Raw genomic sequence first — 461,373 nt, forward strand, 5'->3', positions numbered from 1 at the left:
TCAAATGGATCATCAAGGATGTGCTCGACACGCCGTCGGCATCATAATCCCCGTAGATCAGTATGTGCTCTTGATCCTCCAGCGCTTTTCGAATGCGCGGAACCGCCTCAGCCATCCCCTGCATCAGGTACGGATCATGACTATGTTCAAGAGAGCCATTCAGAAATTGGCGCCCCTCCTCGGAATCACGAATCCCCCGCCCAGCCATTAATGCTGCTACAAACGGAGACACCGACAACTCCTTGGCCAGCATACTCGCGGTCTGCATTTCCGGCCGCTGCACCTGCCACTTATATTTGGAAAACAACAATTTAGACTCACCTTCCTTCCTGCCTTCTCCCAGCGGTCTGAATGGATCTGATGTCACTGCGGCAATGTTGGCAGATCATTATTCATCAGATCAAAATTGGTTTTGTAGGGATAGCCAGGGTCGTAAGGAACGACGATCACTTTCGTTTCGGTTACCCGGGTAAAACGATGCATCAACAGCTTGCGGATTCGCTCCGCAATTTCGTTGGCCTCAAATACGGTAATTCGAGGATTAACGCTGATTTTTACATCAATGCTGATCTGCTTGATTTGTCCGAACTCCTGTACCTTCAGATCTTCCACGGTAATGACTCCGTGTACGCGCTGAATGGTGTCCATGAACTCGTCTTCAAATTCATGCCGGGCTTCCTTGACCAAAGTTCCGTAAACCGAACGAACAATCAGTATATAGCCTTTTCGTACAACAAGCAATGCAACGATGATTGCCGCAATGGAATCCATGTACAACAGACCAGACCACTCAAAATAGCCTCCAGCCATTGACAAGGACACCCCGATAATGACCGTTAATGAGGAATAAAGACCGTACCGATGGTCTTCGGACAGCGTGACCCACGTGCGGTCATTATGTTTTTTGAACTGATGATATTGAAAAAGGAAAAATGCCTCGTTCACCGCCAGGGAGATCACGCCCGCAATTAAAACCCACCGGTCCGGCGCGGCCGGATTGCCCGTGGAGATCTCCTGCACCGCCAGAACAACCAGCTGCAAGCCCCCCATGATCAGGAACACCGCAATTAGTATCGGAATAATAAACTCCGTTCGTTCCGCAGACTTCCTGTTTCTCCAGCGGCCTTTACGGCTCGGACGTTCAAGGTTCGTCCATCGGTCCGCAAGCAGCGACATCGCAGTAGCTGCCGAGTGCATAGCATCTGCAATCAGCGCCTTGCTGCCCATCAGAAACCCGACGGCCCCTTTGACGATGGCAAGTGCCAAATCGCTGAAAATCCCGGTCCAGACAACCTTCTCAGTCGTATTTATATGTTCTTGACTCAATTGTGGCCCCTCACTTTCGCGTCGTCACCATTCATCAACATACATGCTAACTTAAGACAACCCCACAAAAAAGAGGTTTAGCTTCGAGTTCATTCAGGTACTTTGCGGGGACCCCGGGAATGAACCTCCATATTGATCCTTATAATGTTTAGAAAGCCGCGTCGCCAGCGACGCGGCTTTCCCGGGTATAAGTTCATTTCTTCAAACTACAGCAACATCCGTCGCTTAAACCTCGATTTTGTCCTTGTTCGGCTTCGGAGCCTTTGGTTTGTTGCTTACATTACGTCCTTTCAGTGTCAGCCACAGCGGGCTGGCAATGAAGATCGAAGAGTAAGCCCCGAATGCCAGACCGATACAAATCGCCAGCGAGAACATTCGGATCGACTCGCCGCCAAGCAGAAGCATGAAGAAGGCGGCGATGAACACGGACAAAGCCGTAAAGATAGAGCGCCATAGCGTCTGGGCCAAACTTTTGTTCACCAGATCTTTCAGATCAGCGTATCGCTTGATTTTGGCAAATCTCAAATTCTCACGAATCCGGTCAAAGATAACGATCGTATCGTTGATCGAATAACCGATAATGGTAAGCACCGCAATGATGAAGGTCAACGATACCTCAAGGCCGAGAATGGAGAAGATACTGATCACGACAAATGCATCATGCAGCAGCGCAACGATGGCTGCAATCGCAAACCGCCATTCAAAACGAATGCTGACATAGATGATAATCCCGATGCTGGACAGCAGCACGGCATAGATCGCATTGCGGCCAAGCTCCTTCGCCATCTCGGGATCTACCGTGTTGATCTCAAAGGTAGCTTCCGGGTCCAATTTCTCGACACCTGCTTTAAGCTGCAGATCCTGTTCCTCGGCCAACACTTCGCTAAAGCGGACATTTACCCGGTCGTTGCCCGGGGTAATGCTTGCCCCTTCGGAGATACCGACTTCTTCAAGAACAGACTGAATCTGCTCGGTCGTCACCGGCTGCGAGAATGCCATGTCCACGTTCGAGCCGGAACGGAAATCGACGCCATAGTTAAGTCCGCGCGTCAACAGAAACAGAAGACCAACAATCGTGATGACGATGGAAATGATATAGAAAATTCTGCTTTTGCCTACGAAGTCATATTGTTTAAAGCTCACGAATGTCACGCTCCTTTACGCCGTAGTGGCTCGGTTTGCTAGCCCAACCGATATTCACAAGCAGGTTGAGCAAGAAGCGGGAGAAATATACGTTCGTGGCAATACTTACGATAATCTCCAGAATCAATACAAGCGCAAATCCTTTGACCGCACCGGTACCGAACGCGAACATAACCGACGCTACTAGAATTGTGGTCAGGTTAGAGTCCATAATCGCACGCAGTGACGACTTGCCTCCGGCCTTAACTGCAGAGGATACCCTTTTGCCGGTCTTGATCTCTTCCCGGATGCGTTCATAGGTAATGATATTAGCGTCAACCGCCATCCCGATCCCGAGTATAAGTGCCGCAATCCCCGGAAGCGTTAAGGTGAAGTCTGCCAATACAAAGATAAGAATCAGCAGCCAGGTGTGCAGAATCAGCGCGAAGCTGGCCAGCAATCCTGGTACCCGGTAGCGGAGAATCATAAATAGTAGGATAGCGATCGATGCAATGATGCCGGCCTGCAGTGTTTTGTTAAGCGACTGCATGCCGAGCGTAGCCCCGACACTCTGGGAATACTTCTCTTCAAGCTTGAGCGGCAGCGCACCAAGATTGATTGTGTCCCGAATCTCCTTCGCTTCATCAAGCGAATAGGAGCCAGTGATCTGTGCACTACCATCAGTCAGAATTGCGTTAACCGTAGGTGCGGACAGCATCGTGTCGTCCATAAAGATCGCAAGCTCCCTGCCGAGAAGCCGCCCCGTAATTTCAGCAAATTTCGCTTTGTCCTTCACTTTAATATCGATTACAGGCTGGTTCAATTGGTTATAGGAAATGGAAGCACCGTTCTCAACAAAATCATCACCACGAAGCTCGATTTTGCAGAACTCTTGTCCTTCTTCACAACCATCGTTACTTCTAAACGTGAGGTTCGCAGGTTCTTTCATCGTCTTCCGAACCTCGGCCTCATCGGTTACGCCGGCAACCTTAAGCCGAATCCGGTTCGATCCTTCCGGCGTGACTTCCGGTTCGGTCGTTCCTAACGCGTCTGCACGCTTCTGCAGGCTTTTTGCTGTTTCTTGAAGCGCTTCAGGTGTCACCTGTTGTCCTTCCATCAGCGGCTGCGCTTCATAGAGGATTTCAAATCCGCCTTTCAGATCCAATCCCAGGCGGACATCTTTCAGCAAGCCCGGAGTTGTAACGGCCATTAAAATAGTGATACCGAGTACGGTAGCGATGAAACTGATGATTCTTTTCATGCCGTTCCTATTTCCCCCTTTTTACTCAATATTCCTATTATAGCTATGTCATATAACCCAGTCAATTTATCAAAATTTGTCGCTGTATCGCAATATCCCTGTTGACCGCAAGGGAAAAGGGACCTCTTCCACTATCCGAAAGGAGATCCCTTATATGCTGATATTGTCATATAATTCATAAGAGCCGTCGCCTTCAATGATAGAATATCATTCACTAGCTTGTGTAAAGAGGGGAGTCCATCCTTCTCATACTTGCTGCTGACACAGTTCCATATATCTACTGTTGTCACATATTCGTAACCGATTAGCCGAAATTCCTCGACCTTGCTTTGACATATCATATCAATGGTACGCATCAATTCTTCGCTGTTCATGTCCACCGGTTCCATCCCTATTGCCTCCTCCCTGTTGCCTACCTAGAATACTTTCGACTGAAAACGCCACACTCCTTCTTTTCGCAGCGTGCTTTCACAAAAAAGTAAAGTCATTAGAATGGACAGGTTAGGCATATCCATAAGAGTAACCAAAGTGGACAGTCCTTGTAAAGGCAACCGTTCTGGAAGTTTTTGCGCCAGAGGCCACGCCGTATTTAAATAACCAGGGAGTGGGATGGACAGTGACGAAGCAATCTTTTATTAAAGGGACCCTTATCTTGCTGGCCGCCGGAATCTTGAACCGTCTGCTGGGCTTCATTCCCCGCATCGCCCTGCCTCGGATCATCGGTCCGGAAGGGGTCGGCATTTATCAACTGGGATACCCCTTCTTTATTGTACTGGTCACGATCATTACGGGTGGAATTCCTTTGGCTATCGCCAAGATGGTCGCAGAAGCTGAAGGGGCAGGCAAGCCGGATGCCTCCAAGCAAATTTTGCGCGTCAGCCTGACTTTGACGGTTACGACCGGCGCTTTATTCATGGGGCTCAGCCTGGCGCTGGCACCATGGGTAACGACGGTGCTGCTTCCGGACGAGCGTGTATTCCAAACCTTTGTGAGCATGACCCCCATGATGATCATCATCGCCGTGTCGGCTGTGTATCGGGGTTACTTCCAGGGCAAACAGAATATGATTCCTTCTGCCAGCTCCTCGGTCATTGAAACGATTGTGAGAATAATTTGCATGCTATGGTTTGCCCATCTGCTTATGCCCAAAGGGATTGCTTACGGTGCAGCCGGGGCGATGCTCGGAACCGCTGTCGGCGAACTGATTGGCATGATCGCGATTTTGCTTCAATACTTCGGTGATGATCGCAAGCGATCCAAGCTGTCCCCTCAACAGCACGCGGTTCAGCCTGCCGACGCCAAGCCTGAAGCAAGCGAGCCGGGTAGACACATCCTCAGGCGTATGCTGGGCATCGCTCTTCCGGTGACCGGCGGCAGAATGATCGGCTCCTTCTCCTATCTGCTGGAGACGATTCTGACGAACAGAAGCCTCGCCCTGGCCGGCATCGCTACCGGTATCGCAACCGCACAATACGGCGCACTGCAAGGAATGGCCATCCCGCTCCTGCTTCTACCCGGAGCGATGGCCATGTCCCTGGCCACCTCGCTCGTTCCTTCCTTATCGGAAGCTGCGGCACGCGACGACCGGGCGACGATTCATAAACGGATGAATCAGGCGCTCAGGCTGGCGCTCGTCACCGGCGCTCCATTCGCAACCATTATGTACGTGCTGGCAGAACCGCTATGTTTGCTGTTATATAACAATAAAGAGGTTGGCACCATGCTGAAGCTGATGGCTCCGTTCGCCCTGTTCATCTACGTACAGGCTCCCTTGCAGGCAGCCTTGCAGGCACTGGACCGGCCGGGTAGGGCCTTGATCAATACGTTGACGGGCGCAGTCATCAAGATGGGTCTGATCGTCTATCTGGCGTCGAATCCGGCCTTCGGCATTCGTGGAGCGATCATTGCCATTATCGTGAACAGTATAGCCGTTACGATTCTGCACGGCATCAGCGTATCCCGGTTGATCGGGTTCCGTTTCCGCTTTCTGGATTACATCAAAACAGCTGCCGTCATGCTGATCATGGGTTCAGGCGTACTGTATGCTTATCGTCATCTCCCCTTTGCCAATATGAACTGGCTCCAGTTTCTCCTGGCCACGGCATGTGGAATTTTGATGTATCTTTTGTTGATTTTCATCACACGCTTGGTCACCTTGCGTGATCTGGAGCGCATGCCGCTGATTGGCACCTGGCTGAATGACCGAAAATCCCGTTAATTCGTTTTCTTGCGGTCAATATAAAATTGCCCTTTATGGTCAACGGAGCACAGGAACACGTCATCAAACTTGTCGGCGCCCCCCTCCCTGATTCGATCTTTCAACCAGGAGCGCGACTTCTTAAGAATCTTCAAGTTCTCATCCTGCACTTCACCATCCAGAATTAACGGAATGGGGAGTCCCTGTGTGGACATCAAGTCATAAGGGATTTCAATGGGTTCTTCTGTATTGATCACCGACGAAGACCCTCTCGGATCGCTGTCGCCGGAATGTGAACTGTCCTTGGAGCCTGATTCAGAATCGGAACTTGAATTGGTGTTAGAGCCAGCGCGGGAACTTGTGTCTGAGCTGGCGCTCGAGCGGGAGGACTTGTCCTTATCCACGGAGTCCTTGCGGATGACGGTCAATTGTCCCGATGTTTCCAGTATGGCAAAATCCACGTCTGCCAGGCTGTCGATATCCTTTCCTCGCAACTGCAGCATCAAATCGTCCAGATTGTATCGCAGTCTGGCCATTTCCCGGCGGTGAAGCTGACCATTGGAGACGATAATGCTCGGCCTTCCGTCCACAAATGTTCTCAGCTTGCGACTTTTCAGACTGAAATAGGCCAGACCTACCTGAATCGTCACGAGCACGGCGATAGGAGCCAGACCATGCCAGATCGGTTTATTCACATCATCCAGGACAAACACCGCAATCTCGGCAATCATGATGGAGATAACCAGATCAAAAATCGACAGTTTACCGATTTCCCGTTTTCCCATAATCCGCATCGTAACAAAAATAACGGCATACATCAGAATCGTTCGCAAAATCAGATTAAGCATATAAGGCATTGGTTTTCCTCCTGGTCGATCTACTCATCCGTTGTACGGACCCGCTGTCAATTCAAGAGATCCTGGGAGTTTGTATCCTGGAGCAGATACGTATTTTTTCATGTGCAGAGCCTGTTTTGTTTGTACTATCTGTACAGGCTTGGCCATACAATGTGTAGTAATCAAGATTCGTTAAGGGGGCTGATTCATGGAACCGATCCGTCGCATTTTCACGATCAGGATCACCAATCCGATTCTGTCAGGGCTGCTTCATTCCTACTTGTGGATGCTGCTTGGCGCGCTTGTGCTATCCCTCCTGCTATGGGGCAGCGGACTTGCAGAGGATGATCTGTCTTTTTACACCTTTGTTGTACATGCCGTGGCTGCTTTTATCGGTGGCTGTGTCAGCGGCAAGCGTGCGGGCAGCAGAGGCTGGTATTATGGATGCCTTACAGGCCTCATGTATGGAATTCTGCTGCTGATCATAGGCTTCCTCGCCCTCAATAGCTCCATTTCCCTGGGCGATCTGACATTGCTGCTTTCGGTTTTTGTTGCCGGAACGATCGGCGGAATGTTTGGTGTTAATTTAAGTAAATAATTTGTTAATATTCTTTCCGAAACCTGTGATAGACTATTCTGGTGTTTTCGGGAAGAAAGGAAATGATGTATTGCTGTATCAATCTATGACTGCCATTGCGTTACTCACATCCATCAATGTTGTACTTCTGCTCTGGATGGGTACACAGCGAAATCCGGTTTACGTGTTTCTGGGCATTGCACGCGAGTTGTTCTCTTCCATGCGATATTTGCTCCTGCTTGCAGCACTGGTCTCGATTTTCCTGTTGAACTATTTGGAACAGCAGCTGGAGGCTTTGTTGGTAGCCAGCAGGCTGGACTTTACTCCTTGGGTATTTCAGCTTGAAGGGGCGTTTGTTCAGTCGGTTCAGCATCTCTTTCATGCTCCCTGGCTGACGCCAGTGCTGGTCTACTTTTACATCACCGTATTTCAGGCGCTTATTATCGGTTCTTTCGGTGTGTATCTGTTCCAGCGAAATCATCAGTTCGCTTATGCCACAGGCTATGCTGTTTTAATCAATTATGTGGTGGCGATGCCATTCTATCTGTTTTTCCCTGTTCACGAGACATGGAACTTCGAGCCTGCTGGGGTTTCCTTTTTCATGCTGGAAGCATTCCCTGATTTTGAAGCCGTATACCGGCCTTTGTCTGGACTCGACAACTGCTTTCCAAGCCTACATACCTCCTTGTCCATTACGATGGCGGTACTGGCTGCTCGGTCGGGAAATAAGATTTGGATGCTGATCACCAGCATCAGCGCAGCGATTATTGTGTTCAGTATTTTCTATTTGGGCATTCACTGGCTGACAGACATGATCGCGGGAACAATGCTTGGGGTGATGGCTGCATCGCTTGGTGTCTACTTCGGGGAACTGACCATGCGGAAAACAGCGGCTGCTCCAGCTATGAATTTCTAGTATGTTACTTGGATGCGGGCATTATGCACACGTAAACAAACAAAGACCGATTCCATATAGGAACCGGTCTTTGTTTTGTTATAAACCGCCACATAATGTGCAGCGCAGATTATGTATCAGAGCCGACACTATGGCTGATCGAGTTGCGGTCAAACGTCAGCTTTGTGACATCGTTTACTTTCAATACCACAATATCATCGGTAATTTCCACAATCGTGCCGTGAAGGCCTCCAATCGTCACGACCTTGTCCCCTTTTTTCAGGGCACTCAGCATCGCTGTACGAGCCTTCTGTTTCTTCTGCTGTGGACGAATAAGCAGAAAATAAAACACAACAAACATCAAGACGAACGGAAGGATCATCCCAAGGATGCTTCCACCCGGTGCTGCCTCTCCTGCAAGTTCAAACATATCTTTCCCTCCTTTCATAACCCCCTAGTGCATACCATGCACCATTAAAAACCTTTTTCATTATCATGCAGGCCGTACTTATCAAAAAACTCATCGCGGAAATCAAGCAGACGGTCCTCCATAATGCTTTGACGCACATTGCGCATCAAATTCAGCAAGAAATGCAGATTATGGTAGGTGGTCAGCCGAAGCCCAAACATCTCGTCGCTCTTAATCAGATGACGGAGATAAGCGCGCGAGTAGTGACGGCAGGTATAGCAGTCACACTCCGGATCCAACGGTCCAAAGTCCCTGGCATATTGAGCATTGCGAACGACAAGACGGCCTTGACTTGTCATCGTTGTCCCATTGCGTGCGATTCGGGTTGGAAGCACACAGTCGAACATATCCACACCTCGAATGGAGCCCTCAATCAACGCATCCGGTGATCCGACCCCCATCAAGTAACGAGGCTTGTTGTCCGGTAGCAGGGGTACCGTGTAATCCAGCACTTCATACATGATCTGCTTGGATTCTCCCACACTAAGTCCACCAATAGCATAACCCGGAAAATCCATGGAAGTCAAATCGCGCGCGCTTTGGCGGCGCAGGTCTTCATACATGCCGCCCTGAACGATAGCGAACAGAGCCTGATCCTCTGGACGGGCATGGCTTTTCAAGCATCGTTCCGCCCAGCGCGACGTCCGTTCTGTCGATTGCTTCACATAATCATATTCCGCCGGATATGGCGGGCACTCATCAAAAGCCATCATAATATCCGAGCCAAGCGCATTCTGAATGTCCATGGCGACCTCAGGCGAGATAAACAGCTTGTCCCCATTCAGATGGGAGCGGAAATGCACGCCTTCTTCGGAGATTTTACGCATCTCAGCCAGGCTGAATACCTGGAAGCCTCCGCTGTCGGTGAGAATCGGACGATCCCAGTTCATAAATTGATGAAGCCCGCCGGCCTCTTTTACAATGTCATGTCCCGGGCGGAGAAACAGATGATACGTGTTGCTCAATATAATCTGAGCATCCATCGATTTCAGTTCCTCAGGACTCATGGATTTTACTGTAGCAAGCGTTCCGACCGGCATAAATGTCGGCGTTTCGATAATTCCGTGCGGGGTATGCACCCGTCCGAGTCTGGCGCCGGATTGCTTGCAGGTCTTGATGTGTTCATAAGTAACAGCTGGTGCCATTGTGATATTCAACCTCCGAATTAGTAAATAAACATCGCGTCGCCGAAGCTGAAGAAGCGGTATTCCCGCTCTATGGCCTCCTTGTACGCCTTCATAATATGCTCCCGTCCGGCCAAAGCGCTGACCAGCATCACCAGTGTTGATTTCGGAAGATGAAAATTCGTAATCAGCGCGTCAACGACAGTAAAGGTATACCCCGGATAGATAAAGATATCCGTCCAGCCGCTGCTTTCTTTAAGCGGGCCGCCGGCACATTGATTCCCGACCGTCTCCAGCGTTCTGCAGGAGGTCGTACCTACAGCAACAATTCGTCCACCGCGCTTCTTCGTTTCATTCAGCAAATCCGCCGTTTCCTGGGACATCATATAGTATTCTTCATGCATGACGTGGTCTTCGACCCGATCAACGGACATTGGCCGAAACGTCCCGAGTCCAACATGCAGCGTGATGAATGCAATATCCACGCCTTTACCACGAATCTGCTCCAGCAGCTCCTCCGTGAAGTGGAGGCCGGCCGTTGGGGCAGCCGCAGAGCCTTCATGACGGGCATATACGGTCTGATAACGGTCGCGGTCTTCAAGCCGTTCCTTGATGTAAGGAGGAAGCGGCATCTGACCCAGCTCATCCAGGATCTGCTGAAAAATTCCCTCATAGGCAAAAGACAGCGTCCGTGCGCCCATATCGCCTTCTTGCTCGATCACAGCCTTCAGCTTTCCACCGCCAAAGGAGATGACACTCCCTTGGCGCAGCTTTTTCCCCGGCTTCACCAAAGCTTCCCAGCGATCTCCCTCCAGATTCTTCAGGAGGAGCACCTCCGCTTTCGCACCGGTGTCCTCCTTCTCTCCAAATAGCCGGGCTGGTATCACCTTGGTATCATTCAATACGAGGGTGTCACCCGGGTTCAAATCATTCAGAATATCAGCAAACACCTGATGTTCAATCCGGCCTGTCGCTTTGTTCAGCGTCAGCAGCCGGGACGCGCTGCGGTCAGGCAGCGGTGTCTGCGCAATTAAATGTTCAGGTAGATCAAAATCATACAAGTCCACGTTCATTCGAAGTCATTCCTTTGAAATAGTTACGTTGCGGTAATAGTGTTGCAGTATCTGCTTATAATCATACCCTTGGTCAGCCATCCCCTTGGCGCCCCATTGGGATAAACCTAGACCGTGCCCATTGCCTCTGCCAATAAACTTAAAGCGCTGGGTATTGTCAACGATGCGGGCCTTTCCTTCGCCATTCAGCACCGTCGTCCCTGCTCCTCTGACTGGACCCGTCCCGCTGGCGGAGATAACCGAAACAGTCTGACCGGCAGAAACGGTCGTGGCCGCGCCATTTGCGCCCAATACAGTATAGCTTCCTGTCGGCTCAATATCAAACATCGTGCTTGGCAAGCCGTTCAGTGCCGAGCGATATAGATCCGGATATCTAACTTCCAGCACCTGGCCGTTGGCTCTGACCTTTAACACCCGGCCGGAAGGGCCACGCTCGACAACCTCAAGAGATGTGATGCTGGCCGGAAGCGAACCGGTCACCCTTCCATTCAAGGAAGATACCAACTGCTCCGAAGTAAAGGGACCTCGAATCCATTCATAACTGTTAGACTCCGCCACAAGCTCCAGCACGACAGCGGTGTCTCCCGGATTCATTCGGGCAACAGGCTCAACACTCGATTGAATCAAGGGCAGTGGGCGAACATTCGTATTATTCGCGGTTACCGTCATGTAAGGAAGCCCGGCTAGCGTAGTGTTGCCGGTCAGCTTAACGTTATCTTCCCGCACATATCCGGTGATCCCGCTCGGAAGCACGACATGGTACCAGGAATGCAGCGCAGCCTGCGCTGAAGCATCTCCCTGACTTTCTACCGCACCGAATGTAGGATTGGCATTCCCCCATACTTCCAGCGGGTCGGCACTCATGCCGCCGCTGTTGGAGGAGAATACGGCTTCCACCAGTTTCCCATTGCTCAGCAGCACTTCGCCCGCAGTGGCGTCAACCGCCTGAATGATCGACGGATACTCATGGGAGGTTCCATAATAGGCCTGGCTTAGGGTAGTATCTACCACATTCGCAACTTGAAACTTGTTCCCTTGGAATAGCGCATAGCTCCGGGCAGCGACGGCTTGGGCCTTTAGAGCCTCTGCTCCCCATGACGAAGGCACCTCTGCGCCGACGACAGAGTATAGATACTCCTGCAGCGGAAGCTCGTTTACCAGGTACAGTTGACCGTTATGGCTGCCAATCTCGACGGCCCCCCGGTAAGTGCGTTCAGAGCGTTCCTTCACCTGCGTGCGTGACCCTGCGTTGCCTTGTATCCACAGCTGGCCGTCGCCGGCGAGGGTGTAGTGATCAACCAGTTGAAGACTGTCCAGATTAAGCGAAGCATCCTGTCTCAGGATCAGTCCATGCGTTCCGGCACGTACGGCCTGCAAAGCTGCAGAAGACGCTCTGCCGGCTTCGCTCTGAACAGCAGCCAAGTCCGCCTGGTTCGCAGCTTCACCAACCCATACCTCATAAGCCTTCCCGGCTCCCACCGGCACAATCACTGTGAAGGCTTCGAGTCCCGCATCTCGATATGCAAGACGGACAGCATCCGCCTCGGCTGCAGAACTGAACTGGCCTGCCGTCAGATGAAGTCCACCCTTCTCCATCGGATTTTGCCCGTTCAAATACGCGGCCGCCGTCTGTGCCACCCTTGAAGCGGCATCTCTTGCTGCCTGCTCGCTGGCGTACATACCAGTATAGAGCTGATACACCCGCCCTGCGCTTGTGCTGTCTACATAGAGCAGCGGCTTATCATTCGTTCCCTGCAGCTTCTTGGCTGCCTCCGAAGCCACTCGCCAATCCGCCGTCTCCAGCACCTTGACTCTAAATCCGTCAATGCTGAAGCGCGCCTGTCTTCCCGCAGGCAGAAGCGCCAGTTCTTGACCGCCTGAAGCTTTGATAGAAGCCGTCATGGCCGTCTCCGGCACTAAAGTCACAGCATTCGTTGTTGAGCGATAAGTGCTGCCAAGATCCAAAAACATCGCCACTCGAATGGAATCCGTTCCGGCCGCATCAGCGGCCGGACTCTGCCATACCCCTCCTACCAGGGTTAAGGCCAGCAATCCTTTAACGCACCATCCCAGTGCTTGTTTCCAATTTCGTTTCATTTATTTCTCCTCCTGACCCTATATCCGTGTACGTATGATGACGTTCGTGTTACGCATAACAATCGAATTCAGCAGGGACGTAAAAGATGCATTATCGCCGATCCTCCGGCATTGGCACACCTAAGTGCTGATAAGCTTGAGGAGTCACTACGCGGCCGCGCGGCGTCCGCTGAAGAAACCCGATCTGGAGCAGGTACGGCTCATATACGTCCTCAATCGTCTGGCTTTCCTCACCAATGGTTGCCGCAATCGTATCTAGACCGACCGGTCCCCCGCGAAAGCTGTGAATCATGGCGTTCAGCATTTTATGGTCAATCAGATCGAGCCCCCTCGGGTCCACCTGCAGCATCTTGAGCGATTCCTGTGCAATATCCGGCGTGATCATGCCGTCGCCTCGCACCTGGGCATAGTCGCGCACCCTCTTCAGCAATCGGTTGGCGATACGCGGAGTTCCCCGGGATCTTAAAGCAATCTCGGTTGCAGCATCGCCCAAAATCTCAATGCCCAGAATGTCCGCGCCCCGGGAAACGATATAACTGAGCTCATCCACCGAATAAAATTCAAGCCGGCTGACAACGCCAAAGCGGTCCCTCAACGGAGCAGAAAGCAGCCCCGCTCTTGTTGTCGCCCCGATCAATGTAAATGGCGGAAGGTCAAGACGCACGGAACGGGCGCTCGGGCCTTTGCCAATCATAATATCCAGCGCAAAATCCTCCATCGCGGGATACATAACCTCCTCCACCGTGCGGTGAAGGCGGTGAATCTCATCGATAAACAGCACGTCTCCCTCCTGCAGATTCGTCAGCAGGGCAGCGAGATCGCCTGGCCGCTCAATGGCCGGTCCGGACGTGGTGCGCAGACTAACGCCCAGTTCGTTGGCGATGATGTTAGCCAGCGTCGTTTTCCCAAGACCAGGCGGTCCGTAGAGCAGCACATGATCGAGTGCCTCCTTGCGCATTTTGGCCGCTTCAATATAAATTTTGAGGTTCTCCTTGACCTGGTTCTGTCCAATGTATTCAGCCAAATAACGGGGACGAAGGCTAAGCTCCACCGCTTGGTCCTCCATCATTAAATTGGCGGTAATAATTCGATCATCCATCTGTTAAGCTCCTTCCTGCCGGGCCAGTCAGCCGGCATACAACAGCTGAAGCGCCCGCTTCATCAGCACGTCCACAGAGTCGCTCATGCCTGTGGAGTCCTTGATGGATAGCCACACCTTGTCCAGCTCTCCGTCCGTATAGCCGAGCGCTTTCAGGCCTTCACGGGCCTCCATCCACGCCGAGCTGTCTTCAGGCTGCATTTCCTGTGGCGCAAACAGCCCCGTTGTAAATGCCGCATTTCCGAAACCCTCCAGCTTGTCCTTCAAATCCAAAATCATGCGCTGCGCCGTTTTCTTACCAATCCCCGGCAGCTTAACAAGAAACGATATATTTTCTTGATAAATAGCAGATACCACATGATCCGGTGAACCGCCGCCCAATATGCCGAGCGCTACGCGTGGACCGATGCCGGATACCTCGATCAGCTTTCGAAACAGCTTCTGCTCTTCCCTTGTTGGAAACCCGAACAGCAAGATGGCGTCCTCACGAACATGCTGATGGGTGTAGACCGTTACAGTCCCTTCGGTTTTGGCAAAAGCATAAGGATTCGGACAAAAAACCTGATAACCGATCCCCTGCACATCAACCACAATATATTCACTTTCCAAATAGGCCACCTGGCCTCGCAAGTAATCCATCATTTTCGCAATACCTCATTTAACTTGGAATTGAGCGTGTAGGAATGGGCATGGCAGATCGCAACAGCAAGCGCGTCCGCCACATCATCCGGCTTTGGAACACTTTGCAGCTTCAGGAACATCCGCACCATCTCCTGCACCTGCTTCTTCTCGGCTTTACCATAGCCTACAATCGCCTGCTTGACCTGCATCGGGGTATACTCGGCCACAGGCAATCCCTTCTGGACAGCAGCAAGAATGAGGACGCCCCGAGCCTGAGATACTGCCATGGCCGTCGTGACATTGCGGTTAAAAAACAGCTTCTCAAACGCCACCGCCTCAGGTTCATACTTCTCAATCAACTGGAGCATCCCTTCATAGATGAGCTGCAACCGCTCCTCTTCCGGCGTGTGCGCCTCCGTCTGAATACTTCCATACTGTACCGGCGTCACTTTGCTCCCGACTTTATCTACAAGACCGAAACCGACAATAGCCAGCCCCGGATCAATGCCTAATATACGCAAACCAACCTCTCCTCTGAAGCGAACATATGTATTCGTCCTCCCATTATAACAAAAGATTGGCTGTTCGTTGAGGAAAAACTTTTAACGATCGGCAAACAGCGCACATTCCCCGAACGCACAAAAAAAGCCCGGGAACATTCCCGGGCTTTGCGAAACCCATCCGCGCTATGGTGCAGGGCTCATCACATTTTCGGCCTGATCGCGCGCATAATCGCTGAAGGTGGACAGCACGCTGTTATACTCATCAATGTCTTGAATACGGATGCCTTCCTCAAGCTGCTTGATGACCCCTTTCGGAAGCGAGGACTCCATCGAACCGATATCCAATTGAAAAAAGGTGCGGAGCACCTTCTCCTCCTCTGGCGGCCCGTCAAACAGCGTTAGATTCCCATTGGCATCGACACTCATGTAAGCCTGCCTTTTGCATTCCGGCGAGAGGTCCGAAATGCTGCGCTCCAGCCACACTTCGCCATCATCATTGATCCGCCCCTGCCATTGCGGATTTTTATTTAACAGTTCGTAAATGCTGTCCGCATTCAAACGGCCTAGTTTTTGCTCTTCCACACCGCAAACGTATGTGGTCTTCAGATGTACCTGACGTTTCACTTTAGATTCATTAAGCTGCTGCATAAATTCCCGTTGCTTTTCGTCAAGCTCTGCCTTATGCTGTTGTTCTTCCTCATTTTGCAGAACATGTAAAGTTTCGATTGCAAGCGGACCTTCCGCACGAAATTCCGTGAGTAGATTGGTCATCTGCTCTTGAAGATTCTGCCCAGACCATGCCGCCACACCGAAGAGCAAGAGGATCAGACATGTCCAGATCGCTCTTCTCCAGCGTCTCCAACGTTTTCTAAACAGCTTTTTAATACGAAAAACACTCAAGGTTATCCCCTTCTATCCGATGTTTTTCATATTGTGGCCTGGCAGTTCTTAAAATATTCAGCAGATTCCACCTTTCAGTCCATTGCAGCAAAAAAAGAAAACCGTTTCCCAATGAACTTGGGCAAACGGCTTTCGATGAATCGGGACGACACGATTTGAACATGCGACCCCCTGGTCCCAAACCAGGTGCTCTACCAAGCTGAGCTACGTCCCGATAAAAATAGATGAGAGAATGCTAGATTCCAGAAGTCACGAAATTCATTATAAGCACATAATAGGGTGAAGTCAATCATTCGCAACTTAAAATGGCGTGCCCTGAGAGATTCGAACTCCCGACCTTTTGATTCGTAGTCAAACGCTCTATCCAGCTGAGCTAAGGGCACAAAATGGAGCGGACGACGGGAATCGAACCCGCGACCCTCGCCTTGGCAAGGCGATGCTCTACCGCTGAGCCACGTCCGCATAATTAATGATTCACATTGTATTCAATACTATTGGAATAAAACTGGTGAGCCATGAAGGACTCGAACCTTCGACACCCTGATTAAAAGTCAGGTGCTCTACCAACTGAGCTAATGGCTCCTATCTGGACGATGTTTCCTGAAGCCTTATATAGACTTAACATCTCTGAAGTTTAATAAAATGGCGGAACTGACGGGATTCGAACCCGCGATCTCCTGCGTGACAGGCAGGCATGTTAGGCCTCTACACCACAGTTCCACGAGGCACTACCGCTTATACGGTAAATTGGTTGCGGGGGCAGGATTTGAACCTACGACCTTCGGGTTATGAGCCCGACGAGCTACCGAACTGCTCCACCCCGCGTCATTAAAAAGGGTAACATATTCACATTGTTATTAAAAGTGGTGGAGGCTGAGGGGATCGAACCCCCGACCCTCTGCTTGTAAGGCAGATGCTCTCCCAGCTGAGCTAAGCCTCCGTGGTGACCCGTAGGGGATTCGAACCCCTGTTACCTCCGTGAAAGGGAGGTGTCTTAACCCCTTGACCAACGGGCCGTATATAAAGTCCGTGCTGGCGGAGAGAGAGGGATTCGAACCCTCGAGACGCTTGTGACGCCTACACGATTTCCAATCGTGCTCCTTCGGCCAACTCGGACACCTCTCCATAGATGGCTCCCCGAACAGGACTCGAACCTGTGACAACTCGATTAACAGTCGAGTGCTCTACCAACTGAGCTATCAGGGAATATTATGTAACGCTTGGCGGCGTCCTACTCTCCCGGGACCCTTCGGTCCAAGTACCATCGGCGCTGGAAGGCTTAACGGTCGTGTTCGGTATGGGTACGCGTGGAACCCTTCCGCTATCGCCACCAAACGAATAATCAGGATTCGGCATCGCCAAATGCCGTAATCAACTGGATTGTAAGCATCACTTGTATCCTTACAACCTAGGCTTGATCACCTGAAAACTAGATACGAAACGATTTGCGTTATTTAGAATCCGTAGCATTCCCCAAAGTACTCCTCCGATGCAAAGCGTATCGCTTCCGAAGTGAGTTTTCCTTTGGAAAACTTGTAGGATAAGCCCTCGACCGATTAGTATTGGTCAGCTCCATGCATTGCTGCACTTCCACCTCCAACCTATCTACCTCGTCGTCTTCAAGGGGTCTTACGAATTGGGAAATCTCATCTTGAGGGGGGCTTCACGCTTAGATGCTTTCAGCGCTTATCCCTTCCGTACGTAGCTACCCAGCCGTGCTCCTGGCGGAACAACTGGTGCACCAGCGGTACGTCCATCCCGGTCCTCTCGTACTAAGGACAGCTCCTCTCAAATTTCCTACGCCCACGACAGATAGGGACCGAACTGTCTCACGACGTTCTGAACCCAGCTCGCGTACCGCTTTAATGGGCGAACAGCCCAACCCTTGGGACCTACTTCAGCCCCAGGATGCGATGAGCCGACATCGAGGTGCCAAACCTCCCCGTCGATGTGGACTCTTGGGGGAGATAAGCCTGTTATCCCCAGGGTAGCTTTTATCCGTTGAGCGATGGCCCTTCCATGCGGTACCACCGGATCACTAAGCCCGACTTTCGTCCCTGCTCGACTTGTTGGTCTCGCAGTCAAGCTCCCTTATGCCTTTGCACTCTTCGAATGATTTCCAACCATTCTGAGGGAACCTTGGGGCGCCTCCGTTACTCTTTAGGAGGCGACCGCCCCAGTCAAACTGCCCACCTGACACGGTCCCTGTACCCGATAAGGGCACCAGGTTAGAACCTAGATACGATCAGGGTGGTATCCCAACGGCGCCTCCACCCAAGCTGGCGCTCAGGTTTCCTAGGCTCCCACCTATCCTGTACAGATCGTACCCAAATTCAATATCAAGCTGCAGTAAAGCTCCATGGGGTCTTTCCGTCTTGTCGCGGGTAACCTGCATCTTCACAGGTATTAAAATTTCACCGGATCTCTCGTTGAGACAGCGCCCAAGTCGTTACGCCATTCGTGCGGGTCAGAATTTACCTGACAAGGAATTTCGCTACCTTAGGACCGTTATAGTTACGGCCGCCGTTTACTGGGGCTTCGGTTCACAGCTTCGGGTTCCCCCTAACCGCTCCCCTTAACCTTCCAGCACCGGGCAGGCGTCAGCCCGTATACTTCGCCTTACGGCTTCGCACAGACCTGTGTTTTTGCTAAACAGTCGCTTGGGCCTTTTCACTGCGGCCCCCTCGGGCTATTCACCCTACCGAGGCACCCCTTCTCCCGAAGTTACGGGGTCATTTTGCCGAGTTCCTTAACGAGAGTTCTTCCGCGCGCCTTAGAATTCTCTTCTCGCCTACCTGTGTCGGTTTGCGGTACGGGCACCTTCACCTGACTAGAGGCTTTTCTTGGCAGTGTGAGATCATGACCTTCGCTACTGTAATTTTCACTCCCCATCACAGCCCAGCCTTAACGATGTGCGGATTTGCCTACACATCAGCCTCACTGCTTGGACGGACATCCATCAGTCCGCGTCACTACCCTCCTGCGTCCCCCCATCGTTCATAACGGTTTATGGTGGTACAGGAATTTCAACCTGTTGTCCTTCGACTACGCCTTTCGGCCTCGCCTTAGGTCCCGACTTACCCTGAGCGGACGAGCCTTCCTCAGGAAACCTTGGGCTTTCGGCGGATCAGATTCTCACTGATCTTTTCGTTACTCATACCGGCATTCTCACTTGTATACGCTCCAGCACTCCTTACGGTACACCTTCAATGCTGTATACAACGCTCCCCTACCCCTGATGCAAGCATCAAGCCATAGCTTCGGTGGTGTGTTTAGCCCCGTTACATTTTCGGCGCAGAGTCACTCGACCAGTGAGCTATTACGCACTCTTTAAATGGTGGCTGCTTCTAAGCCAACATCCTGGTTGTCTGTGCAACTCCACATCCTTTCCCACTTAACACACACTTGGGGACCTTAGCTGATGGTCTGGGCTGTTTCCCTTTTGACAATGGATCTTAGCACTCACTGTCTGACTCCCGGACATAAGTCGATGGCATTCGGAGTTTGACTGAGCTTGGTAACCCTTGCGGGCCCCGCACCCAATCAGTGCTCTACCTCCATGACTCTTTATTCCGAGGCTAGCCCTAAAGCTATTTCGGGGAGAACCAGCTATCTCCGAGTTCGATTGGAATTTCTCCGCTACCCCCACCTCATCCCCGCACTTTTCAACGTACGTGGGTTCGGGCCTCCAGTGCGTGTTACCGCACCTTCACCCTGGACAGGGGTAGATCACACGGTTTCGGGTCTACGCCCACATACTAATATCGCCCTATTCAGACTCGCTTTCGCTGCGGCTACGGCTTCTCGCCTTAACCTTGCATGGGAACGTAACTCGCCGGTTCATTCTACAAAAGGCACGCCATCACCCATTGAACGGGCTCTGACTTCTTGTAAGCACACGGTTTCAGGTTCTATTTCACTCCCCTCCCGGGGTGCTTTTCACCTTTCCCTCACGGTACTGCTTCACTATCGGTCGCTAGGGAGTATTTAGCCTTACCAGATGGTCCTGGCAGATTCATACGGGGTTTCACGTGCCCCGCACTACTCGGGATCCGTCTCGGAGGGTTCACATTTTCGACTACAGGGCTTTTACCTTCTATGGCCGGCCTTTCCAGACCTGTTCAACTAATCTAAACCTTTGTAACTCCATGTGAGACGTCCCACAACCCCGAAGAGCAAGCTCTTCGGTTTAGGCTGTTCCGCGTTCGCTCGCCGCTACTGACGGAATCACTCTTGTTTTCTCTTCCTCCAGGTACTTAGATGTTTCAGTTCCCTGGGTATGCCTCTTCACAACCTATGTATTCAGCTGTGAGTGACTGGTTATTACACCAGCCGGGTTTCCCCATTCGGACATCCCCGGATCAAAGCTTGCTTACAGCTCCCCGAGGCCATTTCGTCGTTCGCCACGTCCTTCATCGGCTCCTAGCGCCTAGGCATCCTCCGTGTGCTCTTAGTAGCTTAACCATTTGCTCCGGTTTTGCGCTCCTCGCTCTGTTGTTCGTTTGTTTCCCTGATTTGGATAAAACCGCTCAGTGGTGGAAACAAACTCCCAAAGGATCGATGATCTCAAAACCTTCGCGTGCTACTTTTTTCTTACTTGGTCATACATATGACACAAGTCAGCTAAAAGGATATTTCTAAAACGCAAATTCGTTTCGTTATCTAGTTTTCAAGGATCAACGCAGTTACAATGCAACTGCTGTTTGAGAGTTGAACTCTCAAAACTGACCAACGAGTGAGTAACAGGCCTAAACCTGATTCGGTTCCTTTGCTTTCGCAAAGGGATCGGCGACCTTTCGGTCAGCCTATTTGAATGCTCTCGTTGCAGAGAGCGATTCTCCATAGAAAGGAGGTGATCCAGCCGCACCTTCCGATACGGCTACCTTGTTACGACTTCACCCCAATCATCTACCCCACCTTCGGCGGCTGGCTCCTTGCGGTTACCCCACCGACTTCGGGTGTTGTAAACTCTCGTGGTGTGACGGGCGGTGTGTACAAGACCCGGGAACGTATTCACCGCGGCATGCTGATCCGCGATTACTAGCAATTCCGACTTCATGCAGGCGAGTTGCAGCCTGCAATCCGAACTGAGACTGGCTTTTTAGGATTGGCTCCACCTCGCGGCTTCGCTTCCCGTTGTACCAGCCATTGTAGTACGTGTGTAGCCCAGGTCATAAGGGGCATGATGATTTGACGTCATCCCCACCTTCCTCCGGTTTGTCACCGGCAGTCACCTTAGAGTGCCCACCATTACGTGCTGGCAACTAAGATCAAGGGTTGCGCTCGTTGCGGGACTTAACCCAACATCTCACGACACGAGCTGACGACAACCATGCACCACCTGTCTCCTCTGTCCCGAAGGAAACCTCTATCTCTAGAGGGGTCAAAGGGATGTCAAGACCTGGTAAGGTTCTTCGCGTTGCTTCGAATTAAACCACATACTCCACTGCTTGTGCGGGTCCCCGTCAATTCCTTTGAGTTTCAGTCTTGCGACCGTACTCCCCAGGCGGAATGCTTAATGTGTTAACTTCGGCACCAAGGGTATCGAAACCCCTAACACCTAGCATTCATCGTTTACGGCGTGGACTACCAGGGTATCTAATCCTGTTTGCTCCCCACGCTTTCGCGCCTCAGCGTCAGTTACAGCCCAGAGAGTCGCCTTCGCCACTGGTGTTCCTCCACATATCTACGCATTTCACCGCTACACGTGGAATTCCACTCTCCTCTTCTGCACTCAAGTTCCCCAGTTTCCAGTGCGTCCCGAAGTTAAGCTCCGGGTTTAAACACCAGACTTAAAGAACCGCCTGCGCGCGCTTTACGCCCAATAATTCCGGACAACGCTTGCCCCCTACGTATTACCGCGGCTGCTGGCACGTAGTTAGCCGGGGCTTTCTTCTCAGGTACCGTCACCCAAAGAGCAGTTACTCTCTCTGGCGTTCTTCCCTGGCAACAGAGCTTTACGATCCGAAAACCTTCATCACTCACGCGGCGTTGCTCCGTCAGACTTTCGTCCATTGCGGAAGATTCCCTACTGCTGCCTCCCGTAGGAGTCTGGGCCGTGTCTCAGTCCCAGTGTGGCCGTTCACCCTCTCAGGTCGGCTACGCATCGTCGCCTTGGTAGGCCATTACCCCACCAACTAGCTAATGCGCCGCAGGCCCATCCTCAAGTGACAGATTGCTCCGCCTTTCCATATTCGGCCATGCAGCCAAATATCCTATCCGGTATTAGCTACCGTTTCCGGTAGTTATCCCAGTCTTGAGGGCAGGTTGCCTACGTGTTACTCACCCGTCCGCCGCTAAATCTCAGGAGTGCAAGCACTCCATCGATTCCGCTCGACTTGCATGTATTAGGCACGCCGCCAGCGTTCGTCCTGAGCCAGGATCAAACTCTCCAATAAAGATCGAACATTTCTGGATTGCTCCAAGAAAGCATTCAACCGATGAGTTTGTAGCTCATTTCAAAACTGACGAGAATTTGTTCAATTCTCTATTCATAACTCCCCGCCGAAGCGGTTCGTTTTACCCACTCGTTGTTCAGTTTTCAAAGATCAACTTCATACCCATCAGCGAATCTCGTTCGCGTCAGCAACTCTTATATCATATCATGTTGTTTTCAATAATGCAAGAGTTTTTTTAGAAGTTTTTTTGAGGCCCGGATAAGAAGAAAGCCGACTGTTTCGCGGTCATTCACTCTCCGTGCTTTCAGCCTTGCAACCACTCGTGTTGCGGCCGGATTTATAATTTACCACAGGTTCTAGCTACATAGCAATACATAATTTTTACCAATTGGTCATTAGCGAATCCTCCACCCCCACACTGTATTCCGCAAGTCTCTCAGATCAGCAGGCAGAACACAAAAACAAGAAAGCCGTTGATTCGGCTTTCTTGCTTTAAGAATCACCTGGGATGAATATTGCAGTTACCTTGGCATTTACCCTTTGATCCAAGGATTTTGACGTTTGGATTTTGCAGGCTGTGGTTTACGTGATTTGGTTGAAGATTTAGCTTTTGTAGAGCTTTGGCGATGACGATGCACTTTGGCCTGAGCTTCGCTTCCAGCCGCTGGTGCCGCCTCCGCATCGATCTCTCTTTGCTCGGTCTCTGACCCGGAATCCACTCCACTCGCTGCCGCATTAATATCCGCTGAAGCTGGTGTCTCCTGTACGGTTGCATCCTCTTGCCCCGTTATCGCTTCTCGGTCATATTCGAATGGCATCCCAAATCCGGCATATGCCCCAGGCTGTTCGAAACTACCATAGCCACCAGGTTGACCATAAGGGCCAAAGGTGCCCAACGGTGAAGCGGCTCCCGGTATTCCAGGAACTCCTGCTGAAGGATGTCCGTAGTTCCATCCCCCATGCTGCCCGTACCCAGTATAGTCATGACCGTATGAAGGATGGGTCGTTGTAAAAGCCGGGAATGGCTGAGTATAGGCCGGAGCCACCGAGCCACCGCCACAGCCGCATGGAGATGCCGGTGCTGCCGCAGCAGGCGAATATCCCTGATGTGCAGGTTGATGATGATGATGGAATGAATGGCCGGCGTCTTTGCCTGTGTAAGACTCCGTGATGGAGATCGGCGCATACTCCACATTTCCAGCTAATCCAGGATAACCCCATTCCTGACCGTGCTGTACAGGAACTGCTTCTTGCGGGAAGGCGTAATAAGGGTGCACCGCTTTGCCTTGCTCGTGTCCATGATGATGATGGTGTTGATGTTGGTGTTGGCCATGTACTTTTCCCTCACCGCAGCCGCAAGGTCCTTCGCCGAGGCCATAGTAAATCGGCTGGTGAATGACTTCTTGCTGGAAGCAATCTGGTTGAGGCATGAAATGCATCGGCATTGCCTCTACTGGTGGACAAGGAGCCGGCTTATGAGGCATCGGCATCGGTCCAGGTACGTGATGAATAGGCGCCTCTTGATAAGGCTTCTTCTCTTGAATGGGCTGAGGGAGCGGCACCGGGTATGTCTTTTTAACCTCGATTTCCTCCATCTCGAACTTCTCCACCTTGATCGGCATAACCGGCAGTTTCGGCAATTCTGGCATTTTCGGGAGCTCCGGCATCTTTGGCATCTCCGGTTTTACAGGCACTGGGGCAGGTGCCGGCAGTGGCGCAGGCATTTCCGGAACGGCCGGCTGCTCGGAAATCGGTTGGGTCAACTCTGCTTTCGGTCCTGTATAATCCTTGGATCCCGGCATGATTTTGCTCGGAGCATTCCCCGCTCCCGCGGCAGCTGATTCACTGCCTCCACTATATACGCCTGAGGAAGGGATATTCACCACTTCGCCTACCAGCAGAGCATTCGGATTTTTCAGCTGCGGGTTCGCATCAATCATTTCCTTCAGAGTGACACCCCATGCCTTGGACAGTTTCCACAACGTGTCGCCCTGCTTGACCGTATGCTTATGGATAATGGGCTGGCTGCCGCCAGGAACCGGCACAGGCTCTGTCGGTACCTTGATCTTCGCGCCGACATCGAGTTTGTTGGGATCAACCAGCTGCGGGTTCGCATCAATCAGTTTGGCTAACGGAACGTTGTATTTTTGAGACAGCTCATAAAGAGATTCGCCTTCCTTGACGATGTGTATCTTCACGCCGCTAAAACCTCCTACACTCTTCTAGGCGTCATAATTTCGCCTGCTTTCGTTACTACATCCTATGCAGCAAGTAGGCGAATGACATCCCTCAAGGCAAAAAAAATCCTTTCATCGACATGAAAGGATTGGTGAGTGTAGCAATTTGTTGGTCTCATCGGCACGCTGCCAGATCAGGCCTCCCAAACTTTGTATCCGTCTTGATCCACAATTTTGCGGAACTCTTCCAGGAGCTTGAGTGTGATCGGGCCCGCTTGTCCTTGGCCAATCGTGCGGCCGTCGATTTCGCGTGCAGCGATGACCTCCGCAGCTGTCCCTGTGAAAAATACCTCATCCGCAATGTACACATCATGCATGCTGAACGGCTCTTCCTTGAGCGGAATGTCCAATTTCGCACACAGCTCGATAATGGCCTGGCGGGTAATCCCTTCCAGAGCACCAAGGTAGCACGGAGGCGTGGTAACAACCCCATTTTTGACAATAAAGATATTGTCTCCGGATCCCTCCGTTACATACCCCTGCGCATTCATCATGATCGCCTCATCGGCGCCTGCAAAATTGGACTGGATCTTAACCAGAATGTTGTTCAGATAGTTCAAGGACTTAATCTTCGGATTGAGCGCATCCGGGATATTGCGGCGCTGGGCGACCGAGACAGCTTTCAGCCCATTCCTGTACGCTTCCTCCGAATAAATCGCCAGCTGTTCAACAATAATGAGAACCGTAGGCTTAGGGCAGCGGCGGGGATCCAGCCCCAGATTGCCCGGGCCGCGAGACACGATCAGGCGAATATAACCATTGCGCATGTCATTGCGGCGGATCGTCTCTGCCATCGCTTCAAGCAGCTCATCATATTCCATCGGAATGACAAGATCTATCGATTTCGCGGAGTCGTACAGCCGATCCAGATGCTCTTTACATTTGAAAATGTTGCCGTTGTAAATCCGGATCCCTTCAAAAATCCCGTCTCCGTACAAAAAACCGTGATCGAATACCGACACTTTTGCATTCTCTTTAGTAACAAATTCGCCATCTAAAAAGATCCATTGCTCCGACATTAACTATACCTCCATATTATTTGCTCTCATACGCATAACCAGGGTACGAACCCAGCACGCGAACCAGGCATCCCAAGGCTTCGATCTCGCCCATCGCAGCCGTGAGCAGCACCGAATCCGCTTCGGCCATCACATCGATGTAGAAATAATAATTTCCGAGCCGCTTCTTCGTCGGACGCGATTCGATCCGCGACAAATTCAGCCTCCGCCACGCAAACGCCGACAGCACCTGATGCAGCGCACCCGGTACATCCTCCGGCAAAGTCACCAGGATGCTTGTTTTCACATGCTCCGGGGCACGGGGAATCCGGATCGGCTCACGACCGATCAGCACGAATCGGGTGAAGTTATTGTCATGATCGGTGATTCTCTCAGCCAAAACATCCAGCCCATGCGTCTTCGCACCGAGCGCCGTGCCGATCGCCGCCCAGCCTTTGCCAGGGTTCTCCTTGACAATTTTGACGCCCTCCGAGGTGCTTCCAGCCTGCTCCAGTTCCGCTTGAGGAGCCGCAGCGGCAAGAAACTGTCTGCACTGCGCGGTAGCCACTTGGTGCGACCATATCTTTGTAATTTTGCTAAAATCCATACTTCGATCAGCCGCCTGAAACTCCGAAGCATTGCCGATCAGATTCTGAATGGACGGATACACCCACTCTACCTGCATCGGCATATCCACTTCGTTAACCAGCCAATCCATATGAAGGCTGACCGAACCTTCAATCGTGTTCTCAATCGGAATAACGCTGTAATCGGTCTTTCCTTCAACGGTCGCCATAAACACATCCGAGATCAGTTTGAAATGAACGAACTCTGCAGGCTCGCCATTCAGAAGGTAGAGTACCGCTTCATGCGATACGGATCCGGAGGGCAGTAAAGCTATTTTTTTCATGCCGTAATTTCCCCTCTAATCATCTCCATAAAAGTTCGGTCTGACTTATCGCCCAATACCTGCACTCCTTCGGCAACTGGACTTAACTGTAAGCAGGAGACGGTGATACCTTCCGCTTCCATGGTCTCTACTAAGTATACACGCAATTGCTCGATTCGAGCATCGCGATTGTCAACGAATGCAATCATCGTCGGCCCTGCACCGCTCAGCGCAACGCCCAGGGCCCCCTGCTTCTGCGCCTCCTCCAAAATTTTGGACATGCCAGGCACAAGCGGCGCCCGGTAAGGCTGATGAATCCGGTCCTTCATAGCTTCCCGCAGCAAATCCAGCCTTCCTGCCGAGAGGGCAGCAGTCAATAAGGATGACCGACTAATATTATATACAGCATCCTCCAGTTTGACCTGGGCGGGAAGCGCCTCTCTCGCCTTGGTCGTCGAAAGCTGAAAATCGGGAATCACGACCAGCGTTTCCAGATGGGCAGGCGGCGCGATCCGTACATAATCGGCATGCGTCCCGTCCCAGGCTGCGGCCACAATGCCGCCGAACAGGGAAGCGCCCACGTTGTCGGGATGCTTCTCCAGCGCCGTCGCCATATGAAACAGCTTCGCATCCGGCAGCGGAGAACCGATCAGCGCATTAGCTGCAGCAAGCGCCCCGACGATTGCCGAAGCGCTGCTCCCTAGACCGCGTGTAAGCGGAATATCGGAATACATCGAGATTTCAAGATCAGGCACGGATACGCCGGCCTCTTGAAACACCATTTGGCTTACCTTGTATATCAAGTTGCTTTTGTCCTGGGGAAGCCCCTCCATCTGGTCTCCGTGCAAATGAAACACCGTACGGTCGGAAGGCCGCAGCTCTAACCACGAATAAAGCGGCAGTGCCATTCCGAGCGTATCGAATCCCGGACCCAAATTGGCCGTGCTGGCCGGCACCTTCACCCGGACAACCTGGGACAAGCTCATACCCGTGCCGCCCCTTCAATCTTGGAAATCGCGTCCATAACGGCCGATTCTGTATCCGATACGACCAGCGACTCGGCATTGACGGTGGAGATGGCGATGTTCGGATCTTTCAAGCCGTGTCCCGTGAGAACGGAGACTACGGTCTCTCCTCCCTTGAAATAGCCCTCGCGTTTCATTTTATACACACCCGCAATCGATGCCGCAGATCCCGGTTCCGCAAATATTCCTTCGCGAGAAGCGATCTTGCGGTACGCTTCAAGGATTTCTTCATCCGTCACATAGTTGATTTGCCCGCCGGATTCCTCCGCAGCGGCCACCGCTGTCTTCCAGCTCGCCGGATTTCCGATTCGGATCGCCGTTGCGACCGTCTCCGGATTCGGAATCGGCTCGCCTTTCACGATTGCCATCGCGCCTTCCGCTTCAAACCCGAGCATTCTTGGCAGAGACGAAGCCTTGCCTGCTGCATGGTATTCCTTGAAACCTTTCCAGTATGCCGAGATGTTGCCGGCGTTCCCGACCGGAATAGCCAGTACATCCGGAGCTTTGCCAAGCTGGTCCACCACTTCAAAAGCCGCCGTCTTCTGTCCTTCAATGCGATACGGGTTGACCGAATTCACAAGTGTAATCGGATGCTTCGCCGTAATCTCCCGTACAATTTCAAGCGCCCGATCGAAATTGCCTTCGATGGCAATCACTTTAGCACCATAGATTATCGCCTGGGCAAGCTTGCCAAGCGCAATATTGTTGTTCGGGATAATGACGATACAGCTCAGTCCCGCACGAGCCGCATAAGCAGCAGCAGCGGCGGAAGTGTTGCCCGTCGAAGCGCACATAATGGTGCGGCTGCCTTCCTCCACCGCTTTGGCAACGGCCATCACCATCCCGCGGTCTTTGAAAGAGCCGGTCGGATTGAGACCTTCATATTTGAAATACAGGTCAATTCCGAGCTCTTCGGAGAGATTCTCAGCGCGGATGAGCGGCGTATTCCCTTCATGCAAAGACAGAAGCGGCGTCTTTTCGGTAATGGGCAAATAAGTTTGATAGGTTTTAAGCAATCCTTGATACGACATCAGTCAAAACTCCTTTTTCCATAAATATAATATCCCGCTGCTATGCAAGCCCTGGGTTAACCTTCTACACGATAAACGCTTTTGATACGCTTGATAACATCCAGTCCTTCAAAATGATTCAGCACCGCATCCATGCTTGCCTTGCTAGCGCTATGTGTAACGATGATAATCTCTGCATCCGGATTATGCTCGTTCGGCTGCTGTACGACCGATTCCAGGCTGACACCGTATTCGGCAAATACTTGCGTAATCTGCGCAAGCACACCGGCTTTGTCATCCACATGCAGCAGAATGAAGTTTTTGTACAAAATCTGCTCGTCGCTTTTCAGCTTTTTCGGCTTGTAAGGCACGATGGCCTTCAGCCCGTTCACGCCCAGCTTCAAGTTCTTGATCACCGCTACCAGGTCAGCCACGACCGAGGTCGCCGTCGGCATCTCGCCGGCCCCGGCGCCGTAAAACATCGTTTCGCCTACCGCTTCCCCATATACATACACCGCATTAAACACCCCGTTCACCGAGGCAATCGGGTGTCCCTTGCGGACCATCGTCGGCTGTACCGTAATGCTGAACTCGTCATCCTGACGCTCGGCAATGCCGAGCAGCTTCATCTCATACCCGAGGCGCTTGGCGTAGGAGATATCCTCCTTGGATACTTGGGAGATGCCTTTTACCGTGACATCCGAAAGCTCTACGTTCGTCCGGAACCCGAGGGTGCCGAGGATGGCCATTTTCCGTGCCGCATCGAGTCCTTCCACGTCCGACGTCGGATCAGCCTCCGCATATCCGAGCTGCTGAGCCTCTGCCAGTACATCTTCATAGGAAGCCCCTTCCTGGCTCATTTTGGTCAGAATGAAGTTGGTCGTCCCGTTTACAATACCCATAATTTTCGTAATCCGATCGGAAGAAAAGCCTTCAATCAGCGTCCGGATAATCGGTATCCCGCCGGCCACGCTGGCTTCATAGAACACATCGCATTGCTTCTCCTGCGCTTTAGCCAAAATCTCCGCACCATGAAGCGCCATCAGGTCTTTGTTCGCAGTCACGATATGCTTGCCGCGGTCGAGCGCCTCCAGAATGTACGCCTTCGTGTCATCGATCCCGCCCATGACTTCGACAATGACGTCGATTTCCGGGTCACGGATCACCTCCCACGGATTTTCGGTCAGCTTACTCTGATCGACCTGAATGCTCCGGTATTTCTCCATATGCTTCACAGCAATTCGCTCTATCGATATCGGGGAGCCGACCTGACTGCTCAGATCATCCTGATGTCCCTCCACAATGCGGACAACCCCAGTTCCTACTGTTCCTAATCCCAAAAGTCCCACCTTAACAGGCTTCATAACGTTTACCCCTCCTGTATCCCATCACATCATCTTATTGTATCTGCTTTATCCCTGGCCAATCATCTGTACCTTCTTAACACCGGCCACTCGCCGCAATCCATCCAGGAGATCGTCCAGCTCTTCGTTCAGCCGGGACACTTCCACTGAAATGACGACATTGGCAATGCCTTGCAACGGAATGCTCTGATGAATGGTCAGCACATTCCCGCCTTCGCCTGCAACGAGGCCCAGCACCTCTGACAACATGCCAGAGCGATGCTCCATGTCCATGGAGATCGTGACAATCTCATCTCGCTCCAATTGATTGATCGGATGAATCCCGTCTTTATACTTGTAAAAAGCACTGCGACTTAGTCCGACCTGCTCAACGGCCTCGTGCACCGTCCTCACATCACCGGAAGCCAGCAGCTTCTTCACCTGCATCGTCTTCACTACAGCTTCAGGTAAAATATCCTCACGGACCAGATAATAGCGCTCCTTCACAAACGTCCTCTCCTCAAAGACTATTGTTTTCGTATAGTGGACATTATACTGGATATGCTCGGCCAGGGCAATACATAAATGTCGTTTTTTCGTTCATCTTGACTCACATAACTAGCGTCAGATCGAGCTCACCATTGTAACGTTAACGAACAAGCAGATAATAAGCGACCCGGCTCTGAAGCCGCTTAGCTGATGGGCCAGGCCTGTAATCAGAATTGAAATGTGCCTTACCTTTCCCGTACTGCCTTTTCTCACCTACGCAAAAAGCCGCCAAGCCTGTTGTCATCCACAGACCTGGCGGCATATCGCCCCAGCACATGCTGCTACTGCTTAATAATAACTGCTTCCTTCCACGAACTCGAACTCGAAATCGCCGATTCGGACAAGCGTACCATCTGTTGCTCCGCGCTTGCGCAGCTCCTCGTCCACTCCCATATGCCGAAGCGTACGGGCGAGCTTCAAAATCGCATCATGCGAGTTCATCTGCATCCGCTTCAGCATCCGCTCAATCCGCTCGCTGTGGACAACATATGTTTCATTATCCCGCGTAATGGTGAAGGCGTTGTCCTCCTGTTTCTTGAACTTGTACACCTTCCGGTCGGACGTTTCCGCCACCTCTTCAATCGCCGGCTCTTCCGGAATGCTCTCCAGCAGATCCATTGTACGGTACAGCAGCTCCTGAATCCCTTCACGCGTCAGGGAGGAAATCGGCACCACCTCGATATCCGGGCGAACCTCTTTCAGCTTTTCCCGGAAAACAGCCAGATTGTCGGCTGCTTCAGGCATATCGATTTTGTTAGCCGCCACAATCTGCGGACGCTCCATCAGCGCCGGATTGTACAGCCGGATCTCATCATTGATCTTCACCCAGTCCTCGAACGGGTCCCGCCCCTCGGTTCCTGCAATATCCACCACATGAATGATGACCCGTGTCCGCTCCACATGACGGAGGAACTCATGCCCGAGTCCCACGCCTTCATGCGCGCCTTCGATCAGTCCAGGCAGATCGGCCATTACGAAGTTGCGACTGTCTCCGACCTCCACCATTCCGAGGTTAGGCGTAATCGTCGTGAAATGATAGGCGCCAATCTTCGGCTGAGCCGCTGAAACCACCGACAGCAGCGTCGATTTGCCTACGCTCGGGAACCCGACAAGCCCGACATCCGCCATGACCTTCAGTTCCATGGTCACATAGCGCTCTTCGCCTTCTTCCCCGTTCTCGGCAAGCTCAGGAGCCGGGTTGTTCGGCGTTGCGAACCGGATATTTCCTCGTCCGCCGCGACCGCCGCGGGCCACAACGACCTCCTGACCGTGGCGGGTCAGGTCTCCGATCACCTCGCCGGTATCATCATCGATGAGCACCGTACCCGGCGGTATGCGTACGACCATATTATCCGCATTGGCGCCATGCTGGCTTTTATTCCGTCCCTTCTCCCCGCGCTTGGCTTTAAAATGCTTCTGGTAACGGAAATCCATCAGCGTTCTGAGCCCTTCGTCCACACGGAAAATAACGTCTCCGCCCTTGCCGCCGTCTCCGCCGGCAGGACCGCCTTCCGGCACATACTTCTCACGGCGAAACGCAATAAGGCCGTCTCCGCCGTCTCCACCTTTTACATATACCTTCGCTTTATCTACAAACATGAACATTCACCTTCCTCAAGTTGCAAACGGTAACCGCAAGCGATACGAGGCCTCTTCCGGATGCGTCTGCTCCACCCGGATACCTTGACCCTCCAAGGACTCCTCAATTTGAAGCTTCAAACGATGCGGATTGTCAAAAGGGCCATCCCCTTCAAAAATCAGCGCCAGCTCATGCTCCTGCTGCATAAATGTAATCGTGAGCAGCCGGTCTTCTCCTCTTGCAGATTTCTCTCCCTGCTGGAACGCATTCACCGTACGAATGACAGCCTCGGTTAAATTGTCCGCCATCGCCGGGGTTAAACGATCCAGCTGGATATGGTCCACAATTTCAACCTCAAGCTGCAGACTATGGTTAAGCGTTCTGTACGAGTGTAAATAAAAAACCAACGAGGGAATTCCCAGCTTGGACAGCTTGCTGTCCTGCTGCATCCGCTCCTTTATTCTTTCCACACACTGTACCGATTTATCATGCTTCCCCAGTCGAATATAGCCATATAAAATTTGCAATTCATTCATCCAGTCATGCCGATGGTGATTCAGCATCTGTATCGCCGTCTGCTCAACCTGCCATACGGCAGCCTGCTGTCTGCGTTCGCCAAGCTTGCGAGCGCTCCAGGCGGATGCGATTGAGGCAGCCGCAGCCCAAGCTATGCATACCACTCCCGCTGTTAATGACGGCTTCCAAACCATCCAAGCTACAGGGATTACAGACGTTAAACCGGCTCCGACCGCGATCCATTTCAAGGATTTCATCGCCTCTCCTCGTCTTTCAACAGCAATTGGTTACATTCACCAAGTCCAAGTATATCACAGTCCGTAAAGCGCGTTCATCCCTACGCCAGCATTTTTCCCGATTCTACAAAAAAGAAGCCCCGGCACGATGCCGAAAGGCTTCTTCTGTAAGCAATATTCAACCAATTAGGCTTCTACGGCTGCTGCTACAGGAGCAACTTCAACCGGGTAGACGCTCACTTTCTTGCGATCGCGACCCAGACGCTCGAATTTAACAACGCCATCAACTTTCGCAAACAAAGTATCATCTTTACCGATACCCACGTTTGTACCTGGATGAATTTTCGTTCCGCGTTGACGAACCAAGATGCTGCCGCCAGTCACGACTTGACCGTCCGCACGTTTCACACCAAGACGTTTCGCTTCACTGTCACGACCGTTCTTCGTGGAACCTACACCTTTTTTCGATGCGAATAACTGAAGATCCAATTTCAACATGTGGCCTACCTCCTTCTTAAAGTCATTTCATATCTTGTATTTGAATATACTCGCCGTATGAATCAGCAATTCCTTGCAACATAACAACCAGGGATTCGAGAAGCAGCTGAACTTGGCTAGCTGCGGATTCCTCCACCACAGACGGAAGCGATGCGCTTAAAAAGCCATTCTTCATCCGGGTTCTCATCACGGTTCCGGTAAGCGCCTCAATCGAATTAACCGTCCCCACCGTAATGCTGGACACGCCAGCACATACGATATCTTCGCCCGGATCGGCATAACCGGCATGGCCCTCAACCTTAAAACCGTGAATCCGGTTATCGTCCAATCGCAATATGTGTACAGTAATCAATTACTGCACCTTCTTACGCTTGGATTTTCTCGATTACGACTTTAGTGTAAGGCTGACGATGGCCTTGCTTCTTGTGGTAGTTTTTCTTCGGTTTGTATTTATATACAACGACCTTCTGGCCTTTACCGTGCTTCTCTACCTTCGCTGTTACAGATGCTCCGGAAACAACCGGCGTACCTGCTACCAAACCGTTCTCATTGGAAACGGCCAGTACACGGTCGAAAGTTACACTTTCACCGTCAGCAGCATTCAGCTTCTCGATGAACAATACATCGCCCTCTTGAACTTTGTATTGTTTACCACCAGTTTCGATAATAGCGTACATTTGCTTGCACCTCCCTATGTCTCAGACTCGCCTGATTCAGGTGTCCACTCACGCCCTCAGGGTGAATGTCCTTGTGAACCCAACCGGAGCGGTTACAGCATGTGCAGCAAGATCACTAAACACATACTCAATGATGATAGCACATACCACTCTGCCAGTCAACACATTATCCCTCTACCACACCCCTGCCGCCACAGGCCGGGCACGGCTTGTACGAGAGAAGCAAGACGCTTTCCCTTGCTTTTTTTCGCGTCATTTCAAGCAGCCCCAGCTTCGTCCAGCCTACGATGTAGCTTTTGGACCGATCCTTGGCCATCACCTTCTCGATCGCTGCCGTAACCTGCTGCCGGTGCTCTTCTCTATCCATGTCGATGAAATCAATCATGATGATGCCCCCGATGTCTCTCAAACGAAGCAGCCCGGCAATCTCTTCAGCGGCAAGCAGATTGGCGCGCAGCACCGTCTCCTCAAAGTTGTCTCCGCCGATAAATCTGGCGGTATTGACATCGACGACGGTCATCGCTTCGGTGTGGTCAATGACGACTGCAACTCCTTCTGGCAGCATGATTTTACGCGAGAAACGCATTTTCAATTGCTCGTCCACGCCATACCGCTGAAACAGAGGCATAGCATCCCTGTATAGCTGTACGTTGGGCTCCCCTTCGTTGACCCTGTCTTTCAAATAGACGGCTGCTTCCGCCCCCTTGGCTTCATCATCAATGATCAGTTCATCGGAGTCCGGGTCAAACATGTCGCGAATAAACCGCTGCAAAATGCCAAGATCCCGGTGCAGCAGCGCCGGTGCAGCAGCGCGCGACGCTTTGCTCTGAATCATCTCCCACTCCTCTCGGAGATATTCCAGATCGTTTAATATCGTCTGTTCCGGCTCATCCTCGGCAACCGTCCGCATAATGAACCCCTCTTCCCCCATTTTCAGACGCTCCCCGATCATCCTCAGACGATCGCGTTCCCCCTCGCTCTGAATTTTTTTGGAGACAGCCACATAGTCTGCGGTTGGCATATATACGGTGCATCGCCCCGGGAGCGAATAATGCGTCGTAATCCGCGGGCCCTTGCCTCCCCTCGCATCCTTCATGACCTGCACCATTACTTCCTGGCCGACATGAAGAAGCTCCGAGATGGATGGTTTGGGCTTCGGCTGCTTCTCCAGATGTGGATGCAGCACATCGTCCACATACAGGAACGCATTTTTTTTCAATCCGATATCTACAAAAGCCGCCTGCATGCCAGGCAGCACATTAACGACCTTCCCCAGGTAAAAACTGCCCACGATGCTTTGCTGGCGGCTGCGTTCGGCCGCGTATTCCACCAGCTTCCCATCTTCAATGAGAGCCATCTGAACGGTATCGTCGTGGCAGTGTACTAACATTTGCTTCATGGCTTCACCTCTTCAATGGAAGACACTCCTATCCTTCTATCCTATCACAAACAGAGCCGTTACGAACGAATAACATCCGCTTGCGAGAGGCTAGCGTCTTCCTCTGACAACTTCTTGTATTATGAATATAAGAGCGGATCTTGAGTAGAAAAAAAAGAAGAGATAACCCGCTGTTCGGGCACCACTGCCATTAAGCTTCCTCTTCGGTTCATCACGTAAATCAGATGATATTTCTCTCGCTTAAATAGACGCATAATATCGCTCAAAGGTTTCGCAGAATCGGCAACAATCGGCTGGGCAGTACCGATGCTTTCCGGACTCTGCTCATACAGCTCACTGCGCTGAACCAGAAACCTTAAGAAACGGTAATGGACATTTCGAAGATCCTCTATATTGGAATAAGCGAGAAACATACCAATCATCAGCAGGTTGAGCTGTATGCCTCCTCCGTTCAGGAGCGGCAACAGGCTGTATCCAACCATGATCAGACTGAACACTATGCCGATGCGGGATGCCCATAATAGTGTCGCGTGATAGGGAGCGACCAGACTGATCGCGGCCTGCAGCACTTTCCCCCCATCCAGCGGGAGCACCGGCAGCAGATTGAATAACGCAATCATCATGTTGCCTTGAATGATATAGTCAAGAAACGCGGCCTCGCCTAAGCCCAGCGTTTTGCACAGCAGCGCAAGACCGATCATGATCACATTTTGCAGCGGTCCTGCCAGCGCAATCGTTATTTCTTTCAGCGCTGTCATCCCTCCGTTTTCTTCAATGACAGCGACCCCGCCAAAGGGAAGCATCTGAATTGAACGGACCTTGCAGCCCAGCGCCGCTGCGGCAAAGGCATGACCAAGCTCATGGATAAAAACGATAATAAACAAGGTGATCAGCTCGAGAAATCGCCCGGTAATGACGGAAGCCAGCATCACAAGCACAAAAAGAGGATGCAGTGAAATGACCGTTCCTCTAATGTTAATCAAACGGAATCACTTCCGCCGGATCGACGCTCCGGTTCCCTTCTTTCAGCTCAAAATACAGCGCCGGCAGCCCGCCTGCTTCCGATAAGGATAAGATGCCGATAACCTCTCCGCCTTCCACCCAATCATTCACCTTCAGATGCGTTTCTCCGAGCCTGCTGTACATCGCTCTTCGCTCACCGGTATGCTGAATCACAATCGTATAGCCGTTATCCGGCGTCTCCTTCACCTCAAGCACACGGCCGGTTTCAATGCTGCGGACCTCCCGGTTAGCCAGCGATCCCCCCGTTGCCTCCAGTACAATTCCTTTCAGATCCACAGCAAATGATTGCACGAGTCGCCCCTCCAGCGGCGCTGCAAGCGTCGAGTGTGCATTCACCTTGGTGGATGATCCTTCCGTCTGGCCAAAAATCGGGATAAAGGAAGGCGCGCCTCCAAAATGGTCCTCATACCACGCCTGCGCAGCCTGGAAATCCATCTCACGACTCAAGCTTTCGATAACAAAAGCTTGCGCGCGCACGGCCCATGGATGCTGTATGTTAAACACTCCCCATACGAGCCCGAACACGAGCGTGCTGACGACAAGCCTGCGAAGCAGACTGTTCATAAACGAGGCTCTGCGAGGGGGCTCGCCGGGGTCCTCGGGATCCGCGCCGGGCGGTCCGTACCAGCTGCGGTACCGCTGCTTCCACAGCTTCTCCGGATCAGGCTCATCCCCTGCCGCAAGCGGTTCCAGTCTGCCGCCCGGTCGCGGGCTCGGCGCCTCTTGTACGGCGCGGACGCCGCTCGTTCTCTGCCCCGGCTCCTGCGAATGATCTCGCACCGTGGGCGTGAGCTCGAATCCGTCATCCTGGCCCGCACCTCCTTCCAGAAGCTCGCGAATCCGCGCCTCTCTACGGTGTCTTACCGATGATTTTATATCCATGCTCCATTCCCCCTGGGGCTTGTTTTACTCTATCCTATGAATTCATGAAAGATGTTTAGAACAAGCCCTACGCCTCGGTCAGCATGAAAATCCGCGGCCATAGTCTTCCAGGCAGCCTAACGAACAATGAACACGCACAAAAAAACCGATGCCAGGCCGGCACCGGTTTTCCCTTGTGTTGGTTACATTCCGAAAAACTTTTTGAATCGGGTGAACATCCCCTGCTTCTGATGAATCTGCATCAAAGGGACCGTATCGCCCAAAATCCGGCGTGCGATGTTCCGATAAGCAATCGCAGCCTGAGAGCTTGGATTCATCACCGTAGGCTCCCCCGAATTGGCAGCCTTAATGACCATCTCATCATCAGGCACGATCCCGATCAGATCGATGTTCAGCACCTGTAGCACATCCTCAATGTCCAGCATGTCCCCCGATTTAACCATGTTCGGGCGAATCCGGTTGAGGATCAGTTTCGGCGATTCGACTTGCGAGCTTTCCAGCAGGCCGATGATTCGGTCGGCGTCGCGAACAGCCGCATTCTCCGGTGTAGTTACCACGATCGCTTTGTCAGCGCCGGCAATCGCATTTTTAAATCCTTGCTCAATACCGGCCGGACAATCAATAATGACATATTCAAACTCTTTCTTCAGCTCCAGAATGATATCTTTGACCTGCTCCGGAGATACTGCGTTTTTGTCCTTGGTCTGTGCAGCCGGAAGCATGTACAGCTCGTCAAACCGTTTATCCTTGATAAGCGCTTGATTGAGACGACACCGTCCCTCCGCAACATCACATAGATCGTAAATGATCCGATTCTCAAGACCCATCACAACATCCAGATTACGAAGGCCGATATCCGTGTCAACCAAACATACCTTTTTTCCGAGCAGTGCCAAAGCTGTGCCGATGTTCGCAGATGTCGTTGTTTTGCCAACGCCACCTTTTCCTGAGGTTACGACGATTGCCTCTCCCATGTTCTACACCCCTTTAAACACATTAAAATCCCGGCCCAAGCGCGCTATGTTACTGATTTTGTCAATCTCCATACTTCCGTCCTTTAAATAAGCAAACTCCATAACCGTCTCCCGTGTTTCCCATTCGTCCGGCGGTCTGCTGATCATTTGGGAAATACGCAGCTGGGTGGGGGCAAAGTAGGACGCCGCGATTATCGCATCTTCATTGCCGTCGATACCGGCATGCGCTGTGCCGCGCAGCGCTCCCAATATGTAAATATCACCGGTACACGTAATGGTGCCCCCGGGATTCACGTCACCCAAAAACAACAGGTCTCCGTCATGATGAAGCACCTGTCCGGAACGCACCATGCCTGTTTTCAAGGTCAGCCCTCCGGTCTTCTCCTCCTCGGAGTCGGACGGCGGTGCTTCAATGTTGCGAATCAGCAGATTTCCCTTCTGCTTTAATATATCAATAATGGTCTGCTTCTCTTCTTCGGTCACTTGCCGTGATCCCAGCTTGACATCAACATGAATAATGGGACCTGTCAAAATGTTCTGATGACTATGCTCCAGCTTGTAACGGAGCTCGCCAAGCAGCTCTTCAAGCTCACACTCATCATCAAGCAGGAATACCAGGCCGTCTTTTACGCCCTTGATCGTCACATGATTGGATTTTACAGCCATAAGCCTGTCCCTCCCATCCTCATACACTTCGCGCTCCTACCTTCAAGTTCCTGCTAGTCTTCGTTAAATTGTCTTGGGGATGGTTCAGGATGTCTGGTTCCGCTTGGATTTCGCAATGATCTCCAGCTGCTTCCGAAGCGGAACATAGATGATGAGAGCAAAGACAAAATGAACAAGGAGATTCGGGAGCATGTGGTGAAGCAAAGCCCAGTCATAGGAAGACTGGCTCAGGCTGAACACCTTGTAGATCCCGAACAATGTGCTGTCAAACAACAGGCTTCCGAGCAATACGACGGTCATCATAATCGGCAGCGGGGCCCGCGGCATCTGGAACAGAAGTCCCATAATATATGCGGATACCCCCATGGCAAACGAGTACGTGCCGATCATTTCACCATAATAGATTACATCATGAATCATTCCGAATATCAGACCAAGCACGAGTCCGGTATGGCGATGATAATAGACAGAGACAAACAATATCGCCACAAATACGAAGTTCGGATAAATCTGAAGCTGCCAGGAGCTTGGCGTCAGCCAGAAGAATACCGTGCCTTGGAGAATGAACAGCAAGAACAGAAGCAGAAAAAGCACTTGTTTGCGTTTCATATCACTCCGGCTCCTCTGGGGTGAACACCACGATCACATGCTTCCAGTCCTGGAAGCTGGCCGCTGGCACGATGGAGGCCGTGCGCGTCTGACCGTAATCGCTCGTTCTAACTTCATCAACCGTGCCGATGATCATTCCTTGCGGAATCAAACCGCCAATGCCGGAGGAAATAATCTGATCTCCCTCTTCGATCGGATCATCTTCAGGAATACGCATCATCTCTAGCATACCGGTCTTCTCGTTATAACTTTCGATGATGCCAAAGGTTGCCTTGTGATCCGCCGTCGCCGTTTCCTTCCCGACAGCGGTAACCGCAATCGGTTGAGGGTTCGGATCTTGTTCATCCATTGCGGTCAACAGCTTGACGGTCGACGTGAAATTGCTGACACTGCTGACGACGCCCACCATGCCTTCGACCGAGGTGACGGACATATTCACACGCACCCCGTCGCGTTCACCAAGATCAATAACCAAGGTTCTGTTATTCGGATCCGAATTGACACTGATTACCTGCGCGACCCGGTATACATATTCGTATCGCTGCTTCTGATGCTCCGTGAAATTCATGATGTTCTGAAGTTCATCATAATTTGCCTTCATCATATTATAAGAAGCGCTTTCGCGTGAATATTGAGCAACCGCTTTTCTCAGCCTCTCATTTTCATCATAGATTTCCCTCATGTTGCGCACATCTTCAAAGAAGCCCGCTATATATGAAGCGGGCTTGTAGAAGATGCTCTGCACAAAACCTACCGTGTCCCTCATAAATTTCTCGGGCCAAGACAAGGAGGCTCTCGGGCCGAGCGTAAATCCCATTATGGCGATGAACGCCACCAGCCCGATAAGCGCAATAAATAATCGTTTGTTGCCTAGCAGCTTAAACAGTTGCAACACCCTCTAACCTAACTGTTTTCTCTCCCACCAAGGGTTGACACATGCCCTGTACCTTCTACCGTTTCGAACGCACGGCAGAGCTGCTCCGGGATTTGAACAGATGAATATTATCAAGCGCTTTTCCAGTGCCAATCGCTACACAGTCGAGCGGGTTCTCGGCAACGATCACCGGCATTCCGGTCTCTTCGGCCAGCAACTTGTCCAGATTGCGGAGCAAAGCGCCGCCGCCGGTAAGTACGATGCCGCGATCCATAATATCGGCCGCAAGCTCAGGCGGACATTTCTCCAGCGTGACCTTAACAGCATCCACGATGGCATTGATCGTATCTGCCAGCGCTTCGCTGATCTCATCGGACGTGATCGTAATTGTCTTCGGCAGTCCTGTTACGAGATCGCGCCCGCGAATCTCCATCGTTTCCACCGTTTCAAGCGGCATGGCAGAGCCAACTTCCATCTTGAGCAGTTCGGAAGTACGCTCACCGATCATCAGATTATATTGCCGTTTGATATACGATATGATCGACTCATCCATTTCATCACCGGCAACGCGAACCGAGCGGCTGGTTACGATTCCGCCAAGGGAAATTACAGCCACTTCCGTCGTTCCTCCGCCGATATCCACCACCATGCTTCCTGTCGGCTCCCATACCGGCAGGTCCGCTCCGATGGCGGCTGCGAACGGCTCTTCGATCGTATAGGCCTCGCGTGCGCCCGCCTGCTTGGTTGCGTCCTCTACGGCGCGCTGCTCAACCGCAGTAATACCGGATGGCACGCACACCATCACGTTCGGATGACGCGGGAAAATCGAGCGCTGCTTCTGCGCCTGACGGATGAAATACTTGATCATCGTAGCCGTCGTGTCAAAATCGGCAATAACGCCGTCCTTCATCGGACGAATGGCACGAATGTTGCCCGGCGTACGGCCGATCATTTTTTTGGCGGATTCACCTACCGCCTCGATGCTTTTTGTATCTGTACGCAGAGCGACCACAGAGGGCTCTCTAACGACGATTCCTTTGCCTCGAACATAGACGAGCGTATTCGCCGTCCCCAAATCAATTCCTAAATCCTTCGTAAAACCACCAAACATGCTGTATCTCCCTTTCCTTCTCAATCTGAACTATTATATTACATCAGGCCCCGTTCCTTCAAACTGACAAATGTCCCGTCCCCGATGATCAAATGATCAAGCACATCGATTCCGACAATCCGGCCCGCCTCAACCAGCCGAGCGGTCATCGAAATATCCTCCGGACTCGGCGTTGGGTCACCGCTTGGATGATTATGGGCGCAGACCAGTGAAGCGCTGCTGCATTTGATCGCGGCTCTGAACACCTCGCGCGGATGCACAATCGAAGCGTTCAAGCTCCCCATGGACAGCGTTTCTTGGGCAATGACGTGATTTTTCGTATTTAAAAACAAACAAACAAAATGCTCTTTCTGGAGATACCGCATCTGTTCACTCAGCAGCTCCGCCGCATCGTGCGGACTGCGAATGATGACAGGCTCCACATTTCTCGAGGCTGCCAAACGCCGCCCCAGCTCAACACCGGCCTTCAGCTGGATCGCCTTGGCCGTTCCGATTCCTTTAATTTGCGTAATTTCCTCGATGCTCAGGTCCACGAGCTGCCGAATGCCGCCCGCCTCCTTCAACAGCCGCTGGGCTATATGTACAGCAGACTCCCGGTGCGTTCCCGTCCGCAGCAGTATCGCCAGCAGTTCAGCATGGCTCAAAGCGCTCGCCCCATATCGCATCATGCGTTCTCTAGGTCGTTCATCATGGGGGATGTCGCGCAGCAGTACAGTTGGCGACTCCATAAGTTCCCCTCTTTTCCTAGTTCTACAAAAAAACAAAATGCACCGGACTGATGTATCCGGCACTTATCGCTTACGGATCAGTTAATACCTCTATGCCCATCTCTGAGAGCATATCCGACAGCATGGATAGCGGAAGTCCGACGACCGTAAAATAATCGCCATCAATGCGCTCCACAATGGTCGCTCCCAGCCCTTGAATTCCGTAGGCCCCCGCTTTATCCGCCGGCTCGCCGGACTTCACATACGCACGGATCGCTTCCGGGCTTAAAGCCTTCATCTTCACCCGGGTGACGCTGTGACGGACAAGCCTTGCGCCTGAGAGCAGGTCCAGACAGGCTACGCCGGTATACACGAGATGCTCGCGCCCTTGCAGACGGCTCAGCATGCCAGCCGCATCTTCTTCATCGACCGGTTTGCCGAGCACTTCCGAATCCAGTACAACAACGGTGTCACTTCCAAGAACGATACCGGCCTGTGAAGCGTCAGCCAGCCTGCCATATACGGCCTCTGCTTTGCGGAGCGCCAAAGACTCCACAATCCGATCCGGAGACCAGTCATCCGGCGTATTCTCGTCCGCTTCACTTGCCATAACATCAAACGGTATACGCAGCGAAGCCAGCAGTTCCCGGCGCCGGGGAGAAGTGGAGGCAAGTATGATCCGACGTGTGCTGTTATCGTTCAAGGGGTTCGTCTCCTTTGTCTTCAAAGCCTGCGGTACAGCCAAATCGCTGTAATAATGCCGATCAGACCGAGCAGGCAAATCTCAAATTCAATCGTGATATCGTAGCGAATAATGTCAAAGTTAGCCCGAGGGGACCATGTAATAGGCGTAGAAGCCGTTAAAAATGATAGAGCTTTAACGGGCTGCAGCGCTTTGGCTATCCATGTTCCGGTGAGCCAGCCGAGCAGCAAAAACAAGATTAGGATTCCTGTATTCTTCTTCATCCATCCTCTTCCCTCGCCATTATTTGACACCTTAATTATTATACGTTGAATCGATAAGCAATACAAACAGAAATCCGGCCAGGGCAACTATTTCCAGTTCCCGGCCGGATTTCGTTTAAGCTTGATATTACAAGGCATGCAGGAGCCGCTTTTGGCCCATGACATAGTCCATCATACCCGTTTGTATTTCCCACAAATGCCCCTTGGATCGATTTTTGTTGTATTCCGACAGGGCCATGATCGCACTGTTCATTGCCTGCTCCATCCGGTGCATAAGCTCCCCCGCCTCAGGACCCGCTCCTGCAGACATAGACCCGCTGGCCATGATCCATTGCTGATGCAGCTGTGTGATGCGATCCATGACGCCTGCCTCGACGACCGTCGGTTCGCTTTGTCCAAGCAGGGTGGCCGACAGCGCGCTGAGCTCAGCCACCAGTTGCCCGCCTGATTCAAAATAAGCCTCGCCATTCGGCAATTCTCCCGCAAATACGGCAGATGCCGCCCCAGGAACCGTCATCTCGCGAACGTACAGCTCGACCCCTTCGCTTTTCAGCTGGTTGCTCAGCAGCTTGGCCTGCTCCCGGTCTGGTGAAATCCCCGCATACACCCGATTTTCCTCATCAGGATCTCCGCCTGCTGCAATGCCGGCTTGCAGCAGCTCCTGTTTCGCCTGCTCGGCCCGCTCCGGCGTGCTGAATACGCCATATTGAAGCATATAGAAGGTCTGTCCGGCAGTCTGTTCGGCAGGCGGAATCCCTGGAGTCTGTCCTGACTGTTCCCCAGCCGTACCTCCCGTATCCGGACCTGCTGCAGTTTCATCTCCAATCGGATTATCCGGACCTGCGGCCGATGAAGGGGCGACCTCTCCCTGGATCGTTGTGTCACGTCCCGGGGCTTCTTCAATCCTTCCACTTTCAAAAAATGAAAGCACAGCGTAACCGAATATGACCCCTGTCATGACAGCCCCCATCACCGCGGCCGTCATCTTCCAGAACGAGGTCGGATTCCGCTTCCGATAATAGCCGTAGTCCTCAGTGGATAGTGGAGAGTCCTCCTGAAACGCCGTGCTTCTCCCATCCTGCTCCGATGAGTCCTCCGGGAGCAGGATGGGAGGTGCATGATGCCCGCTGCGATCCATAGGATGGGAAGCATCCGTTATCTCATCATAGCGGCTCTCGTCCCACTCGTCATGCCAGTATTCATCATATCTGCTCCCGGAAATATCCACCGGGCTGCGATCAGCTTCGGCCATCCGCCGCCGCTCTTCTGCCAGCCGTCCGTTTCTTCTCCCTGTATAAGCGTTTCCGCTCCATTCGTCCGCATCGTTGTCCTCCGGCGGCTTATCGGGCCAACCAACAGGCTGGAGCCAATCGATCCCCGCTTGCGGCACGGATTTCGGCACAGGCTGCAGGTACTCTTCCGTAAACTCGTCATGATCCTTATTCCGTTCCTTCGGGGTACCGTGGTCAAAACGGATCGTCATCCGCGCCTTGTTCATACACACCCACCTCACTTGTCCTTCTACCCTAGCTATATGACAAGGCCGAGGAACATATGAGTCGCGATTGTCCAAATAAAGAAACAACCCATACGCCAGCTCTTTCATGAGCTGAGGTACGGGTTGTCGTACGGATGATGTGAGGCGGCCGCCAGCGCGCTCGCCGCATCAGCATGCCGTCTACTCAACACTTACTTCTTGGATTTGATGGAATCCGCGAGGGCCGCGCCTACTTTCCAAATGTCGCCGGCACCCATCGTCAGCACAAGATCCCCTTCTTTCACACGCCCTGCAAGATCGCTCAACACATCTTCCTTCGTAGGCAGATAGCGGGCACCGCTGTTGCTGTTCTGCACGATCAGCTCCACCAGCCGGGCAGAGCTTACCCCTTCGATCTGCTTCTCCCCCGCCGGGGAGTAAATGTCGGTGATGATCACCTCATCAGCCTCGCTAAAGGCCCGGCTGAAGGCATCCAGCAGGAAGAACGTCCGGGAATACCGCTGGGGCTGGAAAACGGCTATAATCCGTTTTCCTGTAGCCTTGGCCGCGCTGATCGTGGCCTCAATCTCCGTCGGGTGATGCGCATAGTCGTCGATAACGAGAATTCCTTTCGATTCTCCCAGCACCTGAAAGCGCCGTTTAGCCCCGTTAAACTTCACGATGGACTGCACAATCGACTCAAAGGAAATTCCCGCCTTCATGCAAGCGATGACCGTGGCCATGGCATTATATACATTATGCTTGCCCGGCACAGACAGCTCGATCGTTCCCAGCTTCTGCCCCCGGTGGAGCATGGTGAAGCTCACCTGGCGGTCGCCAAGCACAAGGTCAGTGGCCGTATAGTCGGCATCAGAGTGAATGCCATACGTCGTCACACTGCAATTCAGGTCTGGCAATATGGCCTGGATATTCTCATCATCCGCGCAGACCACCGCCGTACCATCTTTCTTGATTTGTCCCAAAAATTGAACGTAAGCGGACTTCAGACGATCAAAGTCGCCGTCGTAGTTCTCCAGGTGGTCCGCTTCAATGTTAAGCACGATGCCGAGCCACGGATGATACTGCAGGAACGAGCCGTCGCTTTCGTCAGCTTCAGCCACCACATGCTCACCTTGTCCCGCTTTGGCATTCGTCCCTACATTCATAATTTCTCCGCCGATGATGAAGGTCGGATCGGCTCCGCAATCCTCCATCACCAAGGCGATCATGGAGGAGGTCGTCGTTTTGCCGTGAGCTCCCGCAACGGCTACCCCTTTGCGCTCGTTCAACAGCCGGGCCAGCATTTGCGAGCGGTGAAGGACCGGAATGTTCATATTTTCCGCAGCAACCCGCTCCACATTATCCTTAGGCAGCGCCGTGGAATAAACGACCACATCCGCACCGTGCACCTGCTCCGCAGTATGTCCTATATAAATTTTGGCGCCTTTGGCCGCCAGCTTTTCTGTCAATTCCTGAGAAGCCACATCCGATCCCGTGACTTTATATCCCATTTCCAGCATTACTCGTGCAATGGCGCTCATCCCGTAGCCGCCAATTCCGATAAAATGAACATGTTCTGATGTATTCAACAGATCTCACCAACCTTTTTCAGCATCGGAAAGTCCCAGGAGGCTGGAACGCACGTCGGCGATCAGATATAACGTGCCCGACACCACCCCAAGGTCCTCCGCTTCTGTCCGTGACTTCAATTGCTCCAGTGCGTTTTTCCAATCCGGCTCTACGATGATTTGCAGTGTCGGTTTGGCATATTGCTCCCTTAACTGCTCTGCGATGTCTCCTAACGCCTTGGCGTCCATTTTTTTCCGGAAATCCGGTTCAGTCAGGATAAGCGTATCCACTATAGGCAGTATATGCTGCAAATAGGAATCATGATGCTTATTTGCCAGCATTCCCATCATGAAGTTGAGCTTTCGATACTTGTAGATCTGGGGCAGGCTATTGGCGAGCGATTCAGCCCCTTCCGGGTTATGCGCGCCGTCAACGACAATGCGCGGTGATGACATCACCTGTTCAAGCCGTCCGGCCCAGAAGGTATCCTTGAATCCCTGCTTCAGGTCATCCTCTTCAATGATAAAAGCCAGATACTGTCGCAGCACCTCCAGCGTCATCATGGCCAGCGCCGCATTCGCGCACTGATGCGCTCCCTGCATCGCGATGTCCAGCTCCAAGCTGCGGAACGGCCCTTCAAACCGGAACGTTTGTCCCTCTTCGTCTCCATTCAGCCGCTCGTACGTAAACTGCTCACCCGCCAGATACAGGGTCGTGCGGTTGCGCTCTACCGTTTCCTTCAGTATGGCAATTGCTTCTGGCTGGGTCACAGTGCTCACGACAGGAACGCCAGGCTTGATAATCCCCGCCTTTTCCGCAGCGATCGCTTCGATTGTATCTCCCAGCACATCCGTATGATCCATCCCGATGTTTGTAATGACAGACACGATCGGATGAACGATGTTCGTCACATCCAGACGTCCGCCAAGCCCGGTTTCCCACACAACCACATCGGGGTAGGTCTCCTCGGCATAGTACAGAATGGCCAGCGCCGTGGACACCTCGAACATCGTCGGAGAGCCAAGCTCTGTCTCCGACACTTCGCTCACGAGAGGCAGCAGCCGGTTAGCCAGCTTCAGCAGCGTCTCCTCGGGAATATCCTCGCCGTTGTACTGGAAACGGTTCGTAAACTTCGTGATATACGGTGACGTGTAGGTGCCTACCGTAAATCCCCCTGCCAGCAGCGCTTTGGTCAGGAATGCACAGGTCGATCCCTTCCCGTTCGTGCCGGCAACATGAATGAATTTCAAGCGGCGCTCGGGATGCCCCAAACGCTCCATCAGCCACTGTATTCGATCCATTCCCGGACGTATGCCAAACGAAACCAGGCTATTGATCCAGGCCACAGCCTTTTCATAGCTTTCAAGAGGGGCTGTCGTAACAGCCCCGGATTGATCCACCATATTTCTCACCTTCTGGTCAAGATTCGTCATCCGTTAGCCCCTCAATTCTTCGATGCGGGCAATTACTTTGCTGCGTTTGTCAGAATAGTCTGCCAGTTTGGCACGTTCTTCTTCAATTACCTTTGCAGGCGCCTTCGATACAAAGCCCGGATTGCCCAGCTTCTTCTCGACACGCTCGACTTCGCTGTTCAAATGCTCGATTTCCTTCTCCAGACGGGCAATCTCCTGGGCGATGTCAATCAGACCCGCCAGCGGGAGGAACAGCTCTGCTCCTGTGACAACAGCGGTCATCGCTTTATCCGGCGCTTCCAGCGAAACGGAGGAACGATAGTCCGAGGTGTTGCAGAAACGACGAATATAGTCGGCATTTCGCTCGATAATGTTGTAGGTATGCTCATCCACCGGCTTCAGCTGCAGCTCGATTTTTTTGCTCATCGGAACGTTCACTTCAGCGCGGATGTTACGCACGGCACGAATCACGTCCATCAGCAGGTTCATTTCGGACACCGCCTCCGCATGCTCCAAAGCTGGGTCATACTCCGGCCAAGCCGCCAGCATGATCGTTTCGCCTTCATGCGGCAGATGCTGCCAGATTTCCTCCGAGATGAACGGCATGAACGGATGAATCAGGCGCATCGTCCGGTCCAGAACATAGACAAGCACGGACTGAGTCTTCTTCTTGGCTGCTTGATCCTCGCCGTAAAGAGACAGCTTCGCAAACTCGATATACCAGTCGCACAGATCATCCCAGATAAAGTTATAGAGCAGTCGACCGGTTTCGCCAAACTCGTAGGCATCTATTAGACGCGTAATGTCGCGTGAAGTTTCGTTCAGGCGGTGAAGAATCCAGCGGTCCGCTGTGCCGAGCTCGCCGGAAATATCGATATCTTCCACCTTGAACCCTTCCAGGTTCATCAGCGCAAACCGTGAAGCGTTCCAGATCTTGTTCGCAAAATTCCGCGCCTGCTCGACACGCTCCCAGCGGAATCTAAGATCCTGACCAGGCGTAATGCCGGTAGAGATCATATAGCGCATCGCATCCGCGCCATAGCGCTCGATCACATCCAGCGGATCAACCCCGTTGCCGAGTGACTTGGACATCTTCTTGCCTTCCGCATCGCGGACGAGACCGTGCATAAGCACGTCCTTGAACGGAATCTGCTCCGTAAATTCCAGCGCGGTGAAAATCATGCGTGCCACCCAGAAATAAATGATGTCATATCCGGTTACCAGCACATCGGTTGGGTAATAACGCTTGAAATCTTCGGTCTGTTCCGGCCAGCCCAGCGTGGAGAACGGCCACAGCGCCGAACTGAACCACGTATCCAGAACGTCCTCATCCTGCTTCAGCTGGCTGCTTCCGCATTTCGAGCAGGTCTGGAGATCCTCGCGGGACACATGCAGCTCACCGCAGTCCTCGCAATACCACGCCGGAATCCGGTGTCCCCACCACAGCTGTCTAGAAATACACCAGTCGCGGACATTTTCGATCCATTGCAGATATGTTTTCTCGAACCGTTCCGGGACAAAATGAACGCCTTTTCCGGATTTCTGTGCTGCAATGGCTTGTTCAGCCAGCGGCTTCATTTTAACGAACCATTGGGTGGACAGATACGGCTCAACAACGGCGCCAGAGCGCTCGCTATGGCCAACCTGATGAACGTGATCCTCAATTTTCACCAGCACGCCGGCTTCCTTCAGATCGTTCACGATCTGCTTCCGGCATTCGCTGCGGTCCAGCCCCTGGTACTTGCCTGCAAATTCATTCATCGTACCCGATTCATCCATCACAATGATTTGCGGAAGATTGTGGCGAAGTCCCATCTCGAAGTCGTTCGGATCATGCGCAGGCGTAATCTTTACCGCACCGCTGCCGAATTCCTTCTCGACGTATTCGTCGGCAATAACCGGAATTTCGCGGCCGACAATCGGCAGCACCAGCGTCTTGCCGATCATATCCTTGTAGCGCTCATCCTTCGGATGAACGGCCACGGCCGTATCCCCAAGCATCGTCTCAGGACGCGTAGTCGCCACCGTAATGCTGCCGCTGCCGTCCTTAAGCGGATAGGTCAGGTGATATAAATGCCCTTGCACTTCTTTATATTCAACTTCGATGTCAGACAACGCCGTGCGCGCTGCCGGGTCCCAGTTGATGATATATTTCCCGCGGTAGATCAAGCCTTTCTCATACAGCTTGACAAACACTTCGCGAACCGCCTTGGACAATCCCTCGTCCAATGTGAAGCGCTCCCTGGAATAGTCGAGAGACAACCCCATTTTCGACCACTGCTCACGGATCGTATCGGCATACTGCCCCTTCCATTCCCATACCTTCTCTAGGAATTTCTCCCGTCCCAGATCATGACGGCTGATTCCGCTCTCACGAAGCTTCTGCTCAACCTTCGTCTGGGTGGCGATGCCCGCATGGTCCGATCCCGGCAGCCACAGCGCATCATAGCCCTGCATCCGCTTCACCCGGATCAAAATGTCCTGAAGGGTAAAGTCCAGCGCATGGCCAATATGCAGCATCCCGGTTACGTTAGGCGGGGGAATAACAATCGTAAAAGGCTTGGCGTCGGGACGTTGTCCCGCTCGAAAGAAGCCGCCTTCCTTCCAGTACGGATACCATTTCTGTTCAGCTGCCTTCGGATCATACGTCGTCGGCATCTGGTTTGTTGCCTGATTTTCTTTGAGCTCCATGTTTGTACCTCCGTTATTGTTAATCATCATTGCCAAGCTGAAATGTTTTCATAAAGCCCGGCTGAACCATTTCTGCAAGCAAAAACAAAAAAAGTCTTTCGTCCTCAAAGGACGAAAGACTGTGCTCTCGCGGTACCACCTTTGTTTCGCGGTGACTTCGTTTCAAAGATTGGACTTATCCACTAAAAGACTGTCAACACGACACTTTATACAGGTAACGGCTGCAGCCGGCATGCTCTACACTCACGGACGGGACTTCCGCCATGTACTACGATTCAAGCATGCAACTCCCGGGTGACTGTTCGCAAAAGCCGTTGCCTGCGGAATCTCACAGCGTACACAATCCCGCTCTCTGAAGGTCAGCCTTCCTACTTCTCCCGTTCATCGTCATTATTCTTTGAAACTTCTGTGCTTCATTATATTCCAATATTAACGTGCTTGTTCCATATAGTCAATATTTCGAGTATTTCCGAGCCCAAAGCTCTGTATACCTATGTAAAAATAGCGATAATCATCTTCCTGGCCATATATGCCTCTATCCGACAAATCTAGACATTTTCATGCGGCACTTGCATCAGGAGCCTCGTGCGCAAATGCAGCAAGCAGCAGACCAAGGAGCCTCTCCCCTTGACCTGCTGCTGTGCGGCGCTCCCCCATATGGTGTGACTTCTATTACTGAGGGATATATAAAACCTGACCTTCTTCGATTGTTTGCTCGGACATCCGGTTATACAGCAGCAGCTCCCGCGGCGTTAACTGATAGCGCTCGGCAATCAGCTCCAGCGTCTCTTCACGCTGCACGATGCACATTCTTACTTTGCGGAACGGCGATTCTTCCTGTCTGCTGCCCAAAAACAGGCTCTTCCACTGCACATCCTCCGCTGCCGATGTCTCCGCCGTTTCCTCCACCATTTCTTCCTCTTCACGGGCCAGCGCTTCGTCCTGATCCTGGACGGTCCGGCTCGATTGCAGCAGCGAGGAGAAACCAAGGTTTTCACCGCTTGGCTTGTCGCTCGTCTTCGTGGTGAAGGCTACCTTCGGTTCAGGTCTGGCTTGAACCTCTTCCTCCTGAATCGAGGATGCTTCCAGGGCGCTGTTATCAGCCGAATAGGCCTCCAGCGACTGGTTCACTTCAGTCTGACTCGACTCCAGCACTGGCAGCTGATCCGATTCCGGCTGGCGATCGGTTAAGCCCGGAAAAACGGAGGCTTGTTCTTCCGGCGCCTGCTCAGGTTGAGCCCCGCGCTCAAACTGCCATACACTCGGGAATGACGGCTCAGCTTCAGGTTCGGCAGCCCCCTCCTTATGTAAGGCAGGCTCCGCTGCATCGCCGAAATTCTGGGCAAAAGCTTCTGTTGGCTCCGCGGCTTCCCCAAACGGTTCTGCCCGGCTTGCCTCTTCTTCCTGAGCTTGAGCTGCCTGCTCAAACGATTGATCCACCTCAGGCCAAGCCGGTATTCCACCGCTGCCAGCCTGTATTTGCTGTCCTTCCTGCTCTGCCTGCAGACGAATCTGACGCTCATACTCGGCCCAGGAAGCCAAATATTGATCGGTGCGGTTCTCTCCGGCAGGTTCAGCCTCAATAACACGGTCGTGAATCGGTTCGCCGTGTCCCGCCTCAGGCTGTGATGCAGCAGATGAAGAGCCCGGCTCTGAATCGAATTGGCTTAGCTTCAAGTAGGTCTCAGCTGCCTCCTGCTCTGCTTGGTCGGGAGCATGTACCACGGTAAATTCCTCGCCGCTCCAGGAAGCTTCGCGCGTCTGCTTCGCAGCAGCCTGAATGCCTTTCAATGACAGTACGCCGGTAATGTTAAGGCTGCGTTTGGACAGTAGATCCACATCGAAATTCTCGATCTCAACAGCAATGTCATCCAGCGAAGACACGCGGTTTAGAGGCACGGTAATTTCAACCGGAATCCAATGCTCCAGCGGCTCCGTTTCCCCTGCTTCACTATCGCCTTTATACAATCCGGCCAATAGCAAATGGCCTCGAAGCGTCGCCTGGTCCTGCTGGCTGATCACCTGAATGTGAGGGATCAATTCGGCCTCTTCTAGTTCATCGATTCCCGGCAAATCTTCCGCTAAATTGATTCTTTCGTAAATATCAAACCGCAATCCGTAGGACTGGTCAAACACGGGAATGTCCTCCTTTCGGCATATACTATCCGTGAAGCTGTCCCTCACGGCATGAGCCCATTTTTGCCACTCAACTTATCTATATGCCGAAAATAGAAGAGCATGACTTTTTTGACGATAGAACTAGGAAAGAAACAAGCTGTCCTCTTTCAGCTGTAACATATCCTCCGGCCACGGAGCTAACACCTCAATCTGCTCTCCGGTTAACGGGTGAGCGAAGATCAAGCGTTCACCATGCAGCGCCTGTCTGCCGAACGGTCTGGCATTGCCGCCATACAGCGAATCTCCAATCAGCGGATGTCCCATGTGGCTCATATGCACACGAATCTGATGCGTTCTGCCGGTTTCCAGCCGCAGCCGCAGCAGACTGGCGTAGCGGCTCCTTTCCACCGACAAGATATGCGTTACCGCTTGCTGCCCGGTGAGAGACACTCGGCGACGGCTGCGGTGATGCCGGTCTTTACCGATCGGCAGATCAATCGTCGTCAATCCATCCTGCACCTGTCCTTGAACGATGGCCGCATAGATACGGGCGATTTTTTTCTCACGCATGTCCTCATCCAGCTTGAGCTGCGCATATTCATTCTTCGCATAGAGCACCGGTCCGGTTGTATCCTTGTCAAGCCGATGGATAGGACGGACGGCCGTATGAAGGCCGGAAGCCTGATAGTACGCCGCAACCGCATGGTTCAGGGTCAGTTCCTCCCCCCCGGTACTATCTCCGTGGACATTGATCCCGGCAGGCTTGTTCGCCACCAGACAGAAATCATCCTCATACAGCACCTCCAGCTCATGCCATACAGGCTCCACGCCATACTCACGATACGGAAAAAGGATCAGCCGCAGCCGATCCCCTCTCCACTCGATCCCCCGCTCATGACGGAGCTTGCGGTACAGCTTCTCAGGCATGCCTACCGTTTCCAGCAGCCACTGACGAGCCGCCTCTTCCCGGTCTGCCTGGCCCGCGATGGACTTGCCGGGGATCAGCTCCAGCCACTCCCCCCGTTTATCCCAGCTTCCCTGATAGCTCATAAGCTTCGGAACGCCTGAGTGCATGCTTCAATCGTAGCGTCGATATCCTGCTCGGTGTGGACGCCGGAAATAAACATGCCCTCAAACTGTGACGGCGGCACGCTGATGCCCTCTTGAATCATCAATGCAAAGTAACGGCGGAACATGTCAAGATCGCTTGTCTTGGCGGTATCAAAGTTCACTACCGGGGTATCGGTGAAGAACGGACACACCATGGAGCCGACCCGATTCACCGACATCGGGATGCCAAACTCCTTCGCCCCTTGCTCGATTCCTGCTTGGAGTCTTGCACCTAATCTCTCAAGGCGGTCATATACTTCAGGCGTCAGCAGCTTCAGCGTCGTGTAGCCTGCCGCCATCGCCAGCGGATTGCCGCTCAGCGTTCCCGCCTGGTAAATTGGCCCTGCCGGAGCGATCTGCTCCATAATCTCGCGCTTGCCGCCATATGCGCCGACCGGAAGCCCGCCGCCGATCACCTTGCCAAGACAGGTCAAATCCGGCGTAACATTGTAGCGTCCTTGTGCACTATGAAGCCCTACGCGGAATCCGGTCATCACCTCATCAAAAATCAGCAGGCTGCCGTAATCCGAAGTCAGCTTGCGCAGTCCTTCCAGGAAGCCTTCCGCCGGAGGCACAACGCCCATATTGCCCGCCACCGGTTCCACGATAACAGCCGCGATCTCCTCGCCGAAACGCTCGAACGCCAGCTGAATCGACTCCAGGTCGTTGTAAGGCACGGCGATGGTGTTCGCCGCAACCGTTTCCGGCACGCCGGGGCTGTCCGGAAGTCCCAATGTAGCGATGCCCGAGCCGGCTTTAATGAGCAGACTGTCCGCATGTCCATGATAGGAGCCTTCGAATTTAATAATTTTGCTCCGGCCAGTATAACCACGGGCCAGACGAATCGCACTCATCGTTGCTTCCGTTCCCGAGTTGACCATGCGCACGACTTCAATCGATGGCACCCGTTCGCAAACCAGCTTTGCCATCTCGGTCTCCAGCAAGGTCGGGGCACCGAAGCTTGTCCCCTTCTCTGCCGTTTCCTTCAGCGCTTCAACCACTTCAGGATGGGCATGTCCCATAATAAGCGGGCCCCAAGAGCCTACATAGTCAATAAAGCTGTTTCCGTCGATATCATACACTCGGCTGCCTTCCCCGCGATCCATGTAGATCGGTGTCAAGCCGACGGATTTGAACGCCCGAACCGGACTGTTGACGCCCCCGGGAATATACTGCTTCGCTTCTTCAAAAGCAGAACGCGACAGCTGCTCTTTACGCAAACCTTCACTCATATCATGCACTCCTAACTGTACTAATAGTAATGAACTACAGCGACGACACTAGCGCATCCAGCGGGCCGCATCTTTAGAGAAGTAGGTGATGATGATGTCGGCACCCGCCCGCTTCATGCTGGTCAGCAGTTCCATCACAATCGCTTGTTCGCTGATCCAGCCTTGCTGGGCGGCCGCTTTAATCATCGAATATTCCCCGCTCACATTGTAAGCGACGATGGGCAGATCGAATTGATCGCGAAGCAGCCGGACTACATCAAGATAAGCCATAGCCGGCTTCACCATCAGCATGTCAGCCCCCTCCAGCACGTCGGATTCGGCTTCACGCAGCGCTTCCCTGACGTTGGCCGGATCCATTTGATAAGTTTTGCGGTCGCCAAACTGCGGCGCAGAATCTGCAGCATCGCGAAATGGTCCGTAGAAAGCCGAAGCATATTTGACCGAATATGACATGATCGGTACATTCTCGAAGCCGGCCTCGTCGAGTCCAGCGCGAATGGCCTGGACGAACCCATCCATCATATTGGATGGAGCGATTATGTCGGCCCCGGCCTTCGCCTGGGAAACCGCTGTGCGAGCGAGCAGCTCAAGCGATTCGTCGTTCAGCACATCCCCATGGACATGGCCGTCCCGCTCAAAGGTATGCACCATACCGCAATGGCCATGGTCGGTAAATTCGCACAAGCAGGTGTCGGCAATCACAATCAAATCCGGATACCATTGCTTGATTAACCGCGTCGCTTCCTGCACGATGCCATTTTCGTCGAATCCGGAGGTCCCTACGCTATCCTTCGTTTCCGGAATGCCAAACAGAAGGACGGCGGGAATTCCGAGCGCTACAATCTCGTCTACCTCTGCCTTCAGCGTGTCGAGTGAAAATTGGAACACGCCCGGCATCGAGGAGATTTCCGTGCGAACCCCGCTTCCATAAGATACAAAGATTGGCTGAACCAAATCTTCAACATGCAGCACCGTCTCGCGGACCATGCTTCGAATGCCGGCATTTTGGCGCAGCCGGCGGTGGCGTACGATAGGAAAAGCCATTGGTTATACCTCCAAAAGATGTTGATTTATATTTCACATGCCATAGCGCGCTGCCCGCTCCCGTTATAGGTTGAGCTTCTCCAGCGCCTGAAGGCGTCTCGGATTATCTGCATTCCATTCACACAGCGCCTGCACGAGACTGTCGATGGTAGCTTCATCGGCCGTTCTGCTCACTTGCAGTCCGGCATCCTCGGCAGTCTTCGCCGTCACAGGACCGATGCAGAAAATGCTCGATGATTGCAGCAGCTCCGCCGGACGCTCGACCCCCATGCTCTTCAGCGCTTGAAGCAGGTTGGTCACCGTCGAGGAACTGGTGAACGTTACCGCATGCACCGCCCCTTCCATGAGCAGCTTCATCAGCTCGTCATCATGTTCACCGACAAGCACCGTTTCATACATCACCGCTTCCGTTACGTGCAGTCCAAGCGCTTCCAGCTTCTCCGGCAGCCAGCGGCGGGCCTTGTCTCCTCTCGGCAGCAATACATGCTGCCCGGGAGCAAGCACTGGCCCGTACGCATCAATCAGCCCTTCGGCCTGGAAGCGTTCAGCAAGCACCTCCGCAGCGATGCCCCGCTCCCGCAGTGCCTCTCCCGTAGCAGGCCCCACGGCCACGATCCGCGCTGATGCCAGCGCGCGGATATCTTTGCCGCATGCCTTCAAATGCCGGAAGAAATAATCGACGCCGTTTGCGCTGGTGAAGAACACCCAATCATATGTACCGAGCTCTTCCATCGCATGTCTCACGCCGCTTAGCACTTCCTCCGAATCCGGCATAACGGTGTCAATGACAGGATACTCATACGGCTCACCGCCGAGCTCCTCGATTCGGGATACGAGCGCGCTGGCCTGGCTGCGCGCGCGCGTAACCAGGATGCGTTTGCCGAACAGCGGCAGATGCTCCGCCCATTGCAGCTTCTCTCGCTGGTGCACCACCTCGCCTACAACGATAACGGCAGGCGGCTGAAAATCAGCCGCCTTCACTCGCTCCTCGATATCCGCCAGCGTGCCCACCAGCGTATCCTGCTCCGCCCGTGTTCCCCACCGGATCAACGCAACCGGCGTAGCCGGCGATCTGCCGTGCTTGATCAGCTGCCGGCTGATGTAACCGATTTTCGCAACGCCCATCATAAAAATCAGCGTGCCGGTGGCGTTCGTCACTTTGTCCCACTGGATCATTCGGTCCAGCTTGTCCGGGCTCTCATGCCCTGTAATAATCGACAGGGAGGAGGCAAGATCACGATGCGTAACCGGAATACCGGCATACGCCGGAACGCTGATCGACGAGGTGATCCCCGGGACAATCTCATAAGGAATGCCCAGCTGCCGCAGCAGCTCGGCTTCCTCTCCGACCCGGCCGAAAATGGTAGGATCTCCGCCCTTCAGCCGCACCACAACCTTCCCTTCAAGGGCAAGGTCGGCCAGCAAACGATTGATTTCCTCCTGCTTCATCGTATGCCTGTCCGGCAGCTTTCCGACATACACCTTCTGTGTTCCCGGCCTTGCCCATCCGAGCAGCCGCGGACTAGCCAGCCTGTCATAAACGATGGCATCCGCCTTCTCAATGCATTCCTTGCCTTTGATCGTGATCAGCCGGGCATCCCCCGGTCCTGCACCTACCAAATACACCTTGCCAGCCATCCGATCATCCCCTAACTTGCGCCAGTATCTTCTCCGCTCCCTTGGCCTTCAGCTTCTCAGCCACTTCCATCCCGAGCGCTTCGGGATCCGTTCCCTCCGCACTTTCCTTCAGGATGATATCGCCTTCCGGTGAGCCAACCATTCCTGTTAATTGTATGATGTTTCCGTCTCCAAGGGAATCCCCGGTTTTCAGCACGGCATAAGCTCCGATCGGCACCTGGCAGCCGCCATTGAGCTCGCTCAGAAATCTTCGCTCTGCCGCCACCGTCCGTGCCGTAGCCTCATCGTTATATAACGCGAGCAGTTGCAGCAGCTCCTGGTCATCCTCGCGGCATTCAATGCCAAGCGCCCCTTGTCCGACAGCAGGCAGGCTGATCTCCACCGGCAGATAAGAAGTCACCCGGTCTTCCCAGCCCATCCGCTGCAGGCCTGCTGTAGCAAGAATAATCGCATCATACTCGCCTTCCTCCAGCTTGCGAAGACGGGAATCGATATTCCCGCGAATCCATTCAACCTGCAGGTCAGGCCGGTAAGCCTTGAGCTGGCTTGAGCGACGAAGGCTGCTTGTCCCGACTTTCGCGCCTTGCGGAAGATCATCAAGGGTTCCACCGACCTTGGAGATCAGACAGTCTCTCGGATCCTTCCGCACAGGCACCGCACCGGACGTAAGCCCTTCCGGCAGAACGGACGGCATATCCTTCATGCTGTGGACGGCCATATCAATCTCACCGTCCAGCATAGCCTGCTCAATCTCTTTGACAAACAAGCCTTTGCCTCCGACCTTGGACAATGTCACATCCAGAATGCGGTCTCCCTTCGTGACAATTTTCTTCACTTCGAATTCGTATTCCAGCCCTTGCTCCTTCGCGATCCGTTTCAAATCATCAATCACGTGCCCGGTTTGGGTAAGCGCAAGCGCGCTTTGCCTGCTGCCCACTACAATTGTTCGCGTCATATCTATTCCTCCCGATTCTGTTCAATCCATTGCTTGATCTTATCCGGGTCCCACGGGGCATTGGCATTGTCCCCCCGCCGAATCTCCTCGAGTATATCCAGGCGGTACAGCTTGTGCAGCAAACATCTTCGCTGCTCCGGCAACTCCACCTCATCTTTAATAGCGGTACGCATCCTATATAGGAAATCAAGATACGCTTCATATTCCTCCCCGAACTGATGCTCCAGCTGCTCCTTGATCGTTACGGAAGCCATCGGTCCAGCTCCTGAAGTCGCGATGGCCACAGTCAATCTTCCCCGCCGAAGCACTGCGGGATTGGTAAATGACCCGGAGCTGCCTTCGCTCGCCACATTCACAAGAATGCCCAGCCGATCCGCATCCCCCGCAATTTTGGCGTTTACGTCGGGGGCATCCGTCGCCGCATGCACAAGAAAGGCCCCGTTCAGGTCGCCTTCCCTGTAGGCCCGGGCCTTCCATTCAATAGAACCGTCATCTGCCCACTCGGCAAGACGGGCGCTCTTGAGCAAGGGGCTGATCACGCGCAGCCTTGCCCCCGCCTCCCGCAATGCAGAAGCTTTGCGCTCCGCCACCTTCCCGCCGCCAATAATCAGACAGAGCCTTCCTTCACAGTTTAGCATCACCGGAAGCTCATAAGCCATCTATCATCACACTCCCGCCCAGCTGTGAAAATTGGACCAGGCATTCAGGAAAAAGTTCAGAACGATGAATCCATAACCTACCAATGCCCATAACGCTGCTTGTTTCCCCGTATACTTCCACAGCCTTCGCTTCATAAAATAAACCATATACATCCCAAGCGCAATCAGCGTTGTCAGCACCTTGATATCCGTCAGCAGAGACCAGCGCCCTGCAGAGGCTACCGACACCACAGCCAGCGCAAGTGAGCCGACCAATATCCATGTTCCAATGATCAGCGCCCGGTAGCTGTACAAATCAAGCATCTCCAGACTGGGCAGACGGCGAATTGTATCATTCCACTGCTTCACCTTCAGCTTCCGGTGCAGGAACATATACATGGCCGCAAACACCGCACCGACCGTAAGCGCGGCAAAACTGATACTGGCCAGCCCGATATGCAGCAGCAGCAAGCGCTGCTCGGTCTCCCAGCTCGTCAATACGTTGTTTCCCTCCGAGATCCACTGCCGATTAAGCAGCATGACGGCAAAACCGACGATATTCATCAGTAGAATCGCATACTCGGATTTGTTCAGCCAGTGAAATGCCAATGATATAACAGCGATGCTGAACGCCAGCAGCAGCAAAAAGTCCGAAGGCGTTGATACCGGAAAATGTCCCTCGGTCATCGCCCGCAAGCCGATGCCCGCTGCCAGGAGCAGCGATGTAATGACAAGAAGCCCTGTGCCTATCCGCTTCGCCACCGGATTGCGCGATACGCAATCCGAGATATAAAACAGAAGGCTCAGGGCATAGATACAAATGCCGGTATTATAAATGAGGTTTAACAGCATATCGCCGCTCACCACCTTACAGCGTGGCCGGGGACAGAGACACCTTGACCGGTTTCTCCTCCGCCTGTGCATCCGCAGTGTTTGAGGATACGGCTTGTGCAGAAGAAGCTTTGGCATTCAGCTTCGAGCGGCTGGCTGCACCTTGTTCGTTCTCCTGGATCAGCTCCTCCAGGGCAAAGATATGGGTAAAGTAATCCAGCGCTTCCGTTCCATGCTTGCCGCCTGTCATTTCCTTGATCCGGTTAATCGGGTCATGCATCATCTGGTTTACGATGCTTTTGGTCAGACGACGGATGACTTTCCGCTGACGTTCATCCAGCTCAGGCAGCTTGTTGAACAGGCTCGTTAACGTTTCTTCATGAATGCTGCTCGCCTTATCCTGAAGTGCCCGGATCGCCGGTCTCACACCCATCATTCTAAGCCAGGAATGGAAGGCTTCGATCTCTTCCTGAATCATAACTTCAATCTTGGCCGCTTCGGCACGCCGCATCTCCATATTCGTCTCGACAATCCCTTCCAGATCGTCAATATCATACAGAAATACATCGGTCAGCTCGCCTACAGCGGGATCAATGTCACGCGGGACAGCAATATCGATCATAAACAGCGGCCGCGACGGGCGTTTCTTCATCGCTTCCTTCACCCGCTCCGGAACGAGCACATATTCGTTGGCCCCGGTGGAGCTGATCACAATATCAATATCATGCAAAGCACGGGTAGCTTCATCGATCGTGCAGGCTTTCCCGTCAAACTTCAGGGCCAGTTCCTGTGCCCGGGCAAGCGTACGGTTGGCCACAACCACTTCAGCCGCTCCGTTCGCATACAGATGCTTGACGGTCAGTTCACTCATTTTGCCAGCGCCGAGAATGAGCACTTTCTTATTGTGGAACGAGCCGAAGATCCTCTTGCCGAGCTCCACGGCTGCATAACTTACAGATACTGCGCTTTCCCCGATCGATGTCTCCGAGTGCGCGCGCTTGCCCAGCGTGACCGCTTGTTTAAAGAGCATGTTGAACCAGGTCCCTGTCGCCTGCTCCTTCTGGGACGTCAGAAAGGCGCTGCGGACCTGCCCTAGAATCTGGGTCTCCCCAATCACCATGGAATCGAGGCCGCAAGCAACCTTGAACAGATGAGAGATCGCCTGCTCATCTTCATATATATATAAATATTGCGTAAATGCTTCACGATTGATGCCGAACCACTGCTCCATAAAGCTGCGAATAAAATATCCGCACATATGCAGACGGTCAACCACCACATAAATCTCTGTGCGATTGCAAGTAGCGACAATGACGCCCTCCAATACGCTTTTGGTCGACTTCAGCTGCTTCAACGCCTCGGGCAGCTCTTCCTCCGAAAATGCAAAGCGTTCTCTGACTTCCACAGGCGCTGTGCGATAGTTCAAGCCGACAACGATAATGTGCATTGCATTTCACCTGCCTATATCTCAAGTTGGCTAACCATTTGTGAATCTAATAGGACAACTTAACCTCGTTCATTATATCACATTGAACATTAGAGCCTGGTCCATTTTATGAAATGTTTATGAAATCCCCATACTCTTCATCCTTGCCTGTGCGCTCGGATACAGACACTTTCTTACTATTGTTGTTCTATTCGGATGGAGATATACCGTTTAATTACCCATTGTTCCTTTATGTATTCAAAGGCTTGTCTACGCCCGGTCCGCAAAAATAAATAACCATGGAAAACTCCATGGTTATTGTATACTCATCATCAATTAAAGGCCTATCTTACACCAGTTCGGCCTGCTTCATTTCCGGCGTTTCAACCGTCATTTCGCCAAGTCCCCGAACAAGCTTCTTCGCATAGCATTTTTCAGGTTTCAAAACGGATACCAGGTAGTCAATAGCCAATTGCGGATCTACCGTCTCCCCGCAGGTGTAACAGTCAATCGCAGCAAAACCTCTCTCAGGATACGTATGAATCGAGAGATGGCTTTCCGACAGCAATACAAGCACCGTAGCGCCTTGTGGCTCAAATTGCTTGGATTGGACGGATAATACCGTTGCTCCACAGGCTTCAGCGGCTTCCACCATCTGAGCTTGTAAAAATTCTGCACTGTTCAATAATTCAAAGTCGACTCCCCAAGTATCAACAGCAACGTGTCTTCCGAAAGTTGAGTACTCCATCTTCCGGGTTCCCCCTTCCTAGGAATAAAATGTTTGAAAATTTCATCCGCTAGGACCTACGTCATTCACTTCCCGAGGGAATAATCTCTCGCAACATTACATGTCCTGAGTGAATCCTGGTTCCTATATTGTTTTCAACGAGATTAAAAATAACATCTATAGCGGCGAAATGCAACACCTTTTTCAAAAAATGTCCCATATTTATTTCACAGCTCAATATATGATGCCATCAGCGGAAAAGTGTACAATATCGAGCCCGTCTTTATCGCCTTCAGCAAGCGCCGGATAACCATGCTCTGCATGGCCATTGCCGCCATAAAAAAGACCTTAAACCCCACTGAACCGTGGTGTCCAAGGTCTGTTCGCCTGCCAATTGGAAAGAAAGTTATCCGCCGACTTCGAGACGACTTGCGAGCCAGCCGCTTGCCAATCAGGCTTCCAGCACGAACAACCGCTGATTATAGCTTCGCAGCTGCTCATCAATCTGCATTACCCGACTCCGGTCGCTGCCCGCTATAATCCGCGCGTCAAGAAGCTCATTAATATGCCGGTGAATCCGCTCGATCTCTTTCTCCGCCTCTGTACTGTTAAACAGACGCTGCAGTTCTCCAGCCGTATTCTTGTATTCATATATGACGATGCTGTCATTTCCAGCAACCTGGGTGATTCTCTGCACGATCCCGTTCAGGTATTCATAGCTCATTACGAAGCCGTGATACACCCGATTCACTGTGCCCGAGCCTTTATAGGCCGCAAACAGCTTTCGTACGGCATTGGTCAACCTAGGAGCGGCCAATCGGCACGACAGCTCACAGATATACAAGCCATTTCTGCGCTCGAAGGGCAAATGAACTTCTTCCCCGCTCTCGTCTTCGAGCACGATCTCCTGCTCTCCGGCATCCAATACTTTCACCCGGCAACTTACCCGGAAAGCACTGGTACACTTCAGAAATTGATCCATTTGAACATCCGGCATTTGCATCGTGGCATTTACATACTCTGTGGCTAACCGCTGAGCCATAAAAATCTCCCTCAATTCTTTTAACAATCCTTAGTAACATTATACTGCACACCATGGATGTCTTTCCTGCCTGCCAGACGAGAATATTCATCATATTTCATAAAAAAACGGTTTGAGCGCGTTTCCAGCTCATATTTCCACTAAGATGCTCACTTTCCTATAAAGAAAACACCGTTATCCTGCTGAACCCTTGAGAAAGGGTCCAGAAGATCCGGTGCTGCATAAAGATGGTATGAGATTCATCACGCTTGTCTTATCAAGAGGTTGGCGCTTCGGACTGATCGTCTCCAGCACCGATTCTCGACTCGATGACCTCCCACAATTCATCCTTGCCAAGCCCTGTCTCCGACGAGAACATGACCAGGGAGTGATAAGGCTTGAAGCCAAGCGTCTCTTTTACAATTTTAATATGCTTGGGCCATTTTGTTTTCGGGATCTTGTCCGCTTTTGTGGCCACAACACAGACCGGACGATCATAATGCTGCAGCCATTCATACATGCTGATATCATCCTTGGAAGGCGGATGTCTCATATCCACCACCAGCAGCACAAGCTTGAGCTCCTCGCGGTTCAGCAGATACTTCTCGATCATCACGCCGAACTGCGCCCGCTGTGCCTTGGATACCTTGGCGTACCCATAGCCCGGAAAATCAACAAAGTACAGATCATCGTTAACACGGTAATAGTTCAATTGCTGTGTCTTTCCCGGCGTAGCGCTGGCTCTCGCCAGATTCTTACGGGATATCAAACGGTTGATCAGCGACGACTTGCCCACATTGGAACGCCCTGCCAGAGCAATCTCCGGCAAGGCGTCATCTGGGTATTGAGCAGGACCTACAGCACTAACCACAAATTCGCTTTTTGTTACTTTCATATATCAGGGCTTCCTCTCTAGTGAACTCCCGCCTGCTCTACGAGTGCATGCTCGAGCACCTGATCCATATGGGACACAGGGACGAACTCAACATCATTTTTCACGCTGTCGGGAATGTCCCGCAAATCCCTCTCGTTATCTTTGGGGAGCAGTATTTTTTTGTAGCCGGCCCGGTGGGCAGCCAGTGACTTTTCCTTTAATCCGCCGATCGGAAGCACGCGCCCGCGCAGCGTGATTTCACCGGTCATCGCCACATCCCGTGCGACATGACGCTTCGTTAATGATGAGATAAGCGCCGTCGCGATGGTGATGCCCGCCGAAGGTCCGTCCTTCGGAATCGCACCTTCAGGAATATGGATATGGACATCCAGCTTCTCATGGAAATCAGGGTCAATCCCCAGCTCTGTCGCCTTGGATCTTGTGTAACTGAATGCAGCCTGAGCCGACTCCTTCATCACATCGCCCAGCTTCCCGGTCAAGGTCAGCTTGCCGGTACCCGGAACGACGGTGACCTCAATGGTGAGCGTCTCGCCGCCGACCTCTGTCCAGGCCAGCCCCGTTACAGTTCCGACCTGATCTTCGAGCTCCGCCATACCGTAGCGAAATTTCGGAATGCCTAAATAATCCTTGATGTCCTCAGCGTGGATCGCGATCGATTCCGACTCGTTCGTAACGATACTCTTCGCCGCTTTCCGGCACAGCGCCGCAATCTGCTGCTCAAGATTACGTACACCCGATTCCCGAGTGTACTCACGAATCACTTTCAGCAAAGCTTCCTCGTCCAGCTCCAGCTGTTCAGGCTGCAGCCCGTGCTCTTTCTTCTGCTTCGGCAGCAGATAGCGCGTGGCGATCTGCAGCTTCTCCAGCTCGGTATAACCCGGAATGTACAGCACTTCCATACGGTCGAGCAGCGGCCGGGGAATGTTGTGCAGCGCATTCGCTGTCGTTACAAACATCACCTGGGACAGGTCGAACGGAATTTCAATGAAATGATCGCTAAAGGTGTTGTTCTGTTCAGGGTCCAGCACCTCCAGCAGCGCTGCAGACGGATCCCCGCGGAAATCCGAAGCCATCTTGTCGATTTCATCCAGCAGAAATACAGGGTTCAGGGAGCCGGCTGTTTTCATTCCCTGGATGATGCGTCCCGGCATTGCTCCAACATACGTCCGGCGATGACCTCTGATCTCGGCCTCGTCCCGAACCCCGCCGAGCGAGATACGCACGAACTTGCGCTCAAGCGATCTTGCAATCGAACGGGCGAGGGAGGTCTTACCTACCCCTGGCGGGCCTACAAGGCAGAGAATCGGCCCCTTCATCTTCTTCACAAGCTTCTGAACAGCCAGATATTCGAGCACACGCTCCTTCGGCTTCTCCAGACCGTAGTGATCCTCATCCAGCACTTGCTCCGCCTTGTTGATATCCAGATCATCCTCTGTTGTATACGTCCAAGGCAGCGCCAGCAGCCAATCCACATAGTTCCGGATCACGCCGCCTTCGGCCGAGCTGGCTGGCATTTTCTCAAGGCGATCGATTTCCTTCTCGATCTTCTCGTGCACCACTTCCGGAAGCTCCATCTCCTGCAGCTGGCTGCGGAGCTCCTCAACTTCGCCGGCACGGCCTTCCTTATCGCCAAGCTCCTTCTGGATCGCTTTCATCTGCTCACGCAGATAATACTCCTTCTGTGTCTTCTCCATCTGTTTCTTGACGCGCTGATTGATCTTGCGTTCCAGCTCGAGCACTTCGCGCTCATTGTTCAGAATATCCAGCAGCTTCTCCAGACGTTTACGAACGTCTATTGTTTCAAGAATCTCCTGCTTATCCTTGATCTTTAATGACAGATGGCTTGTAATGACATCCGCTAGACGTCCCGGTTCATCAATATCGGAAACGGCCGCCAAAGTTTCCGGCGTAACCTTCTTGGACAAATTGATATAGTTCTCGAACTGTGACAGCACGGTCCGCATCAAAGCGGAAACTTCAGGGTCATTGTTGTCTGCTTCAGGCAGTTCCCGGGCAATGACTTCGTAGTATTCCTCTTGATCCGTATATTCAATAATCTCCGCACGTTCCATCCCTTCCACCAGGACACGAATGGTTCCGTTTGGAAGCTTCAGCATCTGCCTTACATTTGCGACTGTACCAATTCGAAAAATATCCTCTTGCGTCGGCTCTTCAATGTTCACTTCCGATTGAGAACACAGGAGAATCAAATTGTCTTCCACCATCGCTTTTTCTAATGCCTTTACCGATTTCTCCCGCCCGACATCCAGGTGAAGCACCATGCTAGGATAGACGAGCAGACCTCTTAAAGGCAGTAAAGGAAAACGACGACCTTTGGATTTACTGGGTCCCATCGCTTTCGCACCTCCAATGGCTCTCAATGTTGACACTATTTCTATTTTATCAAATCTGCGTATAAAAAACCAACCGCTTGGGCATTAACAGCTGCCTGCGTCCGTGATTTGGCCGCTGTGAGGAGGCGTGGCCTGAAGCAGGGAAGCCGATGCGGGCGGATACGCCTCATTAGCCGGAAGCTGAATGACGTCAGCTTTCAGCTCGCCGCCAAACACATGAGAGAACACTTCTTCCACCGACTCCACAGGAATAACCTGAAGCCCCTGCAAGTCTTCGAACAGTGTCTGCCAATTGTCTTTCGGGATAATCACGCGCGTCGCTCCTGCCTGAAATGCGGCCTCTACCTTGGCAATGACACCGCCAATCGGTTTCACCCTGCCGTGAATACTGATCTCGCCGGTCATCGCCACCATGTTGTCAATCTCAATGTTACGCAGCGCCGACACGATAGCCGTTGCCATGGCAATGCCGGCCGATGGACCGTCAATCGGCGTACCTCCCGGGAAGTTGATATGCAGATCATAGTCCTTCGGACGGAAGCCCATTGAACTGAGCACGGTCAGCACGTTTTCGATCGAGCCCTTGGCCATGCTTTTCCGGCGAAGCTTCCGCGCCCCGCCTCCGAATTCCTCTTCATCCACCACGCCGGTAATATTAAAGGTCCCCTTTCCTTTATCGGCAGGAACGGCGGAAACTTCAATCTCCAGCAGTGCCCCCATATTCGGGCCGTACACGGCCAGCCCATTCACAAGGCCAACCTGAGGCTTGTCAGGCACTTTGCGATCAGGGCGGGGCTGCAGCTGACTGCTGCTCGCTACCCATTCCACATCCGATGCACGAAGCGAATCTCTTTTCTCTGTAAGCGCAAGCCCTGCAGCCAATTGGATCATGTTGACGGCCTCCCGCCCATTCGTACAGAAACGCTTCACAACCTCCACCGCTTCCGGGCAAGGCTTTAAGCCGATTTTTTGAATGGCGTCCTCGGCGATCTGTCCGATCTCATCGGGAAGCAGCGGACGAAAGAAGATTTCCATACAACGCGAACGAAGCGCAGGCGCAATCTCTTCCGGTGAACGGGTAGTGGCACCGACCAGACGGAAATCCGCAGGCAAACCGTTCTGAAAAATATCGTGGATGTACGCCGGTGTATTGGCATCCTCAGAATTATAATATGCGCTCTCCAGCAATACTTTGCGATCCTCAAGCACTTTTAACAGCTTATTCATCTGGATCGGGTGCAGTTCACCGATTTCGTCGATGAACAAGATGCCGCCATGCGCCTTGGTGACCGCTCCCGGCTTCGGCTGCGGAATGCCGGCTACGCCCATCGCTCCGGCTCCCTGGTAGATCGGATCATGCACGGAGCCGATCAAAGGGTCGGCGATGCCTCTTTCGTCAAACCGGGCTGTCGTGGCATCAATTTCCGTAAATTTGGCATCGGATTTGAACGGAGACAGCGGATTTTTCTTCGCTTCCTCCATCACGACACGCGCTGCGGCCGTCTTCCCGACGCCGGGCGGCCCATACACAATGACATGCTGCGGGTTGGCGCTGCAGAGCGCGGCCTTGAGTGCACGCAGTCCATCCTTTTGTCCGATAATATCCTCCATGCTCTGAGGTCTTGTTTTTTCGGCAAGCGGCTTTGTCAGTGAAACAGACCGGAGCTTGCGAAGTTTGTCGAGCTCCTTGCGCGACTCCCGGTCCACCGCTGTTTTACTCGTTTTCTGCCCTCGGAGCAAATTCCAAAAATAAATGCCGATGACCACTGCAAAAAACAGCTGAACCAGCATAATGACTATACTCAGATTCACAAGACATTCCTCCTGTTTCTCCATATTCTTCAAGCAACTTTCGTCAATACATGGTAGTATTGCCGATTACGCTTCCGGTAAAACGCACAGAGGAATTCCGAATCAAAAAAGACGACCTTCGGTCTGAACCGAAGGTCGTCTGCAGCAGTGAACTACGCTGCAAAATATGTCGTTGGCAAAAGCCAGCGCAGATACATAAAGCGCCTATTTTACACGGTGGACTTGTGTTTGCGGCCCGGGATTTCTCCCGTTTCCTCATACACTTTCACGATATGGTCAATTTCCTTCTTCAGTTCCTCGACCATCGTCTCTTCCGGAACTTTCCGGATCATTTCCCCATAACGGAACAACAGCCCTTCTCCGCGAGCACCCGCAATCCCGATGTCGGCCTCTCTCGCTTCGCCCGGTCCGTTGACGGCACAGCCAAGCACGGATACCTTGATCGGCACCTTCAGCTTGGATATATATTCTTCAACCTCGTTGGCGATAGAGAACAGATCAATATCCAAGCGTCCGCAAGTCGGACAGGAAACAAGCGTCGGAGCATCCGAAATGAGACCAAACGACTTCAGAAGCTCGCGTCCCACCTTCACTTCCTCCACCGGATCCGCACTGAGCGAGATGCGCATCGTATTGCCGATTCCGAGCGACAGAAGCGCGCCTAGCCCGGCGGCGCTTTTCACGGTTCCGGCGAACAGTGTGCCCGCCTCCGTAATGCCGAGATGCAGCGGATATGGAATGACGTCGGCAGCTTTCGTATAGGCCGCTATTGCCATCGGAACATCCGAAGCCTTGAGCGATACGATAATATCGTGAAAATCAAGCTCCTCCAGAATGCCGATATGATACAGCGCACTCTCTACCATCGCTTCCGGAGTTGGGTAACCGTACTTCTCCAGCAGATGGTTCTCCAGCGAGCCAGCATTCACCCCGATCCGAATCGGAATGCCTTTCTCCTTGCATGCCTTAACCACTGCTTCAACCTTCTCACGACGGCCAATATTGCCCGGATTGATCCGGACCTTGTCGATGCCGTTCTCGATCGCCAGCAGTGCCAGCTTATAATTGAAGTGAATATCGGCGACAAGAGGAATGTGAATCCGTTTCTTGATCTCCTTGATTGCCGCAGCAGCTTCCTCATTGTTTACCGTAACCCGGACGATCTGACAACCTGCTTCCTCCAGCCGTAAAATTTCAGCGACCGTTGCTTCCACATCCGCGGTTTTGGTGGTGCACATGCTTTGGATGATGACTTCGTTGTTTCCCCCTATTGTGAGATTCCCCACTTTGACGGGCCGTGTGTCCTGTCTCAAAAACATGATACGATCTCTCCCGTATACGCCAAAGCTCCACTCCTTCCCATAACTTGAGCGGGCGGAGTGGAGAACTGGCGCTGATTTATAACGCGTCTATAGCAAGGATCGCTTAGGCGCTTTCTTCCTGTTTGTTGTCATTCTGATCGTCCTTGGACTGAAGCTCAGGAATGACTTTATCCTTAACAACTTGTTCCGTAATGACACATTCGGTAATGTCTTCTCTTGAAGGCACCTCATACATCACATCAAGCATAATGCCTTCAATGATGGAACGAAGTCCGCGAGCACCGGTATTGCGCTTGATCGCTTCGCGGGCAATCGCTTCGAGCGCCGCTGGCTCAAATTTGAGGTCGACGTTGTCAAGCTCAAGCAGCTTCTGATATTGCTTGGTGAGCGCGTTCTTCGGCTCGGACAGAATCCGAACGAGCGTCTGCTCATCAAGCGGCTCCAGCGTGGACACGACTGGCAAACGGCCTACGAACTCCGGAATGAGACCGAATTTCAGCAGGTCTTCAGGAAGCACCATCGTCAGGTATTCACCCGGCTTCAGATCCTTCTGACCTTCGCCTGATGCGTTGAAGCCAATGACTTTTTTGCCGATCCGGCGCTTGATATACTGCTCGAGGCCGTCAAAGGCACCGCCGCAGATGAACAGAATGTTGGTCGTGTCGATCTGAATGAACTCCTGATGCGGATGTTTGCGTCCGCCTTGAGGAGGAACAGAGGCTACCGTTCCTTCCAGAATCTTCAGGAGTGCCTGCTGTACACCTTCCCCGGACACGTCGCGCGTAATGGACGGGTTCTCGGATTTACGTGCCACCTTATCAATTTCGTCGATATAGATAATGCCGCGTTCCGCCTTCTCCACATCATAATCGGCAGCCTGAATAAGCTTGAGCAGAATGTTCTCTACATCCTCGCCGACGTATCCAGCCTCCGTAAGTGAAGTTGCATCCGCAATAGCAAACGGAACATTCAAAATTTTGGCCATCGTCTGGGCCAGGAGTGTTTTACCCGAACCAGTCGGTCCCAGCAGCAAAATGTTACTCTTCTGCAGTTCAACATCCTCGATCTTGCTCTGGGTGTTGATCCGCTTGTAGTGGTTGTATACCGCTACAGAAAGCGACTTCTTGGCCTGCTCCTGTCCGATGACGTATTGATCGAGAATATCGCGGATCTCGCGCGGTTTCGGAATGTCCTTGAGATCCACTTCCTCCTCATGCCCGAGCTCCTCTTCCACGATCTCCGAGCACAAGTCGATGCATTCGTCACATATATAAACGCCGGGCCCCGCAACAAGCTTACGGACCTGCTCCTGCGACTTGCCGCAGAAAGAGCATTTCAACTGCCCTTTGTCATCATTAAATTTAAACATGCATTTACCACCCCTTAGGATTTAATCGGTGAAGACAGAACTTCGTCAATAATTCCGTATGCCTTCGCTTCCTCCGCACTCATAAAGAAGTCGCGGTCTGTATCGCGTTCGATTTTTTCAAGGGGCTGACCGGTACGCTCCACATAGATTTGGTTCAACTTCTGTCTGGTCTTGATGATCCAATCCGCGTGAATCTGAATATCGGATGCCTGACCTTGAATGCCACCGAGCGGTTGGTGAATCATCACTTCGCTGTTCTCAAGAGCATACCGTTTTCCCGGAGCTCCAGCTGTGAGCAGCAGCGACCCCATGCTGGCGGCCATGCCGACGCAAATGGTGGACACATCAGGCTTGATTAACTGCATCGTATCGTATATACCCATCCCGGCCGTTACCGAACCGCCAGGAGAATTAATGTACAAATGGATGTCTTTTTCCGGATCTTCCGCAGCCAGAAACAACAGCTGGGCAATAACAAGATTGGCAACATCGTCATCGATCGCATTGCTGAGGAAGATGATGCGGTCCTTCAGCAATCTCGAGTAGATATCGTAAGATCTTTCGCCTCTGCTGGTTTGCTCTACAACCATAGGTACAAGACTCATGCGACCAACCTTCTTTCCTTGAAAAATAAACTTTTGCGTTACAAGGGTATTCTAACACGTTCAAAGCACGATGTCATTTTTTAACCCTGATTACATTCTATGAACTTCCCGAGGAATATATCCTGCCAACTTGTCTCATTATGTATGCCGAATAAAGATATCCAATTCATGTCGAAATTAGGATCAATTTGGATATTCTTGGTTAAAAATAAGGCACGCATAAATGTACGTGCCTTATCCTGTATAAAGCAGCTTCGGCAGCTGCCGGGTATTATTCTTCAGTAGCGGTTGCTTCTTTTGCAGGACCTTCTACGCTGTTTTCCAACAGGAAGTCGATCGTTTTGCGAAGAAGCAGCTCTTCACGAAGGCTGTCAAGGGAACCGTTAGCGGCAAGAATGCTGCGGATTTCATCGGCAGAACGCTTGTAGGTATCAGCCATGTTATCCAGTTCCTTGTTGATTTCCTCTTCGGTTACTTCCAGCTTCTCTTCCTTGGCAATTTGCTCAAGCACAAGGTTGTTGCGAACGCGCTTCTCAGCATCGTCCTTCATCTGTCCTTGCAGGTCCGCCTGGGACTGCCCGGAGAAGCTCAGGAACATTTCGAGGTTCATGCCTTGTTGACGAAGACGGTTGTCGAAATCGCGCATCATGTTCTGAACTTCGGAATCGATCATCGCTTGAGGAATTTCCACCTCAGCGTTAGCCGCAGCTTTCTCTACAGCTTCGTTCTCGCGAACGCCTTGAGCCTCTTGCTCTTTGCGAGTCAGCAGCTGCTTCTTAAGATCTTCCTTGTACTCGTCCAGCGTATCGAATTCACTAACGTCTTTAGCGAACTCGTCATCCAGTTCAGGAAGCTGCTTGCGCTTGATTTCATGAACCTTCACTTTGAATACAGCTTGCTTGCCAGCCAGATCTTCGGCATGGTAGTTCTCAGGGAATGTCACTTCAACATCCTTGAAATCTCCCGTTGCCATACCGATCACTTGATCTTCAAAGCCTGGAATGAAGCTGTTGCTTCCAAGCTCGAGGGAGTAGCGCTCAGCTTGTCCGCCTTCAAAAGGAACGCCGTCAACCGAACCGTCAAAATCAATCACGACGATGTCACCGGAAACCGCTGCGCCTTCATCGATGACAGCCAGCTCAGCATGACGCTGCTGCAGACGCTCCAGCTCTTGGGTCAACTCTTCCTCAGAAACCTCGGCCTTGACAGCGGCAACCTCGATGCCTTTGTAATCGCCAAGCTTCACTTCAGGCTTCACAATCACTTTTGCTTTGAACTTGAAGGCTTGGCCTTTCGCGAACTGCTCGATTTCCACTTCAGGGCGATCCACCGGGAAGATGTCTGTCTGTTCTACAGCTTCGCTGTATACTTCAGGAAGCAGGATGTCGATCGCGTCCTGATACAGGCTTTCCACTCCGAAACGAGCTTCGAAGATCGAACGAGGCACTTTACCCTTACGGAATCCAGGAACACTCGCTTTTTTCACTACTTTATTAAAGGCTTTGTCGAGGGCGGACGCAACGCGCTCCGCTTCAACCTCAACGTCAAGAACGCCAAGGTTCTTCTCTATTTTTTCCCAAGTTGCTTTCATTTATGCTTTCCCCTCCAAAATAATTCACGTGGTTGGCGCAATCAGGTATCACGTACCGAATAACCACTATAGTATAAACAACATTATCACCTTTTTCAAGGGTAACCCCTTGCCGGCCGATACCGTAAACGTTTACCAATATAATCTAGTCGTCCATGCCTGCCGCCACAAATTCCTTGAGAGACCGATAGGCCTGCTCATATCGGAAACGCATGGTGTCCGTTATCCCGTACAGCGGCCGAATCTCCTCTTCGCTGCGGATGCCCTTCAGGCTCTCTGATACAATGTCATGCAGCGCCGCCGCCCAGATGTCCAGCGACGAATCGTCTTCCTCGAGCATGGAGGCATAATCTGCCGTACCGTATACCGCCATGACGAACTGGGACCAGAGCTCTTGGGCGAAATAAAATAATGTCGGCTCATGCACTTCAGTCTGATCAGCCACGCGCTCGAGAATCCGAGTAATCGCCAGCGGAAATTCGCTCGGGGTTAACGGCACCGTATCGATATCGATCTCGGCCGGTTCATGTCCCCGCGTAATGACCACACTTCCCTCCGCGCCGCGCTTGCGCAGCGTCTGAAGCACGCGGAACTGCAGCAGCGGATGAAGCGGCGTCTCTTTCAGCCACGTGACAAGCGCCTCGTCGATTTCCGGCCGATCCAGGTAAGCCAGCTGCTCCAAAGCCAGGATCGTCTGCTCGGTTAACGGGCCGTTCATCACGGAAGCCAGCAGCTTATCCGTATATCCCGGGTCTTGGGCAACTTTATCGCTGACCATTCTCCGGGTGATTTCCTCTTCGTCGGAATCCTCCTCGATGTCCTGCGTGAGATCCCCCTGCAGCCCGGCTGATTCGGGAAAAGCAGCCTCCAGCCACTCCAGCAGCGCCTCCCACTCCTGGTAGTGACGTTCGTTCTGCCCGCCGCATTTCAGCAAAAACCGAAGGATTTCCATGGCCTCCCCGTATCGTTCGTTTTCCAGCATCACCGTCAGCTGAATCTGATAAAAGTCCAGCGTTTTCGGAAACAGGATGACGTTTTTATCCTCATGTGCTGGGGAGTTTGCGTCCTTGATAAGGACACCTCCTTTCCAATCCCGTTTTTCATAATTTTAGATTATAGCATATGTGCTCCAAGTAAAAAAACAAGGAGGTCACGAGCCTGCTGCGCCGAGGAAAAATCATAAATTCTCATCTTAGGTCAAGGAAAGCAGCGCGCCTTGTGCTATCCTTTCACCCCCTCTCTTCTCATTATCATCCAATTCGCTTTCTCTAAAACTTTTTTGTTGAATTTTCCACGCCCATATGTTAGTATATTTTTTGCTTGAAAAAATTGTGTCCCAGTAGCTCAGCTGGATAGAGCAACGGCCTTCTAAGCCGTCGGTCAGGGGTTCGAATCCCTTCTGGGACGTCAGTGAAACACCGCCTAATTGGCGGTGTTTTTTGCGTCCCGTGGGGATGAGAGCCCCGAGATAGGGGTTCGTCGGAGCATCCGCTTCGGTAGCGCTGCTTCGCAGTCGGCCAAGGCCGCACCCTATTTTTATAGGTTAAAACTATAAGGTCGATTGATATTATATATTTCCGATTATAAGAAAAAGATGCCACAATAACGACAACACCAAATATAAAGGAGTCTTGTCCATGGCCAGAAGCCAGATTTGGAAGCCTGAGCAGTATGACAGCCACATGTCTTTTAACACAGTGTACGGAAAGGATGTTATCTCCCTGCTTGCACCGAAAGAGGGAGAGCGAATTTTGGACCTCGGATGCGGGACCGGTACCCTGACAAGCGAAATCGCAGCTGCCGGAGCGCAGGTAACCGGGATGGACAACTCCGCGGAAATGCTTCAGCAAGCCAGAGCAAACTACCCGAACATCCCTTTTATCAAAGGCAATGCCGAGCAGTTCCAGACCAGCATCCGCTATGATGCGGTATTCTCCAACGCAGCTCTGCACTGGGTACAAGATGCATCCGGAGCTTTACATTCGATATACGGAGCGCTTGAACCAGGCGGACGGTTTGTTGCCGAGTTTGGCGGCAAGGGCAATATCGAAGAGATCTATCAGGCGATCAAAACCGTCCTCGCAGACGATTACGGAATCGATGCCGATAGCCGAAACCCATGGTACTATCCCAGCCCTGGCGAATATGCAGCACAATTGGAAATGGCAGGCTTTCGGGTGAACGCCCTATTCTATTTTGACCGTCCGACTAAACTGGTTGGCGGTGAAGAGGGAATCCTCGTGTGGCTGAAACAATTCGGAGACAGCTTCTTCACCGATTTCTCTGTGAAAGAGCGGCATCAAGCATTCCAACGGATCAGCGAGATCGCTAAAGCCCATCTGTGGCATGCGGATAGCTACTACGGTGATTACAAGCGGCTCAGAATAACTGCTGTTAAACCCCATTAGAAACGGGCTGTTGATTTTTCACGGAGATTGGTTATAATTATGAAAAACTTGAGCACGACATTTCTATGATTGGGAGAGTAGTCGCCAGCCTTAGTCCAAGCGAGCCGGAGCAGGTGGGAACCGGTACAAGACTGTCGATGAAGCGGGCCCAGGAGATGGTCTTCCGAACTATGTGGTAGGAAGTCCCGGCTTACCCCGTTACAGGTTATTGAAGCGGTCAGACACAGCTCGTGTCTGGCAACAAGAGTGGTACCGCGAGCATAGCCCTCGTCTCTTAGGAGATGGGGGCTTTTTTGCATGGATGCGGACGCTCCTCAGGATCGACATTTTATCTAGACATAGGAGGATATTACAATGCTGAGTCAATGGATCATCCGTGAACTGGAGCAAGCGCTGGACCAAGTATGCCTCGCTGCCGGCACAGCACGACCGGAGTCGGTCATCACCCGGATCGAGCAGCCCGCGAACATCGAGCATGGAGATTATTCCACCAATATCGCCATGCAGCTTGCCAAGCATCTGCGTCAGGCTCCGCTGCACATCGCCGAGGCGATCAAGAACGAATTAAACAAACATGACGCCTTCAAACATGTAATACATACGATCGACATCGCCGCCCCCGGCTTCATCAACCTGCGTATCAATTGGCGCGCCTGGGCAGACATGACTTTTGCGCTGCCAGCCACAGCGGATGAGAAGGTGGTCATCGAACACACCTCCATCAATCCCAACAAGTCCGCCCATATCGGCCATTTAAGAAACGCCTGTATCGGCGACACGCTCGTCCGCCTGATGAAAAAAGCCGGGTACCGTGTCGAGGCCCACAATTATATCGATGATCTCGGCAACCAGCTGGCCGACACCGTGGTCGGTTTGCTGCATACGCCGCTGGCGAAAGCGCATAGCCGGTTCGGGGATTACTGCTGGGACATCTACTCCCTGACTAACAAAGCATATGACACGACGCCGGAGCTTGCACAGAAAAGAACCGAGGTGCTTCACGAGCTCGAAGAAGGCAACGGCAACCTTGCCTGGATGGGCCTGCTTGTTGCGGAACGAATCGTGAAAGAACATCTTGAGGAAATGAAACAATTCGGCATCCACTATGACCTGCTGGTATGGGAAAGCAGCATTGTCCGCGAGGGCTTCTGGTCCTCTGCCTTCGAGCAGCTAAAGCGCACCCCGAACTTCTACCAGGAGCAGACAGGCAAGCTGGCCGGCTGCTGGGTACTGAAGCAGGAAGCCGAGGCAAACAGTGACTCTCCGGAGTCAGAGTTCAGCGCTGAGAAGGTGCTGGTGCGTTCCAATGGGATTTTGACATACACCGCCAAGGACATCGCTTATCATCTCTGGAAGTTCGGCCTGATCAACAAAGACTTTATGTATCAAAAATTTACGGGAGACGTGTGGAGCACGGGCCGTCACGGGAATCCACACAGCTTCGGTAAAGCCGATATCGTCATCAATGTCATCGATTATCGTCAGCAATATCCGCAGGCGATGGTCAAGCAGGCACTCGAAAGTCTGGGCTATGCGGAGCAGGCTGAGAAGCTGCATCATGTCAGCTACGGCGTCGTCTCTCTCAGCCCTTCGGCAGCAGCCGACCTCGGAATCGATGTCTCGGATGGAAAATCTTCTTACGCGATGTCCGGCAGACAAGGCGTCGGCATTAAAATCGCCCACCTGATCGATCAGATGGAGCAGGTCATCGAGACGAGCCGCTCGGACAAAAACGGCCTGTCCAGCAGAGAAATCGCCATCGCTTCGATTCGCTACTACCTGCTTCGATTCGCCCTGCAAACGGAAGTCGTATTCGATATGAAGCAAGCATCGGAAATTTCAGGCAACACCGGCGTCTACCTGCTCTATTCCTATGCCCGCTCGCTCAGCGTGCTGAACAAAGCGCATCAATCCGGAGTCACCCCAGCCTTGCCTGAGACGTTCCCTGAACTTGAACAGGCTGAGCATGCACTTCTTCGCCATATGAGCACATGGCAGGATACCCTGCATACGGCAAGCCGGGAGCTTGCGCCTAACATGATATGCAATTACGCTTATGAGCTGGCTTCCCTGTTCAATAATTTCTATGCTGCATGCCCGATTCTGAAAGCTGACGGCGATGTGCTTCAGCTCCGTCTCTGGCTGACCGCCCGCTTCAAGGACACGTTGGCCGAAGCCTTGGACGTGCTTGGAATGCCCACCCCTAGCCGGATGTAAATATAAGAAAAAAGAAAAGCCGTCCCATTCCGTTTCAGGAATCGGGCGGCTTCTGTCATCTATTTATTGAAGGCCTCTGACCGTCAGCTTCACCTTAAATCCACCAGGAGCAGCTTCTTCATCGAGCAGCCAGTTGACCGCAAGCGCCGTTTTCAGACGGGTCAGCTGATCTTCTTGAAGATGAAGCCCTTCAATCACCCCTTCACCGACCGTAAAATCCGTCTCCGAGCTGATGCCAAAGGACTCCTCCAGCCACATTTTCAAGCCGTTGCGCGTGTTGAATGTAATCTGATAGCCATCCGTAATGGCTTTCTCCAGATCCTCACCATGCTCCTTCGCGTAAGGAATCCATTCATCATAATGAAAATGCTCCGCCTCTGCGGCAGCCAATTGGGCCAGATCTTCTGAACGGACAGCCTCAAGCAGTTTATCCGACGTCAGGCCGGATTTACGCGCATGCTCCAATAGAATCGCCGTGCGCTGTGAGATTTTGACTAGCGACATACGTATGTACTCCTCTCCCTGATATAATAATTTCGAATTTCTACTATATAAATATAAAGCTATAAGGCATTCAAATATTGATTCTACCCTAATATCTTTCCGGGGCATAGGCATGCTTTGACAGTCATCCTGTAAAAATAGTGCAAAGCACGTGGAAAACACGAAAAAACCGCCACAAAGGGCGGTTGACAAGCAATGAGTCCTGTATTTATGGTCAATACTCTTTTTGAGATCTCGCTTGGCGTGCTGCTGATACCAGCATGCCGAGCAGATAGATGATGATGAACAAGCCCATGAATCCAGCGGAATAACGATACATGACAGCATAGTCCGTAGCGGAAGCGATCGCTCCCAGAAGCACCGCCCCGATGGCTACGCCAAAGTCGGTGGAATTGTAGAACATACTGTTGGCCGCGCCATACTGCTCAGGCGAACTGCGGCGGATCATCCAGGCTTGAATTGTTGGCTGAATCGCACCAAAGCCAAGGCCATAGAGCAAAGCCGACACGATCAGCATCCCGAGTGTCGTTGCAAAAGAGAGAACCAACATGCTGGCGACAACCATCGCAGCAGCGGGAATCAGAACGGCCGCATGCCCCCTGCTGTCAAAAATTCGGCCGGATATCGGACGGATCACAATAATGGTAATCGCGTTGAACAGGAAAAACAGGCCTACCTGCGGCAGATGGACAATCTCTCCATAGAGCGCAATGAAGCTTAGCAAACCGCTGTAGGTGATCGCCAAAATCACATTTAATAACGCCGGGAACAAAAGCTTGCGGTTAAAGCCGCGGGCTTCTCCATCTCCTTCCTGCTTCTGTTCCATGGCTGCGTCTGCCCTCGCCTTATCCCGCGCTGAACTTCGGGAAGAAGGCCGTAAGGCCCGCGTCAGCAAGAGAAGGGGAAGCATCATCAGGACGACAGCGGAACCTGCCAGCGTCAGGGTACCGAAACCAAACTCCCCCATGACGTTTAAACCGATCATCGGACCAACGGACATGGCCATACTGGTCGATAATCCGAAATAACCGATGCCTTCCCCCATCCGCCGCAGCGGAATCATCTGGGATACCAGCGTGGGCAGAATCGTACTGGCAATGCCGAAGCCAATGCCATACCCCACGCGAATGATCAGCAGCCCCTCGACAGAACCGGGCAGGCTGCTCAGCGCTGTTGCTGCTGCTGAAATGATCAGACCGATGAACAGCAGACGGTTCGAAGACATCCGCTTGAGCAGTACCGCAGCCATAAAGCGCGTGGCGATAGCCGAAGCGGCAAAGACGCTGGTGACCAGGCTGACCTGCAGGTCCGTGGCGGACAGCTCATTTTTGACGTAAGAGGAAAACGAGGACAACAACATGTGCAAATTTAAAAACAACAAAAAAGAAGAGACCGTTAACGAAATAAACGATCCCGTCCATAATGGCTCACGCTTAGTATTCGATTGCATTACATTTCTCCCACTCTCTACGATCTATATCATCTCTAAATAGTTGCAAAAACTACGATTCCCGCCGCTCCAGCTGCTCCCCGATATGCCGATGGATTCGATCCAGCAGGTCCAGCAGAATGCGATACTCTTCATCAGACATGCAGCGCTTCACTTCGTCCGTGATCCCTTTCTCGATGGGCAGCGTTTCCCGGATGAGCGCCTTCCCGCGTTCCGTGCTGAACACGACAAACGATCTCCTGTCCTGCTTGCCTGTCTCTTTGTAAATCAAAGCCTTGCTCTCCAGAAGGTCGAGAATTCGCGTCGTGGTTGGTTTGTCCTTGCCGCAGCGATCCGCAATCTCTTTCTGAATCAACCCCTCAGCCTGATCGATCTGATAAAGAACGGACCACTGCTCCGGCGTAACATCATAGTCCTTAATCCGATGCTGCAGCAAAGCAGCGATTCTCCGGTAAGTCATGCCCATGATGAAGCCGACCGCCAATTCCTGCTCGCGATGCTCGTTCGTCATATAAATCTCCGTTCCTTCCTGCATTATAATGATCACCATCATTATAGTTGTTGAAGCAATTATATTCAAGCTAACTATTATTGTCAAAAGGACATCACGCAACACTATCATTTACTCCTGCTGGTCATTGACGCATGCATCGACTCGACGAGGACTTGGATCTCCGCTTCCTAATGCCATAAAAAAACCACACAATTGTGCGGTTTATACTGTACTTGGCGTTTTGTTATATATGGCGAATCTTAATCACTGGAACTGTATAAAAACGTAAAGAATTGTACCAATTACAGATAAGGCCATCATCGATAGAGAAATCATATGTTTTTGAGAACTGCGAATGTATCTCCATTCGAATAGGGCTCGAACACCGAACACTAGGGCAAGTAATACACCTACCCAAACATAATGATAAGGAGGTTCTTTAACATAAATAGCTGACAAAATGATTACAATTGCTGCAATCACGAAGAACCATCTATACGGGACAATACCATCCGTGTCTGATATCTTCTCGTCTGTTTTTCGGATCGTTATATCCAGAACCAGTTGAATAACAGCGGCCAGAAATAATACAACAGTGAAATGATAATGCATTAGAACTCATCCACCTTCTTTTACCATTTATTCAACTATACTACAATGATAAATCGTTTTCCATGATCAACAGACATAAGCACCACACTCGATGTTTTGACATAGATTTGATCCTCTTCGGCCCCAAGCGCCTAGGATCAGCTACTCCCTGAACCAAAGGGATAATGATGCTAGAGGGGCGGTGCCCCTCGTCCCAGATCGGGATACGGCCGTTCGGCCGACTGCGATGCAGCGCTACCGAAGCGGATGCTCCGACGAACCCCATCTTGGGCTTCTCATCCCCATGGAACGCAAAAACACCGCCAATTAGGCGGTGCCACTCGTCCCAGATCGGGATACGGCCGTTCGGCCGACTGCGATGCAGCGCTACCGAAGCGGATGCTCCGACGAACCCCATCTTGGGCTTCTCATCCCCATGGAACGCAAAAACACCGCCAATTAGGCGGTGCCCCTCGTCCCAGATCGGGATACGGCCGTTCGGCCGACTGCGATGCGAGCGCTACCGAAGCGGATGCTCCGACGAACCCCATCTTGGGCTTCTCATCCCCATGGAACGCAAAAACACCGCCAATTAGGCGGTGTTTCACTGACGTCCCAGAAGGGATTCGAACCCCTGACCGACGGCTTAGAAGGCCGTTGCTCTATCCAGCTGAGCTACTGGGACATAGGTATGTAATTGGTTTTTTGAAACAGTGACGAAGATTATTATATCGCATTTTGGAGAAAATTCAAAGCCTTTTTTTATTCATTATGGGAGCCCGAATCAGAGCCCGTTCCATGGGGTAATATGTAAACAACATGACAGCGAACAAGGAGCGTGAATGATATGAAACAACTGCTGTCCTCCCTGTCCTATTTCAGCATCTTTTTTGCTCCCTTTATATTCCCCTTCCTCGTATGGGTTCTCTCGGACAACGCCTATATAGCCCGGCATGCGCGTCATGCGCTCCTCTCCCACCTGATTCCGGTTATTGCGGCCATCCCGCTTATCTACCTGATGTTTACCGCTGAGGTGCTCGGTTCCGTCATTATGTATCTGATCCTGTTTGGCCTGATTTATTTTCTGACTTTTGTGTACAACGTTCTGAAGGGGGTTCAGGTACTACGCGAATACGTTTAACGCGATCCCCCTAATATAATAAAAGCCTGGCGACTTCTGTCACCAAGCTTTTTCCCCGCATATTCTGCGTTCTTACATATGCATTACATCCAGTTCGTGCCTTCGCTCAAACGCTGGTTCAACTGCTCGTACAATTGGCCAAAAGAGAGCAGCTGCTGCTTGAATGCATCCCGATTCTCCTCGGCAGTGGCCGTCGTACTGTTCTCGAACGCTTCGTCCGTCGCGTCCTCATAAGCGCTGTGCATACTGTTGTCATACCAATCTACCTCCAGGCTTGCATCACTGCGAACGAGCTTGACCAGCTCATAGCCGCCCAGAGGAGCCGAAGGCGTCAAGTAAGCGAGCAGGACGCTGTCTCCTTCCGTTGCCGGGTATACCTCAACCTCCGCGCAGGGCGCTCCATTCATTTCGGTAATCCGGCGAATTTTGACATCCTGTATCGTATACATCTCTGCATTCTCCTAACTATCGCACTGCGGACAGCACGGTTTAATATTGTTGTTCCAGACCCGGAATCAGCCTGAACTGCTCCATCTGCTTGCGTGTCTCTTCGGTTCCAAACCGGTAAATCGTCCGGTAGACCCGATCCAGCGAATCCTGAAACAGGGCGTTATTGCTTTGCTCCGGGGTGTCCGGCCATGGAAACACATAACCGGGAAAAGCTTCTTCCTCCTTCTCCTGCATCATGTCCAGCTCGATTCGAACTTGATCCGCCTCTTCGGGTGTCGCTTCAATCTCCCACTCGTAGGAGGCGTCCCCTTGCTGATTCATCACGGATTTGCTTTGAACGGAAACATAATATTTCTGTTTGTTCATGGACGGTTCACTCCTTTGTTCTACATTCGTCCTCCTCCCTAGTTTTCGTAAAAGGACAGACATTTTATGCCTTGCTTCGGCATATATCTGTATCACTTTCCCAAATAACCCCTTAAAGAAGGACAACGTATGACAAAGTGAAGAGAGGATGAGCCGTCATGTGCGGAATAACCGGTTTTATACAATGGAGCGGCGACTTGACCCAGGATTCGCAGCTGCTGGTCAAGATGACAGATAGTTTGGCCCACCGCGGACCTGACGGATCAGGCACTTGGATTTCCAATCCCTGCGCTTTTGGTCACCGCCGTCTTAGCGTGATTGATCCCGAGAATGGTGCCCAGCCGATGATCATTCATAAAGAAGAGGATGTATATGCCATTGTATACAACGGGGAGTTATATAATACGGCAGAGCTGAGAGCCGAACTGGTTGCGCGGGGACATCGGTTCCAGACCCAGTGCGACACGGAGGTACTGCTCGTCTCTTATATGGAGTGGGGACCGGATTGCCTTGAGAGGCTGAATGGAATTTTTGCCTTTGCCATCTGGGACAGCGTCAGAGAGCAGGTTTTTTTCGCGAGAGACCGCGTGGGCGTAAAGCCGCTGTTCTACAGCTACAAGGACGGCACGCTGATCTTCGGCTCCGAACCGAAAGCGATCCTTCAACATCCGAAGGTGGAGCCTGTCGTCGGTGCAGAGGGCTTGGCAGAAGTGTTCATCATCGGGCCTGCAAGAACCCCGGGACATGGCGTCTACAAGGACATATCCGAGCTGCGTCCGGGCTGTGCAATGATCTTCAACCGGGAGGGTCTGCGAAAATATAGCTATTGGAAGCTCGAAAGCAAGCCGCATGAGGACGATGTCGATCAGACGGCCCGCCATCTCCGCGATCTTCTGAGCGATACGGTGGAGCGACAGCTGGTATCCGATGTACCGGTCTGTTCGCTGCTGTCCGGCGGTCTGGATTCAAGCGCCCTGTCTTCCCTTGCCGTCGACTATTACAGCCGAACAGGGCAAGGCCAGGTCCATACGTATTCTGTGGACTATGTGGACAATGATAAGTTTTTCCAGTCCCATTCTTTCCAGCCCGGCGCCGACGCCCCCTGGATCAAACGCATGAGCGAGGAGCTTGGCACGCAGCATCACTGGATTGAATTTGACACACCGGAGCTTGTTGAAGCGCTTGATGCCTCAACCCGTCAGCGCGACCTGCCAGGGATGGCGGATGTGGATGCCTCCCTCTTCCTTTTTTGCCGCGAGATCAAGAAAGGCGCCACCGTTGCCATTTCCGGCGAAGCAGCAGACGAAATTTTTGGCGGATATCCATGGTTCCACCGGGAGGAAATGCTGAACTCCGGTACCTTCCCATGGTCGGTTGCACCTGACATGCGGGCAGGACTGCTCTCCCCGGAGATTCGCGAGTGGATCAAGCCGCTTGATTATCTTGGGGACCGATACTCCGAAGCTGTGGCCGAAGTTCCCGCACTCCAGGGCGAAACCGGCGAACAGCAGAAAATGCGGGTCATGTCTTACCTGAACATTACACGCTTCATGCCTACGCTGCTGGATCGTAAAGATCGGATGAGCATGGGCGTGGGCCTTGAAGTTCGGGTGCCTTATACCGATCATCGGCTAATTGAATATGTATGGAACATTCCGTGGAGCATCAAAACGGCAGGAGACCGTGAGAAAGGCATCCTTCGCAAAGCGCTTGAGGGCGTTCTGCCCGATGACGTGCTGTATCGCAAAAAGAGCCCTTATCCCAAAACCCACAATCCGAACTATTTGACAGCCGTCAAACAGCAGGTACTGTCGATCCTGGATGACTCAACCTCGCCGCTGCTCCCGCTGATTGATAAGAAAAAAATTCGCGAACTCGCCTCATCACCGGACGCCTCCTCCAATTTGCCTTGGTTCGGCCAGCTGATGTCGGGTCCCCAATTGTTCGCCTATTTGGCCCAGGTGCACTTCTGGCTGAAGGAGTACAATGTCGCGATCCGGTAACATCCATAAAACCACAAAAAAGGCCGGGGTATTGAGCAGTTAGGCTCATTCCTCGACCTTTTCCTGTCTATATGATGCTAAAGTGGCTAGCGGACGCAAGGGGCGTGAGACCCTTCCGGTCCGGATAACTTCAGCTCTCCTGCAATTGAGCCACAAGCTGACGCAGCGCTGCGCCCCGGTGGCTGATCTCCTGCTTTTCCTCCACGCTAAGCTCCGCCATCGTTTTCTCATGGCTTGGCAGGTAGAACAACGGATCATAGCCGAAGCCACCGCAGCCCGCCGGCTCCGAGGTAATCCAGCCCTCGACGGTGCCCTCGGTCTCAATCTTGGTGCCGGATGCCGGATCATACAGCACGAGCGCGCATACGAATCGTGCCGTGCTGAGCAGCGGCTGCTCCGTATCTTCACCAAGCTTCAGCTTCTCCAGCTCCGCAAGCAGCTTGTTGTTATTCTCCTCATCGTTGCCATGTTCCCCGGCGTAACGGGCAGAGTACACCCCCGGCTCTCCGTTCAGAGCATCGACGCACAGGCCGGAATCATCGGCCAGCACCGGAAGCCCCAGCGCATCGCCAACCGCCTTTGCCTTCTTGTAAGCATTCTCGGCAAAGGTTGCGCCATCCTCCACCACGTCCGGCAATTCCGGATAATCATACATGCTTTTGACGGAAGTTCCAAATGCAGCGAAAGCATGGGAAAATTCCTTAACTTTGCCTTGATTACGTGTCGCAACAATTAGTGTGTCTCCAAGCTTCAGCTTCATTTGTTATCTTACACTCCCACTCTTGACTGAACCAATTTTATCGGCAATCGGACCAAGCGCTTCCTGCTGACGGCGGATCAGTTCCCGAATCCCCTTGTCACCCAGCTCAAGAATCTGGTCAAGCTCCTCGCGGGTGAACGGGCTTTCTTCACCGGTGCCCTGCACCTCGACAAAGTTGCCGCTTCCTGTCATCACCAGATTCATATCCACCTTGGCTTTGGAATCTTCCTCGTAATTGAGATCAAGAAGAGCCTCTCCACCGGCGATGCCTACACTCACCGAAGCCAGATAATCGGTGATCGGAAATACAGGCAGCTTATGCTGTTCCACAATTTTGTTAACCGCAATGGCAAGCGCAACGAATGCCCCGGTAATGGAGGTGGTGCGCGTACCGCCGTCAGCCTGAATCACATCGCAGTCCAGCGTAATGGTACGCTCTCCAAGTGCATGCAGATTCACAACAGACCTGAGAGCTCTGCCGATCAGCCGCTGAATTTCCATCGTCCGGCCGCTGAGCTTTCCACGATTCGCTTCCCGTTGATTCCGGGATTGCGTAGCGCGCGGCAGCATCGAATACTCTGCCGTTACCCAGCCCTTTCCTTGTCCTTTCAGAAACGGAGGAACCTTCTCGTCGACGGTTGCCGTCACCAGCACCTTCGTGTCCCCCATTTCGATGTACACGGAGCCTTCCGCATATTTATTCACATGGGTCGATAAATTCATCGGGCGAAGCTCATCGCTCTTACGTCCGTTAGATCTCATGTTTTCTGCCTCCTACTTCATATCGCAATCCTGATTAGCATTCCCTATTCTACCAAAGTGCAGGCACAAAAGCACCCTCTGGACGGATGGCTTGCTTAAATGGAAATTTCGTTGATGCGCTCAGGACGGGTGACAGGTTCGCTGTAATTCAGGCTGTCGGTGCCGACCACCTCGGCCAGATCATTCATGCGGATTTTCACTTTGGCATTCTGTGCGTTCTCCGACACCGTCAGCACAACGGCCTGCAGCAGCTCCGAAGGAATCGGGTCTCCCTCCATGAACATGTCGTCCTCCAGCGCAACCGTCACCAGGCCATCCTCGCCCTGCTCAACAGAAGCTACGGCGGCATCCCCGGATATGACACTCTCCAGGCCATCTCCTGGCTGCGGCCCCCGGATCAGCTCATTCAGCGCTGCTTGAAGAGCGCTTTGCCCGCTTGGAACGAGTCGGGTTACCGGCACATAGTACTGAATCCCCTCCGGCGTCACCGAAGAGAAGTACACGGTTACCGGTGTAGAGGAGGAGTAGATCGCATCGTCCGCTTTCTGAAGATTGATGCCCAGCGCTCTGGTCAGCGGCCGGTCAAGCGGTGTCCCGTTCACCGGCATCTCCGTCAGCTTCACACCGTCCACCCAAATCTGCAGCTGTTCAATCCCTTCCTGTCCGGTGAGCGTCCAGGTCAGCGCCTCCAGTATCCGCCGTTCCTCCTGAGCACTGTAGCTTGCAAACGCCGGGTTAAACTCGATCAGGGCCAGCTTGTTCTCCTCATCTACGGTAACATTGTTGACTTGCGTTCCTGGCGGCAATACCCCCTGGAAGCCTGGCGGTATATAAGCGGCGTATCTTCCTCCCTTGATCAGCACTTCCAGCGCGCTGCTCATGCTATCCGAGCCTTCCTCGCTCGGGATTCCCATCGTAACAGGCACCAGCATTCCACGGTTGTCCGTCAGATATACGGTCGTCTGCTCGCCAATCTCCCCTTGGGTTGCGGCCGAACCGATGCCGTTCATCATTTGTTCCTCCACTTGAGCCGGCGGCGGGTCGATCGCTTCAGACTGATTGCCTCCGAATGGACCGCAGCCGGATATCATGATCGGAACAGCAAGGAGCCCGGCGGCTGAAACTCTGCGCAGTGATCTCTTACGTGTCATGTATTGTTCCTCCCTAAATTTTGTACAGGTTGTACTCCTATGTATACGAGCCCTTTTCAAAAAAATACCCTCGTTCCCCTGTTTTCTGGACAAAGGGGTTGTGAAAAAAGTACAATCTTCAGTAAGCACCATCATTCAAACGAAGAATTCAATGAGGTGAGATCATGGCGGATACAAACATCCCTTACAGCCTGAACAGCAAAAAGGTAGCTGAAGCCACCTGGAGGTTGCTCGAAGAGCGGGGGGTTCACACCGAAGAGATCGCGGAGCTGGTTATGGTGCTTCAGAAGAAGTATTATCCAGACCTCTCGATGGAAGAATGTATCGAAAATGTCGAGGCCGTACTCAGCAAAAGAGAAGTCCAAAATGCTGTGCTGACCGGCATTCAGCTTGACATTCTGGCAGAGCAGGGCAAGCTGTTGTCCCCGCTCCAGGAATTGCTTGCCAATGACGAAAGCCTGTACGGCGTGGATGAAATTCTGGCCTTCTCCATCGTCAATGTTTATGGCAGCATCGGCTTCACGAATTACGGATATATCGACAAGCTGAAGCCGGGGGTGCTTGAACGGCTGAACGATAAATCGGAAGGCATCGTAAACACCTTCCTCGACGACATCGTCGGCGCGATTGCAGCCGCAGCCAGCAGCCGGATCGCCCATCGCAAGCAAGAGGACCATGAAATTGAAGAAGGCGAGCCAACCGCTCCGGAACAGGAGTAACAGCCAGTGCAACTGCCCCTAACGAGCAGCTGCTCTAAGCAAGCCTATGTACCGGCGTCGCCTGAAGCCTTAAAGCAAGTATAGAACGCCAAATAAACCTCTGATGATCAGAGGTTTATTTGTTTATCTATTCGAAGGCAAAGCCACCTGCTTGTCGAACGATCAGATCGGCGAAATTCCCCATATCTCCGACGCATACCGATGAATGGTGGCATCACTGGAGAAATGGCCTGCATGCGCGATGTTCTTCACCGCTCTGGCCATCCAGGCGGAAAGATCGACATAAGCGTGGTCCACAGCCGCCTGCGCCGCTAAGTAACTATGAAAATCCCCCAGCACAAAAAATTCATCGTTATGATCCAGCAAGGACTGATAAATAGCGATAAACTCCTGCTCCTGGGCACAAAACGGACCGGGCTGCACCAGCTGATCCACCACCCTTGAAATGTCCGGCATCCGCTCGTATATTTCCCGGGCTGCATAACCGCCGTCCCTGTAATAAGACAGCACCTGTTCGGCCCGAAGGCCAAACAGAAACATGTTGTCATCGCCCAGCAGCTCATGCATCTCCACATTCGCCCCATCCAGTGTGCCAATGGTCAAGGCGCCGTTCAGCATAAACTTCATATTGCCCGTGCCGGAGGCTTCCTTGCCGGCTGTCGAAATCTGCTCGCTCAGATCCGCTGCCGGGATAATCCGCTCTGCCAGGGAGACCGAGTAGTTCTCCAGAAATACGATGCGCAGCTTCTTGGAAACATCAGGATCGCTATTGACCGCTTCCACGACATTGTGAATGAGCTTGATGATGTTTTTGGCCAAATAATAACCTGGGGCCGCCTTCGCTCCGAATATGACGGTTCGCGGAACAACCTCAGCTGTCGGGTCGTCCTTGATCATGTTATACAGATGCATCACCCGCATAATGTTAAGCAATTGCCGCTTGTATCCGTGCAGCCGTTTCACTTGAACATCAAAGATCGAGTCCGGGTCCACGGCAATCCCCTGCTTGTCGAGGATATAGTCGGCCAACCGAAGCTTGTTATGCCGCTTGATCTCCTGAAGCTTTTCTTGAAAAGAAGCATCATGCTGGAGCGGCTCCAGCAAGCGAAGCTGACGCGGACTTAACATCCAGTCCGTTCCGATCGCTTCGACAATCAGACCGCTGAGCGCAGGGTTGCAATACAACAGCCAGCGGCGATGGGTGATGCCGTTCGTTTTGTTGTTGAAACGTTCCGGGTAGAGCTGGTAGAAAGGCGCCATCACCTGGCTTTTTAGCAATTCGGTATGCAAGGCGGCCACGCCGTTCACACTGTAGCTCCCGGCGATTGCCAGATGCGCCATCCGAATCTGTTCGCCTTCGATGATAGCCAGCCGTGCGATCCGCTCCGGATCGCCGGGATAACGGTCAAGCAGCATCGCGCAGAACCGCTTGTTAATCTCTTCAATTATCATGTACACACGGGGAAGCAGTTCTCTGACCATGCCGACCGGCCACTGCTCCAGTGCCTCGCTCAGCAAAGTATGATTAGTGTACGACACCGTCCGGCTTGTAATGTCCCACGCTTCCTCCCAGCCAAAGCCGAGCTCGTCAATCAACAGCCGCATCAGCTCGGGAATGACAAGTGTCGGATGGGTATCGTTAATATGCACCGCCACATAATCCGGCAGCTCGCGGTAAGGCCGACCCAGCTTGGCAAAGGTGCGGAGAATGCTCTGGATGCCCGCCGAACAGAGAAAATACTGCTGCTTCAGCCGAAGCAGCTTCCCTTCATAAGCGGAATCATCCGGGTACAGAAATTCCGAGATCGATTCCACGGAGCGGTTGTAATCCAAATATTGATGATACCCATGCTGGCCTCCCGGCCCGATCCGGCTCATGTCGGTGACGGATTCGGCGCTCCACAGGCGCAGCGTATTCACGCTTCCTTCGCTATAACCGATCACCGGCACATCGTAGGGAACCGCGCGTATCCGCTCCTGGTCAACAGTGCGGAATACGAGCCGCCCGGCTTCCTCCGCGATTTCGACCCGCCCCCAGAAATGCACCTCCACCGCCTTGTCAGCCCGGCGTTCTTCCCACACATTGCCGCGCTGAAGCCAGTTGTCCGGCAGCTCTACCTGATGACCGTCAATGATCTTCTGCTCGAACAGACCATACTTGTAGCGGATGCCGCAGCCATGTCCTGCATACCGCAGCGATGCCATGGAATCCAGGAAGCAGGCAGCAAGACGACCGAGACCGCCGTTGCCAAGCCCTGCGTCCGTCTCCTGCTCTTCGACCGCCTCCCAATCCCATCCGAGCTCGGCAAGTCCGGTCCGCACCATATCCAGCAAGTCCAAATTAAGCAGATTGTTGCCGAGCAGACGCCCGATCAGAAATTCCAGCGAAAAGTAGTACACCTGCTTCTGCCCCGTTTCCCGGTACATGCGGTTCGTCGTGGCCCATGGCCGCCCGGCATGCTCCCGAACCATACTGCCAAGCACCTTGTATACATCCCCGGGCGTCGCTTCTTCCACTGCCTTCCCCAATCGGCTGACCAGCTGTTCCTTGAAATGCTGTTTGAATGACTCCTTGTCGTTAAACAACGTCGTTCCTCCTGACCCATCCTATTGGCGGTTAGATTGAGACATCCTTGGCGATCACAAAAGGCTTGCGATAATCGCCCTGCAGCTGATGATCGCGGGAGATGATGACATCTTTGTCCAGGATGACATTCTCAAGCCGGACGTTTTCACCGATGACACATTTTTGCATGATGATGGAATTGTGAATGCTTGCGCCTCGCTTTACCTGGACTCCGCGAAACAGAATGCTGTTCTTCACTTCCCCTTCGATCCAGCAGCCGTTGGCCACCAAGGCATTGCTGACGTCCGCCGTGTCCAAATATTTAGCGGGCACCTCGTATTTGATCTTCGTATGAACGGTCCGCTTGCCAAACAGACTGTCATACGTTTGGGGATTCAGCAGGTTCATGCTGGTCCGGTAATAGCTCTCCAGCGAATTGATCACGGCATGGTAGCCCTTGTATTCATAGGCGGCGATGCGCAGCTTGTGGCGGTTCTTCATAAGGGCATCGCGAAAGAAGTGCTTTCCGCCATGGGCGATGCAGTGCTCGGCAAGCTCCAGGAACAGCGACTTCTCCATCACAAACATCTCCATATATATGCAGTCATGCCGCTGCTCGTAATGAATATCTGCAACGCTGCCGTCCTCGTCAACGTCCAGCCGGTAGCAGAACCGGTGCTCGGGTCTTGGCGAAGGGACGCGGGTGTAGACCAGCGTCACATCCGCTTTCTTCTCCAAATGGTAAGCATGGACTGCGTTCAGATCCACCGTGCTCAGATGCTGGCTGCCGGCATGGACGATATGGGAGGCGGCCCCGCGCTCGAAAAAATCGAGATTGTTGTTGATATGCCTCAGCTCTCCCGCTGACATATCCGTCTCATCGTTCCAGTCGGGCGGCAATATGAACAGCCCTCCCCGCTTGCGGTTCATATCCCATGGGCGCCCCTCGCCAAGATGATCCATCAGGGAACGATATTTCCGCCGCACGAAAATCGCAATATCCTGGATCCCGGCATGCATCATGCTCGACATAATGAAGTCGATCAACCGGTATCTGCCTGCGAACGGGACCGCAGCCCCGCAGCGATAATAGGTCAATTCATTCAGCCCATCCCGTTCCCGATCCAGATTAATAATGCCCATCAGCTCTCTCATCGTTCCTGCCTCCTGTTCCTACCCCTGATCCGTGCGGAGCGAAGAGGTCTGAAGCAGCTTCAGCCCCTCTTCGTCTTGTCCGGTAATGAGCGTGATTTCAGCTTCAGCCGCATCCGGCGTCCCGATCACCGCATGGTCTCCGATTTCCATATCCTCCGTGATAATCGCCCGGTGTATCCGCACATTGCGACCGATGCGGGCCTTCGGCATAATGACCGAGTCGGTGATGACGCTCCCTTCGCCGACCTCCACGCCGTAGAACAGCACAGAGCGCACTACCTCTCCGCTAACCGCGCATCCTTCGCTGATCATACTGTTCCGAACGATGCCCTGGGGAGAAATATACTGCGGTGGCTGATTCGGATTACGGGTATAAATGCGCCATCTCGGATCGTTCAGATTCAGCTTCGGCTGAGCAGTCAGCAGATCCATATTGGCTTCCCACAGACTCTGAATGGTGCCGACATCCTTCCAGTAGCCGTCAAACGGATAAGCATACAGGCTCCTACCCTCCCTGAGCATCAGCGGCAGAATATCCTTTCCGAAATCATGGCTTGTATCCGTGAGCTCGGCATTGCGGAGCAGGTAGGACCGAAGCAGCGGCCACCGAAACAGATAGACGCCCATCGACGCGGTCGTGCTTTTCGGACTAATGGGCTTCTCTTCAAATTCGAGAATGCGGTACCTGTCATCGGTGTTAATCATCCCGAATCGGGTGGCTTCCTCCAGCGTCACTTCAATGACCGATATCGTGCAATCTGCCTGCTTCTCCTTGTGATACGCAAGCATGCGATCATAATCCATCTTGTAAATGTGATCCCCGGACAGAATCAGCACATGGTCAGGCTCATACTGATCAATGAACTTCAGATTGCGAAAAATCGCATCCGCGGTGCCCCGGTACCACGTCGTACCGTCTTCGCGTTCATGAGGAGGGAGCACAAATACGCCTCCGCTTAACCGATCCAGATCCCAGTCGCTGCCGACACCGATATACGAATGCAGCACGAGCGGCTCGTACTGGGTCAGCACCCCGACCGTGTCTATGCCGGAGTGGGAGCAATTGCTGAGCGGAAAATCGATAATGCGGTAGGTTCCCCCGAAATAAACCGCCGGCTTCGCCAGCGTTTTCGTTAAGCCTTTCAGCCGCTTGCCCTGGCCTCCGGCAAGCAGCATGGCGACGACATCTTTTTTCTTCATGGCCGATTCTCCTTTAGAGGCGCTTGATCCAGAATCTTAGACAAGAAATCAGGCGGTTGAATGCCAAGAAACGAGCAGCACTTGCTTGCAAAAAGGACGGGGCATCATGGAGATGCATCAGACTGAAACATGGGGCTTGAGACGTTTGAGAGCGTTGCTTAAAGAGGAAAGGTATTCAAGTATATGCGAGAGAAGCGGGAACTCTGACTGCGAGATTGACAATGATTCGAAAATCGGATACGTAAAAAAACCGCCTGCGCTACGCATGAGAAGTCAAACGTGCAGCAGGCGGTCAGTTTTTAGTTCAGTCGCTCACGGTAAAATAAAGCGCGCCGCCCGTGCCTTCGGCCATCCGGGCGTTATGGCGCCGGGCCAGCTCGGCGAGATGGGCCAGCGCTTCGCACATGGCGAAGCGCAGCTGATGGATGCCGAGCGAGTCGCCGAAGAGGGCGGTGCATACCTCGTAGGCGGTCAGCTGCCCGGCCTCGCGCAGCAGGCCGGCGATGTGGGCCAGACGCTCCTCGTGGTGCTCGAGGAGCGCGTCGATCCGTTCACGGAAATGCGTGAACGGGTTACGATGTCCGGGATATGCCGTCCGGACATCCAGCTCGCGCAGGCGGCGCAGCCCGGCCAGGTAGAGCGCCAGCGGCGCCTCATCGCTCCCGGGCAGCAAGCTTACGTTAGGCGAGATTTGCGGCAGCACGGCATCGCCGCACAGCAGCACCCCGCGGTCGGCATCATAGAATGACAGATGCCCGGGAGCATGTCCGGCCGTTTCGATCGGGAGCCAGCGGCGATCGCCCATATGAAACGGTCGCCCCGCCTCCAGGAAGGAGACGTCCGGCTGCGGCGTGACCTGGGCGTTAAAGCCCTTGAGATGGGCCGGAAGCTCAGCCAGCCGGTACTCCGGCATGCCGTGAAGACGAAACAGCGACGGAAGCGCCGTCTCCATCGCGGAATTCGGCCCCCACATCAGCATCGCTTCCTGGTGCGCACGCCGCGACATCCATACACGGCCCCCGGAACGTGCCTGGAACCATCCGGCAAGCCCATAATGGTCGGGATGATGATGGGTCAGCACGATGGAGGCAATGTCGCCTGGCGTAATGCCCAGCTGCGTCAGCGCCGCCTCCCACTCCCGCTCCGAGCCTTCGGTTCGCGGCCCCGGATCGATGATGGTCACGCCCTCATCCCCGCGCAGCACGTAGCTGTTCACCCACCGCAGTGGGTTGTCCAGCGTTATTTTCACCTGTGCAAGATGATGCTCCGGCATTTCCTTCACTTCCGGGCCCGGCTCCCGCTGCTGCTTGCTCATGCCTCTAACTCCTCCGTCCACAGACTGTTGTAGGTTGTAGCTCATCTGACTCCATCATAAGCCGGAAACCACACTCATGTACATAGTTTCTGAGGATTAACGTTTCATGCATTCATCGGACCTGTCAAGCCAGCTCCTCGGCGTCTAGCGTGCCACATCTGCCGCCTGACGTACACGCTGCACCGCTTCGGCAGCCGGGATTGTTGTCTTGATCCCGTCTTCACCCATCCACTCAATCTCGCCCGAAGCCGCTCCGCGCCCGATAATGATCCGATGCGGTGCGCCTACCAGATCGGCATCCTTGAATTTGACGCCTGGCCGTTCATCGCGATCGTCGAGCAGCACATCCACCCCTGCCGCCCCGAGCTCGGCATAGAGCTGCTCGGCCAGAGCGCGCTGCTCTTCATCCTTCATCGACACCTGGATGATATGCGCTGCGAACGGCGCAACCGACATCGGCCAGACGAGCCGATCCTCCACAATGCTCTGCTCGGCTACAGCTGCCATGACCCGCGACACCCCGATGCCATAACAACCCATCACAAGCGGTTTCTCCCGGCCATCCGAATCGAGGAAGGTCGCATTCATCGCCTCGCTGTATTTGGTGCCAAGCTTGAATACATGCCCCAGTTCAATGCCGCGATGGAACTCCAGCGCTTGACCGCAGCGCGGGCAAGGTTCGCCCTCTGTCACATTCCGGAAATCCCCGGTAAATTCCAGCGCAAAGTCCTTCCCGGGACGAGCGCCTGTGAGATGGGTATCAATCCGGTTCGCGCCTGTAATCCCTTCAGCCATAGCTGCAACCTCATGATCCACCAAGATGTTTAAGGACAGGCCGACCGGACCGACAAAGCCGACCGGCGCACCGGCGGCCTGCAGAACCTCGTCCGCACCGGCAAGCTCCACTTGCTCCGCCTTCAGATAGGATTTCACCTTCGTATCATTCACTTCGCGGTCTCCACGAACCAGCACGGCGTACAGCTCGCCGTCTGCACGATACACCAGCGTCTTGATGATCTGCTCCGGCCCAATCCGCAGAAATGCGCTCAGTTCCTCGATGCTTTTAACATTCGGCGTATGCACCTCGGATGGTGCCTGTCCATCGGTACTTGCATGTGGATGATTTCCCGAGCTCCCCGCCGTCCGGCCAGACTCGGCCCGTTCCAGATTGGCAGCGTAATCGCAGGCGCTGCAGGATACGATGATGTCCTCACCGATGTCTGCCAGCGCCATGAACTCATGTGTCTCCCCCTGCCCGCCGATCGAGCCCGCATCGGCTTCAACGGGCCGGAATGTCAAGCCGCAGCGGCTGAAGATGCGCTCATAGGCGGCATACATCGTCCGGTATGCAGCATCAAGCCCTGCCCAGTCGCGATCGAATGAATACGCATCCTTCATCAGAAACTCCCGTCCCCGCATCAGGCCAAACCGCGGCCGCCGCTCGTCCCGGTATTTCGTCTGAATTTGGTACAGATTGACCGGTAGTCTTCGATAGGACGATATTTCATTGCGCACGATCGACGTAATCACTTCTTCATGCGTCGGCCCGAGTACAAATTCCCGCTCCTGGCGATCATGGAGCCGGATCAGTTCGGCTCCATAGGCGCCATACCGGCCGGATTCCTTCCACAGCTCAGCAGGCTGAATGGCAGGCATCCACATTTCTTGGGCGCCGGCGGCATCCATCTCCTGCCGAATCATGTGTTCGATCTTCCGCAGCACCCGCCAGCCCAGCGGTAAATAGGAATAAATCCCTGCCGCAATCTGCCGGATATAGCCGCCGCGAAGCAGCCATTGGTGGCTTCGTGCCTCAGCTTCAGACGGCACATCACGCAGCGTAGTCAGCAATAATTGACTTTGACGCATCTGTTCTCTCCCCTTTGTATATCATGACTGGATTCATCCCAAGGACAACACAAAAAAAGCACATCCGCCGAAAGGGACGAATGTGCTCGTGGTACCACCCTGATTCAATTCTTGCGCCTAAAAATCCGCCAAGAATCCTCTAGGCGGCGATAACGTGCCGCAACCGTCCGGGATGCCCAGTACCTGGCCAGCCCGGAAAACTACAAGGTAGGAAGCCGGCACCCGTGCGAGGAAGCCTTTCAGCCAGGGGCTTCTTCTCTGGATCGCCGAATGATGCGAGCTTATGTCCTTGATCATCGTTCTTGGTTCCATTCAGTTGTTCATAAATTACACTCCAACTGCCACAAATGTCAAGAGCAAACCGGATCATCCGTATCAGTGGGATATATGCTCGAGCACCTGCCGCAGTATGGCGATGACATGTTCATCTTCGTATGTATAGTAAAACATATTGCCGTCCCTCCGGTATTTCACGAGCTTCAGGCTTCGCAAATAGCTCAGCTGGTGCGAAACCGCAGACTGACTCATCCCAAGCGCCTCCGCGATGTGCCCCACCGGGCACTCTTCCTGAGACAGCATATGCAGTATGCGAATCCGCGTCGGATCCGATATCGCCTTCAGCAATCGGGAAGCTTCGACCGCCTGCTCCTCATCCAGAAGTTCATGGCAGTGTTCCTTCATTCTTCATCCCCTCTTTTCAAGTATCGCCTCCACGATGGAGCGGGCATCCTCAGATACCCCGGCCAGCAGAGCCGACCCGCGGTGCGTTTGCCAAGGAAGACCGACATAGTACAGGCCGGGAACCGGGCTGATTCCCCGGGAATGCCGCACGCCGCCCTCGTCATCCAAAGCCCCTTTCATCTGGAGCCAGCCATAGTCAGAAGCAAAACCGGTTGCCCATACAATATTGCGTACCTGAAGCTCCGAGTCGTCCTCGAATCGAACGCCGCTCTCGCTTCCGCCAACCGTTTTGCCATGCAACTTCACTTTACCGTACTTCATCGCCTGTTTCAATTCATATCCAAAAATGGGATCCCCCTGGCGTTTCAGCAGCTTTCCAACGAATGAAGTGGAGCTTGCCCGAAGCAGCCCCAGCTTGTCCAGCCACCAGAACATGCCCTTGCCGCCCAGAACCATTGGCAAATGACGCGGCCGCTTGCTCATGGACAGATGGGTCTCCCGTGTATGTGACAGCTCGTACGCAATTTGGGCCCCGCTGTTCCCCCCGCCAACGACGAGCACACTTCCAGACTGGAGCTGGGAAGGATTGCGATAAGAGGAGGAATGAAGCTGCACAATATCCGCAGGCAGGCTTGCGGCCAATTCCGGAATTCTCGGGGTCTGGAACGGTCCGGTCGCCACAATCACCTGTCTGGCGTGATAATCTCCCTGGGCCGTGTTCACGAGGAAGCCCTCCTCCTCTTGATGCACAGCGAATACCTCAGCCCCGTAGCGGATCGGAAACTCAAACATGTCCGCATATTTCGCCAGATAAGCAGCCATCTCCGCTTTGTCCGGAAACCCGTCCGGATCCCCTTCCAAGGGTAATCCCGGCAATGCGCTGTGCGTTCTCGGGGTAAAGAGGCGAAGCGAGTCATACCGCTCTTCCCAGACCTGCCCATGCCGCTCCCCACGATCCAGCATAATGAAGGGGACGCTCGCTTTCTTCAGCCAATAGGCCGCAGCCATTCCTGCCTGTCCTGCTCCGATAATCAGGGTATCCCATCTCATCTTCCTCACTCCTATTCATATATGTTCAATTGCTCATATATACATATACCATAGAAAAAGCATCTCGGCAACCCGAAGAATCGGATGCAAAAGATGCAGAGAAGGGGCTCCCTATTCATGAAATCGGCTGCGGAAGCGGCTTGGCGGCTCCCCGGTCCAGCGCTTGAACTGGCGGCTGAAGTGAGCGATATTGTGATATCCCAGCCGCTGAGAAATCTCCTCAATCGTCAACGCCGGGTCCATCAGCAGCAGCTTCGCCTTTTTCAGCATTAAAGTGGACATATATTGGCGCGGGGACATCCCGTACACCTCGGAGAACATCCGGTTCACGGACGACAGGCTGTACCCCACCTCTGCTGAGATCGAGGCAATCGTCTCCTGACCGTCTCCATCGCCTCCCGGCTGCCTATCGATCGCTCGCTCGATATATTCGGCTATACGAGCCGCTGTCTGGGTCATCCCATGCGCTGTCCGGTCGCCAACCTGTCTGGAAAGCGCAGCGCTCAAACTCCCGAAAAGCTCAAACATAGCGGACAATGCCATCATTCTCCCCTCTACGCGAGCAGCAGATTCCTGGGCAGTCAGCTCGATCAGTTTATCCAGTGCCGGCCGGATCGCTCTGGCCAGATCGCTGTCCGAGGCATGATAACATGTCCGATTCCGGTGCATAAGCTCGCGGAAGGCCCGCTCGTCCACATCAAAATGAAGGCAATAATACGTCATCCCTTCATCGCCGACAGCCCAGCTCTCATGTTCATCCCCCGGATTCAACAGCAGAAGATCCCCCGGGTGCTGCACGTACGTTTTTCGATTCACGACCGTCTTCTGTGTCCCGGACAGAACGAGATTCACTTCAAACAAGGCGTGCTTGTGACGCGGATAGCTCCAGCTCGGCTCCACCCTTCGCCAGTGAGCGGCAAATACGCGAAAGGTGGTATCCATATCCGGAAGCATGAACTCCCCCTCTCCCATGTTGCGGGCAGTTAAACGCTGCATGGTAATCCCCCTTTATGAATGCGCCTTCATGTATACGAAAACATTTAGTTGATTTGGGTAAATAACGGCATAGTATGGATATGGGAAGCACATCTCTATTATTGATATTATACAGATAAAGCCATATGAATAGAATGCTGTGAAGATGGATAACATCCGCACAGTCTTTCATTATTCCCGAGAAGGAGTGACCATTCATGTCAATCATTCGCAATCCGATTCTGACAGGCTTCAATCCGGACCCGAGCATCTGCCGCGCCGGTGAAGACTACTATATTGCCGTCTCCACCTTCGAGTGGTTTCCAGGAGTCGGAATCTATCATTCCAAAGATCTGAAGCATTGGCGACTCGTGTCCCGTCCGCTCAATCGGCTAAGCCAGCTGAACATGCTTGGCAACCCTGATTCAGGCGGTATCTGGGCTCCGCAGCTCTCCTATCATGACGGTGTATTCTGGCTCATCTATACCGATGTGAAAGTGACGGACGGGCGCTGGAAGGACTGCCACAATTATTTGGTCACCACAGACACAATTGATGGCGAGTGGTCTGAACCGATATTCCTGAACAGCTCCGGATTCGATCCTTCCCTGTTCCATGATGATGACGGCAAGAAATATCTCGTGAATATGATGTGGGATCACCGCAGCGGCCATCATAACTTCTATGGCATCGTGCTTCAGGAATACAGCCCGGAAGAGAAAAAGCTTGTCGGCAAGCGCGAGGTGATCTTCAAGGGAACCGATGTGAAGCTGACCGAAGCTCCGCATCTGTACAAAATTGGCGACTATTACTACTTGCTGACTGCCGAAGGCGGCACGAAATACGATCATCAAGCGACCATCGCCAGATCCAAGCAGCTTCACGGGCCTTATGAGGTTCATCCTGACAATCCGCTGATTTCGTCCTTTGCCGTACCGAGAAACCCGCTGCAAAAGGCCGGCCATGCATCCATTGTGAAAACGCATACCGATGAATGGTTTTTGGTCCACCTGACGGGCAGACCGCTGCCAAGACCGGATCAGCCGCTTCTGGATCCTCGGGGATTCTGTCCGCTCGGCCGTGAAACGGCCATTCAGCGTCTGGAGTGGAGGAATGACTGGCCTTATGTCGTCGGCGGCAACTTCCCTTCGCTTGAAATTGAAGGGCCGGAAATTGCTGAAGTTCCATGGGACCCGGATTATCCGGAAAAGGACGATTTCGACAGCAGCGAGCTGAATCTTCATTTTCAGAATTTGCGCATTCCGCTTGGCGAGCATATCGTCTCGCTGACCGATCGCCCGGGCCATCTGCGCCTGTACGGCAAGGAATCCCTGACCTCGAGGTTCACGCAGGCCTTCATTGCCAGACGATGGCAGCACTTTAATTTTACCGCGGAGACGAAGGTGGACTTCCGTCCGGATACCTTCCAGCAGGCCGCAGGACTAGTGAACTATTACAACACTCAGCACTGGACCGCTTGCCAGATTACGTGGCACGAAGAGAAAGGAAGAGTGCTGGAGCTGTCATCCTGCGACAATTCCGAATTCGCTCAGCCGCTGTACGGGCAAGAAATTCCGATCCCGGACGAAGTGGAGTACGTGTATCTCCGCGTAGATGTGCAAACCGATCTTTACCATTATTCATACTCCTTCGATGGAGACAACTGGGTACAGCTTCCGGTAAGCTTCGAGTCCTACAAGCTGTCGGACGACTACATTCGCAGCGGCGGTTTCTTCACCGGAGCCTTTGTCGGCATGCAGTGCCAGGATACGTCGGGGCGAAGCCAGCCAGCTGATTTTGACTATTTCATCTATAAAAGCCATTCCTGATCACGCGCTGTCACCTTGGTTCATCAAAGGGTTATACGCTAAAGGCCTGGAGCTCTTGACCGAGCATCCAGGCCTTCTTCATTTGTCAGCAGTTTGAATCCTCAATGATCATTTTGCTTGCATAATCAGCCTTTAACGGAGCCGGCCGCTATCCCTTCCACGATCCGATCGCTCAGGAAGAGGAACATAAGCAGAATCGGCAAAATGCTGATCATGAGCGTCGCGCCAATCGCACCCCAATCCGTTGTATACTGACCAATAAAGTTTTGAACACCCACCGTTAACGTTTTAAACGTATCCGAGCTGATGAATGTATTGACAAAAATAAACTCGTTCCAGTTATAGATCATGTTGATGATCGCCGTTGTGGCCAGTACAGAGCCGGTCATCGGCAGCACGATCCGGAAAAACACGCGGTGGACTGAGCAGCCGTCCATCACGGCAGCCTCCTCCACTTCGCGCGGAAGCGAGTAATAAAAGCCGAGCAGAATCATCATCGTAATCGGCAGGTTAAATGCCGCGTAGGAAAGGACAAGCGACAGCGGATGATCTGTTAATCCCACCCGGTTAAAGAGACTGAACAACGGGATAAGCGTCGAGTGAACCGGAATCATCATCGCAACCATGAACAATCCGAGCACAAGCGAGCTGCCCTTCCACTTCATCCGGGTGATAGCAAAGGTAACAAGGCTTCCCAGTATGATCGTCAACACCGTCGCCGCAATCGTAATCCAGACGCTGTTCAGGAAGTAGACGCTGATGTTGCCCGCGCTCCACACCTTCTCGTAGTTTTCCCAGCGCGGATTCATCGGCAGCGACAAAGGAGGAAGATCAAACACTTCCTGATTGTTCTTCAGTGAAAAAAGAAGCAGCCATACGAGTGGAAATAACTGAAAGGCCGCCACAACAATAAGCACGACATAAAGCAGCAAGTATCCCAGCTTTCCAACCGGCGATCGGGAGCCTGCGTTTTCCGTTCCGAGCCGGGCTGCAGTTGAAGGTACCATATAGACCCCCTCCTTACGAATATTGAATTCTGTCTTTCGTTGCGGTCGCCCGGCGAATGGCCCACGTCACGACAAGGCAGATGACAAGCAGGAAAAATCCGATTGCACTGCCGTAGCCGAAATCGTATGCCCGGAAAGCTTGGCGATACATGTAGGAAGCCATAACCTCACTGGCCCCGTTCGGTCCGCCGTCTGTCATGACATAGATCAGATCAAAATATTTCAAGGAGCCAACCACCGCCAGCACAATCGTTACCTTGAATACTTCCATCATCAGCGGAAGTTTGATTCTCCACGCGATTTGGAGAGAATTGGCGCCGTCGATCTTGGCGGCTTCCTCCAGGGAAGAAGGGATATTCTTCAAGGCGGCGTAGTAAATCAAAATATAAAAGCCCGCATATTGCCACAGGATCGGCACGAACAGTGCATAGAGCACCAGGGACGGTTCCGCCAGCCAGGCCGGCGGATTGGCCACCCCAAGCGATTCCAGCACCGAATTCACAATCCCGTTCGTCGGGTGATACATCCGAAGCCACAGCTGGGCAATGGCGACCGAGGATAGCAGCATCGGTATGAGATAGATTTTACGGAACAGATTCGCTCCCTTGATCTTGGAAGCCAGCACCATAGCCACAATGAGATACACAATCAAGCTCAGCGCTGAAAATACCGCCAGCAGCAGCGAGTGACCCGCACTGCTCCAGAACATACCATCCATAAGAAGCTTCTGATAGTGAGCCAGGCCGACAAAGGTCATAGCGCCGATTCCGTTCCAGTCATGCAGTCCATAATAAGCCGTAAGCACAATCGGAATATAGACGATGGCCAGAATCAGGAGCAGCGCAGGCAGCACGTACAGCGTGATGATTTTTTTATTTGACATGACTTTATCCAAGTGCTCCCACTCCTTTCTGTACAGGCTTGCAGGAAGTGAAGCCCCCTCCCCGGCACGGACGGCCGGAGAAGGGGTTCCTGCTCCCCTTGGCTGCTTTAAACCTTAGTTCCCCTTGGAGATCGCCGCGTCATGCTCCTCCGCGAATTTCTCCGGAGTGACGGCCTTCCCAAAGAGCGCCTGGATCATATTCAGATGCGTTTCCGCCGCTCCGGCTTCCATCTGAACATCGGCAAACAAGGTGATGCTGCTGGCCTGATTCATCTCATTGAACAGGTCGATATAGAGCTGAGGAAGCTCAAGCGAAGCCGTATCCACTTTCGTAGCCGGGATGACGCCTGCCCCAGTCACGGACTGCTCACCCCACTTGGTGACAAAATATTCAACGAACTTCTTGGCTTCTTCCTTCACAGCCGAGTTCTCCGCGATAAACAATCCGACACCCGGTCCGCCGACCCAGCTGTCCACATTGCCCTTGCCGCCATCAACGGTCGGGAATTTGAAGAAACCGACGCTGTCGCGGAACTCCTGCGGAATATCTTCATTCGTTGTAAAGTTCGGCAGCTCCCACGTTCCCATCATGTACATGGCCGCTTTCCCGTTCAGAAATTCCGACTTGGCTTCCTCGTTGGATAAGCCGTTGTATCCTTTCACAAATGCATTGCTGTCCACAAGCGACTGCACTTCGGCAGCAGCCTGCACCAGCGCATCATCCTTAAAGGAGCCGGCCCCCGTGATCGCTTCAGCCAGACTCTCCTGCCCGCCGATCCGGTCAGCCAGGTACATATACCAGAGCGAGCCGGTCCAGCGATCCTTATTCCCTAAAGCAACCGGTGCGATGCCGTTGTCCGACAGCGTTTTCACAATCGATTTGAATTCTTCATACGTTTGTGGAATTTCCAGCCCATACTGTTCAAAGATCGCTTTGTTGTAGTATACAGGTGCGATGTTAAACTCCAGCGGCAGCGCGTATGTCTTGCCGTCGATCGCATAGGCCTCGGTCGTGCCCGCTACAAACTTGCCGTTGAGTTCCCCACTCAGCAGGTCATCCACCGGTGCAAACAGATTGCCCTCCACATAAGGTGTCAGAAATCCTGCGGCCCATGTTACGCCGACATCCGGCAGCTCATTCGAGGCTGACAGCACCTTCAGCTTGTTTTTGTATTGCTCGTTATCCAGCACTTCCTGCTTGATCACGACATGGCTGTTCTCTTTCTGGTATTCCTCGATAATCTGGTTGACAATTCGGTTCTGTCCGGCAGAGACGCCAGCCGGCCATAGATGCATGAAGTTCAAGGTCACCTTGTCGCCTTCGCTTCCGCTGCTTCCGGATTCGCCCGAACCGCCGGCAGCTCCGGAATTTCCACCACTAGATCCGCATCCGGCGGCAATGAGTGCCAGACACAACGTCAACAGCAGTACAGTCCACTTTTTCTTGAACACGTTTTCAACCCCTTTTGGATCTTTATTATGAAACCGCTTTAATTCAATTGTAGCAGTGGTTATTTCGAGCGATAAGGTCATGGCGATTGGGACTAATACCACTTTTATTGGATTCGTTCTCCGCGATCGGTTGCTTGCTGGCGATACTGGCTTGGACTCATGTTCTCCTGATCTCGGAACACCTTGATAAAATATTTGGCCGTCTGATAGCCGACCCTCTCCGAAATTTCAGAGATAGGCAGCGGCGTGGCCAGCAGCAGCTCCTTGGCCCGCTGGACTCTGCGCCGGGTCAAATACTCACTGAAGGTGAGCCCCGTCTGTTCCTTAAACAGCACGCTGAAGTAACTGGCGTTCAGATGCAGATGATCGGCTACCTCCTTCATGGACATGCTCTCATGCAGATGCTCATCCACATATTTAAGCGCCTCCTGGATCTGTGCGCTGTATACCTTCTCCTCCTGCACCGTCTCCAGCAGCTTGGGGTCCACCAGCTGCTCCATGCGCTTGATCCGGTTCTGCTTCTCCTCACGCACCAGGGCCGTCTCTACAGCCTGCACCAGCTTCCCCTTGTCGAGCGGCTTCAGCAAATAATCAACGACGCCGAATTGCAGCGCACGTTTGGCATAATCAAATTCGGAATGTCCGGAGATGACAATGACTACCGGCGGATTCGGCGCCTCGCTCAGCTTCTCGATCAGTTCCAGGCCGCCGATTTCCGGCATGCGGATATCGGTGACGACCAGGTTCGCTCGAAGCTCCGGCAGCATTCGGAGCGCCTCCACGCCGCTTGCGGCTGTCTCGATCCGGCAGCTTCCTGCCGACCAAGCTTCCAGCGTCTTGCGAATCCCTTCCCGTGTTCTCGGCTCATCGTCCACAATCAAGATCGTTTTCATCTTATTTCCCCCTTGCCATCGTTCGGGATTTCAAAGGAAACGGTCGTCCCGCTTCCCTTCCTGCTCTCTACCTGCAACGCGTTGAGCCCGCCTTGCTCAGCGCTGTAATACAGCCCGATTCTACGGCCGACGTTGGCGAGCCCGACTCCGCTTCCTTTGGATGATTCGGAATGCCCTCTCTCCATCGCCTCATACAGCTGTGCCAACGCCTCCTCATCCATGCCGGGCCCGTCATCCGAGACCGATATCCGGGTATATCCCGGCTGCGCCGAGGGCTCGACGCGCAGCACAACCTTCCCGGGCTCCAGCTTCTGCTCAACACCGTGCAAAATCGCATTTTCCACCAGCGGCTGAATCAACAGCTTCGGAATCATGATTTTACGGCATCTGTCGTCCGCCTCGATCCGCCAGGATATGCGGTCGAGCAGCCTCATTTTCATAATGGTCAAGTACCGCTCCGCGTGCTCCAGCTCATCGGCGATGGTGACCCATTCGTCCTCGTCCTTCCGGTTGATGACATAGCGGAACAGCCCCGACATCGCCACCACCACCTGAGCCAGCTCCTCTTCACCTTTCTCCTCAAGCGCCCAGTAAAACGCTTCCAACGTATTAAAAAGGAAGTGCGGATTAATTTGCGCCTGCAGCGCTTTCAGCTCCGTGCGGCTCTGAATAATTTCCTTCTGATATACAACCTCAATCAGTTCATTAAGCGAATCCACCATCTGATTATACGTATTGTTCAGTTCATTGATCTCCATCGTGGAGGAGGTCGCTTTGTTCGGCTTCAGCGTCCCGAAGCGCGCCCCGCGCATCGCCTTGATCAGCTGCAGAATCGGCCGGGTAATCATCGTGGTCAAGATGAAGCTGAATACGAGAAACAGCAAGGCGCCGACAGCTCCGGATACCAAAATCGAGGTCCGCAGCACCGAAATCCCTTCGGTTGTATAATCCACCGGTGTCAGCATCACAATCCGCCAGCCAGTCGCTGCCGACTGTTTGTGCACGGATATATAATCCTCCTTGCCCAGCGTAAGGGTCTCTCCCTCTCGCTCCAGAATATAGGCCGGATCCACATCCTCATGGAAATTGGAGGCAATCATATGTCCCGCCTGGTCATAGAGCAGCATGGCTTCCCGAATATCCGAGGCAGCGCTGGTGTCGGTCAAATCGAAATAGCTCTTCTCCATCCGGACCAGCAAATATCCTCCGTGTGCAAAAGATTCATCAATCAGCCGTATACGCCGTAGTGCGATAACCAGATCCGGTTCCTTCGGATCCTGCCCGAACCAGTACAGCCGGCCTTGCCCGCTGTCCGCAAGCGCAATCCACTCGCCCGGCACCCGGCTCTCCAGGCTGCCTTCATCGAGCGGGAACAGGCGCCGGTAATCGGTCGTATAGATTTCCATCGAACGAATGCCTGTCGCGTAGGCCTCGTACTTTCGCACCTCCTGCTGCAAAGACTGGCGCTCGCTGAAGCTGATCGGTTGCCCCTCGGTCTCTTGTGTCAAAAAGCGCTGCACCGTCGCGTTCGTGCTCACCTGTGCCGACAGCGTATCCACCTGCTTCAGCGAAGCATCCAGCTTGCCCGCAGCCTGGACAGCGGTCTGCTGAATATGTCGTTCCGCACTGTTCTGAAGCAGTACCGACACCTGGTTGTACACAAAAAAACCGACCAGGGCCAGCACAATGACCATGACCAGCATAAAACCCAGAAAAATTTGATTCCGGAGCGTATTGAAACTCCCAAATCTGCCCAGTCTGTTCATCTCTTCCTTCTCCTTCCCCCTGCTCCGTTGCCGCCCGGCCATCTGCCATCCCATTGCGCGGCCAAGCTCTTACCTACACAGCGAATCAGCACGCGCGCTCGGGATACATCAAGGCCCTTCGCCTTTGCCTGGTTTATTAAGCCAAGCATCATCGCTATGGCGTTAGCCGAGCTGCTGGCTCACATCGGATACAGCTCCTGATGGCGCTCCAGCACCTTTTTGCATTCTGTGCACAGCCCGCTGACCACTCCGGCATCATTCGCATAATAGGTCAGCTTGCGGCGCTTCCGGCAGCGGCTGCATGGCTGAGTGTCCGCGCTTCCTGCCCCTTTGCGCTTTCCTTGCAGCGGGACCACTGTGCCGGATCGGCCTTTCCTGCGTTTTCTTCGGTCCCACAGCACCGCGCCTATCACGATAGCCCCTATGACCACGGCGATGCTGATCCAGAGTCCGGTATGTATATCCATATCACTTATCCTCCCCATGACGACCTGCCTGTGCTTGCCTGCTATACAGAGTACGCTTGTGAGCACACTCCGGATGTAATTGACAATAACTTACATAAGTCTAGCAAACTCGGGGTGACATTTCTACCTTGGGCATAGCATCCTTGAGCTGATAATGCGGTAAGAGCCCATTTAACCGCCATCTACGCACCTTCACCTGTGCCCTTACATAGAATGAGTTGACTGTATCCCTTAACCTTGTTAGACCACACATACCCGGGCAAGGAGGGGTGACACCATTGAAGGGAAACGACCATAACAGCAAGTTCTTGTTAACCCACCGTGAACGCGAAGTGTTTGAATTGCTCGTGCAGGACAAAACGACTCGCGACATCGCCGGGCAGTTATTTATTAGCGAAAAAACGGTGCGTAACCACATCTCCAATGTGATGCAGAAATTGAACGTAAAAGGACGTTCGCAAGCTGTCGTTGAGTTGATAAAACTCGGTGAATTGAAGATCTGACATCATGTCGGTGCCGGTTTATGGACCGAACACGGCGAAAGCCTTCTTTCCCAGCAAGAACGGGAAATAGGAGGCTTTTTTGTGTTTGTTTCAATGAAAAGAAAATAGCTCAAACTTATAGTATTTCCCCTTGCTTCCTGGTCCAAGTTCGACTATGATGAAGGGGTAAAAATTATTTTCTTTTCAAGTTTTCATATTAATAAAATAATTTTCATAACAAATCTCGTCACCCGCTCGGATCGGGTAATGAAGGAGGCCATTTGATGACACCGATCCTGCATATTATCTCCGTGGAGAAGGACTCCCTTCCCCGTCAGGAAAGGCGGCTGGCCGAATTCATTCTGGCAAACCCCTCCAACATTGTGAACATGGGGATTACAGATCTGGCGGCTGCATGCGAGGTCAGCGCTGCGACGGTGACCCGCTTCTGCAAGAACTTTCAGTGCAAGGGGTATCCTGATTTCAAGGTGAAGCTGTCGGCTGAGATCGCTCATGCCGAAATGGCATCCAAAATGGGTAACACCCGCTATCAGGATATCGTGGCCGGCAAGAATCTGGCCGACATCGTGGAAGCCATTGAGTCCAATCACCTCACCTCCATCCGCGACACCACGCAGCTATTGGACCTCGGACAACTGGAGCGTGCGGTGAACGCCCTATGCGGCGCCAAACGCATTGATCTCTACGGGGTTGCAACCTCGTCGATTGTGGCACAGGACTTCTATCAGAAGCTGGTACGGATCGGTAAGAACTGTACTGCCTTCGCAGATTCCCACATGCAGATTACGTCAGCTTCAACGCTCTCCGAGGGCGATGTGGCGGTTGCCATTTCCTATTCCGGGGAAACCCCGGAGACGATTGACGCACTGACCTGTGCCAAAGACGCAGGCGCTTTCACGATCAGTATCACCTCCTACAGAAGCACCCGGCTTTCCAAACTGTCGGATATCCCGCTGTACTCCTCTTCACTGGAAGAGGGGATGCGCCGCGGGGACATGGCTTCCCGAATCGCGCAGCTGCATATTATCGATATTTTGTTTATGGGTATGGCCAGCCGTGATTTTTCAACATATGTTCCGCGTCTAGAGCAGTCTTATCTGAATGTTCAAAACTACCGCAAGGGCCGAGGAGGACAATAATCATGAATATTTACACATTTAAGGACGATGAAAGCTTTGTAGAAACCGCCGCCAGCATCATTTCCAGCCTGGTGCATGTCAACCCCCACGCCAAGCTCGGTTTGGCTACCGGAAGCACCCCGGTAGGTTTGTATGCCAAGCTGATTGAGATGCACCGCAAGGGACTGGTCAGTTTTGCCGGCGTAACCACCTACAATCTGGATGAGTATGTCGGCCTGCCGGAGAATCATCCGGAGAGCTACCGTACCTTTATGAACGAGAAATTCTTCAATCATATCGACATCCCGCTGGAACAGACGCATGTGCCTAATGGCAATGCGGAGGATCTGGAGGAGGAATGCCGGCAGTATGACCAGATGCTCGATACATACGGGCCGGTCGATATTCAGCTTCTTGGGCTTGGACATAACGGCCATATCGGCTTTAACGAGCCGGGAGACAGCCTGAGCGGAGCAACCCACCTGGTTGAGCTTCAGGAAAAGACACGGACAGCGAACGCAAGATTCTTCCCATCGATTGATGATGTCCCAACCCATGCGATTACAATTGGCGTGGCCAGCATCATGAAGGCTCGTCAAATTCTGCTGCTGGTTCGCGGGGAGGACAAGGCGGAAATTGTGCATCGTGCGCTTAAAGGCCCAATCACCACCCAATGTCCGGCATCGCTTCTGCAATGCCACCCGAATGTCGTGGTGCTGCTGGATCAGGGAGCGGGGAGATTGCTGGTATGAGTACATTCAACAATTCGGTTCAATTGCTGTACGGGAACGTCCTGCTGCCCGATGGACTGGAGCAGGACGGCGTCCTTGCCATTGGCGGAGATTCCATCCTCTATGCCGGACCCGTCTCCGGACTTCCGGAATCGATTCGCAATGCGGCAGGCGAGACGCTGAAGCAGCCGGATGGCTACATCATCCCAGGCTTTATCGACATCCATGTGCATGGCGGCAACGGCGAGGATTTCATGGATGCAAGCCAGGAGGTCCTCGACAAAATCACTTCCTTCCACAGCTCCCAGGGTACCACCGCGATGCTGGCCACAACGATGACCGCGCCTAAAGCGGCGATCGACCGCGTGCTGAAGGAAGTGAACGCTTATCGCCAGCAGGCAATGCCTTACACACGCCTGGAAGGCGTTCATCTGGAAGGCCCATTCATCAGCCCGAAATGGCCGGGTGCGCAAAATCCGGTGCATATCGTTCCTGCCAACATCGATTGGCTGGAGGAGTGGGAAGCTGCTTACCCGGGGCTCATCCGCCAGGTTACGCTAGCGCCTGAACGGGAAGGCGCCTTGGAAGCCATCGCATGGCTTAGCCAGCACGGCATCGTGGCTGCGCTTGGCCACACCGATGCCACCTACGAAGAAGTGGAGACCGCTGCGGAGGCAGGATTAAGCCACGGGGTTCATACCTTCAACGCGATGACAGGACTGCATCACCGCAAGCCTGGCGTCGTAGGGGCCATGCTCAGCGATGACCGCATCAGCTGCGAAATTATCGCTGATGGCATTCATGTTCATCCGGCAGGCATCAAAATTTTGACGCGTACGAAACAAGACGGCAATCTTATTATGATTACGGACGCTATGTCAGCCGCCGGTATGCCCGATGGCGAATACACGATCGGTGATCTTCCGGTCATTGTAGAGAATGGTATCGCAACATTAAGGGATAATCGCAGCAGTCTGGCCGGCAGTACGTTAACGATGATTAAAGGCTTCCAGCTGCTGACCCAAACGATCGGATTAAGCATTGAGGAAACCTCCAAAATCGCGAGCTTGAACCCTGCACGCAAAATCGGGATTGATCGCCAAACCGGCAGCCTGGAACAGGGAAAACGGGCCGATGTGCTGCTGCTGAACTCGGAGCTGGAGCTCCGTGGCGTATGGATACAGGGACAGCGTAAGCATTAATGACTTCCCCTGCTTTGCTGAATCGTTATGTTCAGTAATATATAGACTAAAGGAGCTGCCTGCTGGTGAATTCACCCGCGCAGCTCCTTTATTTATTATCGTTACCTGCCGTTCCGGTTCCCGCCAAACCAGCCGTCATCGCGGTCGTTATGAATCAGTCCGCCTTTGGCACGATACTCATCGGCATCGTTCGCATTCATCGGGAATACGCGGTTAATCCAAGATTCAAAATCGTGAGCCAGCGTTCCTGTCGTGTTCTCAGGACGGTTGTTGTTCGCATATCCTGCCGAATGCTGATAAAAATCAGGATCAGAGGTAACATATACTTGTTTGATGTGTGGGGCTGTCTTCTGGATTTTGGTTGTAATTTCTTGACGCACATGGTCTGGAACTTGATGTTGAGCTCCCATATTATTACCTGTGCCATTAGTACGGGTACCCATAAGGCCATTGCCACGAGCACCGTTCATTCCCATTAGACCATTACCGCGGGTGTTGTTCGCTGTGTCAAAACCAGTACCGCCAAAGCCGCCGCCGTTCGCCGTTCCACGAACCCCGAAACCGCGAGTATCGTTGTTGTTAGCGGTCATTCCGCGCAGCAATCCGACAGTGCCTGTACCCGAGGTTCCAAAAGTGCCGTTGCCGGTTCCAGCTCCGGTATGGTTACGGTTGTTCATTGTACCCACACCCGTACCGGCACCTGTTGTCCCTCTGTTCATTCCATTGACGCCACCGCTAGCACCCGTGCCTAGTCCAGCGCCGTTACCAAGCCCCGCACCATTGCCAGCTCCGGTGCCCATGCCCGTGCCATTGCCCTGATTGGACAAGGCAACATAAGCGCTGCGATTCGTAACAAATACGTGAGCCGGACCTGCCCCGCTGATGTCGGACACCTTCTCAGACAGCTGTCTGCTATATTTCAGGTTCGTCAAATCATGCTGTCCTGCAGTCATACCGCGCGTGTTGTTGTTGACACCGACGCGACCTTGGTTCCCTGCATTGTGCATCTGTGTTCCGTTGCCGTCGGTGTTGCCGCAGCCTGCTACAGCGGCCATGCTCAGCAGCAGGGCTGTGGAGACGGTCAAATGAAGAGCTTTCGATTTGATCATGAATTCATCCTCCATCTCTGTAATAAGTGTATGAACATTGTTTAGGATGACCTCACCGAAAGAGCGGTATGCTGAAAGGTTTTGACATGGAAGCTAAGGGCTTCTTATTTGTACAAAATAAAAAGAAGACCCTGTATCTAGGGTCTTCCTGTATCGTCCATTCCAGTCTTGCGACGAGCGTACTCCATAATATCGGAAAGCGACTGTTCAAACGGGATCCGCGGCTGCCACCCCAGCGTATCCAGTGAACCCACTTGGTCGCCGCTTCTTCCTTTATTAAGAGCGTCTGCGGATAGTGGCGCGCTTTCAGGCCCCCAATCCATCGGGACATCGACCTTGGCTTCAGCAAGCAACTTGGCCGCGATCTCGCCTAATGTATGCTCGCTGCCTGAAGAAATCGGGTATGTTCTTCCAGGCGTGCCCTCGGCAAGCAGAACGGCATAAGCCGCTACAGCATCTCTTACGTCAAGAAAATCGCGGGACTCATGCCTTGAACTAATCCGGAACATGGGCAGCGATTTCCCCTGTTCGCATCCTACCACATAACCCGCAAGCAATGTGCAGAAGCCTGCCGATTCCCCTGGACCGATCAGGTTGGACGGTTCCGCCAGAATGACGGGAAGGCCGTACATGGCATGCCACGCGGTTGCGACCCAACTGCCGAAGGTTTTGCTGAGGCTATAGGGATGCGGCGCCGCCGCCGCCCCTTTGGCCGGATCAATGCTGAGGCGGGAGCCCGCGATCACGATGCCCGCGTCCGGACGATGTTTGCGCATCGCCTCCAGCAAATAGACCGAAGCCATCACATTGCTCTCCATGTAGCTTGCCGGCTTATGCCAAGACTCGGAGGCTGAATTTTTTCCGGCCAAATGCAAAACATAATCGGGACGAGTATGCCGGATCATCTCTTCCACTTGTGTTTGATGATCCAATTGGCAGCCCCAAGGCTTGATGCCTGGCATATCCTCTAAAACCGAGACATGACGGGCAACAGCGACAACGTCACAGCCCTGCTTCGCGAAATATTCGCAGGCGTGGCGCCCCGTGAAGCCGGCTGCACCTGTAATGAGCAGTTTTTTTCCTGTTAATTTGTTTGTTGCCATTCGTACATCTCCTTGAGCATAGCCGGATAATCTGGAACAGGATAGGCGGCATCAAGCCGGGTGCTGCGCAGCGTCCGGTCCTGAACGACATCATCCGTTGGAACGATGATCACGTCATCCTTGCTCCATATATCCTGAAACAATCGCAGCAGCTCATATTTGCTAAGAGGATTCGGCGATGCCAGATGGATCAGCCCCCCGACATCTTTGGTCATATAAAAGTCGATGGCTTTCGCAAGCTCCAGGGTCGTCACGCCGTTCCATTTGACAGCACGATAGCCGGACACCTCACCGCGTTGCTTCATAAACCACTGGAACAGCCCGATGCCGCTTTGGCGGATTTCCGGCCCGATGATGGATGTGCGGATCGTGAGATGATTCGGATCATCGATTTCCCCAAGCGCCTTGGTTACCGCGTAGGCGGACACGCCATCGGGAAGATCATCTTCCCGATAGCCTCCCTTCGTGCCGAGAAATACACAATCCGTGCTGATGTGGATGAGCCTTGCGGATATTTTATCTGCCAAGTAGCGCAGACGATGCGGGAGGAAGCCGTTGACATGATAAGCATTGATTTTGTTCTCCTCAGCCGCCTTGTTCAGAATGCCTACCGCGTTGATGATGATATCCGGTCTGACCATTCTGACCACATGCTCCACCGCATTCATGTCGAGAACATCCAGCACGAGCCCTTCGGGATCATGCATATCCCTGGTCGTGTAAAACACATGATGCTTGCCCGTTGTGCGAAAATATTCAACAAGCACATGGCCTGCCATGCCGTTTCCCCCGAGTACGAGCAGCTTCATGACAGGAAACCTCCTCGTTTCAGAAGCTCCCGAATTTCATCCTTGCTCATTAAATTATGCTCAGAGCTGAAGCTGTTAAAGGAAACTTTCGGCAGGCTGGCATACCGGTCTTTCAGATCCGGAATATCGAGCGTCGGGAGAATTACCAAATATTCTTCATCATACACGACCGTTGTCATGCTTTCAAAATCACTCATCAATATTTCGTGAATCTTCTCGCCAGGACGGGTTCCTGTCTCAACAACCTTCACACCGGACTTCCCGGAATCCTCAATCAACACTTCCGCCAGATCAATAATGCGGCAGGTTGGCATCATCATGACAAATATTTCGCCGCCCACGCTCTCAATGGAAGCTTTAAACAGCAGCTTGATCGCATCCTTCAGCGTCAGGAAGAATCGTGTCATATGCTGATCCGTAATGTTGATTTGCCCTTTCTGCTTGATCTGATTCATGAAAACATGAACGACACTGCCATTTGTACCGAGCACATTTCCGCCACGTACACAGACAAACTTGGTAGTCGGGCTGAGCAAGTTGGCGTATACAATCAGCTTCTCGCCAATCGCCTTCGTCATTCCGTAGAAGTTCGATGGATTGGCCGCTTTATCTGTCGATATATAGATGACTTTTTTAACGTTGTTCTCGATGGCTGCCTCGATTACATGCTGAGTGCCCACGACATTCGTCTTCAGAGCTTCATAAGGATGCTCTTCACACACCGGAACATGCTTCAGCGCCGCCAGATGGAAGACATAGTCCACATCCTGGCATGCAGCCGTCAACGCTTCTTTATCCCGAATATCGCCGATACGGAAGGTCAGTCTCGGATCCTCAAACTCCCGATCCATCGCGACCTGCGTAGCCTCGCTTCTGGAATAGACGATAATCTGCTTAGGGTTCAGCGGGAGCAGCTGGCTGATCAGTTCATGTCCCCAGGAACCCGTACCGCCGGTTACCAAAATCCGTTGATTAGTGAACATTCACTTTCCCTCCAAGCACAAATTTTACAACCGTTCTCGATACATTCTCCGCCATGTACCCTTCCGGACATTTCCAGTCCCGGCTCAGTGTTGTCATCAGCTTCACTGCGCCATGAATGCGCTCTGCGCTCAACCCGGATACGATATTGCTGCCGCAGTCGACCGTTTCCGGACGTTCCGTCGTACGACGAACCGTCACGGTTGGCACATGCAATATACAGCATTCTTCCTGTACCGTTCCGCTGTCGGTGATTGCGCACAGCGCATCCTTCTCCAACCGGACAAAATCAAAAAAACCGAACGGCTCATGAAATTCAATCAGCGGGTGAGGCTTGAGCGGCTGGTCACTCGACAGGCGTGAAGCGGTTCGCGGATGCAGACTTGTAATCAGCCGGCGACCGAACGTTTCGGCGACCATATTCAGGCCGTTCAAAATCTCCCTAAGATGCTCCGGACGGTCTACATTCTCAGAGCGATGGGCGGTGACCAGAAAATAGTCCTGCGGCTTCAAGGACAGCTTCTCCATTACCGTGCTGCTTTGAATGCGAGGCTCATAGTGCTTCATCACCTCATAGATCGGATTGCCTGTCACGACGATCCGGTTGTTCGGAACGCCTTCGCGGAGAAGATGCTGCTTGCTGTACTCCGTATACGGCATATTGATCGAGGACACCGCATCAATGACCTTCCGGTTTTTCTCCTCCGGCACATCCAGGTCAAAACAGCGGTTCCCCGCTTCCATATGCACAACAGGATAGCCCAGGCGCTCGGCCAGCACGGCGCACAGCGCGCTGTTCGTATCCCCCAGAAGCAGCACGGTGTCAGGCTGCTCCTGCTCCAAAATCTGCTCCATTCTGCTGAACATGACAGAGAGCTGAGTGCCAAGTGTTGCCTGTTTGTTCTGCAGCACATAATCGGGACCGCGCAGCCCCAGCTCCTTAAAAAACACGCCGCTGAGCCCAGCCGTGAAATTCTGACCGGTATGCACAAGTACGTGGCGCTCCGCATACTGGTCCAGCAGCGGAATAATAAGACTTAGCCGAATGATTTCCGGCCGGGTTCCAAGTATCGTTAACACTTTCATCTCTGCTTCTCCCTCCTGGCCTGCATCCATAAGAAGTATTGGTATTAAGCCTTTCGCCGCCGGATGGGATGATGGCGACGCTTGCGTGCTCGGGCCTGCGACCGGGCAGGTCGAGTGCGGCTTCTGCGTCTTTCCCTTCGGATATCGTGGCGACGAACGGAATTCCCTTTCCTCTTCTTACGCTTGCCTCTTCTCCCACTGGAAGCGGAAGGCCTCGCCTCAACCTTCGTTCCAGCGGCGACCGGCGGCCCGTGGAACCATCCAGGCTGCTCGGACAGCCAGCGCGCGACGATGGCATTAAGCCGGGCCCGGTAGCCCTCAGGACCGTAGGCAGCCATGACCTGGTTTCGATTGTGCGCGCCTAGGTCCTTCCCTTGATCCGGCAGGTTCAGAATCGTCCTTACCCGATCTGCGAGCATGCCGGCTGAACCAGTCTCAACAAGGAACTGCCCGGAGCCTGCGGCACGTAGCACCTCCCCCAAGCCTCCGGCGTCGTAAGCTACGACCGGCTTTCCGTACAGCAATCCTTCCAGCGCTGTCAGGCCAAAGCCTTCCGGCACCAAGCTTGGAACAACGACGATATCAAGCCCGCAATACACCCTTCCGATGTCGCCTTGCGCCTCAAGGAAAATAAAGCGGTCACTCGCCCCGTACGCCTCAATCCGCTTCTGACACTGCTTCTCATATTCCGGACGAAGCGCATCTCCAACGACGAGAAATACGGCGGCAGGAAATTCATCCTTGATCGATAAAGCCATGTCGATAAAATGGTGTACCCCCTTGCTCTCCATCCGGAAGGAGGTGATCATCCCAATCAGCGGAGCGTGGCTGCCGATTTGAAGCTGGCTGCGAAAAGAGTGCCTCAGGGCAGGCCATTCATCCGGATGATGCTCCTGCTGTTCTCGCCATGACGGAGGAAGGATCGACATTTTGCTCTGTCTGAGTTCAGGCGGAAATCGGGCTGCCACCGCTTCGGATATACAGATCATCCAGCTGCTGTAACGATGGATCAGATCGGTTGCAAGGCTGGTGCTCCCGTTCTGCTCAATCGCCTCGGTCAGCTGCCATATGACCGGAATATCCAGCCGGCGAGCAGCCGCCGCTGGCATAAAATGGACGCAGGTGTTGACAATAACAAGCCTCGGCGCCTCCTCCGCAATCCAGTTCACCAGTTGGCTGAACGCTGGTGAGCTTTGCATCTTCACAGCCTCGCCCGTCAATCCGGGATAGGGGCTGTACATGCGATGGAGCAGCGGCAGCTTGTAAATTTTGACCTCAATGCCGGACTCCCGGGCAAGCGCAGTAAGACGCCCTTCTTCCGGAGCAACCAGAACGCAGTGAAAGTAAGGGAGCAGCTCCTGGCAGAAGAATAGAAGCAGCTTCTCCGCTCCCGTAATGCTTGCAGGATTCGAAACGTGTGAGAAAATGAGCAATTTAGGTTTAAAGGTCATCGGTTAATCCGCATCAGCAATCGCTAGGCATCGGCAGTGCCGGATGCGATTCACCTCCTTATCAGCCAGTTGAACACTTCAATACCAGACACAGGGTGGCTCGAGTTTAGCGCCATCTGTGCCATCTATTTCCTAAGGTCCGTCCCAGCGTCTTCGACTTCCGTCACGGGAAAATGATCGAGAGCATCTGGTTCAGCCGGTGCGCGTAAGTGTGCTCCCGGAAGGTCCGCTCAAGCGCCCGAAGAGCGATCTGCTTTCGTGCAGCCTCATGTACGAGGTAGTACTGAACCTTTTCAAGAAGCTCCTCCTGAGAACTGTAGGTTTCGATCTCGACTCCCGGGGTGTAAAACCGTGCCAAATCATCGCGAACATCGCACAGCTGCAGTGTTGCACAGGCGTTAATTTCAAAGGTCCGCGGATTCGGCGAGGCTGCCGGGATGTTCATTCTGTTCTGATTGATCTCACTATCATCGGGAGCCCGATGCAGGTTGATGACGATTTTAATGTTGTTGTATACGTCCGCTGTTTGGGCAGGGCCCATCCATTTACCGATCTCCATCTTGTTTTTGTACTGTGTATAGCCCGGGAATTTATCCCACCAATTGCCGTTTATGACCGTATTGTGACGCATCAGACGATCCATGATCGGTCTGAAAAATTGGATCCGCTTCGGATATGCTGTACCGACAAAGCCGATTTCCCGGCGCGGAGCCGCCGGCTTCACGACCGGGCGATAATGGACCGGATATGCTCCGAAAGGCAAATAATGCACCTGTGGGCATCCCATATTGCGATAAAAGTCCACACAGTGAATCTCCAGGGTGAACACGTAATCGTAATGAAGCACCCAGCCCACCGTCATGTCCGTATAATAAGGGTCATCCGTCATCCAGACGGCGGTTCTGATGCCCATGGCCCGCACCGCATCCATCTGTTCAGGCGGCAGATACATGCCGTCCAGAACGAGCACAAGATCTGGCATTGTGGTTCTGGCAATTTCGGCTATATTCTCCCTTGCGTTGGACATGGTCAGTTGAGAGACCATCCCTTGCAATGTAGCAGCAATAGCTTCATCAATGGGGGAGTAAGGAAAGCCTTTCCCCGAACCGATAAACAAGACATGCAAATTTCGCAGTGGCGGCGCATAGGCCAGCCGATTCACGATCCCCTGCGCCTTTCCACGGAAATAGCCGTCCTCGTATCCTGCTTGCAGGCCAACACTCCGACCTCGCTGATAGGAGCTGGCTGCGCCGCTGCGTAGCGCTCTTCGCGCCAACAAACCAGGCATTCGTTTCACTCCTTCGTATGATGGTAGTGACTGCTTACTTCCTCGCAGCAGCCTCTTGAACCGAGAGGATATCAAGCAGCCGGGGCAACCGGTGAGCATAGGTATGACGGGACAGAGTGGTCTCAAGCCCCTTCATCGCAATGCTTCTGCGATGCTCCTCATGCGCCAAATAATAGGCCAGCTTGTTCTTTAATTCCTGGACCGATCCGAAGGTCTCGATATCAACGCCAGGGGTGTAATAGACCGACAGATCCTCCCGAACATCCGTAATTTGCAAAGTTCCGCAAGCGTTGATCTCAAACGTGCGCGGATTGATCGAGCGGCCTGCGATATGGAGCGAGTTGCGGTTGTCTTCCCCGTACTCACAAGGTCTGTGCAGATTAATGACCATTTTGGCCCCGTTATAAAATTTGACCGTTTCCGCAGGCGGGATAAATCCGCTATACACAAACGGGGACAGCTCTTTATAACGCGCCAGCCGCTGCCAGAACCCCCCGATGATCCGCACTTTCTTCCCTTTAAGAAAAGGAGCGAGCGCATCAAACAAGGCTGCCCGATTACGAAAGGCGTTGCCGATGAAGCAAATATCGGATTGATACGCTGGACCGGCATGCACCGGGCGGAACAGCTCGGGATGCACGGCAAGGGGCAAGTAATGGACCTGCCTGGCCCCCCGCTGACGGTACAGCTCGACACAGCTGAGTTCATGTGTGAACACATAGTCAAAGTGCAAACACAGCCGGCTCGTATCCTCCGTGAAATACGGGTCATCGACAAACCAGATGGCCGTCCGAATCCCCCTCTCCCGGAGCTGCTGCATCTGAAGCTCGAAATGATCAGGGAATACATGGAGCCCGTTCAGGATCAGAACGACATCCGGCTGCTCGCGTAATGCAAGCTCCGTGATGCTGCCTGGTGTGCCGATGATCAGCTCGCGAACCATAGCGCGAAGACCGCTGATAATTCCATCATCAATGGATTCAAAGCCTTGCGGGATATACACCACTTTCAGATCGTATGATGGGAGAGCCGGGCCTGCGATGCGTTCCAGCAAAGCCTGATACCCTCCCAATCGGTAACCCTCGCGATATCCGGACTGGTAGCCCTCCAGATGTCCTGCTCTTCGTGCCAAACTCACCATCCTCACCTGTCTTTAGCGAGATTTCTAAGGTTCATATAACTATATGCCGCGAGGACGGATGCATCATGGACGGTTGTCTTGGAGAGTGGGAATTTGGCGGATGCCCGTACTTATGCGCTTATGTTCAGCATGCTGGGGAGTTCCGCCGCACGATAAAAAGCGGTCCTTGCGAGACCCGCTCACAAAGACCGCCATATCGTTAAATTCTATGAAACACACTCATTTATTCCGGTGTTGGTTCTTCTTGCACTGACTCCTCCGGCAATGGATGAGGGATTTGTCCATCTTCATAGCCTTGAGAGAAGCCTGTCTTAAAGCCCTCGTCATAGGCTTGGTTAAACCCTTCGCCGTAAGCGGCCGTCGGCTGCGGATACCCGCTTTTCCCTTGTTTCCCAACCGCGCTGCCGTGACGTCTGCCTACCCGGCGCCGTCTGGAATGGGCTGGCTTGGCCACAAGCCGGCTTGCCTTCCGTCTTTTGTGTCTGGTCAGGGCGCCTCTTTTGCCAGCCCCTTTGACCCGTTTCCCATTTCGTACGCCTGATCTGATTTTCATGCTGTTTTCCTCCCCTATAGATCAATGATGCTCCGCGGCGGCTCTGCGCTCCGGCCCGCACGCGGAGGACAACCATGGTGCTGCCGGGCTGCCGGTCTTGATCCGGTTCAGCGAAATGCCTGTCAGCATCTCCGTCATGACAGATTGGTAAGCCGTGAGCACCCGAATATTCTCCGCCAGCTGACGGGCGGTAATGTCCGAATGCTCCGCAATGTCCGCAATGCTGCCCAAGATGCTCGCCAAAGCCTGCTGACTGCTGGCGATCGACGAAATCATGGCGATCTTTGCCGTCTGCTCCTGCTCCAGTCGCGACATCATCCGTCCGATTCTCCAAAATCAAACTCTTCAAAGCCGCCTTCCCCATCCTCCTGATCCGAGGTGCCCAGAATAATCCGCAAATTCCGGCAAAGCCCCGAGCCGATCCGGGTCAGGCCTTCAATCTGCTCCACGATCTGCTCATGCAGAGCCAGCGGTTCCTTCAGCCCCTCTGCTCCAAGAGCTTGGTTGGACAGAACCCATTGGCAAACTTTCTCCGCTTCGACAGCCTTGCCCTCCAGAATAAGAGAGGTTTCACGCTGAATGACAACCGCTGCATCCAGCATCTGCATTAATGATTCCACCTTGCTCAATTTGATTCCCGCCTTTGGTCCCCCGGCCTGTGTTCCGGTTTATTCTTCCTCGGTACCCCCGAGCTCCTTCATGATCACCTGAAGATTGTCAGCAGCTGTCTGCTGAAAATCAGCCATCGCATTCAAGTAAGCTGTAATGCTCTTATTCACTTGCTCCGCCTGTCCCTCCGGCCGCCTCGTTCCGGTTGTTCTTGGCGTCTCTTGGCTCGGCAGGGAATGTATAATTTGAGCCGCCCGAATTGCAGCATGTCGCTGGGCTTCCAGAATTCTCGCCAGCTGCTGCTGGGAACGGGATAGATGCGATAAAAAAGCGTTGACTTGACTCTCCATCCTTAAGCTCACCTTCACTTTAATTTGTTGATTTAGCATATGCGGGCACGCGAGACACGGTGCTATAGCGGTTGGTCGGGCTTCACATTCCCTTGGGCCAGCCTAAATGTGCACCATCCCCCCCCAAATTTAATGATGAAGCACAAGTCCATCCGCCCCGCAGCAGAGCCGATTGGACGACGGAACCTGCAACAGCCATGCCAGCATACTGTTCCGAATGGAGGCCTCAGATTCATTCAGATGGCCATACATACTCAGCGCTTCACGCCGAAGTAACAAGCAGCTCGGCGCTCCCTTGATCACCCCCTCCGCACCCGACGATGGCTTCGGCTCGGCGTAGCCACCCTCCAGACCCAAGGAGTCCTCCGCCCGATATACGGCATGAACGGCATCTCCTTGCTGAAGCCGTGCGGTCATCGGATGAAGCCAGCCTTCCCGGACTGCGGCGCCGGAAGCAAGCACAGCGACCATCTCGCCCCGGGCAGCGCGAAGCGCCTGATTAACGGCCGTGATGATGCTGCCTTCAGATGACTGGATGTACCGGACCGCCGGGCTTCGAGCCAGGTGACGGCTTCCTCCTGCTGCGCCTGAGATGGCAACCAGGAGTTCATAAGGCTGAGGCGTACACGCCTGGAGCTGGCGGATGATGCTGCGATCCGGGATGCTTCCGTCCGCCGGGATAACCAGGCTCACGCCTGGATAGAGGCAGGAGCGATCCTTCCGTCCGTAGCGCACACCTAGTGAATAGCCCGCCCGGAATCCGGCCTCATACAGCTCCTCAGCTGCGGGTGGCAGCCCTCGGGAGGAGCGGGCCCGGTTCATGGCAGAACATCCTTCATACGAGCAGCCGCTTCCTGTAAAGATTCGAATGTTCCGGCATCACACCACCATTTCTGCAGCAGTTCATACTTCAGCTTGCCTTCGGTGGCGTACAGATTGTTGACATCCGTAATTTCAAGCTCCCCCCGCTGGGACGGATGAATTTTGCGGATTTTCTCAAACACCGAATCGTCGTACATGTAGATGCCGGTAACGGCATACTGACTTTGAGGATGCTCCGGCTTCTCCTCGATATACAGCAAGCTCCCGCTGCCATCCTCTGCAAAGACCGGGACCCCGTACCGATTCGGATGATCCTGCGGACTCAGCAGCACCATCGCCGATCCTGCCGGCTGCTTCATATATGAGCGAATATAGGGAGTCAGCTCATCCTGGAACAGGTTATCTCCCAGAAGAACGATGAATTTGTCGCCGGGGGATACAAACCCGTTCGCCAGTTCAAGCGCCTCAGCAATGCCGCCAGCCTGGTGCTGAACCCTGTACGTCAGACTGACCCCGAAATCTTTTCCATTCTCCAAATATTCCGCGTAAAGTCCGAGGGAGCGAGAGCCTGTGATCAGCAGAATCTCGGTCACGCCTGCCTCGCGCAGCTTGCTTATGCCATAAGCGATCATCGGATGCTTCCCCACTGGAAGCAGGTGCTTGTTAATATACTTGGTGAGCGGAAGCAAACGGGTGCCATTCCCGCCAGCCAGCAATATGCCCTTCATGATGCACCACCTCTCTCATCGATGAACTGTAGTGGATCCACCTTCCATTTGTTCAGGAAACGTCTCCGATTACGTTCTACAAGCTCTCTGAATCCGCTTGGGAACCGGTGCCGGAAGCTTGCGCTGCCCTCATGATGAACCAGAACATGATTGGCAACCAGCAATCTGAAGCCTGCAAGACGAGCGCGATAGCAGTAATCGTCGTCTTCGTAATGTCCGGGCGAGTAAAGCTCATCCAGCCATCCTATCCGCTCCATGACAGATCGCTTGAACAGATAACATAATCCGACGATGCGCCTAACTTCCCGCCAGTCCTGAGCCCCCGGCGCGTTCCGGCGATCCGCTTCGGATACAAAACCCGCAAGGTCGCTGTATCCCACCTCGACCTGCTGGATACCGCTAGCATAGTTCGTTACCGGCCCCACAATCCCGACATCCTCGCTGCTGTACAAAGCGTCTATGAGTCCGGATAACCAGCGTGGAGACACGTAGACGTCATTGTTCAACAGCAGAAGATTGTCCCCCCTGGCCGCTCTCATGCCCCAGTTGCACGCAGCGGGAAAGCCCAAATTATGCGGCAGGGAAATCAAGGTCAGCTTCTCCTGGGTGCAGTACGCTCCGGTCCCGTCATGAGAACCATTGTCGACCACTATGATTTCATAAGGGACATCCGTATAGGCTCGAATATGCTCTACACAGGTCCGGAGCAAATGCAGACCGTTATATGTCGGGATAATAATGCTCGTCATTCCGTTCATATCCCATTCCTCCGCAAAGCCAGCTCCTGCCGGGACACCTGTCCCCAGTGCAGACGGCTCCCTTGTTCCTCCATCACTTCCGTTAATGCTTCAATATGATCACCGATAATTTGCCCGGGATCTTCCTGACCGGAAAAGCCGCTTCCGGTTCGTCCTGCTGCATCCACCGCATGAACCGCTTCGATGCGAAGCCCTCTCTGTATCGCTAGCGCCAGCGCCTTCGGCGGAACCGTCAGATTCGCATATCCGATCACATCCATGGCCCGCCTGCTGAGTGCATGCGGTAGCACCGTGAGCGCATTCGCCCCGAGATCATCACGCCCCAGCATCCGGTTAAGAAAGGCCTGGCAGCGAACCGTTTCAGTCTGCTCGGCAAAAGGAGGAAGCTGCGAAGTTATGTCATTCAGGGCAACCTCCACCCCCCGATCCGCCGCAGCAAGAAATCTATATAATTGCGGGGCAGGCACCGGCAAGTCCCCATTCAGGAACAAAACGTAGTCCCCTGTGCTCGCCCTTGCTCCAAGTGCTCTTGCCGTATCCAGACCTGCCTGTTCCGGAAGATGAATAATGATCACGCCCTCTACGGCTCGAGCTGCGCTAAAGCTGTTATCTTCGCTTCCATCCATCACCACAATCAATTCATGAAGCGGCAGCTGCTTCAATTGCTGAAGCATGCTTGTGATCGTTGCCGCATGATTTCTGGCCAAGACAACAGCGGAGACCCGGGCTTTCACCGATGGAAGCGGTCCGGTCCCAAGCCTGCCCTTGCTGCCTCTGGCGCATCCACGCCGGAAGGATTCCGCAAGCTCAGGCAGCCATGAGTTCAGCCGGAGCCCCTGAAGACCGGTGGTGGCAAGCCAGTGTTCAAAAGCGCGCGGAGACAGCCTCCCGCCGCGTCGAAGCGCCCTTCGTCCCGCAGTATATCCGGCATACCAAGCCCGTCGCTGCCAACGCTTCTTCGGCGCGCTCCGGCGCAGGCCGGAGCCCTTAGGGCGTGACTGGCGTGCCTGCCGCTGGCTTCTCCCCCACGTTTTTTTCGTTCTGTTCAGCCGCTTCAATATGCTCACCTCACGAGATCTCGCCGTCTTTCTCCATCGGAAAAACCGCCGCGCGGTCCGCGTTGCATGGCCAATTCGTAGAGCGCCTCCAGATGATCTCCAAGCACCAGCCTCTCCAGCGGATCAGCTCCAGCGGAACGGCCCGGATTCCTCTTGCCCACTTCGACGCTGTGGACCGTCTCTACTCGCAAGCCTCTGCACACTGCAGTTACCATCGCCTTCGGGGGAACAGACAGTGCCTCCGCCCCTATAACCTCCAGCGCCTTCCGGCTTAATGCATGAGGAATTGCCGTCATGGAGGCTCCCATCAGGTCCGATCTTCCGAGCATCGAGTTTAACGTGAATTTTGCGAGAATTACCCGGTGCACAGGCTGTCTGTGAATCGGTCCGTTATAATTGTTTAACGCAACATCCACGCCGGATTGGACAGCGTAGACAAACGGCTTCAACTCTTCAGCAGATATCACCATATCACTGTCAATGAATAGAATAATCCCGCCCTTTGCTTCCCTTGCGCCGATGCTTCGACCGACATCGTGACCGAGCGGTTCGGGAAAGGACAGCACCCTGGCTCCCATACGCGCTGCAATTGCCTCTGTCTGATCCCTGCATCCATTGGCAACGACGATCACTTCCGACTGGGGATGCACCGCCCCTGCCTGGGCAAGAACCGCCCCGATCCGTTCTGCCTCGTTCATTGCAGGGACGACAACCGATACAAGCGGATCTGGATGGTTGCGTATGGGAACAGGTTCCTCCCGCATTATCCCCGACAGTCGAGCAGACTTCCCCGCTTCATCTGCAGATGCTGCCGCACGGGGCTTTTCCCTTTTGATGGCTCGGCTGACAGCGAATGCAGGCTTGGTTGTCAAACGTGCCAATCCTTCGGTTGATCGTACTGACCGCCGTATATACCGCAAACCAGGTTCCTCCCTTCAGCTTTCAGGGTCATTTGCTTGTCGGCAATCTATGCTATATTATGATGTGCCGCTCACGGCGTAACGGCTTCTGTGTAGTTCTTCTCTATGAAAGCCAGCAGAAATGATAAAAAGGCAGGGAGTTGTCTTCTCCCTGCCTCTAACTCATGACCAGCCGACTGCAATCCAGTGCAAAAGCCCCTTCTCTTCCCCCCGAACCCTCTAGTCTGCGGACTCCGACGACCGCTTGCCCCGCCTCTCTGGACAAAACCCAAGCATGAAACCCAGGGCTGCTGCTGGAGCAGATCAGCGTATATTCGTTGTCTGCGTATCGTTTCTCAAACGGAATCGCAATCTCCAGAACTTCCTCATCTGCCGGAAAGGCGAAGTCCATACATCCAAATTGCTGCAGCAGAGGTTTGCCCGCAGCACCCTGTACCGGATTGAACGACAGATGCTCCGGTTCTACAGAAGCGAGAGCGATCTTGGATGTGGTGATCGATTCGGGGGACAGATGGATGCTGTGAACCGCATAGTTTTCAATCGCTTCGCTCCGGACGCTCCGATGCTGGAGATGCGAAGCATTGACCGTGTCCTCATACAGCCTTGCATACATGCGCCTCCTGCCAGGCTCCGCATCAGCCGGCGCCCTGAACCTCCGCTGCTTGGCAGGACCTGCGTGATGCCGGTAAGGTCTTCTGCTGCTTCTTGCCGCAATCCTTCTGGCCTTGTTCAAATGAGCTCTCTCCTTACGCTATATTCGTTGTGACCATCTTATTCCAGGGACAGGGCGCCTGCCACCGCTATTCTTTAGCTAGATTCGCTGCATCAACGAGATCCACCGCTCTGCGGTGTGATCCCATCTAAACCGCTGCCGTACCGACTCATGAGCCGCCATGCCGATGCGCTGGCGCAGATCCTCGTCATCCAGCAGCCGGTTGATGTAGTCGGCCAGTCCGGAGGGCAAATTCTCGCCTGGCACCAGGAATCCGTTCACACCATGTTCCACAATTTCAGGTATCCCGCCGGATTCGGCGGCAATGACCGGAACCCCGGTCGCCATTGCTTCTACATTAACGAGCCCAAAGGCCTCTCGGGCCGAAGACGGCACGACAACCACATCAGCCAGGGCATACCAATCGGCGATGGCAGGGTACGGGATGAATGGCCGGAAAGCAATCCAGTTCTGATAGGGCTCCGCCGAGGCCTTTAATTCCCGCACATAGGCGGTTTCCCGGTCGGAGGAGTACGCCGCGCTTCCGATAATAAGCAGAAGCACCTCGGGATGTTGCTCGATAATGCGAGGCAAAGCCTCGATTAGATGGTGAACTCCCTTATCCGGGATGAGACGGCCAGCAAACAGGACGATCCGTCTTCCCTTCCAGCCCATATCCTCCAGCCTGGCTTCCTGAAGAGCCTTGGCCGCTGGACTGAAGGGGGGCGTGAAATGCTCCAGGCTCGCGCCCAGATGGTTAATCGTTATTTTATCGGCCAATTCGGGATGGCGGGAAGTAATGTCTTCGTATAGAAACCGGCTGTTTACGACGATTGCATCCACCCAGCGGGCGATGCTCCCGAACCGCTCACGGCTCATATATGGAGGGCGAATAAACGTATTGGAATGAAGATTCAGCACCATTTTGATATCGGGAAGATGCAGCTTGAGCCGCTGGGCAATTACGGGTCTGTTATGAACCTCAACCACATCCGGTCTCCACTGGCGAAGCCTGCGCAGCAGCGATGGATAGTAGGCTGCTCCCGCTGGCAGACGGTAGCAAGGCACACCGTTAATCATGCCTTTGGGTGGAAGACCCTGTCCAAGCACGCCAAAAATCCGCACCTCGACCGCCTCCCGGGCGAGTGGAATCGTCTGTTCCACAACGCGCTCGACCGAGCTGCTCCTTCCCGAAGGAATCACAAATGATCCCGGCGTTACAACCGCCACCTTACGCATTCCCATCACTCCACATCATTCTGATCATACAACAGCATATACCGATGGACCTGTCATTGGTGACAACCGTCACAGGAATCTTGTCTATCCGCATGCTTGTTCAGAGCAAAAATCAGGTTCGCTCAAGAATAGGCAATCCCCTCGCGACACCCGTCCACCCGCGTCAGGCAACCGCTGAATAAGCTGTTTAGGAGCAATCGACTACATGAAAGTGGTGACAAGGAGGATAACCATGCATCCGGATTATGTCGGCATACTGCTCAACAACAACCTGTATCGCAGATTATCCGGCGGGAGATCGGCCAGATTGTCCCTGAAAAACTATGAAGAAGCAGCTGCCATGTACGGGCTGGTTCCTTGTTTTACAACCATCGATCGTCTGTCTCCGGAGAAAGGCACCCTCATCGGCTGCATTCCTGCCGAATCCGGCTATGTTCAAGTCCAGATTCCGATCCCGCGCGCCATTCATCTGCGTGCCATCTACACTGACAAGCGGGCACTCTCCATCATTGACCGGTTAATTGATCAAGGCATCTATGTTTACAACGGACGAACTCGCTATGGCAAAGATGTCATCCACCGCATGCTAGGGGAAGATCCCGAAATGCTTCCCGCGCTTCCCCATACCGTCCGTGCGACACCGATGTCCATCCGCGAGATGATCCACCAGCACGGCGACCTCGTGCTGAAGCCATGCAGCGGCAGCGTCGGGATTGCCATTATGCGGCTTCGGGCCAGCAGCGGCAAGTATTATCTGACGTACTCCCGCTCCGCTCCCTCTGCCAAGGGATGGCGGACCGTGCGGGTATCCGCCGCGAAACTGCACCCGCTTATACACCGCCGGATATCACGAGCTGCCTTCCTCGTTCAGGAACGCATTCAGCTGGCTGAGTACGAGGGGCGTCCCTTTGATATCCGGGTTACCGTTCAACGGGGAGGCTCCGGAGAGTGGGAAGTTACCGGCATGTTCGCCAAAACGTCCCCTCCGCGCACATTTGTTTCCAACATTGCGCAGGGGGGCTCTGCTCATCTGGTGCCGGACATTCTCGCGAAGAGCCTGCCCTATATCCCTACAGCGCTGATGCTGGAGCGGCTGGTCCAGTTTGCTCTGCATACCGCCCATACGCTGTCCAGACATATTCCGTTTGCCGCCGATTTCGGCCTGGACATCGGGGTTACGCCGGATGGAAAGCTATACTTTATAGAATGCAACGGATGCGATCAGCGCTACGGTTTTTTAGAGGCAGGGATGGAGGAGACCTGGAAGCAGTCCTACCGAACGCCAATGGCCTTTGCCCGCTATCTGTATGATCGCGGAGCCTGGCCAGCGATGTAAGCATTGACGCGGGTGAGTCATAACCATGGCTGGACAAAAAAAGAGCGATCCATCGTCGTCTCTGAACGATGGATCGCTTCTGAAGTTGGCTATTAGAGCAGCATCCGGTATGGATTGCTGTACCTCTTGCATATAACGCCAGTGCAGTAACACGAATGCTTGTAACGCGCTGATGCACGTAACACTAGTGCGGCACCTGCGAACGAAAATCCCCTCGGCTCGACTGGTCCCCGTGGTAAAACACCACATCCCCGTCCCTTAGCGTGAACGTATTTCCGTACGGGTCAGCATACGTGCTGCCATAGCCCTCCAGCCGCCACTGATTCATCAATGGCGCATGAATGTACTGCAAATGCGGCTGACTCGTGTTCCCTTCGCGAATCGTCTCGATATTGAAATTCACAATAATATAACCGTTTCGCAAAAAGATGTCCGCTTTCTCATCCAGCCGGTTCGTCCGCCCATACTCGGCCACATTCGTTCCTTTCGGCACGACATACACATCTGCCGGGATGCTGTATTCCCCGTACCAATGCTGGATCGACGCATTCGCCCGCAGCGGGTTCACCGAGGCCGGCAGGTTCGTTTTCGGCCCCAGCAGGGTGCGCACCTCCGGCGGCAACAGCAGCCAGTCATAGCGTCCGACCCATGTTTTGGACTTGCTCAGCTTCTCGATATACTGCCTCGCGTACGCCGCGCCGCTCATGCCGGAAGGCGCGCCCCCCGTCTGGTAGATGTACGCTGCCGTGTCCTGCAGTTCCTGCTGCGGCACATTTCTCAGCCGCTCGTTCAGGATCACGTAGCGCTTCTCGGTATCCTGCGGCGAGCCGATGCGGATGAAGTACTGCTTGCCGCTGTGGTAGTACAGATCGACCGGCTGCCGTCCCGTTCCGTCCTTGTTCACAAAGTAAAAGCTCGGTGTAATCGAAATCGCATCTCGCGGACCGAACATATTCCCTTTCGTTTTCAGGTCAAATTTGAAATGGTAGCCGGTCTTGACGGCAGCGTTCTTATAGCCCTGCACCGGATGTTTGCCCGGCGCAACCGGCAGCGTATACGGAAGCGCGTTGCCGCGGGTGCGGCCGTCAATATCGCGCAGTCCGGTCCAATAGGACGCCCCGGTGGGGTTCGTGCTGCCTTTAACCGTCCGGAACACCGTCTCCCAGTTGTAATCCGCAATATCCGTAATGTGAAAATCGTAGACCCGCCCGATCACGTCCACCGGCTCGATATCGGTGGCCACATGATGGCGCCAGTCCCGGTTCGCTCCCGCCTCGGGGGTGAAATCCGGCGGCGCATTCTCGGCAATCGTGCGGAAGTACACGTCATAATTCCCTTCGTCGACCCAGACCGGGAGGAAGAACTCGGTATCCAGCTGAGCCGTCGGAATGGTAATCCAGGTCTGCTTCGGGTAAAAGGTGCGCCGATCCCCGCTGTACACATCAAACGGAAAATACACCTGCTTGACCCGTACATATTTGGCATAGTCCCGGTTTCCGTAGCCCGGATAGTTCACATGCTGCCCCGCGGTCGGAATGCGTACGGTGAAGGGCCGGTCCAATATGAAGGCCGCCCGGTTCGGATTTGGGTTGGTTTTCTGGTTGTGCGGCTGATCGTCCGTCACGGACGAGTAGTTCACCACCGGCGTATGCACGGTCACCGTGTTGATCCCATGAATCGGGAATTCCTTGTTGTCCCCGCCGTTGATGTTCCCTGGGAGCAGAGTGTAGAAGATCGTTCCCGCACTGGTGGTGTTGGCCCGGTTGACTTTGTCCGGCGTGATCAGATTCCCAGGCTTGTACAGCACGTTGTCCTGGATCTGCGGCGGTTCCGGTATAGGGCTTGGTCTAGGCCCCGTTTCCGCAACCCGGTTGCCGCTCATGAGGGTCTGCCCGTTGAAAACCAAGGTGTCGTTGGTCACCTGTACTTTCTCGACGCCTTGCTCGGCCACGCTCTGTAAATTCTCGCTCGGTGGGGATGGCCGGCTGGTGAAGCTGCTGCCGCCATAGGTGCCTGGCGGAGCGGTAATCGGGTCCGCCGGAGAAGGCGGCTCGAAGCTTCCGGTTGGGCTGGCGGTAAACGGCGGCGGCTGGTAGCCTTGCGGCGAAATGGTGATCTCGCCGCCGGGGAGCGCGTAGTTTCGAAGCAGACCGCGATCGATGCGATAGACTTCCAGGTTGTCGATAACCCAATAGGCATACGGGCGCTCGACAGTGTATCGCTCGACCACCGTCTCGGTGTCGGTCTGCGGATCCGGCACGGTGGTTGGGTTGCCGTCGGCATCCTCCGGTCCCGGCTGCCCGGGATCCCAGTGCAGCGTCCAGTTCTTCTCGACATTCACTTCAAAAGTGCAGACGCCGGACATCTGGACAAAGGTATGCTGGGCCAGGTAACTCCTTGCAAAAATGTTGCCATATAGCGTCTCGGAAGTCGGTATGCCCTGCAGCACATCGAACCGTTCGCTGCCGCGCTGGTCGGCCAATATGCGGGCCGTCACCACCGGGTCCATGTAGCGGCCGTTGATAGTCGCCCCGGGCGATGGCGGGGTGCAGGAGGCCGTGGGTGGTGGCGGGGGTGATGTGTCATCAACCGTAATTAATATGGATGCAGTTAATATATAACCCTCGTCTCCAGAATTGTCCTGCTTTTTCCATACCGCTGTAATTCTTGCCTCACCTGGACTCATCGCTTTAACTTTCCCCGTACTGCCAACCAAACTGACCACAGATTGTCGGTTGGTACTCCACTCAACACCCGAGGAAACATTAACCGGAGAGCTATAGTCAGATCTGCCGGGTGTAATTGTTTCAACTGCAGCTATTAGATTTGTTTCTTCTCCGACTTTAAGAGAGGCTTTTCCTGTGACGCTGATCCTCTTTTCTTCAACTGCATCAGCACGCCAATAAATATTAACAGGCGTATAGTATCCATAGCGATATTTATTCCACCCTAAGTAACACCCACATCTGTCGCCCCAAGCTTCATTACCAGTATCCTCGACTAAGAAGGGAACAAATCGATTGCCAGTCAGGGATGTAATAATTGTAGCTGTTTTCATATCCGTTATTTCTAACTTAATAATTTCGGAGTCCTGACCTTGGCGATTATCTAATGTTTCAACTTTCGTAATAATCTCATTTCTAACTTCGTCAACTGTATATGAATCTTTAGTTAGGCTTTCGTACCTTGTCGGCTTGTAAAAGGGATTGCTCTTCATCTCAATCTTCTCAGCCACTTCTGCTACTGCAGGCACTGGTAATTTTTGAGTTCCAGCGTTATTGGTGTGAACTAGCCCGCCCGGTGCTAAGCGAGTTTCAGCGCGAAACCTGCCATCATCAATTTGATACCAATAAACTCCCGGATTTGCTTGTCTGACACCTTCTACCCTGATCACCTTTTTTTGATACGCTGTTGGTCCATTTGATGCCTTAGGATGGTACTCGGGGGGCGGAAGTGTAGCTGTATCCTCTTTATCTGTACTTTCTGCCACGACCTTTTGTGCAGCTAGGACCGGATCAGCTCTTATAAAAAAAGCGATAAGCAACCATGAAACGACTAATAGATATATACTCACTCTTTTCATCTATACCATGTGCCTCATTTATTCCCCGTTTGGAATAGACCATGAAGTTAAGGTTCCATTGCCGATCCTGCCCATTTCCCCTCCGTTAACACTTGCACTTTTGTCTCTATTCAAGTACTGATGCATCCAAAAGCGCTGAGGAGCTCCTTTTTTAAAAAAACCAGTTGACAAAAAGTTGTCATAAGCAGGAAGTACATTCAGACCATATCTTTCGGCAGCTTTACTGTTAAAGCCTCGCCCTGTTGTGAAATTATACAGGGTCGAGTTGGGGAAAGCAGCATTTGTAAGAGAGCTATCATCATTAGGAACAACGGTTGCCTCTAAAAAAACATTGTAGGAGCTATTATTCACTAAGAACGTAAAATCGCTATCCATAAACATTTTCCCATACAAATTATTAGTTTGCGTTTTACTACTTGCATCAACAACAATCATTCTGTGAACCGTCATTGTTCCCCGGTTGTATAACATGGAGTACGGCTTATTAGCAAATCTGTCAAAACTCAATACCGTATCAGAATCCCGAAGTTTCGAGTACCTATGCGGCGTCGCCGTCGTCAAATTCGTCCCAGTCAGTCCGACCTCGCGCATTTCTCTCAAGTCCTGAAAGTCTTCCGGATCCTTATCCTGCACGTTTACGTATCTTGCCAGAATTACGGCGACTTCAGCGCGGGTTGTTGTCTTCCCCGGACCAAACGATCCGTCCGGATAGCCGGACATCAGTCCAGTTCCAAGTGCCACCGCCACATACGGATAATCGGCTTTATTCAGCCCGCCCTTGTAATACTCGGCCACCGGAACGAGCGTATCCTTAGTGTCGCTAACAGCTTGTTTGAAGTCTTCATGCTTCGCCGCTAGCCCCGAAGCCATCCACTTCGCCATTTCTCTCCGGGTCAACGCCGTTCCCGGCTTGAATCCGTTCGGATAATCCTGAGCCGATATAAATCCCATCCCTATCGCCTGAGCGATTGCGGATTGAGCCCAGTGGCCTTGAATATCCGAGAAGGTTCCTTGTCCGCTCTCCATTTCATTATTAGACACTCTGGCCATTAACGCAGCAAATTCCGCCCGGGTGATGTTGGCATTCGGACGAAAGGTCCCGTCGGAATAGCCCTTGAAATAACCTTTATGAACAGCAGATTCTATCGCACTTCTCGCCCAATGATCTGCAGGAACATCCTTAAACGAGGATGCTGCCGATGCAGGCTGAACATCCACGACTCCGCATACGGACAGCAAAATTGCCAATGCAGAAATGATATGCTTGCGCAGTGAATGACGAACGTTTACTTTGCTCAAAATGTACTCGCTCCTTCTCCCTGTTCTGGAAAGCTCGTAATCGATCATTGAAATGAGCCGAATCCCATGCCCATCTCGCCCACACTATCCCTTCCTCTCTACCTCCTCACCTCTCACAAATAAGGCACTGCTTTATGTATGATGAATCTCCTTCCTACGCCCTTGCTTAGGGACATGTGCGACTTCTCTCACAATCTTTTAATGAAAATTCCATATATTCATGCAAGAGAAATTGTAGATATTTTATCATAAATTGGAGTATAATGGTACAAATTCCCTATTAAATAATAATTTCATAGTCACCTTATGTTCTCCATCTAAATCCGCTACAATAAAAAAAGACCCAAAAGCCTCGTTACATACGAGACATTTTGGGGATTCTTTACCTCCATATATGTTCTATCAACTATGAAATCATCATAGATTAGGATTATTTCGCACTTCCACTTGGCTTTCGTGTTTGTCTACCCGCTGTTTGTATACAGCAGCCAGCACTTTTTCATACGCGCTTTCAAAACTGTCTGGAAGTTTCGGTTTAATTTCCTCCATAATCGCAAGCAGCTTGTACAGGGATTGAACCTCGTCTTCTGTCAGTTCCATTGGATACATTGCAAATTGGCCGATAAACATATAGCCGCGCCCTCTCCCTCTGTGGCTTATCGGGATATGCATAGCGCTCAAAGCATCCATATCCCGATAGATCGTTCTTTCACTGGTTCCGCAGCGTTCCGCTAGCTCCCGGGCTAAAATTCCTGGTCTTGCTTGCACGAGTGTGATAATTCTCATGAGTCGAATCAGTCGATCAGTCATGTTTCATTCTCCCTATCTTCTAGTAAATTTGACATATTTGCCAATGCCAAATTAGTACATTCGACCCTGGAATAGGTATTCCCTTTTTGTTTATGATCACAATTTACCAATCGGAAGATAGGTATTTAGACTCTATTCAACTTTTCGTTTATATGTATCAATAGGACTAAAGGTGCCGAAATACAATGTGCTTAACCTGTAAAGCGTCTCTGCCTCCTTCAGATAATCCTCATCATCTGCGCGAAGCGCGCACAGCATCATCTCATCTGCCCGCCTGCGAAGCATGCTTTCCCCCGCTTCCAGGTCACCTTGCTTAAACAGCTGCTCCGCTTCGTCCAGAATCAATGGATTTTGAAGCAGCCTCAGCGCCTTCTCCACCCGTTCATCCGGCTTGCGGCTCCTCAGGTCTGTATGATTGCTGAATTGGAGCTGCAGCGTATACGATGGAAAATTGGTAACCTGCAGCGTATCCCGGTCCCGGTACGACCATCCGGCTGTGATAACCGGATAGATACCGGAACGATAAGGCCCGGCCAATAACTCAAGCACGACTTGCTTGGATCCATTATCGGACAATGGACCAATGGACACCGTGATATGCTGTCCCATCCGTGAATCGAGAATACCTCCGTATACGTTGGTAAGTTGGATTGGTTCCTCTAACTGGAGGTCCAGCTGCACATGTTCAGCAATCTGATGAGATTTCATGCCTTTATGCCTGCTCGGCCCCTGGATACCGCCTCTCCACTCCACCAAAAGAAATATCTGGGTTACGCCTCCGGCCGCTACACGATTCGTGCTCCATGTAAAATCCGAATTCAAGTCCGATCGCAACGCATCCACCTCTTTCCTCTTCTTCTAATAATGTACCAATAGAGACGGACAACTTACTGTCACGGAACAAATGTTCTCGTCTAAATTTCGACAAAAAAAAGACCCCTCCACAAGTTGGAGGAGTTTTTTTGCAACTTTTTTCGTTGTGGATGTGGATACAAGGTACTTACGATGTGCATAAATTCCTCATATCCTTCCCAGATCCTCTCCAGACCAACAAAAAAAGGCGAAGGGTAGGGACGATTCCCTCCATTCGCGCTTGTTCAGGTGTATTCGCGTCGGACGGCGGATTGTCAAATGCCGCTCTTAACGCAATCTTTGACATTAGATGGTGTCGGATGCACGGGGGCATAGGTGATTTTGTCGATGAACAATCCGTTCCCGACAGGCTTTCCGTTCACTGTAATCATAATCTTCTTAATATTATTATCTTTCATAATTGTAATCTCCTCTTCCAATAAGTTTTATATAATAACACAAATAAGATACATTATTTGGAGCAAGCTTTAGTGCGAATCGTGAATCTGGTGCAGCAAGCCGACGTTATGACTTTACCCACCATTCCCGCCATTTAAACACCGAATCTATCACACTCGCTGACAACCGGTTACGAGAAATTTTCGCGCCCTATCATTGTCGAAGTCTGTCTGTTAATTGGAAGCTATTACAATATTACAAACTACTGGGACAAGGAGTGATTGTGGCTATGAGAGATCGTTGGCGGATGAAGACGCTTCGTCTTTTTTCCACCCTGCTGATAGCCGGGATCGCATTTTCAGCAGGAGAGCGTACAGTCAGTGCAAGCTTGGGCGGCTTCTATAACGGAATCAAGCAGTTTTCCGAGCTGCCTCAAGAGGTTAATGAGTTAAAGGAAGGATACAACCATACCCTGCAGGAGCTGGAGCAGGCCCGAAATGACGTAAAGCAGTTCCAGGAGCAGAACGCCGAATTGGCTGAGCAGAATCGTAAACTGACCGAGATGGTGCTGGAGCTGCAGCAGGCCGAGATGGCCCGAAAACAAAACGCCGAGCGTATCAAGACGGTCGTATTGACTGCGATCGGACTCGCTCTTGGATATTTCGTACTTATTCGTGCCCTTCGTTTCGGCATGCGCCGAACCAATCGCTATCGGCGCTAACGCAACGAAGCACATAGGAGGTGACCTGATGATTATTCGCATGGAAGATACAACGGCTGCCGGCGCCGGACAAGCCGTGACCTTTTCACTGACAGAGGGCGATATGGCTCATGTGCTGCATCCCGACCAAATTGTGGCCTACCGTGGTCCGGCCTTCGGACGAAGCGACCGGCTGATGAACGTGAAGGGAATGTATCGGAAGAAGAAGCTGATTCGTGCGGATATGAAGGGCCCCTGCCAATTCACCGCAGCCCTTCCCCCGGGCTTTAGCATGCATGAGATCGAACTTACAGGAGAAGAAGACATGCTCTACGATTTTCGTCATGTGTTCTTCTACACACAGGGAATTCATATGCAGACGCGGATTCTGAAATTAAAAAATATGCTTGTCACCCGCGATGCCATAAAGATGAAGTTTTCCGGCAACGGAAGCCTCGGAATTCTTACGCAAGGGCCCGTCTGCAAGGTGAAACTGCATGCAACCGAGCCGCTGTATGTCGATGCCGGCAGCATTATCGCCTATCCCGAACAGGCCCAGCTGGATTTGACCGTCTACGGAAACCATCTGGCCAGCCAGCATATGAATTACCATTGGAAGCTGACAGGAGAGGGCTATGTGCTATTTCAGGCCGGAAGGCAAAATCAGAGGCTGGCGCAAGAATTCAACGATGAAGGACTGGTCAAACGCTTTCTAAGGGAAGTAATTCCTTTTGGCGGAGTGTTTATCAAATAACAGGAGCATGGTATAATGTAGGGCGTGCACAGCCGAGCTTAGACAAAAAGGCCCGTGTACATCACAACAGAAGACAAAGTCCATGCGCGAAGAGGCGTATGGGAGAGGTTCGCGAACTCCCTCTATAAAAAACTAAGTTGTCTTATTCAGGGCTGAATAAGGCTTGTTTTTTTACGGACTAGTTCAAGAACTTCTCTTCTTCTTCGGGTTCCATGACCAACCCATCATATTGAAGAATGAGAGGTTTTTTTATGCTTAAAAATGAAAAAGCAGTCGTTGTATTCAGCGGCGGTCAGGACAGCACCACCTGTCTGTTCTGGGCGAAGGAGCGCTTCGCCGAGGTCGAAACCGTCACCTTCGATTACGGTCAACGGCATAAGCTTGAGATCGAGTGCGCCGCACAAATTGCCAAAGAGCAGGGTGTTCCGAATACCGTGCTCGATATGAGCCTGCTGAACCAGCTGGCACTGAACGCATTGACGCGAAGCGATATCGCGATTGAGGAAGGGCCCCAGGGGCTGCCGACGACGTTTGTGGACGGCCGGAATCTGCTGTTTCTCAGCTTTGCAGCTGTGCTGGCCAAAGGAAAAGGCGCCAAGCACCTCGTGACCGGCGTCTGCGAAACCGACTTCAGCGGCTATCCCGATTGCCGGGACAGCTTCATTAAATCGCTGAATGTGACATTGAATCTGGCGATGGATTATCCATTTGTTATCCATACCCCGCTCATGTGGCTAAACAAAGCGGAAACATGGGCGTTGGCCGATCAGATGGGCGCGCTCGATTATATCCGCAATCATACACTGACATGTTATAACGGAATCAAGGGAGACGGCTGCGGGGAATGCCCGGCCTGCAAACTGAGAAAAGCGGGACTCGATCAATATTTAAGCAGCCGCTCTGCAGCAGAAGGAGGGCATGCAATATGAGCCGACAACCCGGCGAATTTCGCATTGTAGACCGTCTGCAGGAGCTCGGCAAAGACATCGATGCCGGAAGCCTGCGCTATCACCGCAAGCGCGTGCTCGTCTCCAAGGAATTTACCTTTGATGCGGCGCATCATCTGCATGCCTATGAAGGCAAGTGTAAAAATCTGCACGGCCACACGTATATCGTGGTGTTCGGCATCAGCGGCATGCCGGATGACGTCGGCATCACCGTTGATTTTGCGCAGATCAAGCATATATGGAAAACAGAGATCGAGCCTTTTCTCGATCACCGTTATCTTAACGAGACGCTTCCGCCAATGAATACGACCGCCGAAAACATGGTCGTCTGGCTGTTCGAGCAAATGGAAGCGGCGCTTGTGAAGAATGAAGCCTACCAGCGTCAGGGCTTGCGTACCGAGTTCGTGCGGCTGTTCGAAACGCCGACCAGCTATGCTGAGGTTAGACGGGAGTGGATGGAACATGAATAGCACGGATGCCACGCTGAGCCGAAACGCCGACGCTGAGCCCACATTGGCGCGTCCCATCCCCGTGATGGAGATCTTCGGCCCCACCGTCCAGGGCGAGGGCATGGTCGTCGGCCGCAAAACGATGTTTGTCCGCACGGCAGGCTGTGATTATCGCTGCTCTTGGTGCGATTCCGCATTTACGTGGGATGGCTCCGAGGCTGGCTCCATCACCCGGATGAGTGCGGAAGACGTTTGGCAGGAGCTGTATCGTTTAGGAGGCGAGCGCTTCGACCATGTCACCCTCTCCGGGGGCAATCCAGCCCTTCTCTCCCAGCTTGGCACACTTGTTGACGAGCTGCATCGGCACGGCATTACCGTTGCGGTGGAAACCCAAGGATCGCGCTGGCAGGATTGGCTGATGGACGTCGATGAGGTGACGATCTCGCCCAAGCCGCCCAGCTCCGGGATGAATACGGATTGGACGAAGCTGGACGATATCATCTCCCGCTTGTCAGGACGCCCTCCAGGCAGAGCGTTCAGCCTGAAGGTCGTTGTGTTTGATGAGATTGACTTGTCCTATGCCGAGAGTGTACACGAACGCTACCCGAACGTTCCGTTCTATTTGCAGACTGGGAACCCGGATGTCAGCACGGGCGACACGCAGAGCCACGCTTCCCGGCTGCTGGAACGCTACGAGATGCTGGTCGATGCCGTCATGAAATCGGATCGTCTGAACGATGTGCGGGTACTGCCTCAGCTGCACACGCTTGTATGGGGCAATAAACGGGGCGTTTAACGCTGCGAGCGCATTTTTTCTCATATTAAATGATAAAGGAGCTGCACCAACATGGCCGGAAGACAGCCGAATGAATTGGAAGATATCACCCTGCTCGGAAATCAGGGAACGAAATATACGTTTGAATATGACCCGGGCATTCTTGAATCCTTTGATAACAAGCACCCTTACCGGGATTATTTTGTGAAATTCAACTGTCCGGAATTTACCAGTCTCTGTCCGATTACAGGACAGCCCGACTTCGCCACCATTTATATCAGCTACATTCCGGATATCAAAATGGTCGAAAGCAAATCCTTGAAGCTGTATCTGTTCAGTTTCCGCAACCACGGAGATTTCCACGAGGATTGTGTGAACATCATCATGAATGACCTGATCAAGCTGATGGATCCGCGCTACATCGAGGTATGGGGGAAATTCACCCCGCGCGGAGGGATTTCCATCGACCCTTATTGCAATTATGGCCGTCCCGGAACGAAGTACGAGGAAATGGCTGCCCAGCGCCTGATGAACCATGATCTGTACCCTGAAAAAGTCGACAACCGCTAATATTTGAGCCATAACCTAAGGTTCGGTAAAAAAACCTCCGTCTGACGCGCAATAGGAACATTGCGTATCAAACGGAGGTTTCGTTTATGTTGATCAATCTTCTGAAGGCTTCATACTGCGCAGCCGATGCCGAATCCGCCGCTTTTTATAAAGCATCTTTCCGGCTTCGGCGACGTCTCGAATCGTACCTCGGTTGGAAATGGAGCCAAAGACGATGCCCGCAATCGGGATCAATTGGAACAGCTTTTTCATTCCGAAGCTGTCCGTATATGACTGAACCACCTCTCGCCAGCCCTGAAGCTGGGAGATAACCTGCTCACTTCCATCCTGATCGTCAAATTCGCCAAGCTCGTCCAGGATCGCCTTTTTCCCAACAATGTCTGCGGATGCAAACTGCAGGCATTTAACGATAAAAATGCGTTCCCGCTCCTCGTTCGGATCATATCCGTAGCATAGGGCCATCTCCTGAAGAACCTTTAGCGACTGGCCCAGCACGAGCGGAATATCTACTGCCATCGTGAACAAGCCGCCAGTGCCTGCAGCCGCTCCTTGAGCGGCAGCGAATTTCACGCGTTTCGCTGCAATGGTGTCGGCAGCGCTATCCATGATGGCCAAAGGCAGACGTGCAGCCTGTTCGAGGGTTAAACCGGAACCGGATGCTTCTTCACCTTCCCCATCGCGGTTATCCTCCTCATCCCCATAAACACTCGGACTTCCGGCAGTCTGGGCAAGCACATCCAGCACCGCCCGCTCCCTGATCAGATGTTTTCCTCCGGTCTGGATAAAACCTCCCACCTCGTTTAAAGCGCTGCCGATTTTCTCTCTTACGATCTTCGGCGTAATACGGTCCAGCAGCATAAACGGGATTCTACCGAGCTTCTCCCAAAACATAACATCCTTCTGCTCTTTCTCCCAGCGCTGAATATCCAGCAGCTGGGACTCCAGCTGCTCAAGCGATTCCATCCTGATCATCCCTATTCTCCCTTAAGTCATATCATTACACAGCTTATATACGCAGGAAAAGGAAAAAGGACTCACGCGGCAGATGCAGATTGTAAAAGGCTTCACGTTCGTCCGCCTTCACTGGGAGCATATAAAGATCAAAGCCCCTGCTTGATGCACGCAGGGGCTTTGATCCTATGAACGAATATGACCTGTTCCTGTTATTTTCCGAGAAAAGCGTTCAGCATCCACGCCTGCTTCTGAACATCGGCCACCATGCCAGTGAGCAAGTCGGCGGTTGCATCATCACCCAGTGAGCCTGCAACCTCAATGCCTTGCTTCAGCTCTTCTGCCAGTACGCCGAAATCAGCCACCAGCTGCTGCACCATTTGCTCCGAAGTATTCTCTCCAGCGGCTTCGGAAATGGTAGCCAGCTTCAAATATTCGGACATCGTTCCGGACGGCTTGCCGCCAATCGCCAGCAGGCGTTCCGCGAGTTCATCTACATAGCCTGCCGCTGCATTGTACAACGCTTCAAACTTCTCATGCAGAACAAAAAACTGCGGGCCTTTCACATACCAGTGGTAATGATGTAGCTTCACACCAAGCAGGCTCCAGTTCGCAACCTGAACGTTCAGAACTTGTTGCAGCTCCTGTACAGCATTTCCTTGGGCATCACGTGTCATATGACTCATATATCATCGACTCCTTATATTGTATTTAGACTTATTCTAAATCTTTGTATTAAGTATAGCATACAATCCTCGGTTTGGCAAAGACATCAACCGAAAAAAAGATGAAGAAACGATGAAGAAAATTCCAGTCTCGGCTTGCTCCTTTAATAATAGAACAGCTCTACCCGAATCGGCTGTGACCGCACTCATAGGATATACACATAGGATGTACAAACCGCCCCGTCCCTAAACAAATGCTGGATATCGGCAACCTCGTCGCCTTATACTGGTTACATTAAGCATTTTCATGACCTATGAAGGAGGCGTCGTAAAGTCAGTGAATATCGGCCTTTTGAACAAAGAACAGTTGCAGCAAGCCGTTGAATTGTCAGACCGCATTTTTCTTAAACAACCGGAGCAGCCCTCCATGGGCGTATCCTTCCCTTTGATCTTTCGTCCGGGAATCAATCATTCCTACGGTGTCAGCGATGGAGACAAGCTGGTGTCGTTCATGGGCTTCGTCCCTTTTACTATGAATGTCCGTGGAGCTTCGCTCCGCGTCTATTCGATTGGCTCCGTCTGCACCGACCCGGCCTACCGGGGCCAGCGCCTTGCCGGGACGCTGCTGGACTTATGTATGAAGCATGCCGAAGCAGCGGCCGCCCCATTGATATTCATTTCAGGCGCGCGCTCCCTTTATACCCGGGCCGGGGCCCGGCATTTTGGCCGGGCAATCAAGTACCGGCTGGGCGATGCGGTGGCGGACGCGCTTGAAGCCCGCAGCGCTCAAGACATTCACGTCCGTCCCATGGTTCCCGAAGATCTGCTGGCCGTGCATGATCTTCTGACTGCGCGCGAAGCGGCCTATGCGCTCACGCCTACCGAGCTCGGCAGGCTGCTGGAAGCAAGCGCCTATGCCAATGTGCTCCGCCTGGAGCAGCAGCTTCTCGTTGCCGAGAAGAACGGGCGTGTCACTGCCTTCGCTGCTATCGGTGTTCCTGGCGAGCGCATGACAGCCTCCCGTCCGGCCACCCTCGTGGAATGGGCCGGAGAGGCGGAGGCTGCCTCCCGCCTGCTGGCTGCCTGCATGCGAGGCTTCCAGCTGCCGGAACTGGTGGCCGCCTTGGCCTGGCAGGATGACAGCCTGGGCGCGCTGCTCCAGGCCGCTGGCGCCGAAGCCGAGACCGTGCCGAACGATGGCACTGTCTATCTGGCTGACGGACGTGAGCTGCTACGCCAGCTCCGTCCGCTTCTGCCGCCCGGCGCACTGATCGCCGAAGGCCAGCATGGCCCTTACCGGTACCGCGCAGGCGGCAAGACCATCGAGCTTGACGACGAAGGGCTGCTGTCACTTCTGTTCGACCCGGCCTCTCCGTATCGGTTATCCGCCGAGCATCCTCCGGCGTTCAGTCCGATCCCTCTGCCATACTTGTCAGGGCTGAATTACATCTAAGGAAGCATGCAGCCAAGCCAAGCAGCTGTAGATGCTTCACCCCCACAACAAAGAACATCCGCACATGATTCGGCGGATGTTCTTTGTCCATGATATGATCAAGTCCAGACGCATATCGGCGTCCTGACTATCCTGTGCGCCATCTTCAGGTCCTTGTCAGGAAGGACCTTGCCCATGTTCAGAAGCGGTGTCCCTCAAGATCAGCGTCTTCTCACGTTCTCTTCTTCCATATCCGGGCTGACTGCACCGCCATCACCGCGTCCGTAGCCATGATACACGTTCGGATCAGGCACAGCCTCCTCGGAAGCTGCCGCTGCCTCACGACTCGGGTCCAGTGCAGATCCAGTGCCGGTGAAGTTTCCTGTTTCGCGATAATGATGCTCATTCAGTGCCTGATTGCTGCGGAATACGCCGTACACCTGTCCCTCATGATCCGGATTGGTATCGACGATGACAAGAATGTTGCCTTCATGCACATAGTTGTCATATTCCTTGGCCCGGTCCTCCGGAATGCCAAGACCGATCAAGCCGCCTACCAGCCCGCCAGCGCCAGCACCGACAGCTGCTCCGGTCAACGTCGCCGCAATCGGGCCAGCCGCTATAATCGGGCCGATGCCCGGAATGGCGAGTGCGCCGATGCCGGCCAGCAGACCGGTTACGCCACCAAGCACACCGCCTGTGGCTGCACCGGAAGCCAATCCTTCAGGCGCTTTCGTATCCGTCTCATCCTGAATCGCGGCCGACTCCCCACGATCCTTAGCGATAACCGAGATCTCTTCGGTACTGAAGCCTTGACGCTTCAACTCCTCTATCGCACGCGTCGCTTCCTGTTCTGTCCTAAAGGCTCCAACAATTTTGTGAGTCATATGAATTACCTCCTTAAAATCGTGATGCGCCTTACACTCCTTTCTTAAACGAGATCCCTTGTCATCAAACACTTATCTCGAAGACCGACCAGCGATATCCATCCATTCTGCACGAAGGACCTCGCTTATTAGAATGGTAATATTTAACTCATCGACCATATATGTTACGATAGATTTAGACATTACGCCCTGTTATTTGCCGTCACCTATTGACGATATTATGCAAAGGCTGGTGATTTGATGGAATGGTTCAAATCGTATGAGGACGAGCTGTCATCCGTGTTCTCCATGTGCGAAGCCAGCATCACAGAGTTTCCTTCCCCCTTGAACGAACTCGGCCTCCATTACCTGAAGAAATTCGACGTATTCGAGAAAGACAGCGCCAAAAACTACATCTGCTACCTGCTCCCCTTCTGGATGAGGGAGTCAACCAGACTTGCCCCGGAAATCTACCGTGACATATCGACAGCCAATATTTTCGGCATGCTCTACTATTTCATTCAGGATGATCTCATGGACACGCCCACAGATTCGACAAACCGCCCCACCCCACAGGATTTAAAAAGCTATCTTGCCCTTGCCAACTTACTCTATTATGAATTCATCTCGATCTATCAGCAGTACTTCCCTACGGATTCTACCTTCTGGCAGTACTTCCGCCAGTACACGCATGAGTGGGCCGAAGGCGTCCTACACGAGAGCCGCCATGACTACTTCACGGCCAACCCTGCCTTGGTTGCCAAAAAAGCGTCGCCCGTCAAGCTCGGCAGCACGGCCCTGCTTCTATTGTCAGAGCTTCCAGCCCAGATTGAACCCGCCAATGAACAGATGGCCCTCGTGCTGTTGACCCTGCAGATGATGGATGACTGGACGGACTGGAAGCAAGATCTCGAGGATGGGAGCTACAACTGCCTGCTCTCGCTGATCAAATCGGAGAAACAGCTCCCGCGCGACTATTCGCTGTCCGTGTCTGAAGTGGAGCAAGCGATTTATGTAGAGCAGATTGTGACAAAATATGCCGAGATCGCATCAGCGACTCACCGCCAGCTGAAAGCAGCGGGGATCCACACGCCGGATGTGCTCGCCTTCCATCAAACGCTGGTAACGGAGCTCGTGAACGATGCAAATGATATCGAAAATGCGAAAACATCGCTGGTCTATGGCGGATTAAACTATCATTTGTCTATTTTAAGAAAAAAATAATAGATTTCGTCTGAATTCCATGCTATTCTTTAAGAGTAAAAAATAACCATTTTTTTGAAAGGGTGATTCTAATGTCAACAGAAGCCATCTTTCAAACACAATTGATCCAGAAAGCATGGGAAGATCCGAGCTTTAAGGCTAAACTGCTCAGCGATCCGAAAGCCGCAATCAAGGAGGCCCTTGGCGTGCTCATTCCCGACCACATCCAGGTAAGAACGGTTGAAGAGAAGAGTGATGAGCTGTTCCTCATCATCCCTCCGAACCCTGCGGGCGTCATCAAGTCCGAGGCGAAAGAGAGAGCCATCTGGTAATTGCATAACAGCAGCATGGGCTGTCACATAGAATGAAGAAGGAGCGGGGATGCGCCACACACTCCTTGCAGCGAATACCGGTATCAATCCGAAGCTGCAGGGAGCATGACCAGGGCGGCTGTCCCCACTCCTTTTTTGCTGGAAAAGTGTATGCTCCCGCCCATCGCCTCAATGATGCGAAACGTCACCATGAGCCCGAGCCCCGTTCCTTTCGTTTTGTTGGAGAAATACGGCTCCCCCAGCCGGGCCAGCACTTCCTCCTCCATCCCCTCCCCGTTGTCCTGAACGTGGATATACACCTTGTTCTCATCGCGGTATGAGCAAATATGCACCCGCCCTTCCTTGTCCAGCGCTTCAATGCTGTTCTTGATAATGTTGATAAAAGCTTGCTTGAATTTCGATGAATTGCCGCGTATGACGAGGTCCTCCGGAACATCTACTGAAATCCGGCCGCCGCGCAAGTTCGCCAGCGGTGCCAGAATGCCTTCAATGAGCTTGAATTCCTCCGCGATCTGCAGCAGGGAATCCTTGCCGAGCTCCGGCTTCGCGAAGGTAAGAAAATCCGTAATGATCCCGGCCGCCCGGTCCAGCTCGGTTAATGCGAGATCCAGATACTCCTGCTCGCCAGTCCGCGACCTGCCGGACAGAAGCTGAAGGAACCCGCGGGTGACCTGGAGTGGATTGCGTACTTCATGAGCTACAGACGCTGCCAGCTCGCTGATCATCTCCACCTTCTCCGAACGCTGCAGCTGATTGTTGAACATCTCCAGCTCTTTGGAATATTTCAAAATCTGCTCATGGTTCTGGGCGAACTGCCGACCCAGCATGACGATCAGCGCAATGATAAAGCTGACGACGCCCCACTTCCACAGCACAAAGCTGTAAGCGCCCCGGCTCATAAAAAACTGCAGCAGCTCCGCCAATCCCAGCAGGGCAAAAAAAGCGAACCCGATATTAAAAATGAGCGCATCCTTGTTGCCCTTAAAGGCATACATCGTCGAGCTGCCGACCAAGATCACGAATTGGATGATCATCAAGTATCCCAACACCTGCACGGAAAAGAAATAATACATATCAAAAAAGCGATTGTCCGCCACACTGTTGATGACAAGAAGCAACACGCAAAAAAGGGAGTACACGATTTGGAATTTGCGCAGCTTGGTTAGAATCTGATTCCGTCCAGGCCCGAATACCGTTTCGAAAAAATGACTAAAAGAAGGAAGCAGTACAAACAGCGAGATGTCATACAAGTGAGTGTATAGGTGTCCGTATTCATCAAAGATGGTGTATAAAAACGGGGAATAGGTAATAACGACAATGCCGACCGATAATATGATCAGCGACAGGGAGAACACGCCGGATAAATACTTTTTGTTCAGAAACAGGATGCAAATCAGCATCACGAGAGCTATAAATATAAAGGCGCTCCCAAGCACGATATCGGCCAGATTCGCTTTCACGAACTTTTGCAACAGACGGTAGAATTCACCGGTCATGATCTTGCCTTCCAGCATGACATGATCTCTGTTCGTATCCAGCCATATGTAAAGGTTATTGTCCGACATACTCTTCGGTAAGGGGAGTAAAATATGGTTAAGCTCATAATTATATGAACGGCTCGATTCGTAGATCTTCTCATGTCCCGCGTAAACAGCTACCCGCTGGCCAAACGTTTCCCGAATCAGAATCCCTTGAGATAAGGAATCGAAAGCAGGCAGCTGCAGCCGAATCCATGCCGAGTGCGAGGCGGATGGCTTCATGTGGTCCGGTGCTTCCCTTCTGTCTGTCCAACCAGGCTCACTGGCATCAGGAATACCGAGCGGCATCTGTCCGCCTTCATCAGACCACAGAATACTCCACTCTGTAATCGGTGTGAAATCCGCTGACTCCGCCCGGACAGATGCGAAACTGCCGCATAAAGTCGTCATGATGAGTATGGCAATCATGAGAATTAACGTGTTCGATCGAGACTTCATTAACACACCTCAAACATTATAATCATTCGTCCTCTAAACAACTAATTCGCTACCCTTCACAGCGACACCTTCTAAATTTCGGTATTTTAAAAAATATTTTCTAAACGTAAAAAGAGATGCCCTCCGGCATCTCTTTCCAACATCTTGTGTTATGCTCCTGTCAATTCGGTATTCGGCGGGACAGCCGGGAAGCGGATGATCGCTTCGGTCCCGCTTCCCTTGCGGCTTGAAAACTTAATCGTCCCTTTCATGCCTTCTATAATCCGGAAGGTAACCATCAGTCCGAGGCCGGTGCCCTTCAGCTTGTTTGTAAAGTAAGGCTCGCCGAGCCGTGACAGCTCGGCCGTACTCATGCCAATACCGTTGTCTTTGATATGGATGGCGACCTCGCTTCCCTCGGCATAAGCCCAGATCCGGACGACACCCTCTTCATCGAGCGCCTCGATGCTGTTCTTTACGATATTGATCATCGCTTGTTTCAGCTTAGAGGAGCTGCCGCTGATGTACAGTTCTTTCGGTTCGTCCAGATGAATGCTTCCCCCGGCCAGATTCGCCAGAGGCTGCAATATGCTGGTCACATGCTTCAACTCTTCATACACATCCAGCGTATTGACCTGCTCGGTCTCCGGCTTGGCAAACGACAGGAAATCCGAAATGATGCCGGTTGCCCGATCCAGCTCGTTGAGCGCCATTTTCAAATATTCGGCATCGCTCTGCTTCGATTTCTGGGCCAGAAGCTGCATGAAGCCCCGCGTAACCTGAAGCGGATTGCGGACCTCATGGGCGACGGAAGCCGCCAGCTCGCTGATGATCTCCATTTTCTCGGAGCGCTGCAGTTCATTGTTAAACAGCTCCAGCTTCTTGGAATACAGCAGCACCTGCTCGTGGCTGCGGATGATTTTGCGGCCAAGAATGACGATGAGGGAAGCGATCAGGCCGATGATCCCCCATTTCCACCAATAAAATTCGTAAGGCTCGTTCGAAATATAGAACCAGAGAAGGTCCCCAAGGGACAGAATTGCCAGCAAGCCGAATCCAAACGTGAATATATAGGCGTCCTTGTTTCGTTTGGATATGTTCAGCACCGTAATGCCGATCAGCACGAGAAACTGGATGATGAGCAGCACGCCCAGCACTTTGACGCTAACCCAATAATAAATATCATACAGCGCATAGCCGCTGCATAAGTTGGCCGCCAGCAGCAGCAAGCACAAGCCGGAATACACCAGCTGAAACCTTCTCAGATATCGGATCATTTTGTATGGACCAGGTCCGTAAATCTTCTCGAAATAAAAGTATACCGCCGGCATTACCGAGAATAGCGCCAGATCAAACAGCGTGGTCCAGACCGCCCCATAGCCCTCGTAAAATGTATACAGAAAAGGCGAGTACGTCAGCATCAGCGCCCCGGAGGATAAAATGACGAGACTAAGCGCCAGCCACGTAGAAATCGTATGCCGCGGCAGGAAGAAGGAGCAGAACAGCATGACAATCGCAATAAATAAAAAAGAGCTGCCGAGAATAAAATCCTGCATGTCCTTCCTTATGAAATTGCCTCGAAGTTCCTCATAGTCACCGACCAGCACGGCGCTTGTAATGCCCTGCGTTTCATCTCTGCCTGAAGTCCAGACGTACAGGTTCTTCCCAGCGCTGTCCGCTTGAATCGGAAGCAGGATGGAATGCTTGGTATAGCCATAATTCCGCCTTGATTCGTACAGCGGCTCATGCTCAAGATAAACCACGACTTCCTGCCCTTCCACTCTGTCCAGCATCAGCGCCGGCTGCTTCCATGACAAATCGGGCACAGTGAAGCGGCTCCAAGCCGAATGTACCCCCTCCGGTTTCGGAGGCTTCGCATCGCCTGGGGCTGCGTGAACCCAATCCGTCCTGTTCTGTAAGCCGTCAAGGGCAGGCTGGTCATCCGGCCAATCCCATATAAACTGCCAATCCGTTATAGCCGTGTGCGTATGAAGGGGCTCCGCTGCTGCGGGATACACCTTGAAATCAAGCACTAACATCAGTGCCATCAGAAGCAGGACTATGTATTTAGGCACATCCTTCATCTCTCCAGCACCTCTAACCGTGTATAGTCATTATGTGTATGTCAATAAGCTGATGAGCGGGCTATATTCGACAAACTTCGGGCCTTTCACATCCAATATACCATGAACGGGGCTACTGTTAGTAAAATTTTTTGAAACGCCTTTCAAAAATCAAGTCTAGGTCCTTTCTATCATCTAAGCCCTCGCTCTTGCCCTAGCCGTATCAGCCTAAACTGGCCGCCAGACCCGGACTGTACATAATTCGGAATTTGTTGAACACAATAAAGCAGTAAAGCAGAGAGTAAGCAGGAAGACTTGAGGTTGCCGCCTCAAATTCCGATTCAATCAACAGTCAGAGGGTAAAGTCCAAGTATAGATCGGCATACATGCCTGTGACAAGGAGATGAGAACGATGCGAGATGAGACGAATTTTAATAGACCGGCGGATATCAGCTCGCTGGAGCTCGAAGCCAGAGATAGAGTGGGCCAGACAAGCAGCAACACGAAAGTGGAGCCGCATTCGGCGGAGCGGCTGGGCACGGATGAAGAGACACCATCCCGGCTTGGCGACAGCGTCCTTGAAGAATATCCCCGGCAGGATGTCGACCGCGTTCACGCTGACGCAGCCTTGAGCGGAAGCGGAACCGCCTTCCTCAATCCGGCGCAGCCGTCCGCTTCTGCCGAAGCCGAGGCGGAAGGCGACGCTCCGCTTGAGGATGTGCCCGATGCAGATGAAATCCAGGCGAACAGCCCGGTTGACCCGGCAGCCCCGCCTGTCGATCATATGCATGGCACCGATCTGCTGAACGGCAGCAACGGGGACAATGTGGCGTACGAGGAACACGAGGAGTCATAACGCAATAAGACCTGCCTTTTACCCTCAGGGAAAAAGACAGGTCTTGCTGCTATATATGCGATTTATATGCATGTTTGCATGCACTTCCTAGCAAAACTTATGCGCTTTTATTTGCCGAACAAAATATCCATCCAGCCAAGAAAGGACATCCATAATACAAGGCCAATTACCGTGCCCCATATGATTCCTGTCACGATACTCCCCTGCTTTTCCATCCGGGTCTCCCCCCTTGTCTTCATGAACTCTATGAATTTCAGTATGGACAAGCCTCGGGGAAATATACCTGATAGCAGCGCTGTCTGTTCCTAGTTTATAAGAGAGTGACGAGAAGCATAATCATCAAATCATCAATCATCATCCACTTGTAGAGGAGGAAGCCATCATGAACACACACAATGACGATCCCAAGGACAGAAACAAGAACAACACCAAGTCCCATCCCAAGGAAACCAAGCCGCTTGTAACCGAGCGGGATATCGATGCCGAATTCGGCCTATTCGCAGAGGAAGCTGATCCATCGTATGTGCCCCTTCCGGAAAGCGTGAAGCAGGAGAAGCCCGACGGCAGCCCGCGGGGCCGCCACCGCCGCTCCTCCACCTGAATCATCTGCCCTGTCTCCCCATGCACAGCAAGCGGCTAGGGTGCGTATTCACCCCTGGTGCCCCTTCCGTCATATAATAGTGCATACGATCTGGAAGGATGATGCTGATATGACACGCTTGCTGTCTGGACGGATATGGAGCAGCTGCACGCTCCAGCAGCGTCTTGCAAGATTTGCGGGCCATCTAGTGGAGATCAACACGCCCAATACGGGCATGGAACCCGGCCGCCTGCAGCGAATATTCAAAAAGAATTTCATTCTCGTCCGCGGGCAGCTCTTCGTCCCGTCCAGCCTGAATTCGATTCGGGTATTCGACGTGAAAGCTCCCCGCTATACGATTCCGGTCGGGATACGAACCACCTTCCGTACCGGCAAAGCCTTCAACCGGATCCGGCTCGTTCACATTGGCGCGGACTATATTGAGCTGCTTGCCAAAGACAAGAACCGTTCCCGGATCCTGCTGCCGCTGAACAAGGTGGAGGGAATCTATCGCGTCAAATAACGCACTCTGTCAGAGCGGCGCCTCCCTATTTTTCTGTCCTGGTCACCTGTGATAATATAGAACTGCACATCATGCAGCATAAACATGGTGGAGGAATGACAGGAGGAATCAGGATGCTGAAACAACACAAGCGCTGGATGCCCGCTCTGATGATCATCTGTGCCATGTTGCTGGTTCTGGCCGGATGCGGCCAAAACCAAGGTCAGGCAGGGTCCGGTGAGCATGCCGGGGGCAACGATGCTGCTCCAACGGAAGAACAGACCCCACAGGAAGAAACGTCTCAGGAGGCGAATGTCCCTGATCCGAATGCAAGTCATCCGATCGTTACGATCGAGATGGAGAACGGGGATATCATTACAGCCGAGCTTTACCCTGAAGTAGCTCCAAATACGGTCAACAATTTTATATCCTTGATTAATCAAGGCTTTTATGACGGGACAGGCTTTCATCGGGTGATGCCGGGTTTCATGATTCAGGGCGGAGACCCTGACGGCAAAGGAACCGGCGGACCGGGTTATGGTATTAAAGGCGAGTTCCGCAACAACAACTTCCCGAATGATCTGAAGCATGAGACCGGCATATTGTCCATGGCCAGAGCGATTGACCCGGATTCGGCCGGCTCCCAGTTCTTCATTATGGTGGCTGACGCGCCGCATCTGGATGGAGATTACGCCGCATTCGGCAAAGTGATTGAAGGCATGGAGGCCGTTCAGGAAATCGTGATGCTGGAGCGTGACGAGATGGACAAGCCGTTGAACATGCCGCTCATGAAAAAGGTGACCGTCGATACGCTGGGTGAAGAGTACCCGGAACCTGAGAAAGTTGAATAGATAAAGGCTAAGCAATAGAGCAGCCATTAGGGAATTTCGGACAACGTGGGGCGGCCGACCGCCGCATGCAGCTACCGCGCGCTGGGTTCCCCGTCTTCACGAACCCGGCTTCTGTATGGTACAATTTTTGTCCCGGTTTCAACATGGTGCATGAACAGGTTCCTGACGAAGCCGGATACTTATATGCGAATAGCGGGAGCCTCAATGGGTAGGAGCCCCGCATCATTTAAAAGGAGTGAGAGATTTGAGTCTACAGAACAAAACAGCTCTGATTACAGGAGCAGGAAAAGGAATCGGACGTGCCATCGCGATTGCCCTGGCCAAGGAAGGTGTACATGTCGGGCTCGTATCCCGTACAGCCGCCGACCTTGAGGCGCTATCCGAACTGATCACCAAGGAATACGGCGTGAAAACCGCCTCGGCCGTAGCCGACGTATCCGTACAAAGCGAGGCGGAAGCCGCTTATGCCGCCATCAGCATGGAGCTGGGCAATGTGGATATTCTGATCAACAATGCCGGCATCGCCCAGTTCGGCAATCTGCTGGAGATCGAGCCGGAGGACTGGAAACGCATCGTCGACGTCAATCTCATGGGAACCTACTACATGCTTCGCGCTGCACTGCCAGGTATGATCGAGAACAACAAAGGCGATATTATCAACATTTCATCGACTGCAGGCGAGCGCGGATTTGCAACCGGATCGGCTTATAACGCATCGAAATTCGCCGTTATGGGGCTTACCGAGGCCGTGCTGCAGGAAGTGCGCAAGCACAATATCCGTGTGACCGCTTTGACGCCAAGCACCGTGAACACCGAGCTCGCTGTGAAAACCGGCCTGAAAATCGGAGATGAAGACCGGATGATGCAGCCTGAGGATCTGGCTGAGCTTGTGGTCGCTGCACTGAAGCTGCCGCAGCGGGTATTTGTGAAAACGGCCGGCATCTGGACAACGAACCCGCAGTAAGGGCTTAAACCAGCAAGCGGGTTGGGCGCTGGAGCCTCGCCAAGCATCAACATGAACCATATCGCGATATGAATCGAGGGGATCTCCTGATAACAGTCCAGCCGGACCAGGGCCCCTCTTTTTCATGAAACCAGCTCACCGCATTAGGCAGAACCTTGGGCTATGCCGCATTTCACAAGTGTGTGTACGACATTCTCATGATATAATGACAGGGCATTCTTTAATCAGAATAGGCGCGCCTTTACCAGCCATAACGAAGAAAGAAGATGACAACTGGCATGATTGCAGACATTTTACTCGAAGTAGTCCTTCCGATTTTTGTGCTGATTGGCTTTGGGGTGATTATGCAGTATGCCTTCAAGCTCGATCTGTACACGCTGGCCAAAATCAACTTTTATTACATCACGCCCGCTGCGGTTTTCATGAGCATGTACGAATCCGAAATGTCGCCGCAGCTGCTTGGAACCGTATCGCTGTTCTATTTTCTATACATACTCATTCTGTACGGCATAAGCTCGCTGATCGCTTGGCGGAAGAAATACTCCCGCGGCATGAAGGCCGCATTCACCAACAGTCTGATTCTGGACAATTCCGGGAACTACGGGCTGCCGGTCAACGCTCTCGCCTTCAAGGGAGATCCGCTCGCAGGCTCGGTTCAGGCGCTGATCATGTCCTTTCAAAGTCTGCTGACCTTCACCTATGGGGTCATATCCATTCAAGGCGCCAAGTCCAACGGATTATACAAGCAGGCCTTTATCGGATTTCTGAAAATGCCGGTCCCTTATGCGCTCGTGCTCGGGCTGCTGCTTCATGCGCTCGCATTGCCACTGCCGGTCTTTATATCCCAGCCGCTTGTATATGCCCACCAGTCCATGGTCGCCATCGCGCTGCTCACCCTCGGTGCGCAGATCATCAAATATCCGCTGCGGCTCAACCGGCTTGATGTATATTTAAGCGTGCTGCTGCGTCTGCTCGTCGCGCCGGCCGTCGGCATCACCATCGTGCTGTTGCTTGATATGAAAGGGATAGCCGCACAAGCGCTCATTATCGCTTCCGGCATGCCTGTCGGTGTCAACTCATCCATTCTGGCCGAAGAATACCAGAATGAGCCCGACTTTGCTGCACAAACCGTACTCATATCGACCATACTAAATATCATTACGATCACAGCCTTAATTTCGCTTGCCCAATATATCGCCTAACTTCATCGACATAAATGCTGACAAGGAGGATTTTCAATTATGAATTTTGATTTAGCCATTGACCGTAACCGCACCTCATGTGAAAAGTGGGATAATCGACAAGCCGTATTCGGCAACCCGGATGCGCTCCCGATGTGGGTAGCCGATATGGATTTTGCAGCGCCCCCTGCGGTAATTAAGGCACTTCACGAACGGGTCGAGCACGGCGTATTTGGGTATACCTTCCCGCCGGTGTCGTATAAGGAGTCCATCGTGGACTGGATGCAGACTCGGCACAACTGGTCCATCCAGCCGGAGTGGATTCAAAACTGTCCGGGTGTCGTTCCGGCGCTCAGCCTATTGGTTGAGGCCTTCACCTCGCCGGGGGATCAGGTGATGATTCAGACACCGGTATATCCTCCTTTTTATCAAGTCGTCAAGGAGCATGGCCGTGAGCTGATCACGAATCCGCTGATCCAGAACGAAGACGGAAGCTACGTGATGGACTTCGACCATCTGGAGCAGAGCTTGTCCGGCGGCCAAGTGAAAATGCTCATTCTGTGCAGCCCGCATAACCCGGTTGGCCGGGTATGGACCCGGGAAGAGCTAAGCCGTCTTGCGGAGCTATGCATCCGGTACGATGTGCTCGTCGTCTCTGACGAGATCCATTCCGACCTGGTGTTCGAGCCAAGTAAACATGTTCCGTATGCCGCCCTGTCCGAAGAGGCTGCTCTCAACTCGATCATCTGTACGGCGCCAAGCAAAACGTTCAACATCGCCGGTCTGAACACAGCCAATATGATCATCCCGAATGAGCAACACCGCTCCAAATTCCGCAAAGCACTTAAGCGGTATGCGCTCGGCTCGATTACACCTCTGGGCGCTGCCGCCACGGAGGCCGCATACCGTGAAGGCGGCGAATGGCTGGACACCCTGCTCGACTATATCCGGGGCAATATGGAGCTCGTGCACCGCTATGCCAGCGAGCATCTTCCGGAGGTCAAGCTGTCCCTGCCGGAATCCACTTATCTGTTGTGGCTGGATTTCCGTAAGCTGGGAATGGATAGCGATGAACTGAATCGCTTTCTCGTTCACGAGGCCAAGCTTGGTCTGAACAAAGGTTCAACCTTTGGCGATGAAGGAGAAGGCTTCATGCGAATGAATGTGGCCTGCGCCCGGGCGACCGTGCAGGAAGCTCTCTCCCGCCTGCATAACGCGCTAGAAGCATGGCGGGCACGGAAATAATATAGCCAAGCTATGAAATGAAGCAACACCCCGAGCATTCCGGTTCCGGCCGGATTGCTCGGGGTGTTGCTCGTTGGCTTCGATTACAGCGACTTCTGCACGGCTTGCGTTCACGAAATAGAGGATCATGATCGTCGATGCCCTCGGCGACATCCGCATCCCGGTGCAGGCGGCTTCCCTATATCCGCCTCCCAGCCGTAAGCCGCTTCCTATATAACGGTTTAACATTCAGCAAACTCAGGAGTACAATCCGGTATCATCCTCTGTCCCTACTGTATACGCATCGGTCTCTACCGCTTCTCCGGCACTCGGCGCCAGCTGGCTCCGGCCCATCTGATACCCCGCATCCAGCAAAGACCCATCCAATTGATGAATTTGCTGGCTAAGCTGATCCAGCTGGTAGAATGCCTGCCTGTGGCGATAGCCTTCCGGGCTGCGGCTCTGCTGGCTGGCCTCGTCCAGCTGTTCGAATGCATCCTTCTCCTCCCCCAGCGCTTCCCGGTAACGCTCAGCGGATGTGGTTCGGAGCTGCTCAATTCGGCTCATCATCTCATGCAGCACCATTCTGCAATGCACCAGCTCTGTTCGAACCTGCTCGGAGCGATCCGGACTTGCCGCGGACTGTGCGCTCTGAATATCGCTTCCCATCTGCCCCAGCTCCTGAATGATCGAAGCAAGCGAATCGGAACTGCCTCCCTGCTCTACCTGCGCCAGCTGGGCAGATACCCGATTCAGCCGATCGGTCAATGCTTGTACGGACTGATCACTGTTCATGCGAATCCCCTTTCTTCAAGTATGCAGCTAGCTATAGCATGTGGATGACGATGGAATTGTATGCGCTGAAACTGCCGCAAACCATCCCTGGGATGTAAGAAACGACAAAAACCCCCACGCCCGATAAGTTCGGACACAGGGGCTACTCCGGGATAAGTCGGGGAAGCAGCAACAGGGAACAGCCAACACTTTGAAACTGGGGGAAGAGAAGAGGCAGGGCGATAAGCCCGACAAATGGCCGCTGTTTATTGGGGTGTGCGCAGCTTCAACTCCTTTGATCCTGGATAGTCCAGCTTATGCTGCCACTCTATGAAAAGTTCGGATTTCTATCACGTCTGGAAAAATTAGGACTGCTATAATCATAGACTCTACCTGGCTGTTAGCTGGTCATGACAACAAACGAACTGGTATAATCGAATAAATGTCGAATCACGAATAGATCACGAAAGCAGGTAGATTCCGAGAAAAGATGGTTAAACGCAGAAAAACAACAATTCTTCTCATCGCCGTAGCGCTTCTGGCCTTCTATTACATGCAAATTCAAACCTCCATCCCGGGCGTCCTGCCCGAGCTGGAATGGAATAAAGAAGAGGCTCCGCCCATCACGGATCTTCATCCCTATGTGCTTGAACAGAAGAACAAGCTCGTAAGCCGTGCCAAAGAGCAGAAAATTTCGATCATTATTACCGACGGATTCCGCAGCCACGAGGAACAGACACGCCTATACAATCAAGGCCGCACGACTGACGGAAGCATTGTCACCAATGCAAGAGCAGGCGAGTCCTACCACAATTACGGATTGGCCATCGATTTTGCCCTGCAGCTGGAGGACGGCACCGTCATTTGGGATATGGAGTATGACGGCAATCGGAACGGGAAATCCGACTGGATGGAAGTTGTCGCCATCGCCAAGGACCTCGGTTTTCATTGGGGAGGCGATTGGACAGGCTTCCCCGACTATCCGCATCTGCAGATCGATTTCGGGTTGACGATTCGCGAGCTTCAGCGCGGGGAGCGACCGCCGCTGGATCCGGAAACCCGTGAGTAAGGAGTGGGAAACGGTGCAGTAAAGGGACGCACCGATGCAGCAAGTCCTTCAACTGCCCTGTCTATAACCTTGAGAAAAGTCGCATGCGATAAACCGCATGCGACTTTTTTAATGGGATTCGGCCTCCCGCGGATTGTTTCTCCTTCGACTTGACATTACACACATCCGGTTATATAGTCATATATATAAGTATATAACTATTGTTGAACTAAGGATCAGGGGGTGATTCGAATTAACGGTTCCGTGCATCCGGACAACAAGCCTCTGTTTATCCAGATCAAGGAGAAGATTGAGGATCAGATCGTGAACGACCAATTGCTTGAAGGGGAGCAGGTGCCTTCCACGACGCAGCTGTCGAATTTTTACAAAATCAATCACATTACGGTCCTGAAGGGAATCAACATGCTTGTGGATTCCGGGCTCATTTATAAGAAAAGGGGTGTAGGCATGTTTGTTGCAGAAGGAGCCAAGGAGATGCTCCTCCGTACCCGAAGAGGCGCATTCGCGGATGATTACGTGGCACCCATGGTGCGTGAGGCGGATAAGCTCGGCCTATCCACCGAAGATCTGTTTGAGATCATAACGCAAGTTAAGGAGCGTGAAACGCATGAATCTTGATATACAATTCGATCAAGTCTCCGTCAACTACGGCGACGTCGAAGCTGTCCGGGACGTATCCTTCCAGCTTGACGGCGGGAAAATTTACGGCCTTCTCGGACGAAACGGCGCGGGAAAAACATCGCTGTTGTCCGTCCTGGCTTCCTTTCGCGAGCCATCCTCGGGGAAGGTTACGGTCGGCGGAGAGCCCCCCTTCGAAAACGCAAAAATCATGCGGGAAATCTCCTTCATGTATGATGTCGATTACAAGGACGAGTCGGATAAAGTGAAAGAGGGGATCGAGGCGGTTGCCCGATACCGGCCCCGCTTCGACAAGGAGTTTGCTTACGAGCTTGCCCGCAAGTTCAATCTTCCGATCGATAAGCCGGTCAAGGAGCTTTCCAAGGGCATGCAGTCGGCGTTTAATGTAACGATCGGGCTCGCGAGCCGCTCGCCGGTCACGATTATGGACGAAGTATACTTGGGGATGGATGCGCCGGCCAGGGAAACATTCTACCGGGAGCTGCTTGAAGAACAGGAGCGGCATCCCCGCACATTCATTCTATCGACCCACCTCGTGTCGGAAATGGACTATCTGTTCGAGGAAGTCATCATCATCCATCAAGGCCGGTTCATCTTAAAAGACGACTACGAATCCTTGACGTCCCGCGGCGTTTCCGTTACGGGACCAGCGCCGAAGGTGGACGAATTCATTCAAGGCATGAAGGTGCTGAACGTCCAGCAGCTCGGCCATACCAAATCCGTCATGGTATACGGGGAATTGAGCGAATCCTCCCGGTCGGCTGCTCACCGTGCCGGTCTGGAGCTCGGGCCGATCTCACTGCAGGACCTGTTCATCCATTTAACCGGGGAGGGATACACCGCATGAAACAGTCCTCGTCCTCATCATCGAAAATTGCAGCCGAGATGTTCTATCATCAGGGCTCCTGGGCTTTGGCGTACCTGGTCATCGTCTTCCTCATCCACCTCGTGATCGGGATTACGAACAGCAGCGCTGGGCAAGAGGGTTTCTTCTCCATCACGTACAGTTCAACCAAGGGCTTCATGCTGGTCATCGGTATTATTTCCGCCTTTGGCTTCCTAAGCTATTACGTGCGGAACGGCTTCACCCGCAAAGACTTCTTTACCGGCGCTGCCCTGGCCGCCCTGTTGCTGTCCCTTGCTTTTCCTGTCGTCGTCGGTCCCATCAGCATGCTGCTCAGAGCATTGAACGGGATGGGGGAGGATTCCACCGTCCTGCAGCAGTTCGGTGGCAGCTGGCTTATAGCGTTAGCCTCATACGGGATCCAGATTTTTGTCTTTTATTTGGTGGGCTGGATGATCGGCTCTGCCTTTTACAAATATAACTGGATTTACGGTCTGGGCTTCATTGCCATCGGCATCGTCCTGATCGGCATCCTGGATGTCTTGTGGCAGTTCGAGCTGGCCTCCCTATGGGAAAACTTCCTCCCTCCGGTATCGCTTGACGTATCGCTTCCCGTTTCGTTTGCCGGATCGGCGGGCTTCATCATCCTAGGACTCACGCTGATTCGCCTGTTAACCCGCCGCGTGACCATCAAGCTGTAAACCGAAATCGATGTTTTCGTGCCCAAAAAATAAACGGCCGGCTCCGCAGATTACAAATCATCTGCAGAAACCGGTCGTTCTTGTCTATCTTGAAGGAACAGGACTACGAAACGCTGTTCTTCTTCTTGTTATAAATATCGAAGGCGACGGCTGCGAGCAGAACCAGGCCTTTAATGCCTTGCTGCCAGTCGATGCCAAGGCCGATGAGCGACATCCCGTTGTTCAGAACCCCCATCACAAGACCCCCGATAATCGCACCGAACACTGTCCCGATTCCGCCGGTAGCCGAGGCTCCGCCGATGAAGCTGGCCGCGATGGCATCCAGCTCGAAGTTCGTTCCCGCCCTAGGCGTGGCCGCATTCAAGCGAGCCGCAAAGATCAAGCCGGAAATGGCCGCCATCACGCCCATATTAACAAACACCCAGAACGTTACCTTTTTGGTTTTGACACCGGACAGCGCCGCTGCTTTCTCATTGCCGCCAAGTGCGTAAATATGACGCCCCATCACCGTGCGGTTCATGACAAAAGAGTAGATAAGGATCAGCACGAGCAGCAGTATAAGGATGTTCGGCAGCCCGGCATAGCTGGCCAGCATATACGTAAATGCGTTAATGACCGCCGCCATGACCACGAGCTTCAGCACAAACAGGCTGTTTGAAATGACCTCGAATTGATATTTTTGCTGCGCTCTGCGGTCCCGCAATTCGTTAATAATATAGATCAGCGTGAATATGATACCGGCCAGAATCGCGATCAGATTGACACCAAAATCCCCGAAATCCGGTATAAATCCGGAACTGATCTTCTGGAAGCCGGCCGGAAATGGCGAGATCGACTGTCCCTCCAGCACAATCATCGTCAGCCCCCGGAAGAGCAGCATGCCGGCCAAGGTCACGATAAAGGCCGGAATTCGCACATAGGCAACCCAGAAGCCTTGCCAGGCGCCGATCAGCCCGCCGACAATCAGGGAGGCGATCACCGCCACCACTGGGTGAAGCTGCATATCCACCATCATAATCGCGGCTACAGCGCCAACAAATGCCGCAACCGATCCGACCGACAGGTCGATATGCCCCGTAATAATGACCAGCACCATGCCGATCGCAAGCACGAGAATGTAGCTGTTTTGCAGAATCAGGTTCGTGATGTTGATTGGCTCAAGCAGCAGCCCGCCCGTAATCAGCTGGAAAAAAATCATGATGACAACAAGCGCGATAATCATGCCGTACTGCCGTATATTATTTTTGAACAATTTCATCAGTGTTTCCATGCCCGTTCCCTCCCGTCTTGGTCATATATCTCATCAGTGTCTCTTGAGTCGCATTCTCCCGGTTGACTTCCCCGGTAATCCGGCCTGCGCTCATCACATATATCCGGTCGCAAATGCCCAGAATTTCCGGCAGCTCGGACGAGATGACCAGGATGCCTTTGCCTTCATCCGCAAGCTGATTAATGATCGTATAGATTTCGTATTTAGCTCCGACGTCGATGCCCCGTGTCGGCTCATCCAGAATGAGGATGTCCGGCTCGGAATAAATCCATTTGCTCAGCACAACCTTCTGCTGGTTGCCGCCGCTCAAGTTGCCGGTTTTCTGCAGAATGCTCGGCGTTTTGATCTTGAGCTTCCGTCTCATCTCCTCGGCCACCAGAACCTCCTCCCGCTCATTGATCACCGTACGATGGGTCAGCTTGCGCAGCCCAGTGAGCGAGATGTTGCGCTTGATATCGTCGATCAGGATAAGCCCGTAATCCTTCCGGTCCTCCGTCACATAAGCGAAGCCGTTCTCTATCGCCTCGGTGACGCTGTTGTTCTGAATTTCCTTGCCGTCCTTCAAGATGGTGCCGGTAATGCCACGTCCGTAAGACTTGCCAAAAATACTCATCGCCAGCTCCGTCCGCCCCGCCCCCATCAGACCGGCGATGCCTACAATTTCACCTCGCCGTACCACCATGTTGATCCGGTCCAGCACCTTGCGCTCCGCCTGCTGCTCGTGATACACCGTCCAGTCCTTGATCTCCAGCGTCACCTCGCCGATATTCGGCGTCCGCTCCGGATAGCGGTTCGTCAGATCCCGGCCGACCATCCCGCGGATGATCCGGTCCTCGCTCACTTCCCCGCTATGCATATCCAGCGTCTCAATCGTCTTGCCGTCCCGGAGGATCGTGATGGAATCCGACACCTTGGAGACCTCGTTCAGCTTATGGGAGATCAGGATACAGGAGATTCCCTGCTTCTTGAACTCCAGCATCAGCTGCAGCAGATTTTCACTGTCATCCTCGTTGAGGGCTGCGGTTGGCTCATCCAGAATGAGCAGCTTCACTTTTTTGGAGAGCGCTTTCGCAATTTCGACCAGCTGCTGCTTGCCGACACCGATGCTGCCCACCGGCGTGTTCGGATTTTCATCCAGGCCAACCTTGGCCAGCAGCTCCTTGGCACCGGTGATCGTTTCATTCCAATCCATAATGCCGCGGCGGGATCGCTCATTGCCAAGATAAATGTTCTCCGCAATCGACAGATAAGGGATGAGCGCCAGCTCCTGATGGATGATCACGATCCCGAGCTCTTCGCTCTGTTTAATATTTTTGAATTCACATACGCTGCCTTTGAACAGAATCTCCCCATCATACGATCCGTGCGGATACACACCGCTCAGCACCTTCATCAGCGTGGATTTGCCTGCCCCATTCTCACCGCACAGCGAGTGGATCTCACCTTCGCGCACCCGCAAATTGACATTCTCAAGCGCTTTGACACCGGGGAATTCCTTCGTAATATTGCGCATTTCCAGAATGTATTCCGACATACGCCTCACCTTCCCTTCCTTTCCTTCGGGCTGTACCTTCGCTCCAGCCGCTCGATCTTGTCTCGAAGCTCACTCATTTCAGTCCGATCTCTTCGCGGGTATAATAACCGGTCTCGACCAGCTCCTTCTCCACAGCCGAAGCGTCTACCGGCACCGGAGGAAGCAGATAAGCCGGAACAACCTTGACTCCGTTATCGTAAGTTTCCGTATCGTTCACCTCGGCCTCCTGCCCGTTAATGATGCTTTCAGCCATATCGACCGCCTTCTCGGCCAGCTTCCGCGTATCCTTGAAAATCGTCATCGTCTGCTCGCCCGCAACGATCGATTTCACCGAGGCCAGCTCCGCATCCTGTCCGGTAATGATCGGCAGCGGCTTGTTCGCAGATCCGTACCCGACACCCTTTAGCGAGGAAATGATGCCGATGCTGATCCCGTCGTACGGCGAGAGCACCGCGTCCAGATTGGCATTCGAATAGTTCGCGCTGATCAGGTTGTCCATCCGGGCCTGGGCCAGCGCCCCGTCCCAGCGCAAGGTGGCGATTTGGGCCATCGTGGTTTGCTTGCTGCGGACGACCAGTTGTCCGCTGTCGATATACGGCTTCAGCACGGACATCGCGCCGTCGTAGAAGAAGTAGGCGTTGTTATCATCCGGGGAGCCGCCGAACAGCTCAATGTTGAACGGGCCTTTTCCCTCCTTCAGCCCCAGCTTCTCCTCGATATAGGAAGCCTGCTGCACCCCGACCTGGAAGTTGTCGAAGGTAGCATAGTAAGACAGATGCTCCGTATTTCGAATCAGCCGGTCATACGCAATGACCCTGATGCCCTGATCATGCGCTTTCTTGATCACATCGGTCAGCGTGTTGCCATCGATGGAGGCAATAACGATCACATCGACCCCTTTGGTAATCATGTTCTCGATTTGCGATATCTGGTTCTCCACCACATCCTCCGCAAATTGCAAGTCCGTCTTGTACCCTTTCTCCTGGAACAACCGCTCCATGTTCTTCCCATCCGCTACCCAGCGTTCCGACGACTTGGTTGGCATGGCCAAGCCCACGTAGCCTTTATCCTTGTCGCCAGCGCTGCTCTCCGCCAGATTGCAAGCCGTCAGAGCCATCAGCAATACGGCGCTCCATAGCGCTAACCATCCTCTTCTCATCGGCTTTTAGGTCTCCTTTCCGTCATGCTGATTGGAGAGCGCTTACATTCAGTGGAAATGTAAACCTCCCTTTACCTCCAAGGATACACCGACGTTGCTGCAGGGTCTTTTTAGGAATCCAACCTTTTTTATAAATTTCATACCTTTGTGGTAAAAAAATCCTCATCTACAAGCAGCACGCCCCGTTCACTCCTGCTCAGGCAGAAATGATCGGGGCGTAGAGTGCTTCGCCATATCGGTGGCTATGTACTTTGTCTTTGCGCTTTATGCTTTGTACTTTGTGCTTTGTACTATGTACGATTTGTCGTACAAATCAGAGGCGACACCCAGGGAGGGCAGCCCATTTGTATGATTCATCATACAAATATCCTCACGAACACATCCAAACCTTCGATGATGTACGATCCATCGTACATAACGGCCCATTCCATCGAATAAAAGGGGAATTTGTACGGCACATCATACAATCCCCCTCTCCTTATTCATACCGCCTCGAAGCGGAGAACAATGCCGCCCGAGAATATATACAGGCGACCATGTCATAATAAACAGCCGATCTCACGATCGGCTGTCTTCAAACGCATACATCTCATCCCATAACGCTTCGGTTATTCCTCGGCATAAGCCGCTCCCTTCCGGTAACGGTTGGGCGATACGCCCATCACCTTTTTGAAGGCAGTGCTGAAATAATGCTGGCTGTCATAGCCGACCTGCTCGGCGATTTCATGAATCGTGTGATCGGTGGAAGTGAGCAGCTCGATCGCCTTCCGGATCCGGGTCTGGGTCAGGAAGCCGACAAAGGACGTGCCCAGCTCTTTTTTCAGCATGCGGCTTAAATAGACGGGCGACACCTGCAGCCCCGCTGCAAAAGCTTCCAGCGTCAAGTCATGCTGTGCGTATACCTCGTGGATAAGCTGCCTTGCTCTGCGCACGATCGGCGACAGCTGCGATTCCCGGAACACCGCCTCCCGGCAAGCATCATACGCCTCGCTGACGCCGCCCAGCTCTGACTCGACCGGCTCCAGATGCACATTGACGGTCCGTTTGATATACTTCAACACCGCCTTCTCCATGTCCACGGCCGCTTCAACCGGAAGCTCTTCCCATAAGCAGATGCCGATCAGCCCGGTCTGCTCGCGAAACAGCATATGCGGCACATCGTGGATCAGCTCAGCGATGATGTTCTCAATCGCAAACAGGTACAGCTGCCGTTCGCCCTCCTTCATCAGCGGCTGATTCGAGGCCGTTTCCGGCCAGCGGACGATGCCAATCTGCAGCGGCAGCCTCGGGGGCAGCCCCAGAAACTCCAGCTGCTCCAGCGCCTCGTTATGACTGATCAAGCCATGAATCCATTCCAGACAGAAGCGCTCGCGCAGCAGCGGAATATTCTTCTCGATCTGCTCCGACGCTTTCTGGAAATACAGATCGCGCACATGCAGCTCGTCCAGCTCCTGCTTCACACTTCGCAGCACCTGATTCAGATGCTCGGCGTTCACCGGCTTTAAAATATACTCCTTCACGCCCAGCCGGATCGCCTCCTGGGCGTAAGCAAATTCATCATGCCCGGTGACGATCACAAACCGGCATGACGGGCGCTCCTCTTTCAGCCGTTTCATCAGGGCAATGCCGTCCATAAACGGCATATTCATATCCACCAAAGCAATGTCGATATTTTCCTGCAGCGCCAGCTCCAGCGCCTCTTCCCCGTCCTCCGCTTCACAGGCAACTTCCATGCCCAGCTCTTCCCAACGCACCGCATCCCGAATCCCTTCGCGAATGATCGGTTCATCATCGGCAATCAATACCCGGTACTGCCTTCTCATCTTCTCACTCTCCTTGCTCGTTTGAGGCTTTAGGGACGGTATGCAGCAACGGATGGCGAATGATGACGCGGGTCCCTGTACCCTCAGCGCTTTCAATATGAATGCCATATGCCTCGTGGAAGGTCAGTCTAATCCGGGCCTGCACATTCAGCAGACCATAGCTGCGGCTGGACCGCTCCTCCCCGCCGGCTGGCTCCTGCATCGCCGACAGCGGGTCTTCCAGCAGGCGGCGCAGCTCCGCCAGCCGCTCCGGCGACATGCCCGCACCGTTGTCCGTCACCGTCAGCAGCAGCATTCCCTCCTCCACTTCGGCCGAAATGACGATGCTGCCCGGGCCTCGCCGGGCTTTGATGCCATGATAGATGGCGTTCTCCACAATCGGCTGCAGCAGCAGCTTCAGCACATACAGGCCCTCCGCTTCCGGAGCCAGATGCAGCTCGTAATGCAGCCGGTCGCGGTATCGGGTCTTCTGGATTTGCAGATAGCTTGTAATATGCGTCCATTCGTCCTGAATAGGGATGATATCGCTTCCCTTGCTCAGCCCGATCCGGAACAGATGCGACAGCGACTCCACCATGCCGGACACATCATCCGCCCCTTTTTTCAGCGCCATCCAGTGAATCGTATCCAGCGTGTTATACAGAAAATGAGGCTTGATATGCGCCTGCAGGCTTCGCAGCTCCGCCTCCCGCTTCTGCCGCTCCCTCAGCTCGCTCAGCTTCATCAGCTTGCGAATTTGCAGCAACATGCGGTTGAAGCTGCGCCCGAGCATGCCTACCTCATCCTGCCCTCCGCCCCAGTAACGGATCGTCAAATCCCCGGACTCCGCTTTCTGCATGAACGACATCAGCTGGCGAATTGGCCTCGAGATCGATTGTGACAGCGTGTACGATGCCGTTAAGCCGAAGAGACAGACGACAAACAGGAAGCATACCAAATAAAATTGAATTTTCCGGACCTCATGCACCGCCTCGCTCGCCCCGAATACCCCGAGCGTGCTCCAGCCTGTGAAGGAGGACGTCACGTACATGAACTGCAGCATCTGACCGCCGACTTCACGCACGAACGTGCCGCTCTCCTCTTCCGGAAACCAGGCGGGCGGGATTCCCGCAATCGGGGAATGATCCGGAGTGTAGATCGGCTTCCCATCCCTCGCGGTGACCATCAGATAGCCGTCTTTTCCAAGCGTAACCCCGCGCACGGCACCCGCTACCGCTCGCAGCTTCAGATCAATCAGAACAGCGCCAGTCACCTCCCGCGTATCCGGATCCACGAAAGAGCGCACAACCGAGATCAGTTCATCGTTGGAATAGAACACATGCGTGGTCACATTGCGCTGCACCGGATGGCCCAGCACAGTGAAGATCCCCTCGCGCTGTGCCGCTTCCACATACCAGCTTTCCTCCGTCAAATTCCCGTCGCTTCGGGCATACATCTCGTTGCTGATGTAGTCCCCCTCATGATTCACGACCAGGATCGCCGCAATCTCCGGATACAGCGTGGTGAATCCTTGGAGCAGCTGACGGATCTCATACCGCTCACTCTTCTCTTCGCTCAGCAGCGCATGCGGAGCTTCGCCATTCCCCTCGCCGCTCTCGGTGCCGTCCCCGGACATCTCCCCGCTTAAGAAACGCTTGACCGCAGGGTCAAATCCGATCAGATACGTAATGCTCTGCAGATTCTCCATGTTGTTGTCGAGCGTTTGATTCACTTTCCCGATCAGCTGAAGCGTATTGGCTGTCATCTGTTCGTCAACGATGCGGTTGACCGTCCAATTCACCAGCACGCCAAGCGCAATGGAAGGAAGGATGCCAATCATTAAGAATAAAACAATAAGCTTGTATTGCAGCGGCCAATCGCCGAATCCTGTCCACCGTTTAAAACGTCTCCGCCAGCTGCCCGGTTTGAATTCGTAATTATTTGGCATAAAAATCATCCACATTCTCACGGGTCACAATCGTGATCCCGGTATCTACGCGCGGCGGAAGCGGAGCCACATCATTGCCCAGCGTCGGAGCCGGAACGGTCAAGCCATGATGAAGGTGAAACAGATACTGAAGCGACCAATAGCCCATATTCCATGTACCCTGGGCAATCGTGGCCGACACCGTCCCGTCCGATATTCGGTCAAGCGTCTCTTTGTTCGTATCAAATCCGATAATTCGCAGCTCCCCCTTCCTGCCTGCCGCAATGACCGCATCAGCCGCGCCTGCCCCGCCGCTTGCTTCGGTGGCAAAGACGCCTCGCAAATCCGGATGCTCCTCCATCATCTCCAGCACCGCATCCCGCCATATAATCGCGTCACCCTTGCCTTCCTTCACCGCAACCACCTTCATGGCCGGATATCGATGGGCAATCGCTTCCTTGAAGCCGCTGGTGCGATCCGCGTGATTCTGCTGTCCGGACTGCGTAATGATGCCCACCTCGCCCTCTCGGCCCAGAAGCTGGGCCATCTTGTCGGCTGCGGCAGCCCCTGCGTTGTAATTGTTGGTGGCCAGAAATGAGTATGCCTTGCTTCCTTGCGCATCCGCATCAAACAGCACCACCGGGATGCCTGCATCCACCGCCTTGTTGATCGTCGCGGTCAATGCGCTGGAATCAATCGCTGACAGGGCGATGCCGGCCGGCTTCTTCGCAATGACCTGCTCCAGCACCATGATCTGCTCCTTCACGTCATACTGCGTAGCGCCTCGGTATTCGACCGACACGCCAAGCGCGTCGCCTCCGTCCTCAAAGCCTTTTAATATATTCTTCCAATATTCCATCCCTGACTGGAACGTGACCATGACGTAATTCTCGCCAATGCTTCCCCGCAGTCCTCCATCCTCCCAGGCCGCGGAGCGTCCCTCATCCATCCGGTACATCACCACATACACCAGAAACGATACAATCAGCAAGCCGTAAACCACCATCAGCTTTTTCACCGGTGCAACCTCCGATCCATTTCTCCCATGCTCTCATGCAATCGGTTACAAAAGTAATATACTGCAAGAACCGGGAAAATTTCAAACGCATGCCACTGCCAAGACTTCAGCTTAGCGGCATTCACGGCAAGCTGCCCTATGAAAAAAGACTGCGGCGGCCTTCACTTTTGGCTGCTGCAGTCCTCGGTCATTACGAGCATCTTCACTGTTACATATCTGCTATAAACGATCCGTTCAGGGGAACATGTCCAGGTATGCTATGTATGTAAACGTCTTGCTCATCAACGGTTTCATTATCGGACGATTTCATCCCGGGTGCAAGCCCGATCACTCGAGCCCGACGCTATAAAATTGGGCGACCTCCCCAGCCAGTTCCTCTGCCGAACGCTTGCCTGGGAGCAGCTGCTGCAAGGTCAGTCTCTCCACCGCCCCTACAAGGCAATCGGCCGCGACCGCCACATCGAATCGGGACTCCCCATCAAGCCCATGATGCCTGGACAGCAGACAGCGCGCAATTACCGCAGCCAGCTCCTCCTTCATATCCGCTGCTTCCTCGCTAAGGAAAAAACCGATCCGTGTCAAATCGGGATGGTGAGCCAGCTGTGCAAACAGCCGCGCTAGGAACGAGCGAACAGCAACCGTTACCGACTCACAGCCCCGCTCAGCCTCTCGCCCGCACTCTTCCATGAGCGCTTTCAATCCCGACCGGAACATGCCTGTCAGTTCGGCGAATATGGCCTCCTTGCTTTGAAAATACAAGTAAAACGACGGCTGTGTTAACCCCGCTTTGGAGACAATGGCACTGACCTTCGTCTCGTGATACCCTAACCGGGCGAATTCGCTGGCGGCAGCTGCGAGTAATCGTGTCCTGCTCTCTTGTCCATTGGCACCCTTCTTCCTCAAAGCTATCGAACCTCCGCATCCATCATGTTGTGAGTAAAAGTTATCGTTCATTATACTCCAACGTATTTGCCGGATGCCACGAAAAGAATGCAATAGAATGCAGAATCTATCTGTTCTGCAAATGACCTCCAAATGGCTGTAACCCATTTAAAACTTTACATCCGTCCCGGAACACGATAACGTTATTTATAGTGAAACTCACAAAATCCTGAGCAGCACAAACGATACTTAAACTGCCTTGGCACATCCAGAAGGAGAAATATAGCATGTCGGATATCGCATATACAAATTCATCCCCCTATGATTCCGGGGAAGCCTCGTCTTCCCCGGAATCCGCGCTGCATCGGCCGCATGTGCTGATCGCAACCGCTGTCGATGCCGAGCGGGAAGCGGTCCTGCGCGGGCTCGGTCAAGACGGCCGGTTTGATGTTGTTGCCGTCGGCGTCGGACCGGCGGCAGCAGCGGCCTACACCGCACGCGCCCTCGCCCGGCACCGCTATGGCCTCGTCATCAGCGCAGGCATCGGCGGCGGATTTGCCGGACAAGCCGCGATCGGCTCCCTTGTCATCGCGAGCGCCATCGTGGCCGCCGATCTCGGTTCAGAGACCCCGGACGGATTCCTTAGCGTTCAGGAGCTTGGCTTCGGCACGGATCGAATCGTACCGGACGCCGATCTGTCACAGCGCTGGATGCAAGCGCTGGAACGAGGCGGATTATCGGCATACCACGGGCCGATTCTGACTGTGTCCACAACGACGGGCAGCGCGGAATCCGCCGCCTTCCTTGCCCGGCGCATTCCCGGCGCTGCTGCTGAAGGAATGGAAGGGTTCGGCGTAGCGACGGCGGCGGCAGCTTATGAACTGCCCGTTCTGGAGATCCGGGCCATCTCGAACGCCGTCGGTCCTCGCGACCGGGGGGCGTGGAAGATCAAGGAGGCGCTTGAAGCGCTGGAAGCGGCCAGCTCACATCTACTGGAGGTATTGACATGAAGATTGCATTTTCCCCTTGTCCCAACGACACCTTTGTATTCCATGCCTGGGTGCACGGGCTGATTGCCGGCGCGCCTGCGCTGGACGTGTCCTATGCGGACATCGATATAACCAACCACTGGGCTGCCGAAGACAGGCAGCATGATATATTGAAAATATCCTATGCCGCCTTGCCCTGGGTGCTGGACGAGTATGCCCTGCTTCCGTGCGGCGGCGCACTCGGCCGCGGATGCGGGCCGCTCGTGCTGACAGCGGACCACCTGACGGACGGCAGTGCGCCGGTTGGCCCTGCCAGCCTGTCCGGGCGCCGCGTGGCGGTTCCGAGCGAACGCTCCACCGCCTATCTGCTGTTCCGGCTGTGGGCTGCGCAGAACGTTCCGGGCGGACTCGGTGAAATTGTCGTGTTGCCCTTTGACCAGATTATGCCTGCCGTCCGGGACGGCAAGATCGATGCCGGACTCGTCATACACGAGGCCCGGTTCACTTACCCTTCCTACGGTCTGAAGCTGATGACAGACCTCGGAAGCTGGTGGGAGACCGACACCGGGCTTCCGATTCCGCTCGGCGCCATTGTCGCCCGCCGGTCGCTGGATCTGGCTCAAATCTCGGCCTGGGCTCGCGCTTCTGTCGAATATGCCTGGAAGCATCCTGAAGCCTCACGGCAATACGTACTGGAGCACGCCCAGGAGATGGACCCGGCCGTGGCCGATGCCCACATCAACCTGTATGTCAATTCGTTTACTGCCGATCTCGGTGCTGACGGGTACGGTGCCATCACCGCGCTGCTAACCCGCGCTGCCGATGAAGGACTAGTTCCGCGGGTAGATCCCGCCCTGCTGCGTCTGCCTTAACCGCATCATCCCACGACTAAAGAGGATTGCCGCCCCCGATGTCTTACCGGGTACTTGCGGCAATCCTCTCTGTGGTGAATCGGACATTATCCCAGTTACCTCCAGTCAACCTCTGTCCTCGCCTTCTATTGCACCCTCTCCGCGGATTGCTTCTGACAGCTGGCGATATATGCCCACAATCTCCTCCATCGGCATGCGAACCAGCCCGCTGGAGGAAGGAGCAACGAACTCCCGGATTCCCTCGGTCACCGGTTCCGCCTGAAAGCCCCAATCTACCCGCTGCCTGCCGCTATATTCGGTATAAACTCCTTTTCCGACAAAGCAGGCTATCTGCGGCTGGTACTTCTGCAGCTTCTCCCTGAGCAGCGCCCGGCCAGCCTTGTACTCCTCCCGGGTAATGTCCTCCGCTCCCCTTGTCGGACGGGAAACAATATTCGTGAAGCCATAGCCGAGCTTCAGCAAGTCCCGATCCTCGGAAGCCGCGTATCGGCGCGGGGTCAAACCGGATTGATGCAATATTCTCCAGAAGTTGTTTCTCGGGTTGGCATAATGGTGGCCAACTTCCCCTGAGCGCAAGCTCGGGTTAAATCCGATAAACAAAATGGACAACCTATAATCCAAATGATCCGGAATTTCGTTCATGTCCATCCCTCCAAGCTCCATATCTCCTTCAGTGCAGCCCGAAACAAGGCATCCACTTCACTTTCCATCCCGCCTGGGGCAGCTCGATATTCACGGATTGTATGTTCATAATGACCGATCTGCTCGGTCAGATAATGACGAAGTGACTGCATGCGCACTGCAGGCAGCGTCCGACTCCCCGCTCTTTTGGCCTCCAGCAGTTCGAGTGCCTCCGCGCGCACGATATCCTCTCCTCCCAGCAGCGTTTCCGTCAGCGCTCGGAGCGGAACCGGCGGCATATCGCTGAATCTCTCGATCCACCCGCAAGCCAGCACCGGCCGCAGCACTTGAATCAACCGTTTGACCTGAACCTGGTCCTGCTCCCAGGCTTGTCGGTCATTCCGAGCCGCCATCTTCACATAGTGATGAATACAGGCCTTCGGAGAGAACAGCATCCCGGCCAACCTACGGAGCTGCTCAAGAATAGCGCCATGCTCGATATAGCGGATCGGCGAATTCAAGCATTCCAGCAGTGTGGGATTGGATTTTTGCATAAGCCTTAACGCTTTTATCATATCCCAGCCGCTCATATCCTCCTGCCCTTCCAGCGGATATACGAGTACGTCCTTTTTCTCCATAACGGATAAATACCACTCCACCGGCCGGAGGTACAGAAAACGAACGTCATAGTCGCTGTGTGCCGACGCAGTTCCTACAGCCCGGCTGCCAAGCTCGCAGGCATACACAATCACGATATTTTCTTTCCGCTCGATTTCCTTCAGTTTCTGCACAATCCCCTTGCGATCCCATAAATGCATTCTCCGCACCTCCAATCAGACAGCAACGTCAATGAATGGTCCAGCACCCCGAACTTATGCATGATTCCCACTCTTGCCCGTCCCACTGCCCATCAATCGATGCCATTATACCACGGTATGGCGCCTATCATTCACTTGACCATGATCCATGTAACCATGTTAATACACCGCAGGAACAAAGAAAGCTGCCCGTTCTGTAGAATATATCTGCAGATACGGACAGCCTTTCCCTGACTGTGGTTATATCTTATTGCGCATCTAGCGCCTCTTGAGGCACTTCGATTTTGTTGATGGCATTATGCTGGGCATAAGTGCTCTTCATCTTCATGTCAAGCTCTACCGATTGACCCTCGGCCTCCATCGTCAGAACCATGTCAACATCCGATCTCATCGGCAGATAAGATTCCTTGTTCACACTGTACACAATTTTGATGCTTTTAATATCCATTTGCTCAATCATAGCTTCAGTCTGTGGATCGCTTCCTGCCTGATCCATAATAGACTTGGCAAGATCCTTGAGGTTATTGCCGGACACATCAGCCGTCAGGACATACTCGTCACCCTCTTCGGTGATCTCAGTATCCTGTGCAATCATTTTGAATTGCTCAACCTGTTGTTCAGCGCTCTGTTCAACGCCTTCAATGGAGCTTCTGATCTCCCCTTCGGACTCCTCCGGAATCTTCATCCATTCGTCATCCATCTGCAAGTAGATTCCATTCTCCGTAATATATTGCAGCATCTCCATATTGCCTTCTGGAGAGGACATAACCATATTCTGCTTCATCTCCAACGGCTCGATGGTCACCTCGGAGTCCAGCTTCATATTAATCGATTGTTCTTCTTGACCTTCCCCTTGGCTAACCACAAAATTCTGCTCGATGTCTGCTGCAAGCGCAAAACTTTTCATTTCTTTGCTCGCTTGTGCAGCCTTCTCGATCAGTTCATCAACCGTTGGAAGCTCCGATTCCTTTGGTTCTTCTTCATTGACCGGCGTCTCCTGCGGCTCAGTAGACTGCTCCTCCGATGATGGTGTTTGTGCCGCTGTTGGTTCGTCTTTCTTTGCATCCCCGCACGCGGTCAGACCGATTGCTAAAATTGCTCCCAGTAATAATGCTGTCCATTTCTTCAAAACAAGTTCCTCCTAAACATTATAAGTCCTGTTGCTTTGTCTTCTTTGCCCTATGTAATCTATCTCGTGTTGAAAAAAATGTGGAAAGAAGCTACATTAATTCTAGCATCAATGCGAGGTGAACTCAAATTGGAAAATCTGCTCGTCACTGGTTACCGTGCGCATGAGCTTGGCATATATGACCAGAAACATAAAGGCATACCTTACATTCTGCAAGCGATGGAGAACCGGCTCATTCCATTGCTGGACGAAGGTCTGAAGTGGATCATCACTCCCGGTCAATACGGGGTTGACCTGTGGGCGATCGAGATTGCGATCCGGCTTAAACAACATTACCCCGAACTGCGATGTTCCATTCTGACCGCCTATCAAAACCCGGAAGAACGATGGAATGATCAGAAAAAAGCATACTACGAGCAAATTCTCCGCGGTGTGGATTACTATGCTCCCGTGAGCAAACAGCCTTATGCCGGCAGCTGGCAATTTGCCGCCCGGGATGAGCTTCTGCTTCGCAAAACCGACGGCATTCTGCTCGTCTATGATGAAGAGGCCGGTGTTGCCAGTCCGAAATTCATCAAGGAGCGGGCGCTGGCCAAGCAAGAAACGGAAGGGTACCGGTACATTAGCATCGGCACTGAGGAGATCCAGGCCGTCGCCGATGAAATGAACAGCTCGATGTTTGAGGAATGACAAGGTCCATCCCCGGCTATGATCCGCTATAGAAACGTGTAAACAACAAAGAGCCATCTCTCCAATCGCTCGGTCTGAAAGGATGCTCTCCGTACATGCTTGAACGTCCTCCCCCATGTGAGGCTTCCATCGAAATTGGAGTATGGCTCTCGCTATTAGAATCTGGCGCGATTATGCCAGAAGCTCATGGATATCTGTATAGGCATAGCCGTGCGCTTCTGCGACCGCTTTATAGCTGACCTTGCCGTCCATGACATTGATCCCCTTGGCCAGTGCCGGATCCGCAAGCGCGGCTTGACGCAGCCCCTGGCTGGCAATCTTCAGCCCGTAAGGAGCCGTCACATTCGTCAATGCGAGCGTCGAGGTACGGGCTACGGCGCCAGGCATGTTCGCAACGGCATAGTGAATGACGCCGTGCTTCTCGTAGGTAGGATGATCATGGGTTGTAATCCGGTCGATCGTCTCGATCGAACCGCCCTGGTCGATAGCCACATCGACAATCACGGAGCCGGGACTCATCGCCTTGACCATCTCTTCTGTAACGAGCCTTGGCGCGCGGGCACCCGGAATCAGAACCGCCCCGATGACGAGATCGGCGGACTTGACCGTTTCAGCGATATGATAGGAATCGGAGATGATCGTTTTGACACGGCCTTGGAACAGATCGTCCAGCTGACGCAGCCGATTCGGATTAATGTCGAGAATGCTGACCTCCGCCCCCATGCCAAGAGCGATCTTCGCTGCATTGGTACCGACGATGCCGCCGCCGATCACCGCAACCTTTCCGGGCGCAACCCCGGGCACGCCGCTCAGCAGCACCCCTTTGCCGCCGTGGGCCTTCTCCAGAAAATGCGCGCCGATCTGAATCGACATTCTGCCTGCCACTTCACTCATCGGTGTCAGTAGCGGCAAGCTTCCGTCCGGAAGCTGAATTGTCTCATAGGCTACCGCACTCACCTTGCGTTCAACCAGCGCCCTGGTCAACTCTGCCTCAGGGGCCAGGTGGAGATAGGTATACAGAATTTGCCCTTCCTGAAAGTAAGCATATTCCTCCGGAAGCGGCTCCTTGACCTTCACCACCATCTCCGCTTGCCACGCTTCGGCAGCTGTGGGCACTATCCGTGCGCCGGCAGCCTCATAATCTTCATCTGTAAATCCAACACCAGCACCTGCGCCGGATTGCACCAGCACCTCATGGCCGGCATGCTTGAAGCTGAGCACCGTTCCGGGGGTCATCCCGACCCGATTCTCATTGTTCTTAATCTCTTTAGGTACCCCTACCCTCATAAACTGTGACCTCCCGCATGCATTCTTGATTCTTGCACAATGGCCCAATGAAACTGTAGTTCGATCTATAGGGTCTAGCATGATGCCGATAATTGCAGTGTACTATATCCTATGAAAATATACGAGCGTCTGCAGCAGGAAAACGCCCCTAAATCATATTAGGGGCGTCCAGGCATCACAGCTCAGAAGCGATGATCAACAGCGATCATAGCGCCTTCTCGCGATCCTTTCCTTTATCCGACTCGCCAGCGTTCTTGTTCGCGGCCTCCCGGTCCAGCTTCATTTCCTCCACCGTCTTCACCTTGAGCCTGGCCGCTCCCTCGTAATTGCGGGTTGGAACCTGCCGACCTGATGCTAACCGCTGCTTGGCCTCGGCAATCGCGGCTTTATACTGAGGCAGCCACGGCTCATGGGCGACCAGCATCTCATCCACCATCTGCCATATTTCCGGCGGATTGCAGACCGCGCCCACGAGCGGATCCATCATGAACGCCTGCCTAAGCAGCTTGTCATCCCCGTGAACGGCGGCCTCCACCGCAAGCCGCTGCACGGAAATGCTGGCACTGCACACCGCAGCCGGACCAAGCGGCAGCGGGCCGACATGCGGCATGGAGATGCCATTGCGATCCACATAGCCTGGCGCTTCGATCACCGCATCGTCCGGCAGATTGGATATGATGCCGCGATTCACGACATTGAAGTGACCGCGGTATACCCGCCCGGTCTCCAAAGCTTCAATGATATATGATCCATGCTCCTCTCCCCGATTCTCCGGCTTAAATGGCATCGCCGGGTCCTTCATCCAGTTCGGGAAGTCCGTCTCGAACCAGTTCCGCCCTTCCGTGCAGACACGCAGGTAACCTCCCGTCTCCCCGTTGATCCAGCTTCCAAGATCAATCCAGTTCGGAATCTCCTCCGGACGTTTGCGGTACCATGGCACGTATTCGCTCAGATGGCCATTGGACTCCGTGCTGTAATATCCGAAACGCCGCAGCATGTCGATCCGCACCCGCTCGGTGCGGCTGTATTCGGGATGACGCTCGAAAGCTTCGAGCAGGCCCTGGGTCAAGTCCTCTCCCTTATGGGAAATTTGGATGTACCAGGTCTGGTGATTGATGCCTGCGCAGACGATATCAACCTCCTCTTTTGCCAGCCCATAGACGCTTGCTATCTGATGATGCCCGTGCTGCACCCCGTGACAGAGTCCAACCGTTCGAACACCGCCATACTGATTGCAGGCCCAGGTCAGCATCGCCATCGGATTGGCGTAATTCAGCAGCAGAACATCCGGTGCGCATACTTCGCGTATATCCTGACAGATGGACAGCATCTCGGCAATGCCTCGCTGACCGTACATGATCCCGCCCGCACACAGCGTGTCCCCGACACATTGATCAACACCATACTTAAGCGGAATGTCGACATCCGAGGCAAAGGCTTCAAGCCCGCCTACGCGAATCGTACAGATTACATATTTTGCATCCTTCAGCGCCTCCCGCCGGTCGGTCGTAGACTGGATCGCAATCTTCAGCCCATTCTCACGAATGTCCCGTTGACACAGCTCGGTAACCATATCCAGATTATGCTGGCTGATGTCCGTAAACGCGATTTCGATCTGATGAAAGTCCGGCACCGTCAGCAAGTCCCGCAGCAGTCCCCTCGTAAATCCGATGCTGCCCGCACCGATAAAAGCAATCTTGAATGACATGTTGCTTCCCCTCCTGCACAAGTAAATTCAATCTGATTGTAGCAATCGGGGATTCGTAAGCGTTATCAAAATAATGACCACTTTAAGCACAAACTGTCAAAAATTCAAACTTCCGCACCGCTCCAGCTATTGTGCTAGTGGCCTCCAGGTTCTGCTAATCTCCGGTCCCAGCTGTATTTATCCGAATTCTGGCGATATTGGGCCGGAGTCACCTTGGTATACTTTTTGAACAAAGCATGAAAGTACTGGCGGCTTGCCACACCGACATACTCGGAAATTTCAGGGATCGGAATATCAGTCCGGGACAGCAGCTGCTTCGCTTTTTCCATCCGGATCATGGTCAAATACGCCGTCAGCGTATGGCCCGTCTCCTTGCGGAATATTCGCTGCAAATAGCCGGGATGCAGGTTCACAGCCATAGCAACGTCCTTAATCCGAATGTTCTGATCATAATGCTGATGCAAATAATCGATGCTTCGCTTGGCGTACAGCTCACTGGGCCCGAATGCGCCACGCTCCCGCTCCTCCGCCAGCCTGGAGATCGAAACGAGCAGCTGAATAAACAGCACATTCGTGATCGTCCTGGGGCCCGTTCCTCTTCGATCCAGCTCAAGCACAAGGCTTCTCAGCACCGGATACACCTCTTCCTGATCGGACAAGACCAGATACGGGCGGTCACGCCGCAAAAAGGAAGCGACTTCCTCTTCCTCGCCGGCAATCGCACTGATGTCAGGAGCCGCCTGCCCGCGATCCGTAAAGCCAAACTCCACATTCAGCATTCTGCACGAGCTGTCAGCGTCCACGATCAGACGATGGGGAACCCCGGAATCGAGCACAATAAACTCCCCTTTGCGAAGAACGACCCGATTATCCTTGCCTTCCCCTACCCGCACATCGATTCGGCATTGACCTGATATCATATACATAATCTCCGTGGAGTCATGAACATGAAACGGCATCTGGTAGTTGCTCCACTGCTTGTAATAAAAGGCGTAAAACCGCGGACCATAGCTCCCGCTCAGCAGCGCCTCCTGAAATAAACTGCCATTCACCTGACGTCACCTCATCCTTTTCCCCAAGCTCGGGTACGCCAATCCCCTGGCGTTTTTAGGCACGGCCCGCGCTCTTGCTCTCTATTAGTCTACTAAAAGTACCCGGTACTGATAAAGCCTGGTTTTTTATAATAGTATATATATACATTTTGTATAGAGAGTTACAGCTGCCGTTGCTCATATGACGAAGATACATACGATATCTAGAAGTCATTATTAATCAAAAGGTGGGATACTCATGACCGAATGCTGGAAGCATCACAGGAAGCATCGCCACGTCAACAAAATCAAAGAAGTGATTATTGTTAAAAAAGTCATTAAAAAAGTCGTTTGGCCAGTCCATCACAAGAAGCATTGCAAGCATCCCAGATGATCAATACTAAAATTTGAAGGTGAAACTGGACTGTAGGTAGTATATAGATGCCCGAGCTCATCAGCTTTCGGGCACTATTACATACACTTCTTTCTTGCATCTTGGCATTAGGATAAGTCCCAGGCTTCATGCACCTTGGGCACATCGGAGATCAGCTGCCTCGTGTACGGATGCTGGGGATGGATGATGACGTCCTCGGCAGGTCCGCTCTCCACCACCTTGCCGCGTTCCATAATATACAGCGTATCGCTCACATAGTAGGCCAACCCGACATCATGGGTAATGAAGATGATCGTCATCTCATTCTCATCCCGCAGCTTTAACAGCATGTCAAGAATGGTCGAGCGGGAGCAGGCGTCCACCATCGAGGTCGGCTCATCGGCAATGAGCAGCTGCGGGTGCAGCATGAAGATGCGCGCGATCATCAGCCGCTGCATCTGGCCCCCGGACAGCTCGAACGGATACTTGTTGTGCAGCTCCTCATATTTCAGGTTCACGAACGAGCAGGCTTCCTTCATCTTCTGCAGCTGCTCCTCCTTGCTGCGCTTCAATCCCTGCAACCTGATGCAATCAAGCAGCAGCTTCTCGACCTTGTAGAATTGATTAAAGGAAGAGAACGGGTCCTGAAAAATCGCCTGGATATGCTTCCAGTACTTCTTGCGGTCGGCATGGCGCTTAAGCTGTCTCGGCTTTCCCATATATGAAATGGAGCCGCTGCTCTCCTTCAGCAGGCCCATGATCATTTTGGCCAGCGTGGTCTTCCCGCTGCCGCTTTCCCCTACAATCGATATAATCTCGCCTTTATGAAATTCGAAGCTCACATCGTCCACCGCGGTTGTTTTATGTTTGCCATAGCCAAATACCTTCGTCAGATGCCTGCCGCTGATCAGCACCTCATTCGTCTTCATGGGCATACCACTCCCTTAATGTGTCTGCCGGAACGATGCAGCGATAAGACCGGTCCTGGAAGGTTTGCAGCTCGATCCTTCCTTGGCGGCACTCGCTCTGGGCATACGTGCACCGGTCTGCAAAACGGCAGCCTTCCGGCACCGTCTTCAGGTTTGGCGGCGTTCCGGGAATGGCCGCAAGCTTGTGGCCTCTCATCCCCTCTTCCGGCACGATGATGGAGCCCATCAGCTTTTTCGTATACGGGTGAATCGGATCAAAGATCATCTGCTCCGCCGTTCCGCGCTCCACGATCTCGCCTGCATACATAACCATAATATCGTCGGTCACATGATACAGGAGCGGCAGCTCATGCGTGATGAACACAAGCGACTGGATATAGCCTTTCTCCAGCAGATGCTTCAGCAGCTTGATCACCGCTTTCTGTGAGGTAACATCCAGCGCGGACGTTGGCTCGTCGGCAATCAGCACTTTCGGGTTCAGAATGGTGGAGATGGCAATGACGGTCCGCTGCTTCATCCCGCCCGACAGCTCGTTCGGGTAGGACTCCAACACCCGGGCCGACAGATTCAGCGTTTCGAATCGCTCCACTGCCAGCTCCCACACCTGCTTCCTGCTCAGCTCCGGCCTGTGCTCCTTCATAATGTCTTCGATAAACCGGATAATGCGGAGCGTCGGATTCAGGGCGTTCATCGCCGCCTGGGGAATGTAGGAGATTTCCCTGCCGGACACCCGGGAGCGAAGCTGTTCCTTGCCCAGCGTCATAATGTCTGTCCCGTTCACGATGATGGAGCCCGAACCGAAATGGAGCGGGGGAAAATAAAATCCCATCAGGCTGAGCGCAAGCGTGGACTTTCCGCAGCCGGACTCGCCTGCAATCCCGAGCGTGCGCCCGGCCTCCAGCGTAAAGCTGACGCCGTCAACGGCGTGGACATGCTCCTTGAGACGGGTCCGATAGTACGTCTTCAAATCTTTCACTTCCAAAATATTGGTGCTCAAGGGTCATCAGCTCCTAATTTTCGGATTGAAGATTTCATCCATCCCGGTATTCATCATATACAGCGAGAATGTAATGACCGCGATGGACAGCGCCGCCGGAATGAAGGCCCACCAAGCCCCGGCTACCGGCGCCTCGAATACGAGCGCCCAGTTCATGATGATGCCGAGGGAAATCGTGTTGTAGGGGCCGAGGCCCAGCATCGAGATTGAAGCCTCCGCCAGAATCCCGGACGCCATCTGCAGCACAAAGGCCATCACTACATACGAAGCGATGTACGGCAGAATCTCATACATGATGATCCGGGGCGTGCTGTAGCCCGAGATTTTGGCAATATTGACATGATCGCGATTGCGGAGGGAGGACGTCTGCGCCCTAACGGCCCTCGCGGTCCACGGCCAGCTCGTAATGCCGATGATCGCCGCGGTCACGAAGGAACTGCGGGAATCAATGCTGACTGAGATCAGAATCAGTATGACGAAGGAAGGGATCACAATGAAGATGTTCGTGACAGCAGTCAGCAGATTGTCAATCATCCCTCCGATATAGCCTGAGGCGAGCCCGATCACAAGACCGATCGCGGTTGCGAACACCCCGGCAATCAGCCCGACCTGAAGCGAGGTTCGGATTCCGTAGATGAGCTCCAGGAACAGATCGCGTCCGAAATTGTCCGAGCCGAGCAGCAGCTTGGAATCCGGCGGCTGATAAGCGAGCGCAATCATCTCCAGCGGATCATTGCGATTGATCAGCGGATAGATCATAACTACCCCGATCATCAACAGCAGCAGGACCGCGCCCAGCATAAACTTAGGCGACTTGAGCAAAATGCGAACGGAATGATTCATATTACTGATCCTCCATCTGTGCAGCCTTGATTCTAGGATCAATCCAGCCGTAAATCAGATCGATGGTGAAGTTGGCCAGCAGGACAGCCAGCGCGATCAGCAGCGTACAGCCCGAGATGAGCGGATAGTCCAGCTGACGAATCGCCGTAAACATCCACGTTCCGATTCCCGGGTAGCTGAACACGATTTCGCAGATAAGCGATCCGCCAACCATCGTGCCGATCGATAGCGCCAGCCCCGTAATCTGGGGAAGCATCGCATTGCGGAACACATAGCGGGCAATTCGCGAATCGCGGATGCCAAGCAGCTTGCTATACAGCACATAGTCGGAATTCAGTTCATAGATCGACATCTCCCGCATTCCAATCGCTTGCCCGCCAATGGTCACCAGCACAATCGATAGAAACGGCAGCGTATGATGCCTCAGCACCGAGCCGATGAATTCCCAGCTTAGCGAAGGAATCATCTGATAATCATAGCCCCCGTGCATCGGGAACCATTTCAGTGTCAGAGCAAACGCATACAGCATGATGATAGCCAGTGTGAAGAAAGGAATCGAGTTCACAAACAGGGCTACCGGAAAAATCACTTTATCGAAGACACCCTTCCGATAAGCGGCCACCGCGCCGAGCACGTTGCCGATGATCCAGCCGACCAATATCGCGGGCAGTTGAAGCCCGATGGTCCACGGGATGGCCGAGGCCAGGATTTCCGTAACCGGCTTCGGATACAGCCCGAAGGAAGTGCCCCAATTGCCAGTCAGCAAATTTTTGACATAGATGAAAAACTGAACATGGAGCGGCTGATCGATGCCAAACTCGGCAGCAAACGTGTCATATACCCGCTTGATCGTATCGCTTTCGGTCATGCCCTGGGTCATCTGGGCCACAATGACGCTGACGGGATTGCCTTCAATCATTCGGGGAAGCAGGAAGTTCAGTGCGATCGCAACGATCAAGGTCACGAAGTACCAGAAGAACTTTTTGACGACATACTTTCCGTAAGCGCTCATACAGCATCACCCCTCCACATGATTCAGGCTAAAGGGGGCAGGCCTTGCAGGCAGATTTCGGTATGCCATGGCCGGGCCAAGCCATCAACCTATGGCAATGTCCCTTCACTGGGTGCCACTTGGCGATGCTCCTTGGCACGGCCCTTCGATACGTCCCGATTGGCCAAACGCACTTTGGCGCCCTTTGCGACGTCCGGATTGGCCATACGCGCCTTAGAACACCCCTGCCATGCCTGCCCCTGCGATCAGTTGTGTATTTGGTACAAGGCTTTAATTCCCGCACCGTCCATCGAAATTTGCGGAGGAATATTGCTGCCGTCCCCTTCCTGCGGGAAGCCCTTCCATACCGTCTCGTTCACCGTGTCAAACACCCACGGGCGGTACATCAGCGGAATGGAAGGAATATCATTCAGCCAAATCTGGGTCAGCTCGGTATACAGCGCTTTCAATTCAGCTTCATCGGTAACCGTCGGAATCTTCTCAATGATGGCATCGGCACGGTCGTTCTGATACCGCCCCCAGTTCCAGAAAGCCATCTCACCGATTGGAGCCACCCCTTTGGAATACATGATCGTCTGAGCCCGGTTCCACGGCTGGCTCGGGCTGACACCCCCGGCCGGGGTGTTCATAATGATATCGAATTTGCCGGTCTGCAAATTGTTCGTCCATACTGGCGCTTCCGGGAATTTGGTCCGAATTTCGACGCCGATGGCCTTCGCATTCTGGGCCACGATCTCCAGCGCTGCATTCCAGTCCGACCATCCGTACGGACATTCAATCTCGTAAGGCCCAAGCCGGACGCCGTTCAGTACGCGAATCCCGTCCTTGCCACGCGCAGCCCCGATGGAGTCGAGCAGCGCATTGGCAGCCTCAACATCGGTCGTCCACTGAAGCGGCTTGATCGCGGCCTGATCCACATATTTGGACTCCGCATCCGTATTCAAAGTAAGCGACGGCTGCATCGGCGCGGAATAGCCGCTGATCGCCAGCTCCGATATTTTGCCATAGTCGATGCTCATCGCAATGGCCCGGCGAACATCCGGGTTGTCTAGCCCCTCCTTGGACATATTGAAGAAGATCGAAGGCATCGAGCCCGGAACATAGTACGGCTCTTCCTTCAGATAGGTTTTCACCGGGGCTCCGTCCTCCCACATCTTCCACACCTGCGGGATGAACTGCTGGGACACGTCCACTTGGCCGCTCTTAAATGCGAGATCGCCGGCGGCATTGTCTTTATAGATGACGTGCGTAATATATTTCGGGGCCGGAAGCTTGCCGAAGAGCACCTGCCCCCAGTAGTTGTCGTCCCGGACAATCGTAATTTTCTGATCGTTGTAGTAATACATTTTGTAAGGCCCGGTTCCGATCGGATCATCATTGATCTCCTTGCGAATCGTGGCCAGATCCCCGCCTGCCTGCTGCTCGATCTCTTCCCATACATGTTTCGGAAGCATCGGAATAAGCTCTATGCTGTCAAGCACCGTCAGCTTGTTCGGATTATCCTTGTTCAGCATGATGTCAACCGCATGTTCTCCGTCGGCAGACACCTCTTCGATGTACGTCCAGAAATTGCTCCAGTTGATATCATATCTCTGGCCCAGCTTGTAAGTGTATACGACATCATCAGATGTGAACGGCTGTCCGTCGCTCCACTTGGCCTCCGGATGCAGCTCAACACGCAGCGTGAGATCGTCGGTCCATTCGTACTTGGTTCCAAGCAGCGGCTCCAGTTCACCTGTGAGCTGGTTGACCATAAACAAGGTTTCATAGATCAGCTCTCTGGAGTTTCCATAGTTGATCGGGAAGGCCGGATTGCCGCTCAGCAAATTAAAGTTGGTCGGCGCTCCCCACTGCAGCCCGTTGACATACAGCGTTTCATTCCTCGGCGTTGCCCTCGGATCCTCCTGCGGCGATGTCTCCTCGCCGCCCCCTGGAGCCGTCACCTCCTGATTCGGCGGCGATTCTCCCGTTGGCGGCGGGGTGACCCCCTGACAACCTGCTACCATAAAAGATACGACAAGCAGCAACATCAACATCGGTCTGACAATCATGTGCACCTTCATTTCTGAACCCTCCATTCTTGGAATGAGTACGGCTCTAAAAAGGCTGATTAACACCCGTGCAGGTACTCCCCTGCTTTTTTGTAAACGCTTTCTAAAACGAATATATGTAGTCTTGTCATGTCTGATTCCATAAAAAAAGCCCGGTTGAAGGATACCTCCTTGACCGGGCCCCATCACTCGCATGATGTAAGGATTAAGAGAATTTCGGCAGCCAATCACCATGCGCTTCAATCAAGTCATCACAGAGACTTCTGATATCGTCTATGGACAGCTCTGCCGCTGTGTGCGGGTCCAGCATCGCCGCATGGTAGATATGCTCCCGCTTGCCTGTGGCCGCCGCCTCCAGCGTAAGCAGCTGCGTGTTGATGTTGGTGCGGTTCAGCGCCGCGCATTGCGGTGGCAGGTCGCCGACGAAGGTAGGTGTCACGCCGCTGGCGTCCACCAGGCACGGCACCTCCACGCAAGCTTCCTTCGGCAGGTTCGTAATGAGCCCTTGGTTCATAACGTTGCCTCCGATTTTGAACGGCACATTCGTCTCTATCGCTTCCATAATATACGAGGCGTACTCATGGGAACGATGATGCTCAAGATCCTTGTTGTTGACCAGTTCCTCACGTCTTGCCTTCCACTCTTCAATCTGGCTGACGCAGCGGCGCGGATACTCATCCAGCGGAATGTTAAAGCGCTCAATCAGCTCCGGATAATTGCGCTTGATGAAGTACGGATGATATTCCGCATTATGCTCGGAGGATTCGGTAATGTAATATCCGAAATTAAGCATCATCTCCAGGCGAACCATATCGTGATGCTTCTCCTTCTGCTTCTCGGCAGCACGGCGCTTGATCTCCGGATACAGGTCCACGCCATCCTTCGTCACTTCAAGCAGCCAGGCCATATGGTTGATGCCGGCGATTTTGGACTGAACGCCTGTCGGGTCCATGCCCAGGTTCTTGAACAGATCCGGCACGCATACCTGTACGCTGTGGCACAGTCCTACGGTCTGCACGCCGCCAAGGGTAATCATGGCGTTAGTTAGCACCGCCATCGGATTGGTGTAGTTCAGGAACAGGGCGTTCGGACATACTTCGCGAATATCAGCGGCAAAATCCATCATGACGGGGATGGTGCGCAGGTTCCGGAAGATGCCTCCGATGCCGACGGTATCAGCGATCGTCTGTCTCAGGCCATACTTCTTCGGAACTTCAAAATCCGTGATCGTACAAGGATCATAGCCGCCGACCTGAATGGCATTGACGACATATTTGGCACCGCGCAGCGCTTCCTTGCGGTCGCTGTACGATTTGACGACACAAGTGCTCCCGCTCGTTTTCTTTATATTATTCAGCATGTTCTCGGAGTCTTGGAGACGAACCGGATCGATATCATACAAAGCCAGCTCGAACCCTTGCAAAGCAGGCGTCTGCATGCAGTCGCCCAGCACGTTTTTAGCAAATACGGTACTTCCTGCTCCGATAAATGTAATTTTGGACATCGTTATGTTCCTCCCTATATTCTATGGAATAATCCGCTTTCACAAGTTAACTATAAGGGAATCGGCTTCCTTTGAATATGGAGCAAAACAATCACGTTATGGACATTTGTCGTCTCATTGGCTAAGCTAGTGTCAAGCATGCGGAAGGCGCCGGCAGGCCTCTCAGCACCCGGCCGAGGCCCTTCACCACCATTCACCATCAAGGAGGACTTACCCGTATATGTCGATTTCACCGGATCATACGCTGTATGAAATCGGAACGAACCCTGCCCCCGGCGGGCATGATCTGGCTGTGCTGTTCAGCGGTGAAGGCAGACCCATTCCTCGCCACAAGGTCGGGCCGATGATTCATGATTACTGCCTCATTCATACCGTGCTGTCAGGCGAAGGATTCTTCGAGTGCGCAGGCAAGTCTCATGCATGCCGGGCCGGGGATACCTTCGTTATTCTGCCGGGCGTGCTGTTCAGCTATGAGGCGCATGAACGAAATCCGTGGCACTACCAGTGGGTAGCCTTTCAAGTGAAAGGAGCCCCTCTGCTCATGAGCGACATGGGCGTTACGCCAGCCAGGCCGATCATCCGCTGCAGCGGTCAGGAAGCACTGGACAGCCTTTCGCTTATGTACCAGCACATCCGGCTGGGCTTCAACCAGTCCGCCTACCCGTGGCTGGAGGATCTCGAAGCCTCGGGCTGGCTGAAATTGCTGCTGCACAAGCTGGCCATGCTCAATTACGCGCAGCTGCCCGAGCCGGATACCTCCGATATTGAAAGAGGGGTCCGACAGGCGGAGCGATGGATATCTACCCAGTACCATCAGCAGCTGTCGATCGACCAGATGGCCAAGACGCTTGGCTATCATCGGGCTCATCTGTCCAAATTGTTCAAGCAGCATACAGGCCTGTCGCCAATGCAGTATTTGATGAAGGTGAGAATCGACAAAGCCAAGTCCCTGATGAATACCTCCTTCTCCATTCACGAGATTGCCGCCTCGGTCGGATTTAACGACGCCCTTTATTTCTCCAAGCAGTTCCGCAAGTGGACCGGCATGACACCAAGCGAATATCGGCGGCAGTCCGAATAAGGAAGGGCCGGGGCAGCTTCCGTCGGTGAAGCCGGTGAGAAGCCTGTCATAACCAGGAAGGATGACGGTTGCCCCTGAATCCTTAATCCTTAATCCTTGGGTAAATCCGGGAGCGCCGCCATCCCTGCTTATTCTTTGACCGACCCGAGGGTGATGCCGTGAATGAAGAACCGCTGCAAGAACGGATACACCACGAGCACGGGAATCATTGCGATGAAAATTTTGGCGCTGTTCAGCGTCTGATTCGACAGCTCGTTCATCCGCTTGTACTGATCCTCGGTCATGTTGGCCGCGTCGATAATGACAACAAGCTGCTGAATATAGGTTTGAAGCGGATAATGATCCTGTCTGGACATCAGCACCAGCCCGTGAAAGAACTCGTTCCAGTGATACACAATGGTAAAAAGCAGAACGGTGGCAAGAACCGGCACGGCCAGCGGCACAAACACGCTCCACAGCATCCGCCACGGTCCGGCGCCGTCCACGAGCGCAGCCTCCTCCATCTCCTTGGGCAGATTGCGGAAATAGTTAATGATCAGGATGACATGGAAGACCGGAAGCCCTCCGCCAAGCACCAAAGCCCAGATATTGTCCATCAGCCCGAGCGACTTCATCGTCATATACCACGGAATCAGTCCGCCGTTAAACAGCATCGCAAAGATGAGAAACCACATGAACACGTTGCGCAGCCGGAATTGGCGCGGGGACTTGGACAGCGGGTAAGCCATCAGCGTCCCTATGCCGGTGGAAATAATGCCGCCCAGAACCACCCGCTGAACGGAGGTCAGGAACGAGCGGAAGAAAGCGCCATCTCCCATAATCTGCTTGTAAGAGTTGAAATTGAAGCCGACCGGCCACAGCCATACCCTACCTGCCGCTGCCGCGGACTTCTCGCTCAGAGACACGGCCAGCGTATAGATCAGCGGAACAAGACAGAGCGCGGTAATGAGCAGAAGAATGGCAAGAAGCAGCCCATCGAATATTTTGGAGCCGATTGTAGATTCCTTGACCACCTCTTTATCCCTCCTTTGCAGGTTGTACTTGAACGCATACGATCCCTTTTAGAAGATGCGATAATTCGCGAATCTTGAAGCCAGTGCATACGAGATAATGATCAGGATGAAGCTGACCACCGACTTCAGCAGCCCGACCGCTGTCGCCAGACCGTACTGCAAATTGAGCAGCCCCTCCCGGTACACCCATGTGTCAATAATATCTCCGGTCGAGTAGACCAGCGGGTTATACAGGTTGAAGATTTGATCAAAGCCCGCATTCAGCACGTTTCCGAGGCTCAGCACCGCAAGCAGCACAATCGTGGTGGTAATCCCCGGCAGCGTCACATGCCAGAGCCGGCGGAACCTCGAGGCCCCGTCAATCGCCGCAGCCTCATACAGCACCGGGCTGATGCCCGTCAGAGCTGCCAAATAGATAATGGTGTTAAATCCGAATTCCTTCCACACATCGCTGGCCACAACCATGAACGGGAACAGCGCCGAATTGGCGAAAAACAGTACAGGCTCAAACCCCAGCGCCTTGAGCATTCCGTTGACCGGCCCGCTAAAAGAGAAAATATCCAGTAAAATGCCGGCCAGAATGACCCATGACAGAAAATGCGGCAAGTATACAATCGTCTGAATCCAGCGCTTGATAAGCGCGAGCCGCAGCTCATTGAGCATGAGAGCAAACACAAGCGGAACCACCAGGTGAGCGGCCATCTTCATGACGGCAATGAACACCGTGTTAAAAAAGATCGAGCGTATGTCCGAGAGCGCAAACATATAATCGAAATTTTCAAGCCCAATCCAGGCCGAGCGGAAGAAGCCCGCACCCGGATTGAAGTCCTGAAACGCGATGACGATGCCAAACATCGGCACAATACTGATCAGAATCAACCAAACCATGCCGGGAAGCAGCATCAAGTAGTAATGCTTGGAAAAGCTGCGGTTGTTCATAGGTCACCCCTATCCTTCACCTCGTCCAGAGGCGAACGTTCATCAGGAAGGTTTACTGCTGGATGTATTCTTTTACCTCTTCGGTAATTTTGTCGCCGCCTTGCTTCTTCCAATTGTCAACAAACGTATCGAACTCCTCAAGCGGAGCGGCACCTACGATAATTTTCAGAAAGGTTTCGTCCTCCAGCTTTTTCAGGTTGGTCCAGCGGGATTCCATCGTTTTCGTTTGGGAATAGAGCAGGCTGTACACTTTGTTATAGTCCTCAAGGAGTGTGGACGCCCCGACCAGGAGCGAATACTGGCGGCTCCATACGCCAAGGTCGGCCTGCGGGTCCCAATACTGGATATCCATGTTGTCATACGGCTCTTTTTTCACTTTTTTGACATTCTGCAGGTCGGCGGCAAGCAGCTTGTATCCCGGATCGTTGAAATCCTCGGGCGTCTTGGTGCCGGCCAGCACTTCCTGCAGTGCCTTGGCGGAATATTCGCTCTCATCCGGCGCCGATTGCGGCACGCGCAGCGGGTAGTAGCCGATGCCTACGCTGATATCAAACTTCGCCTCATCACGTATCAGCAGATTGAGCATTTTGACCACGGCCTCCGGATGTTCATAGTCTTTCCGGACGACCACGAACTGGGTGGAAGATGTGCCCATCCGGGCATTAAACTGACCTTCCGAATCCAGTGGAAGCAGATAGGCCTGCCAGTTGGCATCCGGTTCATTCTTGATCGCATCGGGCAGCGGACCGTAGCCCATCCACCACGGAGCGAAGAAGATGCCGGACTGACCGCTTTTGACCGGCTCATGGGCATCCTTACGGACGCCGATCTCCCGGTCGATCAGCCCTTTCGCATACCAGTCACGCAGCTTGCCGAGCGCTTCCTTCGTTTCCGGCAGTATTGAGCCGTATACCGGATCTCCGTCCTCACCTTCGATCCAGAAGCCCGGGTAAGCCCGGAAGGCGCCAAACACAGGATCAAGCCCGTACAGGTTGTTCGTTGAAGCCAGGAAATGAGCGTACAGCAGGCCGCCGCTTTCCGGTCCGGAAATGCCGATGGTGTCGTCCTTCCCGTTGCCATCCGGGTCTTGGGTAACGAAAGCCTCCGCTACCTTTTCAAGATCATCGATCGTCCGGGGCGGCTCCAGGCCGAGCTTATCCAGCCAATCCTTGCGAATCCAGAGCTGATGCACGCCATCCGCATGCACCTGCACGCTTGGAATGGCATACATTTTGCCATCGAATGTGACGGACTGAGCGGCGATGCCGCCGGTTTTTTCAATGAAGCTTTTCATGCTGGGCGAAGCGTAACGATCATAGATGTCAGTCAGGTCAGCCAGCTGGCCCGCCTTCACCATCTGCCTGAGCTGCATGTCATTCACGACCAGCGCATCCGGCAGATCGTTGCTGGAGATGGACAGATTCACCTTCTGATCGTAGTTGGGCCCCGAAGCCGCCTGCCAGGACACCTTGGTGTCTATGTTCAGCATGTCCTTGACGTAACGGGAATACTGATTGGTCTCGGGTGTATCGCCAACCGGCAAGCTTTTATCCGTAGCATCCACCGATTTGCCGTACGTCAGCGTAATCGTCTCCTCATACTTTCCGAACGGATCGGGCGTCTCCTCCTTCACCGCCCCGCCGCCATCCGCACCCGCGGATGCAGGACCAGTACTGCTGCCGCCTCCGCTGCAAGCCGTCAGGAACACAAGCAACAGTGTTAATCCAAGCAAACCTACCTTTTTCATCCCTTCATTCCTCCCCCTTCGAAATCAACAGATGAGTATGTTTGAATACCTGTATCCAAGTTAACATATATGAAAGCGCTTTAAGTTGGATGGATGGCGTCAATCCAGGGTGAGATATGAACGAAAAATACGAGCATTTACAGCCCCTTTCCTGATGCCGGTCAAATCTCCCCCTCTTATCGGTCAGATGTCTAACCTTCCGCCTCCCCGGAAGCCGATGAAGAGCTTCATGGGTCGGGTTCCTTAGCTTCCCGCTAGTCATAATCGTTCATCAACTGGAGCGGAACGGTGGCTTCGGCAGTGTTGGCGGTACTCGCTGGGCAGCATCGAGGTGAGTCGCCGGAACACTCTGCTGAAGTACTTCTCATCCAGATAACCCGTTCTTCCGGCAATCCACGGAATCGGCTTGGATGTTTCCCTCAGGTACACCTTCGCCTGCTCAATCCGGCACCAGCGTAAGTAATCATTGAAGGGCTGACCCACCAGATCCTTGAAGCACTGATTGAAATAGCTTCTGCTCATGTTGACCCGCCTGGATACGTCAACGGCATAGAGCGGCTGATCAAGCTCTGCGTGCATGATGGCCACCGCGGCTCGAATGCTCTCGACCACCTCGGGGGAATACTTGTGTCCCTGCCCTTCTTGCGGCAGCTGTGGCAGCTGCGGCTGGGCAGACCCGATGTTCACTGTCTCGGGCTGCTGCATCCGGGATGAGGAATGGCCAGGATCACGAGCGGCCCCGTCATAACGCTTCGCCTCTTCCTCTGCGATTCGCTTCCGAATCCGACCCAGCACCTCCTCAAAATGCTCCTTCTCCAGCTGAATTTTCGCTATATAATCGATGGCGCCGAGCCTCAGCGCCTCCTGTACATATTCAAAGTTCTGATGCAGCGTCAGCACAACGATATACATCTCAGGATACAGGCGCCGCACCTCCCGCATCAATTCGATGCCGGACATGACCGGCATCGCCAGATCCGTGAACAGAATGTCGGCCTCGTTACCTTCAAGCCATTCCAGCGCTTTCTCGCCGCTCGCTGCATCATGCACCACCTCCATGCTGAAGCTTGTCCACGGCATGGCAGAGAGCAGCCCTTTACGCACCAGCTTGTCGTCATCCACAATCAATACTTTCATCATCCCGATCCCCTCCTGTCATCGGCAGCCGCAGTACAACGGTCGTGCCTTGACCGCTCATGCTGTCCAGATTCAGCACGGCCTGCCCTTCGTAATGTGCGGCCAGCATCCGCTTCACATAGTTCAATCCAATGCCCATGCCAACCTTCTCATGATCGGCTTCCTCCTGCTCCAGCAGCCTGCGCAGCGCCGCCTCCGGAATGCCCATGCCATTGTCCCGGATGGCGATTTCGGCCATCTCCCCGTCCGGACGCACTTCCACCTCAATCCGGCCGTCATCCTTCAGGCCGTGGTAGAGGGCATTTTCTACGAGCGGCTGGAGGATGAACCGTGGAACCGGCGTATCCAGGAGCGCTTCATCCGCATGAATATGAACGTCAAACCGAAAATCGTATCGGATTTGCTGTAGTGTCAGATAAGCTCTGAGGGATTCGATCTCTTCGCCAATCGTTGAAATCTTGCCAAGCTTGCCCAGGTTATAATACAGCAGCTTGTTCAGCGACGTTACGAGCCGGTCGATTTCCTCCTGCCCATTCATAACGGCCAGCCAATGAGCCGTATCCAGCGTATTCATTAGAAAATGCGGATTAATCTGGTACAGCAGCTTCTCGATTTCAAGGTCAGCTCTCCGCTTCTCCTTCCGCTCCACGTCTGCGAACAGCTCGGCAATCTGCGCCTTCATCCGCCGAAACTGCCGAAGCACATGCTCGAATTCCGGAATGCGAGCGGCAGCCTTCTCATCAGCCGGACGATAGCTGTTATCTGTCATATGCTTGATCTCAGCCTGGAATTTGCGCAGCGGGTGGTACACCATTGCCCATAGCAGCCAGGCGAGCCCCAGACTGACCGCACCGAACAGCGCCGAAAGTCCTCCCATCTGAAGCAGCCACAGGTTCCGCTCGGCATTGTAATCCGCGGCCGGAATCAATGAGACGATGCTCCAGCCCTGATTGCTGGTACTTTTATTCCAATAATAGCCGTTATATACGCCGGAGGAGTCGGTTATCATTTCGGGGAGACGCATATTCTCCGGAAACACATCCTGCACTTCGCTGAACGAGATGCGCCCGTCATTGTCGAGGATCAAATGTCCCATATGCTTGCCAATTCTGTCGGTCTCCAGAATGTTCTGCGTAAGCTTGAAGCCGGATTCCACATAGACGTAAATATCATCGTACTCCGGGAGCTCCACCTTGCGCAGCGCTGACAGCACATATTGGTTGCTGAGGACGTCCTGGCTAATATGAGGCCCGTAATAGGAAATGGTATAATATCGTGCCAAGAGCGGAAGAGACTCCAGATTAAACGTGTCCTTGACATCAGAATTCTCGAACAGCGTCGCGCCGCTCTGGCTGAAATAATAGGTGGTAAGCCCGATATTCGGATTGGTAAAAGTGATCAGATTGAGCTGCGTCTTGATATCTTCGGTGCGCCAGATGCGCCCGTAAGGCTCTCTTTCCAGCAGAAACTGTTCCAGCTGCTTGCCGATGCTGCCTTGATATGCAAGCTGCTGGGATACATGATTCAGGTTGCTGATCGTGGTCTCCAGCGACAGCTGAACCTGCCGGAGATTGCTCTCAATGCTGGACTGCAGCTTGGTGTTCTGGATGGAGGTAATGGCGTTGTACGACACAAACGCTGTACTAATAAAGGGGATTAACGTGCTTGCGGTAAAAATCATCAGGATTCGTTTCTTCAACGTCAGTGAGATCGGGGCTCCTCGAGACAGCGCTTTCATCATTTTGAACGACATATTTCGGCATCACTCCCTTGCGATCGTGTACAGCTATCATGGCATGACTTCAGCGCACCCCGCAATCAGAACATATCATCGCGCCGATTCTGTCCGCTCCTCCGCGAAAAGGAGACTCATAGAAAAAGCCCGGGTACGCGGCACCGGAAGCTGTATGCTTCGATGCCGCTCCCGGGCTTACACCGCTGCGATATCCTTCCTTTAAGCAGGCTGCGGGGCACAGCTGCTCCGCTGCTTCCTATACGCTGCAGGCTTAGGCCTGCGCTTCATACAGCTGCACGATTTCGATTATGGTCTTCACCGCCAGCACCATATTGTCGGCGGATATGTACTCGAATCGCCCGTGAAAGTTCTCGCCGCCGGTGAAAATATTCGGTGTCGGCAATCCCATATAAGACAGCTGCGAGCCGTCGGTTCCCCCGCGAACCGGTTCGATGATCGGCTTGATGCCAAGCTTCTCCATCGCGGTCTGGGCAATGTCCACCACTTCTTTTACAGGCTCAATCTTCTCTCTCATATTGTAATACTGATCGCGCATCTGAAGTATAATCCGCTCTTCGCCATACTTGCGCTGGAGCTGCTCCACGATGGAGGCCAGTGTGCTCTTCCTTGCTTCAAAACGCTCCCGATCATGATCGCGGATAATATACCGGAGCTCGGTCAGCTCTACATCGCCTTCAATGGAAGTGAGATGATAGAAGCCCTCATAGCCCTCCGTAAACTCCGGCGCCTCGCCTGCCGGGAGCATGCCATGCAGTTCCATGGCGATTTTGGCGGCGTTCACCATTTTGTCTTTTGCCGTGCCAGGATGAACATTTTTGCCCTTGCACGTCACCAGGGCTGCCGCGGCATTGAAGCTTTCATATTGCAGCTCTCCAAGCGGGCCGCCGTCCATCGTATACGCATACTTGGCGCCAAAGCCTTCCACATCGAACTTGTGCGGCCCCCGGCCAATCTCCTCATCAGGCGTAAAGCCTACGCGAATCCGGCCGTGCTTCAGCTCCGGATGCTGAATCAAGTAGGCCATCGCCGTCATGATCTCGGCAATTCCGGCCTTGTCGTCAGCGCCCAGCAGCGTCGTGCCGTCGGTTGTAATCAGCGTATGCCCCTTGTAGCGTGCCAGCTCGGGGAAGTCTTTAGGGGAAAGAATCACCTGCTGCCCCTCGTTAAGTACGATATCCCCGCCATCATAACTGTCCACGATCTGTGGCTTTACACCCGCTCCGGTAAAGTCAGTGGCTGTATCCACGTGGGCAAGGAACCCGATCGTCGGCACATCCTTGTCCGTGTTCGCCGGAAGGGTTGCCATCACATAGCCGTTCTCGTCCATGGTCACTTCCTGCATGCCGATCTCCTTCAGTTCTTCCACCAGCATGCGAGCCAGCGTCAGCTGTCCCGGAGTGGAAGGGCAGGTGCTGCTGTTCTCGTCCGATTGTGTATCCACCTGGGCGTACCTCACGAGTCTGTCGATTACTTCGTTTTTCATACTCTCAACTCCTATTACGGTTTAGGGCTTCTATATGTGACCCCGGCTTCATCAATCAAAATGAGTATACCATAATCCATGATGGACATTAAAAAGCAGCCGCGCCCTGTTTCTTAGGGTACGGCTGCACAGACATTCCTTAAAATGCAGGAAGCGCAATATCCGAATAATTCTCTTCGAAGAAGGCTTTCACTTCCGGGCTCGTCATGGCTTCGGCCAGCTTCTGAATCGGCTCGGAATCGACGTTATCCTTGCGTGCGATCAACGTGATCGTAAACGCCGAATCATTGCCCTCCGTAATGAGCGCATCCTTGTTCGGCGTCAAGCCGAGCGGCTTCGCATAGGCCGGTGTCATCGCCACCATGTCCACATCGTCCAGCGTGCGCGCCAGCATCAGCAGATCGACTTCCTGGAACTTGAAGTTTCTGTTGTTCTCGACAATGTCTGCCTGGGTCGCCTTAATGCCGACACCCTCCTTGAGCTTGATCAGCCCTTCCTTCTCGAACATGACCAGGGAGCGGCCAATGTTGGAAGGATCGTTCGGAATGGCGATTGTCGCACCGTCCGGCAGCTCCTCAATATCGCTGTAACGCTTCGAATATGCTCCGAATACCGCGTTGTAGATCGGAACTACAGGCACGAGCTCGGAGCCGTTGTTGGCGTTGTACTCTTCCATGTACGGCACATGCTGGAAGAAGTTCGCATCCACTTCCTTGTTGGCAAGCGCATTGTTCGGCTGCACGTTATCCGACAAAATAACGACCTCCAGCTCAATGCCCTCCTCCTGAAGCTTCGGTTTCACCAGATCGAGCACTTCCGTCATCGGCGGAATGAGCGATGCAACCTTCAGCTTCACAGGTTGTGCAGGCGCGGATTCTGCGCCGTCGCTGCCGGATGTTCCCTCTTCTGCAGGCTGTTGCCCGCAGCCGGCCAGAACCAGCATCACGGACATAAATAGTGCAAGTGCTTTATATTTCATGTTGATCTAACCCCCAAGTTTATAAAAATATCGCGATTGCTCTCGCTTCGTTGTATCACGGCCCCTTATCAGGCCCTTCTCTTATCCAGCAGCCTTGCGGCCAGGCTGCCGCCAAACTGGATGGATTGTACCAGTATGATCATGACGATAATCGTAAATACCATGAGCTCATTCTCGAATCGCTGGTATCCATAGCGGATGGCAAAGTCCCCGACACCGCCGCCCCCGACGATACCCATCACGGTGGAGTAGGAAATAAAGCTGATTGTCGATGTGGTGAGGCCCAGCGTCAGTCCGGACCGCGCCTCGACATACAGAAACTTGATGATCAGCTGCAGGGTGGAAGCACCCATGGAGGATGCGGCCTCGATAACCTCCTTCGGCACTTCGAGCAGCGACTGCTCCACCAGTCTGGAATAGGTGGCAATCGCTACAACGGATAGCGGCACCGCCGCAGCTACCGTGCCCAGCGATGTGCCAACGATCATGCGGGTGATCGGAATCATGGCCACCACGAGCAGCAGAAACGGAAAGGAGCGGATGATGTTCACCAGACCGTTGACGATGGAAAACACCGCACGATTCTCGTACAGCTGACCCTTGCGGCATAGGAACAGCAGCGTTCCGACCGGAAGGCCCAGGCATAGCGCAGCGGCAATCGAAATGCCCACCATCACGAACGTCTCCCCAATCGCATGCCAGATTTCCTTCTGGTACGGCATCACATGGGCCATGAAATCATGCAAATACTGAACAACGTCCAATTGCATCCCATTCATGTCGGGTCTCCCTCTTTCACAACCGGATAAGTCGTCACCAATCGTCCGCTCTCCATCACCGATATATGATCACAAATGCGGTTTACCACATCCATTTCGTGGGACACGATCACAATCGTCACCCCAAGCTGAAGGTTGATATCCTGCAGCACCGATAGAATGTCCGCCGTCGTCCTCGGGTCAAGCGAAGAGGTAGGTTCATCGCATAGAAGCACCTTCGGGTAATTGGCCAGCGCCCGGGCAATCGCAACCCGCTGCTTCTGGCCTCCGCTGAGCTGTGAAGGGTAATGCTTCGCCTTATCTTCAAGCCCGACATACTTCAGCACCTCGGCAGCGCGCTTCATCCGCTCCGCCTTCGGCATCCTGGCCAGCTCAAGCGGCATAGCCACATTGCCAAGCACGGTGCGGTTGCTGACCAGCTGGAATTGCTGAAAGATCATGCCGATCGCTCTTCTGGCTTCCCTCAGCTGCCGCTCTCCCAGCAGTGTCAGGTCCTGCCCGTTCACCATAACTTGACCGGAATCGGGCCGCTCCAGCACATTGATCATGCGCAGCAGCGTCGATTTCCCTGCCCCGCTGGTGCCGATAATGCCGTGAACGCTGCCTTCCTCAATATGAAGTGATACCGGCTCGACCGCCTGATGGCGGGTTCCCCCGGTAACAAAGCTTTTGCTGACATTGTGCAGCGATATCAGAAGAATCCCTCCCTTTCTTGGCCGCCGTGCTAACATGAAGAAAGCCCGCCCGGCCTTGCGGCCAGCGAGCGTAATTGCTTGAGCAACATATAGAATCATACCACAAATTAAACGGCAGGTGTTCATTCGTTCATCCAAACTTCAGGATAAATATAGCTGCTGGCCATACATGCCGGTCAGCCGCTCGACTGCACGGCTCAATATGTCCTCCTCAAATCCTTCAAGCGCCTCGATCGCTTCGACCTTCTGTGCGGGCGGCATCTCCTTGTCCAGATGGAGACTCCAGTTCACAATCGCCTGAACTGCATCTTCCATCTCGAATTGATGGTAATAGATGTAGGCTTTGTACAAATAGGTCTCTGCGTGATCCGGGATAATCTCCAGCACCTGGTTGAAGGCGTTCAGCGCCTCTTCTTCCTCGTTGTCCTTGTAGAGAATCTGACCCAGACGGAAGTATGCGCCCGGATGCCCCGGCGCCAGCGACAGAAATTTCATTGTGTCCTCCCTGGCCCGGGCATAGTCGAGCATGGAGTAATAGACGCCGCTGCGCAGGCTGTACAAGCTGCCAAATTCCGGATCAAGCTCAAGCCCCTGCGAGCAATCGGCCAGCGCCCGCTCCAGCTGTCCCGTTTCGATAAAGCAGACGGCCCGGAACTCATAAAACTTGGGACTGCCAGGCACGATCTCAATCGCGCGGGAATATGCATCAATCGCCAGATCCCACAGCTTCATCTCCTTATAGATATGTCCGCTTCCGGTCAAGAAAGTCGGATGATCCGCAAAGTCTTCATCCAGCCTCGCAGCTTCCTGCAGCTCGATCAGCGCCTCTTCATTGCGCCCCTGCAAATACAGGACATAGCTCAGCTTGTTGTGAAACTCGGCGTCATCCTGAAGCTCAAGGGCCTGTCTGAGCGCCGCTTCCGCCAAAGGCAGATCATACAGCTCGATGCCAATGTTGGCGCGCTGAACATAATTCGGCGCATCGTCATCCTCAAGCTCAAGCAGCTTGTTGTTCATCGCCAGCGCTTCCTCGTTGCGTCCCAGCCGATAATAGCCATCCGCCATCCAGTAGCACACCAGCGGATGCTCAGGCAGCCGGTCATACAGCTTGCGGATTAACTCGAAGGCCCGATCCTCCTGATCTTCTGCGCGGTACATTCTGGCCAGTTCGAAATAGCCCCGATAGTCCGCCGGTGCAGCCTGGATCACATGCTCCAGATCGGCCTCGGCCTTCGCTCTCCAGCCTGCTTTGGCGCGGATTGCTGCCCGCTTCAAATACAGCTCGTGGTCTTCCGGATACATCACGATCGCTTCCGTGATATACTTCTCCGCCTGTTCCCAATTCTCCAGCTGCACATAAAGCTCCGCCATCGCCGGCCGGAAGAATTGAGCCTCCTCCATCTCCTGTTGGAACGACTCAAATGCATCAAGGCTGTAATTCGAGCTACTCGCGAACAAGGCATAACCACCGTCGTCAGCGGCTGCATACCGATCGGCAAGCCGGATTCCTTCCAGCAGCACCTCAATCGCTTCCTGAACCTGACCGGTCAAGCCCAGCGAGACAGCCAGCCGGTAATAGTATAACGGGACGGCCCGATCCGGCCGGACGACACTCTGCCGCAAACAGTTCACCGCCTCCGCCGGGTTCCCGCTATCGTAGTAGGCCATTCCCAGCTCATAATAGGTAGAGGTAACGGTGCTCGCATCTTCACGCTTGATGCTCTCCTTCAGATCCCGGATGGCCTCGTCATAGTGCCCTAAATCTCTATTGGTAATTCCCCGGGTATACCAGGTGAGGTAATGATCCTTGTTCAGCCCAAGCGCCTGGTTCAAATCCTGGAGGGCTTCTTCATTCCTGTTCAGTTCACGCAAAACATGAGCCCGGAGCTCATAAGCGCGGCTGCTGCCGCTCGTTTCGATGACTCCGTCAAGATAAGTGAGCGCTTGCTCGGAATGACCGTTATGATGAAGCAGATTGGCATACTGAATCTTATCCTCAAATCTGGTGATGGCGCTTTCGCCCCGGCGCAAATAGTGCAAGGCCTGATCCCAGTTCCGTTTCTTATGATAATGCTTGCCGATAACAACCCAGATTCGTTTCATTATCTTCATGGTGCGTCACCCTTTTAATATAGTCAGCCAGGCTCCCGTTTGTCCTGTTTGCGTCTAGTCTCTATACTGTATGACGTTTTTTACCAAAAAGTAAAGAGGAACCTGAGCGGTTCCCCATTCTCTCGCCTGTTCTATTATATAGTACAAGATTGACCAAATTGTCCATAGGATGATTCTAATACACCTTATGAATGACGTCCTCGAAATCCGGGTCCTGCATGTCAACGTCGGCCAGTTCGCCCCATTGCGCCAGTAGATTCAGAATATCCAGCGTATGAATCTCCTTCCGGTTCACCTCAATCGTTACGGTATGATCCTCCACCGCTATAATGTTCAGCCGAATCGGCAGCTCAGGTTCATATGCCTCTTTGCTTATGCGGTACCCTTCGGGAATGTGAAAATCTCCCCGATAGGTAACCGTAATGACGGTGGGCAGCCCGATCGTATCCCGCAGCGACCGGACCGTGCCGTCATAGGACAGCTGGCCGTCATTAATTACCATCACGCGCCGGCACAGCTGTTCAATATCATCCATATCATGCGTGGTCAGCAGAATTGTTTTGCCAAACTCGGTGTTGAGACGCTTCAAAAATTGCCGGATATTCCGCTTGGCGTTGACGTCCAGGCCAATCGTCGGCTCGTCCAGAAACAGCACGTCCGGATCGTGGAGCATCGCAGCGGCGAGATCGGCGCGCATGCGCTGGCCCAGGGACAGCTTCCGCACCGGGGTCGCCCAGAACGACTCCAAATCCAGCAGCTCCGCAAACTGCCGCATGCGCTTCTCCTTCTCCGGTTCCCTGACCCCGTACATCCGGGCCAGAATATCAAACGAGTCTATCACCGGAAGGTCCCACCACAGCTGGCTCCGCTGCCCGAACACCACGCCGAGATTTCTTACGACCTCGCGCCGGGCCTTATGCGGGCTCAGGCCTCCGATGGACACATGGCCCGAGGTCGGGTGCAGAATACCCGTCAGCATTTTGATCGTTGTCGATTTTCCGGCCCCGTTCGGACCGATATAGCCTACAAATTCGCCTTCTTCCACCTGAAAGCTGATGCCCCGGACCGCCTCCTTCAGCCGATATTCCCTTGTAAACAGCGTGCGCAGGCCCGAGAAGCGCCCCTGCTTCACAACCGGTGTTCTGAATTCCTTGCGTATATTGCTCACTTCGATCATCACGTTCTCCTCCTCTAGCTACCGGTGCTCTGATATTTCGTAATTCCGTACTGCCAGAACCTCACGCTTAACAGCAGGCAGAACAGCGCCGCCACAGCCAGCAGCGGCAGTATCCATCCCCCGAGTTCACCGCGCAATATATACAGGGCCGGCACATAATTGACCAGTCCGACCGGAATGGCAAACAGCAGCAGCGAGATCATCCATTTTGGATACAGCGTCAGCGGATACTGGGCTGCCGAACGGGCGGCATCTTCCGTCAAATTTTGCAACACGGTAATTCTTGTCATCCAGAACCCGCAAGTTGCTGTCGCGAGTCCAATGGAAAACAAAATGACCGCACCCGTGCCAATGATGAGCAGCGTATACGGTACCGCTACCCAGCTGATCTGCCCGTCCGCCATCATGCCGTCAAGCGACCACCAGAGCAGAAACCCGCCCTGCAGGATTTCCCCAGGCATGAGCCGGAATTTCTGCGGCAGCAATGCCAGCAGCACCGGCATCGGCCGGGTGAGCAGCTGATCCAGCTCCCCGTTCACCAGATACTTTTCCAGATGATGCACTTCGTCGGCAAACATGCGGTAGATCGTTTTGGATAAGGTCATGACAGCAAACAGATATCCGATCTCATGCATGGACCAGCCTTGGATCGCTCCGAATTTATAAAGCACGATCGCCACCATCAGAAACTCAGAAATTTGGATCAGCGCAGCAAGCAGGGTGCCGAGCAGAAAGTTGAACTTGTACTGCATGCGGCTGCGAATGCTCGTTCGAATCAGCAGCGCATACAGAGATATCCAGGATCTCATCGTCATCCTCCCTGCACCTCCACCTTCCGTCTAAGGAGCAAAGTTGCCGTCAAACAGATGAGGGTCAGCAGTACGCACCAAAACAGCGTCCCCCATAAATAAGAGGCATCGCCAAAGCCTAGATAAAGTCTTGTCGGCACATACAGCAGATACGGATAAGGAGAGAGCCAGGCGATCGTTTGCAGCCAGGACGGGAGCCATTCAATCGGAATAAAAAAGCCTGCAAGCAGGTTGATCATGGCATGATTGCCCCAATACAGCCAGCTGGACTCCGTCGTCCATAACGCCGAGGCGCCAATGAGATAGTTCATGCAGATGGACAGATACGCAGCGCCGATCAGCGCGATGGCAACGTAAAGATAAGATGTAAGCGTGCCGGGTAATTGAATGGAGAACACGAAGTAATACACGAGATAGATCGGGATCGATTTGTAGATGAATTGGTAGGCAATTTGCCCCCATTCCCTAGCCATGAGGTGGGGAAACAGATGAACAGGCCTCATGAGGTCAAGCGAGATATGTCCGGTTCGGACCGTCTGGGGAATACCCAGACCGTTCGTGATGAAGCTGGTGACCCAGAGCGCAGACTGCGTGAAGGCGATATAAGCGACCATTCCCTGCGTCCCGTATTCTCCGAGCGCATGATCAGCACCGAGGCCGATCCAGATGCAGGCATACATGAAGCCGAACATCGCGCTGGCGATGTTGTGAACCATGTGGGCCCCACGGTACTGCAAATTGCGGGCATAGGCCTTCGAGGCCAAAGTGAAGTAAAGCATGTGACACCTCCGATAAGCATATTAGACGGTGAATCCGTCCACTTCAGACAAGGCGAAAATGAGAGAAGGACACCATCATACCAGATCCTTCCTAAGGAGGCAACCATTTTTTAGGCGTGAACTTCGGCCCTCGCCGTTTTGATTCAAACCGCTTTTTGCATTATTTGCATTATTCGGAACATCCGTTGTCTGACAGAGAGAACACCCAATAAGAGCTGTATACGATCCCAGAGCTTCCTCGTCCAATGTGGAATCCTAACCCGAAAAAAATAAGACGCGAGTCGTCACATCGCGTCTTTGCGCTGCACCGGTTCCTGCAACCTGCTGAAATAATCGACCAGAAACTCCCGGAATAGGACCGCCGCTTTGGACAAATAACGTCGTTCCAGCCATGCGACGGAGAACGTTCGGTAGCACGAAGGCGTCTCGATCCGTACCAGCGAGTAAGGCGGCTTGTCGTCGCCTTTGCAGCCTGGCACAAAAGCCAATCCGAGGCCCGCAGCCACAAGGCTCGACAGCGCTTCCGGTTCGTCCACCTCGCAGACAACGTCCCTGCGAATGCCGGCGGCTTCGCAGTTTTCGTCGTTCATTTTACGGAAAGGATGGCCCGCTTTGTACTCGATGAACGGCTCGCCTTCGACTTCCCGAAGCGCGATGCAATCGCGCTCCTCCAGCCGATGCCCAGACGGTACGGCCAGAAAGACCTCGGCGCGCAGGACGGGAAGCTCGCGAAGCCGTTCTTCCTCTAGCGAGGCTCCATTAAAGCACAAATCCACCTCGCCGTTCTCCAGCATCTCGACCATATCCATCATCGAGCCGGGGGCAATCTGGACAATTCGGAAGTTTACTTCGGGATGAGCCGCGCGGAAAGCGCCTAGCGCCTTCGAGAGGCGATTTAAGACGGTCGTCGCAAGGCGAATGGTGCCCTTCTCCATTCCCGCCAGATCTGCCACTTCGCGGCGTCCCTCCTCCAGCACGGACAATGCCGTATCCACACTTTTCAAAAAAGCCCTGCCAAATTCATTCAGCTTGATCTGCCGGTTTTGCCGATCAAATAGCGGGACGCCCAAATCCTCCTCAAGTCGGGCGATCGTCTTGCTAAGGGCAGGCTGGGCAATGCGCAGCTCCTTCGCAGCCTTGGTCATATGCTCCATGCGGGCAACGGTCCGGAAATATTGAAGCTGAAGCAGCTCCATAATATAACCCTCCTTTTCATAACCTTTAGTATATGAATTTATAACTTAATATATATTTTTATTTATCAACTATCGATTGTAAAATAAATCGTATCCAAAGGAAAGGGGGAATCAACATGCAAGCCGATCCCGTTCGGCCTTACGCCGACAAATTGATTCGCATTCTTGCTTTGACGATGATTATCTCATCGATGAGCGCCACGATGTTCAACATCGTCCTGCCTGAAATGAGCAGGGATTTTCGGCTCTCCTTTGCCGAGGTAAGCTGGGTATCATCGATTTACATGCTCATTTATGCCATCGGCTCAGTCATATACGGCAAGCTGGCCGATACGTATAAATTGAAAAATCTGCTGACCTTTGGGCTGCTCCTGTTCTTCGCCGGCTCTATGGTCGGCCTCGGAGCGCAAGCTTATTGGGTGGTTCTGCTCGGGCGGATTCTCCAAGCCATGGGAGCAGCGGTCATCCCGGCGACGGCCATGATCATTCCGGTCCGCTATTTCCCTCCAGAATCGCGCGGCCGGGCACTGGGCATTACGGCAACCGGGCTTGCGATCGGCAGCGCGATCGGCCCGATCGTTTCCGCGCTGCTGGTCAGCGCGTTCCATTGGCGGTGGCTCTTCTGCATTCCGCTGCTCATTCTGTTCACTGTGCCCCTGTACCGCAAGTACTTAGGCGACGAGCAGAGGCAGGGCGGAACGATCGACTGGCTTGGCGGTGGACTGCTCGCCGGAACGGTTGCCCTGCTGCTGCTCGCGGTTACGCAAGGCGGCTGGTTATACGCCGCAGGCAGCCTGGTTTTGTTCGTTCTGTTCATGATACGCATCCGGACGGCGAAGGCTCCCTTCGTCCAGCCTCGACTGTTCTGCAATGCCGGCTATTCGGTCGGCCTGACTCTTGGCGTCCTCGCGGTGAGCGTCGGCTACGCCCTGCCGTTTCTGACCCCGCAGCTGCTGTCGGACGTCCACCAGCTCCTGCCAGGATGGATCGGATTCGCCATGGTGCCCGGGGCTGTCGTAGCCGCGTTCCTTGGCAGAACCGGAGGCCGTTTGGCCGATACGAAAGGAACGTCCTTCCTATTCTATGCCGCCTCCGCACTCCTTCTGTCCGGCTTTATCCTGCTGTCTTCCTTTGCGGGCGTATCCCCGTTCTGGATCGCGCTGTTCCTCATATTCGGGAACGTCGGGCAAATGTTCACGCAGATTTCACTGTCGAAGACGATCTCGCTGTCCCTGCCGAAGGAGCAGACCGGGGTCGGAATGGGGCTGTTCTCCCTGTTGAACTTCCTGTCCGGCGCAATCTCGACGGGCATATATGGCAAGGCGGTCGAATTGGACGCTTCCGCGGCCTGGAATCCACTGAGCCTCAATCCGGGCGCCTCCACTTACAGTAATATTTACGTCGTGTTGGCGGCTGTGCAGCTCGGCATCCTCCTGCTGTTTTTTGTCCAGTTCGGGCGGCGCGGGCGTCTGCTCCCTGAGCTTCAGGCGACAGGCAGCAAGGGATAGGCCGCTTACACTAGCGGCTGCTATTGACGCCGGCCTGGCTCTGCAGTTCGAGGAAGCCTGCCGCGATGCGACAGGGGAGGCATCGCTTGCTCCCACCTCCATGCAAGCCGGCAGCAGGCGGCCTTCGCGGCGGCGCTGAAAAAACCACCGGGCAAGGGAACTTCATTCTCCCTTGCCCGGTGGTTCTGTTGTACCGAGCAGACCCTCGGCAAACACGCATCGTTGCCCCATGGTGCCCGAAACTTTAGCTGCTCAGCCGTTGCGGCGCAGCCCGTTCGGCTTGGGGGTTCCCGCATTCATCCTCGGATCCCCTCGTTCATCGCCGCTTGCATCACCGCCCGCTTCAGCTGCCCGTTGTACAGGTCGCTGTAGAAGCCGCCCTGCCGCAGCAGCTCGTCATGCGATCCCTGCTCAATCAGCTTGCCTTCCTTCAGCACCAATATCCGGTCGGCCGAGCGGATCGTATTCAGACGGTGAGCGATCACAAAACTGGTGCGCCCCTGCATCAAGCGCTGAAGCCCTTCCTGGATCTTGATCTCCGTCACCGTATCGATGCTGCTGGTCGCTTCATCCAGCACGAGCATCGCCGGATTGGCCAGAATCGCACGGGCGATGGCAAGCAGTTGCTTCTGCCCCTGGCTGATGCCGCTGCCATCGGCGTCCAGCATTTTGTCATAGCCGTCCTTCAGCCGGACGATGAACGAGTGGGCATTGGCCAGCTTGGCCGCTTCCTCCACCTCTTCATCGGTTGCGTCGAGCCGCCCAAAACGGATATTTTCACGAATCGTGCCTTTGAACAGGAACGAATCCTGGAGCACAAACGCCATGTGGGAGCGAAGGCTTTCCCTCTGAATCGTGGACAGATCGCGCCCGTCGAGCGTAATCTGACCGCTATCGGGAATGTAGAACCGGGATATGAGCTGAATGAGCGTCGTTTTGCCCGCGCCTGTCGGCCCGACGAGCGCAATCATCTCCCCCGGCTTCGCCTCAAAGCTGATGCCTTCCAGCGTATCCCCGCCCTTGTCATAGGAGAAGGACACGTTGTTGAACTTCACGGCACCCTCCACTTTGCTCAGCGTAACGGCACCCGTCTCGTCCTTGGCCTCCACTTCCTCGTCCAGCACCTCGAATACCCGCTCCGCTCCGGCAATCGCCGAAAGCAGCGTATTCCACTGGTTGGCCAGGTCGTTCAGCGGCCTGGTAAACTGTCTGGCGTAACTCTCGAATATAATGATGACTCCGACCGAGATGTAGCCTTTAATGGCCATAATCCCGCCGATGCCAGCCACGATTGCAAAGCTGAGGTTGTTTAAGCCGTTCATCAGCTTCGGAATAAAGCCTGAAATGCTCTGCGCCCAAAATCCGGACCAGCGAATTCGCTTGTTGCGCTCCCCGAACTCGCGGATAACCCGCTCCTCCTGCGAGAACGCCTTAATGATCCGCTGTCCCGACAGCGTCTCCTCGATGTAGCCGTTCAGGTCTCCAAGGTTGCGCTGGCGCTCCTTGAACAGCGGACCGGTTCGCCGGGTAATCCAGCGCATGCCGAGAACCATCAGCGGCACAACAAGGAAGGTGAGCAGCGTAAGCAGCGGGCTGAGCCACAACATGACCGACACCGTTCCGACCAAGGTCAGCACACTGGAAAAGATCTGAATCGCCGAGCTGTTCAACGTGGAGCTGACATTCTCGATATCGTTGGTCAGGCGGCTCATGATTTCGCCCTGCTGCCGCTTCCCGTAGAACGGAATCGGCAGGCGATGCAGATGGGTGAACAAATCCATCCGCATTCGGTACACCGTCTCCTGGGCAATCCCGTTCATCCAGATGTTGTGCAGCCATGTTGTCAGTGCCAGAAGCCCATAGACGCAGGCCAGACCGACAAGGAAGTATATCCAGTCAGGTCCCCCCGGGCCTTCCAGGAAGTTGTCCACGCCTACGCCCAAGAGGTAAGGACCGAGCAGAGACAAGCCGGAGCTGGCTACAACCATCAGCAGCACAAGGGTCAGCTTGCCCTTGCGGCGGGCCAGATAAGACCAGATGCGGCCCAACGTTCCCGACCAGTTCTTGGCCTTGGCTTTAGGCTTGCTTCCACTGCCACCCTTCGCGCCGCTGAGATCCAGCTTCGGGCGCGGATGGCGGAAAGGTTCAATCAATGCCTTAAGCATGGCGCACCTCCTCCTCTCCGTATTGGGACTCATAGATGCGTCGATAGAGCGGAGAGCTGTCCATCAGCGATGCATGATCCCCCTTGCCGATCAAGCGGCCGTCATCCAGCAGCAGGATCAGATCCGCCGACGTAGTGGAGCTGATCTTCTGCGTGATCAGGAATGTCGTACAGGACAAATCCTTCAGCGCATCAAGCAGCTTCGCCTCCGTGCTCACATCGAGCGCGCTCGTGCTGTCATCCAGAATAAGAATGGCCGGACGGCGCACCAATGCCCGGGCAATGGAAAGGCGCTGCTTCTGCCCGCCGGACAGATTGACGCCACGCTGACCGATGATCGTATCATACCCGTTCGGCAGCTGGGCAATCGTGTCATGGATTTGCGCTCTGCGCGCCGCCTCCTGGATCTCCTCCAGCGAAGCATCCTCGCGGCCCCAGGCGATGTTCTCGCGTATCGTGCCCGAGAACAGCATCACCTCCTGCGGTACATAGCCGATGCTGCTCCGCAGCCGGAGCGGATCGATCTCCTTCGCCTTGATCCCGTCGATGCGGACCGTACCGCCATCCTCCTCGTAGAGCTGCGGAATGAGCTGCACCAGCGTTGACTTGCCGGAGCCGGTTGCGCCCATAATAGCGATTCGATCCCCCGGAGATGCCCTGAACGAAATGTCAGACAGTACCGTTATCTCGCTGCCAGGGTAACTGAAGCCGACCTTGTCAAATTCGACTTCGCCTTTCAAGGACGCAGGAACCGATGCGGACCGGGCCCCAGCCGTCTGCTCGGAAGCATCCTGGGATGCTGTGCTCATGACATCCTGCACCCGGCCGGCCGAAGCCTGGCCGCGGGAAAAGGCAGCCACAACCCAAGACAGGGTGGACATGGCGCCGATGCAGCGCAAAGAGTAGTTCAGTACGGCAACGACCTGCCCGAGCGATGCGCTGCCAGCCTCGATATCGTTTCTGCCAAACCATAGAATGGCCATGATGCTGGCATTCATGATGAGCAGAATGAACGGCATCGTGATTTCCGTCAGACGCAGCGTGGACACGGTGCTGCGCATCAGCTTGCCTGTCGTGTTGGCAAAGCGCTCAATCTCGTGACCCATACGTACAAAAACGCGAATGAGACGGATACCCGTCAAGTTCTCCTGGATTACACCGTTCACCGCATCCAGACGCCGCTGTACTTGACGAAAGGAATCGGCCGCTTTTTTCATCATCCATGCGATGAAGATAAATAGCGGAGGTACCGTGAGCACAAGCATCAGCCCGAGCTTGACATTCACGACCAGCGCCATCACAATGCTGCCGATCACAACAAGCGGGACCCGCGTCATAAAGCGCAGCCCCATAAACACCGTGTCCTGGATCTGGGTCACATCCCCTGTCAGCCGAGTGATCAGCGACGAGGTTGCGAAACGGTTGAACACGGAGTAGGTGAAGGATTGGACCTTCTCATATAGACTTTCCCGCAAATCATATGCAAGCCCCTGGCTCGCATGCGCGGCAAAGAAGGAGCTCGCTATTCCGGCAGCAAAGGCTATGGCAGCGCTTCCCAGAAGCACGCCTCCCCACATCCATACCACCGACATATTTTGAACCTGAATGCCATCGTCAATGATCTTGGAGATCAGCAGCGGCTGGATCAGCTCGACCGTCAATTCAATCAGCATCATGGTGAGCGCCGCAATCGCAGCTACGCGATATTTCTTCAAAAAAGAAAAAACAATTCCCATATGCATTCCTCCGAAGTTAAGGCCCGTCTATGTAATAGTGCACACGGCGTCAGGCCTACATTAAGCTCAGTTAAATGGATTCTCCCCCCTCAGGTCGTTCGGACCTTCAGACCCGGCAGAAGCTCCTGATTCCGCTGGTGCAGACGCTTCGGCTTCTTCCTTATTCTGCAGATCAAACAGCTGCATAAACTCATTGATCACCATATCGATCGCCTTTAATTCACCGAGCACTATCGGACGGATGGATTGATACTCCTGTGCGTCCAGCTGCTGCTTCAGCGTCTCGCGCTTCACATGCATTCGCTCTAAAAACTCAATCGCCCGGCCGCGGCGGTATGTCTGGGGACCGCGCTGGCATTCTTTCCGCTTTCCGCCTCCCCCTGGACGTTTGAATTCATCATGGGAAGGGCCCCCGCCTTGATGATCGTCCTTCCAATACAGTCGATTCTCGGAATGATTCACCCTAACACTCCTTATGTATACAATGATATATGAAATCATCGTATACAATTGTATGCATATTGTCAACGAATCTTCATGACGCATTTAGTGAACGTATATTGTGATTCATCGAGAAACCAGAAAATCTAGCTTGATCGACTATATATGCAAACATACATTGGGATTTCAGTCTATAAAAAAAGTACCCCTAGCTTCAGCTTCTGAAGCTAAGAGGCACCCATTACTTAACGCATTCCTGGATGCTCTGATGGGAGATTCTCGTGATTGGGTGTCCATCTTGATCCTAGGGTTAGGAGCTAAGACTATACTATTTCCCGGAAAATATTGAAAGCGGGTCCTCACCGAACTGACGAAAACTAAACTCTCATTAAGCGAAACCCTGTACCCGAAAAAGCGGACTAAGGTACACTCACCTTTCAGACCGTGAAGCTAATAAAGGATCTAGATCTTCCGGCCGTAGTCTGTTAACCAAACCGAAGGGGAAATCATATCTATAATTCATCGTCTCTACTATCCAGTTATCATCTTTTCGGAGGTAGTGCAGGATAATGGTTCCCGAGTCTGCAAGCCGATGTTCACTAATCGCACGTTGATGATCAGGATGAATTGCTATTGGAGGCGAGTACGGATCTATTTTTCCCACCTCCCGATACGCCATGTGTTCCCGGAATAATCGCGCAGAAATCTCTTCTTTCCAGAAGTCTTTTCAAACGCCATTCATCTACAATTCTCCCAGTAGTGTCATAAAGAGTGATCAAGCGACTGCCATCGGATATGTATCGAATTTCATACATACCATCCTCTCCCTCCCTGACAACATCCGGGCTTCCGAACCTGTCGTAGCTATGATCCTTCGTATAAGCAACCGACATCGCAATCCTGAATGTCTGAGGGGTATTGCGATAGGTTCTCAACTCGCGATTGCCATCCTCATTACCGCCCAGCGTTAATAGACAAAATAGAACAGCAAGGCCCATCACGGCCCGAAGAGCTCGTCTACGCACGGAGCTCACTCTCCCTTACGTTCCAGCCGCCCCGATAGGTGCATCTCGCTGAGATCGCGGCCATCCATCCATTCACGGAATGAGAACTGCAGGGTATTGCCACGGGCAAGGGCCGTCATAATGGTGCTTTCCTCATAGTTATAAGAGAACGTATGCAGTGTACCGAACCACTGCTCATAATCGGTAAAAAACAAGGGTGACTGCAGATCCTTAAACATCTCGAACGCTTGCCTATGGGACAAATCACCAGTCTTCAGTCTCTGTATATATCGACTGCGCCGAAGCGAATGCTCAATCGACTGCCTGTTCTTGCCCTTCTGCTCTTCAAAATGGTTCACACAATCCATCGCGACTCCCCCTTTACGCACCGTAACCCCGGACGGGCTGGCCTCCACTACCGCCATATTGCCCATGGCATCCCCCAATGAAAAGTTATAGCAGGCTGCATGCGGAATCTCCTTCAGCATATCGGAAGCCTCGTCTACGTCCCTGCACATCTCCAATATAAATCGAACGCTTATCCAAGGGGACAGCCCCTTGCGGTATCCGTCAAAGCTGACAAAATGAAGACCCGCGGCAAGCCCGTGCTCATTCACGCCGTCATGCCTGCCAATTCCCTGCAGATTATAGCCTGCCGAGGCATAAGCTTCTCCTGTCTCATTCAGCGTAAACAAGCCATCATAAATCGCTGGTGTGAAATCGTAATTTCTTACATAATACCGGTCCGTTATCAGGGCAGAGCAGCCCATCGCGGGAATACTCGGAATATCGTATCCGCTAAGGAGGGCGGATGCCTTCGCCACTCCACATCCCAAACCTTCAGCCGCTCCGTAAATTTCCTCAAGAAGATGCGGCGCAAAGCCGGTGTAGATGCGCTTCATCTCATCGAAATCAATCTGCGGCCTGACCATCGCTTCAAAACGCTGCTGTACTGCCCGAAAGGCTTCTCCAAGTCTTACCCCATTGTTATAAGCTTGGTCTCTTAGCTGCAGAATCCTCACACGGAATTCTGACACTTTACTCCCCTCCCGAAATTACAAAGTCTGGAAATGTGTAGTTACTACAATTATAAACTTACTGTATGTTTATAGCCAGTTTCCGACTAGAGATCTGTTGAATCTTCATTAGAAAACGGTTTACGGAGCATGTAAGCATGGATAAAAAAGGACGTCCGGCACAGGTCCATATGATCAATTACTTAACAGAATCAACCAGTTACACGATATAATAATTAAAAGCTTTAATTAGCTGAAACTTTTCTCCTGGCAAGAACGTCATAGTTAGGGAGGAAAATAATAACAGACGAACAACATACTAATCAGGAGGTTGAGCATGTGAAAAAAGTATGGACTGCCCTGTTGGCCGTGCTACTCATTGTGCCATTAATGTTTCAGTCTCAGGCGCAAGCGGCCGTCAACATTACCGTGCTGTTAGATGGTACCAAAGTATCATCCAATCAAGCACCGATCATGATCCAAGGGCGTGTGATGCTTCCCATGAGGGCGATTTTTGAGTCCCTGGGTGCGTCCGTCAAATGGAATCAAAAAACCCAAACGGTTACAGCGAACAGGGACGGCACTACGATCGTGCTGCAAATCAATAACAAAACCGCTACGATCAACGGCCAGACCGTAAGTCTGGATGTCCCGGCCAAAAATGTAAAAGGCAACACCATGATTCCGGTTCGCTTCGCAAGTGAAGCATTGGGTGAGAAAATCGGCTGGAACTCTAGAACGAAAACCGTGACGATCACAACGTCAAAGCCGGCCCCTCCCCCAACCAATTACATTTCAGCACCGACAAACGTGAGCATGCAGGACATCGGGAACGCAGGTGACGGAAGAGATATTCAGGTCAGCTTCACCAAATCGTCAACGGAATCAATGATCTCTCACTACCGCATTCTGATCGTTAAGCAATCCAAATCGCTCAATCTGGCGGCAGCGCGCCAAGTGCCGATGGGCGGCTACACGGCCGTATACCCTAATGGATCGAATGTGACCCAAGCGTTATCCTCCGGTGCGCGGGATACCGATGGCGAACTGATTCGTGAAAACCAGGCTTATCGAGCCTATGTTCTCGCATTCGGCAACAGCGGAAACGTGGCCTTATCCACGCCTTCGCAAGCACTGACGCTGACGAACAGCAATGCGGTTCAGCCGGCGACGAATGTTCGCGTAAGCGATGTTAGCGACCATAACGATGGGCGCGACCTGTCGGTCAGCTTTACTCGCGCCCAGAATGAGAGCAACATTCTCAACTATCGCATCATGGTTGTAAAAACGAAGGATATCGGCAGCTTTAACCTCGCTGCAGCCAAGAACGTATCCAGCCAGTACTACACCAGCGTCAACAAAACGAGCAGCACCAGCACGACGTTGACGGCGAACCTAAGCTCAAGCGCAAGGGATACATCCGGAGAGCTTATCCGCAACGGCATCCCTTATACGGTGTTTGTCATGTCTGTGAGCACCAATGAGAACTCCGTTTCCAGCCAGCTGTCAGCAGCTTCTTCCTCCATCACGCTGGCATCAGGCGCAACCACTGCACCGGTTATTACTCAGGTAGCCGATGTTAGCGATTATGGGGACGGACGCGATCTGCGGGTAACCTTCAACAAGGTATCCAATGAGTCGAATATTAGCGCATACCGCATCTTTGTTGTCAAGGAATCCGAGCACTCATATTTCAGTCTGAGCAGAGCCAATTCGATTACCAACAGCAGCTATTACACGCAAGTGGGCAAGACGAATTCCGGCTCGAACATCACAACCACCTTGTCTTCCAATGCAAGGGATGTGGACGGCGCTCTACTGAGAAACGGTGTGAATTATCGAGTATTCGTTATGGCAGTCAGCAACAGCGGCAGTGGAAGCAATGTGCTGTCCCCTGTCTCTAATCCGATCGTCCTTGTCTACAATACGGGCAGTGTCGGGGCTGTCTCCGGGCTGTATGTCAACGATGTAGGCAACAGTAACGACGGCCGGGACCTTCAGGTGTCCTTCACCCGTCCATCGGATGAATCGAACATCAGCCATTACCGGGTATTTGTTGTTAAAGCGTCTGATAACAGCACCTTTGATCTGTACAGAGCCAGCAACATCAACAGCAATTATACGAATATTAACAAAACTGGCGGCAACACCATCACGAGCACATTGTTGGCGAGCAGCCGCGATATCGACGGCGCACTGATTCAGAACGGGGTCAGCTATCGCGTGTATGTCATGTCGGTTGCTTATTCCGGCAATCATGCATTGTCCTATCCTTCGAGCACGATTACGCTGACCAGCAGCCAGACGATTTCACCTGTCTCTACACCTGTGGTCAGCGATACGAGCGACAATGGAAACGGCACGGATATGAGGGTGTCGTTCAATCCGACAACGAATGAAATGTACATCAGTCACTACAGAGTTTATGTTGTAAAGTCGAACAAGAGCCTCACGCTCTCCCAGGCGATTAACAACAATAACTACAAGTATGTCGACAAACGCGGCGGCCCGATTACGATCAACCTGGACGCTGCAAGCAATGACACCGACGGCGAGCGCATCCGCAACGAGGTCGGCTATCGTGTCTATGTGATGTCCGTGGCCAACAGCAACACGACCGGGGGCAATGCACTGTCCGCTTCGTCCAATGTTATTACTCTCAAGGGGAACACCCAGGTCGCTGCCGTGACGAATGTTCAGGCTAGCGATGTTGACAATCGGGGCGATGCCAGCGATCTGTCTGTCTCCTTCACGAGAGCGGCCAACGACAGCAACATCCAGGAATATCGGATCATGGTCGTGAAGCAGTCGAAGGCTGCCGGCTTCAACCTGAGTCAGGCCAACGCCGTTCAGGCCGGCCGTTACGATACCGCTTCGGCTGGAAACAATTTCAGCAATGTGCTGCGGCCTACCCATGTCGATGTAGACGGGGAAGCCATCCGGAATCTGGTCGATTATCAAGTGTTTGTACTGTCGGTCAGCAAGGACGGAAATGCCAATAATAACGCCTTGTCCCAGCCATCCGGTGTCGTCCGGCTGACGGGAACGACGGTCGGGGTGCCTAAAGACGTATATGCCGGCATCGAAGGAACAAGTGGCAACGCAAGCGATATTCGGGTTCGCTTCACCCCAGATCCGAATCCGGGCACCGTACAGGAATACCGCATCATGGTTGTCCCAGCGACGAAGGCTTTCGGATTTGCAGAAGCAACCGCTGTTGCCAGCGGAAACTATATCAAGCTTGATCCGCCTGCCGGAGAATATTCCGCTACCCTTGACGCAAACGCGAAGGATGTGGATGGCAATGTTATCACGGCTGGTCAATCGTATCGGGTGTTCGTTCTCGTAATAGCTGACGGTAAAGTGTCAACCAACCATGAAATATCAAAGTCTTCGAGCGTGTTCACTGTACCGGATCCAGTGCAAGTAACCAACGTGAAAGCCGAGCTGACCCAAGATCCGAACCCGCTGAAGATCAGCTTTACCAAAGCAATCGATGAGCGTAATGTTGAAGCTTATCACATCTTGTTGGTGGCCAAGGAGGATCTGAAGGATTTCGATCTGAAGAAAGCTACCGAGGCTGGCACCCAACTTGACAGTGAGCTGAAAATCAAGCCGGATGGCAAGGACGTCGCCGTTCAGCTGAAATTCGCTGATAAGGATGACACAGCAACGGACGCCATCAAAAAAGACGCGTTAGGCAAGGATATTAAGAAAGGCACTGAGTACGCTGTATTCGTGCTGTCCTCTGCCAAGAAAGGCAATACGAAATTGTCGTCCACGGCAGTAGCGGCCAATCCGTTATCCAAGCCTTCCAAATCGCTTGTTATCGTTCCATAAAATGAGGAACAACACCGCGCGAGCTGGACTCGTGCATGAAACAAATGAATAGGAAGCTTACCAAGCTGCCCTTCCTGCGGATGATTCCGACAGGGAGGGCGGTTTGTTTTATCCGCGAGGAACAACTGACCGAAAAACGGCCAAGTGATGTCAAGAGAACCTTCTACCAGTCAGGGGCATCTCGGGCATCTAGGTATCTCATGCATCTCATGCATCCCGGCTATCTCTGGCATCTCTGGCACCCCAGGCATCTCAGGAATCTCAGGCATCTCAGGCATCTCCCTCATCTCTAATTTTCCCATGATTTTTCTTCAAATTATTGCAGTACTCCCAGCTGGATTTTTATGTTAACTTTATATGGAAAGCGCTTTCAACAAGCTTATCGCTAATATCCGGATTTAGCCTGAAGCTAATGTGCAATCAGCTTGGAGCTAATCTCGCAGTGCGCCTAGAGCTCAAGAGTAACCAGCTTGAAGCTGGCTGCCATTCGCCTAGAGCTCATAGGCAACCGGCTTGGAGCTAGCATGCCATTCACCTAGAGCTCAAGAGTAACCAGCCTGGAGCTAGCATGCCATTCACCTAGAGCTCATAGGCAACCAGCCTGGAGCTAGCATGCCATTCAACATCGCAGCAAGTGAGGTGATGCGATTCATCCCGATTGCAACAGCTCTTGGTGACTTCCATACCGCCAGACACGAAACTTCAAGTAAAGGAGAATGACCATGACAAAACGACTGCTTCCTGTTCTGCTCACCTTAGCAATGGTGTCGAGCCTTCTCTTCTCACTCACTCCTTCCCAAGCTTCAGCAGCAGATGCAAGCCCGGAGGCTGCAAGCACCAGCACGCTTCAGTCCATCGTTGACGATATGCAGCCTGGCTGGAACCTTGGCAATACGCTGGATGCTGTAGGTGCTGATGAAACCGCATGGGGGAACCCTCGAGTCACCCGCGAGCTGATTCAGCACATTGCTGCCCAGGGATATAAGAGCATCAGAATTCCGGTGACCTGGGATTATCACATCGGGGACGCGCCGAACTATACCGTGAATCCGGCTTACATGGACCGGGTTCAGGAGGTGGTGGACTGGGCGCTTGAGGAAGGTCTCTATGTCATGCTGAACGTCCATCATGACTCTTGGCTGTGGATCAGCCATATGGAGAACAACCGTGCTCACGTGGTTGCCCGCTTCAATGCGCTCTGGACACAAATCGCCGATCGCTTTAAAGATCATCCGCATCAGCTGATGTTCGAAAGCGTGAATGAGCCGAGATTCACCGATGGCGGAACGACAGATGAGCATAAGCAATTTCAAATGCTTGATGAACTCAACGTCTCCTTCCATCGCATAGTGCGCAGCTCGGGAAGCCTGAACGCGGACCGGCCGCTGGTGTTGTCTACGCTCGAAGCGTCGCCTACGCAGGAACGTATGGACGAATTGTACAAAACGATGTCCAAACTCAATGACGACCATCTGATTGCAACTGTGCATTTCTACGGCTTCTGGCCGTTCAGCGTCAACATTGCCGGGTACACCCATTTCGAAGAGGATACGAAGAACGATATGGATGAAACGTTCCGCAATGTCCATCAGACGTTCACCGCGCGGGGGATCCCTGTCATTCTTGGAGAATACGGACTGCTCGGCTTTGACAGAAACACCGGTGTCATTCAGCAGGGTGAGAAATTGAAATTCTTCGAGTATCTGACGCATGTGGTTCAGGAGAAACAGATTGTGCACATGCTGTGGGATAACGGGCAGCATTTCAACCGTTCTTCTCTGACGTGGAACGACCCCGACTTCTTCCATATAATGAAGGCCGGCTGGAGCGGGCGGTCATCCACCGCGGAAACGGACCTGATCTTTGTCGGGCAAGGAAGCACCCTCCAGGATGTTTCCATGACGCTCAATCTGAATGGAAATCACTTTACTGCGCTCACGCTGGGTGAACAAACGCTGAATGCCGGCTCGGATTATACGATATTCCGTGATCGGCTGACGATCAAAGCCAGTCTGCTCTCAAGGCTCGTTACCCCTGGGCAGTATGGCGTCAACGCCGAGCTGACCGCCAAGTTCAACCAAGGTGCAGACTGGAAGTTCCATGTGATCGTGAATGATCAGCCGCAGCTTCAACCGGCAACCGGGACAACCGAATCCTTCCTTATCCCGGTTTCCTTCCGCGGCGATCAGTTGGCGACGATGGAGGCTGTATATCCGGATGGCAGCAATGCCGGCCCGCAGAACTGGACTTCGTTCAAAGAGTTCGGTTATACCTTCTCCCCTTCCTACGATGATGGCACCATCGAGCTCCATTCGAACTTCTTCAATGAAGTACGGGACGGGGACGTACATCTGAAATTCCATTTCTGGAGCGGTGAAATGCTGGAATACAGCATAACCAAGAACGGAAACCGCGTAACCGGAAGTCCGAGATAAGGGTTATATCTATCATATAAAAGCCCTACAAGTGATCTCTATGATCCTTGCAGGGCTTTTCGCGCTGCTGCGCGGGCAGAGCCGGCTCCCGATGGACGGATATGACGCGAGGCATCGCACATATCCATATCAATCGCATGGACTTGAGCGCACAGCAAAGCTTATACCGGCGCCTCGGCCATTTTTCGATAGTGCTGAATGACCCGGGACACCTCATCCATGCTGACGGGCTTGCTGATGTATTCATCCATCCCGAGCGCCAAATATTTCTCCCGATCATTCTTGATGGCGTGGGCCGTCACCGCGACCACAAAGGGAGGCCGGTCCCCTGCTGCCAGCTCCCGGATCTTCTTGGTAGATTCCAGACCATCCAGGTATGGCATTTGGATATCCATGAAAATGATATCGTACGGATAGCGTTTAAATGCCTCGATCGCTTCCTGCCCATTGTCCACCACCGTGGAGTTATAGCCGAGCTTCTCAACCATCTTTTTCAATACGAGCTGGTTCACTTCATTGTCTTCCGCGATTAGAATTTTCAGCGCATTCCCCGATCCAGGCACGCCCTCCAACGTTTCTGCCTCCGGGGTTTCCACAACATCTTCTTCCACCTTGAAGTTTACAGTAAACATAAATACTGATCCCGGATGATCCGGGGATGGCTCGTACCATATTTCTCCGCCCATCAGATGCACCAGCTTCTTGCAGATGGCCAGCCCGAGACCCGTGCCTTCCACATGCCGGGTCATGTAATGATCCACTTGGTAAAACGGCTCGAACAGCTGTGGAGCCTTATGCTCCGGCACGCCAATCCCTGTATCACGCACCGAAAATTGCAGCGTCACCGTATCCTTTTCCTGTGCCAGCAGCTTCACTGTTGTGGTGATTGCGCCGTTTGGCGTAAACTTGATCGCATTGCCAAGCAGATTGATCAGCACCTGCCTCAGCTTCGTAACATCCCCTTCAACGACTTCGGGCACGCAAGGCGATACCGACGTGGTCACTTCAAGATTCTTCTCAAGCGCCTTAGGCAAAATGAGATTGATTGTCTCCGATATGGTGCTGCGCACGCCGAAGATTTCCTCGACCAGCTCGGTTTTGCCAGACTCGATCTTCGAGAAATCCAAAATGTCATTGATGATGTTCAGAAGAGTGGTGCCACTTTTCTTGATGATATCAATATATTCCCGCTGCTCTGGAGACAAATCGGTCTCCAGAATCAGATCCGTCATGCCGATAACTCCGTTCATCGGTGTGCGAATCTCGTGACTCATCATGGCCAGAAATTCACTCTTGGCCTTGTTGGTCTTCTCCGCCGCTTCCTTCTCGATAATGAGCCGTTTCTGCTCTGTCATATCTTTGGCAATGATGTAGTAGCCTACCGTATTGCCGTGGATAATGATCGGAGCCAGGGTGGACAGCACCTCGACCATTTTGCCGCTTTTGTGCCTGATCTCGGTAATATCCTTCTCGATCAGGGTGTAGTCCTTCGCCGGATTCAGGACGCTCGCCAAATTCTGCTCCCCGATCAGCTTCGAGATTCTTTTTCCGATCAGCTCCGGAATTGTATAGCCGGTCATCTGCTCTGTCATCTGGTTGCCGTTGATAATCCGGCCGTCCAGTCCGAACGAGATGATGGCATCATGGTTATATTTTTTCAAGGAGGTATACCGTTCAATACTTTCCTGCAACTTCTGTTCCGCGACCCTGCTGTCGGTAGTATCCACCACTTGCGAGATGAAAAACAGCGGCTCCCCGCTCTCCTCATCCCGGACCAGGGAGACATGAACCGCCGCCCAGATGCTGTTGCCATTCTTATGGAGATATTGCCGCTCCGACTCGAATTTGTCTGTCCCTTGACTCATCATCTTAACCAGTTCATCCAAGTTGTCGACCTTGTCGGACAATACAAAATCCGTTGCCGGAAGGGCCATAAGTTCGGCCTGGGTGTAACCTAAAATTTTGCATGCAGCGGGATTGACATCAATCCAGTTGCCGTCAATCGAAACCAAAGCGATGCCAATGGGCGCATTTTTATATACATGTTCAAACAATCCCTGGTTGCCAAATACACTGATATTGCTCATGCTACTGCTTACACCTCCTGCTATCGCCTATTATACCTTAACTTATTTTATGATGAGGGATGAAAAACGGCGTACCCCCCATCCAACATTTGTGAATTCAAACCAACCGATAAATTTAGCACATCTTATGTATTTTAAACCGGTTCAGCGGTTTGGAAACAGGTTTGTCTGATTCTTTTTTCCTAAATACGCACATTTATAGCTCCAGCTTATATCCGATCAGATGCGCATTGCCGGACATTATGCCCCGGGCCCTCGCCCGTATGCGATCGTCAGCCGGTACAGCCCCGGTTCTGTGCAGCAGCACCCACCGGAGACATGCCAGCGCTTCCCAGCCTTCAAGATGCTCCGCTGGCAGGGGAAACGCCGATAAATACGCCGCCCGAAATGAAGTGGCCAGACGCTCGGAAATGTAGATTCTTGTCAGCAGGAGAGACCAGGCATAATCATACCCCGCCTCGCCCAGCCGCGCGTTTGTCCAATCGATCACGGTAAACTTGCCATCTTGCTCAAGAATGTTGCGGATATGGAAATCGCCATGAATGATATGTCCGTGACCCACCGGGGTCGTCATAAGTACAGTTCTCAGTGCCCGATCCAGGTCCGGATGCTCATGAATCGCAGGGAAGAAATAATTCACATCATCGTTTGCAGGTAACCGCAGCTTAAGGTCAGGTGCGGCTTGCATATGATGCAGGCTTGAGAGCATATGCGCGAGCCGGGTCATGGTCGCTGTATTGACTTTAGTCAGCTCAGTACCGTCATAGGTGGTCAGCAAAGCGGAAGCTCCGTTCGGATCACGCCCCCAGCCCAGCGGCCGGGATACCGGCAGCCCTTGCTCATGCAGCATAAGCAGCAACTGGTACTGAAGTCCGACATCAGGTCTTGAATGGCGATTCCACAGCTTGAGCACAGCGCTCTGCTGCCGGGAGCTTAGCTTATAGACTTCCGCCTCCATCCCATGTGTCATAGCCTCTACTGTCATGTCCTCCTGTCGAAAATCCCGCATTCGATCATCCTGTTCAATCCACGCAATCGCGTCAAACCAATTCTCCAACTGAAGTCATCCTCCTTCTATAAGATCGTTACGGGGTTATCGTGAACTTACGTCAGAGCCAAAACATGATACACTTGATTCATATAAGAATACGCCGGGGAGCGGACAGCAACATAGCAGGAGGTGCACCGGACTGATGAATAAGTAAGAAGCAGACGCCATGAACAATGAACTATCATGAGGGAGTTGAAAGAAAGATGACCGTTCAACATATCATACAGCAAGTCACCAAAGAGCTGGCAGACATCCCCGGCATCGTTGGCATCGTTCTCGGAGGTTCCAGGGCGAGAGGCACATCGCATGAACATTCCGATATCGATATCGGCATCTATTATGATGAATCGGCAGGATTTGATCTGCAGCAAGTAAACATCGCGGCTACCCGGCTTGATGACCAGCACAGAGAGAAGCTGGTTGCCGCGCCTGGCGAGTGGGGAGCCTGGGTGAATGGCGGCGCCTGGCTCATCGTCCAAGGCTATCACGTCGATCTCTTGTTCCGGGATATTCACAGAGTGAAGAAGGTTATGGAGGACTGCCGATCCGGCAACGTATCGAGCCATTATCACACCGGGCATCCCCATGCTTATCTGAACGTGATGTATATGGGCGAGGTCGCTGCCTGCCGCATATTAAGCGACCCCGACGGGGAAATCGCCAGGCTGAAGGCGCAGACCCTTCCGTATCCGAAGCCGCTGAAGGATGCGATCACCGGCTTTTTCATGTTCGAGGCTTCGTTCTCTCATCGCTTTGCCGAGAAGAATATGGATAAGGATGACCTGTCCTACGTGGCAGGCCACTGCTTCCGCAGCATCTCCTGTCTGAATCAGGTGCTGTTTGCCCTCAATGAAGAATACTGCATCAATGAAAAGAAGGCGGTGCGCATGATCGACGGATTCGCCAACCGACCTGCGGACTACAAGCGCAGGGTGGACCATCTCTTCAGCCTGCTATCGACGAACCCCGAGAACACCGGGCAGGCGATCAAGCTGCTGGAGGATCTGGTGGGTGAAACGGGAGCGCTGCTCGGCGAAGTCCAGAATTAGCGCGAGCATATAGGCGAGCATGGAGTTCGAGCGAGCATTGGAGCCTGGCATTTGCCAAATTAGCCAGATGCTCCAGATTTGCCGCTCCAGCTGTGCTGGAGCAGCATGAGGGGACCTGCGGGTCCCCTTTTTTCCACCCACGTTACTTCCCAGCCGTTAAGCTTACAATCTGGTCCAGGGAATCCGGAATCCCGCCGCTGGAGTAATACCGGACAGCCTTGCCCTGTTGCTTGGCATACTCGATCTCTCGTCTGGTGCTGTCGCCGATATATCCCCCGACATCGATCACGTAGATTTCATCAGACCGATCTATTTTTCGAAAATGGAGCTCTCCCAGCAGCTCCGCCTGCTCACGGGTAATCTCGAAGCCTTCGCTCTGCTCGAAAAACGCCAGTCCGAACACAAGATGGCCTTGCAGCGTCAGAAACGCGTTCGCCAGGTCGAATTGCGGTTTGAACTTCGTGGAGCCGCATAAGGTGGTCACCTTCATCGTAACCCTTCCTTCTATCTTAATCTCGTTACGTTCCATTTCGCTATGAGAAGCATTATAATGGAACTCCAGAAGCAATTCTATTGTTTTTTTGGGCATGGAAGCAGCCCCCAGTACACGGGTGGAAGGGAGATCGATATGCTGAATCATTATCAAGTCATTCTGTTTGACCTCGACGGCACGTTGACTGACCCCAAGGCAGGGATTACGAGATGTGTTCAATATGCGCTGGAGAACATGGGGATCATCGAGCCCGATCTGGACCAGCTTGAAGGCTTTATCGGCCCGCCGCTGCAGGAGTCCTTCTCCACGATGTATGCTTTTGACGCAGAACAGACCAGCCAGGCTGTAGCCTATTATCGCGAACGATTCCAGGCGACCGGCATGTATGAGAATGAACTTTACCCTCTGATTCCCGAGCTGCTGGCAGAGCTTAAGGAACGCGGCAAGGTGCTGGCCGTGGCGACCTCGAAGCCTACGGTATTCTCCGAAAAAATATTGCAGCATTTCCACCTCGACGCCTATTTCGACGTTGTGGTTGGCAGCAATCTGGACGGCACCCGATCGGCCAAAGCCGAAATTATCCAAACGATATTAGATCAATATCCGGAGTATGACAATCAGCATTTCGTGATGATTGGCGACCGAAAGCACGACTTGATCGGGGCGAACCGGACCGGCATCGATGCGATTGGTGTCACCTATGGCTACGGATCAATCGAGGAACTGAGGAGCGAGAATCCGGCCCACATCGTACATAGTGTCGAGCAATTAATGCACCTGCTGGCCGAGGCCGCCCCCAAGGGACTGGAGACTCAACGTGGACAGTAGGTACCGGTTCCTGGAGGAATATTCGATCAATCACTGGCCGTCCTTATCCACGCTTATGTTCGACGGGTGGGTGCTTCGTTTCGCGGACGGTTATACCAGACGGGCCAACTCTATCAGTCCTCTATATCCCGCTGGCCGGGGAGCCGGCGCGGAGACAAGCATGGACGTAATCGAGAAAATTCGCCATTGCGAGCGCATATATGCGGAGAACCGGCTGCCGACTATTTTTAAAATCACACCCGGGGTGCATCCGGCTCATCTGGATCGCGTCTTGGAGGAGCGGGGTTACTCGTTAGCGGATACATGCTGTGTCCTAACGTTGCATTGGGAGCAGCTGCCAGAGCCTGAACCTGCTGCTGTCACCATCGATGAGGGTGATGGATCGGAATGGATGGCGCATTACTGCGCTATCAGCGGCGTAACAGACCGGGATACACAGATCCTGACCCGAATGCTGGCGAATATGAAAGCGAGAAAAGGATTCATTTCACTGTCCCACGAGGGACAGGTTGTCGCCTGCGGTCTCGGCGTACTGGAAGGCGATTACATCGGTCTATACAATATTGTGACGGCACCAAGCTATCGAAACCAAGGGTTCGGCAAGCAGCTAATCCTGAATCTGTTAAGATGGGGGCAGGAGCACGGGGCCAGACACAGCTACTTGCAAGTCGTATGCAGCAATGCTCCGGCGCTCAGGCTGTATGGCAAGCTCGGTTACACCGAGACTTATCGGTATTGGTACAGAGTGAAGGAAAACTTGAATATAGGATAAAAAAGAGGATGTTCCCAAGCCGCCCATGCGGCCTGGGAACATCCTCTTCTTATGTTATCGTATGCATGCTCACGCACATAGCTGCTGCGAATCAATGAAATCCGGATTGCCGCTAACCGTATTGCTCGCGCTATTTCCGCTTCAGCTTGCTGCTCCTTGACATCAGGAACAGCAGATACGGCGCCCCGATCAGCGCGGTCACGATGCCCGAAGGCAGCTCCTTCGGAATGATGACGACGCGGCCGATCCAGTCGGCCGCAGCCAGCAGTATGCCGCCGAGCAGTGCGGCAATGAGCATCGACCGCCGGTGGTTCGGGCCGACCAGCATTCTGGCCGCATGCGGCGCCAGAAGTCCGATGAAGCCCACCGAGCCGACATTGGCGGCAGCGATCGAGGCGAGCAGCACGGCGATGATGGCGACATACAGGCGCGCATTGCGCACATGCAGGCCGAGGCCGGTAGAGCTCTCCTCGCTAAAGGCAAGCAGGTCCACCCTGCGGCCAAGCCATAGGGCAATCGGCAGCAGAATGAGAAGGGTGGGCACGATCCGCTGCACCTCGGTCCAGGTCCGATTGTAGGTGCTGCCCGCCATCCAGGATAACGCTGGCGCGACGTCCACCTTCGCATAAATAATCATCAGATTGATGATGGCGGAACCGAGCGCGGCTACAGCGATGCCGACCAGAGTCAGGATGGTCGGATGCAGCCCCCTTCTCCAGGAGACTGCGTACACCAGGGCCGAGGCGGCGATGCCTCCAAGCACCGCGCCCACCGGCACCCAGGCTGCCGACAGCTGCGGGAAGCCGACCATCAGCAGCAGCGCGCCCGCCCCAGCCCCGCTGGTCACGCCTACGACCTGCGGATCGCCGAGCGGGTTGCAGACGGCCTGCTGCAGCAAGCTTCCGCTAATGGCAATCGCCATGCCGGACAGCCCTGCCGTCAGCAATCTTGGCAATCGGAAGTCCAGCAAGATCTGGCGGTGCATCGCTTCCCCGCCACCGGTCAGAACCGCAACCACTTCCGATAGCGGAATGCGCAGGCTGCCGCTCATCAGGCTGAGGATCCAGATGATCACCAGCAGGGTGCCGAACAACGCTACCAACACCGGATAAGGCACACGCCGTAAACTTCCGCCCATCATCATGGAGCCTCCAGAGCTTCTCGGGCTTCCGATCATCGAGCGGGATACGCGCAGCGCCAGCCAGATCAGGCAGGGTGCCCCGAGCATGGCCGTAATGGCTCCAACCGGCAGCTCGCCATAAGCGTTCACGAACATGCGGGCCACCGTATCCGCTCCCACGAGCAGCGCGGAACCCCATAGCGCGGCCAGCGGGATCAGTCCGCCGTGACGGATGACACCTGACAGACGGACGAGATGGGGAGCAATCAGGCCGATGAACCCAATCGGCCCGACAACACTCACCGTCACGCATGCCAGCACGATCGCTGCGCCCATCGCCAGCAAGCGGGCGGTGCCCACCTTTTGCCCAAGCGAGCGGGCGGACTCCTCATTCAGCAGCAGAATGTCCCATTGGCGAACTGCCACATACAGCACGAGCAGGCCGCCGACAATCCATGGCCAGGAGAAAGCGACACCATCCCAGTCATTCTGGATCAAGGAGCCGGAGCCCCACAGAAAAATGCCCTGCGTTGTCTGCTGATTCAGCAGCACGAGCGCACTTGTCACGGAGGAAAGCACCAGCGTCACAATCATGCCGGACAGGGCAATCCGCAGCGGCGAACCGGAGGACCTCCCCGCCAGCGCATACACAGCGACCGCTGCGAGCGTCCCACCGGCAACCGCCAAAGGCAGCGCGTATTGATGCAGCAGTCCCGGCCAGAAGATCAGGCCGACCACTACCGCGAGATAAGCGCCCGCATTGACGCCAAGCGTTGTCTCCGATGCCAGCGGGTTGCGCGTGACGGTCTGCATCAGCACACCCGATACCGCCAGTGCCGCTCCTGCCAGCAGCCCCATGACCGTTCGCGGAAGGCGAACGCTGCGGATCATATGGTGGTCCGCGATGTCCTGCGGGGATACCAGCGCTTGAACTACCGTCTTGACGGAGATATCAGCCAGCCCTTGGGTCAGACTGACAAACGTAAGTACGATCAGGGATAGAAGGCCCAGAACCAGCACCCATAACGGCTTCCAGCCCCTCCAACCTGTAGAGGCGGGCGGGGCCGGATGGATGCTCGGCGGCTGAGCGCCTTGAGCCGGATGCTGAGCGGAACTCATTGCGCGAGCAGGTCAGCTGTCTTCTGCGCCATAAGCTGGGCGGACAGCGGGCCGCCGTATGGCCACATGTCCCCGCCAAGCGCGTAGACGCGGTCTTCTTTTACAAAATTCAGACCTTTCCACACCGGATTGTCTTTCAGCTGATTGTCGATAATGTTGTCGGTCTCCTGGATAATATGCAGGAAATTCGCATCCTGAAGTGCCGGCAATGCCTCCACATCCGTCGTTGTGAAGCCGTATATTTCGAATTGATTCGCTTTATACGCGTTGGTCAGGCCGATATGCTCCAGCGTTTTGATGGCGAGCGCATTGTCCGTGGAGATCCGGAATGTCACCGCATTCTGGTTGCTGTACCCCATCGCAAGCACGATCGGACGCTCGGTCATACCGGCCGCCTCCAGCTTGGCCTTGGCATCCGCGTACGTCTCTTCCAGGCTGCTCAGCACTTGCTCAGCCTCCTCCTGCTTGCCAATCGCATCGGCAATGGTCTTGAAGGTATTGATCATTTCGTCATACTGATCGCCTTCCCCTTCGCCCGGATAGGGATCAAATATCAGAGTTGGCGCGATGCTCTTGAGGGCATCATAGTTCGCTTCCGCCGTCGACTTCACGCCGATGATCAGATCCGGCTTCAAGGAAGCGATGATCTCCAGGTTCGGCTCCTGACGCAGACCGATGTCGGTTACCTCCGGCCCGATCTCAACCGGGATGTTCACCCATTTGTTCATGCCTTCAATATCGGCGATGCCGACAGGCTGTACCCCAAGCGCCAGCACATCCTCGGCGTACACCCACTCCAGCGCGACGATACGCTCCGGCACGCCGGTGATTTCCGTCTCTCCAAGCGCATGCTCAAACTTGCGGGTCTGCGGGCTGTTATTCGCATTGTCCCCGCCTTGACCCGTCTCTCCCGCATTCGAAGCAGACTCATTCGCTCCGGAATTGGCTGCAGGACTCGTTCCCCCGGCTCCTCCGCCGCAGCCGGCCAGAACCACTGCAAATATGAATAAAATCATTACTAAACTCTTGGCATTACGCACTGTGTTTCTCCCCCTCGATTCTTCCTATGTATTGTGATCCATGAATGATGTCATCATTGCAATCATTGACGTCAATAAAAATGATAATCATTCTCAATTATATTGTCAATAGAATTATAGCGAGCGGTGAAAATTTTGCCTGCCCTTGCTTCGGAACCGTGATATAAAAAGGCTGCCGCTAGCGCAACAGCCGTTCGTGCTCGCCTTCGTGCATGCGAACATGAAGCTGGTTGTCTTTCTTTACCTTCACCTCATATTGCAGCTTCAAATGTTCAATGGAATGACATTTTCCCCGGGTGATCAAGGATAACGCACAAAAAAGCAGCCAGCCGACATAGTTCAGCCCTGCGTCCTCATGAGGACGGATAATACGGATTCGCTTCATATTCTTGCCTCCTCTAATTTATTCGTTACGTATCTCTTGATCCGAAATCGAAAGAGCCGTTAAGAGCCGTTACGACTCTATAATTATGTTCCGCCATCCTGCTCCAGAAGCCTGTCTCTTTCCTCAACGTTGGGATAGAGGGCATGAAATACAGGCACTCCCGCTCCTTCTTCATCATCATGCTGCCAAAGAATGGTCAACCACTCTTCAAAGCTGGGCAGGGTTGTAACGATCGACTTCGAACGCTGGCTTATAAAACCGAGTCTGTACTCGTCATTCGGAATCCCCTCTTCATATATGAACACCCAGTGGTCATTGGATAACGCAGCCGCATCGAACATCGTGAAGGACACAAGCCGACTGGCCTCCACCTTCTCTGTTAATCCGGCGACAGCTACCTGCTCGGGGAGGTCTGGCAGGATAACCTTCGTCATACAGATCTCCCCGCAAGGGGACTCGCTGCTGCACCCTCCTACCGGCTCGCTGTCCAGCAGAAACATCCCGTTAGAAAGCTCGCTCAGAAACATGCGGAACGATTGCGGCAGCGGCACGCCCAATCTTCCTTCCAGCTCTGTAATCTCTCGACTGTTATTCCGTGCACACCGGTCCACGTCAGGATAACGGGCATTGAATTGGCGGATAAAATCTTTAACATTCATAGCGTCGATCCCCCTATAAGGCAGTCTTCCTGATCCGTCTCGACTCCTTAATCCCACTCCCTCGATCATACTATATATCTGAGAATATTGTTATATATTGACATTTGAATTCGCTTTCATATAAAATGAACAAGAACACATCACTATACTTACATACAAGCTAAGGGCTATGCATTCCTTACCTTACCCCGGTATGGAACAACCCCGGTATCTCTATTAGAGACGCCGGGGTTTTTTATGTAGCCGAGATGAAGGAGGTGATCCCCAAAGCGACGGACAGGCCTGTTATCCCCAAGCATTGTATACGATGAGGAGGTATAGTATGAAAAGATTTATGAAACTAACAGCCGTATGGACACTCTGGTTATCCCTCACGCTGGGCCTTTTGAGCCCGGTCCACGCAGCCCCGGATACCTCGGTATCCAACAAGCAGAATTTCAGCACGGATGTCATATATCAGATCTTCACCGACCGGTTCTCGGACGGCAATCCGGCCAACAATCCGACCGGCGCGGCATTTGACGGATCATGTACGAATCTTCGCTTATACTGCGGCGGCGACTGGCAAGGCATCATCAACAAAATCAACGACGGTTATTTGACCGGCATGGGCATTACGGCCATCTGGATTTCACAGCCTGTCGAGAATATCTACAGCGTGATCAACTACTCCGGCGTCAATAATACGGCTTATCACGGCTACTGGGCGCGGGACTTCAAGAAGACCAATCCGGCCTACGGGACGATGCAGGACTTCAAAAACCTGATCGACACCGCGCATGCGCATAACATAAAAGTCATCATCGACTTTGCACCGAACCATACATCTCCGGCTTCTTCGGATGATCCTTCCTTTGCAGAGAACGGCCGCTTGTACGATAACGGCAACCTGCTCGGCGGATACACCAACGATACCCAAAATCTGTTCCACCATTATGGCGGCACGGATTTCTCCACCATTGAGAACGGCATTTATAAAAACCTGTACGATCTGGCTGACCTGAATCATAACAACAGCAGCGTCGATGTGTATCTGAAGGATGCCATCAAAATGTGGCTCGACCTCGGGGTTGACGGCATTCGCGTGGACGCGGTCAAGCATATGCCATTCGGCTGGCAGAAGAGCTTTATGTCCACCATTAACAACTACAAGCCGGTCTTCACCTTCGGCGAATGGTTCCTTGGCGTCAATGAGATTAGTCCGGAATACCATCAATTCGCTAACGAGTCCGGGATGAGCCTGCTCGATTTCCGCTTTGCCCAGAAGGCCCGGCAAGTGTTCAGGGACAACACCGACAATATGTACGGCCTGAAAGCGATGCTGGAGGGCTCTGAAGTAGACTATGCCCAGGTGAATGACCAGGTGACCTTCATCGACAATCATGACATGGAGCGTTTCCACACCAGCAATGGCGACAGACGGAAGCTGGAGCAGGCGCTGGCCTTTACCCTGACTTCACGCGGTGTGCCTGCCATCTATTACGGCAGCGAGCAGTATATGTCTGGCGGGAATGATCCGGACAACCGTGCTCGGATTCCTTCCTTCTCCACGACGACGACCGCATATCAAGTCATCCAAAAGCTCGCTCCGCTCCGCAAATCCAACCCGGCCATCGCTTACGGTTCCACACAGGAGCGCTGGATCAACAACGATGTGATCATCTATGAACGCAAATTCGGCAATAACGTGGCCGTTGTTGCCATTAACCGCAATATGAACACACCGGCTTCGATTACCGGCCTTGTCACTTCCCTCCCGCAGGGCAGCTATAACGATGTGCTCGGCGGAATTCTAAACGGCAATACGTTAACCGTGGGTGCTGGCGGTGCAGCTTCCAACTTTACTTTGGCTCCTGGCGGCACTGCTGTATGGCAGTACACAACCGATGCCACAGCTCCGATCATCGGCAATGTCGGCCCGATGATGGCCAAGCCAGGGGTCACGATTACGATTGACGGCCGCGGATTCGGCTCCGGCAAGGGAACGGTTTACTTCGGTACAACGGCAGTCACTGGCGCGGACATCGTAGCTTGGGAAGATACACAAATCCAGGTGAAAATCCCTGCGGTCCCTGGCGGCATCTATGATATCAGAGTTGCCAACGCAGCCGGAGCAGCCAGCAACATCTACGACAATTTCGAGGTGCTGACCGGAGACCAGGTCACCGTTCGGTTCGTAATCAACAATGCCACAACGGCGCTGGGACAGAATGTGTTCCTCACGGGCAATGTCAGCGAGCTGGGCAACTGGGATCCGAACAACGCGATCGGCCCGATGTATAATCAGGTCGTCTACCAATACCCGACTTGGTATTATGATGTCAGCGTTCCGGCAGGCCAAACGATTGAATTTAAATTCCTGAAAAAGCAAGGCTCCACTGTCACATGGGAAGGCGGCGCGAATCGAACCTTCACCACCCCAACCAGCGGCACGGCAACGGTGAATGTGAACTGGCAGCCTTAATAGTCACTTGCAAGGTAAGCAAGCGGCTCCGGGTAGAGACCCGGGACCGCTTGTTTACGTTATATGGGAAGGGTGCTGTAGGGTCTTGCCTCCACACGCACGATTCTTAAGGTGCAGTCACTGACCATAGAAGTACCCCCAGGATTTATCGATAAAATAAATGGAAACTCCTGCATTTCATCCCTTATAATTGATTAGAAAGGCCCATTTTTTAAGTTTGTATATATTTTATCGTGACGACAATGGTTCTTTAGATGACTACACATTAGACATCAATGAAGAAGGAGAACTTATAGTTGATCATACGAAATATAAAATCAAAGATAATGGAAGCTATGTTTTTGAGAAATTATACTCCGCGTTAACCAAGATAAGTGAAGAATGATCTTAGAAATACCATGAGGTGAACCCTATGAAGAAGACGGTATGGCTTGTTGTTATGGCGTTATGGCTGACAGTAGGATGCAGCAGCTCTAATAGAGAGGCGGCTATGGATTACTTTCTCTCGGATTCCAGCGATACCTATGTGATTCACTTATTTTACGAAGAGCGAACCCCGCTCGATATGGAGCTGCTTGACTATATGAACTCAAGCGATGAATTGCTGACCGTGATTAAAGGCATCCAGGTGTATGATGTGACGAGAGTGGATAACGAGAAAAGAGCCAAAAAAATAAAGGTCAAGAAATTCCCGACCATGTTAGTGACGAATGATAAAGGGATTGTTGTAGACACGCAGGATATTGAGGAGGTTAAGGCGTTTTTTGATCATATCGTCCGCGCCAAGTAAAGATCACGCCCCCCCATCGGCTGCCGGGCAGCGGACAGGCGCACAAGCACATAGGGGGCGTTGCGATAATGATCCGTGATGTAGTAGACAGCGGGATTGAGCTGCATGAAGAAATCCCGAATGACCATAACAACATGCAGCATCCCTCCATGCAACGGGGATTCGTTCATATCGGATAAAATTCGAACACAGATACCATTTACTTTAACCCTTGCCCTGTTGCCCGAATTTTAATTTTTCTTTTCATAAAAATGGCCACTTCTCCATCTGATACATCATCGTTCGTGTAATAGGATAGATCAATTCCTTCTATTTCAAATCCACATTTTCTATAGAACCTTATCGCATTCACATTGGTATTCTGCGTTTCCAGGTTGATAGCTCGGATTCCGTTTCCCTCTGCAAGACGTACTAATTCTTCCATCAACTGTCGACCCACAGACATTCTTCTATAGTCTTCTGCAACTTGAAAATGCCAAATCAATACGGTATTATTCCACTTTACCTCCTCAGCTATGACTACACCAACTAATGAAGTGCCTATATAGGCTCCTAATGAATATCCCTGGGGAGCAATCCTGCTATAAAGCTCCCAATCATCTTCACTGGCTGTGTATGCTTTATGATACGGTTCTTCAAGTTCAACCAGCTGAATGTCGATTATGGTTCTTTCTTCGCTATCAATTTTAGTTACCTTGTACTGTAGATGTGTTGCGTATCTACAATCCCCAAGCTCATGCTGCTCTTCAGATGTGAACTTATGAATTGGCTTCATGCATATGGCTTCGATTGGAATCACCCTTATCTAAATATTCGACGCTGCGGATGCATCCTAACGTTTAATAAACACAATCTTCACACCAACGACCTGATCCTGGGCATTAACCGCCTTATACACGCCGTACGCCCCGTCACCTATGCCGCTGCGCGAGACGGCCCCTCCATCCAGCACGCCGGCCTCTTCCCCGCTCTCGGTCATATCACAACAAGCGTAATACCAATCAGAGTCTGTATCGGAGCTGCCCGGTGCTGCTCCTGCATCCGGAATCCGGTACTTGCGAATATCAAAAATCCCCGCCTGCCCGCTATCCACCCCAACGACAAACGGACATTTGATCCATTCCAGATATTCGCCCTGTTCGGCAACAGATGGATGATATGCCGTCAGCTTAGCGTTAGCCTCGCCCCAGTCCGGGAGTTCGATCTTCTCCACCTCTGCGGACCACATGCCGTTCAGCACAGGCTCCACCGTACCTATGATCACGTTGCTTGTCGTCTCCAAATCATAGCAAGGATCGGCCACTACCAGTTGACCGGAATTCACTTCGAAATTACCCAGTTGAATGATCAACGAGGATACCTCCATTCACAATGTTGTTGTACATCTATTCTAGCATGCATCGAAGGCAGCGGATCAGCTTATTGAATACGCAAGGAAAATAGCCATGCTACTTATGTACCAGATTTCTGTTGTAAGGCATTGACCACGGGTGTATTCGTACAGTAAATTACTTATATACGTCATTTCCTGAATATGGAACACGTCTTGGAGGGTGAGTGTGATGGTGCCTACCGACTTCACGATCAGCACAGCGCTTTTACGATATATGGAGGAGAATCATGTGAGCATCTCTGCCTTTGCCGCAAAATCCGGAGTGAACTCGGGAACCCTCAGCCGATTCCTTCATGCACAGCTGCAGCTGTCTGTAGCAAGCCTGGACGCGATTACGCGTGCGATGGGCCTTGAGGAAGGGCACTTCTATGCGGCGTATGTACAAGAATCCACGGCCAACTGGAGAAGGCTCGGTCCTTATATCATCCGCTGTGCTGAAATAGGCAAGCTCGATTGTATCGAGCAGGCGGCAGGTATGCTGACAGAGCATCTGAGTTACTCCGATCAGCTATTTGATTGTGCAGAGGAACTGTATCATCAAGGATATGCCGAAGCAGCCCTCATCCTCTACACAAAAGTTGCCGAAAGTGAAAAGTATCAGCATTCGGAACGCTTGAGTTGGTGCCAGTATCGAATATTCACGTCTTCCCTAAATGCCGATCAGGAGCATAACCTGAACTGTGCTATTCAATTTGAGCCCTATGTCCGGCGGCTTCCGGAGGCTCTGCAATTGGACGGTCTGAAGGACCTGGCGAATATTCTGCTGTCTTTACGTAAGTGGGACAAGGCACGAGGGTATGCGCAGGAAATGGGACGCATCGCTAGAATGCGGTATAACGCCAAGCATCATGCTTCCAAGACGAAGAGAAGCGTGATCGAGCCGGCGAAGCCGTTATTTGGTTATATTTTATACTCGGACCTGATTCTAGGTTCTATTGCCGCTGAGCATGCCGATTATGAGCTGGCTCTGGAGTACGTATCCCGCTACGAGGAGCACAGCTGGGTTGTAGAAAGTGATGAGACTGCCGAAGACACCAAGCAGCAGTTTAAGGTGTGGGCGACGGCCAACCGCTATCTGTATCAGTTGATGATGGGAAAAGTAGAGGTTCTCGATGCCTACATGGCGTACATCTCTTCCCATGAGAACGAAACTCTTCGTGCTCTATTCAACATTGTGCAGGCTGCCAATAGGTATCAGTTTGAGATTGAGAGATATCTTGAGCCGAATGAACATCTTATCGCAGCGTTTCTTCAGGACAAAAGCGCCACCGGAACCTATACCGGCCAGATGATCGATGACGGCTTTGCCATTTTTCTGGCGGATGTCGGGGAGTATTATTTGCGACAGCAGAACACCTCGAAAGGCATCGGGTATTTATTAGACGCATTAGAGGTCTCCTATCAAATCCGCAATCCTGTCAACGTTATGAGATGTAAGACGATCCTGGAGCATCTTCGGTCCAAGTTAAGTCATGCCGATCTGGAGCGATATGAAGCGATACGACAAAGCCGCAGAAGCAGCGGAATGCTTGTGATTTAATCCATTTCTACATTTTCAGATGACAATGGGATTGCAACTTGAAGTTGAATTGTTTATTATGGATAACATAGATCTATAATAAAGACACCGCCGAGAAGAAAGGTGAAAAATCGCAGCCGTTCTTGAAAAGTACGGATTAATGATGATGTCAGCAAGTTCAGCCTTTTCGCGCCTCAATAATGGATATTGTAGATCTATAATTATAACGAATAAACAATTGGAGGCGACAACATGAATGAATTTTTTAATGCAGCTATATGGGAAAAAGCTTGGAAAAACGACGCCAACACCGTGATAAGCAAAATGAGAAAGGCCGGCATTGATCCTTCCAGATCTTTCGATCAGAAGGCCGAGGCATTCAACGAGCAATCGTTTAACGAAGAGGGACGGAAGCGGTCCAGGAGAATCATCAATTGGCTGGAAGGACAGGGCGTGCGGTTCGAGCATGCCTCAGTGTTGGATATCGGCGCCGCCTCGGGCGTGTTCACCGTGCCGTTTGCAGAGCGTGGAGCTGCGGTAACGGCCATTGAGACCTCCCCTCCGCTGATCGAATTGCTGGACTACAACATCGCGCATCTGACCAAACATCAAGTCAAGATTGTACCCGAGAGATTCGAGGATATCGACGTCGCGGCAAGAGGCTGGAATCAGGCATTCGATCTCGTCTTTGTCTCCATGTGTCCGGTTGTCCATGATTGGGATAGCGTGAACAAGATCCTCCAATGCGCCCGACAGTTCTGTTATATCAGCATGCCGGTAAATACGCACGAGCATAGCCTGGTGAATGAGATCTGGCCGCTCGTCACCGATCAGCCCCTCCATTCGAAACCTACGGAAATGGCATACTTGCTGCATCTGCTGTACTTGAAAGGTTACGCTTACGAATCGCTGATTACACGGGAAACGAAATCAAAGGAACTCTCCGCAGAAGAGGCGCTGGAAGAAGCGTTAACTTGGCTTCGTCATCATCGACTGCCTGTGGATGAGCGGATGCGAAAGATCATTGCCGACTATCTGGAGCAAGCCTATCCGTCTGGCAAGGTTGTTATCGAGGAAGGCGGACGATTTGGCAAAGTATTGATTCGATTGCAGGATCAGAACATGTACACCCGAGAGAACTGAGTGCTTATCGCGAAATTACTGAAGGACCGTTAAGCCCGAATCCCTTATTATCCGTGTGGGTACTGCACAGGTTGTTAAACGCCTGACGGGTATCCACACGTTCTCTTCATGACTCGCCATGAGCTTTAGCCTATCGTAACTGTCCTCTATGAAAAGTCCTTTTTATATTGTATGGCCATGTAAACTCCACCAGCTAAAAAGCCCAGCGAATATTTGAACAAGAAAAAGATGTTCCACATATACTCTTTGGGAAAAATCATGTCACATAGAATAATGGCCCACAGCATACAGTAACTGCTTTTCAAAAAGATTTTATTTGTCCGTTCGTCGTCTTGCCCAATCATCTTATGAAATACATAGACAAAAATCATACTACCAATAAGCAGTAATCCACCCACACCAATGAGAATATTCCAATTTCCCGGAGATTGTTCAGCCCAGGACTTTAAAGGTAAAAAAATTGCGTCGTGGATATCTGAGAAAAACTTACTTATCATTTTGATCATTTCCTTTCACGTAACTAAAAATATCGTTTACATCAACATTAAAAAACTCCGCAATTCGAAAAGCTAACAGCAGCGTCGGAACATAATTTCCTTTTTCCATGACGAAGATGGTTTGTTTGGAAACTCCGACCTTCTCAGCTAATTCTTGCTGAGACATTCTGGCAAGTACACGATATTCATAAACCTTGTTAGATATCGAATCACCAAAATCTTTCTTCATGACCATCACCTCTTGAAACAAATTATAAACTCACTTTTTATAAAAGTAAAGTATACTTATACAAAAGCGTTAAATAACTTTACTTTTGATTGGATTGCTTTGATACAACAAGAGCCCGAATGCAGAAAGAACCTGACGAAATTCATGATTTCGTCAGGTTCGTCAAAGCATTATTGGAGGTATAAAATTCAAGCATTATTGTGCGTACAATCGAAATGGAAAAATTTCAATACAGGTATTACATGGGTTTATTTGTGTTATTGTTGGATAATGGGTTCATTCGGCACTGGGTGTCCCCCCCACCACCAGTCAAGTATTGCTTACCATTATCCATGAATTTTATTTTTTATTACATCTATGTAGCCTTGATACGTCTCCTTCTGTTCATCGAACATCCAAATATCCGCTAAATTTATTAAGTCATTCTTTTCAACATTTTCAATCATTTTATCCAATTTACTCTTATATACTGAAAGTATATCCGAACTAACAGATGATAACTTTTCCATCAATTCCATTGAATCAATATCAGCATAGAACGGTGTATTCTGTTCATCAATCCTCTCAATAATTTCAAACGTCGCTAAATCTGTAAAAACATCCTGTCTAATACAACGGATCAAATCGAAGTTCGATAACTCACACAGACATTTACCTGTAATCTCCAAATGCCACACAGGTAGCGACATATCAGAAAAATTTGTTGCATTTTGTACTACACTTTCATAATCTTCATCAGTCAAATACTCTTTTAATGTCTTTTTTCTATTAATCATATACATTACTCCAATCATTATTTAGGTGGAAACACTCCGCCATGTGGACTAAACATAGTTTCAACTTTTTCCATTGTAGCGTTTACCTCATTCAACTTAGATGTGTAAAGTTGCCGAAGTTCATCATCTAAATTAGGCTTTTTAAGCATCCCTTCCCAACTTCTTTTTAAATCAACTAAACCACGATATGCATCAGAAACTTCTTGAGCATGATCATAATAACCTCCACCTGGTTTGGGAACAGGAGCGCCATCTAAGTCTCTCTGTGCTCCTTTTAAATCCATTTCGGTTAAATGCGAGTATGTTCTCTCCTGTTGGTTCAATGTAGCTCTTTGGCTAGTAGTAATTTTAGACTTTGCAACTTCTGATAAATCATCAACACTAGAGATTATCTTACCACCCTTACCCGTCCCCTCATCCCCCGACTTCCTACCGTCACCATCACCACTACTATTACCACCACTGTTGCCTCTACTTCCACGATCGCTGCCACCATTACCGCTACCGCTTCCACCACCATTTCCGCCGCCAAGATCATCATGCTTATTATTCCGCGGGCCTCCCCCTCTAAGTCCAGCACGGTTGAGGAGTGCGCCTCCAATGATCATTGCCGACTGTGTGCCCAGATACGTCGACCAGCCTCCTGCTGCTTCGACTTCTTGCATGGTGTCTTCCACGACTTTGTCACGGTACTCATTGCTGAATAGCATTCGGCCCGCCCATATCGCCGTGTCTCGAATATCCTCAGCCGTCCCAATAGTTGCATTATAGAGCATCGATTTCCCCGTTCCAAGCGGGTCCTCGAACAAGGAAATCGCCGTATCCTTTAGCGAGCTACCGAGCTGCATGGCCCCGATCTTCAGACCTTCCCAGAACTCCCCGGCCTCATGCTGCACTGCATTCCAGGATTCCTCAACTTTTCTCCCGGCATTATCTACAGCCCCATAACCTGCCGGCCCTCTCATCATAGGAAACGCTCCCAGCGTATGCCCAGCAACCTGGATCGGTTGTACCCGCTCATCTGCGGCCTTAAAACGCTGTGCGATGGCTTTAAGCTCCAAGCTGGTCCGCTGGATATGCTCGGTCGTCTGCGTCATCTCCCGATGCGCCTTCTGGAAATCCGCATAAAAACGGGACCTCGTCGTCCCTTCCCAACCAGACGCCAGCGTATGGATGCTCTGATTCAACGTATGGATCATACTTTCGAGCTGTCCAGCCGCCTGGCCGAACTGTTCTCCTACCTTCAGCAGCACTTCAGGCGGAACTAGAATTCTCGTCATCGCTAACCCTCTCTATTAACCACGAAGCATTTGTCACGATCATACTTAGATTAATGATTTTACTCTAATTCAATTATATGGAAAAGGTTCAAGAGGCCTTCGATCAGTCCTATAAAATCCGATGATCCCTGCAGGTGTTTATGATCTCATAGTCATAATGGGGAGGGGATATATGCGAAACAGGGGGAGCGGTACTGTCCATTACAAAAGAAAAAAACTTCTTCCACCAACGATATTAGCTATGAAACCAGAACCTTCACAAAATGGATAAGTATTTCGCCCATGATTCCCGTCCTGCTTGCCAGCGCTGGCTATCTGTTTGACAACGCTGTGGCCGAGGCCACATACAAGATCATGAAAACAGAGTCTGTGAACCAGATGACCTTCCACAAGACGGTCACCTGGAATTGGATATTATATGATTACGTCAACTGGTTCAACAAGGATCGCATCCATGGAACTTTAGGCTATATGAGCCTGTTCAGTATCGACAATAAGCCCTTAATATTGTCTGATTTACTGTCGACAAATCAGATGATGGGTTGGTTGCAAGAAAAGTCAGCAGCTTAACAAAGAACCAGCACATTCACGGTGCTGGCTTTTACCTTAATTCAATTAATATTGTCTCGCACTAACATTAAAATCTAAAGAGTGACCCGTTTTACTGAACACATAGATTTTATAAGTATTTGCTACTGACGTGTAGATATAAGAAGTTTTTTGTTCCCCAACATCAAAGGGAATTTCGAAGACTTCTACTCCATTTTTGTAGATCTTCATATAGATTTTGGCGCTGCTATAGTTCTTTATCCACACATTTACATTCTCCCCATTAGAAGGGTTGACAGTAAAGGTGTTTTCATATGCAGGAAGGCCAGTATAACGGAACGGCGAAATTAGTTGAACGTCGAACGGGGTAATGATAGGCCCTTCGCCTTCTCCGGGATTCTCTGTTTCAACAACAGGTGACTGAGAAGGGATTGGTGCTTCATCAGTAAACGCTGCAATAAAACTACTCAGTGAAAGAGCAAACGCAATTGGAACTACGGCTAAATTAAATCTTTTCAGCACTTCACAATCTCCTTTACATCTCTTTCATAAATAGGTTCATATATATAACGCTTTGTGATCTGAGTTAGTTGTTGGCCAAGATGACTGAGTGACGAGCACTCGATCAAGATTATACTAATTACTCTAAGGTTACACTATCACTTCTAAATGTCATTATTTTTATATCTCCTTCACCTTCAAAGACGATTTTTATGTCTTTCGACGTTGTAGAAATATCCACATCCCTACAACGGATCTCCAAGATTGAATCGGAATCTACCGTATCATTTGTTGCATCTAAATGATAACTATGTACATTTTCAAAAGTAACCTTAATTACTTTCATTTCATCTTCCTCAGGACTGTAATTTTTTTGTCTCCAATTACAGAGATCGATATCGAGAACTAGTTTCTCGCCGTTAATACTAATATTTTCTAACAGGCTGTCATGCAGATCGTATTCTTCAATAAAAGTAGCTATTTTCATACTTACTCACCGTCCTTTATTACAATAGGAGAAGCTTTGGAACCACACTGGATTTCCATCAATATCAATATAATAATGGTGTCTTTGTTCTTATGTTGTTGATCATGTTGCTCATGGCTTTACCCGAACCCTCATCCCCCGACTTCTTACCACCACGATCGCCGCTATCATCACCGCCACCGCTACCGCTGCCATTACAGGCACCATTATGTTAGATGGCAAGCAGTACCCATTTACACGGGGTGCTACGTTAGCTGCTTTAAGTGTTATTGGTTGAGAGATGGATTCATTCGTTGTCATCCTTCTACCAACGAAAAAACCTTGAAAGGCGTGGAGCCAATCAAGGATCATGATAAAAATTACTCGTTATCATCTTCCACTACAGGAACAAAGGGAGATAAGAACATATCTTCTTTTAGTTGTATATTACCACGGGCTAAAACAAAGACTTTAAACTGATTATCGTAGCCTTCGATATCTTCATCGTCCCTTGTATAAAGCAAGCCGTAGGAACCCGGTGCTTGGTCCGCGATGAATTGATAAAGCTTAATGACTTCCTCTGCTTCAGAAGTTTTACGATTCAAGAATCCGCCTACGGAAAGATAATAGTTGCCGTTAGCAGGATACAATTTTAGAAGTCCACTACTCCAATTTAACTCTGAAATAAAGCTCTGTATGTTCTTTATAATCAATTCTAAACTACCTGCATCAGCTTCTGCTGTTGTCTCATGGATAGTAGCCCAACCGTGAAATTCATACATTGTTATCACCTATTTCAAAGGTTTTGTATCAATTATAACTTCAATTCCATATCTACTGCTATACTCATTCAACTTATCAATTACGGATTGAGCAGGTTGCCCCTCAAAATGATAGTAAACCTTTCTTCCCGTTTCCTGTGCAGCCTCAAAAGTAGCCTTCATTTGATCACGGATACTTTTGTTTACTGTTTGAAGTGCTGGTTTTGATTGAGCAACATACTGGTCACTAATAGCGTCAAACTCTCTGTGAGCGGGGTCATTGGAGAACTTCACACGGGACTGTCCGCCGATTCTACCAGCTAATGCATCTGCTGCCGCATCAGGTTTATTTACAACCTCCAGATTTCCTGAATAGCGACCTACATCACCCATCCCCACATCCCCCGACTTCTTACCGTCACCATGACTGCTACTATTACCACCACTGTTGCCGCCACCGCCACGATCGCTGCCACCATTACCGCTACCGCTTCCACTACCACCACTATTTCCGCCGCCAAGATCATCATGCTTATTATTCCGTGGGCCTCCCCCTCTAAGTCCAGCACGGTTGAGGAGTGCGCCTCCAATGATCATTGCCGACTGTGTTCCCAGATACGTCGACCAGCCACCTGCCGCTTCAACTTCTTGCATGGTGTCTTCCACGACTTTGTCACGGTACTCATTGCTGAATAGCATTCGGCCCGCCCATATCGCCGTGTCTCGAATGTCCTCGGCCGTCCCAATCGTTGCATTATAGAGCATCGATTTCCCTGTTCCAAGCGGGTCCTCGAACAAGGAGATTGCCGTATCCTTTAGCGAGCTACCGAGCTGGATGGCCCCGATCTTCAGACCTTCCCAGAACTCCCCGGCCTCATGCTGCACTGCATTCCAGGATTCCTCAACTTTTCTCCCGGCATTATCTACAGCCCCATAACCTGCCGGCCCTCTCATCATAGGGAATGCTCCCAGCGTATGTCCAGCAACCTGGATCGGTTGTACCCGCTCATCTGCGGCCTTAAAACGCTGTGCGATGGCTTTAAGCTCCAAGCTGGTCCGCTGGATATGCTCCGTCGTCTGCGTCATCTCCCGATGCGCCCTCTGGAAATCCGCATAAAAACGGGACCTCGTCGTCCCTTCCCAACCAGACGCCAGCGTATGGATGCTCTGATTCAACGTATGGATCATACTTTCGAGCTGTCCAGCCGCCTGGCCGAACTGTTCCCCTACCTTCAGCAGCACTTCAGGCGGAACTAGAATTCTCGTCATCGCTAACCCTCTCCATCAACCACAATGCATTTGTCACGATCATACTTAGATTAATGATTTTACTCTAATTCAATTATATGGAAAAGGTTCCAGAGGCCTTCGATCAGTCCTATAAATCCGATGATCCCTGCAGGTGTTTATGATCTCATAGTCACAATGGGGAAGGGATATATGCGAAACAGGGGGAGCGGCACTGTCCATCACAAAAAAGAAAAACTGAAACTTATTCTACCAGCATAACGTTTATTCTATGATGGATATTAGCTATAAAATCAGAACCTGCATAGCCCAGCAAGTGGAAGACCCTCGCGTTTGTATGGTATTGGAAAGGAGTTGGAAAGAATGGAGCCACGACTCAATTCAAGGAACCTTAAATTTCGTAACAAGATAAATAAAAAGAAATGGATTATGATTTCACTCATCATTCTCGTCCTTCTTGCTGCTACTGGCTATCTGTTTAGAAAAGAACTATCTGTACTTGTCTTTAATACGCTGCTTAAAGATGACGTTAAAACCATTTTAGACAAATCGTATAAGCCCGTAGGTTATGAAAAAAACAAACCCCAAGCATTCGAAGGCGAGCCTTTCTCCTTGCTGCTTCTCGGAGTTGATCAGCGTGATAAGGAGCCCAGCAGGTCAGATACCGTCATCTATTCTGTCATTCGCCCTAAAGATAACAAGGTATTACTCGTCTCCATCCCCCGGGATTCTTATACGGATATCATTGGGAGAGATGTTCAATCTAAAATCAACTCCGCCTATGCCCACGGTGGAGCCAAAATGGCGATCGACACCGTTGAGCACTTACTGAACCATAAAGTCGATTATTACGGGGCCATCAACTTTCATGGGGTTATTGATATCGTGGACGCCGTTGGCGGCGTAGAACTCCCTATTACTGAAGTCATTGAGAATAAAAATCCGAATCACGAACCATTAAGAATAGAGCCCAATAAACCGGTATATGATGGCCAAGATGCTTTAAGTTATGTCCGTTACCGTGAGGATTCTGATTTTAAACGTACCGAGCGTCAACGTATTTTTATTAAGGCTCTCATGGGGAAATTTTTGGAGTTGAAAAATATCACAAAGGTTCCGGAGTTAATGGAAATTGCCGGTTCTAACTTTACCACAAATATGGATCCTGATTTTATTTTGGATTTAGCTGAAGCCGTACTTCTAAACGACACGCCGCCTGATTTTGAAAATTATATGTTACAAGGTAAGGGAACTATGCGGGGAACCGTCTGGTATTATGACCTTGATGCAGCGGATCTCGAATATACACAGGATCTTATATCGAATTGGTTAAATAACGGAACTGATCCAGGAGAGCTTATTCATCCTAAGGAAATGAATTAGGTGCCGCGATAAAGTAAAAGAGTAAACTCTCTCTAGAATCTTTGAGGAGAAACCAGATTTAGGGAAAAGAAATAGGTCGCTATCTTAACCGTTAGCGGCCTGTTGCTGATGTCCATGTTACGTATCTTTTTCAAGCTATTGTCTTCGTTTAATTTCTATGTTCTCTAAAGTCATACTTATCTGTATTTACATCCAGCTTCCTGCCGTTAACAAGGATTGTGCTCTCGTCCATCCACTCCACGTAAGCTTCCTCAACTCTGTATTCCCAATAGATATTTTTCGTTTTACCATTAAGATTGTTTATTAACTCCCCTCTCACAGCAAAGGCGCCCGTTGCTCCCCCCGCATTTACTAGATATGCGTTAAAAGTAAACTTATTATTAGGTGAGTCAGAGCTCATGATTAAATCTCCTTTAGGGAGTAGGAGCAAAGTAAAGGTTGATAGGTAGAAGTATATAGCGATAATGATAACTAGTAAGATCGTTATTCGTAGGCCCCAACGTTTCTTGTTCATTACATATGTTCTCCCATTATATAAATGATATCCAGGAGTGATCTTGTAGATCAAATGTTTCGTAGTTGCAAAAGTAGCCGTCGCGGAGCTTAGTTTGCACTGTCTTTAGGACGGTCTTCTTAATAAGGTGGAATGATTATGAGCAACCATAACTTAAACATAAGTAAGCTTATAAACAATATAGTTTATCAACGGATCGTCATTCCTTTGGGGCTAACAAGGATTTTATTGATCCTATTGTTAAGGATTTTTATCTGAGAGAGAGCCTTTCAAATTCATGGGGAACCATAGAAACCATAGAATATGAAATTATAATTGATGAATTTATTAAAAAGACAGCTAAATCCAATAGCGCCGTGGAAGATGATAGGTTGTGGAACCTTTTTTGAGGAAACTCATTTAAATAATGAAGGTATGATGATTCTGGCTCCTAAAAACTAGACTTTCAGCGATAATCTATTGAATATTTCTCGATATGCAGATAGGATAATTCTAACAGTGAACATAACAAACCAACATATAAGAGCAATTGAAATTAGATAGTTATTTGGAATCGGCTACATTTAGGTCGGTCTCCATATCTAAAAGTAAGAACCTTGAAAGGCACGAAGCCAATCAAGGTTGATTATTATTATATCTTTTCAATCGAAATTGAAGTGCAAAGTATTTCTGCGTTAAGAGGGGGCATTAAAATTTTGCAATTTAGTAAACGATGCCCCTCACTCAGCACATCTGTGACTTCGATATCTTGAAGAAAATAAGGAATTTGTGGTCTAGTCAACTCTCTTAAAGGCATTATCCTATCATCGGCACTTGTAACAAATGAAAAACTAGAGCACCCCATAAAGGACAGCTTGACGTTAAACTCTGTGTCCTCAAACACAAGCGTTATTTCATCACCAAAAAAACTCGAATCAAACTTTAATACTCTAGCATCCCAGTAGTGCATTGCCTCAATTTCGGATAGAATTTTTTCAGCATTCACGCTAATCACCTCACTTTTTATATGGGATATGAGCATCAGGGCTTTTTCTGTCAACAACATTCAGGTTTACATCAATTGGATTACCACTTTCATCAAACAAATGAACATGGTCATACTTTGTAACCTTATCAGGTGGGTCGATTTTCATTCGGACGTTTCCATTAGCATCTCTAATGTGAACGAAACCATTGTTCTCAGTATACTTCCAATCCTTCGGCAAGCTATCTAAGATTTCTTGCTTTGACATGTTAGGTATGTTTTCAGTATTAATTTTACCTGCAAAGTTCCCTACAGTATCACCCTTTCCCTCATTCCCCGGCTTTCTACCGTCACCATCACCACTATTATTGCCACCTCCACGATCGCTGCCACCATTACCGCTACCGCTTCCACCACTATTTCCGCCGCCAAGATCATCATGCTTATTATTCCGCGGGCCTCCCACTCTAAGTCCAGCACGGTTGAGGAGTGCGCCTCCAATGATCATTGCCGACTGCGTTCCAAGATACGTCGACCAGCCTCCTGCCGCTTCGACTTCTTGCATGGTGTCTTCCACGACTTTGTCACGGTACTCATTGCTAAATAGCATTCGGCCCGCCCATATCGCCGTGTCTCGAATATCCTCGGCCGTCCCAATAGTTGCATTATAGAGCATCGATTTCCCCGTTCCAAGCGGGTCCTCGAACAAGGAGATTGCCGTATCCTTTAGCGAGCTACCGAACTGCATGGCCCCGATCTTCAGACCTTCCCAGAACTCCCCGGCCTCATGCTGCACTGCATTCCAGGATTCCTCAACTTTTCTCCCGGCATTATCTACAGCCCTATAACCTGCCGGCCCTCTCATCATAGGGAATGCTCCCAGCGTATGCCCAGCAACCTGGATTGGTTGTACCCGCTCATCTGCGGCCTTAAAACGCTGTGCGATGGCTTTAAGCTCCAAGCTGGTCCGTTGGATATGCTCGGTCGTCTGCGTCATCTCCCGATGCGCCCTCTGGAAATCCGCATAAAAACGGGACCTCGTCGTCCCTTCCCAACCAGACGCCAGCGTATGGATGCTCTGATTCAACGTATGGATCATACTTTCGAGCTGTTCATGTGCATTGGAACATTGCGCTGCAACCCGCAGCAGCATCTCTGGTGTGACCAAAATTCTACTCATAACAACCTCTCCATCTTGCTTCCGGGATGAATCCCGATTCCGATCATCGTTAGCTTTAATATTTTACTTCATTACAATTATATGGAAAAGGTTCTGTAGGCCTTGCTATGTCACTTTAAGACTAGGATCTTTTACTCAGTTAGTAACGGGACTTTATTACGAGGACGTTCGCCATCCTATAATCATTGTTATAGGAATTGTAAGAGAATGGACTCACGGCCTAGGTCAAGAATTTCTAAATACCGTAAAAAGTGAGGAATGCTCTGTACTTGTCCTTAACAAGTCCTATATTTTATAACGGATTGATAAGGTTCATAGGGCAATTCTAGTAGTCTGGATATTTGAAGAAGGAGTTCATCCGCTCTACTCATCAGGTTCATTAGATGTGTAGGCTCCATTTTACTAATAAGAGTGCTCTCCTGTGATAAAAAGGATAAAGAATGTATAAATATCAACGCCTCCACATTCATTCCGGAGGCTCCGGGGAACATCCGCAGTATATCTTCTAGTAAAATGTTTGAAACCGGCTGTCTTCCCTCCACTTTAATATATAATGCATTTAACATGGATTTTAATGCCCTGGTACATAACAACAAACTGACATAGAGCAGGTTCTTATCCAAGAAATGCTTGGATAATTTCATATATTCTTGAGAGCAGCTGGTATGAAGTAGAATCGTATCTTGGTAAGAACAACTCCCCCTTATATGTTGGGAGGACAGATTTACACTTAAATCGGCTTCACTGATCACCACTGACTTCATATTCCCTTCACACCCTTTCACTAAAGAACATGATTTAGTAATCTTAATTATTGTTTTCCAGTAACTGTATTCTATCATCACAACTATAATGTAGGCAATAGCCTACAGAAATTCCCTTATAGAACGACATAAGATTAGTTTAACTATCAAATAAGGGGTTATCGAATGTGGCTAATAGTGAGAAATCCGCAGAATTGCTCGCCTTCGGCAGAGCTCTACGAAACCTTCGGAAAGAGAAGAAGCTTACTCAAGACGAGCTTAGTCTCTATTCCCGTGTTGACCGGTCCTATATCAGTGAACTCGAGAACGGAGAAAAAGCACCCTCTCTGCTAACGATTACCGCATTAGCAAGGGCGCTTCATGTTAAGCCGTCGGCTCTGATTGAGGGCTATGAGAGGGAGATGAAACTGGATATTTAAGAGAGTCTTGCCCTCTCAGGGTTTTTCCAACTATAGATTAGGAAAATATCTTCTGAATCTCTTTCATCAGATATGTGTAAGACATCGCTCTTGGATAATAAGCGTTAGGGTGATGATAACGAATCAAGACTGTTTGAGTGTCCGCCAATATGATGTAATCCAGTCCACCGGAAGTCTGCTTAAGCTCATATGTACGAGGGCAAACTTTTCTCAGTAACTCATGGATACCGTTGAATATGACATCACCGCAGCACAGGACCAAGTCGGGATGGACGATCCTAATTTGCTGTAGAAGAAGCTCGCCAGTCTCCTGTATATGGCGCTCGACATCGGTATGATTGGCCTTGGCGCCACCAGCAATCTTCTTTACATTTGCAAAATAGACCTTTCGCAGAAACTCGTCCGCTTCTTTCTTCACGTCTTCATAACGCTGCTCAACTTCACTATATTCCGGGAATCCTTGGAGGATTCCGTAGGTCCAACGAAGGAGTACTGGCCAGGTGCTTCTTACTTTCAGATACCCTTTCTCTCTTACGAACTGCTGCAGGTCCCACCCGGCGTCCGAAGAATTAACCTCTTTCAGCAGCACCATCAATTTATGCTCTGCGCCGCCCCATGCTTCCTGTCCACATGCCCATCCGGAATGAAAATCCCCTCGGTGCACGCTGCGTGCATTCTCCATTGTTCAAATAATTCATCAAGTTGGTTGTTTATGTTCATGTTTACATCCTCTTAAATAGGTAAAGAAGTTACAGCGATCCACTTCCATAAGTGGTCCAGCTGCAATTTTCCATTCGCTATTTTTTCGCCTTCCCCACACTCCCCGCCTTATCCACATGCTCAGCCCGAATCTTCGCATCAGTGATATTGGCTTCTTTCAAAGTTTGATAGATCTTCTGAATATCCGATTCCGCTAGAACCGGGTGTGTCTTCTCTGCCCCAATCCGGTTCATTTTACGCTGAATATATTCGGATAGTTCAACATCGTACACGATCAGCTCATCCGACTGGATATTTCTCAATTCGGGGTCCACACTAAATCGGCAACGCATCGTGAAGGAAACGAGCGATATAAATCGACTCTCTTGATAGTTCGGAAGAAACTGCTTAATGGCTTGGATATGACCGTAATTCTGCATAAAGGGATTGTACATTTTGAATCGATTACTTACTGACCAAGACTTATTATCTCTCGTCCCCTTTATCTCTCCGTTGTAGTTCTTCGTCTCGATGATAAAGATTCCTTGTGGGGTTATGACCACGTGATCGATCTGCGAATAGCCCGTACGGGATTTCGGATTTGCAACCATTAAATCACTTATGTATTTGCACCCTTTCGGGAGCTGATCTAGCTGAATGTTAATCTTATGCTCTCCCAGCTCTCCGATACGGGTTGGCTGAACTTTGGGCTTAGGTTTGCTGCTGGCTACTTTGGTTTTGCTACGTTGAGAAGGCTTATTATCGGGAGTATCTGGCTTGAATATGGACATTAACTTTTTTAGCATGAAAGGGCTCCGTTCTATAAGTTTGATAGTTCATCCGATACGTTTCTTTTTTCTCCAAGCATTCAACTTGTTCTCAAGTGCAAGCCCATTTATCAATTGGATATTTAAACGTTCGGCATCTCTTCTGGCATCTTTGGTAAAATTACTGGTCGTTACAATCCACGCATCATAACATCCATGCACTTGTTTTCCCGCTTTTACTCGAAGGACAATATCATTTCCAACATTTCGCTTCCACCGTTTACACTGCACGGCAATCTTATATCCTTCTTTCCCTCGAAGGATTAAATCCACCTCACTATCACCAGAGCCACCAACTCGTTCAACCGTGTACCCTTGATCGATGTAGTACAATTCCATCAATCTTTCGAAATCGGCTCCCGATAGTTTATGGACATCTGCTGTAATGAGCATAGAAACCGTTAGATTTGTTAAAGTCTTTGTTTGGCTTGCCTGTGCGCTCTTATTTAATGAAGATGTATTCGCAGAAGCTCTAGTTGCAGTTCGATTTCTAGCCTTTTTTCGGGTTCTCCTATTTCTAGTCCAAGCTGCCCCAGCTATTTCTGCAAGAATTAACCCTCCGAAAAACACGCCTACAAATATCCCCCAGTGTAACTTAGGATTAATGAAATACAATGAGAGGGCCAGGATTGTAAACAGCCCTCGCAGCATATATGCAATTTGCCGCCCTTCAGCTTTGTATGTTTTAGCCATACCAATCAAAGCTCCCCTTTGTTGTTGCTTGTACCGTGGATACCCAAAACATGCTTGGCTAAATCCACCTGATCATGATCCAGCTCCACCTTGACCGCACCTGCACGTCTCTGTTCACGCCACCTGATCAGATCCTCATCCGTATCGAGCTTTAACTCCGCGATTTCCAGAGCTCGGTCGAACACGTATTTAGAAGTATATAAGACCCTGTAGATTCCTCTCCCACCGGAAACAATTGGTTTATCACGCTTAACCCACTGATCGATCGTAAATTTAACATATAATTTCTCTTCTGTACCCCGCCTTGCTGGACGTTCGGATATGTCTCTACGACGCAACACTTTCCAATCGGACACACGACCATACCAGTGAATACCTGTCTCTCCTGTGGAGGAGAACTTTCCTTTTGATTGGTACAAGGCGATATATTCGATCTGAGTGAGAATCTTATGATCTGTGATGTTCTCTAGCGGCATATGATAGAAGTTTAGATTTAACGCCTGTTCCAGTTGAGAAGGCTCTCTCAACGATCCAACCAGAACGTTTTTACCAGCCAGCTTGTTCTGATAGTAGCTCTTCGTGCCTCGCGGTCTGGTAGAACGTTCGTAAGCTTTTTCTGGGCTGTCCATAATGATCTCATCCAAGAAAGCTTCCATCAGGTCGGTGGAGTTTGGTAGAAATGGGAAGGCGCCCACATTGACAAGCTCAATGCTTTTATAAAAACGATGCTCCCGGAATTTTTCCTCATCATGATACGGAAATAGCACATAGGCACCAAACATGCTCCGTTCATACTCCTGCCCTTGTCCCTCCGCATACACGATCGCATCCCGATATCGGTGCATTGTGTTGATGTCTTCCTCCTCAGGCCCTGGCTGCTTATATCTCTCATAATAAGAGGTTCCCTCGTATGCCGGATTCAGCCGATACTTGGCATCGAAAATATACTTATACTCCACTGCAGCCTCGTTCTTCTTAAGCGTTAGCACATTATCCGGCTTCTGGCCAAGCGTAGCGCTCCGATCACCTTTCGGAAGCGCATTGTAATAGAGCGTAAACACTTCCCCGTTACTGGGGTTGCGGTACACCATTTTGGCCTTCGCCGACTTATCCAGTGTGACAAAAATCCCCGTACGCTGCACCTTAATAATATCTTGTTTAAGAAGCTCGTATTTTCGGCTGAGAAGATCATGGATCTTCAAGAAGCACCAATACTCGTACAACTGCGCCAAGTCTTTCATCGAGAGTCGGAACAAATCGCTTTGGATGGATAGTCCTTTCATAAGCATTAGATAGTTCCGATAGACTTCCCTGTACCCAGGTGCCATTTGCAATACTAGGGACACTGATAGCTGCTTCATCCCACCTACATTTAGAAAGTCGAGACTTAGCAATCGCTGTAGCTGGTTCTGCATGGAACCTATTCGCTTTATGAGGAGTGGATCTTGCAAACGAGATTTTCCTGATAGTCTGAGCTTCAATTCTTTTAATTTGCTTGATATGCGTTCTAGCACCCACCGCACAAAACGGTTCTCCATCGTATCATATTGGATTTGTCTTTTCGTCTCCAAAGCATGATTAGGGTACAGCGAATGCCCATTAACCGGTATAAAACCAATCCTGTCATCATGCCGAAGTAAATGCGGGTGTTTCGTCAGGTAAGCTATGTTTTCTTTACCACTCTTCTTGACTTTAGCTGCCTCCACCTTCCGCATCTCTTTCACCAACTTATAGTTAGGCGAAGTTTGGATTCGTTCTACGGCCTGGACAAGCTGTTCAAACACATGCTGTAAAATCGTAAAAAACTCCGTCAGACTCTGGTTCTTCGTTTCCTTTAAACCGGTGAGATGGTACGTTTTACGAAGGAAATCGAATGACAAATTATAAATCTGCCGGTTCACGTCGCTAAGGATCGCTTGATAATCCTCTTTGTAATCCATTTTCGACGGGAAAATCTCTAGTTGAAGTTGAAAAATAGCCTGACCACCCAGACGAAGCTCCAAATCCGTTAGACCAACCTCATTCTGAAAGTTCAGGATCCCCGACAGGATCGACTGGCCAAGTGGCTTAATTGCCTGCCTGACACTTGCATTCTCATGATGAAAGGAAAGAGAAAGTGCCCCTTTTTTCTCCACTACGAGCTCATAGGACTGGGTTTCAAATAATAGCGGCCAGCTCTTGTCCCCTATCTGCCATTCAGAAAGCTCACCTGTCTCCGGTAAAAACATTAAAATCCGCTGGATTTCTAATTCATTCGAGAGGGAGTGAACCTGTATACTTGTATCGATCCACTCCCCATCCTGCTGTCGATAAAGCTGCATCGACTCCACCGTTGGATGATAGGGTTTCCCTTGGATATACAAATTGAACAGATTCGTCTCCACGCGTAGCAGTTCAACACTCTGATTAGGAGAGCCAGTAAGAGGTGAATCCATCTTCTTCTAACCTCCGTAGCATAAAGGCAATTTTCCGAGCACTTAGTGGATGCTTCGCCTCGTTCTCCTCTTGGTTGTCGTTCCACTTTAGATATATCTCCGATGCATCATCCATTAGATCCGACATGGGAAGCGTTCTTCCTAATGCCCCTTGCAATAGCTTGAGGAGCACCCGCTTAACCGATAAACTACTGCCTTGGACGCGTGGTAGGATTTTCTGCAGTAGTTGCAAGTCAAAAGCCTCATCATCCGATAGCAGTTCAAAGCGCTGATTGTAAACCATGTAAAAGCAAATCGAATCCCGAATCCGGAATCCAACATGGGAATGGATCTCTTCTAGGATGTGATTGATCTTCACCAGCTTCTCCGTTGTGGCATGTACTAGTTCTGTATGTTCGGAATACACATCGATCAATTGCAAATACTCGCTTCGTAAAAATGAGTTATGGACCGGTAGATCTGTTGCTTCCTTCTCATGAAGGACTAAGCTCGGGTATTCCTGTAAATTGATATAGTTAAACTCAATGGTGTTCGCGCGATCGAGCACCTTTTTGCTGAAAGGATGTGTCGTCTCGTCCATGTTCACCGTGCCAATCAAATAGACATTATCCGGTATGGATAAGTCTCCATACAGTAATTGGTCATCCGGCAGCAAGGACTCCCGGTTAATGAGCTTGGAAGTAACAATTCGGTCTTGTCTCCATTCCTGCGTCTCAATGACACTGAGCACATCGCTGAAATAGTACTCAACCCGTGCCAAGTTCATCTCATCCAGGCAGATAAAATAAGGCTTATGCTGATTCTCTGGTTGAGACGCCTCTCCAAGCACCTCTGCCAAGCGACCAGGTCGGAACACCCCCGACAAGTCTTTGTATCCCAGCAAATCCGAAGGATCACTCCAGTCTGGGCGCACCGGTATCAACGTAAACTGACCATTATCCGTTGTCGCCCCTAGCGCTTCGGCAAATAGCTTCACGAGTTTGGTTTTGCCAGTACCCGATACCCCTGCCAGGATGACGAAAGGTTTCGTTTTTAGGGAGAGATATAGGTTCTCGATGAGGCCAGGCGGGTAGTGGAAACCACGGTGGGAGATGAATGACTTGACCTGCTCTAACTGTTCTGACACGGTTAATGAAATCAAGATTGGGCTCTCCTTAACTTCGGGCGCTGGCACTTCTTCGTCTGCGTTCTTGTTCTGCAAAACATGCTCAACATACATTTTATAGTTAGAAACCACATTCTCTAGATCGGACTGCAACTGATCATCATCTGGAATATCCTCACGATCATAGCGGATATACGCAATCGTGGAGACTTGGTAATCGCGACCGAGACCGGTTTTAGACGTTAAATTAATCCCATCGTCCTTTTGCATCCCCTCCAGCGGGATAAGCTCTCGAATTTCGGCAGCTTTGTTCTCGAGATACTGGTACCCTTCTTTCTTACCAAGCTCATCTTTAGGTACAGTAACCCCTTGGGCTAAGGTAAGATAGACAGACTCCATATCTTCCGAAAATAGATAAACGATATATTCACCATGCTGCGTTGTATCCGTAATGCGCTTATCCATCACCGCGATCCAAGGGATGTTCGCCCAATTACCTTTACCAACGGAACCATCAACTTTATAATTTGGATTCATGAAAGAAAGCGATCTTAAGAATTCCGGGATTGTTTGCCTAAAAAGAGTACCTAGTGGATGACCTGCAAAGGCTTGGTTTTTCGCCGTTATGTAACTACTCATGATTTCAGAGAGGGCACTATGAAAAGAGAATCCAGGATATTCTAATTTATTATTATAATTTTCCAAATCTTTCATGGCATACTCCTTTAACTCTCGAATAACGTTGTCATCTAGTTTGTCGGCTATATCGTGCCGAAAGCTTATTCTCTGCTGACTATGATCCACTTCTAGAATAGCAGATAGCGCTTCCAGTGGTGTCTTAAGTAAGGATATGGTCTGGGATAATGTAATGCCATCCCATTGGCTGGCTATGGCAGGGGGAGGTGAATCTACTTTCTTACCCAGTCTACTATTCTCTTGGAAGTATGCCAAAAACCGCTCAGCGATAGCGCTAAGCGGGAAAGATAAAGATTTCGATTGATCGTAATAATCGATGAGTGATAGGATCAATACCATTTTGTAGGATTTTTGTTTAATGCGAAAGATGGATGAGAGTTGTTCTGGTAGCATTGGGACCTCCAGTAAATTTCATAAAGAAATCAAAATTAAAAGCACTGTAACTAATAATCTAAGACAGTTGATTATATGAGAAAATTGAAACCAGGCAAAAAGCAATTAACAATCATACATAACAACCACGAAATTAGGTAAATATACCTATATTAATTAGTTCTTTAGTAGTCTTCATTATTGACTTTATTCATCAAATAGAATAGTGTTAAATGTGATTACGAAAAATATCGTTTTCAAGATATTACATCTAAACTAAGAATCTGTAAATCGGAGTAGGTTCATCGTGACTAGATTTCCATCAGAGACAGCAACCAAGCCCTTCCTGAGGTGGGCTGGTGGCAAAACATGGTTGGTGAAGTATTTAAATCAAATTATTGGAAGTACAAAATTCTTGAATTACCATGAACCATTTTTGGGGGGAGGATCTATTTTTTTTACAATCACCCCAAAAGGTACTTCATATTTATCAGATCTCAATAAAGAGCTTATTGAGACCTATCAATGTGTTAAGAATAATCCCCTTGCTATTATTGATACCTTACGAACTTATGAAAATACTAAAGAATTCTACTACGCGATTAGAGATCATATCCCAATTAATAGTGTAGAGCAAGCTGCGCGATTCATATTTTTGAATCAAACATCATTTAATGGCCTTTATAGGGTCAATCAGCATGGGGTTTATAATGTTCCTTTTGGATACAGAACGAAGAATTTTATAGAGGAAAGCAAGTTATTAGCAGCAAGTGAATGCCTACAAAAGGCAACTCTTATGCATGGTGATTTTACATGTAACAGTCAGAATATTAAGGAGGGTGACCTGGTTTTTTTAGATCCACCATACACCGTATCTCATAATAATAATGGTTTTATAAAATATAACCAAAAGCTATTTTCCTTAGATGATCAAAAACGACTAAGTCAATTTATAGATTACATAAAAAATCAAGGCGCTTATTACATATTAACAAACGCGGCTCATCAGACTATTCTTGAACTTTTTGAAAAGGGAGATACCCGATTAGAATTATTCCGAGCTAGCTTAATAAGTGGGGATAGTACTAAGCGCGAAAAAGTCTCTGAATATATATTTACCAATATTCCAGGAGGGCAAATAGATGGGCGTTATTGAGCATAAGTTAGTCACCGGGAATGAACTAGTTGCTTTAAAGAGAAAACGAAGTCAGTCCTTTGTTTTTGAGAAGTTTGAAACAGAACTTCGTGAGAAAAGAGAAAGTGAAGGATGGCTACTTGATAAAATCCTCAAGAATTCGGTTCGCATGAAGAAAAAGAAACCGCTAGATGAACTATTTGAAGATGAAGTTTGGACTCTATTTGCTTCTTTAGGATTTACACACATGAACAGAGATCGTCATCTTGAGATGCAATACACTGGATCCGGAATTGGGACTACAAAACAAATTGATGTATTGGCAGTAGATGAAGAAACCATTATATTTGTTGAATGTAAATGTTCTAACATAGGTAAACGAGGTGACTTCAAAAAGGAATTGGAGTCAATTAATGGAATTAAAGACGGTCTTTTTTCTGAGGCAAAAAGACTCTTTCCTAACAGAAAAACTAAGTATATTCTTGCTACAAAGAATTATGAAGTGTCAGAAAATGATAAATCCAGAATGAAAGAACTGAAGATACACCATTTTGATGAGTATGCAATTAAATATTTTTATGAATTAACAAAGCATTTAGGTGAATGTGCTCGTTTTCAACTTCTTGGTAATCTTTTTGAAGGTCAGAAAATCAATGGTATGGATAATAGAATCCCAGCTATCGAGGGGAAAATGGGAGGATATACTTATTACTCTTTTTCTATTGAACCTGAAAAACTTCTCAAAGTCGCTTACGTACTTCACCGAAACGAAGCTAATAATGATATGATGCCAACCTATCAGAGGATAATTAAGAAAAGTAGGCTTAGAGAGATTCAAAAGTTTGTCGATGGCGGTGGATTTTTCCCAAATTCCCTCATTATTAGTATTGATACAAATGGTAAAAAACTAAGATTTGATATTGCCACACCTCAAGCTGAAAAATCTATATCACGCATTGGTATATTACATCTTCCTCAATTATACAGATCTGCTTATATAATTGATGGACAACATCGTTTATATGGGTATGCTAATTCTAAGTATGCTAATACAAATTCCATACCTGTAGTCGCTTTTGTAAATCTTGATAAAACCAAACAGGTAGAGTTATTCATGGAAATAAATGAAAACCAAAAATCTGTGTCTAAAAACCTTCAAAACACTCTGAATGCTGATCTGCTTTGGTCCTCAGAAGATTGGAACAAAAGTAGGAAAGCACTCAGACTACATATCGCTCAAAAACTAGGTGAGTCGACAACATCTCCATTATTTGAACGTATCATTATAGGAGAAAATGAAGTAAGTCCGACTCGTTGTATAACAATTGATACTATAGAAAAGTCATTAAAGTCGACTGACTTTTTTAGTAGATATAGTAAAGGTAATATTATAGAAGAGAATGGAACGTTTGATAAAGGGAAGAACGAGGCTACTAGTAAAATTCTTTTTCCCTTCATTACCGAGTGCTTCAACTACTTTAGAGAAAATCTTCCTGAAGAATGGGAAAAAGGTGATAAGGATCAAGGGATATTAACAATTAACAATAGTATATATGGACTTATAAAAATATTTAATGATATTGTAAATCATCTTATTGAGCTAAATAAAATTAATCCTACAATGGATGATCCTTACAAAATATCCCAAGAGGTTCATTACTACCTTGCTCCACTAATTAACTTCTTTAGTGAAATTTCTGATGATGAGAGGAAAGAAATTCGTACAAACTATGGGAGTGGGGGCAAAACAAAGGTATGGAGAATTTTTCAGAAAGTCATTTCTGAAAGTAGAAAAGACTTCAACCCTCCAGGCCTAGAACAGTGGATCCGAGATAACACTAAACAGTATAATGTCGCCTCATTTGAAATGATTCATGATTTAGAGAACTTCATCAAGGAAGACTTCTCCAATAAGCTAAAGAAAAAGTATGGAGAAAAGTGGCTTACCTCAGGTTTACCCCCTAAAGTTTATAGACAAGCAAATAATGCTATGGGAACACAAAATTATAATAACAGTTTAAATAATATAAATAAAACAGTCTCAATATGGGATTGTGTAACAATTGCAAACTGTAAAGATATAGCAACATTCGGGGCTAATTGGACAGAACTTTTTGAATCCTCCTATACTCGTCCAGAAGAAAAAAAACTCCCTGGTGGAAAGGTTGCTAAAACAGAATGGCTTACTAAATTAAATGTTATTTCCAGTAATAATAATTCAAATTATAGTGTTTCGGAAGAGGATTACCTTTTTTTAAAGTCAATTCATGACTGGTTAATCGGCAATAAAGTATTAAATTGAAAACTCATGAGTTCCATATTATTCCAATAATGCAAAAGGGAAGGGAGTTCATGATATATTAAAGGTAATCTTAACTGAAGGATGCCCACAATGAGTATCCTTCTTCTTCTATCATTAGATAACAATCCCAATATCTCAGCTGTAGCATGTTTTCGTAGGCCCTGAAATGTGAATCATCCGCTTTTTTAAAAAAAATACAGGCATTAATTCGAATCCATCAGTACTTAATATAATACAGCAACAGTATCTCGCTAAACCTCCCAAAAATACTCTTAAATATAGTAGCTGAATATTCTTGAAGCTAGGGTTTACGACAAACTATACTTTCGCTAAGGTTTACAAAATCTGGAACCCTGATGATAACCCCCTACACAAATGGAAGTAATAAATAACCATCTCCTAGGATCGAATCGATCATACTCCTACCCAGTTATCCATTTTATATCCTCAGTTCGTATATTCAGCCTTATATACCCTTCATTCTATTTCTACAATATAAAATTTACTGCGAGCATTTAAGTCCATCCAGTCAATCGCATAGCTACCCGATAGCGAAATGTATGCTTCATCTTTGCCAACTCCCGTTGGTTTGTAGATGTTCCCGTAAACTGCATATTCTTCCCTGAAGAGCTTGTAGATGCCTCTATTATTTTTCCCTTGATAAAAGGGTTTGTCGGATACAAGAGCAACACAAGCTGTCCTAACGAATCCTAGATCCTTCAGCTGCTCCATGAATTTTATATCCTTCACAAAGGAATACATTTGTTCAGGATACTGTCCATTTAAAGGGCATTTCAGCTCAATTGCATACTTCTCCCTTTGATCCTCTGTAAATATTGAGATGTCGATTTCCTTTTTGATGGTGATAGATTGGCTTGAAAAATACGAAACATTACGCTCAAACTGAACTTTATATTGAGGGAGTCTTTCTCGCAAGTAAATGCCCAACTCGTGCTGTAAGCTGAATTCGTTGTATATTTCGATTCTATGATCTTGTACATGCTGAAAAAAGCTTGAAATCATCGTTTTCAATGCCAACATCTGGACCACCTCCTATGTAAAAATGAATCCAGTTTTTCGTATCTAGATAGACTCTTCGTATGGCCCTTCCAGATAACCCTTGATTCGCAGCCAGTCCAGCTTTTGCTGTTCGAATGGTCTGTTTCTTCGTCCTAAACTACCGCAATGAAATACCGGAAACACAACCGTATTCCCGCTCACCTTGATCGGTGATTCACGTTCGACCAATGCTCTGAATTTTATTCCTTTATGCCCATATTCACGCAGCAAGGACCTGGTTGCCTTCTCCCCCAGAGTGATGACAACTTTAGGTTGAATAATGTCTTCGATGAGTGGCTTAAGAAATGTGGACACGCAATTTCGAAACCACGATCCTCTCACCTTACCTGCTAATCCGCCTTTAGTTTTCATACACAGTATCGCATTGGTAAAGAATAAGTCCTCGTGTCTGTTTCTTGCAGTACGCTCGTCAATGTCCACACCAGCGATATTCAATAATTGGACCAATGCCGGTTCGTCGCGCTTTCTTCTACGTTGGTTTCCCCATCTTGGTCAACCAGTGTGATGAAATCCCCCCAATCCTGTCCAACCACCATTATTTTGGCATCCAGACTGCCTTGCCACTCTGTCCAGTGGCCGATCTGACTGGTCTTAAGCTTATCGTTCTGTTGCAGGCTCGGATTTTTCAATTCGCATTGTGCGGGATCACATATCGTGCATTTCTTCCGTTTACTGACTAGTGCTTTATAAGCGCTTAGTTTATCAATGTCACTCACAGAATCGCTCCTTTCCTCAGCTATCCGTCATTTCCTCAATCAAGCTACCTAAATGATAGCATTTGTAGACAGATCAGTTCAGACCTATCTCAAAGCTTCAGTAATTAAATTCCGTCGTAAAAGGAAACTCAGCGGAGGCCAGTTAGGCTTGGCTCCCCCTGCAACCCCTCCTAAATCCCCTCCCTTGACACCCACTACACCCCGTAGTAAATTATAATCACTACGTAGTGTAGTAATTCGTTTCGTTATGGACGTATAACGACTGTAGTGAGGTGTTCACCGTGAACCAAGTTCAGAAGCTCGGATACGGAAATGGAACTCATGGAGGTGATCCGGGAGTGTGAGCCTCCTGTCACTTCGACTGAATTATGCTCGGAATAAGAAAGACGCACCATAAGAACACGACGCAAATCTGAATTTCAGATTTGCGTCGCTTTTTTACTTATCTCCGCATGGGCTAGTGTTTATTATTCTATTTCTACTTTCTTAGAATCGGTTTCAATTTTAAAATTTTGACTCTTTCCGTCTTTAATAACTGTAAATTCTGCTATTGCCGAGATTTCGTATATACCAGGCTGCTTAATCTTATACTTGTAGTTTTCCGAAATAACAACCTTACCAGAAACTTCTCGATTCTTTCCTTTGTCCGTAATCGCATAGGAATTAATCTGCTTCCCATTACGATCTTTAATCACGTAGACGAACATTTGCTGCTTACTCGAAATCGTCACCTTTTGCACTAATTCTTTTTTAAGTTCAGCCTTGATCGTGAATTCCTCGTTGACCTTAACTTTTTGTGGGATCGAAAGCGTTGCGGAATAATCATCCTGAGTCATACTAGACAAAGCACCTGCTACTGTACTCGATGCTATAGTTTGAACCGGCTTTATTGACTGACATCCGAGGAAAATTAAAAAAACAATGATAACAATACACTGTTTCAAACCCAATCCCCTCCTCTTACATTTAGCGTTGGGATTTAATTTTTATTTCAGTATCATCTATATTCCTTTTTTGGGGAAGTTTCTGTCGGAAATGGACAAGTATATAGTCGCCGGCCTAGAGTTCCGTACCCTTCAACTTCAAATATGGCCATGATTACGGGAGTCTACATTAGCGATACTCCAGGTGACACTATTTATTTAAGGGGCGCAAATACTGGAGCCACTACTTCAGGCACCATTGAATATGCTAATGTTGATATATACCGGGGTCAAGGTGGCTACGGATACAAACAACCCAACGGGAATAACAGTTGTGGCGGCACCTTAACCCTTCGTTCGATTATTCTACATTGCTGCAAGAAGATCCAACCAAATAGGTTCGTTCAGTATTAGGACCAAACAGAATGATACCACGCCATCAAACAAACTTGAAAGCGCCGCTATCCTGGTTATTCCAGTTTGCGGCGCTTTCACTTATCTCCATAATGGGTCCGAAAAGCGTATAATTCACTCATATTCTCGTTGATGCGGTAGAGATGAGGTCCAGCTCAAAAGATTGGAACCAATGACAATGTCATGTTGTTAACTCCTTGCTGTTCCAGCATACCCCGAACGTTCGAAGTATATTTAAACCTTCTAGAAGTTATCAAGCAAAGTCCTCTCTATGCTCCCCAGCATCCCTACGACCAAGCAGCGGCCGGCATCCATCTCTTCATTAATGAAGGGCTGCTCACCTATCAGCAGAGCAATGCCCATGGTCGATTCTTCAATCGCCATACGAAATACTTGCGAAGAAACCGCCTGCGTGGTCACGATCTTGCCCAAATGGCTTTCCAGCGGCTTTATTGTTGTAGCATGCTTCAGCGAGTCTCCATCAACCTGCACCTATACCGGATCCTAACTGGTATTCATCACAACTCCCCCAAGATCACTTCACAAGCTCCGTCGGATTCATGCCCGTGAATTTCTTGAATACCGTGCTGAAATACGGAACGTTTTTATATCCGACCTGTTCGGCCACTTCGTAAACCAATGCATTCTTCTCCATCAGTAGCTCCCGGGCCTTCTCGACCCGTACTCGGGTCAGGTAATTGTTGAACGTTTCGCCGGTCATGTTCTTAAAAATCATCGACAAGTAGTTTCTCGAAATATACACCTTATCCGCCAGTCCACCGAGCGTAAGGTCCTCGGCATAGTGCTCGTGAATGTACTCGATCATAAAGTCGACCGCCTGGCGATGCTTGCCGTTCCCGCCCCATTCGCGGCTGCCGAACACAAGCCCGATCTTGGTGATCAGCCATTCGGCAAGCTCGGACGGACGCTGCAGCTTCGCCATTTCGCGCGTAATGCCGTCATACGGGAAGATATCGTCAACGACGGTCCCCGTCTCATAGAAAGCAAAAGCGATAATGCCCCACAGCTCGCCGGCCAGCATGCTGACGTAGGGTTTGGTGATGCCCCCTTCCTCTTCCAGCCGCTTCATATAGTCCCTTATGATCGTCTGCGCCTGATGCTCCTGTGAGGTACGAATCGCGCCGGCCAGCTCCAGGTATAGCTTAACGGGGCGCACCGGAGACTTGGCCTCCGCATTGCCCGGCTCCTGTGCACTGTAGAAATACAGCTCTTGCTCCGGAACGGCCGGCCGGGAAGTCACATCGATCGCCCGGAAGGCTTCTTCCGTCGAGATGCCGATATCCCTTATGCAACTCTTCCGCTCACCGATGCCGATCCGGATCTTCAGCTTCAGGTAGTTCCGCACACAGTCGATTAATCGTACACCCAGCTGCTCCAGCCGCTGCCGCACTCGCTCGGCAGGCTCTGTTCGATCATGATGAATAATGATCACCGAACGGTTGGTGTGGAGATCCGTATGGTCGAAGCGGGGGAATGCCGCCTGCGTAATTTCGCACGCCATATTGCTGATTGCAAATCGAAGGAGGCTCCAGTCCGGCAAGCTTAATTTGGCTGCCCGTTGATCGTAGACCAGCTCGATGCCGATGACCGTATGATCGTGATCGGTCCAATACCGATAAGGCTCCGGAATTTCCGATTGGAGTCCTGATTGCAGCAGGGCGCCGGCTGCGGCCGATTTGACCCACTCCTTCTCCACGAAAGGTTCATAAAGCTGCAGCTTCTGGAGCAGCTCATCCTGCTTCATGCGCATCTCTTCGCGCTCCTCCAAATCGGATATGGCTTCATTTAAAACAGACTTCAGCGTCGGAAGGCTGATCGGCTTGGATAAGTAATCGCTCACGTTCAGACGCAAGGCTTGACGTGCATATTCGAAGTCGGAGTAACCGCTCAGAATGATCACTTTTCCCGAATAGCCAGTGTTCTTTCGTAGCTGCTCGATCATATCCAGACCATTCATGACAGGCATATATAAATCGGTAATCACGATGTCGGGGCTTGCCGATGCAATCATTTCAAGCCCTTCTTCCCCGTTCGACGCTTCCCCCGCCCACTCTGCATTGAGTTCGTCCCAAGGGATGGCTTTCCGGATTCCCTGCAGCACAGCACGGTCGTCATCCACGATTCCTATCTTCCACATCTGAAGAGCCCCCTTCCTTATTTGCAAAAAGGAAAATAGCTTCACCCTAACGGTAATACGCCATGCCCGATCGGCTGTGAAACCGCTCAGGCATGACGTAAACCGGAGTAGACTAGAACTATATTAACAGACAGCTTTCACCGAATAACCGAATCATTCTACTCCCTTGCTGGCTTCTCGTTCTCACTCATCCATTGTATTGGAGTTATTCATATTCTTGCGCGGCCTTCTTGAGCGATTCATAGGCCTGCTCCGGTGTCGTTCTGCCGAAGCTCAACTCATCCCGGACGAGCGGGAAGTCTTTATCGATGAAGTTCACCCAGCCTTCCGGTCCTGTCGTAAAGATCTGTCCATCCGGCGTCGTGGCGTCGATCAGCTTCATCCCGACCTTCTCGCCTTCCGGCAGATTCGGAATCAGCGACTCCGCGATCTTGGCATTGGCAGGCACGCCCCGAGCGGTGCCAAGAATGGCTCCTGCTTCCGGATCATTGATGAACCAGTCGATGAATTTGGCCGCTTCTTCCTTATGCTTGGAATTCGGCGACAGGCTGAAGTACATGGACGGCTTGAGCCAGCCTCCCGCTTCCTCGGCCCGCGGCATCGTAACCAGATCGTAAGCCCCTTCCTTCATGCTGTCCCATGTGGTGTAGTTGTTGGAGAAGGAGTAGCGGAACAGGATTTTGCCGTTGACCAGCAGGTCGGCCGTCGGATCCATTTCCTTGTCGGATGCGTTTAGATCCGCCGGAGGCACAAGTCCATCCTTGCGCAGCTGTTCAAACTTCTTCGTCCATTCCAGGAACGTCGCTTCATCGATATTGAATTTGCCGTCTTCCGTAATCAAGGTCCCCTTGCCCTTGGCATAGTGGTACGCGCTGAACATGAAGTAGTTGCCGGCATAATCCAGCGTGAAATATTGGCCTTCCGCCAGCTTAGGCTTTACCTCTTCCGCCAATGCGAAGAAATCATCCCATGTCCAGCCGTTCTCCGGCATCGTTGCGCCCAGCTTCTCAAGAGCCGCTTTGTCATAGATCATCCCGAAAGCAACCGATCCGAGCGGCACGCCGTATTGCTTGCCCTCTCTCTGCCCGATCGGCAGCAAGCTCGGCGTCAATTCATCCAGCTTAACCTTGGTGTCGAGCTCTTCCAGCTGGTTGCGGGAGGTCCAGTCCGAAATCCAGCCCGGGTCCATTTGGAAAATATCCGGCTCATTATGCGCCGCTGCCTGCGTAGAGAGCTTATCCAGATAACCGTCCATCCCGGAGTATTCGGGCTCGAAGGTTACATGCGGATTCTTCGCCGTATAAGCCTCCAATGCCTTGAGTGTCGCTTCGTGACGCGGCTGCGAGCCCCACCACATAATCCGGAGCTTGACGTTGTCTGCCGAACCGCCTTCGGCCTGTGTATTGTTCTTGGTGGAGGTTGAGTTGCCTGTGCTTGTGCCGGTGCCTCCGTTACCGCCGCTGCATGCCGCTGCCAGCAAGGAGAACACCATCAATAACGCGAGAATCTGCAATCGCTTCCATTTGTTCATGCCGACTTCCCCCTAGAAACATTATATTGTGGTCAATATGATCCTATCAATTCTGGAATGACGGGTGTATAAGAGAGATGCACAATTTATTATAAAATCGTCTGATTATGCTTCACGTCTGTGCTTCTTCGAGCCTTGGGAAGATGATCGTTACAACCACTCCTTCAAACCCGCCGTCCTTAACGTGGATCTCATAATTTTCATTAAAGAACGCCGAGAACCGCTCTCTCACATTCCGAATCCCGTAACCGCCCTTGCGGCGATGACTCCCTATGCTCTCGGGAGCAAGCCCGCTTCCGTTGTCGGTAATCGTCATGCGGACACGGCCTCCCTCTTCTTCTGCCTTAATCTCAATTCGGCCGCTTTGCCTTGCATTGAAGCCGTGAATGATGGAATTCTCGACGAAAGGCTGGAGTGTCATTTTGGGAATGAATAAATCCCGGACTTCCTTGGAGGCCTGCACCTCATATTCCAGTCCGTCTTCCCACCGAATCTGCTGAATTTCCAAATAGCATGCGACATGAGTCAGCTCGTCTTCAATCGTAATAAAGCTCTCTCCATGCGATAATCCGATACGGAACATGCGGCCCATCAGCTCCAGAATACGGCTCATCTTCTCCTGTCCCTCGGCAATCGCCATCCAGTTCAGCTGGTCCAAGGTGTTATATAGAAAATGCGGATTAATATTGGCTTGGAGCGCTTCGATTTCGGCCTTCCGCTGCTGCTCGTAACGCTGCGCCAGGGAGGCGTACAATGCCTGGATTCGCTCATTCAGTCTGCGAAACCCTGCAAACAGAATGCCGAATTCATTCGTGTAATCGCCGGCCAGCTCCGCTTGCTTCCCTCCAACATCGTAATTCTTCATCGCTCTCACTAGCTGGGCGATCGGCTTCAACAATTGCCGGCTTAACCATAGCGTTAACAAGAAAGCTAGCAGTAAGGCTCCGATGCCGATGGTAATAATGACGCCGGCCAGCTTGACGCTGCCTGACGTGATTCGCTCCCACGGGGTAATCTCCACCAGCATCCAGTTGGAGTCGGCGACTTTGGAATAGACAACCAGAGACTCCACCCCATGCGGCTGTGTATGCTGCCGAAGCACCCCGGATTGGTCCGCGAACTGCAAATCCTGCTCCTGTAATCCGGCATCTGTCATTGATTTTCCGACGCTCAGCAGCTCCCTGCCGTTCAGATCCAGCAGCATCCGGTTGGAATCCTTGGAGTATCCCTCGAGAATCCCGCGGATCCAATCCGCCTTCACATGCACGACAAGAATGCCCAAGTATCGGGAGTTGTTGTATACCTTGCGGGAGAAGCTGAGCACAGGCACGTTCCCTTTATAGGTCGTTAAATCATGCTCCTCTGACCAGGAGAAGTCATTGTTCTGCAGCAACGGATACCATGGCTGTGCCTCAGCAGCCTTTAATTCATGGAATTGAATGTAGCTCTGCCGATCCCCCCACTCCGGCTGTTCCATATATAAATCGATGGCTTGAATTTGCGGAATCGAATACGTAAGATGAGCCAGCGCTTCCTGGATGCCTTTGGACCGCCTGTAGTGGTTGAACTCATCTTCTTTTCCCGACAGAAACGTAAGCAAATCATGGTCCCTGGACGTGGTCAGCGATATTTGCTCGATCGATGTCAGGCGGCCCGTAATTTCATTGTTCAGCTCCTCGAGCAGCCTTTTCTGGTAATACGACGTGTTGTCAGCCAATTCCCGCGAAGTCATGGCATAACTGGTCCATACCGTGATCGCCAGCACAATCGTGATCAGCCCTGCAAAGCAAATAATAAACAGGGAATCGATCCGGTATCTCTTGAAGGGATTGATCATAAGCGCTTATCCTCCATGCTCCATGCTTATCCATTCCGATCCGAAAAAAACATTGAAGCCGTGCGGCGAACCGCTGCCTCAATGTTTTCTCATTTTATAATAGATCGGCAGAGCTAGCCACTACCCTTTTAGTCCAGTGGTAGCCACGCCCTCCACAAAATATTTCTGGGCAAAGACAAACAGCAGCGTTGCCGGCACAATGGATACGAGCGACATCGCGAGCAATTGTCCCCATTCCGCGCCGCCTTGTGAATCGTTAATCATCCGTAACGCCAAGCCTACCGTGTATTTGTCAACGGAATTAATGTATAGGAGATGGCCAAGGAAATCATCCCAGTTCCATAGGAAGCAGAAGATGATGACCGTCACGATGGAAGGCTTCATCAAGGGCATCACAATCCGCCAGTAAATCCCGAACCAGCTGCATCCGTCGATCTTGGCCGATTCATCCAATTCCCGCGGAATCCCGCGTATGAATTGAACGAGCAGGAAGACGAAGAAGGTTCCTCCCGCACCTCCCGCTAACGCATGGGGCACGATGAACGGCAGGTAGGTGTTGACCCAGCCGAACTGGTGGAACATCGCATACTGCGGAATGATGAGCACTTGGCCCGGCAGCATCAGCGTGAGCATGAGCAGCGAGAACCAGAAGCCGCGAAGCGGAAAGTCCAGCCTTGCAAATCCGAAGGCGACCAGCGTACAGGAGATGACCGTTACGATGATGACCGCCGTAATTAGATAAAAGGTATTCAAATAGAAGTCGGTAAAGGTGAAGCCCGGAACGGAATTCCATCCGTTAATGTAATTGGACCACTGCGGCACGGACGGGAAGAGGGACGGGGAACTGAGCTCCTGGTTCGTTTTTAGCGAAGCGCCAATCCACCAAATGACCGGATACACCATCACCAAGCTGAATAGGATGAGCACCGCATGGCGGATCACGGAGTTCCATTTGTGTCTGGTCATTTTCTTTTCCCTCCTTGGCTCTCGGATTCGTAGAATACCCAGTATTTCGACGTCAGGTTAATGATCACGGCGGCAGCGACAATCAAGATCAGCATGATCCAGGCCAGGGATGAGGAATAGCCCAGCTGATAGCGGCTGAATGCCCGTTCATACAGGTATAACGCATACACATAGGTCGAGTTCATCGGCCCGCCGCCGGTGATGACGTAAGCAGGCGTAAACATCTGGAAGGAGTTAATGACCCCCATAATGAGATTGAAGAATAACGTGGGCGACAGCATCGGAAGCGTGATTTTGAAAAATTGCTTCACCTTGCCCGCCCCATCCACCGCGGAGGCTTCATACAGATCATTCGGGATCTGCTTCAGGCCCGCCAGGAAAATCACCATCGAGGAGCCGAATTGCCATACCGATAAGCCAATCAGGGACCATAATGCGGTATCGGGGTTCGTGACCCAGCCCGTTCCGGGAATCCCGAAGAATCCAAGCACTTTGTTGAAGAAGCCGTCCACGCCGAAAATATTCTTCCACAGCAGGGACACCGCAATGCTCGCCCCGATTAAGGAAGGGAAATAAATGGCCGTCCGATAGACGGATATCCCGCGCACAGCCCTTTTCAGCAGGAGCGCAACCATCAGCGCGGCAATCAGCTTTAGCGGCACCGAGGCGAGTACATAATAAAATGTGAGCTTGAGCGATTGGGCAAATTTGTCGTCCGCCGTAACGATGCGCTCGTAATTGTCCAGGCCGACCCACTCGATCGGCTTCATGAGGGTGTAATTTGTGAAGGAATAGTACAGGGACAACAACATCGGATAGGCTGTCAACGCCAGAAATCCGATCAACCAAGGGGAAATAAACAGATAACCTGCAAGGGGAGAGTCCCAGCGCTTGCGAAATGGCTTTTTGCGAACGGGTATTTCGGATGCTAAAGATGTTGCTCGTTCCATGAATTCACTCTCCTTTTCCGTACTTTAAGTATAGAAGGAGAGCCGCCGGGAACTACATAAGACAATTGCTCAAAATCATTCAATATTTTCAGAATGTGACGTCAGGTAGAATTAACATCAATCCCAATCCATAAAAGACGTCGCCTTCAGCTCGCTTTCCCTGCAATCTGGACAGGTTAGACGGAACGGGACGTTGTGCTCGATCGGTGTCTGTATCACAGGGTGGCTTTTGAAACCGTAGCTGAGTAAATCGTGATCCAGCTTAAATTGCTTGCGTATATGGGCGACTTCTTTTTTTGTTCATGGTTCGTTAGCACTGCTTATTTTCGTTTAGCTATGTGGTTCGAGCATCATTTGTCCATGTCCAAGCAACGTCAAGCTATGGCTAAGAGTGCCTCTCTTGCTGTAAGTTCAAAATAGTTACATTTAAATCCAGATGAGGAAGGAAGCGAGATGATGAGCAGCAATTCACTAATGGGATTCGCCCCTGCGCTGGGCTGGAATTCATGGAATACCTTTACATGGGATATTAACGAACAGTTGATTCGGGATGTCGCTGACGTATTTGTATCGGAGGGTTATCTCGAGGCAGGGTATGAGTACATCGTCATTGATGACTGCTGGAGTTTGAAGGAACGGGATGCGGACGGTAATCTGGTTGCTGATCCGAAGAAATTCCCGAATGGTATGAGAGCGCTTGCAGATTATATTCACGGGAAAGGCCTGAAATTTGGCATGTATTCATGCGTAGGCACACATACTTGTGCCGGCTACCCGGGCAGCTTCGAACACGAGTTCCAGGATGCTGCGCTGTTTGCCGAGTGGGGGGTCGATTATTTAAAATACGACTACTGTTTCAAGCCGCGCCACATCTCCGGTGAGCTGCTGTACAAACGGATGAGCCTCGCACTCAAAAACTGCGGACGCGATATCCTGTTCTCGGCCTGCAACTGGGGAGCCGACAACGTATATGACTGGATTCGTGAATCCGGCGCACATATGTACCGTTCCACCGGCGATATTCGAGATAACTGGGAATCGGTGAAGGAGCTGGCCCTGTCACAGCTGGGGAAACAAAGCTACACAGGCTCCTTCTGCCATAATGACATGGATATGCTCATTGTTGGCATGTACGGCGGAAGCAATAACGACTTTATCGGCACGATCGGCGGCTGCAATGATATCGAGTATAAAACTCACTTCTCGCTCTGGTCCATGATGGGTTCACCGCTCATGATCGGATGTGACGTGCGTAAGGCCAACCAGGCAACGAAGGATATATTGCTCAACCCTGACCTGCTTGCCATCAATCAGGATGCAGAGGCACGCGGAGCATATCGCATCAAACCTGAACCGCAATGGTTCCACACTGACGATGTATTCATGCTCGTTAAGGTGCTTACGGATGGCGATCTGGCCATTGGCTTCTTCAACCTGAGTGACAGCCAGCGCGAACTGTCCCTGCAATTCTGGGATATGGGGCTGCCTTACGCCGCAGGTTATGCTTTATCCCTCTATGACTGCTGGGAGCATAAGGAACTGGGTGTGTATCGAGAACGCTTCGCGCCAGTTGTTGCCGCTCATGATTGTCTCGTCGTGCGGGCCAAACTGGTGAAGTAAATGGCTCACAGTCGCCTGTGCACCGCCTGTCGGGTTCCGCTCTCTTCCGATGATGTGGGAATCTATCTCAAATTAGTCTCACGCACAGCCCAGCAATTCCTCTGCATCGACTGTCTCGGTGTGAAGCTGAATTGCGGACGGGAGCCCATTGAGAAGCTGATTCGTTATTTCCGTGAGTCCGGTAACTGTGCTCTTTTTCGTTAATATGGTGTCTTCATCCATTAGCGTAGAGCTTGTTCCTCCATACCGGGTTCTGCTTGTTTCTGATGCAGCATCATGTAGGCTGAAGGTGTATGTGATGTGGCCTTTTTGAACACTCTGGAAAAATAAAGCGGATCATGATAGCCAACAGAGTAAGCTACGGACTGAACGGGTAAACCGGATGTCTTCAACAGCTCGCAGGCGCGCCGGATACGGCATGACGCAATATAGGCTGACACCGATTCGCCAGTGGCTCCTTTGAATTTCCGAAACAGATAGCTGCGTTCCAGATTAACGGCCTGTACGATCTCCGTAACCGTTAATGATGGCTTCCAATAGTTCTGCTCAATGTACTTTCTCGCCAGCCACACATAATCCTTCGGCTCCTCCTGCTGATCTCCAGGGTAATATTCCATGTAATAGGAGAGCAGCAGTTGTAAACGGGCATCCGCCCGCAACACTTCGCTCGGCGACGCACCGGCGTTCCAGGCCAGATGAAACCAGGGTTCCAGGGTCTCCGGCGCTGCTGGCAGTACAGGATGCTGGACCGTAAGCTGTGTCAACTCTACAACTCGCCCGGCGTCTCGCCCGTTGAACTCCATCCATACGTATTCCCAAGGGTCAACAGGGTCGGGGTAGTAATAGATCTCCTTTTGCGGAAAAATGATAAAGCTCTCTCCGGCACCCAGCCGAAAATGCTGGCCTCCGGTTTCCAATGTGCCCTGCCCTCGAATGATGTAATGCAGCGCATAGACGTCACGTACGCCGGGTCCCCACTGATGCAGATTGACCGGTTTGTGACCGCCGCTGATAAAATAAATCTGGCTTGCTCTGCTTCCGTCTCTCCATAACGAGTCCACATCCCCACCCCCACTCTTGATATCAGTCATTATATTATAGAGCAGCATATTTGTAAGCGTATCCACACATCTTGGACCGGCATGAATTCTACGTTAATTCAGAGAGGAGAATGTTGTGTTGCTTAGAATGGTCACCGTTGAGAATGGTCAAGTCCAGGGACTGCCCGCTGCAGACCCTCGTATTACGAGCTTTAAAGGAATTCCGTTCGCTGCACCCCCGGTAGGCCCGAACCGCTGGCGCGCGCCACAGCCCGCAGAAGACTGGGATGGTGTGCTGAAAGCTTTTGATTTTGCCCCCATCTCCATGCAGGCTCCAACCGTGATCGACGATAATAACATCTATACCCGGGAATGGGCTGTTGACCCGGACCTGCCAATGGATGAGGACTGTCTGTATTTGAATGTGTGGACACCTGCCAAGCGCACCGATGAGAAGCTGCCCGTCTTTGTCTGGTACTTTGGCGGAGGGCTTCAGGTGGGTCACACAGCCGAGATGGAATTCGATGGCGAACGCATTGCCCGCAGAGGCATTGTCGTTGTCACGATCAACTACCGTCTGAATGCCTTCGGTTTCTTGTGCCATCCCGAGATCAGTGCTGAGTCACCGCACGCACCTGCGAACTTTGGACATCTGGATCAGCAGGCCGGCACAGCTTGGGTCAAACGTAATATTGCCGCATTCGGCGGTGACCCGGATCAGATTACGATTGGCGGGCAATCTGCCGGCGGCGGCAGTGTCCTCAGTCAGATGACATCCCCGCAGAACAAAGGCCTGTTCCAGCGAGCCGTCATCATGAGCGGTATAGCGACCGAACTGTATCCCCATGTGCATGTACCCGCTGTCCGCAGCACGCTGCGGGATGCCGAGCAGAAGGGCGTTGAATTTTTCAGCTTCCTGGGGGTGTCTTCACTGGATGAAGCGAGACAGCTGGATGCGGTCACTTTACGGGATAAGGTGTTAGAATATAAAAGCTTCTGGGGAACGGTCATCGATGATCAGTTCTGTATAGATGATCCGTTTACACGTTTCATGCAGCATCAACGTGAGCTTGTTCCCGTTATGCTTGGGCATACGTCCTCTGAGTTCTGGACCCGGCCTGCGGTAAGCAGTATGGAGGAACTGAAGCAGATGGCGGCTGAACGATTTGGCGAAGATGCTCCTGACTTTTTGCAGCGATGTGAAGCCGATACCGGCGACCTGGATCATGCACTCGAGAAAGCTTCTGTCCGCATGATCGAATACGCCATTCATCTCCTTATTCGTTCAAACAGCGGTCATCCGTCGGAAACACCGCTCTATTATTATAACTTCGACGCAGAGATTCCGGGCTGGGATCAACCAGGTACGTTTCACTCCGTGGATCTGTGGTTTTTCTTCGAAACACTTGCCAAATGCTGGCGCCCGTTCACCGGCAAGCATTACGACCTGGCTCGCCAGATGTGCAATTATCTGTCCAATTTTATTGCCACCGGTGATCCGAACGGCTCTGATTCTACCGGAAAGCCAATGCCCCACTGGGCCGCTTGCACCATCGAACACCCGTATCTTATGGAATTTGGCGATCAGGCTCAGTTACAACGGGCAGAGCCTGGGCCTGTGCTTGAATTTGTGCTGAAGCAGTATTTTGAACACAAGAACGACCCTGTGGCCTAAGCATACGTATGCTTATTACATCTGCACCATCCGTTTAACAATAAAGAGATAGCGCTGCACCATCGCATGGCTATCTCTTTATTGTCTAGCTATATGTTAAATATCATTAATCCCACTCGAAAGCACCCGTGTACAATTGATAATATATGCCCTTTCTCTCCAGCAAGTGATGATGATCACCGCGTTCCTTAATCTGACCCTGTTCCAGAAGCAAAATGTGAAATGGATGTCGTTTATGCATGATGAGCGGAAGTTTTCTGTCTTTTTGTTTATTTTTTTATAATTCCGGGTTTGCCAAAAGATATGTTAGTATTCGTCGCTGCACTGACGTCGATTAGCTCCCTGCGATTCTTCACCATCCTGCTGGTAGGACGCCTGCCATGGATCATCGGATCGGCCGCGGTAGGTTCTACCATTCCAACACAGCAGTACACGGTAACGATCATCATATCCGTTATCGCTGTTGTCGGGTTTATCCTCGGGTACATCTATAAAGACAAGTTAATGAACCTGTTCTCCAAGGCAGAGCATACCAAAGAAGCACTGGAACTTGAGGAGTACAATTAAAACAAATGAGAGAGATGAGAGAGATGAGACAAACGGAATAAATACGGCGCCTTCTCCCTCGTGAATTCCAGGGAGAAGGCGCCGACGATAACCGGTTGCCCGGTGCGACCTCATCACGAAGCTGTTTAATCTGCTGGATCAGTTCCTAGTGAGCGTCTACTTTACTTATCTCGTCTCTTGTCCGCAGATGAATGGACAGATTCACAATGTCTTGCTTCAAAATATGGGTTAACCAGCCGCGCCACTCGTCCACGTTGCTGAAACCGAGCCTTGTTTTTTGCGTTAACGGACAGTCCCCCGGCTTTGGCCGCCTGGATAAGATCCGCTGCAATATAGGGAGAAAAGGGGCACCCCCTTGACACTTGACACCCACTACACCCCGTAGTAAATTATAATCACTACGTAGTGTAGTAATTCGTTTCGTTATGGACGCATAACGACTGTAGTGAGGTGTTCACCGTGAATCAAATTCAGAAACTATCGGATACGGAAATGGAACTCATGGAGGTGATCTGGGAGTGTGAACCTCCTGTCACGTCGACGGAATTGCTGCGGATTTTTGCGGGGCGGGGCAAAGCGTGGAAGGCCCAGACGATCTCTACCTTCCTGTCGCGACTGGTGGATAAAGGGGCACTGGAGGCCACAAGACATGGCCGAACGAACATGTATACGCCCCTGATCTCACCGGAAGATTACAAGCTGGCCGAGACGAAGCATGTACTGGACGGGTTATACCAGGGATCGGTGAAGAACCTTATCGCTGCCTTGTATGACGGCGACAAGCTTTCGGATGAAGATGTTGAAGAGCTGAAGCAATGGTTCTCCGGAAAGTAGGTGCAGCCCATGAATACCATTCTTGAACTACTGATTACGCTGAATGCCGCCGGAAGCGTCGTCGTCGCTTGTATTCTTATATTGCGGCTCTTGCCCGCCGGTGCCTTCCCGACCAAATGGCGTTATGGACTTAGCAAAATGGCCGTAGGCTTTTTTCTATTTCCCGTAGTCCTTGGTATTCAGTGGGTCGTATCGCTGACATTCAGCGCGGCAGCTACCGTTCCGGCGATTAGCGGGCAGCCTTCAACGGCGGAACAAGGGCTATCCGGAGCATATTCAGGGTTCAGTCCGGAGCCGCTGATTACGGGGCAGACCATGACAGCCCAAACCGCCCTACTCCTGATTACCGTATGGGCAACCGGCATGATCCTTTTTGCAGCATGGCAGCTGTATTGCTATCGCAAATTTGTAAGGACACTAGAGCATTCACGCACCGCCGTTCCGAGAGACAGCCAGGCCGTTGAACAACTCTCCTTGATGAAAGAATCTCTTGGATTGAAACGCAGTGTTCGGCTTGCTTACAGCTCTGCTGTTCGGAGTCCTGTTCTTGTCGGGTTATGGAAACCGACCATCTATCTTCCTATAGAAAATATCTTTAACGTGAGCATGGACATGGTCATGCGCCATGAGCTGATCCATCTGAAACGGAAGGATTTATGGGTCAAGGCCTTCACCCTGGGAGCGTCAGCCTTACATTGGTTTAACCCCTTCATACACATTCTCCGCAAGGATATTCATACCTGGAGCGAGCTGTCCTGCGACGAAGAAGTGGTCAGCGAGATGTCCCATGCCGAGCGTAAACGGTACGGGGAGACGATTCTGAACGTTATGGCGGGAACCAGGCATTTACCGGTGCGATTTTGCGCCTCCTTATCGGGTGATGGCCAACAATTGAAAAGGAGATTAATGATGATGCTGAATGTGAAGAAACTGAGAAAGAAAACATTATATCTGACGATAACAGCTGTATTTTCCGTTGCCGCAATTAGCACATCCGCAGCGGTATGGGCTGCCAACTATTCGCCAGAAATCATTCCATATGAGGAAGGTCAGGCTGAGGTTCAACCAAGCGAGCAAATTCCGAAAGCGGCCCCATCTGATGCGGTAATGGAGAAGGCACCATATCCTGTTGAGACACAGCCAAGTCAAGCTCCTGCTGCACTTGAAGCGGAGAATGAATCAAATGAGGATGTCCAAATCAAAGATCCTCACCCCGTACCTGTACTGGTGCCCGAGCCTGATAAGAACAGTATCCAAGCTCCAGTTGCTATAGTCCCTGCTGAATCTGGAGCTAACCATTCGAATGCCGGCCAGACTCCATCACCAGTGGCACCTAAAGAAGCAGCTCCAGAACCGGTTGGCTCTGAAATTCGACTCATCCCGGAGCCGGCTCCAGCTGAAGATAAACGTAATGACAGTTCTCATTCAGGCGACATTCCACCGGGAACTTCTATTACAGTAAGAAAATTAACACCTGAAGAAAGTGCTGAATTTAAAGATAGAGAACTTGCAGCAAGAGCTATGTTGTCTCCTGAAGAACAGGCCGAGTTTGAAGAAGACGATTATGGGCTGCGTCCAGACTCAATACCACCGGGAACCTCCATTACAGTAAGAAAATTAACACCTGAAGAAAGCGCTGAATTCAAGGAAAGAGAGCTCGCGGCAAGAGCCTTGCTGTCCCCTGAAGAACAGGCTGAATTTGTGGACTAAAAACTACGAACTTAAGAGAAAAGTTTGCTATTTAACATGAAGAAGCACTGCCGGGGACAGTGCTTCATTTGGATTATGGATAACACCTTAATTATCGCTTGAGGTAGTCCATTCAAAATATGCACTTCTTGAATTTTCCTCGTTCGTGCTTGTTTTGATTTGGAAAGTGTGGTTGCTGTAACTGCCTGTGTCAATAACAACCAGCGAATTGCCCTTAATATTCGATCTCCACCACTGGACATTGCTGTTGGTTTGACTTTGAATGCTTAAATTAACAGATGGCATAGTGCCAGGCAAGTCCCCTACGTATATTAATACATATCTATCTGGAGATGGAATAAATGCGTGGCCCACGTTTGCTCCTTGGTTCCCATCTTTATTAATTGGCACGGTAACATTTCCGCTCCAGCTATCAGATAAGATGCCAACATCAAAGAGACTAACTTCTTTGTTTCCATTGGCTCTTTGCTCAAGCAGAGTGATCTCTTCCGGAGTCAATGGTCTAACTGTGATAGAGGTTCCAGGTGGGGAGAATTCTTCTAATTCCACAGGACTAGCAAAAGCCGATACCGAAAGCGACAACATCATAATCATGGTAAGAACAAGTGTAAGCAGTTTTTTCATAGTAAAATCCTCCTCTTAATTTTTTTTCAAAATTAGATTAGCCCTTCAAACCAACCACAAAAAAACTCACCTCCCTCTCCCGATGTGAGCTACCTTATTTTCATGGCAAGTATCTTGTCGGATTACAGCTTCTTGATCGCATCCTGCTTAGACCGTAAGGCAGCATGAAGATGCAGTAACCAAAAGAGCTAATCTACTACTAAAACGACTTATCCTAGTAAATAATGACTGTTCTTTCCTTAAGTTTTTTTGATAATTTTTCTACAATAATGATAACAAAGGAAATATATAGAATTTTATGATAATATTTTACTAGTGATAGGGATGATGAGTAGGTATTTATGTCCAGTAGCTAAAGAATAAACTGACGGGGGAGGGTATAGGTGGAGCAGGAACAATGGTTATATCTCTTACGCAGCAACTTCTATGATATAGACCACGACGCCCAGAAACTAGTGTACGAAGCATACCGGAATTTAGTGTATCGGGACATTCACTTTCTAACACGGAGTCATGAACTGACCGAAGATGTTGTACAAGAGACATTCTATAAAGTGGTGGCGAAAGCCCCTCAACTGAGGGACACGAAGCATATGAAAGCATGGATCGTTAAAGTCGCTAGAAACCATGCCTATGATATGTTCAAAAAAAACAAAAAAATATCGTCATCTAAGGGAGCCTCAAGTCGTTATAGATCTAAGGGCTCCTTTCTTGCACCCTACGGTAGCCGAGCAAGTGGAGGATCAGATTCGAAACGAACTGCTCCACGAAGCTCTGAATGAGTTAAGCCCCGAGTATCGCCAGGCTTTATTCATGTACTATATCGAGGAAAAACCATATAGCGAAATTTCACAAGAGCTTGGTAAAACAGAGCAAGCTGTCGCCCAAACGATGGTCAGAGCTAGAAAGAAATTGTACCGCTATTTTTCAAGAAGATGGGTTGATGCCGATGAGTGATGAATTCAAACACGACGATGAATTTTTACAGAAGTGGTTAAAGGACGTTCATCAAGACGTGGATATTCCAGACGGTACACAATCATGGTTAGAGGTGAAGGCCGGACTGGATAAAATAAAAGCACGGCGACGCTGGATGAAGAGATTCCAAATCGGCGCGTTGGTTGCTTGTACATCTTTGCTGATTAGTTTTTTTATGACTGCAGATTTGCCTACTGCGTATTCCGAGTTCCAAGGGCTTATCAAAAGAGTGCAGGAGAACCTTATCGATATTTTCTTTGAGGAACCAGAGCCTTATCTTGAAGAAAACTCAAATGCCAAAACGTCATCTCCGCCCCCAGATTATATCGTTTCCTCCCCTCCAGCGGGAGAGAGCCACATAGAGGATACAAGCTTGGAAGAGGCAAGAGGAAAAGTCAGTTTCCCTATCGTTTCTCCAACCTATATACCAGCTGGCTATGAATTAGAGAACGTTCGTATTTTCCAGGATTCTGATGGGGAGTACCGGACCGTGTTTATGGAATACGTCAATAGAGAAGGACATCTGTTCCAATTGAATCAGCACATGATTCGAGAGAATTCTACCCCGGAGAAAACAACGATTAACCATGTGTCGGCCATCATTAAGGATACGGCCATTAACGATTGTAAGGCTGTGATGATTATTCAAGAGCCCGATTTCATCCATTTGGAGTGGGTCACCCCTGATCATATGAAACGATCTATTTTCGGAACCTTGTCTGAAGAGGAAATCATTTTAATTGCGGAATCTTTACAGTAAACAAAAGTAGCAGGTGTCCCCTGCTACTTTTGTTTGTATCCGTTACCGATCTGGGATTAGAATAAATCCCGAATATAATGTGCCTGTCTCTTTTACGGTTCCGTGCAACGTCCAATGGGATGATTTAGAACGATAATAATAACCTGGGATTACCGTAACTTCATGTTCCGTGTAAGTATTCGCGGAAGTTGACAACTCGGCTTTGGGGCTGCGATAAATGTCTACCCAATCAGAGCCTGTCCATCGCTGCAAAGTCAACTGTACGCCGATGGTATCTACTCGCTGCTTGGCTGTACTGTAACCTGAAATACTGATTTTTGAATTCCCGATATGACTAACGCTAGTTCCGCCATTATACAGAAACTTGTAGTTTGGATCGAACAAAGAAGAAATCGATAGCAACGGTTCGTCATCGGGCGGCGGGGATGGCCCATCATCAAGCGATTGAGCCGAGACAAACGGCACTGAGAACAACAGGAACAAGGCCAAGCCTAAAAAAGACATCACTACTTTCTTCACTCGTATTCATCCTTTCTATTTGTCTCTATCCCTTAAACGACTTATCGTAATCAAATATGACGCGATTTTTATTAGGATAAGAACGAAGCCTGATACCGAGGAAGACTGGGCGAATCAACGTCCCGAAGGGTTTTAGTTTTCCAAAGCAAGATATGGAATGTCTCGGATAACATACGCCACCTTATCGACCTTCCATATCCCTTGCACATTGACCAAAGTGACATGTCGGTCAAGGACGTAGTGACGGTCTCCTGTCAGTGTGTTACCCATTACTAATGATTGCATGAAATTTGCGCTGCTCTTACTAGTATAATTGGGTTTAGTTTCTGGTTCGCCAAATTCATGAACATATCCCGTTCCATTGGATGTAATGATTGAGTTTAGGAATCCTTCTGTTAAGAAAGGTTTAAATGAGTTTCTAACGTTCTTAACTCCAGATAAGTCACCGATTTGGTTCATACGTTCGGATAGTGTTTTTAATTGGGCGTCTGAAATTATCCCTCCTTATAAAAGAGCTTGGTACTCAATAATCGTAACAATTGCATCGTCATCGCGCTAGTTGGGGATGTAAGGCTTGAAGGCCCTGAACGCTGAACGACCATGAATGAGCGGCGCCTTGGACGTTAGCGATGAACATCGCCTTCCTCCCCCTCATCCTCAAGCTCGCAATCCGTATCGTTCACCGTACCAGGCGTCTCCGCCAGTCCCAATTGCAGACAAAGTCCGTACAACGCGTAAATGCCGTGCGCCTGCGCTTCGTTCATCCGGTCCATATACGCGATCGTTTCCTCCGCGATTTCCCTTAACCGGCCCGTGTCCCCGCTGTCCAGTTCGGCGACCGTTCGCCGAAGCCGGACGACATTCGCTGAATATACGGTTGCACGCAGGGCGCGAATGAGCAGCAGCTTGCGAATGTCAGCTGGCCCGTACCGGCGGTAGCCGTTCTCCGGGTCGCGAGTCGGGCGCAGCAGTCCCTCCCGTTCCCAGAACCGAATCGCCGTCCGGGATACGCCGGTCGCTTCGGCCGCCTCGCCGATCGTCCTCCACGCTCCGGGATCATCCGCGTCCCGGTCGTCTTCCGCTGCGCGGAACGCGTGGATCGCCTGCTCGGCTTCCCGCTTGTCGCGGACGAGCGCCGCCTCCCGCTCCTTCAACAGCCAGAGCGCACCCTGTATATCTCCGCTCCGTACGCGGCGAAGCGCCTCGCCCGCGATGTCCGGTCCGAATCCGGGGGCAAGCGCCTGCATAGCCGCCACGTATAACGCGTGCGTCTCTCCATATACCCGATATCCGCTTTCGGTCCGCTCGGCAGGCGGCAGTATCCCTTGCGCTTCATAGTTGCGAAGTGTACTGGGGCTGATGCGGAACCGTCTCGCCAGATCAATCGGCCGCATGGGCGTCTCCTCCCGTTTCCATTCGTGATAACATTACATCACATTTGCAAGCTTAGTGCAATTTACTTGGCGTAACTCCTTGAAATTCCGCCTCCGACTTCAACCAAGCTTCCAATTTGCTTCACTGTTATACAATCGATTTGCAATTGAATTTTATGTTCTGGGAGGCGGTTTGTAGATGACATCCATACAATTCGAACAAGGGATGACGATCGAGGCCATCGGCACGGCTTGCGGGGAATATGTGGAGATGGAATGGCGGCCGTTGTACGAATCGATGCATGAGGCGTTGACGGCCGCATTCGCGGAAATCGAGGATGCGGCATACGGCCAATACTTGGACCGACTTATGCCGCCGCTGTTCGAAGCGCTCGAACAAGCGGGATATGCGTTCACCGACGACGTGCGAGAGGACGATTTCGTCATCGGAGGGCGGCTGCTGTTCCGGCAATCGCTTGAGAAATGGGGCACGGAGGACAATCGGTCGCGCGTGTTCTGGAACGTCATCCGGGACGCTGACGACCGGACGATCGGCACGGTGCTCACAGAGATTCCCCATTCGCATCTGAAGTTCGATATCCCGCGCGGGCCCCGCGTTCTCGCGATCGCTGAGACGACCAAATCGGGGATCACCGAACGGATCCGCGCGCTTATGGAAGTGCGCGGATTCGCACAACCGCTTTAGCACCCCACACCCATTTACGAAAGGAAGATTCCATATGCTAGGTCCAAACCCTAATGTGAAGTACCCCATCCCTGGGAACACGAATGTGCAATTTATTCGAAACACGATCACGAAACCAAATATCATCGCTGGAGATTACTCTTATTACGACGCACTGCACGGGGAATCGTTTGAAGATCAAGTGTTATATCATTATGAAGTGATCGGGACCAAGTTAGTGATCGGCAAATTTTGCTCCATCGCTCCGGAGGTCAGATTCATGATGGACGGCGGCAACCACCGAATGGATGGGTCAACTTTTCCTTTTAACATCTTCGGGAACGGTTGGGAGAGACATACCCCTTCCCTGGACCAGCTGCCGATCAAAGGAGATACGATTGTCGGCAATGATGTCTGGATCGGTAGACGTGCCACGATTATGCCGGGGGTGCGGATCGGCGATGGCGCGATTATCAGCGCGGAGGCGGTAGTCGTCAAGGACGTTGAACCTTATACCATAGTCGGTGGAAATCCCGCCAGGGAGATCAAAACCCGTTACCCGTACGAAGTCATTCAAGAATTATTGGAGATCAGATGGTGGGATTGCGATATCGATCTCATCAGTCAGTATATCGGCGCAATCGTAAGCGGAGATATGGTTACGCTTCGAAAAATGAAAAAACATTAATGGTTTCATTGGGGAACAATGGGGACCTCTGGTTCACGGAATGGATGGGGAACAAGATCGGACAGATCACTGTTCAAGGAATGATTACCGAATATTCGATCCCTACCGAGCATGCAGAGCCTCACGGTATAGCGATTGGTGACAGCGGCGATATTGGGTTTCGCGAAAGAATGCAATCAAATTGGACGCCTCGTCATCTCATCATAGCGGTTTGAGCCGACTGTATCATGCGGCCCGTCTTGGGCCATAAACCGCTAAGGAGGGATCATGTTGCTGCCTTTTTACACGTTAGTCGCATCGTTTGTGTTGTTCCTGGGTCTTGGCCAGCTCGGTTTGCCTTATTTCGAGGGATGGCATTCCTCGCTTCAGGGGGCGGTTGCTGTCATGCTGTTGTTTGCCGCTTCCGCCCATTGGGGAACTAGACGCCCAGACTTAATCCGTATGGTTCCTCCCGTATTTTCCAGGCCGGGCCTCATCGTAACGGTCACCGGATTACTGGAGGTTGCCGGGGCTATCGGCATCCTAATTCCTTCCATCTCCAAGGCCGCCTCCATTGGCTTGGCTCTACTCCTGGCATTGATGTTCCCTGCTAATGTGAGGGCGGCTAAGGAAGGATTCACAATCGGGGGGCGGCCCGTACCTAAACTACTACATCGAACCGTATTACAGATGATCTTTATTGGGGCAATCCTATTGGCAGGCTAAGGGTATATTCCAGCGGCTATTTAACGTCACGCGACGGTCTGATTCTCGTCGGCAAACTGCTGGCGAAATCAAGCTCTTCGAACGGCTCAATCGTTCGGTTATCAGCAACCATGAATGTGAGCCTGCGGCAACAGGCTCACGGGTTGCATCATTCCCTACCCAACGTGGTCATTAGCAGAGCACGGGCTGGTTGAGAATTCTTTTATTCCTTAAGAAATGAGCCGTCAGGCCCAACGTGTTTATAATACGCCGTTACTGCCCTTCCCGACTTCCCCGCTCCTCTTTCATTTATAACTATGGTTTAACTGAAGCAGGTACAAATCATTACGATGTTTCCATCTGGATCCTTAAAGGAAAACTCAGATAAGTCAGGGTATGTTTGAATCTCTGTTACGATTTCCGCTCCTAGTTCTTTCACGAATTGGAATGCTGCATGTATGTCTTCCGTACTTAAATTAAATAAAGGCTGGTTCAATGGCTGGAGTTCGTAACTGTCATCAAAACAGTGATTATCCAGCGTTAATCCTGGACGCCCAGATCCCATATCAAAAGTATAAATAGGACCTTGAATCTCTTCTGTTACTTCAACTCCAAGAAGTTTGCTGTACCACTGAACTGACTTCGTTAAATCCGTGACGTGGATAAAAACGGTATCGATCCTATTGGCGATTGGACTTTGCATTTTCATTCAACCTCCTCATCGTTTAAACAAATTGCTTTTCGTGCTAGATATTTATCTATCGATGTGTCCATCCTCATCCTCGATCATATAAGTCATAATCTTTTTGATTTTTCCATTTTTACCTGCACTACTGAAAGTAAATACGTGACAGAAGTTAGATATCCTCCCTTGATCCATCCTAAAAGTACCATTAATCGCACCCATGCTTCCGTGAGTGATGATGGTGCTGATCTCTATTTCTGTCACATGACCGGTCTGCTTTTGTTGAAGTGTATCCCGTAGTCCTGCTTTTCCCAGAACACGTCTGTCTCCGATGATATCCCAACATACCTCTTCTGAAATGCATTTCTCAATAAATTCAATATTGTTCTGAGCCCAAGCCACAATATAATCCCTCAGTAACAACTTCTTGGGAGCATTGCCGCAATCCTCAGCACAGATAACATTCATACCGCTATGATGAGTCCCATTCATAGATATCCCCTCCCTAGACGAACCTTGTGAATAAGTCCTTACATAGAGGATTCGAGAAATGGTTGGGAGTTCCTGTTTGTGAACGCTCAAACAATATAAGCAAGAAAAAACAAAACCACTCCTTAAGGGTAAGGAATGGTTTGGTGATAACAGCTAAACGTTGCTAACTCTGCGTAAGTCCATCACGATCCATGATCTGAACCTGTAGTTGTTCCTCCAACCTCAAATTCATTGAGCAGCCCACGTGCCTCACTTGTGGACTTGGCGTTCATTAATCGATTCCTCAATTCACTTGCCCCTCGGAAGCCGCGGACATAGATTTTGAAGAAGCGGGTAAGAGCGCTGAACGAACGTGGCAGCTGTTCTGAATATTGATCATGGAGGTCCAGATGCAGCCGCAGCAGATCCAGCAATTCCTCACTGCTATGCTCCCTCGGCTCCTTCTCAAAGGCAAATGGATTATGGAAAATGCCACGCCCGATCATAATGCCATCCACACCGTATTGTTCAGCAAGCCGGAGGCCAGTCTGACGGTCAAGAATATCCCCGTTAATGGTTAGAAGTGTACCTGGTGCGACCTCATCACGAAGCTGTTTAATCTCCGGGATCAGCTCCCAGTGAGCAGCTACTTTACTCATCTCGTCTCTTGTCCGCAGATGAATGGACAGATTCACAATGTCCTGTTTCAAAATATGGGTTAACCAGTCGCGCCACTCGTCCACGCTGCTGAAACCGAGCCGTGTTTTTACACTGACGGGCAGTCCCCCGGCCTTCGCCGCCTGAATAATGTCCGCCGCAACATCGGGACGGCAAATCAGGCCGCTTCCCTTCCCATTCTCGGCTACATTCGCGACAGGGCATCCCATGTTAATATCGATGCCTTTAAAGCCTTCCTTCGCCATGCCGATACTCATCTGACGAAAATATTCCGGCTTATCTCCCCAGATATGGGCGACAATGGGCTGTTCATCCTCGGTAAAAGTCAAACGCCCGCGCACACTCTTGTTCCCCTCCGGGTGACAATAGCTCTCCGTATTCGCAAACTCGGTAAAGAACACATCCGGTCTGGCCGCTTGACTTACGACATGACGAAACACCACATCCGTCACATCTTCCATCGGTGCCAGTATAAAAAAAGGCCGTGGCAAATCACGCCAAAAATTATCTGTCATATCAACTTACCCCTTTATAAATGCAGGAAAATCCTCTCCTGTGATGATGATTTCCATGTCCAAGCGGTTGCTTTTTCTTCACTTATAGCATATCTACGCAATGAAGATCAAACGGCAGTATCTGTTATATCCTAGACACTTCAATGAATATATCATAAACCGACAGAGGAGCATACTCCCATAAATTCGAATTAAAAAGGAAGGTTGCTGCCCCACCGCAGTTTGCCCGAACGTTCAGAGGACGTTTCAGCCACTTCGCGATGATCGATGGCTAGTGTCGGGCCGCGATATCCGAATATACATAATGGCGGTCCGGAATTAAATCCGAACCGCCATTTTCATCCTGCTATCGTCCGTGCCCTTCGCTGCGAGCACCGCTACACGACATGAATGCATGCGATGCACACAGGTTCATGCACGCATATACTCATACCGAGTTGATACTGCTAAGGGCGGCCAATCCCATGTGCGTTAGGTTACAGCTTACCCGCAGCCTTCACCTTCACGAGCAGGGCATTGCCTGGCAGATAGGCAATCGGAATGTCCTCAACAGACACGATCTCAACCGTCTCCGAGTTCGCGCCGGCAGCAGTGGCCTCGTTCACGGCGCTTTCCTTCGCATCGCGGATGACGTCGTCATAGCTCCAGTCGTCCAGCGAATAGATCCGCTCCGACTCCCCACTCACCAACCCCAAGGCTGCGCCGATGGCGTTCGCCGCATCATAGTGGTCAGGCCGGATGATCCGGCTTGCCCCGGCCAGCGTCTCCGGCACCAGCAGGCTGCCGCCGCCAACCAGAATGACATCCACCGGCTCTGCACTCGTCTTCATCCGGTCAATGGCATCCTCGAGACTCTGCTGGATAACGGCGTCCACTTTACCGCATACCGCGCCGTCCACCGCATCCGCGTTGGTGCCCGGCCATGCGGCCCGGCCCAGCTTCACGGCCACGTCCGTCGTCGTCAGCGTATCCCCGCCGAAGATGCGGGCCCGTGTCGTCAGCTCGTAGCCCACGCTGTCCGGGCCAACGGTCACGCCGCCTGCATCGTCCAGCCGGACGATTGTACCCCCGCCGAGGCCAATGGACAGAATATCCGGCATCCGGAAATTCGTGCGAATGCCGCCGATATCCACCGCTGCCGAGGACTGGCGCGGGAAGCCCTGCACGAGCACGCCAATATCGGTCGTGGTGCCGCCGATGTCGACAACCAGCGCGTCGCTCAGCCCGGATAAATGCGCCGCGCCCCGAATCGAATTCGTCGGTCCGCACGCAATCGTCAGAATCGGGTAGCGGAGCGCATATTCGCTCTTCATGAGCGTCCCGTCGTTCTGGCAAATATACAGCTGCGCATCAATGCCGAAGCCATTGAGCGCCTTCTCGAAGCCGCGCACCACGCCTGCAATCACTTGCAGCAGCGCCGCGTTCAACACGGAGGCGTTCTCCCGCTCGAGCAGTCCGATGCTGCCAATCTCGCTGGAGTACGTAACCGGCATGTCCGCCCCCAACACGTCGCGCACGATCTCTCCGACCCGCTGCTCCTGCTCCCGGTTCACCGGAGCGAATACCCCGCACACCGCCACCGCGTCCACTTCTCCGCTCATCCGGCGGCACAGCTCGGCGATCTCCTCCTCGTCCAGGCTGGCGATCCTGCGGCCGTCATACTCATAGCCGCCGGTGGCGATATAGCTATGCGGCCCAATCGCCGCACGCAGCGATTCGTCCCAGCCAGCAAGCGGCGGAACGGCCGTCGTTGCCGGAGCGCCGATGCGAATCAGCCCGACCCGGCCGAGATGCTTGCGCTCCACGATGGCATTGGTGCAATGCGTGGTGCCGAGCATCGCATAGCGAATGTCAGAGCCATTTACGCCGCTTTCCTGAAGCAGCAGACGAACCGCCTCAACAATGCCTTCATTCACGTCAGCCGTCGTATGCACCTTCACCTTGTGCACGCAGCGCAAGTCGGAATCGAGCAGGGCAGCATCCGTATTCGTGCCCCCTACATCAATGCCGATGCGGTACATCTGATTTGCATTAGCCGCTGTAACCTCGGTCATCTCGCCGCACCTCCTTTCGATGCCAGCGTCTCAATCGGCACATAATCAAAGTCATAACCGAAATACCTCGGTCCGGCGGTCTCGATGCCTTTGGGCGTGCGCCACTTCTCATCGCACCGCAAACCGGCCACTGTCACCCGGGCCCCGTACTTCAAGTTCTCTGTCGTTACCGGCATGCCCGTATCCTGATCCAGCAGGGTAATGAGGTCTGGCGTAATCGCGAGTGGCTGATCGCCCACGGTGGCAAGCAGGAACTCATTCTGGAAAAAGAGCCGCATCGTCTCTCCCTTGTTCTCCCCCGTACCTTCAAAGACCGCTTCCCCGCGCGTAAACCCGCCGTCCATGCGGCGGCGGATATCCACGGCCTTGCCATGGAACAAGGCATAACCGCTCAGCTTCGTGAGCAGCTCATGCACAGGGTTCAGATTCTGCTGCTTCGCCTCGAACAGCGTCCGCCCGATCTCATAGGCGAGCGTCAGCGTGCCGCCGATCGCGCTCTGCTTCGCCTGCGCGCCGGATACCGGATAATCGCAGATGGAGGCCGAACCTCCCATCTCCACCGTCAGCGCACGCGCCATCCGCTCTTCCCATACGCCATCAATCGTATGCATCAGCGCGCTGTTGCCGCGCTCATCCGCCATCGCCACCGGGCTGCAGGGGATGCCCTCCAGATGGAACGTCACCATCTGCGATTCAGGGAACGCACGCCCCATCGCATCGGCATCGACGAGCGGAATGCCGCGCTGTGCTGCCGCAAGGACCGGAACGAGCGAGTTGCCGCCGCCGACCTCGATCGGCATAACGGCATCCACCTTGCGGCCGAGTTCACGTTCCATCAGATCAAGCGGTTTGGTCAGCTGTTCAGCCGAAGGAATCTTCTCCAGCATCACCGTCGGTGCTCCGATCATTGATACCGGCACGATAAGCCCTTCATCGTCCAGCTCCTCAAGCTGCGCGATGCGCACCGGGCCATGCTCACGGATCGCCTCCATCGCCATCAATTTTCCGACATGAGGATCTCCCCCGCCGCCTGTGCCAAGCACCGCAGCGCCAATCGCGATATATTCGATGGATTGTTCATCCAATGTGGTTAATCTGGTTGTCTTGTTCATGCTTTCATCCCTTCTTTACGACCCATTTGCCAATGATTGCTTGTGCGATAAATGCGATCAGGAAGCTGTCCAGCGCCGGAACCTGCGTCACCTGGAACCATCCGAGCCCATCCGGAGCCATCGTGGTCATGAACCCGAAGAATGTCGCGATGATCCATACGATGATGGAGCGTGGAATCCAGCTCCGATTGCTGTTCAGCCCTTCAAACGAGAAGCGATTTTTGTTCACGAGCAAATATTCAGCCGTATAAATGCCGCCGAGCGGTGCAACAAGCATCGTAATGTACGTCAGGAACGTCATGAAACGGTCATAAATCCCCAAGCAAGCGAGCAGCGTCGCAATGAGGCCTGCAATAATCGTAATGACCGATTTAGGCACCCGTTTGAATACGACAGAGAAGCCCAGTCCCGCGGAATATAGGTTGTTCGTATTGGTCGTCCATTGCGCAAGCGTCAGCACGAGAATCGCCGGAATCCCGAGTCCGAGCGTCAGAAGAATGCCTGTCAGATCGTCGGAATCCATCGAGCGCGACAGGAAGATCGCAATGATCGTCATGAAGCTGTTGCCGACAAAGAAACCGATAAACGCTGCGGTAATCGCATGCTTTGGCGTTTTGGCCCAGCGCGCGATGTCAGGGGACAGCGCCGTTCCGAGAATGAAGATACCGATAACCAGCGATATGGCCGTCCCCATCGGGAGGGCTTCACCCTCGAACGGTAACCAGACGGTGCTTCCGCCTTCTCCGCTCAGCGCCATCACCAGCGCAATAATGATAAATACGACCAGCAGCGGCACTGACCAGACACTTAATTTCTCAATCGCTCTGTAGCCCCAGATCGCCGTGGACATCATAAGAAGTCCGCCGATGATCGACAATACTGAGAGCGACCAGTGCCAGCCCCATAGCTCGCTTAACGCCGTCTGGAAGTTAGAAGCAAAGAAGCCGACCTGAACGCCGAACCAGCCCAGTGATGAAATGCCGAGAATAACCGAGACGATGAGCGCCCCCTGGTTCCCGAACAGAAACCGGCTGATCATGGCTGTCGACAGCCCTGTTTTGGCTCCGACATATGCGCAGACTGCCCCGATCAGACCCAGTATGGCTGAACCGACGATAACCGCTGTAAGCGAGTCGCCGATGTTCATGCCTGCGCCGAGCTGCGCACCCAGAAACATCGCGGACAAGTCAATGCCGATTGCAATCCAGATGAATGCCATCGAGAACCATGATTTCCGTAAATGCTGGGGTACAGGCTCCCGCTCGTAATCTTGTATTTTCAATTCGTTGCTCATACTCCACTCTACCCTCTGCTCTCTATATTCTTGTTGATTGCCTAAGCGCTGACGGATCTCCAGAACATCTCAAAAGCATGCTTCAGCTTCCGTTCGAACAGCTCCGGCGATTGATAGTAGTAATATTGAATGCTCAGCCCGTCCATCAAGGTAAGGTACGAATCCACAAGGTTCTCAATCGGGACGACGGCGAGTTCGCCGCGTTCCAGACCTTCCTGCATGATCTCGCGGATAATGTCGCTTAGCATCGTATCGAAACGCCCAAACGCCTCCTGCATCCGATCCAGCAAGAAATCGGGCGGGAACAATAAGTACCGGAAGGCAAATACAGCAAGCTCCCGCTTGTTCCGGTGAAAATCGTATTGGCGAACCAGCAGCGCATGCAGTTTTTTCTCCGTGCTCATGCCTTTGCTCGTTTCTGCCATCGCTTGGATATATTCGTTATAGACGCTCATCGATTCTTCGAAGACGGACATGAACAGATCTTCCTTGCTCTCAAAAAAGGCGTAGATCGCCGGGGTTTTGACGCCGACCTCCTTCGCAATTTCCGATAATGCCGTTCCATCGTAGCCCTTCTGCCCGAACAACCTCAAGGCCGCTTCTTTCAGCTTCGTTCTGGTCATATCCATCCCCTTTTTCCTGTTTTAATTAACGTTAATTAAGTAGATTATACATCCTTCTGCATAAAAATCAATCCATTTCACGACACTTCTCAATTGTTTTCGAATCTTTATACGTTCAACCGTTTATGTAGGGCGATGTAACCTGGGGCACAGAGCACTCCCCATGCCAAAAAGAGGTATCCTTACTCAAAGGATACCTCTTCTGAAAACATAAATTTATGCACTGCACGCAAACCATCTTGGATGCATAGATGTTCTATTCAAGCACGGTCCAAATATCCAGTGCCGCCAGACGAATCGCCTCCAACTCATGATTCCGGTATGCTCTTAATCGGTCAGTGCAAGCCTTGTTCCACAATAGCGATGCTCCGGCAATCTTCAGCAAAGAAAGCCCGATATATTGGGCCGCAACCAGCCGCCCATTTCTTAAATGGTCCACCAGGGCCAGCATGGCCTCCGGACTCCAATACGCCTGACTGGCACTGGCTGCCTGAGCGATCTGCCTATAAGCGTAGTCAAGCAGATACGGATGTGAATCCACCAATTGAATCACAGGCTCCAAATGCAGGGCAGCCAGATCCGCCTGGTTCCATTCAACCATCGCCAAATATAGCTTAATCACGGCTGGTTTCAGGGTTTCTTGGGATTTAAGAGCATCAATCAAGCCCGTATATAAAGGAACAAGCACCCGCCTTGCATTGGGAGGCAATGAGGTCAGCTTGTCAATCAAAGCCACGAGACGCTGTCGCTCCGGAAGGTCTCTCTCCGGAGCAGCATTCCACTCGGTCTTCGTCTTCATGTCGGCCAGCTGTGTGCAGACGCTGATGACCTGATCATTCACCTTTCCGTCATAACATGCCGCAATGAGCGTATCCATCGCGGCCCTCCATCTGCCTTTGTCCTCCATATCCAGAATCGCTCTGCTTGCGGAGGCCGCCACCTTCTCCTCACTTCCATTCACCCATTGGCTCATGACTTGGAAGGCCTCTCTTGCCACAACAGCATCAGCATGTCCTGCGATCTCGATAATCAATTGTAAATACCTTGACCTGTCCTGCACGGGAAGTCCACCAGCATATTGGTTAAGCAGGCTTCTTGCGATATCACGCTGCGGAGAAGCAGCCATGTCACGCAACATGGTCCAGCTGCGTTCATCATCGAGCCATTGTCTGGCGGCATGACCTATCGCAATCGTCACGTCTTTGTGTACATTCGGTTTCTCGTATTCGCGAATGAGCAGCGTCATGTTCTCACTGCTTTTATAAGCTCCCAGCAACCGAATGGCCTCTTTTCTCACCGTGATTTTCAATTTCTCACGATTCAGCAGATCCGACAGCATTGATGTCAGCGTCACCGGGCTTACCCTGCGCATGCATCTAGGGATCGAGTACATGGCAACCCGGGCACGGTCTCCATCGAGATGATCCAGCAATACAGGAAGTGCCTGCTCCGGCTCTTCCCATAACGAATAGGCGTAAAGCGCTGCCTCAACGACATGCACTTCTTGGTCCTGCAGCAGGACCTTCAGTTGATCGGAGCGATAATCCGGCATAACGGCCAAGCTGCGCATCGCCGACGCACGTTCATGGAAACTCCGCTTGTCATCCAGTGCCACCCGTTCCAAGAGAGAGGCGAATGCCTTTTGCTGACGCGGGAGCCACCGATGAAATCCATTAGAGGCGGGCACGACATAAATCGTTTTTCCTGATAAATGCTTGCCTTGGATGATGTTCCCCGAGATGAACGGGGTAAGCCACTCCTGACGCTTCAGATGCAGATGCATAAACACATCGTGAAATGAGATGAAGGATGGATCTCTGTCCAGCAGTTCTCTAACCCTCGCATCCCGAGTTCTATACGGCGCCAGCCAATAATGGACCGCCTGCGTCGGTACCACCTTGGCCTTCAGCAGCTCCTCCAGCAGAAGCTGCAGCTTCGGCAATCGATCCACGGCTTTTCCGAACAAATCAGCCATATGCAGGACCACACTTACGTTTTCACGCTTGTTCGCCTCTACCCCAAAGGCATAAATCTCATCAAACAACGCTTCCAGTGCAGAGCTTGGGATGCTATCCCAATTCATCCAGAAGAGCGCAAACTGACCGTCGCGCATCGTCAATCTTCCAAACGTTCTCAGAGCGAACTTAAACAGCACGCCCTTCGGCTCCGCGGCATGTTCACGCAGCAGGGCAAAAGCCAGCTTCTCCGTCGCCGATCTTGTCCCGTACGAAGTGTCCCTGGCTTCCACCACGCTATCCACCAGCACAGTCAGATCGTTCACATGCTCTTCTTTAAACATGGGGGCAGGACAGTTTGAGAGCTCGACCATCACTTGCCAGCGCACGGGATCCTGGTCGTTCTTGATTCGGGTCAGGAAGCGCAGCGTCTCATCCATTCCGCTTCGGGATAGCGCCGTGCACCGAATGAGATGGGCATAAGCCGCAGCACGCTCATCGCTATTATTCACCTGAACGGCTTGCTCCAGCTTCTCCCTGGCATGAACGATCAGAAGACGTGCCGTCGTTTCGAGCATGTTCTCACGGTCATCACGAATGTCGCGAAGCTCCAGCATGCGGGCAGCTTCCTTGTCACGCAGCCGGTGCGGCAGTACGTCCAGCAGCGGCATGGGGAACACGCGCGTCTTCCGTTCGTCTTCCTTATAAGCGGCATGAAATATCGCTTCGCGACAAGACGGGGCAAGGGTATCCAGCACCTTGGCTAGATGCGCCGGCTGATCTGCGAGTAGTGCCGCCAGTGTGGTCCACTGCGCTATGGTGAACATTTTTCGTTTTTTCAACACGCCTGCCGGAACGCCATGATTCAGAAGATATCCCCGCGCCTCCGCTCGTGTCAGCAGCTCGAATACATCCTCAGGGCTGGCCTGAATCAGAATGCCCAATTGCTGCTTGAGTACAGGATGAATTATTTCCTTCGGCCCAAGCTGCAAGGCACATTCCAGCACGATTGCTGGTCTTGAAGCACTCAGCACTTCAATCGCGGAAGAGAGGGTCCACCATACACCGGCCTTTTCCCGTTGTGTTGCGTTCTGTAAAGCATTCTTGAAATATGCTGCAACCAGATCGGGATGGTTCTTCGTTAGGAGCCGCCAATTGTGCAAGGCATACCCCAGCTGCGGTAGCCTAGAGTGAACCGTCTCTTCGCTGCACACGGCCAATAATAAGGACGCTTCTTGTGCCCCCCACCGGTCGAGCACGAGCGGCAGCAGCCGCTCTGCCCAATCCTGACGATATGTATTCACGATGCTCCGCAGCAATTGGCGTCGGCAATGATAGGACATCATAGCGATTTCAGCTTCAATCGAATGGTCCGGATCTGTCACCACTTCTGGCAGCAGTCTAGCCGCCCGCCCTCTGACCCCTGCCTTAGGGTGCTTCAGCGCCAACATAACCGCACGAGCATCGTTCACCACACCCGCTCCCGTCAAGGCTAAATGCGCCTCATAGGCGGTGCCGCTTTCGAGCAAGGATACGAGCAGCGCCGAATAATCCGCATCTCCTGTATGCTGGCGCCCCAGAAGCGCCATCCGCTTCATCCTGTCCGAATAACCCAGGGAATCCAGCTCCGCGAGCAACAGCTCTTTGTTCATCAGATCATGGTTATCTATCATTATTTTCTCCCCTCATGTTCCTGTAAGCGATCCCTAATTTCTCCGCATATGGTCGACTGACCGCCGTCGTGCACCCCGATTAGTACAAGTTTGCCTGGAAGTATATAACTTCTTCATAAGGGAAGGCTTCTCCTGTTCGATGCAACATTTCACCTCCTGATCGGGGTTTCTGCCTTGAGCCGGGGAGAGACGCTGCATACAAAAAAAAGATGCCTCGCAAGGGCCATGATAGGCCCTCTGAGTCATCCCTATTAGCTCAATGATGCGGATGGTTATCCGAACTTACTCGTTCCAGTATTGCTGGGCAATCTTTTGACCCTGATCGATCTTCGCCCATTGCTGGGCTTCGCTTAGCTCATTACCGCCATCGCAGGATGCAAAGCCGCATTGATGCGAGAGCAGCAGTCGATCCTTATCAAGGATTTTGGAGGCTTCGTTAAGCAGACGGATGACGCGTTCCTCATCATCCAGCGTGCTTGTTTTGGAGGACAGCAGGCCTAGAACAATTTCGGTTTCCGGTCTGTCCTTGAACACCTCCAGTGCCTCAATTGAACCTGCACGATCATCATCCCACTCCAGGAAGAAGCGGTCATATTTCAATTGCTTCAGGAACAGGTTGGCAATTTTCGCATAGGATCCACCGCCCATGTTGCGGGAATCGTAGTTCCCCCGGCAGTTGTGCGTCCACATTTTCAAGCCCAGGCTATGTCCGAAGTCAATCAAAGTATTGTTAATATCAATGAATTCCGTGGCCAGACCCTGTACTTCCTCTTGGTTAACATGCTCCCCGGTAAACGGAGAGTTCGGGTTGTCGTCTGCAAACAGCTCCCACAAGCAATCATCGAATTGCAGGATCTTGCCGCCTGCCGCAGCGAATTCTGACACAAATTCCTTATAGGCCTTCACCAGGCCCGCTTTGAGCTCCTGCTTGTTCTGATACACAGCATCGGTGCCGCCAATGTTATCCGACCAGGACAGCTCACCGTAGATATGCGAAGGGGACGGCACACAAAGTTTCGTTTGGTGATCGCCTGCGAAATCCTGCAGCTGCTTGAACAGCTTGATGAAATGATGGTTCTTGCCGCTCAGCGGGCCCGTAATGCGCAGCCCAATATCCTTGCGTGTCTCATATTTCGAGGTTCCGTCCACATCCCGGAAATAGTAGCCGTGGTCGGCGATATAACGCTCAACTCCAGCAAAGCCCCATACAAAATCCAGATGCCACATCGACTTGGAGAACTCGCCGTCCGTAACCACCGACAGGTTGTGCTCGATCTCTTTCTTAACGACCTGCTTGATCGCCTCTGTCTCACACTCGGCATACCCTTCAAAATCCTCATAAAACGGGTATCGTATATCGTCACGATGTTCAATCTGTGTTTTATATTTCAGCAGTTCTTCCGGACGCAGCAAACTTCCCACGATTTGAAACTTATCCGTCATGTAAATCCCCCCATGTATTGTATATCGAGAATCATATCATGAGGAGCGGCGTTAGAAGGCATACCAATAAATCATAACTAGCTATAGGTAAAAGCTATAACAAAAAGGATACGGAGTTCTCCGTATCCAGAGAAGTATATGGCTCACAGCATACTCCGCCGCAGCTCATAAAAGTACTGCACAGCGGGATGCTTTAGCTTTATTGTTTCCGCCATGTTCAGCATTCGCTTTTTGCCAACACGCCTGTCCATCAAGGCTAGAATATTCAACAGGATGTCACGGCTCTCCAGGCTTTCCTCTATCGAAGTCGCTAAATACGCCGTCGCTGCTACGGTAAAGTTGGATTTGCTTAATGCGGCCTGGGCGGACAGAAGCTCCTTGGCAAGTTCGGTTATTTTGCGGTTTCTTGCAATCACCTGTAGACGATCCTCGGGAACGGTTCCTTTCGTATCCTTTCGGACCGCTTCGATTTCATCGGGGGTGACAGGAACCTGGATATTCGGGTCATTCTTGATTTCCTGCTCGGTCTGATACCAACGTATAGGGCCTGCTGTATCACTCATATTGAGCACATTCTTCTTATCGACGGCCAGATAACAAATGCCGGGTTTATCCGGCAAATAACGATAACTGGTTGCCCGGTACTCGACCCTTCCATTTAACGAGGGAGAGAGAAAGCTCTCCAGCTGCTGCTTTAATTTGCTCCAGGCCATGGATCCTCCTATGTAACAATATTTCCTTTGCATAAAGTTCAACCAAATTGCGAACGCGGCATCATAGGCGCTGTTCTTCCGATATGGTATAATTAACCATACAACAGAATGGCTGTTATGGGCGGTCGGCTAGTCTCCCGGAAGGGAGGTGATGCCTGTGGAGGTTAAGGATGCTTTGACATTAATGATGCAATTCGGTTCGCTGCTTGTCACGCTTATCGGATTGGTCGTCACGATTGTCTTGGCATTGAACCAAAACAAAAAGAAATAGGCCGCCCTAGGCAAAGGTGACGACCTATTTCTGAACCTTGTACAGCCTACCGCCCTTAAAAGCGGCTGTTGTCAGGAGTGGGGATGTTAGCAGCATCCTCGCTCCACTTTATTATATACATATTGTACCATAAAATTACCCCGCATTGTAACTGCAGAAAAGTCCGAGATCCATTCCGGTGCGACGAACGCCCCTATAACAGCGTCTCCGTCGTCAGCGTAAAACCTTCAATGACGGCATCCTCATCGACCTCAATCAGAATGCAGCGTTTCCCCTGGTAGTTCACCTGCTTCACATACCTTAAATCCTGCGGGCTGAGCGAGATCGTGGCGACCTTCGTATTAATCTTAATCGACTTGGACGAAAATTTAGGAATCACACTGCTCGCCTTCAGTTCATAATTCCGGTCATCCACCACCGTCTCGAACGCTCGCTCCACCTTTTCCGGTGTCACGTCCTCCACACCGCTGACGGTCAGCACGCGCTCCACATCTTTATAATCCAGCCTCGGCGGCTCTTCCGCCTCTTGGTTGCTTTCAATGACAGCGTTGATTTCCTCATATACATGGGCGAGCGTAGCGGCGTCGAGCTGTTCGCCCGCCACTTCCTTCACGATCTCCTCGAAGACGCCCCGCTCCTCCATGGCGGTCATAGACCTTTCGGCATTCAATACCTGCTCGATGAAATGCGGGTTCGGATCATTCGATTTGCCCGTGCAGTACAGAATGCGATTCACATCGGAATAATTGTCCGTCACGCTGGGGTAGAAGAACCCCTGCTCCGGTGTACTCAATTTAATAATCGGATCCACGATGACATTGTACTTGAATTCCTTCTCTACATAATCGAACAGGAGCGTCTTCCGGTGCTTCTCGGTGGAATTGACGCTGCACAGGATGAATGGATGCCCGAACACCTCATCCTTGCCGGTCTCCTCGGCTTCCTCATTCCGGGCCTTGGTCGGACGGTAGTAAGTTCCGCGAACGAACGTGACAACCGTATCCCGTTCATACTTGGCATCCTCCATCATTTTGTCCACCAACATCAGCATCAGGTCCTGCCACTCTTCCGGATCTCCTGTCGACAGCCCTTGGTGGAGCATCACCCGCGTCGGTTCCCCCGTATCCGCCTGAAACTTCAATTCGAACAGCTTATGATCCAGTTCACCGGTCAGCAGCTTTTTGAAATTGCCCATGTACAGCTCCTGCTTCTCCCGGTCCAACAATTCGAACGGCTGCCGCTCCCAGTGATAGATTTCGTTCGTTTCCTTCATAATGTATACGTTCAGAATGTCGTCGATCTTCAGCAGATCGTTATCGAGCTTAAATTGCTTGCGTATATGTGCGACTTCCTTCTTGATCATAGTGTGTCAGACAACTCCTAGAAAGTTAAATTGGCTCTACCAGTATATACGATATACACCCCCTTCGCTAGCGAAGCTGAACGACTTGCCTGCCGATTCAACAAGCCCTCTCATTTGATTACTATATTTAACCGAAGCCTGCATAGCCCTCTTGTTGCAGCCAGTTCATAGAACTGTCATAGAGCGTATGCCAAAGATTTCATTTGTGAAAAAATGACACCATTTGAGGGTAGCACAAAATTCCACCGCCTGTGTATGGCCGTGGAATGATATGATGGGGGGACTGGATACCGGGTCATAGCTCCCCCTCTTCTTCTTTCCGCCAAAGCGAACCCCGACATCCTCGCTGACCCGCCGTGTTACTTAATGATCCTTACCATAATTAAGCCCTAGGCGGTAAGCCTGATTCAGCAGCATGTCATAGTGCTCAGGCTTGGAATCCAGGGTCTCGTATAGGAGTTCCACCTTGGAATTGGACACACCGCAATAATCGGCAATGCCCACATTCAGCAGATGGGTGATCATTTCATCATAGTTGCGCTTTTGCATCTGCTCCTTCGATACGCCTGCCAGACCGATCCACAACACATGCTCATGATGAAGGTGGTTGGCCCCATATGCAAACCCATTGTTCCAGACGCGGTCAATATATCCCTTTAGCATCGCCGGCAAATGCCACCACCAGACTGGAAAAACAAACGCCAGCGCATCATGCGCCTTCATCCGGTTGATTTCCTTCTCTACTTCAGGAGAGAAGATCTGTTCCGAAGCGGTCCAATCGGGCTCATCTGCGCCTTGCAGAACCGGATCAAAACCAATCCTGTGCAAATCCAGCACCTCCGCCTCATGACCCGCCTCAGCAAGACCTTGTACGAACCGATCAGCCACCTTGAAGGTCAAGGAATCCTGCCTCGGATGTGAAACGACAGTTAACACGTTCATGATGGTATCCCCACTACCTTTCGCAATCGCTCATTTCTAGCCATGATCTCTGGCTGATGCTATTATAAACAGTAAGAAACGGGGCTGGAAGAACGCACTTTGAAGTGCTATAGGGAGATGCAGGTGCCCTAGGAACATGGAGGTGCCCTGCGTAATTCCCCTTGCAGCGACAAAGGGACGACCTTGACCTAAGGGACCTGACCTAAGGAGCGTATGGATCCCATGGATTCGGCAGGTTGTTCCGAGCCCAACTCAGCCTTTTAACGGAGGTTTAAGCGAATGCGTGAACAGATGGATGATTCCGTTCAGAAGAAGTATCAAATCGGCGTGGAAGCCGCTTTAGAAGTCATGGGTGGAAAGTGGAAGCCGCTCATTATATATCATTTGATGACAGGACGGAAACGGACGTCCGAGCTGCGCCGGTTAATTCCCGGAATTACTCAGAAAATGCTGACCACGCAGCTCAGAGGTCTGGAGAAGGATGAGATCATTACACGCCAGGTGTATAATGAAGTCCCTCCGAAAGTGGAGTATGAGTTAACGCCCTACGGCTGGGGATTGAAGCCCGCGCTGGACCATTTATGCTATTGGGGTGAAGATCATCTGGATAAAATATATGGAGATAAATCCAAGGTGCTGGAGGAGTTCCATGACTCATGAGCCGCGCGCTCATCCGGATCTCTCCTCCTGTAGCCTAATTCGCCAATCGTCCCCTCACCCTGTATCCCGCGATATTCATCGATACATTGATATGAAACTCCAGATCCATCCCGCCCCCATCCAGGAACGTCATCATATACGTCACCACATAAGGTGTCTCAATATAGAACAAGGTTAACTGAAGTGTGTTCTCATTCTGCCAGACGGCGTAGGTTACAACCTCCTGCCGATGCAAGGCCAAATCTTTATGAAAGACATCCTGTGTATGCATCGGCCCTGTATAATCAAAAGGCAGCACATGATCCGGCTCATCTGCATAAGTCATGACAAGCTCCAGCTGCTGCGCTTCCTTGAGATAGAAGGCAACGGTTCGCAATCCACGCGGGTTATCGTCCATTAGGTAGCGGCTGGCATGCACAAGGGGCAAGCGGACGGGGACCGGCTGAGGCGCAGGGACCCGGCTGCGGAGATGGGCCAGCCGATGCTGCAGCTCGGCATGCGTTTGCGGGTTATAGGATACGCCGCTGTCCAAGCGATCGATAATATACGCATAGATCAGATCCAGAAGGGTCTGGAGCGGCTGCATGCTCTTGAAGCTGGAGGTGGCGGCTATGACGATATTTTCCTTAGGCGCTACAAAACATAACTGACCAAACCCGCCATCCCCCCGGTAACACCCGCGCCGGCATATATGAAACTGGTAGCCATAGCCCTGGGCGGAATCGATGCGCACTGCCCCGGCACGATTGTCGCTTTGTTCGGTGGTCGCCAGCTCCAGAAACCGCTCGGAAACTACCCTTTTACCCGCGTAGACACCTCGGTTCGCAAGCATCAGACCAAATTTGGCGATATCTTCGGTTGTCATGCTAAGTCCCATGCCGCCGGCCGTGATGCCGAGAGGGCAAGTCTCCCAGACTGGATGCTGGATTCCGAGCGGTTCGAATAGTCTGGGCATCAGATAATCCATCATATCCTGGCCGGTCGCCTGCTTAATGATCGCCGACAGCATATAGGTTGAGTGCGTGCTGTAGCGGTAGTGAGTCCCCGGTTCATGCTCGACATCCAGAGCCAGATAGGCGGTTACCCAGTCCTGCTCCTTCGCCACTTGATCATAGATGTTATCATGGTGCCCTGCGTTCATGGACAACAGGTGATGCACGGTCATCTTGGCGAGATTCGGTGAGATGACATCCGGACACTGGTCGGGGAAGAAAGAGATCACAGGATCGTCCAGGTTCAGGAATCCCTCATCGGATGCGATGCCTACGGCGATGGCGGTGAAGCTTTTGCTAAGGGAAAATAATAATTGCGGGGTATCCCGCCGATACGGCGGCCGCCAGAATTGAGCGGTAGCCTTGCCATCCTGCAGCAGCACAAAGCTGTTCACCTCCAATTGCAGCTGCTCCAAGCGGTTCACAAATTCGATGAGCGCTTGCGAGGACAGTCGATGATTCTCAGGGATATCTGTGATTAATGCCAATATGGGCGCCTCCTGCCTTTTACTTCTTTGTGCCATTTCAATCCTCATACGAGGATAGTACATGAATTGACCGAAACTCCCCGTCCGGAACCCGCCCGGCCGCGCTGAAAAATTTTCATTGAAATGTAGATAAGTGGCATGGTATAGTGATTGGAAATATTTTCATGGAGTTGAGATGATGCGTACTCTTCCGATCGATCCTTTATTGCTGGACTTCCCTGAAAGTTTTGAGAGCGAACGACTGTTGATTCGTGCCCCGCTATGGGGAGATGGTGCGGCGGTCAACGAGGCGGTCCGTGAAAGTGTCGAGGAATTACGACCATGGATGCCCTGGGCGCAGACCGTTCCGACCATCGAGGAATCCGAACTTAGCATTCGGCGAGCGAGGGTGCATTTTTTGGAGCGCAAGGACATGAGGCTGCATCTCGTGCATAAGGACACAGGACAGCTCATCGGCAGCAGCGGGCTTCACCGCATGAATTGGAAGTCGCGGAGCTTTGAGATCGGGTATTGGGTGCGCACTTCTTGTCAACAACAAGGCTATATCACCGAAGCCGTACATGCCATAACCCACTTTGCCATCCGCGAACTGCAAGCGAGCCGGATCGAGATCCGGTGCGATTCGCGCAATACGCGAAGCCGCCGTGTCGCGGAGCGGGCAGGCTTCACCTTAGACGGCATTCTCCGGCAAGATATGCTGGACGTCCAAGGCGCGCTGAGAGATACGATGGTATTCTCCAAAGTACGCGGAGTCGAATTCTAGGAGAATATGCATACCGCGCTGGGATGAAGAGGGGAGTCCTCCCCTCTTTTGCAGTGCAGGGAGTATCTTTATTTCACCCGCTTGATCGATACCGATTGATCCGGGAAATGCAGCACCACATTCCCGCCGGATGAGAACAGCACCTCGAACGATAGCATCGACTCGTTAACCGGCATAATCTCCTCGTATAACCAGTCGTCGATTTCCGGATGCATCACACACTGATCGTTATCATAGTTGAGATGCTGGTACTGAATATAGGACACCTTATCGAAGCAGAGGCACCACAATTCCTCATTCTCTTCGTTATCAATATCACTGGAGAGCGTGAAATGCACGCTCATATCATGCAGGCTCCGATGTTCAATATCCATCTTGGTCAGACGGTAATCATGAAATCCCCACGAGTTAAAATGGGCATACACATCCACGGGCAGCCGGGAAGAAAGCGTCTTCAGAATAGCGCTGTAGGCTTCGCGGTTGTGCTGCCACTGCCTGTCCACTTCTTGCCGTTCTTCCTCAGGAAGGTTATCCGTATTCTGCGCTATAAATAAATCATATCGAAAATATTTCATTTGTACTCTCTCCTGTCTGAATCATCTTATCAAGGCGAGTCAGGTTATATAGGTGTATATTCATCCACTATAGCTGGGTTTGGGCCGCATTTCAAATTTGCGGTTCGGTGATACGCTCTGCCTAAGCCATTTTCAGATAAACAGGAACAAGCCCCTGCTTCTCTCCACAGTAAAGGTGGCAGAAGAAGCAGAGGCTTGTATGGTTGTTATCCGTGCGTACTCGAATTAATTGCCCGCTGCACTAGCTCCGGCAATTCGCCCAAAGGTGAAAATATCCGTAATCGCGTTGCCGCCAAGCCGGTTGCCTGCATGAACACCGCCAGCTACCTCACCAGCTGCGAACAAGCCTTCAATCGGGCTGCCTTCGGTATTTAATACCTGGGCCTTTTCGTTAATCTCAAGGCCTCCCATGGTATGGTGCACCGATGGAGTCCTTGGTGTTGCAAAGAACGGGGCGGTTTCCAGCTTATCCCCAAAATTCTTCTTACCGAATTCTGGATCGAATTGGTTGTCTACATAGGTGTTATACTTCTTCATCTCGGCCACAAAGGTATCCACCGGAACCCCCATCTGCTCGGCCAAATCCTCCAGGGTATCAGCGACGAATATATTCTTGTTCTTGATCAGGTCTTGATAGTTATCGCCCCAGCCTGTCTTCCCATTCAGATCGGGGTTACCCAGCGAAGTATTATCGCTGATGATGAAGAAGGTTTGATCCGTCTGCTCCAGAGCAGCGGCAGCTAGCACGTCTCTTTCCGCGTACTCGTTCACGTATCGCTTGCCTTCCTTGTTTACGAATATCTGGGTTTCCGCGCTCCCCCACACGCCGCCGGACAAGGCCCCTGTTCCCGGCTGACCGCTCGGCATCAGCTGGATAAAGCCCATGCCCCACAGGCTCGCTCCGACTTCCTTACCCATAACAATACCGTCGCCTGTAGCATTCGTCGTGTTGGTTGTCAGAATATTGGCATCCAGTTCAGGCCAGTAGTTATTGTATTCCAGAACCATTTCCGTGTTCGCACCAAAACCGCCAGTCGCCATAACGACGCCCTTCGAAGCCATTAGGGTGACCGGAGTGCCGTCCGATTGCTCGGCAGTCACGCCCGTAACTCTGCCATTTTCGACAATCAGTCGGGTCGCTTTCGTATTCAACATGATTTCCGCGCCGAGATCTGTCGCTCTTTTTTCCATATTGTTAATGTAGCCCATTCCGAGTGGTTCGACGTTATGGTGAGTTCTAGGCCACAGGGCACCCAAAACCGTACCGATGCCGTCCTGGAACTTCACGCCATGGCTCTCCAGCCACTCAATCGTGCTATAGCTGTTGGACGTGAGGGTATCGACCAGTTCGAATTTACCGGAGATTTCTTTGCCCTCCAGATCGGTTCGTTTGCCGCCGATATAGGTATGAATCGCATGCAGCTCTGGGGAATCGAATAACTTGCTCGTATCCCCGCTCTTAAAATATTCCTCAACCTGTCCCTTGAGTGTTCTCAGCGTATCCGCATAATCGCCGAATTCTTGCTCGTCGAAGGCAAGAATTTCCTCGAGCTCATGGGTCAGCGCTTTGGTCATCTCAACATTAGGCTGTCTGACCGGATCATAGGAGTTGAATTCGCCTCCCGAACGAAGGGTGTTCCCGCCGAGCGAAGGCGATTTTTCGATCAGAATAACCTTGGCTCCGTTCTCCGCAGCCGAGACCGCAGCAGCCAGACCCGCTCCACCTCCGCCGATCACAACAACCTCGGTGTCCTTGGAAATCGCTTCCTTAGCAGCCGATTTAATCGGTTCCCTGTTCTTTAATTCATCGATATCCGCCCCGGCCTTCGCCAAAGCATCGGCAATCGCCTCGATCAGACCTTCGCTGGACACGGAGGCGCCGGACACCACCTCAACCTTCAAACTCTGTCCTTCTACTACTTTCTGCGGAATGGTATCAAAGACCGCATCGCTGACTCCCTCTGTATCCTGCTGCTCCAGCACTTTGACCGATAGAATCTTGCTGGCATCAACCGTCACCTCTACCTTAATCGTACTATGTAGGCCTTGCGCTTCCCCCGTATAAGTCCCCGGCGTGTAAATCCCCTGGGGATCCGCCGTTTCAGCGATCTCTTCCTTGTCCGAGCCGCTGCACCCGATCATACTCATAATCAAAATAAATACGAGTGCTACTAAAAAACTTCTTCTTCCGTACTTGCCCCTAAGATGTCTCATGTTACCTACTCCTTCTCATAGTTTGTTATTTTTTTCACAATATAAGTGAAAAAAATCACGAGTTTGCCGAAAGCAAATTCGCTTACCTGATGATTATACACGCTTTGTTTTGTAAGCCATGTGCTATTTTTCACTACTTAGTGTTAACGGTAATGGCAATACGCTGTTAGCAGGTCCATGGGCGATATACACAAGACCACGTCTCGCATGGCGTGCAACCGCTCATCCATTTTCATCAAAATAAAGGGCTCAAATCAGAGATCAGTGCTTGATTTTCAGAGAAGTATGCCGCTACGGGGAATGAGGGGACTTCCGATCGCTGCCCACCCCCAGATTTTACTACCGCCTCAGCGGTTGAAATCCGGGGACAAAGGCGAGCGCTTTGCTTCTCCAGTCTCCCTCTTCCCCTTCGCTTCAAGCCTGTTATGATTTCAAGCACTGGTGATTAGGTTGGAGCCAAATAATCCATGGGCTCACACGGAGAGCGACAATCTCTTGGACTTTGTGAGTATAATTGGCTTTCAAATTTCAATTCACGCTCTCACATGGAGAGCGACTGTTGCCGCACTTGAGCTGCACATCCGGTTCGGGATTTCAATCCACGCTCTCACATGGAGAGCGACAAGATAGACACATGACCCAATCGGAGCTTGCCAATTTCAATCCACGCTCTCACATGGAGAGCGACCTTTTGCGGCCTCGGAATAACTCTTGTAATTTTGAATTTCAATCCACGCTCTCACATGGAGAGCGACCAAAAAGCCCGTGATGCGATTGCTGACCAGCAGTGATTTCAATCCACGCTCTCACATGGAGAGCGACAACTCGTGATTCAGGCGTTCTTGTTCTTCTCGGGCCTATTTCAATCCACGCTCTCACATGGAGAGCGACAGCGGATCTAAACCGGGACCGCGGCACGATTTCTATTTCAATCCACGCTCTCACATGGAGAGCGACTCAACCGGGAAGGCGGCAAGGTCCTTGATTTCAAATTTCAATCCACGCTCTCACATGGAGAGCGACGGCGTAGTCAGGGTTGTCTCAAAGTCCCCGACCGGATTTCAATCCACGCTCTCACATGGAGAGCGACATCAATACAACGACCATCGGCGACCAAGTGTTCACATTTCAATCCACGTTCTCACATGGAGAGCGACCATCGTGGATTATTACCCTTCCTTCGCCGGCGATCTTAGATTTCAATCCACGCTCTCACATGGAGAGCGACGGTCTCAAATAAAACGAGAGAGGATGATTATAAATGATTTCAATCCACGCTCTCACATGGAGAGCGACACATACTCTATCAACTCGGTTATATCTTTCAGTTATTTCAATCCACGCTCTCACATGGAGAGCGACGAGAGGAGCGCCGAAGTATGGATGAGTTGATCGAAATTTCAATCCACGCTCTCACATGGAGAGCGACCTGCCGTCAGACAGTTCAAACTCAAGGCACGCCGAAGTATTTCAATCCACGCTCTCACATGGAGAGCGACCTTCTTCTCCCGGCCTGCAAGGTCATCCTTACGGATTTCAATCCACGCTCTCACATGGAGAGCGACCAGGCTGCTTCATCCAAACTGGGCGAGCACGCCGCGATTTCAATCCACGCTCTCACATGGAGAGCGACACGATCCCGTTACCAACCCATGCAAAAAAGATAGATTTCAATCCACGCTCTCACATGGAGAGCGACCGGAGCAGCTTGCGGATGGATCGGTCACAACACAATTTCAATCCACGCTCTCACATGGAGAGCGACATCCGGGATCACTAACAACTTTTCCAAGTCACTTTTATTTCAATCCACGCTCTCACATGGAGAGCGACCGCTTGCATTAGAGCCTTTACCGGATCTCTTGGCAACATTTCAATCCACGCTCTCACATGGAGAGCGACTTGAGGATATCAATTATTTGGTTCTTCCTGTGAATTTCAATCCACGCTCTCACATGGAGAGCGACTTTATTCAAACTAGTCCTCCATTTGTTTTGCAAATTTCAATCCACGCTCTCACATGGAGAGCGACTTCAGTAATTTTGCCTTCCCTCCTTAGTTAATCATTTCAATCCACGCTCTCACATGGAGAGCGACGGTGATCACCATGTCGGTGACTGCGGACATGGGACTATTTCAATCCACGCTCTCACATGGAGAGCGACGGAGCGTGAGTTTAATGCATACAAGCTACTGTCAGATTTCAATCCACGCTCTCACATGGAGAGCGACGAAGCCATCAAAAACGAGACGGTTCGTTTGTCTCAACGATTTCAATCCACGCTCTCACATGGAGAGCGACATTTTTTATAGTAATCAACTTGATTTCTTTTTCTTATTTCAATCCACGCTCTCACATGGAGAGCGACTAGCATTTTTACCTATTGTTTGGATCTGGCGCATATTTCAATCCACGCTCTCACATGGAGAGCGACCATACCGGTACGAAAAAGTTAAAGATCCGGTGACCAAAATTTCAATCCACGCTCTCACATGGAGAGCGACAGTGCCGCCAGCGCTTTAGGTCCCGTTTTAGTTTGGTATTTCAATCCACGCTCTCACATGGAGAGCGACAAATGTTGACATTTTGGATAGATATGTAATTAGAATTTCAATCCACGCTCTCACATGGAGAGCGACATTTTGTTATTTATAATTAGCGCCATGATCGTTTACGATTTCAATCCACGCTCTCACATGGAGAGCGACTCGACGTAAAAGGAGAGTTCGCGGTACTTCGACTATTTCAATCCACGCTCTCACATGGAGAGCGACTTCGTAACTCATACCCTATAAACCCCCTTGGCTATTTCAATCCACGCTCTCACATGGAGAGCGACAGCGGGCCTTGCGAAGCCTTGAGCCACAAGGCTTCGCATGCCTAAAAGTGCGAACCTACTTTGCGAGCACGAATTTTTTCATTAATTTCAGCCAAAATCTCTACAAATCCTTTAATGACGCGGGGTGCGAACCTCCCAGGGATTTGATGTGCGCTTGGGGTTCGCACCACTAGAAGATAAGCGGCTCTTCTAAATCTATCGCCGGCTTGGCCCCAATGTGCTCTACTTTGGTTTTGTAGTTATTGCCTAACCGATAGAAGCGCAAGCTATCTTTTTCTTCATCAATTAACTGGGTCAACTCCAATTTCAGAGCAGTGAACTGGGCTGCATCCACAATGCACTCAAACACGGAGTTCTGCACCCGCTGCCCGTAATTCTGGCACGCCTTGGACACTTTACGCAGCCTTGCAGCACCTCCTGTCCCAGACGTTTGAACATCATAAGTAATGAGTACAAGCATTAGGGCTCACCTACTTCCATAAGAATGGCGGATACTCATCTAAATCACCGCGCAAGAAACGAGCCAATAATAAGGCCTGAACGTAGGGAACCAGCCCCCAAGAGATTTTCTCACCCAGATAGGGATGTGTAATACTTTCTTGTTTCTTGGTTTGCCATGCTTTCAGAAACGATTTACGCGCCTCGTCCGTCATCAGTACAGCTCCGTTTTCTTTTGTAACAAAATCGCTGGCTGTCACTTCTTTTCGATTGATCAGCGATAGCACAAATCGGTCTGCATAAATCCCTCGCAGCTCTTCCATTAGATCCAAAGCCAGTGAAGCGCGGCCAGGACGGTCTTGGTGCATAAAGCCGACATAAGCGTCGAGGCCCACGGTCTCCAGTGCCGCAGCTGTATCTTTAGCCAAGAGCGTGTAAGCGAAAGACAACATGGCATTCACTTTATCCTTAGGCGGCCTCCTGGATCTCCCATGAAAGAAGAACTCTTCTTTCTGCTGCAATATCATCTGATCAAACACACGGTTATAGTAAACCGCCGCTTGACCTTCCCAGCCTCGCAGACTTTCCAGGTTATTACTGTTACGGACTTCCCGCATAATGTCCGAGAGCTGACCCGACACGGTTTTAAATTGTTCAACATCAATTCGCAGCGGATATTCCCGCGTCATACGCTCCAGGATCCACTTATGGTTATAAACTTTCCCTGTAATGAAGTTTCGTGCGATCTTCGTTGCTTGCTCTTCATGATCAGAAATTCGGTACTGCGTCTTTCGCAAAATGACGTTTCCCCGGCTCTCACCGATCACTCTTGCCAAGAATCTGCCACTTTGTGTCAAGAAAGTGATGGAAATATTCCGCTCAGCGCAATACCCCATTAGCGCAGGACTAGCCCCCGTGTATCCAAAGCTGACGATGGCCTCCAAGTTATGAAGCGGCAACCGGCCCAGCTTCTCATCACCTTTAAGCAATAACACATTGTCACCATCAAGTGCCAAGTAGGTGTCAGGCTGAGTGACATACAACGTATTAAGCAGCTTCCTCATTCCCTCAGCCTCCCCTCGATGTAGCTTTGGACGGAGCGTTTATGCATTAGATTAGGCACACAGATATGCTGTAAGGAGCAATTTTTGCAGAATGGACCTGTCTTTACCTTCGGCGTGTGACGTTTATCGTAGTAATGATGCATTTCCGTTGCCATTTGTCTTACTTGGTCCCGCAGCATGTCACTAATCGGAACTTCGATGCGATGCTTGATCTCGTTGTAGAATATGTACCCTGTGTCCACACGGCACAGCATCATCTCTTCCAGGCACATCGCTTGGGCTGCTAGCTGAATGACGTCTTCGTCTCCTTTTTTCGGCTTCCCCCGCTTATATTCAACCGGGTAGACCTTATAAGTACCCTTCACTCCCGCCAGCTCTACGCCATCCGGGTCCTGGATAAATTCAACCACGTCACAAATTCCACTAAGCTGCAGTTCCTTGGACTGAATCGGCATTGCGCGAACAATCAACTTGTCTCTACGCTTTTCTTTGATAAAAGGTTGATCCGCTCTATGATGCAAGTGCTGACCTTCAATCGTTCTAGCATTCTCTTCCCACTGCTGCTCGATATGAATCAGGGCCCACTGACGTTTGCAGAATTGGAAATGCTGGAGCCCTGACAACATCAAATAGCGGTCCTCGTCATTAACGACCATCAATAACCTCGACATTCAAACCATCGAGTTCCTCAAGTTCAATTGTATAATCATCAAAGCTTTTGGGGTCCACAGTTTCCGAACGAACCGTTAAGGAACGATGCACCTTGGCCGACGAATATTGTCCCAGCTTGGAAGAATGATTCCACCAGTAAACCTTATGGACTTCCATACTGCCTTCTGGGCGAGCAGAAGAACTGTCATTTTCAAAAAGCGTAATCAACGCCTGCTTGATTTTCTCGGCATCTTCTTCTGTAAAACCTGTCTTCTCCGCAAGTTGGGTGTTAATACTGCCCTTGAACACGTACACGCCAAAATCCACACGATGCTTCATGCCCATCGTATCGGAGCTGCGCTTGTCCCCCGTTACGGAGTTGACGCTTTTGGTGATCTGCGTGCTGACAATATCGATCGGGTGAACGCTAGTTGCAGTATGAATGGACACAGGACCACGGACGCCTACAGACAGCTCGGAACCTTTGAAAGCAAATACTTGTCCAAAGCTGCGCACATCAATCCATTCTTGACAAGCGAGTTTGGCAAATTCATCGGTTGATGCATTTTTCCCTTTCAGCATTTTCGCCAGCTCCGGATGAGCATCCGCACGTTCACGCAAACTTTTGAATTCATCCGCTTTTCTGTCATCGGACTGGACGAAAACCTTCTCTCCCATATCCAGCAAGCGGTTGCGGATTTTACGTTTGATAGCTACATCGGAGATCTCTCCGTGGCCATCATAATTTTGACGAGGACGATTGCCGTTCAAAGGGTCCCCATTCGGATTGGCTTTTGTAACTGATAAAATAACAGCAAAATCAATTTTATGATCAAGAATGCTCATTCGTTTGTATCCTCCTCTTTTTTCTTATAAAGTTCACGGCGTTGACTGTAGAATCCCAGCAAATATTGCTCTGTTAAAGGAGCATTATTAAAGTCGCCATCCTTAAATTGATCGGCGATCTCATCAATCATCTTGGATAAATAGGTGGCTTTCGTACCCAGTTTGGCCTGATAAGGCTGCAGACTGGCCTGAATTGTTTTCCAGGTTCTACTAGGATTCTGGGCAAAAGAGTTCATATAACGAATCGCGTTGGTGGACCTCGTCTCGTCTTTGCCAAGCGCCCCTCGCTCCAGCACATCCGCCACAGCCAGCAAGCGGCCAAACAGATAACTTCGATCCTTGGACTCGGTGTTTAGCGGCACATTCCATTCCTCCTTTTGTTCCAGCAGCATTTTCCGGATCAATGCGCATGCAATACTTAGCGTCTTCTCCCATTCCCACCGTTCCATCGAAACCGGATTCGAAGCCCGATGGAAGGCACTCCTAACAATGTCTCGGGGAACTGCGCGTCCATCAACGATGCAAGGAATAACCCGTTCCATCAACCCTTTGACGATCTTTTCACTCGCTCTTGGGCCATAAGCTGCAAAAGCAATATCCTTGGTTGCTGGCGCTCCATAGAATGAAATAAACTTCTCTTCATCCCTGCGGTACCGATGCTCCCAGGCACAAGACTTGTGCCACTCTTCCAAACGGTTTAAATACAGCTCTTTATTCATATGGCGATAGTAAAGCACCGCCATTCGGCCCGTCGTTGCCGAGTCCAGAACGAGAATATTCACTTCTGCTTGGTATGTAAGGTCATTCCTGAACCCGTCAATTGCTCGTTTTACTTGTTCGGCATACGGTTTGTCCGTATCTGGTTCCCGTTCGATTTCCCGGCCTGAATGCCGCATCATGTCTACAATATCTTCGTCCGTATTCGGAACAGGACCATTATCGTTGCCCCACACCAGGAAGACGCGTTCATCGATTGTTTTCCCTTGACGGTGAATCAGCCATTTCAAGGCGTTATGCGCTTTCTGCGATACTTCATAACTGATCGCTACGGCTTCCTTACTCGATTTGAAGCGTCCGCGAAAAGTGAAGCCAGAATTGTCATTCGCAGAAATTAACTTTGCTTTGTCAGCCGCATGACGAATTTTGTTCGCATGCCGCTCCGTACTCGGACGAGTTTTTCCGGTAACGAAACAAACATCCTGTTCCCCCAGCTTCTGATTGTAAAAGGCAATGAAGGAATCATACATCGTTTTATCTTTCCAAACTTCCTCCGGTGAATCAGGGGTGAACACATTAAATCTGATAAAAGCACTGGACGTATCTGCAGCCCCGCTTGAGAAAATAGGTGGCTTTTCCCCGAGCTTCTCTTCGTATTTTTTATCCCATTTCTCTATCAATCGACCGTTCTCGTCCAGCTTGATGATTTCTTCGGCCACCAAGTCCTCGATTAATCTGCCTTTGCGTAAATACGTATAAATACATTTCAATTTCTCAGTGGCATATGGCGAATTGGCCCATTCTTCTAAATTATGGATGTACTTGTCAAAAGGCAACTCATCCGGATTTTTAATCTGACCGCCATACTTTACAAAATCACCAGCGACATAACTCAACTTGTCGTGTAACGGGTATGGAGCAACCTTGGAGCCTGATCGACTCGCTGACTCCTCGGTGCATGGGATTAAAGTGCTCTCTTTATCAAGCACCCTAGCCTTCAGAAAATCACCGTCTTCATCGATCGTAACTTCTATATGTGCATTCTGGGTCGTATGTGACACAGGGAGCAGCGTGTATTCCCGGTCACTACGTTTTTTCACCGTTTTACCAACTTGATCTAAATTAGCTTCATAGGTTTCATACAGGTGGAGCAGCCAACTCATCTTATTCACCTCCTAAATCACGGAGCAGTTGTTCCGCTGACTCGATGTTATCTGAATTGAACGATTTGGGCTCCATCTCTCTAACGGGACGAACAATCGTGCACTCCTCCGGCTTTGGAAACTGGATATACCCTTTGTTCATCTCAACAGGCCATAGTCTTACCGAAAGTTCATTCCTTCCCGTTTCATCCGGATAATTGAACCCATGGACCATCGTTCCTAAATACTGCGTTCTTTCATCCGTATCGTAAAAACCCTCTCCACTACCAAATTCACAAGGCTGTACATATCCCTGGCATTCTCTAGTACCGAGGAAAATATCTCTGCGTCCACCCGCTTTCAACGAACGTTGGAGGATGCTGTAATGCTTCCCTTCATTGCGGTCAAAGGCGAGATCAGGCCGGTGTTCGTTAAAGACAAAGTGGGCCTTTACTTGATAACGGACATCCTTAAGATACGTATAATTAGCCAGCGTGTTCCCGCCCCCGTAATCAATTGGGCGCACACCTTTTGACTCCATCTGGATCGGATTCATTACACGCAACTCGTCGATGATATACATGATAGTGGGTTTCCAGTAGATGGACTCTAGTATGCCTTTAATTGCCTGGTAGGTAGGCACACTGTAAGATAACTTCTCACCTCCAATTCTGGTTAGAGGATCGGTGAAAAGAGCGTATTCGCCGAAAACTTCGAACTGGACTTCGTTTCTCATGGTTTGGATCACCTCCTTTAGGATTATTTTCATAGGAAAAATATCCCACTCATAGGTTACTGCGTTTTTTCTAGGTCGTCAATACTTTTTTTATTTCAATTTTCTCTTTAAATGAACTTCACAATGTAATGATGAAATTAAAACCGACTTCTGGTATAATTTCATCATTCGCTTTAATAAAGCGCGGATTGAAATATTTATAGGGAAAATTGGAAACCTGTCTTATTATGAAGACAGGTTTTTAAACTATCAATTCATCCATTCCTCCCTCCCCCTTCAAATCCACACCGTAATTATCACTGTACCAGTTCTCTTTCACCTCATAAATCATACCGTCCAAGTGCTCTACAATTGCGTTACTCTCTCTTAATTGCTTCAGCTCATGTGAATACAGGTTCACCGTATATTGTTGGGCTTGTTTCAAAAACTTGCTAACATCTTCAAGCCATGCTCCGCTGTTCAATTGCGCAATCAGTTCTTTACCTCCTCCATAAGGCACGAGGACGGAAGTCGTTTTTTGATCAATGACCTGAAAATGCTCCGCTGCCGTTTTGTAACTCCCATTTAACAACAAAGGAAAGCTTGTCCCATGTTTCTTTTGATAGTGAGTCACATAATCGTTTTCCGGTGAAAGAGACATCAGGAGCTTGGTCATCTCTTTGTCTACTTCCGAAACGTAATAATTTAAATTAGCCTCCATTTTATGATAGTAGTATAGGAAATATTCGGTCATCGCTTTTGGTGACAGCAGGCTTCCCTCATATTTGTCAGCTTTCTTCTTAAATATTGCGAGTACGTTGCTGGACGTATCTTTCCCAACTTTAATCTCCTTCAGCTTCGAAAGTGCTTCCTCCGCATGATCAATAATGTATACATTCTGCGATTCGTCTTCTCCATGACGGTTACAGCGGCCAGCTGCCTGGGCAATAGAGTCCAGTCCAGCAAGAGAGCGAATGACACATTTAAAACTGACATCGACACCGGCTTCTATTAATTGCGTGGTTACACAGATAAACGGAACCTGATCTTCCAGCAAATCTCGAATTTCCTTGAGCTTCTCTTTCCGGTGTGCCGCGCACATCGACGTACTCAGATGATAGACAGGCAGGGGCCCTCCCTGTAGCCTTTCATATAAATCTTTAACAACGCTTTTTGTATTTAGAATGACAAGAGTGCTTCCCCACTCATGAATCTCTGCATTAATCCAATCCGCCAAATCTCCATTGGTCATAGACTTATCCGTTTTATCCACAAGTTCGACCCGTTTAAAAGCCTTCGACACCTCAGAAAGATTCGGCACAATCTCCCCATCCCGGTTCTTTAAGAGGCTGTGTTGCACCTTCTCTAAGGTCGGTTGGGTGGCAGTACATAGTAGAATGCTGCAATGGGCATCTTGCTTCAGAAAGTTCAATGCTTCGTTAAACAGAGAAATACAGTGAATAGGAACCTTTTGCACTTCATCAAAGACAATCACCGAATGACTCAAATTATGAAGACGTCGCGTATTGCGGTTGCCTTTGGCATAAAAAACATTGAGGAATTGGACAAGGGTTGTAAAAATGATCGGACTGTCCCAATTGTCGCGAGCAAGCTTAAGTTTCTCTTTATTCGTGATAAGCCCGTCATCTGCTTCATCACTATCTCCCTTACCCTCCTGCTCTTCCTCGATAATATTGGAATGGTGTTCTAAAATAGGTTCGTTATCCTTTAAAATCTTTCGGACCTCACCCGCATTTTGCTCGATGATTGTGGTGTACGGGACGACATAAATGATCCGCTGCTTATCGTACTTGAGAGCATGTCTAAGCGCATATCGAAGACTGGCAAGTGTCTTCCCTCCCCCCGTGGGGATGGATAATGTATAAATGCCGGATGGGCGTTCGACAGCAAACACATCACACTGTTCCGACATTTGGGCTCTCAATACGTTGATCGGTTCGCTTGCATTACTTTTTTCTTTGAAAGTGGCAAGATGACCCATTAAACGACGGTAGTAGGCGTCAAACAAAAGAAGATGCTGTGTGGGCTCTCCAGCCTCAACCTGTTCTTCAAAACTACGCGTGTCGGTCCGATCCGCATCAATTAAACAGCTGAAGATGTATTTTGTAACAAAAAAGCTTTGTGTCGGACTATGGTCAGTGAACAGTTTGAGTTCATCCACAGCAGCATTCATATAGTCGATGAACTCTTCTTTGGAGATGGTGTCCATAAAAAAACGGTCAATAGCCAATTCGTACTCAGGAAGCGTCTTATCTTGCACTCGTCTTAAGTAATCGGATTCGATGTCAGGTGAGAGATAGTCTTGGAGGTTGGAGTGATGCGAGATGATGGCATTGCTGACGATTTCGGCCAGTAACTTTTCATAGAAGGAACTTTCTTTATGGTGGAGTAGCTCAAACAGCAGTCTGCCTCCAGCTGTAGAATGATCGACCTCACCACGCTTCGGCTGAGGCAATTCAGGGTGAAAGGCAACGATGTCTATGTATTCTTGGAACTTATCACTATACTTTCCCAGATCATGAAGCAGCCCGGCTAACCCAGCGACATGTTTCAGGCCCAGCTTTTCCCCGAACTGTTCCGCCAGCCGTTGTACTCCAAGCAGGTGCTTGTTTATTGGTTGAATTTCTTTATCGAGTTCTCGAACGTGTGCAATATACATTAAGCACATCTCCTCGCGAAATGACATAACAATTAGTTACATTTTACCATATAATTCGCCAGATTTCACCAATAAATAGGTAAAAAGATAGATCTATCCCTCTGACTTAGCCACCTTGTAATTATTCTCTCTGAAAAACTGACGCGTTAGCACTACTATTAATGTAGTTTTACGAAAATCACAAAAAAGCAACCTTTTGGGTTGCATGGAGATAAGAATTTGCGACTTACAAAATGTTCACCAGGCACGATTTCATTCGGACAATGCGGGTAATTTTAATCCAAGCACTTACATAGAGTGCAACACTAATGCGGATGCCACTTGACCCAAATACTATCAATTTCAATCCACGCACTTATATAGAGTGCGACGGCTCACAGAGATTGCGCAGATCCTTTCGGACCTAAACATTTCAATCCACGTACTCGTATAGAGTGCGACGCCGACAAGACGGCCAATGCTGCCATTTTGATTGAATTTCAATCCACGCACCCATATAGAGTGCGACCCGTCGGAGCGTTCCGGGCCTGCCGGAGGCCACAGAATTTCAATCCACGCACCCATATAGAGTGCGACAGCTCTTCCCCGATCTTAACGACCTGATTCGAGCGATTTCAATCCACGCACCCAAATAGAGTGCGACTGGCAAAACGGAGAACCCAGCAACCGAAGAATTATTTCAATCCACGCACCCATATAGAGTGCGACCTCGGTCATCAGTGGATCGAATCCAGCCAAATTGATATTTCAATCCACGCACCCATATAGAGTGCGACATCATACATTAGCAGCAAGATTCCAGCGAGATATCATTTCAATCCACGCACCCATATAGAGTGCGACACGGTAACAGTAGGTGTCAGTGTGACAAAGTTTGGAGTTGTCAAAAAAAGTGCAGTTTGAAAACACACTCATGAGAACCCCATGATTAAGCTGCCTGTGACAGCATTCTTTCGCGATAAATAGCTGGGGGCCAGCCCCCTGGATTAGAGGTGTACACCCTCTGTCTGTTGTAATAGACCATGATGTATCGGAAGATAATCGATTTCATATAGGCCATCGGGTATTGCTCGGTTTTGATCTTATATAGCTTTTCTTTCTTTAGCGTAGCAAAGAAGCTTTCCATTCTTGCGTTGTCATAGCAGCGCCCTGTGCCGCTCATGCTTTGAACGACATCTCGTTTAGCCAGACACGCTCGGAATGCATGGCTCGTGAACTGGCTGCCTCGGTCGCTGTGATAAATCATTCCACGAGCATTTCTGGCCTTGCAGGCGTTCTCAAAAGCTTGGATGCAGAGTTCCTTGCGCATGTTGTCATCCATGGCCAGACCCACGATCTCTCCATTGAAACAGTCCAATACGGCGGACACATACACCTTACCGTCTAAACAAGGCACTTCTGTGATATCCGATAACCACTTCTGGTTGGGCGCTGAGGCGCTGAAGTCTCTCTGAATCAGGTTCTCGCTCTTTTGAGCTGTCGCATCCTCACGTGTAATGCCGTTTGGATGACGCCTCACTTTCTTCAGCAGACCGTGCTTCTTCATGATGCGATAGACGGTGCTATAGCTGGTCACGATCTCTTTTTGCGCTAGAGCCAGCCTAATCCGCTGGGCGCCGTAATTACTGTTGTCTTCATATTCTTCGATGATTTCTTTGATTTTGACCAGAAGGCGTTCTTGCCGCTCTCGTTTGGGTGTGGGCTTCAAGCTGCGGTAATAGCCTGATTCGCTGACAGCAAGTACTTTGCACATCTCCTTGACGGTCCATCGATCCCGTCGTTCACGGATGTAACCATAGAGCTGGCATGCTTTTACCGCTTCCGGTCTTTTGCGAAAAAACCAAGTGCATCCTTGAGAATTTCATTCGCACGACGCAACTCGCTGTTTTCTCTTTCTAATTCGATTTCACGCGCAGTCTTATTGGTAGATGCATAAGCGCGTCCACTTCCGATATGCGCTCCATCACCGTGCAGGGTTCTTCGTTTCCTCCAGTCCTGCAAGGTGTGGTAGGCTACGCCCAACTGCTCGGCGGCTTTCTTGGGCCCGATCTCATCGCTTAACCTTACCGCTTCTTCTTTGAATGTTTTGTCGTACCGATTCATTCTCGCTCATCCCCTCATTAGCTTTCATTTTATTTCATACGAGGGTGTTTTTCGACTGCATTTTTATCGTAGCACTCCAGTTTTATTTCTATCCACGCACCCATATAGAGTGCGACATACGTGCATATCCGGTCACATGAGCAGCCACGGCGGATTTCAATCCACGCACCCATATAGAGTGCGACAAGGCCCCCGATGGGTTTTTGTCCAGGCTGTAGGTGGATTTCAATCCACGCACCCATATAGAGTGCGACGGCATCACCATGTAGAGAAGCACTTGCACGTTGTATTTCAATCCACGCACCCATATAGAGTGCGACCGATGACATCACTCAAGCTCCGTGGATGACAAAAATTTCAATCCACGCACCCATATAGAGTGCGACATCGCACCAAATTATAACAATGAGGTGCGGATATATTTCAATCCACGCACCCGTATAGAGTGCGACGTGACAGTTTCGGTGGAGGATACGAATACAGTGGAATTTCAATCCACGCACCCGTATAGAGTGCGACGTTGCGCGGTTGATGGTACAATCTGCACCCGTGTAAAGATTTCAATCCACGCACCCGTATAGAGTGCGACAGTTAAGTGAATTGGTAGCTGTACATGTAATGGGCTATATTTCAATCCACGCACCCGTATAGAGTGCGACCACCTGGTTACGGATGTGGAAGAATGCGAATGTAGAATTTCAATCCACGCACCCGTATAGAGTGCGACAACTTGACGCGGTAGGTTGTACTTTACTTTCCAATTTCAATCCACGCACCCGTATAGAGTGCGACTAGACTGGTTTAGTTGCACTCTCAAAATTGTACAGGATATTTCAATCCACGCACCCGTATAGAGTGCGACTTATGTAGGGGCATTAGATATGCCCGCCCGGATCATTTCAATCCACGCACCCGTATAGAGTGCGACGTTTAACCCGATCGATATCAACCATTGGCTGAAATTTCAATCCACGCACCCGTATAGAGTGCGACTACAAGGCATCCAAGATATACGTGGATAATTATATTTCAATCCACGCACCCGTATAGAGTGCGACTTGGTTCGCCAAAATCAGATGTACAGATTAGATTTTATATTTCAATCCACGCACCCGTATAGAGTGCGACTTTAGGTGCAGGGTATGGACAAGGCACTCAAAATGCTCATTTCAATCCACGCACCCGTATAGAGTGCGACTAGATCAGGTCGGAGGATTTGCGATACGTGCAAATGATTTCAATCCACGCACCCGTATAGAGTGCGACCCGAAGTTACTTTTTCGCAGCCGGTTATAAATAACAATTTCAATCCACGCACCCGTATAGAGTGCGACTCGCCGCGATATCCGCCACCAATGACGAGCTCGTATTTCAATCCACGCACCCGTATAGAGTGCGACGGTCTCCATCCGTCATCTAGCATTTTTATATAATCCTATTTCAATCCACGCACCCGTATAGAGTGCGACTTGTACTTTTTAAAATTATAGATCGAGTCAAAGGTAAAATTTCAATCCACGCACCCGTATAGAGTGCGACCTTTGCCTACTAATATTATATAACAAGGACTTTTATTTCAATCCACGCACCCGTATAGAGTGCGACTGTATAGGAACATATATTTCTTGATATAGTAGTGGGCATTTCAATCCACGCACCCGTATAGAGTGCGACAGCACACCTTATAACCCCTTGTTGTACAAGGCTTTATAAGTTCAAAAGTGCGAACCTCCTTTTTAGCATACTATAACCTCCCCCTATTTTCTACCAAATCGGCTGAACTCCTTGCGGGACGCGGGGTGCGAACCTCCCAGGGATTTCATGTGCGCTTGGGGTTCGCACCAGGGAAGCTGGTGTTCCTCAACATGATAGGCTGCATTCTGGTAAAATGTAAACAGCATACCCACCATAGAAAGGATGCCATTATGAAATCATTCCCAGCAAATCTCGCTTTTATCTATCCCTGGAGAAGCTATCAGCAGAAGGTGCTGGACCAGCTTGACCGCTATTTGAGCAATCGTCATTTTCATCTTGTGGCACCTCCGGGATCAGGCAAAACCGTGGTTGGACTCGAAATCATAAGGCGGCTGAATAAGCCAACATTAATTCTAGCACCGACGATCACCATTAAGGAGCAATGGATTGACCGGTTAGTGAAGCTGTTTATGCAGGAGCAGGAAACGCCGGATTGGATTTCCGGTGATTTGCGCAATCCTAAATTCCTGACAGTCACCACGTATCAAGCTCTTCACAGCCTGATTTCGCAGAACGGCTCAACTGGAGACGAGGACGGGTTCGAGTATGACGTAACCGGAGTGGACAGTGTGGAGGGAGAAATGAATGAACTCCTCGATGAGCAGCTGCCCGAGGAGGACATGTCTGAAGAAGGCGGCCATTCATCCATCGAACATGGCGGCGAAACAGCTGGAAGCGCACCAGTGGACTGGCCGAATTCTCCAGCGGAAGCTTCATCGGTATCCGGCAGGGCGGTTGATATACAGGCTGTCTTGAGGCAGGTTGGTTATGAAACCCTTGTGCTCGATGAAGCCCACCATCTGCGTGCTGAGTGGTGGCGAAGCACCATGGCTTTCCGCGATCGGCTCACGCGCCCCAATCTGGTTGCATTGACCGCCACTCCGCCTTACGATGTATCCCCTGCCGAGTGGCAGAAGTATATCGAACTGTGCGGCCCAATTGACCTAGAGATTAGCGTGCCCGAGCTGGTTCGTGAAGGGGATCTATGCCCCCATCAGGATTATATTTATTTCTCTTCACCTGCTGCAGAAGAGCGAAAGCGAATCCATGCTTTCCAGCGAGAAGCCCATGCGGTTCGGAGCAAGCTTCTGGAGAATTCCGCGTTCCTGCGGATGGTAGAGCAGCACCCGTGGGTTCGATCGACCACCGACCATATGGAAGCCATTTTATCGCGACCTGGCTATTTTTCGAGTATCGTTATTTTTCTAAAAGAAGCGGGAAGTTCGCAGTGGAAGCCACTGCTCCACGTTCTGGGCGCAGACCCGAAATCGATCCCGAGTCTGACTCTGGAATGGCTGGAAGAGCTGCTGAACGGCGTTCTATTCCAGGACAACCTGATATCCAAGCGACAAGAAGACCAGGAAGTCATCCAAGAAATTCGGACGTGGCTGCAGCGCATGGGCGCCGTAGAGAGAAGGAAAGTATATCTGCAGTCGAACCGGAAGCTGGACCGCCTGCTTGTGGGCAGTGTCTCCAAGCTGCAGAGCATTCAGGACATTGTTCAGTTTGAACGACAGAACCTGCATGAAGAGCTGCGGATGGTGGTGCTGACCGACTATATCCGGCTTCCGGATCTTCCTACAAGCGCAGATGATGAGAAGCCGCTGAATCGACTGGGCGTCATTCCGATATTTGAGAAGCTCAGGCGCGGCCAAACACCGGACCTCAAGTTAGGTGTGTTAACCGGCTCCATCGTCATTCTCCCAACAAGTGCTTTGCCGGTATTGGATGACATATGGCAAGAAAGAGGCGCTCCGGGAACATACACGCATCACCAGTTGCCGCATGACCCTAATTACGCCGTGCTCCGCTTGCAGGGGAAAACGAACCAGCTCACAGTCAGCATGATAACCGAGCTGTTCAGCCGCGGGGAGATCCATGTCTTGACCGGAACAACTGCACTGCTGGGCGAGGGCTGGGATGCCCCTTGCATTAACTCCTTGATTCTGGCCTCTTATGTCGGCAGCTTCATGCTGTCCAACCAGATGAGAGGAAGAGCGATCCGGACCCAGCCGGGGAACCCCGGCAAAACATCCACCATCTGGCACCTGGTCTGCACGGAACCCCGGCTGCATGGCCAGGAGTACGATTATGATATGAACACACTGGCCCGCAGATTCAAGACATTTGTTGGACTGTCGAATAAAGGAAGTGCCATCGAGAACGGCATAGACCGAATGGCACTGGAGACGCCGCCTTTTCAAGAGGACAGTATCCAGCGAATGAACGACATCATGCTGACACTTGCGGGAGAACGCAAGCACCTACAAGAGCGTTGGGATCGCGCGATAGCCCGTGGTCAGAATGGAAGAATGGTTGAGGAGATCAAGATGGAAGCCGAGGTGATGCCGAAGCCTTTTGTATGGATAAACACGCTGCGAGCGCTGCTTATTCAGGCAGGATTGATCGGAGTGGTGACCTTTTCCCGGCTGTTAAGTGGAATCAACGGTGGGGTCCAGGGGTCGTCCAAAGCCTTTCTCGGTTTCATCACATTTGCAGCCATCATTGGTATATTAGCGGCGCTGCCTTATACATTCAAAGCAATCCGCCTGTTTATCCGCAACGGGACGGTCGAGGACAACATGAAGCATGTTGGAGAGGCTCTGCTCCTCACTCTGACCCAGATAAACCTGATAAAGACCCGGAAAGAAGTGACCGTACAGACAGACCGTGATTCTAACGGCTACGTATACTGCTGGCTTGAGGGCGGGACCACCTATGAGCAGACTCTGTTTCTGGATGCGGTCCGGGAGCTGTTCGATCCGATTGAGAACCCGCGTTATCTGCTGCTTCGCAAGTCCAAGCTCGGCCCGATTAACCGGGAGGATTATCATGCAGTACCGCAATGGATTGGACGTAACAAGGAGAATGCCGAATTGTTCTGCCGGCAATGGAACCTTCTCGTAGGCCAGGCCGAGGTGAGGTTCACTCGTAACCTGGAGGGCAGGCAGCTGCTGCTCAACGCCCGAATGAAGTCCATGTCCTCCTCCTTCGTTCACAGAACCGAGCGGTTGAGTGCGTGGAGATAATCTGACCTCATGAAGCATATACAATAAACAAGAGCCTTTCTCCCACTTCTGGAGGTGAAAGGCTCTATATATCGTTGTGAATAGATGTTCATCGTATGTATAACCCAGGTAAGGATACGGCCATTATGCCATTAGACTTGCCTCTCCTGCTTTAAAAAAGCTTCGACCTGCTGTCTATGATGCGCATCATGATGAATGAAGATGTCTACAAATCTCTTATATGTATACTCTTCGTTGTCGATGGTTAGTTTCAAGTCATCCTCGTATCTTTCCTCTAATAATTCAAGCAGCTTCTTGCGCGTCTCCACCACGTCGTCAATGAGGTTCTCTAGACAATCGTAGGACTGCGCCACGACCTCAGCTTCCCGATTATGCTCCTCGATATCAACGAATAACAACACTGCCCCCTCGTCCATGCGGGGAACCATCACTTCCAGGCTATTCTTATCCCAGTGCATGATGTGGGTTAGAATCTCCCGAAGCGACCACTTGCCTTCGGCTATCGGCTTCCGCCATACGTCTTCAGCCGATTGCTTAAGACTCTCGACCCAAGGTACAAAGCTTGAGAACTCGTCCAATACTTCCTTCTTCTTAACAGCCATACACAACGCCTCCGCGATCCATATTCTCCCACCTATCATTAGCATACTATAATATCCCATATAAAAGCAAACAAATGTTCCTATTTAGAACTAAAATATGAGCGCCATGTTCATTGATACAATCGATACATCGACATATCCTCGTCCACCGCACGGGCCAAATGGAAGGCTTCTTTTATATCCTTCTTGTGGTGAATCATTTCATAGAAGAAGCGAATGACAAACATAAGCGCCATGCTCCCATCCGGATAATCATCCGGGCCGATATAAGCTCGGCACCCGGAATCCATAAACGCCTTGGCTGTTGCCGGATCTCCCAGTGTGCAGCCGCTGGCGATCACAGTTTTTCCATGAAGCATGGTAAATCGCTTGATTTCACCAGGTCCAAAGTCTCCGTGCGGTTCCCCATCTTCATAGATACTTTCGTCCAATTCGGGCATGATCAATTTCCCCTCATCACCATGAAAATTGAGGAGAATAATATCGGTATCCGGATAGAGGTCTTCACCCGTCAATACCGAAATCAAATCATGGGGCCTTCCCACCCAATATGTAAATACTCTGGCTCCAAAATACTCCAGCGAAGCACGGACCGCCTGGGTTTCCATATCACAATCCGGTCCGCACACGACAGCCACGTTCATTTCCGGTCTGCTCATCTATGATCCTTCCCCTTTTCTGCAATTTGCTTGATCAAATGCTTCTCCGCTGCGGGGACAGCCAAGTCCCATCCCTATCCTCCCCGCTTACCCACCCATCCCACCATACTGCTGCACAATCTGTTCCATATCCTCCAGCGCAGATATCAAATAGCTTTGATCGCTCTCCATTTCAAACCTTAGTTCGTTGTCCAGTTCAGGACGCTCTTTGAACCGGCCCGTGATAAGCACATGCCCTTGGGCATTAAAGCACAATTTCAACTCCAGGCTGACATCATAATTGGCAAATTCCACTTCACCGTCCAGGCGCTGATAGCAAGCTTTTAACTGATCATAGAATAGGGAGATCTCCCTGGTCGTGACGTACATTTCCCCTTTCACCGAATAGTTCCCGCTCTTAATCTCCACGCTGGCCTTGGCGTCATATCCTCCAAAATGACTGGTCGCTTCAGGGAAACCGTACACTTCTTCCAGCTGAATCTCAATATGCCCCTGTGTTCCTGCAACACGAAATCCGTTCATCGTCTCCGCCCCCTATTCATGACCGTATTTCATTCATTATACGAAAAAAGCAGCGCCCTTGAAAAATGCCCGGCCGGCGTTCCTGCCAACGAACCGGCGTTGTTAGGACAGCAACAACGAAGCAGATGGGCAGAGAGCGGAAAGTGACCAAAGAGGGTAGAGGAGGGTACGTGGCGGAGGATAAAAAAAACGCTCTGCATGCGCAAGGATGCGCAAGCAAAGCGTGCTTCGGTGGTTCTCAGTTGGGTTCAACTTTCAATAGGTTTAGTGGCAGAGCCATCTATAAGCTCTTACAACAATAGGTGCACCAGAAGTTCTTGGTTGACCTTAAGAGTGCCCATCGCCTCTCCTTTATGTATATGGGACGAATGTAAGATTAAGATTTCAATAACTGGAGGACCGCTTGGGGATGCTGATTGGCCTGTGCCAACATCGCTTGAGCCGATTGAGTTAACAGGTTTGTTTTCGTCAGACTTGTCATTTCTTTAGCCATGTCTGCATCTCGTATGCGAGATTCGGCTGCTGTCATATTAAGAGCCACATTTCCCACATTATTCATCGTGTGTTCCAAACGATTTTGCATAGCACCATACAACCCTCTATAATTTAAAATCCTTTCAATCGCTCCATCTGCTTGAGCTAATGCTTTCTCTGGTATGGCAGGTGGAGATACGCCCAAGTCTGCAATCCCCAATTTTTGCGAACTCACATTAAATAGAGGGATTGAGATTACTTCACCTTCATTAGCCCCGGCTTGGATGTCAAGCGTTTTAGTCGTGTAGTCAATATCTGTGATGTCCGTTAAGACCGTAGTTTCAATTTGCTGCGTCACAACAGTTTCTCGCGTTCGTTCAAACACATCAACATTCAGCGAGAACGGGCCGTAATGGAATCCAAGTGTTATACTTCCACCTTGAGGGACGGACAGATCCCAATCAAAATTAATTCTAGGCTGTCCTGATGTCGGATTGTCTACGCTAATTTCTGTTGGCGGGAGCCCAAGCGCATCATTAAATATGATGTCAGCATTAGCATCCGTACCCGTCATATGAAACGTGCTTGGCGGGGTTGTAATCTGAGTTCCAGAAGCTATAGGATTTCCACCACCATCGGTAATCGTCGAATTCGAAGGAGGGTTAACCATATTCTGAAGTTTAATATTGGCATCAGACGAATCTCCATTAGTTATCACATAAGTAATCTCCATGGAATTGTCAGCTGTTACTGTCCTATACCTCGTAATCGATATATCAGTGTTGGGAAACCGCATAAAATCCCAGGCCGGAACAGTACCCGGGTTACTACGAGAAGTATATATTAATTCTCTCGAATTTCCGTTCACTTCAATATATTCGAGCAGCGAACCATAGGCATTTCCAAACCCTTTCGGTCCGAAAATAGTATCATTCCTTCCTACCGAGTAAATGATTTGGGTTTTTTCAAATTCCGGATCGTCTGTAGGGGTCAATGTTTCATACACACTGACATTGGTATCTGTCTTCGTCGTTGTTAGAATATCAACGTTGCGCTCATTATATCCTTCTCTTCCATCCGGCAAAACGATGGATGCTGTACTATTTGTATTCGAGTAAGAATGGTTAGTATCCGTTGTGTCAGTGCTTCTTACTAAATGCCTTTCTTCCGGGAGGGTGCCTTTTGGTTTGTATTCCACAATGGTCTGTACCGAGGTTGCTGGCGACGGGTTACTCACTGATACATCAATATTGCTGCTTGAACGATCAGCGAATATGACATGGTCGACCGACAACAAACCTATCGTATTAAACTGCGTTTTTTCAGAGATACTGTTAATTTCCTCCGTCAGCTGACGGAGCTCTTGATCAATCTTCTGTCGATCGTTATCGGTAAGTGTATCATTTAAGCCACGAACTATTAATTCTCGCTGTCTTTTTATAATATCCGTGATTTCTTGTAATCCGCCTTCCGCTGTTTGAATTAAGGAGATACCATCCTGAATATTTCTCTCCGCTTGATTCAATCCACGAATTTGAGACCTCATCTTTTCGGATATCGCCAAGCCTGCCGCATCATCTGCGGCTTTATTGATACGTCGTCCGGAAGATAATTTCGCTAATGAATTGGATGTCGATCTATGATTCTGGTTTAACCTATGTAAAGTATTAAGTGCAGGAAGGTTATGTGAAATTCTCATTTTCCACCGCCTGTAGTCATATAACACAATTGTACTTTTTCTTTATTAGTAGATTATACCATCGAATAATTATTATGACGATAACACGAACGATATAAGCTGCATAAAATAGAATTTATATCGCGCTCAGCTACGCTCAATAACTTTATATCCTGCTCCAACAATTCGATTAGCATGGGCGTCACAATGGTCCCCAAGCTATTCGTTTAGCACCTTCTCCATCTTATAAAAGCCGTCCAGCCCATACTTGTGGTATTTCTTCGGGAGCTCGACTTGATCCGTCTGACGTAACCCGAACTTTTCATATATCCTCTTCGCCTCACGATTCTGAAACTCCACGGTTAATACCAGCTTATGATATCCCGCTTCTCTGGCCAGCTCCTCCGCTTTCCTTAGCAATTCTACCCCGAAGCCTCTGCCTCTGCACTCCTCGAACACAGCCAGGTTGGAGATATAATATTCGTCCTCCTTATTCATGACGGTCAAATACTTTTGCAGTCCGGAACGAAACATCATTTTGATGGCATTGGTAAAGCCAGCTGTCTGAAACAGCTCTCTCCCGTATTTCATCATGTTTTTGTCCATCTGCTCCATATCTATAGTAGGCACAGAGAGAAGTAGTCCGCATACCTTCTCATTCTCGATCTTCACAAGCATATTCTCACGGCTGAACAGGACATCCGGCTTGGTATAGAACACCTCGATGCAGTTATAAATCTCAGGCTCTCTAACGATAAAAAAATAACGGAAGATATTCTTTCCGGACATATACAAAAGCTTGATACACTCCGCATGCTCATCTGCCGTTGGTTTACGAATCATCATGATCCACTCCCTTTCCGCGGGTTCACTTAACCCATCTTGGCCAACATGATATCGATATAGATAACGTATGTTGAGGTATGCCTAAACAGCACGTAACATTGCCACATCTCTGTCCAAACTGCTTTTACTGAGTTGAGTGAGCAGCTCTCTTCGAACTATAATGGAATCAATCTTTCAAATGAGGTGTCGTGGATGACTTTCCGTATCGTTCGAGATATTTAGCTTTCGGGCTGGACAAAACGCGTACCAGCCATCAAGGGAGAAGTCTGCCCTTTTGATCTCATGAAGCTAAAGCATTGCATGATACAGTCCCTATTTTATCCTCATTGAAAGGTGGAGTAAAATTGAATCCATCGGATTACAGAACGTTTTATGATAAAGTCGGCAGGAGGAATGGCTGGGATTTCAGCCGAGTGAAATGCGTAACGGAAGATGCACCTTGGGATTTGTACCGAGAAGTCACAAATGTCTGCAAGAAATCGGACATATTGCTGGACATTGGCACTGGCGGCGGGGAAGCGATCTTATCCATTGCTGAATCCGCATGGCTGCTCATCGGGATTGACCGATCAGCTGGCATGATTGAAAAGGCAACTAGAAATGTTGCGAAATCAGGCAAATCGAACGTCCGCTTCTTCAAGATGGACGCAGAGCATCTGGAATTTCCGCATCGCTTTTTTGATATTGTCTCCTGCAGACATTCAGAATTTTCCGCGACAGAGGTCGCTAAGGTTATAGTGAACGGCGGTACATTCCTAACCCAGCAAGTAAGCGAAAACGATAAAATCAATATTAAAGAAGCGTTCGGCAGAGGCCAGGCATGGGGAACCACACCCGGCACATTAAAACAAACCTATCTGGATGCGCTAAGTAGAGCCGGGTTTAGCGACATTCAGTCGTTTGAATATAACGTGAATGAATATTACCAAACGGCTGAAGACCTGATATTTTTACTAAAGCATACACCCATCATTCCTGGCTTTGGACAGACTGAGGCTGATTTTCACATCCTCCAACAGTTTATAAAGGAGAATCAGACCGAGAAGGGGATTAAGACCAATTCGCATCGTTTCTTAATAAGAGCGAAGCTATAGCGGTTGGGAGGGGGGCCGTAAGGATGCTCGATATTATCGAGTGTCCTTTCTTGTTCTTGTAATAGTGTAGTGGACGTCCTTCTTACTGCATGGAGAACGGGAAAGCAGAACCTGACATTTCTTTACTATCAGACTCTTAATGGAACATAAAAAAGGGGCTGTCCAATAAGTCCCTAAAGTAAAAAGGTTGGACGAGAAGAGAACCATTTCTCCGTCCAACCTTTTTACGTCCCTGCGTTTGAAAGAATGTAGCGAGGCGAATGCCTGCTACTTTCAGTAGATTGTGGGCCAAGGCCACAATCCCAAACTCTGTATGAACTTTTTCTAGACCCCGCAAGGAAAATCTGCGGAACGACCGATTGCCCTTGATGTGACCGAATACACTCTCAACCTCGACTTTACGTCGAGCATAGATCGCGGATTTCTCGTCATCCTCAAGGGCTGTTTTTGCCTTTGCCTTTAATTCTTCCCATACCGTGTTCCAGTGTACTTGACGATTTCCCTTTGCTTTCGTACATGCTGCCTTTAATGGGCAATCGCTACAATCCTCACATTCGTAAATCTTAAAGCTTTGCTCTAGGCCGGAGCGTGTCTTCTTCGTCTGGTACTTCTTAAACGAAACGTATCGACCATTCGGGCAAATAAAGCGATCGTCTAACTCTTCATACGTCCAATTGCTTGCATGCTTCATGTTCTTTTTGTAGCGTCTGGTTTGTTCGTGCATATAGCTGCCATATGGAATAAGAAAATCAAATCGCGTCTCTTTTTCTTCGCCTAACGCGTACAAATAGTTTTCCTCACTACCATAACCAGCGTCAGCAATCACGGTTTTAGGCATGGGTAAAGAAGACGCAGCAAGTTGCTCCATATGCGGAATGAAGCAGCGTGTGTCCGTTGGTCGTTGGTGAAGACTATAAAACAAAATAAATTGGTTTTCCGTTGCCATCTGTACATTGTAACCTGGTTTAAGTTGACCATTTTTCATGTGATCTTCTTTCATTCGCATAAACGTAGCGTCTGGATCGGTCTTGGAGTAGCTATTGCGATCACCAAAGCAAGCTTTCTGCTGATCATACTTGGCCAGACGTGGAAGAAAGTCTTGACGAATCTTTTTCAGAGGCTGTTTCCAGGCACTACGCTCTTTTCGTAAGGCTTTTCTCGCTTCACTGTCATTGGTTTGAGCGATCTGTTCAGTTAAGCGCTCTACTTGTTCTTCTAGAATAACAGCTGTTTCTTCAAGCTGTACAGGAAGCTCATCTGGATCGGTAGCTACCATTTCACTAGCTTCTTGCTGCGTGAGCGTATGAATATGCGCAAGGGTTGCCTGCACCTTTTCTTTGAGTTTCTCTTCAAAGCGTAACGTAGATTTTTTCCACACAAAAGAATACTTGTTGGCATTAGCTTCAATCTTTGTGCCATCCAAGAAGTAGTTCTCCATGGTAATAAAATTGTCGTTGATGAGCTTTTTAATCATCGTTTGAAAGAGCTCATCCATAAGGCTCTTCATTCGCACACCACGGAAGTCATTCAGGGTGCGGAAGTCCGGCTGTTGCATCGCAGCTAGCCACATCGCCGGTAGGTTTTCTTGTAATAGTTTTTCAATGCCACGGCAGGAATAGACTTTTTGAGAGTAGCCATAAAGAATCACTTTGAGCATCATTTTAGGATGGTAGGAACTACGGCCACCGCCAACATAATGAGCAAACAACAGCTCGTCAGGAATAGATTCAATCATTTCATCAATGATACGAGCGACATGGTGGGAAGGGATTAGTGATTCTAGATCCAAGATCATATGCATCTGCTTGTTATCATAAGCTTTAAAAGCAGGTGTGAGCTTTCGTTTAGAATCTATGTTTCCTTCTATATTTTCTAGAGGAAATGTGAGTTGCATGTTATAATGTTTAGTAGTAGTCATTTGATTACGCATAAAAACCGTCCCTTTCTGAAATGGTTGTGTGGTAACTTTCATTTTACAGGAAAAGACGGTTTTTTTGCGCATATTTTTAGCGTTTTACAAAAAAAGAGGCTGCCAGTAGTCAGGTTTCACTGACTTTCTGGACAGCCTCCTCCAACCTGTCTTATAAAATGCGGGACTCACCCGCTTCATTGCTGTTTGCACGTCAGTATACCTCAAACTATCTGTCATTCCTAACCAACAACACCACACACTCCACATGTGTTGAGTTGGGAATAGGAACATGAATCACTCCTTTCATTTACTGAGGGCTTTTTTCGATTTTGCCTGCCCATCTTGGCTTGAACGCTGCTCGTAAAGCCTGTTTTATAGATAAAAGTTAGCTTATAAGGATTAGGGTTACCTTCATTAAGGCTCTCTCCAATTATAACTTTATCAACGACGCTCTCAAACACATTCCGGTCAAATGTAGACAGGATGGCATTCGTTTGAAGCACTTTGCGGAAATGTTCAATTCTTTTCTCGATATTGATTTCTTCTTGCGCCGCTTCCTCCAATCCCTCTCTTTCGTCGAGCAGTTCGGTCAACGTGGATTCGAGTTCCTCAAACTTACGCTCATATGTTGGGCGGTCTATTTTTTCTTCCAGATGCAAGTCGATCAGTTTACAGCGCTTATGTTCAATCGCCTGGATTTCATTTATAATTTTGTTCAATTGTTTTTGATTGTTCTGGTCACTAAATACGGATTCCATTCTGATTAATAATTCGTCTAACACATCCTTATGATTACTACAAACTAATTTGTACGTTTCAATAAATGCACCTTCAATAATTTTTTCTTCTATTCCTTTGCTGTGCGGACAAAATCTTTTTCCCTTCTTCGTGTTAGTGGTACACTGCCAAATTGTCTTTTCATGCGATGTACCACTATTCCAACTCCGCCGAGAGAAGTTGGAACCACAGAACGCACATTCCAACTTGCTGCTAAAAGCGAATTTCCTACTGTATTTTTCCCGTTTACTGCCTTGTTTAAGCTTCCCGCGATTTTTTCCTCTACGGTGCAATATATCCTGTGCCTTGTTAAAGACTTCTTCGCTGACAATTGGCTCATGATGATTTTTGATGTAGTCTTGATCTTCCTCACCATGATTTTCAAGTCTGCGCTTGGAAATCGGATCGAGAGTAAACGTCTTTCCCTGAAGGAGATCACCTTTATATTTCTCATTCTTAATAATGCCTAGAACAGTTGTATCATTCCATTCGGGATTCCCTCTTTTCGTCTTATATCCGAATTCCATCAGTTCTTTTGCAATCACGTATGCACCAACACCAGAAATATAGCGCTCAAAGATGTAGCGTACAATCTTAGCTTCTTCTTCGTTTACCGATATCTGTTTGGTAACGGGATCATAGTCATATCCAAGGCAGCTTTGAAATCCAACCAGTTCCCCACGTTGCATTTTCATTTTCAAGCCCATTTTTACAATAGAAGAAATATTCTCAACCTCTTGTTGAGCAACCGAACTTAAAATGGTTAGTAACAATTCCCCATCCATAGTAAGCGTGTTGATATTCTCTTTCTCAAAAAATACAGCGACGTTTCTTTCTTTCAACATGCGAACATATTTCAAAGTGTCCACAGTATTTCTGGCAAACCTTGAAATGGACTTGGTAATAACCATATCAATTTTGCCATCCATGCAATCCTTTATCAGCCGTTGAAAATCATCACGTTTCTTCACTTGGGTTCCCGTGATAGCTTCATCCGCGTAAATGTCCACCAATATCCAATCGTTTCGTTGGCTAACCATATCTGTATAGTGAGCAACTTGCGACTTATAGCTGCTTAACTGTTCTTCCGTGTCGGTACTCACTCTGGCATAAGGAGCAACCCGCAGACGGTCTGGCCTTCCTCCAACACGATCTGATAGCTTCCGATTGGCTTTGATTACTTCAACTGTATACCCCATTGTTAAGGCTCCTTTCGTCTTATTATCACGATCAGTGTAATAAGAGTTAAGCAGACCAACAATTGTGCGAATCAAGAAGTCAGGTCTGAAACAACATCGTATTCCTTCATGGTTTTGTTTTTGATAAGAGTAAACTCTTTTTCCGAAATCAGTGACAGAGCCAATAATTGTTTCAACATGGCAATTTGCATGCTATATCTGATTAATTTTCGACTCATCATAACCCCCCCGTTTGGTTCATTACATCTAAAACAGAGATGCGACAAAGGACGATCACCTTATACGCATCTCTGTTCTTCCTTGTTTTGGTTGTATCGCATAAATCCAATTCCAGCGGCCGGTGGTTAACGGCCTCATAGGTATTGTCAGAATACCTCTCCCAGGATCGCTGCAAGCCGCCCCCATTGCGTGATCTGCCTAAAAGCAGAGCTGTGGCTGGACGGAAGTATCATTATCCCCCGCATGGGTCATCGCCTTAAATGGAACCACCATTTATTATTGCATGGACAAAAATCGCTCTCACCTTGTTGTCTTCTTTTCCGAAAAAAGGCAGGGTGGTCATGGCGCACCTGCAATTTGGCTTCCTAGACATGCGAGGAACGTACCGGAATGGATGGTATTTGATTTTCAAGGTACAGAAAAACAGCAGGGGACATGCCCCTCTATCATCCGTTTCATTTTGAAGCCAAAATCGGACCTTTCTGCGAAAAAAATAAATCGGAGAGGATAGAAAGCTCTTTGTACAGATTAGAAATCTTCGGCATCGTGAGCTATAATGATGGCGAGGTGATCACATTATGGAAGAAATGGTCCCAACAAGAGAGGTTCTAAGCTTTGTCAGAAAGCTCGAAAAAATGATGAATCAATTTGAGGGAAAATAATGTGAGTATTTCGAGATCATCATCCACATGCGCCGAGAGTTTAATCTCGGTTACAGAAAAGATGGGATGTATCTGTTGCCGAAAAAAATTAAAAATGGCCACTTAATGCTGTCGCGATTACATCTCGGTCAATAACCAGCTTTACATGTAAGGAAACTGAACAAAGTGAAGAAAATCCCGTTGAGGGTGGAAGCTAGTGAACTGGTGGATCCCGAAGAATAATTCAAGAGAGTTCAGAAGAAGCAGGAAGCTTTTCAAGAAAGGCTCTACTGCTTTTTGATCTTATGTAAATATCTGTGGAATTAATTCTCTCCGATTATACTTTGATTTTATGGAAATTCATTGATTTTTTTGCTTAGTTTGCAAATTCGATATGTTGTTTTCCAGTCCGGTATTACTTCACTTTAAAGCTATATCCTGACCTGAGTTATTTAACTATAATTGTGACTTTGTAAGTTACGAACATGATTGGTATGGGAGGAGACTCGAATTTGGCGGGTCGCTTTCTTTTATTTGTTAAGAGCTTAATGCGCTGCAGGTTGTTCAGATTACTCATTATATATATAGGTGCTGGTCATTGTCTACCGCTCGACCCTGCATGCAATGAATGAATAAGCTGCACTTGTTCTGCCCTCCTACTGCCAAAAACATCTCCAGTATGGTAGATGGAATGAAATCGAATTAAGGCGTGCTCTGCATTTTCGAAATCGCGTAAAACTGACATGTATAAACTCCATTTCGTTGGTTTTCTGGAAAAGCCTTGTCTTATCTTGTGCTTATATTGCGACAGTTATGTTGAGAGTTATCCTTAAGGGGCAAACTATATAGCCTGTGAATTAGTATCCAGGTATGGTTTCATCTGAACTAAGTACCTTTCTCAAAGACCGGAAAAGCTTCTTCTTTGGAAACATGAATCATTTCTTGAGGGAATGTTTTTTAAAGTACTTTTCTACTCTGAGATGGATATCTTTTTGATACCATTCCGAAAGTCCATAGGCTTTGAACAACTGGTGCATGCCGAGTCGTTCAGAGTGTTTCCCCATCGAACCATCCCCGATATTAAGTGTATCTATCCATATCCGATCTACGATACCTTCCAGTAACTTTGGGAAATCCGGAGTGAACGGCAGTACAGGTGAAATTGACGCTTGTGTAGTTATCCCTACCTCATGTACTTCTCTTAATGCTTGAATTCGCAGCTTAATTCCCGGTGCAACCGGAGCAAAAAGCCGCTTTATATCTTCCCGATCGGTTTCAATTGTCATTGACAAAATGTGCTTCAAAGATAGGAGTAAGCACTTGGAGAAGAGCCTGTTGGATAAAGCGATCTACCACAGTCGAAATGCCAAATAATCTGACAACGCCGTCGGGTTTCGGGATTTCGACCCTTCGGACTGGTGCCGTTTGATAGGCCCCTTCTAATAATTGTTGTCGTATAAGCGGCCAGTACTCATGGGGCTCGGAGTTTGCCGGACGACGCTTAACCATCACTTCAAGGTCCTCTGGGCTTCACCCGTACTTCCCTGAAGGAGTTCCATAGGAATTCTGCTTCAACGCGTCGTTCTCGAAAACGTCAAGTCTGGAATAAGAGAGATTAGGTTTACTAATTTATATTCTGCGTAGAGTCTTGGTTCGGGAATTCGCTTCCATCCAGTGTTCCGCCACCTCTTAAATCTGTGGCTCCAAATACGTCTAATGATCCAACGCTGCAATTTATTGAACAACTTTCGAATATGAGCTTTGCGATAGTAGGTGCCCCACCCTCTAATTACAGGATTGATGCTTTCGATCAATTCGTATAAGGACTTGGGAATCCTCCGCTTTGTTCGATTTCTGATCGTATCCATGAACCTTTTAACTGACTTCTCAGTTGGAACAGCATAGAGATTCATCTGATTAGGTTGCTTCTTGATTTTACTTTTGGGGAGTCTAAGTCCTTTTCCTTGCTTTACTTTGTAGCCGAGGAATTCGAAACCCCATTTGATATGGGTGATTCGAGTCTTTTCTGGGTGAAGCGTTAACCCTAATGAAGCAAGTATTGCCTTAGCATCGTTAAAGGCTCTTACAGCATCAGTCCGAGTTTTGCAAAGGACTACCCAATCATCAGCAAATCTTGTTAGACAATGCCCTTTTCTAACCATTTCATGGTCGAATGGTGTAAGGTAGATGTTACTGAAGAGTGGGCTGATTACTCCACCTTGCGGTGTACCTTGATGAGTAGAATATTTCTTTCCTTTCTCCATATATCCCGCCTGAAGCATTTGTCTAATGAGTCGTAAGACTCTCCCATCACTAACCTTTTCAGCGATCATATCAATTAGTCTTTCATGATGAACACTTCCAAAGAAGTCCTTTAAATCCGCATCTAGAACCCATTCGTTTCCATTTAGTATTTCTCGATAGATTTTTCGCATTGCTTGATGTGTTGATCTACCGGTTCTGTATCCAAAACTGCAATCACTAAAGCATGGTTCGAAGATGGGTTCTAGCCGATTCTTAAGAGCTTGTTGACAGACTCGATCACGTATTGCTGGAATACCTAACGGTCTTTTCTCATTTGGTTTGTTCCTCTTTGGGATGTTTACTCTTCTGACCGGAATCGGTTGATAGGAATCATCTTTTAATTGCTGATACAATCTATCTAATTCTTCATTAGATAACTGATCAAATTCTGAAACACTGACTTTATCAATGCCTCCACTCCCATTATTTGCTCTAACTGTTTCCCATGCTTTCCTTAGGTTTGTTGGATGATAAACCTTATCTATTAGTGAGTGAATCTTCTTAACTGTACCTTGGTCTTTCATTGGCTTCGTATCCTCCACAACAAGTTTTGGGTCTTTCACATAGGGAACTGTCCGTTCTTGTATGCTTTACTCACAACACCAATTCAGACTTTGGTTCCATAAAGCGAGCCGCCTTCCCCGTCCATTCATCTTTTGAATGAAATAGACGCCACTATACTTAGATAGTAGTCCAAACGTTTCTGTTGTTCGTTTGTTGAAGTACTATTCAGCTCTCCGACTTCTCGCAATGCGTTTGTGTACATTTCGGGGTTTCCTTATAGTCCACATTACTGGATAGTTGTGTATCCCTGAAAAGAATGGCAGACACAACGCGACCATTCCGACTTTCTTTACCCACCTGTCCTTAAGGGTGCTAGCATCCAGACATTACGAGATCTCCGTGGGTTACTACGCTCATCTTCCATACCATGCCGTCCGCACACACCTTGGTACGATGGGTGAACTAGTGACGCCTTCGCCTCCATAGTGCAGGCTCGACCTTGCCCCATCTTTGGCCGACCGGTTCGCAAATGCGGGTAGCCCCGTTTTACTACGGCCTGGTATTTCTCCTCAAGCCCTTCAGACTTCACCTCGCGGTGAACGCCCTGCCCTCTAGTATTTGTAACACTAGCCCCTGAGGAATTACCCCCAGGTTTGGATATAAGTCTCCTAGTCCGAGACTCAGTGGGACTTTAACCCACCTGATGAGCGTGCTGCCACGCACGCACTATGAGCCCCTCGGACTCCCTTCCTGCAGACCGTTCACTTCACCTCTGGGGCTTATAGAAGGCCTCTTTACGGTTTCTGCAACCGTGCAGGGGAGGGCCTCCCCAGTTCACTGCATCCTCTTTCATACCATGCCGTTCCCTCTACGCCGGAGGATTCTTCACTGCCGCTCCAAGTTCTAGGCAGCTTCCATGGCCTTCGTCCATGTACGCGGGACTCGGCTTCCTCTTTTCCCTCTTGCGAGGCCTTTTTGACGACGCGGCAGGATTCACTTTCATGTTACGGCCTGGTATGTTGCTCGCCCTGCCTCTGACAGGTACTTTCGTCGATACGCTTCTACGTACAGATTTCGCCATACGTAGGTATCCTAGCTACGCGGGGGCTTGGCCCTTCCCGCGACCGGACTTTCACCGGCTAGAAGATGCGTGCTTAGCTGGGCACGCCGCAAAAAAAAGGTGCAGAAGCAAAAGCGCTTCTGCACCAAACCTTATTGTGACAACAGCTCCAACAATCTCAGGATACTGGTGACCGCTTCCGCGCGGGTCAGCGTCTCATTCGGCGCGAAGAGATTGCGATCGCGACCGTGAATGATGCCCATGATACGAACCTCTTCCACGTAACTTTTCGCCCATGCCGGAATACGGGCATCGTCTGCAAATCGGGTGTGCGTATGGTCGGTCAACTCCGCTCCTGTTGCTCTTGCGATCATCACCGCCATTTCCACACGAGTGACCGGGCGACCAGGTCGAAATGTTCCATCTTCATATCCTGAAACAATGCCTGCCCTTGCCGCCAAATCAATCGCTTGCTTTGCCCATTCGCCAATTTGCTCCCCGTCCGCAAAAGCAGGCGCATCGCCTCCCGCTTCTCCTTCCAGCCGCAAGGCACGAACGAGCATCAACGTAAATTCAGCGCGGGTGACGGCATGATCCGGTCTAAACGTACCGTCAGGGTATCCGGCAATGATGCCTTTTGCATAGGCTTCCTGAATGAACGGCTCCGCCCAATGACCCGCAATATCCGCAAATAACGGCTCCGGGGAAGGCGGGTCCGGCATCTCCTCTTGCATACGTTCCACGGTGATGGAATACGTTCTGCGCGTTCCGTCTTCTGCAGTGACCACGATGTCAATGATATCCGTATCCGTGTGCAAGGGGATGCGAATGCTTCCCTGATCACTCCGGACTTGCCGACCATTCACGCTGATTCCAGCCTGATGATGTGCAGCACGGATCGTGAGCTGGATGCTGTCAGCATCATGCGGGATCAAAGCCTTGTACGTCGTAATGTCCCCCGAAAATTCCGGTATCAACGCGCCTTCTGACAAGATGAGCTCCCTCAGTGTTGCATTGCCGGAGCGGATATAGACAGGCGGACTCGGCGGTTCTGAAGAAACCGGCTCCCGCTCTAAACGAAAGCGCCGGGATATTCGGTAACTCTCTTGACCAACCTGATCTTTGGCGTAAATGTGCAAATACCAGTCGCCGCCGTTTTTGTCTGCATGACTCAACGTGCTTTGGTTAATGAAAGGTTGCCAATATGCATGTTCATCCAACGGGTCTGAACTCGTTGACCAAACATAACGGAGGGAAGCGGCATCGATCCCGCTGCCGTCGTCCTTCACGTTGACTTGACTGGATATGGTCCGCGAAAGGGTTTCATCGCCGTCGGGTTTCAATTCGATCTCCGGATTCGTGTGATCGATACGGATGAGTACATGCTCGCTCATTTCATTGCCTAATACATCTTCCACTCTGAACCAAAGCGAGTACTGCCCCTCTGTTGTGAAGTCGAGCGGATCATGATAAATCTCCCAAGCCGCTCCTTCATCCAACGAATATGCAATGGGCCGCAGCGCGATCCCGTGGTCATGAGAAGCATAAACCGCTGCGGTCACACTTTGGTTCGTCCACGTTCCGCTGGGATATGCTTTACTGTCATTATCGGTAAAATACAAATCCACATCCAGCTTCAGGCCGCTTCTGCTGATCTTCACGGTCCGCTCAACGATCGTACTCTTATTGCCGATGTCATCCATCGCTTGCGCCTGGATCTTCGTTTGCCCTTCTTCCGTCACCTCTAAGCGGATAGGTGTACCGTTAAATGCACGATCCTCCCACTCCTTGTCACCGACTTTCACACGAATCGTGTGAACATCTGTCTGCCTTGGGTTAGCGGCGCTGTGGTCGATCGCCACTTCCACTTTGGCAGCATTGGTCCAGCCGTCGGGATGAAGGGTGATCGTCGGCGGTTCCGGATTTCCGCTGTCCACGACGATGTCGAGAGTCTCGGACTTGTCGAATAAGGAGACGGTGATCGTCGCTTTGCCGCCTTTGACGGTGCTGACCTCCCCGTTAGGATCAACACGCACAATTTCGGGGTCATCCGGATCAACGCTATACCTGGCGGTTGTTGTCGCATTGTAGCGATCCCCGTTTTGATGTTCCGTATTCACGGTAATGTGGGTCTTGTCGTCAAGGTTCAACTGATCGTTTGCAATGGACGCAGCCCAGGAGATGAGCGGGTTTTGCCATTGGAGAAATGGCCGATGTCCGTCGTACTGGTACCAGCCCTCTGTGAGATCCCAATCCTTAAATGTTTCCGGATCGCGGAGATCCGCCTCTTCCACAGGTATTCCGATTCCATTGTCAGGGAGTTCACCATCCGTATAGCTATCGGTCAACCAGTAGCTGCCGGCGACCTCAATGATATTTCCTCTTTCTTCATATTCATTATTCGCCCCGACCAGCCCGCCAGTCTCAGAATGACCTGTTACCTTGCCTGTCGCGTAACAATGCTCAACTTCTATCACTGAACTTATTGGCGAATCGTAACCATTTGTAACATTAAATCCGATCAAACCACCCACGTATTGCTTACCGTTGACATTCCCTGTCGCATAGGAGTTCTTAATTCTGACCACACCAGATGGAAGGGCTTCAGCTTTACCAACAAATCCACCTACAAGCTGGTCTCCATTAACCTCCCCAGTCGCATATGAATTCGTGATTTCATTGACACTTCCTATATTTCCCGATGAAATTATGCCAACTAAACCACCTACAAGATTATTTATGCCCGCAACGTCACCAGTTGCAAATGAATCGCGAATCGTAATCTTTTTACCAGTCGAACCCCTAAATAGACCTGCCAGACCCCCGACTTCACGCTCTCCGACAACTTCGATATGGGCGGATGACCCGATCACGTCATTTCTAACAATACCGGCTAACCCGCCAACCTTCATTTCTCCTCGAATAAGGGTTCCCGTTACCGTACTGTTTTCAATTATCCCGTAGCTATACCCTACTAACCCGCCGATGTAATCATACCCCTTGATCTCCACGACCTCGAGATGGACATTCCGGATGACAGCCGTTTCTGACGTTACTCCAAACAAAGATTGGTAGTTCTCATCTTCACGGTTGATCTTTAAACCTGTAATTTGATAGCCGTTGCCATCAAATGTTCCGGTAAAAGGAGAAGAGTATTCCGTTGCGATTGGCAACCATCCTTCTCCGGAACTGTAAGTTGAAAGATTAATATCGGCTCCCAATTTGAAATGGGCATCCAGATAATCTCTCACTTTGTTCAGCTGTTCAGCGGTTTCGATAATATACGGGGCTTCTTCCGTGCCTGAGCCGCCGGCAAAATCACTGCTTAACGGCGCGAATGCACCGTCATCGGCGGCCTGAACCAATATGCCGACATTCCCAAACAGTTGTGTCCAGGTCCATCCGAAAAAAAGAACTAACGCCGCCAACAGAACGGATGATTTAAACGGTCTCATTTTCCTTTCACTTCCTTTCTAATGTGCGGAGACCGCAAGTTCCACATCATTGTCCGTCATAAAGTCCACTCCTCGCCTTCTCCAAGGCTTCCAGATCAATTCTTTCCATCGCAAGCATGGCCTTGTTCACGCACTGCTGTTGTTCCCCGGATTCGTCGGAACTGATCGCTTCCCAATCGGAGGGAAATACTTGTCAGCACGATGCTCTATCATCTATCCAACAATCTTAGCAGCATCACCGTCGCTTCTGCACGGGTAGCCGTTTCGTTCGGCACAAACCGGTTTCCGCCGCGGCCATCGACAATGCCAAGTTTGCGGATGGCTTCGACCGCACCTTTCGCCCACTGCGGAATCGTTTCATCATCGGCAAAGCCGGTTGACGCATTCGCGTTAAGCTGTAGTTGTAACGCCCGAGCGATCATCACCGCCATTTCTACGCGGGTGATCTGTGCGTTTGGCCGGAAGCTGCCATCGTTGTATCCATCCACGATGCCCGCTTGTACGGCCTGCGCAACGGCTTGCTTCGCCCATCCGCCGATCCGGTCATGATCCGTGAAAGTTAGCGCGGAGCCGTCACCTTCCAGTTTCAATGCACCTGCCAGCATCACAGTAAACTCGGCGCGTGTGACTGGATGATTCGGTTTAAATGTGCCATCTGGATAACCGCTGACGATGCCTTTCTCTACAGCACGCATGATGTAGTCCTCCGCCCAGTGTCCGGCAATATCAGAAAATGGCATCGACGATTCATGAGTAGCCGTCTCTCGAATCACGGTCAGCGTATATCGCTTCTCGGTACCGTCTTCCGCACGAACGACAAACGTGAACTCATTGTTGCCACTTGTCAGCTTCTTGCTGATCGGCACCGAGCGTGACAAAAGTACACCATCAACGTACACTTCGGCCGCATCGTGCGCTGCTTGAGCAATAAATACCATTTCCTCTGCATCTGTAAATACGGTGTAATCATGCACATCAGGAGCAAACGAAGGTTGTAAAGTTAACATCCGACCGTTTGCCCATATTTCCAGTGATGAAAGCTTGGCATCGCTGGAAACACGATCCGTACGGGAAGACGGTGATGACGAGGAGCTTCGCTTACGCTCGTCCAGCACGATCACACTTACCTTCGCCTTGATATTCAGCGGATTGTTCACCCACTCAGGCAATTGCAAGGTGCCTATAAATTCATAACGACCAGCCACCTTGCCATTGTATTCAGGGTGAACTTCATTCCAGCTCACTTGCACCTCAATCGTGCGAAGATCGTCCAACGTAACATACACCGAATCGGGTACGGAAACATCCTGCAACTTCGTGTTATAAGGCACATATATCGTATCTGGCCTTTGAATTTCCGTAATCGTTAGCAGTTGGCGCTCAATGTATAAAGAATAAGTGCGCTCCTCCTTTTCATTTTCTGATATAACTTGGATATAAATCGAATTGTCACCGATCTCGAGCACCGCTTCTTGCCCACCAATCACCTCATACGATGCCGATGAGTCGTAAGTTGAAGCTGTTACTGTCACGCGATCCATTGAATAAGGTACCGTCAAATAATAAGTAAACAGATCTGGATTGAAATTTTCTAAAATTTTACCATTGATTCGAATCTCAGACAACTTGGCATTCGACCCCGGTAAAACACGAACCTGTAGCTTTGCCTTCAATTTATCCGGGTTCAGATAATATTCGGGCAATTGCAAGCTTCCAGATATCCAATATGTCCCAGATTGATCCGGATTGTAATCAGAATTCACTATTTCCCAATTGACTCCCACATCCGGCTCTAACGTCTCGTTGTCCAGTTGTATAGAAACCTCGGTTGGCAAATATTGCGCTAATTGATCGCTCGTGATATGCTTGCTTATTTCAAGCGTATTGAGATCATTCACCGCTTTTACCACAGCATACGGCGTTGCGCTAACCGGAGCTGACAACTGGCTTCTACTATTCCCTTCAGTAACGGCTTGCACAGCAAACCAATATTTTGTTCCTGCCTTTAACTCATCAACCAGCCATGATGTGTCCATAAGCGGCTCGTCATTTAATGGTTTCCAGTTCGATAAATCCTGCGTATCCGGCGGCTCTGATCCTGTAGCCATATAGATTGCGTAAGAGGAGGCATCAGAAACCACCTCCCATTCAAGCTGCACAGACCTTTCTCCAGCCTTTGCCGTTACGTTAGTCGGAGCATTTATATCAACCTGCCCGATCGCATATAAATGTCCATCGTAAGAACCCACATAAATCGTACCATCGGCACCGATGGCCGCTGATGAAGTAATCGAACCGCCTGTCTGAAATGACCACCGCATATTGCCCGCTGAATCTATCGCGTACAAATTGCTGTCGTGAGTTCCGACATAAAGCATGCCATTGGCATCGACAATCGGCGTAGCATAAGTAACGTATCCAAATTCCGCCGACCATCTGGGGCTAACGTCATCCGCCGCTTGTTGCGGCGCAAATGCATAGAGTTTCGAATGAGTCTTTATATAGATCGTACCGTCAGAACCGATAACCGGAGTGCTGGAGATCGGATCTTTTGCATCAAACCTCCATTGTAATTGACCCGACGAATCCAGTACATATAAATTACCATCCTCTGAACCCAAGTAGATCGTCCCATCATCCCCGATTGCCGGTGTCGCTCTGATCGCACTACCCGTTTTAGTTTCAAAGATCCATTTCGGCTTGACATCATCCGCATCTTGCTCCGGTTCAAATGCATAGAGAATACCTTCGAAATCACCCACATAGATCTTACCATCAGCTGCAATTACCGGGGACGACTTAATCATCGGCCAAAATGCTGATATTTTGTATGACCACTTTTCCCTTCCCGTATCTCCATCGTCGGAAATTGCATGAAAAGTACCGTCCTCGGTAGCGACATAAATCGTCCCGTCCGCTCCGATGGCTGGTGAAGGGGACACGAAAACCAGTGACCCTATTTTCAAATCCCATTTCAAAGTACCGTCTGGATGAATCGCATATAAATAACTGTCATCCCCCCCGACGTAGATCGTCCCATCAGCTCCGATGGATGGCGACGAATAAATGCCGGGGTTGCCAAAATCACTACCATTGATCGCAAATTTCCATTTCTGCTCGCCACTCGCCGTCAACGCATACAAATGCCCGTCGTCTGAGCCGACATAAATTGTACCGTCTGCAGCTATCGCCGGTGATGAACGTACACGTCCTTCAGTTTTAAATGACCATTTCATATCAAACGCTTCGCTGCCGGAAAACCTCGACTGTCTCGTCCAGTTAAACGCCGTCGGTTGAATCGCTTCCAGGTCATAATTCCCTTGCTCATATCCAGAGCCTTGTATAAACGACTCAGCAGCAGATGCTTCAACGCTGCCATCGACAAGTATAATGGCCATATAACAAAAAATAGCGAATAACAGATTGAATTTTTTATTCATCTTCATATATTTCCCACCTTTGTATCAATGTATCAATGAAGAAAACGCTAAAAACCTGGCAACCATTATAAAAAGATTTACTCATTTCAAACTGAAAACATTGAAGCTAGAGTGAAAGGCTGGGCGGAGCCAGCCCCTCCTCATCAAACCGTACGTGAGGTTTTCCCTCATACGGCTTTCCGGTGATCGTCATCATGCAGCATACAGATTACAAGTGCGTTTCCAGTCTATATAGGACGGACATTGATTTCACTTCGTGACGATGAGGGAAATACTTGTCAGCACGATGCTCTATCATCTATCCAACAATCTTAGCAGCATCACCGTCGCTTCTGCACGGGTAGCCGTTTCGTTCGGCACAAAACGGTTTCCGCCGCGGCCATCGACAATGCCAAGTTTGCGGATGGCTTCGACCGCCCCTTTCGCCCACTGCGGAATCGCTTCATCATCGGCAAAGCCGGTTGACGCGTTAGCGTTAAGCTGTAGTTGTAACGCCCGAGCGATCATCGCAGCCATTTCTACGCGGGTGATCTGTGCGTTTGGACGGAAGCTGCCATCGTTGTACCCATCCACGATGCCCGCTTGTACGGCCTGCGCAACGGCTTGCTTCGCCCATCCGCCGATCCGGTCATGATCCGTGAAAGTTAGCTCAGAACCGTTGCCTTCCAGTTTCAATGCACCTGCCAGCATCACAGTAAACTCGGCGCGAGTAACCGGATTGTTTGGCTCAAAAGTGCCGTCCGGATAACCGCTGACAAAGCCTTTCTCTACAGCACGCATGATATAGTCCTCCGCCCAGTGTCCAGCGATGTCGGTAAATGCAATAACCGGTTCATTTGGCTTTGGCATTTCACGATAAATGGTCAGCGTATAGGTTTTCTTCGTGCCATTCTCCGCTTGTACCGTTAGCTCAATCGTATTGTCGCCTTCCTCCAAATCGACTTGAATACTGTCCGTAATTACCTTGCCCTTCCATATCACTTTCGCCGCGGAGTGAGCTTCTTTGACCACAATCTCAATTCGTTCGCCTTCTGTACGGGCCGTATATTCTGTTGTTCCAGAAGTAAATGAAGGGCTTAGTTTCAATAATTTCCCTTCCACCCATACTTGCAGATCCGCAAGATCCGCATTGTTGGACAACACACGGCCGCCCCCGCCACCACCGGAACCGCTGTTACCTCCTGGTGCTCTTGGGGTCGCTATCGCTACATTAGAGAAATCGCTGGCTCCTTCTGCAGAGACAGCCTTCACTGCGAATACATACGTTGTTCCGTTCGTCAATCCCGTGACATTGTAGGAATTCGCCGACACATTCGATTGAATGAGCTTCCAGTTCGCCGGATCGACAGGAACTGATGTGCCTTCCGCTTGGTAAACCGCATAAGTCACGCTGCCTGTTCCCGTGACCGCATCCCACTTTAATGTAACGGAACGATCAGCCGCAGAAGCTGTTAAATTCGCCGGTGCAGGTATCGTTGCAATCGTGTAATGCTCCTCCAGCACTTCGCTGTCTAGCATGCCGTTCTTTACAGCGATCGCCTTGATTGTTATCTCCGAAGTAACTTCGATTGGTCCGGTATATTCGACACTGCTGCGGCTCGGTGTACTGCCATCCGTTGTGTAGTAGATCGTTGCTCCTTCCGTTGTCGTGCTCAATGTTACCATTGTACCAGCCAGGACTGCACCGCCCGCAGGACTTGCGATCGGCTTGGCGACTTGATCAGGAGGTAAGATCGTGTAATGCTCCTCCAGCACTTCACTGTCCAGCATGCCGTTCTTTACGGCAATCGCCTTAATCGTCATCTCTGTTGTCACTTCGATGGGCGCGGTATATTCGATGCTGCTGCTAGTAGGCGTGCTGCCGTCCGTTGTGTAGTAGATCATTGCATCGTTCGTATACGTGCTCAACGTCACCGTTGTACCAGCCAAGACTGCACCGCCCGCGGGACTGGCGACTGGCTTCGATACTTGCTCTGGCTCCGCTTCTTGTGAGAGCGTGATCGTATACGTTTTACTTTTTTGCAAATAAGGGACGACTTCCACGGTAACGACCGTTTGCTCATCGGTTACTGGTATATTGACTCCTTTAGCGGGATCGGATTGTCGCTCACCATTCACATACACAGCTGCAAATTCCGCATTTTCCAGTGTCGCGAGCACGTTCACCAACGTAACATGATTGTCAATTAATACCGTGTATTCCTGCTTCGAAGGATCAAACAAGAGTTCCAATTCCCGACCGCTTTGATCGGTTAGCTCAATCGTTTCGAGATCACTTGTTGGAATGTTGAGTTGACCTGAACGATTATCACCCCAGGCCATGATCGTCTCATCCTCTTTCAAGGCAAGCGAATGGTAGAATCCCGCTGCAATCGCGATCACGCCGCTTTTCGCTGCATCAGGTACAACCGTTTGTCCGTGGTCGTCCGATTCTGTGTTGTCTGAAATGCCCTAGGCAATGACAGAGCCGTCAGACTTCAAGGCAAGAGAATGTACATACCCTGCCGCAATGGCGACAACCCCGCTTTTCGCTTCCTCCGGCACAGAAGATTCTCCGAAATCGTTTCTCCCCCAAGCAAACACCTCCCCCGATTCAGTTAATGCCAAAGAATGATGAGCTCCTGCACTAATGGCTACTGCATTGCCCTGCACCTCTTCAGGCACATTGAGTTTTCTCCATCCCCAATCTCCCCACGCAATCACATCTCCGTCTTCTTTTAGCGCTAAAGAATGCCAATATCCCGCCGCGATGGCGACAACGCCGCTTTTCGCTGCATCAGGTACAACCGTTTGTCCGTGGTCGTTTCTCCCCCAGGCAATGACTTCTCCCGAAGATGTGAGGGCTAACGAATGGAAGGCAGCAGGTCCCGCAGCAATGGCTACGATATCGCTCTTCGCTTCCTCCGGCACATCGGTTCCCTCTGCTCCCCCCCAGGCGATGACCTCGCCGCTTACTGTGAGAGCCAGGGAGTGATTATCTCCTGCGCTCACCGAAACAATATTGGACTGCGCTTCATCGGGGACTTCAATGGGGACCATGGTTTTGTCAATTTTATTCTCCCCCCAGGCGAGCACTTTCCCGTCCGCTGTTAAAGCTAAGGAATGATTCCGTCCTCCTGCAATCTGCTGGACCCCGCCCCAACGATCACTCAAGGCTGGATGAAAACTCCCTTGAGCAGACACGTTGTCATAGGGTACCGTGATCAGAAACGACTGGATGAACAGCAAAGCGATGCACAGCTTCACCAAGCCGTTCCCCATATTGCTTTTATATGATTGTTTCATGCTTTTCCCCCATGGATTCATCTCTTACAAATCCTCCTTCAAGTTAATCTCTGCATAGCTTCACCCCATCTATTGTATATTCTTCCAATCCCATTGTGATCAACCCTGCCCGGCACAAAAGATCAAAAAGGTTGAGCAGGGTGGTTGAGATAATTTGTACAAAATAAAAAGAACGGGTCAGAACAATTGTAGTGTTCTGGCACGTTCCAACGCTTGTAAGCGATTTTTGGATTGCAATTTGCAGTAGATATTGTTAATATGTGTTTTTACGGTTGCCAGGGAAACATTCAATTTAAGCGCGATTTCTTTATTAGACATTCCCGTTTCCATCAACCGAAGCACGCTTTGTTCTCTGGCTGTAAGAGCAGCCAACGTTCTATCATGGGGAGTACCGGCTTCCCTTTCGGCTAGCGGAATCAGTCTCCGCAGCCGTTTCACATAGGATAAAGGCACCTTATGGCTGGGGCGGCGAAGCTGATTTTGGCGCAATCGGATATATTGATCCAACAATTGCCCAAGTGATGCTCCTTCGTCGACAAAGGTCCGGATATACCCTTCCGGCCGCGCCAATGCCAGCGCTTCTTCCAGTACGTCCATGGAGTCCGAAATCTTTCCTTGTAAGGATAGGATCATACTCTTGTGAACGAGCAGACGAATTCGGTCGCTTTGCCGTCCTTCTTCTATTGACAGCTGGAGTAGACGCTCCGTCAATGCTGCGGCTTCTTCCATTTTTCCTTGCTCCGCCAATATAGAGGCCAGTAAATCGTATTCCTTGATCATGGATACCGGAATTTCATCACGGAATCGCAAGCGGCTCTTTCTCAGCCATTGTCTCACCGGTTTCTCTTCTCTATGCATCCTGCCCAGCATGGCGCGAAACGAGGCGATTTTCCCGGACAAACGCGAATTCGCCGTCTTGGACGTGAGTTGGGTTAGCTCGCGTAATATGTGCTTTGACGTCGCCTCGTCTCCTTGTACGGTGGCAATGCGGGCAAGCCAGAGCGCTGCGATGGTCGCCAAGCTTCGATGATCATGCAATCTTCCAATATCATAGGCTTGGCGCATCAGCTTTTCCGCTTCGACCAAGCGATTTCGTTCGTACTGCATTTTGCCTAAGTCGATATAAAGATGAGCAACAAAAAGCACATTTCGGGTTTCAGACCAAATCGACAGCAAGGACGTTAACACCTGCTCCGCCAATCGAAGGCTGTCATCCGACACGTAGATATCCCACACCGGATGATAGCCATCCACGTCGCTCCCAAACTCAATGAAGAAATCGCCTTCCGGATGCTTCTCGACATATTCATGTGAAAATTGAACGGCATATTCAAAATCACGATCCAAAAACGTGCGAAATGCAGCCAGAAAAGCGAGTCCGGCTTGCAATGTTTCGGCTTCTTCAGGAGGAAGGGGATCTGTGTCCTCTTCTAGCCTGCGAACCGCTTGCCAATACCCGTCAGTGGCCGCTTCGACATGCCCGGACAAGTACTGGGAAGCGAGTTTTGTCAACAGCATCATCGGTCTGGCAAATAACAGCGTGTCGGGAATTGCGTTTAACCACTTGCAAAGCGTCGTCCATTCATTGGTCATCAGCTCCGGTGTCATCACCTCTATCAATGATAGCGCATGTTCATAATCGGCAGCCGCAAGGTAATGATCTACCGCTTCATGCGGATAACCGTTCTCTTCCAACCATTTTCCCGCTGTCATGTGAAGTGTTTGCCATTGCCGCGGCTCGCGCATTTTCAACTGCGCCGTCAAAAATTGCCGGAATAAATGATGATACCTGTACCACTCCCGCCACTCGTCCAAAGCTACAAGAAACAAGCTTTCCTTGTCTAATTGTTGCAGATACGCATGACTTTCGGCTATACCGGTTACCGCTTGACAAAGTTCGCCCTTCATCCGGTCCAAAATGGAAGTATAGAGTAAAAATTGCTGCATCGTTGCGGATTGTCGGGCTAACACCTCATCAAAGAAGTAATCCGATATATCACGTTCCGTCCCCGCCATCTTCCGGATTAGAGATACGGGATCGGTATGTTCGTGCATTGACAAGACCGCCAGTCGCATCGCCACTGCCCAACCCTCTGTCTTTTTTTGTACGGTCGCCACATCTTCATTGGATAATTGTATACCACCGCACTTCGCAAAAAATTCAGTCGTTTCGTCCGGCACAAACCGGAGATCGCTCGCCTCCAACGAGATCAGCCTATTTTCTGCTCGTAGTCTGGAAAGAGGAAGCGCTGGAGAATTTCGGCTTGCAAGATAGAGATGGACATGTAGTGGTAAACGTTCCAGCAGATAAGTGACGCCCTGCAAGATGGACGTTTCTTCGATATGATGAAAGTCATCCCATACGAGCACCATCGTGTGTGAAATGCGATGTAGCCCGTTGATGAGCGCAGCAATCAGTGAAACTCCCGATGGATCTTCCACGGCATGACGAAGCACAGCCTGTTCGTTAAAAGACGGATAAGCTTGTTTTAGCGCCGCAATCGTATGTGCCCAGAAACGCATTCGATCATTATCCCCTTGATCGAGCGAGACCCAGGCGACGGGATTTTCCAGCGTCATCACCCATTCGCCGAGCAATGTCGTTTTGCCATACCCGGCTGGAGCTGAGATCAAAGTAAGCGTGCGATCTAACCCTTCATGCAAACGCCGGGTGAGACGGGAACGCACAACAAGCGAGCTTCGCGATCGAGGAATATGCAGTTTCGTGGCTATGATCATGGCTTGCCCCCCTCCCTTATTTGGCAACCGTCATGAGATATGAACATTTTTTCTATTATTTTACCAAAAAACTTTTATTTAGGTAGGGCCTTATCGGAGCATGTCAAATCACTTCGATCGACAATGCTGGGGGTACTATTAACTTGAAATAGAATGGAGTACATCTTTCCGCTAGTCGAGCACAGGAAGGCGGACGATAAAACCTTTCGTCGTTTGCTCACGACAATATTCAATCGTTCCCCCATGCTTTTTAATAATGGATAATGTTATAGACAAACCTAACCCTGTGCCAGCCTTATTCTTCCTTCTGCCTTCCGAAGTTCTATAAAACGGTTCAAAGATAAACGGAATGTGTTTTTCATCTATGCCATCTCCGGTGTCCATGATAGAAATGAAACACTCTCCTTCTTGACTTGCACACGTGATGATCACTTTTCCTTGTGGCTTGTTGTACATAATAGCGTTCTCGACCAGATTGCTGATGGCTCTCTGGATTAAAATATCGTTCCCATATATCTCAACATCAGGATGGATGTGGATTTCAATAGAAATTGTCTGTGCCAAAGCTAAATCGTTTAATTCACTCACGACTTTACGGATCATTGAACCCACTTCAATCACATCCTTATCCGGGTCATTATTTTTAGCCAGAACGAGCAGTTCATTGACCATATGATTCATTCGTTTTAACGTCTTTTCAAAAATGTCCGAGAGCTGCCGATAATCTTCCATAGTCGCGGATGGGTCACTCCTCAAGACGTCCAGATTCGTCTTCAAAATCGTCAAGGGAGTTCTAAATTCATGAGCGGCATTGGCCATAAAACGTTCTTGCTGCTGAAAAGCATGTTCTATTTTTTTCAGCATGGTATTGAACGATTCCGTTAATTCTTTCAATTCATCATTTGGCAGTTCCTTAGCAGGAAGCTGCACAGACAAATCGTTGGCATTGATTTTCATAAGCCGTTCACTCAATAAACGCACTGGCCACAGACTTCTTTTGGAGAGATAAAACGCCCCGACCCCACCTAATATAATCATGATGAGCAGGCAGATCAGCGAAAAAAGGAGAACTTGTCCTTTAAATGCAATCAATTCAGATGAAAAGCTTACATCCGATCTGAGCATCCCCTCTTCGTTTACCTGATTCACTTCAATGGTGGGTACGATCACTTCATGATCTTGTTGAAGTAGCATATCATTGGGCTTCACATGAACAGCAGGAAGCATAATTTGAACAAAAACATTGAGCGAAACCAACAGAAACACGCCTGTCAATATGATTAAACCCAGGTTCCACAACACGATTCTTCCCGCCAATGTGAGCCGCTTGCTTTTCATCATTTTGATAACCTCTCAATTTGTTTGTTCAGTCGATAGCCGTACCCTGGCACTGTATTCAAAAAGTTTGCATGGATAACGGATCTTATCTTACTACGCAAAGTCGTAATATGTACCCTGACGGAACTAGAAAAAGGGTCCGCATGCTGATCCCACACATGTTCAACCAATTCTTCAGAAGAGATAACTTGATCAGGATGAGATAAAAAATACTGTAATAAGGCAAACTCCTTACGAGTAAGGGTCAGCTGTTGCCCAGCACAAGTTGCTGTCATCGTGATCGGATTCAACTCGATAGGGCCATAGGTGAGCAGCGGGCTTTCTCGTAAAAGATCACGTCTCAATAAGGCGCGTATTCTTGCTTTCAGTTCTTCAAAATCAAATGGTTTACCAAGATAATCGTCCGCTCCCAAATTCAATCCTTTCACACGAGAAGATGTATCAGAAAGCGCTGTTAGAATCAGCACTCTGATTTGTTTGGACAGATGTCGTATGTGTTGCAGCACGTCTAACCCATTCCTATCTGGCAAGTTTAAATCCAAGATGATGATATCGTAGGCATGGATTTCCGCCAGGTGACAGCCTTCTTCTCCATCTAATGCAATATCTACCGCAAATCCTTCCATTTCCAATCCTTTTTTAATCGCATTGGCCAAATCTTGCTCATCTTCAATTACCAGCATCCGCATCTTTTGCTCACCTCTCATAAAACAATGTAGTCGGGGAATGGTTTTTGTTTAGATCGTGATATTTCCGGTGACTGTCACTTGATGGGTATCGGTATTGTAAATCCCCACTCGATAGTTGTCAGCGACATTCACTACAAAGGTTCGACTATCGGCACCGCCTGTAAAGTTCACATAAAAAAATGTATTGTCCGAGTCGATTAAACCAACTCGAAGTGTAGCGTCCCGAGGCAGCCATGTCAATGATATGGTTACCTCTTCGTTCCGAGTCAAATACCACGGGTTTCCAGACCCATCACTTATTGTGGCAAGTGATGATCCCGGCAAGTTGAAGTTAACCGGATAAGTAGCCTGTACACCAACATCGTCAGAATCCCCAAGATTCAATTCAATGATGTTTTCCTCTGATAGTTGAATTTTGTGTACCGGCTGCCCGTCCACAGTGACATCACTTGAAGTTGGGTTTGTGTCATTCACTTGAGAAATTGCTTGTTGATTTACTGTAACAGCTCCAGAAGACTGACCCGAAATATCCTCTGACTTCGAAACAACATCACTCGTTTGAATCGTTACTGGCAGCGCATCATTTGCCAAGGCAAATGCGGTCATGGGCAACACGGTTATCAACAAAACAGCCGTAATTAAAAAACGTTTCATTCTCATTTTTTTCACCTCATTTTTTCTTTTCCCCGACTACTTAACCACAGTGTATTTGATCTGTTGTTAAATTTTTGTTAAGACAGCTGTATTTCAGAAAAAGAGGAAGTCAGCTGAGGAACTTCTGGGGCGAGAACGATGCTTACGGTTATCGAGGCAGTCACGAGCCCCATCAAACATGATACTGTCCACCCAAACCTGCCAGTAAAACCGGTAGCTTTTCCGATGACAACCGGCAGTCGATCCGTTAAATCCACGACGATCTGACAGAGTCACCGCCGTAGATGGCGGGGAAGCAGATAGAGAAGAGTCAGTACATGATCGCAAGGCCCAAATAAAATTCGCGCGAGTGTGCGCCCATGTTGAGGGATACGATCAAATTCGCCTTGCCGATCCGATTGTTAACGCCGGAGCGCCCGCGGGCGTTAGACCGACGGAAACAGCCGCCTCGGGTTGTCCACGCGCACACCTTCCTGTCTTCAGATCGGCCCCGTACCACCACCCCATTTTCGTTCTCGACGGACTAGGGGAGTTCGTTTACAAACAGAATAGTCACGCGATCCGCAAAGCCGAATTGTTCTGCCTGATTTTGCAGACGGTGCACAAATATGAGGTCAACGGGCTACCCTCTTTTTTTTCTAATCGATAATCTATAAATCATGAATAAGAGAGTCGTATTTACGTTAGATCATCCAACTTTGGCGAATGCTGCGAGCGAATCTATAATAGCCTGCTTCTTCCTTCATGCCAGCAAGTACGGGAAGTATGTTCAAGAATACTGCAGCAGTTGCGGTCATGTACTAGATATCCTCATTGATCGAATAACTTAGTAATGTCGTAACCGAATCTTGATTTCACCTCACGATAATTTGCAACAGCATAACTGCCAATGGAATAAGAATCCACCCAATAGGAAATAATGATAATGATGAGATGTGAGAATCTGGAGGTTCGTCGATGGCAAGAAAAAAACAAAATCAATCGATCAAGAATGATTTTTTCGGAGACATTCAATCAGCCCTCGGGTTACCCCCGGACTTGGTCTGCCGATCCTTGTTTGTCCAAGGGGAACAAACCGTGCAGTGCGTATATCTGGAATCGATGGTCAATAAAAAAACGATTGACGAATATATTTTGAAATCGTTCACGGAAAATACGTTTTCCGAAGGGGAAGCGCCTCTTTCCGCCGAAAGCGGTTTTTTGCGCGAATTTTCCTTTTCCGATCCATATGAACAGTTGCGGGAACATGCCGTAAAAGCTCTCCTGGCAGGCCATTGCGCACTAACCGATTTTTCAAGGGAGCGCGTTTGTCTCATCAATGTGACCGAATCCAAACAACGCTCCATTGAAGAACCGAAGTCGGAATCGACCATTCGCGGGCCGCACGAAGGCTTTACGGAAAGCATTCTGACCAATGTGGGGCTTGTCCGCAAAAGAATCCGCAACCCATTCCTCCGGTTTGATAAAATGAACATCGGCAATCAAACCGGGACGACTTTGCTTATGGTGTACATGGAGAACCTCGCCCCGGAATCGCTGGTCCGGGAAGTGCGCGGCAGATTGTCAGCCATCCGGACGGACAGTGTGCTGGAAAGCGCTTATGTGGAGGAATTCATCCAGGACCGGATTTGGTCTCCTTTTCCGACGCTTACCAACACCGAGCGCCCAGATATGGTAGCTGCCCAGTTGCTGGATGGTAAAGTGGCCGTAATGGTGGACGGAACGCCCAACGTCCTGCTTGCCCCCATGACGTTTTTCGAGTTTTTCAGTTCTCCTGAAGATTATTATCAGCGGGCGGACATCGCCACGTTTATTCGCTGGATTCGGTTGATTTCCTTTTTTACGGCCGTGTTCGTCCCTTCCTTGTATGTCGCGGCCACGACGTTCCACCAGGAACTGATCCCGACCCAACTTCTGATCAGTTTGTCCGCCCAGCGGGAAGGGGTTCCCTTCCCCGCCATCTTCGAAGTGTTGTTAATGGAAGTCGTGTTTGAAATTATCCGGGAAGCGGGGCTGCGTATGCCGCGAGCGGTCGGACAGGCGCTTTCGATCGTGGGGGCGATTGTACTGGGGCAGGCGGCGGTGGAAGCCGGTCTTATTTCCGCCGCGATTGTCATTGTCGTAGCCATAACCGGCATCACCAATTTTGTCGTTCCGGTTTACAGCTTCGGCATGTCACAACGCCTGCTTCGCTTTTCGTTCGTGCTGTTGGCCGGCTTTATGGGCCTTTTTGGCATTTTATGCGGTGCCCTGTTTCTGGTTGCCCATCTGGTGTCGCTTAATTCATTTGGCGTTCCTTACTTCACTCCCGCTTCCCCGTCCATAGGAACCGATTGGAAAGATGTGTTGGTGCGGCTGCCCCGGCCCTGGCTGGATCCGAACGGTCTGCCCGGATATATTCGGAATATGAAGAGAAAAAGGTAATCTGGAGGAACAAACATGACCAACCGGTATGCAACGGGTCTGTTCACTCTGATGATGTTTACCGCCCTGCTTACGGCTTGCTGGGACAGGACGGAGATGAACGAACTGGCGCTGGTCAGTATGATGGGGGTGGACAGCGATCCGGAGAGCGACAAAATAACCGTGTATTATCAGATCAAAAACCCGCTTAGCGGCACTTCCGCCAAAGGTACGCCGGGAGGCGAACAAGCCCCTGTGTACACTTACGAAATCAGTGGATCGTCTTTTGGAGAAATCAAATCTACGATTTACAAAATGTTGCCGCGCAAGTTATTTATGGCCCACTGCAAGGTGCTGCTCGTTTCCCAGCGGGCCGCCAAACAAAACATGCGCGATATTGTCAACTTTATCGAAATGCAACCCAACGGCCGCTCGTCGGTCCCGATGCTGATTGTCGACGGATCGATATCTCAGGTCATGAGAACATTAACTCCCCTGGAGCGGGTGCCGTCTGACACGATCGATTCCAGGCTCGACCTGCTGATCCGGAATTCGCTCCTAGTGGGAAAACAGATCAAGGTCAGTGATGTCATTGAACGGATGGAAAAGTCAGATACGATCGTATTACCGTTGATCACCGGAATGACAGAGGCACCTTCTTCCAACAGCGGGGAAAGGTCGGCGGATATCGACGCCAATCAAAACAACTTTATCATCCGAGGCGGGGCGGTTTTCCGTGATTATCGCATGGCGGGCAAACTGAATGATACGCAGCTGGTCTGGTACCATTTGCTAAATGGCGATCGAGGTCGCCACGTGCGACAGTTTCAGGTGGAAGGAAAACAGGTATCCGTGGAATTGAGACTGGTTCGCATAAAACGTGAGGTCTTCTGGAAATCCGACCAACCTGTCGTTCGGATCCGCATGGACCTCGAACTTTCCACTGCCTATACAATCGAGTCCGTCCCGAAGTCTCGGAACGAGGTGGAGAGACTTGAAAACAGACTGAATCAGATCATAGCAGACGAGTCGCTTGCTTTCTATCAAATGATAAGGGAGCGTGGCTGGGATCTGTTAAGCATCAACGACTTGTTGCGCAAACAAACGCCAAATCATCCGGATATCGACCAAGCGGCGAAAAATGCACAAATTGAGATTCGTGCAAATACCCGGCTGCTCCGAACGGGAAGCATGAGTCAACCTTATGGAGGAACAGGATGAAGCCAATGATTTCCCGATTCCAGTTTTATCTGCTGACAATCAATTATATCCTCGGAACCACCCTTTTCGTGCTGATCGGGCGGCTGGTCGTACAGGCGGGACAGGATGCCTGGCTCATGCCCTTGTGGGCAGGAAGTTTTGGCATACTCGTCGGTCTGTTCTGGATTTTTCTTTTCCGATATTACCCGGGCAAAAGTCTGGTGCAAATCCCGCTGGAAGCTTGGGGACGTTCCCTGGGAACGCTTGTTTCCGTCCTGTATTTTCTTTATTTCTGTATTTTGGCTGGATGGGCTCTTCGAAATTTAAGCGATTTTTTAAATGGAACCATCATGCCGGAGACGCCGAAAACCGTTTTTCACGTCATGTTTTTGCTTGTCGCCTTTTACACGGTCGCTCAGGGGACGGAAGCCATCGGACGATTAAATCAAATCATCACTCCATTTTTGTTCTTCCCGTTCTGGTTTGTTCTGTTGCTGGCAATGGTGAACTGGGATTGGGGAAGACTTCAGCCAGCTTTCCATTCCGGCCTGGGTGCCATTTTACAATACCATTCCTTTTTGGGCTTTCCCTATATGGAAACTATTGCGCTCACGATATTGTTTCCGCTGGTCAAACAGGGGGCAACACGCCCCTTTTTGCTTGGGTTGATGACCGCTTCCCTTTCTCTTAGCATGACCTTGTTTATGATTATCGGTTTATTAGGAGTGGAGAGGGCGTCACAACTTACCTTTCCAGTGTATACGACCGTGCAGGAAATTTCCATCGGAGAGGTGATCGTCAACATCCATTCCATTATCTCCGTTATTTTACTGATTCTGATTTTTATCAAGCTGTTGGTACTCGTTTACGGAGCTTCCGAAACGCTGCGTCAAGTATTTCGTCCAAAAACCCGGTGGCCTCATTTTCTGGGTTTGACGATTTTGTTGTCGGCGACCGCCTTGTCCATCTATGAAAACCCGATCCAAAACGAGGAATGGGATGAAAAATATACATTCATATATGACAGTTTCTTTGTTCTACTGATCCCCTTTTTGTTGCTAGTGACAACATGGGTCAAACGCACGTTCGAGAAGCGAAAAGGAGGATGAATTGAACATGTTGATGCTTCACATCCTGCTGGCGCCTTTGATAGGTTTACCGATGTTGGGATTGCTTCGAAAGAGACTTTATCGGGATGCAGCAGTTTTTGGGGCTGTATCTGTTATTGGATACGGATTATGGATTTGTATCGTGAATCATCGTCCTTTTATCATTACGATTTTTATTGAAAGAATGATTGAAATGTTAAAATCCATTTCAACGACGATGATATAAACGTAGAATGAATTGTTTTGCGGGTTCTTCCCAGTTTAGTACCACTATGATCCGCCAATCCTTGTGACAGAACCTTAACAGGAGATATGAAGGATGACTGAAAACGAATGATTACTAGCGGCAAAATTAATGCTTATAATAAACCGTTTCTTCATACCTACCTTGTAGCCAGATTCTAGGGTACTGATTTTGAACGGGTTGATCTCGTGCGGAATAACCATTTCATAGATTTCCCTATCAAATAATACTTCTGTCGGAGGAAAGCAAGAAGTGAAGTCACTATAATCATAATTAAATAACCAAGCATTAAACTATTTTTAAAATCTTGGTGCATTGAAAAATAAACAAAACAGACTATTAGAATACCAATTACCGTTTTTTTTCATATCAGTATCTCCTCGTATAATATGTTTATAAAAAATAAATATATGTGGTAAACTTGGGCATCAGAAGATTATCATAGGTTAAATTTATCGGAGACCAAGCAATGATCAAATATCAGGGGGAGGTCGTCGGAAACGACGGCCTTTTTACTTGGTTCAAGGGTTATGCGGCAAACTGGTCTCGTAGTAGATATGCGGCATGATAGGATACCTAACTAGAGACTGCAATTTTGCATGCTTCTTGAGACAAAAAGGACGCGTAAGCTTATGCTCTTTCATTTTACTGGTGATTCCGGATACTTTACCTTAGGTTTAGGTCCTTTAGCAAACCCGGATATACTCCTTTCAATTTTCTTCTTCCCTTAATAACACAGCTCAAAACTTCTTTTCATCGGGCATTTTTTCTTGTTATTTCGCCCCCCTTCCCTCCCTCTTTTTATTTCATAGCTTTCAGAAAAGTTGCTAAAGCAATATCATGTTTGTCTATTATTAAAAACGTTTGAAATCATGATATGCTGTTCGCCGCCTGATTATTTGGCGGAAAAAAACCATGGATTCGCCATTCGGTTTGGCGGAGCCAAACCGAATAAACAGCCGACAATAGCCTAATCCCTTCTGTACATTGACGGGGGATTAGGCTATTGTCGATTAAATAGGAAAATGCTCCCGAACCTTTGGAGAGGATCCCCGGGAGCATTCACTTCATCATGTCAAAAGTACTTTATTTCGGCCTTTCTTGCAAGGCTTATTTACGCACTTTCGAGAATCAATCTCCTGACGTCCAAATCTGCTGTGACGATTGCGGCCGGCTTCTCCATAAACACGGTCGTTATTGGCGAGGCGTTGTGACGAAACACGAAGTCATCCTGATCCCCATCTACCGCTGGTACTGTCCTGCTTGTAATAAGACGATTTCCCTTCTTCCGGAATTTCTGATTCCATGGGCCCGGTATGCGACTTGGGTGCGAGAAGCGGCATTGAAGCGCAAGCGCAAGGGATTCTCTTGGCGGCAGATCGCAGAAAGCACGACAACATCTAGCGTACGTTACAGCTTCCGTACGTTGAAACGCTGGTGGGCAAGGCATTTGCACCGCGCAGCAAATGCGGCACTTTGGGTTGCCGGGCAATTCATTGCCGGGGGAGTAGACGAAGATATGCTCCGCCTTTACCCCACCATGATGAATCCAACGCCAATGGACACACTGGATTGGCTGAACAAACTGTTATCCCGATTCATCCCCGCTGGCGCATCTAGACGGGGCTATTGGACTTTTCTAAATGCAGGGTTACCTGCATGCCGCATCACGCTTATAAATTCCTTCAGCATCCGCCGCCAAGGAGCACGGCAAGCGAAAGTCGCCTCCAAAATCGCTTTAAAAATCGCCTGGACGGCAAGTTGCCCTCCCGATCCCACAAAATATGCGCCCTCCCTGGTTTCTAGCGTCTATGGGATACTCTCATAGACCACAGGGAGAGGAGATTTTGCATGGATGAGCAAGCAAGGCAGCAAGAGGCTAACTTCCGTTACGGCTTGATTGCGCCCCTGGTTAGCCGCAAATTGGATCCCGGAGAGCAAATGGCACTCATGCGCGAAATTGTAAGCCACGAGTATGAAACACCGTCGGGAAATGCCGATAACCTTATGCTGCAAGATCATCAGCATTTCTTATTTTCTTTACAAATCAGTCAAATGAGTAAACTCCATGTGCGTGTAATAAACGCTTGTAATAGGAAAACAGACTTCTAAATCTGAATTCAAATCGCTATAAACGAAAAAAGACCGTACAACAGTCTATTTACAATTTTTATTCATGAAATAATGCGTACTAAGATCAGTTCTCTAGCTCGCGTACTGTTTCTTTTACCTAGATGCTAACCCGGTGGAAGCAAAGTTTCCAGGGCAAAAATCTACGCGGATTAGCGGTCAGACTTGCTGACGGCTATAAAAGTTTAATACCTGATTGCAGGTCCTTATATCCAGTTGAGTTATTTAACCCCTTTTTCTATGAAAGTCAAGTAATCGCACTCTATGTGATGTGTTCAGCATCCAGCACCATTATCTAAGATTTTGAGCCCTTTTCACGTATTCATAGAGTTGTTACTTTCGAAATTCAGGTTTAGCTATTTTCCTGGCTAATATTCTAAACCCATTATAAACAAAATATCCAATTAAACAACCTGTCATATTCAAAATGATATCATCAACATCAAAATAACCTAACATTGTGACAAATTGGAAACTCTCGATCCCAATTATACTGATTAAACAAATCAACAAAGTCTTAGAAAGTTTCCTGTACTTTGTAAAAATAGTAGGGATTAAGAATCCTAATGGACAGAACGTAACAATATTACCCAAAATATTTATGAAGGCAAATGGAGTCGTTTTAAAACGGAAATAACTTGAGATACTTCGAAAAGGATCTACATTGTAGTTCCAGATCCCGATACTCCTATTTTCAAGTATGGATTGTATTCTATCAATAAAACCAATAGGTTTTACTACAACAAACCACAGAAGAAAAAAAACATAGGCAACAAATATTAACTTCCAAAACCTTGAAACATTGTTTGTAGTCATTTAATATCCTTCCCAACGTTTTTAAAGAATGATGACAGGCGGAATTTCAGTATGTGTGAAGGTTTCCCTATTAAATAACGAACCGGAAACGGGCAATCGTGTAACCTTGATGAACCGGCTCGCAACAGTCACGCTTGAACCGCTCGAACAAGTTGTACGCCAGCAGCTTGATGAGCAGATCAACTTCGTTCGCCTCAAAATCGCTGGTCGCAATCCGGTCAATCGAAAACCCGTTCTTGGCTTCCTTGATGTAATATTCCATACAGCAGCGCTGGTTGTAGAACCGCCACAGGTCAATCGGCTCCCAGTCCAGATTGGTCACGATCGCTTCGTATTGCCGATCGGTGTCGAATACCAAGCGGGTCTGTCCGTCATCGATTACCTGCGCTTTGCGAATGATCGCCACGCGGCGGGGCTTTTTCCAGGATGTCGCTTTGTAAATGAGCGTTATCCCTTCGATAATCCAGTCTTCATCGACAAATCGTTTCCAGTACCGGCAGGCTGCACCTGCGCCGCAAGGCGCTGCGTCCTTTTCAGCTTGCCGACGTAGCCGATGTTCTTGCCTTCCCACAGGCTATAGAACTCCTCGCCGCCGAAGCCCTTGTCGAATCGGGCATATTTCACCGAACGTCCGCCAAGGAGCTCGAACGTGTTGTCTAAGAATGAAGCAGCATCCGTAGAGGCATGCGTGTTCCCAGATCGGAGGAAGTCATTCAGGCACAGGCGAGACTGCCCCTCAAATGTCAGTAGCGGGTGTTAGCTTTTGCGGCCGGGCTTGTGCGGGTTCTTTCCTTTCTCTGCGCCGACTTGATCGCCGTATACGGTTTCCGCCGTCGAATCCAGATCAAGGACAAGTTTAGACGGCAGGCAGGGCCGAATGACGGTCTGATTGAGCGTTCGCAGTTCAAACCGCAAGTTAGGACAAGATGTTCTCAATCGAATCAGTTCTTTGTACAGCAAGGTATGGTGTGGGCATCGCCCGCCAAGAAATCGCTTCAGAAGCTAGTCGCGCTATAGTTTGCGAAAATGAAAGAGCCGCTCGCAGCCGAGCATCCAACCCACGATGAGATAAAGCAGAATGCGGTAAATCGGAAAGAGAGAATTTCGTCCTTTGCCGCAAGAGATGTCACGTAACGCTTCGGAGAGCTTTATTTTCTCAAGGTATTCCAGAAAGATTTTGATGCCTCCGAAGCTGGTGGCATTCTCCAAGGAAAATTCAGTCTTGATCTTGCTGACGGGTGTGGTAGACTTCACCTAAAAGGTGCTCCTCTCTTTGGGTGATGTGTTTCAGTCAAACACCATTCTACCAAAGATTTGGATCCCTTTTCACGTTTCCACGGAGCTGTACGTTCGAAATTCAGGATTACTTTTCGTTTCTAATTAGTTACCCCTGAAAAATTCGAATTTAGAGTTCGCTCTACTCTCCTTGAAATTTTCAGGTGGACATATTTCCTTTGTATTCCATTTCTTTGCCTTATTTGATCATCTGAGCGGCTTTTCTGAGGTTATGAACCCAAATTCCCAAGCCGATCCAGGTTTTTGAGCCAACAAAGCCCCTGTACCGGCTGCGGTTTAAACCGTACCTGCGTTTCAGTAAACTGATTTTGGCTTCACCTGCAGCGCGGAAGCGTTGCAAATCTTTATACCATAACTGTTTCTCAAGTTCCGCACGTTTCTTGCTCTTCTTCCCTCAGAATGAGGTGCTGATTCGTGTTACACCCAGTTCTGCAAGGGTCGATTCATTTTTCTTGCTGCCGAAGCCGCGGTCGGTTGCCACAGCACGGGGCACCGAGCCAAATCGTTCTTTATGTTGTACCACGGCGGGAACGAGCATTTCGTCGTCCGAGGGGTTACCTTTGTATAACTCATAGCCGGTTACAAACCCATTTTCGGTTTCATCGATTCGCGCTTTGTATCCGAATTCCGCGCTCTTGGATAGCTTCCCTTTTTTGATCGGGCGTGCTTCAGGATCAAAGAAGCTGACGATCCGATCTGGAATAATGCGGTTTCCGGATACCACTTGCTTGGCCTGATCGACGAGCTTTTGGGTCAAGGTAATAGCTTCACCTAACTTCTCTTTCATCGCCTTGACGGACGCCTTACCTTTATCCTTTGTAAGATTCATAACAGCTGTTGATTTCTGACATACGTCTTCCGTCATCGCAACGACTTGCTCCGTTATGGCATTGAGCTCGTCCCATGACTGTTGCGTGCGCCGGCGCAGCAACTTGGCGATCGAAAGGATGTGTTGCTTCACTTCACTGTTTTTATCCTCGAAGTTCCGGGTCGCTTCGGACGCCACTTTCCGGATCTTGCCTACCAGGCGAGTGATGACCTTTACGCCATCCTGCAGCAAGGTCGCATCGGTCGGATGATGTACATCCGATTCGACTACGGTGGTATCCGTCCGCAGCTTCCGGTGTTTGAGCACCTTCGCTTCATCCAGTTTTTGAAGCAAAAGCTCATTGAGTTGTTCGACCCATTCTTCGCCATAGCGCTGGCGCGCTTTGATCAAGGTCGTCGGATCAGGCATCTTTTCGTCAATGGGTATGCGGCAAAATCGCCGCCACGTCAGACTGTCGCCTACTTCCTGCACGAGGGATTCGTAACCGAAATTGTAGCGGCGCTTCAGATACATGAGACGCAGGAAGGTTTCAATCGCTTTGGTCGGACGGCCCCTTAGGGTGTGATGCTTCTCTAGAAAAGGCTGCATGAAACGTTCATCATCCAGCAAGGCATCTATTTTAGCCAGTTCTTCAGGCAACGACCATACGCTCTCAGAGATGATGGAATCCCACAATGTGATTTGTTCTTCACGAAGTTTCAACATTTTTCTCACCTCAAAAGGATTTTGAGGGGCAATGAAGAATTCATAAGCATAGGAATTCGGCCCCCCTTTGGATGGTTATCTGGACAATAACTAATTCCATTTTGAGGCAGTGAATTCCTTTTATTTTTGATCAAAACCCTGATTTTTTCAGGGGTAACTAATTAACAGTGAGCAACATTCAACATGCATCGCATCGGGAGTTTGTCTTCATTCTGGAAAGCTGCAGAATGCTACTTTCTTGATTTATTCTTCATTTCTTTCTTTATGCGTAATAGACTCTCCTTCTACATCTATATTAGGAAGAATTTTATCTAACCACTTCGGAATATACCAAGCTGATTTTCCCATTAGAGTCATTACAGCAGGTACTATTGTCATTCTGACAATAAACGCATCGAAGAATACTCCAAAGGCTAGTGCCATTCCAATTGATTTAATCATCGCATCAGGATTCATCATAAATCCGAGAAATACTGCCATCATAATAAAAGCTGCAGCAGTTACTACTCTACCGCTGTCTCTCATTCCATATAAAATAGCTTTACGACTATCTCCAGTATGCATATAACTCTCTCTCATTTTACTAACTAAGAATATTTCATAGTCCATAGCTAGTCCAAACAATATCCCTATTGTAATAACAGGTAAAAAGGCTAATATTGGAGATTCCGATGGAAATCCAAAGAAATTAATGAAATGCCCATCTTGAACAACAAATACCATAAATCCTAATGTTGCTCCTAATGAAAGTAAGAACCCAACTACTGCTTTCAACGGTACTAATAGTGATCTAAAGACCATTACTAAGAGTATATAAGCAAGACCAATTATTAAGGATGCAAATAATGGTAAGGCATCATTCAATTGCTGTGATATGTCAATGTTCATAGCCGTGCTACCTGTTACCATTAATGCAATATCATGTTCTTTTTCTGTTTCTTTAGATTTGTCTCTAATAAGATTTACCAAATCCTTTGTTTCTATATCATCCGGTCCGGATTCTGGTGTAATTTGAATCATAAAAATTTCTCCGGAAGGTCCAGGTATAAGTGGTGATACAGATTTAATATCTTTTAAATCACTAATTTCTTTCACTATTTCTCCAATAACTTGAGGTGTTTCCTCTGTTACTTTACTAACTTTTGCAGCAACAACTAATTGTGCATTAAAGCCTTCTCCATACCCTTCCGTTAGTAAATCATATGCTCTTCTTTCCGTCATTTCCGTTGATTTAGCTGTTCCATCAGATGGTAGCCCCAAATTCATATGGAAGAAAGGAATTGTAAGAATTGCAAGGAATGCAATGGATACTAGCGATATAATGATAGGATGTTTAGTAACCAATCTCCCCCATCTATTAGCTTTTTCTTCGTCTGTTCTATTCTGACCATTGATTTTTTGCCAAAATCTACTTTCCTTTGCAGGCGACAATCGGTGGCCTATCATACCTAAAATTGCTGGTAAAGTAATAATCGAAATAAGCACGGCTGCCAGTATACTAATAGCGGCTGAAACACCCATAAGGGTTAAGAATGGAATTTGAGCTACAGATAAACCCAATAGTCCAATAATAACAGTCAAACCTGCAAATACTACAGCACTTCCAGATGTTCCTATGGCTATTGAAATTGAATTGTTGATGGCATGTCCCTTGCCAATTCTTGTCTGAATCGTGTAATAATAAATAGTGAGTAGTCAATACCTACCGCTAAACCCAACATAGCTGCTAGAATTATAGAAATAGAATTCAAATCAATAAAGTAGGCACCAATCATAATACCTAATAAGCTAATTCCTAAACCTAATACCGCTATAAGAATTGGTAAGCCTGCTGCAATAAATGAACCAAAAGTAATTGCTAATACAATAAATGCAACCACTACTCCAATTACTTCATAAATTCCTTCAAACTGTATGCTAGAGAAGGTAATATCTCCTCCCATTATTTCTGTCTGAATACCTGCATCTCTTGTTATTTCAATACTATCCAAAATGTATTCTTTCGATTTTTCTGACACTTTGTCAGCTTCTAACGCAAACGTAACTTGTGCGTAACCAATTGTTTTATCTTCATTTAAGTTGTTCAGCTCTATCGGTGATTGAACACTTGCTACTTTCGAATCTTTACTTATTTCATTAAGTACTTCCGTAATTTTGCTTTGGACATCCTCTGATTCCAACGTTCTATTATCTGGTGCTTTAAATACGATGTTTACAGTTGATTGTTCGGAAGTACCTGCAAATTCTCCTTTAATCAAATTGGCTGCTTTTTCCGCAGGTGTATTGGGAATAGTTAGTTCTCCATGAAAAGATGGTTTTAAACTCAGTACTAATACTGCTAATATCATCAAAATTCCTACAGTGCCAAAAAGTACCGCTTTTTTATGTGTTGCTGACCAATTTCCTAATTTATAAAGATACTTTGCCAATGTAATCTCCTCCTGTATTTCCTGTCTGTATATGTGCTAAAACAACCAAATTGATAAAATAAACACCATGAACGATTGTTCATTTTTGTTTCAAAAAAATATCCACATTATTTAAATGTGAGACATTTCTTTAAATCGGCTTTCAGTACCGTGAAATGAGAAAAACATCAACTGGTCAATGAGGATGCTAATTTTTTCCCCATCTTCTTGAGTCTTTAAAATGGTATATAATCCTTCTACAAAGTTTGTTGATAGGACATAGAAAATAAATGGTTCTTTCACAATGCTTTTATCTTCAAAACGAGAGAATATTTCTTTTTGAATAATATTATGAAGAACATCCACGACCTCGTTTTTAAAGTTCTCATATTTAGATCCCTTACTCTTACCGAAAAGAATTAAGACTTCTTTACTGTTTCCTTTAAAAATGTCCAAAATCCTATTTTTAATTTCAATCAATTTTTCATTAGGGTTAACATCAGCAACAATAATTTTATTGATCGTAGCAAACAAATCGCTATAAACCGATTCTACTACAGAATTAAACAAATCCTCCTTATTCCTAAAATATTTATACACTGTACCTAATGCAGTATCTGCGTTACTGGCTATATTTCTAACGGATGCACTTAAATAACCCTTCTCTTTAAATTCATCCAATGCAGCTATTAAGATTCGTTTTTTAATTTCCTCTTTTAAATATTGCATTCGTGAACCTCCGTTCATTTTTGAATAATATATATTTTATCATGCATAAATCTACTTGTAAACCAATTTAATTAATTGAGTTTCCGCAAAAATGAATGGCATGTAATTACGGAGGTGTGTATCTTAAGAAAATCCCCCAAAACAGAGATGAAAAGTGAGAAATATTACCTGAAAACAGCAAAAAACCTCCCTTTGATTGGTATAATTTAAGTACCGCCAAAATTAATCTAAACAAAAATGTAAATTATTAGGGGTTTTTAACATGTTCCATTCCACCACAGATGTGTATGTAACAAAACGGGAAACGATACATTTTGCAAAAGACCTGGTATCCGAATCTGGTCAAGTCGAATCCAAATTTATTACCCAAACCATTTACTGTCTGTTGAAGTCCAAAAGTGTGATTCTTAGAAATATCGCAGTCGCCTTGAATGAATTCATTCAGGTAAAGAATACAATTGATCGATTAAGTCAGAATCTGCAACGACCGTCTCCGTCGCTCACCACCCGCTATGCGAAATAAATGGTGAATGCACTTGATGAGGACGCGTTAATTCTGGAGGACGACTCCGATGTGATCAAACCGTATGGTCGAGCATTCGAAGCGTTGGGGCAGGTCAGAGACAGCTCGAATAAAGATTACAAGATTGAAAAGGGTTATTCGGTCACGGAAATAGTCGGTTTGACGCCCCGCAGAAGCAACCCGTCAACCTCTTCTCTCGGATCCATTCTTCCACAGAGAAGGGATTCAAATCAACAAACGAAGTGCTGTTAGAGGGACTCCGTCACGTCATCGGCCATTTGAAAAAGTAGGCTACATTTGTTTTTGACGGGTGTACCCTTCTTCCTCAAAGTCGGAAACGTAGGCCGTTTCGTCAGCTGAATTCTCTACTACCAGCAACATATCGATGATTGGCTTGGCCCGGCACCGAAGTATATCCAACATGCTCTAATTGCAGAACCTTGTTGCCAAGTATTGAACGAATTCGTTCGGCCTCTTGCTCGAAACGTTTCTGAAGCCTTTCCTCACTGGCAGATGCCATTGTCGAATGGTCACGATACGGTGTCAAATATTCCACACCGCTTTCTTTCAGATAAGATATGGAATCGCAGAACTCTCTAATATACCACAAGCGTATATGTAAGCCAAAGCATATACCTTGCCCTCGACCCTTTAAACGGCGTCAGCAGCTATTGGTTCGCTTAACTCGATACTCGTTGGAAGACTTTTAGAAAAAGACAAAAAACTTTTTGACTCCTTCGGCTTTTATAGTGGGACCTGCTTCTTTTCATTGTCGATTTCTTCAACAAGGTTTATTTCGAATCAAATGTTAACTTAATATTTATTGGTTGCAAAGTTCTTTTAAGTGGTGAGTAATAATTTGTTCCGTTTTTTCAATGGTGAATATATCCGGTCTTAATAGAGCATGTATGGATAAACCTTCAATGACTGCAGAAAGCCTTAATTTTTCGATTTCAATATCTATGTCTTTTTTTACATAGCCTGCCTTTATCAAGATTTCAAGCAGTGCCTCCATTAAAATGTATTCTCCTTCGATGAGTTCATCTTTTTTCGTGTTCAAAACTGCACTTGTAAGTGAACGAATGACGAAAACCAGCCATACGCCAGCTTCAGCTTGTTTATCCCGATCGACAGGAACCAATTCTAACAACGTTTCCTGTACCGCAATGAAAGGGTCTTGTGACCATGATTTATTCTTCGACCGTTCTTTCCCGCGAGCAAGAAAATAATCCATGATAAATAATAGTAACTCATCCTGGTTTGAGAAATAATGTCTCAATGCTCCGGCAGACATTCCAGCCTCAGATGCGATTCTGCGGATAGATGCTTTTTCAATACCTTCGGTTTCAATAATTTTCCAAGCCGTTTCAGCGATGAGCTTTCTTTTGTGATCATGATCAACAATTTTCGGCACTTCAAATCACCTCTTGTTTTATTTAACACACTGTGTTATTATTATTTTATCACAGTGCGCGAAATAAATAAATAAGGAGGATGTTTAGGTGATTGAAATCATTGAATCATTAATTCCTGCCAACATAGATTTCACAACAGCACTCCTCATTATTGTGCTCTGTGCTGTCATTGATATTTTAAGCCCCGGGGTATTGGCGATTACAGCTTATATCCTTCTCATACAAAAAGAAAAAACAGCATCGCGATTGATCGTTTTTTTATTTTCGACACAATTTTGCTATTTTATAATGGGTATCTTGGTTTATCTCGGAGTTGGGCCGATTCTTGGTATTATAGAAAGCATGGCGAACAATCAAATTTCAAGTTGGTTTTATACGATACTTGGAGTCGCCTTTGTACTCATTAGTTTTTATAAGCCTAAAAAAGGGATGGAATCCCGATTTTTGGAATGGTTACCTACGCAAGTGTCTATAAGAGGGATGATCATACTCGGTATTATTGTCTTTGCGATTGAGTTTACCACAGCTTTACCGTATTTTTACTCGATATTACTAATGGATGGTTTAGCGTTTCATACGGGTTTGTCCATTGGCATTTTACTTGGCTATAACGCGATTATGGTACTTCCTTCAATCTTACTATTGATCGTGTTTATACTATGTAAAAACTGGATAATGAATCAGCTTGAACAACTGCGATCAAAATTAGTAAAAGCTCCGTTGTCTTCTGTATTAGTCGGAGTGGCAGTTATTGGGGCGATTTTATTCAATATTGGCATCAGGGGAGTTCTATCTTGATATTCGTTATGTAAAAAGGAGATGTAGCGTTATGAAAGAGATTGCAAGCGGTGCAAGTTTACTTCTATTGCTTCAGGGAGTTGGAGGTATCATAAATCGATTGGCAGGCGGGGGACCAAGTTGGTTTCTCGTCAATTACATCGATGCATTGCAAGGATATGAAATAATAGCCAGTATAATTTTAGTGATATTGGGAGCAATTATTGGTGTGGGTTCTCTTAAAATAAAGGATAAAGTTGACTAACCTATTATGTCTTGAAGACCTCATAGTTATTCCTCACCCTTGAAGTTTATTCTATGAGCATGATACTTGGGTGAGGAAGGCTCGTAAAGTGTTCATGGTTATTCAATCAAACGTTGCTCTTCCGCCATTCTTCTTGATTTAATTCCCCGTTTATTGCAGCTGCGGATACAGCACCTGAAGCAGCTGCAACAATAGATTGGTGTAAGTGTGTAGTTGCATCCCCTGCTGCATAAACACCAGGTACACTAGTTTTTCCAAACTCATCGACTTCAATGATTCCAGTATCCAACATCCGGCAACCAAGGGCAACTGGCAAATCCGATCCAAGTTCCAATTCCGGCTTGAAGAAAATCTCTGTGCACGAAATTTCCGTCCCATCCTCAAGCTTGATATGGCTTACCATGCCTTGATTTGATTGGATTGAATGTATTGGTGCATTAAATACCGGGATATTATGTGCGCGCAATTCTTCACGTTCCGCTTCACTCAATTCATCGAGACCATTTGTACAAACTACTAACTGCTTCGACCACCCAGAAAGCAATGGGACAAAATGCATTAATGTCGCTCCTCTGTTTATGACAACTAATTGCTGATCCCTTAGTTCCCAGCCATCACAATACGGGCATACAAACGCACTCTTACCATAGACCTCCGCCAACCCTGGTATACCAAGATCACGATCCTTCATTCCGATAGCAAACAGCAGTTTACTAGCGGCTATCTTCACCCCCGAAACAGTTTCCAACAAAAATTGTCCATCTTCCCCTTCTATCAACCTGACGATATCTTCCAGATGTGAAACCGATGGATAAGTGCGAAGCTGTTCTTTCGCAATTTTTCGAAAGTCATGTGGGCTAACGCCATCACGTGTTAAAAAGCCATGAGCCTCTCTAGTCACTGCATTACGCGGTTGGCCCTCATCAATAATCAATGTCTTCTTTCTAGCACGTCCTAGTACAAGTCCAGCACTTAAACCTGCAGGACCTCCTCCAATAATAACAACATCAACTTCCTTCATGATTAACTCCCTCCCACTTCGTTTAACTTTCCATACGAGAAGTGATTACTCAGTATAATGCATGGGCTTATTTTCAAAATGGCAAATCTACGGCGTAAACTCGTTTTGTCATTTTCTGCATATTTCATTCTAGACTTGACTTTTATTAAATAGTCTATCCAATTTCAAGTAATCTAACATGTACTTTGCAAGTGTTATGACTGAAAAAATCAACATTAAAATTAATGTGATGGAAGCGCCGGGTGGTGTACCCAATTCATAAGAAGCGACTAAACCACTTAACATGCCAACAAGCGCAATGACCATTCCATTTAATATGATAAGTGTTGTTTTTCAAAGGCAAACACAATCAAAGTACACGCCTCTTTCTTCATCCGCCTGAATATCATGCCCATCTGGATCAAAAATTCCCGCACTTCCGGAACCGCCATTGTTTCGTACAACGCGTCCCTTATGCGGGAACTCATCTGATGTAGGCGCTTTGGTTGATTCATCCTCATGAATAAGTAAACATGCTTTGCTCTTCTAACTGAATGAGCACTTTGCCGAAGCGCCCTCCTTGTTTGATTGGGATCGTTTTTCCAGGATAAGTTTGATCCAGATAATCTTCAATGATGGCCTGCGTATTCTCATCTACTGGATAATTGTAAAAGTTAAGCCAATGTAAAACCTCTTGAATGGCTTCCGCACGAGACACAACCCTGGCTTTCATTTCTCGTGTGACGAGTGAATGAAAGGCGTACCCTTTTAGATAAAGCAGCTGTAGCAAATACATCATCTCGGAGTTTTGATGCTTGTTGTATGAATGGTTTAACAGCGGTAATATTTCAAGGGTGAGGCTGTGTTCTTTAGGACCTGCTGCCAAGCTGATATAACAAAATTTTCGAGCGCAGCTGATCAATTTCTCCACCATCTCCCAGTCTGTGATCGCCGGGCACATTGACACAAAGACAAAATCAAAAGCTTGGTTCCAGCCTAATGTCTTCGTATCCATATCTTCAAAGGCTGCGCGCACGATCTTTACCTTACCGTCGGCCCATTTTTGATTGTTGTGCTCCAATAGTTCTGTGAACGGAAGCGACGGCTCAACGGCGGTCACGTCTGCTCCTCTTTGTGATAAGGGAATCGAAAATATTCCAGAGGCCGCTCCGATGTCGAGGACGGAGGCGCCATTAAAATTTACGCCTTGATTTTCCAACCAGCCGATAATGCGTGCTGACCGTCTTCTTCCTTCATCGTTGAATGATTGCTCGTTGTAGTTTTTGGCCGCTATGGTACCAAAAGTGAATCTGGGCTCAATCCCTGCTGCCTTCATTAAGTTTACACCTGTCGTTTGATCGTCCTTCCAAGCTTGTTCCCAAGCAGCTTCGTTGCGTAAGATTTCGATCATCTAGGTAAACACCTCATTTCTTAATTTAAATGGATTTCAGCTTATGCCTCAAGCTGTTCTCATTCCCCTTCCAACTCTCCTTCAAGCTCTAGGTATTTCTGCCGCAGCTGATGCAGAACTTGTTCATCGGGTGTCCAGTATCCTCGCTGCTCGCTTTCCAGCAATGTTTCGATCATCGCATGGTAAGCCCAACGGTTGTTGTCCTGCAGCTTCCGGCTAAGTGCTTCATCAGCCATATAGACGTCATGCAGACGATCGAATACCCAAGGTTCTACTTTTCCAGTCGTGGCTGCAAGTCCCAGTACATACTCGAATCGGCTGGCCATTTCCTTTGCGCCATGATAAGGATGCTTCAAGAGATCGTTGATCCATTTCGGGTTCGTTAAGCGAGTCCTTACTCCGCGTGCAATCGCATGTTCGGCAGATTCTGTCTTGATTTGCTCCCCTGTCGTATCCGTAATATGAATGTCTGCTTTACGACCTTTCATCACTTCCACAGACTTTGCCAAGCCGCCAAAATACTCATAATAGTGGTCAGAATCCGTTACTTCCCATTCATGACTGCTGCGAATTTGCGACACAATATCCACCTCCAGCATATGTGACCGGTACAATTCCGGCTCCGCCTGTCCTCGCGCTAGTGCGCTGTATACATGCTGCTGGCTGTCCGTGTATGCCGCTCCGAGCTCAGACTCCTCGTTCCATAGCTTCGTCTCGATCATCCGCGTCACCGTCGTGCCATACTCTCCTTCTGCCGGGCCGAAGATGCGGGCGCAAGCTAAGTCATGCGCTTGACTTGCCTCATATCCAGCAGCAAGCAGCTCCTCCTCCATGCTTCGCGTATGGGCCTTGAACCAATTGAGCTCATCAGGTTCATCCAGCTCCGAAACCTTGCGGAATAGGTCATGTAATTCTTCCAGCAAATTCGGAAACAAATCGCGAAAAACCCCAGTAATATGCACCATGACGTTCAAGCGCGGTCGGCCTAATTCCGCAAGCGGGATCACTTCATATTCTGTACGGAACGTTCCGACTCCCCCGCCAATGCGAACCCCCATATAATGCAGGATTTGCCCAATGGTTTCCCCTTGTGTGCGCGATGTCTCAATCCCCCAGAGGATGACTGCTGTCGTGTGCGGATAATCCCCGTGCTGCTCGCGATATTGCTGTATGGAGTTTTCGGCGACAATCGCCCCCCGTTCAGCAGCTGTACGACTAGGCACTAAGCGGGGATCGAATTGGTACAGATTTCGTCCGGTCGGCAATATTTCAGGTGTTCGCAGCACGTCCCCAGCGAGCTTAGCTGGAACGTACCGACCCTCCAGTGCCCGCATCAGCCCTTCTGCTTCCTCATTATGCAATGATCTTAGGTAAGCTTCGTAACCATACTCGAGCGAAGCTTCCAACTGCTTAAGCCAATCTGGATGTTCACTCTTATACATGTCCGGGATTGCTTTGTTTGGCACATAAGCGGTCACTAACGTATTCGCTTCCTCATCGAGCTGGCGCAGCAAGCTCACATGCTTGCCCAAAGTCAGTTCATCCGCCGAAATTCCTTGCCGTTCGGCGAGCAGTCCACGAATGGATCGAATATTTCCCCGCTCGTGGCGAAGCACGAATTGCATATGGTTCAAAGCGGCTTCAGGCGAATAGCTGTCGCCAAGCACATGCAGTCCACTAGGGATGAGCGAACGCTGCATGCGATAGAGCTCCTCCTCCATGTGTTCTACAGTCTCCGCGGAGAAGTTAAGCGACTTCGCTACCGCCTGCAGCTCTTGTAGAATCGCCTCACATCGTTCCGGCGCGAGCTGCTTCGCTTCACGATATTCGTGCAACAAGGCTTCAAGCTCACGCCACTCGCCATACAGCTCAGCTTCTGTAAAGGGCGGCGCCTGATAGCCGATCAATACGGCATGGCTGCGCCGCTTGGCGATCATCGCTTCGGACGGATTCCCTACGTAATAGTAATACAAATTAGGTAAATCCCCGAGTAAATCGTCCGGTACACAGTCCCTAGACAGAGCGGCCTCTTTCCCCCGCTGAAACTCTAAGGTGCCGTGTGTCCCGATATGGACGATGGCATCCGCTTGAAACTGTTCACGAATCCATTGATAAAACGCAGTATATTGATGCGTAGGTAGTAACGAACGATCGTGCAGCGACTTCTCTGGATCCTCATGGATACCGCGTGAAGGTTGCAGGCCGATAAACACTTGGCCGATCATCAGACCGGGTATGAGAAAGGAACCGTTGTCCGTCATGATGTCACCAGGCGGCTGCCCCCAGCGGCTTATCGCTTCTTCTCCCCATGAACGACCGGATAGCTTCTGTGTGAAATGGGGATCCGCATAACGGATCAACTGACTCGAAGCTTGAGGATCAGACCATTTTGCGGAATTGACTAGACCGCCCTCTATAAATCTGGCACGCAGCTCCGCCGCTGACAGTTCCTCGGTATGATATCCTTGCTGCTTCAGCCAGCTCAATAAACGTGCTATCGATTCGAATGTATCCAAGAAGGAACCGCCGAACACCGTTCCTTCGCCTGGCGGATAATTGTAGCCAATGAGCGCCAGCTTCTTCTCTGCATTGGGCTTGCTCCGCAGGGCAAGCCAGCGGCGGATGCGATCTGTCAAGCGTTTTGTCCGTTCAGGGATAAGTGCAAGTCGCTTTAGCGGAACGTTTAGCTCGGCGTCTTCTCCTTCTTCCTGCAGTGCCGCTATCGGAAACATCTCCACGCTCCCGTCAAGCTCCGGAAGCATGACCTGAACGAGTAGCAACGAAGGCTCAAGTCCACTCGCAGACTGTCTCCATTCTTGTTCCGTTCTACTGTTCAACAATAGCGGATGCAGCATCGGCACATCGAGCTGTTCCAGCATCTGCACAGCCCCGTCCTGATTTCCTCCGCCGGGACCAATCCCAAGTCGGAAAGGCAGCAGGTTCACGATAAGATCCACTTGATGACCGTCGCCAAGTAGCAACTCGCGCAGACGGTCGAGCGGAATGTTCATCACTGAAGGAAACGCGATCGGCATGACGTTCACGAAAGCCTCCAATTGTTCCTTAAGCTGCGCAATACATTCTGCGGTATCGAGCGGATTGCTATTCCCAAGATATAAAATCGCGACATTCGGCCGACCTTCGTCGTAGCGATTGCTTTGCCGGTAGCTGGCTGCAGACGAGTAAACCGTGCGACTGCTCGGCTCCATAATCGTTAACTCCCGAACATATACCGGCTCCTTAGGCTCCGGCAACAGATGGCAGCCGCCGTATTCACGGCCTGCCAGACAAAGCAGACCGAGCAAATTGTCAGTACCTCCGCCCCGCCAATATTCGGTAAATCGAACGTAGTGTTCATAATCCGCCTTACCCTCATCCATTCCTTCTAGCGGCAAGGACGTTGCCGCATGTGTATGCCCTTCTTGTCTAGGCAAATTTGCAAAGGTCAGACTGCCTAGCCTGAGCAGCGAAGCGATCTCAGCGGAGTTGCCGCCAAGCGGAACGATATGAGCCGTCCCTTTGCTTAGCAGGCTACTCAACCATTCGACTACGTCCTGGCGGACGCCATGTGCATCGAAGATGACAAGGTCAGCTCCAACAAGCGTGGCTTCCACGTCCTCAAGCTCGTCGATCTTCCGATTCCCTAAATCGATGATGGTCAGATGCAGCTGATTTTTCTGATTTTGATCAAGCCATTGATATGCTTCAGACAAATGCGACAACGTCGTTTCCCCGTTTGTGAGTATGGATAGCTTCAACGCGCCATCCTCCTTTCCGTAATCCATAAATCATTATTTTTAGATCAACGTCCGTACAGCTCGTTCGATACTCCCAGCCTCCAATTGTTCTAACCGGTAATACCGCGCTTGCATCGCTTCCGCCAGCTTGCGGGCATAGCCGAATCGTACTACACCATCCTCCGTATCGATCACAAGTGTGCGTATGCCAGCCGCTGCGATGCGTTGTGCAGCTTGCAGGCTTTCCTGCCATGGATCACCTGCCGCTTCTGCGCTGACGTTCGCCTTTCCATCGGTCATGACGATCATCGCGGGGATGAGTCCACTTCTTCTATTTAACAAAGGGCGGATCGCCATAAGTCCCTTTTCCAGTCCAATACCTAGCGGCGTTTTCCCGCCAGCTGGCAGCGTCCTCAATTTGCGTTCCGCGAGCTCTACACTGCGTGTCAACCCGAGCAGCAATTCAGCTTGTTGATCGCGAAAGGCAATCAAGCCCACATGGTCACGCTGCCGGTACGCATCACGAAGTAAAGACAATACCGCACCTTTGACAGCCTTCATTCTCTTATTTGCATTCATCGAACCGCTGGCATCGACGACGAATAGCAAAGCAGTTCCTGTCTTGTTTTCCCTAACCTTCACACGCACATCACTCGGCTCAATCCATAGCTTTAAGTTCGTGTTATATGAACTTAATTGTTGCTTACGTATAAGCTGAAAGGGAGCCGCCATACGAAGCGTGGCATCAAACGCAATGTCTCTTAGAGGGCCGCGCGGCATCGCAGCCCGCACATATCGACCGTTTACCGTTCCTACTGACGCTTGATTTCGTTTCCCAGTTTGCGCTTGCTTCATTGGCTGCGGCGGGGTAAAGACGAATGGCTGCACAGCGATTTCCCGTCCAACGGCTTCCACTACAGCCCGCGCCTCTGAGGAAAGAGATTGTCTACTATCGGCTTCGCCGTTGTGGTCGCCCCCAAGTTGTGCAGGCGAAGCGAATTGTGACCGGTCAACTTGCTCGCCGTTTGTCGCATTATTCTCTCCTTCCGCTTGGCTTTCTCTTTGGCTTTCCTTATCGCGATGCGATCCTGGTGATGGATGATCGCCATTCGAATCATGCTTCGTTTGCTCTTGATCCGGCAAGTCTCCAGGCGACTTCCCTCGCGACACTTCCGGTTGAGATGCTGCACGCATCCGGTGCGGCAGCACAAAGCCCGCCGCTTCTTGCAGATGTTCCTGTGTCGTCTCGCTAAGACCCTCCCAAGCTGTGATCGTACGGACCGCTTCGATCAGCAGGATGTCCGCGCGGTGTCCCAGACAGCCAGCTTCCTCAGCGATTTCGGCAGCCAAACGTAGCAGCTCTCCATCAATATGTACAGCAGGCAGCCGAGTCCTAGCCGCTGCGATACGTGCTCTCAATTCCTTCGTTTCCGATTCATAAGCTAGGCGAAACGACTCAGGATCTTGTTCGAAGGCGAGCAAGCGGCTTGCGATTTCCGTTCGCTCCGCAAGGTCCGCCGAGGTTTCCAGTCGCACATATAGCCCGCAGCGATCAAACATCGCCGGCAGCGGCTTCCTATCGTCCGGACTCATAGCTGCGAACAGGCGGAATGCTGCACTGTCAAGGCCACTTCTTCGCTCAGAGCTCTTGCGGACATGCCCATGCGCGGGCTCGCCCGCCACATTGTCGCCAGCAGTCAGGACCGCTTTCATTAACCTTTCGGGCATGATATGCGCATTGTCTACCGTGACGATGTGCCCATCCGCAGCTGCAAGCAAGCCGGGTACAAACGTTCGTTTGCCGCTGCGGACAGCAGCTGCCATATCCCAGTCGCCCCAAAGCCGTTCCTCATCCACGTTCAAAGGAATGTTAATGACGTTAAGTTCCGGCAGAAGCTCTGTAACACCATGGATGAGCGTGGACTTCGCCGTTCCTGGTGGGCCTGCCAGCAGCACCCCCTTTAATCCCGGATTTACAGCATGAAGCAGCAGCGCCTTTTGCGCACGTTCTTGACCGACTACAGCACAGAACGGATACAAGTGAGGCTTAACTTGCATGGGTGACCTCGGACAGAAGGTCGCCGAGCAGCTGGCGTATCGTCTCGTGGTCATATGCTCCCTCTTCGAACGGCCGCTTGCGCATGCGATGCGGCATCACCATCATCGCCGCTTCTACCATATCGTCTGCCACGATCTGCGTTCTTCCCTGGAATGCAGCCATCGCCATGGCGGTTTTCATTAACATGATATCCGCACGATGTCCGTCTACCTTCAGCCGAATGCCGACTGCGGCGGTCCATTTCAGTAACTCCTCGGACGGTTTGATCTGCTCGAGCAGCTGACGCGCTCGTTCTATCCGTTCCCGAAGCTCTAGTTGTTGCGGCTCATAACGTCTTCGGAATTCGTCTGGATCTGCTTCGAATGCTAGGCGCCGGCGAATGACCTCCATTCGGCTCTCCACATCTCGTTCCCCATTCACCTCTACTGAAAGCGCGAAGCGATCCAGCAGCTGCGGCCGCAGCTCCCCTTCCTCCGGGTTCATCGTACCGATCAAGATAAAGCGGCTCGGATGCGAGTAGGAGACGCCTTCTCGCTCAACGGTGTTCACCCCCATGGCTGCTGCGTCGAGCAGCGCATCGACGATCGCATCATCGAGTAGATTGATTTCATCCACGTACAAAATATGTCCATGCGCCTTCGCTAACAGTCCCGGCTCGAACTTTTTCTCTCCTTCTCGAATCGCATGCTCGATATCCAATGTGCCGACGACGCGATCCTCCGTAGCATGTACGGGCAAATTCACGACGCTCAGCTCCGGCATTAAGTCCGCGATTGCGCGTACGGCCGTCGATTTGGCTGTGCCTTTCTCCCCGCGGATCAAGATGCCGCCGAGCTTCCGATTGACAAGATTAAGCAGCAGCCCTTTGCGCATCAAGTTCTGTCCGACGATTGCCGCGAATGGATATACGTCTGCTTTCCCCTCCATGTTGATCCTCTCCTTTGTAAATGTTTTCTATTAAGTGAACTGAACAAGGCAAAATCTGCACATATACACGAAATCAAGACATTCGTTATTTGACTGCCGCGATTGCGGGTTGAGCTGAGAAATCCACCGCTTCAAGCAGCCCTTCGATATGGCAATGCATGCGACCGCTTCGATCATCCCTTCCCACGCTCGCTCTTACACCAAATACATCGCGCAACATGCGATCGGTGATGACTTGCTCCGGCGACCCGCTGGCATACATTCCGCCTGCACGCATCACCAACAATTCATCGGAGCAAGCTGCAGCATGGTTGAGGTCATGCAGGACCATGACGATCGTGATGCCATATTTGCGATTTAAGTTATGGACTAGCTCCATAACCTCCCACTGGTGATTGACATCGAGATAGGTCGTCGGTTCATCTAATAAGATGAGCCCCGATTGCTGTGCCAAGGTCATGGCAATCCATACGCGTTGCCGTTCTCCGCCGGATAAGTTAGACAGCTTTCGCTCCGCAAAGGGAAGCGTTCCGGTCTGAGCCATGGCCCATTCGACAATCTCCTCGTCTTCCTTGCGCTTTGCGCCCCATACAGGCTGATGAGGAAAACGTCCGTAACTGACCAGCGAACGCACGGACACGTCCGGCAGAGATGCCTGACTTTGCTGAAGCATTGCCATATGTCGTGCTAACTGCCGACGGGGATAACTATCGAGCAGTCTGCCTTGCAGAAGCACCTTTCCTTGCGCAGGCTTTAATTGTCCGGCGCAAGTTTTGAGCAAAGTGCTTTTGCCGCTGCCATTCGGACCGATAATGCTGTAAATTTTTCCGGCCTCCACCTGCCAATTCAGCGAATCCAGCACCGTACGGTTGTGAAGCCTCACGGACACGTCTTCCAAGCGTAACAACGTCATCGCGCTTCCCTCCTTAGCAAATATAGAAAGAACGGCGCACCCAAAGCTCCCATCATAATGCCGACCGGCAGTTCTAAAGGAGCAAACATCAAGCGGGCGAGTGTATCGCAAAAGGTCACGACGGCCGCTCCAAGCAGCACGGATGCAGGAAGTAAGAACCGATAATCACTGCCGATCAGCAAGCGGGCTGAATGCGGAACGATCAGACCGACGAAGCCGAGCAGGCCGACGACGCTGACCGCGCTTGCGGCAAGCAAGGTAGCGAGCGCCGTCAGGAAGAAGCGAGCTGCTTCCACCGACAAGCCGAGGCCGCGTGCATTGGAATCGCCAAGGGCAAGTATATTCAAATGTGAACTGCCAATGAACGCCAGGCTCATGCCAATGAGCGAATAAGGCAGAATGATTTCAAGCTCTGGCCAGCTTTTGGCGGACAAGCCGCCAACCATAAACACGAGGGCACCGTTCACCCGATCGCTAAAGAAAATTAACAATGCGGAGATGCCGGAGCCGAGAAAGGCGGACACGGCCACGCCTGCAAGTATGAGGCGCACCGGCTGTACACCGTCCTTCCAGGCAAGCAAATAAATGATGGCAGCAGCTCCGGAAGCGCCAAGAAAAGCGATTGGTGTCAGCATCGACCATAGATGAGGAAATAAAATGAGAACGATGATGCCGAATAATCCTGCTCCAGATGACACGCCGATGATGTGCGGATCTGCCAGCGAGTTCCGCATCACGCCTTGCAAGAGCGCACCGGACAGTGCCAGATTAGCTCCAACGAGCATGCCCACTAACGTTCGAGGCAGCCGAATGTTCCACACAATTTCCTTCATTGGACCGTCATAACCGTGAAAGACATATAACCAAATCTCTGACAACGAAATGCGGACTGCTCCGGTACCGATGCTGAATCCAGTAGCGAGGATTGCCGCAGCCGTCAAAGCGACAATGACAAGAATGCCTTTGGACATCGGAATACGGAAAGCATTAATGACCATTCTCATATGTATCCGGATAAACAAGCTTAGCCAAATATTCGACTGATTCACTTAATCGAAATCCCGGGTTTGAGAGAAACCGATCAGACGGCAAGATGACCATACGGTTTTCCTTCACAGCACGCAGCGATGTCCATGCAGGTTGGCTGGCCAGATCGGATTGAATTTTCTTCTCCCCATCTTCTCGCGCCCCGTGGATCAGAATAAAAACATAATCCGGATTTAGCTCGACGATTTTTTCCAGACTAAATGGTGCAGTCGACGGACTGTCGCTTGCTGCTTCCCATGTTTCCGCCAAATTGTTCATATGCAGCATAGTTGCGACCTCGATTCCGACGGTATCTTGCCGCTGCACAGAAAGGCTGTTAGGGGTCACGTTCAGCATGATGAAAGTTGGTGCATCACTGGCCGGTACCCGGGCAGTCCATTCACGAATTTCCTGATCCAAATCGGCAAGTGCTTCCCTAGCTTTGTTTTCCGTCCCAGAGAGCTGACCGAACAACACCGCTTTTTGTTGCAAATCTGCATATGTACTCAGATTGAACAGGGCGAACGGCACGTTACTCGCATCCAAAATCGCCGTTAACTCACGGTGAAACACCACAGAGCCGATCACGAGATCAGGCTTTAAAGCAAGTAGCTTCTCCGTATTGACGGTCGTCATTCCCCCGACTTCTTCGATTCGCTCCGCCTCATCCGGCACCGTTCCACCCGGTGATGTGGCGTGGGCAATGGCGTGACCGTCAACCGAATAAAGCAAATCCAACAGCTGCGGCGATAGGACGATGATGCGCTGTGGTTGCTCAGGCAGCCGAATCTCCCTTCCAGTGTCGTCTTCGAACGTGAGAAACGACTCCCTTTCCTCCGCATCATGAACAGATACAGGTCTAGACTCCGCTGACGGCGATAACTCCAATGCATCACGATTATTGTCGCTCGCAGGATTGGACGGCGCTGCACAACCGGATACGAACATAACTCCTGCTAGCAGTCCTCCGCTCCATTGGCGAAGTAAATTTTGCCGCTTGTATGCATGCATCACTTTGAACCTCCTGTCTTTTGATTCATACAACACTTCACTCAAAATGATGTTAATCGTAATCATTACGATTAACTCATGCATATTGTAACAGCGACTACTTTTATATGTCAACCACTTCGTAATGTTTACTATTAATTTTTTGAAAATCAAAAGGACTTGACGGTTACAAAGGTTCCACAAGGTTTAGGTGGGAGGATGGCAAATATGCTGTAACGCCACCTCTATCGATGCCCCACCCTTTAATGCGTAGCTTGCAAATACATGACGGAATGTATGGCTAGTAAAATCAATTAATTCGTTGTTCTTATCTCGGATATTATGCTGTTTAATCCATGGTCGCAAATGATTCTTATTCCAATTTGAATGCGAAGCCAATCCAACCGGGTAGCCTTTTTTGCTTCTATTTCTTGACAGGAACAAATATGGAAGCCCTGATTCCTTTTGTAACGGCACTGCATATTCTTTGATTTTATCCAATGCGTATACTACTAGTTGATTCGCTGGCTTTGAAACCTCTACTGGTTCGGGACTCAACTTTCCAGTTGAATAAATTAGCATCGTATCGCCGCCTACTTGCTTGATTGAGGCGCTATAAATAGTGATCAACTCACTAATACGCAGTCCCAATTGAGTCAATATATTTAACTTATAATGTTATGTATTTTTTCGATTGAAACACTTACCCTTAGGATAAGCAGGGAGGTTGTAAATCGATGTCTGATTTAAAAAAACTGATCGGTGAAAAAATTCGTAGCATACGTAATAAAAAAAATCTGACCTTACTTCAATTAAGCCAAATAACAGGGCAACAAACCTCATATTTAACCGAAGTTGAACTTGGAAAAAGAAATCTATCCATTGATTCATTGGAAAAAATCATGGACGCTCTTAACATAAAGCCAGGAAATCTTTTAGATTTTCGAGAAATCGATCCAGATTCTCAGGAATTTGAGACCAGAACTGTCCTTGAGGTCCACTATCAATTTCTATTAGGGAAGAAGAGCGAAGATGTAAAGATGATCCATAAGGTAACAACGGAGATTTTCAAATCAATAGATGCCGCAGCGAGGTCTGAATAGCCATTTTTTATCGCCATTAACACAAAAAGAGCGTTTTCTTTTTTACACGGGATTTCGCTCTTGTATTTTCTTTAACTGTACCTGCCAATAATCGCTTCAATAATTTGTAAGTTTTAAGAGCTGACAGTATCCCTATGCAACGCTTAGCCATGTTTTAATTTGGTCTAATGTTGCCTCACTTTTGGCTTGGTTGTAAATATATTCAATCATGTCGTGCTTTTTCTGGATACGGTAGTGATGTAACCCATCGTTTAAACTTCCTTGGCTGTCATACTGGTAATATAACGTAGAAAACATGAGCAGGGTCAAGTAACGATCAATCGCCTGAGTAGATCGAACCTGGTAACGATCCATGGCCGGTTGTACTTTCGCAGTTCGAAAATACGTTTCAATGTCCCAACGTTTGCTGTAATAGCATAGAATCTCTTCATTGCTCAGTGAAATATCCGTGCTCAGAAAGGCCTTCATCAGCTTAGATTCAAAGCCATCTCCCTCTTTCCAACATAGGAGCAGGGCGGCATTTTCCAAGAGATTGAGCTTCCCTTCATAGCGATATACTCGGTAAGCGGAGGAGCCGATCGTTCTCCAGACCTTCAGCTCCTTTAAAATACCCAATTGGACAACCAACCAGCCTAGGTTATAACCAGGTTTCTGAAAATCCCGATCTCAAAAGTAAAAAAAGCGCTTGAAAACCCAAACGCTAGGTGTTATTCATGATAAAATGGCGGCGAAATCCCTTTAAGCACTTAGTTCCAGAAATACTGCATCCGCGTATACCCGACATCCCATGCTTTCATGTCGCCCTTAATCGTGATCTTCAGCTCATCCCCCGGCTCAAGCGGAATCTTGAATAGCGAAGGGAACAGATCAGGATGAGTACGCTGAAGTTCTCCAGAATTGCTCATGATCTCCCTGTCATCCCGAGTAACACTGATACTACCGGAATAATCCGTTGGTTCGGGGCATCCGTAATCGAAGGAGAAAATCGTCTGTCCCTCAGACTTGTACGTGAACGTTCTGGAATCTCCGCCTTCAGCGCCATATAGGTTATAGCGGAGCGGTATCTTCTGTCCGTTGATTTGAATACTGTCCGGTTTGTCTCCGGTGGATGAATTGCCCGAGTTGTCCGTCCATTCAGTGATCGCCACAAACGGACCCTCTACTTTAGTTGTTATTTTGTCTACCGCCGCCCCTAATCCCCATAAAGCTATAAAAAGAACCATACCCGATATAGCCGTTGCCACCAGATTGCGCCCGAGGCTCCGGTAACGGAAACCAAGCTTGTACGCCCCAAAACCGAGGGCTGCTCCCATCGAATTCTGAAGAGCGTCGTTGATATCGAAGCTGCCCAGGAATGTAAGGGCCTGGATCGTTTCCAGCACAAGAATCGCGATGAAGAATAAGATGATGAAACGGACAAAGCTGACCCGGTATAGCCATGGAATCAATATACCGAAAGGAATAAACGCAATAGTGTTCCCGAAAGCCACCATACTCATTAGGTTGGGATGCAGGAGATCAGCTGGAGACGGCAAACTAATAAAGTTCTCCGGCATGAAAATAAAGGTGTAGCTGGAAATTTGCTCCGAAGCCTCTCCTCTGCCGAAAGCGAAGAACATAAAATAAAGTACAATAATGGTATAGACAATAGTTGCGGTTAGTAAAATTTTGCGTTGTTTGACCATGCTTAACTCCTCCACTCTATTTTTCCACTTGTCACTATAACCTACTTGCCTGTTTCATGAAACCCCCACCCCTTAGCTTGATTAACTTTACTTGCCCAAATTCAGTTCTATGAAATGTAAAAAGAGACACCCTTGACTCTCTGACCAACCACTCCACGCAGAGGAGAACATGATATGTCTCATACGTTTATCACAACAAAATCATTGGAACAATCGGTCGGAACAATGGAAACTTCCGCTCCCCTGCATGATACACGCCGCTCATGCTTACTTGATGCAGGGTTTGAACCGGTGATCCGACTTATAGACGTCCGCATTACACACAAGAGCTAAGCATCGCAAGGCATGTAGAATTCAAGGCAATATCTTCACCCAGCGATTGGTTTCTGAAGTATTTGGCGAGTCATGAATGTGATCGGTCGGTCTTCGCAAATCATGTTCCAGATTTATTGTGTTATTCGCTTTTGCTTCATCCAGCAGGGCGGCCATTAACTTCTAGTATTCTTGGTAAGTCTGATCCGACCTCTTGGCTTACTTCCGCAAATTTTGAAGCAAGAAACGCCGGAATCCCCGGTTGTTCTTCATTTCACCGAATTACACTTTCCACCTCGATCATGCGCCGGACGGAAAGTTCACGACCTTCCTCGCTCTGAAGTTCTTCACGTGCTTTTGCCTTTTAGCCAAGATAAGTCATTTCTCACTTTAATCTCGCGATTCCCTTGCGCTTTGCTGCAACGCTCCTTAAGTGGGCAACCTTCAAGTCTGCACATCGGTAGTAACGCATTTGTACTTCATACACGCTTTCATTTTTTTGTATGCTCTCGCGCAGAAGTGAAGCGCGCATGGGCTTAATGACTGCAGGCGGCTCATTCAGGTTACAAAAGGGCGAGGGAGTGGGTATGGGTGAAGGAGTTTACGTCCGCCCTTTGAACGTCGTGTTGTACTCTTCTAACCTTTTCCAAGAACACGACGTTCAAGAGCGACCAGAACTCGTTCCCCCTCCCGACAACTGCAAGATTATAAAAGAGGGATCTGTCCCTAGTCATTTATGACTTTGAGACAGCCCCTTAAAATTAGAGTAGTAACCCGTAGTGCTTGATTTTACAACTTTTCCTCTAGATGGTTCAGTTATGACCGTTATTCCAACACCTCCACATTCGCATAAGGAGATTTTGATGACTCTAACAGGGGCTGCGACACCCCTTTCAGATGCATGTCGAAAAACGCGGTAATGTAATCGCGTTGTGCCGCAAGCGCCTGTTCCGGCTCGACGATTCCAACACTCCCCTGGACGACTTGAGGAGAAAGGCTCAGCTTACTGCTTATTTGCGGCAGCAGATATTGTTGATCGGTGAACGTATAATGCGCCCCGTTCGGTATCGCTACATCTAGTTTCCACCCGCTCGACTCGTTCCAGAACGATGCCCTATCCTCCGCCGTGAGATGGGAATCCACCTCTCCCTCGTCGGTAAAACCAGCATTCATTAGTAAAAACGGGCGGTCAAGTCCATGCTGAGCAACCGGAAGCAGGTGGTTGGGTAAATAGCCCATCGAGCCATCCATATCGATACCGGCGCCGATTCGCTCATCTTCATACATCGCTTGGGCAGCCGTTGCGCCGCCAGCAGAATGACCAAAAATGCCGATTCTAGATAAGTCCAGTGCAAGGTCCAACCCTTCAGGCAGCTCACGTTTCGCATGATCCGGATTGTTCCCTTCCTTGAGCGCCTCCAGTCGATCCAGTACAAACCGGACATCATCAACCCTGACGCTCATCATTTTCAGTACCGTATCCGCCCCGAAATCAGGCAATTGCTCGGTCTCTATTCTCCCTTCGGGAAACTCGACGACCGTTGTCTCATATGTGTGGTCAATGGTCACAACGACATAGCCATTACTGGCCAATTCCTGAACGTTAATCGTACCTAGACTTCTCGGAACAGATCCGCCCGGAGAATATATGATGACAGGCCAGCCCTTCTCTCCGTGCTCTGCGGGTGCGTTCAGCGAAGCATGAACGCCGATGTTGGATAGATCGATTCGGCCGGGCTCTACTCCGATTGTCGGCATGACGGTTTCGTCGTAAAATGCAGCTGCGTTTGGCGGTATATATTTGGCTTTCTGGCCAACCTCCCGGGTGGCCGGGTACCAGATACTGATCATAAGCTCCCGCTTTCGATCCTTTACCCAAGGATCGGCTCGGTCGATATCTGTCAAGTGGAGCTCCGTCACGCCCACTGGCATCTCGCCAGTTGGCTCAGGTAACGTGATGTGAATCCGTTCACCGGTATGCGGTTCGTCGTATTGTACTGGCGGTTCCGCCAAGATGAACAGGCTAACGGCCGCAACCATTACGGCTGCTGAGGCGAACATGGCGAACCTAACCTTACGAGCAGACTCCCCGTTGATAAACTTTATGATAGAATTTACTGTGATCATGTAATATGTCATATAGATCACCATAAACAATCCAACGCAAACCAATATTGGAAGCAGGAGATTTATACCACCCATTCCTCCGAAGAGCTTCCGCAGCCAGTTAAAGATAATCAAATAATGACCGAGGCCGACCAACAGCGGCAACAAGAAGATCAGTGCGTTCTGTTTCAGGATCGTAGCGGCGATTTCCTTGTGGCTCACGCCGATTTTTTTCAATATCTCATAGCGAGAACGATCGTTCGTCGCCTCCGTCAACTGTTTAAAGTATAGGATACTGCCCGTTGCGAGAAGGAACATCACACCCAAAAACCCTAGAATGAAAACATTGAAAGCTGCATTCTCGATGCCGAGGCGATACACGGAATAATAGGTCGATAGCTTCATTTCTGATGTCTGTATAGCTGCAAGCGCATCAGCGGTCGCCTTCGTATTCTTCTGGTCCTGAACGATGTAACCAACATATTGCTCGGTAGGAACTTGCGCTTCCAGCATGCGAAATGTATCGTCCGCAACGACGACCATAATATCCGGATAATGCCAATTGAGAACACGTTCAATCGTCATGCCTGCAAATGCTAAATTAACGTTCCCATTAGGCAAATCCAGGGTGATGGTTTCTCCTGCATAATCCGCCCATTCGTAATCGGTATACATGGGGCGAATCGCGATCACTTGATCTGATTCGTTCAGCGTTAACCGGTCAAGACTCAGTGCCTCCGCTACGCGATTATATTCGCTGGCCGATATCACTTTCACCGGATGCTCGGCTGCCTTGCGCTCACGATCAGACAAGATTTCGTCACTTGACGCTTCGCCGCTCAGATGGATGACCGGAATCGACATCTTGGCTTTCACGGGATGTGCATTGTCGCCACGTATGATCTCCTCGATCTTTTGATCGACTTCGTCATCCTGCGCTATATGCATGTAACTGAAAGGTGCCGTTACACGTGCCGTGTGCTCGTAAGCGTAGTAAGTGCTGAAACCGAAACTGAAGGCGCATAATGCGATAGCGGACAAGATGGAAATGACGCTTAGCGTACGTGCATTCCCTTTCATTCGGTACACCAGGTTGGAAATCATGATTAGGTTCATGCCCTTGTAATAATGGGACTTCCGCCTCTTGGCGTATTTCAGCAGGTAAATAACGAGCGATGAGAAAAGCAAGAAAGTCCCTGCGATGATGCCGACGGTCATGACGCCCAGGTTCGTAAAGATCTGTTCATTGTTTTCGAAATTCTGAAGTCCGAATCCGTAGCCGACGATGAGCAACACGATTGCGGCGGCAGCGGGAATGATCGACGCCCTCGGTTCCTGCTCCCCCTCCTGCTCAGCGCGGAACAATTCGATAAGCTTGAATCGATAGACCAATCGATAAGCTTGCACAGAAGTTATTGTAATTAGTATAAGAAATACAACCACAGTGGTAAGCACCGCAGGAAGGGAGAACGTGATTCCGACATCGACAGCTACTCCCAATAAGCGCATTAAAATCATGGCAAACAGCTTCGACAATAGCGTACCGGCCACAATGCCGAGAACCAGGACGCCGGCTCCAATTATCATATTTTCATAGAACAGCATCCGGCCGATTGTTTTTTTTGGAAAACCTAATAAAGCATATAGCCCGGCTTCTTTTTTCCGTTTGCGGGTAAAAAATTGGCCGGAGTACATCATAAAGACGGATACAAACAATACTAGGATGATTGATCCAACCATGAACACAGATTGCATGCTATCTGAAGATTCGACAGCCTCGACTACCTGCGTACTATATTGTAGTGAAGCAAAAACATAAAATATGGCGACGCTTGCGAACATGGAAAATAAATATATGAAATAGTTGCGAAGATTACCTTTTATATTTTTCTTGGCCAACTCAAATAACGTCATCCGTACGCCCTCCAAGCACCGTCAACACATCCAGTATCTTTTTAAAGAATGCTTGTCGCGGTGTCGTTCCTTTGACGATCTCGGCAAAAATGACACCGTCTTTTAGAAAGAGAACTCGACCGCAGTAGCTTGCCGCTAATGCATCATGAGTCACCATCAGAATGGTCGCATGCTTTTGTGCGTTCAGTTCATTTAACGCCTCTAGCAGGCTGGCCGCAGCTCTAGAATCCAGCGCTCCCGTCGGTTCATCGGCCAGAATCAGTCGCGGACGCGTCACAATGGCACGGCAGGCAGCAGTTCGCTGTTTCTGACCTCCGGATATTTGGTAAGGGTATTTTTCTAGAATATGCTTGATGTTAAATCGTTCCGCAATGGCAGACACTCTGTTCTCCAATTCGTCGATGGATATACCGGACAACGCGAGGGGGAGCAGAATGTTTTCCTTGACCGTCAACGTATCCAGCAAATTATAGTCTTGAAAAATGAATCCTAGCTTGGATCGCCGAAAAGCCGATAACTGCGCCTCGTTCATTTGAAGAACGTTTTCCCCGTCGATCACGATGCTGCCGGAGGTCGGTTCATCGATGGTGGCGGCCATATGAAGCAGTGTTGTCTTCCCGGAGCCCGATGGCCCCATAATGCCGACAAATTCTCCTTCGCCTATGCGCATATCGATCCCGTGAAGCACCGGCACGACGTTCCCTTTATTCCCATAACTTTTCGTTAACGCTTTTATTTCAATAACCGTTTCCACTGTGTCTTTCCTCCCTGCTTTCCCTTTTTCAATTCCCATCGTACCATGCCGGTGACTAGTTATCCTTACGCTGAACTTACGTTTTTCTACTGGCGAGCTTACATTTTTGTCACGGTACTAGTAGCAGTAGTGTTAGCCGAATTAAGATATAATAGGATTAAGGATATGGAGGCGGATGGAATGAAGATGAAGATAATGATCGTAGAAGACGACCCGACTATTCGGGGGTTAATCGGCGAGACAGTCGGGAAGTGGGGATACGAATCCGTATTGTGTGACGAGTTCAACAGGATTCAAGACATGTTCCTTCAGACCGAACCGCACCTCGTGTTAATGGATATTAATTTACCCATATTCGATGGATATTATTGGTGCAGCCGAATTCGGGAATTGTCTAACGTGCCGATTATTTTTCTCTCCTCACGGGATTCGCCGATGGATATGGTTATGGCGATGAATATGGGCGGTGACGATTATATCCAGAAGCCGTTCTACGACGAAGTACTTATCGCTAAGATTAAAGCATTGTTGCGTAGAACTTACTCTTATGCCGAAACGCCAGTCAACATAATCGAGCACGAAGGCGTCCTGCTGAACCTGGGTGATCGGAAGCTTATTTCCGGCGATCGATCGGTTGAACTGACAAAGAACGAATTCGTCATCGTACGGCTATTGTTGCAGAATAAAGGCCATATCGTAAGCCGGGACAAAATCATGCGCTGCCTATGGGAGGACGAAAGTTTCGTCGACGACAATACGCTGACCGTGAACATGACCCGAATCCGAAAGAAATTGGATGAGGTTGGACGTTATGGGTTCATTACGACGATCAAGGGAGAAGGTTATATAATCAAATGAGCTTTCTACATTATTTGGATGATAAACGTTATTTTCTGATTTTCTTTGCTGGGATGCTATCCTTCGTTGCTTTGATGATGTTCGTAAGCACCGAGGGAACGTATCGTGTTGGAGACATAATGTATACTCTATCCGGATGCGTGTTGTTGGCCGCGGTATACGTGGTCGGAGGCTATTTGCGCTGGAGAACCCGCAGCAGGATATTACATGACCTGGTAAACAACAGATGGGACGAACTAACCGTAGCTTTGCCCGAACCTCTAACATATGAACAGCGTCAGTATACGGCACTGATCAAGAAGCTCTACAGCAATAAGCTTGAGGCCATCGGAAAGCTTCAAGATGAGAAAAAAGATTTTCATGATTTTATTGTCTCCTGGATTCATGAGGTCAAGCTGCCGATTACGGCATGTACCCTGCTGTTTAGAAATGCGTCAGGTAAGTCGGTAGAGGAGCTGATCCATGTATTCGAAGATGAATTGTTCAAAATCGACCATTATGTCGAGCAAGCCCTGTTTTACGCAAGAATTGATTCCTTTTCCAAGGATTACTTGATCGCGGAAGTCTCTCTAAACCGAATCGTGCGAAACAGTGTGAGAAAGTACGCAAAAATGTTTGTAGCCAAGCGAGTTCATTTTACAATGTGGGAAAAAGAGGAATGGGTGCATACCGATGCTAAGTGGCTCGGATATATCGTAGATCAGATCATGTCGAATGCCTTGAAATATGTCGGTGACAGCGGAAGAATCGTGTGCTCTTTCGAGGCTGATAACGAAGAGAAGAGGCTTTCCATAAGGGATACGGGTATTGGTATTAAAGCTGAAGATATTGGTCGTATTTTCGAGAAAGGGTTTACGGGCGCTAACGGAAGGCAATTTGCAAAATCGACAGGATTGGGGTTATATCTCGCTAACCGCATGGCCGTCAAACTCGGACACCGATTGTCCGTCCAATCGGAAGAGGGAAGCTATACGACACTTACGCTTCACTTCCCTAACTCGAACCATTTATATGAAATGTGATTTATACTTTCAACTGCCGTCACGCCTTCAGCTCGGTTAAGTATCACCAGGGATGGGGATTACCTGCCTTGGCGATTGCTGTTAGGGGTGTATCAATTACCTTGTGAGACAGGGGTTGCCAAGGAGTTATTTCTTGACCAGTATGACAATCTATCTTTCCTATAACATCTCCTTCATTTTTTCTTGGTACCCTGTATTCCTGACGGACTATTTAATTCTTTCTTCCTAACAATGACTAATCCATGATTGCTCATCCCCAAGATACTCCGCTCTCTACATGTTCTCATATGATATTTCAGCCATATCTCCTACTCGTCATCGTCCAGTCTATGAATGACCCATTAAGAGGGCGATACCATCTGTAGCAACATGGTCAATGATTTCTATTTCTTGTTCACCTAGTAACTGTTCGCTGGGCTGCTGGGAAAATGGCCGGCGAATGCCCAAAAACGGTGGAAACTTGTGAAAAAAGCCTGACTGCGACCAGGATATGCCCAAGAGGTATCGGATGAAATCAATCGTTGTATTTGACAAGGGGCAGTAATAAACCGAATTGCATCTGCTGAGGTGACTCCATTATAGCTGCATTGACACTGCGTATCTAGCCGTTTCCCGAGAATCAGGAAGTTGAGTTATTTTGGTTCGGATCCCCTTTCGCGGACTACAAAGGGAATTGGAGAATTCGAGTCGCATTTCGGAGGTAACCGGGGACTTGAAAGTTATATCCTACCCTTGGGGAACAGTCCCCCATTTGCGCATGGGACAAATCTACACCAACGGGATTTGATCAAATCAAGCCATTTGAAAGTATTGTACATAGAATAACAATAGCAGAATGAATCAAGATCTGATGAGCAATGGATTTAACTTGCCCAAGAGCTTGATTGACTTCCATATAAAATCCGGAGCTTGGGCTTCAACAGTTTGACGAGATGATTTATTGCTTTCCAGTGTTTCGAATTCATTCGAGCCGCAAGTCAAGATGTATTGGAGCCCCTCCTACGTTTATGCGATTCTCCAATTTTCCGTGAGTTACTGCTCGTCGAGAGGATGTGCGGCATTCCCATACCGGCAATGACGTGATCGTCACCTCCGGGAGCCTGTATGTCCAAACGGCTCCAGGCGATCCTGTGCGATCGTACAGGCGAATCATGGTATCACGACTAAGTTTGTTATCGAAATTGCCCGGCCGGATGATTGGTCCATTTCGACATTGCTCCTCCACCCAACCCAGCAGACTTCACTAATGACGGTTAAGCGTGACATTAAGTTGCTTCTTGAGGGGCTTGTTCAAAAAGGCGGCCACTGGGATCAGAACATTTTAAACCAATGAAACGGCTTCACTATCGATATGGTTGAGCATTATCAACGCGATTCAATTAGGGGTTGGGCGTATCGGATAACGGGAAAATATCAGACTGTCGAGAAAGTCCTTTTCGAATAGGCACGAGGAAATCAAAAGTAAAAACAAGGTGATCAGATCGGTTTAAATCGATTTTTCTTATAAAAGTTGAGTCCACCCACATCAAAATGCGTTATATAGAAAGCCGGATTCACATTCTACCGATTTTTCGACAGTCTGAAAACATCCGGCTATACATGTTTGAATTTATTTTTGGTATTGTAATACTCAATTCATTGATGATATAATTTAGTTGGCTTTTGGCAGCGAAAGAAGGTGATGAATTGATTGAGTCGTTTTGGAATATCTGTCTGCTTCACGATATATCAACCCGTGATCAGTTGCTTCGCGAGGCCATTAGAGTGAAGCGGACGCAACAACTTCTGAAACAGCAACAGTTGGCCGAAACGGAGCTAATGACGGAACCCGAGAAGCTGTTTCAGTGGATGAAGGAACGCGCCTTAGACAAAGAATTAGGACATTTCCCCGGCGATCGGGATTTATTTTATAAACTGTACCACACAGGCAAGGATATGGACTTGTTGGAATACGCCATGCTAACCATCCAACAAGATCGTGTTACTGGGGGCATTATCGTCCATCCTGGAATCGTCGAGCGGTTTATCGACCATTGCGAGCGACATGGTTGCAACAACATTCTGTTTGCAGAAGCTGAAAAGTATATCAAAGGACTCATCGAAACGAAATGTTACCATCGACCATGGACAATCACATTGTTAACGGAAAACTACATCATAGGCAGATTATTCAAAACGTATTTCGAGCCCTATTCCAATATCCGCATCGTTCAAGGGTCCATCTATCAGCCGCTGCCCGCAGAACATCAATTCGACGCGATCCTGGCGATGCCGAATTTCGGTATGAAAATGAACGATGACGATGTCGCGGTTCGGGAGTCCGAAGGCGCAGCGGCCAGCTACCTTCTTCCACTCTTGCAAGACGGCGGGAGATTAAGCGTGACCTTGCCCGCGCGGATGCTGTTTCAATCTGGCTCAATCGCAAGCTGGCGGAAGCAAATGAATGAACAGGCGCCGGTTCAAACAATTTATTCGCTTCCGGACGGCTTGTTTCGTCCCTACACTTCTATCAAGACCTATCAGGTTGACTTCGGCAAAGCGCCTGTGGAAGAAGTGATCCTCGGGCGGCTCCATTTGGAAAAGTCAAAGCTTGTGGCGGAACGGGAGATTCCCATCCATCCAGATCGGTTCCGTCAACTAGATCATTGGCGAATTGAACTACTATTGGATGAAGATCAGGATACACTTCGTTCCTTCCAACAGGCGGCAATCCCGAAAGTGAAGTTGCGCGATGTGGCAGAAATTTTTCGGGGAAAATCGATTCTTAAACAGGATCTAAAGCCCGGGAACATTAAGGTGCTGAATATATCCAATCTGGATGACGGCGAAGTGTTATTGGATCAGCTTGAAACGATTGACGAGGAAGAGCGGAAAGTGAAGCGTTACGAGATTCTCCCAGGCGACTTGGTTATGACGTGCCGCGGCACCGTGAACAAGCTGGCTGTGTTTCCGGAGACCCAAGGGGTAGTCATCGCCTCCTCGAATATGATCGTGATTCGATTCAAGTCGGTAATCAAGAGCCATTTTGCCAAAATGTTTCTGGAAAGCCCGGTCGGGACGGCTCTTATTCAAAGCTTCCAGCGGGGGACGACTGTAATGAATCTGAACCCGGCGGATGTGGCGGAATTGGAATTGCCGCTGATACCTGAAGACACACAGTTAGAATTAATAGAGCAATATATTCGTGAGAAGGAACGTTATAAAGAAGTCATTCGAGAAGCGGCGAACCGCTGGGAACAAGTGAAGAGCCAGTTATACGAGCAACTCTACTGAGGAGGAATTTAGGATCATGGCAACAGCGAACATTGGATTCGAGGAAAAATTATGGAGCATGGCCGATAAACTGCGCGGCAGTATGGATGCAGCGGAGTATAAGCATGTAGCTCTCGGTCTTCTATTTCTGAAATATGTGTCGGATGCATTTGAAGAAAAATATGAAGCATTGAAAAATGAACCGTATGCTGATCCGGAGGACCGGGACGAATACGTGGCAGAAAATATATTCTGGGTACCGAAAGAAGCGCGCTGGAGCCATATCAAGGATAACGCGAAGAAGCCGGAAATCGGGCAGATCATTGATAATGCGATGATTGCCATCGAGAAGGAAAATCCATCGCTGAAAGGCGTGCTGCCGAAAGATTACGCTAGGCCGGCGCTGGATAAAACTCGTCTTGGCGAAGTGATCGATTTGTTCTCGTTCAAAGTCGGCGATGAAGAAAGCCGTTCGAAGGATGTACTGGGGCGGGTATATGAGTATTTCCTTAGCAAATTCGCAAGCGCGGAAGGCAAGAACGGCGGGGAATTCTATACCCCGAACAGCGTTGTTCGCCTGCTCGTCGAGATGATACAGCCCTTCAAGGGCCGCGTATACGACCCCTGCTGTGGTTCCGGCGGCATGTTCGTTCAGAGCGAGAAGTTTGTAGAGGAGCATCAGGGGCGCATTGGCGATATCGCGGTGTACGGGCAGGAGTCGAATCCGACGACGTGGAAGTTGTGCAAAATGAACCTCGCCATTCGCGGCATCGACGGCAACCTTGGGGAGCATCACGCGGACACGTTTCACAATGATTTACATAAAAATCTGAAGGCCGATTACATCCTGGCCAATCCGCCGTTCAATATCAGCGATTGGGGCGGCGAGCGGCTGACGGAGGATACCCGTTGGGCATATGGGGTGCCTCCCGCAGGGAATGCCAACTATGCGTGGATTCAGCATATCGTGAACAAGCTTGCGCCCAGCGGCGTTGCCGGCTTCGTACTGGCGAACGGCTCCATGTCGACAAGTACGACGGCGGAGTTTGAAATTCGCAGCAAGCTGGTTAATGCCGATCTGGTCGATTGTATCGTCACCTTGCCGGGTCAATTGTTCTATTCTACGCAAATTCCGGTTTGTCTTTGGTTTATTGCCAAAAATAAAGCGCCAAAGGGCCTTCGGGACCGCCGCGGCGAAATCCTGTTTATCGATGCTCGCAAAATGGGCCATATGGTGGATCGGACACATCGCGAGTTGAGTACGGAGGATATCCGGAAGATCGCCGATACGTACCACGCATGGTGGGGACAGATGGATGCTGGACAGTATGAAGATGTGAAAGGTTTCTGCAAAGCGGCGAAACTTGCAGAGGTACAAGAGCACGAGTATATCCTGACACCTGGGCGTTATGTAGGCATCGAAGATGTGGAAGAAGACGGAGAACCGTTCGAGGATAAAATGGCACGGCTGACATCGGAGCTGGCGGAGCAGTTCGCCAAGTCCCGGCAATTGGAGGACGAGATTCGCAAGCGGCTAGGGGGGATCGGGTTTGAGTTTTGAACTGAAAAAATATAAACTTGCTGAAATTGCTGATGTTCAGACTGGTCCCTTTGGTAGTCAATTGCATAAAGATGATTACGTGCCCCATGGTACCCCGATAATCACCGTTGAGCACCTAGGGGAGAATTTTATTATTCACGAGAACACCCCCAAAGTTTCAAATGATGATGCGTTAAGATTATCGAAGTACAGCCTCTGCGAAGGTGACATCGTTTTTAGTCGTGTTGGGTCTGTTGACAGAAGAGCTTATGTTTCAAAAAAAGAACATGGCTGGCTCTTTTCTGGAAGATGTCTAAGAGTTCGGGTTAACAAAAAGGATAAGATCGACCCTAAATATTTATCTTACTATTTTGGTCTTGAAAGCTTTAGAGAGTATGTTCGTAGCATAGCAGTAGGTGCAACAATGCCTTCACTAAACACTAAAATCATGTCTAGTCTTGAGATTCAAGCACCGGAATTAAATGTGCAGGTGGCAATCTCCAAACTTTTATCATCCCTTGACAAAAAAATCGAGCTCAACAACGCCATCAACAAAAACCTTGAAGAAATGGCTCAAGCCCTTTTTAAGCGGTGGTTTGTGGACTTCGAGTTTCCAAATGAAAACGGCGAACCGTATAAGTCAAGCGGCGGCGAGTTTGAGGAAAGTGAGTTGGGGTTGATTCCGAGGGGTTGGAGCGTTGGAACCTTCCAAAATTTAATTTCGGATACAGTTGGAGGAGACTGGGGAAAAGAAGCTCCGCAGGGTAATTATACGAAGGAGGTTTCATGTATACGTGGGGCAGATATTCCCGAGATTACGAAAGGCTTACTGGGAAAGGTACCTAAACGGTTTATCTTACCAAAAAATGCAACTGCTAAGTCTTTATCTCATGGAGATATCATCATAGAAATATCAGGGGGCAGCCCAACTCAGTCAACAGGTAGAAGTGTACTTATTATTGAAGAAGTATTAAACAAATTCAATACTCCTTTGATTTGTACCAATTTTTGTAGGGTTATCAAACCTATAATTGGATATAGTGAGTTTTTGTACTGCTATTTGAGCTATTTATATAACGAGGATGTATTTTTTCAATACGAGAACGGGACGACAGGAATAAAAAATTTAGACATAGGAAGTCTCCTTAGCGTTCACAAAATCGTAATTCCAATAAAGTCCGTATTGCAACAATATTCAGCACAATATCAAGCAGTCTACTCGACAATTCAGCACTTAGGAAGAGAATCAGATCAATTGGCTCAAATCCGCGACACCCTTCTCCCCAAACTCATGTCGGGCGAAATCCGTGTCCCTGTCGAGCAGGATCACAGTGTTCCCGATCTGCCGATGGTTGCGGAGAGAAGCGCAAACTATCAGCCCTAATCCAAAGGAGGTGCAACATGGCCTACTATACGACGTCTTATACCGAAAGTGACTTAGAGCAGGCCGCGCTGGAATGGTTCGAAGAACTGAACTACGAGAAAGCATACGGCCCGGATATTTCTCCGGAAGGCGAGTATCCCGAACGACAGTTTTACCATGACGTCATCCTGAAAGACAGGTTGCGCGATTCGCTCATTCGTATCAACAAACATGTGCCGCGGGAAGCGATAGAGGAAGCGATCAAGGTCGTTGAAGTGCCGCGCAGTCCCAGCCTGCTGATCAATAACAAGGCGTTCCAGAAGATGATTACCGATGGGATCGACGTGCAGTATCAAGCCGCCAATGGCGAATATCCGACAGAGAAAGTATGGCTGTTCGACACCGACCCGGACCGGATCGGCAACAACGATTTTCTGGTCGTCAACCAGTTTACCGTTGTTGAAAATCAGGGAGAGAAGCGCCCGGATATCGTCGTGTTCGTAAACGGTTTGCCGATCGCCGTATTTGAATTGAAAAGCGCCTCCAACGAAGAAGTCGGGATCAGCGATGCCTATCATCAGGTGCAGACGTACAAAGGCGCGATACCGTCCCTGTTCACCTACAACTCGTTTCTGGTCATCAGCGACGGCGTGAATGCGCGGGTTGGCACGTTGACCGCCAATGAAGACCGGTTTATGATGTGGCGCACGATTGATGGCGATGACGTGGCGCCCTCCTCCCTGCCCCAGCTTGAAGTGCTTGTGAAAGGAATGTTCGAGAAAAGCCGACTGCTTGATATTATCAGGCATTTCGTGCTGTTTCAAACCGATGGGGAGCATCTGTTCAAAATATTGGCGGGATACCACCAATACCACGCCACCAACAAGGCGATTGCAAGTACGGAACGGGCGACGATGGACGAAGGAGACCGCAAAATCGGCGTTATCTGGCATACGCAAGGCTCCGGCAAAAGCTTGTCCATGGTTTTCTACGCGGGAAAACTTGTCCTGACGCTGAACAACCCGACGATCGTCGTGGTGACGGACCGGAACGATCTGGACGATCAGTTGTTCAGCACGTTCAGCAAGTCGAAGGACTTGCTCAGGCAAACGCCTCAGCAAGCGGAAAATCGGACTCATTTGCGTGAGCTTTTGTCAGTGGAGTCGGGCGGGATCATTTTCACAACGGTCCACAAGTTCACCCCCGATGAAAATGAAGACAAGTATCCTGTACTTACGGAACGCCGCAATGTGATTGTGATTGCGGACGAGGCGCATCGCAGCCAGTACGGGTTTCAGGCGGATATGGTCGCCGGGGACGACGAAGCGGCCATTAAGTATGGCTATGCCAAGTATATGCGCGATGCGTTGCCGAACGCTTCTTATATTGGCTTTACCGGAACGCCGGTCGAACTGACAGACAAAAATACGCCTGCCGTTTTCGGTGACTACATCGATATTTACGATATGACCCGAGCCGTAGAAGACGGAACCACGGTCAGAATTTATTATGAAAGCCGCATTGCCCGCCTAGATTTGTCGGAGGCGGAGCGCCCGGTCATTGACAGCGAGTATGAGGATATTACGGAGTACCAGGAGTACACGCAGCGGGAGCGTCTGAAGTCGCGTTGGGCCAGGCTTGAAGCGTTGGCCGGTGCAGAGAAACGGGTCAGGAAAGTCGCGCAGGATGTCGTCGAACATTTCGAGCAACGGCAGAAAGCCGGCTTCGGCAAAGCGATGATTGTTGTGATGTCGCGGCGGATCGCCATCGATATGTACAGAGCGATTGTTGCACTCCGGCCGGATTGGCACAGCGATGATGATAACGAAGGCAAAATCAAAATCGTCATGACCGGAAGTTCCAGCGATCCGGAGGAGTGGCAACCGTTTATCGGCAACAAGCGGCGACGCGAACATCTCGCGAAGCGGATGAAAGATGTGAACGATCCGCTTCAGATCGTCATTGTCCGTGATATGTGGCTGACCGGTTTTGACGTGCCGAGCATGAATACGATGTACATCGACAAGCCGATGAAAGGCCATAATCTGATGCAGGCGATCGCCCGCGTGAATCGGGTATTCCGCGACAAGCCGGGCGGTCTGATCGTCGATTATATCGGAATTGCGGACTTGCTGAAATCGGCGCTTCAACAATATACGGAAAATGACCGAAAAACTGCTGGTATCGATACAGACCAAGCCGTTGACTTTATGCTGGAAAGGCTGCAGCTCATCCGCGAATTGCTTCATGGGTATGACTACAGTAAATTCGCTTCGGAGAAAGCAGCCGAACGGATGAAGGCCATTGTTGAGACGGTCGATTACGTACTTGGATTAGGTGAAGAGAGCAAGCGGAACTTCCTGAATTGGACGACGGAATTGGCAAGAGCCTTCTCGCTCTGCGCGACGACTCCCGCCGCGGAGGAAGTCAATGTCGAAATCAGTTTCTTCAAAGCGGTTAAATCTGGTATAATTAAGCTGATAACAGACGAAAACAAGAGAAAAACGACGAAAGAACTCGATGCCGAGTTGAATCAGCTCATTTCGAAATCGGTCGTATCCGATGAAGTCGTCGATATTCTGGAAGCCGTAGGCTTGCAGAAACCGAACATCGCGATACTATCGGACGAGTTTCTGGAACATGTGCGCGGGTTGAAGCAGAAAAATCTGGCTGTGGAACTTCTCCGCAGGCTGCTTCAGGGGAAAGTGAAGGCCGTTTCCCGAACCAGTATTGTGCAATCGAAGAAATTTTCCGAGATGCTGGAGGAAGCCATTCGGAAATACAACAATCGTACAATCGAGACGACGCAGGTTATCGAAGAACTGATCCAGATGGCCAAAGAAATGAACGCAGCCGTCAAGCGCGGCGAAGATCTCGGTCTGATCAAGGAAGAGCTGGCTTTCTATGATGCGCTCGCTTCGAATGAATCGGCCAAGGAACTGATGGGCGATCTCATGCTGAAGCAGATTGCACATGAGCTGACCCAAGCGATCAAGAGCAACATTAAGGTCGACTGGACGCTTCGTGAGAATGTACGTGCTCAGATGCGAATTACCGTCAAGCGGCTGTTGAAGAAATACGGTTACCCGCCGGATCTGGAAAAGATGGCCATTGATCTGGTGCTTCAGCAAGCTGAATTGATGGCACAGGCGGAGACGGAAGAGTTTAAATATTAACGGACATCAAAGGCGTAGGACATCAAGTTTGACTGTTTCTACGCCATTTTTTTGAGAGGTGAGAATGTGCCGGGATGTTATCGGATATTAGCTATAGACGGCGGAGGTATTAAAGGTCTTTATTCTGCTGTAATTCTAGAAGAGATTGAAAAAGTATACGGACCTGTGTATCAGAATTTCAATCTCATATGCGGCACATCAACTGGGGGAATTATTGCACTTGCATTGGCATCTGGCATGCCAGCGTCAGACATTGTGAGATTCTATAAAGAAAAAGGACCTTCTATATTTCCATATCAAAATCCATTCTATCGAAAGATTCATTATTTTAAACAAATATTGATCAAATCAAAGTATTCGAGCAATCAACTAAAATTGGCGCTCGAAGAAGTATTCCAGGATAAAAAAATAGAAGATTGCAAGACAAGTGTATTAATTCCAACAGTTAATGTTACCACAGGGTCACCTTATGTATTTAAATCAGACCACCAACCAACTTTAACAAGGGATAGTAAACGTCTCTTATCCGAAGTCGCACTTGCAACTACTGCTGCTCCCACTTACTTTCCGATTGTAGAGCTGCAAACAAAAGAGGGTCCGCAACAATTTGTTGATGGTGGACTCTGGGCCAATAACCCATCTTTATTGGGGATGCAAGAATATTTTACATACTACCTTAACAAAGGGTTTGATTCCTACTGTCTATTATCAATTTCATCTTTAAATGAGCACGCGAGATTTCCAGAGCCGCATAAGGTGTGGAAATCAAAATCGTTCAGTAGTTGGGGGAATAAGTTAATTTCCACTATGATCGATACACAGAGTTTCGCTGTCGACAATCACATGAAATTTATAACAAAATACTTACCGGGTCACTATGTTCGAATAACTAGTATAGAATTATCGGATCAAGAAAAAAAGTATATTGAGTTAGACCGTGCTTGTCCTGCCGCAATCAGCATTATGCTTGATAAAGGTGTTCAAGCGAGTAAAAAATGGCTGTTTGAAGATTCGGTCAGAAAAATCTTTGAATATCATAATCAGGAGGACGAGAAGTATGTCAAATTGTCATGACTTGTTCATTAAATTTCATGATGATGAAATCTATCTTAAATCTGACAAAAAAGAAAGTTTACGAACATCCAGGAATGCGTTGCGGGATAAAATTAAGAAGTATTTTTCTGAAGAATTAGATGTGAAAAAGCCCAAGTTTTATGGCCAGGGCTCATACATGATGAATACTACGGTAACTCCTATTGATGGTGAATATGATATTGATGACGGCATATATTTGGAACACTTAAAGAACTCCGATGAGGGCGATTGGCCTACCCCATCAACTGTTCATAGCTGGATTGTTAAGGCCACAAAAGGCCATACCAGTGAGGAACCTGTAGATAAAAATACGTGTGTCAGGGTTATATATAAAGCAAATTACCACGTCGATTTACCGATTTACATCAAAAAAGACGACCAAAGTCCAAAGCTCGCACACAAATCTAAAGGATGGATTACCAGTGACCCCAAGGCTTTAACCGATTGGTTTAAGGGTGAAGTTCAAATAAAAGGAGACCAATTAAAGAGACTGGTTCGGTATCTGAAAGCATGGAAGGATTATAAGGAGAGCGATACCAAGTTTCCAAGTGGAATGATCCTGACAATACTTGCAGCCAATCATTTTGTAAGCGATTATCCTGATGAAGACGATGCAGCATTGGTAGCAACAGCAAAGGAAATTCATAACACGCTTTCTGAATCGTTTTCTTTAGTTAGGCCAGTAGTACCTGGCGAGGAACTCTTTGATAACTGGTCAGAAACGAGAAGATCAAATTTCCTGAACAAGCTTGAAGATCTTATCAAAAAAGGTGGGGAAGCTTTAGAAAATCAGGATAAAACCGAGGCTTCAAAGAAGTGGAGAAAAATTTTCGGTTCACGATTCCCTGAATATCAACCACCCAAAGATGAGAATAAAGGGAGTAATTCTGCCATTCAAACCAATTCGGCAGCAGTTTTAGGTAACCATGGAAGATCTGCGTAAACTTGAGGAATATTATGGGGCTGTCCAATAAGTCCCTAAAGTAAAAAGGTTGGACGAGAAGAGAACCATTTCTCCGTCCAACCTTTTTACGTCCCTGCGTTTGAAAGAATGTAGCGAGGCGAATGCCTGCTACTTTCAGTAGATTGTGGGCCAAGGCCACAATCCCAAACTCTGTATGAACTTTTTCTAGACCCCGCAAGGAAAATCTGCGGAACGACCGATTGCCCTTGATGTGACCGAATACACTCTCAACCTCGACTTTACGTCGAGCATAGATCGCGGATTTCTCGTCATCCTCAAGGGCTGTTTTTGCCTTTGCCTTTAATTCTTCCCATACCGTGTTCCAGTGTACTTGACGATTTCCCTTTGCTTTCGTACATGCTGCCTTTAATGGGCAATCGCTACAATCCTCACATTCGTAAATCTTAAAGCTTTGCTCTAGGCCGGAGCGTGTCTTCTTCGTCTGGTACTTCTTAAACGAAACGTATCGACCATTCGGGCAAATAAAGCGATCGTCTAACTCTTCATACGTCCAATTGCTTGCATGCTTCATGTTCTTTTTGTAGCGTCTGGTTTGTTCGTGCATATAGCTGCCATATGGAATAAGAAAATCAAATCGCGTCTCTTTTTCTTCGCCTAACGCGTACAAATAGTTTTCCTCACTACCATAACCAGCGTCAGCAATCACGGTTTTAGGCATGGGTAAAGAAGACGCAGCAAGTTGCTCCATATGCGGAATGAAGCAGCGTGTGTCCGTTGGTCGTTGGTGAAGACTATAAAACAAAATAAATTGGTTTTCCGTTGCCATCTGTACATTGTAACCTGGTTTAAGTTGACCATTTTTCATGTGATCTTCTTTCATTCGCATAAACGTAGCGTCTGGATCGGTCTTGGAGTAGCTATTGCGATCACCAAAGCAAGCTTTCTGCTGATCATACTTGGCCAGACGTGGAAGAAAGTCTTGACGAATCTTTTTCAGAGGCTGTTTCCAGGCACTACGCTCTTTTCGTAAGGCTTTTCTCGCTTCACTGTCATTGGTTTGAGCGATCTGTTCAGTTAAGCGCTCTACTTGTTCTTCTAGAATAACAGCTGTTTCTTCAAGCTGTACAGGAAGCTCATCTGGATCGGTAGCTACCATTTCACTAGCTTCTTGCTGCGTGAGCGTATGAATATGCGCAAGGGTTGCCTGCACCTTTTCTTTGAGTTTCTCTTCAAAGCGTAACGTAGATTTTTTCCACACAAAAGAATACTTGTTGGCATTAGCTTCAATCTTTGTGCCATCCAAGAAGTAGTTCTCCATGGTAATAAAATTGTCGTTGATGAGCTTTTTAATCATCGTTTGAAAGAGCTCATCCATAAGGCTCTTCATTCGCACACCACGGAAGTCATTCAGGGTGCGGAAGTCCGGCTGTTGCATCGCAGCTAGCCACATCGCCGGTAGGTTTTCTTGTAATAGTTTTTCAATGCCACGGCAGGAATAGACTTTTTGAGAGTAGCCATAAAGAATCACTTTGAGCATCATTTTAGGATGGTAGGAACTACGGCCACCGCCAACATAATGAGCAAACAACAGCTCGTCAGGAATAGATTCAATCATTTCATCAATGATACGAGCGACATGGTGGGAAGGGATTAGTGATTCTAGATCCAAGATCATATGCATCTGCTTGTTATCATAAGCTTTAAAAGCAGGTGTGAGCTTTCGTTTAGAATCTATGTTTCCTTCTATATTTTCTAGAGGAAATGTGAGTTGCATGTTATAATGTTTAGTAGTAGTCATTTGATTACGCATAAAAACCGTCCCTTTCTGAAATGGTTGTGTGGTAACTTTCATTTTACAGGAAAAGACGGTTTTTTTGCGCATATTTTTAGCGTTTTACAAAAAAAGAGGCTGCCAGTAGTCAGGTTTCACTGACTTTCTGGACAGCCTCTTATAAATTCATACGGCGCTGTAGAAGAAACCGACAAGGAATTTAATGATCGAAATTATCCTAAAGCATTTAGGATTAAATTGAATGAAGAAAGTATAGAAATAATAATCGCGATCCCATATAATTATCCAGACTCTTTTCCGAAAGTAGTTATTCCCGAACCGTATTTCTCAGAGCTTTACCCAATTCCGCATTTAGATGCGGAACAAGTCCTATGCACATTTGATTCCGATCAAGCTCATCCAAATGCGGTTGACCCAATAGGTGTGATAAAAGAAATTATTCAAAAGGCTCAACAACTCATCTACACCGGGAAGAACAAACTAAATATTACGGAATACATGGATGAATTCGAAAGTTATTGGGGACAGGAATCGACTAATCAATATTTGTCACTTATTAAATTGACTGATGACCCCAAAATCATTGAAGCCATAAGCTTCCACCATCCTTCTTGGGGTAATCAACTATTGTTCGCCGATTCAAGAGTCGATGGGCAAAGATGGATACTGCAAGTTGGCGGGAAAATATATGATAAGCGGAAAAAGGCTCTCTACCTTCCATTACAATCTATTGGAATTCCACCATTTCCAAGGAACAACCGCGAACTATTGCAGAGACTCAGAAGCTTTTCTCGTGATTCGCTAAAGACACTCTTGAAATTCTTGGATAGAGATAATAGGCCTAGTACAATTGTTTTTTCCATCCCTTATGGTAGCAGCAAAGTTATTGGAGTATGGGAACATGGGGAGAATATTTTAATTTCTACCTCAGCATTTAAAGGCAAGAAGAAAAAGAAGACAGGATTGAAGGGGTTCAGGCCTGGCAGAAAAAATGCACTACTTGAATTGACGAGGGATTTCGGAGATCTTAAGTTATTGAAGCATACCATTAAAAGAGTTGATAAAGATTATTTATTTATTCGTGGCGGAGACGGAAATGTCGAGAGTGGGTTAAGAGTCGGAATAGTCGGATGTGGGTCAGTTGGAAGTCATATTGCACGTTCTTTAGCGGATATTGGTGTTGAAGAGTTTCTTTTTGTTGATAAGGATATATTAACTTTTGACAATATAGCTCGACATGTTTGCGGAGCAAGTGATGTTGGAAAGAAAAAAGTTGACGCTCTGCAAAAGATGATTACGTCACATTTTCCAAATTGTGAAGTCGCTTGCTACCCGGAAGATATATTAAAATTGCTTGTCAGTTATGAATCCATACTGAACAATTGTGATTTTTCAGTTGTCGCGGTAGGACATCTCCCCACAGAGTTTCGCATTAATAAACTAATTCAAGAGCGAATAATTGAAAAGCCTATATTATTCGTTTGGGTTGAACCTTATCTGGCGGGGGCACATGCAGTTTGGGTCGACCCAACTAAAAATGGCTGTTTTCAATGTTTGTTTGATGAACAACACCGTTTCATTCAAAGCGTACTCTTTAATCCAGGTGAATTTACAAAAAGAGAAGCTGGTTGCCAAAGCACATTCGTTCCGTATGGCGCACTAGAATTAAAAAGATTCATTAACGATTTAATGCTTTTTCTTCGAGATACTTTGTCTGGTAAAGTGCAGGAGAATACTATATTTACCTGGCTAGGTAACTTAAAGGAACAAAGACTAAACAAGAGAAAAATATCTTCAATGTGGGTTGCTGCGGACAGCTATTCCGTTCGCATTCGTACAATCAGGGAACGAACAAATTGCAAAGGTTGCTCGAACTAAATGGAATATATATTTGGAGATAAATTGGTAAAGTTTACGGATGAGGTTGTTGACATACTCAATTCGTATAGACAAGTCAAGAAAAAGCAACACGAAGCAGGCGGTATCCTTCTGGGCCGAATATTTGACGATCAAATTATTATACAACAAATTACGACTCCGGGTCCTGGTGATAAATCAGGACGGTATTTTTTTGAACGGAATGTAAAAAGAGCCCAGTGGTTCGTAGATTTAGCGTGGAGATCTTCTAATGGAGAGGTAATATACTTAGGCGAATGGCATACCCACCCTGAGCCTGTACCTAGACCATCTTCAGTTGATCGAAAATTAATAACTAACATGCTACGTGATTCCAAGATGAGCATAGATTTCCTCTTTTTGGTTATAGTAGGGACAGAAGAAAAGTATGTTGCTGTGCAATTTGTTGGAAGTGATACTTCGCTAAAACAACTAGAACAACGCATCTCAGTCTAATGCTTTATTTTCATCGAGCACCTGACCCATCAAGCCCCGCAGCCAAAACCGAAATTTGGGTGCCGATTAAATAGTCAAAAATAGCCCGTTATCATTGATTTCACAATGAATATTCCAATAAGATGCGCGATAATGACCCTGATTATATGTCGGGGTCATTAGGAGGTAACGATGAATACTCATTCTGAAAACTTAAGAGTAGAATGCGCCGAAAATTGTGGGAATGCGCCGAAAAAAGAACTTCTTAGAGATCTCAGCATCGCTTTTGCCAAACTTGAAGTAGACTTTTGTATGGCATGGGTGACGGATGATATCGTTTGGGAAGTCATCGGAGATCACATCAAGCGAGGAAAAGCCGATTTTGAAAAAGCACTGAATCACATGAATAATCGAAAAGTTCAACAATTACACATCCACAACATCATCACCCACGGAAACGCGGGTTCAGTAAATGGAATTTTAGCATTCCATGATCAGCAAAGGTTTGCTTTTTGTGATGTATATAATTTCAGAGGTTTTGGGAGAAATGCAAAAATAAAGACGATTACATCGTATTTCATTCAAATTTCTTAAACCGAAATAATGCTATAGTCATGTTGTCTATTATATGATGACGATTGAAATCAGAATATGTAACAGAAGAGATCAAACTTATGATGTCACTACCTGCTCTGATTCTTAGCTTTTTCCGGAAGCGATTTACAGAACAAACATTTAACAATTCATGATTTGAACTAACATTTAGAAAAAGACAAGCGTAGCGATTTAGCAAATAATCGTTTAGAATGGAGTCATAATCCGAAAGCATCGGTCAAAGTAACCTCGGGAGAGTTTTCCCCGGGGTTACTTTGTTTTTAGCTATAAACATTTTGTACGTTCATTTGAAACGGCCGCCCATACAGCACCTGCTGATCGGCGTCAAACAAATTCCGGTAAACCACTTGTCCGCGAGTGGATGAAGCATCGACGACCTTGCCGTTTCCGGCATAGATGCCAACATGGGTAATATCCATAAACCGACCATTGCTGGCATAGCTCCAAAAGACCAAATCGCCCGGAGCCAAATCTTCAAAACGGATTGTCCACCCGTTATCGACACAATGTCTGGCTTGTTCAGCCGCCGTCCGCGGCAACTGAATGCTCAACTGCCGGTACACCCATTGAACAAGATAACTGCAATCTGTATAGCGGTCTTGCCCGGCCAAAACTTGACTGTATGGATCGCCCAAGCGAGTCAATGCCAAGCGGACAGCTTCACCGCCCCATTCCCCTTTCGGCAGATCGTGATAAACGATTTCAAGCTGCTCAGTCGTTAACCCAACATCCATATCTTTACCGAGAAGCGCGAACATGAGCGGGCGGAACTCCGCCGACAACATTTCATGCATGATCTCTCTTTGTTCGATTGTAAAGTCGTAGATGTCGGCCTGCTGCCCAGCAGTATGACTGGCAACTGTAATGTGCAATACCGATTCATACCAGGTTATCGTTTCCTTACTCGTGCTCCCATCTTCATGTTCCACCGTAATCGTTTCCCTGTGTTCAATCGTTTCCACGTAAGAGTCCAGTTGATTCATGTCCCAAAAGACGGAGCGAATCACATCCACCCGAGTGGCGTCCAGTGTGGCTACGTCCATGCCGTTTTCGCTGTCCATTACGGTACGAACCGCAAAGACCGCGATGACGTCCATCCAGTTATCGATGCGAGTATTATCAGCGCTTCCGAGATAATGGATTTCTACACGATCCACTGAGCCTGCATCCCGACGTATGTCCTCCAGTCGGACAGCAAATTCGTTGTCGATGTCTTGTACGATGTCAGAAAGCGGCAATACATCGCTATCCGTATTATCACTGGAGACAAAGATGCCAAAAGGAGATGATACAACCGCAGCAACAGCCATCATGATGCATAGCAAGATGATCACCGTACCGCTAACACCTAAAAGAGCGATCATGCCTTTGGCGAGTACCGCAGTCATTTTGGCCGCTACACGAATCATGCGAATGTTCCATCTGGCAACAGCTTGCAGCCGCTGCTTTGAACGGTGCATGGTCATCAATCGAAAGGCTGCTTTTTGCGCTTCCCTGGCTTTATGTTTCATCCTATCTGTTGGATTATGGACCTGTCCTTTTTCTTGGCTAGACTGATGAATCGGTTTTACTGAATGGGAAAGCACCTTGATGACTTTGCCGCCCGTTTTGACACGCCCGGATACACCTGCATGCGGCTTCACCAGCTTATGAGCGGAAGAACGAACGGGGGCGGGATTTCGTTTCCTCCCGATTGTCATTTCGCCGGGTTGTAGACTCGAACGTTTGTCACGAGAACGCACGGTAGTCTTGAATAGGGTGTTCGTGGTCGTGACACGCTTCTCGACAGGTTTTGACATCGGGTTTGACTGGGTTTCACTTTTAGCTTGAGCTTGGGGTTGTTGAGCTTGTTTCCGACTGACAATCCTGGCCCGCACCATTCGATGAATATAGCGTTGCTTCCCTATCACTGTTTCGGAAAACAAAGGATATTTCCCGCCAACAGGCTTCCGCAAACGCAATGGACGCTTGGTTTGGGAAAATGAATGTACAGCCTGACGATTATCTCTTCCTTGTATGGCACCTGTTGAATGGGCGGACAGCGCTTGTTGTTTATCAGAAACAACCGAACGTTTGCTCACTTGAATGCCGCTTCGCTTACGTGAACGCCGACCGCTCGCCGTTTCCCCCGATTGCTGAGGCATGGTTTCTTTCTCCTTCGCCGTCCCTATCAAGCGCTCCCGTTTTTTCCGAAGAAGACGAATTGCTCCTTTGCTCACACCTGGAATGATGCGCATCCCCTTGCGCAGCGTGGTTTTTGCCGCCCTCACGGATTGATTTTGCGCGTACACCACAGAGGAACCTGTAGATTCCGAATCATGGCGATTAGATGACTTATGTTTGGAACGTACATCGACAGACTTTGCTTTTGCCATCAAGTTGGAGAAGCGATCCAGCTTCTTAATGTTCTTCACCCGTGTCCTTGTCTTTATATCCTTCATCAAAGTTGCCCTCCTGGCATATCCATTAACGGGTTGGACCGTTCATACGTTGGGGAACCCGGTCATGGCTCCTGCAATATTCCGGATAACGCAAGCGAATCGCCTCAAAGAAATAAGGCGCATAACGACAATCAAACAACTCGTGCGGCGTGGAATCCCGTTCCTGCTGTTCTTCTGCCCATCCGTTCCACAGATTAAAGGCCAAGCGGCTTGCTCGAAGGGAAGTACCTGTTTGCCAGGAAGCCTTTAAACCTTTCGGTCGGATGCTGTCGTTTGAAAAGTCAAACAAGTCCTGAACATGCGTCCTCGTTTCTCGCGTCAAGCCTAACGTGTAAAACAACGCACGATGATAGACATCTTGGCGATGAAAACGGCTCAGCATATCGCTGTAAAACTTTTCGTGTTCTACATCACGAAACATACCGGGAAACATAACTCTGGCACTCCTTTCATAGTAGGCGACGATTAGTCATATAACCGCCAATCGTCGCCTTGAACATCACCCTCTAATAGCCCTTTCATTTTGGGAATAAAATCGGACCCTATGATTCAAAATCACTTATTCCCGAGAATTTGCTTCAACTTCTTCAGCCCGCTTTCGATGGACTTGCGTACAGCCTTTTCATCCACCTGCTCTACACGAGCGATAGCGACCTTACTCATCCCTAAAAAATAATGTGAGTAAATACGTCGAAACGACTTTTTCGGTAATCGACACATCGCTGCGTAAAGCTCTCTTCGAAAGGCCATTTCTTCATACTCTGTTTCAGTAGAACGAGAAGGAAACAGAATATCGTTTTCGATGCCATCGTTTCGATCCAGAGAGTAATATGCCCGATGACGATAAGCGCGCAATTTATAAGCGCTTTCAAGCAACTCGAAACGTCGCATCTCCTGTACGATCTCCTCATCCACCTTGATCCAGACATCCGTTTGATAGAAAGGATACATATCGCGAAGATTGATTTTTTTCACTCTCATCCCTCTCCCTTGTTTTGATTGCCAAGCAAGCCAAAACAAGGAGGAGGCGAACGGCAGCCTGTGTCGCCTTTAAACTTAATGCGTAATAAAGGAAAACAAAAAAGACCCTTCGAAAGTACACACAAAGGGTTCGAATATTGATCCACTGAACGTGCAACACCATTCCGCAAGCATGGCAAACGCGTCAGCGGCACATCTTCAATGAGCCTGATAGCGAATTTAGTTAGGGCCTGTTCTCTGGCAGCACGAGCTGCACGCGACTTGATATTAACCAACAATATCAACTCCCGCTCTCATGGCAACACCATGATGAGAAGCAAGCCCTGTTGTTCAGTTATGTATGCAGATTAGGTGCTACCATCCGTATTTTGAAAGACCGATAATGAAACAACTCCTCTCAATGGGAAACAGACTAACCCGACAGTCGTAGGACTAGAGTAATTTAAATAGTCTTGTAGTCGTGCGCTAGCGATAGAATAGTAAAATATACCTTTACTCTTCATATTAAGCCCTGGTCAATTCTTTTTCTGCACGCCGGAATGACTTCCATCTCCAATTAACCATCACTCAATTAGCCAGCAAGTACCACTTGTCTCAGACGGCTGTGACCAGTCGAATCTACATACCTTGGCAAGCAGCTGATGAAGCATCTCATCAGCCGCTTGCCAAGGGTTTACAGCGATTCTCCCGGCTTCGTGGTCATCAAACGGTAAAGTTTTGTATGCCGTGGAAAGCTATCTGTAAATGGCACGAGAGAACTGCCGACCTTTAACAGCCCATTCCCGGCATCGACGTTTGTAATATAAGAAAGCTGGAGATCCGAAATATTAAGCAGTTCCGCCAACTCCTTGCGATCCGTACTGGCCTGATTCAGCATCACGATAAATTCGCTATTGGCCAGCATCGTTCGGGCCGTATGACTTTGCAACAAATCGTCCACGTTTTGCGTAATCCCCGTACAAAAAGCGCCATACTTTCGGACACGTTTCCATAACGTGAACAAAAAGTTGGCGCTGTACTCGTGTTGGAAAAGCAGATAAATTTCATCGATGAAGATAAACGTGTTTTTCCCCTTGGCGCGATTTTGTGTAATTCGATTCAGAATGCTGTCCAATACAACCAGCATGCCAATCGGCAACAGTTGCTTGCCCAAATCCAAAATATCATAGCAGATCAGCCGGTTATGAACGTTGACGTTAGTCGGCTGGGCGAACGTATTCAAGCTGCCAGCGGTAAACAGTTCAATCGCCAGCGCGATGTCCTGCGCCTCCGGCTCGGATTGCTTGAGCAGTTCCGCTCGAAAATCCTGTAAGGTAGGCGGTTGCCCTTTGTAATTGCTTTGCAGATATTTTCGATACACACTGGCCGTGCAACGGTCAATAATCGACTTTTCCTTCGCTCCCAACTGATAACCGCCGATCAGTTGCTCGCATAACGAAAGAACAAATTCGGATTTTAAAATGATCGGATTTGCTCCGTCACCGTATTGCCGGTTTATATCCATCGCATTGATATGATTAGGTGACGTGGCCGAGATATGAATGGTCTCTCCGCCTAGCGCTTCTACTAGGGCGGAATATTCACGTTCCGGGTCAATCAGAATAATGTCATCGCCGCTGGCCAGTATTTGATTGACGATTTCTCTTTTTGCCGTAAAGCTTTTTCCGGAGCCCGATACCCCCAAAATAAAGCTGTTTCCATTGAGCAACTGCTTGCGATTGGCAATGAGCATATTTTTACTGATGACGTTTTGTCCGTAGTAAATACCGCCTTCATGCATGATTTCCTGCGCCCGAAACGGGATAAACACCGCTGTGCTTTCTGTCGTCAACGTTCTCAAAGCATGTACTTTCCGTAAACCATAAGGCAACACGGTATTTAGACCGTCCATCTGCTGGTACATAAGAGGCGAGAATTGACACAGATGTTTGCGGGCCGTCGTCAATATCGCTTCGGTATCGTTGTCGAGTTGCTCCTTGCTTTCGGCCACATGCACCATCGTCAATAAGCCAAACAGCATGCGTTGGTCGCGAGTCGTCAGGTCATCCAGAAATTCCTTGCTCTCTTTTCGCTGCTGCTCCATGTCATACGGGATAACGGCGGAGAAGTTGTTGTTATTGTTTTGCCGCCGCTGCCAGTTCGTAATATTCGTCTCTACGCCCAACAAACGGTTTTCGATTTCGCGAACCGCCTCATCCGTTGGTATCGGAATGATGTCAAGGGACAGAAATAGGTTGCGGTGCAGGTCGCAAAGCTCGGATACCATACTGTCCTTGATATAGCTGGCATACTCACGCAGGAAGATGACCCGGCCATAAAGCTTCCCCATCCGAAAATGATCCTTTTCAAACTCAAACGTATCCGGACAAATATAATCTTTGAAATCATGTCCTTTGCGCATCGTTTCCGACAAGTCGAAACGAAAGTCCGTTTCCTCTCCCTGGCGGAAGAAATGGTGAAAAATACGCAGCCGCTCAGTGGCGTTCAGTTCCGTACATTTGGAGCCGAGACGAGAAAAATGGGCGATCAGATCGGTCCCAACTCGAGAAAAATAATGCCGGGCTTCTTCGATATTGGGTTTGGCAATGGATATCGTTATATACTTCTCTTGAATCGTACCGTTGGCCCCAACGGATTTTTCCAGCAGCATCTGATTATACTCTTGTCGATATTCGTCCAGCTCATCTTGCTGAAGCGGAATGAAGACCGAACTTTCAAAATCCGCTCGATTCAGCCTCCGGTTATGGATGGTGATTTTCGTTGTCGCCCCGCTATCAAAGGAATTGAGCAATTCGGAATACGACAGGAACATCGCTTCCTTATCTTCGCGGGAGGCGACGGAATAATTGATGTCCTCGAAGCGATACGTCTTGGAAAACTTGTTGCCAACTAAAAAAATCCCGTCCGCCCAAATAGAGCGAATCGGAATCACTTGTTGTACGCCTTTCGGTATAACAAATCGTTCCTTATCCTGCTTGATGATACGACTTAACGTCTTAATCATGGCGCTTCATTCCTTTTTCATACTGCTCTATGGTCTTGCTTAACGCCGCCGCATACGTGTTCGTCGAGTGGAAGACCAAGCGCCGCGGCATTAAAAATTCCGATTTGATATACGCCCATAGCAATTGCTCGGCATTCATACCGTGGTACCGGATAAAGCCCAGGGCTGCGAAGGGGGCCGCACCTAAGACGCATACCCAACTGAGTGTCTCAATGCCGAAACGACTGCGCATCATAAAGTACAGCGCTATCGCCACACCTACGGCCAAAACAGAAAAAAAGAACTGTCGCAAGGACAGTCCAAAAAAGATGCTTTCCGTATATTCCCGGATCTCCCGGTTGATTTTCACTTCCACATGTCATCCCTCCCAATTGCTTCCTGTTCTTACGGCTTCGCCTTCGCTTGGCCCTTTTCGTGACTGAATGTAACCGGCGTTTCATGTGGCGGCAAAGCGGAATGATTCAGTAAAGCAGTGGCAAGTTGTATGCCATCTGTCAATCCCTGCATGTACAGCCGTTCATTCATCATGGCTTGCTTGAGAATATACTTGTCCCCCCAGTCTTCAAACTCAGGTGTTTGAGCCATGATCAGCCCCGAAAATATAGTGTGAAACGCCTCATCTTCTTCATCCCTAATTTTTTTCAGCTCTGGATGATGTTCGATTTGTGCCGAAACCTCATCCAATCGCCTTTGAATGGCTCCTCGGAACCACGTTGGAAATCCCATGACCTTGCCCCTTTCATCCCTCTTTTACCGTATCGGTTGCCTATCCTTGGCCTTCATTCGTTGATATTGCACCATCAACTCGTCTACCCTCCTACTCTGTTCCTGAACCTCTTGATTGTCGGATAAAGGAATCGATTGCATCAACGACTTTTCGCCAAGCTCGTTTAATTTTTGCCTCTCTTTCTCCAGTTTTCTTACTAGATCATCCACTCATTTGCACTCCTCTTCCTCATTCTGTTTGCAACTCTATCATGAAGCATTAGCATGTTGTCATCGGAAAAACTACCCTGATAGTACTTTTTAAACTCATTTCAGTCAATTATGTGCTCCTCCATAATAGGAGTTATAAACTGAACCTGATTGTAAAGGGGTGACCAATGATGAGTGTGTACGATAGAAAGAAGGTAGGTCAGCGCATTCGGAAACAGCGAGAAGCTTTGGATATCTCGCGAGAACAAATGGCCGAGTATATTGGGAGAGTCCCCAGATTCTGTGCCGATATTGAACGCGGACAAGCCGGCATGTCCATTGAAACCATGCTTCGTATTTGTACCCTGCTGAAACTATCCCCAAATGAGTTGTTGCTGGAGCAAGAGACAAATAGCAAAAGCAATGATACCGAACTGATTTTAGCTGCACTAAACCAATGTACTGAAAAGCAACGAAACGATGCCCTGGCGCTTTTGAGGCTCTTTTTGGCAGCCATCCGGTAATACTCCCCGAACTGCCTTCCCTCCCGTCAGCATGCCTTCGATTACAGCCCCATCATCTCCCGCACGATCCGATCCGCCATTTTCACCATGCCGACGAGAACCAGCATGTTGAAAATCAGTTCGCCAATGTACGTCCAGACCATGGTCACCGCCTGTGCGCCTTCGTTCACGACCGATGGCGCGGTAGCAAATGCCGAAAAAACAATGCAAGCCAGCACAATGATCGCCCCTTCTAAACAAACGGCGGCATATCCCTTTAAAAAGGACCTGCCGATGGATTGGGTCGGCTCCCCAGCAAACGATGAGAGGGGGACAGGAGCAATGGCTGTGTAAATATAGAGACGAAAAAAACGGCCGTAAACAGAGAGAATCATAATAAACGATAAAACGGTGATGAACAGGCTGCCTAGCAGCGTTACCACCCACAGCGGAATGCTTTGCCAGAAGCCCACATCTTGAATCGCTTGGACAATCGTATCCGGCAGTGTCATCATGTCCGATGAACCAAATCCCGACCGGCCAATCATGGCGGCAATGATGCCCTGTACAATCGAAAATAGCGCCATCATCAATTCCAGACCATACGTGACCGCCGCCTTGGCCAAAATAAATCGAACAAATAACTTCACGGCAACCTCCGGTCGTTTCATTTCCGCAAAGTTACCGGTCGTTTTCATCACGCCAATCACAAAAAACAATACCAGCAAGGCCAATCCCGTAGCTTGCAACGCACCGTGAATATCTAAGATGACGCGCCATATACCACCGCCTTTAAAATCCGCCGGCGACTCGGTGACCAACTCCCAAATCTCCGACATTTTATCATTCCAGGTCTCTAATGCATTTTCGAGATTGTCGATGATCCAACTGTTCTTAGACACATTCACCCTCCCCCCAGATTCGGGGAACAAACCGCTGGCTTATTCCCCGAATGCGAATACCCGTACTTATCCGGCAATCAGGTTGAGAATTTCCTTCGTAAAGGTAATGACCACGCCACCGGCGAGTGTTAAGAACCCGTTAGCTCTTTGGGTAGGGTCGTGAGACTTGAAAGACAAACCAATCTGCACAATGCCAAAACCCAAAATAATCATGCCCACAGCCCGGATCAGGCCAAAAATAAAATCAGACAAATTATTCACGGTAGTCATCGGATCATTCGCGTATGCAGGTGTAGCAAAGCTCCCCACCAGCACGCAAACCATGTACAGCGTCATCCATCGTTTCCATCGATGTTTCACGTTCATCATTCCTTTCCTAAAAATAATGACTCCACTTCATCCTCTGCCAACAGCTCGTAATCTCCGTCTTCATGAAGCTGCACCGATAACCAGTCGATGGCATAATCCGTACCTCCATGCTGGAACGGCGAAGCCTGACCATCCGTTGTAAGCTCGATGTTCGGATGCCGCAGCAAATCATACTTGTCATCCTGTATCGGTCGTTCTCCACGAATAAAGAGCAGGGCATAGCGGTTATCCAACATCCGCACTTCGTCCGGGGTCAACAATTCTCTTCCCGAATGCTGGTAATTGATCGAATAGTTACCGCTGCGCCCCTTGCTCTCACCATAGGTGTTGGTGTCAATCGTTTCCTTGCCGAGCAGTTCCGACACATATTTGTGTGTGGATTGTTCATTGCCTCCCAAGTACAAAAACACATCGCAGTTGCCGACAATCGACTCCCAGGCATCCTTGTACAACGCTTTAAGTTGCGCCAGGTTTTGAAGGATAATCGACACCGAAATTTCCCGACTCCGCATGGTCGACAGCAGCTTGTCAAATTCATCTGGCAACGCCACATTGGCAAACTCGTCCATTACAAAATGAACATGCGTAGGCAGCCTCCCACCATGCCGGTAATCCGCTTCATACATGAGCGATTGAAAAAGCTGCGTGTACAGCATGCCGACGATGAAGTTAAAGCTGCTGTCGTTGTCGGGGATGACGGCAAACAAGGCAGTTTTTTTCGTACCCATGCGGGGCAAGTCCAATTCATCCACCGTACTCATGCCCGCGATGCTGGTCAGATTAAACTTCTCCAGCCGTACGCCAAGCCCGATCAAAATGGATTTGGCCGTTTTTCCGGCAGCCAATTTGAAAATGTTGTACTGTTTGACCGCCAAATGCTCCGGGTCGCGCATCTCCAACCGCTCGAACAACTCGTCCAGCGGACTCTGATAGGTCTCATCTTCCTCCCGCACTTCCGCCGCGGCGATCATTTCCATAATCATCGGAAAGTTTTGTTCCTCCGGCGGCGCTTCATAAAGCAAGTACAACATAAGCGCCTCCAGCAGCGCTGTTTCCGAACGCTCCCAGAAGGGATCGTTCGTGTTGCTGTTTTTGGGTGTCGTATTGCGAATCAGGTTGGTCACCAATTTCAAGACATCCTTGTCGTCCTGCAAATAGACAAACGGGTTATAGCCATGCGAACGATGCGGGTGAATCAGGTCCAGCACTTTGATGTCATAGCCTTTGGCTTTAAGCAGATGACCGGTGTCCCGCAATATTTCCCCCTTTGGGTCCAGAACGACATAAGAGGTCGAGGCTTGCATCACATTCGGCTTAGCATAGAACCGTGTTTTGCCCGCGCCGGAGCCGCCGACAACCAACACGTTCAGGTTCCGGCGATGCTTGCGGCCATCCAGACCGATTTTGACCCGCTGCGTCAAAATTTTGTTTTGTTCCGTCCGTCTGTCTCGATACTTGGCATTGACGGTTTTCGCTCGGCCCCAGCGGGCGCTGCCGTGCTCTTCCCGCCGACGATAATTCCGTGGTGTCGCCAAATAAACCCCAGCGCAAAGCCCATAGATCAGCGCAAAAATCAACAAGCAGCGGGGCGTATCGTCCACCCACTCTATGTTAAGCGGCTGGCGCATCGCCGTGCTGAGATGGACCAACATACTCGGCAATCCTTCTGACCATGCGGGAGCAACCAACAGTGCCAACCAGATGACGGGAATAAAAAAAGCCGCAAAGAGTATCAAATTACTCCTTGCGGCTTCATCGCGTTTCATAATGCCTCCAGCGCTTTTTATTTAGAAGTGGGGCATCAATCATTTTTAACAATAAATCATCCACGGCATCCGTCGGTCGTTTCTCACCGATTAAGTCATTTCGTAACGCATTCAGCGCATGGACGACTATCCCGTGCTCATAATGATTCAAAGACAAGATTCGTTCCTGTTTTTTCATAGCACTCCCTCCAGACAAAACTTAGCGAACCGGATCGGATCGTTTAGGCTGGCGCTGTTGTGACAGGTTCCGGTTCATTCTCTGGGATGTTTGTTGAAAAGCTTCCTTCATGAGCGTCAACTCGGCACGAACTTGCTGCGGTTCCAACCCGTTCCACTTCTCCGGCGCTCGATCAAAGCGGAAGGTGTCGGTTGCAACACCAAATTGCCTGCACAACATATAAGAAGCGGAGTAGGCAACAAACTCGTTATCTGAGCGGTTGTACCGTCCATCGCCACGATCCAGTTCAGCATGTGTCAGTTCTTGGGCAAGCGCTCGAAAAATATCGCCGGCCTCAAGCCCGCGACGAATGGTAATGTTTTTTGGTTCTGGCTGATAGAACGCGTGCTTTACCGATGGCAACGCATCACCAATGCCAATCGGAACAGGGGCGAGGTCAATTAACGCTTTAATACGGGCGCGATCATCCGGGAATGCCGGTTCTTCCCGTTTCAACGCGGCGGTCGTTTGCGCAATATCAAACATCTTTTTCGGATTGTAGCTGATACCGGTGCTGCCATCCTGCTTTTGATAGGTTTCGCCCGGTTCCAGAATGTAAAACCCTGTTTCCTTTCGACGAATGAATACCCCTTGTTCCTTCCATGTGTCAAAATCGGCAATGCGAGTCGCGTTTGGCCGCTGCGCCAGAATCAGCAACGCATTGGCCACGCTATAGCGGTCAAAGCGGCTCTGGACATCCAAATATTGCTGGAACGCCTCACCGTTCTGCATCACCGACAAGGTGGTGGCATCAATCGTATCATATGTCCATTGCCGCAGCTCCTGTTTCTTTTGCACCCATGCTTCTTTATCGAAGGATGGTTCGGTTGTACGGAAAGAAGAGGAAGCCGCAGCATCCTGTCGGAATAAATCATCCAGTTCGCTCATTTGGCTTTCCCTCGCTTTCGTCCTTTTGCTTTGTTGGCTTGTTGTTTATCGGCGGCTATCCGCTCCTTTCGAGACGGCAACGGTTCCGCTTGTTCCCGCGGCTGTCTGTCTTTCTCCCATATCCTTTGCTGCCGGTTCTCTTCGCGTATTTCCCGCAATAATTGACGGACGGACACTCGCTCCGGCTCTTGACGAGAAGGTGGATCAGTATCCCTTGCGGTAACCTCGTTGCGCTCGAAGGTATTCTCGGACGGATGGGACGTTTCCGCCGGTTCCTTCTCCGCTGTTGAATGGTCGTCCTCCGATGGAGTCGGCTCCGGCAGTTCGGACTTTCCCATCAATTCATCCAACAAGTCGTCCGTATTCCTTTCTTCTGCGATTTCCTTCGACAGCTCTTGTTCCTGAACTTGCTCGTGACCTGGTTCATGTCCTTGTTCCACAGCAGGAGCTTCGGACATTCCATTGGATTTTTCAATTTCACTCTTAATTTTGGCGGTATCCACAGTGGCCAAGTGGAAACGCTCCACGATCCGATTGATTTTGGACGCATCCTCCGCCCGGACCATCACATCGCACATCCCGTCCACGTTCTTTTTGTCGCGCAAAGCACAGTACAACACGCCATACCGCTTGGCTTCCTTGCAGAAGGTTGCCAGGTCTTCGTTCTTGACCGCAAATACCTTTAATTCTTTCCCACTGCGCAGCAAACTCTCCAACCGGATGCTGCCCTTTGTTCGTTTCTGTCCTTGCAAGGCCGCAAACAAATATACCGCCAAATGCTTAGCGCCTTCGCCGGAAATCTTGGCCATGACTTCGATGCTTTTCAAGCTCATGTTGACAACCTGATTGGCGGCTTCCGTTTCGGTACTCATCGAAAATTTCCTCCTTTCGATCCTGTGCGCCACTTCTGTTTAACGTCTCTCGTAATTCTCCTGATCGCTCCAAAATGCCTTGAACCAGCTTCACCTCCTTTCGAAGCGAGGCAAGCCGTTTAGAACAAACAGCAATTTGCGTTTTGTATTGTTCTCGCTGGCCAGCATCCTTGCAGCGGCGAATTCGGTTGTACAACGACTTGCGCTTCAGGTGCAGGGATTGGATCTGTTCCTCCAACCTGTCACGGAAAGCGAGAAGCTCCTCTTGATGGGTGAGGCGATACTTGCATAGCAGCTTGGTTTGCTCCATCAATACCGACAAGTGTCTCAAATCCTCCCGAAGTCTAAAGGATGGCTTTTTGACAGGCTTTCGTTTTCTAGGAAGCACACCCATTTCAAACAAGTAGCGGATATATAAAGCTTGCAAGCCGCGCAATTTGCGACCAGACCGAACATGGCTCTTACACATGGCACGTCGTCTGCGGACATGGGATGGCCTTTCCCGTTCAGGTATTCGGTTTCGCAATATTCGCTGCTTGATCGCTTCCTCGGTATAGCCATCGCCTAGACTGCGCAAACGGACAAAGCGTGTCTTTCCAGGCGGCCGTATCGCCATATGTTTAACCGCCGTTTTTAGCTCATAACCTTGCTTTTGTAAATGGGCAAAAAACTGTGTCATCGTCATGGAAGATGCAATAGCCTGATCGATGTCCTGCCGGATTAGCCCTCTCCATGTTGGCTTTCGCTCACGTTCCGCTTTCCATTCTCCATAATGCTTGGCTTTGCCCGATTCGGGATGCTCGATCACCGACAAGTGATGTTCCTGGCAAAGCCGGTCGGATGTCTGTCTCAGCAGGGCATAGGAAGCTTTGTTGTCGTAATACCGTTTCCCATCCACAAAGGAAACCGAGTTTAACACAAAGTGATTGTGCACATGCTGTTTATCCAAATGGGTCGATATGACGACTTCAAAGCGCTCCCCCCACAACTCCTGTGCCAGTTTAACACCGATGGTATGGGCGATTTGCGGCGTTGTCTCACCCGGCGCAAACGCTTGATAGGCGTGAAAGGCCAATATGCCGTCCGTCTTAAAAAACTGCCGCTTCGTCCGCTGCATCTGCTCATAAGCCGTTGACGGATCGCAGTTGACACCGCTGACATATAGTTGCTTCTCCGTCTTGGCATCCGCCTGTGTATATACGAGTACCTGCTCCAAACCTCCGCCTTCGCTACGTTCTGCTGTCTTGTCAGGATTTGCGGCGTAATCCAGCACCCGCTTAAGCCTGTCGGTCACACCCCAGATTGCGGTCGTTGCCACGCGAAATTCCCCCCTTACGGCGGATGCACATTTGGATTCACTGGTGGTCTTCGTTCCGGTTCGGTTACGATTTGTTGAATCTGCTGGACAGTACGTCGTAAGCGGTCGGCTTCCACTTGAAACGCAGCCCGTTCCAGATGTCCAGTCGTATGGGCCTTCACAGTGAGTTGATTCAGGTTACTCCCAATAGCGTTCAGTTCACGCATCATCGCGTAATAATCCAGGGGCGGTAGCGGTTTGGGAATATACCCATTGATCAATGCCCGAATGTACGCTTCCCGAGAAAGTCCCGTTTTTTTCACTTCTGTCATAAGGCGAGCATGCTCGCTTTCATTTAAGCGAACCAGAAAAGAGATTGGTCGTTTCCTCATTTGCATCACCCCTTTCCGAACATGAGCTTCCGACAGAAAATCTCATCGCCGCGGGAAAATTCGAGCATCGAGACAATAGCATCGTGTAAACGGGGTCTTAGGGGTTGTACCCCTAACAAACGAATTTGGATATCCAAATTCAGTGCTTGCTGCAACACGAGACATTCGTCTCGCGTTGCCTTCAAGGCACCTGCCGGGAAAAAGAGAGGGACCCAAAAAACACAAAAAAGACGCCGATCCGCTCAGCGCCTTCCTTCGAACTTTTTTGTTATCTCACCAACCAGCGATAATCCTGACGGCAGTCTACAATGTAATCGACATACACGATTTCATCCTGAATTTGATATAACACCAGATACCATTTTTCCACGAACATCTTGTGATACTTGTTTGACGGGATAAATTCCGCTTCCAGAAAAGGATAGCGCTCCGGCATTCGCGCCAAGGAACGTATCGCTTGCAGTAATTCGTTTTTCGTTTTTCGCGCGGCATCCGGACTTTTCTCCGCAAGAAATCGCACATGAGTCGCCAGCATTTGGCGGGCGCGATCGGAGACGATGATCTTATAACGGGGCATCTTTTCCATGCTGCACCTCGTCAATAATGCCCTCCAGGTAAGCGTCCAGTTCATCCGGCGTCACGCCAACACGGCCCGCCAAACGATCTTCTTGCACAGCGAGCAGTTCTTCACGCAGCTTTAACATCTTCTCGCGACGGGAAAACGTATCAATGTCCATTACGACAAGATCGCCTTCACCGTTCTTGGTCAGATAAACCGGTTCCCCGGATGTTTTGCATAGATCGGCGATTTCATTATAGTTTTGCCGGATACTGGCGGAAGGTTTGATAATCATCTTGGTCACTCCTTGCATAGCTGTATATTGATTTTATTATACCTATTACATGCTATACAATCAATGCGGCTGCACTTATCCCCATATATTCACATCTTATCCACATGATGTGAAAATTTTCCGTAGCCCAGAAAGAAAAGACGCCAACCGTTCAGCGTCTACCGCTATCGGGATGGTTCACCGCGTCTTCTTCGGAATTCCATCAAATCGTTGTTTACATCCTTTCCGAACTTAGGCGGCTCATCGGATATGAGAAGGGCGGGGGAGAGGAGCCTCTGTATCGTGGCTGCCGCCAATCGCCCCGGCTCATCATTGTCCAGGTGCAGGACAAGTCGATTCACCTGGGGAAAGCACTGCAAGTAATGCGTTAGGGCAGACGGGGGAGTAGAGTCCTCCCCATTTGTCCTGGGCCTGTATATTCCGGCCAGCGACAGCTTATGCGCCTGCCGCCAATCCCGGCCAGCGAGATGTTCCAGCGTACAGTAGGATAAGAGATCAATAGCGCTCTCAAACAGATGCAGTTCCGTACAGTTTCCCGAGGCCGGAATGGAAAACGAATACCGCTTGTCGCTGCCAGCGGCTTCCCCCATATAACGAGTGCTTGTCGTACCGCGTATCGCCGCATAGCGCGGCGTTCCTTGCTGGTCGAAACCGACGAATACCGCGTTGTGATAGCGGCGGCTTTCATACAAACGCCCCGTTTCGAGACAGTAGTCGATCAACGTGCGATGGATACCACGTTTGCTGAGATAGGCCATGACGCGATGCGATGTACGATTCGGTTCAGGAAGTTCAAACCGCGCTGGAGATGAGCGTTGTTGCAAAGATTGCGAAAATGCAGGTGCGCTGCCTGGATGAACGCCTTCCATTTGCAGCACCGCATCGGGAAAAGACATGCCCCGCACTTTGATCAAATAGTCCAGCGCCGAGCGCCCGCCGATCCCCCTTGACCACCAGTACCATTTACCGTTGGAAATTTTCAAGCTGTCGTGTGTCCGGGTGGTGTAGACATTGCGGGAGCATCGGACCAGTTCTGCCGGCTCGTACATTTGCAAATATGTGAGCAGGTCCAGTCTTTTGGCACGTTCGATCTGTTCCTTGTTTACATAGCTCATTGCCGCAGCTCCTTTTGGAAATCCAGGCAGCGTCCGATGGGGTTATGGTTCATCGTGCCTTACCCCTCTTTTTGGGGTACGTATAAGCTCTGCCTTCCTTCAACTTCGTAACGCCTTTCTTGTTCATGAATGCGTCTAAATCGCCTTCATGAACTTGACTGGTCACCCCGTTTGAGTCGCGGATGTAATAATACGTGTCGCCAAATCCGTTTTTCTCTTTGGATATCAACTCCAACGATGGCACGGTTTCTCCCTCCTTGATCAAGCTGGTTCCGTAACCAAAAGGCGGCAAAATCGGACAAAAGCATCCGCCGCTTGGGCTGGCATACAACATGTTCATTCCTCCGGAAACGAGAAAAGGACCCCAAAACCGGAGTCCCATTCGTCATGAAATTGATAATTTTAACAAGTGAGCGATCTTCGACCTGTGAAATGCTCGCACCGATACCATGTTCTTCTCCGTAATGGTCAGCATGAAGTTCCCTTTCAGGGGGAGGAACGACGGTGTCAGGCCGTTATCGCCCACGGCCCACCACTCGCCGTTCGGGCGCTTCCGGTTCTTCGTCCGGAACGCTGTCCACGGCTTCATTCTCCCGCTTATCCATATTAAGCAGGGCATTCAGTTCCGCGAGTCGCGCCGATTTCGTTAGCAGCTCCTGTTCTTTCTCGAAAGGAGCTTCGACTTGTTCCTTCGCTGTTTCCATCTGCTGGAGCAGCGTGGAGAGTTGCTGGCGGCTATGTTCCAGTTTGGCTGGCAAATCCGCCAACATATTGTTCAACCGGGTGATGTTGCCGCCTGCATCCATCCCTAGCGAGATGGTATGGTCCAATGCGCCGCGCAGGGTCGCCTTGTATTCTTTATGGAAGCTGTCAAAGGATAACCATAGGGAAAAACCGAGATAACTGCCCGCCTCCTGCGGCTCGGATGAAGTCATTCCCTTGCACGCCTCCAGCAAGGCCGCGCCTGCTGCCGCTCTCTCCGTGTAGGTAAAATCCTTAATGACCATACCTGGGAACTTGGATTCATCCGTTCCCTCCGGCACAGCCGATTTGGAACGCAGATATAGAGCGACATCCTGTTCATATCCGGCAATTCGATCTTCTGTAGATTTGACTTGTTGCGGCAATACTTTCAGCAACCGATCCTCCAATGCGTAGCGTTGGCTCAAGTGATTAGCCTTGAGCAGCTTAAGCTTGGAAACCTGGATATCCAGGTCCATCTTCTCTTTGATATACGGATTACCGGTTGCCAGCGCCTTGACTTCGGCATAAGAAAGGGCTGCTTCATCGATATCCTCGGCAGAACGTACCGGCGATTTACTGGTCATGATTTGCGAGATAAAGCGCTGTTTATTCTCCAGCGTCTGATACAAATAAGCGTCGAACGTGTTCTCCGTCACATACCGAAAAATGTGTACCTCGCTATTCTCATTGCCTTGCCGGATAATGCGTCCGCTTCGCTGCTCCAGGTCGCGCGGGCGCCAAGGGCAATCGAGATCATGAAGCGCAATCAGCTTCGTTTGCACATTGGTGCCCGCCCCCATTTTAAATGTCGATCCGAGCAGTATACGAATCTGGCCAGTCCGCACCTTGGCGAACAGTTCCTTTTTCTTCACCTCGGTGTTGGCATCGTGAATGTACGCAATCTCCTCGGTAGGCACCCCTTTCTCTGTCAGCTTGCGTCGCAGTTCGTCATACACATTGAACGTTCCGTCTTGCTTTGGGATGGATAGATCGCAAAACACCAGTTGGGCTAGCCGCTTTTCCTCGTGTTCCTTCCATAGCCGAAACACATTGTCCGCACAAACGCTCACTTTACTGCCTTCGTCATCGGGCAACATCGGATTGGCCAGCCGTTGATCCAGTGCCAGCTTACGCCCATCATTCGTAATCTTGAGCATATTGTCTTCGTGCGGCTCTACTTCCTTGGCTCGCACCCGCTCAGCACGGTGGGCGAGATCCGCGACCATTTCCCGCTGGAAGTCGCTTGGCGGCACGGCAACATTGTGGAAATGGGATTTCGGTACGGGAAGCTGGAGCATGTCCGCCGTCTGGATGTCAGCCACTTCCTTGAACATATTCATCAGTTCCGGCAAATTGTAAAAACGGGCAAACCGGGTTTTCGCCCGATAGCCCGTTCCTTCCGGTGCCAGTTCAATCGCCGTGACCGTCTCGCCAAACGTCGAAGCCCAGGAATCAAAATGTTGCAATCCTTGCTTTCGCAGCCGCTCATATTGCAAGTAGCGCTACATCGTATACATTTCCGTAATGGAATTGGAGATCGGCGTACCCGTCGCAAAGATGATACCCCGGCCTCCGGTCAGTTCGTCCAGATAGCGGCATTTGGCAAACATGTCCGACGACTTCTGCGCTTCGGTTTGCGACAGTCCGGCCACATTGCGCATTTTCGTGTAAAGAAACAGGTTTTTGTACGAATCGGCCTCGTCCACGAATAGCCGATCTACGCCCAGCTCCTCGAAGGTGACCACATCATCCTTGCGGCTGGTATCGTTCAGCTTTGCCAGCTTGGCTTGCAGCGTCTTCCTCGTCTTCTCCAGTTGCTTGATCGCGTACCGTTCGCCCTTGGCCTCCTTCAGCTCGCGAATGCCGCTTGTGATCTCGTAAATTTGTTCCTCCAGTTGTTGACGTTGGCGCTCCATCGATATGGGAATTTTCTCAAACTGCGAATGTCCGATGATGATCGCGTCATAGTCGCCGGTGGCAATCCGCGCGCAAAACTTCTTCCGGTTCTTTGTTTCAAAGTCCTTCTTGGTCGCTACCAGAATATTGGCCGATGGATAGAGCTGCAAACTCCGCTGCCCACTGCTCCGTCAAATGATTAGGAACAACGAACATGCTTTTGCTGCATAAGCCAAGATGCTTGCTTTCCATGGCCGCAGCGGTCATGGCAAACGTTTTGCCTGCGCCTACACAATGAGCAAAAAGGGAATTGCCTCCATACAGCGCCCGGGCAACCGCATTGACTTGATGTTGGCGCAGCCGGATTTCCGGATTCATTCCCGTAAACCGAATATGACTGCCATCGTACTCGCGCGGGCGGATCGCATTGAAACGATCATTATACAAACGCGTTAATCGTTCCCGCCTCTGCGGGTCTTTCCAAATCCAATCGCGGAACGCTTCTTTCAGCATCTCCTGCTTTTGTTGGGCAATTGCGGTCTCTTGCTTGTTCAAAACGCGCTTTTCCACGCCATTCTCCAGCACGGTATCGAAAATGCGCACATCTCGCAAATTTAAGGTATCTTCCAAAATCTTATACGCATTCACACGATTCGTTCCGAAGGTCACGTTGGCTTTAATGTTGTTGCTGCGGTCATTGCTTTTCCCTCGGACATTCCAGGCAGCTGTATATTCGGAATACAAGACGTCGATAGACTGCCGGAACATGTATGGCGTGTCCACCAGTTCGAATATAAACTCCCGGATCACTTCCGGAGGAAGCCACGTCGCTCCTAACCGCACATCAATCTCGGAAGCATCCAAATCTTTCGGCTGCACCGCTTCTAATGCTTTGACATTTTCGCCGTACCGCTCTGCATCCATTTCGGCGGCACGCCGTGCAATCAGAAGTTTGTCACGAACGTTGCCAGACAAATAAGCATCCGCCGTTTCAAAAACCGGCTGTCCTTTCTCATCCAGTCTTTCCGGGTTGGGGAAGATCACGCCGCGCAACTCCTGAACAAGCTGTTCCGTTGTCATGCCGGTCAATTCTTGCATATAGGGGAGATCGACACGTGCTTTTTCTCCAATGGAGACGCCCAGCGCTTCCTCTGCCGTTTCCACATGCCGAACGGTCGTGCGCTGCCGAATCGTACGCTTCGTGAACATATCGGCTTTGCGTAGCAGCTTCCCTTCCTCGTCGAGCACTTCCAATGAACAAAGTAAAAAATAGGCGCTATCGTCGGCGAATGCCAGGCTGTTGGCGCGGCTGTTGATCAGACCGTATTGGGCGGTAAAACGATCATACTGCGCATTCAATTTCCGCTGCTGTTCCCGGATCTCTTCGTCGCTATAATCTTCCGTCTGGTATTCGATCAGTTCGCGCACCGTATCCCGCAATCGGATCATACCTTTGATTCGCCCGGCGGCCGTGGCCGACGTGTCCACTCGGTGCATCCGGCTGTTTTCGCGGTAATACAGTTGGCCGTCCACAAGGGTATAACTGAAATTGCGCACGGTCGGATCGGCCGGGAGGGACGTGTCTTCTTCATCCGGCATTACTTCCCTCTCAACCTCCACCCAATCGGCATGGATATTGGTCAGTGCTTCTCCCAGCAGTTCGCTTAAATTAGCATCCGGGTACGGGTTGCAAGTCGTCTCCTGTCTATTGCCATACATCCGGTCATCAAACGCCATCGTCCCAAGCACCATGTCAGGATGCGCAGCAAAGTACGCATTGATCGGCACGCCTTCGGCTGTCTCTGCCAAGCCAATCCATTCCACACTTTGTTCGGTGACAGTCACCATTCGGTCGCGCTTTTGCAGAAACAAAATATCCGCCGTCACTTCCGTTCCGGCGTTGGACTGAAAAGCGTTGTTCGGCAAACGAACCGCACCCAGCAATTCTGCCCGTTCCGCAATATACTTGCGGACAGCCGGGTTCTGTTTATCCATCGTTCCTTTGGACGTAATAAAGGCAATAATGCCGCCCGGACGCACTTTGTCCAATGTTTTCGCAAAGAAGTAATCGTGAATGAGAAACTTGTGCTTGTCGTAGCGTTTATCCGCCACACCATACCCGCCGAAAGGAACATTCCCTATGGCCAAATCAAAAAAACTGTCCGGCAAAGCGGTTTCCTCAAACCCGCTGATCGCAATCGTCGCCTGCGGGTAAAGCTGCTTGGCGATGCGACCTGTGATGCTGTCCAGTTCTACACCAAATAGCTGCGAGTCTTGAAACGACTCCGGAACTAACCCGAAGAAATTGCCGATCCCGCAGGAAGGCTCTAAAATATTGCCGTTGCGAAAGCCCATCCTTTCCAGACAACCATAGATTGCTTTAATGACAACTGGAGACGTATAGTGAGCGTTCAGCGTTGATGCGCGAGCGGACGCATATTCGTCCGGTTCCAGCAACGATTGCAGTTCGGCATATTCGGCCGTCCATTGCGCGTTCGCTTCGTCAAATACTTGTGGGATTCCGCCCCATCCGACATAGCGGGCGAGAACGACCTGTTCATCCGCAGTTGCCTGGCGGCCTTCTAGCTCCAATTGTTTGAGCAAGCGAATCGCGGCTACATTAAAACCATACTTAACCTTGGCTCCGCCATGCCCTAACTGGTCATCGGTGATACGGTAATTCACCGCAGTCGTTTGCGGTGCAACAGACCGTACATCCTCGACAGCGGAAGGAGCAGAGGGTGCTTCCTCATTATGCGCCTCATCCGATACTTGTTCGGTTAACTGAAGGGATGCCGAGGCAGACTTCGGCTCATCTCCATCCGAAAGCTCCGGCTCTATTTCTTTTCCGGCAGGTTCCTCCGCTTCGGTTTCCACTCCTTGTTCATCAGTTAGCAGATGATCATTAAGCGGATTTTCACGCAGGATGCGTTCAAAATCTCGGCGTTCCAGTTCCTTGGTGAAAAGCGGAAAATGAACATCCCGCAGCATCACGTTACCGTTTTCCACCAGCAAAATCTCATATTCGTCCGCGCCAAAAAAAACCGTATCGCCGGGCGCATAGGCATAACGCGCCTGCTTCCGCTCCATCGTCTCCGACTGCTGTGAGGAGGACGGATGTTCTTGTTCCAACCGTTCGCGAGCAGACGCTTCTTCGGCCATCTGCCCGCGGCGCCCCTCCAGTTGCTCGGCAAATGCAGGAAGTCGTTCCGTTTCCAAACGATTCAGATAACGTCCCGCCGCCAGCAACTCGCCGATCCGCTTCTGTACCTTCATCCAAGGCAACACCAGCTTTTGCTCTTGATCCGTCATTGAACGTCGGGTCAACGTGATGCCTTTGCTATCATGATGCTCATAAATATCCGTGCCGATCAGTACAGGGGCGCGCCCGCCCGTGCCATATTCCCGTTTCAAAAATTCGGCGTTTTCTTTCTCCGATAACGATTGCTGAAAATGGAGAGCAATGCGATATTTACTGTTGGCAAAGCCGCTTCCTTATTGGAGAATCGCATCGATCACCGCCTGCGGCCAGACAAAAGCGGAGGCTGTATCCGCCTCCGCCTGTTCCATAAATAAGGTTTGCTGCTGAACCGATGGCTCCGTCTTTCGTGCCGGGTCAAATTCGTTAAGTACTATCATACTGTTGATATGGCCGGCGATCACTTCCCAATCGTAAAAACTTTGTGCGGTTGGTTCGGTTGCCGGACCCGTCCAAAGATGGAGCACATTGCGATACGGTTCATACCCGATGAGAAGGTCTTCGTCCAGCGTAAGCTCGGACTGACCCGGCGCAAACAGGCTACGCACATACAACGCCCGCTCCCCTTCATTTTCATGTGCGGCGAAGAAAGCCTCGATTTCCGACTTGCTTTTCAGTAAAGGAGCGGTGCGCAGTAGATCGTTGATGGCATGATGGTCATGAAAAAACGGAAGACTCCGATCTTCCGTTTTTCGATCATACCATTTTAGTTGTAAATCAGTTCTGTCAGAATGGTCTCCTCCACCTGTTGCTTCAGGCTGTTCATGTAACCCGTCCAGCCCAGCGGATCGCTCGCTTTGTCCGGGGCCGGGTGCAGACGGAGCAGTTCGTTCATCGTCTGTTCGAGCTGCGTCCGCGCCGACCGGTCGATTTCCGTCAGATGCTGGTGCAGTTCGCCCGAGAGCAGCAGGCTGGCGTATGTGCCTTTCTTCTCGGTTTTCAGGTAGTTTTTGCGCAACATCCCATACTTGCCGATCAGTTGATGATCCTCGGTCAGTGTCAGGTCGGGCAGCAGATAGCCCCCTTGACGGGTGTAAGTCACTTCCATGTTCATCCGTCCTTTCTGGCAATCGTTTAGCTTCATTTTGTGTCAAGGCCGTTTCTCTTGCAACGGTGCGAACGTCTCTAGCCTGTGAAGTCTGACGTTCTACACGCCGCTGCACCCGTATCGTCGATTCGATTTCCCGCAGCATCATCTCCGCGATGTCGCTGATCGCTGCTCCAAGCTGCGAAAGAGCGGGCAGTGTATTGAAATTCCCGATGCCTGAAAGATCCTCCCGTCCAATATAGTGAGGGGCGTTCATACCACAGCGGGTTAGTGCCATATAGGCAACGGAATGATACACAATCTGACGGAACAGCACTTCCACAGGTTGGCGTTCCAGTTCTTCAAGCAGACTGCCCTCAAGCTCTCGAACAAGCAAATCCACATAATCCGAACTGTTGTCATCCACTGCGTTCCGGGCTGCGCTCAGCAGCGCATTCGGCCATGCCGCATCCGGTTCCTGCTCGCCAAACGCATTGTTCAACGTTTCCGTAACGACCGCTATATCGCCCGGCTCCATGCGCCAAAGCGAGACCGGTCGAGGATCTCGGCTTTGCGTGTCCGAGATATCAAACACATGCCGTAACCCAAAATGGTTGCCCCGGTCTTCGATAAGTGCAATACCTTTCGCCCCGCGTTTGACCCAACGGTTGAGCCGCTTGTTCCAGACGTCGATGGATGCGCAAGCTGTAGCATCGGGCCGCTGTGCATAGATTAATAACTGATCTTGAAACGGATACTTGTAGTTCCACGCCGCTGTCGATAAAAAATCCGCCCAACGGTCGGGATGTTCCACAACCGTGCGGGCGGTATGAACGGACAAATCAACGATATGCTGTATTTTCGCGGTCAACGGTACCTTTCTCCTTTCATAAGATCGTAATCTGATTGGCCAGTTGAATCCCCTCCTCCGAATAGCGGGTCATGATCCGAATCAAGCCCTTACTCTGCAAACGGTACAAGTTTCGACATACCGTCGAAGGAGAAAAACCTACATCGATTGCCATTTTTGTACTGGACAGGTAGACCGACTTGTGTCGCCCGCCCTATCCAGCAATAGCCGTACAACAGCTTTGCAGCTGGCGGGACGGCTGCTCCCGCGATCAGCATGTAGCGTGCTAGATCATTCATTGTACGTCCTCCTTCACAAGGTTTACCGCGCCGTTCTGGTTTTGCTGAACAGATCGGCCAAGCAAGTGATTCTTGCGGTAGCAGTAGATATAGAAGCTGTAATCGCCAAGATGGGGGAAGCAGCGAATATAATAGCGATAGTGAGTGGTTTGTAAACAGAAACCACAAACATCGGAATGCCATGCGCCGGGGATACGTGCTTCCGGGTGCCGCCTGCAATAGGCTCGCATCTCATTCAAATTGAGCAAAAGTCCTTGCCATTGCAAATGTTGCACAAGTGCCGCCAGTTCCTGGCGAAAGGCAAGCGTCCTCCGTTCCCCGGCATGATCCGACCATGACATCCAAAACTGATCGTCATCAGTGCCGAAATCTCCTCGCAAATGACCGATATAGCTGAGTTCCTTGCTTTGAGTCGCGATCGCTGAATAGAAGTAAGGTGTCTCTTCCGATGCTAACGGTTGAAGTTCGCCAAACATCCCCGAACCTCCGTTTCCGCTAACGTTGCTGTTCCGTTTTTTCTTCTGCACGGCTGACGCTTGCCGCTGCTGCTCCGTCACGCGCTCCGGCCGGGCGTAGCAGTATAAGTAAAAGTTGTAATCCCCGGCAAAAGGAAAGCATCGCAAATAGTAGCGGTGATCCTGCGTCTCCATGCGGAAGCCGTACACATCTGTGCTCCAAGCGCCGCCGATCCGTGCTTCCGGATGCTGGCTGCAGAACCGAAGCATATGCCGACGGCTTTTCAGCACGCCCTGATCGCCGATCACTTGAAACGCCTTGCCCAATTCTTCTTGAAATGTAGGCGTTTCAAAAGGTGAGTTCCGGGGAAACCAGGTCACCCAGAACTCTTCGCCCGACCGTCCAAAATCGCCGCGCAGATGACCGATGCATCCGCGCGCAATGCCCTCCTCAGCAGACGAGGAATAAAAATAAGCCGCCTCCTCCGGTGCGGCACTTTGTAACCTTTCCATTTGATCTATCCTCCCGGCTGGTGAATTTAATGGGTACCTCCTGTTCCAAAGTCATCATAAGAAGACAGGTTGGCATGATAAAAGACCACATCACCGTCCTGTAATCTAAACGTGGCTCCATACGGATCGACAAAGCGATGCTGAAACCCTTCCCGTCGCCATTGATTGCTGAGCGGCGCGTGGATATACTGCAAATGCGGTTGATTCACATTCTGATTGCGAATCGTTTCGATGTTGAAATTGACAATGATGTACCCGTCCCGCAAAAAAATAGGCGACTTATCGTCCAGCCGATTGGTGCGTCCGTACTCGGCCAAGTTGAATCCTTTGGGGACGACATACGGTGCGGCAGGTAGACTGTATTCGCCGACCCAGCGCTGCACTGACGCATGAGCACGCGAAACGTCGATGCCGGAAGGAACTTCCATACTGCCGATAAATGTCCGAAGCCGTGGCGGGAGCAACATGACATCATATCCGCCCACGTAAACGGGCTGTTGTGCATCTTTCAAAAACTGCTGAATAAACGTTTGCTGGTTGCCAGACGCACCGTTCAGCGACCAAAGGGAAGATGCCGTGTTCGTCAGTTCCTGCTGGGACATATTGCGCAAGCGGGTGTCCAGCGTCACATGACGTCGCTCCACATCTGCACTGGAGCCGATGCGAATAAACCGTTTATTCCCCGAATGATAGTACAAGTCCACCTCTTGCCGGTTCTTACCCTTGCTGTCGACAAAATAGAAGGTTGGCGTAATCTTGATCCCGTCGCCCGAACCAAACATATTGCCCATACTCATCAATTCAAATTTAATATGGTAGCCCGTTTTGACAGCCACGTTTTTCTTACCGGCATCCGGATGGCTCCCCGGTCGAATCGGCAACACGTAAGGAGGCTGATTACCCCGTGCTGCGCCGTCGATGCCCTTCGTCCCCACCCAATAAGCGTTGCCAGTCGGCGTTGCACTTCCTCGTTCTCTGCGAAATACGGTCTCCCAATTAAAGTCGGCAATGTCTGTGATGCGGAAATCATAGACACGGCCGATCACTTCAACCGGCACAACCTGTGTGGCCACATGGTGCGTCAAGTCTAAATTGGCGTTCATTTGTGACGTAAAGGAGGGTGGACTATTTTCAGCAATGGTTCGGAATAGTACATCATAATTGCCCTCGTCCACCCAAACAGGTAAATAAAACGTTGTCTGAATCTGGCCGACCGGGATCGACGTCCATGTTTCTTTCGGGATCAGCGTTTTCCGATCCGCTTTGTACACGTCAAACGGAAACCATACTTGCTTGTCGCGCATATACTTGCCATAGTCGCGATTGCCGTAACCCTTTATATCCCGATGCGCTCCATTGGTTGGGATGATGACCGTAAATGGACGATCCAGAATAAGCGCGGCTCTCCCTGTGGTCGGCAGCGTTTTTTGATTATGCGCCTGATCGTCAGATACGGAAGCCTGATTGACGACCGGCGTATGCACCGTCACCGGATTAATGCCATCAATGGGATAGCTTTGGTTCTGGCCGCCCCCAATTCCTTCGATGAGCGTAAAGAAGATCGTGCCGGAGCTTGGTTGATCGGCCTTGTTGGGTTTGCTGGCATCGATCATCAAACCGCTGCTATACAGAACTTTTTGTCCGATCTCGGGCGGAGTCGGTATCTCCCTTGGGGTCGGGGCGGTTTCTTCCGTGATCCGGTTGTCCATAATCGTTTGCCCGTTAAAGATCAGTGAGTCATTTTTCACTTTGATTTTTCCGACAGCCTGTTCCGCTTCGTTGGTCCAATCCTCATTAGGAACGGACGGGCGACTGGAACCTCCTTGAATTGTCTGCCCAGGCAACGATACATTTTGATAGACAGGATCGGTGATGTGGGCCTCACGGGAAGTGTCGTGAGAAACCGAGACCCTCGGCTGCGCGTAGCCGTTCGGCTGCAAGGTAACTTGCCCGCTGGGTAACGCGTAGTTGGAAACCTCTGCTTTTTGCAAGCCGTATACCTCTAGACGATCAATGAGCCAGTAGCTGTACTTGCGCTCCACGGTATAGCTTTTCGTTACGGTTTGCGTATCCGAGCGTGAAACAGGCACTCTGGTCGGATTGCCTTCGCTGTCCGGGGGACCGGAAACGTATTCCGTCCAGCGCAGCGTGTACGTTCGACTAACGGTAATCGGGTACGTCTTCGTCCCTTTGATTTCCGTAAATTTGTTTCGGTACAGATATGCTTTGGCATTCGCTTGAACATAGAGACTCTCCGATGTTGGGATGCCTTGAAGCACGTCGAAGCGTTCCGCACCGCGAGTATCCGCCCGGATCACAGCCGAAGCATCGGGATTCATCACTTCGTTTTCCTTGACAGCTCCAGGCTCTGTTTCGTCATCCGTATCGCCATTTCCCCCTTTGTATACCCCGATAAAATTGGAGCCTCCAGAACCGACAAAGATGGACCGATCCAGCAACTTGCTATCTCCTTTTTCCTGAATAAATAATTTCTCGTCGGGTTTGTTGTTGTTCGTGATATAAGACCGGATGATTTCATACGTCTGCCCGTCTTTGGTGAGCGTGGCTTCAAACGTGTGATTCACTTCATCTCCGGTCGCATGTTCGCCTTTATCCACCTCTTTCAGAACTTGGCCGCCTTCTGTCATATAAATCGCCTTCACCGTATTTTTCTCAGAGTATTCGGCGATTAGATTCGTTCCGCCAAGCGCGACCGTAAAGCTGCGAATGCGCACTTTTTCGTTCGTTTCCGGGTTTTCCTGCACCCATGTTTTTCGTGACGGGTCTTGCTTCGGTGATATATAGGAGCGAGCGATGGTATACGTTTTTCCATTGTCTTCGATCACCGCCGGAAATTCATGAATGATCGTTTCCCCGATCTCGAACTTTCCTTTTTCAAATGTCACATCCGGTCGGTCAATCACCCGTCCGTTTACTGTTTTAGCGATAACGTCCACCGGGAATTCCGCACTGCGGTAAGGAATATGCAAACCAAAGTAGTCATCCAGATCGTCCGGAAATCTCCAGCCTTCCGCTTGTTTGATCCCGGACAACGTATAAAACGGACCTTTCCGCACCGAGCCGTCCGCATTGACCGATACCATCACAGCATAAAAGTAAAGATCGTCATTGTTCTGAATGCCCTCCATCCCTGCTTGCCAGAGACGCTGCGTCACGATTTCTTCGGGGATTTCGTAGTATGATGTCAACGGTTGCCCCGGGATAGGAGGATCGGGATGCTGCCCGATTTGTCGTACTTCCTGATTCATAAATAGCGCATGCGGCCTGCTGCGTGGGTCAGCGCATTGTTTGGGTGATGTTGTGCTGCAAACTTGCTCCCGGGTCACCACCCAGCCCACCGTCCGATACCGAATCGAAGTGCTCGCCGCCGTGCTGGTGATTTCGAATTGAATCTTGCCGTCACGGATAATCACTTGCGGGAGAGCTGCCGCCGCTTGTTGAACGACGAAAAACGGCATAAAAAAAGTGCATGCCAGCAGCATGCACAGTACTCGTTGATAAAGTTTTCTATTGTCCACCGATCATTCCACCTTTGAAATCGTGTGGTTGAAAAACAAGCTGGCCGTTGGCGAGACTTTCAACGTGCTTCCCCAATTGCCGCCGACATTGGTGACCATTTTGATGTCGGCGTACCCTTCATACCACACATTCTTCTCAAAATCTGCTTCCTGCGGAAACCAGTTATCATAAATCAACCGTTCATGATGTTTAAACGAGAGGAATTGAACCCGAAACTTGACGCGAATATAATCCGCTCCAAACCCGTCATAAAAAATCATGGACGGCTCCGGTTCCAGGTAGCCCATAATATGAATTTGATTTTCTTTCACCCAATCCACATATTCACGAATGTATCTCAATTCCGCATTGGAGTTTTGCATCTTCGTTGCAAACATGGCCTGCGCCCACGTATCATCAATCGTGCGGTAATCTACATTTAACAACAAAGCGCCAAACGTTTTTAAGTGTCCCATCCAGATGTCCACGTTCTGCTTGTTGTATTCGGGGATGGACGCGTACAGTTCGGAAGACACTTTGCTTTCTGAAGGACGGGAGTGGGGGTACGCCATCTCGTACATCTCATTGGGAACATCGGCCAAAATGTAGGGATAGTCCGCCGCATTTTTCGGAAGATCCGTCGTGCGGAGCAAGCGCCCCCATTTATCCGTGTCGCTCTCAGAGATGTCCTTCGTGTGAATTGTCACCGTTGACGTACTGCCGTCCCATTCCACCTCTGCGCCCAGCACCTCGCTGACAAAGCGCAACGGCACATACGTCCGGCCGTCCTTGGTTACCACTTGCGTATCTAAAGCGACCTCTTGTCCATTGACAAGCGCAATATTTGAACCGATTTGAAGTCGAATCTGCTGGCCGTCCCGTTCAATCGGCACCGATTGGCTCTGAGCTTCCCAGCCAACCTTGGCACCGAGCGACTCTGCGACAAAGCGAACCGGCACTAATGTCCGCTGGTTCTCATCAACATAAGCTTGGGCATCGGGAAACCATATTTTCTTGCCGTCCAGCACCACGCTTACAAACGCAGGAGGAAGACTGGCAGCACTTGCCGTAGCCCCGAACAAGCTGATAACCAGGACGGCGAACATCAATGCCAATACTCTTTTTTTCATGAACAATCACCCCTCACAAAAAATGGTATCACGAACTATGCAAGTGGCTGCATTGAGCAAATGGAAAGGTTTTGATTCGGAATGGCAATCCCCGATTCCCTCCGTACAACTTGTACAACAGGAGCCACATGTCCACCTTTATAGGAGGCAAGTGGCACATAAGAATTGACGTATCCTTGAGTGGGATGTTGACCGTTGCTGCAATCGTATCCCAAGCCGAGTGGTCCACTACCGTACTGCTCCGCATACTTGCATTCCAATACATGCGCAAAATCAGCTACATAGAGCCCTGGAAAATCTTTAGGCAGCGCAACTTGCAAAAGTACCGATCCCACATTTCGGCGTACCATTTGCATGCCAAGATCTTGGAAATAGGGATGGTTGCTCAGCCATTCCGGAAGCGGAGACAAAAATCCCTCTGTCAAGAAAGCATTGGCAAATTCGGCGGGAAGGCTCGGACAAGCAACCGCCCGCCAAGCATAAAGGCCTGAATTCGGGGCAAAAATCGCTTCCAGCCGTTCCTCATGCGTATAATGGTAAAAAACGAAATGACCGTTTTCATCTGATTGTAAGACGTCCGCAGCGGCACGAAAGCCAAAGTCGTGCAACAACAATCCTCGCTCCGCTAACAGTCTATTGGCAAGCACTGATCGCATGATGCTGACCTCCTTGCTCCGAAAGCTTCTATTTCTCATCTTTCTTCTAGGATAATCTTTGCTAGAACAACTGTCCACCCTTAGAAAGAGGAACAAGAAAGCGGCATATATCCCTGTTGCGCCGCCGCTTTTTCGCTTGCGAACGTTTCTTCTATCGGATAGGAGAACGGACAGCTTTTGCGGTAATACACTTTCATATTGCCTTTCATTGCTCCCACAATCTCCGTCTGCTTCATCACGCGGCTGCCGCCCAGTGCGTAGTTGTTATATACCTTGCGTCCCATCGGAATTCCCTGCATAAAAGCCACAACGCCTACATCGGCAATCGTGTTGTGCCATTCCTCTAGTGGGATGGACGGAAGTGTAAACGTATAGGAAAGACCATCTCGTAGGGCGACCTCGTTATGCTTGTTGATCCGATAGGACAGCTCATCCTGCATTGCGCCCACGATCGTGCTGCGCCGCACTTCATGAAATAACGCCGCATCTCTCAACAACGGAATGTTGGCCTCCGCCTGAATGTCCCTGCGAAAACCCTCATGCCAACTGCGAGTCGCCGCAGCATACACCAGCACTTGTTCATCCAACGTAAAGGAATAGCTGTTGCCGCTTGAATCGGTATACGCATAGGGCCGTTTGGTTCCCCAAGCCGGTGCCATGACCGTCTGGCCGTTACGATCTGTCCATTCATCCTCAGCATAGACATAAAACCCGTCGTATCCAATGACGACAATCACCGGAATGTAACGGTTCAAAACCCCTTGCGCAACCGGATCGCCGGATATGCCGAAATTGGCGTACAACGTCCGGTAAAACGCTGTGAGCGCTTCCTCCCTGTTGACCGCCACTCGCTTGATCGACTCGTAGCGTGACTCATGCTGCTGATCAGCATTGATGATGAGTGCTTGTGCCGCCGCATCCACCGCTGCATCCAAGGCAGCGTCATAACGCAGCTCGAGCAGCATCGTTTGACGCATCAGTTCCACGTCAATCTGATTGATTGTGGCAAACGGGAAAAAGATCAGCACACCAACGACAGCCCATTCAATCCACTTCATTGCGTACCACCCCGCCATAAGGAATGAATATTTTATCGTTCGGGCTGACGGTGCTGTTCAGAAAATCAAACAAGACCGTGCCGGGCGTACGGCTCACATTTTTGACCGTGACGGTGAACGTATCGCCCACCCGCAGTTTGTACCTTCTTGACGGGTCGTCTCTGGGGGCAGAGCTACCGGGAAACAGCACCGGCAAGATCTGAGCGTTGTAAAACGCATCGTAATGCACTTCATACGTACCCTGGAACGTTTCTGGCCTGGTCGGATCGTCATATACCGGCACATATTTCTTGCTTTCATGTTCCATCTGCACATCGAAATCAAGGCCCGTCGCCTCAATAGTTTGTCTGAAATCGGTATACATGGTCGGTGAAATATATCCTTTGTCACGTACCGCATCCACAAACGCCGTTGTCGCCCGCAGGACGACTAATTCTGAAATATCATCCTGCTGCTGGAACGCTGTGTAAATCGGGTAGATGTAAAGCAGCAGTACGGCAAGCAGTATCGCAAACACCTTGATATAACTGTTCATGGCATTCTCCTCAACGTGTGACGACTACCAGGCGCAACAGCCGCCCGTCCGTGTCACGTTCGTGCGAGACGCTGTAGCGGCCATGGAGTTGGATTCTGTCTGAAAACCATTGCTCCCGGTTCACCGGTGATGCGTATCGGACGCCATCCACCACGATTTCCGCTTCTCCTTCTTCCAACCGCACGATGGCCTGAAACACTTCGGTTCCCGACATCCTGCCATCACCGGACAAGGGAGACAACGTTTGCCGGATGGTCCGGTCCTGCGTCATACCGGAGATATAAGCCGAATCGGCAAGCGTCGTCCCGTTTTGAAACAGCCATAGCCCGCTAACCACGGCGATCAAAAACAGGAGACAGGATGCACTCATCTCCAACATCGTTCGAGTCGCGTAATCCAATGGCTTCCTCCTTTCAGCAAAAGGGGGCGCCAGCTAGACGGACCCCCCCTTGGCTTCATTTCGGTTTCGTGCCTTATTGTTGGCGGAACACGATCCCGCGAATGACGTTGCTGCGATCCAGCACCAATTTCGCCTGAAACTTTCCGCTTGGATTGACATAGTTCACATTGGCTTCATCGACGGTATGCTCCAGACGTCCAGGCGCATCGCCAACGACCGATCCATACGTGATGCTGTCCATTGGAACGCCAATGTTGATGACTTTGCCATACCACTGTCCGGTCGGGTTTTTCCCGGTGATAATTTGAATGCCAAACTGCTCCTGATCCGAAAACTTGCGCAGTGCATTGACGACTTGGCTGCCCGAAAGTGTTGTGTTGTCATACACCGTAAAGGCCGTCTGAGATAATTCCGTTTGGATATTGCTAAAATTGCTTTGAGCTGCTTTTGTTGAATCTTGTGCGGAAATAAACAACACGACGGCGAGGGTAATGAGCGCAATTGCGAGGAAAATGCCCGCCGCCATTACCAGCGCCTTTTGTGCATTGGACATGGTCGATCTCTCCTTTAAATGTAGAAATAAAAAACGGTCCTTTCCAACATGGAAAGCACCACTAAAGATGAATCATTGAATACGTTGCAATTGCTCGTAGTACACCGACATTTGGTTCAAGCTAACAACAATGAGCGGAATGACCAGATAACCGAAAATAAGCGCCATCATTGGTGCGAACCCGATCATTCTGCCCCAGCCCGCCTTGTGCTCAATCAATCGTTCGTACTCCTGCTTGCGTTCTTCCTGTGCATACACGTACTCGGACTCCAAATCATCGAACGCTTTTCGAATCGGCAGCGTGCTTGCCGCCAGTTCCAGCTTTTCCACCATGCGCACGAATGGCTTAAAAGGCGCATCCTCCTTGAGCTGCGCCAGCGCCTGTTCAGCGCCTTGATCAAAATGGAGCAGGCATGTTTGCAGCGGCTCTTCGAACACGCGGGCGAACTGCTCCATCCAAATTAGCAAATGCTCTACCGACATGCGGTCCATATCGGCCAGCATCGCAATGACCGCCTGCAATTGATCCACTTCATGCTTCATTTCCATTTGCCGCATCTTGCGCTGGAACAGGCGAATGCCGACCGGCGCCCAGTAGCCGACCCAGCCCGCCAAAACGGTCAATAGCGCTTGCCACCATTTGACGTATTGCCTGTCGAGTTTCTCCAACTTGCCTATAATGCGCTGTGCATCCGCGCGAAGCGCTTCATCCGAACGTTCTCCTCCGGTCTCCTTTCGCAACAGCTCCAAGAGCGACTCCTCTGTAGGCCTCACCCCCTTTACTTGTTCGATGATTCTCCGATCCAGCACGGCTGCTTCCAGCGCTTTTTCCTGCTCCTCAGGCGTCGCTTGACCAAACAGCGTATCAGCATACACCGGCGCGTACAGCACTTGATGCCGATCCGCATAATGCAAAGCTATGAATAGTCCCATTGCTGCAAGAAAAGCCATGCTTCCCGCCACGATTCGCTGGACATAAAACCATTCCAACCGCAAAGGAGAAGCCGTTTCTTTCAGCAGCTTCACCATCCGTTCCGCTTCCGTTGAGCCAGGAGCAGGACCCAAACGGTGAACAAGCCAACGCATCCAGCCCCGGCCGTGCACCCATTTTTCCCATCTCTTTCGGCTGGTGATTTTCGGTGAGGTCTCCAAGTTCTGAATATGACGAAGCAGAACATAGGAGAGCCAAACGACCACCATCAAGCCGAGCTTTATGCTCCAACCCATTACGCTGCTGTAAAAGGCGTCCATCGCCGAAAAATAATAGCTGGCCCATGCTTCAATCGGACGGGTAAACAAGAGCGGAAGCAGGGCAATAACAGACAGCCCATGCAGCAAAAATCCAAGGCGTTCTCGGCGCAGCAGTTCAAAGTTTAATTCACCGGCCAATTTTCCCAATGCCTTCAAATACAATGATCCGCTATCCGTTTGTTTGTCTCCGTATTCCTTCACCAGATACGACAATCCGGCCAAACCTTTCAAATAACGGTTCGGAGCCGTTTCCAAGTATTGTTCCAGTCGTTCTTCCGCGTGGCTGTCGGTCAACACTTCAACGATTTCCTGGCCGTGCAAAGTCATTTCATACGGCGCTTCATCCGTCGCTTCGTAAATCGCTTCTTCTACCATTCCGTGTCGGTGGTAATGATGACGGACATCCCCGAAAAACTGGCGTAGCTGACGCAACAATCGCATTTCCAACCGTTGTACGAATACGTCTGTTAACATGCCGTGGCAAACCCAACCGCCAATCATCAGCATGACAAGTGTAAATACATCGCGCACCCAAAGCGTGATCGGCACAGCCGCAGCAAGCAACATGCCCCAGAGCCAAAGCGCCGTCCGCATCGTCTCCAGACGCAGTTTCCACTCATCGCCCAGGTGGAGAATGACCAAACGACGACGAATGAAGTATAAGTAGGTACGCAAGAGCGGTGCACGAGAGCAGAGGGTATAGAGTTGCTGCATGCCGTTGTGCAATGCCTGCTTGTTGCTCGTTTTGGCCGGTTGGCGCAAGGCTTCATACTTTCGTGCTGCCCCGGCTTCCCCATAGCGAGACAAAAATTGAAACGCTATGACCGCTGCAAGAAACAACAGCGTCGCTCCGCCAAGCAGCAGGGAAAGCCACTCAAGATTCATCGCCATCCCCCCAATTACACAAAAACGCCTCGAAAGCTGCCTGGTCCGGACCGGCAAGCCGCTCTGTAATATCTTTGCGGCTTTGTTCGGACAACGGATGAACCGCAACATAACGGCCGTCCCGATATTCAATGACATTTCGCGCTTCATACAGTTTCCGATCCGTGGAGCGATGGAAGTAGTCCGTCACCGTCTCCATAAACGCATCCATCTTCTCATCGAGCGTCTTTTTCTCGCGAAAGTCTGTCCGGTAAGGCATTTCCTGTGCAAGCGGTACGCATTCCGTGATGCGCTCGATATAGCGGCGACCGTCCGCATCCCGTTTTAAATGAATATCGAAGTTGATGACGCTGACCACTTGCTGTTCTGCCACCTGTTCATTGGTAAACACGCCGGTTTTGAGCAATGAATTGCGCAAGGACAACACCAAATCGCGAAACGTTTTGGCGTGGTGGGTAAACAACGTAAAAAGTGAAGCCACTTGCGCCATTTGGATCATCCAGGCCGCTACCGGGTCGGTCGCCACCTCACCCAAAATGTTGACCGAGCCGTCCGTTTTTTTCTGTATATCCAGCCCGGCCTGACCGGAGATCGTTTCCGTTTCCCGAAGGCTGAGAATATTACGATTCGGATAAATTTTGCGCAGTTGCAGTTCAAAGCTCATCTCTTGAACGCGAATCGGGAGCAAGGCGGATATATGACGCACCATGGCCATAAGCAGCGTCGTTTTCCCGCTGCCCTGTGCACCAGTTATCGCCGTAATGCGCTCTCCCATCACAAGATAGCGAATCAGAGCAATCGGCAGTTCCGCATGTTCATCGCGAATCAGCTGTTCTAAAGTGGCATTTTGCACATCAAATTTGCGCACAAAAAAAGCCCACGACTCGGCAAATCGGGGGCGCAGCACCACGACACGAGAACCGTCGGCCATTTCATTCACCTTGTATCCGGTCGTTTCGGACAACTGGCCGGGAAAATTATGCTTGTAGATGTTTTGGCATACACGCCGCAGTTCCAGTTCCGATCCAAAGGAGAGGAAACTAAGGTGGATGGATTTCCCCTCATAAAAAACCCACACACTATCATGCGCCCGCGGCACCTCACCGAGTTGAACATCCCCGTCCCAATCCCATGTTTCTTCCCATACGGAAGGCGGCAAACCGGACACTCCGCCGGACACGCCGTCAATGCGCATATCGCGCAGTTCGTCCACGACACTAAAGCCTTTGTAGTGCTGGTAAATGCGCTGCACCACGATTTGAAGTTTATCCTCATCCGATAGCTGGACGTCCTCTTGTTCATAAATCTCGCCGATCTCCTCAGACGTAATACGGTAAGACAGCTCCTGTTCTTCATGGGCATTCGGCTTGGGCCGATCCAGATCATAGCGGCGTATGAGTTCACTAAGCGCATGATAGCCGTGACGTTTTTTGTATACATGAAGCAAGATGTCAAACCGATCCTGATGCGACAACGATTCAGGGCGATCAAACGGGATCAACCGGTTCAGATGTTCATGATCCAACGTATAGTGCTGTGCAAGCAAATCGGTTATATATTGCTTGACATACATTTTGTCACGCAGATCACCAGACGTGCATCCGCGCAGCGCTTTTTTCATCTCGGCCCGCTTGTTTTTCCGTCGCCGATACTCTTCTTCTGATAGACCGTAATCCGTCAGATTGGCGCTTATCACGTCATGCAGTGCTCCTTTGACGTATTCTTCCATCGCCTTCAACGTGTACACCGGCGCTTCCTGCTGGCGTTCCGGCAAGGTTCGGCTCATGCGCAAATACAGGAACAATACGCCAATTAAGACAATGCCTCCGATTAACAGACCATGTAACACGCCCATCATATCGGGGTCTCCTTCCCGCCGAAAAAGGCATTGTGCATGCCCGTTTTGTCCATCATCCAACCACCGTGTATTGTAACTGACCGAACATGTTTGTAAACGCCGTCCATAAGGACGCAACAAATTTTTATGGGTCAAAGATGAGTACCGATCATATTTTCCGAATACGAGCACATGCTTTTTAGTTGCGAGCATCGCTTGAAGTTCATCCATCCGAAAAAAACGATGGACAGCCAACCGATTTTGCGGGAGGCACACCACCAGCACATCCGCCAGCCGCAGTAAACTGTTGGTCCATTCCGATGAATTTCCGCTGCCGCCATCCACAAACACAAGATCATACATCCGTTTCGCCATGCTTAGCAGCGATTCCATCCAAGGCGTGGCCATGTCAATAAAACGATCATCCGGCTTGCTTGAACCCGGCAGCAAGTCGAGCCTGTCCTTTAACAAAGGCAGCGTGTAATCCCGAATCATGTTGGGTTGCAATTTTCGGTTTTGCAGCAGTCGCAATAACGCATCTACCCCCATATTGACTGAGACATCCATGTCCATCTCCCGAGAGGCATGCGTTTGATAAAAGCATTGCTTCAAGGCGATATCGTGACTTTCACAATGACCCAGCAGCAACATATGTGCCGAATACTCCAGTCCCATGACCGAGGCAGTCGCTGCCAGATTGCTCGTTGTCCCGGTTCCCGATACCGGACTCCAAAACACGATTGTATGTCCCGTCACCGTGTCCCCTCCTTTTCTCAATCATTTTGATCAGCTTGATTAGCGACGGAAGGCAGCGCGTTCTTGGCGAAGTCGCTTCCATGCCCTGCGAACGGTTTTGTCGTCCCAATCAAACAACTGTTGTGCCATCTCCCATATCGTGCGGCGGTACGTTCCCGATAGTCCCTTCACATCGATGCGGCCATGATGCTGGTTTTCCAGCTCGGCGGATACATCACGCTCATCCAGCGGAAAACGAAAAACCGCTTCCTCCCAGCGAATGGTCTGCTGAGCAAAGGCGGAATCGAGATACGCTTCGGAGATGGTCAGAGGAACAACGGATAGCATCATCTTGTAAAACGATACCGGTTGATTCTGTGCTTCATGCAAGCATAACCGCTGCATCAATTCGACATTTCGCTGCATGGTCAATCGGTTGAAATTGCTGCACCAGATCCGCTTGTCGTAATGGGGTAACTCCCGCCCTTTGACCATTTCGGTATGGTCGGTGTCCAGCAGCATCACATCGTAATCCATGCCATTTGCTTTCTGATACAAGTATCGTTCCATCTGCGAATACAAGATAAACCCACAGGCCACGTCCACACCTTCAAACTCGTAGAGCGGGGCGCGTAATTCTTCCTGCGGCAAATATCCCTGTGTCGTTTGTGCGAGAGTGGAGTCCACCATCAGCACCTTGTAATCCATTGCGGCCAGGAGTTTGCCAAGCAATAACAGCACATGGCTTTTATCCGGCGCTCCTAAAAACACAATGTTTTTCATGGTTCCTCCTTATTGATTGAAGATATCTGAATAATCCAGGTCCGTTTCTGACTCTGGCTCGGATGCAGGCGGTGGTTCGGGCAACGTCGCTTCGGGCGATTCTTCTTCTACCACGACCGGAAGGGAAGAAGGCGGCCGTTCATCTTCTCCTTTCACCGACTCTTGGTCATCCTGCTCCGGGAAACTAGGGGGCTGCGGCATTTGCTGAGCGGCATTGCTTTGCTGTGTTGCGGCCCGTTCATTCATGAGTTGTTGCTGCACGGTGACATTGCCGTACATCACCCGCATTTTGTCCGCTTCGCTCATTTCATTCAGGTTGCTTTCCAACCTTTCGCGTTGCTGACGAGCCAGCTCAGTAGAAACCTGCTCAACCAGGTTCGGGTTTTGCTCCAATAAATCCAACACCATCGGATTGGCCGGATAAGTCGCCGTCGCTGCCTCTTGCAGTCCCGGTTCGATATAGGGCACCGCGTATAATCTTGCGCCTTGCAGATAAGCATCGATGATCGCGCTTGATGTGAGCAGCAGGTCGGTTTCATTCATCTCCAGCCAAATGACGGTTCCCTCGCGATCAAGCACCTGCTTTTTGGCAAGCACAACGAAATCTTCGCCAGTCGGGAAGTTGATCCTCACATCGATATACTGTGCTTTTCCCAGATGCGACGGAAGCTGAATGATTTGAAACTCTTGTGTCCGCACATCCTTGGCAATCGGGTTGCCCTCATACAGCACAGAAGCAAGAAGCGGCATTCCCGGGCGAAGTTCAACTTTGGCGTGTTTACCGACCGCCTCTTCCTCCTTAGCGATCATTTCGGGCGAAACCAATGCGGTCGGCAGGGTCATCGCCGTGACGTCTTCCGGTTCGATCTGCTCACCGGCCGGAATGGTTCGAGCCACAGTCCATACCGTTTGCAGCGATTCTTCTTTAGTCGCTGTTAACTGTTCTATTTGCCTCTCATAATGGGCGATCACTTCCTGATGTTCCTGCTGTTGTTCAGCTTGTCTCATCAAGTGAAAAATGACAGCCGACACGAGCAAAAGAATGCCGAACAAAATGGCAGCGATCACCAGCATCTTGCGATGACGATAGATCCAAGACATGCTCACGACTCCTTTCTATACCAAATGAATTTCAACTTTCTTCCTTCTCATTGCTTTTATGCTTTGCTCGACTTCTTTTTCTTCGTTCCTCTTTAGCTGTGTTGGAACGCTCCGATTCATCTTTCGGTTCTCTGCGGTCAAAACCGGGCCTTTCTTTCATTAATCGTTCGTATTTCCGCCATTTACCTTCCGTAAAGAGCATCTCCGTCACCTCCTTGTAGGCACAAAAAAACTCCCTCGCAATGGAGAGTAAGGAATGGCTATTTTTTGTTCATGTTGCTTAAGATTATCTTCCATGTTCGCGCTGCCGCTTGCGATACCAGCTTTCAAGCAATTGGACAATAAGGTCCTCCTTTTGTTTTTCGGTGAAATTCTTAGGGAAAAAGCGATCAATGCGCTCCCGCTGAATGTGCATTTTTTCCCTCTGATTGGGCTTTTCCTCCGTCAAAATAGAGAAGATAACATCCATATTGAGCCGTCCGCCCTGACTCAGTTTCTTCATACGCAGCGCCTGCGACAAAGAGGGCGTACAGTCTTCGGACTGTATCGTTTCATAAAGGTCTTGTTGCTCTTTTTCGGCCAAATAAGACAACTCGACAGCCGGATTAAACGCGATCCGTTTTTCATCTACCATTTCAAGAATGGATGGGATCAAATGAGTCAAGCGAATATACCGCTGAATTTGATTGCGACTTTCTCCAACTTGATCTGCTAGCAGTTCATCGGAACGTTTTTGTGTCCCAACTTGGGACACATTTTCTTTACTTGGTCTGCCTGCCTGTCTTTTCATCGCCTCCAGCTTCATCTTATAAGCAAACGCCTTCTCGCTAGGCGCGATATGCTCCCTTTGCAGGTTGCTGTCCACCATAATAATGGTCGCTTGATCGTCGTCCAGTTCGCGGACGATGCAAGGCATCGTTTCCATACCCGCCAGCTCGCTCGCCTTTTTCCGCCGATGTCCGGCGACCATCTCATAACCGCCATCTGCCTTCGGACGTACTAGTCCAGGAACCAATACACCGTATTGCTTCACACTATCTGCCATTTCCAGCATCGCTTCATCCGCCTTTACTTTGAATGGATGATCGGGGAAATCGCTGATCTCTGACAACGGGATGTCCATCACTTTTTCCCGCTGTGCATCGGCGCGGCTCTCATCGGTCGAAAACAAATCATCGACTGTGGTCAGCTTGATGCTGGCGCGTCTGTCGTCTTTCTTTGCCAATACCCTTCACCTCCTTTGTAAATGCCGCATACGCTTCGGCTACTTGTCCGTTCGGATCATGCTTATAAATGCTCTTCCCCTTGGCGCTCGTTTCCGCCGCACGGATGGAAAGCGGAATTTCCGTTTGAAACACACGCAGCTTGTCTCCATAATCACGCCGAAGAACAAAGGAAATATCCTTGGCAAAGTTGGTCCGGCTGTCCACCATCGTCAGCAGCACGCCATCTACCAGCAACTTCGGGTTGATTTGGCGTCGGACACGGGAAATGGTTTGCAAAAGCTGCGTCATTCCTTTCGCCGGTAAATAATGCGCCTGAACCGGAATGATGACGCTATCAGCGGCCGCCAGTGCATTGATGGTCAACATGCCCAAGCTGGGCATACAGTCAATAAGGACATAATCATAGTCCTTTTTCACCTTGTCTATATAGGAGCGCAAGATCGTTTCCCTGCTCATTGTATTGACAAGCGAGACTTCAACAGCAGACAATTCGATGTTACCGGGCATTAGGTCAATCCCTTCGGGATGGTGCAAAATGCCTTTTTGGGGCGGATACGATTCTTCCAACATATTTTTAACGAGCAGTGTAGCCAAAGAAATTGACAAATTATCCGGTTCGCGGTAACCCAACGCATCTGTCAAATTGCCTTGTGCATCCGCATCCACTAGAAGAACCTTTTTACCTTCAGTCGCCAAGCCAATACCCAAATTAACAGCCGTAGTCGTTTTGCCGACACCGCCTTTCTGATTGGCAAGAGCAATCACCTTCGTCATTCGCTGTTCCTCCTTTCATGAAAAATGCCGGCTGCCTGAGAGGGACAACCGGCTCTTTGAAGAAATATCTATATAAAAAGAGAACGCCCCGATAAGGACGCTCTCTTGGATATTCTTGTTTTCAATTAAAAATCACTAGGTGTATCTATCCATTCCAAGTCGAGAACAATAGAAACCTCGATTTTATCGTTTAACACCTTATTCCTGTAGTCCTTTCCATTAGTCGTAAACGAAGCATACTTTGCAGAATACTGATAATTCAGTACTTCTACGTATCGTCTCGACATATTCCTATTACGCACTCCACATGACTCGTCTGCGGAAACATATCCACCGGTTGTACCCACTCGACATCATATCCGCCGTCCAGCAGCACCTTGCAGTCCTTGGCCAGGGTGGACGGATTGCAGGAGACGTAGACGAAGCGCTTCGGGCGAGTGCGCAGCACCGTCTCCAGGAAGCGCGGGTCAAGGCCCGTGCGGGGCGGATCGGCGATGATCACGTCCGGCTTCATGCCGTCCTTCACCCAGCGCGGCAGCAGCTCCTCGGCTTGGCCGACATGGAAGCTGGCATTGTCGCGGCCATTGCGGGCCGCGTTCTGCTTGGCATCCTCGACAGCTTCCGGAATGCTCTCGATGCCGCGCACCTCCTTGGCATATGGCGCAAGCCACAAGCCGATCGTTCCTGTTCCGCAGTAGGCGTCGATCACCGTCTCATTGCCGGTCAGAGCAGCGGCTGCCCTCACGGACTCATACAGCTTGACGGTCTGCTGCGGGTTAAGCTGGAAGAAGGCGCGCGGCGACAAGGAGAACTGCAGATCGCTCAGCGATTCCTCCATCGTCTCGGCTCCCCATAGCGTCATGGTCCGGTCTCCGAATATAAGCGAGGTTTTCTTCGGATTGATGTTCAGTGCAATGCCGCTCACCTCAGGCATCGACAACCGCAGCAGCCGGATGAAATCGTCCTGTCTCGGCAGCTTGCTTCCCGCAGTGACCAGCGTCACCTGAAGCTCGCCGGATTGGAAACCGTGACGCACAACAATGGTACGCACACCGTCTTTCGTTCCGTTCTCTTTATATAGAGGGATTCGCAGCTCCTCCAAGACAGACTTCACCTTTTCTACCGCTTCGTTCACCTTCGGATGCTGGATCGGGCAGCCGCTAATATCGACGATGCTGTGGCTGTCGGCTTCATACAGGCCGGCGATGACTTCTTGATCACGCCGCTTCAGCTGCAGCTGGGCTTTATTGCGGTAGTTCCACGGATGCTCCATGCCCAGCATAGGCTTGAAGCGAAAATCCTCGCGGCCCGTATACCTGCTGAACGCCTCGCGAATGATATCCGTTTTGGCCTGAAGCTGTCCTTCATAGGAGATGTGCTGAATCTGGCAGCCTCCACATACGCCAAACACCGGACAAGGCGGCTCGATCCGGTAAGGCGAGCGCTTCTCCACCTCAAGCAGGGCAGCCTTAATGAACTTGGGCTGGACCTCCTTCACTTCAGCCTTCACGACTTCGTCCGTGATCGCGCCGTCAATGAACACGGCTTTGCGGCGGAAATACCCGACGCCTTCTCCGTTGATTCCGAGACGTTTGATCGTAACGACAATGACGTCACCTGCGCGAAGCTCATCGGCATGCTCCCGTCCAGCCGGGCGCACACGCGCTTTATCCCCGCGGGAAGCAGCAGTAGAAGCGATGTTCCGTCCTTGACGGAAGTCTGCGGCAGACCCGGCCTGTCTTCCTTGACGCTTACCGACTCCAGATGAAGCCTGCCGCCCTTGAGGCGAGCCAGCTCCGATTCCGGCATGCCGCCCTTGGCGCGCGTTAGCAGATGATGCACCAGCAGTTGCGGCGCCAAGGCCCTGCGAGCGCCTGCTAGCTGCGCCGGCTCTCCCCTGGGACGTAGCCGGCCCTTTATCAGAAGACCCAGCTTTCCGCGGTTGCCGGTTGTCCGCTGGTTTCCCCTTTTTCGAATATGAGGTTCCTTTCCCACCCGACTCGCTGCCTTGCCGGCCGCTGCGGTGAGAAGATTTCGTATATTCTTTCGCTCCGCTGCGGGAGCGTTGCTCTTGATCCATCGTTATCACAATCTCCATCCTTCAAGATTATCGAGTCCACTATACCATGTCCAGCCCCTGCAATGCCATGTCCGGCCGAATTTGTGGCCAGCGCAGGCAGCGCAGCATCTTGCCCGGGTAACAGACCAGGGGGTTGGAAGGATGGAGCGTGGTCATGAAGCGCGTCGGCAGGTGTCCCATTTCCCTAAAGTGTATCCCAATCTTCCGCATATAAAAGGCCCGCCGCAGCACTTAGCCACAGGCGGGACCTTCATCCAATATAGGTTGTGCGCTTTATGTCTCAGCTCTGAACGCCAACAATCCGGTGTTCACATTGCGACACCATGCCAGGGCACGCGACGGATCGCCCGCGTCCTCTCCCCAGGTCAGCTTATAGCGGAACTCATAGAAACCGCCCACCGTTGCCTTGAAGTTGGTTTCCCAGAAGTTGTTGAGCACCCAGGCGTAGAGCACAGGAGTTCTCTTCTGCAAGCCATCGTGCCCCATAACCAGTCTCGCTTCGTGTTGAAGCGGACCGCACTGGATGAGCGGCGTATCCGGGGTGGCAATGGCAAGCCCTGCCTCAGCATCCGGCGCAACCAAAGCCAATCCCTCCTGAATGCAATAGAAATCCGACAACGTGCCGGGCAGCTGATCGATCCATGGACGAATCGGTGTGCCGCTTTTATCAAGCCAGACGCTATTCTCGGCCGAACTCGACGGCGCGCGGAACGGTAGTGCAATATAGACATTCTCCGGCTCCCATATACTGTCCTTATGCATGCGAATCGCAACTTCCACTCGTGGACGGGTATGGTGCACCGTCAACAGCACGGAGTAATGGGACATGCCTTCTATGCCATAGATCAGCTCCACCGTAGAAGATAAGGCTCCTTCAGCAATCCGTTTCGTTTCCTGCAGTTTGCCAGTATGGCGCTGAACATTCAGGCCTTTGCGGTTGCGGCCCATGACCGTCCGTGTTGCCCGCATCCGTTCCGGATTGTCAACCGGCGTCACTTCATAGATCGGTGTGAACGCCCGATGCGGATGAGAAGGATCTATCAGGTCCAGTCCGCGGACGCGGTCATGCCACTTGACGATGCCCTCACCTTCGGCCCATTCGATCCGCACATATGGTGAGGAGATGGAATGAGCGTCGATGCTGAACGCGGGGTCAAAAGTCTGGCCGCTTGCAGCCAGCGGCGGAATATCATGAACGCCATCCAGTCCCCGCAGCCGAGTATTGCTCACCCTCCCCGCGGGTGCCGGGGCTGCGCCATCATTCAGCTTAATCTCGTACATCTGCTCCGAATGCGCCGGAACAATGGCCGATATGCATACCATATACCCTCGGCTGGTAGAGACCGTTTCGTAAGGCATGATCTTGCCGGTAGCCGATTCGACAACAGTAAAGCCTTTCTTCAGCAGCTTCGACACTTCCCACTGATCCACCGGGAGCTGCACGATATCTGCAACCTCCACAGCTGCGGGATTGATCACCTTGTACGTCAGCGCGCGATTCGGGGCCATCAGCTTCTCCCCGCGCGCAACCGTGATCTGGTCAAGCGCCCGGTATATCCGCTGATGCGCTTCCGAGGCAAACTGCTCCTTCCGAGCCCCGAGCGACTGGACAAAGGGGTTCCAGGGCTCGCCGACCGAAGTGTGATAACCCCAGGTATGTTCGGCATACATCGCCAGATTGTATTCCATCTCTGTCAGCTCCGCCGCCTGAACCTGCTTCCCTTGCGGATCAAGCGCTTTCACAACGCGCAGCGTTCGCTGGGCATCCCGGAATAACTGGGTGTGCATGGCCGTTGATGCTACGCCGTCCGACCACCAGTCCGGCCAATCGCCGCGATACACGGGGATCTCCGTCCCCAATTGCGTTTCTGTTTCGCGCACCGTACGAAAGAATTCATGCAGCGTGGTCATTTCCAGCTCAATCTGGTGTCCATGCCGGCGGTTCCAGCGCTCCACAAAGTCGGTAACCTCCGCATTTGGCGGGGCATTGTCCCATATGAGGCCTGATACCATGATCGGAACGAACGGATAAGGATACCCTTCCTCCTCCAGACAGGCGACATAGGCCTGAATCCGCTGTTCGGCCACTTCCCACGCGCGTTCGTCCGCGCCGTACACATTCAACCCGTCCTCCCGCATCGAATAAGACAAGAGCGCATTCGGCGACAGGCCAAGATCATTGCCGAGATGATAATGATCCCCGTTCCAGACGAGCAGCCGCTCGCCCTTGGCGGTTTCCCACCAGAACGGCATTTGCTTGCGGCCAAGCGGGAACATGCCATGGTGGGTGTGAATGCAGGTAAACAGGTTGTCGATTCCCGCATTCAGCAGACTTTGGGCATACCCCCAGCTAAAGCCGTTGATGTCAGCATGCATGGCGCTGTCGACCTTCACCCCGATGGACTTCCCGTAATCGGTTGCCCGCCGCAATAGCCGCTCCATAATATCGGTGTCGATCAACTCCGTCATGTGCAGATAGGACCCTGACAACTCGATCCGGCCGGATGCGACCGCCGCTTCGAACCTCGCCACCCAGTCCGCACCCGCCTGTTCGAGGAAACGTTCCACTGCCCAGAACGTCTCGCATGTCCAGCGAAATCCCTGACGATCCCCAGTGCCAGCCGCCTCCGCTTCGCATAGCTCAATCGCCTGCTTGATGAAGTCCACATGGTACGCTTCAATCTTCTCCTGCCTGTCGGTATAACCGATGTCCGTATGCGAATGATGAATGACGTACATTTTAAAAGGTCGTTTCATACAATCAACTCCCATCTTATAATGGAGAACGCAGTTGCTTGCGGTAGGCCGCTGGCGGCAGCCCGCGTTTGGCTGCGAACACCTTCGTAAAATAATGCACAGACCCGAAGCCGACCTGCTCCGCGATGGCATGGGTCGTTAAATCCGTGTTTTTCAGCAAGTAATGCGCCTTCTTCAACCGTTCGCTTGTGACATAATCACCGAAGGACATGCCCGAATGGCTGCGAAAAATACGCGTCAGCTGCCTCCCTGAAATATGCAAATATTCGGCAACCTCCTCCAGACGCAGTGGGCGCGACAGATTGTCCCGGATATACAGGCTCGCCTGGCGGAACAGATGCCGGCCGCCGTCATGCTCGGCGGCACCTCCCTCATCCGGGAGATCCGCAGCGAACAGGGCCGGCAGCGAGAGCAGCAGGCTCTTCGCCAGATCCGGCGCGATCAGCCGCAGCAGCGAAGGCGACTGCTCGGCCTGCAGCCAGAGCGCTTGCCAACACAGCGCGGCCGGCGTATTCCAGGCCGACTCGGCCAGGAACGTCTCGGTGCTGGCTAGACGGCGGAACAAGGCGGTCATCTCAGGCGACGACTGCGTCTCATCCAGCTCGAAGCCTACCCACAGCAGCGCCATATCTGGCTCGCTTACGATCTGATGCCAACGGTGGGGCCGGGACAGGAAGAGTGTACCTGCCCGCAGCGGATATTCAGCCTCGTCCTCACGATACACGCCGCTGCCGTCCACGACGAAGCAAGCCTCGAAGAAGGAATGATGATGCCGCATGTTGGTATTGTGCGACAGCGAGGAGCCCCAATAGTGAATATAGAAAGCCGCATTGTCCGCTTGGATCGTGCTGACCGCCGTATTCAGCAAACGATTGCTTTCCCGGCAAGTGAGCGCGGTCAGCGCATCGCGAAATCCGTTCATCATGCTCCCCCCTTCTCCCCTGAACTGCGGTATTGTCCGAATACATAATCCTTGATTCCCCGGAACGTACTGAGCAGCGTATCGGGGCTTTTCGTTATAACCGCGTTGATGGCGCCTCTCTCCAGCTCACATGCCAGCGCCGGTACAAAGAGCGGGGATGCATTTGCGATTTGTCCTCCCAGCACGTATGCTTCCGGATTAAACGCCCGCGTATACCGCACGAGAACCGCCCCGAGCGTGTGCCCGAAGTGCTCGAACAGCGCGCAGGCGCTGCGCTCCCCCGACTCGGCAAGCGCAGCCAGCTCCTTGACGTCCAGCGTGTCAACGTCGAAGCCGAGGCTGCGGGCGCAATGCAGCATACCGCGCCTCGAGATACAATCATCCACGATGCCGTCTTCCCACGGCGCGTTGTACAGCCAGCCGTTTGCCGGTACGCCATCCCCCTCCCGGATCACGGCTCCGTCCAGAATGAACCCGGTCCCGAAGCCAGTGCCAAGGGTCATGCAGACTGCCCTCTTATAAGAGGCGGCTGCTCCGTACACCGCCTCCCCCCGGGCAAACAGATACGCATCATTTTCCATAAAAATTCGCCCAGAGCGAAACCCCATACGCACAAGCTCCGGATCATGGTCAGCCCGGTCGGCTAGCTCATCCCGTACGTTCACGCCATACAGCGCATCGAACTTGCCCAGACCTTGCAAATAACTGATGCCCGATTCATAATCGAACGGTCCCGGGAAGGCCAGCCCGATGCCCTGCACCCGTATCCCGTCCTCTCCGGCCACAGCTTTGGCCCGTACGGCCAGCTCCTTCACGGCGGCATGCAGCTGATCGAGCACCGCATCTCGCGCTCCTTGCGCGTTCGTATTCCTATACAGAAGGGTCTCTTTAGCGACCTCGCCGTTTCCCCATACCGCGGCTCCCTTAATGAAGGTGCCTCCCACGTCAAGCGCCAGCACACAATCCCGCATCGTCCTTCGCTCTCCTTCGTGCTTTCATGAATGGGCCGTTATGAACGCACAGAGGCCCTTATCGTTGCCAGTGTCTTCCCCCGCGACGGTTCGCCTGGACGGATCGTATAGACCCCCACGGCCGCAGGAATGATGAACGTCTCGGCATACCGGACGGTGAAGGGTTCGAATGCGCCAGAAGGGCTTTCCACAATGGCCTCGTCGCCTTCCACGAGGTTAAGCATGTGGACGCTTCCCTCTGTGTGGTGCTCTACCGGGACAGAGAACCAGTGCCGCCGCGTCTCGATGAATTGCGACTCATGCAGTCCGGTTCGCTCCTCCACCCAGCCATCCCCTTCGGCCACCCGTTCAATCCGGTTCACCAGCTGTTCGTCCACCCAGTTTGCCGTTCGATCCCGCGCTACATTACACTTCCCGTGCTCCAGATGTACCGGGCGCGGCTTGCCATCGAGGCCAAGGCGGCCCCAATCCCACAGCTTAAATGTAAAAATATACGGTGTAGCGCTGATCTCCAGCACCATCGCATTGCGGCCCGAGCAGTGGATGGTCCCCGCCGGTATGAGGAAGTGATCATGCTTCTTCGCAGGCATGATATGGATATAGTCTTCCGCCGCAAACGCCGCGCCCCCGCGCTGCGCCTCCTCCAGCTCCGCCATCATCCGGTCAGCATCCACCCCTTCGCGCAGACCGAGGTAGATCTTCGCGTCCGGCATAGCGTCCAGCATATAATAGCTTTCATCCTGCGTGTACGACAGGCCAAACGTTCGCTGCATATACTCTGCGGTCGGATGCACCTGCAGGCTGAGATTCTGCCCGCCCATCGTATCCAGAAAGTCGAAGCGGATCGGAAACTCCGCACCGAACCTGGCATAGACCCGCTCGCCGAGCAGCGCTTGCGGCTGAAAGAATACCAGATTGACCGCCGGAGACTCCAGGCGAATACCGCCGTATTGAAAATACAAGCTGTTCTCCTCCGGCACGCCGTCGAATGCCCAAGCGTAAGGATGTTCCCGTTCCGGCAGCCCCAGCTTCTCTTGCATCCAGTACCCTCCCCAGACGCCGGGGTCAAAATAGGGCACCAGACGAAACGGCCGCTGCGCCGTGTACGACAGGCCGAACATGAACGCATTCCAGGTCACGGCTCGCGGATCGTTCCTCCGGTTGGTATCCAAATAGTAATCAATCCGGGCCTCCTCCGCCAGCCTGCACTTCAAGCGATCCGCCGTCCGCCATTCGATGAAGTAGCCGCGCTTGTATTTGCGCAGCACATCCTCATCCTTATTGTCCGCCCGCCAGTTGCCCATCTCCTTGCTGCGGTAACGAAGCTGAATCTCCCAGCGTGCAAGATCGGCATAGACCAGCACATCCCCCTCGGCCATCAGCGAGGCGCCGAATCCAAGGACAAGGACGATGCCTGCCTCGATATCAGCAATGCGCTCACGCAGCCGGCGGACAAGGGACGGATCGTAGAAATCCTCGATCTGAAATGGCGCCATACGACCGAAGACGCGATCCTCGGTTAGATAGGGAGCCACGCGCTGCTCCAGTTCTTGCGTGGATAAGGCGGCTTCCTCCGCCTCAAACACCGCCTGCAGCGGAAGAGAAGCACCCAGACCTCGCGTCACTTCTTCTGTCCGCACACCGGGATAGCATTCGATCACAATTACGGCCTTCGTTCTTCCAGCCACGCGCCGGGCCAGCTCTTGGCCAATCTGCTCATAGCCTTGCCAGGCCTCCTGCTCGCAGTCCGGAATGACAACGACCGGTTCCTTGTTGTATTTTACAGACACCTCGCTCCCCCTTCGCGGTTTATTCCCCCTTATCGTACACGGAATCGAAGGATTCGTCTTTGTGATATCATGCCTTGTTTATTGCAATATTCGGACATGGCGGCGCAAGTTGATGATCGACGACCTCATGCAGCTTTAATCAAGCGCAGGGCGCTGCGCATTAGTTGTGTAGAGATATCAGGACACTCCGGCTGATCCTGACGTTGTTGCATCCTATCAGCCCGCACACAAAAAATCCCGCCTCCAAGGACGGGATACTTGTACTCACGATGATGGATGAATAGGATTCAATTCCTCGATAACACCTTCCTCGGACAGGACAAGCCGCCAGGCCTGGTTCATGTCCTCGATCAGCGCCTCGGGATCTTCCAGTCCGATGTATAGCCGGATGATGGACGGGTTCGTTCCACTCGTATTGCGCTCTGGCGGGGTCGTGCCAACGGTGACCAGGCTTTCGTAACCGCCCCAGCTGACGCCAATCCGGAAGTAGCCCAGCGCATCTGCCCAGCGCTTCATCGCATTCACTGGCAGCTTGGATTCAAAGGAGAACAGGCTGCTGAATCCATCCAGCTGCCTGCTCGCCAGCTCATGCTGCGGGTGTGAGCGAAGGCCCGGGTGGTTCACCCGGTTCACCAGCGGATGCTGCTCCAGATAGGACGCCACGGCGAGGCCGTTCTTCTGATGGCGTTCCATCCGCAGCGGCAACGTGCGCAGCCCGCGTATCATCAATGACGCCGTATGCGCCGTCATGATGCCGCCGAGCAGCATGTAGCCTCTGCGCTCGATCGTATCGACCAATGCATCGGCGCCAACAACGGTACCTCCGAGGCAGTCACTGTGTCCGGAGAAATATTTGGTCATTGAATGCAGCACCAGATCAATGCCCATCGTAAGCGGCCGCTGAAAGCACGGGGTTGCCCAGCTGTTATCGATCATCGTGATTACGCCAGCTTGCCGTGCAAGCTTCGCCACGCCAGCCAGATCCTGAAGTTCGAATAGGCCCGAAGTCGGGCTCTCCAGATAAATCACCTTTGTGTTCGGCTTCAGTGCGTGCTCGAAATCGGATAGCCGGCTGCCGCCAACATACGTCACCTCGATTCCGAACCGCGTCGCCAGCTCGCCAAGAAATTCCCTAGTGGGCCCGTACGCCCGCTGGACACAAATGACATGATCGCCTGTGCCAAGCAGCGCATGCAGGGTGCTTGCGATCGCTGCCATCCCGGAGGCGAAGCAGCGCGCCTTCTCTCCCTGCTCCAGCTGGGCAATTTTCCGCTCCAGAAATTGAACCGTCGGATTGTTGCCCCGGGAATATACCGTTGCAGCCAGTACATCCTCCATCGCATGATCGAACGATGCATGATCTTCAAACGCAAACAGGCTGCTTGAATACACCGGGATGCTCACCGCACCATGATGCTGCCTATCGATTGTATCGTGAGAAACCTTCGTATGCAGCTGCTCGTCAAGGCTGCTTCTCTCCATAATCCATATCCCTCTATCCGTCTATGAAATTTATACCTGATTCATGTTGACCATTAGCCTTTCTCTGCCCCCTGTGTCAAACCGTCGACGATAAACCGCTGCGCGAAAGCAAACAGAACGACTGTCGGGATGACAGACAGCACTGTTCCGGCCGACATGGCGCCCCAATCGACATCAAATTTCATAATGAAGGAGTTCATCGCCACAGGCAGCGTCTTAAGCGCTTCGGTATCAATGAACATGACCGCCATGAACAGCTCATTCCAGTTCTGAACGAACGCAAATATAAAGGTTGATGCAATCCCCGGCAGCATGACCGGAATAATGACTCTCGCCAGTGCAGACAAACGCGAGCAGCCATCAATCATCGCCGCTTCTTCCAGGCTGCTTGGAACGCGTTGAAAGAATCCCCTCAGCATAATCGTCGAGAACGGAATGAGCATCACCGTATACATGATGATTAGCGACAGCCGGGTATTAATCAGATCCATACGGGCCATCATCAAATACAATGGCGCTAGCGACACAAAGCCTGGCAGCATCTGCGTAACCAGAAAGGCAAGCATAATCTGCCGGTGGCCTCTGAATTGAAACCGGGCCATGACATAACCGCTCAGAATGGCGATGACAATCACGATTGCCGCCGCCAGCAGCGAAATCATCAGACTGTTGGCGATATAAATATGGAACTTGGATATTCTGAATATGTTCACGTAGTTATCTAGTGTAAAGCGTTCCGGCCAGTAAGTGATCGGCAAGGCGAAAATATCCTTCTGCGGCTTCAGCGACGTAATGAAGATCCAGTACAACGGAAACACCATCACAATCAGATGCAGGCCGAGAAAGAGCAATTTCAGGCCTATCGGAGCAATAGAGCGCAGCTTCATTTTAAAAATCACCCGCCTTTTCCGATTTCGTCACAAACAGGTAGAACAAGGTGTATAGCAGCAAAATGCCAATCATGATGACGCCGATAGCGGAGGCCGCGCCATAATCGCCACCGTAAATAATTTTCTCCAGCATCAGCGAGGACAGAATATGCGTCGTGCCCGCAGGTCCTCCGTTCGTGAGGCCGTAGATGATCGTCGGATCATTGAAAATCCAGATCGCCCGAAGCAGCGTGGTTGCAATAATCGTTGGCATAATATAGGGCAGTGTCACACTGAACAGCTTGCGGGCTGCACCCGCACCGTCCATGTCCGCCGCCTCGTACAAATCATGCGGAACAGATTGAAGCGCCGCCAGCAGCATAATGGCAAAAAATGCGATGCCATACCACACATTCGCCACGATAACGGACACCATCGCCCAATTCGGATCAGACAGAAACCCGATGCGCGTTTCGATCAGACCAAGCCGCAGCAGCAGGTCATTGATGACGCCAATCTGAGAATTGAACATCCATTTCCAGATCAGACCGATCAGAAAGCCCGACAGCGCCCAGGAATAAAAAATGAACCCCTGATAGACACCTCTGCCGCGAAACGGCTTACGCAGCACAAGCGCCAATGTCAGACCGATCAGAAACTGGAACACGAGCGAGAAGAACACCCAATAAGCACTGTTGCTCAGCGCCCGTATAAACTTGGCGTCCTGGAATGCGTCCGTGAAGTTGCGGAAGCCGATAAACCGGACATTCGTCAAATCATAGAGCACATAGTTCTGGAACGCCATGACTACACCTTGCAGAAAAGGATAAAACGTAAAGACAGCCAGCAATACCATCGTCAGAAGCAGGCTGAGCCATATAAACATCCGCTGGTTTCTCAATCCCATTCACCACCTTGGTCAGAACATGGCGGCCGGCCCGAACAGCCGGGCCGCGCATGTGTTCCCGCTCATTCCACCGGGCCCTTGCGTACTAGTTTTGATTCGCCTTCGCTTTTGTCCAGTATTCGTCCCACTGCTTCAGCGTATCTTCAATGGATACTTGGCCGAGCAGCATCGCTTGTCCGGATTCCATCGATACCGTTCCCCACTGCCCGTTAGCGGCATATTGGAACGGCGGTTTGAAGTTGATGAACGTATCCGGTTTATCCGTCATATCAAGCAGCGTTTTATACGGGCCAGCCTGGAAAAATTCGTCCTCCGCCGCCGACGTATGAATCGGAATCGTGCCATGGCTCTTCGACAGCGTAATATTCTCCTCCGGTGAGGATAAATACTCGATCAGCTTCCACGCCGCCTCTTTGTTCTTCGAATATGATGTGATGCCCCAGCCAGCTCCGCCAGCCGAGATGAGCGCTTTGCCGCTTGGCCCCGTCGGCATCGGCGCAGTCGCCCATGTGCCTTCGTCCATATTCTCCGTCAGCACCTGGATCACATCCGGGTCCTGAAGAATAAATGCCGTTACTCCGGAAGTGAATGCCTGCACCTGCTCCTGGAATCCCCAGGTGACCGAGTCCGGCGGCGAAGCTTCCTTGTACAGCTTCACATACAGCTCCAGTGCTTCCAGCGCCTCAGGGGAGGAGTAGATCGTACCCCCATCCTTCAGGAACATGGAATCTTCTATGTCAATGTTGTCCGCATTGTAGGTTTGAATCATCGTGTCAGGGACCGAGTTCGCTCCAGGTCCGCCCCGGAAGGAGAAGCCGTAACGGTTCTTCGCCGGATCGGTAATCGCAATCGCTGCGTTTACCAGCTCTTCATAGCTTTCCGGCACCTTGATTCCTGCTTCCTCCAGCCAATCTGCGCGATAGAACATCTGGCGCTGATAAAGGCCGTTCGGAATGAAGTAGAGCTCGTCGCCGACCGTCGCCACGGACTGGGCCGTGGATGTCATCGTAGCAAAATCGCTCCACTGCGCCGTGTACTCGCCCAGCGGCGTGACGTAGCCGTTGTTAACGAACTCGGCCACATTCAGATCGCGCACTTCGAGAATATCCAGCTCTTGCTCGGCTACCAGCATCGTCCGGATTTTGTTGTCTGCCTGATCGAACGGCGGAGAGATAAGTTCAACCGTTATGTTTGGATGATCCGCCATGAATTTATCAATGCTTGCTTGCAAGATGGATGTACGAGCAGGGCTTGTCAAACTTTCAATGATGCGAAGTGTGATGCGCTCTCCCCCGCCCCCGCTATCGCCGTTACTGCCGCTTCCTGCATTCTGCTCCTGGTCTTTGCCGCCG

General features: G+C 50.6%; 388 protein-coding genes, 12 tRNA genes, 3 rRNA genes, 10 pseudogenes, 3 CRISPR repeat arrays, 1 riboswitch and 2 other annotated features (2 of these 419 running past the window's edge). Of the genes and pseudogenes, 92 read left to right on the forward strand and 321 right to left on the reverse strand.

What is annotated here, in order from left to right:
• From recJ to MKX64_RS02795, 5 genes are all read right to left on the reverse strand, one after another.
• Positions 1 to 310, reverse strand: the start of a protein-coding gene (gene recJ, locus MKX64_RS02775; RefSeq protein WP_095397368.1) for a single-stranded-DNA-specific exonuclease RecJ. Its footprint begins 2,093 nt before the window's first position; only the first 310 of its 2,403 coding nucleotides appear in the window; it begins with the start codon at positions 308 to 310; the stop codon falls past the left edge of the window.
• Positions 311 to 363: 53 nt separating this feature from the next.
• Complete coding sequence (locus tag MKX64_RS02780) at positions 364 to 1,326, reverse strand: cation diffusion facilitator family transporter (RefSeq protein ID WP_341035294.1); 963 nt, start codon at positions 1,324 to 1,326, stop codon at positions 364 to 366.
• Positions 1,327 to 1,551: 225 nt separating this feature from the next.
• A complete protein-coding gene (gene secF, locus MKX64_RS02785; protein ID WP_095262939.1) occupies positions 1,552 to 2,469 on the reverse strand; it encodes a protein translocase subunit SecF in 918 nt (305 codons plus the stop codon).
• Positions 2,459 to 3,709, reverse strand: a complete 1,251-nt coding sequence (gene secD, locus MKX64_RS02790) for a protein translocase subunit SecD (RefSeq protein ID WP_095262938.1) — start codon at positions 3,707 to 3,709, stop codon at positions 2,459 to 2,461. The genes secF and secD overlap by 11 nt, the downstream gene beginning before the upstream one ends.
• 131 nt (positions 3,710 to 3,840) lie before the next feature.
• Positions 3,841 to 4,098, reverse strand: coding sequence for a post-transcriptional regulator (locus MKX64_RS02795; RefSeq protein WP_095262937.1), 258 nt, complete (start codon positions 4,096 to 4,098; stop codon positions 3,841 to 3,843).
• Between the two features lie 227 nt (positions 4,099 to 4,325).
• Here MKX64_RS02795 and spoVB point away from each other — a divergent pair, with 227 nt between their 5' ends.
• Complete coding sequence (gene spoVB, locus MKX64_RS02800; RefSeq protein WP_095262936.1) at positions 4,326 to 5,927, forward strand: stage V sporulation protein B; 1,602 nt, start codon at positions 4,326 to 4,328, stop codon at positions 5,925 to 5,927.
• Here spoVB and MKX64_RS02805 read toward each other — a convergent pair.
• The gene (locus MKX64_RS02805) at positions 5,924 to 6,763 is read right to left on the reverse strand and encodes a DUF421 domain-containing protein (protein WP_341035297.1); all 840 of its coding nucleotides are present in this window, start codon (positions 6,761 to 6,763) and stop codon (positions 5,924 to 5,926) included. The two genes, spoVB and MKX64_RS02805, sit on opposite strands and share 4 nt — an antisense overlap.
• Before the next feature lie 187 nt (positions 6,764 to 6,950).
• Between MKX64_RS02805 and MKX64_RS02810 the strand changes: the two genes are divergently transcribed.
• A complete protein-coding gene (locus tag MKX64_RS02810) occupies positions 6,951 to 7,340 on the forward strand; it encodes a TIGR04086 family membrane protein (RefSeq protein ID WP_095262934.1) in 390 nt (129 codons plus the stop codon).
• 70 nt (positions 7,341 to 7,410) lie between these two features.
• Positions 7,411 to 8,235, forward strand: coding sequence for a phosphatase PAP2 family protein (locus MKX64_RS02815; protein WP_230875535.1), 825 nt, complete (start codon positions 7,411 to 7,413; stop codon positions 8,233 to 8,235).
• A 109-nt stretch (positions 8,236 to 8,344) separates the two neighbouring features.
• On the opposite strand, the gene yajC is transcribed toward MKX64_RS02815, so the two are convergent.
• From yajC to MKX64_RS03150, 67 genes are all read right to left on the reverse strand, one after another.
• Positions 8,345 to 8,644: a preprotein translocase subunit YajC gene (gene yajC, locus MKX64_RS02820; protein ID WP_095262933.1), complete on the reverse strand. Its 300-nt coding sequence runs from the start codon at positions 8,642 to 8,644 to the stop codon at positions 8,345 to 8,347.
• Between the two features lie 44 nt (positions 8,645 to 8,688).
• Positions 8,689 to 9,828: a tRNA guanosine(34) transglycosylase Tgt gene (gene tgt / locus MKX64_RS02825; protein WP_095262932.1), complete on the reverse strand. Its 1,140-nt coding sequence runs from the start codon at positions 9,826 to 9,828 to the stop codon at positions 8,689 to 8,691.
• A gap of 20 nt (positions 9,829 to 9,848) precedes the next feature.
• Positions 9,849 to 10,880: a tRNA preQ1(34) S-adenosylmethionine ribosyltransferase-isomerase QueA gene (gene queA, locus MKX64_RS02830; protein ID WP_095262931.1), complete on the reverse strand. Its 1,032-nt coding sequence runs from the start codon at positions 10,878 to 10,880 to the stop codon at positions 9,849 to 9,851.
• A gap of 6 nt (positions 10,881 to 10,886) precedes the next feature.
• Entirely contained in the window at positions 10,887 to 12,977 is a 2,091-nt protein-coding gene (locus MKX64_RS02835) for a SpoIID/LytB domain-containing protein (protein ID WP_341035298.1), read from the reverse strand.
• A gap of 91 nt (positions 12,978 to 13,068) precedes the next feature.
• Positions 13,069 to 14,076, reverse strand: coding sequence for a Holliday junction branch migration DNA helicase RuvB (gene ruvB, locus MKX64_RS02840; RefSeq protein WP_095262929.1), 1,008 nt, complete (start codon positions 14,074 to 14,076; stop codon positions 13,069 to 13,071).
• 27 nt (positions 14,077 to 14,103) lie between these two features.
• Positions 14,104 to 14,718 (reverse strand): Holliday junction branch migration protein RuvA, encoded by a 615-nt coding sequence (gene ruvA / locus MKX64_RS02845; protein ID WP_341035299.1) that lies wholly within the window; start codon positions 14,716 to 14,718, stop codon positions 14,104 to 14,106.
• Positions 14,715 to 15,218 carry a crossover junction endodeoxyribonuclease RuvC gene (gene ruvC, locus MKX64_RS02850; RefSeq protein WP_095262927.1) on the reverse strand — a complete coding sequence of 168 codons (504 nt, stop codon included), beginning with the start codon at positions 15,216 to 15,218 and terminating at the stop codon, positions 14,715 to 14,717. The genes ruvA and ruvC overlap by 4 nt, the downstream gene beginning before the upstream one ends.
• 165 nt (positions 15,219 to 15,383) lie before the next feature.
• Positions 15,384 to 16,100, reverse strand: coding sequence for a BofC C-terminal domain-containing protein (locus MKX64_RS02855; protein WP_341035301.1), 717 nt, complete (start codon positions 16,098 to 16,100; stop codon positions 15,384 to 15,386).
• A 140-nt stretch (positions 16,101 to 16,240) separates the two neighbouring features.
• A tRNA-Pro gene (locus tag MKX64_RS02860) sits at positions 16,241 to 16,314 on the reverse strand.
• Between the two features lie 92 nt (positions 16,315 to 16,406).
• Positions 16,407 to 16,483: transfer RNA gene (locus MKX64_RS02865), tRNA-Arg, on the reverse strand.
• Positions 16,484 to 16,487: 4 nt separating this feature from the next.
• Positions 16,488 to 16,562: transfer RNA gene (locus MKX64_RS02870), tRNA-Gly, on the reverse strand.
• A gap of 44 nt (positions 16,563 to 16,606) precedes the next feature.
• Positions 16,607 to 16,682 (reverse strand) — tRNA-Lys (locus tag MKX64_RS02875).
• 61 nt (positions 16,683 to 16,743) lie between these two features.
• Positions 16,744 to 16,820 (reverse strand) — tRNA-Asp (locus MKX64_RS02880).
• A 28-nt stretch (positions 16,821 to 16,848) separates the two neighbouring features.
• A tRNA-Met gene (locus MKX64_RS02885) sits at positions 16,849 to 16,925 on the reverse strand.
• A gap of 39 nt (positions 16,926 to 16,964) precedes the next feature.
• Positions 16,965 to 17,040 (reverse strand) — tRNA-Val (locus tag MKX64_RS02890).
• Position 17,041: 1 nt separating this feature from the next.
• Positions 17,042 to 17,116: transfer RNA gene (locus tag MKX64_RS02895), tRNA-Glu, on the reverse strand.
• Between the two features lie 17 nt (positions 17,117 to 17,133).
• Positions 17,134 to 17,225 (reverse strand) — tRNA-Ser (locus MKX64_RS02900).
• 5 nt (positions 17,226 to 17,230) lie between these two features.
• A tRNA-Asn gene (locus MKX64_RS02905) sits at positions 17,231 to 17,306 on the reverse strand.
• A 12-nt stretch (positions 17,307 to 17,318) separates the two neighbouring features.
• Positions 17,319 to 17,435, reverse strand: a 5S ribosomal RNA gene (gene rrf, locus MKX64_RS02910).
• A gap of 201 nt (positions 17,436 to 17,636) precedes the next feature.
• Positions 17,637 to 20,564 (reverse strand): 23S ribosomal RNA (locus MKX64_RS02915).
• Between the two features lie 381 nt (positions 20,565 to 20,945).
• Positions 20,946 to 22,498 (reverse strand): 16S ribosomal RNA (locus MKX64_RS02920).
• The 16S, 23S and 5S rRNA genes sit together here with 10 tRNA genes alongside, the layout of an rRNA operon.
• Positions 22,499 to 23,031: 533 nt before the next feature.
• Complete coding sequence (locus MKX64_RS02925) at positions 23,032 to 24,696, reverse strand: LysM peptidoglycan-binding domain-containing protein (RefSeq protein WP_095399276.1); 1,665 nt, start codon at positions 24,694 to 24,696, stop codon at positions 23,032 to 23,034.
• Between the two features lie 173 nt (positions 24,697 to 24,869).
• On the reverse strand, positions 24,870 to 25,754 hold the full coding sequence (gene ilvE / locus MKX64_RS02930; RefSeq protein ID WP_155618607.1) for a branched-chain-amino-acid transaminase: 885 nt from the start codon (positions 25,752 to 25,754) through the stop codon (positions 24,870 to 24,872).
• 16 nt (positions 25,755 to 25,770) lie between these two features.
• Complete coding sequence (gene pheA, locus MKX64_RS02935) at positions 25,771 to 26,643, reverse strand: prephenate dehydratase (protein ID WP_341035303.1); 873 nt, start codon at positions 26,641 to 26,643, stop codon at positions 25,771 to 25,773.
• Entirely contained in the window at positions 26,640 to 27,608 is a 969-nt protein-coding gene (gene thrB / locus MKX64_RS02940) for a homoserine kinase (protein WP_095399274.1), read from the reverse strand. The genes pheA and thrB overlap by 4 nt, the downstream gene beginning before the upstream one ends.
• Positions 27,605 to 28,678 carry a threonine synthase gene (gene thrC, locus MKX64_RS02945; RefSeq protein ID WP_095399273.1) on the reverse strand — a complete coding sequence of 358 codons (1,074 nt, stop codon included), beginning with the start codon at positions 28,676 to 28,678 and terminating at the stop codon, positions 27,605 to 27,607. Before thrC ends, thrB begins: the two co-directional genes overlap by 4 nt.
• Positions 28,679 to 28,734: 56 nt before the next feature.
• Positions 28,735 to 30,021 (reverse strand): homoserine dehydrogenase, encoded by a 1,287-nt coding sequence (locus tag MKX64_RS02950; protein ID WP_095267805.1) that lies wholly within the window; start codon positions 30,019 to 30,021, stop codon positions 28,735 to 28,737.
• Positions 30,022 to 30,069: 48 nt separating this feature from the next.
• Positions 30,070 to 30,507, reverse strand: coding sequence for an ACT domain-containing protein (locus MKX64_RS02955; protein WP_095267804.1), 438 nt, complete (start codon positions 30,505 to 30,507; stop codon positions 30,070 to 30,072).
• A gap of 330 nt (positions 30,508 to 30,837) precedes the next feature.
• Positions 30,838 to 32,148: a GTPase ObgE gene (obgE, locus tag MKX64_RS02960; RefSeq protein WP_155618604.1), complete on the reverse strand. Its 1,311-nt coding sequence runs from the start codon at positions 32,146 to 32,148 to the stop codon at positions 30,838 to 30,840.
• 15 nt (positions 32,149 to 32,163) lie between these two features.
• Complete coding sequence (locus MKX64_RS02965; RefSeq protein WP_095399267.1) at positions 32,164 to 32,901, reverse strand: Spo0B domain-containing protein; 738 nt, start codon at positions 32,899 to 32,901, stop codon at positions 32,164 to 32,166.
• 165 nt (positions 32,902 to 33,066) lie between these two features.
• Positions 33,067 to 33,378 (reverse strand): 50S ribosomal protein L27, encoded by a 312-nt coding sequence (gene rpmA / locus MKX64_RS02970; RefSeq protein WP_095267801.1) that lies wholly within the window; start codon positions 33,376 to 33,378, stop codon positions 33,067 to 33,069.
• 22 nt (positions 33,379 to 33,400) lie between these two features.
• Entirely contained in the window at positions 33,401 to 33,730 is a 330-nt protein-coding gene (locus MKX64_RS02975; protein WP_095399266.1) for a ribosomal-processing cysteine protease Prp, read from the reverse strand.
• A gap of 13 nt (positions 33,731 to 33,743) precedes the next feature.
• The gene (gene rplU / locus MKX64_RS02980) at positions 33,744 to 34,055 is read right to left on the reverse strand and encodes a 50S ribosomal protein L21 (protein ID WP_095267799.1); all 312 of its coding nucleotides are present in this window, start codon (positions 34,053 to 34,055) and stop codon (positions 33,744 to 33,746) included.
• A 166-nt stretch (positions 34,056 to 34,221) separates the two neighbouring features.
• Positions 34,222 to 35,454, reverse strand: a complete 1,233-nt coding sequence (locus MKX64_RS02985; RefSeq protein ID WP_095267798.1) for an Rne/Rng family ribonuclease — start codon at positions 35,452 to 35,454, stop codon at positions 34,222 to 34,224.
• Positions 35,455 to 35,573: 119 nt separating this feature from the next.
• Positions 35,574 to 36,437 carry a M50 family metallopeptidase gene (locus tag MKX64_RS02990; RefSeq protein ID WP_341035307.1) on the reverse strand — a complete coding sequence of 288 codons (864 nt, stop codon included), beginning with the start codon at positions 36,435 to 36,437 and terminating at the stop codon, positions 35,574 to 35,576.
• Positions 36,430 to 37,359 (reverse strand): M23 family metallopeptidase, encoded by a 930-nt coding sequence (locus MKX64_RS02995; protein ID WP_095399264.1) that lies wholly within the window; start codon positions 37,357 to 37,359, stop codon positions 36,430 to 36,432. Before MKX64_RS02995 ends, MKX64_RS02990 begins: the two co-directional genes overlap by 8 nt.
• A gap of 182 nt (positions 37,360 to 37,541) precedes the next feature.
• The gene (minD, locus tag MKX64_RS03000) at positions 37,542 to 38,333 is read right to left on the reverse strand and encodes a septum site-determining protein MinD (protein ID WP_095267795.1); all 792 of its coding nucleotides are present in this window, start codon (positions 38,331 to 38,333) and stop codon (positions 37,542 to 37,544) included.
• 3 nt (positions 38,334 to 38,336) lie between these two features.
• Positions 38,337 to 38,999: a septum site-determining protein MinC gene (locus MKX64_RS03005; protein WP_155618602.1), complete on the reverse strand. Its 663-nt coding sequence runs from the start codon at positions 38,997 to 38,999 to the stop codon at positions 38,337 to 38,339.
• 84 nt (positions 39,000 to 39,083) lie between these two features.
• Positions 39,084 to 39,608, reverse strand: coding sequence for a rod shape-determining protein MreD (gene mreD, locus MKX64_RS03010; RefSeq protein WP_095267793.1), 525 nt, complete (start codon positions 39,606 to 39,608; stop codon positions 39,084 to 39,086).
• 1 nt (position 39,609) lies between these two features.
• On the reverse strand, positions 39,610 to 40,503 hold the full coding sequence (gene mreC / locus MKX64_RS03015) for a rod shape-determining protein MreC (RefSeq protein WP_095267792.1): 894 nt from the start codon (positions 40,501 to 40,503) through the stop codon (positions 39,610 to 39,612).
• A 55-nt stretch (positions 40,504 to 40,558) separates the two neighbouring features.
• Positions 40,559 to 41,593 (reverse strand): rod shape-determining protein, encoded by a 1,035-nt coding sequence (locus tag MKX64_RS03020; protein WP_155618600.1) that lies wholly within the window; start codon positions 41,591 to 41,593, stop codon positions 40,559 to 40,561.
• Positions 41,594 to 41,631: 38 nt separating this feature from the next.
• Positions 41,632 to 42,321 carry a RadC family protein gene (gene radC / locus MKX64_RS03025; RefSeq protein ID WP_095267790.1) on the reverse strand — a complete coding sequence of 230 codons (690 nt, stop codon included), beginning with the start codon at positions 42,319 to 42,321 and terminating at the stop codon, positions 41,632 to 41,634.
• 70 nt (positions 42,322 to 42,391) lie between these two features.
• On the reverse strand, positions 42,392 to 43,003 hold the full coding sequence (locus MKX64_RS03030) for a Maf family protein (protein WP_095267789.1): 612 nt from the start codon (positions 43,001 to 43,003) through the stop codon (positions 42,392 to 42,394).
• A 20-nt stretch (positions 43,004 to 43,023) separates the two neighbouring features.
• Positions 43,024 to 43,266 carry a DUF4321 domain-containing protein gene (locus MKX64_RS03035; RefSeq protein WP_095267788.1) on the reverse strand — a complete coding sequence of 81 codons (243 nt, stop codon included), beginning with the start codon at positions 43,264 to 43,266 and terminating at the stop codon, positions 43,024 to 43,026.
• Between the two features lie 127 nt (positions 43,267 to 43,393).
• Positions 43,394 to 44,764 carry an SPOR domain-containing protein gene (locus MKX64_RS03040; protein WP_341035309.1) on the reverse strand — a complete coding sequence of 457 codons (1,371 nt, stop codon included), beginning with the start codon at positions 44,762 to 44,764 and terminating at the stop codon, positions 43,394 to 43,396.
• 191 nt (positions 44,765 to 44,955) lie between these two features.
• Complete coding sequence (murC, locus tag MKX64_RS03045) at positions 44,956 to 46,332, reverse strand: UDP-N-acetylmuramate--L-alanine ligase (RefSeq protein ID WP_095267786.1); 1,377 nt, start codon at positions 46,330 to 46,332, stop codon at positions 44,956 to 44,958.
• 6 nt (positions 46,333 to 46,338) lie between these two features.
• Positions 46,339 to 47,745: a bifunctional folylpolyglutamate synthase/dihydrofolate synthase gene (locus MKX64_RS03050; protein WP_445670813.1), complete on the reverse strand. Its 1,407-nt coding sequence runs from the start codon at positions 47,743 to 47,745 to the stop codon at positions 46,339 to 46,341.
• A 3-nt stretch (positions 47,746 to 47,748) separates the two neighbouring features.
• Positions 47,749 to 50,415 carry a valine--tRNA ligase gene (locus MKX64_RS03055; protein ID WP_095399259.1) on the reverse strand — a complete coding sequence of 889 codons (2,667 nt, stop codon included), beginning with the start codon at positions 50,413 to 50,415 and terminating at the stop codon, positions 47,749 to 47,751.
• A gap of 104 nt (positions 50,416 to 50,519) precedes the next feature.
• Positions 50,520 to 50,809 (reverse strand) — a binding site (T-box leader).
• Between the two features lie 278 nt (positions 50,810 to 51,087).
• Positions 51,088 to 52,551 (reverse strand): LysM peptidoglycan-binding domain-containing protein, encoded by a 1,464-nt coding sequence (locus MKX64_RS03060; protein WP_341035310.1) that lies wholly within the window; start codon positions 52,549 to 52,551, stop codon positions 51,088 to 51,090.
• A 123-nt stretch (positions 52,552 to 52,674) separates the two neighbouring features.
• Positions 52,675 to 53,583, reverse strand: coding sequence for an RluA family pseudouridine synthase (locus tag MKX64_RS03065; RefSeq protein WP_341035311.1), 909 nt, complete (start codon positions 53,581 to 53,583; stop codon positions 52,675 to 52,677).
• On the reverse strand, positions 53,580 to 54,875 hold the full coding sequence (gene hemL, locus MKX64_RS03070; protein WP_095267781.1) for a glutamate-1-semialdehyde 2,1-aminomutase: 1,296 nt from the start codon (positions 54,873 to 54,875) through the stop codon (positions 53,580 to 53,582). The genes MKX64_RS03065 and hemL overlap by 4 nt, the downstream gene beginning before the upstream one ends.
• Positions 54,876 to 54,923: 48 nt before the next feature.
• The gene (hemB, locus tag MKX64_RS03075; protein ID WP_341035312.1) at positions 54,924 to 55,919 is read right to left on the reverse strand and encodes a porphobilinogen synthase; all 996 of its coding nucleotides are present in this window, start codon (positions 55,917 to 55,919) and stop codon (positions 54,924 to 54,926) included.
• 63 nt (positions 55,920 to 55,982) lie between these two features.
• Positions 55,983 to 57,557, reverse strand: coding sequence for a uroporphyrinogen-III C-methyltransferase (cobA, locus tag MKX64_RS03080; protein WP_341035314.1), 1,575 nt, complete (start codon positions 57,555 to 57,557; stop codon positions 55,983 to 55,985).
• A 4-nt stretch (positions 57,558 to 57,561) separates the two neighbouring features.
• Positions 57,562 to 58,512 (reverse strand): hydroxymethylbilane synthase, encoded by a 951-nt coding sequence (gene hemC / locus MKX64_RS03085; protein ID WP_095399254.1) that lies wholly within the window; start codon positions 58,510 to 58,512, stop codon positions 57,562 to 57,564.
• 2 nt (positions 58,513 to 58,514) lie between these two features.
• Positions 58,515 to 59,171 (reverse strand): precorrin-2 dehydrogenase/sirohydrochlorin ferrochelatase family protein, encoded by a 657-nt coding sequence (locus MKX64_RS03090; protein ID WP_341035315.1) that lies wholly within the window; start codon positions 59,169 to 59,171, stop codon positions 58,515 to 58,517.
• 6 nt (positions 59,172 to 59,177) lie between these two features.
• Positions 59,178 to 60,002 (reverse strand): cytochrome c biogenesis protein CcsA, encoded by an 825-nt coding sequence (gene ccsA / locus MKX64_RS03095; RefSeq protein ID WP_095267776.1) that lies wholly within the window; start codon positions 60,000 to 60,002, stop codon positions 59,178 to 59,180.
• A 16-nt stretch (positions 60,003 to 60,018) separates the two neighbouring features.
• Positions 60,019 to 61,428, reverse strand: coding sequence for a glutamyl-tRNA reductase (gene hemA, locus MKX64_RS03100; RefSeq protein ID WP_095267775.1), 1,410 nt, complete (start codon positions 61,426 to 61,428; stop codon positions 60,019 to 60,021).
• Between the two features lie 328 nt (positions 61,429 to 61,756).
• Positions 61,757 to 62,155, reverse strand: coding sequence for an adenosylmethionine decarboxylase (gene speD / locus MKX64_RS03105; RefSeq protein WP_095267774.1), 399 nt, complete (start codon positions 62,153 to 62,155; stop codon positions 61,757 to 61,759).
• A gap of 430 nt (positions 62,156 to 62,585) precedes the next feature.
• A complete protein-coding gene (locus MKX64_RS03110) occupies positions 62,586 to 63,176 on the reverse strand; it encodes a non-ribosomal peptide synthetase module (protein ID WP_095267773.1) in 591 nt (196 codons plus the stop codon).
• Between the two features lie 256 nt (positions 63,177 to 63,432).
• Positions 63,433 to 64,050: a ribosome biogenesis GTP-binding protein YihA/YsxC gene (yihA, locus tag MKX64_RS03115; RefSeq protein ID WP_095267772.1), complete on the reverse strand. Its 618-nt coding sequence runs from the start codon at positions 64,048 to 64,050 to the stop codon at positions 63,433 to 63,435.
• Between the two features lie 17 nt (positions 64,051 to 64,067).
• Positions 64,068 to 66,404: an endopeptidase La gene (gene lon, locus MKX64_RS03120; RefSeq protein ID WP_341035316.1), complete on the reverse strand. Its 2,337-nt coding sequence runs from the start codon at positions 66,402 to 66,404 to the stop codon at positions 64,068 to 64,070.
• 84 nt (positions 66,405 to 66,488) lie between these two features.
• Complete coding sequence (gene lonB, locus MKX64_RS03125) at positions 66,489 to 68,195, reverse strand: ATP-dependent protease LonB (protein ID WP_445670824.1); 1,707 nt, start codon at positions 68,193 to 68,195, stop codon at positions 66,489 to 66,491.
• A gap of 230 nt (positions 68,196 to 68,425) precedes the next feature.
• Positions 68,426 to 69,535, reverse strand: coding sequence for a flavodoxin-dependent (E)-4-hydroxy-3-methylbut-2-enyl-diphosphate synthase (ispG, locus tag MKX64_RS03130; RefSeq protein WP_155618590.1), 1,110 nt, complete (start codon positions 69,533 to 69,535; stop codon positions 68,426 to 68,428).
• A 106-nt stretch (positions 69,536 to 69,641) separates the two neighbouring features.
• Positions 69,642 to 70,907: an ATP-dependent protease ATP-binding subunit ClpX gene (gene clpX, locus MKX64_RS03135; RefSeq protein ID WP_095267768.1), complete on the reverse strand. Its 1,266-nt coding sequence runs from the start codon at positions 70,905 to 70,907 to the stop codon at positions 69,642 to 69,644.
• A 14-nt stretch (positions 70,908 to 70,921) separates the two neighbouring features.
• Complete coding sequence (gene clpP / locus MKX64_RS03140; protein WP_095267767.1) at positions 70,922 to 71,512, reverse strand: ATP-dependent Clp endopeptidase proteolytic subunit ClpP; 591 nt, start codon at positions 71,510 to 71,512, stop codon at positions 70,922 to 70,924.
• 271 nt (positions 71,513 to 71,783) lie between these two features.
• Complete coding sequence (tig, locus tag MKX64_RS03145) at positions 71,784 to 73,103, reverse strand: trigger factor (protein WP_095267766.1); 1,320 nt, start codon at positions 73,101 to 73,103, stop codon at positions 71,784 to 71,786.
• A 145-nt stretch (positions 73,104 to 73,248) separates the two neighbouring features.
• Positions 73,249 to 74,085, reverse strand: a complete 837-nt coding sequence (locus MKX64_RS03150) for a hypothetical protein (RefSeq protein ID WP_341035317.1) — start codon at positions 74,083 to 74,085, stop codon at positions 73,249 to 73,251.
• 351 nt (positions 74,086 to 74,436) lie between these two features.
• On the opposite strand from MKX64_RS03150, the gene MKX64_RS03155 reads away from it, so the two are divergent.
• From MKX64_RS03155 to MKX64_RS03165, 3 genes are all read left to right on the forward strand, one after another.
• A tRNA-Arg gene (locus tag MKX64_RS03155) sits at positions 74,437 to 74,510 on the forward strand.
• Positions 74,511 to 74,740: 230 nt separating this feature from the next.
• The gene (locus MKX64_RS03160) at positions 74,741 to 75,511 is read left to right on the forward strand and encodes a class I SAM-dependent methyltransferase (RefSeq protein WP_341035318.1); all 771 of its coding nucleotides are present in this window, start codon (positions 74,741 to 74,743) and stop codon (positions 75,509 to 75,511) included.
• A 56-nt stretch (positions 75,512 to 75,567) separates the two neighbouring features.
• Positions 75,568 to 75,789 (forward strand) — a binding site (T-box leader).
• Between the two features lie 76 nt (positions 75,790 to 75,865).
• Entirely contained in the window at positions 75,866 to 77,728 is a 1,863-nt protein-coding gene (locus MKX64_RS03165) for an arginine--tRNA ligase (RefSeq protein ID WP_155618588.1), read from the forward strand.
• A 63-nt stretch (positions 77,729 to 77,791) separates the two neighbouring features.
• Here MKX64_RS03165 and MKX64_RS03170 read toward each other — a convergent pair whose 3' ends face one another.
• The 5 genes from MKX64_RS03170 to MKX64_RS03190 all read right to left on the reverse strand — a co-directional run bounded on the left by MKX64_RS03170 (position 77,792) and on the right by MKX64_RS03190 (position 81,451).
• Complete coding sequence (locus MKX64_RS03170; protein WP_155618587.1) at positions 77,792 to 78,232, reverse strand: hypothetical protein; 441 nt, start codon at positions 78,230 to 78,232, stop codon at positions 77,792 to 77,794.
• A 214-nt stretch (positions 78,233 to 78,446) separates the two neighbouring features.
• Complete coding sequence (locus MKX64_RS03175) at positions 78,447 to 79,682, reverse strand: MFS transporter (protein ID WP_341035319.1); 1,236 nt, start codon at positions 79,680 to 79,682, stop codon at positions 78,447 to 78,449.
• A gap of 52 nt (positions 79,683 to 79,734) precedes the next feature.
• A complete protein-coding gene (locus MKX64_RS03180; RefSeq protein ID WP_230875783.1) occupies positions 79,735 to 80,217 on the reverse strand; it encodes a MarR family winged helix-turn-helix transcriptional regulator in 483 nt (160 codons plus the stop codon).
• Between the two features lie 222 nt (positions 80,218 to 80,439).
• Positions 80,440 to 80,787, reverse strand: a complete 348-nt coding sequence (locus MKX64_RS03185) for a DUF4181 domain-containing protein (RefSeq protein ID WP_095266967.1) — start codon at positions 80,785 to 80,787, stop codon at positions 80,440 to 80,442.
• 590 nt (positions 80,788 to 81,377) lie between these two features.
• Positions 81,378 to 81,451 (reverse strand) — tRNA-Arg (locus MKX64_RS03190).
• Positions 81,452 to 81,613: 162 nt separating this feature from the next.
• Here MKX64_RS03190 and MKX64_RS03195 point away from each other — a divergent pair.
• A complete protein-coding gene (locus tag MKX64_RS03195) occupies positions 81,614 to 81,907 on the forward strand; it encodes a DUF4870 domain-containing protein (protein WP_095399144.1) in 294 nt (97 codons plus the stop codon).
• A gap of 83 nt (positions 81,908 to 81,990) precedes the next feature.
• Here the strand turns inward: MKX64_RS03195 and MKX64_RS03200 are convergent, their stop codons facing one another.
• Positions 81,991 to 82,356 carry a hypothetical protein gene (locus MKX64_RS03200; protein ID WP_095266950.1) on the reverse strand — a complete coding sequence of 122 codons (366 nt, stop codon included), beginning with the start codon at positions 82,354 to 82,356 and terminating at the stop codon, positions 81,991 to 81,993.
• A gap of 40 nt (positions 82,357 to 82,396) precedes the next feature.
• Entirely contained in the window at positions 82,397 to 82,723 is a 327-nt protein-coding gene (locus tag MKX64_RS03205; RefSeq protein ID WP_095266948.1) for a hypothetical protein, read from the reverse strand.
• A 158-nt stretch (positions 82,724 to 82,881) separates the two neighbouring features.
• On the opposite strand from MKX64_RS03205, the gene asnB reads away from it, so the two are divergent.
• Complete coding sequence (gene asnB / locus MKX64_RS03210) at positions 82,882 to 84,726, forward strand: asparagine synthase (glutamine-hydrolyzing) (RefSeq protein ID WP_155618585.1); 1,845 nt, start codon at positions 82,882 to 82,884, stop codon at positions 84,724 to 84,726.
• Positions 84,727 to 84,856: 130 nt separating this feature from the next.
• On the opposite strand, the gene MKX64_RS03215 is transcribed toward asnB, so the two are convergent.
• The 3 genes from MKX64_RS03215 to MKX64_RS03225 form a co-directional block, all read right to left on the reverse strand.
• Positions 84,857 to 85,486, reverse strand: coding sequence for an XTP/dITP diphosphatase (locus MKX64_RS03215; RefSeq protein ID WP_095266944.1), 630 nt, complete (start codon positions 85,484 to 85,486; stop codon positions 84,857 to 84,859).
• A 3-nt stretch (positions 85,487 to 85,489) separates the two neighbouring features.
• Positions 85,490 to 86,248, reverse strand: coding sequence for a ribonuclease PH (gene rph / locus MKX64_RS03220; RefSeq protein ID WP_095399146.1), 759 nt, complete (start codon positions 86,246 to 86,248; stop codon positions 85,490 to 85,492).
• 95 nt (positions 86,249 to 86,343) lie between these two features.
• Positions 86,344 to 87,399 carry a GerMN domain-containing protein gene (locus MKX64_RS03225; RefSeq protein ID WP_341035321.1) on the reverse strand — a complete coding sequence of 352 codons (1,056 nt, stop codon included), beginning with the start codon at positions 87,397 to 87,399 and terminating at the stop codon, positions 86,344 to 86,346.
• A 164-nt stretch (positions 87,400 to 87,563) separates the two neighbouring features.
• Here MKX64_RS03225 and MKX64_RS03230 point away from each other — a divergent pair, with 164 nt between their 5' ends.
• Positions 87,564 to 88,118, forward strand: coding sequence for a phosphatidylglycerophosphatase A family protein (locus tag MKX64_RS03230; protein WP_155618582.1), 555 nt, complete (start codon positions 87,564 to 87,566; stop codon positions 88,116 to 88,118).
• 162 nt (positions 88,119 to 88,280) lie between these two features.
• Here MKX64_RS03230 and MKX64_RS03235 read toward each other — a convergent pair whose 3' ends face one another.
• From MKX64_RS03235 to MKX64_RS03270, 8 genes are all read right to left on the reverse strand, one after another.
• Positions 88,281 to 90,704, reverse strand: coding sequence for a glycogen/starch/alpha-glucan phosphorylase (locus MKX64_RS03235; protein ID WP_155618581.1), 2,424 nt, complete (start codon positions 90,702 to 90,704; stop codon positions 88,281 to 88,283).
• A 31-nt stretch (positions 90,705 to 90,735) separates the two neighbouring features.
• The gene (gene glgD, locus MKX64_RS03240) at positions 90,736 to 91,839 is read right to left on the reverse strand and encodes a glucose-1-phosphate adenylyltransferase subunit GlgD (protein ID WP_155618580.1); all 1,104 of its coding nucleotides are present in this window, start codon (positions 91,837 to 91,839) and stop codon (positions 90,736 to 90,738) included.
• An 18-nt stretch (positions 91,840 to 91,857) separates the two neighbouring features.
• Entirely contained in the window at positions 91,858 to 93,039 is a 1,182-nt protein-coding gene (locus MKX64_RS03245) for a glucose-1-phosphate adenylyltransferase (protein WP_155618579.1), read from the reverse strand.
• 304 nt (positions 93,040 to 93,343) lie between these two features.
• Entirely contained in the window at positions 93,344 to 94,354 is a 1,011-nt protein-coding gene (locus MKX64_RS03250; protein WP_155618610.1) for an MBL fold metallo-hydrolase, read from the reverse strand.
• 144 nt (positions 94,355 to 94,498) lie between these two features.
• Positions 94,499 to 96,220 (reverse strand): proline--tRNA ligase, encoded by a 1,722-nt coding sequence (locus MKX64_RS03255; RefSeq protein WP_341035323.1) that lies wholly within the window; start codon positions 96,218 to 96,220, stop codon positions 94,499 to 94,501.
• A 375-nt stretch (positions 96,221 to 96,595) separates the two neighbouring features.
• On the reverse strand, positions 96,596 to 96,901 hold the full coding sequence (locus tag MKX64_RS03260) for an ArsR/SmtB family transcription factor (protein WP_095266927.1): 306 nt from the start codon (positions 96,899 to 96,901) through the stop codon (positions 96,596 to 96,598).
• 3 nt (positions 96,902 to 96,904) lie between these two features.
• The gene (locus tag MKX64_RS03265; RefSeq protein ID WP_155618577.1) at positions 96,905 to 97,951 is read right to left on the reverse strand and encodes a flavin-containing monooxygenase; all 1,047 of its coding nucleotides are present in this window, start codon (positions 97,949 to 97,951) and stop codon (positions 96,905 to 96,907) included.
• A gap of 111 nt (positions 97,952 to 98,062) precedes the next feature.
• The gene (locus tag MKX64_RS03270; protein ID WP_230875782.1) at positions 98,063 to 98,947 is read right to left on the reverse strand and encodes a helix-turn-helix domain-containing protein; all 885 of its coding nucleotides are present in this window, start codon (positions 98,945 to 98,947) and stop codon (positions 98,063 to 98,065) included.
• Between the two features lie 197 nt (positions 98,948 to 99,144).
• Here MKX64_RS03270 and MKX64_RS03275 point away from each other — a divergent pair, with 197 nt between their 5' ends.
• Entirely contained in the window at positions 99,145 to 100,755 is a 1,611-nt protein-coding gene (locus MKX64_RS03275; RefSeq protein WP_155618576.1) for a glycoside hydrolase family 43 protein, read from the forward strand.
• A 125-nt stretch (positions 100,756 to 100,880) separates the two neighbouring features.
• On the opposite strand, the gene MKX64_RS03280 is transcribed toward MKX64_RS03275, so the two are convergent.
• The 6 genes from MKX64_RS03280 to MKX64_RS03305 all read right to left on the reverse strand — a co-directional run bounded on the left by MKX64_RS03280 (position 100,881) and on the right by MKX64_RS03305 (position 107,223).
• A complete protein-coding gene (locus MKX64_RS03280) occupies positions 100,881 to 101,762 on the reverse strand; it encodes a carbohydrate ABC transporter permease (RefSeq protein WP_095266922.1) in 882 nt (293 codons plus the stop codon).
• Positions 101,763 to 101,775: 13 nt separating this feature from the next.
• Positions 101,776 to 102,657 (reverse strand): carbohydrate ABC transporter permease, encoded by an 882-nt coding sequence (locus tag MKX64_RS03285; protein ID WP_095266920.1) that lies wholly within the window; start codon positions 102,655 to 102,657, stop codon positions 101,776 to 101,778.
• 102 nt (positions 102,658 to 102,759) lie between these two features.
• A complete protein-coding gene (locus tag MKX64_RS03290; RefSeq protein WP_095266919.1) occupies positions 102,760 to 104,097 on the reverse strand; it encodes an extracellular solute-binding protein in 1,338 nt (445 codons plus the stop codon).
• Between the two features lie 104 nt (positions 104,098 to 104,201).
• On the reverse strand, positions 104,202 to 104,990 hold the full coding sequence (locus MKX64_RS03295) for a response regulator transcription factor (RefSeq protein ID WP_095266917.1): 789 nt from the start codon (positions 104,988 to 104,990) through the stop codon (positions 104,202 to 104,204).
• Positions 104,987 to 106,756 (reverse strand): cache domain-containing sensor histidine kinase, encoded by a 1,770-nt coding sequence (locus tag MKX64_RS03300; protein WP_095266916.1) that lies wholly within the window; start codon positions 106,754 to 106,756, stop codon positions 104,987 to 104,989. The genes MKX64_RS03295 and MKX64_RS03300 overlap by 4 nt, the downstream gene beginning before the upstream one ends.
• A gap of 179 nt (positions 106,757 to 106,935) precedes the next feature.
• Positions 106,936 to 107,223 carry a hypothetical protein gene (locus MKX64_RS03305; protein WP_095266914.1) on the reverse strand — a complete coding sequence of 96 codons (288 nt, stop codon included), beginning with the start codon at positions 107,221 to 107,223 and terminating at the stop codon, positions 106,936 to 106,938.
• Positions 107,224 to 107,501: 278 nt separating this feature from the next.
• On the opposite strand from MKX64_RS03305, the gene MKX64_RS03310 reads away from it, so the two are divergent.
• From MKX64_RS03310 to nagA, 4 genes are all read left to right on the forward strand, one after another.
• On the forward strand, positions 107,502 to 107,726 hold the full coding sequence (locus MKX64_RS03310) for a helix-turn-helix domain-containing protein (protein WP_046678368.1): 225 nt from the start codon (positions 107,502 to 107,504) through the stop codon (positions 107,724 to 107,726).
• 263 nt (positions 107,727 to 107,989) lie between these two features.
• Positions 107,990 to 108,865 (forward strand): MurR/RpiR family transcriptional regulator, encoded by an 876-nt coding sequence (locus MKX64_RS03315; RefSeq protein WP_095266795.1) that lies wholly within the window; start codon positions 107,990 to 107,992, stop codon positions 108,863 to 108,865.
• Between the two features lie 2 nt (positions 108,866 to 108,867).
• Positions 108,868 to 109,596 carry a glucosamine-6-phosphate deaminase gene (nagB, locus tag MKX64_RS03320; protein ID WP_155618575.1) on the forward strand — a complete coding sequence of 243 codons (729 nt, stop codon included), beginning with the start codon at positions 108,868 to 108,870 and terminating at the stop codon, positions 109,594 to 109,596.
• Positions 109,593 to 110,777 (forward strand): N-acetylglucosamine-6-phosphate deacetylase, encoded by a 1,185-nt coding sequence (gene nagA / locus MKX64_RS03325; protein WP_341035325.1) that lies wholly within the window; start codon positions 109,593 to 109,595, stop codon positions 110,775 to 110,777. The genes nagB and nagA overlap by 4 nt, the downstream gene beginning before the upstream one ends.
• 101 nt (positions 110,778 to 110,878) lie before the next feature.
• On the opposite strand, the gene MKX64_RS03330 is transcribed toward nagA, so the two are convergent.
• From MKX64_RS03330 to MKX64_RS03420, 19 genes are all read right to left on the reverse strand, one after another.
• A complete protein-coding gene (locus tag MKX64_RS03330) occupies positions 110,879 to 111,886 on the reverse strand; it encodes a YhcN/YlaJ family sporulation lipoprotein (RefSeq protein ID WP_095266790.1) in 1,008 nt (335 codons plus the stop codon).
• Between the two features lie 137 nt (positions 111,887 to 112,023).
• Positions 112,024 to 112,989: an NAD-dependent epimerase/dehydratase family protein gene (locus MKX64_RS03335; protein ID WP_341035326.1), complete on the reverse strand. Its 966-nt coding sequence runs from the start codon at positions 112,987 to 112,989 to the stop codon at positions 112,024 to 112,026.
• The gene (locus MKX64_RS03340; protein ID WP_341035327.1) at positions 112,971 to 113,798 is read right to left on the reverse strand and encodes an SDR family oxidoreductase; all 828 of its coding nucleotides are present in this window, start codon (positions 113,796 to 113,798) and stop codon (positions 112,971 to 112,973) included. Before MKX64_RS03340 ends, MKX64_RS03335 begins: the two co-directional genes overlap by 19 nt.
• Positions 113,795 to 114,781: a polysaccharide biosynthesis protein gene (locus MKX64_RS03345; protein WP_095266783.1), complete on the reverse strand. Its 987-nt coding sequence runs from the start codon at positions 114,779 to 114,781 to the stop codon at positions 113,795 to 113,797. The genes MKX64_RS03340 and MKX64_RS03345 overlap by 4 nt, the downstream gene beginning before the upstream one ends.
• Positions 114,771 to 115,865, reverse strand: coding sequence for a non-hydrolyzing UDP-N-acetylglucosamine 2-epimerase (gene wecB / locus MKX64_RS03350; RefSeq protein WP_095266781.1), 1,095 nt, complete (start codon positions 115,863 to 115,865; stop codon positions 114,771 to 114,773). The genes MKX64_RS03345 and wecB overlap by 11 nt, the downstream gene beginning before the upstream one ends.
• Positions 115,866 to 115,909: 44 nt before the next feature.
• The gene (locus MKX64_RS03355) at positions 115,910 to 117,316 is read right to left on the reverse strand and encodes a glycosyltransferase family 4 protein (protein WP_155618573.1); all 1,407 of its coding nucleotides are present in this window, start codon (positions 117,314 to 117,316) and stop codon (positions 115,910 to 115,912) included.
• Between the two features lie 163 nt (positions 117,317 to 117,479).
• Positions 117,480 to 118,604 carry a glycosyltransferase family protein gene (locus MKX64_RS03360; RefSeq protein WP_341035329.1) on the reverse strand — a complete coding sequence of 375 codons (1,125 nt, stop codon included), beginning with the start codon at positions 118,602 to 118,604 and terminating at the stop codon, positions 117,480 to 117,482.
• Between the two features lie 34 nt (positions 118,605 to 118,638).
• Positions 118,639 to 119,745 carry a CgeB family protein gene (locus MKX64_RS03365; RefSeq protein WP_095399157.1) on the reverse strand — a complete coding sequence of 369 codons (1,107 nt, stop codon included), beginning with the start codon at positions 119,743 to 119,745 and terminating at the stop codon, positions 118,639 to 118,641.
• A gap of 223 nt (positions 119,746 to 119,968) precedes the next feature.
• Positions 119,969 to 120,298, reverse strand: coding sequence for a hypothetical protein (locus tag MKX64_RS03370; protein ID WP_095266773.1), 330 nt, complete (start codon positions 120,296 to 120,298; stop codon positions 119,969 to 119,971).
• A 21-nt stretch (positions 120,299 to 120,319) separates the two neighbouring features.
• Complete coding sequence (locus MKX64_RS03375) at positions 120,320 to 120,616, reverse strand: hypothetical protein (protein WP_095399159.1); 297 nt, start codon at positions 120,614 to 120,616, stop codon at positions 120,320 to 120,322.
• The gene (locus MKX64_RS03380) at positions 120,613 to 120,906 is read right to left on the reverse strand and encodes a hypothetical protein (protein ID WP_230875781.1); all 294 of its coding nucleotides are present in this window, start codon (positions 120,904 to 120,906) and stop codon (positions 120,613 to 120,615) included. The genes MKX64_RS03375 and MKX64_RS03380 overlap by 4 nt, the downstream gene beginning before the upstream one ends.
• A gap of 60 nt (positions 120,907 to 120,966) precedes the next feature.
• Positions 120,967 to 121,257, reverse strand: a complete 291-nt coding sequence (locus tag MKX64_RS03385) for a nucleoside-diphosphate sugar epimerase (protein WP_095266768.1) — start codon at positions 121,255 to 121,257, stop codon at positions 120,967 to 120,969.
• A 129-nt stretch (positions 121,258 to 121,386) separates the two neighbouring features.
• Entirely contained in the window at positions 121,387 to 122,079 is a 693-nt protein-coding gene (locus tag MKX64_RS03390; RefSeq protein ID WP_095266766.1) for a glycosyltransferase family A protein, read from the reverse strand.
• A complete protein-coding gene (locus MKX64_RS03395) occupies positions 122,076 to 122,807 on the reverse strand; it encodes a sugar phosphate nucleotidyltransferase (protein WP_095266765.1) in 732 nt (243 codons plus the stop codon). The genes MKX64_RS03390 and MKX64_RS03395 overlap by 4 nt, the downstream gene beginning before the upstream one ends.
• A complete protein-coding gene (locus MKX64_RS03400) occupies positions 122,804 to 123,565 on the reverse strand; it encodes a glycosyltransferase family 2 protein (protein ID WP_095266764.1) in 762 nt (253 codons plus the stop codon). Before MKX64_RS03400 ends, MKX64_RS03395 begins: the two co-directional genes overlap by 4 nt.
• A complete protein-coding gene (locus MKX64_RS03405) occupies positions 123,562 to 124,623 on the reverse strand; it encodes a glycosyltransferase family 2 protein (RefSeq protein ID WP_341035330.1) in 1,062 nt (353 codons plus the stop codon). The genes MKX64_RS03400 and MKX64_RS03405 overlap by 4 nt, the downstream gene beginning before the upstream one ends.
• A 5-nt stretch (positions 124,624 to 124,628) precedes the next feature.
• Positions 124,629 to 125,495: a glycosyltransferase family 2 protein gene (locus tag MKX64_RS03410; RefSeq protein WP_341035331.1), complete on the reverse strand. Its 867-nt coding sequence runs from the start codon at positions 125,493 to 125,495 to the stop codon at positions 124,629 to 124,631.
• A gap of 205 nt (positions 125,496 to 125,700) precedes the next feature.
• Positions 125,701 to 126,276: a WIAG-tail domain gene (locus MKX64_RS03415; RefSeq protein ID WP_341035332.1), complete on the reverse strand. Its 576-nt coding sequence runs from the start codon at positions 126,274 to 126,276 to the stop codon at positions 125,701 to 125,703.
• 78 nt (positions 126,277 to 126,354) lie between these two features.
• On the reverse strand, positions 126,355 to 127,494 hold the full coding sequence (locus MKX64_RS03420; RefSeq protein ID WP_230875779.1) for a glycosyltransferase family 4 protein: 1,140 nt from the start codon (positions 127,492 to 127,494) through the stop codon (positions 126,355 to 126,357).
• Positions 127,495 to 127,726: 232 nt separating this feature from the next.
• Here MKX64_RS03420 and MKX64_RS03425 point away from each other — a divergent pair, with 232 nt between their 5' ends.
• Complete coding sequence (locus tag MKX64_RS03425) at positions 127,727 to 128,830, forward strand: YheC/YheD family endospore coat-associated protein (protein ID WP_095266756.1); 1,104 nt, start codon at positions 127,727 to 127,729, stop codon at positions 128,828 to 128,830.
• Between the two features lie 184 nt (positions 128,831 to 129,014).
• On the opposite strand, the gene MKX64_RS03430 is transcribed toward MKX64_RS03425, so the two are convergent.
• The 5 genes from MKX64_RS03430 to MKX64_RS03450 form a co-directional block, all read right to left on the reverse strand.
• On the reverse strand, positions 129,015 to 131,516 hold the full coding sequence (locus tag MKX64_RS03430; RefSeq protein ID WP_341035333.1) for a DUF5704 domain-containing protein: 2,502 nt from the start codon (positions 131,514 to 131,516) through the stop codon (positions 129,015 to 129,017).
• 915 nt (positions 131,517 to 132,431) lie between these two features.
• A complete protein-coding gene (locus MKX64_RS03435) occupies positions 132,432 to 133,712 on the reverse strand; it encodes an S-layer homology domain-containing protein (protein WP_341035334.1) in 1,281 nt (426 codons plus the stop codon).
• Positions 133,713 to 134,129: 417 nt separating this feature from the next.
• Positions 134,130 to 134,522 carry a helix-turn-helix transcriptional regulator gene (locus MKX64_RS03440; protein ID WP_095268193.1) on the reverse strand — a complete coding sequence of 131 codons (393 nt, stop codon included), beginning with the start codon at positions 134,520 to 134,522 and terminating at the stop codon, positions 134,130 to 134,132.
• 132 nt (positions 134,523 to 134,654) lie between these two features.
• Entirely contained in the window at positions 134,655 to 135,365 is a 711-nt protein-coding gene (locus MKX64_RS03445) for a hypothetical protein (protein ID WP_095268192.1), read from the reverse strand.
• Between the two features lie 284 nt (positions 135,366 to 135,649).
• Positions 135,650 to 135,793 (reverse strand): hypothetical protein, encoded by a 144-nt coding sequence (locus tag MKX64_RS03450; protein ID WP_176475623.1) that lies wholly within the window; start codon positions 135,791 to 135,793, stop codon positions 135,650 to 135,652.
• Between the two features lie 269 nt (positions 135,794 to 136,062).
• Between MKX64_RS03450 and MKX64_RS03455 the strand changes: the two genes are divergently transcribed.
• The 6 genes from MKX64_RS03455 (at position 136,063) to queF (ending at position 139,968) form a co-directional block, all read left to right on the forward strand.
• On the forward strand, positions 136,063 to 136,494 hold the full coding sequence (locus MKX64_RS03455) for a hypothetical protein (protein WP_155618644.1): 432 nt from the start codon (positions 136,063 to 136,065) through the stop codon (positions 136,492 to 136,494).
• Positions 136,495 to 136,522: 28 nt separating this feature from the next.
• Positions 136,523 to 137,227, forward strand: a complete 705-nt coding sequence (locus MKX64_RS03460; protein ID WP_095399040.1) for an AIM24 family protein — start codon at positions 136,523 to 136,525, stop codon at positions 137,225 to 137,227.
• A 98-nt stretch (positions 137,228 to 137,325) separates the two neighbouring features.
• A riboswitch (PreQ1 riboswitch) is annotated at positions 137,326 to 137,364 on the forward strand.
• 114 nt (positions 137,365 to 137,478) lie between these two features.
• Complete coding sequence (queC, locus tag MKX64_RS03465; protein WP_341035335.1) at positions 137,479 to 138,156, forward strand: 7-cyano-7-deazaguanine synthase QueC; 678 nt, start codon at positions 137,479 to 137,481, stop codon at positions 138,154 to 138,156.
• The gene (gene queD, locus MKX64_RS03470) at positions 138,153 to 138,644 is read left to right on the forward strand and encodes a 6-carboxytetrahydropterin synthase QueD (protein WP_095268182.1); all 492 of its coding nucleotides are present in this window, start codon (positions 138,153 to 138,155) and stop codon (positions 138,642 to 138,644) included. Before queC ends, queD begins: the two co-directional genes overlap by 4 nt.
• The gene (gene queE, locus MKX64_RS03475; RefSeq protein ID WP_095268181.1) at positions 138,637 to 139,419 is read left to right on the forward strand and encodes a 7-carboxy-7-deazaguanine synthase QueE; all 783 of its coding nucleotides are present in this window, start codon (positions 138,637 to 138,639) and stop codon (positions 139,417 to 139,419) included. Before queD ends, queE begins: the two co-directional genes overlap by 8 nt.
• Before the next feature lie 51 nt (positions 139,420 to 139,470).
• A complete protein-coding gene (gene queF, locus MKX64_RS03480; RefSeq protein WP_095268180.1) occupies positions 139,471 to 139,968 on the forward strand; it encodes a preQ(1) synthase in 498 nt (165 codons plus the stop codon).
• A 93-nt stretch (positions 139,969 to 140,061) separates the two neighbouring features.
• Here queF and MKX64_RS03485 read toward each other — a convergent pair whose 3' ends face one another.
• Entirely contained in the window at positions 140,062 to 140,940 is an 879-nt protein-coding gene (locus MKX64_RS03485) for an EcsC family protein (protein WP_095268179.1), read from the reverse strand.
• Between the two features lie 191 nt (positions 140,941 to 141,131).
• Positions 141,132 to 141,605, reverse strand: a complete 474-nt coding sequence (locus tag MKX64_RS03490) for a Dps family protein (protein WP_095268109.1) — start codon at positions 141,603 to 141,605, stop codon at positions 141,132 to 141,134.
• A gap of 316 nt (positions 141,606 to 141,921) precedes the next feature.
• On the opposite strand from MKX64_RS03490, the gene MKX64_RS03495 reads away from it, so the two are divergent.
• Positions 141,922 to 143,037 (forward strand): GNAT family N-acetyltransferase, encoded by a 1,116-nt coding sequence (locus tag MKX64_RS03495; RefSeq protein ID WP_330164029.1) that lies wholly within the window; start codon positions 141,922 to 141,924, stop codon positions 143,035 to 143,037.
• A 200-nt stretch (positions 143,038 to 143,237) separates the two neighbouring features.
• Here MKX64_RS03495 and MKX64_RS03500 read toward each other — a convergent pair whose 3' ends face one another.
• Positions 143,238 to 143,903, reverse strand: coding sequence for a general stress protein (locus tag MKX64_RS03500; protein WP_095268107.1), 666 nt, complete (start codon positions 143,901 to 143,903; stop codon positions 143,238 to 143,240).
• A gap of 240 nt (positions 143,904 to 144,143) precedes the next feature.
• Between MKX64_RS03500 and MKX64_RS03505 the strand changes: the two genes are divergently transcribed.
• Together MKX64_RS03505 and MKX64_RS03510 are read left to right on the forward strand one after the other, a co-directional pair.
• Positions 144,144 to 145,106 carry a class 1 isoprenoid biosynthesis enzyme gene (locus MKX64_RS03505; protein ID WP_095399037.1) on the forward strand — a complete coding sequence of 321 codons (963 nt, stop codon included), beginning with the start codon at positions 144,144 to 144,146 and terminating at the stop codon, positions 145,104 to 145,106.
• Between the two features lie 71 nt (positions 145,107 to 145,177).
• Positions 145,178 to 145,417: an NHLP leader peptide family RiPP precursor gene (locus MKX64_RS03510; RefSeq protein WP_095268105.1), complete on the forward strand. Its 240-nt coding sequence runs from the start codon at positions 145,178 to 145,180 to the stop codon at positions 145,415 to 145,417.
• 83 nt (positions 145,418 to 145,500) lie between these two features.
• Here MKX64_RS03510 and MKX64_RS03515 read toward each other — a convergent pair whose 3' ends face one another.
• Positions 145,501 to 147,393 carry a sensor histidine kinase gene (locus tag MKX64_RS03515; RefSeq protein ID WP_155618646.1) on the reverse strand — a complete coding sequence of 631 codons (1,893 nt, stop codon included), beginning with the start codon at positions 147,391 to 147,393 and terminating at the stop codon, positions 145,501 to 145,503.
• Positions 147,394 to 147,542: 149 nt separating this feature from the next.
• A complete protein-coding gene (locus MKX64_RS03520; protein ID WP_095268103.1) occupies positions 147,543 to 149,456 on the reverse strand; it encodes a sensor histidine kinase in 1,914 nt (637 codons plus the stop codon).
• A gap of 391 nt (positions 149,457 to 149,847) precedes the next feature.
• Between MKX64_RS03520 and MKX64_RS03525 the strand changes: the two genes are divergently transcribed.
• From MKX64_RS03525 to MKX64_RS03555, 7 genes are all read left to right on the forward strand, one after another.
• Positions 149,848 to 150,291 (forward strand): hypothetical protein, encoded by a 444-nt coding sequence (locus MKX64_RS03525; protein ID WP_095268102.1) that lies wholly within the window; start codon positions 149,848 to 149,850, stop codon positions 150,289 to 150,291.
• Between the two features lie 382 nt (positions 150,292 to 150,673).
• Positions 150,674 to 150,892, forward strand: a complete 219-nt coding sequence (locus tag MKX64_RS03530) for a hypothetical protein (protein WP_095268101.1) — start codon at positions 150,674 to 150,676, stop codon at positions 150,890 to 150,892.
• 109 nt (positions 150,893 to 151,001) lie between these two features.
• A complete protein-coding gene (locus MKX64_RS03535; protein WP_095268100.1) occupies positions 151,002 to 151,394 on the forward strand; it encodes a hypothetical protein in 393 nt (130 codons plus the stop codon).
• A 113-nt stretch (positions 151,395 to 151,507) separates the two neighbouring features.
• On the forward strand, positions 151,508 to 152,224 hold the full coding sequence (locus tag MKX64_RS03540; protein WP_095268099.1) for a peptidylprolyl isomerase: 717 nt from the start codon (positions 151,508 to 151,510) through the stop codon (positions 152,222 to 152,224).
• Between the two features lie 244 nt (positions 152,225 to 152,468).
• A complete protein-coding gene (locus tag MKX64_RS03545) occupies positions 152,469 to 153,188 on the forward strand; it encodes a 3-ketoacyl-ACP reductase (RefSeq protein WP_095399033.1) in 720 nt (239 codons plus the stop codon).
• A gap of 278 nt (positions 153,189 to 153,466) precedes the next feature.
• A complete protein-coding gene (locus MKX64_RS03550) occupies positions 153,467 to 154,390 on the forward strand; it encodes an AEC family transporter (protein ID WP_095268097.1) in 924 nt (307 codons plus the stop codon).
• Positions 154,391 to 154,429: 39 nt separating this feature from the next.
• Entirely contained in the window at positions 154,430 to 155,614 is a 1,185-nt protein-coding gene (locus MKX64_RS03555; protein WP_341035336.1) for a MalY/PatB family protein, read from the forward strand.
• A 237-nt stretch (positions 155,615 to 155,851) separates the two neighbouring features.
• Here MKX64_RS03555 and MKX64_RS03560 read toward each other — a convergent pair whose 3' ends face one another.
• The gene (locus MKX64_RS03560) at positions 155,852 to 156,388 is read right to left on the reverse strand and encodes a hypothetical protein (RefSeq protein WP_095268095.1); all 537 of its coding nucleotides are present in this window, start codon (positions 156,386 to 156,388) and stop codon (positions 155,852 to 155,854) included.
• A 469-nt stretch (positions 156,389 to 156,857) separates the two neighbouring features.
• On the opposite strand from MKX64_RS03560, the gene MKX64_RS03565 reads away from it, so the two are divergent.
• The 4 genes from MKX64_RS03565 (at position 156,858) to MKX64_RS03580 (ending at position 159,620) form a co-directional block, all read left to right on the forward strand.
• Positions 156,858 to 157,436 carry a M15 family metallopeptidase gene (locus MKX64_RS03565; protein WP_095268094.1) on the forward strand — a complete coding sequence of 193 codons (579 nt, stop codon included), beginning with the start codon at positions 156,858 to 156,860 and terminating at the stop codon, positions 157,434 to 157,436.
• Positions 157,437 to 157,667: 231 nt separating this feature from the next.
• Entirely contained in the window at positions 157,668 to 158,054 is a 387-nt protein-coding gene (locus tag MKX64_RS03570; protein ID WP_341036228.1) for a GntR family transcriptional regulator, read from the forward strand.
• The gene (locus tag MKX64_RS03575; protein WP_341035338.1) at positions 158,044 to 158,922 is read left to right on the forward strand and encodes an ABC transporter ATP-binding protein; all 879 of its coding nucleotides are present in this window, start codon (positions 158,044 to 158,046) and stop codon (positions 158,920 to 158,922) included. The genes MKX64_RS03570 and MKX64_RS03575 overlap by 11 nt, the downstream gene beginning before the upstream one ends.
• Positions 158,919 to 159,620: a Tat pathway signal protein gene (locus MKX64_RS03580; RefSeq protein ID WP_341035339.1), complete on the forward strand. Its 702-nt coding sequence runs from the start codon at positions 158,919 to 158,921 to the stop codon at positions 159,618 to 159,620. Before MKX64_RS03575 ends, MKX64_RS03580 begins: the two co-directional genes overlap by 4 nt.
• Before the next feature lie 103 nt (positions 159,621 to 159,723).
• Here the strand turns inward: MKX64_RS03580 and mmsB are convergent, their stop codons facing one another.
• From mmsB to MKX64_RS03615, 7 genes are all read right to left on the reverse strand, one after another.
• A complete protein-coding gene (gene mmsB / locus MKX64_RS03585; protein ID WP_095268110.1) occupies positions 159,724 to 160,890 on the reverse strand; it encodes a multiple monosaccharide ABC transporter permease in 1,167 nt (388 codons plus the stop codon).
• Positions 160,859 to 162,424, reverse strand: a complete 1,566-nt coding sequence (gene mmsA / locus MKX64_RS03590; RefSeq protein ID WP_095268091.1) for a multiple monosaccharide ABC transporter ATP-binding protein — start codon at positions 162,422 to 162,424, stop codon at positions 160,859 to 160,861. The genes mmsB and mmsA overlap by 32 nt, the downstream gene beginning before the upstream one ends.
• A gap of 73 nt (positions 162,425 to 162,497) precedes the next feature.
• The gene (gene chvE / locus MKX64_RS03595; protein WP_095268090.1) at positions 162,498 to 163,583 is read right to left on the reverse strand and encodes a multiple monosaccharide ABC transporter substrate-binding protein; all 1,086 of its coding nucleotides are present in this window, start codon (positions 163,581 to 163,583) and stop codon (positions 162,498 to 162,500) included.
• A gap of 608 nt (positions 163,584 to 164,191) precedes the next feature.
• Positions 164,192 to 165,406 (reverse strand): response regulator, encoded by a 1,215-nt coding sequence (locus tag MKX64_RS03600; protein ID WP_095267334.1) that lies wholly within the window; start codon positions 165,404 to 165,406, stop codon positions 164,192 to 164,194.
• Between the two features lie 4 nt (positions 165,407 to 165,410).
• Positions 165,411 to 167,342: a cache domain-containing sensor histidine kinase gene (locus MKX64_RS03605; RefSeq protein ID WP_155618653.1), complete on the reverse strand. Its 1,932-nt coding sequence runs from the start codon at positions 167,340 to 167,342 to the stop codon at positions 165,411 to 165,413.
• A complete protein-coding gene (locus MKX64_RS03610) occupies positions 167,323 to 168,330 on the reverse strand; it encodes a substrate-binding domain-containing protein (protein WP_330164030.1) in 1,008 nt (335 codons plus the stop codon). Before MKX64_RS03610 ends, MKX64_RS03605 begins: the two co-directional genes overlap by 20 nt.
• Positions 168,331 to 168,657: 327 nt before the next feature.
• Positions 168,658 to 169,233: a TetR/AcrR family transcriptional regulator gene (locus MKX64_RS03615; protein WP_095267331.1), complete on the reverse strand. Its 576-nt coding sequence runs from the start codon at positions 169,231 to 169,233 to the stop codon at positions 168,658 to 168,660.
• A 266-nt stretch (positions 169,234 to 169,499) separates the two neighbouring features.
• Here MKX64_RS03615 and MKX64_RS03620 point away from each other — a divergent pair, with 266 nt between their 5' ends.
• The gene (locus tag MKX64_RS03620; RefSeq protein WP_341035340.1) at positions 169,500 to 170,222 is read left to right on the forward strand and encodes a futalosine hydrolase; all 723 of its coding nucleotides are present in this window, start codon (positions 169,500 to 169,502) and stop codon (positions 170,220 to 170,222) included.
• Entirely contained in the window at positions 170,219 to 171,073 is an 855-nt protein-coding gene (locus MKX64_RS03625) for a 1,4-dihydroxy-6-naphthoate synthase (protein ID WP_155618655.1), read from the forward strand. Before MKX64_RS03620 ends, MKX64_RS03625 begins: the two co-directional genes overlap by 4 nt.
• A gap of 105 nt (positions 171,074 to 171,178) precedes the next feature.
• On the opposite strand, the gene MKX64_RS03630 is transcribed toward MKX64_RS03625, so the two are convergent.
• The 3 genes from MKX64_RS03630 to MKX64_RS03640 form a co-directional block, all read right to left on the reverse strand.
• Positions 171,179 to 171,715, reverse strand: coding sequence for a mismatch-specific DNA-glycosylase (locus MKX64_RS03630; protein ID WP_095267328.1), 537 nt, complete (start codon positions 171,713 to 171,715; stop codon positions 171,179 to 171,181).
• Positions 171,712 to 172,512: a nucleotidyltransferase domain-containing protein gene (locus MKX64_RS03635; protein WP_341035341.1), complete on the reverse strand. Its 801-nt coding sequence runs from the start codon at positions 172,510 to 172,512 to the stop codon at positions 171,712 to 171,714. Before MKX64_RS03635 ends, MKX64_RS03630 begins: the two co-directional genes overlap by 4 nt.
• A 247-nt stretch (positions 172,513 to 172,759) precedes the next feature.
• Positions 172,760 to 173,641: a DUF6612 family protein gene (locus MKX64_RS03640; protein ID WP_341035342.1), complete on the reverse strand. Its 882-nt coding sequence runs from the start codon at positions 173,639 to 173,641 to the stop codon at positions 172,760 to 172,762.
• Between the two features lie 129 nt (positions 173,642 to 173,770).
• Here MKX64_RS03640 and MKX64_RS03645 point away from each other — a divergent pair, with 129 nt between their 5' ends.
• Positions 173,771 to 174,331 carry a DUF1273 domain-containing protein gene (locus MKX64_RS03645; protein ID WP_341035343.1) on the forward strand — a complete coding sequence of 187 codons (561 nt, stop codon included), beginning with the start codon at positions 173,771 to 173,773 and terminating at the stop codon, positions 174,329 to 174,331.
• 171 nt (positions 174,332 to 174,502) lie between these two features.
• Here the strand turns inward: MKX64_RS03645 and ald are convergent, their stop codons facing one another.
• From ald to MKX64_RS03690, 9 genes are all read right to left on the reverse strand, one after another.
• Complete coding sequence (ald, locus tag MKX64_RS03650; protein WP_341035344.1) at positions 174,503 to 175,618, reverse strand: alanine dehydrogenase; 1,116 nt, start codon at positions 175,616 to 175,618, stop codon at positions 174,503 to 174,505.
• A 205-nt stretch (positions 175,619 to 175,823) separates the two neighbouring features.
• Positions 175,824 to 177,326 (reverse strand): alpha-glucosidase/alpha-galactosidase, encoded by a 1,503-nt coding sequence (locus MKX64_RS03655; RefSeq protein ID WP_095267323.1) that lies wholly within the window; start codon positions 177,324 to 177,326, stop codon positions 175,824 to 175,826.
• 134 nt (positions 177,327 to 177,460) lie between these two features.
• Positions 177,461 to 178,378 (reverse strand): helix-turn-helix transcriptional regulator, encoded by a 918-nt coding sequence (locus MKX64_RS03660; RefSeq protein WP_341035345.1) that lies wholly within the window; start codon positions 178,376 to 178,378, stop codon positions 177,461 to 177,463.
• 480 nt (positions 178,379 to 178,858) lie between these two features.
• Positions 178,859 to 179,659: an ABC transporter ATP-binding protein gene (locus tag MKX64_RS03665; RefSeq protein ID WP_341035346.1), complete on the reverse strand. Its 801-nt coding sequence runs from the start codon at positions 179,657 to 179,659 to the stop codon at positions 178,859 to 178,861.
• Entirely contained in the window at positions 179,646 to 180,656 is a 1,011-nt protein-coding gene (locus MKX64_RS03670) for an ABC transporter ATP-binding protein (protein ID WP_095399022.1), read from the reverse strand. The genes MKX64_RS03665 and MKX64_RS03670 overlap by 14 nt, the downstream gene beginning before the upstream one ends.
• A gap of 6 nt (positions 180,657 to 180,662) precedes the next feature.
• A complete protein-coding gene (locus MKX64_RS03675) occupies positions 180,663 to 181,499 on the reverse strand; it encodes an ABC transporter permease (RefSeq protein WP_095267320.1) in 837 nt (278 codons plus the stop codon).
• Between the two features lies 1 nt (position 181,500).
• Positions 181,501 to 182,511, reverse strand: a complete 1,011-nt coding sequence (locus MKX64_RS03680) for an ABC transporter permease (protein ID WP_095267319.1) — start codon at positions 182,509 to 182,511, stop codon at positions 181,501 to 181,503.
• Positions 182,512 to 182,756: 245 nt separating this feature from the next.
• Positions 182,757 to 184,574 carry an ABC transporter substrate-binding protein gene (locus MKX64_RS03685; protein ID WP_095267318.1) on the reverse strand — a complete coding sequence of 606 codons (1,818 nt, stop codon included), beginning with the start codon at positions 184,572 to 184,574 and terminating at the stop codon, positions 182,757 to 182,759.
• Positions 184,575 to 184,767: 193 nt separating this feature from the next.
• Positions 184,768 to 186,066 (reverse strand): alpha-glucosidase/alpha-galactosidase, encoded by a 1,299-nt coding sequence (locus MKX64_RS03690; protein WP_095267317.1) that lies wholly within the window; start codon positions 186,064 to 186,066, stop codon positions 184,768 to 184,770.
• A gap of 220 nt (positions 186,067 to 186,286) precedes the next feature.
• Here MKX64_RS03690 and MKX64_RS03695 point away from each other — a divergent pair, with 220 nt between their 5' ends.
• On the forward strand, positions 186,287 to 187,147 hold the full coding sequence (locus tag MKX64_RS03695; protein WP_095267316.1) for a helix-turn-helix transcriptional regulator: 861 nt from the start codon (positions 186,287 to 186,289) through the stop codon (positions 187,145 to 187,147).
• Between the two features lie 128 nt (positions 187,148 to 187,275).
• Here MKX64_RS03695 and MKX64_RS03700 read toward each other — a convergent pair whose 3' ends face one another.
• From MKX64_RS03700 to MKX64_RS03770, 14 genes are all read right to left on the reverse strand, one after another.
• Entirely contained in the window at positions 187,276 to 188,160 is an 885-nt protein-coding gene (locus MKX64_RS03700) for a carbohydrate ABC transporter permease (protein ID WP_095267315.1), read from the reverse strand.
• 48 nt (positions 188,161 to 188,208) lie between these two features.
• A complete protein-coding gene (locus MKX64_RS03705) occupies positions 188,209 to 189,099 on the reverse strand; it encodes an ABC transporter permease (RefSeq protein ID WP_341035347.1) in 891 nt (296 codons plus the stop codon).
• A 52-nt stretch (positions 189,100 to 189,151) separates the two neighbouring features.
• Positions 189,152 to 190,846: an extracellular solute-binding protein gene (locus tag MKX64_RS03710; RefSeq protein WP_341035349.1), complete on the reverse strand. Its 1,695-nt coding sequence runs from the start codon at positions 190,844 to 190,846 to the stop codon at positions 189,152 to 189,154.
• A gap of 258 nt (positions 190,847 to 191,104) precedes the next feature.
• On the reverse strand, positions 191,105 to 191,986 hold the full coding sequence (locus MKX64_RS24250) for a response regulator transcription factor (protein WP_095267312.1): 882 nt from the start codon (positions 191,984 to 191,986) through the stop codon (positions 191,105 to 191,107).
• Positions 191,961 to 193,736 carry a sensor histidine kinase gene (locus MKX64_RS03725; protein WP_176475625.1) on the reverse strand — a complete coding sequence of 592 codons (1,776 nt, stop codon included), beginning with the start codon at positions 193,734 to 193,736 and terminating at the stop codon, positions 191,961 to 191,963. Before MKX64_RS03725 ends, MKX64_RS24250 begins: the two co-directional genes overlap by 26 nt.
• Before the next feature lie 253 nt (positions 193,737 to 193,989).
• Positions 193,990 to 195,222, reverse strand: coding sequence for a peptidase T (pepT, locus tag MKX64_RS03730; protein WP_095267311.1), 1,233 nt, complete (start codon positions 195,220 to 195,222; stop codon positions 193,990 to 193,992).
• A 139-nt stretch (positions 195,223 to 195,361) separates the two neighbouring features.
• Complete coding sequence (locus MKX64_RS03735; protein ID WP_095267310.1) at positions 195,362 to 196,201, reverse strand: MetQ/NlpA family ABC transporter substrate-binding protein; 840 nt, start codon at positions 196,199 to 196,201, stop codon at positions 195,362 to 195,364.
• Between the two features lie 68 nt (positions 196,202 to 196,269).
• A complete protein-coding gene (locus MKX64_RS03740; protein WP_095267336.1) occupies positions 196,270 to 196,971 on the reverse strand; it encodes a methionine ABC transporter permease in 702 nt (233 codons plus the stop codon).
• A 5-nt stretch (positions 196,972 to 196,976) separates the two neighbouring features.
• Complete coding sequence (locus MKX64_RS03745; RefSeq protein ID WP_095267335.1) at positions 196,977 to 197,675, reverse strand: methionine ABC transporter ATP-binding protein; 699 nt, start codon at positions 197,673 to 197,675, stop codon at positions 196,977 to 196,979.
• A 141-nt stretch (positions 197,676 to 197,816) separates the two neighbouring features.
• Positions 197,817 to 199,787 carry a tetratricopeptide repeat protein gene (locus MKX64_RS03750; RefSeq protein ID WP_341035351.1) on the reverse strand — a complete coding sequence of 657 codons (1,971 nt, stop codon included), beginning with the start codon at positions 199,785 to 199,787 and terminating at the stop codon, positions 197,817 to 197,819.
• Positions 199,788 to 199,962: 175 nt separating this feature from the next.
• Complete coding sequence (locus MKX64_RS03755) at positions 199,963 to 200,964, reverse strand: ABC transporter ATP-binding protein (protein WP_155618681.1); 1,002 nt, start codon at positions 200,962 to 200,964, stop codon at positions 199,963 to 199,965.
• A 14-nt stretch (positions 200,965 to 200,978) separates the two neighbouring features.
• The gene (locus MKX64_RS03760) at positions 200,979 to 201,779 is read right to left on the reverse strand and encodes an ABC transporter permease (RefSeq protein WP_095267307.1); all 801 of its coding nucleotides are present in this window, start codon (positions 201,777 to 201,779) and stop codon (positions 200,979 to 200,981) included.
• On the reverse strand, positions 201,776 to 202,552 hold the full coding sequence (locus MKX64_RS03765; protein ID WP_095267306.1) for an ABC transporter permease: 777 nt from the start codon (positions 202,550 to 202,552) through the stop codon (positions 201,776 to 201,778). Before MKX64_RS03765 ends, MKX64_RS03760 begins: the two co-directional genes overlap by 4 nt.
• Before the next feature lie 284 nt (positions 202,553 to 202,836).
• On the reverse strand, positions 202,837 to 203,748 hold the full coding sequence (locus MKX64_RS03770) for a LysR family transcriptional regulator (RefSeq protein WP_095267305.1): 912 nt from the start codon (positions 203,746 to 203,748) through the stop codon (positions 202,837 to 202,839).
• A 116-nt stretch (positions 203,749 to 203,864) separates the two neighbouring features.
• On the opposite strand from MKX64_RS03770, the gene MKX64_RS03775 reads away from it, so the two are divergent.
• On the forward strand, positions 203,865 to 205,256 hold the full coding sequence (locus MKX64_RS03775; protein WP_341035352.1) for an MFS transporter: 1,392 nt from the start codon (positions 203,865 to 203,867) through the stop codon (positions 205,254 to 205,256).
• A gap of 296 nt (positions 205,257 to 205,552) precedes the next feature.
• On the opposite strand, the gene MKX64_RS03780 is transcribed toward MKX64_RS03775, so the two are convergent.
• The 5 genes from MKX64_RS03780 to MKX64_RS03800 all read right to left on the reverse strand — a co-directional run bounded on the left by MKX64_RS03780 (position 205,553) and on the right by MKX64_RS03800 (position 211,638).
• Positions 205,553 to 207,421 carry an ABC transporter ATP-binding protein gene (locus MKX64_RS03780; protein WP_341035353.1) on the reverse strand — a complete coding sequence of 623 codons (1,869 nt, stop codon included), beginning with the start codon at positions 207,419 to 207,421 and terminating at the stop codon, positions 205,553 to 205,555.
• Positions 207,414 to 209,156, reverse strand: a complete 1,743-nt coding sequence (locus MKX64_RS03785) for an ABC transporter ATP-binding protein (RefSeq protein WP_095267299.1) — start codon at positions 209,154 to 209,156, stop codon at positions 207,414 to 207,416. The genes MKX64_RS03780 and MKX64_RS03785 overlap by 8 nt, the downstream gene beginning before the upstream one ends.
• 66 nt (positions 209,157 to 209,222) lie before the next feature.
• Positions 209,223 to 209,618 (reverse strand): hypothetical protein, encoded by a 396-nt coding sequence (locus MKX64_RS03790; protein ID WP_176475624.1) that lies wholly within the window; start codon positions 209,616 to 209,618, stop codon positions 209,223 to 209,225.
• A gap of 596 nt (positions 209,619 to 210,214) precedes the next feature.
• The gene (locus tag MKX64_RS03795; protein ID WP_095399019.1) at positions 210,215 to 210,622 is read right to left on the reverse strand and encodes a hypothetical protein; all 408 of its coding nucleotides are present in this window, start codon (positions 210,620 to 210,622) and stop codon (positions 210,215 to 210,217) included.
• A gap of 5 nt (positions 210,623 to 210,627) precedes the next feature.
• Positions 210,628 to 211,638, reverse strand: a complete 1,011-nt coding sequence (locus tag MKX64_RS03800) for a C45 family autoproteolytic acyltransferase/hydolase (protein ID WP_095399018.1) — start codon at positions 211,636 to 211,638, stop codon at positions 210,628 to 210,630.
• 318 nt (positions 211,639 to 211,956) lie between these two features.
• Here MKX64_RS03800 and MKX64_RS03805 point away from each other — a divergent pair, with 318 nt between their 5' ends.
• Positions 211,957 to 215,457, forward strand: a complete 3,501-nt coding sequence (locus MKX64_RS03805; protein WP_341035354.1) for a copper amine oxidase N-terminal domain-containing protein — start codon at positions 211,957 to 211,959, stop codon at positions 215,455 to 215,457.
• Positions 215,458 to 216,179: 722 nt separating this feature from the next.
• Positions 216,180 to 217,892, forward strand: coding sequence for a cellulase family glycosylhydrolase (locus MKX64_RS03810; protein ID WP_341035355.1), 1,713 nt, complete (start codon positions 216,180 to 216,182; stop codon positions 217,890 to 217,892).
• Positions 217,893 to 218,053: 161 nt separating this feature from the next.
• On the opposite strand, the gene MKX64_RS03815 is transcribed toward MKX64_RS03810, so the two are convergent.
• Together MKX64_RS03815 and MKX64_RS03820 are read right to left on the reverse strand one after the other, a co-directional pair.
• Positions 218,054 to 219,979: a PAS domain S-box protein gene (locus MKX64_RS03815; protein WP_341035356.1), complete on the reverse strand. Its 1,926-nt coding sequence runs from the start codon at positions 219,977 to 219,979 to the stop codon at positions 218,054 to 218,056.
• 196 nt (positions 219,980 to 220,175) lie between these two features.
• Positions 220,176 to 221,036, reverse strand: a complete 861-nt coding sequence (locus MKX64_RS03820) for a phosphotransferase (protein ID WP_341035357.1) — start codon at positions 221,034 to 221,036, stop codon at positions 220,176 to 220,178.
• 197 nt (positions 221,037 to 221,233) lie between these two features.
• Here MKX64_RS03820 and MKX64_RS03825 point away from each other — a divergent pair, with 197 nt between their 5' ends.
• Positions 221,234 to 222,079 carry a nucleotidyltransferase domain-containing protein gene (locus MKX64_RS03825; protein ID WP_095399013.1) on the forward strand — a complete coding sequence of 282 codons (846 nt, stop codon included), beginning with the start codon at positions 221,234 to 221,236 and terminating at the stop codon, positions 222,077 to 222,079.
• A 142-nt stretch (positions 222,080 to 222,221) separates the two neighbouring features.
• Here the strand turns inward: MKX64_RS03825 and MKX64_RS03830 are convergent, their stop codons facing one another.
• Positions 222,222 to 222,569, reverse strand: a complete 348-nt coding sequence (locus MKX64_RS03830; protein WP_341036233.1) for a hypothetical protein — start codon at positions 222,567 to 222,569, stop codon at positions 222,222 to 222,224.
• Between the two features lie 141 nt (positions 222,570 to 222,710).
• On the opposite strand from MKX64_RS03830, the gene MKX64_RS03835 reads away from it, so the two are divergent.
• Positions 222,711 to 223,400, forward strand: a complete 690-nt coding sequence (locus MKX64_RS03835) for an HAD family hydrolase (RefSeq protein ID WP_341036235.1) — start codon at positions 222,711 to 222,713, stop codon at positions 223,398 to 223,400.
• On the forward strand, positions 223,390 to 224,172 hold the full coding sequence (locus MKX64_RS03840; RefSeq protein WP_341035358.1) for a GNAT family N-acetyltransferase: 783 nt from the start codon (positions 223,390 to 223,392) through the stop codon (positions 224,170 to 224,172). Before MKX64_RS03835 ends, MKX64_RS03840 begins: the two co-directional genes overlap by 11 nt.
• A gap of 130 nt (positions 224,173 to 224,302) precedes the next feature.
• On the opposite strand, the gene fhuB is transcribed toward MKX64_RS03840, so the two are convergent.
• The 4 genes from fhuB to MKX64_RS03860 form a co-directional block, all read right to left on the reverse strand.
• Complete coding sequence (gene fhuB / locus MKX64_RS03845; RefSeq protein ID WP_341035359.1) at positions 224,303 to 226,411, reverse strand: Fe(3+)-hydroxamate ABC transporter permease FhuB; 2,109 nt, start codon at positions 226,409 to 226,411, stop codon at positions 224,303 to 224,305.
• Positions 226,408 to 227,451 (reverse strand): ABC transporter substrate-binding protein, encoded by a 1,044-nt coding sequence (locus MKX64_RS03850; RefSeq protein WP_413773630.1) that lies wholly within the window; start codon positions 227,449 to 227,451, stop codon positions 226,408 to 226,410. The genes fhuB and MKX64_RS03850 overlap by 4 nt, the downstream gene beginning before the upstream one ends.
• 178 nt (positions 227,452 to 227,629) lie before the next feature.
• Positions 227,630 to 227,836 (reverse strand): hypothetical protein, encoded by a 207-nt coding sequence (locus tag MKX64_RS03855; protein WP_341035360.1) that lies wholly within the window; start codon positions 227,834 to 227,836, stop codon positions 227,630 to 227,632.
• An 83-nt stretch (positions 227,837 to 227,919) separates the two neighbouring features.
• Positions 227,920 to 228,495, reverse strand: coding sequence for a hypothetical protein (locus MKX64_RS03860; protein WP_155618669.1), 576 nt, complete (start codon positions 228,493 to 228,495; stop codon positions 227,920 to 227,922).
• Positions 228,496 to 228,817: 322 nt separating this feature from the next.
• Here MKX64_RS03860 and MKX64_RS03865 point away from each other — a divergent pair, with 322 nt between their 5' ends.
• Together MKX64_RS03865 and MKX64_RS03870 are read left to right on the forward strand one after the other, a co-directional pair.
• Positions 228,818 to 230,959, forward strand: a complete 2,142-nt coding sequence (locus MKX64_RS03865; RefSeq protein WP_095399009.1) for an alpha-amylase family glycosyl hydrolase — start codon at positions 228,818 to 228,820, stop codon at positions 230,957 to 230,959.
• Positions 230,960 to 231,371: 412 nt separating this feature from the next.
• Positions 231,372 to 231,749 (forward strand): hypothetical protein, encoded by a 378-nt coding sequence (locus MKX64_RS03870; protein ID WP_341035361.1) that lies wholly within the window; start codon positions 231,372 to 231,374, stop codon positions 231,747 to 231,749.
• Here the strand turns inward: MKX64_RS03870 and MKX64_RS03875 are convergent.
• The 3 genes from MKX64_RS03875 to MKX64_RS03885 are packed head-to-tail and all read right to left on the reverse strand — an operon-like array spanning position 231,728 to position 233,100.
• Positions 231,728 to 231,892 carry a hypothetical protein gene (locus tag MKX64_RS03875; protein WP_155618672.1) on the reverse strand — a complete coding sequence of 55 codons (165 nt, stop codon included), beginning with the start codon at positions 231,890 to 231,892 and terminating at the stop codon, positions 231,728 to 231,730. The two genes, MKX64_RS03870 and MKX64_RS03875, sit on opposite strands and share 22 nt — an antisense overlap.
• A 56-nt stretch (positions 231,893 to 231,948) precedes the next feature.
• Positions 231,949 to 232,524: a GNAT family N-acetyltransferase gene (locus tag MKX64_RS03880; RefSeq protein ID WP_341035362.1), complete on the reverse strand. Its 576-nt coding sequence runs from the start codon at positions 232,522 to 232,524 to the stop codon at positions 231,949 to 231,951.
• Positions 232,525 to 232,581: 57 nt separating this feature from the next.
• Complete coding sequence (locus tag MKX64_RS03885; RefSeq protein WP_095267286.1) at positions 232,582 to 233,100, reverse strand: DUF4241 domain-containing protein; 519 nt, start codon at positions 233,098 to 233,100, stop codon at positions 232,582 to 232,584.
• 211 nt (positions 233,101 to 233,311) lie between these two features.
• Here MKX64_RS03885 and MKX64_RS03890 point away from each other — a divergent pair, with 211 nt between their 5' ends.
• Both MKX64_RS03890 and MKX64_RS03895 read left to right on the forward strand, forming a co-directional pair.
• Positions 233,312 to 234,682, forward strand: coding sequence for a helix-turn-helix domain-containing protein (locus MKX64_RS03890; protein ID WP_341036237.1), 1,371 nt, complete (start codon positions 233,312 to 233,314; stop codon positions 234,680 to 234,682).
• 231 nt (positions 234,683 to 234,913) lie between these two features.
• The gene (locus MKX64_RS03895) at positions 234,914 to 235,804 is read left to right on the forward strand and encodes a class I SAM-dependent methyltransferase (RefSeq protein WP_341035363.1); all 891 of its coding nucleotides are present in this window, start codon (positions 234,914 to 234,916) and stop codon (positions 235,802 to 235,804) included.
• 146 nt (positions 235,805 to 235,950) lie between these two features.
• Here MKX64_RS03895 and MKX64_RS03900 read toward each other — a convergent pair whose 3' ends face one another.
• From MKX64_RS03900 to MKX64_RS03915, 4 genes are all read right to left on the reverse strand, one after another.
• Positions 235,951 to 236,301, reverse strand: coding sequence for a DUF2178 domain-containing protein (locus MKX64_RS03900; RefSeq protein WP_095399004.1), 351 nt, complete (start codon positions 236,299 to 236,301; stop codon positions 235,951 to 235,953).
• Positions 236,291 to 236,530, reverse strand: coding sequence for a helix-turn-helix transcriptional regulator (locus tag MKX64_RS03905; RefSeq protein WP_095267282.1), 240 nt, complete (start codon positions 236,528 to 236,530; stop codon positions 236,291 to 236,293). Before MKX64_RS03905 ends, MKX64_RS03900 begins: the two co-directional genes overlap by 11 nt.
• Before the next feature lie 326 nt (positions 236,531 to 236,856).
• Positions 236,857 to 237,306 (reverse strand): contact-dependent growth inhibition system immunity protein, encoded by a 450-nt coding sequence (locus tag MKX64_RS03910; protein WP_341035364.1) that lies wholly within the window; start codon positions 237,304 to 237,306, stop codon positions 236,857 to 236,859.
• Between the two features lie 17 nt (positions 237,307 to 237,323).
• A complete protein-coding gene (locus tag MKX64_RS03915) occupies positions 237,324 to 238,586 on the reverse strand; it encodes a WXG100 family type VII secretion target (RefSeq protein ID WP_341035365.1) in 1,263 nt (420 codons plus the stop codon).
• 282 nt (positions 238,587 to 238,868) lie between these two features.
• On the opposite strand from MKX64_RS03915, the gene MKX64_RS03920 reads away from it, so the two are divergent.
• Positions 238,869 to 239,156 carry an IS3 family transposase gene (locus MKX64_RS03920; protein ID WP_341035366.1) on the forward strand — a complete coding sequence of 96 codons (288 nt, stop codon included), beginning with the start codon at positions 238,869 to 238,871 and terminating at the stop codon, positions 239,154 to 239,156.
• Between the two features lie 45 nt (positions 239,157 to 239,201).
• On the opposite strand, the gene MKX64_RS03925 is transcribed toward MKX64_RS03920, so the two are convergent.
• The 4 genes from MKX64_RS03925 to MKX64_RS03940 all read right to left on the reverse strand — a co-directional run bounded on the left by MKX64_RS03925 (position 239,202) and on the right by MKX64_RS03940 (position 242,132).
• The gene (locus MKX64_RS03925) at positions 239,202 to 239,657 is read right to left on the reverse strand and encodes a hypothetical protein (RefSeq protein ID WP_095399389.1); all 456 of its coding nucleotides are present in this window, start codon (positions 239,655 to 239,657) and stop codon (positions 239,202 to 239,204) included.
• A gap of 118 nt (positions 239,658 to 239,775) precedes the next feature.
• On the reverse strand, positions 239,776 to 240,123 hold the full coding sequence (locus MKX64_RS03930; RefSeq protein WP_341035367.1) for a hypothetical protein: 348 nt from the start codon (positions 240,121 to 240,123) through the stop codon (positions 239,776 to 239,778).
• 359 nt (positions 240,124 to 240,482) lie between these two features.
• Entirely contained in the window at positions 240,483 to 240,884 is a 402-nt protein-coding gene (locus MKX64_RS03935; RefSeq protein ID WP_095399387.1) for an Imm7 family immunity protein, read from the reverse strand.
• A gap of 9 nt (positions 240,885 to 240,893) precedes the next feature.
• Entirely contained in the window at positions 240,894 to 242,132 is a 1,239-nt protein-coding gene (locus MKX64_RS03940; protein ID WP_341035368.1) for a WXG100 family type VII secretion target, read from the reverse strand.
• A 342-nt stretch (positions 242,133 to 242,474) separates the two neighbouring features.
• On the opposite strand from MKX64_RS03940, the gene MKX64_RS03945 reads away from it, so the two are divergent.
• Complete coding sequence (locus tag MKX64_RS03945) at positions 242,475 to 243,494, forward strand: LCP family protein (protein ID WP_095399343.1); 1,020 nt, start codon at positions 242,475 to 242,477, stop codon at positions 243,492 to 243,494.
• A gap of 148 nt (positions 243,495 to 243,642) precedes the next feature.
• Here MKX64_RS03945 and MKX64_RS03950 read toward each other — a convergent pair whose 3' ends face one another.
• The 3 genes from MKX64_RS03950 to MKX64_RS03960 all read right to left on the reverse strand — a co-directional run bounded on the left by MKX64_RS03950 (position 243,643) and on the right by MKX64_RS03960 (position 246,152).
• Positions 243,643 to 244,008, reverse strand: coding sequence for a DUF5412 domain-containing protein (locus MKX64_RS03950; RefSeq protein ID WP_341035369.1), 366 nt, complete (start codon positions 244,006 to 244,008; stop codon positions 243,643 to 243,645).
• A gap of 631 nt (positions 244,009 to 244,639) precedes the next feature.
• Entirely contained in the window at positions 244,640 to 244,993 is a 354-nt protein-coding gene (locus MKX64_RS03955) for a hypothetical protein (RefSeq protein WP_341035370.1), read from the reverse strand.
• Between the two features lie 10 nt (positions 244,994 to 245,003).
• Complete coding sequence (locus MKX64_RS03960) at positions 245,004 to 246,152, reverse strand: WXG100 family type VII secretion target (protein ID WP_341035371.1); 1,149 nt, start codon at positions 246,150 to 246,152, stop codon at positions 245,004 to 245,006.
• Between the two features lie 931 nt (positions 246,153 to 247,083).
• Here MKX64_RS03960 and MKX64_RS03965 point away from each other — a divergent pair.
• A complete protein-coding gene (locus MKX64_RS03965) occupies positions 247,084 to 247,335 on the forward strand; it encodes a helix-turn-helix domain-containing protein (protein ID WP_341035372.1) in 252 nt (83 codons plus the stop codon).
• 37 nt (positions 247,336 to 247,372) lie between these two features.
• Here MKX64_RS03965 and MKX64_RS03970 read toward each other — a convergent pair whose 3' ends face one another.
• The 5 genes from MKX64_RS03970 to MKX64_RS03990 all read right to left on the reverse strand — a co-directional run bounded on the left by MKX64_RS03970 (position 247,373) and on the right by MKX64_RS03990 (position 254,183).
• Positions 247,373 to 248,017 (reverse strand): hypothetical protein, encoded by a 645-nt coding sequence (locus MKX64_RS03970; RefSeq protein ID WP_341035373.1) that lies wholly within the window; start codon positions 248,015 to 248,017, stop codon positions 247,373 to 247,375.
• A gap of 115 nt (positions 248,018 to 248,132) precedes the next feature.
• Positions 248,133 to 248,840, reverse strand: a complete 708-nt coding sequence (locus MKX64_RS03975; protein WP_341035374.1) for a nuclease-related domain-containing protein — start codon at positions 248,838 to 248,840, stop codon at positions 248,133 to 248,135.
• A gap of 30 nt (positions 248,841 to 248,870) precedes the next feature.
• The gene (locus MKX64_RS03980) at positions 248,871 to 249,554 is read right to left on the reverse strand and encodes a restriction endonuclease (RefSeq protein ID WP_341035375.1); all 684 of its coding nucleotides are present in this window, start codon (positions 249,552 to 249,554) and stop codon (positions 248,871 to 248,873) included.
• A gap of 5 nt (positions 249,555 to 249,559) precedes the next feature.
• A complete protein-coding gene (locus tag MKX64_RS03985) occupies positions 249,560 to 251,989 on the reverse strand; it encodes a restriction endonuclease-like protein (RefSeq protein WP_341035376.1) in 2,430 nt (809 codons plus the stop codon).
• The gene (locus MKX64_RS03990; RefSeq protein WP_341035377.1) at positions 251,961 to 254,183 is read right to left on the reverse strand and encodes an MrcB family domain-containing protein; all 2,223 of its coding nucleotides are present in this window, start codon (positions 254,181 to 254,183) and stop codon (positions 251,961 to 251,963) included. The genes MKX64_RS03985 and MKX64_RS03990 overlap by 29 nt, the downstream gene beginning before the upstream one ends.
• Before the next feature lie 286 nt (positions 254,184 to 254,469).
• On the opposite strand from MKX64_RS03990, the gene MKX64_RS03995 reads away from it, so the two are divergent.
• Entirely contained in the window at positions 254,470 to 255,318 is an 849-nt protein-coding gene (locus MKX64_RS03995; RefSeq protein WP_341035378.1) for a DNA adenine methylase, read from the forward strand.
• The gene (locus MKX64_RS04000; protein WP_341035379.1) at positions 255,305 to 257,599 is read left to right on the forward strand and encodes a DGQHR domain-containing protein; all 2,295 of its coding nucleotides are present in this window, start codon (positions 255,305 to 255,307) and stop codon (positions 257,597 to 257,599) included. The genes MKX64_RS03995 and MKX64_RS04000 overlap by 14 nt, the downstream gene beginning before the upstream one ends.
• Positions 257,600 to 258,076: 477 nt before the next feature.
• Here the strand turns inward: MKX64_RS04000 and MKX64_RS04005 are convergent, their stop codons facing one another.
• The 10 genes from MKX64_RS04005 to MKX64_RS04050 all read right to left on the reverse strand — a co-directional run bounded on the left by MKX64_RS04005 (position 258,077) and on the right by MKX64_RS04050 (position 268,174).
• A complete protein-coding gene (locus MKX64_RS04005; RefSeq protein ID WP_341035380.1) occupies positions 258,077 to 258,640 on the reverse strand; it encodes a hypothetical protein in 564 nt (187 codons plus the stop codon).
• A 42-nt stretch (positions 258,641 to 258,682) separates the two neighbouring features.
• A complete protein-coding gene (locus tag MKX64_RS24255) occupies positions 258,683 to 259,099 on the reverse strand; it encodes a uracil-DNA glycosylase family protein (RefSeq protein ID WP_445670825.1) in 417 nt (138 codons plus the stop codon).
• A gap of 11 nt (positions 259,100 to 259,110) precedes the next feature.
• The gene (locus tag MKX64_RS04010; protein ID WP_095267986.1) at positions 259,111 to 259,395 is read right to left on the reverse strand and encodes a hypothetical protein; all 285 of its coding nucleotides are present in this window, start codon (positions 259,393 to 259,395) and stop codon (positions 259,111 to 259,113) included.
• A gap of 467 nt (positions 259,396 to 259,862) precedes the next feature.
• Positions 259,863 to 260,339, reverse strand: a complete 477-nt coding sequence (locus tag MKX64_RS04020; protein ID WP_155618949.1) for a hypothetical protein — start codon at positions 260,337 to 260,339, stop codon at positions 259,863 to 259,865.
• A 636-nt stretch (positions 260,340 to 260,975) separates the two neighbouring features.
• Positions 260,976 to 261,224, reverse strand: a complete 249-nt coding sequence (locus tag MKX64_RS04025; protein ID WP_341035381.1) for a hypothetical protein — start codon at positions 261,222 to 261,224, stop codon at positions 260,976 to 260,978.
• Between the two features lie 43 nt (positions 261,225 to 261,267).
• The gene (locus MKX64_RS04030) at positions 261,268 to 262,890 is read right to left on the reverse strand and encodes a response regulator transcription factor (protein WP_095267983.1); all 1,623 of its coding nucleotides are present in this window, start codon (positions 262,888 to 262,890) and stop codon (positions 261,268 to 261,270) included.
• Between the two features lie 205 nt (positions 262,891 to 263,095).
• On the reverse strand, positions 263,096 to 264,421 hold the full coding sequence (locus MKX64_RS04035) for an ABC transporter substrate-binding protein (protein ID WP_095399292.1): 1,326 nt from the start codon (positions 264,419 to 264,421) through the stop codon (positions 263,096 to 263,098).
• 112 nt (positions 264,422 to 264,533) lie between these two features.
• Complete coding sequence (locus MKX64_RS04040) at positions 264,534 to 266,258, reverse strand: sensor histidine kinase (RefSeq protein WP_095399293.1); 1,725 nt, start codon at positions 266,256 to 266,258, stop codon at positions 264,534 to 264,536.
• A 120-nt stretch (positions 266,259 to 266,378) separates the two neighbouring features.
• Entirely contained in the window at positions 266,379 to 267,224 is an 846-nt protein-coding gene (locus tag MKX64_RS04045; protein WP_095399294.1) for a carbohydrate ABC transporter permease, read from the reverse strand.
• Positions 267,221 to 268,174, reverse strand: a complete 954-nt coding sequence (locus MKX64_RS04050) for a carbohydrate ABC transporter permease (protein WP_341035382.1) — start codon at positions 268,172 to 268,174, stop codon at positions 267,221 to 267,223. The genes MKX64_RS04045 and MKX64_RS04050 overlap by 4 nt, the downstream gene beginning before the upstream one ends.
• Before the next feature lie 453 nt (positions 268,175 to 268,627).
• Between MKX64_RS04050 and MKX64_RS04055 the strand changes: the two genes are divergently transcribed.
• Entirely contained in the window at positions 268,628 to 269,794 is a 1,167-nt protein-coding gene (locus MKX64_RS04055) for a glycoside hydrolase family 27 protein (protein ID WP_341035383.1), read from the forward strand.
• A 221-nt stretch (positions 269,795 to 270,015) separates the two neighbouring features.
• On the opposite strand, the gene MKX64_RS04060 is transcribed toward MKX64_RS04055, so the two are convergent.
• Positions 270,016 to 270,855 (reverse strand): AraC family transcriptional regulator, encoded by an 840-nt coding sequence (locus MKX64_RS04060; RefSeq protein ID WP_341035384.1) that lies wholly within the window; start codon positions 270,853 to 270,855, stop codon positions 270,016 to 270,018.
• 127 nt (positions 270,856 to 270,982) lie between these two features.
• On the opposite strand from MKX64_RS04060, the gene MKX64_RS04065 reads away from it, so the two are divergent.
• Together MKX64_RS04065 and MKX64_RS04070 are read left to right on the forward strand one after the other, a co-directional pair.
• Entirely contained in the window at positions 270,983 to 272,509 is a 1,527-nt protein-coding gene (locus MKX64_RS04065) for a carboxylesterase/lipase family protein (RefSeq protein ID WP_341036238.1), read from the forward strand.
• Positions 272,510 to 272,812: 303 nt separating this feature from the next.
• On the forward strand, positions 272,813 to 273,076 hold the full coding sequence (locus MKX64_RS04070) for a hypothetical protein (protein ID WP_095399298.1): 264 nt from the start codon (positions 272,813 to 272,815) through the stop codon (positions 273,074 to 273,076).
• A gap of 85 nt (positions 273,077 to 273,161) precedes the next feature.
• On the opposite strand, the pseudogene MKX64_RS24260 reads toward MKX64_RS04070, so the two are convergent.
• Positions 273,162 to 273,456, reverse strand: a pseudogene (locus MKX64_RS24260) (tRNA-dihydrouridine synthase); the annotation flags it as partial.
• A gap of 79 nt (positions 273,457 to 273,535) precedes the next feature.
• Between MKX64_RS24260 and MKX64_RS04080 the strand changes: the two are divergent.
• Both MKX64_RS04080 and MKX64_RS04085 read left to right on the forward strand, forming a co-directional pair.
• Positions 273,536 to 273,910 (forward strand): BlaI/MecI/CopY family transcriptional regulator, encoded by a 375-nt coding sequence (locus MKX64_RS04080; protein ID WP_341035385.1) that lies wholly within the window; start codon positions 273,536 to 273,538, stop codon positions 273,908 to 273,910.
• Between the two features lie 9 nt (positions 273,911 to 273,919).
• A complete protein-coding gene (locus MKX64_RS04085) occupies positions 273,920 to 275,620 on the forward strand; it encodes a M56 family metallopeptidase (RefSeq protein WP_341035386.1) in 1,701 nt (566 codons plus the stop codon).
• Positions 275,621 to 275,707: 87 nt separating this feature from the next.
• Here MKX64_RS04085 and MKX64_RS04090 read toward each other — a convergent pair whose 3' ends face one another.
• Positions 275,708 to 276,244 (reverse strand): hypothetical protein, encoded by a 537-nt coding sequence (locus MKX64_RS04090; protein ID WP_095267971.1) that lies wholly within the window; start codon positions 276,242 to 276,244, stop codon positions 275,708 to 275,710.
• A 479-nt stretch (positions 276,245 to 276,723) separates the two neighbouring features.
• Between MKX64_RS04090 and MKX64_RS04095 the strand changes: the two genes are divergently transcribed.
• Genes MKX64_RS04095 through MKX64_RS04105 form a run of 3 tightly spaced genes read left to right on the forward strand, consistent with a single transcriptional unit; the run spans position 276,724 to position 277,982 of the window.
• Entirely contained in the window at positions 276,724 to 277,026 is a 303-nt protein-coding gene (locus MKX64_RS04095; RefSeq protein ID WP_341036240.1) for an RNA polymerase sigma factor, read from the forward strand.
• Positions 276,980 to 277,201 carry an RNA polymerase sigma factor gene (locus MKX64_RS04100; RefSeq protein ID WP_341035387.1) on the forward strand — a complete coding sequence of 74 codons (222 nt, stop codon included), beginning with the start codon at positions 276,980 to 276,982 and terminating at the stop codon, positions 277,199 to 277,201. Before MKX64_RS04095 ends, MKX64_RS04100 begins: the two co-directional genes overlap by 47 nt.
• Entirely contained in the window at positions 277,194 to 277,982 is a 789-nt protein-coding gene (locus MKX64_RS04105) for a DUF4367 domain-containing protein (RefSeq protein ID WP_341035388.1), read from the forward strand. Before MKX64_RS04100 ends, MKX64_RS04105 begins: the two co-directional genes overlap by 8 nt.
• 42 nt (positions 277,983 to 278,024) lie before the next feature.
• Here the strand turns inward: MKX64_RS04105 and MKX64_RS04110 are convergent, their stop codons facing one another.
• Positions 278,025 to 278,501 (reverse strand): hypothetical protein, encoded by a 477-nt coding sequence (locus tag MKX64_RS04110; RefSeq protein WP_341035389.1) that lies wholly within the window; start codon positions 278,499 to 278,501, stop codon positions 278,025 to 278,027.
• Positions 278,502 to 279,124: 623 nt separating this feature from the next.
• Positions 279,125 to 279,895, reverse strand: a complete 771-nt coding sequence (locus MKX64_RS04115; protein ID WP_095267966.1) for a MerR family DNA-binding transcriptional regulator — start codon at positions 279,893 to 279,895, stop codon at positions 279,125 to 279,127.
• A 178-nt stretch (positions 279,896 to 280,073) separates the two neighbouring features.
• On the opposite strand from MKX64_RS04115, the gene MKX64_RS04120 reads away from it, so the two are divergent.
• From MKX64_RS04120 to MKX64_RS04135, 4 genes and pseudogenes are all read left to right on the forward strand, one after another.
• Positions 280,074 to 280,580, forward strand: a complete 507-nt coding sequence (locus MKX64_RS04120) for a DUF6022 family protein (protein WP_095399304.1) — start codon at positions 280,074 to 280,076, stop codon at positions 280,578 to 280,580.
• A 34-nt stretch (positions 280,581 to 280,614) separates the two neighbouring features.
• The gene (gene vat(I), locus MKX64_RS04125; RefSeq protein ID WP_095267964.1) at positions 280,615 to 281,247 is read left to right on the forward strand and encodes a streptogramin A O-acetyltransferase Vat(I); all 633 of its coding nucleotides are present in this window, start codon (positions 280,615 to 280,617) and stop codon (positions 281,245 to 281,247) included.
• An 11-nt stretch (positions 281,248 to 281,258) separates the two neighbouring features.
• Positions 281,259 to 281,454: pseudogene (locus MKX64_RS04130) on the forward strand (virginiamycin B lyase family protein); the annotation flags it as partial.
• 60 nt (positions 281,455 to 281,514) lie between these two features.
• Positions 281,515 to 281,952 carry a DoxX family protein gene (locus MKX64_RS04135; RefSeq protein WP_330164059.1) on the forward strand — a complete coding sequence of 146 codons (438 nt, stop codon included), beginning with the start codon at positions 281,515 to 281,517 and terminating at the stop codon, positions 281,950 to 281,952.
• Between the two features lie 301 nt (positions 281,953 to 282,253).
• Here MKX64_RS04135 and MKX64_RS04140 read toward each other — a convergent pair whose 3' ends face one another.
• The 10 genes from MKX64_RS04140 to MKX64_RS04185 all read right to left on the reverse strand — a co-directional run bounded on the left by MKX64_RS04140 (position 282,254) and on the right by MKX64_RS04185 (position 295,147).
• Positions 282,254 to 282,640, reverse strand: coding sequence for a VOC family protein (locus MKX64_RS04140; protein WP_230875836.1), 387 nt, complete (start codon positions 282,638 to 282,640; stop codon positions 282,254 to 282,256).
• 45 nt (positions 282,641 to 282,685) lie between these two features.
• On the reverse strand, positions 282,686 to 283,108 hold the full coding sequence (locus MKX64_RS04145) for a nuclear transport factor 2 family protein (RefSeq protein ID WP_095267962.1): 423 nt from the start codon (positions 283,106 to 283,108) through the stop codon (positions 282,686 to 282,688).
• Between the two features lie 182 nt (positions 283,109 to 283,290).
• Positions 283,291 to 284,280: a tRNA dihydrouridine synthase gene (locus MKX64_RS04150; protein ID WP_341035391.1), complete on the reverse strand. Its 990-nt coding sequence runs from the start codon at positions 284,278 to 284,280 to the stop codon at positions 283,291 to 283,293.
• 476 nt (positions 284,281 to 284,756) lie between these two features.
• Positions 284,757 to 286,334, reverse strand: coding sequence for a hydantoinase/oxoprolinase N-terminal domain-containing protein (locus tag MKX64_RS04155; protein ID WP_155618937.1), 1,578 nt, complete (start codon positions 286,332 to 286,334; stop codon positions 284,757 to 284,759).
• Positions 286,331 to 287,446, reverse strand: coding sequence for a DUF917 domain-containing protein (locus MKX64_RS04160; RefSeq protein ID WP_155618936.1), 1,116 nt, complete (start codon positions 287,444 to 287,446; stop codon positions 286,331 to 286,333). The genes MKX64_RS04155 and MKX64_RS04160 overlap by 4 nt, the downstream gene beginning before the upstream one ends.
• Before the next feature lie 4 nt (positions 287,447 to 287,450).
• Positions 287,451 to 288,740, reverse strand: a complete 1,290-nt coding sequence (locus MKX64_RS04165; RefSeq protein ID WP_095267958.1) for a cytosine permease — start codon at positions 288,738 to 288,740, stop codon at positions 287,451 to 287,453.
• Positions 288,741 to 288,781: 41 nt separating this feature from the next.
• Entirely contained in the window at positions 288,782 to 289,363 is a 582-nt protein-coding gene (locus MKX64_RS04170; RefSeq protein ID WP_095267973.1) for a TetR/AcrR family transcriptional regulator, read from the reverse strand.
• Positions 289,364 to 289,619: 256 nt separating this feature from the next.
• Positions 289,620 to 292,991: a HEAT repeat domain-containing protein gene (locus MKX64_RS04175; RefSeq protein ID WP_341035392.1), complete on the reverse strand. Its 3,372-nt coding sequence runs from the start codon at positions 292,989 to 292,991 to the stop codon at positions 289,620 to 289,622.
• Between the two features lie 282 nt (positions 292,992 to 293,273).
• Positions 293,274 to 294,434, reverse strand: a complete 1,161-nt coding sequence (locus MKX64_RS04180) for a cobalamin-independent methionine synthase II family protein (RefSeq protein WP_341035393.1) — start codon at positions 294,432 to 294,434, stop codon at positions 293,274 to 293,276.
• A gap of 143 nt (positions 294,435 to 294,577) precedes the next feature.
• Complete coding sequence (locus MKX64_RS04185) at positions 294,578 to 295,147, reverse strand: SF0329 family protein (RefSeq protein ID WP_095397559.1); 570 nt, start codon at positions 295,145 to 295,147, stop codon at positions 294,578 to 294,580.
• 157 nt (positions 295,148 to 295,304) lie between these two features.
• Between MKX64_RS04185 and MKX64_RS04190 the strand changes: the two genes are divergently transcribed.
• Positions 295,305 to 295,418, forward strand: a complete 114-nt coding sequence (locus MKX64_RS04190) for a putative holin-like toxin (protein ID WP_244908173.1) — start codon at positions 295,305 to 295,307, stop codon at positions 295,416 to 295,418.
• A gap of 193 nt (positions 295,419 to 295,611) precedes the next feature.
• Here the strand turns inward: MKX64_RS04190 and MKX64_RS04195 are convergent, their stop codons facing one another.
• On the reverse strand, positions 295,612 to 296,781 hold the full coding sequence (locus MKX64_RS04195; RefSeq protein ID WP_095397560.1) for a DUF4317 domain-containing protein: 1,170 nt from the start codon (positions 296,779 to 296,781) through the stop codon (positions 295,612 to 295,614).
• A gap of 363 nt (positions 296,782 to 297,144) precedes the next feature.
• Positions 297,145 to 297,723 carry an NAD(P)H oxidoreductase gene (locus MKX64_RS04200; protein WP_095265429.1) on the reverse strand — a complete coding sequence of 193 codons (579 nt, stop codon included), beginning with the start codon at positions 297,721 to 297,723 and terminating at the stop codon, positions 297,145 to 297,147.
• Positions 297,724 to 298,002: 279 nt separating this feature from the next.
• Here MKX64_RS04200 and MKX64_RS04205 point away from each other — a divergent pair, with 279 nt between their 5' ends.
• The gene (locus tag MKX64_RS04205; RefSeq protein ID WP_095265430.1) at positions 298,003 to 298,383 is read left to right on the forward strand and encodes a winged helix-turn-helix transcriptional regulator; all 381 of its coding nucleotides are present in this window, start codon (positions 298,003 to 298,005) and stop codon (positions 298,381 to 298,383) included.
• Between the two features lie 34 nt (positions 298,384 to 298,417).
• Here the strand turns inward: MKX64_RS04205 and MKX64_RS04210 are convergent, their stop codons facing one another.
• Positions 298,418 to 299,863, reverse strand: a complete 1,446-nt coding sequence (locus tag MKX64_RS04210; protein ID WP_341035394.1) for a serine hydrolase domain-containing protein — start codon at positions 299,861 to 299,863, stop codon at positions 298,418 to 298,420.
• A gap of 175 nt (positions 299,864 to 300,038) precedes the next feature.
• On the opposite strand from MKX64_RS04210, the gene MKX64_RS04215 reads away from it, so the two are divergent.
• A complete protein-coding gene (locus MKX64_RS04215; protein ID WP_413773646.1) occupies positions 300,039 to 300,626 on the forward strand; it encodes a GNAT family N-acetyltransferase in 588 nt (195 codons plus the stop codon).
• 68 nt (positions 300,627 to 300,694) lie between these two features.
• On the opposite strand, the gene MKX64_RS04220 is transcribed toward MKX64_RS04215, so the two are convergent.
• The 11 genes and pseudogenes from MKX64_RS04220 to MKX64_RS04270 form a co-directional block, all read right to left on the reverse strand.
• Complete coding sequence (locus MKX64_RS04220; RefSeq protein ID WP_155619127.1) at positions 300,695 to 301,201, reverse strand: hypothetical protein; 507 nt, start codon at positions 301,199 to 301,201, stop codon at positions 300,695 to 300,697.
• Positions 301,202 to 301,426: 225 nt separating this feature from the next.
• The gene (locus MKX64_RS04225; protein ID WP_341035395.1) at positions 301,427 to 303,415 is read right to left on the reverse strand and encodes a flavocytochrome c; all 1,989 of its coding nucleotides are present in this window, start codon (positions 303,413 to 303,415) and stop codon (positions 301,427 to 301,429) included.
• 525 nt (positions 303,416 to 303,940) lie between these two features.
• A CRISPR array of direct repeats spans positions 303,941 to 306,255; the repeat unit is 32 nt; unit sequence ATTTCAATCCACGCTCTCACATGGAGAGCGAC.
• Positions 306,256 to 306,424: 169 nt separating this feature from the next.
• A complete protein-coding gene (gene cas2 / locus MKX64_RS04230) occupies positions 306,425 to 306,715 on the reverse strand; it encodes a CRISPR-associated endonuclease Cas2 (RefSeq protein ID WP_341035396.1) in 291 nt (96 codons plus the stop codon).
• 10 nt (positions 306,716 to 306,725) lie between these two features.
• Entirely contained in the window at positions 306,726 to 307,757 is a 1,032-nt protein-coding gene (gene cas1c / locus MKX64_RS04235; RefSeq protein ID WP_095265436.1) for a type I-C CRISPR-associated endonuclease Cas1c, read from the reverse strand.
• A complete protein-coding gene (cas4, locus tag MKX64_RS04240; protein ID WP_095265437.1) occupies positions 307,754 to 308,413 on the reverse strand; it encodes a CRISPR-associated protein Cas4 in 660 nt (219 codons plus the stop codon). The genes cas1c and cas4 overlap by 4 nt, the downstream gene beginning before the upstream one ends.
• Complete coding sequence (gene cas7c / locus MKX64_RS04245; protein ID WP_095265438.1) at positions 308,403 to 309,254, reverse strand: type I-C CRISPR-associated protein Cas7/Csd2; 852 nt, start codon at positions 309,252 to 309,254, stop codon at positions 308,403 to 308,405. Before cas7c ends, cas4 begins: the two co-directional genes overlap by 11 nt.
• Positions 309,251 to 311,134, reverse strand: a complete 1,884-nt coding sequence (gene cas8c / locus MKX64_RS04250) for a type I-C CRISPR-associated protein Cas8c/Csd1 (protein WP_095265439.1) — start codon at positions 311,132 to 311,134, stop codon at positions 309,251 to 309,253. The genes cas7c and cas8c overlap by 4 nt, the downstream gene beginning before the upstream one ends.
• Position 311,135: 1 nt before the next feature.
• Entirely contained in the window at positions 311,136 to 311,849 is a 714-nt protein-coding gene (gene cas5c, locus MKX64_RS04255) for a type I-C CRISPR-associated protein Cas5c (protein WP_095265440.1), read from the reverse strand.
• A 241-nt stretch (positions 311,850 to 312,090) separates the two neighbouring features.
• Positions 312,091 to 314,508 carry a CRISPR-associated helicase Cas3' gene (gene cas3, locus MKX64_RS04260; protein ID WP_341035397.1) on the reverse strand — a complete coding sequence of 806 codons (2,418 nt, stop codon included), beginning with the start codon at positions 314,506 to 314,508 and terminating at the stop codon, positions 312,091 to 312,093.
• A 339-nt stretch (positions 314,509 to 314,847) separates the two neighbouring features.
• A CRISPR array of direct repeats spans positions 314,848 to 315,352; the repeat unit is 32 nt.
• Positions 315,353 to 315,436: 84 nt separating this feature from the next.
• Positions 315,437 to 316,306 (reverse strand): annotated as a pseudogene (locus tag MKX64_RS04265) (IS3 family transposase); the annotation flags it as partial.
• A gap of 14 nt (positions 316,307 to 316,320) precedes the next feature.
• Entirely contained in the window at positions 316,321 to 316,611 is a 291-nt protein-coding gene (locus MKX64_RS04270) for a transposase (protein ID WP_155619201.1), read from the reverse strand.
• Positions 316,612 to 316,695: 84 nt separating this feature from the next.
• Positions 316,696 to 318,285: a CRISPR direct-repeat array (repeat unit 32 nt; unit sequence ATTTCAATCCACGCACCCGTATAGAGTGCGAC).
• 251 nt (positions 318,286 to 318,536) lie between these two features.
• On the opposite strand from MKX64_RS04270, the gene MKX64_RS04275 reads away from it, so the two are divergent.
• Positions 318,537 to 321,395 (forward strand): DEAD/DEAH box helicase family protein, encoded by a 2,859-nt coding sequence (locus MKX64_RS04275; RefSeq protein WP_341035398.1) that lies wholly within the window; start codon positions 318,537 to 318,539, stop codon positions 321,393 to 321,395.
• A gap of 131 nt (positions 321,396 to 321,526) precedes the next feature.
• Here the strand turns inward: MKX64_RS04275 and MKX64_RS04280 are convergent, their stop codons facing one another.
• From MKX64_RS04280 to MKX64_RS04300, 5 genes are all read right to left on the reverse strand, one after another.
• The gene (locus MKX64_RS04280; protein WP_095265443.1) at positions 321,527 to 321,997 is read right to left on the reverse strand and encodes a DinB family protein; all 471 of its coding nucleotides are present in this window, start codon (positions 321,995 to 321,997) and stop codon (positions 321,527 to 321,529) included.
• A gap of 110 nt (positions 321,998 to 322,107) precedes the next feature.
• Positions 322,108 to 322,656, reverse strand: coding sequence for a delta-aminolevulinic acid dehydratase (locus MKX64_RS04285; RefSeq protein ID WP_341035399.1), 549 nt, complete (start codon positions 322,654 to 322,656; stop codon positions 322,108 to 322,110).
• An 87-nt stretch (positions 322,657 to 322,743) separates the two neighbouring features.
• Positions 322,744 to 323,178: a WapI family immunity protein gene (locus MKX64_RS04290; RefSeq protein ID WP_341035400.1), complete on the reverse strand. Its 435-nt coding sequence runs from the start codon at positions 323,176 to 323,178 to the stop codon at positions 322,744 to 322,746.
• 376 nt (positions 323,179 to 323,554) lie between these two features.
• Positions 323,555 to 325,351 (reverse strand): flagellin N-terminal helical domain-containing protein, encoded by a 1,797-nt coding sequence (locus tag MKX64_RS04295; protein WP_095397569.1) that lies wholly within the window; start codon positions 325,349 to 325,351, stop codon positions 323,555 to 323,557.
• Positions 325,352 to 325,549: 198 nt separating this feature from the next.
• Positions 325,550 to 326,176 carry a GNAT family N-acetyltransferase gene (locus MKX64_RS04300; RefSeq protein WP_095265448.1) on the reverse strand — a complete coding sequence of 209 codons (627 nt, stop codon included), beginning with the start codon at positions 326,174 to 326,176 and terminating at the stop codon, positions 325,550 to 325,552.
• A 344-nt stretch (positions 326,177 to 326,520) separates the two neighbouring features.
• Here MKX64_RS04300 and MKX64_RS04305 point away from each other — a divergent pair, with 344 nt between their 5' ends.
• The gene (locus MKX64_RS04305) at positions 326,521 to 327,270 is read left to right on the forward strand and encodes a class I SAM-dependent methyltransferase (protein ID WP_095265449.1); all 750 of its coding nucleotides are present in this window, start codon (positions 326,521 to 326,523) and stop codon (positions 327,268 to 327,270) included.
• 136 nt (positions 327,271 to 327,406) lie between these two features.
• Here the strand turns inward: MKX64_RS04305 and MKX64_RS04310 are convergent, their stop codons facing one another.
• The 14 genes and pseudogenes from MKX64_RS04310 to MKX64_RS04375 all read right to left on the reverse strand — a co-directional run bounded on the left by MKX64_RS04310 (position 327,407) and on the right by MKX64_RS04375 (position 351,492).
• Positions 327,407 to 329,164, reverse strand: coding sequence for an IS1182 family transposase (locus MKX64_RS04310; protein WP_445670826.1), 1,758 nt, complete (start codon positions 329,162 to 329,164; stop codon positions 327,407 to 327,409).
• Positions 329,165 to 329,421: 257 nt separating this feature from the next.
• Positions 329,422 to 331,158, reverse strand: a complete 1,737-nt coding sequence (locus tag MKX64_RS04315) for a recombinase family protein (protein ID WP_341035402.1) — start codon at positions 331,156 to 331,158, stop codon at positions 329,422 to 329,424.
• A gap of 1,506 nt (positions 331,159 to 332,664) precedes the next feature.
• Positions 332,665 to 332,757 (reverse strand): annotated as a pseudogene (locus MKX64_RS04320) (GTP cyclohydrolase); the annotation flags it as partial.
• Between the two features lie 196 nt (positions 332,758 to 332,953).
• Complete coding sequence (locus MKX64_RS04325; RefSeq protein WP_050954049.1) at positions 332,954 to 333,304, reverse strand: hypothetical protein; 351 nt, start codon at positions 333,302 to 333,304, stop codon at positions 332,954 to 332,956.
• Between the two features lie 4 nt (positions 333,305 to 333,308).
• Positions 333,309 to 333,488: pseudogene (locus MKX64_RS04330) on the reverse strand (group II intron reverse transcriptase/maturase); the annotation flags it as partial.
• Between the two features lie 101 nt (positions 333,489 to 333,589).
• The gene (gene ltrA, locus MKX64_RS04335; protein WP_341035403.1) at positions 333,590 to 334,846 is read right to left on the reverse strand and encodes a group II intron reverse transcriptase/maturase; all 1,257 of its coding nucleotides are present in this window, start codon (positions 334,844 to 334,846) and stop codon (positions 333,590 to 333,592) included.
• Between the two features lie 1,192 nt (positions 334,847 to 336,038).
• Entirely contained in the window at positions 336,039 to 339,341 is a 3,303-nt protein-coding gene (locus MKX64_RS04340) for an S-layer homology domain-containing protein (protein WP_155619138.1), read from the reverse strand.
• Between the two features lie 209 nt (positions 339,342 to 339,550).
• Positions 339,551 to 342,787 carry an S-layer homology domain-containing protein gene (locus MKX64_RS04345; RefSeq protein WP_341035404.1) on the reverse strand — a complete coding sequence of 1,079 codons (3,237 nt, stop codon included), beginning with the start codon at positions 342,785 to 342,787 and terminating at the stop codon, positions 339,551 to 339,553.
• 288 nt (positions 342,788 to 343,075) lie between these two features.
• Positions 343,076 to 345,163 carry a chitobiase/beta-hexosaminidase C-terminal domain-containing protein gene (locus MKX64_RS04350; RefSeq protein ID WP_341035405.1) on the reverse strand — a complete coding sequence of 696 codons (2,088 nt, stop codon included), beginning with the start codon at positions 345,161 to 345,163 and terminating at the stop codon, positions 343,076 to 343,078.
• 69 nt (positions 345,164 to 345,232) lie between these two features.
• Entirely contained in the window at positions 345,233 to 346,066 is an 834-nt protein-coding gene (locus MKX64_RS04355; protein WP_341035407.1) for an RCC1 domain-containing protein, read from the reverse strand.
• Between the two features lie 177 nt (positions 346,067 to 346,243).
• Positions 346,244 to 348,805 (reverse strand): LuxR C-terminal-related transcriptional regulator, encoded by a 2,562-nt coding sequence (locus MKX64_RS04360; RefSeq protein ID WP_341035408.1) that lies wholly within the window; start codon positions 348,803 to 348,805, stop codon positions 346,244 to 346,246.
• Positions 348,806 to 348,976: 171 nt separating this feature from the next.
• Positions 348,977 to 350,146 carry a sensor histidine kinase gene (locus MKX64_RS04365; protein WP_155619136.1) on the reverse strand — a complete coding sequence of 390 codons (1,170 nt, stop codon included), beginning with the start codon at positions 350,144 to 350,146 and terminating at the stop codon, positions 348,977 to 348,979.
• The gene (locus tag MKX64_RS04370) at positions 350,143 to 350,832 is read right to left on the reverse strand and encodes a response regulator transcription factor (RefSeq protein ID WP_155619135.1); all 690 of its coding nucleotides are present in this window, start codon (positions 350,830 to 350,832) and stop codon (positions 350,143 to 350,145) included. Before MKX64_RS04370 ends, MKX64_RS04365 begins: the two co-directional genes overlap by 4 nt.
• A 48-nt stretch (positions 350,833 to 350,880) precedes the next feature.
• Complete coding sequence (locus tag MKX64_RS04375; protein WP_216539088.1) at positions 350,881 to 351,492, reverse strand: hypothetical protein; 612 nt, start codon at positions 351,490 to 351,492, stop codon at positions 350,881 to 350,883.
• A gap of 951 nt (positions 351,493 to 352,443) precedes the next feature.
• On the opposite strand from MKX64_RS04375, the gene MKX64_RS04380 reads away from it, so the two are divergent.
• From MKX64_RS04380 to MKX64_RS04405, 6 genes are all read left to right on the forward strand, one after another.
• On the forward strand, positions 352,444 to 353,910 hold the full coding sequence (locus tag MKX64_RS04380) for a spore germination protein (RefSeq protein WP_095397578.1): 1,467 nt from the start codon (positions 352,444 to 352,446) through the stop codon (positions 353,908 to 353,910).
• A 15-nt stretch (positions 353,911 to 353,925) separates the two neighbouring features.
• On the forward strand, positions 353,926 to 355,110 hold the full coding sequence (locus MKX64_RS04385) for a Ger(x)C family spore germination protein (RefSeq protein ID WP_095397579.1): 1,185 nt from the start codon (positions 353,926 to 353,928) through the stop codon (positions 355,108 to 355,110).
• Positions 355,107 to 356,198 (forward strand): GerAB/ArcD/ProY family transporter, encoded by a 1,092-nt coding sequence (locus MKX64_RS04390; RefSeq protein WP_007130945.1) that lies wholly within the window; start codon positions 355,107 to 355,109, stop codon positions 356,196 to 356,198. Before MKX64_RS04385 ends, MKX64_RS04390 begins: the two co-directional genes overlap by 4 nt.
• 7 nt (positions 356,199 to 356,205) lie before the next feature.
• Positions 356,206 to 356,424: a hypothetical protein gene (locus tag MKX64_RS04395; protein WP_007130946.1), complete on the forward strand. Its 219-nt coding sequence runs from the start codon at positions 356,206 to 356,208 to the stop codon at positions 356,422 to 356,424.
• A 1,090-nt stretch (positions 356,425 to 357,514) separates the two neighbouring features.
• Positions 357,515 to 358,270, forward strand: coding sequence for a DUF6431 domain-containing protein (locus tag MKX64_RS04400; RefSeq protein WP_141235809.1), 756 nt, complete (start codon positions 357,515 to 357,517; stop codon positions 358,268 to 358,270).
• Positions 358,271 to 358,293: 23 nt separating this feature from the next.
• The gene (locus MKX64_RS04405) at positions 358,294 to 358,554 is read left to right on the forward strand and encodes a hypothetical protein (protein ID WP_095397581.1); all 261 of its coding nucleotides are present in this window, start codon (positions 358,294 to 358,296) and stop codon (positions 358,552 to 358,554) included.
• Positions 358,555 to 358,905: 351 nt separating this feature from the next.
• Here the strand turns inward: MKX64_RS04405 and MKX64_RS24265 are convergent, their stop codons facing one another.
• From MKX64_RS24265 to MKX64_RS04440, 8 genes and pseudogenes are all read right to left on the reverse strand, one after another.
• Entirely contained in the window at positions 358,906 to 359,388 is a 483-nt protein-coding gene (locus tag MKX64_RS24265; RefSeq protein WP_095397582.1) for a VanZ family protein, read from the reverse strand.
• Between the two features lie 82 nt (positions 359,389 to 359,470).
• Positions 359,471 to 360,642 (reverse strand): annotated as a pseudogene (locus tag MKX64_RS04410) (IS1380 family transposase); the annotation flags it as partial.
• A gap of 220 nt (positions 360,643 to 360,862) precedes the next feature.
• A pseudogene (locus tag MKX64_RS04415) lies at positions 360,863 to 362,218 on the reverse strand (ISNCY family transposase).
• A 243-nt stretch (positions 362,219 to 362,461) separates the two neighbouring features.
• Entirely contained in the window at positions 362,462 to 363,484 is a 1,023-nt protein-coding gene (locus MKX64_RS04420) for an MMPL family transporter (protein WP_445670827.1), read from the reverse strand.
• A gap of 117 nt (positions 363,485 to 363,601) precedes the next feature.
• Positions 363,602 to 364,566 (reverse strand): annotated as a pseudogene (locus MKX64_RS04425) (MMPL family transporter); the annotation flags it as partial.
• A gap of 192 nt (positions 364,567 to 364,758) precedes the next feature.
• Positions 364,759 to 365,355, reverse strand: coding sequence for a TetR/AcrR family transcriptional regulator (locus tag MKX64_RS04430; RefSeq protein WP_196427080.1), 597 nt, complete (start codon positions 365,353 to 365,355; stop codon positions 364,759 to 364,761).
• 814 nt (positions 365,356 to 366,169) lie between these two features.
• A complete protein-coding gene (locus tag MKX64_RS24270) occupies positions 366,170 to 366,301 on the reverse strand; it encodes a GrpB family protein (protein WP_373872046.1) in 132 nt (43 codons plus the stop codon).
• 397 nt (positions 366,302 to 366,698) lie between these two features.
• Positions 366,699 to 367,292, reverse strand: a complete 594-nt coding sequence (locus tag MKX64_RS04440; protein WP_095397584.1) for a TetR/AcrR family transcriptional regulator — start codon at positions 367,290 to 367,292, stop codon at positions 366,699 to 366,701.
• An 88-nt stretch (positions 367,293 to 367,380) separates the two neighbouring features.
• Between MKX64_RS04440 and MKX64_RS04445 the strand changes: the two genes are divergently transcribed.
• Both MKX64_RS04445 and MKX64_RS04450 read left to right on the forward strand, forming a co-directional pair.
• Positions 367,381 to 368,091, forward strand: a complete 711-nt coding sequence (locus MKX64_RS04445; RefSeq protein WP_341034370.1) for a GAP family protein — start codon at positions 367,381 to 367,383, stop codon at positions 368,089 to 368,091.
• A 31-nt stretch (positions 368,092 to 368,122) separates the two neighbouring features.
• Positions 368,123 to 368,335, forward strand: a complete 213-nt coding sequence (locus MKX64_RS04450) for a hypothetical protein (protein WP_054819294.1) — start codon at positions 368,123 to 368,125, stop codon at positions 368,333 to 368,335.
• A 106-nt stretch (positions 368,336 to 368,441) separates the two neighbouring features.
• Here MKX64_RS04450 and MKX64_RS04455 read toward each other — a convergent pair whose 3' ends face one another.
• From MKX64_RS04455 to MKX64_RS04500, 10 genes are all read right to left on the reverse strand, one after another.
• On the reverse strand, positions 368,442 to 369,356 hold the full coding sequence (locus MKX64_RS04455) for an NAD(P)/FAD-dependent oxidoreductase (RefSeq protein WP_341035409.1): 915 nt from the start codon (positions 369,354 to 369,356) through the stop codon (positions 368,442 to 368,444).
• Between the two features lie 129 nt (positions 369,357 to 369,485).
• Positions 369,486 to 369,677, reverse strand: a complete 192-nt coding sequence (locus MKX64_RS04460) for a metal ABC transporter permease (protein WP_306437000.1) — start codon at positions 369,675 to 369,677, stop codon at positions 369,486 to 369,488.
• A gap of 175 nt (positions 369,678 to 369,852) precedes the next feature.
• A complete protein-coding gene (locus MKX64_RS04465) occupies positions 369,853 to 370,746 on the reverse strand; it encodes a class I SAM-dependent methyltransferase (protein WP_341035410.1) in 894 nt (297 codons plus the stop codon).
• Between the two features lie 59 nt (positions 370,747 to 370,805).
• The gene (gene bchH, locus MKX64_RS04470; protein ID WP_341035411.1) at positions 370,806 to 374,504 is read right to left on the reverse strand and encodes a magnesium chelatase subunit H; all 3,699 of its coding nucleotides are present in this window, start codon (positions 374,502 to 374,504) and stop codon (positions 370,806 to 370,808) included.
• Between the two features lie 39 nt (positions 374,505 to 374,543).
• Positions 374,544 to 376,595, reverse strand: coding sequence for a VWA domain-containing protein (locus MKX64_RS04475; RefSeq protein WP_341035412.1), 2,052 nt, complete (start codon positions 376,593 to 376,595; stop codon positions 374,544 to 374,546).
• A complete protein-coding gene (locus MKX64_RS04480; protein ID WP_341035413.1) occupies positions 376,531 to 377,469 on the reverse strand; it encodes an ATP-binding protein in 939 nt (312 codons plus the stop codon). Before MKX64_RS04480 ends, MKX64_RS04475 begins: the two co-directional genes overlap by 65 nt.
• Positions 377,470 to 377,554: 85 nt before the next feature.
• Entirely contained in the window at positions 377,555 to 378,382 is an 828-nt protein-coding gene (locus MKX64_RS04485) for an ABC transporter ATP-binding protein (protein ID WP_213595442.1), read from the reverse strand.
• Positions 378,379 to 379,380, reverse strand: a complete 1,002-nt coding sequence (locus tag MKX64_RS04490; protein WP_341034373.1) for a FecCD family ABC transporter permease — start codon at positions 379,378 to 379,380, stop codon at positions 378,379 to 378,381. The genes MKX64_RS04485 and MKX64_RS04490 overlap by 4 nt, the downstream gene beginning before the upstream one ends.
• Positions 379,370 to 380,485, reverse strand: a complete 1,116-nt coding sequence (locus tag MKX64_RS04495) for an ABC transporter substrate-binding protein (RefSeq protein ID WP_341034374.1) — start codon at positions 380,483 to 380,485, stop codon at positions 379,370 to 379,372. The genes MKX64_RS04490 and MKX64_RS04495 overlap by 11 nt, the downstream gene beginning before the upstream one ends.
• A 120-nt stretch (positions 380,486 to 380,605) precedes the next feature.
• A complete protein-coding gene (locus tag MKX64_RS04500; protein WP_074048690.1) occupies positions 380,606 to 381,058 on the reverse strand; it encodes a site-specific integrase in 453 nt (150 codons plus the stop codon).
• 77 nt (positions 381,059 to 381,135) lie between these two features.
• On the opposite strand from MKX64_RS04500, the gene MKX64_RS04505 reads away from it, so the two are divergent.
• Positions 381,136 to 381,501, forward strand: coding sequence for a helix-turn-helix domain-containing protein (locus MKX64_RS04505; protein WP_055109574.1), 366 nt, complete (start codon positions 381,136 to 381,138; stop codon positions 381,499 to 381,501).
• Positions 381,502 to 381,633: 132 nt separating this feature from the next.
• Here MKX64_RS04505 and MKX64_RS04510 read toward each other — a convergent pair whose 3' ends face one another.
• The 5 genes and pseudogenes from MKX64_RS04510 to MKX64_RS04525 all read right to left on the reverse strand — a co-directional run bounded on the left by MKX64_RS04510 (position 381,634) and on the right by MKX64_RS04525 (position 388,272).
• On the reverse strand, positions 381,634 to 382,116 hold the full coding sequence (locus MKX64_RS04510; protein WP_095397593.1) for a hypothetical protein: 483 nt from the start codon (positions 382,114 to 382,116) through the stop codon (positions 381,634 to 381,636).
• Between the two features lie 131 nt (positions 382,117 to 382,247).
• Complete coding sequence (locus MKX64_RS04515; RefSeq protein WP_055109576.1) at positions 382,248 to 383,186, reverse strand: VanZ family protein; 939 nt, start codon at positions 383,184 to 383,186, stop codon at positions 382,248 to 382,250.
• Positions 383,187 to 383,720: 534 nt separating this feature from the next.
• Positions 383,721 to 384,009 (reverse strand): annotated as a pseudogene (locus MKX64_RS24275) (transposase); the annotation flags it as partial.
• 314 nt (positions 384,010 to 384,323) lie between these two features.
• Complete coding sequence (locus MKX64_RS04520; protein WP_341035414.1) at positions 384,324 to 387,518, reverse strand: FtsX-like permease family protein; 3,195 nt, start codon at positions 387,516 to 387,518, stop codon at positions 384,324 to 384,326.
• Complete coding sequence (locus MKX64_RS04525; RefSeq protein WP_230192077.1) at positions 387,505 to 388,272, reverse strand: ABC transporter ATP-binding protein; 768 nt, start codon at positions 388,270 to 388,272, stop codon at positions 387,505 to 387,507. Before MKX64_RS04525 ends, MKX64_RS04520 begins: the two co-directional genes overlap by 14 nt.
• Positions 388,273 to 388,458: 186 nt before the next feature.
• Between MKX64_RS04525 and MKX64_RS04530 the strand changes: the two genes are divergently transcribed.
• From MKX64_RS04530 to MKX64_RS04565, 8 genes and pseudogenes are all read left to right on the forward strand, one after another.
• Positions 388,459 to 389,130, forward strand: a complete 672-nt coding sequence (locus tag MKX64_RS04530) for a response regulator transcription factor (RefSeq protein ID WP_341036244.1) — start codon at positions 388,459 to 388,461, stop codon at positions 389,128 to 389,130.
• 14 nt (positions 389,131 to 389,144) lie between these two features.
• A complete protein-coding gene (locus tag MKX64_RS04535; protein ID WP_341035415.1) occupies positions 389,145 to 390,152 on the forward strand; it encodes a sensor histidine kinase in 1,008 nt (335 codons plus the stop codon).
• 1,686 nt (positions 390,153 to 391,838) lie between these two features.
• Entirely contained in the window at positions 391,839 to 393,425 is a 1,587-nt protein-coding gene (locus MKX64_RS04540) for a restriction endonuclease subunit S (RefSeq protein WP_341035416.1), read from the forward strand.
• Positions 393,426 to 393,441: 16 nt separating this feature from the next.
• Positions 393,442 to 394,965 carry a class I SAM-dependent DNA methyltransferase gene (locus MKX64_RS04545; protein WP_341035417.1) on the forward strand — a complete coding sequence of 508 codons (1,524 nt, stop codon included), beginning with the start codon at positions 393,442 to 393,444 and terminating at the stop codon, positions 394,963 to 394,965.
• On the forward strand, positions 394,955 to 396,328 hold the full coding sequence (locus MKX64_RS04550; RefSeq protein ID WP_341035418.1) for a restriction endonuclease subunit S: 1,374 nt from the start codon (positions 394,955 to 394,957) through the stop codon (positions 396,326 to 396,328). Before MKX64_RS04545 ends, MKX64_RS04550 begins: the two co-directional genes overlap by 11 nt.
• A 17-nt stretch (positions 396,329 to 396,345) precedes the next feature.
• Positions 396,346 to 399,483 carry a type I restriction endonuclease subunit R gene (locus tag MKX64_RS04555; RefSeq protein ID WP_341035419.1) on the forward strand — a complete coding sequence of 1,046 codons (3,138 nt, stop codon included), beginning with the start codon at positions 396,346 to 396,348 and terminating at the stop codon, positions 399,481 to 399,483.
• A gap of 66 nt (positions 399,484 to 399,549) precedes the next feature.
• Complete coding sequence (locus MKX64_RS04560) at positions 399,550 to 400,557, forward strand: CBASS cGAMP-activated phospholipase (protein WP_010274515.1); 1,008 nt, start codon at positions 399,550 to 399,552, stop codon at positions 400,555 to 400,557.
• Positions 400,541 to 401,365 (forward strand): annotated as a pseudogene (locus tag MKX64_RS04565) (CBASS cGAMP synthase); the annotation flags it as partial. The gene MKX64_RS04560 and the pseudogene MKX64_RS04565, both read left to right, overlap by 17 nt.
• Here MKX64_RS04565 and MKX64_RS04570 read toward each other — a convergent pair.
• The gene (locus tag MKX64_RS04570; protein WP_445670814.1) at positions 401,340 to 403,313 is read right to left on the reverse strand and encodes an IS1182 family transposase; all 1,974 of its coding nucleotides are present in this window, start codon (positions 403,311 to 403,313) and stop codon (positions 401,340 to 401,342) included. The pseudogene MKX64_RS04565 and the gene MKX64_RS04570 sit on opposite strands and share 26 nt — an antisense overlap.
• A gap of 219 nt (positions 403,314 to 403,532) precedes the next feature.
• On the opposite strand from MKX64_RS04570, the gene MKX64_RS04575 reads away from it, so the two are divergent.
• The 3 genes from MKX64_RS04575 (at position 403,533) to MKX64_RS04585 (ending at position 406,220) form a co-directional block, all read left to right on the forward strand.
• The gene (locus tag MKX64_RS04575; RefSeq protein WP_341035420.1) at positions 403,533 to 405,173 is read left to right on the forward strand and encodes a ThiF family adenylyltransferase; all 1,641 of its coding nucleotides are present in this window, start codon (positions 403,533 to 403,535) and stop codon (positions 405,171 to 405,173) included.
• On the forward strand, positions 405,174 to 405,647 hold the full coding sequence (locus MKX64_RS04580) for a Mov34/MPN/PAD-1 family protein (RefSeq protein ID WP_010274523.1): 474 nt from the start codon (positions 405,174 to 405,176) through the stop codon (positions 405,645 to 405,647).
• Positions 405,648 to 405,818: 171 nt separating this feature from the next.
• Entirely contained in the window at positions 405,819 to 406,220 is a 402-nt protein-coding gene (locus tag MKX64_RS04585; RefSeq protein ID WP_010274525.1) for a nuclear transport factor 2 family protein, read from the forward strand.
• A 281-nt stretch (positions 406,221 to 406,501) separates the two neighbouring features.
• Here the strand turns inward: MKX64_RS04585 and MKX64_RS04590 are convergent, their stop codons facing one another.
• The 7 genes from MKX64_RS04590 to MKX64_RS04620 form a co-directional block, all read right to left on the reverse strand.
• On the reverse strand, positions 406,502 to 408,682 hold the full coding sequence (locus MKX64_RS04590; protein ID WP_341035421.1) for a C40 family peptidase: 2,181 nt from the start codon (positions 408,680 to 408,682) through the stop codon (positions 406,502 to 406,504).
• 25 nt (positions 408,683 to 408,707) lie between these two features.
• On the reverse strand, positions 408,708 to 409,115 hold the full coding sequence (locus tag MKX64_RS04595; protein WP_341035422.1) for a DUF6075 family protein: 408 nt from the start codon (positions 409,113 to 409,115) through the stop codon (positions 408,708 to 408,710).
• Between the two features lie 122 nt (positions 409,116 to 409,237).
• Positions 409,238 to 409,657, reverse strand: coding sequence for an RNA polymerase sigma factor (locus MKX64_RS04600; protein ID WP_341035423.1), 420 nt, complete (start codon positions 409,655 to 409,657; stop codon positions 409,238 to 409,240).
• A 679-nt stretch (positions 409,658 to 410,336) separates the two neighbouring features.
• Positions 410,337 to 412,667: a VirB4-like conjugal transfer ATPase, CD1110 family gene (locus tag MKX64_RS04605; protein ID WP_341035424.1), complete on the reverse strand. Its 2,331-nt coding sequence runs from the start codon at positions 412,665 to 412,667 to the stop codon at positions 410,337 to 410,339.
• Positions 412,660 to 413,022 (reverse strand): PrgI family protein, encoded by a 363-nt coding sequence (locus MKX64_RS04610; RefSeq protein ID WP_010274537.1) that lies wholly within the window; start codon positions 413,020 to 413,022, stop codon positions 412,660 to 412,662. The genes MKX64_RS04605 and MKX64_RS04610 overlap by 8 nt, the downstream gene beginning before the upstream one ends.
• A gap of 29 nt (positions 413,023 to 413,051) precedes the next feature.
• Entirely contained in the window at positions 413,052 to 413,393 is a 342-nt protein-coding gene (locus MKX64_RS04615; RefSeq protein ID WP_341035425.1) for a hypothetical protein, read from the reverse strand.
• 24 nt (positions 413,394 to 413,417) lie between these two features.
• Complete coding sequence (locus MKX64_RS04620; RefSeq protein WP_124331897.1) at positions 413,418 to 413,603, reverse strand: aspartyl-phosphate phosphatase Spo0E family protein; 186 nt, start codon at positions 413,601 to 413,603, stop codon at positions 413,418 to 413,420.
• A gap of 167 nt (positions 413,604 to 413,770) precedes the next feature.
• Here MKX64_RS04620 and MKX64_RS04625 point away from each other — a divergent pair, with 167 nt between their 5' ends.
• Complete coding sequence (locus MKX64_RS04625; protein ID WP_244996823.1) at positions 413,771 to 414,106, forward strand: helix-turn-helix domain-containing protein; 336 nt, start codon at positions 413,771 to 413,773, stop codon at positions 414,104 to 414,106.
• A 41-nt stretch (positions 414,107 to 414,147) separates the two neighbouring features.
• Here the strand turns inward: MKX64_RS04625 and MKX64_RS04630 are convergent, their stop codons facing one another.
• From MKX64_RS04630 to MKX64_RS04830, 41 genes are all read right to left on the reverse strand, one after another.
• Positions 414,148 to 414,993 carry a hypothetical protein gene (locus MKX64_RS04630; protein WP_445670815.1) on the reverse strand — a complete coding sequence of 282 codons (846 nt, stop codon included), beginning with the start codon at positions 414,991 to 414,993 and terminating at the stop codon, positions 414,148 to 414,150.
• Between the two features lie 60 nt (positions 414,994 to 415,053).
• The gene (locus MKX64_RS04635) at positions 415,054 to 415,353 is read right to left on the reverse strand and encodes a glutamyl-tRNA amidotransferase (protein ID WP_036623488.1); all 300 of its coding nucleotides are present in this window, start codon (positions 415,351 to 415,353) and stop codon (positions 415,054 to 415,056) included.
• A complete protein-coding gene (locus MKX64_RS04640) occupies positions 415,353 to 417,008 on the reverse strand; it encodes a VirD4-like conjugal transfer protein, CD1115 family (protein ID WP_227872722.1) in 1,656 nt (551 codons plus the stop codon). Before MKX64_RS04640 ends, MKX64_RS04635 begins: the two co-directional genes overlap by 1 nt.
• A 100-nt stretch (positions 417,009 to 417,108) precedes the next feature.
• A complete protein-coding gene (locus tag MKX64_RS04645) occupies positions 417,109 to 417,300 on the reverse strand; it encodes a hypothetical protein (RefSeq protein ID WP_007130974.1) in 192 nt (63 codons plus the stop codon).
• A 21-nt stretch (positions 417,301 to 417,321) separates the two neighbouring features.
• Entirely contained in the window at positions 417,322 to 418,227 is a 906-nt protein-coding gene (locus tag MKX64_RS04650; protein ID WP_341035426.1) for a hypothetical protein, read from the reverse strand.
• Positions 418,224 to 419,099, reverse strand: coding sequence for a PcfB family protein (locus MKX64_RS04655; protein ID WP_040739002.1), 876 nt, complete (start codon positions 419,097 to 419,099; stop codon positions 418,224 to 418,226). The genes MKX64_RS04650 and MKX64_RS04655 overlap by 4 nt, the downstream gene beginning before the upstream one ends.
• Positions 419,008 to 420,417, reverse strand: coding sequence for a relaxase/mobilization nuclease domain-containing protein (locus MKX64_RS04660; RefSeq protein ID WP_007130977.1), 1,410 nt, complete (start codon positions 420,415 to 420,417; stop codon positions 419,008 to 419,010). Before MKX64_RS04660 ends, MKX64_RS04655 begins: the two co-directional genes overlap by 92 nt.
• A gap of 14 nt (positions 420,418 to 420,431) precedes the next feature.
• The gene (locus tag MKX64_RS04665; RefSeq protein WP_341035427.1) at positions 420,432 to 420,788 is read right to left on the reverse strand and encodes a plasmid mobilization protein; all 357 of its coding nucleotides are present in this window, start codon (positions 420,786 to 420,788) and stop codon (positions 420,432 to 420,434) included.
• A 268-nt stretch (positions 420,789 to 421,056) separates the two neighbouring features.
• Positions 421,057 to 421,374, reverse strand: a complete 318-nt coding sequence (locus MKX64_RS04670; protein ID WP_007130979.1) for a type II toxin-antitoxin system RelE/ParE family toxin — start codon at positions 421,372 to 421,374, stop codon at positions 421,057 to 421,059.
• Positions 421,352 to 421,642 (reverse strand): type II toxin-antitoxin system Phd/YefM family antitoxin, encoded by a 291-nt coding sequence (locus MKX64_RS04675; RefSeq protein ID WP_007130980.1) that lies wholly within the window; start codon positions 421,640 to 421,642, stop codon positions 421,352 to 421,354. The genes MKX64_RS04670 and MKX64_RS04675 overlap by 23 nt, the downstream gene beginning before the upstream one ends.
• Before the next feature lie 164 nt (positions 421,643 to 421,806).
• Positions 421,807 to 422,757, reverse strand: a complete 951-nt coding sequence (locus MKX64_RS04680) for a DUF3991 domain-containing protein (RefSeq protein WP_007130981.1) — start codon at positions 422,755 to 422,757, stop codon at positions 421,807 to 421,809.
• A gap of 49 nt (positions 422,758 to 422,806) precedes the next feature.
• Positions 422,807 to 423,091 carry a hypothetical protein gene (locus tag MKX64_RS04685; RefSeq protein WP_007130982.1) on the reverse strand — a complete coding sequence of 95 codons (285 nt, stop codon included), beginning with the start codon at positions 423,089 to 423,091 and terminating at the stop codon, positions 422,807 to 422,809.
• Positions 423,092 to 423,272: 181 nt separating this feature from the next.
• Complete coding sequence (locus MKX64_RS04690) at positions 423,273 to 424,967, reverse strand: helicase-related protein (protein WP_341035429.1); 1,695 nt, start codon at positions 424,965 to 424,967, stop codon at positions 423,273 to 423,275.
• Positions 424,968 to 425,003: 36 nt separating this feature from the next.
• On the reverse strand, positions 425,004 to 425,567 hold the full coding sequence (locus MKX64_RS04695) for a hypothetical protein (protein ID WP_341035430.1): 564 nt from the start codon (positions 425,565 to 425,567) through the stop codon (positions 425,004 to 425,006).
• Positions 425,515 to 428,811, reverse strand: a complete 3,297-nt coding sequence (locus tag MKX64_RS04700; RefSeq protein ID WP_341035432.1) for an N-6 DNA methylase — start codon at positions 428,809 to 428,811, stop codon at positions 425,515 to 425,517. The genes MKX64_RS04695 and MKX64_RS04700 overlap by 53 nt, the downstream gene beginning before the upstream one ends.
• An 81-nt stretch (positions 428,812 to 428,892) precedes the next feature.
• Entirely contained in the window at positions 428,893 to 430,554 is a 1,662-nt protein-coding gene (locus MKX64_RS04705; RefSeq protein ID WP_341035433.1) for a hypothetical protein, read from the reverse strand.
• Between the two features lie 89 nt (positions 430,555 to 430,643).
• Complete coding sequence (locus MKX64_RS04710) at positions 430,644 to 430,832, reverse strand: hypothetical protein (RefSeq protein WP_095397599.1); 189 nt, start codon at positions 430,830 to 430,832, stop codon at positions 430,644 to 430,646.
• Positions 430,829 to 431,800, reverse strand: coding sequence for a hypothetical protein (locus MKX64_RS04715; protein WP_341035434.1), 972 nt, complete (start codon positions 431,798 to 431,800; stop codon positions 430,829 to 430,831). Before MKX64_RS04715 ends, MKX64_RS04710 begins: the two co-directional genes overlap by 4 nt.
• Positions 431,801 to 431,826: 26 nt before the next feature.
• On the reverse strand, positions 431,827 to 435,339 hold the full coding sequence (locus MKX64_RS04720) for a DUF5704 domain-containing protein (protein WP_341035435.1): 3,513 nt from the start codon (positions 435,337 to 435,339) through the stop codon (positions 431,827 to 431,829).
• 3 nt (positions 435,340 to 435,342) lie between these two features.
• Entirely contained in the window at positions 435,343 to 436,449 is a 1,107-nt protein-coding gene (locus MKX64_RS04725; protein ID WP_341035436.1) for a copper amine oxidase N-terminal domain-containing protein, read from the reverse strand.
• A gap of 35 nt (positions 436,450 to 436,484) precedes the next feature.
• The gene (locus tag MKX64_RS04730) at positions 436,485 to 437,105 is read right to left on the reverse strand and encodes a hypothetical protein (protein WP_341035437.1); all 621 of its coding nucleotides are present in this window, start codon (positions 437,103 to 437,105) and stop codon (positions 436,485 to 436,487) included.
• Positions 437,106 to 437,185: 80 nt separating this feature from the next.
• Positions 437,186 to 438,163 (reverse strand): hypothetical protein, encoded by a 978-nt coding sequence (locus tag MKX64_RS04735; RefSeq protein ID WP_341035438.1) that lies wholly within the window; start codon positions 438,161 to 438,163, stop codon positions 437,186 to 437,188.
• Positions 438,150 to 438,698, reverse strand: coding sequence for a hypothetical protein (locus MKX64_RS04740; RefSeq protein WP_055109602.1), 549 nt, complete (start codon positions 438,696 to 438,698; stop codon positions 438,150 to 438,152). The genes MKX64_RS04735 and MKX64_RS04740 overlap by 14 nt, the downstream gene beginning before the upstream one ends.
• A 10-nt stretch (positions 438,699 to 438,708) precedes the next feature.
• Entirely contained in the window at positions 438,709 to 439,068 is a 360-nt protein-coding gene (locus tag MKX64_RS04745) for a hypothetical protein (protein ID WP_341035439.1), read from the reverse strand.
• A 103-nt stretch (positions 439,069 to 439,171) separates the two neighbouring features.
• Positions 439,172 to 439,651, reverse strand: a complete 480-nt coding sequence (locus MKX64_RS04750) for a hypothetical protein (protein WP_054819771.1) — start codon at positions 439,649 to 439,651, stop codon at positions 439,172 to 439,174.
• A gap of 72 nt (positions 439,652 to 439,723) precedes the next feature.
• Positions 439,724 to 441,787, reverse strand: coding sequence for a hypothetical protein (locus tag MKX64_RS04755; RefSeq protein WP_341035440.1), 2,064 nt, complete (start codon positions 441,785 to 441,787; stop codon positions 439,724 to 439,726).
• Positions 441,777 to 443,645, reverse strand: a complete 1,869-nt coding sequence (locus tag MKX64_RS04760) for a pilus assembly protein CpaF (protein ID WP_445670828.1) — start codon at positions 443,643 to 443,645, stop codon at positions 441,777 to 441,779. Before MKX64_RS04760 ends, MKX64_RS04755 begins: the two co-directional genes overlap by 11 nt.
• Before the next feature lie 774 nt (positions 443,646 to 444,419).
• Positions 444,420 to 445,142 carry a hypothetical protein gene (locus MKX64_RS04765; RefSeq protein ID WP_341035442.1) on the reverse strand — a complete coding sequence of 241 codons (723 nt, stop codon included), beginning with the start codon at positions 445,140 to 445,142 and terminating at the stop codon, positions 444,420 to 444,422.
• A 9-nt stretch (positions 445,143 to 445,151) separates the two neighbouring features.
• Positions 445,152 to 446,243 carry an SAF domain-containing protein gene (locus MKX64_RS04770; protein ID WP_095397609.1) on the reverse strand — a complete coding sequence of 364 codons (1,092 nt, stop codon included), beginning with the start codon at positions 446,241 to 446,243 and terminating at the stop codon, positions 445,152 to 445,154.
• 31 nt (positions 446,244 to 446,274) lie between these two features.
• On the reverse strand, positions 446,275 to 446,445 hold the full coding sequence (locus MKX64_RS04775; RefSeq protein WP_155609868.1) for a hypothetical protein: 171 nt from the start codon (positions 446,443 to 446,445) through the stop codon (positions 446,275 to 446,277).
• 84 nt (positions 446,446 to 446,529) lie between these two features.
• Positions 446,530 to 447,468, reverse strand: a complete 939-nt coding sequence (locus MKX64_RS04780) for a ParB/RepB/Spo0J family partition protein (RefSeq protein ID WP_095397610.1) — start codon at positions 447,466 to 447,468, stop codon at positions 446,530 to 446,532.
• The gene (locus tag MKX64_RS04785) at positions 447,416 to 448,243 is read right to left on the reverse strand and encodes a ParA family protein (RefSeq protein WP_095397611.1); all 828 of its coding nucleotides are present in this window, start codon (positions 448,241 to 448,243) and stop codon (positions 447,416 to 447,418) included. The genes MKX64_RS04780 and MKX64_RS04785 overlap by 53 nt, the downstream gene beginning before the upstream one ends.
• Positions 448,244 to 448,511: 268 nt before the next feature.
• Entirely contained in the window at positions 448,512 to 450,044 is a 1,533-nt protein-coding gene (gene rlmD / locus MKX64_RS04790) for a 23S rRNA (uracil(1939)-C(5))-methyltransferase RlmD (RefSeq protein WP_445670829.1), read from the reverse strand.
• 552 nt (positions 450,045 to 450,596) lie between these two features.
• Complete coding sequence (locus MKX64_RS04795; RefSeq protein WP_196426474.1) at positions 450,597 to 453,080, reverse strand: glycoside hydrolase family 38 N-terminal domain-containing protein; 2,484 nt, start codon at positions 453,078 to 453,080, stop codon at positions 450,597 to 450,599.
• A 16-nt stretch (positions 453,081 to 453,096) separates the two neighbouring features.
• Positions 453,097 to 454,005 (reverse strand): AraC family transcriptional regulator, encoded by a 909-nt coding sequence (locus tag MKX64_RS04800; protein ID WP_095265464.1) that lies wholly within the window; start codon positions 454,003 to 454,005, stop codon positions 453,097 to 453,099.
• Positions 454,002 to 454,973: an ROK family protein gene (locus MKX64_RS04805; RefSeq protein WP_341035444.1), complete on the reverse strand. Its 972-nt coding sequence runs from the start codon at positions 454,971 to 454,973 to the stop codon at positions 454,002 to 454,004. Before MKX64_RS04805 ends, MKX64_RS04800 begins: the two co-directional genes overlap by 4 nt.
• Before the next feature lie 38 nt (positions 454,974 to 455,011).
• Complete coding sequence (locus MKX64_RS04810) at positions 455,012 to 456,763, reverse strand: class I mannose-6-phosphate isomerase (protein ID WP_341035445.1); 1,752 nt, start codon at positions 456,761 to 456,763, stop codon at positions 455,012 to 455,014.
• A 264-nt stretch (positions 456,764 to 457,027) separates the two neighbouring features.
• On the reverse strand, positions 457,028 to 458,245 hold the full coding sequence (locus tag MKX64_RS04815; RefSeq protein WP_341035446.1) for a trans-sulfuration enzyme family protein: 1,218 nt from the start codon (positions 458,243 to 458,245) through the stop codon (positions 457,028 to 457,030).
• Positions 458,246 to 458,298: 53 nt separating this feature from the next.
• On the reverse strand, positions 458,299 to 459,132 hold the full coding sequence (locus tag MKX64_RS04820; RefSeq protein ID WP_095397617.1) for a carbohydrate ABC transporter permease: 834 nt from the start codon (positions 459,130 to 459,132) through the stop codon (positions 458,299 to 458,301).
• Between the two features lies 1 nt (position 459,133).
• Positions 459,134 to 460,015 carry a carbohydrate ABC transporter permease gene (locus tag MKX64_RS04825; RefSeq protein WP_255222963.1) on the reverse strand — a complete coding sequence of 294 codons (882 nt, stop codon included), beginning with the start codon at positions 460,013 to 460,015 and terminating at the stop codon, positions 459,134 to 459,136.
• A 91-nt stretch (positions 460,016 to 460,106) separates the two neighbouring features.
• Positions 460,107 to 461,373 carry the 3' portion of an ABC transporter substrate-binding protein gene (locus MKX64_RS04830; RefSeq protein ID WP_230875861.1) on the reverse strand. It continues 77 nt past the right edge of the window, so only the last 1,267 of its 1,344 coding nucleotides appear in the window; its start codon lies off the right edge, out of view; its stop codon occupies positions 460,107 to 460,109.

The organism is Paenibacillus sp. FSL M8-0334, from assembly GCF_038000405.1.
GTDB classification, from domain to species: domain Bacteria; phylum Bacillota; class Bacilli; order Paenibacillales; family Paenibacillaceae; genus Paenibacillus_AQ; species Paenibacillus_AQ campinasensis.

Excerpts from the sequence above, each read along its gene's own strand:
- secD (WP_095262938.1), bottom strand. The coding sequence starts at position 3,709 with ATGAAAAGAATCATCAGTTTCATCGCTACCGTACTCGGTATCACTATT.
- MKX64_RS02795 (WP_095262937.1), bottom strand. The coding sequence starts at position 4,098 with ATGGAACCGGTGGACATGAACAGCGAAGAATTGATGCGTACCATTGAT.
- MKX64_RS02805 (WP_341035297.1), bottom strand. The coding sequence starts at position 6,763 with ATGCCTTATATGCTTAATCTGATTTTGCGAACGATTCTGATGTATGCC.
- MKX64_RS02810 (WP_095262934.1), top strand. The coding sequence starts at position 6,951 with ATGGAACCGATCCGTCGCATTTTCACGATCAGGATCACCAATCCGATT.
- yajC (WP_095262933.1), bottom strand. The coding sequence starts at position 8,644 with ATGTTTGAACTTGCAGGAGAGGCAGCACCGGGTGGAAGCATCCTTGGG.
- tgt (WP_095262932.1), bottom strand. The coding sequence starts at position 9,828 with ATGGCACCAGCTGTTACTTATGAACACATCAAGACCTGCAAGCAATCC.
- queA (WP_095262931.1), bottom strand. The coding sequence starts at position 10,880 with ATGAACGTGGACTTGTATGATTTTGATCTACCTGAACATTTAATTGCG.
- MKX64_RS02835 (WP_341035298.1), bottom strand. The coding sequence starts at position 12,977 with ATGAAACGAAATTGGAAACAAGCACTGGGATGGTGCGTTAAAGGATTG.
- ruvB (WP_095262929.1), bottom strand. The coding sequence starts at position 14,076 with ATGGATGATCGAATTATTACCGCCAATTTAATGATGGAGGACCAAGCG.
- ruvA (WP_341035299.1), bottom strand. The coding sequence starts at position 14,718 with ATGATGGATTACTTGCGAGGCCAGGTGGCCTATTTGGAAAGTGAATAT.
- ilvE (WP_155618607.1), bottom strand. The coding sequence starts at position 25,754 with ATGTCGGAGCAATGGATCTTTTTAGATGGCGAATTTGTTACTAAAGAG.
- pheA (WP_341035303.1), bottom strand. The coding sequence starts at position 26,643 with ATGAAAAAAATAGCTTTACTGCCCTCCGGATCCGTATCGCATGAAGCG.
- thrB (WP_095399274.1), bottom strand. The coding sequence starts at position 27,608 with ATGAGCTTGTCCCAGGTTGTCCGGGTGAAGGTGCCGGCCAGCACGGCC.
- thrC (WP_095399273.1), bottom strand. The coding sequence starts at position 28,678 with ATGTCGTATCAAGGATTGCTTAAAACCTATCAAACTTATTTGCCCATT.
- MKX64_RS02950 (WP_095267805.1), bottom strand. The coding sequence starts at position 30,021 with ATGAAGCCTGTTAAGGTGGGACTTTTGGGATTAGGAACAGTAGGAACT.
- obgE (WP_155618604.1), bottom strand. The coding sequence starts at position 32,148 with ATGTTTGTAGATAAAGCGAAGGTATATGTAAAAGGTGGAGACGGCGGA.
- MKX64_RS02965 (WP_095399267.1), bottom strand. The coding sequence starts at position 32,901 with ATGAAATCCTTGAAATGGATCGCGGTCGGAGCCGGTTTAACGTCTGTA.
- rpmA (WP_095267801.1), bottom strand. The coding sequence starts at position 33,378 with ATGTTGAAATTGGATCTTCAGTTATTCGCATCGAAAAAAGGTGTAGGT.
- rplU (WP_095267799.1), bottom strand. The coding sequence starts at position 34,055 with ATGTACGCTATTATCGAAACTGGTGGTAAACAATACAAAGTTCAAGAG.
- MKX64_RS02985 (WP_095267798.1), bottom strand. The coding sequence starts at position 35,454 with ATGAAGCAAATGTTAGTACACTGCCACGACGATACCGTTCAGATGGCT.
- MKX64_RS02995 (WP_095399264.1), bottom strand. The coding sequence starts at position 37,359 with ATGGATATAAAATCATCGGTAAGACACCGTAGAGAGGCGCGGATTCGC.
- minD (WP_095267795.1), bottom strand. The coding sequence starts at position 38,333 with ATGGGAGAGGCAATCGTCGTAACCTCAGGAAAAGGTGGCGTTGGCAAA.
- MKX64_RS03005 (WP_155618602.1), bottom strand. The coding sequence starts at position 38,999 with ATGGCTGTAAAATCCAATCATGTGACGATCAAGGGCGTAAAAGACGGC.
- mreD (WP_095267793.1), bottom strand. The coding sequence starts at position 39,608 with ATGAAACGCAAACAAGTGCTTTTTCTGCTTCTGTTCTTGCTGTTCATT.
- MKX64_RS03020 (WP_155618600.1), bottom strand. The coding sequence starts at position 41,593 with ATGTTTGGTGGTTTTACGAAGGATTTAGGAATTGATTTGGGGACGGCG.
- radC (WP_095267790.1), bottom strand. The coding sequence starts at position 42,321 with ATGGAGTCGCCAACTGTACTGCTGCGCGACATCCCCCATGATGAACGA.
- MKX64_RS03035 (WP_095267788.1), bottom strand. The coding sequence starts at position 43,266 with ATGAAGAAGAATACAGGAATCCTAATCTTGTTTTTGCTGCTCGGCTGG.
- MKX64_RS03040 (WP_341035309.1), bottom strand. The coding sequence starts at position 44,764 with ATGAACAAGGCGCGGATGACGATCCGTTTTGACCACGGTACCCCGAAG.
- MKX64_RS03050 (WP_445670813.1), bottom strand. The coding sequence starts at position 47,745 with ATGACGAATCTTGACCAGAAGGTGAGAAATATGGTGGATCAATCCGGG.
- MKX64_RS03055 (WP_095399259.1), bottom strand. The coding sequence starts at position 50,415 with ATGGAGCTCAAAGAAAATCAGGCAACAAACCAGATGCCGACGACGTAT.
- MKX64_RS03065 (WP_341035311.1), bottom strand. The coding sequence starts at position 53,583 with ATGAGCTATCAGGGAAGCTGGGATAAACGGGGGGAGTGGCTGGAGCTG.
- hemL (WP_095267781.1), bottom strand. The coding sequence starts at position 54,875 with ATGAGTGAAGGTTTGCGTAAAGAGCAGCTGTCGCGTTCTGCTTTTGAA.
- hemB (WP_341035312.1), bottom strand. The coding sequence starts at position 55,919 with ATGGCTTTTCCTATCGTACGCCACCGCCGGCTGCGCCAAAATGCCGGC.
- cobA (WP_341035314.1), bottom strand. The coding sequence starts at position 57,557 with ATGGCTGGCAAGGTGTATTTGGTAGGTGCAGGACCGGGGGATGCCCGG.
- hemC (WP_095399254.1), bottom strand. The coding sequence starts at position 58,512 with ATGACGCGAACAATTGTAGTGGGCAGCAGGCAAAGCGCGCTTGCGCTT.
- MKX64_RS03090 (WP_341035315.1), bottom strand. The coding sequence starts at position 59,171 with ATGGCTTATGAGCTTCCGGTGATGCTAAACTGTGAAGGAAGGCTCTGT.
- ccsA (WP_095267776.1), bottom strand. The coding sequence starts at position 60,002 with ATGCTGTTAAACCTCATTTATAATACCGGCATTTGTATCTATGCCCTG.
- hemA (WP_095267775.1), bottom strand. The coding sequence starts at position 61,428 with ATGCACATTATCGTTGTCGGCTTGAACTATCGCACAGCGCCTGTGGAA.
- speD (WP_095267774.1), bottom strand. The coding sequence starts at position 62,155 with ATGGAGTACTCAACTTTCGGAAGACACGTTGCTGTTGATACTTGGGGA.
- MKX64_RS03110 (WP_095267773.1), bottom strand. The coding sequence starts at position 63,176 with ATGGCTCAGCGGTTAGCCACAGAGTATGTAAATGCCACGATGCAAATG.
- yihA (WP_095267772.1), bottom strand. The coding sequence starts at position 64,050 with ATGAAAGTAACAAAAAGCGAATTTGTGGTTAGTGCTGTAGGTCCTGCT.
- lon (WP_341035316.1), bottom strand. The coding sequence starts at position 66,404 with ATGGGACCCAGTAAATCCAAAGGTCGTCGTTTTCCTTTACTGCCTTTA.
- lonB (WP_445670824.1), bottom strand. The coding sequence starts at position 68,195 with ATGCTGGTTCAGCTGTTTTTTGCAGTGGTCATCGGCATTTATTTTTGG.
- ispG (WP_155618590.1), bottom strand. The coding sequence starts at position 69,535 with ATGTTTTTGAGACAGGACACACGGCCCGTCAAAGTGGGGAATCTCACA.
- clpX (WP_095267768.1), bottom strand. The coding sequence starts at position 70,907 with ATGTTTAAATTTAATGATGACAAAGGGCAGTTGAAATGCTCTTTCTGC.
- clpP (WP_095267767.1), bottom strand. The coding sequence starts at position 71,512 with ATGAGTCTTGTACCTATGGTTGTAGAGCAAACCAGCAGAGGCGAAAGA.
- tig (WP_095267766.1), bottom strand. The coding sequence starts at position 73,103 with ATGAAAGCAACTTGGGAAAAAATAGAGAAGAACCTTGGCGTTCTTGAC.
- MKX64_RS03150 (WP_341035317.1), bottom strand. The coding sequence starts at position 74,085 with ATGCTGGAAAACGAACGATACGGGGAGGCCATGGAAATCCTTCGGTTT.
- MKX64_RS03160 (WP_341035318.1), top strand. The coding sequence starts at position 74,741 with ATGGCCAGAAGCCAGATTTGGAAGCCTGAGCAGTATGACAGCCACATG.
- MKX64_RS03165 (WP_155618588.1), top strand. The coding sequence starts at position 75,866 with ATGCTGAGTCAATGGATCATCCGTGAACTGGAGCAAGCGCTGGACCAA.
- MKX64_RS03170 (WP_155618587.1), bottom strand. The coding sequence starts at position 78,232 with ATGTCGCTAGTCAAAATCTCACAGCGCACGGCGATTCTATTGGAGCAT.
- MKX64_RS03175 (WP_341035319.1), bottom strand. The coding sequence starts at position 79,682 with ATGCAATCGAATACTAAGCGTGAGCCATTATGGACGGGATCGTTTATT.
- MKX64_RS03180 (WP_230875783.1), bottom strand. The coding sequence starts at position 80,217 with ATGCAGGAAGGAACGGAGATTTATATGACGAACGAGCATCGCGAGCAG.
- MKX64_RS03185 (WP_095266967.1), bottom strand. The coding sequence starts at position 80,787 with ATGCATTATCATTTCACTGTTGTATTATTTCTGGCCGCTGTTATTCAA.
- MKX64_RS03195 (WP_095399144.1), top strand. The coding sequence starts at position 81,614 with ATGAAACAACTGCTGTCCTCCCTGTCCTATTTCAGCATCTTTTTTGCT.
- MKX64_RS03200 (WP_095266950.1), bottom strand. The coding sequence starts at position 82,356 with ATGTATACGATACAGGATGTCAAAATTCGCCGGATTACCGAAATGAAT.
- MKX64_RS03205 (WP_095266948.1), bottom strand. The coding sequence starts at position 82,723 with ATGAACAAACAGAAATATTATGTTTCCGTTCAAAGCAAATCCGTGATG.
- asnB (WP_155618585.1), top strand. The coding sequence starts at position 82,882 with ATGTGCGGAATAACCGGTTTTATACAATGGAGCGGCGACTTGACCCAG.
- MKX64_RS03215 (WP_095266944.1), bottom strand. The coding sequence starts at position 85,486 with ATGAAGCTGAAGCTTGGAGACACACTAATTGTTGCGACACGTAATCAA.
- rph (WP_095399146.1), bottom strand. The coding sequence starts at position 86,248 with ATGAGATCTAACGGACGTAAGAGCGATGAGCTTCGCCCGATGAATTTA.
- MKX64_RS03225 (WP_341035321.1), bottom strand. The coding sequence starts at position 87,399 with ATGACACGTAAGAGATCACTGCGCAGAGTTTCAGCCGCCGGGCTCCTT.
- MKX64_RS03230 (WP_155618582.1), top strand. The coding sequence starts at position 87,564 with ATGGCGGATACAAACATCCCTTACAGCCTGAACAGCAAAAAGGTAGCT.
- glgD (WP_155618580.1), bottom strand. The coding sequence starts at position 91,839 with ATGAGAGAGCTGATGGGCATTATTAATCTGGATCGGGAACGGGATGGG.
- MKX64_RS03245 (WP_155618579.1), bottom strand. The coding sequence starts at position 93,039 with ATGAAGAAAAAAGATGTCGTCGCCATGCTGCTTGCCGGAGGCCAGGGC.
- MKX64_RS03250 (WP_155618610.1), bottom strand. The coding sequence starts at position 94,354 with ATGAGCAAGCAGCAGCGGGAGCCGGGCCCGGAAGTGAAGGAAATGCCG.
- MKX64_RS03255 (WP_341035323.1), bottom strand. The coding sequence starts at position 96,220 with ATGCGTCAAAGTCAATTATTGCTGACTACGCTGCGTGATGTGCCGTCT.
- MKX64_RS03260 (WP_095266927.1), bottom strand. The coding sequence starts at position 96,901 with ATGAAGGAACACTGCCATGAACTTCTGGATGAGGAGCAGGCGGTCGAA.
- MKX64_RS03265 (WP_155618577.1), bottom strand. The coding sequence starts at position 97,951 with ATGAGATGGGATACCCTGATTATCGGAGCAGGACAGGCAGGAATGGCT.
- MKX64_RS03270 (WP_230875782.1), bottom strand. The coding sequence starts at position 98,947 with ATGCAGCGTTTAACTGCCCGCAACATGGGAGAGGGGGAGTTCATGCTT.
- MKX64_RS03275 (WP_155618576.1), top strand. The coding sequence starts at position 99,145 with ATGTCAATCATTCGCAATCCGATTCTGACAGGCTTCAATCCGGACCCG.
- MKX64_RS03280 (WP_095266922.1), bottom strand. The coding sequence starts at position 101,762 with ATGGTACCTTCAACTGCAGCCCGGCTCGGAACGGAAAACGCAGGCTCC.
- MKX64_RS03295 (WP_095266917.1), bottom strand. The coding sequence starts at position 104,990 with ATGAAAACGATCTTGATTGTGGACGATGAGCCGAGAACACGGGAAGGG.
- MKX64_RS03300 (WP_095266916.1), bottom strand. The coding sequence starts at position 106,756 with ATGAACAGACTGGGCAGATTTGGGAGTTTCAATACGCTCCGGAATCAA.
- MKX64_RS03305 (WP_095266914.1), bottom strand. The coding sequence starts at position 107,223 with ATGGATATACATACCGGACTCTGGATCAGCATCGCCGTGGTCATAGGG.
- MKX64_RS03315 (WP_095266795.1), top strand. The coding sequence starts at position 107,990 with ATGACACCGATCCTGCATATTATCTCCGTGGAGAAGGACTCCCTTCCC.
- nagB (WP_155618575.1), top strand. The coding sequence starts at position 108,868 with ATGAATATTTACACATTTAAGGACGATGAAAGCTTTGTAGAAACCGCC.
- nagA (WP_341035325.1), top strand. The coding sequence starts at position 109,593 with ATGAGTACATTCAACAATTCGGTTCAATTGCTGTACGGGAACGTCCTG.
- MKX64_RS03330 (WP_095266790.1), bottom strand. The coding sequence starts at position 111,886 with ATGATCAAATCGAAAGCTCTTCATTTGACCGTCTCCACAGCCCTGCTG.
- MKX64_RS03335 (WP_341035326.1), bottom strand. The coding sequence starts at position 112,989 with ATGGCAACAAACAAATTAACAGGAAAAAAACTGCTCATTACAGGTGCA.
- MKX64_RS03340 (WP_341035327.1), bottom strand. The coding sequence starts at position 113,798 with ATGAAGCTGCTCGTACTCGGGGGAAACGGCATGGCAGGCCATGTGCTT.
- MKX64_RS03345 (WP_095266783.1), bottom strand. The coding sequence starts at position 114,781 with ATGTTCACTAATCAACGGATTTTGGTAACCGGCGGTACGGGTTCCTGG.
- wecB (WP_095266781.1), bottom strand. The coding sequence starts at position 115,865 with ATGAAAGTGTTAACGATACTTGGAACCCGGCCGGAAATCATTCGGCTA.
- MKX64_RS03355 (WP_155618573.1), bottom strand. The coding sequence starts at position 117,316 with ATGACCTTTAAACCTAAATTGCTCATTTTCTCACACGTTTCGAATCCT.
- MKX64_RS03360 (WP_341035329.1), bottom strand. The coding sequence starts at position 118,604 with ATGCCTGGTTTGTTGGCGCGAAGAGCGCTACGCAGCGGCGCAGCCAGC.
- MKX64_RS03365 (WP_095399157.1), bottom strand. The coding sequence starts at position 119,745 with ATGGTGAGTTTGGCACGAAGAGCAGGACATCTGGAGGGCTACCAGTCC.
- MKX64_RS03370 (WP_095266773.1), bottom strand. The coding sequence starts at position 120,298 with ATGAAAATCAGATCAGGCGTACGAAATGGGAAACGGGTCAAAGGGGCT.
- MKX64_RS03375 (WP_095399159.1), bottom strand. The coding sequence starts at position 120,616 with ATGATGTCGCGACTGGAGCAGGAGCAGACGGCAAAGATCGCCATGATT.
- MKX64_RS03380 (WP_230875781.1), bottom strand. The coding sequence starts at position 120,906 with ATGCAGATGCTGGATGCAGCGGTTGTCATTCAGCGTGAAACCTCTCTT.
- MKX64_RS03385 (WP_095266768.1), bottom strand. The coding sequence starts at position 121,257 with ATGGAGAGTCAAGTCAACGCTTTTTTATCGCATCTATCCCGTTCCCAG.
- MKX64_RS03390 (WP_095266766.1), bottom strand. The coding sequence starts at position 122,079 with ATGAACCGGGCCCGCTCCTCCCGAGGGCTGCCACCCGCAGCTGAGGAG.
- MKX64_RS03395 (WP_095266765.1), bottom strand. The coding sequence starts at position 122,807 with ATGAAGGGCATATTGCTGGCTGGCGGGAATGGCACCCGTTTGCTTCCG.
- MKX64_RS03400 (WP_095266764.1), bottom strand. The coding sequence starts at position 123,565 with ATGAACGGAATGACGAGCATTATTATCCCGACATATAACGGTCTGCAT.
- MKX64_RS03420 (WP_230875779.1), bottom strand. The coding sequence starts at position 127,494 with ATGCGTAAGGTGGCGGTTGTAACGCCGGGATCATTTGTGATTCCTTCG.
- MKX64_RS03425 (WP_095266756.1), top strand. The coding sequence starts at position 127,727 with ATGCATCCGGATTATGTCGGCATACTGCTCAACAACAACCTGTATCGC.
- MKX64_RS03430 (WP_341035333.1), bottom strand. The coding sequence starts at position 131,516 with ATGAGTCCAGGTGAGGCAAGAATTACAGCGGTATGGAAAAAGCAGGAC.
- MKX64_RS03440 (WP_095268193.1), bottom strand. The coding sequence starts at position 134,522 with ATGACTGATCGACTGATTCGACTCATGAGAATTATCACACTCGTGCAA.
- MKX64_RS03450 (WP_176475623.1), bottom strand. The coding sequence starts at position 135,793 with ATGAAAGATAATAATATTAAGAAGATTATGATTACAGTGAACGGAAAG.
- MKX64_RS03455 (WP_155618644.1), top strand. The coding sequence starts at position 136,063 with ATGAGAGATCGTTGGCGGATGAAGACGCTTCGTCTTTTTTCCACCCTG.
- MKX64_RS03460 (WP_095399040.1), top strand. The coding sequence starts at position 136,523 with ATGATTATTCGCATGGAAGATACAACGGCTGCCGGCGCCGGACAAGCC.
- queC (WP_341035335.1), top strand. The coding sequence starts at position 137,479 with ATGCTTAAAAATGAAAAAGCAGTCGTTGTATTCAGCGGCGGTCAGGAC.
- queD (WP_095268182.1), top strand. The coding sequence starts at position 138,153 with ATGAGCCGACAACCCGGCGAATTTCGCATTGTAGACCGTCTGCAGGAG.
- queE (WP_095268181.1), top strand. The coding sequence starts at position 138,637 with ATGAATAGCACGGATGCCACGCTGAGCCGAAACGCCGACGCTGAGCCC.
- queF (WP_095268180.1), top strand. The coding sequence starts at position 139,471 with ATGGCCGGAAGACAGCCGAATGAATTGGAAGATATCACCCTGCTCGGA.
- MKX64_RS03485 (WP_095268179.1), bottom strand. The coding sequence starts at position 140,940 with ATGATCAGGATGGAATCGCTTGAGCAGCTGGAGTCCCAGCTGCTGGAT.
- MKX64_RS03490 (WP_095268109.1), bottom strand. The coding sequence starts at position 141,605 with ATGAGTCATATGACACGTGATGCCCAAGGAAATGCTGTACAGGAGCTG.
- MKX64_RS03500 (WP_095268107.1), bottom strand. The coding sequence starts at position 143,903 with ATGACTCACAAAATTGTTGGAGCCTTTAGGACAGAACAGGAAGCGACG.
- MKX64_RS03505 (WP_095399037.1), top strand. The coding sequence starts at position 144,144 with ATGGAATGGTTCAAATCGTATGAGGACGAGCTGTCATCCGTGTTCTCC.
- MKX64_RS03510 (WP_095268105.1), top strand. The coding sequence starts at position 145,178 with ATGTCAACAGAAGCCATCTTTCAAACACAATTGATCCAGAAAGCATGG.
- MKX64_RS03515 (WP_155618646.1), bottom strand. The coding sequence starts at position 147,393 with ATGAAGTCTCGATCGAACACGTTAATTCTCATGATTGCCATACTCATC.
- MKX64_RS03520 (WP_095268103.1), bottom strand. The coding sequence starts at position 149,456 with ATGAAGGATGTGCCTAAATACATAGTCCTGCTTCTGATGGCACTGATG.
- MKX64_RS03525 (WP_095268102.1), top strand. The coding sequence starts at position 149,848 with ATGCGAGATGAGACGAATTTTAATAGACCGGCGGATATCAGCTCGCTG.
- MKX64_RS03530 (WP_095268101.1), top strand. The coding sequence starts at position 150,674 with ATGAACACACACAATGACGATCCCAAGGACAGAAACAAGAACAACACC.
- MKX64_RS03535 (WP_095268100.1), top strand. The coding sequence starts at position 151,002 with ATGACACGCTTGCTGTCTGGACGGATATGGAGCAGCTGCACGCTCCAG.
- MKX64_RS03540 (WP_095268099.1), top strand. The coding sequence starts at position 151,508 with ATGCTGAAACAACACAAGCGCTGGATGCCCGCTCTGATGATCATCTGT.
- MKX64_RS03550 (WP_095268097.1), top strand. The coding sequence starts at position 153,467 with ATGATTGCAGACATTTTACTCGAAGTAGTCCTTCCGATTTTTGTGCTG.
- MKX64_RS03555 (WP_341035336.1), top strand. The coding sequence starts at position 154,430 with ATGAATTTTGATTTAGCCATTGACCGTAACCGCACCTCATGTGAAAAG.
- MKX64_RS03560 (WP_095268095.1), bottom strand. The coding sequence starts at position 156,388 with ATGAACAGTGATCAGTCCGTACAAGCATTGACCGATCGGCTGAATCGG.
- MKX64_RS03565 (WP_095268094.1), top strand. The coding sequence starts at position 156,858 with ATGGTTAAACGCAGAAAAACAACAATTCTTCTCATCGCCGTAGCGCTT.
- MKX64_RS03575 (WP_341035338.1), top strand. The coding sequence starts at position 158,044 with ATGAATCTTGATATACAATTCGATCAAGTCTCCGTCAACTACGGCGAC.
- MKX64_RS03580 (WP_341035339.1), top strand. The coding sequence starts at position 158,919 with ATGAAACAGTCCTCGTCCTCATCATCGAAAATTGCAGCCGAGATGTTC.
- mmsB (WP_095268110.1), bottom strand. The coding sequence starts at position 160,890 with ATGGAAACACTGATGAAATTGTTCAAAAATAATATACGGCAGTACGGC.
- mmsA (WP_095268091.1), bottom strand. The coding sequence starts at position 162,424 with ATGTCGGAATACATTCTGGAAATGCGCAATATTACGAAGGAATTCCCC.
- chvE (WP_095268090.1), bottom strand. The coding sequence starts at position 163,583 with ATGAGAAGAGGATGGTTAGCGCTATGGAGCGCCGTATTGCTGATGGCT.
- MKX64_RS03600 (WP_095267334.1), bottom strand. The coding sequence starts at position 165,406 with ATGAGAAGGCAGTACCGGGTATTGATTGCCGATGATGAACCGATCATT.
- MKX64_RS03605 (WP_155618653.1), bottom strand. The coding sequence starts at position 167,342 with ATGATTTTTATGCCAAATAATTACGAATTCAAACCGGGCAGCTGGCGG.
- MKX64_RS03620 (WP_341035340.1), top strand. The coding sequence starts at position 169,500 with ATGTCGGATATCGCATATACAAATTCATCCCCCTATGATTCCGGGGAA.
- MKX64_RS03625 (WP_155618655.1), top strand. The coding sequence starts at position 170,219 with ATGAAGATTGCATTTTCCCCTTGTCCCAACGACACCTTTGTATTCCAT.
- MKX64_RS03630 (WP_095267328.1), bottom strand. The coding sequence starts at position 171,715 with ATGAACGAAATTCCGGATCATTTGGATTATAGGTTGTCCATTTTGTTT.
- MKX64_RS03635 (WP_341035341.1), bottom strand. The coding sequence starts at position 172,512 with ATGCATTTATGGGATCGCAAGGGGATTGTGCAGAAACTGAAGGAAATC.
- ald (WP_341035344.1), bottom strand. The coding sequence starts at position 175,618 with ATGAGGGTAGGGGTACCTAAAGAGATTAAGAACAATGAGAATCGGGTC.
- MKX64_RS03655 (WP_095267323.1), bottom strand. The coding sequence starts at position 177,326 with ATGTCATTCAAGATTGCTTTTATCGGTGCGGGCAGCATCGGATTTACG.
- MKX64_RS03665 (WP_341035346.1), bottom strand. The coding sequence starts at position 179,659 with ATGAAGACGAATGAGGTGCTGATCAGCGGCAGGCATCTGACGAAGGTA.
- MKX64_RS03675 (WP_095267320.1), bottom strand. The coding sequence starts at position 181,499 with ATGAATCATTCCGTTCGCATTTTGCTCAAGTCGCCTAAGTTTATGCTG.
- MKX64_RS03680 (WP_095267319.1), bottom strand. The coding sequence starts at position 182,511 with ATGAGCGCTTACGGAAAGTATGTCGTCAAAAAGTTCTTCTGGTACTTC.
- MKX64_RS03685 (WP_095267318.1), bottom strand. The coding sequence starts at position 184,574 with ATGAAGGTGCACATGATTGTCAGACCGATGTTGATGTTGCTGCTTGTC.
- MKX64_RS03690 (WP_095267317.1), bottom strand. The coding sequence starts at position 186,066 with ATGTCCAAAATTACATTTATCGGAGCAGGAAGTACCGTATTTGCTAAA.
- MKX64_RS03695 (WP_095267316.1), top strand. The coding sequence starts at position 186,287 with ATGTCGATTTCACCGGATCATACGCTGTATGAAATCGGAACGAACCCT.
- MKX64_RS03705 (WP_341035347.1), bottom strand. The coding sequence starts at position 189,099 with ATGAACAACCGCAGCTTTTCCAAGCATTACTACTTGATGCTGCTTCCC.
- MKX64_RS03710 (WP_341035349.1), bottom strand. The coding sequence starts at position 190,846 with ATGAAAAAGGTAGGTTTGCTTGGATTAACACTGTTGCTTGTGTTCCTG.
- MKX64_RS24250 (WP_095267312.1), bottom strand. The coding sequence starts at position 191,986 with ATGATGAAAGTATTGATTGTGGATGACGACAAGCTGGTGCGTAAAGGG.
- MKX64_RS03725 (WP_176475625.1), bottom strand. The coding sequence starts at position 193,736 with ATGTCGTTCAAAATGATGAAAGCGCTGTCTCGAGGAGCCCCGATCTCA.
- pepT (WP_095267311.1), bottom strand. The coding sequence starts at position 195,222 with ATGAAAAACGAAGTAATCGACAGACTCGTGAGGTACGCCCAGGTGGAT.
- MKX64_RS03735 (WP_095267310.1), bottom strand. The coding sequence starts at position 196,201 with ATGAAATATAAAGCACTTGCACTATTTATGTCCGTGATGCTGGTTCTG.
- MKX64_RS03740 (WP_095267336.1), bottom strand. The coding sequence starts at position 196,971 with ATGCAATTGGACGTTGTTCAGTATTTGCATGATTTCATGGCCCATGTG.
- MKX64_RS03750 (WP_341035351.1), bottom strand. The coding sequence starts at position 199,787 with ATGAAGATAATGAAACGAATCTGGGTTGTTATCGGCAAGCATTATCAT.
- MKX64_RS03755 (WP_155618681.1), bottom strand. The coding sequence starts at position 200,964 with ATGATCGAAGTGAGCAATATACGCAAGGAATTCAGAACACCGGTTGTG.
- MKX64_RS03760 (WP_095267307.1), bottom strand. The coding sequence starts at position 201,779 with ATGACGATGAGATCCTGGATATCTCTGTATGCGCTGCTGATTCGAACG.
- MKX64_RS03765 (WP_095267306.1), bottom strand. The coding sequence starts at position 202,552 with ATGCTTTACTTCACTTTGGCCTCGAAGGCCTATGCCCGCAATTTGCAG.
- MKX64_RS03770 (WP_095267305.1), bottom strand. The coding sequence starts at position 203,748 with ATGGAGCTGCTTCAGCTTCAATATTTCCGGACCGTTGCCCGCATGGAG.
- MKX64_RS03775 (WP_341035352.1), top strand. The coding sequence starts at position 203,865 with ATGCAAGCCGATCCCGTTCGGCCTTACGCCGACAAATTGATTCGCATT.
- MKX64_RS03780 (WP_341035353.1), bottom strand. The coding sequence starts at position 207,421 with ATGCTTAAGGCATTGATTGAACCTTTCCGCCATCCGCGCCCGAAGCTG.
- MKX64_RS03785 (WP_095267299.1), bottom strand. The coding sequence starts at position 209,156 with ATGGGAATTGTTTTTTCTTTTTTGAAGAAATATCGCGTAGCTGCGATT.
- MKX64_RS03810 (WP_341035355.1), top strand. The coding sequence starts at position 216,180 with ATGACAAAACGACTGCTTCCTGTTCTGCTCACCTTAGCAATGGTGTCG.
- MKX64_RS03815 (WP_341035356.1), bottom strand. The coding sequence starts at position 219,979 with ATGAGCAATATCAGTGTATTTGGCAACCAGGGATTGTTTGAACATGTA.
- MKX64_RS03825 (WP_095399013.1), top strand. The coding sequence starts at position 221,234 with ATGACCGTTCAACATATCATACAGCAAGTCACCAAAGAGCTGGCAGAC.
- MKX64_RS03830 (WP_341036233.1), bottom strand. The coding sequence starts at position 222,569 with ATGAAGGTGACCACCTTATGCGGCTCCACGAAGTTCAAACCGCAATTC.
- fhuB (WP_341035359.1), bottom strand. The coding sequence starts at position 226,411 with ATGAGTTCCGCTCAGCATCCGGCTCAAGGCGCTCAGCCGCCGAGCATC.
- MKX64_RS03855 (WP_341035360.1), bottom strand. The coding sequence starts at position 227,836 with ATGAAGCGAATCCGTATTATCCGTCCTCATGAGGACGCAGGGCTGAAC.
- MKX64_RS03860 (WP_155618669.1), bottom strand. The coding sequence starts at position 228,495 with ATGAATGTTAAAGATTTTATCCGCCAATTCAATGCCCGTTATCCTGAC.
- MKX64_RS03865 (WP_095399009.1), top strand. The coding sequence starts at position 228,818 with ATGAAAAGATTTATGAAACTAACAGCCGTATGGACACTCTGGTTATCC.
- MKX64_RS03870 (WP_341035361.1), top strand. The coding sequence starts at position 231,372 with ATGAAGAAGACGGTATGGCTTGTTGTTATGGCGTTATGGCTGACAGTA.
- MKX64_RS03875 (WP_155618672.1), bottom strand. The coding sequence starts at position 231,892 with ATGCTGCATGTTGTTATGGTCATTCGGGATTTCTTCATGCAGCTCAAT.
- MKX64_RS03880 (WP_341035362.1), bottom strand. The coding sequence starts at position 232,524 with ATGAAGCCAATTCATAAGTTCACATCTGAAGAGCAGCATGAGCTTGGG.
- MKX64_RS03890 (WP_341036237.1), top strand. The coding sequence starts at position 233,312 with ATGGTGCCTACCGACTTCACGATCAGCACAGCGCTTTTACGATATATG.
- MKX64_RS03895 (WP_341035363.1), top strand. The coding sequence starts at position 234,914 with ATGAATGAATTTTTTAATGCAGCTATATGGGAAAAAGCTTGGAAAAAC.
- MKX64_RS03900 (WP_095399004.1), bottom strand. The coding sequence starts at position 236,301 with ATGATAAGTAAGTTTTTCTCAGATATCCACGACGCAATTTTTTTACCT.
- MKX64_RS03905 (WP_095267282.1), bottom strand. The coding sequence starts at position 236,530 with ATGAAGAAAGATTTTGGTGATTCGATATCTAACAAGGTTTATGAATAT.
- MKX64_RS03910 (WP_341035364.1), bottom strand. The coding sequence starts at position 237,306 with ATGATTAATAGAAAAAAGACATTAAAAGAGTATTTGACTGATGAAGAT.
- MKX64_RS03915 (WP_341035365.1), bottom strand. The coding sequence starts at position 238,586 with ATGACGAGAATTCTAGTTCCGCCTGAAGTGCTGCTGAAGGTAGGAGAA.
- MKX64_RS03920 (WP_341035366.1), top strand. The coding sequence starts at position 238,869 with ATGATTCCCGTCCTGCTTGCCAGCGCTGGCTATCTGTTTGACAACGCT.
- MKX64_RS03930 (WP_341035367.1), bottom strand. The coding sequence starts at position 240,123 with ATGAAAATAGCTACTTTTATTGAAGAATACGATCTGCATGACAGCCTG.
- MKX64_RS03935 (WP_095399387.1), bottom strand. The coding sequence starts at position 240,884 with ATGTATGAATTTCACGGTTGGGCTACTATCCATGAGACAACAGCAGAA.
- MKX64_RS03940 (WP_341035368.1), bottom strand. The coding sequence starts at position 242,132 with ATGACGAGAATTCTAGTTCCGCCTGAAGTGCTGCTGAAGGTAGGGGAA.
- MKX64_RS03945 (WP_095399343.1), top strand. The coding sequence starts at position 242,475 with ATGGAGCCACGACTCAATTCAAGGAACCTTAAATTTCGTAACAAGATA.
- MKX64_RS03950 (WP_341035369.1), bottom strand. The coding sequence starts at position 244,008 with ATGAACAAGAAACGTTGGGGCCTACGAATAACGATCTTACTAGTTATC.
- MKX64_RS03960 (WP_341035371.1), bottom strand. The coding sequence starts at position 246,152 with ATGAGTAGAATTTTGGTCACACCAGAGATGCTGCTGCGGGTTGCAGCG.
- MKX64_RS03970 (WP_341035373.1), bottom strand. The coding sequence starts at position 248,017 with ATGGAGAATGCACGCAGCGTGCACCGAGGGGATTTTCATTCCGGATGG.
- MKX64_RS03975 (WP_341035374.1), bottom strand. The coding sequence starts at position 248,840 with ATGCTAAAAAAGTTAATGTCCATATTCAAGCCAGATACTCCCGATAAT.
- MKX64_RS03980 (WP_341035375.1), bottom strand. The coding sequence starts at position 249,554 with ATGGCTAAAACATACAAAGCTGAAGGGCGGCAAATTGCATATATGCTG.
- MKX64_RS03985 (WP_341035376.1), bottom strand. The coding sequence starts at position 251,989 with ATGGATTCACCTCTTACTGGCTCTCCTAATCAGAGTGTTGAACTGCTA.
- MKX64_RS03990 (WP_341035377.1), bottom strand. The coding sequence starts at position 254,183 with ATGCTACCAGAACAACTCTCATCCATCTTTCGCATTAAACAAAAATCC.
- MKX64_RS04000 (WP_341035379.1), top strand. The coding sequence starts at position 255,305 with ATGGGCGTTATTGAGCATAAGTTAGTCACCGGGAATGAACTAGTTGCT.
- MKX64_RS04005 (WP_341035380.1), bottom strand. The coding sequence starts at position 258,640 with ATGTTGGCATTGAAAACGATGATTTCAAGCTTTTTTCAGCATGTACAA.
- MKX64_RS04030 (WP_095267983.1), bottom strand. The coding sequence starts at position 262,890 with ATGTGGAAGATAGGAATCGTGGATGACGACCGTGCTGTGCTGCAGGGA.
- MKX64_RS04035 (WP_095399292.1), bottom strand. The coding sequence starts at position 264,421 with ATGAACAAATGGAAGCGATTGCAGATTCTCGCGTTATTGATGGTGTTC.
- MKX64_RS04040 (WP_095399293.1), bottom strand. The coding sequence starts at position 266,258 with ATGATCAATCCCTTCAAGAGATACCGGATCGATTCCCTGTTTATTATT.
- MKX64_RS04045 (WP_095399294.1), bottom strand. The coding sequence starts at position 267,224 with ATGACCAGACACAAATGGAACTCCGTGATCCGCCATGCGGTGCTCATC.
- MKX64_RS04050 (WP_341035382.1), bottom strand. The coding sequence starts at position 268,174 with ATGGAACGAGCAACATCTTTAGCATCCGAAATACCCGTTCGCAAAAAG.
- MKX64_RS04055 (WP_341035383.1), top strand. The coding sequence starts at position 268,628 with ATGATGAGCAGCAATTCACTAATGGGATTCGCCCCTGCGCTGGGCTGG.
- MKX64_RS04065 (WP_341036238.1), top strand. The coding sequence starts at position 270,983 with ATGGTCACCGTTGAGAATGGTCAAGTCCAGGGACTGCCCGCTGCAGAC.
- MKX64_RS04070 (WP_095399298.1), top strand. The coding sequence starts at position 272,813 with ATGTTAGTATTCGTCGCTGCACTGACGTCGATTAGCTCCCTGCGATTC.
- MKX64_RS04085 (WP_341035386.1), top strand. The coding sequence starts at position 273,920 with ATGAATACCATTCTTGAACTACTGATTACGCTGAATGCCGCCGGAAGC.
- MKX64_RS04090 (WP_095267971.1), bottom strand. The coding sequence starts at position 276,244 with ATGAAAAAACTGCTTACACTTGTTCTTACCATGATTATGATGTTGTCG.
- MKX64_RS04105 (WP_341035388.1), top strand. The coding sequence starts at position 277,194 with ATGAGTGATGAATTCAAACACGACGATGAATTTTTACAGAAGTGGTTA.
- MKX64_RS04115 (WP_095267966.1), bottom strand. The coding sequence starts at position 279,895 with ATGCGGCCGATTGATCTGGCGAGACGGTTCCGCATCAGCCCCAGTACA.
- MKX64_RS04120 (WP_095399304.1), top strand. The coding sequence starts at position 280,074 with ATGACATCCATACAATTCGAACAAGGGATGACGATCGAGGCCATCGGC.
- MKX64_RS04135 (WP_330164059.1), top strand. The coding sequence starts at position 281,515 with ATGTTGCTGCCTTTTTACACGTTAGTCGCATCGTTTGTGTTGTTCCTG.
- MKX64_RS04140 (WP_230875836.1), bottom strand. The coding sequence starts at position 282,640 with ATGAAAATGCAAAGTCCAATCGCCAATAGGATCGATACCGTTTTTATC.
- MKX64_RS04145 (WP_095267962.1), bottom strand. The coding sequence starts at position 283,108 with ATGAATGGGACTCATCATAGCGGTATGAATGTTATCTGTGCTGAGGAT.
- MKX64_RS04150 (WP_341035391.1), bottom strand. The coding sequence starts at position 284,280 with ATGACAGATAATTTTTGGCGTGATTTGCCACGGCCTTTTTTTATACTG.
- MKX64_RS04155 (WP_155618937.1), bottom strand. The coding sequence starts at position 286,334 with ATGACCGAGGTTACAGCGGCTAATGCAAATCAGATGTACCGCATCGGC.
- MKX64_RS04160 (WP_155618936.1), bottom strand. The coding sequence starts at position 287,446 with ATGAACAAGACAACCAGATTAACCACATTGGATGAACAATCCATCGAA.
- MKX64_RS04165 (WP_095267958.1), bottom strand. The coding sequence starts at position 288,740 with ATGAGCAACGAATTGAAAATACAAGATTACGAGCGGGAGCCTGTACCC.
- MKX64_RS04170 (WP_095267973.1), bottom strand. The coding sequence starts at position 289,363 with ATGACCAGAACGAAGCTGAAAGAAGCGGCCTTGAGGTTGTTCGGGCAG.
- MKX64_RS04175 (WP_341035392.1), bottom strand. The coding sequence starts at position 292,991 with ATGATAGATAACCATGATCTGATGAACAAAGAGCTGTTGCTCGCGGAG.
- MKX64_RS04180 (WP_341035393.1), bottom strand. The coding sequence starts at position 294,434 with ATGACGGATAAGTTTCAAATCGTGGGAAGTTTGCTGCGTCCGGAAGAA.
- MKX64_RS04185 (WP_095397559.1), bottom strand. The coding sequence starts at position 295,147 with ATGGCCTGGAGCAAATTAAAGCAGCAGCTGGAGAGCTTTCTCTCTCCC.
- MKX64_RS04195 (WP_095397560.1), bottom strand. The coding sequence starts at position 296,781 with ATGATCAAGAAGGAAGTCGCACATATACGCAAGCAATTTAAGCTCGAT.
- MKX64_RS04200 (WP_095265429.1), bottom strand. The coding sequence starts at position 297,723 with ATGAACGTGTTAACTGTCGTTTCACATCCGAGGCAGGATTCCTTGACC.
- MKX64_RS04205 (WP_095265430.1), top strand. The coding sequence starts at position 298,003 with ATGCGTGAACAGATGGATGATTCCGTTCAGAAGAAGTATCAAATCGGC.
- MKX64_RS04215 (WP_413773646.1), top strand. The coding sequence starts at position 300,039 with ATGATGCGTACTCTTCCGATCGATCCTTTATTGCTGGACTTCCCTGAA.
- MKX64_RS04220 (WP_155619127.1), bottom strand. The coding sequence starts at position 301,201 with ATGAAATATTTTCGATATGATTTATTTATAGCGCAGAATACGGATAAC.
- MKX64_RS04225 (WP_341035395.1), bottom strand. The coding sequence starts at position 303,415 with ATGAGACATCTTAGGGGCAAGTACGGAAGAAGAAGTTTTTTAGTAGCA.
- cas2 (WP_341035396.1), bottom strand. The coding sequence starts at position 306,715 with ATGCTTGTACTCATTACTTATGATGTTCAAACGTCTGGGACAGGAGGT.
- cas1c (WP_095265436.1), bottom strand. The coding sequence starts at position 307,757 with ATGAGGAAGCTGCTTAATACGTTGTATGTCACTCAGCCTGACACCTAC.
- cas4 (WP_095265437.1), bottom strand. The coding sequence starts at position 308,413 with ATGGTCGTTAATGACGAGGACCGCTATTTGATGTTGTCAGGGCTCCAG.
- cas7c (WP_095265438.1), bottom strand. The coding sequence starts at position 309,254 with ATGAGCATTCTTGATCATAAAATTGATTTTGCTGTTATTTTATCAGTT.
- cas8c (WP_095265439.1), bottom strand. The coding sequence starts at position 311,134 with ATGAGTTGGCTGCTCCACCTGTATGAAACCTATGAAGCTAATTTAGAT.
- cas5c (WP_095265440.1), bottom strand. The coding sequence starts at position 311,849 with ATGAGAAACGAAGTCCAGTTCGAAGTTTTCGGCGAATACGCTCTTTTC.
- cas3 (WP_341035397.1), bottom strand. The coding sequence starts at position 314,508 with ATGTATATTGCACACGTTCGAGAACTCGATAAAGAAATTCAACCAATA.
- MKX64_RS04270 (WP_155619201.1), bottom strand. The coding sequence starts at position 316,611 with ATGAATCGGTACGACAAAACATTCAAAGAAGAAGCGGTAAGGTTAAGC.
- MKX64_RS04275 (WP_341035398.1), top strand. The coding sequence starts at position 318,537 with ATGAAATCATTCCCAGCAAATCTCGCTTTTATCTATCCCTGGAGAAGC.
- MKX64_RS04280 (WP_095265443.1), bottom strand. The coding sequence starts at position 321,997 with ATGGCTGTTAAGAAGAAGGAAGTATTGGACGAGTTCTCAAGCTTTGTA.
- MKX64_RS04285 (WP_341035399.1), bottom strand. The coding sequence starts at position 322,656 with ATGAGCAGACCGGAAATGAACGTGGCTGTCGTGTGCGGACCGGATTGT.
- MKX64_RS04290 (WP_341035400.1), bottom strand. The coding sequence starts at position 323,178 with ATGAACGGATTTCGTGTTGCAGGAACACAGGGGCATATTGAGATTCAG.
- MKX64_RS04295 (WP_095397569.1), bottom strand. The coding sequence starts at position 325,351 with ATGAGAATTTCACATAACCTTCCTGCACTTAATACTTTACATAGGTTA.
- MKX64_RS04300 (WP_095265448.1), bottom strand. The coding sequence starts at position 326,176 with ATGATGATTCGTAAACCAACGGCAGATGAGCATGCGGAGTGTATCAAG.
- MKX64_RS04310 (WP_445670826.1), bottom strand. The coding sequence starts at position 329,164 with ATGCAACTCACATTTCCTCTAGAAAATATAGAAGGAAACATAGATTCT.
- MKX64_RS04315 (WP_341035402.1), bottom strand. The coding sequence starts at position 331,158 with ATGGGGTATACAGTTGAAGTAATCAAAGCCAATCGGAAGCTATCAGAT.
- MKX64_RS04325 (WP_050954049.1), bottom strand. The coding sequence starts at position 333,304 with ATGACAATTGAAACCGATCGGGAAGATATAAAGCGGCTTTTTGCTCCG.
- ltrA (WP_341035403.1), bottom strand. The coding sequence starts at position 334,846 with ATGAAAGACCAAGGTACAGTTAAGAAGATTCACTCACTAATAGATAAG.
- MKX64_RS04340 (WP_155619138.1), bottom strand. The coding sequence starts at position 339,341 with ATGAGACCGTTTAAATCATCCGTTCTGTTGGCGGCGTTAGTTCTTTTT.
- MKX64_RS04345 (WP_341035404.1), bottom strand. The coding sequence starts at position 342,787 with ATGAAGATGAATAAAAAATTCAATCTGTTATTCGCTATTTTTTGTTAT.
- MKX64_RS04355 (WP_341035407.1), bottom strand. The coding sequence starts at position 346,066 with ATGAAACAATCATATAAAAGCAATATGGGGAACGGCTTGGTGAAGCTG.
- MKX64_RS04360 (WP_341035408.1), bottom strand. The coding sequence starts at position 348,805 with ATGATCATAGCCACGAAACTGCATATTCCTCGATCGCGAAGCTCGCTT.
- MKX64_RS04365 (WP_155619136.1), bottom strand. The coding sequence starts at position 350,146 with ATGATGAAAAGCAAGCGGCTCACATTGGCGGGAAGAATCGTGTTGTGG.
- MKX64_RS04370 (WP_155619135.1), bottom strand. The coding sequence starts at position 350,832 with ATGCGGATGCTGGTAATTGAAGATGAGCAAGATTTGGCCAATGCGATT.
- MKX64_RS04375 (WP_216539088.1), bottom strand. The coding sequence starts at position 351,492 with ATGAGAATGAAACGTTTTTTAATTACGGCTGTTTTGTTGATAACCGTG.
- MKX64_RS04380 (WP_095397578.1), top strand. The coding sequence starts at position 352,444 with ATGGCAAGAAAAAAACAAAATCAATCGATCAAGAATGATTTTTTCGGA.
- MKX64_RS04385 (WP_095397579.1), top strand. The coding sequence starts at position 353,926 with ATGACCAACCGGTATGCAACGGGTCTGTTCACTCTGATGATGTTTACC.
- MKX64_RS04390 (WP_007130945.1), top strand. The coding sequence starts at position 355,107 with ATGAAGCCAATGATTTCCCGATTCCAGTTTTATCTGCTGACAATCAAT.
- MKX64_RS04395 (WP_007130946.1), top strand. The coding sequence starts at position 356,206 with ATGTTGATGCTTCACATCCTGCTGGCGCCTTTGATAGGTTTACCGATG.
- MKX64_RS04400 (WP_141235809.1), top strand. The coding sequence starts at position 357,515 with ATGTCAAAAGTACTTTATTTCGGCCTTTCTTGCAAGGCTTATTTACGC.
- MKX64_RS04405 (WP_095397581.1), top strand. The coding sequence starts at position 358,294 with ATGGATGAGCAAGCAAGGCAGCAAGAGGCTAACTTCCGTTACGGCTTG.
- MKX64_RS24265 (WP_095397582.1), bottom strand. The coding sequence starts at position 359,388 with ATGACTACAAACAATGTTTCAAGGTTTTGGAAGTTAATATTTGTTGCC.
- MKX64_RS04420 (WP_445670827.1), bottom strand. The coding sequence starts at position 363,484 with ATGAATTTGGGGCTACCATCTGATGGAACAGCTAAATCAACGGAAATG.
- MKX64_RS04430 (WP_196427080.1), bottom strand. The coding sequence starts at position 365,355 with ATGCAATATTTAAAAGAGGAAATTAAAAAACGAATCTTAATAGCTGCA.
- MKX64_RS24270 (WP_373872046.1), bottom strand. The coding sequence starts at position 366,301 with ATGTTGGATATACTTCGGTGCCGGGCCAAGCCAATCATCGATATGTTG.
- MKX64_RS04450 (WP_054819294.1), top strand. The coding sequence starts at position 368,123 with ATGAAAGAGATTGCAAGCGGTGCAAGTTTACTTCTATTGCTTCAGGGA.
- MKX64_RS04455 (WP_341035409.1), bottom strand. The coding sequence starts at position 369,356 with ATGAAGGAAGTTGATGTTGTTATTATTGGAGGAGGTCCTGCAGGTTTA.
- MKX64_RS04465 (WP_341035410.1), bottom strand. The coding sequence starts at position 370,746 with ATGATCGAAATCTTACGCAACGAAGCTGCTTGGGAACAAGCTTGGAAG.
- MKX64_RS04475 (WP_341035412.1), bottom strand. The coding sequence starts at position 376,595 with ATGACCACGAGACGATACGCCAGCTGCTCGGCGACCTTCTGTCCGAGG.
- MKX64_RS04480 (WP_341035413.1), bottom strand. The coding sequence starts at position 377,469 with ATGGAGGGGAAAGCAGACGTATATCCATTCGCGGCAATCGTCGGACAG.
- MKX64_RS04485 (WP_213595442.1), bottom strand. The coding sequence starts at position 378,382 with ATGACGTTGTTACGCTTGGAAGACGTGTCCGTGAGGCTTCACAACCGT.
- MKX64_RS04490 (WP_341034373.1), bottom strand. The coding sequence starts at position 379,380 with ATGGTCATTAATGCTTTCCGTATTCCGATGTCCAAAGGCATTCTTGTC.
- MKX64_RS04495 (WP_341034374.1), bottom strand. The coding sequence starts at position 380,485 with ATGATTACGATTAACATCATTTTGAGTGAAGTGTTGTATGAATCAAAA.
- MKX64_RS04505 (WP_055109574.1), top strand. The coding sequence starts at position 381,136 with ATGTCTGATTTAAAAAAACTGATCGGTGAAAAAATTCGTAGCATACGT.
- MKX64_RS04515 (WP_055109576.1), bottom strand. The coding sequence starts at position 383,186 with ATGGTCAAACAACGCAAAATTTTACTAACCGCAACTATTGTCTATACC.
- MKX64_RS04520 (WP_341035414.1), bottom strand. The coding sequence starts at position 387,518 with ATGACGTTATTTGAGTTGGCCAAGAAAAATATAAAAGGTAATCTTCGC.
- MKX64_RS04530 (WP_341036244.1), top strand. The coding sequence starts at position 388,459 with ATGAAGATAATGATCGTAGAAGACGACCCGACTATTCGGGGGTTAATC.
- MKX64_RS04545 (WP_341035417.1), top strand. The coding sequence starts at position 393,442 with ATGGCAACAGCGAACATTGGATTCGAGGAAAAATTATGGAGCATGGCC.
- MKX64_RS04555 (WP_341035419.1), top strand. The coding sequence starts at position 396,346 with ATGGCCTACTATACGACGTCTTATACCGAAAGTGACTTAGAGCAGGCC.
- MKX64_RS04570 (WP_445670814.1), bottom strand. The coding sequence starts at position 403,313 with ATGCGTAATCAAATGACTACTACTAAACATTATAACATGCAACTCACA.
- MKX64_RS04580 (WP_010274523.1), top strand. The coding sequence starts at position 405,174 with ATGGAATATATATTTGGAGATAAATTGGTAAAGTTTACGGATGAGGTT.
- MKX64_RS04585 (WP_010274525.1), top strand. The coding sequence starts at position 405,819 with ATGAATACTCATTCTGAAAACTTAAGAGTAGAATGCGCCGAAAATTGT.
- MKX64_RS04590 (WP_341035421.1), bottom strand. The coding sequence starts at position 408,682 with ATGAAGGATATAAAGACAAGGACACGGGTGAAGAACATTAAGAAGCTG.
- MKX64_RS04595 (WP_341035422.1), bottom strand. The coding sequence starts at position 409,115 with ATGTTTCCCGGTATGTTTCGTGATGTAGAACACGAAAAGTTTTACAGC.
- MKX64_RS04605 (WP_341035424.1), bottom strand. The coding sequence starts at position 412,667 with ATGATTAAGACGTTAAGTCGTATCATCAAGCAGGATAAGGAACGATTT.
- MKX64_RS04615 (WP_341035425.1), bottom strand. The coding sequence starts at position 413,393 with ATGGGATTTCCAACGTGGTTCCGAGGAGCCATTCAAAGGCGATTGGAT.
- MKX64_RS04625 (WP_244996823.1), top strand. The coding sequence starts at position 413,771 with ATGATGAGTGTGTACGATAGAAAGAAGGTAGGTCAGCGCATTCGGAAA.
- MKX64_RS04635 (WP_036623488.1), bottom strand. The coding sequence starts at position 415,353 with ATGAACGTGAAACATCGATGGAAACGATGGATGACGCTGTACATGGTT.
- MKX64_RS04640 (WP_227872722.1), bottom strand. The coding sequence starts at position 417,008 with ATGTTGGTCCATCTCAGCACGGCGATGCGCCAGCCGCTTAACATAGAG.
- MKX64_RS04645 (WP_007130974.1), bottom strand. The coding sequence starts at position 417,300 with ATGAAAAAACAGGAACGAATCTTGTCTTTGAATCATTATGAGCACGGG.
- MKX64_RS04650 (WP_341035426.1), bottom strand. The coding sequence starts at position 418,227 with ATGAGCGAACTGGATGATTTATTCCGACAGGATGCTGCGGCTTCCTCT.
- MKX64_RS04655 (WP_040739002.1), bottom strand. The coding sequence starts at position 419,099 with ATGAGTACCGAAACGGAAGCCGCCAATCAGGTTGTCAACATGAGCTTG.
- MKX64_RS04665 (WP_341035427.1), bottom strand. The coding sequence starts at position 420,788 with ATGAGGAAACGACCAATCTCTTTTCTGGTTCGCTTAAATGAAAGCGAG.
- MKX64_RS04670 (WP_007130979.1), bottom strand. The coding sequence starts at position 421,374 with ATGGAAAAGATGCCCCGTTATAAGATCATCGTCTCCGATCGCGCCCGC.
- MKX64_RS04675 (WP_007130980.1), bottom strand. The coding sequence starts at position 421,642 with ATGATTATCAAACCTTCCGCCAGTATCCGGCAAAACTATAATGAAATC.
- MKX64_RS04680 (WP_007130981.1), bottom strand. The coding sequence starts at position 422,757 with ATGAGCTATGTAAACAAGGAACAGATCGAACGTGCCAAAAGACTGGAC.
- MKX64_RS04685 (WP_007130982.1), bottom strand. The coding sequence starts at position 423,091 with ATGTTGTATGCCAGCCCAAGCGGCGGATGCTTTTGTCCGATTTTGCCG.
- MKX64_RS04710 (WP_095397599.1), bottom strand. The coding sequence starts at position 430,832 with ATGAATGATCTAGCACGCTACATGCTGATCGCGGGAGCAGCCGTCCCG.
- MKX64_RS04715 (WP_341035434.1), bottom strand. The coding sequence starts at position 431,800 with ATGGAAAGGTTACAAAGTGCCGCACCGGAGGAGGCGGCTTATTTTTAT.
- MKX64_RS04725 (WP_341035436.1), bottom strand. The coding sequence starts at position 436,449 with ATGAAAAAAAGAGTATTGGCATTGATGTTCGCCGTCCTGGTTATCAGC.
- MKX64_RS04730 (WP_341035437.1), bottom strand. The coding sequence starts at position 437,105 with ATGCGATCAGTGCTTGCCAATAGACTGTTAGCGGAGCGAGGATTGTTG.
- MKX64_RS04735 (WP_341035438.1), bottom strand. The coding sequence starts at position 438,163 with ATGAAGTGGATTGAATGGGCTGTCGTTGGTGTGCTGATCTTTTTCCCG.
- MKX64_RS04740 (WP_055109602.1), bottom strand. The coding sequence starts at position 438,698 with ATGAACAGTTATATCAAGGTGTTTGCGATACTGCTTGCCGTACTGCTG.
- MKX64_RS04745 (WP_341035439.1), bottom strand. The coding sequence starts at position 439,068 with ATGAGTGCATCCTGTCTCCTGTTTTTGATCGCCGTGGTTAGCGGGCTA.
- MKX64_RS04750 (WP_054819771.1), bottom strand. The coding sequence starts at position 439,651 with ATGTCCAATGCACAAAAGGCGCTGGTAATGGCGGCGGGCATTTTCCTC.
- MKX64_RS04755 (WP_341035440.1), bottom strand. The coding sequence starts at position 441,787 with ATGAATCTTGAGTGGCTTTCCCTGCTGCTTGGCGGAGCGACGCTGTTG.
- MKX64_RS04760 (WP_445670828.1), bottom strand. The coding sequence starts at position 443,645 with ATGATGGGCGTGTTACATGGTCTGTTAATCGGAGGCATTGTCTTAATT.
- MKX64_RS04765 (WP_341035442.1), bottom strand. The coding sequence starts at position 445,142 with ATGAAAAACATTGTGTTTTTAGGAGCGCCGGATAAAAGCCATGTGCTG.
- MKX64_RS04770 (WP_095397609.1), bottom strand. The coding sequence starts at position 446,243 with ATGTCTTGGATCTATCGTCATCGCAAGATGCTGGTGATCGCTGCCATT.
- MKX64_RS04775 (WP_155609868.1), bottom strand. The coding sequence starts at position 446,445 with ATGCTCTTTACGGAAGGTAAATGGCGGAAATACGAACGATTAATGAAA.
- MKX64_RS04785 (WP_095397611.1), bottom strand. The coding sequence starts at position 448,243 with ATGACGAAGGTGATTGCTCTTGCCAATCAGAAAGGCGGTGTCGGCAAA.
- MKX64_RS04795 (WP_196426474.1), bottom strand. The coding sequence starts at position 453,080 with ATGAAACGACCTTTTAAAATGTACGTCATTCATCATTCGCATACGGAC.
- MKX64_RS04800 (WP_095265464.1), bottom strand. The coding sequence starts at position 454,005 with ATGATGAACGGATTTCGCGATGCGCTGACCGCGCTCACTTGCCGGGAA.
- MKX64_RS04805 (WP_341035444.1), bottom strand. The coding sequence starts at position 454,973 with ATGCGGGATTGTGTGCTGGCGCTTGACGTGGGAGGCACCTTCATTAAG.
- MKX64_RS04815 (WP_341035446.1), bottom strand. The coding sequence starts at position 458,245 with ATGGAGAGAAGCAGCCTTGACGAGCAGCTGCATACGAAGGTTTCTCAC.
- MKX64_RS04820 (WP_095397617.1), bottom strand. The coding sequence starts at position 459,132 with ATGAAGCTGCGCTCTATTGCTCCGATAGGCCTGAAATTGCTCTTTCTC.